Source organism: Thauera humireducens (assembly GCF_001051995.2).
Classification (GTDB): Bacteria; Pseudomonadota; Gammaproteobacteria; order Burkholderiales; family Rhodocyclaceae; genus Thauera; species Thauera humireducens.
In genome coordinates, this window is the sequence record NZ_CP014646.1 from 1294372 (window position 1) to 1745881 (window position 451510).

Genomic DNA, 451510 nt, shown 5'->3' on the forward strand with positions numbered 1-451510 from the left:
GGGCGCGGTGGCGCGGGCGGACTGGGCGATCTGCTCGGTTCGGTGCTCGGCGGCGGGCGGAGCGGCGGCGGCCTGGGAGGCGCGATGGGCGGAGGCCTGGGCGACCTGCTGGGCGGCGCGCTGGGTGGCGGTCGTGCATCCTCCGGTGGCGGCCTCGGCGATCTGCTCGGCGGCGTGCTGGGCGGCCAGCGCGGCGCATCGGCATCGCGCGGCACGGGCAGCAATGCCGGGATGGCACTGCTCGCAACCATTGCGATGGCCGCATTGAAGAACTGGACCGATTCGCAGCGCGCGCAGGCCGCCTTTGCCGCACCGGCCGACGACGCCACGCAACAGGCCTTCAAATCGATGACTGCGCCGGGCACCGAGGCGCTGATCCTGCGCGCGATGATCGCCGCCGCGAAGGCGGATGGCCAGGTCGGCGAGGACGAGATCGAACGCATCGTCGGCCGTCTCGCCGCCGACGGCCTCGATGCCGACGAAAAACGCTTCCTGACCGAGGAGTTCAGGCATCCGCTCGACATCGCAGGGCTCGTCGCCGACGTGCCGAACCCGGCCGTCGCCGCAGAACTCTACGCGGCCTCGCTGCTGGCGATCGACCTCGACACGCAGGCCGAACTGGACTACCTGCGCCAGCTCGCCGGCGCACTCGGGCTGGACGGCGAAACCGTCTCACGCCTGCACGAGATCACGGGCGCGGCCCGCCGCTGAGCCATTCCGTTGCCGCCGGCCGAACGGGCCGGCGCGCTCAGTCGCTTTCGAGACGGAAGCCGATCTTCAGCGTCACCTGGAAATGCGCGACCTGGCCGTCAACGACATGGCCACGCGTCTCGACGACCTCGAACCAGTCGATGTGGCGGATGGACTTCGCCGCGGTTTCGATGGCATTGCGGATCGCGGCGTCAGAACCCTCGCGGGACGAACCGACGACTTCGACGAGCTTGTAGACATGATCTGACATGCGAGTCTCCTCTGCGCCTGGATGATGGTCCGGCGCTCAGTTCATCGGGTCCGCCTCGTCCGTGGAACCGGACTGGCGCCCCTCGAAGCGGGCCACCGAAGCGCTGTAGGCACGGCTACCGAGCACGGCGATCGCGATCAGGATGCCGATGAAGACGATGAGCTTGAACGCCATGTGAATCGGCTCCGGCCGGTGGGCTTGCCTCCATCGACGCCACCTGACGTCGATGCCCCAAGTGTAGTCGGGAAAGGCAGCGGTGGCGCAAGCCACGTCGCCTTCAGGCTCCGTTCGATTCGAGCCACTGCGCGCGTTCGCGCCAGCGCTGTGCCTTGTCGGCCGCCAGGCCCTCGGCCGCAGCGATGCGCTTCAGTGCCACCGGGTCGGGCCGATGCGCAGTCACGGTGTCCCAGTACTCGGCGAGCGTCAGCCAGGGGTTGGGCCGCTCGACCAGTTCGATCCCGTCGCCGGCCGCGATCGTTCCGGTCTGCAGCACGCGGTAATACCAGCCTGTGATGCCCGCCGCCTCGACGAAGCGGGACGCATCGTCCACCTTCAGCCGACGGTCGATCTTCCAGCACGGCGAGCGCGGCTGGCTGACCTGCACGTGCACATCCCCGATGCGGAACACGTCACCGATGCAGACTTCATGCTCGGTCATGCCCCGGGTGCTGATGTTCTCGCCCAGAAAACCCGCCCCCACCATTGCCGCACACTCCGGCCACTGCTCACCGATCACGCGGTAATGCTCGACCGGATAGTGGTGCAGTGCCTTGTCCGGGCCGCCATGGTGGCGAAGATCGGCCTGCTCGTCTCCCTCCAGCCCGGTCGGCGTCACCCGAGTGCGCCCCTGCACCGGTGACTTGAAGATCGCGCTCGACTCGCCGTCGGGCAGCATCAGGCGCACCCGTCCGACGAAGACCTGATCCACCGTGCTCTGCATATTCACCCCCGTATCAGAAAAAAGGCCGCACCCTCGGGTACGGCCTTCGTCACAACGCTCAGCGCATGCTTACAGGCTTTCCATGCGCAGCTTGGTCACCTTGCCCTGCACCACCGGCAGCGCCTCGATCTTGGCGATCGCGGCATTGGCATTGCGCTCCACCGTCTGGTGAGTGAGCAGGATGATGTCGGTGTGTGTCTCGCCTTCGGGCGCTTCCTTCTGGATCAGCGCCTCGATGGAGATACCGCTGTCGGCCAGGATGCGGGTGATGTCGGCCAGCACGCCGGGCTTGTCCTCGACGTGCATGCGCAGGTAGTAGGACGTGATGACGTCCTCGATCGGCAGCACCGGCACGTCGCGCACCTGGTCGGGCTGGAACGCGAGGTGCGGCACGCGGTGTTCGGGGTCGGAGGTGTGCAGGCGGGTCACGTCGACCAGGTCGGCGATGACCGCCGACGCCGTCGGCTCGGCACCGGCGCCCTTGCCGTAGTACAGCGTGGCGCCGACGGCGTCGCCCTGCACCAGTACCGCGTTCATCGCGCCCTCGACGTTGGCGATCAGGCGCTTGGCCGGAATCAGCGTCGGATGCACCCGCAGTTCGACGCCCTGCTCGCGCCGGCGGGCGATGCCCAGCAGCTTGATGCGGTAGCCCAGCTGCTCCGCGTAGGCGATATCGACCGCGTCGAGCTTGCTGATGCCTTCGACATAGGCCTTGTCGAACTGCATCGGGATACCGAAAGCCATCGCGCTCATGATCGTCGCCTTGTGCGCGGCGTCCACACCCTCGATGTCGAAGGTCGGGTCCGCCTCGGCATAGCCCAGCGCCTGCGCTTCCTTCAACACCTCGGCAAAGGGCAGCCCCTTGTCGCGCATCTCGGAGAGGATGAAGTTGGTGGTGCCGTTGATGATGCCGGCCAGCCACTCGATGCGGTTGGCGGTCAGGCCTTCGCGCAGCGCCTTGATGATGGGGATGCCACCCGCGACCGCGGCTTCGAAGGCCACCATCACACCCTTCTTCTGTGCCGCGGCGAAGATCTCGTTGCCATGCACGGCCAGCAGCGCCTTGTTGGCGGTCACGACATGCTTGCCGTTCTCGATCGCCTTCAGCACCAGCTCCTTGGCCACGCCGTAGCCACCGATCAGCTCGACCACGATGTCGATCTCGGGATCGGCCACCACGGCGAAGGCGTCGTCGGTCAGCCTAGCGTCACCGCCGGTGACCTTGCGCGCAAGCTCAAGGTTCTTGTCGGCCACGGTGGTGATGCAGATCGGACGGCCGGCACGACGGGTGATTTCCTCGGCATTGCGCTTCAGAACGGTGAAGGTGCCGCCGCCGACGGTACCGATGCCCAGCAGGCCAACATTGATCGGTTTCATGCAGTGTGTTCCGTGGTGAGTGAGTGGTGACAGGTGTGTCGTGTCGGATGGTCGCAGTCGCCCGGCTCAGGTGCCGTGGCGCTTGCGGTAGTTCTCGAGGAAGCGCGCCACGCGGCCGATGGCGTCGCGCAGGTCGTCCTCGTGCGGCAGGAAGACGAGGCGGAAATGATCCGGCTGCGGCCAGTTGAAACCCGAGCCCTGCACCAGCAGCACGCGTTCTTCCTCGAGCAGTTCGGCGATGAAGGCCTGGTCGTCCTCGATCGGGTAGATCCTGGGATCCAGCTTCGGGAACATGTACAGCGTGGCCTGCGGCTTGACGCAGCTCACGCCCGGGATCTGGGTGATCAGCTCCCATGCCAGGTCGCGCTGGCGGCGCATGCGCCCGCCCTCGGCGACAAGATCGTCGATGCTCTGGTAGCCGCCGAGCGCGGTCTGGATCGCGTACTGGCCAGGCACGTTGGCGCACAGGCGCATCGAGGCCAGCATGTTCAGCCCCTCGATGTAGTCACCGGCGCGGCGCTTGTCGCCGCACACCACCATCCAGCCCGCGCGGTAGCCGCAGGAGCGGTAGTTCTTCGACAGGCCGTTGAAGATGATGGTCAGCACGTCCTCGGACAAGGCCGCCATCGAGGTGTGCTTGACGCCGTCGTACAGCACCTTGTCGTAGACCTCGTCGGCGTAGAGGATGAGGTCGTGCTCGCGTGCGAGCTCGACGATCTGCTTCAGCGTCTCGTCCGGGTACACCGCACCGGTCGGGTTGTTCGGGTTGATGATGACGATCGCCCGCGTGTTGGGCGTGATCCGGGCGCGCATGTCCTCGATGTCGGGCAGCCAGCCCTTGGCCTCGTCGCACAGGTAATGCACCGGCTTGCCGCCCGAGAGGCTCACCGCAGCAGTCCACAGCGGGTAGTCGGGCGCCGGCACCAGCACTTCGTCGCCGGCATCGAGCAACGCGTTCATCGCCATCACGATCAGCTCGGACACGCCATTGCCGATGTAGATGTCCTCGATGGTGACGCCCTTGATGCCCTTCTGCTGGGTGTAGTGCATCACTGCCTTGCGCGCCGAGAAGATGCCCTTGGAGTCCGAATAACCCGCCGCATTGGGCAGGTTGCGGATCATGTCCATCTGGATCTCTTCGGGCGAATCGAAGCCGAACGCGGCGAGGTTGCCGATGTTGAGCTTGATGATCTTGTGGCCTTCGTCCTCCATCTGCTTGGCGCGAACCAGCACCGGGCCGCGGATGTCGTAGCAGACCTCGGCGAGCTTGGCCGACTTGCGGATCGGACGCGCCGCCGCGGCTGCGCCCGCCTCGGCCTTGACGACCGGTTCCGGGTTTGCCGTTGCGAGTTCGAGTGTCTTCACCGCTTTCATAATGGCCTTTCCTGCAGGAGGGGAACGGAAGGCAAGGACTTACCCCTTGCCACAAAAGATTGTTATCTTAGCCCCGCTGCCGCACTGCGGCAATTTCAGCACGCAGCCGGCATCCGCTCCCCCGATTCCGGCTCTGCCACGGGGAACGACAACGCCCCGCGCCCGAGGCGCGGCGCTCGCCTCCCATCCATACAGCCCTGCTCCGACACGATGAAGCTCTATCAGGACAACAACGCGAATCTCAACGTCGTCACCGGCTACGGCGACGACCACGTGATGGTCAACAAGGTGCGCCACGACGGCAACCTGATCCTCACCGCCAGCCAGATCCGCACCGGCTGGGCGCCCGAGGCGCGCGGCGACCTCGCTGCCCTGCGCGCAGAGGATCTGGCCGCGGTCGCCGAACTGGACCCCGAGATCGTCATCATCGGCACCGGCCGGCGCCAGCGTTTCCCCGCGCCCGCGCTGCTGCGCCCGCTGATCGAGGCCCGCATCGGATTCGAGTTCATGGATCTGCCCGCGGCCTGCCGCACCTACAACATCCTCGTCGGCGAAGGTCGCTCGGTGGCCGTCGCCCTGTTGTTCGAAGCGGCTGCCTGAGGCGGAAGCCCCGCGGTTGCGCCCGCAATCGCCCGGCCCCGATGCAGCGCGATTGCGACGGGAACGTCGCTCCGCTACCCTGAACCCAGAACAAACGTGCGGCGCGCGGCCCCGCCGTGCGGCACGTCAGCCCACCGTGGCATCATCACCGGAGACCCCATGAGCCTCGCTCCCGACTTCAGCCTATCCGCCACTGGCGACCGCACCGTGACCCTGTCCGCCCTGCGCGGACGCAAGCTCGTGATCTATTTCTATCCGAAGGACAACACGCCCGGCTGCACCAACGAAACCAAGGACTTCGGCGCCCTGCACGGCGAGTTCGCGGCGGCCGGCTGCGAGGTCTTCGGGGTCAGCCGTGACAGCCTCAAGAGCCACGAGAACTTCAAGGCCAAGCTCGAACTGCCCTTCGACCTGATCTCGGACCCGGACGAAGTCGCCTGCGAGGCCTTCGGCGTCATGAAGCTCAAGAACATGTACGGCAAGCAGGTGCGCGGCATCGAGCGCAGCACCTTCGTCATCGACGCGAATGGCGAGATCGCCCGCGAGTGGCGCGGGGTGAAGGTACCCGGCCACGCCGCCGAGGTCCTCGCCGTCGTGAAGTCGCTCTGACCCGTTTCCCGCCCGCCCCGACAGTCCTTTCCGCCCACTGACCATGCCCGCGACCGCCAAGACCAAGACGAAGTCCGCCGCATCCACGTCCGCCACCGCGACCGGCCGTCGCAAGGCCGCGAAGAAGAACGCCTGCAAGCTCTTCGTGCTCGACACCAACGTGCTGATGCACGACCCGACCAGCCTCTTCCGCTTCGAGGAGCACGACCTGTTCGTGCCGATCATGACGCTGGAGGAACTGGACAACAACAAGAAGGGCACGACCGAGATTGCGCGCAACACGCGCCAGGCCAGTCGCCTGCTCGACGAGATCGTCAGCGGCTCGCTCGAAGGCATCGACGCGGGCATCGGGCTTGAGGAGCCATCGCGCGGCCTGGCAACCGGGCGGCTGTTCCTGCAGACCGAGGCGATCAACGTCACGCTGCCGGCTGCCTTGCCGACCGCGCGCGGCGACAACCAGATCCTGGCGGTCGTCATGCACCTGGCCGAGCGTCACCCCGACCGCGAAGTCATCCTGGTGTCCAAGGACATCAACATGCGCATCAAGGCCCGCGCCCTCGGGCTGGCCGCGCAGGACTACTTCAACGACAAGGTGCTCGAGGACAGCGACCTGCTGTACACCGGCACGCGCGAACTGCCGCCCGATTTCTGGGACACGCACGGCAAGGGCATGCAGTCGTGGAAGGAAGAAGGCCATACCTATTACCGCGTATCCGGGCCACTGGCGCCCGAGATGCTGGTCAACGAGTTCGTCTACGAAGGCAGCGGCGACAACCCGCTGCAGGCCTGGGTCAAGGAGCGGGACGGCCGCAACGTGCTGCTCGAGACCCTGGTCGACTACGGTCATCAGAAGAACAACGTGTGGGGCATCACTGCGCGCAACCGCGAACAGAACTTCGCGCTGAACCTGCTGATGAACCCGGAGATCGACTTCGTCACCCTGCTCGGCCAGGCCGGCACCGGCAAGACGCTGCTGACGCTGGCCGCCGGCCTCACCCAGGTGCTGGAGACGAAGCGCTACAGCGAGATCATCATGACGCGCGTCACCGTGCCGGTGGGCGAGGACATCGGTTTCCTGCCCGGCACCGAGGAAGAGAAGATGGCGCCGTGGATGGGCGCGCTCGAGGACAACCTCGACGTGCTCAACGGCACCGCGGGCGAAGGCGGCGACTGGGGCCGTGCCGCCACCCGCGACCTGATCCGCAGCCGCATCAAGATCAAGAGCCTGAACTTCATGCGCGGTCGCACCTTCCTGAACAAGTTCCTGATCATCGACGAGGCGCAGAACCTGACGCCCAAGCAGATGAAGACCCTGATCACCCGCGCCGGCCCCGGCACCAAGGTCATCTGCATGGGCAACATCGCGCAGATCGACACGCCTTACCTCACCGAGGGCTCGTCGGGCCTCACCTTCGTCGTCGACCGCTTCAAGGGCTGGGCTCACTCGGGCCACATCACGCTACAACGTGGCGAACGCTCGCGCCTGGCCGACTACGCCGCCGACATCCTCTGAACGGGCACGCATCGCCTCGAGGCCCGGCGCATTAGCCCGGCTTCGGGGCGGATAAACGCGCTACGGGGCGGCTCCCCTATAATCGGCGGATCCCATCGACGACTGCCCGTCATGACCGCCATCGCCGCCGACCTGCTGGTGGGTGCCAGTACGGACTTCCTGCGCAACTTCTCCCCATTCAACCGCATGGAGCCCGGGGCGCTCGCGTTCGTCGCCGAACGCGCCGTCCTTGCCTTCCATCCCCGCGGCAGCGACATCCTCACGACCGAGATGGGCGTGCCGCGCCACTTCTACATCGTGCAGCGCGGCAAGGTGCAGGCCCGCCAGACGGGGCCGACGGCCGTCACCGAATACGCCAGCTTGACCCTGGGGCCGGGCGAGTGTTTTCCGATCGGTGCCATCTCGGCGCAGCGCCCGTCGACCAACGCCTACGTGGCGGTCGAGGACAGCTTCTGCTTCCAGATCACCGACGAGGACTTCCTGCAGCTGATGCAGATGAGCCCGGTGTTCCACCTGTTCTGCACGCAGTACATCGCGAGCCTGCTCAACCAGTCGCGCCAGCAACTCCAGACCACCTTCTCGCAGCGGGCCGCCGAGCAGCAGACGATGACCACCCCGCTCGGCCAGCTCGTCAAGCGCGAACCGGTGTGCGTGGGCCCGTACACGCCAACGCGTGCGGCGCTGGAGCAGATGAATGCCCAGCACATCGGCTGCCTGGTCATCGTTGACGACGAGAATCACCCGGTTGGCGTGCTGACGCAGAGCGACCTGCTGCCACGCGTCATCCTTGCCGGCTTCGACCTCGAGCGCCCGATCGGCGAGCTGATGACCGCCAACCCGCACCAGCTGGCCGCCACCGCGTCCGCCTACGATGCCGCGCTGGAGATGGCGACGCATGGCGTGCGCCACCTGCTGGTGGTCGACGCCGAGGGGCGGATCAAGGGCGTCGTGTCCGAACGCGACCTCTTCTCGCTCCAGCGCATCAGCCTGCGGCAGATCCGCGCGGGCATCGAGAACGCGCCCGACGTCGGCGCACTCCAGCGGGCGAGCAAGGACATCCGCCAGCTCGCCCTCAACCTCATCGCGCAAGGCATCGGCGCGGAGCAGCTCACCCAGTTCATCTCGGCCCTCAACGACGCCCTCACCCGGCGCGTCATCCAGCTCGCCCTCGAGCGTCACGACCTCGTCGGGATCGACTTCGGCTGGATGGCCTTCGGCTCGGAGGGACGCCACGAGCAGACCCTGTCCACAGACCAGGACAACGGCATCATCTGGCGCTGTCCCGAGATTGAGGCGGTCGGTCCGATCCGGCAGCGCCTCATCGCGTTTGCCAGGGAAGTGAACACCGGCCTCGCCGAATGCGGCTTCCCGCTTTGCAAGGGCAACATCATGGCCAGCAACCCCGAGCTGTGCCTGACCCTGGACGAATGGAAGTCGCGCTTTGGCTCATGGATCCGCGAGCCGGTGCCCGAGGCGCTCCTCAACGCCTCGATCTTCTTCGATTTCCGCGTTCTGTATGGCAACGAACGCCTCGGCGACCAGCTGCGCACCTGGCTCAACAAGATCGTCAGGGGCAACTCCGCCTTCCTGCGCATGATGGCGGGCAATGCCCTGCAGGTGGCACCGCCCTTGGGGCGCCTGCGCGATTTCGTCGTCGAGGACGACGGCACGATCGACCTGAAGAAATCGGGCGCGCGGCTGTTCGTCGATGTCGCCCGCATCCTCGCGCTGCGCACGGGCGTCGACTCCAGCAGCACGGCGCAGCGACTGCGCCAGGCCAGCGTGAAGATGGGCGTGAGCGCCGACGAAGTCGCAGCGATCATCGACGGCTTCCACTTCGTGCAGCTGTTGCGCCTGCGTGCCCAGCATCTCGAGAGCGAAAACGACGGTCAGGCCGACAACCGCGTCGATCCGGATTCGCTCAACGAACTCGACCGCCGCATCCTGAAGGAGTCCTTCCGCCAGGCGCGCAAGCTCCAGTTGCGCCTCAAGCTGGACTACCAGCTATGAACAACTGGCTCTCCCGCCTCCTCGCATCGAGCACGGGCAGCGAGCCCCTTTCCGAACAGGCGCGGCAGACGCTCGCGCGATGGGCCGCCCTGCCCGAACCCGACCTCGCCCGCGCCCATTTTGAAACCCGCTACGTCGTCGTCAACACCGAATCCTCGGGGCTCGATCTCGACAAGGACCGTGTGCTCGCGGTCTCGGCAGTCGGTATCGATGGCGGCATCCTCGCACCGCAGGACAGCTACTACGCGGTACTCGGCGAGCACCCTGCGGAAGCACTGACCGGCCTGCTGCAAGCCGTCGGCAAGGCGCCGCTGATCGTCTTCAACAGCGCCTTCAACCGCACGATGCTCGAGCGCGCGCTGGAGGAGCACCTCGGCCTCGCCGCCGACTGGCTGTGGATCGACCTCTATTTCGCTCTGCCCGCCCTGTTCCCCGAACGCTTCGAACGTCCCACACGGCTCGCAGACTGCATGAGCAGTTTCGGCATCGAGACCTTCCAGCGCCATCACGCCCTGGGTGACGGCTGGGCGATTGCCCAGCTGTTTCTGGCGGTGCAAGCCCGCGCACTGGCGCAGTCCGCGCTCAGCCCACGCGGACTCGCCGATCTCGAACGCAGCTATCGCCAGTACCGGCGGAAGGTCTGAAACCGGATGCAGAAGCGCGTGATTCAGTTCTCGGGCAGGTGAACGAACCGTTTACAAGCCCCGCGAGCGTGCGTATATTCCGCGCAATGCAAATTTCCCGCCTCCTCCTCGCGCTGACGTTCGCCCTGTCCCTGGGGCAATCCGCCCACGCAGACGAGCCGGCCCAGGCGACATTTGCAGCGGCCGAGGCCTCCATGCTCTCCGAGTACGGTTCGGCAGCCGAGCAACTCGTCGATCAGGCACTGGAGTATCTGGGTGTGCGTTACCGCTTCGGCGGCACCTCGCCCGACACCGGACTGGATTGCAGCGGCCTAGTGCTGAATGTGTTCCGCAACGCCATCGGCCTCGATCTGCCTCGCACCGCCTCCGAGATGGCCAAGCTGGGGGACAAGATCGGTCGTCAGGAACTCAAGCCCGGCGACCTCGTGTTCTTCAACACCATGCGCCGCACCTTCTCGCATGTCGGCATCTACCTCGGCGACGGCAAGTTCGTTCACGCGCCTTCGCGTGGCGGCAAGGTCCGTATCGAGACGATCTCGGACGGTTACTGGTCGAAGCGCTTCAATGGCGCGCGCCGTCTGGTAGACGGGGCGACCGAAGCCTCACAGTCGCCGCTGACCGCGCTGCGCTGAATCGCCCGCAGCCTTCAGCTTTTCTCCTCAGCGCCGCTTCACCGCCCAGCGGGATCTCCGCGCCGTGCGCGCAGGCATCCCTGGCGTTACTTGCGGCACTTCGCCGCATCCGGGCAGCTCCTGCACTTGTCACCAATGCGCTGCCCCAAAGCCTTCTGCAGCGCACACGTCGAGCGCCGGCAACACACGAACATCACGCCTTCACGGTTTGCCGCTTCCCGAAAACGCTGCATGACGTTGTGGCCGAGGAAATCCGTGAACAGGATGACCATACCGATTCCCGCCGGTAGCGCGCTGCTGCGGCGCTGATGGCTGGTGTCGCGCCCACTTACATGGGCAGCGATGCGGATGCCGAAGTCGTCCAGGATGTCGGGAATGTTGCCCAGGCGGTCCGCGCCAACGAGAAGTGCATCCATGTTCGCTCCTTTTGTTGAGAATTATTCTCAATATTAATACATGGAATGCGAACAGTTTGCAACTGCAAACTCTTCTCGTTATTATTCTAACTCCCTGACACTCTCGAAGGCCGCTGCAACATCATGATGAAGAAAGCCGCTCTCGCCGCCCTGCTCTCCGCCCTCGGCGCCACCACTCTCTCGGTCCACGCCGCCGACACCGAACTGAATGTTTACTCCGCCCGCCATTACCAGACGGACGAAGCGCTGTACGGCAACTTCACCAAGCAGACCGGCATCAAGGTCAACCGGATCGAAGCCAAGGAAGACGAACTGCTCGAGCGCATCCGCAACGAGGGCGCGAACAGTCCGGCGGATCTTTTCGTTACGGTGGATGTGTCGCGTCTGGCCCATGCAGACGAGATGGGCATCTTCGCGCCGGTGAAGTCCGAGGTGCTGGAGCAGCGCATCCCCGACAACCTGCGCACCGAGCGCTGGTTCTCGTTCTCCAAGCGCGCCCGGATCATCGTCTACAACCCCGAACTGGTGCAGGGCGAACAGGTGCAGACCTACGAGCAACTGGCCGATCCGGCCCTGAAGGGCAAGGTGTGCACGCGTTCGGGCAGCCACCCCTACAACCTGTCGCTGGGCGCCGCGATGATCAAGCACAACGGCGCGGACAACACCGTCAAGTGGGCGAGCGGCCTCGTCGAAAACTTCGCGCGCGCACCCAAGGGTGGCGACACCGACCAGATCAAGGCCGTCGCCGCCGGCGAGTGCGGCGTGGCGATTGCCAACAGCTACTACCTCGCCCGCCTGATGAATTCGACCAGGGCCGAAGACCAGGCCGTCGTCGCCAAGATCAAGGCCGTGTGGCCCAACCAGCAGACCTGGGGCACGCACATCAACGTCTCGGGCGCAGGCATGCTGAAGCACGCGCCGAACAAGGGCGCAGCGGTCAAGTTCCTGGAATACCTGGCGTCGGACGAGGCGCAGGCCTATTTCGCGAATGGCAACAACGAGTGGCCGGTGGTCGCCTCGGTGAAGGTGGACAATCCCGCACTCGACAAGCTCGGCGAGTTCAAGGCCGATGCCATGCCGATCGGCGACATCGGCAAGACCGTCGGCCAGGCCCAGCGGATCTACGACCGCGCCGGCTACCGCTGATAATCAGTCGTGCGGGCGCGCAGCGCCCGGCATCAGGCGGGTTCCGTGCTTTCGAGCGCGGAACCCGCTTCTTCTTTGGGCGCCGACAACACGGTGCGGTTGCGTCCGCCGCCCTTGGCCTCATACAGCGCCTCATCCGCGCGGGAGAAGACCGCATCGAAGCCGGCATCCCCGGCCTCCAGCATCGCCACGCCGATGCTGACCGAGAAGGGCAGCGGCACGCCATCGACGATCGCCGGCGTACTCGCGATCAGTTCCCGCACGCGTTCCGCGGCACGCACGGCCCCCGCCGCATCGTCGATGCAGGGCAGCAGCACCGCGAACTCCTCCCCCCCCAGGCGGGCGAACACGTCCGCCTCGCGCAGATGGCGACTCACGATCCCCGCGAAGTGCCTCAGGACCTCGTCACCGGCGGCATGGCCGCGCGTGTCGTTGATGCGCTTGAAGTGGTCGAGATCGAGCAGCATCAGCCCCGCCTGCACGCCGTGGCGTCGTACCCGGCCCAGTTCGCCATTGACCACCTCGGTGAAGTGACGCCGGTTCCACAGGCCGGTGAGCGGATCGCTGGTGGCAAGGTGCAGCAGGCTCGCCTCCATGGACTTGCGCTCGGAGATGTCCTGATGCACGCCCACGGCGCGCAACGGCTTGCCGTCGTCATCACGCTCAAGCACGCGCCCTGCATCCATTACCCACACCCAGTGTCCACCGGCGTGTCGCAGGCGGTACTCGGCAGTGTAGGAGTCGGTCTCGCCGCGCAGGTGCGGCTCGAGTGCCCCCTGGATATCGCCCCAGTCGTCGGGATGAACCAGCGCTTCCCAGGTCGCGACGTCCGGCGGCAGATCCTCGACGCGCCGCCCGAGCATGCTCGCCCACAGCGGACTGAACAGCATCCGCCCTGACGGAATGTCCCAGTCCCAGACGCCGAGCGACGCGCCCTGCAGGGCCATCAGCAGCCGCTTCTCGCGCTCGGCGATCTGGTCGCGAATGCGTCGCCGCTCCGTAAAGTCGCGACTCACGTCGATCTCGCCGAGGAGATTGCCGTCGGAGCCACGGAACGGAATGCGAAGGGTGTCGAGCAGGCGCATCGTACCGTCCGCCCCCTCGACCCATTCCTCATGTCGCTCCAGCCGTGTCACGACCACGTCGGCCTGCGCATCGCTCGCAATCTGCATGCCGGCGCCGAACAGTTCGGCATCGGTCCGCCCCACCAGGCTTTGCTCGGACAGGTTGTAGCACGCGCTGAAAGCCCTGTTGCAGCCCAGATAAGCGCCGTTCACATCCTTAAAAGAGATCAGGTCGGGCACCGAATCGATCATCGTCCGCAGCAGCGCGCGCTCGCGCTCGAGGGCTGCATTGGGCTCCTGGACGCCCGCCGCGAACACCGCCTTGTAGAACATGATCGACGCCACGACCTTGTACGCATGACCCAGGAAGTTGTGGACGTCGTTCACCGACACATAGACCGTGAAGAACAAGCCCGTTAGTCCCAGTACCCAGGCGGCGGCGGCCAGCCACACCATCGCCGCCCGCCCCTGCCGGACTGCAGTCCGCAACAGAAGCACAGCGGCAAGCGCGTGCAGACCGGCGATGCCGTATTCCACGGCCACTTTGAAAGCGGTCACGCCCTCGCCCGGCACGAAGGTGCTCGGCAGCCGGTCAGCATGGAACAGTCCAATCCAGGCCACGCCTGCGCTGGTTGCCAGCGCAGCGACGACGGCGCCGACAGCCGTTACGGCACGCCACGGCCTGGGCGGCACGAAGACGAGCCCGAGCAGGCACAGCGCGGTCAACAGGCGGGCGGCGAGCCAGAAGTTGATCGCCTTCTCGGGACTGCTGGGCGTCACCAGCGACGGCATGCCCTCATACGACAGCAGGTGCAGCAGGTCGATCACCGCAACGGCAAGTGCAAACACCCCCAACCACAGGAATGCACCACCGGAGGCCGACCGCCTGAGGTTCCAGCCCAGCGCGAACACCATCGCCGACACGGCGATCGAGAAGAACTCCAGCGCGTTGTGCAGCGCAAGGTAATGCTCGGCCGAGGAAAACATTCTCCAGCCGGGCAGCAGAATGGCCACCACGCACAAGGCCGTCAGCAATGCGGCCCACCGCAGCGGCGTCGAGGCGAATGACTCGCGGATCGAGCGCGGCGCGGATTGGAAGGAGTGCGTTTGAGACGTCAAGGAGGCGATCCCGGGCAGTGGCGTGGTTGGACGTTCTTGAAAAACCCGAATCGCCGCAAGGATATGGCCTGTGCTCAGGATAATCCAGTGCCAACGGGCGCGGAATCGCGCCTCGCGAGAACCGTGTCACGCCCCCCGCGCCGCACGCGGGGATTGATGCAACTCAGTTGCTGCGTCTGCCGGATTTCAGGATCTGGCGCGAGATCAGGATCATCGGCAACAGGCCCACGGCAACGATCATCAGCGCGGCGGTCGACGCCTCGGTCAGGCGCTCGTCGGACGCCAGCGTATGCGCCTGCGTGGCCAGGGTGTCGAAGTTGAACGGCCGGATCACCAGCGTGGCCGGTAACTCCTTCATGACGTCGACAAACACCAGCAGCGCGGCCGACAGCAGGCTGCCCCGCAGGATCGGCACGTGCACGCTTCGCAGGGTCGCCCACTTGCCGAAGCCCAGACTGCGCGCCGCATCGTCCATGCTCGACGTGATCTTGCCAAGGCTGGCGTCCACCGCATGCAGCGCGACCGCGAGGAAGCGCGCCAGATACGCATACACCAGCGCAGCGATGCCGCCAGTGAGGACCAGCCCGGGATTGACGTCGAACAACGCCTGCCAGGTCTGCGCCAGCCAGGCATCGAGCCGGGTGACCGGGATCAGCACACCCACCGCGATCACCGAGCCCGGGACGGCATAGCCCAGCCCGACGACCCGGTTCAGTGCGCGCGGTACCGCGGAGCGCGCCAGGCGCGCCGCATAGGCCAGCACCAACGCCAGCGCCACGGCGAGCACCGCAGTCACTGCGGCGAGCACGAAACTGTTTCTCGCCAGTTGGAAGAAGCGAGGACCGAACTGCGCATCGCCCTCGGCAAATGCCATCTGCAGCAACAGCCCGGCCGGCAGCAGGAAGCCGAGCAGCAGCGGCATGAAGCACGCAAACGCGGCCAGCAGACCCATCATCGGCGACAGGCGCCTACGCGCCGGCGCCGCCTGCTGGCGCGAGGTGTTGTTGAAGCGCGCCCTTCCGCGCGTCGCATGCTCGAGACTGAGCACGATGACGACAAAGGCCAGCAGCGCCGCGGACAATTGTGCGGCCGCGATGCGGTCGCCAAGCGAGAACCACGCGCGATAGATGCCGGTAGTGAAGGTCTGCACGCCGAAGTAGGACACCGTGCCGAAATCGGCCAGTGTCTCCATCAGCGCCAGCGCGGTACCGCCCACCACCGCCGGACGCGCCAGGGGCAGCGATACGCGGAAGAAGCAGCGCCATGGGCCGAGCCCCAGCGAGCGCCCTGCCTCCAGCATGCCACCCGCGCGCTCGAGGAAGGCCGCGCGCACCAGCATGTAGGTGTAGGGATAGAGGACGAACATGAACATCGCCACCGCGCCGCCCACCGTGCGCACGTCAGGGAACCAGTAATCGCCCGCGCGCCAGCCGAAGAACTCGCGCAAGCCCGTCTGCACCGGGCCGACGAACTGCAGAAAATCGGTGTAGACGTAGGCCATCACATAGGCCGGCATGGCCATCGGCAGCACCAGCGCCCACTCGAAGAAACGTCGGCCGGGAAAATCCAGCATCGTCGTCAGCCACGCCGTGGTGATGCCGATCGACGCCACCCCCAGCCCGACGCCGATGCACAACACCACGGTATTGAAGACGAACTCGCCCAGCACCGTCTCGCTGAGGTGCGCCCAGGTCTCGCTGGTGCCGCCCGCGAAAACGTTCGAAAACACCGACAGCACCGGCGCGGCGATGAGGACTGCGATGAGGACTGCGATGACAGTCAGTGACGACCAGCGCAGGCCCGTTGCGGCCTGCCCTCCCTTGTGTTCCATTCGGATTCCGTGTCCTTCGGGCCGGGCTTCTGATGGTCCGGCCGCCTGTTGAGCCGGGAATTATAATTGATCGCATTTGGAACGCCGCGGTGCAATAATTCGCGCAGTCCCCGGACAAGCCCTCACGATGCCACATCTTCAACTCATCGACATCGATCTCGCCTTCGGCGCGCATCGGATCGTCCGCGCCCTCTCCTTCGGCCTCGAAAATGGCCGGATCGGTTGCCTGCTCGGCCCTTCGGGCTGCGGCAAGACCACCGTGCTGCGCTGTATCGCCGGCTTCGAGCGCATCGCGGCGGGCGAAATCCGGCTCGGTGGTCAGGTCGTCAGCGATGCAAGCACCCACCTTCCGCCCGAACGGCGCCGCATCGGCATGGTTTTCCAGGACTATGCGCTGTTCCCGCACCTGACCGTGGCCGACAACATCGCCTTCGGCCTGCGTGGCGAGAGTGCCGGCGTGCGCCAGGCACGCGTTGGCGAACTGCTGAGCCTCGTCGGCCTGTCCTCGCAGGGCAAGAAGTATCCGCACGAGATGTCCGGCGGGCAGCAGCAGCGCGTGGCGCTTGCGCGCGCGCTGGCGCCACGCCCGAGCCTGCTGCTGCTCGACGAGCCCTTCTCCAACCTCGATGTCGACCTGCGCGAACGCCTGTCTTACGAGGTGCGCGACATCATCAAGGCCACCGACACGACCGCCATCCTCGTGACCCACGACCAGCACGAAGCCTTCGCGGTCGCGGACGAGATCGGCATCATGCACGAGGGCCGCATCCAGCAATGGGACACGCCCTACAACCTGTATCACGAACCGACCAACCGCTTCGTCGCCGACTTCATCGGGCAGGGGGTGTTCATCGAAGGCCACATGCTGGACGAGCGCCGGGTGCAGATCGAGCTTGGCGTGCTCGACGGCGCCGGGCCCCTGTTCTGCGGTGAGGGCGGCAAGAGCTGCCGGCTCGACCGCGCGGTGGACGTGCTGCTGCGTCCCGACGACATCGTGCACGACGACCGCAGCCCGCTGAAGGCCGAGGTTTTGCACAAGGCCTTCCGCGGCGCCGACATCCTGTACACCCTGCGCCTGGCGAGCGGCGCGCGCGTGCTGTCACTGGTCCCGAGCCACCACAACCATGCGATCGGCGAACGCATCGGCATCCGGCTCGATGTCGACCACGTGATCACCTTCCAGGACGAGCCGGCTGCGGCCGCCTGATGCGCCCTTGATTCCGTGGCTTGAAGGAGGCGCCCCGGGTTTCCCTCCGGTCAGCGCCGCACTCGACGACCCGAACGGCCTGCTCGCGGCCGGCGGCGCCCTGAGCCCCGAATGGCTGCTCGAGGCCTACCGCCACGGCATCTTCCCGTGGTTCAACGCTGGCGAACCCATCCTGTGGTGGAGCCCGAACCCCCGCCTGGTCCTGATTCCCGACGCGATCCGCATCAGCCACTCGCTGCGCAAGACCTTGCGCCGCGGCCGCTTCGAGGTGCGTTTCGACACCGCCTTCGCCGAGGTCATCGAAGCCTGTGCAGCGCCCCGCGAGCCCGGACTGGGCACGTGGATCACCGCCGAGATGCGCCGCGCCTATTGCCGCATGCACGAACTGGGCGTCGCCCACAGTGTCGAAAGCTGGCGTGATGGGAAGCTGGTTGGCGGCCTGTACGGCATGGCGCTGGGTCGCGTTTTCTTCGGCGAGTCGATGTTCTCGCGCGAGTCCGACGCCTCCAAGGTTGCGCTGGCGCATCTCGCCCGTTTCCTCGGCGCCCGCGGCTATGTCATGATCGACTGCCAGATGACCACCGCACACCTTCAGTCGATGGGCGCGCGCGAAATGCCCCGCAGCGACTTCTGCGCGGCACTTGCGATCCACACGCCTGACGGCGGCTCGCCCGGAAAATGGCCGGCGGACGCCGCAAGGGACATCAACTGGTGCTGACAGGAAGCATGGTCGCAGGCAGGAGACAATGCAGAAGGACTACCCCTACGCCCTGATCCAGTTCTATGCGACTGCGCCCTACGCGTGCTCGTACCTCGCCGGACGCAGCGCGCGCTCGCAGGTCGCGACCCCGGGGCACCTCATCGATACCCAGGTCTACGGCGAACTGGTGCGTCGCGGTTTCCGCCGCAGCGGCGTATTCACCTACCGCCCTTATTGCGACACCTGCAACGCCTGCGTGCCCGTCCGCATCCCGGTGCAACAGTTCCACCCCGACCGCAGCCAGCGGCGCGCCTGGAAGCGACACGCAACGCTGCACACGGTTGAGCGCCCGCTGGCCTTCATCGAGGAGCACTACCGCCTGTACCAGCGCTACCAGGGTGCGCGCCATTCGGGCGGCGGCATGGATCTCGACAACCGCGAGCAATACACCCATTTCCTGCTGCAGAGCCATGTCGACACACGCCTGATCGAATTCCGCGACGAAAACGCGCTGCGCATGGTCAGCGTCATCGACCGGCTGGAAGACGGCCTGTCCAGCGTCTACACCTTCTACGACCCCGACCTGCCGGGCAGCGCCTTCGGCACCTACGGCATCCTGTGGCAGGTCGAGACCTGTCGCCGGCTCGGGCTGCCCTACGTGTATCTGGGCTACTGGATCGAAGAAAGTCCCAAGATGGCCTACAAGGCGCGCTTCCACCCGCTCGAGGCCCTGCAGGACGGACGCTGGCAACCGCTGCAGCACACCGCGCCCGGCATCGCCTGACGCGAGCCGAATCGCTACAATCGCGCGATGCTCTACGACATCGCCCGGCCCCTGCTGTTTTCGCTCGACGCGGAAACCGCCCACGAATTCGCCATCCACTCGCTGAAGATCGCCGGCCGCATGCTGCCCGCCGGCACGCCCGAGCCCGCCGAGCCGGTCGAGGTGATGGGACTGCGCTTCCCCAACCGCATCGGCCTGGCCGCCGGCCTCGACAAGAACGGCGAAGCCATCGACGGCCTCGCCCGCATGGGCTTCGGCTTCATCGAGATCGGCACCATCACGCCCCGCCCGCAGCCGGGCAACCCGCGCCCCCGCATGTTCCGCCTGCCCGAGGTGAGCGGCATCATCAACCGCATGGGCTTCAACAACCACGGCGTCGACGCGCTGGTTGCCAACGTCAAGGCTGCCCGGTTCAACGGTGTCCTCGGCATCAACATCGGCAAGAACTTCGACACGCCGATCGAGAAGGCTGCCGACGACTACCTCGCCTGCCTCGACAAGGTCTATGCGCTGGCGAGCTACGTGACGGTCAACATCTCCTCGCCCAACACCAAGAACCTGCGCCAGCTGCAGGGCGAATCCGAACTCGACGACCTGCTCGGCCGCCTCAAGGTCGCACAGACGCGCCTGGCCGACACCCACGGCCGCTACGTGCCGCTGACGCTGAAGATCGCGCCCGATCTCGACGAGGCGCAAGTCATCAACATCGCAGACGCACTGCGCCGCCACCGCATCGATGGCGTCATCGCCACCAACACCACGATCGCGCGCGACAAGGTACAAGGCATCCGCAACGGCGACCAGCAGGGCGGCCTGTCCGGCGCGCCGGTGTTCGAGGCCTCGACGGCCGTCGTCCGCCAGCTGAGCAAGGCGCTCGCCGGCGAGCTGCCGATCATCGCCGCCGGCGGCGTGCTCGACGGTCGCGGCGCCTGTGCCAAGCTCGACGCCGGTGCCGCGCTGGTCCAGGTGTACAGCGGGCTGATCTACCGCGGACCTTGCCTGGTGCGCGAATGCGTGCGCGCCACACGCAACTGGTCGCCGTCGGCCCATTGAGGAAAACACGGTGCGGCGGCGCCGCGCCGAATGGTTAGAATCCCCGAGTCCTTCCCCTTCACCTGTTCCCGGAGACCCAGCATGACGCAACGTCGCCAGTTCATCCTGTCCAGTGCAGCCCTCGCGGTCGCGGCCAGCCTGCCCCTGTCCGCCTTCGCCCAGGAACCGGCCAAGCTCGGTTTCGTCTATGTCAGCCCGATCGGCGACGCCGGCTGGACCTTCCAGCACGACGAAGGCCGCAAGGAGATGGAGAAGGCCCTCGGCAACAAGGTGCAGAGCCGCTACGTCGAGAGCGTGGCCGAAGGTGCCGACGCCGAGCGCGTGATCCGCGAGTTCGCCGCCAGCGGCAGCAAGATCGTCTTCGCCACCAGCTTCGGCTACATGAACTACGTCGAGCGCGTGGCCAAGCAGTTCCCCAACGTCACCTTCCTGCACGCCACCGGCTACAAGTCGGGCAAGAACTTCGCCAACTACAACGCGCGCTTCTACGAAGGCCGCTACATCAACGGTGTCATCGCGGGCAAGATGACCAAGTCGAACGTGCTGGGCTATGTCGGCGCCTTCCCGATCCCCGAGGTCCTGCAAGGCATCAACGCCTTCACGATGGGCGCGCGCAGCGTCAATCCCAACGTCGAGGTCCGCGTGATCTGGGCCAACAGCTGGTACGACCCGGGCAAGGAGCGCGAGGCGGCAATGACGCTGATCTCGCAGGGCGCGGACATGCTGACCCACCATACCGATTCCACCGCCACCGTTCAGGCCGCCGAGGAGAAAGGCGCTTACGCCTTCGCCTACCACTCCGACATGTCGAAGTACGGCCCCAAGGCCCAGCTCACGGGCACCACCCACCACTGGGGCGAGTTCTACACCAAGACCGTCAATGACGTGCTGGCCGGCACCTGGAAGCCCGAACGCGTGTGGGGCGGCTTCAAGGACGGCATGATCCGCCTCGCACCGCTCAATCCGGCCATTCCGGCCGACGTCCAGGCCATGGCCAAGGACCTGGAAGGACGCATGAAGGCCGGCAGTTTCCACCCCTTCACCGGTCCGGTGGTCGACCAGGCCGGCAAGGAGCGCCTCGCCAAGGGTGCAGTGATGGACGACGAATCGCTCGGCAAGATGGACTATTTCGTGCAGGGCGTGTCCTCCCGTCTGCCGACGGCAAAGTAATCCGCTCTTCCGAAAGCACGAAGCCCGCGCTCTGCAAGGAGCGTGGGCTTCGTGCTTTCGTCGATCTCATGTCCTGCACGCGTTCTCCCCCATCGCGACGATTGCCAGGTTCACCTCCGTGAGCGACTTCGCGAACTGGCCGACCGGCGCATGGCGTCAGTATTTGCCCTGCGACACCATCTCGAAGCAGGTGCTGATCTCCTTGAAATAACTCGGCAGCGTCAGGGCCGGGCATCGGCCTCGGCCTCGCCGTCGGCCGGCAAGCCATTGCGCAGACACGCCGCCAGGCCGGTCGCGATGCCGTCGGCCATCAGGCGGATGCGTGCTTCGTCACGCAGCAGCAGCTCTTCGTCGCGGTTCTTGATGATCCCGGCCTCGAACAGCACCGCCGGCATCCGCGCATGGCGCAGCACCGCAAGGCCATCGTAGTAGTGCACTGCATGTTGGGTATCGGCGTAGGCACGCCTGCGGCCATTCTTGTGCGTGGGAACGAAACCCATGCGCTGCAGGCGGGCACCGATGATGCGCGCGCACAGGATGCTGCGTGCGGTGTCGGGATTGTCGCGTGAGACGAAGAGGGAGTGGCCGGCGAAATCGTCGTTGTAGTTCAGCGCCTGCCCCTCCCACTCCCAGGGGCGCAGTTCGTGCTCGCTGACCGAGTCGTGATGCACGGAGATCAGGAAGTCGGTGCCTGACGCGGCCTGCGGACGTGCCTGCAGGCTGGCGATCAAGCCATCCTCGTTGATCAGCCGCACCGGAAAGCCGCGATCTTCCAGTGCCCGCGCCAGAGTCCGTGCCAGATCCAGGTTGAACGCAAACTCGCTGCGTCCGCGCGCACTCGTCGCCCCCGGCGCGGCCAGCGTGTGGCCGACGTCCACCGCAAGCGCCGCTGCACCGGGAGACGATGCGACACAAAGTCCCGCGGCCGCCGCCACGCCAAGCCGTCGTCGCACCTCCCGCCACCATTTCGTCATTGCCATCCGTCGTCTCCCCGGGCTCGCCTGCGCAGGGCTTTTGCCCCTGTAACCACGTGTCTGCGGCATCTCGCAGGCGCCCGATCAATCTTGATGCAAATCATGGAGGGGGCTGCCCCCCCTCCCTACCATGCGCTCACCACCGGCATTGCCGTGGGATGTTGGACCTCTCGGTAGTACCCCTGACCACTGACACCAATCCTGAAAACGAGACCAATGATGAGGAGTGCGCGATGAGCGGCATTTTCACCAAATCAATGGCGCGGAACATCTTCTACGGGGGAACGGTTTTCTTCTTCCTCCTGTTCCTTGCGCTGACCTTCGACACCGAACGCGAACTGCCATCGCGGGACAACTCGGCCAACATCACCCCCCAGGTCGCGGCCGGCAAGCACATCTGGGAGACCCGCAACTGTCTGGGCTGCCACACCCTGCTGGGTGAAGGCGCCTACTTCGCCCCGGAACTCGGCAACGTCTACACCCGCCGCGGACCGGAATTCATCAAGGCGTGGATGCAGAGCCAGCCTACCGGTGCGCCGGGCCGTCGCCAGATGCCCAATTTCCACCTGAACGACCAGGAACTCGACGATCTCGTCGCCTTCCTGAAGTACGTGTCCGAGATCAACACGGCCAACTGGCCGCCGAACATCGAAGGCTAATTGGGCAAACCCGGAGAACCGACAAGGGGATCATCCATGCAATACAAGTCACAAGCGGTCGCCATGCCCTACTTCATCGCGGCGATCGGTCTATTCGTAGGGCAAATCATCTTCGGCCTGATCATGGGCATGCAGTACGTGGTCGGCGATTTCCTCTTCCCGGAAATCCCGTTCAACGTCGCCCGCATGGTCCATACCAACCTGCTGATCGTGTGGCTGCTGTTCGGCTTCATGGGGGCGGCGTACTACATGGTGCCGGAAGAGGCGGAAACCGAACTCTACAGCCCGAAGCTGGCGCTGATCCTGTTCTGGGTCTTCCTCGTCGCGGGTGCCGCCACCATCCTCGGCTATCTGCTGGTGCCGTATGCCACGCTGGCCGAGATGACGGGCAACGACATCCTCGCCACCATGGGGCGTGAGTTCCTCGAACAGCCGCTGATCACCAAGATCGGCATCGTCGTGGTCGCACTCGCCTTCCTGTTCAACATCACCATGACGACCCTGAAGGGCCGCAAGACCGCCATCAGCATGGTCCTGCTGCTCGGCCTGTGGGGTCTGGCGATCTTCTTCCTGTTCTCCTTCTACAACCCGACCAACCTTGTCCGCGACAAGTTCTACTGGTGGTGGGTGGTTCACCTTTGGGTGGAAGGCGTGTGGGAACTGATCCTCGGCGCGCTGCTGGCCTTCGTGCTGATCAAGGTGACCGGTGTCGACCGCGAAGTCATCGAGAAGTGGCTGTACGTGATCATCACGCTGGCCCTGGTCACCGGCATCATCGGTACCGGCCACCACTACTACTGGATCGGCACGCCGGAATACTGGCAGTGGTGGGGTTCCATCTTCTCCGCGCTGGAGCCGCTGCCCTTCTTCGCCATGACCGTCTTCGCCTTCAACATGGTGAACCGCCGTCGTCGCGAGCATCCGAACAAGGCGGCCGTGCTGTGGGCGCTGGGTACCGGTGTGATGGCCTTCCTCGGCGCCGGCGTGTGGGGCTTCCTGCACACCCTGGCCCCGGTGAACTACTACACCCACGGTTCTCAGATCACCGCCGCCCACGGCCACATGGCCTTCTACGGCGCCTACGTGATGGTCGTGCTCACCATCATCAGCTACGCCATGCCGATCCTGCGTGGCCGCGCCGCCAACTCCAACAAGTCGCAAGTGCTGGAGATGTGGAGCTTCTGGCTGATGACCATCGCCATGGTCTTCATCACGCTGTTCCTCACCGCCGCCGGCATCCTGCAAGTCTGGCTGCAGCGCGTGTCCGACACCCCGATGTCCTTCATGATGGCCCAGGACCAGGTCTCCCTGTTCTACTGGATGCGTGAATGGGCGGGTGTGATGTTCTTCGTCGGCCTGCTGGTGTATGTGATCAGCTTCTTCGTCAAGGGTGAAACCCAGCCTTCCAAGGCATGACGACAACCGGTGTCTCTCCGCAGTAACTCCTGGGCGACCGGGGGAAGGGGTTGGGGCGGCTTAGGCCGCCCCTTTTTTCGTCCCCAGCGAGCGAGCCTTTTTGTGCCGCTCACGCTGGATCGCGGGAACGAGCCGTTAGAATCCGGTTTCCCTGCCCGCAACGCCCCGGAAACCCACGTGTCCCGCCCGAGCCAGCCCGCCCTGCCCCGCCCCCACCGCATTGCGATCAACGGCTACGGCCGTATCGGCCGCTGCTATCTGCGCGCCCTGCACGAAGCCGGACTCGCCGGGCAGTTCCAGGTCGTCGCCATCAATGAGCCGGCAGACCTCGCCAGCATCGCCTACCTGACCCGTTTCGACTCGACACACGGTCGCTTCCCCGGCGAGGTGACGACGGCCGACGGCAGGCTGGTCATCAACGGCCATTCGATCGAGGTGAGCCACGCCACGACGCCCGAGGCGGTCAACTGGTCGGCCCACGAGATCGACCTCGTCGTCGAATGCTCCGGCCAGTACAGCAGCCGCAGCGCGCTCGAGCGCTTTCTCGACGCCGGCTGCCCGCGCCTGCTGCTGTCGCACCCGGGGAACAGTGCCGAGGATGTCGACGCGACGATCGTGTACGGGATCAACGAGTCCGGTCTGGACGCCGGCGCCCGCCTCGTGTCGAATGCCTCCTGCACCACCAATGCCGTGATCCCGGTGCTCGCGCTGCTGCATCGCGAAATCGGCCTCGAGAACGCACTGCTCACCACGCTGCATTCGGTCATGAACGACCAGCCGCTGATCGACGGCTACCACCATGCCGACCTGCGCCGCACGCGTTCGGCCATGCAATCGATCATTCCGGTGTCGACGGGCCTCGCGCGCGGCGTCGAACGCCTGCTGCCGGAGCTCGCCGGCAGGGTGCAGGCCAAGGCCATCCGCGTGCCCACGCACAACGTCTCGGCCATCGACATGGTGCTGCAGCTGGCCGACGACGCCGATGCCCCGCGCATCAACGCGCTGCTGCGCGCCGCCAGCGAGGGCGCCTATCGCGGGCTCATCGCCTGGTCAGACGACCCGCATGCCTCCATCGACTTCAATCATGACCCGCACTCGGCCATCGTCGACGGCGGGCAAACGCGCATGATCGGGCCGCGGCTCGTCAATCTGATGGTCTGGTTCGACAACGAATGGGGCTTCGCCAACCGCATGACAGACGTTACGCGATACTGGCTCGGCGCCCTGCTGCCGGCCGACCGCCGCTGAGACGGCACCGGGCTTGCCCCGAAAGCCGGGGCGCTCAGCGCGCCAGAACCTGCACCCGGTTGCGTCCCGCATTCTTCGCGGCATACAGCGCCCTGTCTGCCGCATTGAGCAAGGTGCCGATGTCGTCGTCATCCGACACCATCGCGCTGACGCCAATTGACACGGTGAAGCGGACAGGACGCCCGCTCTCCTCGGGCACCGACGCATCGGCAGCCACAAGGCGCAGGCGCTCGGCCACTTCCGCCGCGGCTTCGAGATCGGTCTCGGGCAGCAGGATGGCAAACTCCTCGCCACCGAGCCGCCCGAACACGTCGGGCGTCCTCAAGGCAGCGTGGCACCCCTTGCAGAGTGCCCTGAGCACGGCATCGCCGACCCGATGGCCGTGTCGGTCATTGATGCGCTTGAACCGGTCGACGTCGAGCATCAGGATCGACAGATCGCTGTCATAGCGCTTGGCTCGCTCGATCTCGGCCGTTGCCAGCGCCATGAAATGCCGGCGGTTGAACACGCCGGTCAGGTAATCCGTCCGCGCCTGGTGCGCGATCTCTTCCTCCATCAGCTTGCGCTCGGTCACGTCGGCATGGGTGCCGCACATCCGGACCGGCCGGCCCGCCTCGTCGCGCTGCATGACGCTGGCCTGGTCCAGGATCCAGCGGTACGAGCCGTCCTTGTGCTGCATCCGGTACTCGAGCTTGTGGGTCGGCGCACGCCCCTCGAGCACCTCAATGATCGAGGCCCACGCACGCTCGCGGTCGTCCGGATGGACGAAGTCGGACCACTGCATCGTCGTATGTTCGATTTCCTCATACGTGTAGCCGAGCATCGTCGCCCAGCGCGCATTGCGCTTCACCTCGCCGCTACGGATGTTCCAGTCCCACAGGCCGAGATCCGCGCCCTCGAGGACAAGGCGCAACTGCTCGGCGCGCTCCTTGAGCACGGCCTCCGTGTGCTTGAGTTGCGACACATCGTGGAAACTGATGACGACTTTCTCGAGGGCGCCATCCGCATCGAAGACGGGGAAAGCGCTGACCATGGCCCACGTCACATCCTCATGCCCCGGCCGCACGACCCCCAGTACCTGTTCCGCCAGCGGAAGGCGGCTGGAAATCACACGATTGACGGGGTACTCGTCGGGTGTCAGCCAGCGGTCATCCTCCTGCTTCAAGGACCAGCCGGGCATCAGATCCTGCGCGCCGAGCATGTCGCCCTTCGAGACCCCCAGCAGTTCGCACGCACGCGCGTTCAGGAAGATCACGCTTGCATCGGGTGCGTGCACGACGATGCCCACGTGCAGCTTCTGCAACAGCTCGACATCCTGCACACCCTGCACCATCGCAACCTCCCTGCCGATGCGGGATTCTTGTCTTGTTGACGAAACGATAGCGCCGGCCCCAACCGACCGCAATACAGGCGCCAAGCCCGAATCCCCAATCCGAAGAAAATCGGCAGGCCAAGCATCGCGCGCCGCCTTGGTTAACCACGATCAATTTTATTTCCCGCGGCACTGCCTAGACTGCGGCGCATGAAACAGCATGCTCTCTCCGCACCGTCCGTCGCGGCTTCCGCGCAACCGCCTGTCACACCCCGGCTGGCCGGCGATCTTGCGATCTGGTTCTTCATCCTCGCCGAACTGCTCGCCTTCGGCGTGTTCTTCGCCGCCTACGCCTTCACCCGCGCCAACAACATCGAACTGTTCGACGCCGAACAGGCGGCGCTCAACCGCAACGCCGGCGCGCTCAACACCATCCTGCTGCTCACCGCCAGCTACTTCGTGGTCCGTGCCGTGCAGGCCGCCGAGCATCGCCTCTCTAAATCCTGCGCGCGCTGGCTGCTGGCCGCCATCGCCTGCGGCGCCGGCTTCCTGGTGGTCAAGATGTTCGAGTACGCGGCGGCCTTCGAGCACAACATCAGTCTCTCGAGCAGCCCCTTCCACATGTTCTACCTGTCGCTGACCTTCTTTCACTTCATGCACGTCATTCTGGGCATGGTGATCCTGATCGCGATGTGGAATGGCGCACGCACGGGCCGATATGGCCCCGGCGACATGAATGGCCTCGAGACCGGCGCCGCTTACTGGCACATGGTGGATCTGGTGTGGCTGGTCCTGTTCCCGCTGGTCTATGTCATCCACTGAGGGCACACGCATGCATTCCGGCTCCGACGTCCATGGCACCCCGCGCCGCACCACCGTGCTGTGGGCGACGCTCATCGTCGCCACGCTCCTTACCTGGGGCATGGGCGCACTGGGCGCCACCGGCAAGGGCGCGATCGCCATCCTGGCCCTGATCTCGTTCTGGAAAGGCGCCGTAATCATCCTCGACTTCATGGCGCTGCGCCACGCACCGCTGCTGTGGCGCGCGCTGACGCTGGGCTGGATGGTCCTCGTCTGGGCCGTCATCGCCATCGCATACATCAAGGGACTGCCGCAATGAAAATGGAAAACCTCGCGGGCGCAGCACGGCTCGACCTGCCCTACTACCAGGCCGCCGGCGACGAAGTCGCGGTGTTCGAGCATGCCTGGAAGAACCGCCTGCCGCTGCTGATCAAGGGCCCGACCGGCTGCGGCAAGACCCGCTTCGTCGCCCATATGGCAGCCCGCCTCGGACTGCCGCTCTATACCGTGGCCTGCCACGATGACCTCACCGCGGCCGACCTCGTCGGCCGCCACCTCATCGGCGACGGCAAGACCGTGTGGTGCGACGGCCCGCTGACCCGCGCGGTGCGAGAAGGCGGCATCTGCTACCTGGACGAAGTCGTGGAGGCCCGCAAGGACACCACGGTGGTGCTGCACCCGCTGGCCGACGACCGCCGCATCCTGCCGATCGACCGCACCGGTGAACTGCTCGAGGCGCCGCCCAGCTTCATGCTGGTCGTGTCCTACAACCCGGGCTACCAGAACCTGCTGAAGGGCATGAAGCCCTCCACCCGCCAGCGCTTCGTCAGCATCCGCTTCGACTTCCCGCGCGCCGAGCAGGAGGAAGCCATCCTGCTCGGCGAGACCGGCTGCGCGCCCGATCTCGCCCGCCGCCTGGTCACCATCGCCGGCGCGCTGCGTGCGCTGAAGGACCGCGATCTCGAGGAAGCCGCCAGCACCCGCCTGCTGATCTACGCCGCACTGCTGGTCAAGGACGGCATGGACCCGGTGGCCGCCTGCCGCGTCGGCATCATCGAGAGCCTGACCGACGACGCCGAGGTCGCCGAGGCGCTGATGGAAGTCGTCGCCGCCACCTTCGGCCGCTGACGCCGGCCGCCGACCCGAGCCGCCGAACGATGCCGATCGAACGCCCCGACCCCCTGCGCCCCGACCCCCTACGTCACGTGATGCCCGGCCCCCGGCTCGCGGTGGTGGCCGAAGCCCTGTTCCTCATCAACCTGATGCTGGCGCCGGGACTCGCCTTCCTGGTGCTGATGGTGCTGTGGGCAAAGCACCACAAGCACCCGGACCCGCTGGTGCGCAACCACCTGCGCCAGACCGGGTGGACCTGCATCTGGGGCGGCACCTTGCTGGTCAGCCTGAGCGTCGCCATCTTCGCCCTCGGCGGCTTCGACAACCCCTGGTCGTGGGTCATCGGCGTGCTGTACTTCACCCTCGTTCATGCCGGGCTGATCCTGCTCGGTGTGCTCGGTCTGTCGCGCGCGATCAACGGTCGCAGCTGGCGTTATCCAATCTTCGGGCCACGCGAGCATGACTGAGTTGAGTTCCCCGCGCAGCCCCGCTCGGCCGCAGCGCGTCATCCCCATCGCCGTCGCCGGCAGCGCCGCGCCGCGCAGTCGCCAGGGCAAGCGCCTCGCCTTCCAGGTGGGCTTCTTCGTCCTGTTCGTGCTCGCGCCGGTGTTCGACCTGTTCCGCTACGACCTCAACGCCGATCACGCCTGGCTGCTGGGCATGGAATGGCGGCTGGGGCTGGACGACTTCCTCGCCGGCAAGGCCACCGCGCTCGAAGCAGCCGGCAACATCATGCTGCGCCTGTTCGTGCCGCTGCTGGCCGGCGCCGGGCTGTTCATCTGGGCCGCATGGAAGTGGGGCCGGCTGTACTGCGGCTGGCTGTGCCCGCACTTCTCGGTGGTCGAGACCATCAACAAGCTGATGGCACGTGCGTCGGGCAAGCCCAGCGTGTGGGAGAAGTTCGCGCTGCCGCGCTGGAACACCGATGGCAGCCCGCGCCGCGTCGATGTGCGCTGGTGGGCCGTGGTCGTGCCCGCTGCCGTGGCCTTCGCCTTCCTCTGGGCCGTCGTGCTGCTCACCTACCTGCTGCCGCCGGCCGAGGTGTACGGCAACCTGTTCAGCGGCAACCTCACCCGCAACCAGTTCATCTTCATCACCGCCGCCACCGTGGTGCTGAGCCTCGAGTTCCTTTTCGCGCGCCACCTGTTCTGCCGCTTCGTGTGCGCCGTCGGCCTGTTCCAGAGCCTGGCGTGGATGAGCAACAAGGACGCGATGGTCGTCGGCTTCAAGCGCGACCGCGCCAGCGACTGTGCAAGCTGCCTGCCCGAACGCCAGTCCGCCTGCGACGCGGTGTGCCCGATGCGGCTCAAGCCGCGCAACATCAAGCGCCACATGTTCACCTGCACGCAATGCGCCCAGTGCGTCGATGCCTGCGGCGAGACCCAGTGCGACAACCCGGACGGCCCGCTGCTGGCCTGGGTGTCGGGCGAGGCCGCGCGGCAGAACGAAGCCGGCTTCCGTGCAATCCGGGAGCGTTGAAGCATGGAAGAAGTCGTCGGCAAGCTCTGGCACCGTTTCATCACCCGCGCAGCGGGCGGCCACTTTCCCGAGGCCGTGGTGAAGCTGAAGGAGATCGAACGCATGACGGGCGTGTTCTTTCGCGCCCTCGGTGGCGACCCGGGCCTGCGTGTCGCGGCCGCAACCGCCGATGTCCATGGCGCGCGCCGCAGCCTGCTGTCGCGCATCGCCGGCAGTGACGAGCGCATCGCCCGCGCACGCATGGACGCCAGCACGCTGCGCCTGCCGATGGAGCTGGACGCCCTGCCCGAGCGCAGTCTCAACCGCGACCTCTACCTGTGGCTGGCCGCCCTCGCCGCCGCGCAGGGCACGCCGATCGGACCCGAGGACGAGGCCGCGCTGGCCAACGCCCGGACGCGGCTCGCGCCCCTGCCCGAAGGCGCCAGTGCTGACCCGGCAACGCTGGAACTGCGCCTGAACCAGCTCGCCACGCTGCGCGCCCTGCTGCGCTGGCCCGGCCTGCAGGCGCGCTACGACCGCCTCGTTGCCGCCGTGCTGAGGCAACGTCCCGACCCCGCCCGCCTGCCACCCGAAGAGGCCGAACGCGAGCAACGGATCAGACAGGCCTTGCAGCAGCCCGGCAGCGTCGCTGCCCTGCCCGCCCTGCCGCCCAAGGGCATGCCGCACCAGCCGGTGCTGCTGTGGCTGGGCGACCTGGTCCCCGGCGCCACGGCCGAAACAAGAAACGGCCAGGGTGCCGAGGCCAGCGCCAACGCGCAGAGCAAGCGCGACGAACGCGAGACCGAGCGCCAGGCCCACCGCGTCGAGCGTGTCGAGCAGCCGCAGGAAAAGCACGGCCTGCTGATGATCTTCCGCGCCGAGAGTCTGCTGTCGGTGGCCGAGTTCCTGAAGGTCAAGCGCAGCAGCGACGACGACCCCGACGACAACGCCGCCGACGCCGCCGCCAACCTCGAGCAGCTCGCCCTGTCGCGCGACGAGGAGCGCGTCGCCTCCAAGGTTCGCTTCGACCTCGACCTGCCTTCGGCCGCAGAGGACGACGTCGTGCTCGGCGACGGCATCCCGCTGCCCGAATGGGATTACCGCAAGCACCTGCTGCGCGAGGACCACGTCCGCCTGCAGGAGCTTGCCGCCTCGCCACGCGACCCGCGTGCCGCCCCGGTGCCGCTGCCGCAGCACCTGCGCCGCACCGCGCGCCACCTGCACCGCCAGTTCGCCGCGCTGCAACCCGGCCGGCGCTGGCTCAAGGGCCAGGTCGACGGCAGCGAACTCGACGTCGATGCCGTGGTGCGCGCCGCCACCGACCGCGCCATCGGCCACCACCCGTCCGACCAGCTCTACCTGTCGCTGGAGAAGCGCGAGCGCGACCTCGCCTGCCTGGCGCTGGCCGACCTCTCCTTGTCCACCGATGCCTGGATCTCGTCCGAGGCGCGCGTCATCGACGTCATCCGCGACTCGCTGCTGCTGTTCGGCGAGGCCCTGTCCGCCACCGGCGACCGCTTCGCGCTGTGCGGCTTCTCCTCGGTCAAGCGCAGCAACGTGCGCTTCCATCGCCTGAAGGACTTCTCGCAGCGCTTCGACGACGCCGCGCGCGGGCGCATCATGGCGATCAAGCCCGGTTACTACACACGGCTCGGTGCTGCCATCCGCCACGCCACCAGCGTGCTCGAGAAGCAGACCGCCGCGCGCCGCATCCTGCTGATCCTGTCCGACGGCAAGCCCAACGACCTCGATCTCTACGACGGCCGCTACGGCATCGAGGACACCCGCGTCGCCGTCATCGAGGCGCGCGGTCGCGGGATCGTGCCCTTCTGCGTCACCATCGACCGCGAGGGCGCGAGCTACCTGCCCCACCTGTTCGGCCCCGGCGGCTACGCCGTGATCCGCGAGCCCGACGAGCTGCCCGCCCGCCTGCCGATGTTCTACGCCCAACTCACCCGCTGAAGCATGAGGCGCACTCCATGAACGATCACTGCGAGATCCCGTGCCAGGAGGCGCTGCGCGATGCACCAGCGCCCACCGAAACCCCTTCCCTGCCACCGGAGGTGGAGCGCCTGTGCCGCCTGCTGCGCCACGCGGCGATGTTCCAGGGCCTGGGCTGCGACGAGATCGCCCGCTTCGCCCGCGGCGTACGCGAGATCAAGGCCCCCAAGGGCGAGATCCTGTTCCATCGCGGCGACACCTGCACCGGCTTCCATCTGATCCTCTCCGGCCAGATCAAGCTCGCCTTCACGTCGGCCGAAGGCAACGAGAAGGTCGTCGACATCCTGCGCCCGGGCCAGAGCTTCGGCGAGGCCGTGATGTTCATGGACAAGCCCTACGTCGTGATGGCGCAGGCGCTCACCGACAGCACCCTGCTGCACATCGGCAAGCTGGTCTTCTTCGAGGAGATGAACGGCGACCCGCTGTTCTGCCGCAAGATCATCGCCGGCCTTGCACAGCGCCTGCACCGGCTGATGGGCGACGTCGAGAGCTATTCGCTGCGCTCCGGGCGTGAACGCATCATCGGCTACCTGCTGCGCGAGGAAGAGATGAGCGGCGAAGGCGTCGGCGCCGGCCGGGTCTCGATCCGCCTGCCCACCAGCAAGGGCACCATCGCCTCGCGGCTCAACCTGACGCAGGAGCACTTCTCGCGCATCCTGCACGAACTGACCGATTCGGGCCTGATCGAGGTCGAGGGGCGGACGATTCACATCCCGTGCATCGAGCGCCTGCGCGGCAGTCTCGAGTAGCGGCAGCGCCGGCCGCCCAGCGGCGGCAACGTCTCAGGACGACGACAGCAGGTTGTTGAGCGAATCGCTCAGGCGGTCGATGCGCTCGTTGCTTTCGCGCACGAGTTGCGTGATCTCGCTCGCCGAAACCGCCGACTGCTGCGCGAGCTTGCGGACCTCGTCGGCGACGACGGCGAAGCCGCGCCCGGCCTCGCCGGCACGCGCGGCCTCGATCGCCGCATTGAGCGCGAGCAGATTGGTCTTGTCGGTGATGTCGTTGATGCTGCCGATGATTTTCGCGATATGGCGGCTGGACTCCTGCACCAGGCGCATCTCACGATCGGTCACCTGCGCCGCTTCCAGCTTCGCCTGCTCGTCCACCCCGTAGCTGACGATGCGCTTGATTTTGCCGATCGAATCGGTGATGGGGCACAGGGCGCCGTCGAAGCGGACGGGCCGCTCGTCCTTGCCGCGGACATCGAACTCACCGGTGATCTGCTCGCCCTTCAGGAGCCGCGCGAATCGCTCCTCGCCCAGCACGTCGCGCAGGTTGCGCTTGCACGTCAGCAGTTCGGCAGCCGTCTGGAAGCCCAGGTGGCAGGCCATGTACTCGTTCGCCGACAGCATCTGGCCGCTGGTCTCCCACTCGGCCACGCCATTGCTGACACTGATCGCCGCAAAACGCTTTTCGGACTCGAGCGAGAGTTCCTTGGTGGCCGTGATGTTGGCCTGGATCGAGATGTACTGCTCCAGTACCCCATCCTCGTTCAGCACCGGGTTGATGGCGAGCGAGATCCAGTAGTGCTCGCCCGTTTTCCGGTAGTTGAGGATCTCGTCGTAGATCGGGCGGCGATGGTGCAAGGCGTCCCTGATCCGGTCGACGGTCTGGGGGTCGGTCGCCGGACCCTGCAGCAGCGGGCCGGGCTTTTTGCCCCGGACTTCGTCCAGGGTATAGCCGGTCAGCTTCTCGAAGCCGCGGTTCACGTACTGGATCAGACCGTCCTTGCCCGTGATCACGATGGAGTTGTCGGTCTCGTTCGCCACCAGCGACAGCAGCTTGAACTCCCTGTTGCGCAGGACCTGGGGCGTGATGTCGCTGGCGAACTTGACCACCCGGACGACCTCGCCCTCCGCATTCAGGATCGGGTTGTAGGTGGCATGGATCCAGACCGAGCGCCCGCCCTTGGCGACGCGCTCGAATTCCGCAGTCTGGAACTGGCCCGCACGCAGCTTCTGCCAGAACTCGGCGTACGCCCGCGATCCGCGCTCTTCCGGGCTGACGAAGATCTGGTGCTTCTGGCCCCGGATCTCCCCGATCGAGTAGCCCATCAGCGCGAGGAAATTGTCGTTCGCGTCGAGTATGGTCGAGTCGGGGCTGAACTCGATGACCGCCTGCGCGCGATTGATGGCTGCAAGCTGGGACTCGACGCGCGCCCGTGACAGGACCTGCGCAGTCACGTCCGTAGCGAACTTGATGACGCGAAGAACCTTGTTTCCGCGCACGATAGGGGTGTAGGTCGCCTGTATCCAGACCGCGGCGCCCGTCTTCGTGATGCGGCGAAACTCCCCCGTCTGCGGCCTCCCCGCGCGCAGCGCCTGCCAGAAGGCCTGATAATCGTTGCCCTTGGCGTCGCTCGGGTGCAGGAACATGCGATGCGAGCGGCCCCGGACTTCGTCCGGCGAATAGCCCAGGAGATCGAGGAACCTCTTGTTCGCACGGAGAATGGTGCCCTGCAGATCGAACTCGACGACGGCCTGGGTCTGCTCGATTGCGTCGATGACATCCAGCGCGCGCTTGCTGCGGAAGAGATTGAACATCTCGGTGTTCCTTGGGGGGGTGGTCAGCCGTACGGGACACTTGTAACGGCAGTACGGTTCCAAGCTTGAGGACCAAACGACAGCCAGCGAACCCGATGGAGAGCTGAACCGCTGACCCGCACAGACCTTGCATTCGACGCATCACTAGCGAAAAACTGCACAATCGTGCGCCGACAGGACGCGGCAGCCGACGCAGAAACGTGGAACACTAGCAACCGCTCACGCCTGAACACGCCATACCACTTTCCCGGAACCTGTATTGATGCCCAACGCGCAAGCCCTCTCCCCCTGCAGCCGCGACGCGCAGACGCCTGTCGGCGGCTGCAATCGTTGCCGCGGCCTCGCACCGCTCGACTTCGACTTCAGCATGGCCTTCCAGCCCATCGTCGATATCCGCAGCGACAAGGTCTGGGCGTGGGAAGCGCTGGTGCGTGGCCCGCAAGGCGAAGGCGCGGGCAGCATCCTGTCGCGCATCACCGAGGACAACCGCTACCAGTTCGATCAGCACTGCCGCATCCGCGCCATCGAACTGGCCCACGGGCTCGGCATTCCGGCACGACTGAGCATCAACTTCCTGCCCAACGCCGTCTATGAGCCACGCGCCTGCATCCGCGCGACCATCGAGGCCGCCAACCGCGTCGGCTTTCCGCTGGACCGGCTGCAGTTCGAGATCACCGAGGTCGAGGAAGTGCGCAGCGACGGCCATCTGCGCCGCATCGTCGAGGAATACCGCGCGATCGGCTTCGGCACCGCAATCGACGATTTCGGCGCGGGTTACGCCGGGCTGAACCTGCTGACGCACTTCCAGCCCGATGTGCTGAAGATCGACATGAACCTCGTGCGTAACATCGACCAGGATCGTACCCGCAGGCTGATCGTACGCAATCTGGTGCAACTGGCTGGCGAACTGCCCTGCACGCTGATCGCAGAGGGCATCGAGACGCTGGACGAGGCGCGCTGCCTGGCCGACCTGGGCATCACGCTGCACCAGGGCTACGCCTACGCGCGACCGGGCTTCGAGAGCCTGCCCCAGCCCGACACCGCGCTGCTGGAAAAGGTGAAGGCGGCCTGAGCGCCCGTCGCGCCCACCCGCCTTCGCACCCGCCCGCCTTCGCACCCGCCGGGCCGCCGAAGCGGCCCCATCGAATCCGTCCTCAGCCTTCCTTGCCGTCGACCCGCGCCCGCAGCAGGAAGGGCGTGTAGCGCCACAGGTAGAGCAGGAAGCCGAGCGACCACACGGTGGCGGCAGCGTGGATGCCGCCGACCGCCGCGGCCGGAATCGCCACCACCGTCAGCACCCGGATCAGCACCGCCAGTTGCACCAGCACGTAAGCCGCCGTCTCGATCGACCCGGCCACCAGCATCCGGCCGGTGTGGCCGAGCGCGGTGCGCGTGATCATGCCGATGATCAGCCCGCCGGTGGCGCCGATGGCCAGCGCGTGGATGCCCGCCGTGCGCGGCAGCACGCCGAGCTGGGCGAGGCCGATCAGTGCGAGGCCGATCGGAATCCAGATGTAGGACAGGTGCAGGATCCACAACAGCGACACGGAACGCGTCGCCCAGGGATTCCAGCCGCCCACCCGCACCGCCTGCAGCAGCGCGGCGATGATCGACACCGGCGCCGCCCAGGCGCCCGCGCCGGTTGCCCACAGCAGCAGCGCGACGCCGGTGGCGATGGCGGCGGCCCAGTCGACCCGCTTGTCGCGCCATTGCTTGATGCCGCGAATGCTGTTGGCGGTAAACATCGGGATGACGCGGCCACCGATGACGGTCTCCAGCACCACGATCAGGCCCAGCGCGAGATGCATCGCCATCAGCGGATCGGCGTCGATGACCTGCAGCACCGCGAGGTGGAACACCAGGTTCGCCAGCGCCAGCAGGCCGGGCAGCACGCCGACGAAGTAGTTGCGCTTGCTCTTGGCCTTGACCAGCACGCGCAGCAGCAGCACTGCCGCGACCGGCAGGAAGGCGATGTCGATCACCGCCACCCATGCGCCGCTACCGAAGGCCATCGCCAGCCGTCCGGCCAGCCATAGCCCGGCCAGCAGCGCCAGCGGCGCGCCCGAGGGCGTATCCAGCCCGGTCCAGTTGCGGCCGGCGGTGAACAGGAAGCCGATGATGACCGCGGCCGCGAAGCCGAAGATCATCTCGTGCGCGTGCCACCACATGCCGGGGATGGGCAGTTGCAGCCCGCCGGAGAAGGCGACCGCCCACACCGGGATGGCGATGACGGCGAGCGCCGCCGCCAGCAGGTAGAAGGGCCGGAAGGCCAGGGCCCACAGCGAGAAGGTATCGGGGGGGATGCGTTTGGTGGTCGGTTCTTCGAGGGGAATCAGTGCCATGTTGCGCGTTCTCTATTGGGGGTGTTGCGGGGACACTCCACCACGGGGTTCAGTGGCTGGTGCCTTCTTCGCGTGTGATCTTGTTCCACACGTTGTACTTGCCCACCGGCTTTCTCATCGGCAGGCGCTTGACCTCTTCCAGCGTCTGGGCGTCATAGACGATGACGGCGCCCTCATCCTCCCACAGGCTGGCCAGCGCGTAGCGGCCGTCGCGGGTGAATTCGACGTGGGCCAGCGTCTTGCCGGGCTCGCCTACGATCTCGCGCACCACCTCGAGCGTCTGCTTGTCGATGACCTGCAGGATGTGCTTGGCCTGCGGACTCATCATCGAATCGACGAAGGCGTAGCGGCTGTTGGCGTGGCTGCGCAGGAAGAAGCCGGGGCCGCGCGTCGGGATGCGCTTGATGACCTCCCAGGTCTTCATGTCGATGACCGTGACCTCGCCCGCCTTGAGGTTTGTGCTGGCCATCACGGTGCGCGGCTTGCCGCCGGCGTCTATCCACTCCCAGGTGATGCCCGACCCCAGATGCGGCATGCCGTCCAGCGGCAGGTTGGCGATCTTGCGCCGGATGTCGAGGTTCACCACCTGCCCCACGCCTTCGCGCGAGGCGCCCATCAGTTCGGCGTAGTCCTGGGTGAAGAAGAAGTCGTCGAGCACCTCGTCGAGGATCGTGCGGCGCGGGTTCAGGTAGCCGGGGATGAAGCTGCCCTCCTTCTGCGCATAATCGTGGATGAAGCCGGTGGGAATGTCCTCGACCGCCTTGGTGTAGCTGATCTCCCAAACCTCGGGCACATCCTTCAGCGCCGCAATGAAGGACTGGCGCGGCGTGGCGTCGTACACCGCCGACACGCGCGAGCTCTTCTTGCCGTCGCGGTCGGTCGCGGCGAGGGTCTTGACCAGGTTGAGGTCGCCGTCGAGCAGCACCAGGCTGTTGGGCAGGTAGTTGGCGACCGCGACATGCTTGCCATCGGGCGAAGCGGCGACGTTGCGGGTATTGATGCCCGCCCTCACCTCGGCCACCACCTTCAGGTTCCACAGGTCGAACTTGGTGATCCAGCCGTCGCGCGAGCCGAAGAACACATAGCGCCCATTGGCGGCGAACTTGGGCCCGCCGTGGAGCGCGAAACGCGACTGGAAGCGGTGGATGGGCTCGAGCTTGTCGCCGTCAAGCACACTGACGTGGTGGTCGCCGCCCTCGACGACGAGGAAGAGGTTCATCGGGTCGGCGTCGAATACCGGCGTGTCGGACAGTGTGGCCGGATCGACGTGCTGGATGCGCGAGGCGCGGATGTCGTCGTCGGTCCAGCGCGGCGGCGGCTCGACCGGGCTGTAGATCCAGTCGACCAGCGCGGCGATCTCGTCCTTGCCCAGTTGCGCGCCGAAGGCCGGCATCTGCGTGGCGGTGCGGCCTTCGGCCACCACTTTCAGCGCCTCGGGCTTGCGCAGGCGCGCGAGGTTGTCCGGCAGCAGCGCCGGACCCATGCCGCCGAGCCGGTCGGCCGCGTGGCAGCTGGCGCAGTGCTGGGCGTAGTTCGCGGCGACCTTCGCCACGCCGTCGTCCGCCGCTTGGGCGCGAGTGGCCGTCGCAGCGCCCGCCACGGCCAGGGCCAGGCCGGCGAACACGAAGGCATGGCGGATCATCTTCGCCGCCGCTTCCCCCTGGGACGAAAACGTCCCCTCGGGGCGCAGCGCAGCCGCAGCGCGGGGAGCACCGGTACCTTGTCTCATGCCGACACCTTGGCGATGCGCACCCAGGGGGTGGTGACGACGCGCTCGCCGCCTTCATAGTCGGCCGCGGTGACGCCGATCTCCTCGTCATCCAGATAGCATCCGGGGTCTTCCGCCCACGGATTGCCGGTAACCTGCGAGGCGCGTACGCGCGAACTGCCGTTGCAGATGTCCAGGTACTTGCACGCGCCGCAACGCCCTTCGAGCGTGCGCGGGTGCTGCTTGAGCCCGGCCAGCAGCGGGTTGTCGAGGTCGTTCCAGATGTCGCCGAAGGCACGCTTGCGCACGTCGCCCAGGGGTACGTGCCACCACATGGTGTCCGGGTGCACGATGCCCAGGTTGTCGATGTTGGCGACATTGACGCCGCTGGCGTTGCCGCCCCACTGGCGCAGCTTGGCCTCGATGTGCGCGGCACGCTCGGGGAAGCGGCGCTGCACCCACTGCAGCAGGAAGGGACCGTCGGCGTCGTTGTTGCCGGTGACGAAGTCCTTTTCGATGCCGCGCCGGTGCAGGTCGAGGCAGGTCTCGAACAGCAACTCCATGGCCTCGCGCGTGGTGCGGTGGCGCGCGTCGCCCGCGCGGTTCTTGTTGCCGCGCCCTGCATAGTTGAGGTGCGAGAAGTAGAACTTGTCGATGCCCTCGTCCTCCACCAGCTTCAGCAGCGCCGGCAGGTCGTGGGCATTGCCCTCGGTCATCGTGTAGCGCACGCCCACCTTGATGCCGCGCGCCAGGCACAGGCGGATGCCCTGCATCGAGGCATCGAAGGCGCCCTGCTTGCGGCGGAAGCGGTCATGCGTGGCGCCGATGCCGTCGAGGCTGACGCCGACGTAGTCGAAGCCGATCGCATCGATAGCATCGATGTTGGATTCGTCGATCAGCGTGCCGTTGGACGACAGCGCGACGTAGAAGCCCATCGCCTTGGCACGGCGGGCGATGTCGAAGAGGTCGGGCCGCAGCAGCGGCTCGCCGCCCGACAGGATCAGCACCGGAACCCGTGCCGCCTTCAGGTCGTCCATGACCTTGAACACCTCGTCGGTGTTCAGCTCGCCGGGGAAGTCCTTGTCGGCCGAGATTGAATAACAGTGCTCGCAGGTCAGGTTGCAACGCCGGATCAGGTTCCAGATGACGACGGGGCCCGGCGGGTTGCGGCGCGGGCCGGCAGGCGTGGGCTGGTCGAGTTCGCGGACGAAGTGGGCGATGCGGAACATGGGGGCTCTCCAGAGTGCAGCTCATTAGAGCCGAGCCGGAGGGCGGGAAAAATGACACGGGTCAAGGGACAGGGCGAAACGAACGGTATGGGGTTCCTGGCAACTCCTTGCGGCGCGGCTTCCTCGCGCCCTGGCGGACACCCGCATCCCGTGACCCGTGACCCGTATCACGGCGAACGGCGGGACTCCTGGTCTATGCTTCGCCCAACTTGCGCAACCTGCCTCACCGCACGCGGGACATGCTTGCCAGTCCATCTTTCAGGCCACATGATGGCGACATAGCGCCCCGTCACGCGGCGCCACATCGCGTTCCGTGGCCAGTGAATGCGTCGGAAGCGTGCATATGACACAACCGGATTATCGTTTTTTACATTTTTGTGCTTTTAAACGCTTTAATTCGGAGAGGTTGCCCTACCAATGCGAGCCAACGCCATGACGACTCCCAAATCTCACGACGACCGTTTCATCTCGATTCCGGAACTCTCCGACGAAACCTGGGAGTTGCTGATGGAAATCTGCGAGCTGACTCCGGGCCTCAGGGAGTCCGACATCGAGTCTTCGCCGGTGCGGCGTGCCGTCGAAGAACGTCCGAACGGCTACCTGCCGCACTGAGAGGGGCCTGCTCTCAATCGTTAGCGCAGCATCGTCTACCGGCCGCGGCGTGCGGCCGAGCGGGCCGAAGAGACAGGCCCGATCGATAGCCCAACCGCCGTCAACCGGCGATTCGAAGTCCCGTTTTCTTGAGAATGCCGGCGGAGAACAGAACGTCCCGCCCCTTGCAGGCTCCGCGAAACTCGCGTTCGAGCAGCAGCGCAATCTCCTCTACCCGCACCAGCGCAGCCTCCCTCGACGCTGCATGCACCATCGCGAACAGGTTGTACGGCCAGTCCGGCAAGTGTCGCGGCCGGCGGTAGCAGTGGGTGACGAAGTCCAGCGCCCCTACCCGTTCGCCGACAGCATCGATCATGGCGTCGTCGATGTTCCACACGCTCATGCCGTTGGCGGTGTACCCGATCGCGTAGTGGTTGGGCACGGCGCCGATTCGGCGGATGCGTCCGCTCTCCAGCATCTGCGCCAGCCGCTCACGCACCGCCTGCTCGCTGCAGCCCAACTGCTCGGCAACGGCGGCATACGGCCGGGGTACCAGCGGCAAGCCGTCCTGGGTGGCCAGCACGATGCGCCGGTCGAGTTCGTCGAGTCCGATGGGGTCCGGTGCAGGGCTTGTCATCATGCCTCCAGTTTCATCTCGACGAAGTACTCTCTTTCCTTGGGAAAGAGATGGACCGGCAGCCCGGTCGCCGCCTCGATGCGCCGTGACACCTCGGCGATGCCTTCCGGACGTTCGGTCGCAAGCACGAACCACATGTTGAGACCGTGTTCGCGGCGGTAGTTGTGCGCCACCTCGGGGAAGGCGTTCACCGCCTCCACCACCGCCCCCCACACGGCCTCGGGCACAGCCATGGCCGCAAGGCAGAAGGCGCCGCCCATGCGTTCGATCTGGAACATCGGGCCGAAGCGCGTCAGCACCCGGTCGCGCAGCATGGCCTGCACCCGCGCGATCACTTCGGCTTCGTCGAGGCCGACTGCAGCCGCGACATCGGCGAAAGGCGTTCCGGTCAGCGGGAAATCGCCCTGCAGCGCGTTGATCAGCTTGCGGTCGATCGCATCGGGCTCGCGCGTGGCGGCAACGCCGCGACGGCTGGCCGCGGGTGCCGCAACGCCCGGCATGGATGGCTCAGACATGGGCGCCCTCCTTTGCCGACAGATAGCGCGCGCCGGTCTGCTTGAAGCGCCGGCAGCTGAACAGCACGTCATGTGGCGCGGCGTCCAGCCCTAGACGGGCCGCGATCTCGCCGCGCGCCGCCAGGACGTCGTCGCGTGCGCTGCCGTGGATCATGCAGAACAGGTTGTAAGGCCAGTCGGGCAGCACCCGGCGCCGGCGGTAGCACAACGTCACCGCGGGCTCGCGCGCCAGCAGGCGGCCCAGTTCGCTGACCCGGTCATCCGGGATGTCCCACACGCACATCGCGTTGGCCTCCAGCCCCAGTTCGTGGTGGCGGACCACCACGCCGAGGCGCCGGATCAGCCCTTCGTCCTGCCAGCGCTGGAGCAGCTCGATCGCCATGGCCTCGGTCAGGCCCGCCTGCTCACCCAGCGCCGAATACGGACGCGGCACAAGCGGCAGGCCCGCCTGCAGCACGGTGATCAGATCGCGTTCGAGCACGGGCAGCGCACAGGCCGCGCCTTGCGCCGTGGCGGTGGGACGCGGCTCGACGCTGCGGTGGCAGGCTGCGCGCCGTCCGCCCTGATCCGTGCCGAGATCGAAGCCGAGATCGATGTGGAACTCCTCTTCGAGCGGCAGCACGATCACCGCGCAGCCGGTGTCGCGCTCGATGCCGGCGACGACGTCCTGCAGATGGCTTTCGGACGCCGCCGTCACCACGAACCACAGGTTGAAGCGGTGCTCGCGCTGGTAGTTGTGGTTGATCGCGGGTTCGCCGCTGACACGGGCTGCGATCTCCTCGAGCCGCTCCGGCGGCGCCGCCAGGGCGGCGAGCGCGCTCGCCCCCAGCCTGCGCGGGGCGAACACGGCACCGACCCGGCTCACCAGACCCTCGTCGATCAGGCGGCGGTAGGCCGTGATCACCTGCGCTTCGTCCAGCCCGACGGCCTCGCCGACGCGGGCGAATGGCTGCGGATCGAGCGGAAACCCGCGTTGCCATTCGTTGAGCAGGCGGAAATCGGTCGCATCGACCGCGCTCGGCAGCGTGACGGTGCGCGGCATCAGAACCCCGTGCGCGCGGCGCGCGTGGTGAAGAAGATGCCGCTCGGGCTGGCCGACTCGAAGCCGCCAACCTGCTGCTTGGTCGCGGTATCGTAGATGACGACCTTGTTGTCGTCTCGCGCCGACATCCAGACCTCGTATCCCTTGGACAGGAACTCCATGTGCAGGATGCCGCGGCCCGGCTGCAGCGTGTGCGTGACCTTGCCGCTGACCGTGTCGATGACCTGTACCCAGCCATTGTCCGGGAAGGCGAAGTTCACCCAGATCTCGCGTCCGTCGGGCCTCGCCATGGCGAACACCGGCTGGCTCCTGACCGGGATGCGACCCACCTCCTGCCAGGTGTCGGTATCGACGACCAGCACCTCGTGGCGCCCGATGGCGGGCAGGTAGGCACGGCCGCCAGCCACCGACCAGCCGCGCAGGTGCGGCATCTTGTACACCGGCAGCGGCTCCTGGCCCTTGCCGTAGCCCGACAGGATCTTGCGGCTGCCCTGCTCCGGGTTCCACAGGTCGAGCCGGGCCAGCCCATCCTCACCGAACAGGCCGGCGATGTAGTGGCGGCCATCGGGCGTCACCAGCGCGTCGTAGGGCTGGTTGCCGCCGGCGAAGCGCTGGGTCTGCGGGTTCGTCGGGTCGGAGAAGTCGGTGATCCAGATCTCACCCGCTTCGAACAGCGAATAGATGAAGCGCCTGCCCGACAGGTCGGCCAGGCCGACCACCTTAGAGCGGCGGCCATCCTCGGTGATCGCCGGCACCTCGGCGAGCAGTTCCAGCGTGTTGGCATCGAAGGCCTTCACGCCGCCCGGCGCGTAGTTCTGCGCGACGACGATGCGGCCGTCGTGCGAGATCGAGCCACCGATGGAATTACCCGCCTGCAGCACGCGGCCGACGATCTTCGCCTCAAGCAGGTCCACCTTCGTCAGCCCGCCGTCACGGCCGAACACGAAGGCGTAGCGCGCATCGCGCGAAAACACCACCGAGGCGTGCGACAGGTCGCCCAGACCGTCGACGGTGGCGAGCACCGACCTTCCGCTCGTCTCGATGACCTTTACGCGCCCATCGGCGCGCTCGATGACGACGCCGAGGTCACCCGTCCCGCGGACGTGCGCCACCGGGCCGAAACTGGAGCAGGCGGAGAGCAGCCATACGATGGCCGGCAGGATCACCGCCCAAAGGGCGGGCGGCGCCAGACGCACCTTGGTTTGCGAAGACATGGAAACTCCAGCTCGATGAGGAAAATCGGACGGCACAGGCTCGCAGCCCGGCGCGAATGATCAGCGTGAAGCCGGCAAGCCGGTGTCCGGCGGGAAGCCGCGCATCAACTGGTCCACGATCCACTCGGCTTCGGGCTCGCTGACGATGCCGCGGAAGGGGGGCATCGGCGTGCCGGGCCGGCCGCTCACGACGGTCGCGACGAGGCCCTCGAAAGGCTTGTCGACCAGGGCGTCGGGCGTGAGTGCGGGACCCAGACCGCCGGCCAGGGTCAGGCCGTGACAGGAACCGCAGTCCTGGCGGACGATATGGATCAGCTCACGGGCGCGCTGCGCTTCGGGTGCGACAGGCTTCGCCTCGGAGGCAGAAGCGAATGCGGCAACCAGCGCTGCGCCGAGAAAGACGGCGACGTGGGCTAGCAGGGGTGGGATCTTCATCGCACAATCCGTTGGCAGGTCAGTGCGTGACAGGATGGCAACAAGGGTCGGGCGATACCTTGACTCGCATCAACCCTGACGGGGCCGCGGTCTTGGTGCCCGCCCCGCCCCCGGTTCAGGGTTCCACGATGATGACGCCCCGCATCTCCGGGTGCGGACCGCAGCGATACTCGACACGGCCGGGCTGGTCGAACGTGCGTGACCAGCGCTCACCGGGAAAGAAGCGCTCGGACTCTTCACCTGTGGCATTGAAGAAGACCGAGTGACTGACGCGCTTCTCGCCATTGATCCAGGTCACGGTGTCGCCCGCCTTGATCGTCAGTTCGGCCGGCGTATAGGTGTATTGGACGATCTGGATCTCATGCTCGGCAGCCTGCACGCCGCCTGCGAACAGCGACGTGACGAACAGGCCGGCGCACAGGCCGCGTGTGATGCGCTTCGTGTTCATGATCCTCTCCCGTAGCCGCCTCCGGCTTCCGGTTCGCGCAAGCTGCGCCCGGCACGCCGACGCGGCGTGATTGCCGCACAAGGCATGACGGGAACCCGCGCCCCCGCGTGGGTCCCCGTCATCGGTCAGGTGCGCGACCGCAAGGCCGCGCAAGCACTTCAAGGTCCCTGCAACCTTACTGCTTCGCCGCCGTGATGTCGGCCTGGGCGTCGATGCCCAGCTTGTAGCCCAGCGAAACATGGTGGAATCGGCCCGCTGCGCTGTCGTCGTGGATGGCGAAGCCGAAGTTGTAGGTCTTGCCCGCTTCCAGCGCCACGTCACCCTGCCCGCCGGCCAGCTTGCGGGTGAACACCACCGTCCAGTTGTCGCCGTCCTGCTTGCCTTCGGCGCTGACCAGCGCGGTGCCGCCTTCCATCACGCGCGACTCGGCCACGTGGCCATCGAAGCCCTTCTTCTCGCCGCTGCGCCACTGATACAGGTCGTAGAACTTGCCTTCGGCCAGCGACGCGCCCTTGACGTACTTGGTCTTGGTGTCGGCTGCGCCCGGCATGGTGCGCGAATCCTGGTGGCAGGTCGCCCAGCAGCCGGCCTGGTCGGCGAGCTCGACCTTGCCGCCGGACTCGAGCATGAAGGCGATCTTGACCGGGTTCTTGTCGTCCATCTTGGCGGCGCCCGAGGCCGCGGGCTGCTTCCACGAGAAGCGCAGGTAGAGGTTGGCACCGTCGTGCGCAGCCTGCACCTTCACCGGAATGAAGGCCGCCTTGCCGGCGATCGGACTGGGTTCGATCTTCTGGCCGCTGGCCATCTTCTTGCCCATGTCCGCTGCCTCTTCGTGGTGGCAGTCGGCACAGGTCTCGCCCTTCTTCAGCGCGCGGGCGCCGCCGTGCTCGGTGCCCTTCTGGATCCACTCCAGCGGCGACACGCCCGGGTAGAACAAGGTGATGTCCTTGGCCGCAACCTTGCTCCAGTCGGCCGGCGCGGCCGCCAGGGCCGAACCGGCAGCGAAGGCGAGAACGGTACCGAGGGCACCTGCAATCATTGTTTTCTTCATGGTCGATTCCTCACTGTGGATGGGTCGAGCACGCGTCGCGCCACGGCGCGTCACATCTCGTCTTCCTCGGTCATGCCCTGGGGCTTGTGATGCGCGATGCCCTTGTGGCAGTCGATGCAGGTCATCTTGTCCTCGATGGCCATCTCGTGCTGCTTGCGTGCGCGCTGCTTCTGCATCTCGGGCTTCATGCTCTCGAAGCTGTGGCAGTTGCGGCATTCACGCGAATCGGCCGCCTTCATGCGCGCCCATTCGCTGCGTGCGAGCGTCAGGCGCTTGGCCTCGAACTTCTCCGGCGTATCGATGGAGCCGGTCAGCTTGCCCCACACCTCGCGCGAGGCCTGGACCTTGCGGATCATCTTGTGCGTCCAGTCCTTGGGCACGTGGCAGTCGGGACAGGTGGCGCGCACACCGGTGCGGTTGTTGTAGTGGATGGTTTCCTTGTACTCCTTGTAAACATTGACCTCCATCTCGTGGCACGAGATGCAGAACGTCTCGGTGTTGGTGGCCTCCAGCACGGTGTTGAAACCGCCCCAGAAAAGCACGCCAAGCAGGATGCCGACAGACAAAAGGCCACCCAGCGAATACTTCGTGGAAGGCCGGCGCAGGCGGGCCATGAGGCCGCCGGAATCTTGTTGTTTGGAGCTGTCTCGATCTGTCATGGGAGTCCCCTCGTGCCCCCGCGCCGAGGCGCGGGGGTCCGGGTCAATGATCGGCTAGGCGATCAATAGACGTCGTGCATCGTGTTGTAGACGTTGAACTTGCCGGTCGGGGTCACGATCGACGGATCGGTGATGACCTTCTTCAGCTTCAGCGTCTTGTCGTCGTAGATCACGATGGCCGACTGGTCCGTCTTGCCGCCCCACAGCGAGATCCACACTTCGTCGCCCGCCTCGTTGTACTCGGGCTGGACGGCACGACGGATCGCCTTGCTTTCCGGCAGACCGGAATCCTTGGCGACGTCGATGCGCACCGGCTCCTTCGACAGGTCGGCCTTGTCGAACACGAACACCGACTCGGCGATCTCACGCTCGGGGTTCATCGGCGCATCAGCCCAGAAGTTCTTGGACTTCGGATGCGTCTTGACGAACAGGTTGCCCGCGCCCGGCATCTTCAGTTCCTGGACGACCTTCCAGTTGTGCTCCTTGTACTTGGAGAACTTGGCGTCGTCGGACGGGGTGGAGATCAGGGACACGACGGCATCGCCGAGGTGGCCGGTCGACCACACGGGACCGAACTGCGGATGGACGAAGTTGGCGCCGCGACCCGGGTGCGGGATCTTGGCGGTGTCGACCAGGGCGGCCAGCTTGCCGGTCTTGGTATCGACTGCGGCAACCTTGTTCGACGCGTTGGCCGCGACCATGAAGTAGCGCCCCGAGGCATCCCAGCCGCCGTCATGCAGGAACTTGGCGGACTCGATGGTGGTGGTCTTCAGGTTCTTGATGTCGCTGTAGTCCACCAGCAGGATCATGCCGGTTTCCTTGACGTTGACCACCCACTCCGGCTTGGTCAGCGAGGCCACGATGGAGGCTACGCGCGGCTCCGGGTGATACTCGCCGTCGACGGTCTGGCCACGGGTCGAGACGACCTTGATCGGCTCAAGCGTCTCGCCGTCCATGATCGAGTACTGGGGCGGCCAGTAGGTGCCACCGATCAGGTACTTGTCTTCGAAGCCCTTGAACTTGGAGGTATCGACCGAACGGGCATCCGAACCCAGGCGCACGGTGGCGACGGTGGTCGGCTCCTCGTAGTACATGTCGATGATGGTGGTCAGGCCATCGCGACCGACGGTGTAGACGTAGCGACCCGAGGCCGACAGGCGCGAGATGTGCACCGCGTAGCCGGTGTCGAGGACCTTCCAGATCTTGTGGGTGTCGCCATCGACCAGGGCCAGCTTGCCCGCGTCGCGCAGCGTGATCGCGAACACGTTCTTCAGGTTGACCTTGTTCATCTGCTTGGTCGGACGCTGGTCGACCGGAACGAGCAGCTTCCAGCTGTCCTTCATGTCCTTGAGCGAGAACTCGGGCGGGATCGGCGGCTCATTCTGGATGTAGCGCGCCATCAGGTTGATCTCTTCCTTGGTCAGGATGTCGTCGTAGTTGACCATGCCGCCTTCGGTGCCGTAGGCGATGATCTTCTCGAGACGATCGGTACCCAGCTTGAGGGTGCCGCCTTCCATCTTGGTGCCGTCGGCCAGCGTCTTCTCCCAGTGCGGCTCGAGGTTCTTGCCGGTGGCGCCCTTGCGCAGCACGCCGTGGCAGCCGGCACAGCGTTCGAAGTAGATCTGTTTCGCCTTGGCCATCTCGTCGGGCGTCAACTGCGGCGCGGTCTGCGCCCAGGCACTGCCAAGCGCCATCGGCAGAATTGCCAGCGCCAGGGTTTTGCCGATCCAACTCTTGTTTTGCATTTCCCTCTCCTTAAGCATCACGGGACGTGGAACAACACAGCGGCGCCAGTATTCGTTTGCAAGGGGCTTGCAATCCTTGATTTGAGTTAATTTTCCCCACGGCTTGTGGGGATACAGTTCCGTCACCCGATCAGCACCCCCAAATTGCTGATTGAATAAGGAAAAGACGATATTCGGGAAGCCGGCGTACGCGGCCCATCCCGGATTCTCCTGGACATGCCGGAGCCGCCCATGTACGCAGCCACCCTCGATCAAACGGCCACCCTGAAATCCGTTGAGGCCGGCCCGGCCCGACAGGCCAGAGGCACGACGGTCTCTCAGCACAACAACAGCGTCAGCGCCCCCAAGGAACGAAGCGTCGTCGCGGACCGCCGGGCGGGCTGTGTGTTCCTGGTGGGCGCCGGCCCCGGCGATCCGGACCTGCTGACGCTGAAGGCCGCACGCTTGATCGCATCGGCAGAAGTGGTCGTCTACGACCATCTGGTCGGCAAGGCGGTGCTGGAACTGATTCCGGCCTCGGCCCGCCGCGTGTATGCGGGCAAGGAAGCCGGCAATCACGCCCTCCCCCAGCACGAGATCAACCAGCTGCTGGTCGATCTGGCGAGCGAAGGCCTGCGCGTGGTGCGCCTGAAGGGCGGCGATCCGTTCATCTTCGGCCGTGGCGGAGAGGAGATGCAGGCCTTGCAGGCCGCCGGCCTGCATTGCGAGGTGGTACCCGGCATCACCGCCGCAGCGGGCGCGGGCGCGACCACCGGCATCCCCCTCACCCATCGCGAGCACGCCCAGACCCTGGTTTTCGCCACCGGCCACCTCAAGGACGACACCGTCGACCTCGACTGGGATGCACTGGCGCGCCCGAACCAGACCGTCGTGATCTACATGGGGCTGGGCGCGCTCGACATCATCTGCCGCGAACTCGTCGCCCATGGCCTGCCCGCCGAAACGCCCGCCGCCGTCATTCACGGGGCCACGACACCCGAGCAGCGGGGCGTCTCCAGCCCCCTGGGCGAGCTACCGACGGCCGTGCGCGAGGCGGGCCTGCGCCCGCCCGCGCTGATCATGATCGGCGATGTCGTCAGCGTGGGTGACGCCACCGTGCAGGCGGCCTGTGCGCTGGCAGCGCACGGTGGCAACTAGCCGACGCGCGGCCGAAACCCCGAAAGCCCCCGGACAGTCGAGCCGCCCGCCACGCATCGCGATTCCAGCGCGGCGGGCGGCGCGAACACGCCATGACAAGGCTGATCCCGCGCAATAGCTGCACTCGTGCCATGGGTATAATTTGCCGTCCATACCCAACCTTCCGCGGATGCCGCCCATGGCCGAAGAGAACCAGTTTTTCCGTCCCGTACGCGATTTCTGCCAGCGCAGCGTCATGACCTGCAGGGCGGATGATCCGCTGGTGTCGGCCGTGGCCATCATGCGCGAGCGCAACATCTCGAGCATGGTCGTACTCGAGGACGGCAGGCCGCATGGCATCTTCACCGACCGCGACCTGCGCAACAAGGTCGTGGCCCCCGGGCGCTCGCCGGTCGAGCTGAAGGTCGGCGACGTCATGCATTCGCCCCTTGCCACCATCGGCGAGGACGATGTGCTGTACGAGGCGCTGTACCGCATGTCGCGCCTGAAGATCCACCGTCTGGTGGTGGTCGACGACGCGGGCGCGCTGTCCGGCATCATCACCGACACCGACATCCTGCGCCTGCAGGCGCACTCGCCGCACCAGCTCGTGCTCGACATCGAGAAGGCTGGCTCGATCGACGACCTGCGCACGCTGCACAGCCGCATCCAGGCGCTGGTGCTGCACCTGTCGGGCACCGGCATCCCGATCCGCGACATGGTCAAGCTCATCGCCAACCTCAACGACCAGGTGCTCATCCGCCTCATCGCGCTGCTGCGCGCCGACAAGTACGCCGACCTCACCGACGACTTCGCCTTCGTCGTCATGGGCAGCGAGGGCCGTGGGGAGCAGACCCTGTCCACCGACCAGGACAACGCGATCATCTACGCCGACACGCTGGGCGCGGACGAGATCGCCCGGCTCGAGGCGTTCTCGCACGAACTCATCGAGGCCCTGATCTCGATCGGCGTGCCGCCCTGCCCCGGCGGCATCATGGCGAAGAATCCGCCGTGGCGCCGCAGCCTGTCGGGCTGGAAGATGGAGCTCAACCGCTGGCTGTCGACGCCCACGCCCGACAACGTGATGACCGGCAGCATGTTCATGGACCTGCGCGCGCTGTATGGCCGCAGCGACCTCGTCCGGGCGCTCAAGGAGCACGCGTTCGCCACCCTGAGCGAGGACCAGGGCTTCCTGATGCGCATGGCGCAGAACATGACCAACTTCCTGCCCCCGCTGGGCTGGTTCGGCAAGGTCAAGCTGGAGAAGTCCGGCCCGCACCGGGGTCGGCTCGACATCAAGAAGGCGGGCATCTTCGCCATCACCGACGGCGTGAAGGCGCTGGCAATCGAGGCCCATGCACTGGACGGCACCACCCACGATCGCATCGAGGCGCTGACGGCAGCGGGCGTCATCAAGCCCGAGGATGCCAAGAACCTGCTCGCCAGCTTCGACTTCCTCGTCATGACCCGCCTGCGCGGCCATGTCGAGGCGCTACGCGCCGGCGAGACGCCGACCAACTACGTGTCGATAGACATGCTCAACGTGATGCAGCAGGGCGAATTGCGGCTGGCACTGGAGCAGGTCGCGAAGTTCCAGGGTTTCATCAAGCACCACTTCCGCCTGCACCTGCTGCGCAACTGACCCCGCCACTACGCCGCGGTCAGGCAGACGGTCCCTCGTCCTGCACCACAGTGCGCGCAATGCGCACCGCGGTGGGCCGGGGAACGATCGGCCGCCCCGCGGCCTCGACCGTGGCGCGGGTGAAGGCAGCGCCGAACAACAGGATCAGCGAGGAGTAATTCACCCACATCAGCAGCAGTACCAGCGAGCCCGCGGCGCCATAGGTGGAGGCGGTCGCCGTGGTCGACAGGTACAGCGCGATCAGCGCGCGCCCCAGCGCAAACAGCAGCGCGGTGACCAGCGCGCCGAGCCAGACGTCGCGCCAGCCCAGCACCACGTCGGGCAGCACGCGGAAGATGGTGGCGAACAGGAGCGTCACCACCACCAGCGACACCGCCCAGTCCATCCCCAGCAGCACGAAACCCGGCACCGGCAACCAGTCCTGGGCGAAGGTCACCAGCGCTCTCACCGCCACGCTCAGCATCAGCGACACCAGCAGCACGAAACCGATCGCGAGCACCACCGTCAGCGACAGCAGGCGAGTCTTGAGATAGAGCAGCACGCCGCTGCGGGTGGGACGCGGGGCCACGCTCCAGATGGCGTTCAGCGCCCCCTGCATCTGCGCGAACACCGTGGTCGCGCCGAACACCATGGCGCCGAAGCCGGCGATGGTGGGCAGCAGGCCACTGTGCTCGATGCGGCTGTTCTCAACCGCCGTCTGCACCGCCGCCGCGGCCCCCGCGCCGATGGCCGATTCGAGCTGCAGCGCGATCTCGCCCTGCGCCGCACGCTCGCCGAGCACCAGGCCGACCACGCTCACCGCCACGATCACCACCGGTGCCACCGAGAACACCGTGAAGAAGGCCAGCGCCGCGGCATGCACGAACACCTGCGCCTCCAGCCACACGCGCAGCGTCGTCCGCGCCACATTGATCCAGTACCGCATCCAGTCGCTCATGCATCCATTCCCGCAGATTGGAAGTCTGCCGTCATTAGGCCGGCGCAACCTCGGTCGCGCAAGCCTCGCACCATCGGTGCCCCGCGCGTCGCTTAGCAAATTCTTAGCATTCCCCGAGGCGCAAATTAGCAATCGGCAGCATCCGGATTCGCCACACTGGCATCGCTCGCCGGGACTGATCCCCGACGAAACGCAGCCAAGGAGCCGAATGCCATGAAGTCCCTCTTCCGTACCACGCTGTCCGCGATCACCGTCCTGCTCGGGGTCGGCAGCGCCCACGCCGACGACACCGCCATGATCGAACGGGGGCGTTACATCGCTCGCATCGCGGGCTGCAACGACTGTCACACCCCGGGCTACGCGATGAGCGGTGGCCAGGTGCCCGAGCAGGCCTGGCTCACCGGCGATGCCGTCGGCTGGCGCGGCCCCTGGGGCACGACCTACCCGACCAACCTGCGTCTGCGCATGGCGGCCATGAGCGAGCAGCAGTGGGTCGACGCCGCGCGCACGCAGACGGCGCGCCCACCGATGCCCTGGTTCGCATTGCGCGACATGGCGGAGGACGACCTGCGTGCGCTGTACCGCTTCGTGCGCGCGCTCGGCCCGGCCGGACAGCCGGCGCCGGCCTACCTGCCACCGGGCCAGGAGCCGGCCGGCGTCGCCATTCTCTTTCCGGCACCGCCGCCCGCCCGCTGAGCAGCGCCCCCGATGCGGTGCAGGCGGCGACAGGCAGTCTTTCGCCTTTTCGAAGGGCCGTGCGGATGGCTATAGTGGCAGCACCATGGCTCAACCGCCGCCCCTCCTCGGTGCCGAGCAGGCTGCCTTCATCTGCAGCGGCCTGTCGATCAGTGCTGCCGCCTGCCAGCCCGGCGCGCTGCCCAACCTCGCCCGCGCCACCGGCTGCCGGGTATCGGCGGACCGTCGCACGGTGACGCTGCTGCTTTCACGCCCCGCGTCCGCCGCGCTGCTGCAGGACGTCGCCGGCACGGGCCGTGTCGCCGCGGTGTTCAGCGAGCCCGAAAGCCATCGCACCCTGCAGCTGAAGGGCACGGACGCACGCGAGGTGGCCCTCGAGCCGGGCGACCCCGCGCGGGCGCAGCACCATGTCGATCGCTTCGTTGCCCGGCTCGAGCCACTGGGCTACCCGGTCGAGGTGGTGCGCACCCTGCTCGCCTGCGCACCCGAGGCACTCACCGCACTGGCGTTCACGCCCAGCAGCGGCAACTTCCAGACGCCCGGCCCGGAAGCCGGGACCGCCTTGCGAGGCGCGCGATGAAGATCGCCCTCGACGCAATCCGCAACTGCCTAGACGGCGCCATTCCCGGCCAGATCGCCACGGTCGCGGCCGACGGTACGCCCAACGTCGCCTACCTGTCGCAGGTGCAGTACGTGGATGCCCGACATGTCGCGCTGTCGTGGCAGTTCTTCAACAGCACTCGCCGCAACATCCTCGACATTCCGTTCGCGCGCGTGGCCGTCATCGACCCAGGGACCGCGGCGCAGTACCGGCTCTCGCTGCAGTATCTGCGGACCGAGTCCGAAGGACCGCTGTTCGAGACGATGAAGGCCAAGCTCGCCGGCATCGCTTCGCACACCGGCATGGCCGGCGTGTTCAAGCTGCTGGGCGCCGACATCTACCGCGTATTGCGCATCGAACGCGTGCCGGGCGCGACGCTGCCCGCCCCGCCCCCGCGCCGCAACCTCCTTGCCGCACTGCGCGCGAGCGCGGAACAACTGTGCCGCTGCACCGACCTCGAGGGCCTGCTCGGGCAGACGCTCGACTGCCTGGAGCAGCGCTTCGACATCCACCACGCGATGATCCTGATGCTGGACGCGGCGGTCGGCCGGCTCTACACCGTCGCCAGCCGCGGCTACGAGATCTCGGGCATCGGTTCGGAGATCGCGCTGGGCGACGGTGTGATCGGTGTCGCCGCGCGCGAGCGCACGCCGATCCGCATCGGCCACTTCGCGGCGGACTACAGCTACGGCCGCGCCATCCGCGACAGCCTCGCACGCGAAGGGCTGGTGTCGGCCGCGGGCGAGATCCCGCTGCCCGGCCTGCCGCGCTCGAGCAGCCAGCTCGCAGTGCCGATCCACGCCGGCCGGCTGCTGGTCGGCGTGCTCTACGTCGAGAGCCCGCTCGAGCAACGCTTCGGCTACGACGACGAGGACGCCCTGGTGGCGCTTGCCGGCGGTCTGGGCGGCGCGATCCAGCTGCTGCAGCAGCTTGCCGCGGACGACACCGGCCGGCCCGGCGCCCCGGAGCAGGCTTCGGGCGACGGCGCAGACACCGCGGGCCGGGCGCTGACGGTGCGCCACTATGCGGAGAACGACAGCATCTTCCTCGACGACGACTACCTCATCAAGGGCGTGGCCGGGGCGATCCTGTGGACCCTGCTGCACGACTACACGCAGCAGGGGCGGACCCACTTCACGAACCGCGAACTGCGTCTCGACCCGCGCATCCGCCTGCCGGACCTCAGCGACAACCTCGAGGCGCGACTGATCCTGCTGTCGCGTCGCCTGCAGGAAAAGAGCGCCCCGATCCGCATCGACAAGCCCGCCCGCGGCTGCCTTCGGCTCGGGGTCGATCGCCCCGTCGAGCTCGTCGACATCCTCGCCCCGCGCTGACCGGGGCCGATGCGCGATACGCGCGTGCGTCCCCGGCACTGCGGTAAACTCGCGCGCATCCATTCAATCCAACCGGAGCCCACGATGAGCCTGCTGGCACAACTGAAGAAAGATTCCCTGCTCGCACGCAAGGCGGCCGACAGCATTCGCGCCACGCTGCTGAGCACCCTGATCGCCGAAGCCGAGATGGTCGGCAAGAACGCCGGCAACCGCGAAAGCACTGATGACGAAGTGCAGCAGACCATCCGCAAGTTCCTGAAAAACAACCAGGAAGCGCTGAGCGTCATCAAGGACGCCGACCGCCGCGCGGCACTGGAGCAGGAGTCCGCGATCCTCACCGCCTACCTGCCGCCGATGGCGACCGAGGACGAGGTGAAGGCCTTCATCGCCGACACCGTCGCCGGCCTGGCCGAGCGCGGTCCCAAGCAGATGGGCGTGGTGATGGGCGCACTCAAGGCCAAGTACGGCAACGGCTTCGATGCCAAGCAGGCCAACGCCTGGGTCAAGGCCGCGCTGGGCTGAACCCCTTGCGGGCGGGCTCGTCGCCCGCCTCGCGGCGGAGCCCGCGTCGCGCCGGGCAGGCCGAGGATCAGGCGGGCGCTGCACCCAAGGCCGCGCGCCGCGCAAAGCTCGCCCGGACTTCAGTGCAGCGCAGCGTAGATCTGTTTTGCCGGCTCGCGCTCTGCCTTGTACGGCGCGGCGTATAGCCTGTTTCGGCTGCGGCCTGCTTGCTGGTGTAGCCGCCATGTAGCCGACAGAGAATCGACGCCCAGCCGATGTTCGCCACGCAGACACAACTGTGCCGCTGCTCTGCTACAGTTCGAGCATGAACTGGGTGCTTCGGCCAACCTTCGCCGTAATCATGCTCCTGCCCGCCACTGCCGACGCGGCCGGGTTCGCGCACTGCCTTCTCAGCCGTCTTCCTGGTGCGGACAACGACGCGATGGCGCGCGCAGCCCTTCACTTGTGCCTGCAATCGAATCCTGGCGGGTTTCTTTCAGTTGAGCAAGGCGCAGGGCGTGGCCTGTTCAGCTTCAAGTCGGGGGCAGAGTGCACGATCGAGAAGGCGAAGGGCACGAGAAGCAATCAAGCTGCGCATCTCATTGCATCGGCCTGCAGGAAGCTCTACGACGAGCCGGCGAGGTCTGAGGTCGAAGACTTCCTTGATGCAGCGGAGGCAAGGCGCAAGTAGCCTCGCCCCCGCCTACGATCACCCCACCTCTGCAAACCTCCCCGCCTCAAGGGCGTCGCGCCGGGTGCGCGGCAGATAGACGCCGTCGTCAGCCTCGCGGATGCGCCGTTGCCGGTTGCGCACGCTCTGCCACAACTGCGGCGGTGTGATCCGGCGGCCGGGATTGACCTTGTTGAACTCGGCTATCGCGCTGCGTGCCTCGTCCATGCCGCTTTGGTCCTGCTCCATCGCGGCGCGTGCGAACTGCGTCATCAAGTCCTGGCGTCGCTCGTTGAGTCGTCGATCCGCGCTCATCACCGCGCTGCGACCCTCGAAGGCAAGGCGGATCTCGGAAGGCGAGAAGCCTGACGCCTGCCCGAGCACGCCAGCCAAGCTCACCTCGTCCTTGATGACCACGCCAGTCCGGTCGACTTCGCCGTCGCTGTACTGGCGGTATGCCTTGATCGGGTTGCGCGCGAAGATCGGCAGCATGTCCTCCAGGCCGCGGGCGTAATCGCCGTCGGACATCTTTTGCGCGCCCTTGGCCGCATTCACACCCATGCCGATCACCGGACCAAGCATGGCCGTGGCGAAGGCTTCGGCCCAGCGCTGCCCCTCCAGGCTCTCATTCACGTCCGGCAGCAGCAGCTTGTCCAAACCCACACGCCCGGAGACGTCCCACGGCGTCAGGCGCGAGAAGCCGCGGGCGATCACCTCGGAGGCTTTCGGCCCGAAGGCGTCTGCCAGCATGTTGCGCAAGGCAACCTCGGCGTCCCACGGCTCATCGTCGCTGCCGCCCAACGCAGAGGCCAGCGCCAGAAGCGTGCCAACCATCGGCAGGCCCAGCACGCCGGCCGCGGCCGCGTGCATGGTCATCAGCGAGGCAAAGACCTTGCGCGCCTCGCGCCTGACCTCGGGCGACTCGCCATTGACCGACTGGTAGGCATTGCGCGCGATCGTGTAGATCATGTTCTGCGCGTACTGCTTGAACAGCAGAACAACCTTGGCGACGTTGCCCTGCATCACCCGCGGCCGGTTGCCGGCCGAGTAATCGAAGTGGCCGTCGTAGGTCGCCTTCACCGCTTGCGCGTAGGCCGTGTCGTGCTTCGATCCAGCATCGCGCGCAAGACGGTAGGCGGCCAGGAATGTGGCCTGCCGGTTGAAGCGCTCGGCGTGGTGGAACAGGAAGCTCGCAGCACGCATCACCGGCCGGATCTTCCACATCACCTTGGCGTCCTCGCCCTGGGCGATGCCGGCGAGGTCGTGAGCCATGGTGACGTCGATCACGCCGGTTCGCACCGCCTCATCGTAGGCGGCGATCTCATCCTCGTTCTTCAGGCGCGAACGAAGATCGTTCTTGCCCTCCATCGTTTCCTTCGAGGCCGTCATCAGGGCGGCGCCAGCCTTCCTGAATCCCCACTTGGCACCCAGAACCGGGTAGGCAACCAGCGGCGTCTGCGACAGGTTCACCATCGCGGCGGCCGGCGAAATGCCGAGGTAGTAGACAAAGCCGAAGCTGGTGAGCGCCGTCGAGAGCGGGTTGCTCTTCGGGTTCATCATCGCCTCGTGGCGCTTGTTCATCTCGTCAACGACGCGCTGCGCGGCCGGCTGGTCGAAGTCCTCAAGCGCGCTCATCTCGTCGACGTGCTTCTGCATCCGATCAAGCTCGGCCTGCATTTGGTCGCCGTACCGCAGCTTGGCAAGGTAGCGCGCGCCGTGGAAGGTGTTTTGCGCGAAGGCACGGCGGGCATCCTGGCTGAAGCCGGGCGTCCCCTTGCGGTGGATGCCGTGCTTCGCCCACGACAGATCGGGCAACGACGACAAGTAGAGCTGGCCCAGCGTGTCTTCCAGTTCGGCCATCACGCGAGGATCAAGCTGCTGCTCATCGAGCGCGTTGAACAGTTCGGACATGAAGCCGCGCCCGACCATGTCACGTCCCGCGATGAACTCCTTGCTCAGAATGACGCGCCCGACCTGATACCCGTCCTTCGCCGGGAACGCCTTGACCATCTCCTGACGCATGGCTTCCGCCTCGGCCATCGTCTCGGCGCGCGACACGCTCGCAACCTTGCCGGTGTCGTCCTTTGTCACCACGACGTACTGTCCGAAGCGGGCGAGCGGGAAGTACACGCCCTTGATCGACTTGAAGAAGTCGTCATCCATGCGCTTCAGGAGTTCCGCGCGCCGCTCTTCTCGGAGTTCGCTGCGCATGATCCGATCGGTGATGGCCTGCCGCACCTCCGCATGATGCTTGCGGTAGTGGTCGCGAGCCTCACGATAGACCTTCTGCGCCTCCGGCGAGAGTTGCGCAAATTGCGCCTTGAGCATGTGGCTCTTGGGCAGATCGTCGCCCGGCATGTGCTCGACCGTGTCGTCGGCGTCGATTTGCGCCAGGGTGGCGTCGTGCATCAGGTCGGCCAGCTTGCTCTCGTCGGGCAGCTTGCCCCAGCGGCGCGCGAGGTCGTCGGCAGCGGCGCCCACGTCGTTCTTGTCGGCCTCCATCTGCGCGGCGAGGCGGTCGTACTCGGCCAGCGGCAGCACGTCGCCATACACATCGACCAGTTGCCGGCGGCCCATGAACTGCAAACCCAGCTTCAGCCAGTCAGTCAGCTTGTGCTTGCCGGCCTTCTTCACGTCTTGGACCGTGATGGACTTCAGGCCATCGCCGATGTTCTTGGCAAGCGCCTGGGCGCCATCCATGCCTGAGCGGCTGAACTGCAATTCATCTGCGCCACGCTCGGCAGTCTGCACAATGCTTCCCCGCACCTGCTGCTGCGCCATCCTGATGTTGCGCTTGTGCCAAAACGCCGCACGACCAGCATTCGGAGCGTCGTCAGTCAGGATGCGCTCGGCCACGCGCAGCACCTCGGATAGCGCAGTGTCGTTGCGCGAACTCAGGCCCAGCAGGTTTCGCACTGCCTCAACGAAGTTCGACCACATCGAGCCAGAGCGATACGGAATCGTCTCCAGGTAGGCTTGCGCCTCGCTATTCGACAGCGCCCACGCCAGCACCTCATCGTCGCTACGGAAGGCGTTGTTTGCGCCGCCACGCATGTCCTGCTCAAACTCGGTGAGCGTTGCCTTGCCGGCGTCTGCTGCGTCGAAGCGCTTGCGAATGTGCTCTGCAATGGCATCAGTCACGGCCATCAGGTCGCGCGCATGCTTGCCGGCCAGAGAATTTGGATTCTGCGTGCCATAGAAAACCATGCCGGCCGTGGCGGCATGAACCAGCTCGTGCAGCAAAACCTCTTCTTCCACGCCGACCCTGCCGGTCATGTCCGCGCCGTTGAGCCACACAACGATGTCGCGGCCCTTCTCGTCGAACCCTGTTTCCGTGTAACCGCGCGAGTTCGCCATGCTGGCGGGGGCCATGTCGCCGCGGTGGACAATCTTCAGGTCGAGCGCAACGCCGGCTTTCTCAAGGCGCTGCAACTTCTCCAGCACCTTTTGCGAAACAACTGCCTTCGCGCCATCTTTCGATCGCGTCAAGAACTGCGCCGCCTCGATCAGCGTCTTGCCCTCGATGGCAGACTGCACACGCTGCGCTTCTTGTACAGGGGCGTCGCCGACTGAGCGGCTGAAGCTGTCGCCGGCCGATGCAGCCGTCGCCGATCCCGCCCGCACCTCGCCTGCCGCGGCCCGATCCAGCCCAGCCATCGCGTAGCCGACGAAGTCGTCGACGCTCATCGTCTTCGTGCCCAGCCCGTTGCGCAGCATCCAGGTACGGATCATGCCCACGAACGAGCGCAGGAAGTCACCGACGCGCTTCCCGAGCGTCTTGTCGGCCCACTGCACGAAGGCATTGTCGGCGAACTTGTAGCCCGCGCTCCGGCCTTCGATCACCGCCTGCTCGACGATGTAGGCGGATGCCTCAGACGCCTTGTTCGACTCGCCGGCCATTGCCATGCGACGCGCCACGCGATCGAGGAAGCCGCGCATCGCCGGGTCTTTCACCGACTCCCTGCCGCGCACCATTTCCATCGCGCGCTGGTCGATCTTCTGGCGCTGCTGGCCGTGCATCACCTCATGCAGCAGCACAGCGGTTGCGGTGACAGGATTCAGGTTCGGGCCGACAAGGAAGGTCAGGCCAGACTTTGGATCGTAGAAGCCGTTGACGACGCCAGCCGTCGAGAACTTGCGCATCGTCGCATCGAGGTTGCGGCCGGTCTTCTCGGCCACGATCCGACCCACTTCACGCATGTCCGCGGTGTTGATGACCACGGCGCCGCCACGCTTGCCGGCTCGGCCGCGCTCAAGCATCTTCTGCGTGACCTCGGACAGGCCACCGAACTGCAAGCGCATCGCGCGAACCAGCCCCTTCTCGGTGATGCCGGTCAGCAGTGCGTTGCGATCGCGCTGGAAGGTCGCCGAGAAGGCCACTTCAGGGTCAGCATCTCCCGGCTGCCTGTCCCCGCCATCAACGGCCGGGCGGTCGATCACCACCATGCGCGCATTGACGCCCGTCTGCACAGGAAGGGACGGGTCCATGAACGAGCCTTCGGGCAGCTTCTCGGACGTGCCGCCCACGGAATCGAGCCAGTCGCGGAAGTCCTGTGCGCGCTTGTCCTGACCGAAGAAGACCCCTTCGCCCATGATCGCCACGATCCGGCCGCCAGGGCGCAGAAGCGTGAATGCGTGCTGCACATGCTCGGCGTCGCGGCGGTCGCTGAAAGGCGGGTTCATGATGATGCGGTCGTAGCCGCTCCACGATCCGCGATGCGCCACCCCTACAACCTCGTCACGGTTGTACAGCCCAAGACGATTGCCCTGTTCATCCTCGAGTCGAACACGCTGACTGCCCATGCTCCCTAGGCCGCGCAGAATGCCTTGTTTGCCATCGGGCGCGCGGAAGATGTCGCCGTAGGTGAAGAACTTGCGCGGCTCCATGTTCATGAAGTCGCTCACCTCGGCGAGGTGGTAGCCCTTTTCCTCCAGTAGCTCGCGGCGCTCGGCGGAAATCTCCACCACGTCCGGTTCTGCGCCTGCCTCGCGGATGCGGTCGGCAATGTGCCCCATGCCGGCGCTCGGCTCGAGCACGGCCATGTCGGGCTTGATGTCCGCCGCCTCGACCATCTGGTCGGCGATCTCGGCCGGCGTCGGGAAAAAGTCCAGCCCGTCCGCGCGGCGCCCGACCATCGCGAGTTCCATCTCGCGGACCTTGTTGGCCACGGCGGTCTCTTGCAGCGCGATCACCTCGCGCAGCGCCGAACGGAACTCGCTGGGCGTCTCGATACCGATCCGCGACAACAGCTTGCGGCGGTCGTAGGCGTTCTGGAACTGCCACGGCACGGCAAGGCCGTTCGTCTTGTTGCCGCGGCGGCCGATGGCCTCGACAAGTTCCTTGCCGAACTCGCCCGACAGGGTGATGCGCTTGTCGCCATCGCCCGCCCACACCTTGCGGTTCATCGCCTCGGACGGGCTCAGGATGACGCGGTTCTGGCCGCGCTTGATCGGCAGCACGATGGCCTTGCCGACAAGTCCACTTTGGCGGATGGCGCGCTCGGCGCTCTCGCGGTTGGCGAACTCGGCCAGCGCGTCACCGCGCCCGAACTGCGACACCGCGCGGATGTTGTCCCGAGCGAACTCGAGATAGGCGTCGGTCACGTCATCGGCCACGCTCATCAGTTTCTGGCCGAGCTTCTTCGTGCCATCAATTTCAAGCATCTGGCGACCGAGCATCGCAAGGTCGGAGCGGAACGCGGTGTAGCTCGGGAAGTCAGCAAAGCCTGCTGTCTCGGCGGTCGCCGGCTCGCCCTTGCGCTTTTCCTGGTCGGCGTAGCTCGGGTATTTTGCGCGCAGCTCATTGCCCTTGGCGGTGCGCACGTAGCCCAGCAGCGCCTCAACCTGCGTGCGCGTGCGCACGGCATCGAGGAACTTCGCACGCCCCTCCTGGATCGCCTGCGCGATGTTGCGCATCGTCCGGGCCATTGCCTTCTGTGCCGCCGCCGCGTTGAGCGCAGCAGAGGCAAAGCGGGCGCGGCGCGCGGTGTTCGCCTTGCGGTAGCGGCTCTCTTCGGCGTTCGCATCCTGCTCCATGCGGTCAGCCATCTCGGCCAAGCGCTCGGCCGCGGTCTGGCTCCTGTCGTCAGCGAATGCGTCGCGGCGCTGCTCGACCTGATCCTTCGCTGCCGCAACGTCACCGCCTGCCAGCTTCAGGAATGCCTCTGCATCCTCGCGCATCCTGAACTGGAAGCCGGGCACGGCGCCATTGCCACGGAACCCGGAATACCGGCCGCCCAGCCGCTTTGCGCCGGCCAGCACGGTGTTGTAATCCTCCCTGCTCAGGCGTTCGGCCAGTTGTACGACGAAGAGGTCATGGCCGTCGCGCGTGTGCTTGGTGGCGATGACCTGCCCGCCCGTCGTCTGGCCGGCTGCGCGAACCTCATTTTGCGCAGCACGCTTGCGCGCCTCGCGGGCCTCGCGCGTACCTTCAGCCTCGAGTTCGTCGTAGCGGATGCGCTGCTCCGGGGTCAGCATCAGAAACGCCTCATGCCGCGTCTTGCCTTCCCGGATATGCGCGTTCATCAGGCTGCGGTAGTCGTTGAGCGTCTGCGGGTTCGCCATTGCCTCAGCGCGCGCCGTGCGGCGGACCTCAGCCTCTCGAATGGCCGCCTCACGGTCACGGACGTACTGCGCCAGCTTGTCGGCGTCGGTCGCCTCGACCATGCGGCGCACCGCTTTCTGGTAGCTATCGCGCGCAATGCCGTAGCTCACGGTCTCGCCAAGTGCGTACTCGCCGATCATCTGTCGATAGACGGCGTCGACCACGCCGTCCTTCTTCTCGTTGGCGTAGCGCATTTGCAGGTACGGCCCGCCATCGCGCAGCAGTTCGGCCTTGGTCTTTGCGCTCAGTTCGGCCTTGATGGCGGCCTCGTTAGAGACAACCTGCTCGAACGATGCCTTGAACGCCTCGGGGGTGGCCTTGCCGGTGCGTACGGACGCCATCAGCGCTTCATGCTGGGCGGCGTAGCCTGCGGGTGCCTCGGTGGCGGGCGCCTCGACCTTCTCCTTGACGATCTCGACCCGGCGAATCCTGCCGTCCTGCATCACCGTGCGATTGCCGCCGTTGAAGCTCTTGAAGTCGCGGCCGATGCGCTTCCACTCGTCCATCGTCATCTTGACGGGGCCGGCGTATTTCGCAGCATCGGCAGCGGCGTCGGCCTCGCGGCGCTCGCGGTCCGTCTGCTCTGCGGCAGCCATGCGGGCGCGGTCCTCGGCAACGCCGCGATCAAAGGTCGCCTGGCCGCGCTTCGCAAGGTCGTTCAGAGTGTCGTCGTAGTCCTCGAGTCCGTACCGCTTGGCGTGCTCGCGTGCCTCGCGGATCGGGTATCCGTCGCGCTGGAAGCCGGTGCCGTCGGCGATGCGCTTTTCCGCGTTGGCGATCATCTCTTCCAGTTCGCGGCGCGGCGCTGCGAACTCGTCGTACTCAGTCTTGTAGGCGTACCCGAACGGCAGCCATGCGCCGCCAACCTTGAACTCCTGGCGCGCATTGGAAATGCCGTCGATCTGACCCGTCTCCATCGGGTACTTGCCCGACACCTTGACGGTTTCGCCTCGCTTGAAGGTGAGCGTCTGGCGCTGATCCTCGTCGACGCGCTCGACGATGAATTGGTCGCGGTCAGAGGCGGGTTGCCCGGGCGCCTCGTCAGTTTCTTCTGCGACAGGACGACCCTCCTCTCCGCGCCACTTCGCCGGAAGTTCCGCAGCCGTGATACGCCCCACGCGAAGATCCGCAATCAGCCCTTCAAGGTTCGCGGCGTCCGTCGCGCGCTTGTTCCATGCTTCCGTGCCCGACTTGGTGCGCTCGTTCATGGAGCGCAGACGATCCACCTCGGCCTGCATCGGCGCAATCACCTCGCGGTCGATGCGATCCTCTTGCGCCTTCTTCTGCATCGCCTCGCGCTGATAGCGGTCGCGCACCAGATCATCGAGCTTGAAGAAGTGACGGGAGGCGTCACGCTTTTGAGCGTCCGTCAGGCCGTCGTACATCTCCAGCGACACGTCGGCGTCGCGCGGCGCATCCATCAGCGCAGCCCAGTAGGCGCCGCGCGCGGAAACCTCGGACTCGCCGCCGCCGGATGCTGCGGCGTACTTGGCCTTGCGCTCGTCGCCGTTGGCGTTCTCCAGATAGGCGTCGCGGTAGCGATTGCCGGCCCACTGCTGTTCAAGCCACTGATCGAAGGTCAGACGGTAGGCAGGTTGAGGTTCTTCCTCGGTCGGCGCGTCAGCGGGCTCGGCGGCCTTGGCCTGCGCGGTCGCCGCCTGCTCGATCTCTGCGATCAGTTCATTCATGCCGCGGATCTTCTGGATCGTCGGGTGCATGCCGCGCCAGTTGCCGGTGCTGGTCAGATACCAGCCGCCCATGTCCTGCTGGACCTGCCAGTCCTTGCCGTCCAGTGTCACCACGTCGCCCGCGTTGTACGGAGTAAAGGCGGAAACCTTGGTCGGGTCGCGGCGGGGGCCGGAGAGGGCGGGGGGCTCTGCGGGGGTGGTGTCGGCCTGTGCACCCGCGAGCACGCCATCAAGCGCATCAGACACTTCCTGCGCGTCTTCAGCCATGAGGGCGTTCACGCGCTCGTCGTGAGTCATCCTCGCGCCAGCAAGGCCGAGCGCATCAAATACCGCCTTCAGGTCTTGCCCGGATGCTTCTTCCAGTCGCTTGCGAAGGGGGCTTTCCTGCCCCGCCTGCTGTGCACGACTGGCGCGCACCAGCGCCTCGCTGATCTGCGTGCGCATCGCATCAAGATCGGCCGAGTCTTCGATGTTCGCATCCGCCCACGCCTCATCCGGCGCAATGCTGCGCAGTTGTGCGTTCATGGCCTTCAGCGAAGCAATGGTGCCCGCCCTGTTCGCAAGCTCAATTTGGCCGGCGCGAGAAGCCACGTCGGCGGGGCCGGCGTACCGCTTTGCCTCGGCCTGCTGCGCCGGCCCCGCGCCAGCCTCCGATGCGCGATACAGCGCAGTCCGTTCCAGCGGTATCGACTCGACCGAAACGAACTCTCCGCTTGGCGCCAGCATGTAGACCGTCGCCGTGCCTCCTTCTCCGAGCGCGCCGTCAGCGACTTCAACGGTCTGCCCGCCGCGAAGCCCCATGATGCGACCTGCGGTGAATTTGCTCGCAGCGGCCTCGACGAACCTTTCTTGCTTGCGCAGTTCCTGCCCTGTGAAATTGGCGAGGAACTGCTTGCGGTGATCGGCGTATGCACGTTGGGCGGCATAGTGCCGCTGAAGCTCCGGCTCCGCGTTGACCGCCAGAAGCTGATCCATGAACGCCTGCTGCTCGGCCTCAGTCGGCCGGCTCGCCTCGCGCTGCGCCGCCGCTTGTGCCGCCGCCTCTTCCTCGGCCTCACGCTCCGCGCGCCAGTCGTCGTAGCTCTTGCCGCCAGACTCCTTCTGAAAGCGCGTCAGCAGTGCGCCATCGCCCTTGTTGCGAAGCCGCGCGACCTCGATGGCGTTGCCGATCTCGGCGAGCACGTCATCAGTGCGGCCGGATTTCTTGGCGTCCGCGATGGCCTGCTCAAGATTCTGCCCGCCGGCCAGCCCTGTCCCGTAGCTCATCGGGCGATCAGGGTTCTTCGCAAAGCCCGGCGAGGACTTCACCTTGTCCTTGAACTCACCCAGCTTCTCGACGGTGTTGACCACCTTGAATTTTCCGTCGCCCGGAACATCGAAGGTTACGAAGCCGATTTGCTCGGCAAGCCTTGCCATGCGTTCGTCTTTTGCGTTGTCGAACGCATCGCTCGCCGCGTCGATCTTCTTGCTGCCCTTGCCGAACTTCTTTTCTGCGGCCTTGCGGTCAAAGTAGTTCTTGCGCTCGCGCTCCATCTGAGCCTGAAGTTCCGCATGCTCGGCAGGAACGTTCGCAATCGCGCGATCAATCTCGGCGATCAGCCATGCCTTTGCCTCAGCCGGATTGAAGTCGGTATTGCGCGCGGACTTCTGGATGGCCTCGGCGATGACGGGGGCCGTGACCGGCTCTGCGGTCTGGCCGGGGTCTTTGTGGGTTGCCTCCTGCTCTGCCGCCTTGCGCCGCTGGACTACGTACCCCTTGTCGCCTACGCCTGCGTCTTTCGCCGACACAATCTCGTGCGTCTCAGCCAGTCCACGCGCGCTGAGTTCGCGCGAGGCTGCGGCCTTGACGGCGAACGGCTTGCCATCCTTCGCGGTGATGACGTTGAACAGCGGATTGGCGGCGATCTCCTTCGCCCCTTGCTCGCGCTTCTCGCCGGCCTGGTCAAGGTTGTCGCGGTGAATCCTCGTTGCCTTGCGCTTGCCGTCCTTCGTGAAGGTTTGCAGCAGCTTGCGGTCGCCTTCAAGGTCGGCAGTGCGCACGGTGACGGTTTTGCCGTCGCGGCCCTTCAGGGTCGTGAACTCGGGCGCGGCCTGCGTGTCCGCCTGCGTCGCTTGCGGCTGCTGCGGCTGCGCGGCAGCGTCAGTGGCGGCCCGCCCAGTCGCCTGCTCGGTCGCCGACTGGCCTTCTGCGCGCCTGCGCTGGTACTCGGATTCAGCCTCCATTGACTCAGCAAAGCGGGCGCCAGCCTCTACGTCCGTCAGGATGCGAGCACTTTTAAATCGGTTGTCGCTGATCGCGGCCTCGATGGTGTCGTATTGCGTGTCGCCAAATACGCCACCTTTGTTGTAGCGCGTGACCTGGAACTTGCCTGGCTGTTGCGCAGACGGGGAGATCGTTGCGAAAGTGTCGCGCCCAGTGTCGAAAACAGGCATCTCGCCACGCTCGACTTTTGCGCTCACCTCGGCGCGGGTCATTTCGCCCAAGCGGTCAGAAAGCGCATATTCCTCGTCGCTGAAGAGTTCGACCTTTCTGTAGCGCTCGATCAGACTGTCGCGGCTCTCTTGCGCGCCTTCCTGCCCGCGCGCGCCCTGCGTCTGCGCGCTCGGCGAGTTCTTCACCGCCTCAAGCGCCTGGTCGATCGGCGCATCAAGCACGATGGCCTTTACCTGCTTGCCCTCTTCTGCGGCAGCCAAGGCTTGATGGTGTCCGTCGACGATGTGGCCGTCGCTGGAAACGATCACAGCCCTGTCGCCTGCGGCGGTCTTCGCGGCCTCGACCTTCTCCGGCGAGAACTCGGCCTGCGTCGGCTTGAGCGATGCCGCATCGACGCTTGTCGTTTCGTGCGAGATACCTTGGGCGTTCAGGTGCTTGACCAGTCCGCCATGCGACTTTGCCGGAACCTGCGGCATTTCTGCCCGCGGAATGCCAAGCGTTCCGGTTTCCGGCGCGAACTCTTTGACACTGGCGCTGGCCTTGCGCGCCTTCATCTTCTCGATCACCGACTTGCTGCCGGCCTCAATCTCGTTGTCCGCTGCTTTCCTGCGCTTGGCGCCCTCGCTTTCCAGCACGCGGATCGTTTCCGTCTGGAGCTTGTCCGGGTCGTATGTGCCACGCGGCTTCAGCCCTTCCGGCGTAACGTCGCCCCACTGGCCGTTGGCAAAGCCAATCGACTTGCCAGCCGACTCGATGTAGTAGCGGCCGTCAGGATACTGGCTGCCGAAATTCACATAGCCGTCGCTCGTGCCGATGGACGATGCTTGAACCTCCAGCGCCTCAAACTCGCCCTGTACGTTGGTGACGATGCGCTCGGACGGGAATGAAAGGCCACTCGGCATCGGCCTGCGGTCCTGCTCGAGCACGGGCGCACCTTGGGATGTGCTCGGCCGATTGCCTTGCTGCGCTCGGCCCTGGGTAGTATCGGCACGCTCGGCTTGTGCCTGGAGCGCTGCCGCGATTTCCTGCTGAGTGGCGCCGGCTGCCAGCGCTTTCTCGTAGTTCGCCAGCAGCGCCCGGCCGTCCTTGCTGGTGTTCGGGTCCCCCATGAACGTCACGCCACCGTTGGGCGCGACCGCAAGCTGGACGCCGCTGCTACCGTTCAGTCGGCTCTTGTCGACGGTGGCCTTGATCCACTTTGCCTTTTCGCCCTCCTGTCCGCGCGCTTCTTCTGCTTGCGTAGCCACTTGTTGAGCCTGGGGCACATTGACGACGGTCTCCTTGGGGGCTGGGGCGGCGGCTCGGTCGGCAACGGTGCCGGCCATGTCTGCTTCGAGCGCCTGACGGAACGACGTGGAGAGCTCGACGCCGAGCTCACCGGCCACGCCGAACAGATTAACCTTGGCGCCATCGGTCAGCAGGGCGATGTTGCGCTCCTTGCTGGCGGTCGGCTTGAGGCCCATGGTCGGCAGGAAGCGTGCGGCGATCTGATTAACTGCGCCAGCCTTCATGCCCTGTAGTCGCTTGGCAAGCATCTCGGCGGTTTGAGCCTTCACCGCATCCACTGTTTCGCGCGAGACGCCGGAGGAGGCTGGCTGCTGCTCGGCGGCCGGGTTGATCGTGGCGCCGGCCTGAACCGGCGCCTGCGCCTTCTCGCGCGGCTGCATGGCGGCTGCGGGTTGCGCGGGCGCCATGGGCGCCTGAGTCGGTGAAAAAGTGGCCTCGCTAGACTCAAGAAGCGCCCCTAGGTGTGCAGAAAGCTGCTGGCCCGGCGTTTCAAGGTTCGCCGCGCCAAAGTCTTGATCGAGAGAGTTGTCATCAAGGCCGTCAATTCGATCGCCAACTTTTGAGATGCCTGTTGCGCCACGCCCTTCAGGGAGCGGGCTACCTTGTTCATCAACTGCGATGAGGGTCTTTACCTGTGTGCCGTCCTTTCGCACTCGCTCAAAGACTCGATACGCCTGCCCAGTGCCTTTATCAACAATCTCGTCTCCGTCTTTCGACGCCTCAAACCACGAGCGAACCCTTGAACGCCATCCGTTCCTCTGCTTTGTTGCAACAGCGTTTTCTTCACGCCTTGAAGTCGCCTCATTTTTTTTTCGCGCAGCATCCTGAATGTCAGTCCACTCTTGAAATGCGACCTCATACGCTGCGGTTCCAGGCGTCAGTCCTTTTGGATCGAACTTTGGCGCACCTTGGCCTTCTCCTGCAGTATCACCCAAGGTATCCACCGCCGGTTGTGCGCCACGGCGCTCGATCTCGGCAAGCGCCGCCTCCTTCCATCCGGGACGGCCCTTCTCGGCCAGGTACTGCAACTGCTCAGGCGTGCGCGAGGCGAGCTCCTTGCGCGCCGCTTCTTGATCGAACGCCGGCGGGGTCAGCTCAAGCCCAGTATCGGCGGGCGATTCGTTCTTGACCGGCTCTTGATTGCCAGCCGGCTCGGCCTTCGCAAGCTCACCCTGAAGCCGATCTCGCTCTTCGGCGAGACGGCGATCCCATCCGCCATTGACGCGGGCCTGCTGCTCGATGAAGCCCAGGCGCTCGCGCATCTGCTCGGGCGTGTCGGTCGCCTGCTTCTGCTCCGGGACTCGTGCGCCAGCCTCAATGATCTCGCCCGTCTCGGGATCGACAGCCTGCGCTGCCTGCTGCATCGTCGCTGATGCGCCGGTATCGACCGCGAGTGCAGCGGCGGCCGACATCGGGCCGGCGGCAGGGTCAAGGCCCATCTGCTGCGACGGCAGCGGCTCGAGCGCACGCTCGTTGATGATCGGCGCGGGTGCAGGCGGGAATACGCCGGCACGGCCAAGCGCGGCTTCGTCGATGACCGGACGCTCGGCGGTCGGAGTGAAGCCTTGTGGCGGCGCCGCGGGCGGCTCGTTGCCGGCGGCCGGCGGCGGCAGCCCGCCATCCTGCGGCCCGGGGCGCGTCATGCCGCTGTAGAGCGACGCACCGCCACCCATTGCCATGCCGGCCAGCGGGCCCATCACGGCCGCATCTTCGACGCCTTCGCTCCACGGCTTGTCGAGCGCAAGGTTCTGGATGATCTGCTCGGAGATCGACTGCGGCAGTTCTTCGAGGAAGCCTTCGGAGATTGCGCCCTCGACCACTTGACGCGGAATGCTCTTGGCCGGCAGCTTGGCAATCTCGCCGGCAACAATCTGCGGCTTTGCGCCTTGGGCGATCATAGTGTCGACGTCGCCCAGGCCAAAGCGCTGCGCTACGCGCCCACCCAGGTAGCCGAACAGCGTACCGAGCGCGCCGGTAGCCACGGCGGCGCCGGCCTGCGTCGGCGCCAGAAGCCCGTCGTCGGTTTCCTGACGGATGGCCTCGGCCTGCGCGCCGGCCATCATCGTGCCTTCGCCGATCGCGCCGGCCGCAGCGGCGCCCACCTTTGGCGCCACGGCGCGCACCGCGCGTCCTGTAACGCCGCCGGCCAGCATCGGCGCTGCCGACTCGACAATGGTGTTCGCAATCAGGGACGGGTTCTGGATGGCGACTGCCGTCTTGTCCAGGATGCCGTCGACCTCCTGGAATTGGCGCTGCTGCTCCTTGTACTGGTCCGTGTTGAACTCGCCAAGGATCTCCTTGGCTTCCTTCGGCCGGAAGCCGAAAGAGCCGCCTTCGTTTTCCAGGAACTTCCCAACGCGGCCGCCGGCAGGAATGTCGGCAAGGCCGACAAGCGTCTCAGGAACGGCAATCGCAGACTTGACCGCAGACAGGCCCAGGTCGCGGGCGTGACCGAGAAAGCCTTTGTCCTGCGGCGGAGCCGTCTGCATCAGCGCGTCAACTTCGCTCGCCGGCTTAACCGATGTGCTGGCTGGCTTCTGGCCGCCGTTCTTGTTCGATTCGTAGCTGTCCAGAAACTTGTCGACTTCGCTCATGTGGCGCTATTCCTCACTGATACCCAAGGGCGCGGATCTGCGCGGCCCGCTGTTCGCGCGTAAGCGCGGTGTTCTGCATGATCTTCAGCACTGCTGGGTTCTCGTTGATCGGCGGAAGCGCCTGCGCGCCTTGCTGCTGATCAACGAACTGCCCGGTTTGGTTGTTGAACACTCGCGCAGGACGGGTAAAGGCCATGTTGGTGGTCGGGTCGATTTCCTGGCCGCCCGGCACGACCGTGTAGCGGTTCGGCGCGTCCTTCCCGTTCATAGCCCTGATCTGCTCGGCAACCGCGGCACGCTCTTCCGGCGTCTTCGCATTTTCGTATGCCGTGTACAGCTTCTCCACGCGCTCCAGGCTGCGGGCCTCGAAGCCGCGAACGTTCGCCTCGGTGTCAGCGCGCTGCTGGTCGATGCCGAGTCGGCTGCGTTCGATCGCCGTTCGATTGGCCTCGGCCTGCGCCGCAAGTCCGCGGCTTGCGGCGCCTTCGCGCTCGCGCATGGCAAGCTCGGCTGCCGCACGCTGGCTCGCCACGTCGGCATTGCGCATTGCTACCGTTGCATTCAAGCGCGTGCGTCCCATTCCCTTCATGGACTCTTGGAGCGCGGAATCGCTGAACCTGGCATTCGTCTCATCGACAGCAGAGTTGCCAATGACGCCACCGCGAGGCCCGCCGTCTGAGCCACCCTGCGCGTCGAGATAGCTTTGGCGGATGGCGTTGGCTGCGGCCATGCGCTCGTTGGCGGCGTTCAGGTCAAAGCCGCGCGTGTAGTTCTGCGGTAGCGCACCTTCGCCATTGCCGGAAAACTCCATCACGCCGTTTGCGCCGCGGCGCGCGCTGATGTTCGATCCACGAACCCGCTGCTCGGCGTTGTAGAAGCCAAGCGCCTGATCGTTCGCGCCACGCATCCCAGCGGGCGCCTCGCGTTGCCATGCTGAACGGTAGGCGTCTCCGGCATCGTTGCGCTGCTGCTCGGTCAGGGAGGACGGGTTGAAGCCTTGCGGAGCGGCGGCAGTCGACGTGCTCGCGGGATCGCCGGCTTGGCGTTGTTGCGTAGCGGGGGCGGAGGTTGCCGGTTGCGACTTGGGCTGCGCAGAGAATCCGGCTGCCGGCCGCGTGCCCTCGATCGGCGTCGCGTCGCCAGTAACCGCCGTCTTCAGCGCATTGGCTGCCGGGTCGATCAAAGTCTTCACGCCACGACCGATGTCGTCAGCTAGGCCGACAGCGGACACGGGCATATTGCGAACCGTGGCGCCAATCGCCGCCGGGATGCCGCCCTTCTGGTAGGACTCGGCGATGTTCTGGCTTGAGCCTCGGATCGCAGTGTCCGTACTCGGGAAGGCGGCGCGGAAGCCGCGAGCAATTTCGCTGTTTGCGCCCTCGTACATCCCTTGCCCACCCGATCGCTCCACGCGAGCCTGATTGCCAAGCGCAACGGCGCCCATCTGCGGGCTCGGCCCGGTGCGGCGGCGCCCATCCTCGACAAGCCCGCCATCAGCGAACCCGCGCGGCTCGTCCATCAGCGACCGGCGCCCCATCGCGCTCTGCTGGTCGATCTGCCCTTGAAGCTGTGCGCTCATCTCGGCATTGCGGGCGATGGTTTCCGAGCGGCCCTGACGCTGCATGCGAGCCTGACGGTCAAGCGTGTCTTCCTCGATCTGGCGCGACCGGGCAAAGCCTTGGTCGATCGCGGACTCGTTGCCGCCCATTGCTGTATCGTCATCCACAATGCCGCCATCAGCGAAGCCGGCGGCTGCGTCGATCTGGCGCTTACGGTTGCGGAGTGCGTCAGCCGCGGAGCCGATCGACGGCGCGGCCGGGCGCTGGACGGGCTGCTGCGGAGCGGTGGCGGCTGCCGGCTGCGGGCGAGGCGAAGATCCGCCTCCGGTGCCGTACTTGGCGGAGATGCGCGCGATCAGGTCGTCGGTGCTTTCCACTGCGCCGCCATCGGCAAAGAAAAGCTCGCCTTCCTGCGGCTTGAAGCCTCGGGCTGCGACCGGCGTATGGGTGGCACCCTTCATCTGGTCAAGCACCTTGGCGCCAACGGCATGCACCGCCTCTGGCGGCATCTCGTATTCGCCATTGCTCAGATTGACCGGGACGGGCTTTCCAAGCTGGCCCAGCGCCTTCTCGCCGATCTTCGCAGTAGAGTCCGCCGGCATGATGTAGCTGCCGCTCGGAACTTCGGTCTTGATGCTGTCGGACGTGCCGGTGCCTGGGCCTTTGATCTTCCCGCCCTTCGGTTTGTCCTTGGGCGCGGCGCCCGCCTTGAATCCATACATGGGTGGCCCCTAAAGAAAACGGCTCGAACCGGGCCGATACTCCGGTTCGAGCCGCTGGCAGGCCAGCCCTACAGGGGGCGTGCGCTACACGGCAGTCTTCGGCGTCACCTCGCCGGCCACGTCGCCGCCGTAGCTGTAGCTGACGCTGTTGCTCGCCGACCCGCTGATGCTGGCGCTGGCGTTGACCATGCCGTAGGCGCTGGAGGTGAGCTGCGCATAGACCTGCGCGCCGACCTTGGCCGCATCGAGACGCGCGTTGTTGGTCTGGAGCGCCACGTCGGCGTTGATCTTGGCCGTCTGAAGCATGAGCTGCTGGCTCGCCTCGTAGTCCTTGATCTGCGTCTCCCAGCGCATCGTGATCATCTTCGCTTCGGACTCGATCGCCGCAGCCTCGGCCTTGTAGCCGTCCAGCAGCGCGCCGCTCTGGATGCCCAGCGCCTTGATCCGCTCCCCTTCGGTCTGCACCTTGGCCTTGTAGCCGTCCCACTCCGCCGTCTTGGCCGACACCAGAGCGTTGTAGCGGGCGAGTTCGGCCTTCGCCTTCTCGGCCTGTGCGCCCACCTTGGCGCTGAAGGCATCGGCCTTGGTCTTGTACATGTCGACCAGCGTGCTTTGTGCCTGCACGCTCGCCTTGTACGCCTCGACCTTGGCCGTCTCGGCATTGACCTGCGCGACATAGGCGCGAACCTGCTCGCCGGCCGCGCTGATCTTGGTTTGCTCCAACTGCACCAGCGTCTGCGCCGCGCCGACCTGCGCGCGGTAGATCTCGACCTGGGACATGCCGGCGTCGATCTGGGCCTTGAACTGCTGCACCAGCGACTCGTTGATCTGCGCCTTGGTCTGCTCGCCTTGGAGTTGGGCCTTATAGACCTCGACCTTGGCAAGTTCGGCCTTGATGAGCGTGTCGTAGCTCTGTGCATAGGTCTGGTAGCCGACCAGCAGCGCCTTGAACTGCTCCACCGCAGCGTTGTGGCTCTGGATCGCGTTATCTGCGTAGGCACGGGCCGTCTCGAACGAGAGCTGCTCCAGCTTGAAAGCGTAGTCGATGAGCTGGCCTTCGAGCTGCATGCCAGCGGCGATTGTGTCCTTCAGGTTCGCCTGCTCCAGCTCGGCTTGCTTGATCGCTACGTCGCGGCTCAGTTCCGAGAGCTTGTCGTAGTAGTTCTGCTGGGCCTCGCGCAGTTGCGCGGCAATGACGCCGGACGGAAGCTGGAAGCCCAGCGCCTCAGAAGCTCGCTGAATCTCGGCCTCGTTCGCCAGCGCGATCTTCGTCTCACGGCTGCGCGCGCGGTCCCATATCGCTTGCTCGACAGCCTCGGGAATCCCAGTGCCACCGGACAGACGCGCTTCGAGCGTCGCCTTCAGCGCGTTCAACAAGGTCGACGCGTATTCCGACCCGCGGGCGTAACTGAACGGTGTCGGGCTCACCAGCGTGAGCGTCGGCATGTCCTCCAGTCGCGCGAGCCAGTCCTCATGCAGATCGACACCGGCAAAACTGACCGTCGACAGGCTCAAGTACGTTGGCTCGGCCGGCATCGTGACCACCGGGGCCGCCGGCACGGCGACATCCGCGGCAGACGGGACAGTCGGCACGGCGCCATAAGAGAGCGTCGGCGCAGTGGGTAGCGTCAGCGTCGGCGCCGTTTCGGTGAAGTCGTCGATCGTGATCCCCGGCATGTCGATCGACAGTTCGGTCGGCTGACCGCCAGGAACGGCGAAGCTGATCGTCGGCATCGACGGCGCGACCGGCATGGACGGCAGGCTCGGCGCCGCGATGCTGTTCCACGTCATCGAGATCGTGGGCGGGCTGTAGATGCTCGAGTTGAGCGCCGCAGTGAAGCTCGACATGTTCGACTGCGACAGTTCGGCGTACCGGTACGCGCGATCAAACGCCTCGGAAACTTCGGTGCTAGGACCGGACATGGTCATACCCTCCGCGTAGTGGACTGGGCGACTGCGACCTCAATCCGATCAAGTGTGAAAGCGTCGCCGGCCGGATTGCTGAAGCCGAACGTCAGGTAGTTCTCTCGGATGCCTTTTCCGGGCTGGGCGCGAGACTGGCCCGCTGCTCGCACCGGGAAGCCGTAGCGGTATTCCGCTTCGTCGCCCATTCGGTCGCGCGCCTTGACGATCAGCTCGCCCTCCCCCGCGCATTCGGGGATCGAAAAATAGACCATCTCGACACGCTTCTTCAGGCTGGAATCCCACAGCGTTTCGCCAGTCAGCACCTCAGAAACGATGGCGTCGCCATTATCCGTTTCGCCGCCGAGCGTGTACAGCCCTGCGGCGTTCCCGGCGTGTGTCTCGGTAATCGAGTCGAACGGAAAGTCGGCGTATTCGGTGACTGCGCCGGTCAGCGTGTTCATTACGATCGTGTTCATCAAAACACTCCGATTTTGAACAGCCACGGGTACGGCTGTTCGTTGATGTGCAGAATTTCATGCGCGTCTTGCTCGCCGACGCCGATGAGATGCGCGGCAGTCGCGTGCACTTCGCGCCGGGACACGTTGTGCTGCGAAAGGACGGCGCCGTAGTACGTCCGCACGCACCCTTCAGCCCCGCGATCTATGGTCAGGTCATCCATATCGCGCCACCACCTCTTCCGGCGTCAGTGTGAAAAAGCGGGTGATGGGGTCGCCGTAATCCCAAGGACTCGATGCTGTGACGGCCACACCGCCCCTACCGATTGTCACCAGGTTCGTGTTCAAGCTCGCCAGCGTCGTATCGTTGGCGGCAACAGAGTAGTTCCCGGCGGATAGCGTGCCCTCTTCTCTAGTCGTCTGAATGCGCGCTGGGTAAATGTCTTCGTACAAACAACATGCGTCGTATCGTGCATCGAAGTCCACAACCCAGCCGCTGGTGAATCCGCCAGTTCTCGGCTGCGCAAGTTCGGCGACATAGCTGGGCGTGCCGGGGTAGTACGTGTTGCTTGTGACGACGGTTGGGCCGGCCGCCTCATCTATGAACCCAATGGAGCACGGCTTTGGGATCGCAAAGCGAACATCTCCGGCGTCATTAACAACCTTTGCGTGGTGGAGGCTGCTGTCGGCCGGCCTAACCGCCAACACCCCCTCGTCATGCCCGAGGCTGTCGCTCTTGCGGAAGTCTGCAGCGATCAGGACGCTGGGGATTGGCGGCGTAATCTCACGCACCGCGACGGTCAGGTCGTCGACAGCGTCGCCTAAAACCTCTACTTCATACGCCGCGACTCTGGAAGTTATGCGCGGCTCGTATGTCACCTCATAGCAGATTGTTCGCGCCTTTCTCCCGTCCAGATTGAAGTACCAGCCGTGAAGGTTGACCCAAGTCTCTGCCGGTCTAAAGGAGCCGATCGTCGTCTTTGCGCCGGAGTCGAGCTCATAGACAAAGAAGTTGAACTGCCCGCCAGTGGACGTGAAAGTGGCCGAGCGCTGCGCCCCCACCAAGAGCTTCTTGCCCCCGACACGGGTAAAGGCGACACCATCGACATTCCCGCCGGAGATGGTCGCCAGAACGCCCCCGTTGTTGTAGATGTTCGCGCCGTTTCCTCTATTCAGAGATCGGCGCACGAACCCAGCGCTCTTCGTCGTGTCGATGAAGTTCTGGCCGAAAACGCCTGACGTCCCGAACTGGAACCAGCGGTCGAAGAAAAACTCGATGGTGCCGGACAACACGTAGAAATACGTGTAGTTGTAGGTCTTCGCCTCCCACGACAACACGTCCGTCTCAGGGTTTCTCCCCTGCCAGTCGACCGTGCCGTAGAGCAGATCGACGCCCTTCTCGACCCTGTAGCGCGAAGTCGGCTTTTTCTCTTTCCAGTGCGGGCGCAGGGCGACCGAGGGGTCTTCGCCGTAGAGCGTGCCGAGCGGGCGGTTCTCCGGTGTGAAGGGCTTGCCCCACCAGCGCGCCGGCCCTTCGTACTCCCATGTTCCGCCGTCACCAACCCCGCTGGTGGGGCGGCAGATGAACCCGCCGAGCAGCTTCTCGCCGTCGACGCCTTTCGTCCAGACCTCGACGACATCCCGCCCCATGAACGACGTGCAACGCACCCGAGAGCCGTCAGCCAGGGTTGCCCGACGAACTTGGTAGTCGCCGACAGCGACGAGGCAGGCGTCTGTGAAGCGCTTGTAGATGTGGAAGACCTCGCCTCGCTGTTGCCCAGTCAGGTCCGGGCCGTAAACAAGCAGCTCAGGCGGAGTGCGCCCGGTGAGCGGCTCGCCGTTGAACCCGATCCAGTGTTGGTTCCTGAGTGTCATGCCGGGATCGCCATATACTGCGGGATGCCTGCGCGCATACGGAAGCTCGCATGGACTTCCGTCACGGTGGTCTTGTAGCGCCCCTCGGTCATGCGGACCACGCCGCCACCGTTGAATCCCGCCACGATGCCGCCGTCAGCGATGCACAGCGCCGCAGCGCCCATACCTGCACCCTCACCCTGCTTGACCAGCTCTGCGCGAACGGAGACGCCCGAGCCGAGCACGACCGGACCATTCACGACGCGGCGATAGACGAGGTTGTCGAAGCGGTCGCCGGCCAGGAACGCCAGCTCGCGCTCGGTGCCGACGTAGATGCCGTCATCGACCGGGATCACAGCGGTGATCGGATCGACGAGCTGCTTGAAGTCGCGGCGCACGTCGAACAGCTCGGCGGTGTTAGGCGAGGATGCGTAGAGCACGTTGCCGTCGGCGACTAGCGCGCGGTTCCGCCACGTCGTCAGGCACCGCCCAGCGGGAGCCGGCTGCATGAACTCGGTGCGGCACGGCAACACCAGATCGTCGTTCTTGCCGGTGAAGCTGAAGAGCCCGTTCGTCGTGCTGCCGGCGTAGAACGCGCGCCCGCCGTCGTGCGAGGTCAGATAGACGTTGATCTTGTACCCAGCTTCGACCGGCAGGCCCGAGAGGAACACGCCGCCGTCTTCGACACGAACCGGGGCGCTGCTGTACGCCGGTCCACCTTCGAGCCCGTCCGCGAGCCGCACGTAGGTGATCTGCCACTGGTACTCGCCGGGGCACAAGTCCCCCGCGAGCTCGGTCAGCGCGCCAACGCTGGGCGGAATCGGAACCCCCCAGGTCGTCGCAGTCACGCCGTCCGTGAGGCCGCAGATCAGGTCGTTGCTCCACGCGACGCGTCCGTCAGGGAGTTGCGCGTACCAGACCCGGCTCGAGCCGAGGCCGGCGTACAGCACCACGCCCGCGTCGACGTTCTTCAGGTCGCCATCGCACGTCGCCAGCAGGAATCCGTCTGCTTGAAAGAGGTTCTTGTGGCACCCTTCTGCCGCGAGTGCGTAGCCTTCTCGGCGGCGCAGCTCGCCGGTCAGACCCGCGTCGACGTTCGTGGCGACGGTCAGCGCGTCGGGCGAAAGCCGCTCTTGCGGGAGCACGTTGTTGATCCCGGTGAAGCTCTTGAATGTCAGCATGAAGGCATCCTTGTGAGTTGTCCGCGCCCGACGCCGGTAGCCGGTGGAATGTGCGGCGCGCGGTGCCCCTGCGAAAACACGGCCAACCCGACCCCGGTCGTGGGCGCTACGCCGGGAATGTTGTGCACGTTGAACCGTGCAGATCCTGCCCCCACACGGCCCGTCATCACGACGGACGGCGCCACGAATGCCCACCCGAGCGTGAGATACGCAGTCCCGAAGCGCGTCGGTCGATGAACGCCTGGGGCCATGAAGTGAAGCCCTGCGCGCGGCACACCGACGCCGGTCGTCGGCTCAACGGCTGGCGCGGAGAACCTTGAGGCGAGCCGCGCCAGCCCGAGTCCGACCGAAGCGATCGAGCCCACGCCGACAGCGAAGTGTGTTGCACGAGCCGACGCAGTGCCAACGCCACCGGTCGGCGCAACGCCTTGTGCGACTCCGGCCAGTGGAAGGTCGGCCGTCGCGGCGCCGACGTCGCCAGACTTGAACCCCGGTGCGTAGGTAAAGAGGTTGCGCAACCCGAGCATAGTTCGGATCGAGTACGCAAGGCCGACACGGGCTTCGCACACTCCGGGCGCATCGCCGACGATCGGACGCGTGCGATCCCCGAGGCCGACCCCGCCGCTTCGGACGCCAAGCGCCCGGAAGTAGTAGCGCACCTCGCCCAGCCCGACCCCGCCCTCTGGCGCGACGCCGGGGGCCACCTCGATGGTTGCTCGTGTGCCGATACCAACGCCGCCTGTCGGGGCGACGCCAGGGGCATCACGGGGGATCGTTCCACCAGCGTCATACCACGTAGCTGAAGCCGCCGCCGCCGATGGGCGCGCGTACGCTGGTTCAGTGAACCAAGACGCCGACGCAGCCGAAGCGGATGGGCGGACGTAGCTCATGCTGGGATGACCCTCTGAATCAGGTCATTGCGCAGGGGTGACTCCGACGGGTACAGGTACGTGACCTGCACCTCCTGCTGGCTGGCAAACGGCCCAAGCGAGAAACTGCCGTCAGCGGCGGTCGTTGTCGCCCCAAGCAGCTCTCCGGTCCGCCGCAGGTACGCCCGAACGTCGGTCACGATCGGGTTGTTGTTCTGGTCAGTGACGGGGTCCGCCGCCGTGGTTCCGATGTACTTCTCAGACAGGCTGGCCGGGGCCTCGTCCATGATGTAGAGCGCGACGGTGACGGGTTGTACCCACGCGCGTGTCCACGACCCGACCTGATATTCGTTGAGATATCCGCCCTGATTGCACGCCCACAACTTCGTGCCGTCTGCGCTTGGCACGATGCTGTAGACGAGGCCGGTCCCGCCAGCGATCAGCAGCGTGCGCGTCAACCCGACGAGGTCGTAGGCGTAGATCGCCTGCGATCCAGAGGAGCCGACGTAGAACCTATTTCCGTCCGGGCTGTATGCACAGCACTGCGCTGCCGCCACTGGGCCGCCTCCAGGCGTCGAGGACACGGTGGTCCAATCCGCGATGTTGTACACCCACACGTAGGGCAGCGCAGCGGTGCCGGTGATCGCCACTTTCGTGCCGTCAGGATGCACGGCACATCCAGTCCCGTTGCCACCGAGCGACGGAGTGCCCGACATCTGCGTCCAGTCGCTCGTGTTGTACCCGTAGAACCCCGGCGAATTCTGGCAGGCGACGAAGAGCTTGCTCCCATCCGGCGTGAAGGCGATGGCGTTCACGGTCCCCGACGGATTCGCGCTGAGTCCGGTGATTTTCGTCCATCCAGTCGTCTCGTAGATCGTCAGGAACGGCGCCGTGTTGTGGCCGACTGCGAGATACGCGCCGTCAGGGCTGAACTTGCAGCAGACGCCGGTCCCCGCAGGGTTCCCGCCCGAGATCGTGATCGGGCTGAAGGAGGCTGCGTCGTAGACGACGAGGTACGGACTGCTCGAGCACACATAGGCGATCTTCGTCCCGTCTGGACTCACCGATACCCCGCGCCCGTTCGTTGGCACTGTCGCGGTGAACTTTGCGGAATCCAAGCACCGCGTCAGTCCGACATAGGCGGCCAGGGGCGGATTCGCGGCGCCCGTAACCGGGACAAAAAGCAGAGACACGATTGCGCCTCAGAACGCGAAGATCTTGAACGCGCCGTTGTCCCAGTTCACGGTCACGTCGGAGCCGTTCGTCGTGAAAGGAAAGCCAGATACGTCGCCGTTGAAGTGCAGCAGGATAGATGTCGCCGGATTCCCGGTGTCCACGTAGGTCACGACGCCCAGTGCGGTGTCGCCCGCTGCAACGGCGCTCCACGTCACGTCCGCAGCATCGAACGCGCCGCCTGCGACCGACTTCGAAGTCAGGGTGATGTCTTCATCCAGCACATGCGCTGCGATCGTGCTGTAGAACTCATCGGTCGTGGCGTTCGGTGTATAGGTGTTTGCCACAAGTGCAGTCTTGATCGTGTCGCCGACAAGATCGACCTGCTTGGTCATGATCTTCTCTTTCGCTTTGGTGTAGACGAATCGTGCCATGGTATTTCTCCGTTATTTCCGTGAGTTATTTGAAGTGTACACCTACTGCACTCTCGTGAATATGCGAGGCTCTTGGGTGCGGGCGAATGTGCTGTCTGACGACACGCGAACGAACGGCGCCTGCTCCCCCGTGCGCACGAACACTGAGCGCCGCAGCAGGTCCGAAACCTCTGCCGGGATGACGACCTCTGCCCTGCCGGGGAAGAAGCTCGTCGAGCACTCGAACAGCGCGCCGCTGGCGACCTCGTTGCGCACTGCTGAAGCAGCGCCTGTGATGAGTTCCGCGCTGACGCTTAACGTAGCTCCCGGCCCGGTCGATGCGCTGCCGCCGAACGCCTCGCCTGCGATGAAGGTCGCGGTGGTCTGAAGCGACGCGGCAGAGGCGTCGGCGCTGACGAACGCGCTGCCGGGGATAAGCTCGATGCTGGTTGAGGTCAGCGTTCCTGGAGCGACGGCAGCGAATCCGCCCGACGCAGTGCCAGCGATTAACTCGATGCTCGCAGAGACTGCGGCGCCAGCGACGGTGGCGTTTTGCACACCTGTCGCCGCGCCCGCGACAAAGCTCGTTGCTGTATCAACCACAACGCCCGCTGCCGTCGAGGCGGACGTGCCCTGTGCCGTTCCTGCGGTAAAGACCGTCTGCGTGGCGACGGAGGCGGCTGTGGCGACGCCTTGGCCCGAGGCCAGTCCAGTGACGATCGAGGCGGTGACTTCGAGCGTCGCGCCTGATGCGGTTGCGCTGATCTGACCCGTTGCTGCGCCCGCAACGAACGCTGCTGCTGTGTCGAGTGTCGCGCCGTTTGCCGTGCTGGCAGCTTCGCCGCTGGCTGTGCCCGGAGAGATGGATGCACTCGTGGCTACAGATGCGCTTGGCGCCGTTGCGTTGGCTTGACCCGTTGCAGAGCCTGCGACGAACGACGCGGTTGTTGCGAGAGTGACGGACGGGGATGTTGCGTTGATCTGGCCGGATGCGGAGCCGGGGGTGAAAGAGGCGCCCGTCTCAAAGGTGGCGGACGGGGCGACAACATCTTCGCCACCAACCGTGATCGTGACCGGCTGGGGCGTGCCGACTGCGACGCCGTCGAGGTAGAGCTGCGCCTCGAAAGTTGAGCCAGGGCCGTCGTAATCGAACGAAGTATCCTCGAAAACGAAGAGCGTCCCAGCGGTCGGCCAGGTCGTGACGAGCACGCGGACCTCTTTGCCGGCGTCCTCCGGCCCAAGCCACGTCGCAGCGATCCCGCCGCCATGCTCGACCGTGGACGGCACCGACTCTGCGAGCACGCCCAGTCCAGGGACACCGACAACGACGGCCCCGGAGATCAGCGAAGAGGAATCGACGCGGATGCTCATGATGCGGTTATTGGGCCGGTGATGCCGACGCTGCCGTCAGCGAGCTTGATCACGACGTGGTACTGCTGCCCGGTCGTGATCGCGGCGTCCGTGATCGCAGCAAGCAGGCCGCTCGCGCTGGTCGTGAGGCCAGATGTCTCGAACACGCCAGCCAGCGTTGCAGCTTCGAGAACGGCGACGCGGACGCCGCTGACGTTTGCCAGCAGCGTGCCGGTGTTGTTCTTCAGCGGCTCGGTGACGGTGATTGTGCTCGGCAGCGCAGCCGCAGCGACCGTGATCGAGAAAGCGTTGCTGTCCGCCGTCAGCGCCCCGGCGTCCGTCGCCCGGACTTGCAGCCCGGAGTACGTGCCCGCCGTGGTCGGCGTGCCGCTGATGACGCCAGCGCTCGATACCGTGACGCCCGCAGGCCACGAGCCTACAGCCGAGAATGTCAGCGCAGACTCGGCATCCGAGAAGCGAGATGACACATCCAGCGACGACAGCGCGACGCCTTCCGTGGCGCTGATTGCCGCGATACTCGGGCCGTCGAAGCTGGGCGGCAGGTTGCCCGGACCCTCGGCTTCTGTGGTGAAGTTCGACACCGCGCTCCACGAGCCCGACCCGGCTGCGTTGATCGCACGGACCTCAAGGCTGTAGGGCGTGCTAGCCGTGAGTCCCGAGATCGTCGCAGGTGATGCGCCGATGCTCGCAGCCGTGCCACCGTTGAGCCGGTACTCGAAGCCGGTCGCGTCACTACCGCTGTAGCTGTAGGGGACCGATGCGGATGTGGTGCTCGGCGTGATCGTGCCGATGGTGACGGTTCCGGTCGGCGCAGTGCCACCGGACGGCACTCTAGGCGCAGAGTCCGTGCCTGTGCCGACGCCGATAAATGCGATCCGGTTCTCGATATTGCCCGACTCATGCCTCCCGATACCAACTACACCGTCAGCCCAGTACGGAGCGCCTCCGCCCATCGTTGCACTAGTCGTTTCGACAGTCCATGTGCTCGGTTCCGCCTCGTCCGACCACCATGTTTTGTACTTGAGAACAACCGACGCACCGAGGTCTGTCCACTTAAGAAGATAAGAGCGTTTGCGGTTGGTCTGAAACGCATAAAATGTGCCCGATGCGCCGGTTGTTGACGGAGAGTCCGCGCGTCGAATAGTCGGCACGACATTGCTTGATCCCCCCGCCCCATCCGCGCAAAGATACCCCTGCGTGACGCCCGCGTTGGCATTACAAAGGAGCCTGACGATGCCAGTCCTCGCATCGATGGCAGTGTTCGCAGCGAGCCCGGCAATGGCCTCGATATACATCTCGCCGCTGCCCGTAACCGGCACTGCATTCCATCGCCACCAGGTATATCCGGTAAGATCCGCGCGATGAATTCGCAGCACGCGACCGCTTGCGCCCCGCGCGTCTTCCTCGACCTGGAACGTGTAGTCGGCTCGGCCAAGGAGGACCGAAAAGTCATGCCCCCCACTGTCGAGCTTGGTTGCCAGCGGATATTGAGTGAAGTCGTTGTAATACTGCGCCATTCTCAAATTCCTCTTGGATCAATCCAGCCCGGCGGGCGCCACAACCACACGTCGCCGTTTTCCGGGTGCTGCATGCCGACATAGCAATCCAAATCTGCCGCGTATTTCCACTTCCCCCAGACGCTGGCTCGCCATGCGTCTGGCGTGCCCGCGATTTCGTCCTTCGTCATCGGGCGAACGGTGGTCTCATCCGCAACGATCTCGATAGACCATCCCGCGGTCGGCGTTGGATTACCTGCTGGAGCGTCGACGCGGTACACACGACCGCCACCGAGCCACACGAACACGCTGCCGCGCTTGTCGTCGGAAGCGCATCCGGGGGCCACGCGCTTTGTCGTTTGATACTGTCGATCAGCGACGTACTGGGCATAGACCTCGGCATTGCTAAATGTCGGCTCTTTCCAATTGTTGGTTGGCGACGCCGTCTTCAGGTCCCAAAAGCGCTCAACAGTCCAGCCCGACACAAACATGATTTCCGCGTTGCGATCAAGCGCGCAGCCAAGGTCTTCGTACATACCAAGCGACCACATGCGGCCGATTGCCTCGACTGTGTGCGTCGTCACATCCAATGAGGGCATCGTGATCTTGCGTAGGGTCTTCGCAGACTCGGCCTGACCGACCTTGTAGATCACGTCGACTCCGCCTTCTACACGGACATCTGAGCCCCCCGAAATGCCGCCCGAAAAGTTCGTCGATACGCCGCGCTGCACGTAGTCGAGCACCTCCCACGGGCGCGCACCCGGCAGCGCCTTTGCACCTGCTCGCATCCAGTTAGAGCCAGTCGAGCCACCAACAAACCCTTTGCCGACGAGGTCAAGCTGACACAGGTATCCGGCGATAGCCTCGAACTGCCCAGCAGCTGCGTTCCACACACGAAAACCGCCGCCCCACTCCTGCGCTGCGCCGCCATGGGTATAGAAGCGATCAAGCACGGGCAGGTAGTTGTTGCCGCTGTATGTGTGGGACGACACAGGGCCGGCCATATGCCCATCCGGCGTGTTGTAGCTGCCCTGCGCATCAATCACAGTGCGCGCCGCGTAGTAGCCGACTCCCCACTGCCCTGTCTCGCCATCCCACACGTACAGGGCGTTATCGTCAGTGTTCGCGTGACCGCCGCCCCACAGGTAGATCCGGCTGCGCTTGCTGTCCCATGCCATGCTTGACCACGCATTGATGACATAAGACTCATAGCCAAAGCCGGGGCCGTAGTTCGGCGTTTGCAGGCGCGGCCAAATCGACTTGAACGTATTAGTGTTGGCCTTGACCCACTGCCCATCCGCAATCCCGGCCAGCAGATCGAGGAGTCGATTCGGGAACACCTCGCGCCCGCCGCCGACGCGCTGCACCGGCGACGTGTAAGTCAGCGGAACCGGGTTAGCCATGACGACTCCACAGCCGCTTAATGCGCCACAGCACCACGCCCGCAGCGAACACGACGGCAGCCAGCATCAGCCGGTTCGGCGTCCAAACGCGCGGCGCGGCGTGGTCCTGCGTGTCGGTCACGCCTTCATACCCGAAGACGACGCTAACCTTCCCTGCGGGCTCTTGCGGATGCCAGTTGATGATGTCGCCCGCCAGCATCGACGCCCACATCGCGTGCGGGTACGGCCGCCACCGGAGGGATGGCGTGCGCAGCGCGATATAGCCCGGATGGGCTACTGCGGCTTCGCAGGCAGCGTCGATGCAGTTCTGCATGGCTTACGGGTTGTTCTTGCGGTACGTCGAGGCGTTCAGCGTGAAGGTGCCGTTGGTGCTGGTCACGTCCGCGCCGAAGTCGTTGACCGCGATCAGCTCGTCGGCCGTAGCTGCGCCACCGCGCGACTTGTAATAGACGGCGTAGCGCGCGGTGATCGTGCTCGCGGCCCAAGCAGCGCCGCCCAGCGTGATCTCGACGCGATCGTTCGCCGTATCGACTGCGCCAACAGTGACCGTTGCAGCAGCGCCGCCCGCCGGGTAGCCCGTGCCAGTCGCTTCGTTGGTCACGTCCGAGCGCTTGGCCCACGTGTCCTTGTTCGGGCTTGCTGCGCTGGTGAGCAGCATCACCTTGAAGGTGTCGGTGTCGTAGTCGATGTTGCCGACAGCTTCATCGCGCAGTGCCGAGTTGAAAACGAACGATGTCATGTGATTACTCCGTAGTGGTGATTTCAGGCGTCACGGTCAGTTGGGATTCTGCGGAGCAGATCGGCTCGACACCGCCGCCCGTGCGCAGCAGCTCGATGTCAAAAACGTAGGTCTTCGCGGCGAGCACCAGCGACTGCTCGATCGTCGGCTCGAACCACACCGCGTTCGTGATGCCGTCCAGGCGCAGACCGTCGCCCTCGCTGAAACTCAGGATCGGCTCGCCGCCAACCTTCTCTTTCACGTCCATGCGGACGCCGTTGAACGGAGACAGGTTGAGCGGTTCGCGGTACGCGAGCTGCCCGCCAGATGCGTAGGCTTTGAACCCGGCCCCGTTGATCGCGTTGAACTCCACCGTGTCGGCGTCCACGACGACCACGGCGCGAAGGTCGGCGTCCTTGGGTGGGTTGTTCTGCGCAGCGAAGTCGCCAACGAGCGCGAGGTTCATCATCGCGGCACGCCAACCGTCAGGGATGCCGTGCTCGACTGCCGTCACGCGCAGCGGCGCGGACTGCTCGACGCCTGTGATCTGGGCGTACTTCCATGTAGAGGACTCGACGCGAATCGGGATGATGTTCGTCGCGCCGCGCCGGATTGTGAGGTTGAGCTTCTGGAGCGCCACGTCAAACCCCCGTCGCGGCGCGCAGGATCACGCGCGGCCACACGAACCACAGCGTGAATGCCATGTCCATGTTTGCCCGAATCGTCGTCTCGACCGCCTCGTTCCAGCGGCAGTAGTCGATCACTACCGGGCGAGAGTGCGCGGCTTTCCAGTCAGCGAGTTTCGTCACCGTGGTGTCTCCATGTGGCCCACCGGAAGTACGCACCATGTCGTGAGCCGATGCGGCAAGTTGTGCATAGACCTGCGCACCGACCGTCACCGGGTCGAGTCGGGAAGTATCAAAGGGGTGATTCATTTCTCGGCTCCCGGTGCGGCGTTTTCCAGCGACAGTTCTCGACCATCGGCTTGTTCTTGAGGCATCGGTGCGACCAGTCAGGAAAGAGGTACTGGCTCTGCCGCTCCGCACACTTACGGCAGCACATCGGAAGGTCGCTCGGGGTCATGCCCACCCTTCCTTGCGCTGCTTCATGCGCTGGTAGAGCGATACCCCGCCAGACCACAACACCGCCAGCAGCACGCCATACACGGGCTGGATGCCCAGCGCTGCGGCGACAAGCTGGCCGGTCTCGGTGGATTCGGTCAGTGTGCCAAGCACCGCTGCGGCGGTTGCAGCGACGCTGGCTTGTGCGATGGGGCTCGACTTCAGGCTCGACTCGGGCTCGATTGTCTGGGGCATCGGCATGTCGTCGTCCGACAGATACAGGGCGGCCTCTCTCGCGCGTCGCGCAGTCAGCCCGTCGACGACCTGAAGAACCCCGTTGATGCGCGCCTTGTTCCACAGTGCGAATGCACGAGCGGCAGACTGACGATCACCCTCGTTGTGCCGCTTCAGGACAGTCGAGCCCTTGAATCCGGCGAGCCCGATGTTGTAGGCCAGCGATACCATCGCCCCCAGCTCGGAGTCGTCCGCGTCGCGCTTGAGCGCCCGCTTCACGCCGTCTGCGAACTCGGTCAGGTCTTCGACGAACCAGGCGTCGGCCTGCTCTTGCGTACAGGTGTCGCCCATCTTGACGCCGCGCGTGTGGCCCCAGCCGATCGTCGGAACACCTGCGGGGCAGCGATATGCCTTGAGTTTGCACCCCTCGGAGCGGCCGATCTCCAGCACAGCCTCGTAGGCGATGGGCCAGTCGAGCTTCGGGTTCGGTTGTGTGGTCACGGCTTGGCTCCCTTCTCGGACATCAAGCGCATCAGCTCAGTGCGCAACAGGCGCAGCTCGTGCTTCACGTCGGAAGCAAGTTCCCGCACCTCGTCAGACGCCCGCTTGTTCTCTGTCGCCTGGACCTGCATCTTCTCTTCGAGAATCGCCACGCGCCGGTCCATGTTGTTCGCGTAGGCAAAGAGACTGCCGGCGATGACGACGGTGGTCAGCAGATGAGAGACGTTCAGGGTCTTGTCGAGGTGCCAGTGCCGGCGGTCTGTTTCTGAATGGGGGTTGGCGGGTTGCATGCCGGCTCGTGTCTGCTCAATATTTGCGTAGAGGATTGCGTTCCGAGCCGTTCTGCTCCAGCCCTACAGGGGGAGCCCTACAGCCAAGCGACGATCCGTTGCGCCTCGTCATGTCGCGTGCTCGCGCGAAGATCGGCGTCGGGCCTGGAGCCGAAAAAGCGCGAGAACTCCGCCTCGGCGATGCGCGACTTGTCGGGGTTGAAGGTTTCGGCGTCGGGGATCGAGTAGCCGACGTGCATCGCCCACTGAACGAGATGGACGTGGTGGAATGCCGGGATCTCGGGCTCGTCCTCGTCGCTCTCCATCGCTTTCGGCATCCGATAGCCCTCGAGTAGCAGCGTGCCGGCGATGCTTGGCGCCGGGGAAAGCTGGAGCACGTTGGCGTCCTGCACAAGATAAGCCGGCTCGCCTGCGGGCTCATCGCGCCACCGCGGAATGGTTGTGTCCATCCATTCGCGCGAGACAAGATGAAGTCGCGCCGTGCGATCGCCTTGTCGCCACGACTGGTGGCTGATCTCGAACAGGCTGTGCGGGATTGTGACTGTCGACTCGCCAGCACCAAGGCTGTGCTCGCAGAGGTTTCCGTCGGTCGCAGGCGTTGCGCGCAAAAGGCGAGCGCGAACGGCGCCCTCCTGCTGCGCCTCGTTGAGCCAGTCGTCAATATCCTCGTCCTGCCACATATACGGACGGGCCGTATCTTGGGCCAGCAGGCGGACGCGACGGCGCAAGGCTCCCCGATTCATGTCAGCGCGCTCCGAACTGCTCGATCAGGCTCACGACCTCGCCGCGCAGCTTCTCGACGCCGCGGCGTTTGTCCAGATTGACCTCGTACTTCATCGCGTAGGCTTCGAGCGCGTCCTTGTCCATCGTCTCGATGAGCATCAGCATGCCTTCGGTTTCGCGGTGCTCGTCCTGCTCACGCTGATTCTGTGCAGCGACAATGGCCTCCACGTCGCCCGGCTGATCTGCGGCTTCTGTTTCATCGCCGCGCTTGAACTCGGCAAAGCGCAGCAAGGTCTTGGCCTCACGCTCGGGCACGCGCTTCACGTCGCCCGGATTCCACTCTGTCCGCAATGCGGTGCGATCGCGGTAGAACTTCTGGCCTTCGTACTTCACAACGATCAGTTTCATGGTGTCCTCATGTGAAAAAGGCCGGCCAGGGCGAACCCGGCCGGCCCGTTTCGTGCCGCTTAGGCCACGCCTTCGTTGATGGCGAAGACGATGATCTCCACCTCGGACGCCTTGGCGTTGGCAGCGCCGCCGGTCGTCAGCGTCAGCCAGGCTTCTTTCGGCAGGACGACACTGGGATTGGCGGTGACGTTGCGCAGACGCGCGGCTGCCGACATGACGACGCCCGTACCGAACAGATCGTCGTCTTGCGGGACGGCGGTCACGTCGACGCCATCGGCGTAGGCGAAGCCCAGCTTGGCGGTCACGGATGCGCTCATCGCGGTCTTGATGACGATCTCGCTGTCGATCAGGCGAAAGCCTGCGGGCAGAACACCTACCTTTACGACATCGCCGGAGGCGACCGCAGAGGCCGAGTCGCCGCCGATCACTGCGCCGGTTGCGTTGGTGGTCAGCAGGAAGCGGAAGGCCGTGAGGTTCCCGTAGGGCGTGGAGCCGAGGCGGTTGCTCGGATCTTGCATGCCCAGCTTGGTGATGGTTGCCATGGTTCAAATCTCCTTGGTGGCGACCGCCCTCTCAGACGGCCGCCGATTACTCAGGGCTGGCGTTACTTGCGAGCGCCGATGATGGAAACGGCGGTGTCGATGGCGACGACGCCGTGGTCGGTGAAGTGCTTTTCGCCGTTGCCCTGATCGACCAGCCAGCGAACCTTGCTGATGCCCTGGATAGCGCCGATCAACAGCTCCATCTTGTCGTCGTGGTCAAACTCCTTCTCCTTCCAGAAGAAGGGCATGCCACCGTGGCCGGATGCGGCAAACGCCTGGGCGATGGCTTGGCCGCCCAGCAGGATCGCGCGATCGACCGCGTGAGTCGTTCCGAAGCTGGCATTGACCGTGGCGGTCGATTCCGTCTCGCTGGTAAAGCTGGCGCAGTAGTTCAGCGCGTCGCCTGCGTAGAAGCGGATCGGCTTGGGCATCTTCATCAGCAGGACGCCGTTCCACAGCCCGCACTCGCCCAAGAACAGCGGGTGTTGCTTCGCCTTCGCAGCGCGCGCCAGGGCGTTGGCCTGGAACTGGCGGAAGTTCGGGTCTTGCGCGAAGGCGTGGTACTGAGCCGGAGAAACCAGCAGCACACGCAGCGGCGAGTCCTCGGCAACGACGTCGCCGGGGATCTTCACGGCCGGCGGCGGCAGCGCGATCGATTCCATCACGGTGCGGATCGCATCGACCACATCCATGTTGAGCACGTCGGTCGTCGCCAGATCAACGACGCCACCCGTCTGCGAGAACTCGGCGATGCCGTTGGTGCCGTCAGCGATGAAGTGGCGATTCTTCGTCGGGGCGCGCACCGAATTGATTGCGATCTCGGCGAACTCGGGGTGCGATGCGACCGGCACCCGCCACTCGATGTTGTCGTGGAAGCCACGCGCACCAGCCATATGCAGCAGCAGCGACTGGTCCATGTAGCTGTCCATCAGCGACTGCGCAACCGGACGGCCCATGCGGCGGAAGTCCACCGGCGAGCGCAGGCTGGTCATGGTGTCGCCGAGATCCACCGGGAAGCGGGCCTGATTCACACGGACACGCGAAGTGTCGTAACTCAGGCCAGTGCCCTTACCCTCGGCTGTGCGGCTGCCCATGATCGGGTAGGCGCCGACAGGTTGCAGGAACTGGAACTCGACCTCGTCGCCCTTGCCGCGGGACAGATCGACGGTCTTGACGATCGGCAGGTCGGTAGAGGTCTGCTTGCGCACGACTTCGCCGGCTCGCGCCTCGCCTTTGGGCATGGGGCCGGACAGGCGACCCATGGTGGAGTTGCGTTGCATCGACTGGGCGAAGAGGCCCGCGGCGAGAACGCGCTGCTTATCCGCGGCGGTGGCCGGGACGTTGGTCTTGGTGGTCATGTTCAATGACTCCTATGCGTTCAAATGAGGTTGTCCAGCAGGTCGTCGATGCGGTCCGATGACATGGAGCCCATGCGTTCGAGCAAGGCGGCTGCATTTCCAGCTGCGGCGAGGGTCTGCTGCGTTTCGTCCATCGGCGCCGCTCCAGGCACATCGGACAGGGAGTTGGGCACGCGAAGGGCGGGCGCCTCCGGCGCGGTGCGTGCGGTACTGGGCTGCTGCGGCTTGGTTGCGCGGAATGCGTTGAAGACCTCGATCACGTCTTGCGCGGCGCCCTTGGTCAGCGCGTGCTCGACGCCGGCCTTGGCGAATGCAGGCAGGCCGTTACGCCATGCCGCGAACTCGGCCGACTCGACAAGCTCGTCAGCGTCCGGGTGGGCGCCGTAGATCGCGTCGTAGTGGGCGTCGGATGCCGTCTTGGCTTCCTTCGCCTTGATCGGGGCCAGCCTGTCATCGAGCGCGGCCATCAGCCGTGACTCAACTTGGGCCATGGCGCGGCGATTCAACTCGGCCACGCCTTTCGCAAGATCCTCTTCCGAGAAGTCGCCGAAGACAGAGATGTCGACGCCTTCGGCCATCGCCTGCGTAGCGGCAGCGAGGTTCGCATCTGCTGCGGTCTGCCCTTGACCGGCGGCTGCGCGGTCTTGTGCATCGGCCTGGGCGGCTGCGAGGTTTTGCTGCTGGCGGGCGGTCAGTTCCGCCACTTGCTGCTCAAGCTGTGCGACGCGGTCCAGCGCGGCCTTGCGACCTTCGCGGGCCTCGGCCAGCTTTTCGTAGGGGATGGTGTAGGCGCCGGACTTGCTCAGGATCGGTGCGCCCTCGACTTCCGTCTCGGTAGCGCCGGCCTGCGGCGGGTCTTGGCGTTCGGTAGAGGCGGCAGCGGGCGCGTCGTCGGTTTCGGTGACTTGCGGCTGCTCGGTGGGTGCGTCATCATCCTGAAGCGTCCCGTCCAGGGCGGCCTCGAGGAGTTCGGCGGCGGTCATGCTCATTTGCGCTTATCCAAGCTGCGGGCAACATTGCGCGGGCAGTTTGGTTGGGCGAATGCACAAGGCTCCAGCCCTACAGGGGGTAAGGATTGGGCGGATGCACTACTGGCGGGAAAGCGGCGGGAAATGCGGGCGCAAAAAAGCCCGCGCTCGGCGGGCTCGTAGGGGTGGCGCGGCTGCGCCTGTGCTTGGCGCCTCGGCTATGCCTGGCCGGCGAGGCGCTCTTTCAGCGCGTAGACCATCAGCGGCCATGCCTTGGTGATGGCATCCTTGCGGGCTTCATTGCGCCCCGTCTCTGCATCAAATCTCTCAGCGTCGGCACAGTACGATTCGCCGGGCACGGTGAAGCCGTTACGGAGCACGAGGACGCAGAATGTCAGAAGCTGCAGCGTGCCCCAATCCGGCGACTTGCCGATTTCGTGCACGCAGCCTTCTACCGCTTCAACGGCCTGCGATGCGGTGAAGTAGTGCTCCCCGACGATGTTCGCCTCGATGTCCGCGGGCGTCACGCGCGGCGCGGTCAACCCTTTGGCTTGAATTTCCTGCTCGATGGTGTGGTCGTTCATGCTTCAGCTCCTTCGGGGAGGTTGTCGGCCGTCTCCGGCGTCTCGATCCCTTGCATGGGCGAAGCGCCATCATCCGGCACCGGGGGGAACGTCGGGCTGGTATTCTGCCGCACCTCGGGCGCAGCCTGGGCCTGTTCTGCGACGGCGGGCGCGGTCGGCTGCGGGAAGTTGGGGTCGTCGCCCATCGGATTCGGGCGCTTGTAGCCTGCTCCCTGCATCACGACGTCGGCGATCGGAGCGATCTGCGGCATGTGTGCGACTTGCGCGCCGGCCTGCATCGCGCTGAATGCCGCCTGCACGCCGGTCTGCACCGCTTCGGCCATCAGCTTCTTGATCTTGGCCTCGCTCTCGGATTCCTTGATAGCGAGCTCGCGCTCCTTGAGCTCGAACATCAGTTCGCGCTTGATCTGCTCGCGCAACTGCTCGGGGTCCGCCTGCGCCGTCGCCTGTCGAATGGCCTGCACGATCTGATCCTTACGCGGCAGATCCATGAGGTCGATCATGAACGGCATCACGACCGTCTGAAGCTTTTGCGGCAGTGACTTCACCGACTCAGACAGTGCGGCCAGTTGCTGTGCGCGGAAGCTGCTGGAACTGGGCACATCCTCGAGGGCGACCATCAGGCGGGTGCGCTGCACGTCGTTGCTCAGGTACTGGATGCCGGTGTCGGGATCGATCTCGGGGTGATTCAGCACGACGGTCCGCGGCGGATTGAGCGTGTCGCCCTCGATCACGATGGTCTGCTCGGCCTTGCCCATGTCGGTGATGATGAGCGACATCAGCAATTCGCCCACCATGCGCCGCGCTTCCTTGAAGTTGTCCATCAGATCGGCGACGGCGACCTGGGACTGCTCAAGCTGCGTCTGCTCCTGAATACCCGATGCTGCGGTGCCCTTCTGGCCCTGGAAGGCTGCCGTGATCCCGCTGACGCGCTCCATTGCGCGGCGCGAGTCGTTCATCAGATCGAACTGCTGCGCATTCAGTTGGAAGTCGCGCTTGACCTCGAAACGCGCGCCGGGCCGGGCCATATGGTCCGCATCTAGGGTGATGTCGGCGTCGACGCGGGCAGCCATGCGCCGGAACACCTCATCCGTCATGGCGACCGCGCCCTTTGTGCGCTCGATGCGCGTCGCCGACATGCCCCAGCGCAGCTTGCTGATCGAGGCGTTGAGGTTGTCCTGCGGGAACAGCATGTCGCGCACGAGCCCGTAGGGAATCCCGGTCATGTCCTCGCGGTTCCCCCACACGGGCACGTAGGGGAAGTGCTGGTGCGGGTGCGGCGTCGGGCCGTCATGCAGGCAGTGCGGCCCCATGAAGTAGGCGCGGCGCATCTTCGGGATGATCTGGCGCTCCAGCACGCCACGCCCAGCATGCAGCATCGCATCGTGGGCCGGGTTGCTCGGGTCGTACTCGACAGCGCGGCCGGTGTGCGCTCGCAGGATTGTGACCTCGGCCCAGCGGCGATACCAGAGCTCGGTCAGGCAAACCTGCTGGTTCTCGTCGTTGTACCAGTTGTCTTCCTGCACGGTCCATGCGCGCTCTGCGTCGATGGCCTGGGCGAGCCCGGTTGACTGCCCGCCTTCGAGCATTTCGCCGGCCAGATCCGCAATCCACTTGTCCGCGGAGTGCATGATGATCGTGGCGTGCTCGGGGAACATGCGCGCAGCGCGCTGCCTATCCACCCAGCGACGGCGGAACAGCCAGCGGGCGTCTTCCAGATCCGGCTCGACGCTCTGCATGTCCCACCAGATTTCGTTCCGGTGGACTGCGCGGCACTTGTACGGGAACTGGAGCGCGTTCGAGGCGCGCGTGACCTCCACCCAGCCGATTCCGACGGTCGCGGCAGATCGGAAAGCATCGGACAGCGCGCGATCGGCGCGACTGTGCCGTTCGGCTTGGTTGAGCCGGTAGTTCAGCGCGTCGGCGACGTCCTGCCCTTGCGGGTCGCCGTCGGGCGTCACGCGCCAGTCCGTGCGCGTCTTGGCCTCGTAGCCGCACACCGCGCGAATGGCCGGGCCGATGATGTTCTCCTTGGCCGGCGGAATGCCGAGCATCTTCTGCCGCTGCAGCAGTTCGCTATCCAGCTGATTGCCGTCGGCGTAGTCTGCTTCCTTGTCCGCGTTCGCGCGCCAGGGTTGCTGGTTGATCGCCTCACGCACGAACTGGGCGAACTCGTCGACGGTGATCGGCGCGTCGGCCGGTTGCAGTTCCGTTTCGTCGGTGGTGTGGGTCTGTTCTGCGAGCATCGTTCGCTCCGGTGTGGGTCAGGTGCGCCAGTCGGGCGGCGGGGGTTCTTCGTAGTTCTGTTCCATCGAGGCCGGCATCACCGGAACGGCTTGGCCGATGTAGCGGAACATGTCGCTGCCGTGGCTGAACTCGTCGTGCAGCGGCCCCATGGGTTCGCCAGTCTGCGTGTGCAGCGCGCGGCGGTAGCGCTTCAGGCACTCCAGCAGCCGGCTGGTCTTGTCTTGGTCGAAATAGCACCGTGGGAACAGCATGCGGGCGACCTTGATGCCTTCCTCGACGCTTGTCTGTGCCAGAACGATCGGCTTACGCCCCATTTCTCGCAGAAGATCCTCGGTGCTCTTTCCCGTCTGGAAATTGCGCGTGCGGCCATCGTGCGGCAGATAGTCGTGACCCCAGCGATACGGGCGGCGCTCGATCTGCGCCACATACCAGTCGAGCGTGCGGTGCGAGTCCTCGATGTAGTCGATGATCCGGACGTCCATTGGCGAGCGCTGCACGAAGCCGATGGTCATGGCGTCGTTCCACCCCAAGTCCCACACGGTGTGCACCGGCAGCAGCGGGTCGTAGGGCACGCGCGCGACGCGGTTCTCGGCGTAGAGCGCTTGGATCTCGTGGCGATAGATCGCACCTTCGGCTACGGTGCGCGGTTTGCCTTCCCAGATGTGCTCGTAATCCTCCAGCAGCATCGAGCGCTTGGCCTTCAACCGCTCCTGGTTCAGCACTTCCGGGAACCACGGATTGTCGCGCCAGTTGATCTCGCAAACCCAGGTGTCGGGCGACGGCGTTGCGATGAATCGCTGGTACGTCTCGTCGGTGTCCATGTCCGGGTTGAGCGTCAGCCATATCTCCGATCCGTCCTTGCGGATGGTCGGGATGAGCACGTCCCATGACTTCTTGCTGACGCCGTGGGCCTCCTCGACCCACACAACGTCCACGCCCTCGAATGACTTGATCGAATCGACGGTGTGCGACTGCAGGCCGGAGAACAGGAACATCGAGCCGTTGGCGCCGCGGATCTCGGTATCGAGCACCTCGTAGAAGTCCTGAAGACCAAGGCGCACGATCGTGTCCTTCAGCAGGCGATGCACCGAGTCGCGCATCGACTTCTGAACCTCGCGCGCACACAGGATGCGAAGCGGCCTGTCTGCGGCAAGCACCAGCAGCGCGGCAGCGACAGCCCACGATTTCCCGCCACCACGGCCGCCGTGCATCACCTTGTAGCGGCGTGGCGTGAAAAGCCCTTCCAGCTTCTCGGTGATCTGCAGCTTTGCTATTGGCGGCTCGGCGAGCATCACGACTCGTCATCCTCGCTTCGAGCGGGCGGGCGCACGAACTCAACGGCAATGCGGGCCTTGATCGGCCCTCCTCCCTCGCCGACGTGCTCCTGCGTGACCTTGTCGCCAAAGCGGCGGGGCTTGAGTTTGCCCATAAGCCACTTCTTGTTGTCGGCCTCCAAGCGCACGATCGCTGCCGACGCCTTATCGACGGTCATCAGCGGCCTGCCGTCGACCACGATGGGCATCCCGGTATCTGGATCGAGGACAGGCACCCACGCCTTGTTGTGAAGTTCGGCCAGCTCTTCGGCCATGAACTCAGCCTGGGCCTCCTTCGCGCGCGCGTACTGGTCGCAGATCGGGTTGGCGCCGTTCTCGTCTTTCTCATTCAGCCAGCGTGCGACAGTTGCATAATCGGGAAGCGGGTGGCCTTGGTGCCCGGCGGCCAGAATGGTGGTGATGCTCTTCGAGCTTGATGCGATCGCATTGCACACCGCATCCATGACTTTCTCGCGGTTCCATTCCTTGCTGTTGATCTTGAACGGGTTGGCCGGTGCTTTTGCTGCAGCCTTGCGCGCAGCGGTGCCGGCGACTCGCTTCCTCGCGGCCGGCTTCTTCGGATCGGTGGACGTGGCGGTCTTACGAGTCATGCGCGGCATGCTCGCCAGCAGCCACGCGTCAATCCAGCCCTACAGGGGTTTAGGCCTTGTTCGATGCCAGCAGCGGCAGCGCCATCTGCTCTTCGGCATGCGCTGAGGTCAGCTCCTGCACGAGCCGCTCGAGCCTCCGCACCTTCGCGCTGAGCGTTGCTGCCATGAACTCCGCCTCGTGACCAATCTGAATGGCCGCGTACTGCTGCCCTGAGCCGGCCATGAGCTCACCGAGCACGCGAGATTCGCGCGGCGTCAGCTGCATCACTGTGTCCCCGATCTCGAGCACCGTCGTCCCGTCGGGCAGAAGCGTCCGGGTGATGAGCCTGGCCGGCTTGTGCTGCTCCATCGGAACGAAGACCCCGCGCTGCACCCGGCGAATCTTGCCGTTATCCAGCAGGTAACCAAGGCGGTCGTCGATCGTCGTCAGCTTCAGGCCGGTGAGTTCGGCCAGCGTCTCCCGGGTCACGATCTGCTCACGGGCGTGGATGTCCTGCACTGCCTCGAGCACGATCTCCGCTGTCGACTTCTTCGCGCAGCCCTGCTCCTTCACTCGAACACCTCCGCCGGCTGAACAATCACCTGCGCCATCGGACGCATGCCGTAACGCTTGCGAATCGCGACGTCGGTGATCTGCTTGTCGTCGCGCCACACGATGCCGTTGCACGCATCGGCGATCGCCTTGAGCACGTTGTCGCAGTCGGGCTTCGTGGTCGGGCGGATCTGCCCATCGAGCGCCTGGTTGCGCTTCTTCATCGACCAGGATGCCGGCGGCACCGTCACGAGGACCATACCGACGGCCACCGCGCCCTCCATTGGCGCACGTCCAGCCATGGCCTCTTGTGCCGCCATCGCCACCAGGTTCTCGTAGCGCGCAGTCTTCTCCGGCGTGTGCATCCGCACGCCGTCGCCCATCCTGAACGCTCTTGGGCGCCCCTTCCCTACCGGCTCACCCGGCACGACGAACTCGATCACCGCCAATCCCCCCTCTCCCCGCGATTGCCCTTTGCCCACTGTGCGTTCGCATCCGGAAGCAGTACCGAGTACCCGCTGCTTCGCTTCATCGCCTCGACTGCAGCCCGATTCCCCTGCGCCCGAAACCGCAGCAACTGGCGCACCAAACAGCGATGCTTGTGTTTCATGCCCCATGACTCACCTCGTTCGCGTTCAGGCAGCAATAGCGTCATAGCCTGCTGCAGCCCATGCACTGACCTGTTGCTCCGCGCTCATGCCGCGCTCCTGCCGTCGATCACGCGCAGCGGCTGCGAGGCCTCAATCGCAGCGGCCGACGCAGTCGCGAAGCCGATCAGCGGTCGTCTCGTTCCGCCCTGCATCACCGCTTCAGCCTTGGTCGCGTCGCCGATCAGTCGCGGCGGATCGGAACGCAGGCCGCGACGTACGTTTTCCGCCTCGGCGATACCAGTCAGGACCGGCGGATACTCGGGTCTCTCGTTGCGCATGGCGTAGCCGCGATAGCGGTTCTCGAACTCCTTGGCAACGAACGGCCACTCGTCCTCGCTCTTCGAGCTCAGACCAACCCATCCGCCCATGTCGTGGAGCACGCGGTGGATCAGGGCATCGTCGAACGCCACGCTGGCGTAGGGGCCGACGTGGCGCACGGCCTTGTCGATCTTTGCCCAGGCGCGCAGTGCGGAGTCCTGCGTTGTGCCGCCGAGCATGCGGCGCACGTCGGCAATCTTCGGCATGAACTGTCCGGTGTCGGGGTTCTGCACGTGGGCGTTCAGCGCGTGGCGCACGGCCGGCAGGTCAAGGTCTTTCAGCCCCTGCCAGTAGATCGCGATCACGCCCGGCGAGAGCGGCTTGCCGCAGTATTCGGCCACCGCCTGGAGCATGTCGGAGAACGCGTCGAATTCGTGTTGCTGCATGGGTTCAACCCTCGCCGAAGATCAGTCGCTTGGCCTCATCGGCCGCTTGTCGATTGCGGTCTGCCAACGTCGGGGATGCTCTCGGCAGCGGTCGCACCTTGGCCGCATCGCGGCGCCGGCCTTCAGCGGTGGCCAGCACCCAAGCCATGCCCTTGCCGGCCGCGTTCGGTTCGGCAGCAATGCCGCACAGCTCGTCGGCGGTGATGCCGGCTTGCAGCAGGGCGAGCAGTTTCGGGTGGCCTGGATTCACGCCCTGGATGCCCGATTCCCGCATCCGTCGGCAGATCGTGCCGGCCTCGGTGGGCTCGACTTCGGGGGAAGGCTCGGCAGAGGCGAGCGCGCCCGGATCCTCGTGCGTGCTACTGCGGTTCAGTGATTCGCTCGCTTTTGGTTCACCTGGTGTCTGGTGTCTGGTGCCTGGTGCTTGGTGAGCTTTCTGCTGGGTTTCGGAATCGGAACCCGACGAAAACCCATCGGGTTTCTGCTGGGTTTCCGAATCAGAACCGGTTGGGTTTTTGCGAGGACGCCCACCCTTCTTGCCGTTCTGCTGTGCCGTAACGATGCGCTGACGCGCTCGCTCGATTTCCTCGTCGGCACGCCCGTTGTGCCACACCCCATCGACCAGTTCGAAGAACTCCTCCAGCACGACATCAACGGCCTGGCGCTCCTCGTCTGAGCGAGCCCTAGCAAGGCGATAAGCCTGCGCCGCGGGGATGCCTGCCTCCGTGGAGTAATAGCGGTCGAGCAGGATGCGATACGCCCCGTGCTCAAGCATCGAGAGATGCCCCGTGTCCTTGGCGTAGTCGCCCAGGTGGTGCTCGTAGTAGTTCATCTGCCCACCCGCACATTCGCCAGCACCGCCTTCAACAGACCTGAGCGGCATGGAGTGAGACAATCATCCCCCCATGAGAAGAACGCGGTGAGGTATGCCAATGAACAAGTGCGACGACTGCTTGAAGCTACCCAAGGGGCGCCGCGCACCGCCACACCGAAGCCTCGCAAGCGTTGGCTATGCGGGCTCGTACGCCCCCGCCGGACAGCGGGCCGCGAACATTGAGAAGTACGTCTGTCGAGCGTGCGGGCAACGCTGGACGTTCGAGAACGACTCCAACGACGACTTCGTTGGATGGACAGAGCAGAACTGACCGTCACCTGAGGGGCACCGCAAGCCGCATCGTCCCCCACTTCGCGCGAGACGCTTACGACGTGGCGAATCATGCCGTCGCCCGCCACATGGCGCCTCATTCCCGCCCCCTACCCTTTTGTATTACCAAATCACGAAGCCGCGACGGCAGGATGTCGACATCGTCCTCATCCATGCAGTCGACCGTGATCAGGAACCGTGCGTACTCGCCCATCGTTGAGAAGCCCAATGCCCGCGCACGGCGCAGACCGAGCGTCTTGAGCTCTGCGGGCATTCGGAGCGAGAAACCATCGTCCATCGCGACGCCTGACGAGTCGGCCGCGCGGCGCGAGAACTGCGGATCGTCTCCGGCAGCGGCCTCGCCGGCCGGCTCTCGGGCGAACCAGGTGAAAGGATTGAGCAGAGACACTAGCGGTGCTCCAGGGGGTTTATGGGCGGCTTCCCCGATGCATATAGAATGGGAGTTCTCACGCAACCGTCATTCGCAAAGGGGAAGCCATGAACGAAATCGAAGCGATGAAGGCGAACGTCGACCTCATTCACGGCCGCCTGAACGCGGTGGAGGCAACGCTCCAAGCTCTTCTCCGTATGCACAGTCAGCCGAGAGAGGCGCTTGTTGCTGCCCTGACGGAGGCGTCACTCCGCGTCGAAATCGGCGCAGACACATGGCCCGTGTCAGATCGAACCATTGCCGCCACGAAAGATGCGCTGCGAGGTCTTCTGTCTGCGGCGCGGAACGACTCGTAGCAGTCACATACTGGCGGGTGCCGAGCTCCAACTGCTCGTACATCGCGGCGCCGATCACAGATCCGAGCCGGCCGGCGTCGATAGCGTCTTGCAGTCGCTGCTCCACTGCGGATCGGTCGCTCGACATCACGCCGCCCCCTGGCTGGGAATGACAACGGGGAGCAACCCACAATGGATACAATGAAGCTTCCACACACCATTGACTCCAAAGGGGTTGCTCATGAGCTTGATCAAGGACGCTTGGGACATCATCAAAGAGCGCAGCGAGTGGAAGGCCATGCAGGCTGCGGCACAGAAAGTCCCGGAATTGGAGGCGCGCATTGCGAAGCTGGAAGCGGCACTCGCAAACGGCGCGGCAGGCAACGTCTGCGACCACTGCGCATCGCCTCGGCTGACGCGCACTGGAAGCCGAAACAGCCGCAAGCTGCCAGGCGCCAAAGAAGCCATCTTCAAGTGCGACGACTGCGGAGACCTGAGCGCCTTCACGATTCCTGCTCCGAGGTAGCCCGCTTGTCTTCCCGGCCCTGCTCCCACTTGACAAAGGCGAGCACGGGCCTGGCAACAACGACCGCCATCAGCCAGCCCCAGGCGATTACTAGCTTTCGTGTCATGCGGCCTCCGGGCTCGATCTTGATGACGAACAGCGCACATGCTTTGCGTGGAGCGCGATCAGCGCCTGGCCGACCTCCCACTGAACAGTTGTCGTGCGGCCCCGCACAAGGTCAGACACAGCCGGCTGAGACAGACCAATGGCCTGCCCAATTTCGGTCTGCGTCATCCCCGCTTGGCACAGATCGAGGATTCGGGCTTTCGGGTCAAGGGTGATGGCTTTCGAAGTCATGATCGAAAGAGTATCGCCTATGCGATTTTTTTGCAATCGCCTATGCGGTTCTCGTTTAAATCACAATTGCGATATGGAAACCTTCGGTTATCGCGTCCGAGCGGCGCGCAAAACTCGCGGCATGACACAGACGCAGCTCGCTGCTGCCTCAGGGCTCTCTCAGACGACGATTTCTGACATCGAACGAGGCCGCAACGCCTCTTCGGCGGACATTGTTGCTCTTGCTCGCGCCCTTGACGTACGAGCGGAGTGGCTGGCAGACGGTCGCGGGCCTAGAAGCCTGTCGTCGTTTTCTGATGAAGCCAACGTCGCCCCTGCATATGCAATGAAGGGGCGCGTACCTCTGATCTCATCGGTACAGGCCGGCATGTGGACAGAGATCATCGACAACTTCCAACCGGGTGACGCTGAGGCATGGGTTGAATGCCATCGCGACCTGGGGCCGCACGGCTACGCGCTACGCGTCAAGGGTGAGTCGATGACGGCGCCGACCGGTGAGTACTCGTTCCCGCACGGGATGATCCTGTACGTCAATCCCAGCGCCGAGCCGTTGCCTGGCAAGTTCGTCGTCGTGCGGCGCAACGGGCACGAGGCAACCTTCAAGCGACTCACGCTTGTCGATGGCGAGATGTACCTCGAGGCGATCAACCCCGACTGGCCGAACCGCTACATCAAGCTCACCCCCGACGATCACATCTGTGGGGTCGTGGTCTATGCGGGCCTTGAGCTGCCGTAGTTTCATGTCCGCACAGATTACGATCGACCAGCTCATCTCATGGGTGCATCGCCTGACGCACTTTGCAGTCTGGGTTCCGCTGCCTCCTCAAGAGCATCAAGGCTAGACGCGTCGATCTGTAGCCGAACGAACGCCACTTATTGCCTATTGGTCCAACTATGGTTACCCCTGACATCCACCCTCCACCGAGCGACGACGATCTCGAGTCACACGACGGCCCGATGTTGCCCCAGGCGATCACCGCGGTCGGCTCGATGACCGTAATCCTTGCCAAGCTGCTTCTTCGTAAAGGGTTGATTGACGAGGATGAGCTGGTAAGCATGGTCGAGGCCACGCGCCTCAGTGCTCGCGAAGAGGGCAACTTCCCGATTGACCTTGTGCTGCACGCAACGATCATCTCCATTCTCAACAAGGGGGAGTCGTCATGAGCCGACCGCAGCCGATCGAGAACGTGATCGACTTCATGACCAAGATCGACAAGGGTCGGCCCCGCCGCTACGATGGGGGGAACGATGGAGATCCACCCGTGACTGACTATGTGACACATGCCGAATTCGCAGATGCTATGCACCGCATCGACGGACGCTTTGCGCAGGTCGATCAGCGGTTCGCACGCGTTGAGTCCCGGCTTGATCAGACCGCAACCAAGGAAGATGTGGCGTCAGTGAAGGCCGAAATCCATCGCGGCATCGTTGAGACGCAGCGCTGGATGATCGCCACTGTCGTGGGGCTGTTCATCGGCTTCGGCGGCTTGTTCATGGCCATGACGAATGCCCTTAAGCCTGCGGCGACCCAACCCGCAGCCGCGACTGCGCCTCCGGTTATCATCAACGTCCCGGCCCCCGTATTGGCGCCACCCTCCGCGCCAACACAGTAGCGCGCCCTCAGCCTTCTGATCCAGCCCGCCCCGACCGGGCTTTTTTACGCTCTCAGTCCGGCACGAGCCCGTAGCACCAACTCGAATGCCAGCGCTGCAACAAACGCCTCTTTGTTGCTCGATGTTCGATACGCCTGCATCAACAGCCCCATGACGCCGTCGGGGCCTTGGTCCAGAATGCGGTTGATCATTTCGGAATAGGATCCAATTTCCATGTCTTCTCTCCTGGGGCTGTGCCCTTACTGCATCAAGGATGTCGTGTTCCCGGTGGTGACAACCCGTTCCATCAAGGACTCGCCCAACGAATTCGATCTGTTCTGCGCCTGCCCAAGCTGCGAGCGGGCGTCCGTCGCGCACGTCGTCTTCGAAGACGCCAAGAAGCGCGGCTTCCAGCGCGACTGGCCCAAAGTCATTCGTCCCGAGCCGGGCATGAGCATCGAAATCACCCCCAAGCCGCCCATCGCGCGCGCGCCAGAGCACCTGCCCTCGCAGGTTGAAGCGCTGTTCATCCAGGGGGCAGACGCACTGATTCGCGACCACGACAACGGCGACGCCGCCGCAATGGTCTTTCGCAAGACACTCGAAGTTGCGCTCAAAACCCGCTGGCCGGACATGACCGGCACGCTCGCCCACCGCATCGACCTGCTTGCCGCCCGCCACGAAATCACCAAAAGCTTGGCCGAGTGGGCGCACGCCATCCGGTTCGACGATAATACCGCCGTGCATGACACTGACCCGGTAACGGTCGAATTCGCTCGCAACCTGCGCGACTTCACCGAACTTTTCCTGATGTACGTCTTCACGCTACCCGCCATGCTTGAGGAACGACGGCGCACGACATAGCGTCGCCGCGCCTCCTGATTCACAGCCCGCCCATCGCGGGCTTTTTTACGCCTATCGATCGAGGTGCGGGTGGATTATTTCATAAAAATATCGCCTATGCGATTGACTAATAGAATCGCCTATGCGATATTTTGCCCATCGTAGCACATCACAGCGCTGCGATGCCTTAACAACCAGACCAATACCACCGCCCGCACATGCTGCGAGAGTTGGCGGACATCGCGTGATCGAGACACGCGGCAATCCCGGCACCGCCAGGCCAAGACCTGCACGGACCGACTCGATAGGCGATCCCAGGCCGAAAAGCGGACCACGCGCAAGCGATCCGTGGGATAGGCAGCAGACCGACCGAACATCGACTGCACAGATGGGCTGGCTCCCAAAGCCGGCAACACTTGGCCGCTTCTCACGAGGCGGCACAAGAAAGAGGGCGCCCCGTGAAAAAAGCTGAACAGGGCACGCAAGCAGTACGAACGGGCGGACGTAGCGTGCCGCCGCTGTCAGGATCCCTCTTTCTTGTGGGTGAATGCGTGATTGAGTTTGGCTACACGTCGCTGAAGTGCCGCGGCGGAAGATATCCGTGTGGCGAGGCGCCCAGCCAAAGGGTCGGATCGGACCTCGCCAAACGCCGGTAAAACCGTACCGGCCCCCCACACGATCGCCCACAGGCCCGCAAGGGATGTGCTTTGGAGCGAACGCCGGTAAAGCGTAATCCGGCAAAATGCAGTACCAGCCCTCTCGGGGGCTTCCCTGGCTCGCTTCACCCCTTGTGGGCAGTCTGATCTACACCCGGCGCCCTCCTCCCGTCGGTTCAGCGAGGCGGGCCAGCAAAGCCCCTATCACCTCCCCTTTGGCCCGCCCTCGTGCGGGCCTTTTTTTTTCCGGAGTACGACATGTGCCTTCAGGAAGCCTACGAGCGGCGCGCGCTCGCCACTCACTACGCCGAACTGGACGACTCGATCGCCGAGGACGAGGCGATCGACGCCATCGCCGACCAGATCTGGGATCGCGAGGTCGGCACCCCGATCCGCGGCGCTGCGCTTGCCGAGGCGCTGACGGAGGTGCTTGCGACCTACGACCACGAAGACATGCAGCTGCTGATGTGCGCCGCCTTCGTCGGCGACGCGCACGTCGGAACGCTGCTAATGGACGAGGCACGCGGTTACCTCAATGCCAGGTGCCGCGAGAAGGCCCGCGAGCAGATCGAGCGCGACAAGCGCCTGGCTGAAGCTGAGGCCGTCGCCGATCGGATGGCTGCGTGATGAGCGCCGCGCTACTTGCAGTGATGTGGCTCGCCGCCGGGCTGCTGGTGGCGCGATGTGTAGGAATCAACCGTTCCCAGGAAGAGAACATGAACCCCAACAAGAAACCCGCCCCGCGTTGGCCAGCCTGGCTTGGAGTTGCCCTGATTTTCGCCGGATATGGCGCGCTTGAGGCGCACGACGCGCACACCGAGATGCTGATCGCCAAGGCCGATGCGGAAGCAGCGATCGCAGTTGCGCAGGTAGCCCGTCAGTACGGGATCGAGTGCGGAGAGCCGCACGCTGTCATCGCCGAGGCGCAACCATGAACGCCCCCGAGACGCTCCCGTCCCTCACCGTCCGCGCATCGTCCTGGGCAGGGCTCTTCGACTGCGCCTACCGGTGGGAGGGCATCCACCTCTTGAAGCTCCGAAACGTGGTCGGGCTTCGGGCAGCGCTTGGCACGGCCATCCATGCGGGTACCGCGGTGTTCGACCAGTCGCGCCTTGATGGGTCGGGGCTGACCGCTGATGACGCGGCCGGCGCCATGGTGGACACACTGCGCGACCCGGAGAACGAGTTCGACCCCGCTCGGGACGACATCACCATGTCCGAGGCCGAGCGCGTAGGCCTCGCTCTGGTCTCGAAGTACTGCACCGAGGTTTCGCCGAACTACGACTTCATCGCCGTCGAGATGGAGACCAAGCCGCTCGATATCGACTGCGGCAGCGGCGTGATCGTGCGCCTGACCGGGACCATGGACCGCGCCCGGATTCGGCGCCTTGGTGAGGGTGTCGGGATCGCTGACCTTAAGAGCGGATCCGCAGCTGTCCAGAAGGGCGCCGCGGTCACCAAGGGCCACGGTCCGCAGATCGGCACCTATGAACTCCTGTACGAGCACACGACGGGCCAACCCATCACCGACGACGCCGAGATCATCGGACTCAAGACCAAGGGCACGCCCGAGATCGCGACAGGAACGATCCGCAACGGCAAGCGCGTGATGGTCGGTACCGACGAACACCCGGGCCTCATCGAGTTCGCGGCCGAGATGTTCAAGACCGGCCGTTTCTACCCCAACGCCAAGTCGCTTCTGTGCTCGGACAAGTACTGCCCGCGCCATGCGACCTGCCCATTTCACGATTGACACACCAGGAGCCCACCACCATGGCAACCGCCAACCTCGCCGAACTGAAGCAAGGCCAGCAGCAACGCAATCTCGCGGAGATGAAGCCGAAAGACCAGATCGCCTACCTGCTCAAGAGCCGGCAAGCAGAGATCCAGAAGATGCTGCCCAAGCACCTGAACGCCGAGCGCCTGCTGAAGGTCGCGCAGATCGCCGCCACGACGACACCTGCCCTGGCGAAGTGTGACGTCCCGAGCCTCATCGGTGCGATCGGTCAGTGCGCGCAGATGGGCCTCGAGCCGAACACCGTGCTCGGTCACGCCTACCTGGTGCCGTTCAACACCAAGCGCAAGGACGCCAACGGGAATGAGCGTTGGGTGAATTCGGTGCAAGTCATCATTGGCTACAAGGGGCTGATCGACCTCGCCCGCCGCAGTGGTCAGATCGTTAGCATCGCCGCGCACGAGGTCTGCGTGGCCGACCACTTCGACATGGTCTACGGGCTGGACGAGAAGCTCGAGCACAAGCCCGCGCTCGGCGAGCGAGGCGACATCATCGGCTTCTACGCCGTGGCCAAGCTCAAGGACGGCGGCCATTGCTTCGAGTTCATGAGCCTGCACCAGGTGCGCGAAATCATGGCGGCCACCCAGAGCAAGGGCAAGTACGGCCCTTGGAAGGATCACTTCGTGGAGATGGGCCGCAAGACGGTGATCCGCCGGCTCGCGAAGTATCTGCCGCTCTCCATCGAGTTTCAGACCGCCGCCGCACTCGACGGCATGGCCGAGGCCGGTCGCGATCAGCAGCTCGACGCCTTCGACGGAGAGTTCTCGGTCGTCGCGGATGACGAGGCGCCGATCGGTAGTGACGGCTTCGATCCGCAGGACGACGAACTCCGCCAGGTCGAACAGAAACAGTCGAACACCATCCCGATGCAGGCACGCGTCCGAGCGGCAGAACACGTCGACGCCGAGACGGGCGAGATCCGCGAGTCAGCCGTCACTCAGCAACAGGACGACGGCGCCCCAGGCTTCGCCGACGCTCACGCTGCGGTGCGCGCTGGCGACTTCGACATCGCGCGCGACATTGCCCGCAAGCTGCCCGACGCCCAGCGCCAGCAGATCGAGACGGCGATCGCCAACCTGGAAGGCGGCCAGCAAGACGAATCGCCTGCACGTGGCCGCGGCCGCCAGCGCGGTCAGGGCGGGTTGGGCCTCGACTGACCGACCACAGGAGAACGACATGACCGCATCGCAGATCGTCGCTCGAGACGCCTACATCCGCACAACCCGCCACGATGGCAGATCGACCGTCACCCAGCATCGCGTTTGGGACGCCGAACGATTCTTGGCTGCACAGCAACGAGAAGCCATGGAGCGCGCCCGCAAGGACAACACGCCCCCGGACATCGTGATCTCGGCCACTGCGGAAGAGTACCGGCGCGCACGCAACTGATCACCGGGGCTGCGGAGGGCGAGCATTCGCGAAGACGCGTTCGCAGGAGCGCCCGGTCGCCGAGCGCAGCCCCACCCAACACAGCCCGCCTAGCGCGGGCTTTCTTCATGGAGCAAGCCATGCAAACCATCTACGAAGGCTCGCTTGACTCGGAGCTCTTTCGGCGAATCGCAAGCCAGACGGCAGACATCGACCTGAGCAAGCGAGACGCAGCGACGCGGGCGCGGCTCGATGAGATCGCGTCAGGCATGAAGACCGACCGCAAGGCCGTTCGCCGCATTGCGCGTATCGCAAAGCAGGTTCAGGCGTTCTCGCTGCGACTCGTCGGGAATGGGGCAGATGTTCCCGTTGCAACCGTCGTCACCGCCAAGGGATTCGAGAGCGCATGCAAGACGGCGCTGCGAACCTTCGGCGGGACATTCAAGAACCTCGAGCTCCCCGGTTATGCAATTCAAGAGCAGGGGGGGGGGGTAATCACATGCCTCTCGACAAGCTCATGAATAGGAACTGACCATGTACTTCAAGAACGCACAGATTTACCGCCTCTCGCCGGAGTGGCCGATCGCGCTCGAAGCCCTGCACGAGCAGCTTGCGAAGCGCGCCTTTACCCCCTGCGGCAGCCAGGACACGGAGCGCTGCGGCTGGATCGAGCCCTACGAGGGCGCCGGCCTTGTGCACGCCGTCGGCGACAACTGGATGGTGTGCATGCAGACCGAGACGAAGCTCCTGCCGGCCGCCGTCGTGCAGCAGGAGGCGGAGAGGCGGGCCGTGGAGATCGCCGAGCAGCAGGGCTACAAGCTCGGCCGCAAGCAGATGAAGGAGTTGCGCGAGCAGATCACGCAGGAACTGCTGCCGCGTGCCTTCACACGTTCCCGCAAGACCTTCGCATGGATCAACGTCGCCGCCGGCTGGCTGGTGATCGACGCTGCCAGCCAAAGCAAGGCCGAGGATGTGCTGGAGCAGCTGCGCCACACGCTCGACACCTTCCCGGTTTCGCTGCTGCGCACCGAGCGCTCGCCCATGTCGGCAATGGCCGGATGGCTGGCCGGTGAGGCGCCCGAGGGCTTCACGATCGACCAGGACTTCGCGCTGCAGTCGGTCAGCGAAGACAGGGCGCGCGCCACGTTCAAGGGCCACGACCCCGACGACGTGCACGTCACCGAGCACCTGGAGGCTGGGCGCCTGCCAATCAAGCTGGCGATGACCTACGACGACCGGATCAGCTTCACGCTGACTGAGTGTGGCGAGATCAAGCGCCTGGACTTCCTCGATGTGGTCCGCGATCAGGCCAGGGCCGACGATCACGACGACGCCATGGCGCTCTTCAGCGCTGAGTTTGCGCTGATGACGGGCGAGCTGCTGCGGTTGCTGGCGGCGATCGTGGAGGCGATGGGCGGCGAGATTGTACGAGATCCCGATCTTGTGGATCAGGCGAAGGAGAAAACATGAAAATCCATCACATTGCCGTCCAGAACTTTCTGGGCGCGCGAACCATAGACCTTCCCCTCACGCAGCCCGTGACGCTCTTGTCCGGGATGAACGGCACCGGCAAGTCGTCGCTGCGGGACGCGATCAGCTTTGCGCTCACCGCCGACCTGTGCCGCATCTCGAAGAAGGGCGAAGCCGCGGCGCTCATCAGCGAAGGGGCGACGAGCGCTCGGGTGTTCGTGCAGACCGACGAGCGCGACTTCGAAGTCACCATCTCCAAGGCCGGGAAGATCACCGACGGCGCCGCCGGCACCGAGCCGCACGCAGCCCTCCCCTTCGTCCTCGACCCGTCTCGGCTTGCACGTCTGACCGACACCGAGCGCCGCGGCTTCCTGTTCGGCCTGCTGGGCATCGAGACGAGCCACAAGGCCATCGGCGAGCGCCTGACGCGCAAAGGCCTGGACGAGCAGAAGATCGCCGCCGTGCTGCCGGTGCTGCGCGCTGGCTTCGCTGCAGGCGAGAAGCACGCCAAGGAACTGGCGTCTCAGGCCCGCGGCGCCTGGAAGGCCGTGACCGGCGAAGCCTACGGCGACAAGAAGGCCGAAGGCTGGCAGCCGGCCGCGGTTGATGTAGCCGGCGACCCGGCGAAGAAGGCCGAGCATGCCCGCGCCCAAGTTGGGGAGTGCGAGGTGCTGATCGCCAGCCTGCAGCAGCAGATCGGCGCAGCGCGGGCCGCCCGCCAAGCATTCGAGGCCGAGGCGATCCGCCGTGAACGGCTGCGCGATCAGGCCAAGATGGCCGATCGCATCCGCGACCGGCTCAAGACCGCCGAGGAGAACGTCGAAGCCTGCCGCGCGCAGCTCGCGGCGGCCGGCGGTGGCGAAGACCCGCGCGCACCCGGCTCGTACCTGCTGCGTGGGCTGGCGAGCGTAACCGCGGAGTTCGTGGCAGTTGCTGATGACGTTGACCCCGAACTCACCAACCGCGCAAACGCCCACCTCGCCGAGTACCGCAAGCTCCACGGTGACCCGAACACGGAGCCCGGCGACCCGGCCCGCGCCGACGAGATCCGCCGAGGCCTACAGACGGCCGAGTCCGGCGCCGCCAACGCCCGCCGAGACCTGGCCGCCGCAGAGGCTGCAGCCGCCGAACTCTCCGAGCTCGAGAAGACCCCGCTCGAAGCGCGGGCCAGCGTCGGCGACATCGAGGAGCAGCTGCGCGCACTCACCACCAAGCGCGACGAGTGGCGCGCAGATGAGCGCAAGTACCGTGAGGCAGCCGGAGACGCCGAGCGCCGCGCCCAGCAGATCGAAGACGCCGCCCGCCACCACGCCGACGTGCAGCAGTGGTTGGCCATCGCAGACGCCCTATCGCCCGACGGCATCCAGGCCGAGATGATCGCCGAAGCGCTGGACCCGCTGAACGCAACGCTGGCCGAACATGCAGCACTCGCGCAGTGGCAGCCACCGCGCATCGGTCCCGACATGCTCATCACGGTTGGGGGGCGGGCCTACAGCCTGTGCTCTGAAAGCGAGCGCTGGCGTGCCGATGCGCTGATCGCGCTCACGATTGCGCAGCTCTCAGGCCTGCGGTTCGTCGTGCTGGATCGGCTGGACGTGCTGGACGCCACCGGCCGCGAGGACGCGCTGTTCTGGCTCTCTGACCTGGCTGAAGCCGGACAGATCGGCACCGCCATCGTGCTGGCGACGCTCAAGAGCGCCCCGGCGGCCGCCGCACTGCCGGCGCATATCGCAAGTCACTGGATCGAGCGCGGCACCCTGATTGCCACCCACACCAACCAGCAAGCCCTGGAGGCAGCATGAAGCCCATCCTGTTCTACGATTCGGAGACGCAATCGCTTCCGTTGTGGAATCAACCCAGCGATCACCCCGACCAGCCCCACATCGTCCAACTCGCTGCCCTTCTGGTCGATCCCGGCACGCGCGAGACCATCGCCAGCATGGACGTGATCGTTCGCCCCGATGGCTGGACGATTCCCGCCGATGTCGCGGCGGTGCACGGCATCACGACCGAGCGCGCAATCACCGTCGGCGTGTCCGAGAGCATTGCGCTCGGGCTCTTCATGGACCTGTGGCACGCCGCCGATTTTCGTGTCGGGCACAACGAGAGCTTCGACGCCAGAATCATCCGCATCGCCCAACACCGCTTCGAATGTGGCGAACTCGACGTGTGGAAGGAAGGCCGCGCGGAGTGCACCGCCCGGTTGGCAACGCCCATCTGTGCCCTGCCTCCGACCGAGAAAATGAAGGCCGCCAAGCGCTTCCACCACAAGACGCCGAACCTGAGCGAGGCCTACCGTCACCTCACCGGCCGCGAGTTGGAGAACGCACACAGCGCAATGGCTGACGTGCTCGCCTGCAGGGACGTATATTTCAACATCATCGACATGAAGGAAGCAGCATGAAGGCCCCCAACTACACCGGCGAGGAAGTGCTCGCGATCCGCAAGAAGCTTCATATGAACCAGATGGAGTTCTGGGGGCCCCTCGGCATCACGCAGAGCGGCGGCAGCCGCTACGAGTCGGGGCGCAACATCCCGCGCCCTGTGCAGCGCCTACTGGCGATCGCCTATGGCACCGAGAAGCAGTCCGCCGCGGCTGTCGAAGCCCTGCGCAAACGCGACGCCTGATCAGCCCCCACCCTGCACCACCGAGCCCCGCCATCGAGCGGGGCTTTTCTTTGAGGAAACGAAGATGCAGACCTACATCGGGACCAAGATCATCCGCGCTCTGCCGATGACCAGGCAGGAATACAACGACTACCGCGGCTGGCAGCTACCGGCCGATGAGAACGGCGACGACGAGGGCTATCTGGTCGAGTACGTCGACGGAGGCAAGGCCAACGACCAGCGGCACGCCGGCTATATCAGTTGGAGTCCGAAAGATGTGTTCGAGCGCTCTTACCGGCCGATGCAAGGCCATGGCTTGCCGCCGCACCAGCAGCGCGTCGCTGAGGAGAAATACGAACTTAACGAGAAGCTCGGCAAGCTGCTGGCCTTCTTTCAAACCGAGATTTTTTCATCCCTGCCGGAAGCCGAGCGTTCGCGCCTGCGCAATCAAGCGCGCTTCATGGATGGGTATTCCGCCGTGCTGCAAGAGCGCATCGTGGCGTTCGGAGAACAGCAATGAACGACCAAGATCTCGAGCAGGCCATTCAATCCAAGGGCCTGACTGCGCCGCGCATCACCCTGGCGGACATCGACGCGCTGATGAGCCGCATCGTCTACACGTTCGACGTGCGCCCGAACGGCTCGACCACGACGCTGGCGCATGCCTTCCTTGACGGGAAGTTCTACCTCGCCACCGGTGTGTCGTCCTGCGTGTCTGTCGAGAACTTCGACGCCGAGCTGGGCAAGGACATGGCCATGGGCAGCGCGAAGGCCGCGGCGGAGGACAAGCTGTGGGAGCTGGAAGGCTACGCGCTGTGGAAGCGGATGGCGGAGCCGTCTATCCAGCTCACCCCTTTCGAGGTGCAGTCCGGCCTTGATCGCGTCCGTTTCGCCGAGGGGCTGATCCGTCAGCTACCCGCCGACCATGATGGGCGCAATACGTGGCTGCTGAACTACGGCCAGAAGTAAGAGAAACCACCAAGCCCGCCGAGTGCGGGCTTTTTCATGGACGAACGAAATGAACGCACGCGAACACCTCACCGTCGAGCAGGCGCTCGACGCCGCCCCTGGAATGCTCACTGCTGAAGAGATCGAGCAGGCAACCGGCCTCGATGAGAAGGCAGTGCGCGCCGAATTGAGGCGAATCGCAGGGCTCGGCAACCTAGAGCATGTACCGGGCCGCGGGCGTGGGATCAAGTCGCGCTATGGCCTGATCGCACGACTGGGAACTGGAGTACTTGGATCCGCGCCGTCGCAATCAGCGGAAATTCCCCTAGTTGAGCAGAATCATGGGGTTGCTGCGGATGAGCCCGGTGCTCTCGCTGTGATCGCCGACATCCGCGCTGCGGTCGGCGACAAGACCGGGAAGATCATGCTGGGCGAACTTGCCGCGCACATCGGCAAGATCTACGAACTCGGCGAAGCTCATCGAGAGGCTTGCATGAGCTGGGAGCGGGCAATGATGGCCGCCATCGGCGCCGACGGCATCGGCGACGTCGTCGAGGCGATCGGGCAGCTGGAAGCCAGCAATCGCATCCGCGGCGAGAACTGCGACACCCTCCGCCAGCAGATCCTCGAGCGCGACAGCGCCATGGAGATCATGGATGCGCAGATCACTGCTGCCAGCGAGACGCTTGCGCCGTGCGTGCTCGGTGACGTCGACACCTCTGACATGGGCCTGCAGGAGATCGCCGAAGCCGTTGCCGTTGCGATGGCCGATACAGCCGCAAAGCTCGGTCGAGCGATCAGTGATAACGAGGCACTGCGCACGCAGCTGTCCGAGGCCTACGCCGAGCGCGACGAAATCAGGCTGCGTAACGATAGCCCGCCGGCAGATCAACCAGTCGGCTACCTGGTGCGCGCCGCGAAGCGCAAGCCCCGCACGCTGCAGGCCGAAGACAAAGCCCGCGAAGCCGCGCTCGGAGCGATCCGTGCCGGCGCACCGCGCGCGGAGGTCTTCGCGCTTGTGCCGGTCGGGCAAGCGAAGCGTGGTGCGGAGTGGAAGGAGGCGTGATGCAGATCGGCACCCCACACCGCAGCGCCATCGAGACCCGCGGCCTGCGCCCAATTGGCGAGTTGGCTCGCAACCGCCCCCACGGCGACCGCCTGCGCTACATGGCTGGCTGCCGTTGCCCGGCCTGTCGCGGCGCCAACACCGCGTACGAGCGCATGCGGGCCCGGGCACGAAAGGCCGGCGAAGCCAACCCCATCGTGCCGGCCGATGCCGCCCGCGCTCACATCCAAGCGCTGGCCGCGGCGGGCGTGGGCCGCCGCACGCTCTCGATCGCCACCGACATCACCGAGGCCACGCTGTGGGCCATCAAGCGCGGCGAGCGCGCCAACCTGCGGCGGGCCACCGAGAAGAAGATCCTCGCCATGCGCGCCGATCTGCTGGCCGACGGCGCCTTGGTGGATGCCGCGCCCACCTGGGCGCTCATCGATGCGCTGCTCAAGGCAGGCTTCACGAAACTGGCGATCGCCCGCGGGCTGGGCCAGCAAGGGGGAGGCCTGCAATTGAGGCGCACGCGGGTCACCGTCCGCAACGCCGAAAAGGTGCGCCGCCTGCACGACAAGCTGATGGCCGACGCCGAACGCCTGGTCGACGCCACACCGTCCGCCGTCCTGCTGCAAGAACTGCTCGACGAGGGCTACCTTCCCCAGCGCCTGAAGCGCGAAATCGACGGACTGCCCGAATCTATGAGCTTGCCCAAGAAGATCAGCGCCGGCCTGGCCAACCAGATCGCCGAGGCGCATAGGAGGCTCACGCAATGAACGAGCACCCCGTTTCACTCTCACGCGCAGACCGCCGCAAGTTCGAGAAGGCAATGCGGCGAGCGCCGCGGGCTACCCGGCAGAAGCCCACGCGCGCAGATCTTCCGCTGCGCCTGATCCCATGGAACATCCACGGCGTATGGGCGCCGCTCGACGCCATCCTAGCCAGACTCGATAGAGACGGCACAGCAGAGTACTCCGGCAGCGAGCCCGTCCTCTACGACCCCGGCACGAACGACTGGCACAACAGCGCCCAGGCCGTCCGCGGCATTGCTGATTTCCATGAGGTCGCAGCGCTGCGCAAGGGATGGACCATCAACACCGAGCCGATCACCCGCTTTGCGCGGCTGCTGGAGTCGGACGACGAGATTGCTCAGCAAGACATCGACGATGTACGCGCATGCGCCGACGTGCTGCGCCGCCTTTCCGGCAGCCTGACGCTGCGCGAGGCCAAGGCATACCTGAACGAGACGTGCATCAGGATCGAGGTCGAGAAGGCTGGGATGACTGGAGAGAAATGATGATCGAACACGAAGACCAAACGCCTTGCGCGTCGCGCGTCGAGACCCTGATCAGCAAGGTAATGGCCGAGCACCCGAGCAAGACACAGGCCGCCCAGCACGACTACTTCGAAGCGGTGCACCAGCAGCTTGCGCCGCTTGCACGGGAGCTTGAGCTCGAGAACGAAGTCCTGCGCGCTGAACTTGTCGCAGCGAAAGCTGCTGGGGAGTACCACGCAAACCAAACCTGCGAGGTCACTAAAGCGTATCAGTCTGAACTCGATGCGCTGAAGGGGAAGGAGCCCCTGTTCTGGGTTCGCCTGTGCGGCGATGGCACATATGAAGGACCAATCCACAACGCGCACATCGAGCCTGTACGAAAGCGGTCAGGCGCATGGATTCCGCTGGTGATGATCGACAGTGTCATTCCGCCTGCGCCGGAAGGCGCCCTGCCAGATCGCGATCAAAGCAAGCCCGCCGAGCAGCATGGGCTGTTCCGCAAGTTCGTTGTCAGCCGTACCGATGGCAGCGATGCGCCGGGCGGGAAGCACCACGGATGCCGCTATTTCGTGCTCGACGTGGATCACGACCAGCACGCGAGCGCAGCGCTGTCCGCATACGCGACGGCCCGTGAAGCGACTCACCCAGCCCTGGCAAAAGACCTGCGGGAGAAGTGGGGCGCGCCCCTTCCCGTCGCACAGCCAACGCCGAGCGTGCCGGATGAAGCGCGTGAGTGGGTTATGGCCGCAATCGCTCAAGCCCTGGGTAACGCATACGACTGCACGCGGGTGTGGGAGGCGTGGAGCTACGGAACGATGGATGAAGACGACTTCTCTCTGATCGCTGAAGACAGTGATCGCCTCAGAGAGATCGCGGACGCCGCCATTATGGCCATGGGCGCCTCTGCGCCGAAGCCGGATGCCGCATAGCGCGAATCCGAGCAGTGGAGAAAGATCAATGAGTTGCGACTACTGCACTGATCCTGACGGCGTGCCGTGCTTCCCCGTCTATGGCGTTGGCCCCCACATCCACGAGGGCCGAGACGGCAACCCGCTACTGGGCCGGACGATCCCGCTGCCGCCCGACGAGTGGCCCGACAACTACCGCGAGAGCAAGGACGATCCGGGCCATGGCGTTTGGTGGTGCCCGCACTGCGGAGAGGGGAAGCCGGAGGAAAATCCATGAACAAGACAATCGGAACCTGCTCAATCTGCGGCGGGCGTGTGACCGTGCCGCATATCTGGGGTGGGGTTACGCCGCCGACTCCGACCTGCGAGTCGTGCGGCGCGAGGGCAGCATCGCATGGGCCTGTGATCCCGATGCAACGGCCCGCGAACACCGGGTCAGTGCGCGTGACGATCGCAGCATCCGCCAAGACAGAGACCAACCCATGACCGCATTCGGCCTCATCGTTGCCGCCCTGATCATTGGGCACGACATCAGAAAGGGGCTCGAGCGAGTTGCCGATGCAATCGTGAGCCACCGCACACGTAACAGGAAGCACCAACCGCCGGCATGACCGGCGGTTTTTATTTCAGGAGACCACAGTGACCATCGCCATTGAGCAACACGCCGCCATGCTTCAACCCGTCACCCTCAGCGCGCACACCGAAAACCGCCTTCTGTTCTGGTCTTCGCCTGAAGATGCGCTTTTCCCTGCCGATGTCGCCGCCCACGTGCTTGACGTCGATTACTCCACCCTCGCCCGCTGGCGCTGCACCGAACAAGGGCCGAAGTTCTGCAAGCGGGGCAACAAGATCTATTACCGCAAGCGGGACCTGGTGGACTGGATGCAGAGCAAGCCCCAGGCCGGGGCATCACCGCAATGACAAAAGCACATACAGCGTGGCACAGTACCCGCTTCGCAACCCCCGAAGGAAGAGCATCATGAAGCGCATCATCACCGGCCTAGCCCTGTCTATAGCCCTCGTCGGCCCGGCGGCTGCCGCTTGCGTCGGCTCTGGCAGTCTGCGCACATGCATGGACGACAGCGGCAACACCTACACCGTGCAGCGCCTGGGCAACACCACCTACGTCGACGGCAGCAACCCCAACGGCTCGCGCTGGAGCCAGGAAAGCACCACTATCGGCAACACCACCTTCCACAACGGCACCGCAGCCGATGGGGGCAGCTGGAACGGCACCACCACCCGCATCGGCAACACGGTGATCAACAGCGGCACCGACTCGGACGGCAACCCGTACTCGTCGTCGTGCTACGGGCGCTTCTGCGATTGAGGGGGAGGAGATGAGACGCCTGGTCCTTGTTGCCCTGGCTGGCGCGCTCGTTGCCGGCTGCGGGGCCTCACAGCGCGAGGCCGAGCAAGCGGCCGCAAATCGCGCCCAGCGCGCCGAGTTTTCGTAGCGCTCACCCCGTGCCCGTCGCCCCGGCGGGCGCGCATTCATCCTGCGGGCAGCACATCCCTATCAGCTTCGCCTCGAGCCGATCCACAATCGGCCGCAGGCGCTCGATGTCACTCTGCACGTAGCCCGCCGTCACGTCGCCGGCCGCACCGCTCTTGTGGTTGAGCAAGCGCTTGACCACGAACGACGACACCTCGAGCGAATCCAGCCAGGTCGCAAACGTGCGTCGCAGATCATGCGGCGTCCACGCCAGATCATGCTTGGCGACCAGAATCTCGCGGATGTCGTGCGCGGGCGACGTATGCCCGACCTCGCGCTTTGGCGCAGGAAACACCCACGGCGAGCCGATCTTCTTTGCTGCAGCCACTCTGCGCTCCAGCATCGCTCGCACCCATGGACCGACCGGAACCTCGAAGCTCTCCCGGTTCTTCGTGTCCTCCACCTCGAACGTGCCCCGGCGCAGATTCACCTTGGCGACCTCCAGTCGCGCTGCCTCATAGCTGCGCATGCCGGTGAAAAGCAAGAAGCGCCAGTAGTCGCGCACAACCTCCCACCGATCAGGCCATCGCTCGTCCGCGACGTCATCGACGAGCTTCCACCACAGCGGCAATGTCGCCGCATCAAGGTAGTTCTTCCTCCGCCGCTCGCGGTTCCATAGCCGGCGCTGCCGCAGCACCACGACAGGATTCAACACGATCAGCGGCACCCCGCCGGGCTTGATGTATTGCTCGTTGTTGAGCGCGTAGTTCATGACCGCAGAGAGCGTACGCATCACCCGGTTTGCAGTGGTGCCTGACGGCTTCGCGGTAAGGGCCTTGTGCCGTTCGATCACCATCGAGGCGTCAATGCTGTCGGCGGGCAATGCGTGCCAGTCGGCAAGATACCTCCACAGCTTTCTGTAGTCGTCGACCGTGCGCGGCTTGAGCGGCGGGTCTGTCCTGGTGCGCTCGGTCAGGTAGTCCTCAAACAGCATGTCGAGCGTCACGACCTCAGTCGGCGCGGATTCGCGCCGCTCGTCGTGCGGGTTCTTGCCGGCGGCCATGCCGGCCAGGAGCCGCATACCTTCCACGCGCGCGTCGGGCAGCGTCACCACGCCAACGCGGCCGACCGTGACGCGCACGGTCTTGCCGCCCATTTTGCGCTCGACGATGTAGCTCTTTGCCCCGTTGGCGGTGACGCGCAGCGCGAAGCCAGGCACCTCGGAGTCACGAACGAACAGCGCGCCAGATTCTGGCGGCTCGATGGCCTCGATCACGGCCTTGGTCAGCTTCAGCTTCATGTTGTGGCTACACAGGCTACACAAGTAGCCACGAATCCTACCCCATGTAGCCAATCGGTAGCCGCCGGAAATCGCTCCTCTGCTATCCGACTGCACTGAATGAAATTACAGCAAAGAGCAGCAACCCTTTCACGCAGCATGCTCGACACCAATTCCCATCAAAAGGAATCTGATGCAAATCTCAGTGCAGCGCAGCGTAGATCTGTTCGGCCAGCTTGCGGCTGACGCCGTCGACGCGGCACAGGTCCTCGACCGTGGCGTCGCGCACGCCATCCAGTCCGCCGAAGGCGGCGAGCAGACTCCGCCGGCGTGAGGGGCCGACGCCCGGGATGTCCTCCAGTTTCGAGCCCACCCGTACCTTGCCGCGCTTGACGCGGTGGCCGGTGATCGCAAAACGGTGGGCCTCGTCGCGGATCTCCACGATCAGGTGCAGCGCGGCCGATTCGCCGCCGAGCGCCAGCCCTTCGCGGCCGTCGGGGAAGATCAGCGTCTCCAGTCCTGCCTTGCGCCCCTCGCCTTTCGCCACGCCCACCATCGCCACCGACTCGAGGCCGACTTCGGCGAGGATCGCGCGTGCGGCGCTCACCTGCCCCTTGCCGCCGTCGATCAGGATCAGGTCCGGGCACACGCTTTCGCCCGCCGCTACCTTGCCGTAACGGCGTTCCAGCGCCTGGCGCATCGCCGCGAAGTCGTCACCCGGGGTGATGCCGCTGATGTTGTAACGGCGGTACTCGGCACGCTTCATCGCGCCCGCCTCGCACACCACGCAGGACGCCACCGTGGCCTCGCCCATGGTGTGGCTGATGTCGAAGCACTCGATGCGCTGCGGCGCCTCGTCCATGCCGAGCGCCTCGCGCAGGGCGTCGAGGCGCTGCTCGATGCGGCCGGTATCGCGTGCGCGGGCCTGGATGGCGAGGCGGGCGTTCTTCTCCGCCATCTCCATCCAGGCCTTCTCGGCGGCAAAGCGCGGCGATACCACGCCCGGCGGGCGATCGGTGATCTCGGCCAATGTCTCCTTGACCGCCTCCGGCGCCAGATTCACCAGGATGCGCGCAGGGATCGGGTGCTGGCTGTAGTGCTGCTCGACAAAGGCGAGCAGGCTGTCTGCCGCACCGGAAACCGCCGCGCCGCTGGGGAACTGGGGACGGTCGCCGAGGTGGCGGCCGCCGCGCACCATGGCGATGTTCACGCAGGTCATGCCGTCCTCCTCGATCGCGGCGAGCACATCGACGTCCTCGTCCTTGCGGCTGTCTACGAACTGCTTGTGCAGCACCGCCTGCAACACGCGCACCTGGTCGCGGCAGGCGGCGGCCTCCTCGAAGGCCAGGCGGTCGGCGGCGGCCTGCATGCGCGTGCTGAGATCATCGATGACTTCGTTGGCCTGGCCGTCGAGGAAGCGCGTGGCGAGCTTTACGTCGGCCGCGTAGCCCTGGGGTTCGATGAGGCCGACGCAGGGCGCGGTGCAGCGCTTGATCTGATGCAGCAGGCAGGGACGCGAGCGGTTGGCGAAGACGGTATTCTCGCAAGTGCGCAGCTGGAAGGTCTTCTGCAGCAGGTGAATGCTCTCGCGCACCGCCCAGGCGTTCGGGAAGGGGCCGAAGTAGCGCGCGCCCTTGGTGAAGGCGCCGCGGTGGTAGGCGAGACGCGGGTATTCGTCGGCGGAGAGTTCGATGTAGGGGTAGGTCTTGTCGTCGCGGAAGAGGATGTTGTAGCGCGGCGCCAGGCTCTTGATGAGGTTGTTCTCGAGGATCAGGGCCTCGGCCTCGGAGCGGGTGGCGGTGATGTCGACGCGCTGGACCTGCGCGACCATCATGGCGATGCGCGGGCTGGAGACGGTCTTCTGGAAGTAACTGGAGACGCGGCGTCTGAGGTTCTTGGCCTTGCCGACGTAGAGCACCTTGTCGTCGGCGCCGATCATGCGATAGACGCCGGGTTCCTCGGTGAGGGTGCGGAGGAAGGGCTTGGGGTCGAAGGCGCTAACAGGCGTCGGATCGGTCATGGGGGGCGTGTTGAACGGGGCTAGAAACCATCGGTGACCTGAAGCGGATGCGGCGTGCTCCTTCCATGGTCTGCGGAACTCGCTCGCGCTGCTCGCTCAGACAGTCCTCGCCCATTTCAGGAACACCCCGCATCCGCTCCAGCGCAGTCAATACGCGACGGCCGCTTGAGAGCGGCGCTGCGTTGCCCGGGGATTATCCGTCCTTGCGCAGGACTTCGGTACGTTGCTGGCCGATGGTGGCGGCGGTCATCGTTGGCGCGACGCTCGTGTCTCCGGGAATGGACGCGACGTGTTCGCGAGCCTGGGAGTAGGCCGCGTGCAACTCCAGGGCGAAGGGATCGGCGAGCCAGGCTGGCCGGGCCGTGCTCGGCACGATCGCCGCGAGGCGGGCGAGGTTGTCGGCATCGGGAACCGGGGCCCAGCGGTCGAGCAGTTCGGCGGCGAGATCCGGGCGGTTGCAGACGAGCAGCATGTCGCAGCCGGCCTCGTAGGCGGCCTTGGCACGGCCGACGATGTCGCCGGCAAGGCGCGCGCCTTCCATGTTGAGGTCGTCGCTGAAGATCACGCCCTTAAAGCCGAGGCGGCCACGGAGCACGTCCTTGAGCCAGAAGGGCGAGAAGCCCGCCGGCTGCGGTTGCGGGCTGGGATCGGCCTTGGGGTAGATGACGTGGGCCGGCATCACGCCGGCGAGCTGGCGACCGAGGCGGTGGCGGTAGGGGGCGACGTCCTCGGCCCAGATCGTGTCGAAGTCGCGTTCGTCGACCGGCACGTCGTGGTGCGAGTCGGCCTCGACGAAGCCGTGGCCGGGGAAGTGCTTGCCGATGCAGCCCATGCCGGCATCGGCCATCCCCGCACACAGCGCCTGGGCGAGCGCGGCAACGGCCTGCGGGTCGCGATGGAAGGCGCGGTTGCCGATGGCGCGGCTGCAGCCATAGTCGAGATCGAGCACCGGCGTGAAGCTGAGGTCGACGCCATGCGCCAGCAGTTCGGCGGCAAGCACGAAGCCGGTAGCGCGGGCGGCATCGAGCGCCGCGAGGTGGTCCTGCGCCCACAGCGCGCCGAGGCTGCGCATGGCGGGCAGGCGGGTGAAGCCGTCGGTGCGGAAGCGCTGTACCCTGCCCCCTTCATGATCGACCGCGATGATCAGCGCCGGGTCGCGCAGTGCGCGGATCTCGGCGGTGAGCGCGCGAAGCTGGTCGGAGCCGGTGTAGTTGCGCGCGAACAGGATCACGCCGCCGACCAGAGGATCGAGCAGGCGCTCGCGCTCCGCGTCGGTGAGCGCAGTGCCGGCGACGTCGATCATGACGGGGCCGCGCGGACGGTGGATCGCTTGGCTCATGGGGTCAGGTCCTTGGACTCAGACGCGCTCGATCAGCGCGAACGCCACGACGTTGTCTTCCTCGTCGCTGATGCTGAGGTGGGCGCGCAGCGCGTGAGCCTGCATGTGCGCGGCGAGGCGATCGTCGTAACGGTACTCGGGCTTGCCGAGCGCATCGTGGGCGACGGCAACGGCGTGCAGCGTGGCGGGCACGGCCACACCGGTGCCGAGCGCCTTGCCGAACGCCTCCTTGGCGGCGAAGCGCTTGGCGAGGAAGCGTGCCGGGTCGCGGTGCGCACGCCATGCCTCGACCTCTGAAGCGGCGAGGATGCGCAGGGCGAAGCGCTCGCCGAAGCGCGCGAGTGACTTTCGCACACGCTCGATGCGCACGATGTCGGTACCGATGCCATGGATCACGCGTGTGCCTTCGCGGGCCGGGTCAGGCGGTCTGCGCCGCTTCGCGCATCAGGCGCTTCATCTCGACCACCGCCTCGCGCAGGCCGACGAAGACCGAGCGGCTGACGATGGCGTGGCCGATGTGCAGCTCGCGGATGCCGTGCAGGCGCGCGATCGGCTGCACGTTGTAGTAGTTGAGCGCATGACCGGCGTTGAAGCGCATCCCCAGGCGGCGGACAGCCTCGCCCGCGCTGCGGATCTTGTCGATTTCGGCAAGCACAGCCGGCGCTTCGGCATCGCGGCCGGCGGCATGGAAGGCGTGGGCGTAGGGGCCGGTGTGGATCTCGCACACGCGCGCGCCGATACGGGCAGCGGCCTCGATCTGGTCGACCTCGGCGTCGATGAAGACACTCGTGACGATACCGGCGTCGGCCAGGCGGGCGATGACGTCCTTGAGGCGCGCCTCCTGCGACAGCACGTCCAGCCCACCTTCGGTCGTGATCTCGTGACGCCCCTCCGGCACCAGCATCGCCATCTGCGGCCGGGTGCGGCAGGCGATCGCGACCATCTCGTCAGTGGCCGCCATCTCGAGGTTGAGCTTGACCTGGGTGAGTTCGGCCAAACGACGCACGTCCTCGTCGTTGATGTGGCGGCGATCCTCGCGCAGATGGATGGTGATGCCGTCCGCCCCGCCAAGGTGGGCTTCCACCGCGGCCCACACCGGATCGGGTTCCCAGGTGCGGCGCGCCTGGCGCAGCGTGGCGACGTGGTCGATGTTGACGCCGAGTTCGATCATCAGAGTTCCTGCAATTCCTTCAGCACCCGGCGCGACTGCAGCGGCTGGCCGCCCAGGGTGTGGTTGATCAGCATGCGCAGCAGGTGCTTGGACTGGGCGAGCGTTTCTGCGCGGGAAAAATCGTCGGCCGCCATGTCGAGCAGGGTCTGCCCCGACAGCAGCGGCTGGTCACCGAGCGCAGCCGCATCGATGCCCTCCTCCTCGAGGGCCTCCAGCCGCACCGGACCGCGCTCGATTATATAAAGGTAGCGCCCCTCGGGCCGCACTGGCGCGCCGCTCTCGGCCTCTGCGGCGAGCCCGGCCTCATAGCCGAGATCCTGCAGCAGGGCGAGCTCGAAACGGCGCAGGATCGGGGATTCGGGCTCGCCCCGAGCGAGCGCGCGCACCGCCTCGGCATAGGCCGCGAACAGCCGCGGATGCGGGTCCTCGCGCGCAGTCAGGCGCACCAGCAGCTCGTTGAGGTAGTAGCCGCAAATGAGCGCGCGACCGGTGAGCAAGGGCTGGCCGCCCTGCCACTCGGCGCGCACCAGCGTCTTCACCTCGCCGCCGCCGGACCAGTCCATCAGCAGCGGCTGGAAGGCCATCAGCACGCCGCGCAACTGCGAATACGGCCGCCGCGCGCCCTTGGCGACGAGACCGACGCGCCCATGGTCACGCGAGAAGACCTCGACGATCAGGCTCGTCTCGCGCCACGGCAGGGCGTGCAGCATCCAGGCGGGCTGCTGCTCGACGCGCTGTTTCGGACCCGCCATGCGCTGTCCTGCGGCTTACTCGTAGCCGAGGCTCTTCAGCGCGCGCTCGTCGTCGGCCCAGCCGCTCTTGACCTTGACCCAGACCTCGAGGAACACCTTGCCGTCGAACAGCTTCTCGAGCTCGACGCGAGCCTCGCTGGAAATGCGCTTGAGCTTCTCGCCGCCCTTGCCGATGACGATGGACTTGTGGCCCGCCTTGTCCACGATGACCGCAGCATGAATGCGGCGCAGGTTACCTTCGACCTCGAACTTCTCGATCTCGACCGCAATGCCGTAGGGCAGCTCGTCGCCGAGCAGACGGAACAGCTTCTCGCGCAGGAACTCCGACGCCAGGAAGCGCTCGCTGCGGTCGGTGATCTCGTCCTCCTCGAACATCGGCTCGCCGAACGGCAGCAGCGGCGTGGCGGCCTTGATCAGTTCCTCGACGTTGCGCCCCTTCTCGGCCGACAAGGGCACGATCTCGGCAAAGTCGCGCACCTTGCGAACCTCGTCGATGAAGGGCAGCAGGCGGGCCTTGTCCTTCAACTGGTCCACCTTGTTGATCACCAGGACGAGCTTCGCCGCCTCGGGAATCACCGACAGCACCTTGCGATCGTCCTCGCCGAAGCGCCCGGCCTCGATCACGAAGAACACCAGGTCGACGTCAGCGAGCGCCTGCGACACGCTGCGGTTCATGGCGCGGTTGAGCGCATTGCGGTGCTTGGTCTGGAAGCCCGGCGTATCGACGAACACGAACTGCGCACCGGCCTCGGTCAGGATGCCGGTGACGCGGTGGCGCGTGGTCTGCGCCTTGCTGGAGACGATGCTGATCTTCTGTCCGATCAGGCGGTTGAGCAGGGTCGATTTGCCGACGTTGGGGCGGCCGACGATAGCGACGAAACCGGCGCGAAAACCGCCCTCTCCGCCATGGTCTGCTGCGTTCTGATCTGGATGCTGTTCGTTCATTTGTTCCTCAAGGCTGCCAGCGCAAGCTCGGCCGACTGCTGTTCCGCCACGCGGCGGCTGGGGCCCCGTCCAAGGGTGCGGACGCCGAATTTCGGCACTTCGCAGGCCACCTCGAACTCCTGCGCATGCGCCTCGCCGAGCGCCTGCACCATCGTATATGTCGGCAACGCCACCTTGCGCGCCTGAAGCCATTCCTGCAAGGCCGTCTTGGGGTCCTTGCTGGGCCGCTTGGGATCGACCTCGCCGACCGCCTGCGCGTAGAGGCGGTCGATGACGGCCTTCGCCGCGTCGAAACCCGCATCGAGGAAGACGGCGGCAAACACCGCTTCCATCGCATCGGCCAGGATGGACGGACGGCGTGCGCCCCCCGACTTCAGTTCGCCCTCGCCCAGCCGCAGCACATCGCCCAGCTCGAGATCGAGCGCGATGCGGTACAGCGCGTCCTGGCGGACCAGCGAGGCCCGCACGCGCGACAGCTCGCCCTCGCGCAGCTGGCCGAAGCGGCCGAAAAGGGCGATCGACATCACGCAGTTGAGAATGCTGTCGCCGAGAAACTCGAAGCGTTCGTTGTTCGGCTGCCCGAAACTGCGGTGGGTCAACGCCTCGTTGAGCAGGCCAGGATCACGAAACCGGTGCCCGAGCCTGTCCTGCAGGCGGTCAAGCGACATCGGCTCAACGCCCCTCGCTGGTGGCGTGGAAGTCGATCACCAGGCTCACGTTGGCGAACAGCGGGACACGACGCTCGTACTCGGCCTCGACCAGCGTGCGCCCATTGACCTTCTCGATGAACAGGTCCGCGCCCTGCACCGAACTCACGTTGTCGACCTCGGCGCGGCGGCTGAAGCTGCTGCGGATCTGGCTGACGGAAGCACCGTCGTCACCTTCCTGCGCCAGCGCACCGACGATGCGCTCCACCGCCATGTACTCGGTGACCGCCGGAACCGTGCGGAAACCCACCAATATCGCCATTGCCGCAACCGCGCCCACGATGAGCACGCTGATGAGGGTCAGGCCGCGTTGTTTCGTGTGGTTCTTCATTCAAGCCCCCGAACGTCAGTGAAAGCCGCCAATGCGCTTCATGTCGTTGAAATTGAACCAGATGAAGAAGGCCTTGCCGACGATGTTCTCTTCCGGCACGAACCCCCACACCCGGCTGTCGCTGCTGGCATCGCGATTGTCGCCCATGACGAAGTAATGCCCGTCGGGCACGGTACACGCAACGCCGGCGCTCGTGTAGGTGCAGTTCTCACGGAACGGGAAGTTCATCACCTGGGGCACGAAGGCCGGCGCGTCACGTTCGATCAGCACCGCGTGCTCAACCTCGCCGAGCTTCTCGGTGTACTGGGGCGAATAGTAGAGACGATCCGGGTGCAGGTAGCTGCCGGCCTCGGCAATGGCGACGGCCTCGCCGTTGATCGTGAGGCGCTTGTTGCGATACTCGACACGGTCGCCCGGCAGCCCCACCACACGCTTGATGTAGTCGAGCGACGGATCGGCCGGATAGCGGAACACCATCACGTCGCCGCGCTTGGGCAGGTTCACCTCGATGACCTTCTTGTTGATCACCGGCAGCCGGATGCCGTAGGTCCACTTGTTGACGAGAATGAAGTCGCCCACCAGCAGGGTCGGGATCATCGAGCCCGAAGGAATCTTGAACGGCTCGACCACGAACGAGCGCAGGCCGAACACGATCACGATGACCGGAAAGAAGCTCGCGCCGTATTCCACCCACCACGGCGCCGGCTCGTGCGAGGAACGTCGCTTGCGCGCATGGAAATGGTCGAAGCACCACAACACTCCGGTGGCAAGGAGCAACAGGAGAAGGATCAGGGCGAAGTTCATGCGCGTTCGGTCACTTGCTCTCGTCGGTACGCAGTACGGCGAGGAAAGCTTCCTGCGGAATCTCGACGTTGCCGACCTGCTTCATCCGCTTCTTGCCTTCCTTCTGCTTCTCGAGCAGTTTCTTCTTGCGCGAGATGTCGCCGCCATAGCACTTGGCAAGCACGTTCTTGCGCAGCGCCTTGATCGTTTCGCGCGCGATGATGTGGGAACCGATCGCGGCCTGTACGGCAACGTCGAACATCTGGCGCGGAATCAGCCCGCGCAGCTTGGCCGCCAGCTCGCGGCCGCGGTACTGCGCGCTGGCGCGGTGCACGATAACCGACAACGCATCAACCTTCTCGCCGCCCACCATCAGGTCGAGCTTGACCAGGTCGGCAGCACGGTACTCCTTGAACTCGTAGTCGAGCGAGGCGTAGCCACGCGAAACGGACTTCAGCTTGTCGAAGAAATCCATGACGACTTCGTTCATCGGCATGTCGTAGGTCAGCTGCACCTGACGGCCGTGATAGCGCATGTCGACCTGCACGCCGCGCTTCTGGTTACACAGCGTGATCACGGGGCCCACGTAGTCCTGCGGCAGGAAGATCGTGGCGGTGATGATCGGCTCGCGGATCTCCGCGTACTTGCCCACTTCGGGCAGCTTGGCCGGGTTCTCGACATGAATGATCTCGCCGCTGTTCAACACCACCTCGTAGACCACCGTCGGCGCAGTGGTGATGAGGTCCATGTCGAACTCGCGCTCCAGGCGCTCTTGCACGATGTCCATGTGCAACAGGCCGAGGAAGCCGCAGCGGAAGCCGAAACCCAACGCCTGCGAGACTTCGGGCTCGAACTGCAACGAGGCGTCGTTGAGGCGCAGCTTCTCGAGCGAATCGCGCAACTGGTCGTATTCGGACGACTCCACCGGATACAGGCCGGCGAAAACCTGCGGCTTGATCTCCTTGAAGCCCGGCAGCGGCTCCGCGGCCGGCTTGTTGGCCAGCGTCACCGTGTCACCGACCTTGGCCGCCTCGAGTTCCTTGATGCCGGCGATGATGAAGCCCACCTCACCGGCGCACAGCTGGTCGCGTCCAACCGAGCGCGGTGTGAACACGCCGACCTGATCGCAAGGGTACTGTGCCCCGGACGACATCAGCAGGATGCGGTCCTTGGGCTTGAGCACGCCATCGACCACGCGCACCAGCATGACCACCCCGACGTAGTTGTCGAACCACGAGTCGATGATCAGCGCCTTCAGCGGCCCGTCCGGATTGCCCTTCGGTGCCGGCATGCGGGCGACGATCGCCTCGAGCACGTCCTGCACGCCGAGCCCGGTCTTCGCCGAACACAGAACGGCCTCCGTCGCATCGACGCCGATGACATCCTCGATCTCGCTGCGGGCGTTGTCAGGGTCGGCCGCCGGCAGGTCGATCTTGTTGAGGACCGGCACCACCTCGACGTTCAGGTCGAGTGCGGTGTAGCAGTTCGCCACAGTCTGGGCTTCGACGCCCTGCGAGGCATCCACGACCAGCAGCGCACCTTCACAGGCTGCGAGCGAGCGGCTGACCTCATACGAGAAGTCGACGTGACCCGGGGTGTCGATGAGGTTCAGGTTATAGACTTGGCCGTCCTTCGCCTTGTAGCTCAGTGCCGCCGTCTGCGCCTTGATGGTGATGCCGCGCTCGCGCTCGATGTCCATCGAGTCGAGCACCTGCTCTTCCATCTCGCGCTCGGACAGACCGCCGCAGAAGTGAATCAGACGATCGGCCAGGGTCGATTTGCCGTGGTCGATGTGGGCGATGATCGAGAAATTTCGGATATGGTTCATGCGAAACGAAAAGGGTGCCTCGCAGCACCCGTTTCGGAATGAGTTCGGGAAAGTGCCTGAAAAAGGCTCGTCAGGCTCGCGATTCTAGCGGAAAACCGCTGCAATAAGCGCGCACTGCGGCCTCATCGAGGTGGTAGTGGCACAGCTCGCGCTCGCCGTGCAGCAGCACCGGCACCAGTTCGTCCCAACGCGCCTCGAGCTCCGGATGCCGATCAACGTCGATGACCTCGATCTTCCAGCCATACTCGGTGGCAATCGGCTCGAGCGCGGCGACCAGGTCATGGCAGAGGTGACACCACTCACGGCTCAGCACCGTAAACGTGCGCTCGGCCGCGACTGCGCTCACTTGCCCGCCCTCAGGCTGACGTAGGAGGTCGCCTCGCCGCGCCGCACCAGCAGCGTCACCTGTTGTCCGGCCTCAAGCCCACCGACGAAGCGGTCGAAGTCGGCCACCGAGTTCAGGCGCACCTGCCGTCCGCTGACCACGGCGGCCAGTACCACGTCGCCCTGGCGAACCTCCGCCCGCGCAGCCGCCCCTTGCGAGCGCTGCACAACCAAGCCTTCGGACAGCCCCTGATCGCGCCGCTGCGCCGCAGTCGGCGGCGCCAGCACCAGCCCGAGCCGGTTCGGCGCCACTGCCGAGCGCGAACCGTTGGCCGACACTGCAGGCTGCTTTGGATCCTGCCACTCGCCCACAGTGAGCTTCAGGTTCTGCAAGGTGCCCGCGCGATAGACATCGACCGGCACGCTCGTACCGGGCTGCACCGCCGCGACGATGCGCGGCAGGTCGTTAGACGCCCCGACCTCGCGGCCCGCGAAGCGGACGATCACGTCGCCCTGCTGGATACCCCCCTGCGCCGCCGGGCTGTCCGGCTCGACCGAACTGACCAGCGCACCCGACGCCCGCGGCAGACCGAAGCCGTCGGCCAGATCGCGGGTGACCTCCTGGATCGCCACGCCGATCCGGCCGCGCTGCACGCGGCCCTTTGTCCGCAACTGCCGCTGCACGTCCATCGCCACGTCGATCGGAATCGCGAACGACAGGCCCATGAAGCCCCCCGTCCGGCTGTAGATCTGCGAGTTGATGCCGACCACCTCACCCCTCAGGTTGAAGAGCGGCCCACCCGAGTTGCCAGGATTGATCGCCACGTCGGTCTGGATGAAAGGCACGAAGTTCTCGTCGGGCAACGAGCGCCCCTTCGCACTGACGATCCCCGCGGTGACCGACTGGTCGAACCCGAACGGCGACCCGATCGCGACCACCCATTCACCGACCTTCAAGCGCTCGGGGTCGCCCTGCGTCACACGCGGCAGCCCCGTCGCCTCGATCTTGATCAGCGCGACGTCACTGCGCACGTCTGCACCGATGACGCGCGCGCTGAACTCGCGCTTGTCGGCAAGGCGCACGAGAATCTCCTCGGCCTCCTCGACCACGTGCGCATTCGTCAGGATGTAACCATCGTCGCTGATGATGAAACCGGAGCCCAGCGACTGGTTGTCGGGATCCGAGCCGGGAAACTCCGGATGCTTCGGAATGAACTTGCGGAAGAAGTCGAACATCGGGTCCGACTCGTCCAGGTTCGGGAACGGCAACTGCGCCCGCTCGCTGCGCTCCTGCGTCGTACTGATGTTCACCACAGCGGCGCCCTGACGCTCCACCAGCGCGGTAAAGTCGGGCAGCGACGCGGCGATCGCAGCCGGCAGCCACAGCGCAAGTCCGACCACCATCCACAGCCGTCGAATGACGGAAAGACTCATCGCGATTCCTCGAACGAATGAAGGCATGCAGCCTCGGGAGCGAGCTTCATCTGGAGCTGGGTGCGCCAGCTGCGGCTGCGGAACAACAGGCGATTGAGGCCGTACGCGAACCCGAGCCCGAGCGCGCCACCGACTGCCGCCGCCGCATCGACCGGGCCTTCGCCCGATAACGCCACCCCGGCAGCCGCCCCAAGCAGGAGCAGCACGGCGCCCAGACCGTAACTCGCCATGGCCGCCTTGAGGGCTCCACCATCCGGGATGGCGATCAGCACCCGATCGCCCGGGGCCAGAACGAGCTCGCTCGGCAGCCAGAACTCCGCCGTGGGCAAGCCGAACGCCTGAGTGATCTGAACCGAGCGACAGCCACCCGGCTCATCGCACCGTCCGCAGCCTCCGCCGGCATTCGAGACCCGCAGGCGCACCCGCCCCGGCTCCACCTGCAACACCTGCGCCTGAGCCTGCATCACTGTCCGGCAGGCTGGATGGCGTCGCCGATGATCCTGACCGCGCGCTCGGGCACTTCGCCAAGCGCCGTGACCAGATGACCATTCACGGAACGTTTGTAGATATTGATTGCACCACTGGCCAGCGGCCCGAGCCCGACCTGCGCGCCATCGCCCATCGGCTCGATGAAGACCGACACCGAGGCAAGTCCGTCACTGAAGACCATATGAACCGCCTGCCCGCGCTCGGGTCCCAGCGGTCGGCGCATCACCGAGGTCAGCGCATATCCCGGAGGTGCCGCAGCCACCGTCCAGCCGCTCTCGGCCTTGGAAAGTTCACTGCCCCGGGCGTTCACGACACGCCAGCCATCGACGTCGTCAAAGCGCGGCTTCAGCAACTGGGCATCGATGTCGCCGCCGATGCGGACATCGCTGAAGGCGAACTGCTCGATGACCTGACCTGCTTCGTTGACCGTGCGCGCCTTCAACAGCAGCCCCGACTGCATCTCGGCCCACAAGGTATGACCGTAGCGCAGATCGTCGCGCGGCTCGAGGATGAGCGCCTGAGCCTCGAGCCCGGCGACCCGGCCAACCTCACCCTTGCGGATCCGGTAGCTCTCGGCCAGCCCCACGGGTGAAACCGGCAGACGCGCCGGGAAAGCCCTGCGACCGGCGGATTCGTCGATGATCACGGTACGCTGGTCGGGCAGGACACACCGGACCTCGTTGCCCGATCGAATGACCTCTCGCGGACTCCCGTCCAGCACTTCGAGCCGCTCGTGCTCACCGCTGGCGTCGACCCGATGCGCGATGCGGGAGGTTTCGACATGGCTGCCCGACTGGTACATGAACGTCCCAACGTAGTTGAGTCGTTGCCCGGCTGTCGCGATGCGCCCCATCCAGGCCAGGGGGTCCGCTGGCGTTTCCGCGAATGCGGGCCCCTGCAGCAAGAGCGCGCACACCCCCAGAACTGCGGCGAAACCCCTCATCGACCCGAGCCCTCGGGCTGCGCCGAAACGGTTCTGACGTACTGCACGGCGGCCGGCATCGGACCGCCGCTGACGCCTTGATGGGCGAAGACGTACTCGCGCATCGGATCGTCCGCCAGCCCCTGCACGCGCGACACCGTAACGGCGGACGAGCCACTGCTGGCAACAACCGGGGGCGCTGCGACCCGCTGCACCGCAATCGTCGCAGGCACGGGGTCTTCCTGCGAATAAAGCGTGGCAGCCACGAGCCCGACGGCCGCAACGCCCATCACCGAAGCTGCGATGGGCATCAGCTTGTGCCACAGGCCACTGCCCGAGGCACTGCCGGCGAACGCAGCCGGAGCCAGTACCGTCGGCTCGTCCTCCAGCCCTGCCATCACGCGATCGACAAAGCCGACCGAACCCGCTCGCTCGCCTCGGATGGCATCGCCAATCAGGCAGTACGCATCCCAGTCGCGGCGCAGCGTCTCATCCCGGCGCAAGCCTTCGAAAATCGGTCGCATTGCCTGTTCGTCGAGATCACCATCGATCAGGGCCGAGAGTTTGTCCTTCATGCCTACACCTACCAACGTTTGTCCGGCGCCGTATCCAGCAACGGCCGCAGGCGCTCTGCAATCGCTTCACGCGCGCGGAAGATCCGCGAGCGCACCGTACCGATCGGGCACTCCATGATGTTGGCGATCTCCTCGTAGCTGAGGCCCTCCAGCTCGCGCAGCATGATGGCAGTCCGCAGCTCCTCGGGTAGAGCTGCCATCGCATCGTCGACGGTTTCCCCGATCTGTCGCGTCATCATCAACCGCTCGGGCGTGTTGATGTCGCGCAGCTGGTCACCATCTTCGAAGGTTTCCGCTTCTTCCGAGTCGAAACTCGTTGAAGTCGGTGCCCTTCGTCCCTGGGATACGAGGTAGTTCTTGGCCGTGTTGATACCGATCCGGTACAACCACGTGTAGAACGCACTGTCCCCGCGGAACGAACCCAGCGCACGGTAAGCCTTAATGAAGGTTTCCTGCGCCACGTCTTCAACTTCGGCTGGATCGCGGATCAGTCTGGACAGCAGGCGATTGAGCTTGCGCTGGTACTTGGATACCAGCAAGCCGAAAGCCTGCTTGTCGCCGCGCTGCACGCGCTCGACGAGTTGCTGATCGATTTCACGATCGGTCATGGAGTGTTCGTACTTTCCGGAAATTCAAATGACAAAGCGTCCGGATTATATGCGAGCACCCCTGCACTAACCAAAAATAGAAGACACAGGCACAGACACGACCCTGTGCGATTAGTTCATACGCCAGCGAGGTCTTCCTCCCGGTCCGCGACAACCCTGCCTGCACAGGCCACAATCCCGTAAGCACGGGCGTGCGTGCTATATTTTTGCGTTTTTATCCTGAGCTAGGGCGACATCTTGCTGAAACAGTACGACGTACTCATTCTTGGCAGCGGCGCCGCGGGGCAATCGATGGCTCTCCGGCTCGCGGAATGCCTCAAGGTCGCTCTCGTCACCAAGCGCGAACTCTCCGACAGTGCCAGCAACTGGGCGCAGGGCGGCATCGCCGCGGTGCTCGACACCACCGACAGCATCGAAGCGCACATCCAGGACACCTTCACCGCCGGCGCCGGCCTGTGTGACCCGGTTGCGACGCGCTTCGTGGTCGAGAACGGCAAGCGCGCCATCGAATGGCTGATCGATCGCGGCGTGCCCTTCACGCGCGAGGCCGACTCCCAGCTGGGCTATCACCTCACCCGGGAGGGCGGGCACTCGCACCGCCGGATCATCCACGCTGCCGACGCAACCGGCGCCGCCGTGCAAACCACGCTTTCGGCCCAGGTACGCGCGCACCCGAACATCGACATCTACGAGCACCACATCGCCATCGACCTGGTCCTTGGCGACAAGGTCGGTCAGCCGGGTGCAGGCTGTCTTGGCGCCTACGTGCTCGACATCGAGGCCGACGAGGTCGTGACCTTCGCCGCGCGCAGCACCGTGCTCGCCACCGGCGGCACGGGCAAGGTCTACCTGTACACCACCAATCCGGACGTCGCCACCGGCGACGGCGTGGCGATGGCCTGGCGCGCGGGCTGCCGCGTCGCGAACATGGAGTTCATCCAGTTCCACCCGACCTGCCTGTACCACCCCCAGGCGAAGTCCTTCCTCATCTCGGAGGCCGTGCGCGGCGAAGGTGGGCTGCTGAAGCTGCCCGACGGCACCCGCTTCATGCCCGAGCACGACCCGCGCGAGGAACTCGCGCCGCGCGACATCGTCGCGCGCGCGATCGACTTCGAGATGAAGAAGCGCGGCATCGACTGCGTGTATCTCGACATCAGCCACAAGCCGGCGGATTGGCTACGCTCGCACTTCCCGAACATCCACGCACGCTGCCTGGAGCTGGGTATCGACATCACGAAAGAGCCGATCCCGGTCGTACCCGCCGCGCACTACTCCTGCGGCGGCATCGTCACCGACCTCTCGGCACGTACCGACGTACCCGGGCTGTACGCAGTCGGCGAATCCGCCTTCACTGGCCTGCACGGCGCCAACCGCCTCGCAAGCAATTCGCTGCTCGAATGCCTCGTCTTCGGCGAGGCAGCGGCGCAGGACATCCTGACCAAGCCGCGCCAGTCCTCTCCGGTACTGCCCGACTGGGACGAAAGCCGGGTGACCGACGCCGACGAGGAAGTCGTGATCTCGCACAACTGGGCCGAGTTGCGCCGCGCAATGTGGGACTACGTCGGCATCGTGCGCACGACAAAGCGCCTGAAACGCGCACAGCATCGCATCCGGATGCTGCAACGCGAGATCCACGAGTTCTATTCGAACTTCCGCGTCAGCAACGACCTGATCGAATTGCGTAACCTGGTGGTGACGGCAGACCTCATCGTCGGCTGCGCGCTCAAGCGCAAGGAAAGTCGCGGCCTGCATCATTCGCGCGATTTCCCCGACTTGCTCCCGCGCGCCCGCGAGACCATTCTGCGCCCGCCACGCAAGCGCGGACGTCGCTGACCCCTCACGCGTCGTCGACCGGGGCGGCCTTGTGGCGGAGCCAGATCCGCAAGAGCCGCCAGTGCGACGGCGCCACGTTGGCCCGCGAAAGCATCAAGCGCTCCCGTACACGGCCGCGACCCGGGCCGACTGCTCCGTTCGCGTCGGCCAACGGCAGCCACACCGCCCAGCCGAGATCGACGCCGCCTCCTGCAACCGCGTATGGAGCCGCATCGGTAGCATCCTTGCGGCTGACCAGGCCATTACCATGCAAGGTCAGCCGCATGCCGCCCTTGTCCCGCTCGGCCTTCAATGCACGCCCCAGCGACAACAGCAGCGCAGTCCATGCGGCGACCGCCAGCAGGCGCGAGGCCGAGAACCAGGCCCCGTCCTGCACCATCGACAAGGCTGGCACGTGAAAAAGCGCCAATCCCGCCCCGCAATGCAGAGCCAGGATTGACGCCATCACGCGCCTCGAAGGGCGCAGCGCGATCGTCAGCGGGAAGTGCATGGCAAACCCATGCCCCGCCCGCGATCAGACGCGACGGAAGACCAGCGTGCCGTTGGTGCCGCCAAAGCCGAAGTTGTTCTTCAGCGCCACGTCGATCTTCATCGGACGGGCCACGTTGGCGCAGTAGTCCAGGTCACACTCCGGATCCTGCTCGAAGATGTTGATCGTCGGCGGCGAGATCTGGTTATGGACCGCCAGCACCGTGAACACCGACTCCACGCCACCGGCACCGCCGAGCAGATGGCCGGTCATCGACTTGGTCGAATTGACGACCAGCTTCTTCGCCGCATCGACGCCGAAGGCGAGCTTGATGGCTTCGGTCTCGTTCTTGTCGCCCAGCGGCGTCGAGGTGCCGTGCGCGTTCAGGTAGTGGACCTGATCCGGGTTCACACCTGCATTCTTCATGGCATTGACCATGCTGCGGCGCGGCCCGTCGGTATCGGGCGCCGTCATGTGGTAGGCGTCGCCGCTCATGCCGAAACCGGCGAGCTCGGCGTAGATCTTCGCGCCACGGCGAACGGCGTGCTCATACTCCTCGATCACCATGACACCCGCGCCCTCGCCCAGCACGAAGCCGTCGCGGTCCTTGTCCCAAGGACGGCTCGCGGTAGCCGGATCGTCATTGCGGGTCGAAAGTGCCTTGGCGGACGCGAACCCGCCAATCGCCAGGTTCGTCACCGTGGACTCGGCGCCGCCGCACACCATCACGTCGGCGTCGCCGTACTCGATCATGCGCGCGCTCAAACCAATCGCGTGCAGACCGGTGGTACACGCGGTCACCACCGAGATGTTGGGCCCCTTCATGCCGAACATGATCGACAGGTTGCCGGAGATCATGTTGATGATGGTGCCCGGAATGAAAAAGGGCGAAATCTTGCGCGGACCGCCGCCGAGGAAGTCGTCGTGCGTATCCTCGATCATCGGCAGGCCGCCGATACCGGAACCGATGTTGACGCCGATGCGATCGGCGTTGGATTCATTGACCTCGATGCCGGAGTCGCGGATCGCCTGAATGCCCGCGGCCATGCCGTAGTGGATGAAGACATCCATGCGGCGCGCGTCCTTGGCGGACAGGTATTCGGTGACGTCGAAGTTCTTCACCTCGCCCGCGATACGGGCGGCGAAGGCACTTGCGTCGAATCGGGTGATCGGACCAATGCCGCTCTTGCCGGCAATCAGGTTTTCCCAAGCATCGGGAACAGTATTGCCGACCGGCGAAATAAGACCCAGACCGGTGACGACGACTCTACGACGCGACACGGGCAACTCCGTTGAAATCAATGAAGAAAATACGAGAAGTCCGGATACCGCTCACGCGGCATCCGGACCGCAGGAACTCAAGGAAGCGAATTACTTCTTGAGATGGGCGTTGACGTAGTCAATCGCCTGCTGGACGGTGGTGATCTTCTCGGCCTCTTCGTCCGGGATTTCGCACTCGAATTCTTCTTCGAGGGCCATGACCAGCTCCACGGTGTCCAGCGAATCCGCGCCAAGATCATCGACGAACGAAGACTCGATCTTGATCTCCGATTCGTTCACGCCAAGTTGCTCAGCGACGATCTTTTTGACGCGCTGTTCGATGTTCTCCATGAACTAACTCCTTCCCAGAGGGTAACGGGTGTATTGAAAAAGCCGGCGTATTCTACCAAAAGCCGGCTGAACCGCTATCCTGACCGTCGGTCAGGACATGTACATGCCGCCATTCACGTGCAGGGTGGTCCCCGTCACGTAGGCAGCGGCAGGCGACGCAAGGAACGCAACAGCGCCCGCAATCTCTTCCGGACGCCCGAGGCGTCCAAGTGCAATGTTGCCGAGCAGCGCGTCACGCGCCGTCTCGGGTAGCGCACGCGTCATGTCGGTGTCGATGAAACCGGGTGCCACGCAGTTGACCGTGATGTTGCGGCTGCCCAGTTCGCGCGCCAGCGCACGCGTCATGCCCGCCACGCCGGCCTTCGCTGCCGCATAGTTGGCCTGCCCCGGATTGCCGGCACTGGCCACCACCGAGGTGATGTTGATGATCCGCCCGGTGCGCGCCTTCATCATCCCGCGCATCACCAGCTTGCTCATGCGGAAAACGGCGCGCAGGTTGGCGTCGATCACCGCATCCCACTCCTCGTCCTTCATCCGCATCGCGAGGTTGTCGCGCGTGATCCCGGCATTATTGACCAGGATGCCGATTGCGCCGAAACGCTTCTCGATGTCGCCGACCAGGGCATCACAGGCTTCGGCGTCAGTCACGTTCAAGGCCATGCCCGCGCCCTTGCAGCCGGCTTCGAGCAGCGCCTTCTCGATATCGGCCGCGCCGGATTCCGAAGTGGCGGTACCGACGACCGTCGCGCCGAGACGGCCCAGTTCCAGCGCAACGGCCCGACCGATGCCGCGCGATGCGCCAGTGACCAGCGCGACCTGTCCTTCAAGCGAAAAACTCATTCCTTACCTCACCGCCGCAATCGACTGCTCGAGGCTCGCCGCATCGTGCGCCGAACCGCCTTCCACTTCCTTCGCAATACGCTTGGTCATGCCCGCCAGGACCTTGCCCGGCCCGCACTCGATCACGTGAGTCATGCCACGCGCTGCCATTGCCTGGACCAGCTCGATCCAGCGCACCGGCGAATAGGCCTGGCGTACCAGTGCATCGCGGATCTTTTCCGGATCATCATAGACAGCGACATCCACGTTGTTGATGACGTCGATCTCCGGCTTGACGATGGCAACGCCCGCCAGGCGCTCCGCCAAACGCTCTGCGGCCGGACGCATCAGCGCACAGTGGAAAGGCGCCGACACCGGCAGCAGAACAGCGCGCTTGGCGCCCTTGAGCTTGGCGATCTCGCCCGCACGCTCCACCGCGGCCTTGGCGCCCGCGATGACGATCTGCCCCGGTGCATTCAGGTTGGCGGCCTCGACCACCTCGCCTTGCGCAGCCTCTGCACAGGCCTCGCGTACCGCATCGGCCTCGAGCCCCATCACCGCAGCCATCGCACCCTCGCCAGCGGGCACGGCCTCCTGCATTGCCTGCGCGCGGAAGCGCACCAGCGGCACGGCGTCGCCGAACGCCATGGCGCCCGCGGCGACCAGCGCCGAATACTCACCAAGGCTGTGACCGGCCACCAGGGCCGGCTTGGGGCCGCCCGCCGCGAGCCAAGCGCGGTAGGCCGCAACCCCTGCGGTCAACATCAGTGGCTGCGTGTTGACGGTCAGCGCAAGGCGCTCGGCCGGACCATCGCACACCATGGCCCACAGATCCTCACCCAGCGCGTCGGACGCTTCGACGAAGGTTTCACGAATCACTGCAGATTCGCCATAGGCGGCCATCATGCCCACCGACTGCGAACCCTGCCCGGGAAAAACCAGCGCAAATGCCATGCCTGCTCTCCGGTGGTCAGAAATGAAATTGAAGATTCAGAAATCGATCAGGGCTGCGCCCCAGGTAAAGCCGCCGCCAACGCCCTCAATGACGACACGCTGTCCTGCGCGCAGCTGGCCGCTGCGCACGGCCTCGTCCAGCGCCAGCGGAATCGACGCAGCCGACGTGTTGCCATGGTGGTCGAGCGTGGTGATGACCTTGTCCATCGACAGGCCCAGCCGCTTGGCCGTGGCCTGGATGATGCGGATGTTGGCCTGGTGCGGGACGAGCCAGTCGACACTGTCGGCGGTCTCACCCGCCAGCTCCAGCACCTCGTGGGCGACGTCGCCGAGCACCTTGACAGCAAACTTGAACACCGCCTGGCCATCCATGCGCAGGAAGGGATCGCCGATGATCTGGCCGGAAGCCACGCCGCCGGGCACGCACAGGATCGGATGATGGCTGCCGTCCGCATGCAGCGCCGAGGCGCGGATGCCCGGCTGCTCGGACGCCTCCAGCACCACTGCGCCGGCACCGTCACCGAACAGCACGCAGGTCGCGCGGTCAGACCAGTCGAGGATGCGCGAGAACACCTCGGCGCCGATCACCAGGGCCCGCTTGTGGCTGCCCGAGCGGATGAACTTCTCGGCAACGGTCAGCGCATAGACGAAGCCGCTGCACACCGCCTGCACGTCGAAGGCCGCGCCACCATTGCGGATGCCGAGCTTGGCCTGCACCAGCGCCGCCGTGCTCGGGAAGATGTAATCGGGGGTCGAGGTCGCGACGATGATCAGGTCGATGTCCTCGGCCTCGCAGCCGGCCGCCTCGATCGCCCGCTCGGCCGCGATGCGCGCCAGATCGCTGGCCCCCACGTCGGCCGCAGCCAGATGGCGGCTGCGAATACCCGAACGGCTGACGATCCACTCGTCCGAGGTATCGATGCCGCGCGCGACGAGATCGTCGTTGCTCACCGGATTGCCGGGCAGATAGCTCCCGGTCCCCGCGATCCTTGCGTAGATCATGCTTTTACCTCGTTCATGTTCGCCATCCTTTCGGAAATGCGCTCGATGAGTCGATTGGAGGCCGCATCGGCCGCGCGCGACAGGGCGTTGCCGAAGGCAACCGCGTCGGCCGAACCGTGGCTCTTGAGCACCACGCCGCGCAGGCCAAGCAGCGGCGCACCGTTGTACAGGCGGTGATCGACGCGCTTCTTGAAGCGCTTGAGCACCGGCAAGGCCACGACCGCCATCAGCTTGGTCAGCAGTGACCGGCTGAACTCCTGCTTCAGGAAGGCGCCCAGCATCTGTGCCAGACCTTCGGAGGTCTTCAGCGCGACATTGCCGACGAAACCATCGCAGACCACCACGTCGACCGTGCCTTCGTAGATGTCGTCACCCTCGACGTTGCCGTAGAAGTTGAGACCACTGGCGCGCAACAGCTCGCCCGCCTCCTTGACGACGTCGTTGCCCTTGATGGCCTCTTCGCCAATGTTGAGCAGACCGACGCTGGGTCGCTCCTTGTGTTCGATGGCGGCGACCAGCGACGAGCCCATGACGCCGAACTGGAGCAGATGCTCGGCCGTGCAATCGACGTTGGCACCGAGATCGAGCACATAGGTATGCCCCTTCATCGAGGGCAGTACGGTCGCGATCGCCGGACGGTCGACACCCGGCAAGGTCTTGAGGACGAAACGCGAGATCGCCATCAGCGCGCCGGTGTTGCCGGCCGAGACGGCGGCACAGGCCTCGCCCGCCTTGACCAGATCCATTGCGACGCGCATCGAAGAGTCCTTCTTGTTGCGCATGGCGATGGCGGGTGGGTCGTCCATGGTGACGACTTCGGACGCCGGGTGAAGACGGATCCGTGTTCCGAATTCGGAAACAGCCGTGCCGAGATGGGGCTGGATCGCCTCTTCCCGACCGACGAGAATTACATTTGCATCAGGATGGCTGCGCAGGAAGGACAGCGCAGCAGGCACGGTCACGACCGGGCCGTGATCGCCACCCATGCAGTCGATCGCAATGGTGACACCCATCGGCATCTCGCGTGATTCAGACGGTGATTGAAAAAGGAACGCGGAAAAAAAGCGGCGCAGGCGCATTGCGCCATGCGCCGCCCTCGCGCTCGAGAGGCGGAATTACTCGCCCTTGGCCTTCATGACCTTCTTGCCACGGTACACGCCGCTCGGGCTGACGTGGTGACGCAGGTGGACTTCACCCGTGGTCGGCTCGATGGCCAGCGCCGGGGCGGTAAGGAAATCGTGGGCGCGGTGCATGCCACGCTTCGACGGGGACTTCTTGTTCTGTTGGACGGCCATGAAAATGCTCCTGATACAAATTAAATGCGCCTAGTCTGCGCGATGACTGCCTCGCAGCGACGCCAGCGCAGCGAAAGGCGATTCTTCATTCGCCCCATTACCACCCCGGGGCGCTTCACATTGTTCGTGTCGCGGCGCAATCGGCAACGCCAGGAGGATTTCGTCCTCGATCAGCGCGAGCAAATCGAGTTCTCCTTCGATCTCGATCGCGTCGACCTCGTCGTCCTCGAGTTCCTCGTCCGGAATCGGTTGCCCGACCCGCACCGGCTGCAACACGGTTTCCACCGCCAGCACCCAGTCGAGACCACCAAGACAGCGCTGGCAGCGAAGATTGAGCGTGCCGGCAAGACTGAGTTTCAGGCGGGGGTCTGACTGACCGGACACCACACCTTCGACTGTCGAGCCTTCCACCGACCAGCTGATCGCCCCCTCGCTACTGACTAGAGAATCCGTCAGGCGCGACAACTTCGCCACCGCCACCTCACCCTGCAAGGTTCGTGCGTCAGCGGCGAAACGGAACGGGTCGGCAATCTTACCGAACGATGCGCTTTGTTGCGACATAAGCCGTGCATGATATTATTTTTTCTGGCTTTGTGTCAAAGCCGTCATGCAGCGCGCCGCCTTACCCGGCTCCCGCACCTCCGTCGCACTCGCCACCCACCCGCCCGATGAAGCTCGTCCTCGCCTCCACTTCCGCCTACCGGCGGACGCTGCTCGAACGCCTGACCATTCCATTCGCCGTCGCTCGTCCGGACACCGACGAAACCCCACTCCCCGGCGAGACGCCCGCTGCCACTGCGGAACGGCTCGCAGCTGAGAAGGCGCGCGCGGTCGCCCGTGACTGGCCGGACGCACTGATCATCGGCAGCGATCAGGTCGCTCACATGGGCAATGAAGTCTTCGGCAAGCCTGGCACGGAAGCCCGTGCGGTCGAGCAATTGCAGCGCATGAGCGGCCAGACGGTGATCTTTCATACCGCCCTCGCCCTGCTCAACACCCGCAGCGGCCACATACAGGTCGAGGGCGTCCCAACCTCGGTGCGATTTCGTACGCTGGGCGACGACGAGATCCGGCGCTACGTCGCCAAGGAGCGCCCGCTCGACTGCGCCGGCAGCGCGAAGTCCGAAGGCCTCGGCATCGCCCTGCTCGACGCGCTGTCCGGCGACGATCCGACCGCACTGATCGGCCTGCCGCTGATCGCACTGTGCCGGATGCTGCGCGCCGAAGGCGTCGAACTGCCGTGAGCGCCCAGCCCCAACACCACCCCGCCGAGCGCGGCACACTTTTCCTGGTGCCTGTCGCCCTCGGTGACACCCCCTGGGACAGCTTCCTGCCCGCCCAGGCCCAGGCAATCACAGCCAGGCTCCACCACTTCGTCGTGGAGACGGCACGCGCGGCGCGCGCCCACCTGAAGCAGCTCGACTATCCGCACCCGCTGCGCGACACCGATATCCGCGAACTCCCGGGCGACCCTGCCAGCGCAAGAGACGCCGAGTTCGACGCCCTGCTCGCCCCCGCGCTCGAGGGCCACGACATCGGCCTGATGTCCGACGCCGGCTGTCCGGCCGTCGCCGACCCTGGCGCACGCCTCGTCGCCCGCGCCCACGCGCTCGGCATCCTCGTTGCGCCGCTAGTCGGCCCGTCGTCGATTCTGCTCGGCCTGATGGGCTCGGGGCTCAACGGCCAGAGCTTCGCTTTTCACGGCTACCTGCCGGTGAACGAAGCCGAACGCGACACCACGCTGCGCGCGCTCGAAGACGAGTCGCGCAAGCTAGGACGCACGCAGATCTTCATCGAGACGCCGTACCGCAACGAGCGGATGTTCGACGCCCTGCTGAAAACGCTGAAGCCGGAAACGCGCGTGTGCGTGGCCTGCGACCTCAGCACGGCCGGCGAACTGCTCCAGACCCGCAGCGTGCGCGACTGGAAGAAGACCGGACATCCCGCACTCGCAAAGCGCCCCAGCCTGTTCCTGCTGCTCGCCTGAAGGCCGACGCGCCGCTCAGGCGCGGCCGAGCAGCCAGCGCACCATGTCGCCAGGCGTCGGCACGCAGGCCAGCGGCGACTCCGCCTCGAGTGCGGCACGCGGATGCGCCCCGAAGCTGACCCCCAGCGCAGCGACACCCGCATTCTTCGCCATCTGCAGGTCGTGAGTCGTATCGCCCACCATCAGCGTGTGCTCGGGCATCACGCCAAGCTCGTCCATCAACTCGTCGAGCATCGCCGGATGCGGCTTGGAGAAGCACTCGTCGGCGCAGCGGGTGGCATGGAAATGCACGCCCAGCCCGGTGTTGCCCAGCACGCGGTCCAGCCCCGCCCGGCTCTTGCCGGTCGCCACGCCGAGCATCCTGCCGCGAGCGGCCAGTTCGGCGAGCAGCGCCTCGACACCGTCGAAAAGCGTGAGCTCGTGGTCGCGCGAAAGATAATGGTGGCGGTAGCGCTCGATCATGCGCGGATAGTCGGACTCGCGCAGCTCGGGGACGGCGTGACGCAGGGCATCGCCGAGGCCCAGTCCGATCACGTAGCGCGCACGCTCGTCCGACGGCTCGGGCAGACCGAGATCGCGGCACGAAGCCTGGATCGCATGCACGATGGCCGTGGCAGAATCCATCAGCGTGCCGTCCCAGTCGAACACGATCAGATCGAAACGCTCAGCCATGGCTCTTCTCCGGTGCGCCCAGCCGATCGACGAAGCCCTGCAGCTCCTCAGGCAGCGGCGCCTCGAAGGACAGGGCCTCGCCCGTCAGCGGGTGGGCGAACTTCAGCTTCGCCGCATGCAGGAACATGCGCTTCAGCCCCTCGCCTTCGAGCCGCTTGTTGAGCGCGAAGTCACCGTACTTGTCGTCACCGCACAGCGGGAAGCCCAGATGCGCCAGATGCACGCGGATCTGGTGAGTACGGCCGGTCTTGAGCTCGACCTCGAGCAGGCTGTAGTCGCGCCAACGCTGCACGAGACGGACGATGCTGTGCGCAGGCTTGCCCTCGTCGCTGACCCGCACGCGCCGCTCGCCGTCCCCGGTCAGGTACTTGTGCAGCGCCACCTTCACGTGCTGCAGCGGATTGTTCCAGCGCCCGGGCACCAGCGTCAGGTAACGCTTCTCGATGCGCCCCTCGCGCATCATGTCGTGCAGCGCGGTCAGCGCCGAGCGCTTCTTCGCCACGATCAGCAGGCCCGATGTCTCGCGGTCGAGGCGGTGCGCAAGCTCGAGCATGCGCACCTCCGGACGCTGCACGCGCAACTGCTCGATCACGCCATAGCTCACGCCGCTACCGCCATGCACCGCCTTGCCCGCCGGCTTGTCGATGACGATCAGCGCTTCGTCCTCGAACACCACGGGCAAGGGCTTGCCCGCGGGCGCGGGCGCGCTGCGGGTCGGCTCGGCAACGCGGATGGGCGGAATGCGCACCTCATCGCCTTCCGCCAGACGGTAGGTCTGCTGCACCCGCCCGCCATTCACGCGCACCTCGCCGCTGCGCAGGATGCGATAGATGTGGCTCTTGGGCACGCCCTTGGCGACGCGCAGCAGGTAATTGTCGATGCGCTGACCGGCCGAAGCCTCGTCGATACGCTCGTGTCTTACCGCAATGCTTTTGCCTTCGATAGTCGTCATGAAATATACTTTCGGGCGGTTGACCCGGTCGCTGCCAGCCAAGTGCATCACGTCGAGGTTTCGTGCGTCAAAACGCCGATACCGATCGACGACGGCAGACTGCTGGCGATGAGCCCTGAAGAGCGCTCCCGGCGTCACCGCTGCGTGCCATCCAAAGCCGAAAAAGGCGCCGATGGTAACGCAATCGCCAACTTCGATACACCCATCCAGCCTCAGGGTTGGATATTGACGCGTTACTCGCACTTGCAGGATCAAATGCTCCGGCCCGGCCGCCCTACCCGGCGCGCCGGCGGGAGCAAGAGAATATCGACCAGCCGACCCATCACAGCCCGACAAACCCACCGGATGACAGCAGAAGCCCTACCCAATCGCTCCTGAACCCGGAAAGCGCGATGGTGCGCGCCGTTCGTCCTGCCCGTGCTTTTGACGCGGGAGAACGATCCAAATGAAGCGCATGCTTTTCAATGCGACGCAGGCCGAAGAACTGCGCGTCGCGATCGTGGATGGTCAGAAACTGATCGACCTCGATATCGAATCGGCCGCAAAAGAAGAACGCAAGAGCAACATCTACAAGGCGGTCATCACCCGCATCGAGCCCAGCCTCGAAGCGGCTTTCGTCGACTATGGCGCCGAGCGCCATGGCTTCCTGCCCTTCAAGGAAATCTCCCGCTCCTACTTCCAGCCTGGCGTTGACGCCGGCAAGGCCTCCATCAAGGAAGCGCTGAGGGAAGGCCAGGAGCTGATCGTCCAGGTCGAGAAGGACGAACGCGGCAACAAGGGCGCGGCGCTCACCACCTACATCTCGCTGGCTGGCCGTTATCTGGTGCTGATGCCCAACAACCCGCGCGGCGGTGGCGTATCGCGCCGCGTCGAGGGCGACGAGCGCGCCGAACTGCGCGAGATCATGGACCAGCTCGACGTGCCGCAGGGCATGAGCCTGATCGCCCGCACCGCTGCCATCGGCCGCAGCGCCGAAGAGCTCGAGTGGGACCTCAACTACCTGATGCAGCTGTGGCGCGCCATCGAAGGCGCCGCGCAGGGCCAGAACGGCGCCTTCCTGATCTACCAGGAAGGCAGCCTGGTGATCCGCGCGATCCGCGACTACTTCCAGCCCGACATCGGCGAGATCCTCATCGACACCGATGACGTCTATGAGCAGGCACGCCAGTTCATGGCCCACGTCATGCCGGGCAACGTCAGCCGCGTGAAGCGCTACAGCGACGACGTGCCGCTGTTCTCGCGCTTCCAGATCGAGCACCAGATCGAATCGGCCTACTCGCGCCAGGTCGGACTGCCCTCAGGCGGCGCCGTGGTCATTGACCACACCGAAGCGCTGGTGTCGATCGACGTCAACTCGGGTCGCGCCACCAAGGGCTCGGACATCGAGGAAACCGCCTTCCGCACCAACTGCGAGGCCGCCGACGAGATCGCCCGCCAGCTGCGCCTGCGCGACCTGGGCGGCCTGATCGTCATCGACTTCATCGACATGGAGTCGCAGAAGAACCAGCGCGAGGTCGAGAACCGCCTGCGCGACGCGCTGCGCCACGACCGCGCCCGCGTGCAGACCGGCAAGATCAGCCGCTTCGGCCTGCTCGAGCTGTCGCGTCAGCGCCTGCGCCCGGCGCTGGCCGAAACCAGCTACATCACCTGCCCGCGCTGCAACGGCACCGGCCACATCCGCAGCACCGAATCTTCCGCGCTGCACATCGTGCGCATCCTCGAAGAGGAAGCGATGAAGGAGAACACCGGCGCGGTGCACCTGCAGGTGCCGGTCGACGTCGCCACCTTCCTGCTCAACGAGAAGCGCGTCGATATCGCCCGCATCGAGATGCGCCACAAGGTGCAACTCATCATCGTACCGAACCGTCATCTGGAAACGCCGGCGCACGAGATCATCCGCCTGCGCCACGACCAGCTGAACGCCGAGGACATCGCGCTGGCCAGCTACCAGATGGTGCAGAAGCCCGCCGAGGAGGAGGAGCGCCTGCCGTCCAAGGCCAACGAGCGCCCGGCCCGCCAGGAGGCCGCGGTGAAGGGCATCGCCCCCGCGCAGCCGGCTCCGGTCGCCGCACCTGCGCCCGTTGCCGCGGAAGCGCCTGTCGCACCGGTGCAGAAGGGCTTGCTCGCCCGCATCATGAGCTGGTTCACCGGCGGCAAGCCGCAGGCTGCCGAACCCGTCGCCGAGCCGGTGGTCGAAACCGCGCCGAAGCGTGACGGCCGCGGTCGCAACGAACGCAACGGCGAAGGCCGTCGCGGCAATGGCAACCGGGGCCGCCGCGGCGAACGCGATGGCGAGCCCCAGAGCGGACGCGGCCAGCGCGGCGAGCGCCAGGAGCGCACCGAAGGCAGCGAGAAGCCGCAACGTGCCGTCCAGACCGAGAAAGCCGAGAGGACCGAACGCGGCGAGCGTCCGGAACGGGGCGAGCGTCCGGAACGGGGCGAACGTCAGGAGCGCGGCGAAGGCCGTCGCGGTCGCGGTCAGCGCGGCCAGCGTGCCGAGGACGCGGAGCGCGCCGTCGAGGTCGCTGCAACGGAGAGCAACGAGGCCTTGCTGAAGGCCGCAGCGCCGGTTGTTGCAGCCGAGGTCGCGGTCAGCGCCGAAGCAGCTGTCGTCGAGCCGACCGCAGGCGAAGACGGCGCGCCCAGCGAGAAGCGCCGCCGCCGCGGCCGTGGTCGCGGTCGCCGCTCCGGCGAAGCCCAGGCCGCTGGCACCAGCGTCGCCACCGAAGAAGCGCTGGCGGGCGAAGCTGCGGAGCTGGCACCCGAGGCTGAAGCCACTGCCGCCGAAGCAGTCCCCGTTCAGATCGAGGCGACCCCGGTCGCGGCGGTCGAGCCCGTCGAGACGCCTGCGCCGACGACTGAGCAGGCACGCGTCGAAGAGCCCGCCGCCGAGCCCTTCCCGGCTGCCGCGGTCGAAGCCGCGCCGGTTGCCGTGACCGAGGAAGCCATCGTGGCCGCAACGGTCACTGCCGAGCCGGCCGAGGTCGAGCCAACCGCCACAGCCGAAGAAGCCGCTGCGCTGCCCCTGCCGGTTGCCGAAGCGGTGACCGTCGAGGTCGCTGCAGAGGAGTCGGTCGAGGCCGCGCCGGCACCGGTGAAGCTCGAGACCGAAGTCGCCGCGGAAACCGAGGTGCCTGCCGAAGTGACTTCTGTCGAGACCGAGCCGGCCATCACTGCGGAAGCGCCCACGCTGATCGAGCGTGCGGTTGCCGCGCAGGCGCCCGAAGAAGCCCCTGCGGCGGCAAGCGAGGCCGAAGCCAGGCTGGCGCCGAGCGCACCGATCGAACTGCCGACGACGCCGACCGAAAGCGGCCTGATCATGATCGAGACCGATCCGTCCAAGCGTGCCGCATTCGGCACCGGCGCACCGGAACAGACCGTGCGCCTGGGTCGCAAGCCGCGCCCGGCCCCGGTCATCGCCGAGGAACCGCTGCAGCAGGTCGAGACCAACAAGTAAGCGTCTCGCGCACTGCGCAAACAAGAAGGCCATCCGCAAGGATGGCCTTTTTCATGGTCGGCCCGCTGGCGGCATGACGCCAGGCAGCGACGGCTCAAGCACGCGCGGTCACGGTCTCCAGCAGCCCCTTCACGCCGTCCTCGCACATATCCAGCACCACATCGAAGCCCCGTGGCCCACCGTAGTAGGGATCGGGCACTTCGTCGTACTCGCTGTTGCGCGCGTACTCCATGAACAGCCCGAGTCGCGGACGATAGACCTCGGGACACAAGCGGCGCATCGTCTCCAGGTGCCCGCGATCCATCGCCAACAGCAGATCGAAGCGCTGGAAGTCGAAGGGGTCGAGCTTGCGCGCCCGCAAGGCCGACAGATCGTAGCCGCGCAATTGCGCCGCCTTGCGCGTGCGCGGATCAGGCGCCTCGCCCACGTGGTAACCCTGCGTGCCCGCCGAATCGACCTCGATCCGGCCCTCCAGCCCGCCCGTGCTGATGAAATGCCGCGCCACCGCCTCGGCCGTCGGCGAGCGGCAGATGTTGCCCGTGCATACGAACAGGATCTTCGTCATTTCTTCGTCTCCTCCTCAAACGCTGCCGTGCTGGTCTGCGCCAAATGCGCGCTGACGGAGCTTGAACAGCTCGTCGCGTGCCGCAGCGGCCTTCTCGAACTCCAGGTTGCGGGCGTGCTCCTGCATCTCCTTCTCCAGACGCTTGATTGCCCGCGCCAGTGCCTTCTCGTCCATCACCGCATAGTCGGCGTCCTTCTCGGCCACGCGGGCGGCATCGCGCTTGGCCCCATCCGAATCATAGACCCCGTCGATGATGTCCTTGATGCGCTTGGTCACCGACTTGGGCACGATGCCGTTGGCCTCGTTGAAGGCGATCTGCTTGTGCCGGCGACGTTCGGTCTCGCCGATGGCCGCCTTCATCGAGTCGGTGATACGGTCGGCGTAGAGGATCGCCGTGCCGTGCAGATGGCGCGCGGCGCGGCCGATGGTCTGGATCAGCGAGCGCTCGGAGCGCAGGAAGCCTTCCTTGTCCGCATCGAGGATCGTCACCAATGACACTTCGGGGATGTCCAGGCCCTCGCGCAGCAGGTTGATGCCCACCAGCACGTCGAACTCGCCCAGGCGCAGGTCGCGGATGATCTCGACCCGTTCCACCGTGTCGATGTCCGAGTGCAGGTAGCGCACGCGGATGCCGTTGTCGGCGAGGTAATCGGTCAGGTCCTCGGCCATGCGCTTGGTCAGCACGGTGACCAGCACGCGCTCGTTCACCTCGAGCCGCTTCTTGATCTCGGTGAGCAGGTCATCCACCTGCGTCATCGCCGGACGCACCTCCACCACCGGATCGATCAGGCCGGTGGGTCGCACCACCTGCTCCACCACCTGGCCCTGGTGCTCCTCCTCGTACTTCGCCGGCGTGGCGGAGACGAACACGGTCTGCGGCATCAGGCGCTCGAACTCGTCGAACTTCAGCGGGCGGTTGTCCAGCGCCGAGGGCAGGCGGAAACCGTAGCCGACCAGGTTCTCCTTGCGCGAACGGTCGCCCTTGTACATGCCGCCCACCTGACCAATGGCGACGTGAGACTCGTCGATGAACAGCAGCGCATCGGCCGGCAGATAGTCGATCAGGGTCGGCGGCGGCTCGCCCGGACCGCGACCCGACAGATGCCGCGAGTAGTTCTCGATACCCTTGCAGAAGCCCATCTCGTTGAGCATCTCGAGGTCGAAGCGGGTGCGCTGCTCGATGCGCTGGGCCTCCACCAGCTTGCCCTCGCGCTGGAACGTGGCGATGCGCTCCTTTAACTCCTCCTTGATCGCCTCGATCGCCTGCAGCACCGTCGCGCGCGGGGTGACGTAGTGGCTGGACGGATACACGGTGAAGCGCGCCAGTTTGTGCTTCAGATGTCCGGTGAGCGGGTCGAACAGCGTCAGATGCTCGATCTCGTCGTCGAACATCTCGATGCGCACCGCCAGCTCGGCGTTCTCCGCCGGGAACACGTCGATCACGTCGCCGCGCACGCGGAAGGTGCCGCGACGAAAGTCGATGTCGGCGCGGCTGTACTGCATCGCCACCAGACGCTGGATGAGGTCGCGGTGCGCCATGCGCTCGCCTTCGCGCAGGTGCAGGATCATCGCGTGGTAATCGACCGGGTCGCCGATGCCGTAGATGCACGACACCGTGGCCACGATCACCACGTCGCGCCGCTCCATCAGGCTCTTGGTGGCGGAGAGCCGCATCTGCTCGATGTGCTCGTTGATCGACGAGTCCTTCTCGATGAAAAGGTCGCGCGAGGGCACGTAGGCCTCGGGCTGATAGTAGTCGTAGTAGCTGACGAAGTACTCGACCGCGTTCTCGGGCAGGAACTCCTTGAACTCGGCGTACAACTGCGCCGCCAGCGTCTTGTTCGGCGCCAGCACCAGCGCCGGACGGCCCATGCGGGCGATGACGTTGGCCATGGTGTAGGTCTTGCCCGAGCCGGTCACGCCGAGCAGGGTCTGGTACATCAGGCCATCTTCCACGCCCTCGCACAGCAGGCGGATCGCCTCGGGCTGGTCGCCGGCAGGTGGAAACGGCTGGTGCAGGCGGAAGGGGCTTCCCTCGAAGGTGACCACCTTCCCGCCTTGCTGCGGTGCATCGTTTCCGGCGCTATTGCCTTGACTCGTCATGCTAAAATTCCGGCTTTATTCCGGTGCATCGCCATCGCGCGGCACCGGACGAAAACGTCGATTATTTCCCAAATCGCGCCGCAAGGCACGGCACATTGCCGATCATGCGGTGCGAGCCCATCGCTGCCCTACTGGAACGACTGGAGTCCTCATGTCCGCTTCGATCTTCGCCGCCGTCGAGATGGCGCCCCGTGACCCGATCCTTGGCCTGAACGAGGCCTTCGCCGCCGACACCCGTGCCGAGAAGGTCAACCTCGGCGTCGGCGTCTACTACGACGACAACGGCAAGATCCCGCTGCTGGCTGCCGTGCGCAGCGCCGAAAAGGCCCGCCTCGAAGCCATGCCGCCGCGCGGCTACCAGCCGATCGAAGGTCCCGCCGCCTACAACGGCGCGGTGCAGAACCTGCTGTTCGGCAAAGACTCGGCGCTGGCCACCAGCGGCCAGGTCGTCACCGTCGAAGCCCTGGGCGGCACCGGCGCGCTGAAGGTCGGCGCGGATTACCTCAAGCGCCTGCTGCCGAACGCCAGCGTCTACATCTCCGACCCGAGCTGGGAGAACCACCGCGCGCTGTTCGAATCCGCCGGCTTCCCGGTCCAGAACTATGCCTACTACGACGCTGCCACCCGTGGCGTGAACTTCGCCGGCATGAAGGCCAGCCTGGAAGCCGCGCCCGCCGGCTCCATCATCGTGCTGCACGCCTGCTGCCACAACCCGACCGGCGCCGACCTGTCGGACGCCCAGTGGGATGAAGTGGTCGCCGTGTGCCGCAGCCGCGGCCTGATTCCCTTCCTCGACATGGCCTATCAGGGCTTCGCCGACGGCATCGACGCCGACGCCGTCGCGGTTCGCGCCTTCTCAGCCAGCGGCCTGCAGTTCTTCGTCTCCAGCTCCTTCTCCAAGAGCTTCTCGCTCTACGGCGAACGCGTCGGCGCACTGTCCATCGTCACCGCCAGCAAGGAAGAAGCCGGCCGCGTGCTGTCGCAGGTCAAGCGCGTGATCCGCACCAACTACTCCAACCCGCCGATCCACGGTGGCGCCATCGTCGCCGCGGTGCTGAACTCGCCCGAACTGCGCCAGATGTGGGAAGACGAGCTGGCCGGCATGCGCGACCGCATCCGCGCCATGCGCACCAGCCTCGTCGAGCAGCTCAAGGCCGAAGGCGTGGCGCAGGACTTCTCCTTCGTCATCAAGCAGCGCGGCATGTTCTCCTACACCGGCCTCACCGTCGACCAGGTCGAGAAGCTGAAGAGCGACTTCGGCATCTACGCCGTGTCCACCGGCCGCATCTGCCTGGCCGCGCTGAACTCGAAGAACATCGGCTACGTCGCCAAGGCCATCGCCCAGGTCGTCAAGGGCTGACCTCGGTCTGATCCGGGCAGGGCGAGGACGCAAAAAAACCTCGCCCTGCCTTGACGGAAAGGCGCGCCCTGCCTACAATGCGCGCCTCTGTTCCCCGATAGCTCAGTCGGTAGAGCGCCGGACTGTTAATCCGTAGGTCCCTGGTTCGAGCCCAGGTCGGGGAGCCAAGTTTCAGAACTTGGTGTTTCCCACAGGAACAGCAAGTCGCAGCCCACGCTGCAAAAGGTAATTCCCCGATAGCTCAGTCGGTAGAGCGCCGGACTGTTAATCCGTAGGTCCCTGGTTCGAGCCCAGGTCGGGGAGCCAGCTTCAAACGAGAATGCCATCCTTCGGGATGGCATTTTTCGTTCACCGGGTATCAGAGCGGACATCTGCGCCGTTTCTTGCGCACTGCATCCCCATACCCTCCTGATGGTCGGCTGGCCGAACTGGGCCGTTCTGGTGGCGCCTGTGAGCTGTCAGGCGACACCGTAAATTGACCCCCTAGCGACACGAGGAACTGACCCCCTCGTTCGCAAGGAGGCCACTGTTGGAAACGAAGCACATCGAGGTGAATCCTGTACGCCGTCTGGTTTGCGGAGTGCGGGAGATGTTGGAGCCGGAGGCGGTCACGACGATCGTTCGGTTGGGGCAGTCGGGGTGGGGCGCGAAGCGGATTGCCAGGACGTTGGGCATCGCGCGCAACACGGTGCGGCGCTATCTGAACGCGGGCGGGCCGGTGCCCTACCGGCAGCCGCAGCGCGACAGCGTGCTGGGCGGTCATGAGGCGTGGCTGCGGGAGCGTTTCCTGCAGCACCGGGGCAACTGCGACGTGGTGCGTCAGCAGTTGAGCAAGGAGCTCGGGATCGACACGAGCCTGCGCACGGTCGAGCGCGCGTGCCGTGGGTTCCGCCAGGAGCTTGAAGCCAGTCGCCGTGCGACGATCCGCTTCGAGACTGCGCCGGGCGAGCAGATGCAGATCGACTTCGGCCAGACGCGGGTGCTGATCGGTGGCGAGCCGGTGCGGGTGTTCCTGTTCGTGGCGACGCTGGGCTATTCGCGCCGGGGGTTTTCGTGCGCGTTCCGGCACGAGCGCCAGAGCGCGTGGTTCGCCGGGATCGAGGCGGCCTTTGCGCATTTCGGCGGACGGTCGCAGACGCTGCTCATCGACAACGCCAAGGCGCTGGTCGACAAGCACGACACGCAGACGCGCCAGGTTCGGCTCAACAGCCGCTTCGAGGCGTTCTGCCGGCACTGGGACATCGTTGCCCGGGCGTGCGCGCCGTTTCGCGCCCGCACCAAGGGCAAGACCGAGAACGGCGTGGGCTACGTGAAGAAGAACGCCATCGCCGGTCACGCCTTCGATTCACCCCTCCTCACGAATTGCACCCATCCGAGGCACAGATCACTACCTGTCGGGATCTGGTCGGCTAACATTCAGCATCTCCAACGTCATATGACGTGTCATCCATGCCTTTGGCCACGGGTTTGGCGCGCACCGCAACGAATGATCCTGAAAGAGACGGACTCCAAGGCAGGCCAGCTTGCCGAGCTCGAAGCCTTGATGACTGCGCCGGGCGTACCCCCGGAGAAGAAGCTGCAGATCAAGCGGGAACTGAAAATCCTCCGAGCCGGAATCAAGGGTGAGCGCGAGTCTGCCTACGACATCGACTTCTACAGTGGCGCCAGCAAGAATCGGATCGTGATCCACGATCTTCGCCTCGAACTGAACGGGCGCGTGGCTCAGATCGACCATCTGGTGCTGAACCGACTGCTGGAAGTCTATGTGCTCGAAACGAAGCACTTCACCGAGGGCGTGTCGATCAACGACCAAGGCGAGTTCTCCATCTGGTTGGGTGGAAAACCCCGTGGCATTCCCTCCCCCCTCGAACAGAACCAACGGCACATCGCCGTGCTGTCTGAGGTGTTCAAGACGCTGAAGATGCCTACACGCCTCGGCATTCGGCTGCAGCCCTCATTCGAGTCCTTGGTGCTGGTGTCGAAGAACGCCCGGATCTCGCGCCCGGAGAAGTTCGACACAGGCCGTGTGCTGAAGTCGGACCAGTTCGAGCGCTGGATCGAGAAGAACATCGACTCGGGGTCACCACTGATGATGGCCAAGCTTGTCGGCGTCGAAACCTTGACCGAGATTGCGGAGCAACTCGTTGCTCTGCACCGTCCTCTGGTACCCAATTACAAGGCGAAGTTCAGCATCACTGAAGACATGCTCCATCCGACTGAGGTTGTCTCGGCCCCGGCAGTACCACGCACGGCCGTAGCGGAACCCGTCGAGGGACCGGCCAGCGTTACCGAGGATGCCACCGGGAAGCTCAAGACGTCGAAGCTCGCCCAGAAGATTGGGCTCAAGACAGCCGACCTCGTCGCGCGCTTAGTCACCCTCGGCCTACTGGAACTGCGTGAAGGCAAGCCATACATCACCCCGAAGGGCAAAGAAGCGGGCGGCGAGTTTCGGATGAGCAAGAAATTCGGGCCGTATTTCCTGTGGCCGGAAGCGCTGAAGGTGTGACTTCGCGGCTCCCATACCCCTCTGCCAGTCGGTTCGCGTCGCCGGCCCGCTCCGGTGGGCTCTCACGCCCGTCCGTCACGCCAACGAGCGCCTACCCTTGATATAGATATCGCTGGAAGCCGACAAACGTCCTGCGCACGGTATCCGGCGTTCCCAGATCGGCACACGCGTCAGCGATGGTGCATCCTCCACCGTCTCGTTGGCGTCCATCGTGACGCTTGTCTCCAGATCCCGCGGTAGAGCGCTTTAGAATCCCGGGATCGGATCGCGAGGCGCCCTCCTTCGCGCGGCACAAGAAAATCTCTCCCGCCACAATGCAACTGGATCGCCTCTTCCTGCTCGACAGCCAGGTCCTATACCTGTCCCAGGGCGAATATGAACTCCCGCTCGTGGCAGTGTCCTTGTTTGTCGCCGTCCTCGCGGGCGTCATGGCCATGCAGCTGGCAGGCGCGGCGCGGACGGACGCGCGCACGCACGGCAGGCAGATCGCCCTGCTCTCCGGCGCCTTCGTGCTCGGCTCGGGCGTCTGGTCGATGCACTTCATCGGCATGCTGGCGTTCAGCATCTGCAGCACGGCCCGCTACGATCCGGTCATCACCCTGTTGTCGATGCTTCCGAGCTTCGCCGCGTCCTGGATCGCGCTGCAACTTCTCGCACGGGACCGCATCACCCGCTGGCAGCTCATTGCGGGCGGGATTTCGGTCGGGGCCGGCATCGGCGTCATGCACTACAGCGGCATGGCCGCCATTCACAACTCGGTCGAGCTGCGCTTCGAACCCTCGATGTTCGCCGTCTCGATCCTGGTCGCGGTCGCGCTTTCCATCCTGGCCCTGTGGTTGCGCTTCGGTCTGACCACGCAACTGCGCCTCGGCGAAAGCCAGATCAACATCCTGAGCGGCTCCGTGCTCGGAATTGCAATCTCCGGCATGCACTACGTGGGCATGAACGCCGCGCGCTTCATCATGCCGACAGAGCCCGACCCGACCGCCGGCTCGAACGCATACCTCGCGCTGTCGATCGCAGGGATCACCGTCCTTGCCATCCTGGTCACCGGCGGCGTCAACATGCTGCTGCGCTACAGGGCCATGTACCGGCGCATGGTGCAAAACGAAGCGCGGGTGCGCACCATTGTCGATACCGCGGTGGACGGCATCATCACCATCGACAGCCGGGGGATCGTCCGTGCCTTCAACCGCGCTGCCGAAACCATCTTCGGCTGGACGGCAGACGAGGTCATCGGCCGCAACGTCAAGATGCTGATGCCCGAAGCGGATCGCAGCCAGCACGACACTTACCTGCACAACTACATGCAGGGGGGCGTCGCGAAGATCATCGGCAAGGGGCGCGAAGTCATTGGCGAACGCAAGGATGGCACGCGCTTCCCGCTGAGACTGGCGATCGGCAAGGCGGTCATCGGAAGCGAAACCCTGTTTGTCGGCTTCGTCACCGACATCAGCGATCGCCACCGGATGGAAGCGGCCCTGCGGCATAGCGAGCAGCAATACCGTTCGCTGATCGGTAACCTGCCGGGCGTTGCCTTCCGCTGCCGCGTGGACGCGGACTGGAGCATGCTGTTCATCAGCGAGGGCGTCGAAACCCTGACGGGCTGGCTCCCTGAAGATTTCACCGCTGGCAGGCAGCATCTTGCCGGGCTGATCCACCCGGACGACCGCACATGGATCACGGCAACGGTCCACGATGCGATAGGCGCCGAGCGTTCGTACATGATCGAGTACCGCATCATCGACCGCAGCGGCCGGGAACATTGGGTGTCCGAGAGTGCCTGCGCCGTCCGTGGAGCCGGCGGTCAGGTCGACTGGCTCGATGGCGTGATCATCGACATCACCGACAACAAGCGCCGCAGTGCCGAGTTCGAAGGCGTCGTCGACGCCATCAGCCGCTCGCTCGCCGTCATCGAACTCGATCTCGAGGGCAGGATCCTGCATGCCAATCCGAACTTCCTGGACCTGACGGGTTACCGGCTGGACGAGCTGGTCGGACAACAACACGCAATCCTGTGTGCCGCAGACGAACCGGAGTCCCCGGCCTACGAGCAGCTCTGGGAGGCACTGCGACAAGGGACCCATGCGTCGGGTGACTTCCACCGCATCGGCAAGGACGGTCGGCACCTCTGGATCCACGGCAGCTACAACCCGATCTTCGATCCGGATGGGCGCCCGTACAAGATCATCAAGCTGGCCAGCGACCTCTCCGAGCGCCACGCCATGGAACAGGAGCTGCGCGAGGCCAAGGCCAAGGCCGAGCAGGCGGCGGCCGCGAAGAGCACCTTCCTCGCCAACATGAGCCACGAGATCCGTACCCCGATGAACGCCATCATCGGCTTTACCGAGCTGCTCCTGGCCGACCCCGCAAGCGACGCCCAGCGGCGCCACCTCGACACCGTTCGCACCTCGGCCCGCTCCCTGCTGGCACTGCTGAACGACATCCTCGATACCGCCAAGTTCGAGCGTGGCGCCATCGAGCTCGAGATCACGGACTTTTCCCTGCGCGATCTGTGCATGCAGGTGCTCGCGTCGCTACGCATCAATGCGCAAGCCAAGGGCCTGATGCTGGGGCTGGACTATCCCGAGCGCGCGCCGGAGTTCTTCCGCGGCGACACGCTGCGCATCCGGCAGATCCTGACCAATCTGGTCGGCAACGCGATCAAGTTCACCGAAACCGGCCAGGTCGAAGTCAGTGTCAGGCTGGACCAGGACGTGGTCCATCTCACCGTCAGCGATACCGGCATCGGCATTGCCGCCGATCGCATCGACCGGATTTTCGATCCGTTCGCCCAGGCGGACGCATCCATGACCCGCCGCTTCGGCGGAACCGGCCTCGGCACCACGATCGCCCGCCAGCTCATCGAGCTGATGCACGGGCGCATCTGGGTGGAAAGCGAACTCGGCGTCGGCAGCCAGTTCCACGTCGAGCTGCCCTTGCCCATCGGCGACACCGTTGCGGTGGCCGAGGAACAGACCCCGATCGACCTGCCTCCGCTGAAGCTGCTGGTGGCCGACGACGTCCCGCAGAACCTGGAACTCATGCAACTCACGCTGAGCCGCCTCGGCCATGCCGTGAGCACCGTCAACAATGGGGAAGAGGCCGTTTCCGCGTTCGTCGGCGGACAGTTCGATCTCATCCTCATGGACGTGCAGATGCCCGTCCTCAACGGTCTCGATGCCAGTCGCCGGATCCGGCGCATCGAGCACGAGACCGGGCGCTCGCCAACCCCCATCGTCGCCCTGACCGCCAGCGTCCTCGAAGAGGACACGCGCGCGGCCCGCGCGTCCGGCATGGACGGTTTCGCGAGCAAGCCGGTCGAGTTGCACCTTCTGACCCGCGAAATCGCCCGCGTTCTTGGCCTGCCCGTCGGGCAGTCCGTCCCGACGCAGCCCGTCCTCGCGCTCAACGTCCGCGGCTCGGTCATCGACTGGGAGAAAGGGCGCCAGCTGTGGGGCAGCGAACAGCGTCACGCTGCGGCCATCCGCCAGTTCCTCGCCGACTTCGGCGACATCGTCCATCGCATGCGGGCGATGCTGGATAAACCCGACGAACTCGCCGCCCACGCCCACCGGGTCAAGGGGGCGGCAGCCAACCTGGCGCTGTCCCGCGTCGCCGGCATCAGCGATGCGATCGAGCGGACACAGTCGCCCCAGGACACGTCGGCGATACCGTCCATGCTCAATCGCCTCGCGGACGAGCTGATCAACGTCGGCGAAACGCTCGGCCACGTCGATGGCGCAAGGGAAATCGCGCCATCGCCCCCCTTTGCCGACGCCGACAGGCCAGCCACGCTCATCGCCTTGCAGAAGCTGGACGTGGCGCTCGCCCATGGCGAACTCGCCGAGGCATCATTGGCCGCGCTTGCAGAAACGCTCCCGGCTGCCGACCTCACCCCCTTGAACCGAGCCATCGACGCGTTCGATTTCGATGCAGCACGGCATGCCATCACAGCCCTGCAGATACGCTACACCACCGAAGGAAGTACCTGATGACGACGCTGGACGAACGACCCAAGATCCTTGTCGTCGACGACGAACCGACCAACCTGCAAGTCCTGCGACAGATCTTGCAGGGCGACTACCGCCTGCTGTTCGCCCGCGACGGGGAGAAGGCCCTGCAGCTCGCCGCCGACGAGCGCCCGCACCTGATCCTGCTCGACGTCATGATGCCCGGACTCAACGGCCTCGAAACCTGCCATCGGCTCAAGTCCGGTACGACGACGCGGGCCATTCCCGTGATCTTCGTGACCGCCCTCAGCGAGGCCAGCGACGAATCCGCCGGGTTCGATGCCGGCGCCGTCGATTACATCACCAAGCCGGTCAGCCCGGCTGTGGTCCGCGCCCGCGTCAGAACGCATCTGTCGCTGGTGCGGGTGGACGAACTGCAGCAGACCCGCCTGCAGATCATCCAGTGCCTGGGGCGCGCCGCCGAATATCGCGACAACGAAACCGGCCTGCATGTGGTTCGCATGAGCCACTACTCGCGCATCCTCGCGCTCGCTGCCGGTCTTGGCGAAGCGAGCGCAGAAGAGATCATGAATGCGGCCCCGATGCACGACATCGGCAAGATCGGAATTCCCGATGCCGTGCTTCTCAAGGCTGGGCCGCTGGACGAGACCGAGCGCAGCATCATGCAGGAGCATGTGCGCATGGGCGCCGAAATCCTCGGCGAACACGACTCACCCTTGTTGCGCATGGCTCGCAGCATCGCCCTCGCCCACCATGAGAAATACGATGGCAGCGGCTACCCGGCCGGGCTGGCCGGCGAGGCGATTCCCATCGAAGCCCGCATCGTGGCCATCGCCGATGTCTTCGATGCCCTGACGTCGGTACGCCCCTACAAGAAGGCCTGGACGGTGGACGACGCGATCGCCCTACTGCAGAAGGAGAAGGGCAGACACTTCGACCCGGTGCTGGTCGATCTCTTCATCGACCGGCTCGCCGCAATCCTGGAGATCAGGGAGCGCTACGCCGAGGAGGCCGTCGACGTGCAATTCCGCCCTGCACTGGCAGAATCCGGCACCTGCTGACCGAGGTGAACGCAGCGCCGGCCTCCCACCGGCGCCCGACACGATCATCCCTTCCCCGCCCAGACACACGCTGCAGACTCATGGACGCCATTCACGCCGTTCCGCCGCACGCCGGCACCACGCTGCGCAACGTCCGCCGCGATTTTCCCGAATGGCATCTCGGCCGACCCCACTACGTGCTGTGGGCGCTCGACGTGGATGTCGAGTCGGTTCGCGAGCGCGTCACCCAGGCGCAACACCATCTGTCGGGCCTGCTGCTCGACGATTATGTGCGCCAGCCCCACATCACGCTGAGCCTGTGCGGCTTCCCGAGCGCAGCTCCGCGCCACGACGACGACTTCGGCCTCGCACTGCTGCAGGGACAGATCGACGCGCTTCGCCGCCTCGCGCCCAAGCCCTTCTCGATCGGGATCGGCGCACTGGACGGCTTCACCTCGGCGCCCTACCTGACGGTGCATGACCCCGGCGCGCGCATCACCGCGCTACGCCACTGCCTGCAGCCCGGCACCCACCCGCTGTCGCGCGACGACTACACGCCACACGTCACGACAGGCCTGTATGGCGGTACCTGGCCGCTGGACGCAGTGCGTGCGCGGCTGGCCGATTTCCGCCCCGGCGCCCCGCTGCGCCTGCACATCGCCCGCCTCAGCCTGCTCGGCTACGCGGCCCCCGTAATCGGCGGGCGGCTGAGCCGCATCGCCGACTACGACTTCGCCACCCAGACACTGAACGGGCACGAGACAGGCATACTGCCCTTCCCATTGCCCTGATCCAGATCGTCCGATGAGTCTGCGCCTCGCCCTGCTGGTCCTCGTCCTCGTCGCCCTCGCACTGTCCGGCATCGCCCCGCACGACCGCAGCGTGTGGTGGGCCGAAGTCATGCCGGTGCTCATCGCCCTGCCCATCCTGGTCGCCACCGCACGCCGGTTTCCGCTCACACCGCTGACCTACGGCCTGATCGCCTTGTTCTCGCTGATCCTGATCATGGGCGGGGCCTACACCTATTCGCGAGTGCCGCTCGGCAACCTCGTGCAGGAGATGTTCGATCTCGCGCGCAACCCCTACGACCGCTTCGGCCACTTCTTCCAGGGTGTCACGCCGGCTATCCTCGGGCGCGAACTGCTGCTGCGCACCTCGCCACTCCGCCCCGGGAAATGGCTGTCCTTCCTCGTCGTCGCCAGCTGCCTCGGCATCAGCGCCACCTACGAGCTGGTGGAATGGGCCGCGGCGGTCTTCTGGGGTGGCGGTTCGGTGGAGTTCATCGGCATGCAGGGCGACCCCTGGGACGCCCAGGCCGACATGCTGATGGCGCTGCTCGGCGCGATGACGGCCCTGGCGCTGCTCGGGCGCTGGCAGGATGGCCAGCTTCGGCGTCTGAGTCTGAACCACCACAACCTCTCCAGCGAGCTATGATGCTGGCTTGAGAACGAAGCGCATCATGACGGCGGACACTGACCCCAATATCCTGATCTACCAAGCCGAAGACGGCACCGCAGTGACCGAGGTACGACTGTCAGGTGAAAGCGTCTGGCTGCGTCAGGAGCAGATGGCGAAGCTTTTCGGGCGAGAGCGCTCCGTCGTGAGCAAGCACCTGCGCAACGTCTTTGCCGAGGGTGAGCTACAGGAAGAAGGCAATGTGCAAAATTTGCACATTGCCGGGTCAGACAAGCCGGTGAAGTTCTACAACCTCGATGTAATCATCTCCGTTGGCTACCGGGTGAAATCCAGACAAGGCACTCGCTTCCGCCAATGGGCTACCCATACCCTGCGCGAGCACCTGACCCAGGGCTACACGCTCAACCGCCTGCGGTTCGAAGCAAACGCGCGCGAACTGGAGGCCGCCCTGCAGTTGGTGAAGAAGGCTGCGCAGAGCCCGGCACTGCTGGCCGATACCGGGCGCGGGTTGGTGGACATCGTTACCCGTTATGCACAAACCTTCCTCCTTCTGCAACGCTACGACGAAGGACTGCTGGCCGAACCGCGCGAGCAGCGCGGCGGTGTGCTGCCGACGCTCGACGAAGCACGCACCGCGCTCACAAGGCTCAAGGCCGAACTGATGGCTCGCGGAGAGGCCTCCGACCTCTTCGCGCTCGAGCGCGAGGAGGCGTTCGTCGCACTGCTCGGCAATCTGGACCAGACGGTGTTCGGCGAACCCGCCTACCCCAGCGTCGAAACCAAGGCAGCACACCTACTCTACTTCGTCATCAAGAACCACCCATTCTCCGATGGCAACAAACGCAGCGGCGCCTTCCTGTTCGTGGATTTTCTCAACCGCAATGGCCGCCTGCTGGATGCTGCCGGCCAGCCGGTAATCAACGACATCGGCCTCGCCGCGCTCGCCCTGTTAGTGGCCGAATCCGCACCCTCCAACAAGGACACCATGGTCCGCCTGATCATGAACATGCTCGCGCCTGATAGCTGACTCAGACCCCGTGCCGGCGGCGGTGCTGGCGCGAGCCGGCCGAGCCCTCGGCGTCGGAATGCGCGTGGCGCGCCGCCGTCATCTCGGCCAGCACGGTGGCGACCTTGTGGTTCAGCGTGCCCTTCGGGATCACGCCCTTCGAATCGGGCTCGCCCGCGGCCACGCCGGTCAGCACGCTCATCGCCTCATCGACCGTCTTCACCGCGTAGATGTGGAACCGGCCCTCGGCCGCCGCCTGCACCACGTCCTCGCGCAACATCAGGTGGCGCACGCTCGCGGCCGGGATGACGACGCCGTGGCCGCCATCCAGCCCGCGCGCCTTGCACAGGTCATAGAAGCCTTCGATCTTCTCGTTGACGCCACCGATCACCTGCACCTCGCCGAACTGGTTCACCGAGCCGGTGATGGCGAAGCGCTGCTGGATGGGAATCTGCGTCAGCGCCGACAGCAGCGCGCACAGCTCGGCCAGCGAAGCCGAGTCGCCCTCGACCGGCGCGTAGGACTGCTCGAACACCAGACTGGCCGACAGCGACATCGGCTGGTGGCGGGCATAGCGCGCAGCCAGGAAGGCCGACAGGATCAGCACGCCCTTGGAGTGGATGGCGCCGCCCAGCTCGGTTTCGCGCTCGATATCGACGACGTCGCCCTCGCCCATGCGCACCGTGGCGGTGATGCGCACCGGATGGCCGAAGCGCTCGCCGGCCAGTTCGACCACCACCAGGCCATTGATCTGCCCGGCGCGCTCGCCGTCGGTGGAGATCAGCGTGGTGCCGTCGAGGATGGACTCGCGCACCCGCGTCGGATAGCGGTTGCAGCGCCGCGCACGCGCGGCCAGCGCCGCCTCCACCTCGGTCCGGCCGGTGGCGGCCAGACCTTTCAGGCGGGCCTGGTGGTCGGCCTCGCGCATCAGGTCCGAAAGCGCCCGCGTGTTGAGCGACAGGCGACCGGCATCCTCGGCCAGGCGCGCGCCCTCCTCCACCAGCCGTGCCACCCCGCTGCGGTCGATCGGCAGCAGCTTCGCGCCACGGACCAGCAGCGCCATCAGGCGCGCGTATTCGCATTCGTTCTCGGGCGTGCGCGGCAGGTCGTCGTCGAAGTCGGCCGCCACCTTGAACAGGTCGGCGAACTCCGGGTCGTTGTCCATCAGCAGGTAGTAGATGTCGCGGTCGCCGATCAGCACCACCTTCAGCGCGCTCGGCACGGCCTCGGGCTCCAGCGTCAGCGCGCCGCTCCAGCCCTGGGCCTCGGCCGGCGGCTCGATGCGGATCTCGCCCGCGCGCAGGCAGCGCTTCAGCCCCTCCCAGGCGTAGGGCTGGGTCAGCAGGCGCTCGGCATCGACCACGAGGTAGCCGCCGTTGGCCCGGTGCAGCGCGCCGGCGCGGATCAGGTTGAAGTGGGTGACCTGGTTGCCCTGCTGCACCACGTGCTCGATGCGGCCGATCAGGTTGCCGTAACCGGGGTTGTTCTCGAACACCACCGGCGCTCCCTGCGAGGCCGAGTGATCCACCAGCAACTTCACCTGGTAGCGCTGGTAGCGGTTCGCCTCCTCGGGCTCGGCGATGTCCTCGTCTTCCTCCTCGAGGATCGTGCCCTTGATCGCGCTGTCGAGCACGTTCTTGTGCACGGCGTCGAGGAAGGCGAGCACCTCGGGCAGGTCGGCATGGGCCTCGCGCACCTCGCGCAGCAGGTGCGACACCGCGGGGCCGAGCACTTCGGTCTCTGCGCGTTCGATCGACTCGCGCACCGCCTTGCGCCAGCCGGGGAAATCGTTGAGCAGGTCCTCGAGCCTCTCGCTCCAGGCGGTGACGCGGGCTTCGATGGCGTTGCGCTCGTCCTCGGGCAGCGCATCGAACGCTTCGGGCGACATCACCTCGCCATCGCGCGTGGGCGCGAAGACGAAGCCTTCGGGTGTCTGCAGCAGCGAGATCGATTCGGCCGCGCAGCCCTCGCTCAGCTCCTTCAACGCGCCTTCCTCGCGCGCCTTGTGCGCCGTCTGCAGGGCCTCGACACGCTCGGTATGCGCATCACTGTCCAGGGCGGCGCCCAGCGCAGGCCCCAGTTCGCGGATGAAGGTCTGCATGTGGGCGCGCAGCGCGGCACCGCGGCCCGCCGGCAAAGTGAGCAGGCGCGGCTTGAGCGCCTCGTCGAAGTTGTGCAGGTAGCACAGGTCCGGCGGGACCGGCTCGCTCGCCGCGCGCTCGCGCAGCAGGCGGAAGGTGGTGGCATGCTTGCCGCTGCCCGGCTCGCCCAGCACGAACACGTGGTAGCCGCTGTGGCCCATGGCCAGCCCGAACTGGATGGCCTCGACGGCGCGGGCCTGGCCCAGGTCGCCGGCGTGGTCGGTCAGGGCGTCGGTCGTATCGAAAGTGAAACAGGCGGGGTCGCAGTAGGTGCGCAGTGCCGATGCCGGCAGGGCCTTGGGTTCGGCCATCGTCGTTGTTCTCCAGAAGCCGGATTCGATCAGGAGGCGAATGATACACCGCCGCTCCTGCGGCCCCGGGCACCTCGGCCCGCCGTCACAGTCGAAGATTGACCGGCATCATTGCACCGCGCCGCGCCGCTATCCATAATCCGAACACCCCAGCAGCCACAAGAACATGAAAGTCATCCCCATCCACGACGCCCCAGTCGCGATTCCGACCGACGCAAGGGCGAACGTGCCCGCAGCGGGCGAGGCCTTGTTCGACCGCCGAGGGCGCAGCGTGCGCGACCTACGCATCTCGGTCACCGACCGCTGCAACTTCCGCTGCATCTACTGCATGCCGCGCGAGGTGTTCGACGACAACTACGCCTTCCTGCCGCGACGCGAGTTGCTGAGCTTCGAGGAGATCCTGCGGGTGGCGAAGCTGTTCGTCGCCCGGGGCGTGAAGAAGATCCGCATCACCGGCGGCGAACCGCTGCTGCGCAAGAACGTGGAACGGCTGATCGAGATGCTGGCCCGGCTCGACGGCGTGGAGGTGACGTTGACCACCAACGGCGTGCTGCTGCCCAAGCTGGCGCGCTCGCTCAAGGACGCCGGCCTGCATCGCGTCACCGTCAGCCTGGATGCACTGGACGACGCCCTGTTCCGCCGCATGAACGACGCCGACTATCCGGTGGGGAAAGTGCTGGAAGGCATCGCCGCCGCGCAGGCCGTAGGCCTCGGGCCGATCAAGGTCAACATGGTGGTCAAGCGCGGCACCAACGACGGCGACATCGAGCCGATGGCCGCGCATTTCCGCCACAGTGGCCACATCCTGCGCTTCATCGAGTTCATGGACGTGGGCGCCTCGAACGGCTGGAAGATGGACGAGGTGCTGCCCTCGCAGGACGTCATCGCCCGTATCGATCGCCTGTATCCGCTGGAGCCGGTCGATCCGAACTACACCGGCGAGGTCGCCGAGCGCTGGTGCTACAAGGACGGCGCGGGCGAGATCGGTGTGATCTCCTCCGTCACGCAGGCCTTCTGTTCCACCTGTACCCGCATCCGCCTGTCGACCGAGGGCAAGCTCTACACCTGCCTGTTCGCGCAGACCGGCCACGACCTGCGCAGCCTGCTGCGCGCCGGGGCCGACGATACGGCGCTGGACGCGGCGATCGCCCATGTATGGCAGGGTCGCGAGGATCGCTACTCCGAGATCCGCACAGCCGAGACCGCCGCGCTGCGCAAGATCGAGATGTCCTACATCGGCGGCTGAGGCTGCGGCGCGGGCTCAGTCGCGCAGCGCCTCGATCTCGAAGTTGAGCTTCACCTCGTCGCCCACCATGCCACGGTCGACGCCGTAGTCCATGCCCCACTGGCTGCGCTTGATCGTCGTGCTGGCCGAGATGCCCAGCGTGTGCTTGCGATGGCCGAAGGGGTAGTCGCCCGCCTTGTTCAGGCGCACGTCCAGCGTCACCGGGTGCGTCTGCCCGAGCAGGGTCAGCCTGCCCGACAGCGTGCCGCTGCCGTCGGCGCCCGACTCGAAGCCCGTGGCCTCGAAAACGATCTCCGGATGCGCCTTCGCGTCGAGGAAGTCGCTGTCACGCACGTGCTTGTCGCGCGCACCATGGTTGGTGAATACGCTGTCGGCCTTCACCACCACGCGACCCGAACTCAGCGCGCGCGTCTGTTCGTCATAGACGAAGCTGCCGCTGCCTTTCAGGAACAGGCCGATGGTGTCGGCAAAGCCGAGATGGCGGACGCTGAAGGCGATCGAGAAATGATCGGGGTCGATCTGGTAGGTGCGCGGCTCGGCGCGCGCCGGACCGGCCATCGCCGCGGCAAGCAGAAGGCCGGCCAGCAGGCCGACCAGCGTCGCTCGGGCACCGTGGACTGGGCGTGAAGTCTTCATCGCGATTCCTCCTCCGAAAGATTCATCAAGACCGCAGCCGATGGCGATACAGCCAGCGCACATCGACCGCAAACGACCACCCCAGCAGCACCAGCGCAAGGCCCAGCAGGCCGCCGGCCAGAGCGGACCCGACCTGCGGCAGCAGGCACAGCAACAGGCTCGCGACCTGCCACACGCACACCGCCTTGCGCCGCCAGCGCTCCGGCAAGGGCGCCTCCAGCCAGGGCCAGGCCGCCATCGCGACGACGAAAACGTAGCGCATCGCCCCGATCGCCAGCACCCACGCACCCGCCTTGCCCAGCACCAGCAGCAGGCCGCACAGCACCAGGATCAGGAAGGCGTCCAGCTCCATGTCGAAGCGCGCCCCGAAGTCGCTGGCGCAGCGCCAGCGCCGCGCCGCCCAGCCATCCACGCCGTCCAGCGCCAGCGCCGCCAGCGCCAGTGCGGCCAACCATCCCGCGTGTCCGACCAGGGCCGGAAAGCCCGCAAGCGCCCCCGCCAGCACCGCCACCAAACTGCCGCGCAACAAGGTCACGTGGTTCGCCGGCCCCAATCCGCGGGTTGCATCCGGCCAGTAGCGCCAGACCAGCCCCGCCATTGCAGCATAGACGGCAAGCGCCAGTCCTGCGGCGGCCAGCGGCCACGCTAGCGCACCATGCAAGGCCGCAAGCACGAACACCAGCACGACGGCGCCGGCCGCGAGTTCCAGCCACGCGGGCGGCACGCCCACAGCGCGCGCCGCTGCGCCGGCATCAGGAGTCGGGCTATGCTTGTTCATGCGCGTTCAGACCTGCCGCCCGCCGCGGTGGTTCGCCGCGACCCGACATGTGCCGATCACACGACTGCCATCGAGATCGGCATGCCCGCATTTTCCCCTGCTGATCCGGACCGACTGCATGCGTTCCCACCCCTCCGCTGACCATCCGCTCGCATTCTGGACCTTGCCCCCAGGCGATGGCGAACTGCGCCCGGTGGCACTGCCGCCGCTTTCACCCGGCGCGGTGCGCGTGCGCAGCCTGTTCGGCGCGATCAGCCGCGGCACCGAGGGCCTGGTATACCGCGGCGAGGTGCCGCCGAGCGAACACCAGCGCATGCGCGCGCCCTTCCAGGAAGGCGAATTCAACGGTCCGCTGAAGTACGGCTACATCAACGTCGGCGTGGTCGAGGCCGGCTGCGGCGCCGAGGCCGAAGCGCTGGTCGGTCGCCGCGTGTTCTGCCTCCATCCGCACCAGCAGGCCTACGTCGTGCCCGCGAGCGCGGTGGTGGCGCTACCCGACGCCGTGCCGAGCGAACGCGCCGTGCTGGCAGCCAACCTGGAGACCGCGATCAACGCCGTGTGGGACGGCGCGCCCTCGGTCGGCGACCGCATCGCGGTGGTCGGCGCAGGCGTGGTCGGGGCACTCGTGGCCTGGCTGTGCGCGCGCATTCCCGGTACCGAGGTGCAGTTGATCGACGTCGATCCGGGGCGCGCCACACTGGCAATGGCCCTGGGCGCCCGTTTCGCGGCACCCGGCACGGCCGCGGGCGACTGCGACCTCGTCTTTCATGCCAGCGGCGCGCCGGCGGGCCTGTCGACCGCACTCGGCCTCGCCGGCCAGGAAGCCTGCGTGATCGAGATGAGCTGGTACGGCCAACGCGCCGTGCCGCTTGCGCTGGGCGAGGCTTTCCACGTCCGCCGCCTCAGCCTGCGCTCGAGCCAGGTCGGCCACCTGCCGCCGCAACGCCTGCCGCGCTGGGACTATCGCCGGCGCATGGAACTCGCGCTGGCGCTGCTCGTCGATAGCGTGCCGGACGTGCTGATCAGCGGCGAGAGCGACTTCGCCGACCTGCCCGCCACGATGCACCAGCTGGCGTATTCGCCCGCCGGCGCCCTGTGCCACCGCATCCGCTATCCGCAGCCCTGATCCCCTTCACTCTCACGAGACGCGCCCATGTATTCCCTGACCGTTCGCGACCACATCATGATTGCCCACAGCTTCCGCGGCGAGATCTTCGGCCTGGCGCAACGCGTGCACGGTGCCACCTACCTGATCGACGCCACCTTCCAGCGCACCGAACTGGACGCGGACGGGCTGGTGGTCGACATCGGCCTCGCGAACGACACGTTGCGCGCCGTGCTGGCCGAGTTCAACTTCCGCAATCTCGACGACGAGCCGGCCTTTGCCGGCAGAAACACCACCACCGAGTTCATGGCGCGCGTGGTCTTCGACCGGCTTGCGGCCGCGATCCGCGACGGCCGTCTGGGCGAAGGCGGCCGCGGCCTGGAACGGCTGAAGGTGACGCTGCACGAATCGCACATCGCCTGGGCGAGCTACGAAGGCGCGCTGTGAGGCTGCGCGATTGCAGGCATCGAAACGGTCGATGAGCGCAGAGCGAATGCAGCGGCTCACCTTCATCGTCGCCGGCGCCCCCGCGCAGCGCACCGGCGGCTACCTGTACGACGCGCACATCGTCGCGCAGTTGCGGCACGGTGGCTGGCAGGTCGAGGTGATCGGGCTCGCGGGCCGTTTCCCCGATGCGGACGAGGTCGCACGCGACGCCCTGCGCGCCACCCTGTCCTCGCTCGCGGACGACAGCCTCGTCGTCATCGACGGCCTGGCGCTCGGCGGCATGCCCGAGACGGTCGCCCCCCACGCGCAGCGGCTGCGCCTGATCGCGCTGGTGCATCACCCGCTGGCGGACGAATGCGGACTGGAGACGGACCGGGTCAAGCGCTTCGAACGCCAGGAAACCGCAGCCCTGCAATCCATGCGCGGGGTGATCACCACCAGCCGCTTCACCGCGCGACGGGTGGCCGGCATGGGCATCGACACGGCCCGCATTGCGGCCGTAGAACCGGGCGTCGCCCCGCAGCCGCTCGCCGCAGCCGATCACACCCCGCCACGCCTGCTGTGCGTCGCCACGCTGACCCCGCGCAAGGGGCACAACCTGCTGGTCGAGGCCCTGGCCTGCGTCGCGGATCTCGACTGGCAGTGCGATTTCGTCGGCAACGCGAGCCGTGACCCCGACCACGCAGATCGCGTCAGCGCACTCATCCGCACCCACGGCCTCGCCAACCGCATCCATGTGCACGGCGAATGTCCCGAAGCCGGGCTGCACGCCGCCTATGCAGCCGCGGACCTGTTCGTGCTGCCCTCGTACTACGAAGGCTACGGCATGGTGATCAGCGAGGCGCTCGCCGCCGGCTTGCCGGTGCTGACCACGACGGGCGGCGCGCTCGCCGAGACTCTCCCGCCCGGCACCGGCCTCGCCGTGCCGCCGGGTGACTCCGAAGCGCTGGCGCAGGCGCTGCGCCGGCTGCTGGCGAACCCCGCCGAACGCCTCGCGCTACGCGATGGCGCCCGCGCGGCGCGCGTGCGACTGGCGGACTGGACGCAGGCCGGCGCCACGTTCGCGACCGCGCTCGAGCGCCTGTCCGGCCTTCCGCCCGCTTGCCCCTCAAGCCTCCACCCCGACACCCTGTTCGATGCCGACTGGCTCGCGCTGCGCCGCGCGGCCGACCATGCGGCACGCGACCCGCGGCTGAATGCGCTCGCTGCCGACTGGCTTGCGCGGCGCGACCACCGTCCGCTGCGCATCCTCGATCTCGGCACCGGCAGCGGCTCGAACCCGCAGTATCTCGCCCCATGCCTGCCCGGCCCGCAGCGCTGGACCTTGCTCGACCATGACAGCACGCTGCTGGTGCGTGCGGTCGAGACCTGTCGCAGCCTGAACGACCGTGACGGCCACGCGCTGACCGTCGAACCGCTCGTCGCCGCCCTGCAGAATCTCGATGCCTCCCTGTTGGCCGGCTTCGACCTCGTCACCGCCTCGGCCCTGCTCGACCTGGTCGACGAGCGCTGGCTGCAGCGTCTGGCCGAAGCCTGCCGCGAAGCCGGCTGCGCATTGCTGATCGCGCTGAGCGTGGATGGGAACTGGCGGATCGAGGCGCTCGACAACACCGACAGCGCTCGTCAGGCCGACGCGACCGAGGACGCCTTCGTGCGCGCCGCCTTCAACGCCCACCAGCGTCGCGACAAGGGCGCGGGCCGGGCGCTCGGTCCCGATGCCGCCCCCCGTCTCGCGGCCTTGCTGCGCGCGCAGGGATTTTCGGTGCAACTGGCGCCCAGTCCGTGGCAGCTCGCCGCGGCCACCCCGGCGCAGGTCGCCCTCGCCCGCGCGCTGCTGGACGGCTGGCGCGAGGCCGCCACGGAGCAGCGCCCCGAGGCCCACGCGCGCATCGCCGACTGGCACCGGCACCGTCTGTCCGAACTGGCGCACGGCCGACTGCGAATCGAGGTCGGCCACCTCGACCTGCTGGCGCTGCCACCAAGCCGCGGGGCCGGATGATCGCCTTGCCGCGAACAACCGCCCGCGATCGCGATGCCAGCTAGCCGACGTATCGCCGCCCGCCTGCTGCCTGCACTGGGCAGCCTCGCGCTGCTGGCCGCCGTGTTCGCCTGGCTGGACGACGACGCCCTGGCTGCCACCCTCGTCGCACCCTCGCCCGGCTGGCTCGCGGCCGCATTGCTACTGGGCGTGCCGCAGATGGCCCTGTCCGCCTGGCGCTGGCAGCTTACCGCGCAGCGGCTCGATGCGCCGCTGCCCTTCGGCCGCGCCGTGGCCGAGTACTACCTCAGCAGCTTCCTCAACCAGGTCCTGCCCGGTGGCGTGCTCGGCGACGCCAGCCGCGCCTGGCGTCACGCGCGTACGCAGGCCGCCGACTCGCCCGGTCCGCGCGCGGCCTGGCTGGCGGTGGTGCTGGAGCGCGCTTCCGGCCAGTTCGCCCTGCTGCTGATCGCGCTCGCGACCCTGTTGGTCTCGCCCGTGATCGGACAGATCCTCGGCCGGACGTTCGCCGGCATCGGCCAGGGCGGTGACATGGTTCCGTTGCCGCTCCGTCTCGCATTGATCGGCGCTGCAGTCGTGCTGCTGCTGTTCGTGCTGCGTCGGAGCGGATTCCTGCGCCACCTCGCGAATGCCGGCCAGCGTGCGCTGCTCGCCCGCGACGCGCTGTGGCGGCAACTGCTCGCCTCGCTGGCGATCTCGGCGAGCTACATCGCGGTGTATTTCTGCTGCGCCCGCATGCTGGGCATCGACACCCCGGCCACGACCCTGCTGGCGCTGATTCCCTGGGTGCTGCTGGCGATGGCGCTGCCGCTGTCCTTGGCCGGCTGGGTGAGGGGAGACAAGAAAACCGAGGGGGCTGAGGCAAGATAAATGCGGGATGCGGCGGGACCGGAGGGGAGGAAACGGGACGCCGGCTTAAAACGTGTTGCGCGGGGCGCAAATTGGGAGACGGGGCCGGGCGGCCCCTTTTTTGCGTCAGAAGAGGCCGGTCTGGCGGGACTTGATGTCGGCGGCGCGGCAGCGGTCCACGATCTGGCGGACGCGCATTTCGGAGAGGTGGAAATCGCGCGCGAGCTGGCGGTAGTTGTCGCCGCGGAACTTGGCGTAGATCTCCCGATCGCGGCGCGACAGCACCCACGTCTGACCCTTCGGGATGTACTCGTAGGCGCCGCCGACCTCGGTGCGAACGGCTTCGGCGATGGCGAAGGCTGCCTCGGCGGCGGGCTGATGGTCGAGCTTGAGGTGCTCGGTCATCCAGGCATAGGCAGCGTTGGCAACGCTGGCGAGGATCTCGGGGTAGTCGTCGTCAAGCATCAGGGCCATGGTTGTGTCCTCACAGGCCGATGTGGGCAGACGCGGGTGTGCTGGTGAGCATCAGGCGGCTTGGGTGGATGCAGGCGCTGCGGCCGCGGGGTTGATGTCGAATACGCGTTGGCCGTGCCGCTCCTTGGCGGCGAGCCACTGCCAGACGTAGCTAAGGGCGTCGAAGCCGCGAGGGCTGAGCGTGGGCGCGACGACGCGGTGGATGTCGAGCATCACCAGGCCGCGCGGCAGGACGCCGGCGGCCACCAGGCGGCCGATGCGGGCGTCGATGGCGGCGGGCAGCTCGCGCGCGGCCCAGGCCTTGAGGCCCTCGATGGCGCGGTACTTGTCATTGAAGCGGGTGAAGTGGAGGTCGTCGACGCCGGTCATGCGCTTCACGTAGGCCGCGAGCGAGGCCTCGGTATTGCTCTGGGTGGCGCCGATCTCATGCAGCAGCAGCCAGACAGCGCGCAGCTTGCTGGACTCCGCATCGGTGGCGAGCGGGCGGCGCTCGGCGGGCTTGGCCGCGTTTGGTTTGCGCACCTTGAAACCGGCTTTCTTGAGGTGGTCGATGATGCGCTCAAGCTCGGGGATGGTGCAGTCGGCGGAGCTGGTCTTGCCGTCGGCGAGCTTGGCGACCAGGTCGCGGTAGGTGTCGTCGGCCATGTGGATGTCGCGGCGGGCGACGTGGATGAGCCCGATGAGACGGGCGCGGTTGGCGGCGCGGGCGGCTGCGGCTGCGGTGGCGGGCTTGGTGGTCATGGGCTTACTTCCAGCGGAGTTCGAGGGTGGCGCCAGCGTGGGCGATCGAGACGGGCATTGCTGCGGGCTCCGGGGCACTCTTCGTCGGGCGGCATGAGCCAGACGAGAAAGCAGTGAATCTCTGCGGCGATGGCTTGGGCTACGGCTGCGAGGGTGCGCATGGGTTGCTCCTGAGGGTGAGTCGCCTTGCCGGATGGCCCGCGGGAGGCAGGCCATCGAGCCTGGCGGCGCGGTCAGGCGTTGCAGGCGTCCTTGAGGGCCTTGGCGGCGGTGAAGTGCGGGGCGCGCTTGGCGGGGATCTGGATCTCGGCGCCGGTCTGGGGGTTGCGACCGGTGCGGGCGGCGCGCTGGGTGACGCTGATCTTGCCAATGCCGGGGATGGTGATTTCCTCACCGGTGTAGACGGCGGCGTGGGCGTGGTCGCCGAGCGCCTTGATGACTTCCTCGACGACGCGTTTCGTGAGGCCGGTGCTGCCGGAGATGTTCGCGATGAGTTCGGTCTGGGTCATGGTGTGCTCCTGGTGATGCGTCAGATGGTGGGTTGCCGGTTCCCGGCGCCCTTTCGGCTTTCGCCAAGGCGGGCCTTTGCTTTTTCCGTGCCGGCTGGTTCCGATTCTTCCCTCGGTTTCCTTGGGGCTTGCCGCTATCAGTTGAGGCGATCGGCCCAGACGAGCGGCTGCTGCCGTGCGTCGAGGCTGTGGAGGGTGACGTTGTGGTCGTCGACGACCTTGAAGCTGACGGTGCCGCCGGCGGCCTTGGCGATCTCGACGGCGCCAGCCTTGACGGATGGCAGCGAGGGAAGCGGGAAACTGCAGACATTGGTCCAGCTGCCGCGGCAGTTGGCCTTGAGGTGAAGCTGAGTGCTCATGCTTGGCTCCGGTGAAAGGCGAGCGCGGCCAGGCCGATGGCGACCAGGGCGAGCGCGCCGGGTTCGGGAACGGTGTTGATTGCCGCCCGGGAGGCGGCGTTGGGTTTCGGCTCGGCCCGCTGTGCCTCTGCGCAGTCCTTGCCTTGGCCGGTGCAAGGCGGGATTGCGACGGGCGCACCGAGGGGCTCGATCGGCGACGGGGTCGGATGCACCGTCGGCGTCGGGCTGCGGTAGGCGAGCTCCGGCGGCATGATTGCCGCCAGGTACATCGCCAGCGCTGCGCAGCTGCCGCTGCCGAGCAGCACGCCCAGGGCGAGCCACTTGATGCGCAGGCGGCGAAGCGTGCCGGGCGGGAGGTAGCGGAGCTTCATTGAGCGCGGCCCCTGCCGTCGAAGCAGATCACGCTGGCCACCGGATACCCGTCATGCAGCACGCCGTCGAGCAGGCGGCCGGCGAGCTTCTTTCCCACGCGTTCAACGGCGTTGTCGTAGTCGCCGCCCCAGTTGCAGCAAACGCCCTCGTAGGCAATCCCGTGCGCGGCATCTGGGGCCCACTCCCCCCACTGCTTGAACAGGAAAGGCACGCCGGCTGCGGCGCACTGGTCGCGCAGGCTGCGAGCCCACGCGGGGTGCATCGGCCGTGCCTTCGGTCCAGACTCGCCGCCGACGACGACCCAATCAAGCTGGCCCGGACCTCCGTGCAGCCCATGCTCTGCCAGATTTATCGAAGCCAGCAGCGGCTCGGCGCTGATCCATCGCACAGCGGCCGGCGTGTCGAGCAGAAGCGGGATGCGCTCGTCGGCCGCGGCCTGATCTTCGACGCTGACGCCGAGCCAGACATTCGGCAGGGCCTTGTCCATCGGGCCGGGATCGACGCCGAACAGGCGCTCGGCGGCCTGCCGAACACCAACCCACAAGCAGGTTCCGCTGTGGCTGAAAATCGGGTGCTCGCGCATACGATCCGGGCGCTTCGTCAGCACTTGGAAAACGTTCTGCTTCGCCAGCGCCATGACGGCGAACACCTCCTCGATGAACTCGTCCGATACGTCCGGATGGAACAGATCGGACATCGAGTTCACGAAGATTCGACGCGGCCGGCGCCAGCGCAGCGGCTGATCAAGCCGGTCGGCGTGAGTGCGAACGTCGGTGAATTCCCGCCCGGCATAGGCCGGCAGGTGCTGCAAGCGCACCCAGTCGCGCTCCGCGTAGCAGTGCTTGCAGCCTTGGCTGACCTTCGCGCACCCGGTAACAGGGTTCCAGGTTGCGTCGGTCCATTCGATTCCGGTGTTGTCGCCCATATCTAGGCCACCTCCTGGATCAGTTCGCGCTTGACCTCGTAGCCGAAGGCGTCTTCCTGCTTGAGGGTGGCGCCGACGGCGTGGAGGGTTTCGATCGGCAGGTTCTTCATCGCCTCCTTGTCGCACTCCTCCTTGATGCGGATGCAGCCGGTGAGGCCGAAGTCCTTTAGGGCCTGGAGGGTGTTGCCGAGGTTCTTGATGACGATGCGGGTCGAGAGGCGGAAACCGACGCTGCCGAAGGTGAGCTCCTTGGTCTTGGCCTTGATGAACTCGCCGCGGTTGGCTTCGGCGTACTGCTGCATGGCCAGCTCGAGGCCGGCCTTCTTGCTCTGCAGGGGTTCGGCCTCGGCCTTGGTGGCGGCCTTGATGGCGTCGATCTGTTCCTGCTGGGCGGTTTCGAGGATGGCCAGTTCGCGGTCGACTTCGGCGATGGCCTTGAGGCAGGCGTCGACGTCGGACCAGGATTCGAGGGTGGTGGCGGAAAGGCGTTTGCGGGCCATGGATCAGTGCTCCGTGCGGGGGGATTGGGTTTGCGTGCGCATCGCGTTGAGTGCTGCGATGCCGAGGTCGGTGATGCGGTAAGAGCCGATGCGGCCGGTGCCGACGGGCAGGCCTGCGCGGCCCGGGATCTCGTAGGACAGCCAGCCGCGCTGGCGCATGTCGTCGGCCAGGTGATAGACGGCGTTGCGGCTGATGTGCCGGTCGACGCCGTCGGCTTCTGCGGCCACGATGCCCTCGCGCAGCTGGCGCACCGTGAGGTAGGCGCGCGGCTCGAGCAGCTCGAGAATGCAGCGGCGGTGAAGGGCTGCGCGCTTGACCGCCGGGTTGTTGGCGGAGGTGTCGCGGCCGACGCGGACGCAGGACTCGATGAACTGCTCAGCCGCGGCGGCGGCGATGGCCTGAACCTGCTCAGCCATGCTGGGGATGGCAGCGGTGTTCATGCGCGCGGCTCCTGTGCAAGGGGCATGGCACCAGGCACGCCAAGCAGCCGTGCCAGGCGAGCGGTGTCCGCGCCAGTGAGCTGCACCAGGTCGTCGCCGTCGTAGATCGACAGGCGGCCGTCATCCCACAGGGAGAACTCAATGAAGCGCGATCCACGCTTCTGAGGCCCGACGAGTTTTCGGATGGCGCTTGCGTTGCTGCGGCACACGTCCCGGCGTACGTCGATACCCGGTTCGGGTGCGGCTTCCGCGACCGCTCCGGCGTCGGCATCGGCGCCGATCGCAGCCTCGTCGACGACGCGCGGGTCATAGACCACGTCGGCCCGCTGCCCTTCCTTCCGGCCGCGTGCAACGCTGTTCGTCTTGATGGTGTCGATGAGGTAGCTGGTAGCCGCTGTCGAGAGCCCAAGCGCGTTGGCGATGTCCTTCACGGTCATGCCCTCGCTCATTGGCTTGCCGCGCACCAGGTCGGCAATCTGCTGGCGGTTGAGGTCGGCTTCAATGCGGGTATGGCTTGCGGGCGTTGCCTTCATGGCGGGCTCCTTGGGATGGGTGATGCGGCGCAGGTCGGGGCGCGGGTCGCGCTCCGGGTCGGCCGCTTGCGGAAAACGGGGCGGCGTGGTGTGGCTGGGGTGGATGGAGAAATGGCCGCGGGCGTTGAGGTCCTTCCAGGTGTCGTTGCGCGGTGGCAGGCACGTCGGCCAGATCGCCAGCCACGGCTCCGGGTCCTGGCCGCGCTTGATGAGCGCGGTGTTGATGCGCGCGTCGCGCTTCATCTGCTCGAGTGCCTTCCAGAAGGCGGCCTCGTCGCCGCCGACTTGCGCAGCCAGGTCGGGCGCACGTGCGGGGCGCTTGCTGTCGTTGCTGGCGATGAGCGTGGCGATCTGCTGCATCAGGGCCGCGTCGGGCGGGGCGGCGTGGGCTTCGGCGGCTGCGATCATTGGCGCACCTCTTGCGGCACTGGCGCCGCCATGGCGTGGGCGGTGTAGATCGCTGCGACGGCATCCGGGTCGGGCTGCAGGCCGCAGGCGATGCGCACGGTTTCGACCTCGCGCAGCAGCTCGCCGTAGGTGTCGGCCCAGTGGTCGATCTCGGCGCGGGCGGCGTGCGTCGTGACCAGCACGCCCAGGCCGAAGGCGATAACAACCGGCAGCACCTTGGACTCGACGAACTCAGCATTGAGGAAGTGGGCGGGCGTTTTCATAGTCCGAGCGCCTCCCCGAGCTGCACGGTCAGCGCGAGCGCAGCGGCTTCAGAAAGACGCAGGTGGCCAATGCGGCGCGGTGTGCTGCACCCGCTCACCAGTTGAACCACCAGGCTGATGTCGCCATCGTCCATCTCGCCGGCCGTGATCGCCACGCGGGCGCCACGATCGACGAGGTTCAGCGCCATCTCGATTTCGTGTTGCGTGGCCATGTCACACCCCCTTGATGATGTCGGCGGTGACACGGGGAGCGCCATGCGCCGCCGCCTCGTTCATGGCCTTGGTGACCAGGGCGTGAAGATTCAGCGGGTAGGCGAGGCTCATGACCTCGTTGCCATTCTTGCCGCGCACAGGTCGGTTCAGCTTGCTGTGCATGCGAATGCCATCGATAGCGAGGGGGTCAAAAACCTGCGACAGATCAGCGCCGATCCGTCGAAACTTAAAGTTCAGGTATTCGGCTATCTGATTGTCCAGCGGAAGAAGTTTTACAACCTCGCACCGGCGGATGACTTCACGCGCTTCGAAGTAACGGCGCTCGTCGAGCTTTTCCTGCAGTTCTGGCTGTCCGATCAGGACAATCGAAATGAGCTTCTTATGACCGTCCTCAAGCTCCCAAATGGTCTTGAGTTGCTTCAGCGTCTTGATCTGCAGGTTGTGAGCCTCTTCGATTATGAGCATGTGCGTCTGGCCGAGCCTGGACGACAATAGGAGCGCTTCCTCGACTTGCCCATCCAGCTCCTCGACGTTCCTGCGAGGCTTTTCATGCGGGTTGACGGCTTTCAGAATCGAAATCGAAAGGTGTGTCGAAGTGATCAACTCCTTATTGCGCGTCTTAGGTTGGATGACGACCGTAGGGAGCCCTTCGCGGTCAATGCGGTCCAGGGTGTCTCGGCGCAACGTAGTCTTGCCGCTACCAGATTCACCGATGACGGCAATAAACCAACCAGGCGTCTTAGCCGCTTGGAACATCGCTTCGCGCACATACCTCTGATCCGCGGACATGAACAGATCGTCCGGTCCGTGCACGTCATTGATGAACGGGTCTCTGAATAGGCCAAAGTGGCGTAGCGTTTGCGGAGAAAGCATCTCGGGCTCGATCTCAAATGCGTTGTCGTTGGGCTTGCGGCTGCTGCGGTCTTCACCGATGCGGGTGTTCAGTGGCTTGGTGCTGTGGTGGCGGACGAGGTCCTCGTCCCAGATCTCGGCAATCTCCTCGGCGGACACCCCGCGCTCGGCGAGAAAGTCCTCGATCGCGGCCGTGATCTGGTCCCACGGCGTGTGGCTGGGGCGCCAGCCACGGTTGAGCAACAAGGTGAAGGCGCTGCGGCTCAGCGGCTGCCCGGCTCGGCTGCCCCCGGCTTGAATCAGCCGGGCGCTTACCTCGTCGTGGCGGATGCCGTGTCGCAACAGCGTTGCCTTCAGCCGGATCGGCGTCGGCGCGGGCTGGTCGGCGAGCGTGCTGCCCGTTCCCTTGCCCCTCTGTCTGGCTTCCATGGTTAAATCCTCAGTGCTGTTGATGCTGTTGCTGCATCGGGCTTTGCAGTTCGCGCTGCGCTGCCCACCTCTCGGCCTGGTGTGTTGGCGCACACCGGGCCGAATCCTTTTTCAGCCCACCGCCTGCAGGCGCGGGGCTTGGTTGGTGCCACGCAAGGTGGCGACAACGTTGTCGAGCTCGGCCTCGGGGACACCGTCCGGGTACTGGGCGACCAGCCAGGGGTGCAGATCTGGGCGCTCGATGCCGCGGCTTCGAAGCGCCTTGGCGGCTTCGAAGTGGGTCAGCGGCGGGGCTTCGAAAAGCGGCGCGGCCACGTTGATGTCGGTACCCCTGCGCGGCAGCGCGGCCGGGATCTCGATGTGCTCGAGGTGGCGGACCGCATCGACCATGCCACCCATCAGCGCAGCATTGCTGCGGCGCGCCTTGTCCATCTGGTCGGCAGTCATGCCCGGGAACAGCAGGCCGTCGAGCGCCTTGCCGGCGCGGTCGGCGTCGGAGTCGGGGCGGCGGGCGTAGGTCTCGCCGATGACCGGCGCCGACAGCGGGCGGCCGTATGCGTCGAGGTCCTGCGCCTCGGGCTCGAGGCGATACACGAGGTCCTCACCGTCAAAGCGCGGCACGCGCAGGCTGATGGCGCAGTCGCCGAAGAGCAGCGGCGAGATCTCGAGCGTGTCGCCTCCGCACACGCCGGCCAGCCCGGCCACGTTGTAGATGCGGCTGCCGCCGGCGCGCGGGTGGGCAAAGGTGATCGTGAGATCGCGCGCCACCTTGCGGGTAACGGTCTTGCCTTCCAGGAAGGCTTGGCACACCTCGAACGGGGGCAGGATGCGCAGCTCGTCCTGGCGGATCTTCATCCACAGGTCGTAGCGCGAAACCGGCTCCATGCCGTTGCGGCGCAGGCGGGTGTCCTGATGCGGGATGGCGTTGGCGTTGTAGGCCTCGGCCCAGGCAGACGCGGCGGCGTTCAGCTCTTCGACGTTATGCACCGGGTCGAAGCGCAGGCGGCTCTCGAACTGGGTTTCGACCAGGTTGTTGCCGCCTTCGACGCCGCCCTTGGCGCGGGCATTGCCAGGGGCGTGGGTGATGCTCTGCACCTCGAGCGCGCGCAGCACGTTCTGCACTGCGCTGGCCGTGTTGGCGCTACCCTTGTCCCACATCAACACCTTCGGCACGCCATGGAAGCGGCGGCCGGGCTGCTGGCCCCATGCGTGCATCAGGAACTTGAACAGGTTCAGCGGGCTCTCGCCGGCTGCGGTCACGTACCAGGGCAGAACCAGCCCGCTGGCGTGGTCGTACATCACATAGCGCCAGCACTTGAACTGCACCTTGGCCAGGCGGTCGAGCTTGTTCTTGTAGAACTCGTCGTCGCGGATGATCTTCTGCTCGCCGCGCATGTAGTACACCAGGCACAGCGACGGATCGACCTGGTGCACATGGTTGGGGTGGAGGCTGCGCAGCTGCACGGGCGCGTGGCTCTCGGCCTGCTGGCGGACGTTGAGGCGACGTGCCCGCGTGAGGCGATTGAGCTGGCGCGTCGAGACGACGATCTCCTGCCCGTTGTTGGCGGCGATGCTGGCGGCGACCGGGGTGAACATGGTCTGCTTGCCATTGGCGCGCACGCTGCCGCGCTGCATGGCCGCGACCATCGCGAGGGCGTCTTCACCCTGGCGGGTGCGGCCCTTGTCGGCGCGCGTCTTGCGGCCGCTAGTCCAGCCGGCCTGGCGCTCCAGCTCGGCGTAGAGCTTGCCGGTGCTCCAGCCGTAGAGGGCGCAGGCTTCGGCAAGTAGCGCGCCCTTGCCACCGTGTTGGGCGGCTTCGAGCCGGCGCGCAAGCTCGCACAGGTATTCGCGCGTTGCGTGGGTGGGTTTGGGCGCGGTGGCCATGATGATGTCCTCAGGCCTCTTCGACGACGGCTTCGGCGTCACCCTCGATCTGGGCGGCTTCGAACAGGTCGAGATTGCGGTTGTCGAGCTCTGCTGCCCAGCCAGCCAGCGTGGCCTCGTAGTGGTCGCGCAGCTCGGCAAACTGCTGGGTGAGGCGCTTCAGGCGGTCACCGAAGAGCACGGCGAACTGGCGCAGGATCAGGCGCTCTTGCTCAGCGTCGTCACCCCACTGGGTGTCCTCGTCGAGGATGGAGCCATGGAACAGGTTGATCTGCGCAACGCCTTGGTCGAGCTGGTCGAAGTGGGCGGCGATGGCGCCTTTGAACTTCCCGACCTTCTCATCCCAAGGCGATACACCGAGCTTGACCGTGGTGAGCTCGTCGATCTTGGCGTTCTTGTCCTGCAGCAGGCGCTGGGTGGCCTCGTCCTTCTGGCGCAGTTCGCGCAGTTTGGCGCGAAGCTCCTTGACGCTCATGGTGGCGACGTCGTCGAGCTTGAGTTCGCCGGTCTGGCCTTCGAGTGCGAGCTCGTCTATCTGTTCGTCATCAAGAACAAGCATCTCGAAGAGCTTGGTCTGAGAGCCGATCGCCGCCTCCAAATGTCTCGTCGACGAGACATTCGAGAACTTCGTAGCTGCCTGCATGAACTTCGCAGCAACCTTTCGATCGAGGCCGATCACGTCAAGGCGTGCAAGGAATTGTCCGTGCGGGCAGGCCTCTTTCAGGACAGACAGGCCGCGGCCAACCTCAAGGCAGGCCTCGACGCTGCGCCGCATGTTGGCGGCGATGTCGCGCTGGATCAGGTCGGGGTCGATCGCGTCGCCGGGCAACTGGTAGCCGACGCGCAGCGCCACTGCGCGGACGCGGGCGTTCTGCTGCTGGTCGGCGATGCTCAGGGTGGTGAGGGCTTGCGCGTCCTCGGCATAGGCCTCGGGGGCAATCTCAGGCGTCTCGTGGATGACGGGCGTGTGTGCGGTGCGGGCCATGGTTAAGATCCTTGATCAGGGAAGACGGGTGTAGCGGTTGGAGACTTCGTCGAGGCGGGCGCGGGCGCGGCTGAGGTCTTGCGAGAAGGCGAGCGCGATCTGCACGACCTTCGGGCCGAGGCGCCAGCGGCCGGTCTCTTCGATCTTCTCGACGAAGCCTTCCTGCTTGAGGTTGGCCAGCAGGCGGGTGATGTTGCTCGGCGAGGCCTCGACCGCCTTGGCCAACTCGCCGGGGGCAAGGCCATTCACGGTGTGGCCGGCGAGTACCACGATGGCGCGGCAGGCGCGACGCAGTTGGTCGCTGGTGCCGTATTTCTCGGGGCTCATTCGGGCAGCTCCTCGTCGGTGGCGCTCATTGCCGACTCCAGCAGGCCGTCGATCAGGTTCTGCAGCGTGGTGGCGTGCGCGATGGCGTCGAAGCTGTGGAAGGGGCTGTCAGCGTCGGCCTGCATGCGGGTGGCTACATCGGCCGCACTCTCGGCGTTGAGGGTGTAGGCGTGCAGGCGGCGGACGGCTTCCTTGGCCTGCTGGAAATCGGTGCTCATCAGTTCAGCTCCAGTTCGGGTTGATCGTTCTTGCGCACGTTCTCGCGGTGCCACGCGAGCACCTCGAGGCCGCCAGTAATCGCAGCGATGCAGCCGTCGCGGTCGAGCCGGCCAGCGTGGAAGTCGAGCAGCGCGCCCACTGCGGCGTTGAGCGTGGTCTGCAGTTGCTGCACGTCTGCCGCCTGGATGGCGTGGCCGGTGGGGATGTCGATGACCACCTTGTGCGCGGCAGCGGCGAGGTAGCGCACCACGTAGTCGCTGCGGGTGATGTGCTCCCAGGCAGCGAGCCGGTTGATGGGCATGGCGTCAGTTTCGAGCCACTTGTAGAGCGTGGCCGGGGTGGTGGCCATGAGCTCGGCAAGGCGTTCAACGTTGAGGCGGTAGCGCGCTAAGGCATGCGCCTTGTCGGCTTCGAAGGCCGCGCGCAGGCTGGTGGGCAGGGGTTTCGAATGGCTGCGGCTCATTGGCTATGACCTTGGTGATAGGCGGGTGAGTTGGTCGAAAAGAAAAAGCGTTTGGAATAGGCGAAAATGCGTTTTGCGGGGCTAAAATCGGGTCGTGCGTTGGGTGGTGGCTTGGTGACGCATGACGGCCTGCAGGGCCTGGGCCGGCGTCATGCGGTAGCGTTCGGCAAGCTGGTCGGTGGTGTGGTCGCCGGCGTCGAGCCAGACGAGGAGTTCGATCAGCGCCAGGGCGAACTCACGGGGGTCGGCGCCATGGTCGTGGAGCTGGCGGACGAGGCTGTCGGGAGTCATGGTGGCCAGCCTCAGGCGGCAATCTGCTCGTCAACCGGCAGGCCGAGCTTGAGGCGGATGTCGCGGCCGGTGCCGTAGTTGCCGCGGCGGATGCCGCGGATGACCTCGGAGACGTCGCGGTACTTGAAGCCGTTGGCTTCGGACCACGACTTGAGGGTGTGGCCCTGTTGGCGCAGGGCGTGCTTGATCTGGTTGGCGTTGGGGGTAGCCATTTGCGTGGTCCTCCGGCTGGTGAATGACTGTGTTTGCAACGTGTGGTGCGTTGTGTGATGTGAACTTTAGTCCATATTACATGGACAAGGCAACATATTTATGGACGTTTTTTCAGATTCGCTCGCACGACTCAAGCACCTCTTGCGCGTGAGCAAAGACGGCGAAGTCGCTGCGGCACTCGGTTTCTCGAAAACGGCTTTCTCTGAACGGAAGAAGCGGGGCTCCTTCCCGGTGGAAGAACTTCGCGCGCTCGCAAGAAGCCACCCTGAACTCGGTATTGACGTGGACTACGTGCTCACCGGGCAGCACGGTAGGGCTGACGCGCAGGCGGCGCCTGCCAATCACTGGATGCCTTTGGTGGACGTTGAACTGTTGGCAGAGGCCGTCGCGGCCGTGGAGAGGCTGCTGATGCACCGAAAGCGGGTGATCGCGCCGGAAAGAAAGGCTGAGCTCATTGCTCAGCTCTACCAGGCGCTAGCGTCAGGCGAAGACAGCGCGGCGGTTACGCAAGCGCTTTCCAAGGTCGGATAGGAGCCGGGATGAACAAGAAACCGGGTGGAAACGTTGTGCAGTTTCCAGTTCGAAGAAAAGAACCTTCAGTAACGGAAGCGCTGCAGCAGGCCGTAAGCGAAGTGCTTAAGGCCGCCGACGAGACCCCGCAGGAAGCCGCTCCCAAGCGGGAGCGCTCGAAACGGACTGTGAGACCGGCACCACAAATCGTTCAGCAAGGTGGTGATGGCAGCCTGCAAGTAGCCAACTCCACCATCCAGAACATTCACTTTGCCGTTCCGGAGCGTAAAGCCGTCCGCGTCGTGGTACAGCCCGGCCCGCAGCATATCGATGGCGCCCGGGCTGCCGAGGTCCGGGAGCTGGTTGGAAGGGTGGTGTCCGTAACGGGTGAGAAGCACTCCTTCGTCTGGGCGACCGTTAAACGGAAATATCGCTTCGTGCAGTACCAGTTGCTCACGCCCGACGTCTATATCGAAGTCTGCAAGTACCTAAGGAAATGGATTGCGAGCCGCTCGGCCAAGCCAACAGGTGATAACGAGGAACATCGCAAGCGGCTATTGAGGCGGATCTATGCCGAGGCTAGGAAGACACACGGCGTGATCGACAGAATTCGCGTTCGTGTCGCAGAGCGCTGGGATGTCCGCAGCTTGGCAGACCTCACCCCAGATCAACTGGTAGACGTCATCCGAGAGTTCGGTTTGTAAGGGGGCACCCATGAAGAAGACCTGTTTGAAGTGTGGCCACGCTAACGAGAACTCGACGGGAGAGCCTACGGAGGCGTGCCCGAGCTGCGGCGCAATCTACAGCCGCGTCGAGGCGGCATGGTCGGCAACGCCGCGGCCCACCACGGCCAGCAAGGTACGCACTTTCCCGCCAGAACGGGACGAGCTTGTGGAGGCTTTCGCCGAGCGCCTGCGCGGTGAGTCGCTCTATCCGGTGTTCCGGAGCCTCGTCGGTGTGATCTATGTGGTGTGGATGGTGTTCGCGGCGCTGGCAGTGCTCGGCGGTGGGGTGGCGTTCTGGAGGAGCACGGGGGCGGCGGCGTTTGGCGCCTTGTTCATGGGCATATTCCTCGGGGTGTTCTTCGCCGTGATTGCGAAGGTGACGCGCGAGGTGTCGCTGATGCTGGCGGATCTTTCAGACGCGGCGGTGCATATCGCGGCGAGGGTTCGGGCTTAGTTCTCGCGCCGCCAAAATGGGTGGCATACGTAAGCAGGTGGAGGCGGCTATGCCGAGATTGTGCCTTTTTCTCCTTGGGCTCTTGATTGGCTCTCCGGCGTTAGCGCAGATCTATAAATGCCAGGAAGGCGGGCGAACCGTCATCACCGACCAGCCCTGCGCGGGTGGATCGGAAATGAACGTAAAGCCAGCCGCAGGAAAGTTCGACCCGAAGGCACGCGAGGAGGTCTATCGTAGGATCGACCGCATGAGTGAAGAGGTTCAGGACGGCTATCGGGCTATCGCAGAACAGCAAGCACGCGAGGCGCCCCGCGCGGGTGGGTACGAAGAGCCGGACGAATGCGATCGCCTACGGGAAGATCATGCCGACGCAAAGCGCTGGGAGAAGGAGTTCGTCCATCCGGACAACATCGCACGCGAGAAGGCTCGAAAGGAGAAGGCTGCGTCTGATAGCTTCTTCAAGTGCGGCCCGGGCAAGCGTGTGTCCGTGTTCGACGAGTAAAACAGAGGGCGAGTTGTCATAATGTGTGGCCGCAGGCGCCCAACCTAAACCCCCAAACCCCTTTACTCGGCACCCCTCGCCCGCGCGCGTAGCCTGCGGGCATGAACTACGCCCGCCGAGTCGACACCCTGATCATCCACTGCGCGGCCACGCCCAACGGGCGCTGGACCAGCGTGCTGGACATCGACTACTGGCACAAGCAGGCCGGCTTCAAGCGTGCGCCCGCGACCGAGGACGCGCGCAAGTGGAACCCGGACTTGCGCCACGTCGGCTACCACTGGGTGATCTACACCAACGGCGGGCTGGCCACGGGCCGGCACGAATCCGAAGTGGGCGCCCACGCCCGCGGGCACAACGCCCGCAGCCTGTCGATCTGCCTGGTCGGAACGGACAAGTTCACTCCTCTTCAGTGGGACCAGCTGGCGCACCAGGTGCAGCACCTGTGCCGCCGCCACGGCATTGCGCTGCAGCACGCCACTGCCGCCAACGGCTGGCGTGGCGTCTGTGGCCACCGCGACACCGGCGCCAACAAGACCTGCCCCGGCTTTGACGTTGCCGCGTGGCTGGCCAACGGCATGCAGCCCCACTCCGACAGCATCCTGATCGAGCGGAGGCAGCGATGACGATCTGCGTGACCGTGACCCACCAAGAACACGACAGCACCGCCCGCCTGCGCGCGGACGTGTACCACGTCGATCTCTACGGCCAGGTGAGCGATCACCCGGTCCGCGTGCACGAACTGCCCCCCGGCGGCTCGGCCATCGTCCATCTGCACAAGAACAACGTGCTGGTGGTGCGCGAGCTGCCACAGGGCGACGACGTCGACGCCGCCGACCAGGACTGCGCGTGATGGACGCCACCCCCGACCACGACCCGGCCACCTGCAAGCACTGGTGGCACAGCCGCACGATCTGGATCAACGTGCTCGCCGCCGGCCTGCTGGCACTTGAGGCCACCACGGGCATGCTGCAGCCGCTGCTGCCGGTGAATCTCTACACGGCGATCGCCGTGGGGCTGCCGGTGATCAACGCCATGCTGCGCGTGCTGACCACCCAGGCGATCCGCACATGATCGCGCTGCGTGAGTGGGTGGGGCAGTTTGCCGGCGCCGGCAAGCTCATCGGCATCGCCCTGGTGCTTGGGCTGGCTGCCATGGCCGGCGGCTGGCTGACCGGGGTGCTGAAAGACCGCGAGATTGCCGAACTGAAACGGGAACACGCCGAGGCTGCGGCCAAGGCCGAGCGAGCGGCAAGCCAGCGCCTGGCAGAGGCCAAGGCCCGCGGCGATGCGCTGACCGTTGATCTGCACGTGGCCAACGCGGCCGCGCTGCGCCTGCAGGAGCAACTCCATGAAGAGATCGAACTGGCCACACAGGGCCGCGCTTGCCTTGATGCTGCCGCTTTGCGCGTGCTCGACCGTGCCCCCGGCATTGCCGCCCCTCGAGTGCCCGCGCCCGCCCGCGTCGCTCCTGCAAAGGATGCCCCAGACCCTGCCCGCGATACCGCGCAGCGGGCTGGGGATGAGCGCAGTGCTACCGACACCGACATTGGACGGTGGGTACTCGGCGCCGGGCGGCAGTACGACGAATGCGTCCGACGGCTCGACGCCCTGATCGACTGGCACACCCCCGACCCTGAACACCAAGACCGAGCGCCGGCATGGAATTGAAAGACCTACAGATGTGGCTGCAGATCACCAACACCCTGGTGATCTGGATTGCGGCGCTCTACACCTACTTCGCCAACCGCAACCGGGTGACCAACGAGCGCATCACCGGCCTGCAGGCGAGCCTGCAGACGCGGCTGGATGGCATGAGGACGGACATGGACCACCGACTGGACGGCCATGCCGACCGCCTGAGCCGCGTCGAGAAGGATCTGGAGCACGCGCCCAGCCACGAGGACCTCAAGCGCATCCATGCCCGCATGGACGAGGTAAGCGCGACGCTCTCCAGCCTGCAGGGCGAATTCAAGGGCGCCAACAACACGCTGCACCTGATCCACACCTACCTGATGACCGGAGGCAAGCAGTGAATTCCTTTTCTGAGCACGTGACGGCCGACCGCCGGCTGGTGGTGCTTCGGCTGCTCGAGCAGGCGCCGGACTACCGGGGCAACGCCTTTCTGTTGCAGCGTGCGCTGGATGGTTTCGGCCACGCCGTGGGCATGGATCGGCTTGGCACCGATCTGGCCTGGCTGGCCGAGCAGGATCTGGTGAAGGTCGAGCAGGTCGGCGGCGTCAGCATTGCTGCACTGACGCAGCGCGGGCTCGATGTTGCCAACGGCCGCGCCACGGTGCCGGGCGTGGCACGCCCCGCGCCGGGGATCTGACCATGGCCCGCAAGAGCAGCATCCAAAAACTGGACGTGCGCCTGCGCAATGCCGTTGACGAGCTGATCCGCGACGGCCGCTTCACCCTCGACGACATCCTGGCGCACCTGGCCACGATCAACGGCGGGCAAGCCCCGGTAAGCCGCAGCGCCCTGGGCCGCTACGCCCAGCGCGCCGAGGAGCAGATGCGCCGTTATCGCGAGGCGCAGGAGGTGGCCAAGGTCTGGGTGAGCAAGCTCGAGAGCGAGCCCGACGGCGACGTGGCACGGCTGCTGCCCGAGATGCTGCGCAGCGTCGCATTCCAGACCTTGGGCAGCATCGGCGACCGCGAGGACGGCGGCGATGCGCAGGAGGTTATGTTCCTGGCCAAGGCGATGAAGGACCTGGCCAGCACGGACAAGCTGACCACCGAGCGGATCCTGGTGATCCGCCAGGAGGTGGCGAAGAAGGCGGCGACCGAGGCGGTGAAGCAGGCCAAGGCCAGCGGGCTGAGTGATGAGGCCGCGGACCTGATCCGGCAGAAGATTCTGGGGGTGGTGTGATGCTCGAGCGCTCGCAGGTGGTGCGTGATGGCGAGTACATCATCGACGGCGAACGCTGGTGGGTGCATATCATCCACCGTCCTGGAAACGGCGAGAGCGTGAGCTTGTATGACTGCGACCTGGCGGAATGGGCCCGCCGAGTCTCGTGCTCTCCCCCGGTGTACAGCAAGACCAAGTACATGCAGATGCGCCGTTTCCAGAAGGCAGCTTCGCTGGTGAGCCATGACTGAGGCCGCCCCCGACCTCACCCCGCTGGCAAAGGCGCTCGAGCCGCGAGACGCGCGCACGCCCATGGCCTTCCTGGCCTACCAGCAGCGGTGGGCGAAGGACACCACTCCGGTGAAGTTCTGCGAGAAGTCGCGCCGCATCGGCTTGAGCTGGGGCGAGGCCGGGGATTCGGCGCTACTGGCCGCATCGGCCAGCGGGATGGACGTGTGGTACATCGGCTATACGAAGGACATGGCCGAGGAGTTCATCCGCGACTGCGGCGACTGGCTCAAGTTCTACGGCATGGCCGCGAGCGAGATCGAGGAAGGCGAGGAAGTCTTCATCGATGGCGACGAGAAGAAGAGCATCCTCACCTTCACGATCCGCTGCGCGTCGGGCCACCGCATCACCGCGCTGTCGAGCAGCCCGCGTAACCTGCGCGGCAAGCAGGGCCGGGTGATCATCGACGAGGCGGCGTTCCACTCGAGCTTGGGCGAGTTGCTCAAGGCGGCGATGGCGCTGCTGATCTGGGGCGGCCAGGTGCATGTGATCAGCACCCACGACGGTGACGCCAACCCCTTCAACGAGTGGATCAAGGACATCCGTGCGGGCAAGTACCCGTACAGCGTGCACACGATCACCTTCCAGGACGCGCTGGCCGATGGTCTGTACGAGCGCGTGTGCCTGCGCCGGGGGGTGACGCCCACCGAGGCGGACAAGCAGACCTGGGTGAAGGGCATCTATGCCCAGTACGGCGACAACGCCGCCGAGGAGCTGGACTGCATCCCCAAGAACGGCTCGGGCAGCTGGCTGACGCGCGCGCTGATCGAAGCACGGATGAACAAGGACCTGCCGGTGCTGCGCTGGGTGCCGCCGGCACCGGACTTCGTGCATTGGCCCGAACACCTGCGCACGGCCGAGATGCGCGAATGGCTCGACACCCACGTGCTGCCGCTGCTGCTCGAGCTCGATCCGGATGCGCCGAGCTTCATCGGCGAGGACTTCGGGCGCACGGGCGACTTGACGGTGATGGCGCCGTGCCAGCTGCTGGCCAACATGCGGCGGCGCTTCCCCTTCCTGCTCGAGCTGCGCAACTGCCCGTTCGACCAGCAGCGCGAGGCGTTCTTCTACATCTGCGACCGCCTGCCGTGCTTCCGGGCCGGCAAGCTCGATGCGCGCGGCAACGGCCAGTACCTGGGCGAAAAGGCCATGCAGAAGTACGGCGCCACCGTGATCGAACAGGTGATGCTGTCGCGCCCCTGGTACCGAGACAACACCGCGCCGCTGAAAGCGGCTTTCGAGGACGGCGGGATCGAGCTGCCGCTGGACCGCTACATCCTCGACGACCTGCGCCTGGTGGTGGTGGATAAGGGCATCCCGATCATCCCCGACGTGCGCACCGACGGCGCGGACGGCGGCAAGAGGCACGGCGACTCAGCGGTGGCGATCATGCTGGCCTACGCCGCCAGCCGCGCCGAGGCGCCACCAGCCGCCGGCGAGACGATCGAGGCCGAGGCCGACACCTACCGGGCGCAGCGGCCCAGGCTCGGTCTGTTCGGGCGGCGGGCGGCATGAAGGCCCGCGACCTCGAGGCTCGCCTGGCGTGGTCGCGCAAGCGCCTGCGGCAGCGCCAGCGCAAGCCTCTGGCGAGACATGCGGGAGAAACGATGAGCAAAACGGAAAAGCGGCCTCAGGCGCCCTGCGCGCCCCGTGGGGCGGCTGATGACCCGTCCGAGGGCGTGTAAGGGCGCCTGAGGGCGTGCAACACGCGTTATAACCAAGTTCGAGAGGCAAGGCTGATGGGCATTCTGGATTTTCTGTTTCGGCGCGGGGGTGAGGCGTCGGACGCGCGGATGGTGGAAGCCTCCGGCGCGACCGTCGACCCCGACGACGAAGAGGGCTGGCGCCGCCTGTCGGGCGACGCCAATCGCGACCTGTCGCCACTGTCGCAGGAGCGCATGCGCGAGACGGCGCTGTACCTGTGGGACGCCAACCTGCTGGCCAACCGCATCATCGAGCTGCCGCTGGCCTACATGCTGGCCGAGGGCGTGGAGCTGCGAGCCACAGAGCCCGAGATGCAGGAGACGATCAACCGCTTCTGGTCGGACCCGATCAACAGCATGGACGTGAAGCTGCCGAAGAAGGTGCGCGAACTGGCGATCTTCGGCGAGCAAGTGTGGCCCACCTTCGTCAATGAGATGAGCGGCCATGTGCGTCTGGGCTACCTGGACCCGGCGCTGATCGCGACCGTGGTGGTGGATCCGGACAACCCCGAGCAGCCGATCGGCATCGTGACCGTGAAGGACCGCAAGGGCCGCGCGCTGCGCTACCGGGTGATCGTCAATGGCCCGGAGACAGTCTTCACCCAGCGCACGCAAGCCATCCGCGAGACCTTTGCCGATGGCGAGGCGTTCTTCTTCACCGTGAATGACCTGAGCGTTTCGCGTCGCGGCCGTAGCGACCTGCGCGCGCCGGCGGACTGGGTAGATGGATACGACCAGTTCCTGTTCGGCGAGATCGAGCGCTACAACTTCCTGCGCGCCTTCGTGTGGGACGTGACCATCACGGGCGCGGACGACACGAAGATCAAGCAGAAGGCCCGCGAGATCAAGCCGCCCACCCCGGGTAGCGTGCGGGTGCATAACGACAGCGAGAAGTGGCAGGCCGTGAGCCCCGAGATCGGTGCATACGAATCGGCCGCGGCGGGGCGGCTCTTCCGCAACCACGTGCTGGGCGGCGCCACCATCCCCGAGCACTGGTTCGGTGGCGGCGGCGATGTGAATCGCGCCACCGGCGACAGCATGGGCGAGCCCACTTTCAAGGCCTTCTCGATGCGCCAGCGCTTCCTCAAGCACATGCTGGAGAGCGTCGGTCGCTATGTGATCCGGCAGAAGCTGATCGCCGAGACGGGCGAGCCCGACTGGTGGGACGAGCGCCTGGGGTGTGAGGCGGTGTTCCCGGAGATGACCGCGCGCGACACCACCAAGTACGCCGCCGCGCTGACGCAGGTGGTGACCGCGGTGAACTCGGCGATCGACGCCGGCCGCATGAGCGACGAGACCGGCGTGGCGCTGATCGCGGCCGTGGCCGGCCGGCTTGGGGTGGAGATCGACCCCGAGGCCGAGCTTACTGCAGCCCGCAAGGGCAAGCTGAAGCGACAGGAAGAAGACAGCTTCACGGGCCCGGGGGATCTGGTCGATGAAGAGGACGAGGCCGCCCAGGCTTCCGCGCTGGCGGCCGCGTCGCGCGAGGCCGGCCAATGAGCGCGCGCATCGTTCCGCAGGATGGCGATGAGCCGGTGCTGCCCGAGCTGCTGCCCTGCCCGTTCTGCGGCGGGCGGGCGGTGTTGAACAACGTCGGTTGGGTGATGGGCCGGCGCCGCGTGTATTGCGCCTGCGCCGAGTGTCGGGGCTGCGGGCAGGACATCCAGTACCGCCCCGGCCCGGACCATGGCCTGCGCGACGAGGCGCTGTATGCCGCTGCCTGCGCCTGGAACACGCGGGCAGCGCCCGCCAGCCGCATCGCCAGCGACCTCGAGGACGCCACGCGGCTATGACCCGCGCTATGACCCCCACCGAGGCCATCAATGCCGCCATGAAGGGCCGCACCCGGCTCATCAATGGCACGCTGGCCGAGCTGCGGGCGCTGCTGCAGCAGGCCGAGCGCGACATCGTGGCGCTGCTGGCGGCCCTGCCCACCGACTACCAGGCGTGGTATCTGCCCCAGCTGCAGGCCGAGATCCGCCGCGCGCTCGAGGGGATCGCCACCGACGCCGCGGCCGCGGTGGATGCCGGACAGGTCTCCGCCTGGCGCGAGGGCTCGCGGCTGGTGGATAACGTGCTGGCCGCGTCGGCCGTGTCGGTGGTGATCCCGCAGCTCGACCCGCGCCAGCTCTCTGCCATGCGCCAGTTCCTGACCGAGAAGATCCGGGACGTGACGCTCGAGGCGGCCAACCTCATCAACAGCGAGCTGGGGCTGGTGGTGATCGGCACGCAAACGCCGTTCGAGGCGGTCAAGGCGGTGAGCAAGATCCTGGGCGAGACGACGCTGCGCCGCGGCACCACCATCGTGAGCACCGAACTGAACCGGGCCTTCTCTGCCGCAAACCAGTTGCGCATGGAGCAAAGCGCGCAGTACGTTCCGGGCATGCAGAAGAAGTGGCTCAAGAGCGGCAAGCGCGAGCCGCGCCCCGAGCACGTCGCCATCCACGGCCAGGTGCAGCCGGTGGAGAAGCCCTTCGTGCTCGAGGGCGGCGCCGTTACCATGATGTACCCGGGCGACCCGCGCGCCCCCGCACGCCACACCATCAACTGCGGATGCGCCAGCGTGCCGGTGGTGCCCAAGGACAACCCCTACGGGCTCAAGCGCACCATCGTCGACGAGATCGCCGACAACGACGCCGCCGAGAACGCCCGGGCCCGCGCCGCATTGCGCAACGCCGCCCGAACCGGCTGAACCCCCCCAGAAAAAGCCCAAACGGCTTTACTTCAGACCCCCTCGCGCGAGGGGGCATGCTCGCTCCGTCATTTCCCCCCACGCACCCGACGGAGCGATCGCAATGGACAAACCCACCCCGCAGCACCCCATGGACCTGCCCGCCGAGCAGGCCGCCAAACTCGTCAAGCGCCTGGTGCCCGAGATCGGCAAGGACGGCAAGCCCACGGGCGAGACGGTGGAGAAAGAGGTCGGCGCCGACGAGGTGTTTGCCAACCGCGTGCGCGGCGACGAGATCACCGTCGTCACTACTGACGGCCAGAAGCTGGTCGGCAAGGCGCCCACCAAGAGCGCGAAGGCCTGACCATGAAGATCATCCCGGCCAACGGCATCGTGGGCGCGCGGCTGATCGAGGCCGCCGCCACCGAGGTGCGCGCGGTGCTCAACCTGGTGATGCGTGCGCTGGTCCAGGCCGGGCACGTCTCCGAGTACGCAAGCCCCGAGGCGGTCTATCCGGACCGCGTGGTCGTCTACAAGGACGGCCGCTACTACGCCTTCCCCTTCACCCTTTCCGAAGACAACGCGGTCACCGTGGGCGCGCCGCGTGAGGTGGTAATGCAGCACGTGGATGCCGCCTCGCGCATGACCGAGGCGCAGCAGGAGCAGGCCTTCATCGAAGCGGTGGGCGAGCCTGCCGGCGGCGTGTGGCTGATCCGCGTGATCCGCGCCGGCGAATCGGGCAACCGCAACTACTACCCCGACGCCGTGCTGCGTGACGCCGTGCGCCTGGTCGAAGGCGCGCGCGTTTTCGAGAAGAGCGACGCCGAGCACGTCGCGGCCGGCACCCAGGCTGTGGCACCGGGCAAGAGCTTTCGCAACCTCGTGGGCCAGCTGCGCAACGCCCGCTTCGTGGAAGGGGCCACGGCCGACACCGGCGAGATCCAGGCTGAACTGCACCTCATCCAGCCCGACGGCGACGTGGCCGTGCGCGTGCGCGAGGCCCACGCCCGCGGCATGGCCGGCCTGTTCGGTTTCTCGATCGACGCCGACGCCAAGGCCAAGGTCATCACCAAGGGCGGCCGCAAGCTGCGCGCCGCAACCCAAATCACAAAGGTCCATTCCGTGGATCTGATCGTGGAACCCGGTGCGGGCGGTGCCCTGCTGCGCATCGTCGAAGCCCAAGCAACCCCGTCCCAGGAGGATGAAGACATGGCACTGCGCCAACGCATGATCGAGGCCATCAAGGCCCACAACCCGCAGTTCGACGACGCCAACGCGACGGACGAACAGATCGAAGCCGCGTTCGTGGAAGCCAAGGGCGCCAAGCCCGCACCGGCCCCGGCTCCGGCACCCGCCGCCGACCCGGCGCTGATGGATCAGGTGCGCTTGGTCGAGGCCCGCATCACCGCGCGCGACCTGGTCGGCGCCGCCAAGCTGCCGCAGCCCGCCAAGGACAAGCTGCTGGCCCGCTTTACCGAGGCGCAAACGCCTTTCACCGCGGCCGATGTGAGCAAGGCGATCGACGACGAACGCGCCTACCTGGCGCGCTTCACCGAGAGCGGCAAGCCGGTGATCCACTTCGACGACATCGAGGTGGAAGACCGCAGCGTCAAGATCCACGGCATGCTCGACGACTTCTTCAACCGCAAGAACGGTGTGCATTCCTTCAAGGAGTGCTACGTCGAGATCACCGGCGACCGCCACGTTACCGGCGATCTGCAGCGTTGCGACATGGCCCGCCTGCGCGAATCGCTGGGCGAGCGCTTCGTCGAGGCGCTGTCTTCCTCGAGCTGGGCGAACGTGCTTGGCGACAGCATCACCCGCCGCATGTTGGCCGAGTACGCGCAGCTGACCGACCTGCAGGACTGGCGCAAGATCGCCGACGTGGTGCCGGTCAATGACTTCCGCACCCAGGAACGCAACCGCATCGGCGGCTACGGCAACCTGCCCGCGGTGAACCAGGCGGCCGCCTACAACGCGCTGACCAGCCCGAGCGACGAGAAGGCCACCTACGCGCTGACCAAGCGTGGCGGTACTGAATCGATCACCCTCGAGATGATCACCAACGACGATGTCGGCGCCATACGCCGCATCCCGGTCGAGTTGGCGCTCGCCGCAGCCAACACGCTGTACGAGTTCGTCTTCGACTTCATCCGCACCAACCCGACGATCTACGACACCGTGGCGCTCTTCCACGCCACCCACAACAACCTCGGCGCAGCCGCGCTGGATGCCACCAGCTTCGCCGCCGCCCGCCTGGCCATGCTCAAGCAGGCCCGCGCGGGCTCCAGCAAGCGTCTCAACCTGCGCCCGCGCACGCTGATGGTGCCGCCCGAGCTGCAGGAGGCAGCCTTCAACCTGTTCGTGCGCGGCCAGAACAACGACAAGACCTTCGTCCAGACGATCAACCCCGAGGTGATCGCCATCCCGTACTGGACCGACGCCAACGACTGGGCGGTGGCCACCGACCCGCGTCAGTGCCCGACGATCGAGATCGGCTTCCTGAATGGCCGCGAAGAGCCCGAGCTCTTCGTGCAGGACAGCCCCACCGTGGGCAGCCTGTTCAGCAATGACCAGGTCACCTACAAGATCCGCCACATCTACAGCGGCGCGGTGATGGACTTCCGCGGGCTGTACAAGGCGGTCGTTGCGTAAGGGACACCTCCCGCAGAGGGCAGCGATTGGGGGCGGCTGGCAGCCGCTGCCTCCGGGAGCCCCGCGACTGCCTCGGCTCGCCAACCTTTCGGGGGTGGATAACGGGCGACAGGTCTGGAAACCCCCACCTCTTTCGGAGAACCCCAGCAATGATGAAGCGAATCCTCTGCACCTTGGCCCTCGTGGCCTGCGCAGCCCTCTCCCTTCCGGCCTCTGCCGCCCTGCTTACCGACTACGGCGAGAACAAGCTGGTCGATGCCCTTTTTCGCGGCCAGGCGCTGGGCACCCCGGCCACCTGGTACGTGGGTGTCTCCACCGGCACCTGCAACGACGCCACGCCGGGCACCGAGCCCACCGGCGGTTACGCGCGACAGCCGGTATCGGCATCGCTCTCCGCGTGGGCGGGCACCCAGTCAGCCGGCAGCACCACGGCGAGCTCGGGCGCCGGCGCCACCACCAGCAACAACGCTGTCATCCAGTTCCCGGCATCGACCGCAGCGTGGGGCAATGTCCAGTCCGTGCAGCTCTGGGACGCCGTGACCGCAGGCAACCGATGGATCTGCGTGGACGTTGCCGCGCCGTTCAACGTCGATCGGGCGGGGGTGGAGCTTAAGTTCAACGCGGGGCAGTTGCAGTTCTACGTGGATAACTGAGGCATGGCTGCACCGGTGCCACTGACATACACGTCGCCGGTGCAGCGCGTCGGCGGCGGGCGCGAGGTATTCCCGAATCGACTCCTCGATCTGCTGGCCGGGATTGCGGATGGGCAGTGGGTCAAGGCCAACACTAATACGTTCAAGTCGATTTGGCCGCGCCTGCAAACGCCGAACTACGGCCCCGGCTTTGGCTATGAGTCTTATGTCATCAATGCGTGGTCAAGCATGGCATGGGACAGCAAGCGCAGCCGGATCTACCTGTGGGGCGGCGGTCACGCGAACACTGACGATAACGCCCTGTACGTGTGGGATGGCGAGACAGGGCAGTGGGGAGTCGGCTACTACGCGGCGCGCACTGTGATTGATGCGCAGGGCAGCTACAACACGCCGGATGGGCATATGGCCGGCCCTGTGTCGTCCCACACATACAGCGGCAACAACTACCTGCCCGTGCTTGATCGCTTCTATACCCATGGCGGCGCAGCGCAGGAGTGGGGCGGCGGTTTTCGTGTGTGGAACGCAGCTGCTGGGCAGTTCGAGGCTATCGCCGGATACCTGTGTCAGCTTGACCTCGTCGGCAAAGGGTTTGTTGGTGGCTCGACTGGCTCTAACTGGATGCGAGCAGGTGCAAAGGCGCTGCCGGGTGCGCGCCCGTGGGAGGTGCTCGACTACGTGCAGCGCGGCGTATCGACGAACTTTTCGGGCGGCATTTCGGGGGGCTCAGATGTCCGTGTAGAAGGCGGAGTCGACGTGATCTACAAGGTCGGTCAGGCCGAGTCTGCGAAGACCCTACGCAAGATCACGATGCCCTCATTGGATGTGACGACGCACACAGTCGAGGCAATCGGCCGCATGTGGTCGCTTGGTATGTACGAAGACCTTGGCTGCGCGCTTGATCGCAACGCGGAAATCATGTTTGTGTCGGGCTGGACTGTTGAGCGCTTTTGGGACCTGAAGACGGCGTCGCCAACCAACAATTGGAAAGAGCCGACATTTAGCAATGCCGAGGTCTATGCCCAGTACGTCGCTGATCGACAGTATCAAACGACAAAGCGCGTGGCCCCCGGATGCGCTTCCGACGACAAGCGCGGCAGCGTGTTCGTGTGGCTCGGTGGCGGTCGTGTGTACCGCGTCGACGCTCCAGCAGGTAATCCAACGCCGACCGCGGGATGGTCTATCGAGATCGTTGCGGATGAGACCACCGTTCGCCCGATGACGAAGGACGAAATCGCGGGCACGCCAGACGCATGGCGAGCCAGCGTCTGGGGGAAGTGGAAATACGCGGCAGATTTGGATTGCTATGTCGGCATGCAGCACCCGGAAAACGGCGACGTGTGGTTGTGGCGCCCGCCGGGCTGGATTGATCCAAGAGGAATTTGAGAATGGCGCAGTATTACAACGACTTCACTCAATATCCGCTGGCAACCAAGCTCGACAGTGGGGGGCATGACTTTTCGGTCCTCCTTGGCCGAGCCGACTACACGTTCCAGGTCGAGGAAGACGCGCGGGGCGCAAGCGGTCGCGTGCTGCGAATTCATCGCGCGGATCTTACCGGATATACCTGGTGGCGATGGAATGCAGTGCCGGTTACGGGCAGCGGCGAGATGTATATCGAGGCCATTGCCGGGCTCGCTGCGAACACTGCCATCGATGCGAGGACTGGCATCGTCAGGCTCCTTTGTAATGCCAACGCGGGCGTCACGCAGGGGTATCTTTGCGCGGATGGGGCGGGGGGATCAAGCAATGTCGTGCCGACTATTCGACGCGCGGACTCTCCGTCAACAACCGGCGCATCGGGCACATTTTATGCGTTTCAGACCAACCGCAAACGCTCTTATCTTCTTAAGTGGACAGACCTCGGTGCGTCGGTTGATCTCAAGTACAAAACATGGTGGTCGGACGAGGCGGAACCGAGCACATGGACTGTCGAAACGACTAGTGCAACGATGGGCGGAGGCGCTCCGTACTGGGCTGACGGTGTAGTTGGTATCGGGAGGCATGAGTCGGGCAATATCGAGAACCGGATCGCATTTATCGGCGTCGGCACAGGCACGGACTCTGCGCCTAGAGTGCCGTCCGGTGGCACTGCGCCGACCGGAACCGTCACCATCGGCACGATCACGCCGAGCACCACATCCGCATCGGTCCCCTACAGCTACAGCGGTAGTGACGCGACCGGCTTCGAGTACCGGCTCAACGGTGGCACGGCTGCGAGCATCGGCGCATCACCTGCGACGATCTCGGGACTCACGGCTAGCACGCCCTACAGCCTTGAGGTCCGTGCGATCAACGCAGCCGGGTCGGGCTCGTGGAGCGCGGTGTCGAACTTCACCACAGAAGCCGAGGGTCCGGGCAACCTGCCGCCCAGCTTCGACGGCCCGAGTATCGCGGCAATCAGCGCCACGGAAGGCGTCGCGCTGTCGTCGCTGGATGTGTCATCTCGCTTCTCGGATGCCGAGTCTGCGCTGACATTCTCGGCTGTAGGCTCGTGGCCTGCGGGCGTCACGGTATCGAGCGCTGGCGTCATCAGCGGCACGCCGACCACGGCGGGCACGTACTCCGGGCTGCAAGTCCGGGCGACGGACGCCGGGGCGCTGACGGCGGACAGCAACGCTTTCTCGATCACGGTCGCTGCGGCTGCGCTGCCGAGCACGATCACTGTCGGCTCTGCGCTGTACCCGATCAAGTACAGCTCGGAATCCGTGCTCAATGAGTCCGGGCTGCGGGCGACGGTGCTTGATGCAACCACGCTTGCAGAAGTTCTCAACACGTCGGGCGTGGTCTGTGCGAGCGGGGTGATCACGATCACCGACCCGGCGCTCGTGACGGGATCGGCCTACCACTTGGTCGTCAAGACCGCTGCGGGCTGGATCGGCATCTCTGACCCGGTGACTGCATCATGAGGATGCGCGTTACCGCATCGCAGATCCTTGCCGACTGCCCGATGGTGGTCGGCTTCGGCGGGTGGGGCGTGCTCGGGTCCGAATTGCCGCCGATGTCAGTCGGCGACCAGTGGATCGACCCTGTTGCGGACGCCAGCAGCGAGATATGGGTCCGCATTACGACTCCGCCGACCGTCGGCAATTTGCTGATGTTGCCGGATTCGTCGTTCGAGTATACGGGCCCGTCCACGACCTTCTCGGCACAGCTTGCCGTCAACGCCGCGGATGTCGGCACGCCCCAGCCGGTCACGATCACTGTCGGCGGCGAAGCTGCCGAACTCTCCGCCTCCGCCGGCCTCACCGCCGGCGGCTCCGCCACCATCGCCGCGTCCCTTGCGCTCTCCGCCGTCGGCCTCGTCGTATCTGGTGGCGATGCCCCGGTGCGCGCGGCGGTGCCGCTGTCGGCCATCGGCTACGCCCTCGCAGGCGGCAATGCCGTGCTCGATGGAGCGGCGGCAGGCGATCTGCAGGCGATCGGCGGTGCCCAGGCGGGCGGCAGTGCGGATCTGGTCGCCAACGTCACGATCTCGGCAGAGGGGCTGATGCAGGCGGCGGGCGCGGCAGGGCTGACGATTGCGGTGCTGCAGTCCGCGACCGGGGGCGCGCAGGCCGGAGGTGATGTGGTGTTGTCGCTCGAGGTGCAGCTGGCGGCCAGCGGCGGCATGCAGGCCGGTGGCGTGGGGGTGCTGGATGCGGGCGAGTCGGGGTCGATATCGGCGATCGGCGGCGCCCAGGCGGGTGGCAGCGCGGCGATCACGGCCACGGTGCCGCTGACGGCCGCGGGGATCCTGCAGGCGTTTGCGGCGGGCTACCTGGTGGCGCAGGTGGATCTGTCTGCGGTGGGTGGGGCGGCGCCGGGTGGCGCTGCGTATTTGTCGGATGCGGCCGCGCTGGTGCTGATCGAGTCGCGCCGCTGGGTGGTCGAGGCCGCGGGGCGGCGATGGGTGGTGACTGCATGATTACGAGACTTCCGGAGAAGCGCCCCGCCGAGGCGGTGACGATTACCTTCCGCTTTACCCGCGAGCTGCCGGCCGGTGTGAGCCTGCTGCCCACAGCCGACGTGGCTGTGGCCGTGCGCAAGGGCGAGGACGCTGCACCAGGCGCGATGCTGGCAGGCGCGCCGGCGGTGTCGGGGCCGGCTGTGTTGGCCCGCATCATGGGCGGCGTCGAGGGCACCGAGTACCTGCTGACCTGCACGGCTGACACCAGCGCGGGCGATCGCATCCAGCTCGAGGCGATCCTGCCCGTGGCGCTACCCCGCTGACCCCCGCAGAAAGCCCAAACCCCTTTACTTCGTAAGGCCCGCGCGCGCGCGACACCATTGCGGCATTCCTTTCCCCTGGTGCCGCGATGCCCGCCGTAAACCTCCCCGACCTGCGAGACCTGATCGACGACCTGGTGCGCGATGCCGTGCTCTGGGTGACGCCGACGCAGCGCGACCGCGCGATCGAGCTGGCCCTGGTGCGCTACAGCGCCGACCGCCCGCGCCAGGTGGTCGAGGATGTGACCACCGAGGACGGCGTGACCGTGCCCCTGCCCGAGGGGTGGGTGCAGGGCGAAAGCCTGTTGCAGACCGTCGAATGCCCGGTGGTGTCGCCCCCGGTGCCGCTCGAGGCGGATGCCTGGGCAGTGTGGCGCACCCCCACGGGCGAAGTCATCGGCCTGCTGCAGGCGGCCACGCCCGGCGCCACGGCGCGTCTGCACTACACCGCGCCACACGTCGTCGACGCCGCATCGAGCACCGTCCCCAAGGCCCACCGCGAAGCGGTTGCCTGTTACGCCGCCAGCCTGCTGGCCGAGCAGATCGCTACGGCGCACGCCAGCGCTCAAGACAGCACCATCGCCGCCGACCGCGTCGATCAGGCACATCCGGCCCGCGAGTGGTCTGCCCGCGCCAAGGCCTACCGCAATCGGTACTTCGCCACCTTGGGCATCGACATCAGCGCCCAGGGCGTTGAGCAGCCCCGCATCGACGCCGCCGGCGTGGTGGTGGATCTGAACCTGCCCACGAGCCACGGCCGTGGGCGGCTGTACCGGAGGCGGTGAGCCATGCTGCGCATCGAGCTCGACACCGACGCGCTGCGGACGTACGCCGACGCTTGGACGAAGGCGCCCAACATCGTCGAGGGCGAGCTGCGCCAGTTCATCGAGACGCTGGTGGCCCACCTGCAGGGCGAGGTGCAGGAACGCACCCCGACCACGTACGGCACGCTGCGCGCCAGCATCATCGGCGACGTGCAGGTGCTGCCGGGCATTGCCGTCCAGGGCCGCGTGGGTACGCCGCTGGCCTACGCCGTGGCGGTTGAGCTGGGCACCAAGCCGCACATGCCCCCCGTGGAGCCGCTGATCAACTGGGCCCGACAGAAGCTGGGCGTGAGTGGCAAGCAGGCTGAGTCGGCCGGCTGGGCGATCGCAAAGTCCATCGCCGCGCGCGGCACCAAGGGGCACTTCATGTTCACCGATACCTGGAACGCCAACCAGGCGCAGGTGGCGCGCGGCTTCGAGATTGCCGTGGGCCGCATCGTGCGCCGCCTTGCCGGAGACCCCGCATGAGCCAGACCACCGAGGCCGTTCGCGCGGCGATCGTCGCCACCCTGAAGGCCGTGCCCGGCATGGGGGTTGTGCATGACCGCGAGCGCTACGCCAGCCAGCAGACAGCCCTGCAAGCCCTGTATGTGGTGCAGACCGACGACGGCAAGCAGTTGCATGGCTGGTTTGTCCGCAGGCTGGGCTTCAGCGCCAAGCAGTGGGCGCCGCGCCAGCGCTTGGTGCGCACACGCTGGCAGCTGCGCGGCTTCATGGCCTTGAAGGACGAAACAGCAAGCGAGATCGCGTTCGACGCGGTGATCGACGGCGTGCGCCGCGCGATCGACGTGGATCCGACGCTGGGCGGCGCGGTGTTCGGCACTTCGTTGGATGACGAGATCGGGGCGCAGCTTGCGGCCAGCGGGCCGGTGATGTTTGCCGGCGTGTTGTGCCACGCCGCCGACATGACGCTGATCACCGAGACGCTTGAAAGCCCCGGCGACTGACACCGGGCGCAAGCCCATTCGTAGCAAACCCCGCGCCCGGTGGCGCATAGATGGAGAAATGAGATGAACGGCGAATCCCGCAAGTATTGGTCGCTGCAGGGCACGGTGGATCTGTTCGACCGCGTGAGTGGCATGCCGCAAAAGGGCATGTGGCTGGGCGACTGCTCGTCGATCGAGTTCAACGCCGAGCCGCAGAAGGAAGATTTCAAGGAAAGCTGGTCGGGCTCGCGCACCGTGGGCTTCACGATGTTCCAGGGCAACGAGGCCTCGCTGGCGATCACGCTGCACCAGATGACCAGCAAGACCATGGAGCTGATCTTCGGCGGCGACCTGGTCGCGCAGGACACCGATGCCATCGTCGATCTGCAGATCTCGGGCGCCACGCCCGAGGTGGGTGACGTGTGCCTGCTGCGCCACTACGACGTGACCGCGCTGACGATCGAGGACAGCACGCCCACGACGCCCAAGGAACTGACCCTGAACACCAACTACCGGGTCGATGCCAAGACCGGCCGTGTGGAGATTCTGGACCTGACCACGGGCGGCCCCTTCGTCGGCCCGCTGAAGGCCAGCTTCACGCCCGGTGCGGTGAGCTACGTGAAGATGCTGACCAACACCGAGCGCGAGAAGTGGGTGACGATCTCGGGCCGCAACACCGCCGTTACGGGCCAGCCGCGCATGGCCTTCGACTTCTACACGGCCAAGCTGCTGCCGAGCTCGTTCCAGTTCATCAACGAGTCGCGCGGCGAAGCGGTGCTCAACTGCACAATCGTCGGCGACCCGACCAAGACCGCTGACGGCGACCTGGGCATCTTCGGCCGCGCCGTGATGCTGGATTGAGGCGCCGAGCGATGAGCATGGCTTCCCGCAAGGTGGTGCGACTGGGCGACGACGACGCGGCGCGCGTTGTCGTCGTGCGCGAACTGACGCTGGGCGACTTCCGCGCCTGGCTGAAGCATGCGGCCGAGAACCCGATGACCGACGCCGTGACCGCGTTGCTGTTCGAGGACTTCGACCCGGCCGACCTGCGCTTCTTCACCGATCTGAGTGCCGACGACCTCGAGCAGATGACGCCCGCCGAAATGCGTGCGGTGTGGCGCGAGGTGCAGGAGGTGAATTCGGATTTTTTCGGGATGCTCGGTCGGGCAGCGGGCAGGGCTATCCGATCGAGCGACAGCGGGCAGAGCTCGAGCGCACAGGGGTAGCCCTGGCGCAACTGGGCCACGCCGGGGTGTGGGACTACCCGTGGAGCGTGGCAATGGCCGCGATCCGCGTGGCGGCAGGCAAGAAGTAAGGGCTAAGGGGCATGACAGACAAGCGCATCAATCTACGGGTCGACGCCACGGCCGGAGGGGCCGCGGCCGAGCTGGCGCGTGTCGAATCCTCGCTGAAGAAAACCGCATCGTCGGCGGATTCGGCCGGCAAGAGCCTCAAGACCGCGTTCGATGGTGCGGACAGCGGCGTCGTCGGCCTGAAGGCTGCGTTCGACAAGGCGGGCGCGGCACAGGAGGCGTTTCGCACGCTGGGCGTGAAAGCGGTGCGCGACATCGACGCCGAGGTGGCGAAGCTGCGCGCCGCGGTCACCTTGCTGCGCAACCAGCCCATGCTGCCGGCCGACGCGCAGCAGGTGACCGCCCAGTTTCAGAAGCGCCTCGCCGAACTGCGGCGCGAGGCGGGACAGCTGCCGCCGGAGTTGAATGCGAGCGCCAAGGCAGCGCGAAGCCTGGGCGAGGCCTCGGGCGAGGCGTCGGCGCGAATGGCCAGTGCGGCGCGCGCTGCGGCCGGCTGGGTGGCGGCGTTCGTTGGCCTCAATAGCCTGACCGACGCCGCCCGCAATGTGCTGCAAACGGGCTCGGCATTCGAGCAGCTCGAGCGCCGCCTTGTGAGCCTGCTCGGCAGCCAGCAGGCGGCGACCGAGGTTTTCGGGCAGATAAAGGAGCTTGCACGCACCACACCGTTCGAGGTGTCGGCGCTGACCGAGGCCTATGCCAAGCTGACCGCGTTCGGGCTGCGCCCGACCATGTCGCAGATGATGGCGCTGGCCGATACGGCTGCGACCCTGGGCGGCGGCACCGAGGCGCTGGCGGGTATCACGCTGGCGCTTGGGCAGGCCTGGACGAAGGGCAAGCTGCAGGGCGAGGAGCTGCTGCAGCTTGCCGAGCGCGGCGTGCCGGTGTGGGATCTGTTGGCCCAGGTGACCGGCCGCAACACCGCCGAGCTGCAGAAGATGGCCAGCGCGGGCGAGCTTGGCCGCGACGTGATCGTGAAGCTGATCGGCGCGCTGGGCAACGCCAATGCGGGCGCCAGCGCCGAGCTGATGCAGACCTATGCGGGCGCGGTGAGCAACGCCAAGGACGCCCTGGACGAGTTCTACACGCTGATCGCCGACGCCGGTGTGCTGGACTTCCTGACCGGGCGGATCCAGTCGCTGCTGGCTGAGTTCGAGCGGCTCAAGGAAACGGGCGAGCTGCAGGAGTGGGCCGCCGACATCTCGGACGCGATGATCAACGTGGCCACCGCGATCGAGGCCGCAATCGAGGCGATTGCCGCGCTGTCGGGCGCGGCCGAGACGCTGCTGAAGCTCGTCATCGCCCGCAAGGTGCTGAGCTACGGCGGGGCGCTTGCCGGGCTTGGGGCAGCGGGGGCGGCCGGCGCCGCAGGGGTGTCTGCTGCGGCCACGGCCACCGGTGTGCTGGCGACCAATGCGGGGCGGGCCATCCCCCTGCTGACCAAGCTGCGCAATGTGCTGGGCGTCGGCATCATCATCGGCGGCATCGAGTCCATCCAGGCCGCCGTCACGGCCTACCTGGACATGCGCAAGGCGCAGGCCGAAGCCGACCAGGCGATTGCGCGGGCCGAGGCATCGGCGCAGCGCCTGCGTGACAGCCAGTCGCCCGCGGCGGTGGCCGCCCGCGCCGAAGAGCAGGCGATGAATGAGCGCATCGCCGCGCTGTCGGCCCACAAGCAGCGGGTGGAGGCGATCAAGGCGGAAGAGCTGGCGAATCTGCGCCAGGTGCTGAACGCACAAGTGAAGGCCTACGACGACGCCACCAAGGGCATCGAGGCCGCGCTGCGCAAGCAGGAGGCGGCGCAGAACCGCACGAAGAACCTCGCGCAGTCGAACAAGGATTTCATCGCCGGGCTGGGACAGCGCCAGACGGGGCAGCAGGCCTCGTCGCTGGATGCCTCGGCGCAGATCACAAAGGCGCGCGGCACGCTGGGCCAAGGTGACCTTGAGGGCGCGATCCGCCAGGCCGAGCGCGCCAAGCAGATCGTGCAGCAGCTGGACGAGTCGGGGCAGGAGAGCACCCTGGTGCTGCAGTACCTGGCGAAGCAGATCGCTCAGATCCAGGACGAGGCCGCGCAGGGGCTTGAGGCCGAAGCCGCGGCCGGTGTGGAAAAGGAGCGCGCGCGCGCTGCCGAGATCCAGCAGCTGATCACCGATACGGTGGCCAAGGCTGAGTGGCTCAAGCAGCTCGAGGTCGATTTCGACAAGGCGGGCGCCGAGGCCAGTGCCGACCAGTTGCGCCAGGCGCTTGAGCAGAAGCTGGCCGCCAACCCGATCGTGATCCCCGCGGTGGTGGTGAGCAAGTCGAGCGTCGATGGCCGCGTCGATGACCTCCTCGGCGACCTCCCGCAGCGCGCATACGGGGGGCCGCTGCCCGGCACCGCGCACCACGACCGTAGCGACAACATGCTGTATTGGGGCACCCCGGGCGAGTGGGTCATCGACCGCCCGACCGTGCGCCGGTACGGCACGCGCTTCATGCGCGACCTGTTGGCTGGCCGCGTGCCGCGGTACGCGTATGGCGGCGAGATCGGTGGGGCGAGTGTGCTTGGCCGGGTGGCCGCGCCGTCGCTGCCGGTCGGTGCGGGGGGCGGCCAGTCCGGTGGGGCTGGTGATCCGCTGGTCCTGGACTTCGGTCGGCTCGGCAAATTCAACGCTACGGTCCCGCGTGACGTGCGGTCGGAGTTGATTCGCGTGTTCCGCATCGCCGCGATTGAAGTCGGAGGTCGTCGATGAGCCGCCGGCAGCCCGATCTGATGATCGACGGGCTGCGTCTTCCGCTTCACGCGGGGGCGCAGATCCAGCAGCAATACGAGGACTTCGGCGGCTTCTTTGTGCGTCGTCTGGGCGGCGGAGCCGCTGTGCATCAGGAGACCTGGCGCAAGACGCGCACCACGCTGAGTGCTGCAGGTTTGATCCCGCCAGGGCTTGATGGCCGCGATTGGTCTCAGCCCTTCGTGCTGGGATGCGTTGCCCCTCGGAGCAAGCAGGCCGCCTCCAACATATTTGCCCTGCCCGTGGCCCGTCGGGCCGATGCGGCTCCGTTCGGGTTTGCAGTGGATGCAACAGGTTTGCTCCGCCCGGTGCCGGTGGTCGTTGCTGGCGACACGGCAACCCTTGGCCTGCTGGCAGGGGCTGTGAGCTACCAGGTGCTGTGGTACCCGCTGCTTACCGTGCGGGCGCCTGCGGGCGTCCGGTCCTACTACGACGCCCAGGGCGCGGTCGCGTCGTGGGAACTCATCTGCGAGGAGGGTTAAATGCCTCAGCTCTATCGAGATCTCGTCGAGGTCTATACCACTGGCACCGGCACGGGGACGCTTGCCCTCGGCGGCACGGTACCGGGCCGGCAATCGCTCAATCTGGCAGGGTTTGCGAATTCTGATCTCATGCCCTACCGCATCGTCACCGAAGACGGTGCCAACTGGGAGATCGGCGTCGGCACGTTGAGCAAGCCGGCGACGACATGGAGTCTCGCGCGGACTCTTGTACTGTCATCGAGCAACCTCAATAACAAGGTCAATTTCCCTGCGGGCACGAAAAAGGTCGCCTGCGTGATTCCCGCTCAGTTGATGTGCGCGATCGGCGTGCCGACCGATGGTTTCGTGCAGCCGACGGTGGGTGGCACTGGCGTTGCAGCCGGGTCGGCTGCTTTCGCATCGTCGGGTGGCGCTGCGGTCGGCGTCGGCGCTAAGGCTGGCAGCGATAGTGTGGCAATCGGCAATGGGGCCCTTGCAAACACATCCAGCGAGTGGGCCGCTGTAGCGATCGGGCTGGGCGCACGAGCAAGCAGCCAGCGTGCGGTCGCAATCGGCGCTGACTCCATTTCAAGCGGGTGGCGTGCAGTTGCACTCCCCGAGGCGACGGCGTCTGGCTTCTACGCTGTCGCGTGCCAAGCGGCAAACGCGAGCGGCAGTTATGGCTTTGCGATGCCCGGTGCTTCTGCTGAAAAGTGCGCTGTCGTCGCAAAGGGCGGATCGAACTTCGCCTCCCTCGAGTGGTGCGGCCACGTCGTATCGCAGGGGGGCAACTACAACCTGCAGGACGTAGCCGGCAACCGCTTCCAGCTGCCCGGCACGAGCGGCACCGCGCTGATCGAGGCAATGGTGATCGGCCGCAATTCGACGACTGGCGCCTACGCGGCCCGCATCACGGGCGTCGTGCGCTACAGCAGCTCGGCGATTGCGCTGGTGGGCACGCCGACTGTAACTGTTATCCACGACACCACGGGCGGCGCTGCATCCGCGACGCTGGCTGTGGATAGCGGACTCACCGACCTTGTCGACGTCCGGGTCAATGCTGGCGCCCCAGCCGACTGGCACTGGACCGGCTCGCTGCGCGCGACCGTTGCACAGGCGCTGTAAGTGAGCATCGCGGCAGAGGCCATCGGCGCAGCAGCAATCGGCGGTGACTCGCCCGCCGCGCTGGTGCTCGAGTACGTCACCACGCCGTGGCCGATCACCATCGCAACGCCCTACGTCCGCACACTGTGGCCGGTGACTGTGCAGCCGGCACCCGAGCAGCGCGTCACCACGCCGTGGCCTGTAACGATTGCACCCCCTGGCGTGGTGGCCACCCCTTGGCCGGTGCGGGTGCTGCCTGCAAGTGTCGTCGGAGGGCTGGACGGCGCGGCGTCGTGGGCGGCGGCGCCCAACGGACTATGGACGGCCGTCGTCACGCTCGGCGGGGCGGACATTTCCGATCGCATTGACCACAGCGCCCCGGTGCGTGTTCGTAGATCGCGCAACGCCGCGGCCCTGGCCGAGTTCACCTTCTTGCCGGCGTCGAACCTTGCTCCCCAGTCGCTTATTGGCCGCGCGGTAACGATCGCCTTTGCGCAGCAGGGTGGTGGAAACGCGCAGCGTGTCTTCACCGGGGTGGTGCAGCTCACCGAGGTTGGGCTCGATATCGGGTCGATCGCGTGCCTATGCACGGATCGCGCCCAGGAGATCTGGGCCGCGATGAGTCGTGAAGCCATTGACGACGCTGTGGGCGGGCGGTGGCATGCGGCAGTGTCTGGAGAGCCTGACGACAACTTTCGCTATATGGAAGAGCGGCTGCAGTCGGTGGGGGCGTCTTGGGCGCTGGATGTCTGGCAGTCGCCGCGGATCATTCCGTGGCGCGCTGCGGCGCGATCGCTCACTGTCCGGACCGCGGACGTCGACGAGGGCTCTTTGGCGATCGAATTGCCGACGCGGGACAGCCTTCGCTCGCGGATCATTTGCCGCTTTCAGTATCGCTACACGCTGCTGCGTTACCGAGGAGCCATCGCGCAATTCAACCAGCCGCTGAGCTTCTTCGTGTCTTGGTACGACTTCACCACGGGGGAGCTGCTCAAGGACTCGGTTCAGTGGCTGACGTCGGCCATGGTGGAATCGGCGGCGTCTTCGCTCCCGGACTGGTTTGCCACAACGCCCTTGACGATCCTGCGCCCGACGCCCGGCAGCTACGAGCTGCGGCGTCCTTTCCTGGACCCTGTGCCGCCGTACGAGGGCAGCTTGGGTGGCACGGATTCGGTGACTTTTGTGCTCCCGCCAGACGTTGCGCCGAGCCTCGCAACCGGTTTTCGGCAAGAGTACGGCGCGCTCTGGCAGCAGTCCGTGACGCGCGACTACACGATCAATGTTGTCTGGCCAGAGATCGAGGCTCAGCTCGGCGGCCCGGTCTGGGATGAGATTGGCGCCACGCTTGAGGCTGAGTTCGATCAGCCCGATTGGGGGCGAGACGTATCTGTGGAACCTGCGATACCCGGCGCGGTAGGGCTTGGCGATGCCTCCCTTGCCTGGCAGCCGGAAGGAGCAGACGAAGCAGCCGCGGAAGTGATCATGCGCACGCTTCTGGATCGTGCTTGGGTCTCGCTATGGGCGGCGTCCAGGTCGGGGCGCGTCTCCTTCGCCTTGGCGTGCCGTCCGGACCTATGGCTGGACACCCGCATCACCGTTGAGCACGAGCGCATGCGCGCTCAGGGCGACGTCGAGCAGGTCGAGCATTTGCTCGACGTGGCTTCTGGCAACGCGACATCGGAGGTGCTGCTGGCGGTCGGGATGCCGGGTAATGCCGATGCGCCACACCCGGCATGGGTGCTCCCGCCCGCCCCTATCGATGAGTATTTTCCGCCCGTGTCCGCCTACAGCTGCACGATCGGAACCTACGTCGGCGGCGACCCCGAAAGCCCGCCATTCGACGATTCCGCCATGGTCGGCTTCGTGACCAATCGGGAGGGTGCGGCGGTCGAAGGCCGCGAGTACTACCCGCACAAGCTCACGATCCGCGCCCCAGACATGGCGGCTGAAGACCGCGATCCCCGCGAACTCGTCTCCGAGACCGAGATCGCCGTCGCCATCCCCACAGATTTGTTGGAGACCATCGTATGAGCGTTAGCTGGAATTTCTACAACGACCCGGCATTGACCAGCCTGCAGAGCGCCGGGGCGACTGTGACGGAGGATCTCGGCCCGACCGACCGCATCGTCTACTTTGGGTCGCCTATGCCGGGCAAGACGCTGCGCACGGCAATCGGCCCCGGCTCGAATCAGATAACCATCGCGCCGGCGGATGGTGGCCCAGGGAGCGGTGCTGATGTGTCGCAGGTCAAGCTGGCACTGACAGCTGGCGGACTCGATACCGCCGTCGGTGGGGCGGCAATCTCCGTCGGCACCGAGCTTTCCAGTGGTGCCGCTAATAAGATCACGGTTTTCGTGCGGACAGAACAGGGCTCTCAGCCCGTTGGCTTGGCCGACGACCTTTTTCTGACCACGAACGCTGTGGTTGAGTCATGACCTCCTCCGCGCAGTCCTCAGAGCTCCAGAAGGCCGTCGACGGGCTCATCAAGAAAGAAAAGGGCTGGAAAGAGTTTGTGCGCAAGCCGGTCGTCGGCGCCAAGCCGGGAGGCGTAGGTGTCGGCCGACCTTCATCTGCCCAGGCTGGTAGCGGGCTGGAAGAGTCGGACGCCACGCAGCGTGAGTACTTTGCTGCGCGCACCTGGCGCAGCGTCGATGGCGTCATCACTTTCGTGGAAGAGCCGATCAAGTCGATCGCACTCGTCGGTGGTGGCCGTTTCGTGTGGGACGAGCCGCCCGCGCCAGCCCCATGAATCGTTTCAGTCCCGTTCGTCTGCCGCTGTTGCGTCCGGTCAAGTTCGGCGACACGGCGCACGGCCTCTACAGCGCCGCCACGGGGCAGATCACTACCCCAACGCCTGACACGGTGCAGATCGCGTGCCCCGGTGTGCAGCCGTTCGGGACGGACTCCTTCGTGCTGCGTATCCCCGGTACGCCGACCGTGCCCGAGCGCACTCCGGACGAGATCGCCGCCGACGATGCCTCGGGGCGGACGTGGATCAACTACGGGATCATCAGCGGCTTTCGCCGGAGGCTGTACGGCGCCAACCTGAGCGATACGTCGCCGAGCCCCGCGCAAGGCTGGATCTATGTCGATGAGGACGGCGGTCGCTGGCTCGTGCGCGCCCGCTTTGCAGACCCGGGCCTGCTACGGCTCACGTTCAGGCGATTCGGGCATTTCGAGCACGGGCAGCCTATCGGCACAGTGGTGCAAACCGTGGATGTGCCGTGCAGCATCGGTGGCGACAACGCCTCTTTTCCGACGTATGCCTTCGCTGTCAATCCAAGCGGGCGGCCTGTTCGCGCCACGCTCGAGGCCATTTCGAGCACCGGGCGACGGGCGGTGGTGTTGGCGCACCGGTACGAGTACACGCGCACCTTCGCCTCGTCTGAGACTGCTGCGGTTTTCCTGGGCAGCGGGCGCCCGCTCACCGTGTCACATCCGTCAGCGCCCGGACTCAGCCCCGGCGGGTTCGAGATCCGCCTGGCGGGCGTTCCGCCGGCCTGTACGGTCACAGCGCACAGCCTGCTGCCGCAGAGGGCTGCGACAGCGATCGGCGTGCCGTTCACCGCTTGGCTAGGCACAGGCACGGCCGAAACGCTCGTCCCGTCGTCTGGCGTCACCAACCCCGGTGAAACACCAAGGGATGCGGCCATCCGGCTTTTCGGCGGTCCAGGCGTTTACGTAAGCGGCGTCACCCCGCAGCCCGGAACCGTCTCCGAACCGATTGCCCTCAAGCTACTCGCCGGGGCCTACTACGACGAAGCCGACGCGCTGCAGCTCGTGTCGCTCGATGTCGCGGGCACGCTGACGACAGTGTTCTCGCTCACTACGCCGACCCTGCGCGACAGTCCGGCGATTGCTGACGACATCGACACCAACTACTTGTACACGGCCACGATGTCTCGGACGATCGACGCTGTGATGCGCCTGAGTTGCGCGCCGACGATGTCGATTCCGTTCTCGGGGTCTTACGCAGAGACAGCTGTGCGCGCCCAGCTCGTTGCGGACAGCACGTATTCGCTCGATGTGTCTTACAACATCGCAGGCGTGTCAAACACGATCAGCCAGGCGGGGCCACTGGGTCCGCCGACGACGAACTATTACGTCGGCTGGATGCTCGGCTCGACCGAGGATGTGCAGTACTCGGTGCCGGAAGGTGCGCTGTACGGCACTCTGCCGCGCGAGAACCTGAGCCGCAGCATTGCTTTCATCGGTCAGTGGGGAGATGTCAATTACGAGCCGCTGCGCTTCGGCAGTCGCTGTTGGGGCGTGATGCTTCGCATCCCGTCGGCTTCGCCGCCGATTCGCCTCGTGGCACTTGCGTCTCCGGCTCAGTACAGATCGGTGCTCAAGACCGGCTCCGTCGCCTCAGACTTCGGATGGGCAGGGTCTGATCCGATCACTGGCGAGATCGTCGACGGCGACACCGCGCGCTGCTTCCTTTAGCTCTGCGCAATTCCGTTGCGGCGTGCACAAGCGGCATGGCGTGCGATTTTCGTGCTCAGAGTGCCGCAGTTTTCGCGGCGCGCTTCAGCTGGGGACTGCGCGAAGGCGCCGCCGCGCTGCTGTGGGCCGCCGCGGAACTCGACGTGGCGCAGGGCGTGGCAATCTCGATCAGTTACGGCCTCGTCGTGCTGCTGTCGACCTTGCCCGGCGCCTGGGTGCTGGCACGGCGCGCGCCCTAGCCCGGGCTGCGGCGCAGTTCCAGGTCGAAGATGGTGTCCTCGCCGCAGCGATAGCTGTGGCAGCGCGGGCGCAAGGCCTCTTCGAGCGTCGAAACCGGCGGCAGTTGCAGGCCCGGCCGACCGGAGCCGATCACCAACGGCGCCACCAGCAGGTGCAGGCGGTCAAGGCCGCCAGCATGCATGAAGGCCGACACCGTGCGCCCTCCGCCTTCGACCAGCACGCGGTGCAAGCCCTGCGCCTGCAGCCAGTTCAGTACCACCGTCGGCTCGAACCGTCCGTCCGCGGACACCGGCAGCACGACCCGCTGCACGCCGGCGGCAAGCTCGCCCCCCGCAGCACTGGAGACGACATGCACGGTGCGCGCCGCCCCGTCGTGCAGGAGCTGGCTGCGCTGGCGCACCCGGCCGCGCGGGTCCAGCACCACGCGCACCGGGTTGTGCCCCGCCACATGGCGCACCGTCAGCTGCGGATCGTCGTCGTTGACCGTATCCACGCCCACCACCACGGCATCCACCACCGCGCGCAACCGGTGCAGGTGTGTGCGGGCCTCCAATCCGTTGATATAGTGCGAGGCCCCGCTTTCGGTCGCGATGCGGCCATCCAGGCTTTGCCCAAGCTGGGCGATGGCGAGCGGCCCGGTGCGCGCCACGAGCGGCAGAAAAAGCGACAGCAGATCAACAGCTTCGGGCGCCATGGCGTGTCCGCAGCGCCAGTCACCGCCGACTCGGACCTCGAGCGAGTGATCGCCCTCACGGAACCTTGTGACGGGCTGTAAGGACCAAGCGTGCGCATGGGCTTGCAAAATGCAGCGCCAGCCCCAATCTGACCCAAGTTCTGTACCTGACATCCGACAACCTCGACTGATTCGGTTTGCGCCTGCCCACACCGCCCCGGCGGAACACACGCGCCAATAAGAACCCGAACACTCCCACGGAGAACACCCGATGCGCCAAGCCGAACGTGCCATTTTCGACCTGCGACGCGGCCTTCCCATCCTCGTGCGTGACAACGGCAGCACCACCCTCGTCCAGGCCGTCGAAGGCCTCGACGACAAGGCGCTGACCGAACTCCGGACCCTGAGCGGCTCCGCGCCCCGCCTGGTGCTCTCCAGCCACCGCATGGCCGCGCTCGGCATCGCCGATGCGTCCGCCCCCCTCGCGATCACACTGTCGCCCCTCCCAGACAGCCAGCAGCTGCGGGAGTTCGCCTGCATGCGCGGCGCGCACCTGCCGGCAAACGCCCGCCAGGCCGTTGCCGACAAGGCGAGCCAGGCGGCGATCCGCCTGCTGTCGCGCGCCCAGCTCGTTCCTGCCGCCATCGCCTGCGCGGTGGCGCCGGCACAGGCCGAACGCATCGCGGCGGAAGTGTCGCGCGGCAACCTGCTCGCGGTCGACGCCGACACCGCGCTCGAGCTGTGCGCCAGCGGCCCCGGCGCACTGACCCGCATCAGCGAGGCGCGCGTGCCGCTGGCCGAAGCCGAGAACAGCCGCTTCGTGCTGTTCCGCGAGGCCGACGGCATTCACGAGCACGTCGCCATCGTCATCGGCAATCCGGCCGAGTGGCCGCTGGACGTGCCGGTACGCCTGCATTCGTCCTGCCTCACCGGCGATCTCTTCGGCAGCCTGCGTTGCGACTGTGGCGAGCAGCTGCGCCGTGGCGTCGCGGCGATCAACGCCCAGGGCGGCGGCATCCTGCTCTACCTGTCGCAGGAAGGACGCGGCATCGGCCTGGCCAACAAGCTGCGCGCCTACGGGCTGCAGGATGAAGGGCTGGACACCATCGACGCCGACCAGACGATCGGTTTCTCGAAGGACGAGCGCGATTTCCGCGTCGCCCACGAGATGCTCGAGCAGCTGGGCGTGTCGCGCATCCTGCTGCTCACCAACAACCCGAGCAAGGTCGAGGCCCTGCAGCGTGCAGGCATCAACGTCACCGCACGCCAGGCCATCTACGGCGAAGTCACGCAGCAGAACCAGCGCTACCTCAAGACCAAGGCCAGCCGCCACGGCCACTGGCTGCACGAACTGCTCAACGAGCAGGGCGAGCCGTCCTCGCCCACACCCGAGAGCCTGCCGGCCCCCGAGGCCGCCGCGCGCGGCTGAGCTGCACGGCGACGATGGCGCGCGGCCGCAGCTCAGCCCGCGCCGTCGAGCGGCCCGTCGGCAAGACGGGCGAGATCGAACGCGTGCGCGTCCTCGATCAGCCGCGCGAGCTGCCCGGAATAGTGCTCGACGAGGCGCGCACCCAAGGCGGGCGTAGCCAGGCGCGCATCGCCCGTCGCGCCCCCCGCATTCAGGTCCTGCGCCATCCAGGCGAAACCGGCCTCGCCTTCGGGGCCCAGCAGCCGTCCTTCACGCGCCATCTCCCGCCCGAGCGAGTCGAAGTGCGCGATGCGGTCCATGCGCACCCTGGCCGGTGCCAGGTGCAGCATCATGGCCGTCTCGAGCGCGCCGCCATGCAAGCCATGCCGCAGCTCGTCAGCGGGCAGCACATCCGGCGGCGGCGCGAAGCGGAAGTAGTTGGCACGCACCACCAGCATCCGCAGCGCAGCCCGCAGCTTGAGCGCCGCCAGATCGACCAGCGCCTTGTTTCCGCCGTGGCTGTTGAACAGCACCAGACGGCGGAAACCCGCGGCCGCCACGCACTCGCCCAGTTCGACGATGACCGCCAGCGCCGTCTCCGGGCTCAGGCTCAGGGTGCCGGCAAACGCGCAGTGTTCCAGGCTCAGTCCCACCGCGAGCGGCGGCAGCACGCACACCGGCAGCCCTTCGCGCACGCGCGGCAAGGCGGCGTCGATGAGGCCGAGCGCGATGTCGAGGTCGGTCGACAGCGGCAGGTGCTCGCCATGCTGTTCGATCGCGGCCAGCGGCAGCAGCGCCACGCCATCGGCGGCAGCGAGTGCGGCGATCTCCCGTGGCGTTCGATCCTGCCACCACGGGATTGCTGGACTTCGCTCGGCTTGGTGGGACATGGGTCGCACTCCATCGTGCCTGGGGATGAGGCGCATGCTAGCCGGCCCGCCGCTTGCGAACCAGCCCCGGTCATCGGAGTCTCCAACTGCGTCATCCATGCCGGTCCCCGCGCGGGTGGTGTTTCGCCCATTCCGCCGACCGCCCGCAAGGGCGGAGGGACGCGATGAATACCCGTCGCGCCCTACGCCAGGCCCTTGTCGCGCTTGTCGTGCTGAACCTGCTGCTGAGCTTCGGCAACGCCTGGCCGACGCTGTGGCCACGCCCGGAAGCACGGCTGTCGATCGATCTGGCCGCAGTCGTGCTGGGCCTGTCGTTGCTGAGCCTGCACGGCCCCTTGCGTCGCGCGACCGTCGTCTGGACGTCGGCCGTGCTCGCCACCTGCGTCCTGCTGCACTACCTCAACGTCACCGTGCCCGCCGTGCTCGGGCGCCGGCTCGACCTTTACTGGGACGGGCAGCACGCCTGGGAAGTCCTCAAGATGGGGGCGGCCAGCCCGTCGGCGATGAAGTTCGTCGGCGTGGCCGTCATCGTCGCGCTCGCGATCGCGGCGCTGTACCGCCTGATCCGGCGCGGCGTCGCCACGCTCGCCGAAAGCCTGCAGTCCCCCCGTCTGCGTACCGGGCTGGTGGCGGCGTCGACCGCTGTGCTGGGCGCCGGCTTGCTGGCGCCGCAGGGCCTGCCCGCGCTGCAGCACGCCTTCGCCCCATCGGTCGGCACCCTCGTCGCCGAACAGGCGCGCCTGCTGCATCGCGCACACGACGCCAGCGACGACGAGCACCTGCTCGGCGCGAGCCCAGCCTTCGACGGCACGCTCGGTGCGCTCGCGGGGGCCGACGTGGTCATCGTGTTCGCCGAAGCCTACGGCACGGTCACGCTCGACAACCCCGATCTTTCCAGCGACCTGGCGGCCTCGCGCCAGCGGCTGGCGGACGCCATTGACGCCAGCGGGCGCCGCGTCCTCTCCGCCCGGCTGATTTCGCCGACCTTCGGCGGCGGCTCGTGGCTGGCGCACGCGGAACTGCTGTCCGGCCTCGACATGCGCGATCCCAACGACTACCGGCTGCTGCTGAAGACGCAGCGTCCCACGCTGGTCAGCCACTTCGCCGCGCACGGCTATCGCACCGTCGGCTGGATGCCGGGCATCCAGCGCCCCTGGCCGGAAGGTCGCTTCTACGGCTTCGACCGCATCGCCGACGCCGACGGCATCGGCTACCGCGGCCCGCTCTTCGGCTACTGGCGCATCCCCGACCAGGCTTCGATGGCGCAGCTGCAGGCGCAGGAACTCGGCCCGCAGCGTGACGACGCCCGTCGCCCGCGCCTGGTGGTCTTCCCCACCGTCAGCACGCACGCGCCCTTTCGCCCGCTGGCGCCCTACGTGACGGACTGGACCGCCGTGCTCGGTGCCGATGCCTACGACAGCCCCGACGCGGTCGCCGCACGCCAGGTTCCGGCGTCATGGGACGACCCGGTCCCCGCCTATCTCTCCGCAGTGCGCTACCAGTTCGAGTGGCTGGCGGGCTGGCTTTCCGCACACGCACCAGCCGACGCTGTGGTGATCGTGGTGGGCGACCATCAGCCCATGGGCACGGTGACCGGCCCCGACGCCGACTGGGACGTGCCGATGCACGTGATCACGGGCAACGCGGTGCTGCTCGACCGCCTCGCCGCCCTTGGTTTCCAGCCCGGACTCGAACCCGATCGTCCTGCGCTGGGACGGATGGCTTCGATCACCTCGCGGCTGGTCGAGATTTTCGCCGGCGAGTAAGGCTATCCAAGTTTCAAACGACGCCTTTCAGCCCGCGTCCGGCACGGGCTAGCGCCGCCTGCCGCTCGCGGCGAAGGCCTCGACCTTCTTGGTCGGCCCGGAGACGATCAGCAGGTCGCCCGGTCGCATGACGCTGCCCGGTTTGCCGTGCTGGAAATCCTCATGTGCGCGCTTGATGCCGACGACGGTGACACCGAACTTCTCGCGCACCGCGGACTGCGCCAGCGACAGGTCATGCGTGGCCGCAGGGGCGTGGATCTTGGCGATCGCGAAGCCGTCGTCGAACTCGATGTAGTCCATCATGCGGCCGCTGATCAGGTGGGCCACGCGCTCCCCCATGTCGGCTTCGGGATACACCACGTGGTGGGCACCGATGCGTTCGGCCAGCTTGCCGTGTTCGGGCGTCATCGCCTTCACCCAGATGTCCGGGATCTGCAGCTCGCTCAGCGCCATCACCGTCATCAGGCTGGCGGCGAGGTCACCGCCGATGCCGACGATCGCGTGCGCGAAGTCGGCCACGCCGAGCTGGCGCATGGTCATCGCATTGGTGGAGTCCGCTTGGACGGCATGCGTGAGCAGGTCGGCCCATTCGTGCACCGGCTCCTCATCGCGGTCGATCCCCATGACGTCGTGCCCGAGCTGCATCAGCGAATGCGCCACGGCGCCGCCAAAGCGACCGAGGCCGATGACGACGACGCTGTCGCCCTTCGCGAAGGAGAACTGTTCGGTGAATAGCCTAGCCAACAACGGGATGCTCCTCAGGGTAGCGATATGGCATGCGGTGCTCGCCCAGCGCCAGCGACGCCGCAAGCGTGATGGTGCCGACACGGCCAATGTACATCAGCAGCGCCAGCATCAACTGCGCGGACGCGGGCAGGTCGGCCGTGATGCCCGTGGACAGCCCCACCGTGCCGAAGGCGGAGATGACCTCGAAGATGACCTTGTCGGTTGCGATGTCGGTGGTGTGCAGGACGAACACGGTACCGAGCACGACGACCGCGCTGCCCAGCACGAGCACGGTGATCGCCTGGCGCTGGGACGATTGGCTGATGCGGCGGCCGAAGGCCTCGGTGTCCATGCGGCCGCGGATCTCGGCGATCACCAGCAGCATCAGGATCATCGCCGTGCCGACCTTGACCCCGCCTGCCGTGCCGGCGCTGCCGCCGCCGATGAACATCAGCAGGTAGTGCAGCCCGAGGCTCTCGTGCGTCAGCCCGCCGATGTCGATCGCATTGAAGCCGGCCGTGCGGGCCGACACCGAGGCGAACACCGCCGACAACACCTTGTCCGCGATCGACATCGGACCAAGGGTGCGCGGGTTTGCCCACTCGAAGACGAGCAGGATCAGCGCGCCGCCGACCAGCAAGACGGCCGAGCCGAGCAGCGTCAGCTTGGTATGTACCGACCAGTGATGCGGGTCTCCGAGCTTGTTGCGCAGGTCGTGCAGCACCGGCAGGCCGAGGCCACCGATCACGATCGCCAGCATGATCGGGCTGAGGATGAAGGCGTCCGAGGCATAGCGCACCAGGCCGTCGGCGTGGATCGAGAAGCCCGCGTTGTTGAACGCCGAGATGGCGTGGAACACCCCGCTCCAGACGGCATCGGGCCAGGGCAGCGCATAAGCGCTGCGCAAGCGGAAAATGAGCGCCAGGGCCACGAGCAATTCGACGACCAGCGTGACCACGAACACCAGCTTCGCAACGCTGGTGACGTCGCCGAGGCCCAGCGTGTGCGTCTCGGCTTGCATGGTGAGGCGCGTGCGCAGGCGCAGCGAGCGATTCACCATCAGCCCGAGCAGGGTGGCGGCCGTCATCATGCCGAATCCGCCGATCTGGAACAGCACGAGGATCACCCACTGGCCAAACGGCGACCAGTAGGTACCGGTATCGACCGTGACCAGGCCGGTCACGCACACCGCCGACACCGCGGTGAACAGTGCGACGATCCACGGCGCGCCCGTCGCCTGCGCATGCGCGACCGGCAGCATCAGCACCGCCGTCCCGATCAGGATCGCAATCAGGAAGGCCAGCGGGACAACACGGGCAGGATGCTGTACTTCCTGGGTTCTCACGGAGCGCTCGCGGCGATGAGGGTCAGGACAAGGCGCGTGTCATTCAACCCTTGACCGGCCTCACCCTGCTCGCCGCCAGTTTCGCCCGTTCGCGCGCCTCGGCAATGTCGGCACCGTTGGCCACCGCCACGCCCATGCGGCGCTTGACGAAGGATTCCGGCTTGCCGAACAGGCGCAGGTCGCTGCGCGGCACGGCCAGCGCCTCGGCCACGCCTTCGAAGGCGATGCCGGTCTCGTCCATGCCGCCGTAGATCACCGCCGACGCACCCGGCTCGCGCATGCTCGTGTCGACCGGCAGGCCGAGAATGGCGCGCGCGTGCAGCTCGAATTCGGAAAAGCGCTGCGAGCACAGCGTGACCAGACCGGTGTCGTGCGGACGCGGGCTGACCTCGGAGAACCACACCTGGTCGCCCTTGACGAACAGCTCCACGCCGAACAGCCCGCGCCCGCCGAGGTTGCCGGTGACCGCCGCGGCAATGCGGCGCGATTCGGCCAGCGCCACCGGGCTCATCGGCTGCGGCTGCCAGGATTCGACGTAATCACCGGCAACCTGCACATGACCGATCGGCTCGCAGAAATAGGTCTGCACCGCGCCGCTGGCATCGCACGCGCGCACGGTCAGCAGGGTGATCTCGTAGTCGAAATCGACGAAGCCCTCGACGATGATCCGGCTCTGCGCGACGCGCCCACCCTGCATCGCATGGTCCCAGGCCTTCTTCACGTCGTCCGGCCCGCGCAGCATCGACTGGCCCTTGCCCGACGAGGACATCACCGGCTTGACGATGCACGGGTAGCCAATGCCGCCGTCGATGGCGGCCTGCAGTTCTTCCAGCGAATCGGCGAAGCGATAGGGCGAGGTCGGCAGACCCAGCTCCTCGGCCGCCAGGCGGCGGATGCCCTCGCGGTTCATGGTCAGGCGGGTGGCGCGCGCGGTGGGGATAACCTCGGCCAGACCGGCCGCCTCGATCTCGCCCAGCATGTCGGTGGCGATGGCCTCGATTTCGGGCACGATCAGGTGCGGGCGCTCGGCCTCGACCAGCGCGCGCAGGGCGGCGCCGTCGGTCATCGGGATCACGTGCGCGCGGTGCGCCACCTGGTGGCCCGGCGCGTTGGCGTAGCGATCGACCGCGATCACCTCGACCCCCAGTCGCTGCAGCGCAATGACGACTTCCTTGCCGAGTTCGCCAGCGCCGAGCAGCATCACGCGCACAGCACTGGACGAAAGCGGGGTACCCAGCTTCATGGCATCACTCCTAAAGGTCGGAATCGCGACAGACCGCGGAGTGCGCATGGTAATACGGACTGCCCCGGCATGCAGGGGCAGTCCGTCGGCTTCCGCGACGCGACGCCCGCTTCGCGCCGCGCCCGCATCCACCTACTGCGAATACTTGTCCACGAGCGCCCGCGCCTCCTCGTAGAGCTTGCGTCCATCGACGCCCTTCTCCGAGGCCTCGCGGACCCATTCCGCGGTGACCGGTGCCGCCGCCGCCTCCCAGCGTGCCGACTCGGCCGGCGAAAGCTGGTAGATGGTGTTGCCCCGCGCCGCCGCCGCGTTGCGACCGACCGTATCGGCCCTGAGATGCTCCGCCGCCACCCAGGCCGACGTCTCGCGACCACTGTTGTCGTCGATGACCTTCTTCAGGTCCGCCGGCAGGCTGTCGTACTTCTTCTGGTTCATCACGTAGATCATGGTCGCCGTGGTCATGGCCCGACCGCCACCGGACTCGAGATGGAAACGTGTCAACTCGTGCGTCTTGGTGGCCGGCACCACTTCCCAGGCCACAAGACCGGCTTCGATGACGCCCTTGGAGAGCGCCTCGGTCATCTGCGGCACGGGCATGCCCACCGCCGTCGCGCCGAGTGCGGTCAGCATCTTGTTGCCCAGGCGCGACGGCGCCCGCACCTTCATGCCCTTGAAGTCCTCCAGCGTATCCACGCGGCGGTCGCGCAGGTTCAGCACGTTGGGTCCATTGGTCCAGGTCGCGATGGGCTTGACCCCCTCGAACTCCTTCGCGCCATGCGTCTCGACGAAATCCCACAGGGCACGCGCCGTCGCCTCGTGCGTGGTGCTGATGAAGGGCAGCTCGAACACTTCGGACAGCGGGAAGCGGCCCGGCGTGTAGCCCGGCAGCGTCCACACGATGTCAGCCACGCCATCGCGCACCTGATTGAGCAGTTGCGGCGGCGTGCCGCCCAGTTGCATCGCCGGGTAGATCTGGCACTTCATCCTGCCCTGCGACTGGGTTTCGATCCGGTCGCACCACGGCACGATGACCTGCGCGTGCATGGGCGTGACGGGCGGCAGGAAGTGGGCGACCTTGAGGACCACCTCCTGGGCCTGGGCCGACGAGGCCGCGGCCCCCAGCGACAACGCGGCGCACAGGCCCGCGGCAATCTTGCGCATCTTCATTCTTCGTCTCCTCTTCGCTTACTTCGATGCGCGTTTGGCATCGATGATCGTTGGGCGCCAGGCGCCATCCAGCTCCGGTCCGTCATCCGCGGATGCGGTCGCGGATCGTGATTTACTCCGGATCCCCGTGGGTCAGGAAGTCCCACATCCGTTCGAAGATTCGCCCGGACCGGGTGGCACGCCGGCGCGCCTCGTCCTCGTCGAGACGGATTGGCGCGACGCCGGCAGCCAGGCAGTCGAGCTCGATGCGTGCGGCGTCCTCGAGGTACCAGGTCAGCACCACGGCGTCCTCGACCGAGGGTGCGGCCACGACGACGCCATTGCCGCGCATCACGATTGCCGGCGCGTCTCCGAGCTGGCCGGCAATGCGCTGCGCCTCGCTGTCGTTGCGGATGAGCTGCGGATCGTTCCACAGCGGAATCGCGGGTGCGAAATACGCGCCCATGCCATGCGTCGGCATCGGCGTGCGGCCCATCACCGACAGGGACATCGCCTTCGGCGGCATGCTGCGCACGATCCCCCCGACGTCGCGCCGGCGTCGATAGATCTCGCGATGAATCCTGACTTCGCCGAGCACGTCCGGCGGCAGTTCGCCATGGATCGACACCAGCGTACCCGCCTCACCCGGCGCGATCGTGGCGAGCGGCTTGGGCGCACAGACGAGAAAATGATCGTCGTCGACGCGCAGGCTGCAGTGGCCGTAGGCATGCACGAGGCCGTGCTTGCCGAGGGCCCGAGCGGCACGCCGCAGCCTCCGCTCGCGGGCTTCGCGGAAATCGGGGCCGAGCGCGCCCCCGGTCGCGTCTGCCGACGCGTCCAATCTGTCCTTGATCATGACAATGTCCGGTGAGATGGCCGCGGGTGCGGACTTACTTCTGGAACTCGCGGATGTTCGGCTTCGAGCCCCACATGCAGAAGCCCGAAGGCTCGAGCGGGAACTGTCGCGGCCGATGCGCGGCCTCGTCGGTGATGCTCGAGACGCCGCAGGAGTATTCGAAGATCATGCCGTCCGGCCCTTCGAAATAGATGAAGCGCGCACCCGAGGTCGGATGCCGTCCGGGGCCGAACACCACCGGAACGCCCCGCTCCTGCAGGAAGTACCAGCTGCGCATGATGTCGTCGACGGATTCGACCTGATGGTTGATGTGCTGGATGCCGCTGCGGTCGGTCGGGAACAGCGCGATGCGATGGTGCACGTCGTCGATGCGCAGCAGCGGCGAAGGGCCGATCCAGTCGCTCACCCGTGCATTGCAGATCTCGGTCCAGAAGCGCTCGTCACGCGCAGGGTCGGTCGAGCACAGGCCGACATGGCTGAAGCCGGTGATGCCCGCATCCCGCGACGGAAAGTAGCGCCGGCCGCTCGCGTGCGGGCGCCAGACCAGCTCGATCGCATTGCCCGTCAGATCGCGGAAGCGGATGAAGCGCTTCACCCGGCGCAACTCGCATTCCTCGGCACTGCCTTCGTGCACCGCCATGCCTGCACGCTCCAGCTCGGCACCGGCGGCATCGAGCACGTCGCCGCGCGCGACTTCGAAAGCCAGCGTGTGGTCGCGCGGGTCGCCCTCGAAATAGACCAGGGTATGGTCCTTGCTGTCAGAGCGGAAGTACGCACACCCCTGCTCCCGCCGCACCAGTTCCAGCCCCACCACCTTGCACGCGAAATCGATGGCTGCCTCGATATCCCGCGTACCCAGGCGCACATAGCGCACATCCTGCAGATCGATCATGGTCTCCTCCTGGTCGGCTGCGTCTCATTGCGTACGCAGCCCGTTCTGTGGGAGGCAGTCTATCGCCGCATTGACCATGACCGGAAATGAATCTTCAGCCCTCCGCCATTACCTGGCGTTATGACCGGACAGCGACACCGCCTCAGCCCGGAATCGATACCCGGCCCTCGGAATCCCCCCGCAGGACCGCCACCAGGCCTTCCGCGGCGCGCGACAGGGGCACATCCCGCCGCTGGCAGATTCCGACCGGCCCGAAGGACAGCAGCGGCTCGACCGGCACGCGCGCCAGCATGCCCGCGCCGATGTCCGGCTCGACCACCTGGCGCGGGAACGCACAGATCCAGTCCGTCTCGAGCAGCATGCGCCGGTTCGCGATCACCGACACCGACTGGCAGGCGATGTGGGGCAGCGGCAGGCCCAGGTCGAGGAAGGCATTGTCGATCAGCTGGCGCAGCGTGGTGTCGGGCAGGGGCAGGATCCAGGGCCAGGCGCGCAAGCCCGCGAGTGAGACAGGCCCGCCCGCCAGCACGGGATGCCCCGGGCGCGTCACCAGGGCCACCTCCTCCTGGTGGAAGGCCTCGACTTCCATGCCCTCGCGGTAGCGGTAGGCCGGGAGGCGGCCACAGATGAAATCCAGCCCGCCCTGATGCAGAAGCGGGATCAGGTAGTCGTAGGTCCCTTCGATCAGCGTCACCCGCACCCCCGGGCGCTCATGCTGGAAACGGACCAGCGCCCTTGGCAGGATCGACGCCGCGCCCGCCACAAGCACCCCGACCGTCACCCGGCCGCTCAAGCCCTCGCGCGCCTCACGGACCTCGTCCTCGGCGCGATCGAGCTGGGCGAAGACCAGTTCGGCATGATCGGCGACGATCTGCCCGAAGTTCGTGCAGTGCGTGCCGCGGCTGGTACGGACGAAGAGCGGCACTTCGAGTTCGGACTCGAGCTCATGAATGATGCGCGTCACCGCGGGCTGGGTCAGGCCGAGGCTCTCCGCCGCGCGCGACACGCTGGCGCTTCTGGCCACGGCAAGTACCGTCCGCAGGTGCTGCATGCGGACACGACTCTTCCAGTTTCCCTTGTTCACGCTTTCCCTTCCCTTTGCCGGCAAAGACCACGAGCAAGGATCTTACCGATCACGGGGACGGACGGCTCGCGACAGGGAACAGGTTTCGCCCGATACGCCGGGTCGACGAAACCCGGACCAGGACTCGGACTAGGACTCGAATTCGGGCGCCGCCGGGCGCTCGTAGCGATACAGCAGGGTGTTGCAGCCCTCGCACGACACAACGCGGCGGGTGTCCTGCCCCGAACCCAGCCCCTCGTCCTTCAACGGCCCCTTGCCGCAGGCAAAGCAGGCCGGCTCGTCATGGCCGTGGGCCGCGAGGAAGTCCTCGCGCACCGGCAGGGCGCGCTTCTGCTTCTCGCGGCGCTGGTGCGCATACAGAAACAGCCACATGAAGAAGAACAGCCCGATCAGGAACAACACCGGCAGGAATCTGGACATGGGCGAGCGCCTCGGCAGGTCATCGGGAACAGCCCCAGTCTAGGTGGCTGCGCGCGGCCTGTACCTGTCCGGGGTCAAGTCCGCGGCAGCGGAACCGCGTCGGCGTCCGGTTCCAGCTCGTCGAAGCGCGCCGCCTCGATCTTGTGGAAATGCGCGCTGATCTTGCGGCTGGAGGTCTGCACCTCCTGCACGTCGCGGCTGGCCTGCTCGATATGGCGGGCGAGTGCCGCCATGCGTTCGTCGAAGCGCTGGAAGTCCTTCGCCAGCTTGCCGAGCGCGTCCTGGATGACGTGGACCTGCTTGCGCGTCTCGACGTCCTTCAGCACCGCGCGGGCCGTGTTGAGCACCGCCATCAGCGTGGTGGGCGACACGATCCACACCCGTTTCTGCTGCGCATAGGCGACGATTTCCGGGTGGTAGGCGTGGACCTCGGCGAATACGGCCTCGGCGGGGAGGAACATCACCGCGCCATCCGACGTGGTGCCGGGCAGGATGTACTTGCCGGCAATGGCGTCGACGTGACGCTTGACGTCGGCGCGGAAGGCCTGCTGCGCCGCACGGCGCTCCAGTTCGCCCGCTGCCGCATCGAACATGCGGTGGTAGTTCTCGAGCGGGAACTTGGCATCGACCGCGACCAGGCCGGTGGGCGCCGGCAAGGTCAGCAGGCAGTCGACGCGCATGCCATTGGGCAGCACGTGCTGGAAGGCGAAGGCATCGGGCGGCAGCATGTTCTGTACCAGCGCCTCGAGCTGCACCTCGCCGAAGGCGCCGCGCGCACGCTTGTCGCCGAGCAGTTCCTGCAGGCTGACGACGTTGGTGGTGAGACCGTCGATCTTCTTCTGCGCCTCGTCGATGGTCGCCAGCCGCGCCATCACGCTGGCGAAGGTCTCGTTGGTCTTGCGAAAGCCTTCGTCCAGGCGCTGGTTCACCTGCCCCGACAAGGTGTCGAGCCGGCCGTCGACGCTCTGCGTCAGCGCCTGCATGCCGCGCGACAGCTGCATCGAGGCGGCGGTGAGGCCGCGCTGCAGCAGGTCGCGGTCGGCGCGGGCGTGTTCGCCGATGCGGTCGGTCTGGCGCGCGAGGCCTTCGTGCAGGTCGCGCAGGATCTCGCGGTGCTGGGCGCCGAGCTGCTGCTCCATCTGGTCGGCCAGCGCATCGACGAGCTGGTCGCGCACCGCGCGCTCACGCGTGTAACTGCGCACCAGCAGCCACGCCAGCAGCACCAGCACGGCGGCGAGCAGGCCGGCCAGCAACAGTTCGGACGGGGTCATCGACAACATGCGGCGCCGTCAGGCCAGCGCGCGCAAGCTGGCCAGCGGCGGGCGCGACAGCAGCTTGCGCGTGCCCAGCCAGCCACCCGCCACCACGCCACCCGCACCAAGCAGCACCGCCACCACCACCGGCAACAGGGCCGGCACATAAGTCATCTTGAACACCTGCTCGGCCAGCACCCAGCCGATGGCGCTGGCGCCGATGCCGGCCAGCACACCGGCCACGCTGCCCAGCACCAGGAATTCGGCCAGCAGCGCCTGCCGCACCTGGCGGTTGCGCGCGCCCAGCGTGCGCAGCATGGCCAGTTCGTACTCGCGCTCGTCGTGCGTCGATTGCAGCGCCGCATACAGCACCACCAGGCCCGCCAGCACGGCAAAACCGAACACGAACTGAACGATGACGATGAGCTTGTCGGTCATGGCCTGCACCTGGGCGATCACCGCGGCGATGTCGATCACCGACAGGTTGGGGAAGGCGCCAACCAGCCTCGTGGTGAAATCGTGGTTGGAGGCCGGCAGGTGGAAGCTGGTGATGAGGCTGGCGGGGTAGGCCTCGAGCAGGCCTTCGGAAGCGATGAAGAAGAAGTTCACCCGCATCGAATCCCAGTCGAGCTTGCGCACGCTGGTGATCGGCGCATCGACGCGCTGGCCGGCGATCTCGAAGGCGACACGGTCGCCCACCTTGAGATTGAAGGTCTGCGCCAGCCCCTGCTCCACCGAGAACTGCGGCGTGCGTTCGGCGCCGTGCCAGCGCCCGGCGGAGACCGCGTTGCCACCCGGCAGCTCGGCGGCGTAGGACAGGTTGAACTCGCGCTCGGCCAGGCGGCGGGTGCGTTCCTCGTCGTAGCGGCTGGGGTCGATCGCATCGCCATTGATCGCCACCATGCGGCCGCGGATCATCGGCTGGATGTTGGGTCGCGACAGGCCTTCGGCAACGAACAGATCGGCGACGGCGGCACGCTGGTCGGGCTGGATGTTGATGACGAAGCGGTTGGGCGCGTCGGGCGGCGCCATCGCACGCCAGTTGTCGAGCAGGTCGGCGCGCACCAGCGTCAGCAACAGCAGGGCCGTCATGCCCAGGCCCAGCGCCGCGGCCTGGATGACGCTGCCGCCCATGCGCCGGCCAAGCGACGCCACGCCATAGCGCCAGCCGCCACCGCGCAGGCTGCCCTGCCCCTTCAGGCGCCCGGCCAGATGCAAGACCCACCACGCGGCAAGCGCGAACACCCCGAGCGCCACCGCGAAGCCGGCGGCGACCATCGCGCCGAGGCGCGCGTCCGCGGCAATCCAGAAGATCAGTCCCAGCAGCGCGGCCAGGCCCAGGGCCCACGCGGTGCCGGACAGCGGCTCGGCCAGCTCGAACTCGCGCCGCAGCACGCGCAAGGTGCTGACCTTGCCCAGGCGCAGCAGCTGCGGCAGCACGAAGCCCGCCAGCAGCGCCATGCCGACCACCACGCCATGCGCCAGCGGCAGCAGCGAGGGCGCGGGCAGTTCGGTGGCGAGGATCTCGCGCAGTCCGCCTGCCAGCCCCCATTGCACCGACCAGCCCAGCGCCGTACCGACCACCGCCGCCGTCAGGCCGAACAGCAGGAATTCGCCGACGACGATGCCCAGCACCTGCGACTGACGCGCACCAAGCACACGCATCACTGCGCAGCCGTCGAGGTGACGCGCCATGAAGCGCCGCGCCGAAAGCCCGACCGCCACCGCGGCGAGGATCACCGCCAGCAGCGCCGCCAGGCGCAGGAAGCGCTGCGCCTGGTCGAGCGCGGCGCGCACCTCGGGCCGGGCGTTCTCCACCGTCTCGACACGCTGACCGCGGCCCAGGTTGGCCCGCGCCCATTTCTCGTAGGCCTCGACGGTCTGTGCGTCGCCCGCCACGTGCAGGCGCCAGGTGGCACGGCTGCCCTCGGCGATGAGGCCGGTCGCGTCCAGGTCCTTGAGGTTGAAGATCGCGCGCGGCAGCAGGCTGAAGAAGTTGGCGCCGCGGTCGGACTCGAAGCTGACCATGGCGCCGACGCGGAACTCGGTCTCGCCCAGGCCGACCTTGTCGCCGACCTTGACGCCGAGTTCGGCGAACAGGCGCTCGTCCAGCCACAGTTCGCCGGGCGCCGGCGCGCGGCCAGCCACCTCATCCGGCTGGTTGGGACCGGGGGCGATGCGGATCGCGCCGCGCAGCGGATAGCCGTCCTCGACCACCTTGACGCCGGCCAGCACCGCAGCCTCGTCCGTGCTCGCCATGCTGGTGAACAGCACGGTCTCGGCGGTGCGCAGGCCGCGCTCGCCCGCCTCGTCGGCGAAGCCGGCGGGCCAGGGGCGGTCGGCGCGCAGCAACAGGTCGCCGCCGAGCAGCTGGTTGGCCTCGCGGTCCAGCGCGCGACCGACGCGGTCGGCCAGGAAGCCGACGCTGGTGAGGCTGGCCACCGCGATGACGATCGCCAGCCCGAGCAGGTGCAGTTCGCCCGCGCGCAAGTCGCGCAACATCATGCGGAAGGCGAGGCGCAGCGTTTTCATCATCCGTTCCGCTCAGCGCGCGGTCGACAGCAGCGTGCGCGCCAGCTCGCACCAGTAGGCGACGCCGGTGGGCAGGACTTCGTCGTTGAAGTCGTAGTTGGGGTTGTGCAGCATGCAGCCGCCCTCGCCCGGACCGTTGCCGACCCACACGTAGGCGCCCGGCTTCTCCTGCAGGAAATAGGCGAAATCCTCCGCGCCCATGCTCGGGCGACGGTCGGTGAAGACGCGATCGGGCCCGACCACGGCACGCGCGACCCGGGCGCACAACGCCGCCTCGTCGGCGGTGTTGATCGTCGGCGGGTAACCGCGGCGATATTCGAAGGCGACCTGCACGCCATGGCTCTGCGCGATACCTTCTGCGACCTGACGCAGGCCGTGCTCGAGCCGGTCGCGCACCTCCGCAGAGAAGGTGCGCACCGTGCCGCACAGCTCGGCGCGGTCGGGAATGACGTTGTAGGCCTCGCCGGCATGGAACTGCGTGATCGACACCACGCCGGCGTCGATCGGATCGAGGCTGCGGCTGACCAGGGTCTGTGCCGCCTGCACGAAGGCGGCGCCGGCGACCACCGGATCGACGCCGAGGTGCGGCATGGCGGCATGCGCGCCGACGCCGGTGAAGCGGATGTCGAAGCGGTCGGCACTGGCCATCACCGGACCGCTGTGGATGGCGAAGCTGCCGGCGTCCATGCCCGGCCAGTTGTGCATGCCGAACACCGCCTCCATCGGGAAGCGGTCGAACAGGCCGTCGGCGATCATCGCGGGGGCACCGCCCTCGCCTTCCTCGGCGGGCTGGAAGATCAGATACACGGTGCCGTCGAAATCCTTGCGCGCCGCCAGCGCCTCGGCCGCGCCCAGCAGCATCGTCGTGTGCCCGTCGTGGCCGCAGGCGTGCATGCAGCCCTGCACGGTGGATCGGTGCGCGAACGCGTTGCGCTCGGTGATCGGCAGCGCATCCATGTCGGCACGCAGGCCGATGGCACGCAGGCTGCGACCGCCGCGCACGGCGCCGACCACGCCGGTGCCGCCGATGCCGCGGTGCGTCTCGATGCCCAGCGCCTCGAGATGGCGCGCGACGAGCGCAGCCGTGCGGTGTTCCTCGAATGCGAGTTCGGGGTGGGCGTGGATGTCGCGACGGATGGCGGTGAGTTTGCCGTGCAAAGGACGGACGGATTCGATGACGCTCATGGCTGCACCGTACGTTGGGATTCGGTTGGGGGTGTCGAGTGTATTACAGGCCGCGAGCCCGGGGCCTGCCCGACGGCGATCGCGCACCCGTCGGGCCTGTGTGGATCTGAAGGAATGCGGCAGAGGAAGTTCCCGTCCCGACCGGGTTCGGAACCCGGCATCAGCGCACGGCCGGCAGTGCAATCTCGTCGCTGCGCCGGGCACCCGCGGCAAAGGCGCGGCAATCCTCGAGAAAGCGGCGGATGGCCGCGCTGTGGTACTTGCCGCGATGCCACACGAAGCTGAAATGGCGCTTCAGGTCCAGCTCGGGCGTCTCCAGCGGCACCAGGCTGCCGCGACGGAAGGCGTCGCGCAGCGACAGACGTGACAGGCAGCCCAGGCCCAGCCCGCTCTCCACCGCCCGCTTGACCGCCTCGGTATGTTCCAGCTCCAGCCGCGGCACCACGCCACCCGGCCAGTGCCGCAGGGCCTGATCGAAGGTCTCGCGCGTGCCGGAACCATGCTCGCGCAGGATCCACGGTTCGGCGGCGATTTCGGCAAAGGCGACGCTGCCACGCCCGGCCAGCCGGTGCTCCGGTGCACAGAAAACCACCAGCTCATCCTCCACCCAGGGTTGCGATTCGAGTTCGCCATCGACCACCTGCCCCTCCACCAGCCCGAGGTCGATCTCGTAGCGCGCCAGCATCGCCGCAATGGTTGCGGTGTTGCGCACCTCGAGCTTGACCCGGCTCTCCGGGTGACGCTGCAGGAAACCCGACACGATGAGCGGCAGCAGGTAGTTGCCGATCGTCAGCGTCGCCCCGACCCGCAGGCTGCCCAAGCCGCGTTCGCCGCGCAGCAAGGCGTCCATCTCCTCGGCACGGTCGAGCAGTTCCACGGCGTGCGGCAGCAGCAGCCGGCCCTGCTCGTTGAGGCGCAGGCGCTTGCCGTGGCGGTCGAACAACTGCTGGTCGAACTGGTTCTCGAGTTCGGCCAGCGCCGCGCTGGTGGCGGACTGCGACAGGCTCAGCGCCTCGGCCGCGCGTGACACGTTCTCGCTGCTGGCGATGGCGACGAAGGCCTGGATCTGGCGCAGGGTGAATCGCATATCTATTTTTCCGGTAACGGATATTCAAATTATCCACTTAACCGCTAACGCAGCGCACCTAGAATCTGCTCCATCGTCAATCCGCCTGCACAAGCACCGCCATGAGCAACCTGCTTACCGAACGCGTCCTCAGCGTCCATCACTGGAACGACTCGTTGTTCAGCTTCCGCACCACCCGCGACCCGGGCCTGCGTTTCGAGAACGGCCAGTTCGTGATGATCGGGCTCGACGTGGAAGGCAAGCCGCTGACGCGCGCCTACAGCATCGCCAGCCCCAACTACGAAGAACACCTGGAGTTCTTCAGCATCAAGGTGCCTGACGGCCCGCTGACCTCGCGCCTGCAGCACCTGCGCGAGGGCGACCCGATCGTCGTCAGCAAGAAGCCCACCGGCACACTCGTATTGCACGACCTGAACCCGGGCAAGCATCTCTACCTGCTCGCCACCGGCACCGGGCTCGCGCCCTTCCTGAGCGTGATCCAGGACCCGGAGACCTACGAGCGCTTCGAGAAGGTGGTGTTGGTGCATGGCGTGCGCTTCGTGTCGGAACTGGCCTATACGGACTTCATCACCCGCGTGCTGCCGCAGAACGAGTTCTTCGGCGAGCAGGTGCGCGACCAGCTCATCTACTACCCGACGGTGACGCGCGAGCCCTTCCGCAACACCGGCCGCATCACCCACGTCATCGAGTCCGGCACGCTGTTCGCCGATATCGGCCTGCCGGATCTGGACCCGGCGCAGGACCGGGTGATGATCTGCGGCAGCCAGGCGATGAATGCCGATTGCTGCGCCCTGCTCGACGCCCGCGGCTTCGCGATGTCACCGCGTATCGGCCAGCCCGGCGACTACGTGATCGAACGCGCCTTCGTCGAGAAGTAAGTTCGAGAAGTAATATCACGCGGCGAGCACCGCCGCCCGACCGCATCGGCGCGTCAAACTTTTTCCGCATGCGGGGCTCGAAGCGCTTCCGACCCCCTCCTCACTCAGGAGCCCCGCATGTCTTCTACCCTGTACGAAATCGAAGTCGATCGCCTCTCGGGCGCCACCACCACGCTCGGTGAGTACGCCGGCAAGGTATTGCTGATCGTCAACACCGCCAGCCAGTGCGGGCTGACCCCGCACTATGCCGGCCTCGAGACGCTCTACCAGACCTACAAGGACCGCGGCCTGGTCGTGCTCGGCTTCCCGTGCAATCAGTTCGGCGCGCAGGAGCCCGGCAGTGCCGAGGAAATCAACGCCTTCTGCACGAAGAACTACGGCGTGAGTTTTCCGATGTTCGCCAAGATCGACGTCAACGGCGACGGCGCCCATCCCCTGTACAAGTACTTGAAGCAGCACGCCAAGGGCATCCTCGGCACCGAAGCCATCAAGTGGAACTTCACCAAGTTCCTGGTGAGTCGCGACGGCCAGCAGATCGAACGCTACGCCCCGACCACCACGCCGGAGGAACTGGTGAAGGATATCGAGGGGATGCTGTAGACTCTCGCCCTTTCCGACTTAGCAGGACCTCTCCCCCATGGCACAATACGTCATGTCGATGCTCCGGGTGAGCAAGATCGTTCCGCCCAAGCGTCAGATCATCAAGGACATCTCCCTTTCCTTCTTTCCCGGCGCCAAGATCGGCCTGCTCGGCCTCAACGGCTCGGGCAAGTCCACCGTGCTGCGCATCATGGCCGGCGTGGACAAGGAGTACGACGGCGAGGTGCAGTGGCTTGCCGGCCAGCGCATCGGCTATCTGCCGCAGGAACCCGAGCTCGACCCCGCCAAGACGGTGAAGGAAGAGGTCGAATCCGCGCTCGGCGAGATCATGGAGGCGCGGCAGAAGCTCGAGGAGGTCTATGCCGCCTACGCCGAACCCGACGCGGACTTCGACAAGCTCGCCGAGGAACAGGCCAGGTACGAGAACATCCTGTCGACGGCCGGCAGCGACGTCGAGACCCAGATGGAGATCGCCGCCGACGCGCTGCGCCTGCCGCCCTGGGACGCCGTCATCGGCAATCTGTCGGGGGGCGAGAAGCGCCGCGTCGCGCTGTGCAAGCTGCTGCTGTCCAAGCCCGACATGCTGCTGCTCGACGAGCCCACCAACCACCTCGACGCCGAATCGGTCGACTGGCTGGAGCAGTTCCTGACCCGCTTCCCCGGCACCGTGGTGGCCGTCACCCACGACCGCTACTTCCTCGACAACGCCGCCGAGTGGATTCTCGAACTCGACCGCGGCCACGGCATCCCGTGGAAGGGCAACTACTCGTCCTGGCTCGAGCAGAAGGGCGAGCGCCTGGCGCAGGAAGCCAAGCAGGAGGCTGCGCACCAGAAGGCGATGAAGACCGAACTGGAATGGGCGCGCTCCAACCCCAAGGCGCGCCAGGCCAAGTCGAAGGCCCGCCTGGCCCGCTACGAGGAGATGGCGAGCGTCGAGTACCAGCGCCGCAACGAGACGCAGGAGATCTTCATTCCGCCTGGCGAGCGCCTCGGCGACAAGGTCATCGAGTTCCACAACGTCAGCAAGGCCTTCGGCGACAAGCTGCTGATGGACAACGTCAGCTTCAGCATCCCGCCGGGCGCCATCGTCGGCATCATCGGCCCCAACGGCGCCGGCAAGTCGACGCTGTTCAAGATGATCGAAGGCCGCGACGCCCCCGATTCGGGCACGGTCGAGATCGGCGCCACGGTCAAGATCGCCGCGGTCGACCAGACCCGCGAGGGCCTCGCCAACGACAAGACGGTGTTCGACGCCATTTCCGATGGCGCCGACGTGCTCACCGTGGGTCGCTTCGAAATGCCCAGCCGCGCCTATATCGGCCGCTTCAACTTCAAGGGCGGCGACCAGCAGAAGATCGTCGGCAACCTCTCCGGCGGCGAGCGCGGCCGACTGCACCTGGCCAAGACCCTCATCCAGGGCGGCAACGTGCTGCTGCTGGACGAACCGTCCAACGACCTCGACGTCGAGACCCTGCGCGCGCTCGAAGACGCCTTACTGGAGTTCGCCGGCTGCGCGCTGGTGATCTCGCACGACCGCTGGTTCCTCGACCGCATCTGCACGCACATCCTGGCGGCCGAAGGCGATTCGCAATGGACCTTCTTCGCCGGCAACTACCAGGAGTACGAAGAGGACAAGAGGAAGCGCCTGGGCGAGGAAGGCGCGAAGCCGAAGCGTATCCGCTACAAGCCGATCGCGCGCTGACCGGACATCGGACCAAAGCTCGAAAGCCCGCCGCGGTCTTCCGCCGCGGGCTTTTTTCGTGAACCCGCACGGTCACGGGGCGGGGCTGGCGAGCCTGCCACCCTCACCCTGCATCGCCCTCACCGCGCCGGCCTGCGTCCCGCGCGCGCGGCCTGGCCCTCGACGTTGTCATGGATCATTCCGCTATACTGCGATGCATATCCACCGGTCTTGCGGAATTGAAATGGACTTGGCCAACACTCGCCGGCGCACTACGGTGACGCGGCGCGGGCACCCACTCGCCATGCGCATGCTTGCAGCATGCCTGCCCATGGCCCTGTCGATGGTGCTTTGCACTGTCCCACGGACTGGCCAGGCCGAGCCGGGCCCTGTCCCTTCCGCCTACCCGCCATCCGTCAGCCTGCTCGGTTTCGGCACGCTCGGCTTTGCACGCTCCAACGACGACAATGCGGAGTTCGTGCGCGACCTCTCGCAAGCCTATGGGGTACGGACCAACTGGAGCCCCAAGATCGACTCGCTGCTTGGCCTTCAGGCCAACATGCGCCTGACGCCGCAGACGAACGCAGTGGTGCAGGCGCTGAGCCGCTATCGTTACGACGGCAGCTATGGCCCCGAGATCTCATGGGCCTTCCTGCGCCACGAGTTCTCGTCTCAATGGGCAGGCCGCCTTGGCCGGATGGGCACGGACTTCTACATGCATGCCGACTCCCGCCTCGTCGGCTATGCCAATCTCACCGTACGCCCGCCGCAGGACTTCTACGGCCAGCTCATCTTTTCCTACTTCGATGGCGTCGACGTGACCGGCACCTTCCCGCTCGGGAAAGGCCTGCTCGAGGCCAAGCTGTTTGCCGGTCAGGCAGCCGAGAAGACCTCGATGAAGGACTCGCTGACCTGGGACCTGCGCGGCTCGGACATTCGTGGCGGCTACCTCGACTACACGGTCGGCCCCTGGCAACTGCGGCTCGGCACGACGCAGGTCCGCTTCGAGCACGAGATCCCGATCGTCGAACTGGTGGGCGCCAATGCCTTCGCCATCGCGCCTGAACTGAAGGTCAAGGGACGCAAAACGCGCTATGACGCGATCGGCCTTGCCTACGAGGACGGCCCGCTGGAAATTCAGGCCATGGCGAACCGTGTCGTCCATGACAGCGAGTTCTATCGCGACACCCGCTCGGCCTACGTGATCGGCGCCTACCGGATCGGCTCGGTCACGCCCTACCTCGGCTATTCGCAGATCCGCTCTTCCGCGCCCGACATCCGGTCGTCCATCCCGCCCGGCGCCCGTCCGCTGATCGACCTCATCACCAGCAATTTCTACGCGCACCAGAACACTCTTGCGCTAGGCGTGCGCTGGGACGTCGCGCCGCAGATCGCGCTCAAGGGGCAGATTGACCGCATCGACGGCAAACCCGAATCGATCTTTCCCTACCGTGGCGAAACCCCCGACTGGGACGGCGACATGACCGTCTTGAGCGTCACCATGGATTTCGTGTTCTGATCGAACCAGATCGCAGCATCACCCAAGAAGGCCGAAGCCGAGAAAATGCGTCGATAGAAAAATTTTGCACGTCGCATTGTTGCAACGCAACAATCCCTGCATTATGATTCGAACTGTCTCCTCCACTTCCTCCTTTGGTGTGGATTTAGCCCGAGCGCCACAAGCGCTCGGGCTTTTCTTTTTTTTGCGCCCCCGGCCCGCCACCGTGACCGTCAGCCTTCCTCGAGCATGCGCTTCAGATAGTCGGGCACGCCCGCCAGCACCAGGGTATCGGTCGCTGGATCGTAATGCACGGCGCCCGAATGCAGGCTGCTGCGATCGAACTCCACCTTCCACTGCTCACCGCTGGCGCTGAAGCGGACCAGCGGCCTGATCGCGCGCCGGTTGGGCACGAACCCGCCGACCAGGCGGGCCTCGGGCGCATTGAGCGCCGACCCGAGCCTTGCCGGTTGCTCCGGATACACCTCCTGTGCCAGCTCCTCGAAGCTGACCGTCTCCCCGTTCTCGCCCAGTGAGTCCAGATAATCGTGGGCGCGCTCGAGCAGGCTGTCGCGCCGTGTCGGCTCGAGTTGCTGCTGCTCGGCGAAGTGGCTGAGCGTGGCCACCAGCTTCTTCGTCTCCTGCAAAGCGACGACCACATCGCTGCAGCCAAGAAAACGCTTGAATAAGGCCCCACCCTTGCCGCGTCCACGCAAGAATCCGATGTAACGCTCGTCCCCTCGTCGCCAGCCATCGAGATCGATTCGACCGGCCGCCTGCAGACCCGCAAAATCGACGTGCAGGCAGTCGCTCACATCGAGTCCGCCGCTCACCGCGACTCCGGCCTCCTCCGCGACCAGCGCGATCCACAGGCAGTCGGCACCGCCTTCGTCAATGCGCGCCACAATGACCAGGCCGCCCTGCTCCAATTCCTCCTCGTCCGCAAGCGCCTGCAGGTGCTGCGCAACCTGACCGGAGAAGGCCACGAAATCGGGCCCCTGCTCGCTTACCCACTCGCGCAGCCAGCGTGCGAGCGGGAAGACCTCCTCGTCCTCCTCGAAACGTCCGAAGCCCTTCGCAGAGCGCGACTCGTACTGCCCGCAGAGCCGCTCGACCAGACGCACCGCCACTGCATCCAGTGCGCAGGCCGCGGGTCGGCAGACCAGCGATGCGGGCCTGTCCGCCTCCTTGACGAGGCGATGGACGATCAGCTGGGTGACAGTGTGCTGCGAGACGGGCATCGAGGAACTCCGGGCGATTGAACGAGGGCGCGATTCTCGCACGGGCGCAGGCAGTGCGCGCAGTGCCGAACCTGCGCCGTTCATGCCCCTCGGCTTGCCGCATCAGGCCGATTCTGCTATTAAGTCGCCTCTATCCATTCACCAACCTACGGAAGTTGATTCATGGCTGACGATACCCTGCACAAGCAATTCCCGCCCTACGTTCCCGCCGCTGGCGAGGAATACATGAGCGAGAAGCAGATGGGCCACTTCCGCGAGATCCTCAGCACGCTCAAGAGCGAGCTGATGGATGACATCGAGCGTACCGTGCACACGATGCAGGACGAGGCCACGGTGTTTGCCGACCCGAACGACCGCGCCAGCCAGGAGTCGGACATCGCACTGGAACTGCGCAACCGCGATCGCGAACGCAAGCTGATCAAGAAGATCGACGAGGCGCTGGGTCGCATCGAGGCTGGCGAATATGGCTACTGCGACAGCTGTGGCGTGGAAATCGGCCTGAAGCGCCTGGAGGCCCGTCCGACGGCCACCATGTGCATCGACTGCAAGACGCTGGAAGAAATGCGGGAGCGCCAGGTCGCGAAGTAAGCGGACTGCGCAATCGACAAGGGGACGCTGCGGCGTCCTTTTTTTCGACCGCGCCCCAAGACCAGGCCCACCCGCCCACGGCTGCGAAAAAAATGGGACGCCGCAGCGTCCCATTTGTTCAGCGCGGGGTGCCCTTACTGCCCCCCCCTCACATCGCACTCAGCCGGCGTTCTCGCCCAGCAGCGCCTTCATGCTCAGGCGGATCTTGCCGCGCTCGTCGGTCTCGAGCACCTTGACGCGCACAGCCTGGCCTTCCTTGACGTAGTCGGCCACATTGTTGACGCGCTCGTTGGCGATCTGCGAGACGTGCAGCAGGCCATCGCGGCCCGGCATGATGTTGACGATCGCGCCGAAGTCCAGCAGGCGGATGACCGTGCCCTCGTAGATCTTGCCGACCTCGACCTCCGCGGTGATCGCCTCGATCTTGGCCTTCGCAGCCTGGGCACCTTCGGCGCTCACCGACGAGATGGTGATCGCGCCATCGTCCTCGATCTCGATCACGGTGCCGGTTTCTTCCTGCAGCGCACGGATCACCGCACCGCCCTTGCCGATCACGTCACGGATCTTCTCGGGGTTGATCTTCATGTTGATCATGCGCGGCGCATACTCGGACACTTCGCCACGCGACGAGGCCAGCGACTGCTTCATGATGCCGAGGATGTGCAGGCGGCCCGTCTTGGCCTGCTCCAGCGCAGCTTGCATGATGTCCTTGGTGATGCCCTGGATCTTGATGTCCATCTGCAGGCCGGTCACGCCGTTTTCGGTACCGGCGACCTTGAAGTCCATGTCGCCGAGGTGATCCTCATCGCCCAGGATGTCGGTCAGGACGGCGAAACGGTTGCCGTCCTTGATCAGGCCCATCGCGATGCCGGCGACGTGGTCCTTGAGCGGGACGCCCGCATCCATCATGGCCAGCGAGCCGCCGCAGACCGAAGCCATCGACGACGAACCGTTGGACTCGGTGATCTCGGACACCACGCGCACGGTGTAGGAGAAGTCCTCGGCCTTCGGCAGCACCGCGACCAGCGAGCGCTTGGCCAGGCGGCCGTGGCCCACTTCGCGGCGCTTGGTCACGCCGAAACGGCCGGTTTCGCCGGTGCAGAACGGCGGGAAGTTGTAGTGGAGCAGGAAGCGCTCCTTGTACTCGCCAGCGATGGCGTCGATGATCTGCTCGTCGCGACCGGTGCCCAGCGTGGCCACGACCAGCGCCTGGGTTTCACCGCGGGTGAACAGCGCCGAACCGTGGGTGCGCGGCAGCACGCCGGTGCGGATGGTGATCGGACGCACGGTGCGGGTGTCGCGACCGTCGATACGCGGCTCGCCATTCAGGATGCGGCTGCGGACGATGCCCGACTCGATGTTGAAGAAGATGTCCTTCACCTCGGTGGCCGACGGCGGGTTCTCCACGCCTTCGCTCAGCGTGGCCATCACGCGCTTGCGGATCTCGCCCAGACGGGTCGAACGCTCCTGCTTGCTGGTGATGCGGAAGGCCTCTTCCATCTCGGCCTTGGCCAGCTCGGTGACCTTGGCGATCAGCGCCTCGTTGGCTGCCGGTGCCTGCCAATCCCATTCGGGCTTGCCAGCGACTTCGACCAGCTCGTTGATGGCCTTGATCGCAGTCTGCATCTGCTCGTGACCGAACACGACGGCGCCCAGCATGACCTGCTCGGACAACTCCTGGGCTTCGGACTCGACCATCAGCACCGCTGCCTGGGTACCGGCGACGACCAGGTTCATCTGGCTCGTCTGCAGCTCGGTGGCCGTGGGGTTGAGGATGTACTGGCCGTCGGCATAACCGACGCGTGCCGCGCCGATCGGGCCGTCGAACGGGATGCCGGAGATGGCGAGCGCAGCCGAGGCACCGATCATCGCCGGGATGTCGGCATCGACCTCGGGGTTCAGCGACAGCACCGTCACGATCACCTGGACTTCATTCATGAAGCCTTCGGGGAACAGCGGGCGGATCGGACGATCGATCAGGCGCGAGGTGAGGATTTCCTTCTCGGACGGACGGCCTTCGCGCTTGAAGAAGCCGCCGGGAATGCGACCGGCCGCGTAGAACTTCTCGACGTAATCGACGGTGAGCGGGAAGAAGTCCTGCCCCGGACGCGCTTCCTTGGCGGCGACCACGGTGGCCAGCACCACGGTCTCGTCCATGTTCACGATGACGGCACCGCCGGCCTGGCGAGCAACCTCGCCGGTTTCGAGCGTGACGGTATGGGCGCCGTAGGCGAAAGTTTTCTTGATTGCGTTCAGCAAGGGAATTCCTTTAACAATGAGTGCAGCGAACCACAACTGCGCGCGGTGTTCGGGTCGAGCGACCCCTATCCGCTGGAAGACGAACCCGACGCAAGCACGGCCTCAGACGGCACAAAGCCGGCCGTGCCGCAGGGGCACGCACCGGCTTTGATGGCTTACTTCGCCCTGATCGGCGCTGTCGGGCTGGTCACGGACGCAATTACTTGCGCAGGCCCAGACGCTCGATCAGATTGCGATAGCTGTCGGCGTTGCGGCCCTTCAGGTAGTCCAGCAGCTTGCGGCGCTGGCTGACCATCTTCAGCAGACCGCGGCGGGAGTGGTGATCCTTGCCGTGGGCCTTGAAGTGAGGAGCGAGCCCGTTGATGCGGGCGGTCAGGAGCGCAACCTGGACTTCCGGCGAACCGGTGTCGCCCTGGGCGCGCTGGAAGTCGGAGACGATCTTCGACTTGGATGCGGTATCAAGAGCCATGTGTGTCTTTACTCGTGTTTTTCTGCCAATCAGAAGCGGCGGATTATACCCAAAGCCGCACCAAAAACTCAATCGCTATCATGCGGATGCGTCGAGCGCCCCGCCATCGGTGGCAATCAGCCGCCGTGCGGCCAGCTTGCCCCCGTCCTGCCACTGCCCGAGACCGAGGAAACCCTTCGGCCCGTAGACCCGCACCAAGCCTTCGGTGTCGGCCCGCCCCAGCGACAAAACTCTTCCCTGCAGCAGACCACGGGCCTGCTCCGCGTCGAGCCGCAACTCCGGGTACACCGCGACCAGCGCGTCGGCCGAAGCCAGCAAGCCGTCACGCTCCTCGGCCGCGCACGCTTCGAGCGCGTCCAGCGAAACGGCATTGGCCACGTCGAACGATCCGATCCGCGTGCGGCGCAACGCCGCAAGGTGCGCACCGCAACCCAGTGCCGTGCCGATGTCCATCGCCAGGCTGCGAATGTAGGTCCCCTTGCTGCACGCCACGCGGATCGTGAAGCTGTCGGACGCGAAGTCGAGCAGATCGAGTGCATGGATCGTGACCCGACGTGCCTCGCGCTCGACCTCGATGCCGGCACGGGCGTACTCATACAGCGCCTTGCCGTTGCGCTTGAGCGCCGAATACATCGGAGGCACCTGCTCGATCTCGCCACGGAAGCGCTCGAGCACCGCTTCCAGCTGCGGCCGCTCGACCGCCACCGGATGCCTGGCCAGCACCGCACCCTCCGCATCGCCGCTGTCGGTCTCGACACCCAGCTGCACGACGGCCTCGTAAGTCTTGTCGGCGTCGAGCAGCATCTGCGAAAACTTGGTGGCCTCGCCGAAGGTCAGCGGCAACAGGCCGCTCGCCATCGGATCGAGCGTGCCGGTGTGGCCTGCCTTCGCCGCGTTGAGCAGACGGCGCGCGGCCTGCAGCGCGCCGTTGGAGCTCACGCCCTGCGGCTTGTCGAGCAAGAGCACGCCATCGACGAGGCGACGGACGATCTTGCGTTGCGGCTGTTTCGGTCGGCGCGGGCGCGCCGCTGCTTCAGGACTTCGCGCTTCCGTCATCGCCGGCCGACGTGTGGTCGGTTTCGCCGTCTTCATCGTAGTGACGGGCCTCGTCCTCCCGCACCACATCATCGATCAGCCGGGACAGGCGCGAGCCCTCCTCGACCGAGCGATCGTAGTGGAAGTGCAGCTCGGGAATCGTATGGATCCGGATCCGGCGGCCCAGCTCGCGGCGCAGGAAGCCGCTCGCCCGACGCAGGCCCTGCAGGATCTCGGGCACGTCAGCCTCGCCCGTCATCGAGGTGAAGAACACCTTGGCGCGCGCGTAGTCGGGCGTGATCTCGACATCGGTGAGCGTGATGAAGCCGACTCGAGGGTCTTTCACCTCGAGCCTGATCAGTTCCGCCAGCTCGCGGCGGATCTGCTCCACCACGCGCTGGCTGCGGGAATACTCCTTGGGCATGGCTTACAGCGTCCTCGCCACTTCCTTGATCTCGAACACCTCGAGCTGGTCGCCTTCCTGGATGTCGTTGTAGTTCCTGAGCTGCAGACCGCACTCGTAGCCGAACTTGACTTCCTTGACGTCGTCCTTGAAGCGCTTGAGCGACTCGAGCTCGCCCGTCCACAGCACCGTGTGATTGCGCAGCAGACGGACGTGCGAACCGCGCTTGACCACGCCTTCCAGCACGTAGCAACCCGCGATCGAGCCCACCTTCGAGATCGTGAACACCTGGCGGATCTCGACCAGGCCGATGACCTCTTCGCGCTTCTCGGGCGCAAGCATGCCGGACAGCGCCGCCTTCACCTCATCCACTGCATCGTAGATGATGTTGTAGTAGCGAATATCGACGCCGAAGGTCTCCGCCAGCTTGCGTGCGCCAGCATCCGCACGGACGCTGAAGCCGAGGATGACGGCACCCGAAGCCTGCGCCAGGTTGACGTCCGACTCGGAGATCGCGCCGACCGCGGCATGGATGACATTGACGCGCACCTCGTCGGTCGAGAGCTTGACAAGCGACTGCACCAGCGCTTCCTGCGAACCCTGCACGTCGGCCTTGATGATGAGGGGCAGGCTCTTGACCTCGCCCTCGGACATCTGCTCCATGAGGGTCTCGAGCTTGGCGGCCTGCTGCTTGGCAAGCTTGACGTCGCGGAACTTGCCCTGACGGAACAGGGCAATTTCGCGCGCCTTCTTCTCGTCGGCGAGCGCAATCGCTTCGTCGCCTGCAGACGGCACGTCCGACAGGCCGAGAATCTCGACCGGAATGGACGGTCCTGCTTCATCGACCTGCTTGCCGTTCTCGTCCAGCATCGCACGGATGCGGCCGAAGGTTGCCCCGGCCAGCACCACGTCGCCCTTGCGCAGGGTGCCGGACTGCACCAGCAGCGAGGCCACCGGGCCGCGGCCCTTGTCGAGACGGGCTTCGATGATCAGGCCCTTGGCCGGCGCATCGACCGGCGCGGTCAGCTCGAGCACCTCGGCCTGCAGCAGGATGGCTTCGAGCAGTTCGTCGACGCCCGTACCCTTCTTCGCGGACACCGGCACGAACATGACGTCGCCACCGTACTCTTCCGGAATGACGCTCTCGGCGATCAGTTCCTGCTTGACGCGGTCGGGGTTGGCTTCCGGCTTGTCGATCTTGTTGATCGCCACCACCAGCGGCACGCCGGCCGCCTTGGCGTGGTGGATGGCCTCGCGCGTCTGCGGCATCACGCCGTCGTCCGCCGCCACCACCAGGATGACGATGTCGGTCGCCTTGGCACCACGCGCACGCATCGCCGTGAAAGCTTCGTGACCCGGGGTATCGAGGAAGGTCACCATGCCGCGCGACGTCTCGACGTGGTAGGCGCCGATGTGCTGCGTGATGCCGCCGAACTCGCCCGACGCAACCTTGGCACGACGGATGTAGTCGAGCAGCGAGGTCTTGCCGTGGTCGACGTGACCCATGACGGTAACGACCGGCGCACGCGGCAGGAGTTCGACGTCCTTGTGTTCGTCGTGCTCGTCCAGGAAGGCATCCGGATCGTCCAGCTTCGCCGCCATCGCGGTGTGCCCCATTTCCTCGACGATGATCATCGCCGTGTCCTGGTCCAGCACCTGGTTGATCGTGACCATCGAACCCATCTTCATCAGGGCCTTGATCACTTCGGTCGCCTTCACTGCCATCTTGTGGGCGAGATCGGCCACGGTGATGGTTTCCGGCACATGCACTTCGCGCACGATCGGCTCGCTCGGCGCCTGGAAGTTCGAACGGTCGTCCTGCTGGTGACGACCGTGGCGACCGCCCCCCTTGCCTGCACCGCGCCAGTTGCTGCCAGTGGTGGCACCGACCTCGCCGCGGGTCTTCAGACCGCCGCGGCGCTTGGCGCCGTCGGTCTCGCGTGCCGGCGCACCGGTGCCACGCTTGGCATCCTTGCTGCCGGCCTTGTCTTCGGCCTTTGCCGGACGGTGCAGCGTGCCGCTACCCGGCTTGGCTGCAGCGGGCTTGACGGCCTCTTCCTTCTTCTGCTGCTCGGCGCGCAGGCGGGACTCTTCCTCGACCTTGCGCGCTTCGGCCGCCGCACGGGCAGCCGCTTCGCGTTCCTGGCGGGCACGCAGGTCCGCCGCCTGGCGTTCCTTGAGCGCGCGCTGACGCTCTTCGTCGCGCTTGCGCGCGGCGATCTCTTCGTCGCCCAGGATCTCGCTGAGGGGCAGCGGCTTGGAACGCACCAGCGTGGTGGTGGTCTTCGGCTTCGCCTCTTGCTGCTGGGGCGCAGCGGCGGGCGCGGCGACCTCCGGCTCGGGCTGAACTTCGGCGACCGGCTCGGGCGCAGGCTCGGGCTCGACGACCACCGGAGCCGGCTCGGGCGCCGGCGTTTCAGCAACCGGCTCGGGAGCGACAGGCGCGACAGCCTCGACGGACGCGACGGGCTCGGGCGCGCCCACCGGCTCGACGACTTCCGCGACCGGCTCTTCCGCCAGCGCGGCGACTTCCGGGGCAGGCTGGTCAGCCACGAGTTCGTCGCGCTTGACGAACGTGCGCTTCTTGCGCACCTCGACCTGCACCGTGCGAGCACGTCCGGTCGAGTCCGTTGCGCGGATCTCGGTCGTCTGCTTGCGCGTCAGGGTGATCTTGCCCTTCGGCTCGGTGTCGCCGTGGGCTCGACGCAGGTACTCCAGCAGTCGGGCCTTGTCCTGTTCAGTCAGCAGGTCTGTCGGGCCGCTCTTTTCCACACCGGCACGCTTCAACTGCTCGAGCAGTACCGCGGCCGGCATCTTCAGTTCGCCGGCAAACTGGGTCACGCTCATATTTTCCATTACTGCCCTCCCATCATTCTTCGAACCAATGGGCGCGCGCAACGGAAATCAGCGCCTTGGCTCTTTCTTCGTCGATCCCGGCCATTTCGACCAGCTCGTCGACCCCAAGGTCGGCCAGGTCGTCGCGGGTACGGATACCCTGCTGGGCCAGTTTGGCGGCAAGCGACTTCTCCATGCCGTCGAGATTGAGCAGATCATCGGAGACATTCTCCAGCTGCTCTTCGGTCACGATCGCCTCGGTCAGCAGCACGTTCCGCGCACGATTACGCAGTTCGTTAACCGTGTCCTCGTCGAAGGCCTCGATTTCGAGCATCTCGGCCAGCGGAACATAGGCGATTTCTTCCAGGGAGGAGAAGCCCTCCTCGATCAGGATGTCGGCAATTTCCTCGTCGACATCCAGTTTTTCCATGAACAGCGCGCGCAGACCCTGCTGCTCCTGCGCGGTCTTCTCGGCCGACTCCTGCTCGCTCATCAGGTTGATGGTCCAGCCGGTCAGCTCGGACGCGAGCTTGACGTTCTGGCCGTTACGACCAATGGCGATGGCCAGGTTGTTTTCGTCGACCACGACGTCCATCGCGTGCGCTTCCTCGTCCACCACGATCGACACGACTTCTGCCGGCTGCAGGGCGGCGACGACGAACTGGGCCGGGTCAGCCGCCCACACGATGATGTCGATCTGCTCCCCGCCGATCTCGTTACGGACGGCGGTGACGCGCGAACCGCGCAAGCCAACGCAGGTGCCGATCGGATCGATGCGCGGGTCGTTGGACTTGACACCGATCTTGGCGCGCAGCCCCGGATCACGGGCGCAGGCCTTGATCTCGAGCAGACCGTCCTCGATCTCGGGGACTTCGAGCTCGAACAGCTTCATCAGGAACTCGGGCGCGGTGCGCGAGAGGATCAGCTGCGGGCCGCGGGCGCCGCGGTCGATGCGCAGCAGGAAGGCCTTGACGCGATCGCCGACGCGCAGGTTCTCGCGTGGGATCTGCTGATCGCGCGGCAGCACGGCTTCCATGCGGCCGACCTCGATGATCGCGTTGCCGCGCTCCATGCGCTTGATCGAACCCGAAACCAGGAATTCCTTGCGCTCGAGGAAGTCGTTGAGCACTTGCTCGCGCTCGGCATCGCGGATCTTCTGCAGAATGACCTGCTTGGCCGCCTGGGCGCCGATACGGCCGAAGTCGATCGGCTCGAGCTCTTCGGTGATGTACTCGCCGAGCTGGATGTCGGGATTGATGTCGCGCGCATCGATGATGCCCATCTCGGCTTCATCGTTGGTGACTTCTTCGTCGGGCATGACGATCCAGCGCCGACACGAAGTGTGGTCGCCCGTATCGCGATCGATGGACACGACCACGTCGGCGTCGTCATGGATGCGCTTCTTGGTCGCGGAGGCCAGCGCGGACTCGAGCGCGGCAAAAACGATGTCCTTGGCGACGTTCTTCTCACGCGCCAATGCATCAACAAGCAGCAGGATCTCGCGGCTCATTTCAGGAAAACCTCCACATCCACAGTCTCAGAATTTGGGTACAAGGCGTGCTTTCTCGATGTCTTCGAAGGGCAGCAACTGCTCACCCTTCTCGGTCGTGATCACCACGGCGCCATCGCGCACACCGCCGAGCACACCCGCAAAATTACGTTGATTATTGACCGGCAGCGACAGTCGGATCTGAACGTCTTCGCCAGCGTAGCGTTCGAAGTCGGCCAGCTTTTTCAACGGGCGATCCAGACCCGGCGAGGACACCTCGAGGCGGTCGTAGTCGACATTCTCGACCTCGAACACACGCTGCAACTGGTTGCTCACCGTTGCACAGTCGTCGACCGTGATCCCGCGCTCGATGTCGAGAAACACGCGCAGCAGACGCCCGCGCGGCGAGAACTCGATATCGACGAGTTCATAGCCGAGACCGGTCACCACCTGTTCGATCAGATTCTCGATTCCTGCTCGCATGCCTTTCTTCCACCACGCGCGAAATCGTCGCGCACAAATAAAAAATGGGCCTAACGCCCATCAAACAATTGTTCCTGCCGGGAACACGCCGCTGGTCACAACCGAATGACGGACGCGACCAAGGCACCTGCAAGGCGCCATCAGAACCAAGCCATCCATCAAAGCCGCGGAATTATAGCTGCAAAACGGACAGCCAGGCAAACTGCTGCAACGCAGCAGCTTGCCTGGCCCTTGACGCATGGAAGCGTCGCTGGCGAAGCTCAGCGCGGCGACGGCGTCGTGCGATGCATCTTCGGCGGGCGCTTGGCGCGCTTTTCATCCTGCCCCTGCCGCTGCGGCGCGGCGACCCCCGCCAGCTTGCAGGCATCGGCCTCGGGCATCTCCATCCACATGCCGCGCTTGAGACGCGCCGGCAGCTCCACGGCGCCGTAGCGCACCCGCATCAGGCGGCTCACCGTGAGACCGACGGCCTCGAACATGCGCCGCACCTCGCGGTTGCGCCCCTCGGAGATGGTCACGCGATACCAGTGGTTGGCGCCTTCACCCCCCTCGTCACGCAGGGTGTTGAACTTTGCCGGACCATCCTCGAGCTGAATGCCTTCGGTCAGGGATTTCGCCTGTTCTTCGGTCAACTCGCCCAGCAGGCGCACCGCGTATTCCCGCTCGAGCTCGTAACGGGGATGCATCAGCTTGTTCGCCAGATCGCCGTCGTTGGTAAACAGCAGCAGCCCGGACGTATTGAAGTCGAGACGACCGACCGCCAGCCAGCGCCCCTTGCGCAGCACCGGCAGACGCTCGAACACGGTCGGACGCCCCTCCGGATCGTCACGCGACACGATCTCGCCCTCGGGCTTGTGGTAGATCAGCACACGCGGCGAGCGCTGCGTGAAGCGCAGCGGAATCAGCTTGCCGTTGACCTTGACGCGGTCGCCCGGCCCGATCTTCTGGCCAAGCGTCGCCGGCAGGCCATTCACCGAGATGCGACCGGCAATCACCCACTCCTCGATCTCGCGTCGCGAGGCGACACCGGCCTGCGCCAGCACCTTCTGCAGGCGCTCGGGCTCGGTCAGCGTGGTCGGCGCATTGCGCCCACGCCCCTGGCCCTGGGGTCGCCCGCGTGACGCTCCTTCACCGCGCTCGGCCTGCCCGAGTGCGGAAACATGCGCATCTGCACGCCGCGCCGGATCGCCCGCCGGACGGCTTCCGCCGCGCCCGCCGCGCGAGGCACGAGGACCGCGCGGGTCGGCATTGAGATGCGCATTCGGATCCTGCGGCTGGGCATCGTCGTCCCGTGCGCCGCCGCGTTCACCGCGCGACGAACGCGCGGGACGATCGAGGATCTCGATCGCTTCAGACTTCTTCTGCGGGGGCCGGAACGGGCTGTTCGGTTTGCGAGGCATCGACAAGGTCCATGATTTTTTCGATCTCGGTCAGCGCAGGCAGCTCGGTGAGGCTGCGCAGACCCATGTCATCGAGAAAGCGCCGGGTGGTGGCGAAAAGCGCCGGACGACCCGGCGTGTCGCGGTGACCGACGATGTCGATCCAGCCGCGCGATTCAAGTGTTTTCAATATGTTGGGCGACACCGCCACGCCACGCACCTCTTCGATGTCGCCGCGCGTGACGGGTTGCCGATAGGCAATGATCGCCAGCGTTTCCATCACCGCCCGCGAATAGCGCGGCGGCTTCTCTTCCTTCAGCCGGTCCAGATAGATCTGGTACTCGGGGCGGGTCTGGAAGCGCCAGCCGGTCGCCAGCTGCACCAGCTCAACCCCCTTCCCCGCGGCAAACCACTCCGCGCGCAGCTCGTCCAGCAACTTGCGCACGAGGTCGGGCCCCGGATCCTCCTCGAACAAGCGGCGCAACTCCGACACCGGCAACGGCGCCGGCGCCGCCAGCAGCGCCGCCTCGATGACGCGCAGCCAAGCCTCAGGCGTCGTCGCGGGATGCATCGGCCAACTTGACGTAAATGGGCGAAAACGCCTCGTTCTGGCTCACTTCGACCAGCTTTTCCTTCACCAGCTCGAGGACCGCAAGGAAACTCACCACGAGCCCCGACGCCCCGAGCTTTACATCGAACAGGGTGTCGAACACGACGAAGGCCCCATCGCCCAGTTTGCGCAGAATTGCGCTCATGTGCTCGCGCACCGACAGTTGCTCCCGCCCGACACGATGATGCTGCGTGAGGCGCGCCTTCTTCATGATCCGCAGCCAGGCCAGCTGCAGGTCATGCAGACTGACTTCGGGCAGGCGCTCGACCACCTTCTCGGCAACGAACACCCCGACCCATTCGAAATCCCGCTCTGCCCGCGGCAACATGTCCAGTCGGGCCGCAGCGAGCTTCATGCGCTCGTATTCCATCAGGCGACGCACCAGTTCGGCCCGCGGATCCTCTTCTTCCGCGCTCGCGCGCGGCGGCCGCGGCAGCAGCATGCGCGACTTGATCTCGAGCAGCATCGCCGCCATCAGCAGGTACTCGGCCGCGAGTTCCAGGTTCGTCGCGCGCATTGCCTCGACGTATTCCAGATACTGCGCCGTCAGCGGCGCCATCGGTATGTCGAGCACGTCGAGGTTGGCCTTGCGGATCAGATACAGCAGCAAGTCCAGCGGCCCCTCGAAGGCCTCGAGAAACACCTGCAGCGCGTCGGGCGGAATATACAGGTCTTTCGGCAGTTCGAGCAGAGGCTCGCCGTAGATGCGCACGACCTGTTCGAGCACCTCGGGTGCATCGACAGGCGCCAGGTCCAGCGGCATGTTCATGAGCGCACGCGCGTCAGACCCCGATCACCACGCCGAGCAGGAACCGGAAACCGGCGATCAGCGGCCACAGGATCGTTCCGAGCACGCCCGTGAACAGCAGCACGAGCAGGATTGGAAAGCCGTACGGCTCGAGGCGCGCGAAACTCCACGCCAGGCGATGCGGCAGCAGGCTGACCGCGATGCGGCCCCCATCGAGCGGCGGGATCGGCAGCAGGTTGAGCACCATCAGCACCGCGTTGATCTGCATGCCGGCATCGGCCATCTTCATCATCGGCAGAGTATAGGCGCCCGGCTCACCCGAGACGGCGATCCGGAACAGGATCGCCCAGCCGATCGCCATGACCAGGTTGGTCGCCGGCCCCGCCGCCGCCACCCACAGCATGTCGGCCTTGGGATTGCGCAGACGACCGAAATTGACCGGCACCGGCTTCGCCCAGCCGAACAGGATTCCGCCCCCGCCGAACAGCGTGCTGAGCGCCAGAATGCCGGCTGGCACCAGCACGGTTCCGACCGGGTCGATGTGGCGCAGCGGATTGAGCGTGATCCGGCCTGCGAGGTCCGCTGTCGGGTCGCCGAAATGCCGGGCGACGTAGCCGTGCGCAGCCTCGTGCAGCGTGATGGCGAGCAACACCGGCAAGGCCCAGATCGCCAGCGTCGAGATCAATGAGTCCATGGGAGCATCAGCTGGAAACCGCGCATTCTAGCAGAGCGCCCCTCAGTCGACACTCAGTCGGCATTGAGGCCGAAGGGCTCGAGCGCGCCGCGCCCCGCCCGGACGAGCTGCGGCGAGCCGGACGTGAGATCGATGACGGTGGTCGCCTCCGGACCGCAGTAGCCGGCCTCGATCACGAGATCCACCTGCTTCTCCAGCCGCTCCCGGATCTCGTCGGGATCGGTCAGCGGCAGATCCTCACCCGGCAGCAGCAGCGTGGACGTGAGCAGCGGACCGTCGAGCTCGGCCAGCAGCGCCGAAATCACGGCATGCTCGGGAATGCGCAGGCCGATTGTCTTGCGTTTGGGATGGAGCACGCGCCGCGGCAACTCCTTCGTACCTTCGAGAATGAAGGTGTAAGGACCCGGCGTGGTCGCCTTCAGCAGCCGGTACTGGCTGTTGTCGACGCGCGCATAGGTCGCGATCTCGGACAGGTCACGACACATCAGCGTGAAGTGATGGCGGTCGTCGACGCCGCGGATCTTGCGGATCCGCTCGAGCTGGCTCGCGTCGCCAACGGCGCACACCAGGGCATAGGCGGAATCGGTCGGCAGCACCACCAGGCCGCCACCGCGGACGATTTCGGCCGCCTGACGGATCAGGCGCGGCTGCGGCTGCTCGGGATGAAGGGAAAAATACTGGGCCATGGTTCTTGTCTTTTTTTCTCAGATCAGGCGCGACCACACTGGCGTGAGGTCGGAGGGTAATAGATTGCAGCGACCGAGGTCGACCGGACTTTCCTTCTCGCCATGAAAGTCGGACGCGCGCGAAGCGAGCAGCCCGCGCTGGCGGGCCACGGTGGCGAAGCGGCGCATTTCGTCGTCGGAGTGCGCGCCAGACACCACTTCGATGGCCTCGCCACCGGCAGCGACGAAACGGTCGAGCAGCCGGGTCATGTCCGCCGCCGACAGGCGATAGCGCGCCGGATGCGCGACCACGGCGATGCCCCCGGCACCGACGATCCAGCCCACCGCGTCTTCCAGCGACGCCCACTCGTGCTCGACGAAGCCGGGTTTGCCACGCACCAGGTAATGGTCGAACACCGTCCTGACGTCGGGCATCACACCGCTCGCAACCAGGTGACGGGCGAAATGCGCGCGGCTGACCAGCGCCGGGTTGCGGGCGAAGCGATGCGCGCCTTCCAGCGCGCCGGCAATCCCTACCGCTGCCAGCGCCTCGCTCATGCGCCGCGCCCGCGCGTCGCGCCCCGCCCTCACCTGCCGCAGACCGGCGATGAGGTCCGGATTGCCGGGGTCGATGCCAAGGCCGACGATATGAATCGTCTCGCCAGCAAAGGACACCGAGACCTCCACGCCCGCCACGAAGCCAACGCCCGATTCGGCTGCGGCCGCAGCCGCCAGCGCCAGTCCGCCAAGCTCGTCATGGTCGGTCAATGCAAGCAGATCGACCCCATTCGCCTTGGCGCGGCGAACCACCTCGACCGGCTCCAGCCAGCCATCGGAAACGGTGGAATGGCAATGCAGGTCGGCATTCATCGCGTGCAGGGCGGCGAGGTCGCCGGACTTCGAAAGAAGGATCGTCATACGTGCTGGGACAGGAAGAAGGCCTCGATGATTCCGGCCACCGCCTCGGGCTGGTCATGGTGCAGGTTGTGGCCCGCCGCGGCGAGCGTGCGGACCTCGATCGAGCCAAAGCAGGCGAACGCCGCCGCATGGTCCGCGTCGCTGATGCCGAAGCGCTCACGCAGCCGGTCCCCTTCGGGCTCCACCGCCAGCACGGGTGCAGAAACCCGCCGCCAGCACGCCTCGGCCTCGGCGCGGCGATACAGGATCGGATTCACCCGGCGATGGGCAGGGTCGCCCGCAATGCGAAAGCCTTCCCCGTCGGCCTGCGCCAGCTCGCGTGCGAGCCAGCGCGCCCGCTCCGGCACAAGACGCGGATTGTCCTGCTGCAGGCGTGCGGCCAGCGCGTCGTGGTCGGGGTAGACACGCGGCCGCTGCGCCTCGGTCAATTCACGCAACCATTTCTGGTAGCGCCCTGGCGCCTCGACCGCGGGACGGTCGGGCAGACCGAAGGCGTCCAGCACGACGACGCCGGCGACCCTTGCGGGCCGGATCCCCGCGTACATCAGCGCGACATTGCCGCCCATGCTGTGCCCCACCAGACGCACCGGCGCCTCGTCTTCGCCTTCGACCACGCGCAGGATGGCATCGAGGTCGGCGAAATAGTCCGGGAACCAGTAGCTGTCGGCGCCGCACCAGGCACTCTTGCCGAAGCCGCGCCAATCGGGCGCGATCACGTGCCAGTCGTGTGCCAGCGCATCGACGATGAACTGGAACGACGCAGACGCATCCATCCAGCCGTGCAGCAGATAGAGTCGCGGTGCGCCCGCGGCACCCCATTCGCGAAGATGCAAGCGTAAGCCGCGGATATCGAGGAAGCGGGAGCGGGAATTCTTCATCGCTGAATCATAACAAAGCGTCGGCCGTCACCCGCCACCTCCGCCGCAGCCGGGCTGCAGCGGGATGGTCGAAGGACTATCATTGCCGGCGCCCCCGGTCCCGAATACACCCCGATGACCGCACCACTGACCGCCGAACTCCGCCGCTGCCCCACCTGCAACCGCTGGGGCGGCAAGCGCGCGCTCGAGGCGGACGGTCACACCGTAAGACTCGACCCTGACAACAGCCGCGGCACCTGCAACGAAGGCCCCTGGCACGGCTCGCTGCGCGGGCCGCGCAATGCGTGCGGCCAATGGCTGCGCTGGATCGCGATCGTCGCCGAGGTCTAGCGCCAACATCGGGCGCCGACGCCCTTACTCCTCGCCGTCGTCTCCGCTGCCCTGCTCGCTTCCGGCGGCCTCGGCGCGCGCGGCATCCGCCACCGCGATCATGCGCGCACGCGATTCCGGGGTTTCCAGGCTGATGCGCCCCAGCACGCCGTCGCGATAGTCCTGCAGCAGGATCAGCGCCGCCTTCTCCAGATCGAGCCCGCCGCCCTTGACCAGGCAGCCGCGACGGCGCCCCACCGCTTCGAGCAGCGCGGGGCCATCGAGTTGCACCGGGTCGACGCGATAGCGCGCCGCCAGCAGGGCCGGATAGCGCTCGAGCAGGATGCCGCCGAGGAAGGTCGCGACCTCCTCGTCGATCACCGCATTGCGGCCAATCGCATGGCTCGCCGCCAGCATGTAGCCGTCCGAGTCATAGTCGATCTTGGGCCACATCATGCCCGGCGTGTCGGTCAGCGTCATACCCGGCCCGAGATCGAGCGTCTGCTGGTGCTTGGTCACCGCCGGCTCGTCACCCACCTTCGCCACCTTGCGCTTCAGCAGGGCATTCATCAGCGTCGATTTGCCGACGTTGGGGATGCCCATGATCATCATCCGCAGCGGTTTGGTGCCGTCATCGCGATGCGGCGCGAGCTGACGACAGAGCGCCGGCACGCGCGCCGCATCGGACGGACTCTTCGCCGAGATCGCGACCGCCTTCACGCCGGGCTGCCGGTTATAGAAGTCCATCCAGGCCTGCGTCGCTGCCGGATCGGCGAGATCGGCCTTGTTCAGCAGCTTCAGGCAGGGACGGTTGCGGAAGCGCCGCAACTCGCCAATCATCGGATTGCTGCTCGCCTCGGGCAGGCGGGCGTCGGTCACCTCGATGACGACATCGATGGCCGCCATCGCATCGGCCGCCTTCTTGCGCGCCGAAGCCATGTGACCGGGAAACCACTGTATGGGCATGCTGGATTCACCAGTTTGGAACAGCGCGCATTATTCCACCCCGGCGGCAAATTGCGATGCAGAACTCCACGCCCGATCGGAATGGGTTCCCAGCCGAGATGGCCACGAAATGTTTTTTTGCGGTTTCCACGCGAAATAAATTCCCCACGCCCTGGAAACCGTGTATCGTGCGGCTCGCAGTCGATTCAAGCAGTGGTTGTTCTGGTGGTTACCCAGCGTGTTCTACAAGAGCGCGTGCCGGTCTGATTCCTCTGGATTACGTTTCTTGATCGTTCCTGCATTTTGGGGCGCAAGCCCAGTCATTTTTTATATGGAACGCAAATGAGCACTCAAACCGGTACCGTCAAGTGGTTCAACGACGCCAAGGGCTTCGGCTTCATCACCCCGGAAAACGGCGGCGACGACCTGTTCGCCCACTTCTCTGAAATCCAGAGCAAGGGCTTCAAGAGCCTGGCCGAAAACCAGCGCGTCGAATTCGAAGTCAAGACCGGCCCGAAGGGCCTGCAGGCGGCCAACATCCGCCCGCTGTAATCGATCCGACGTCCCAGACGTCCATCGATTCATCCGAAACGCGGCCTTGCGCCGCGTTTTTGCTTTTCCGGGGCGCCCTCGCCGGGCCCTTGCCGAACTGCCCCGCTGCGGCCACGAGCCGCTTTTTTCGTTTGCAGCGCCAGAATCGCCGATAATTGCGACTTCGCAGCGCTGCTGCACATCGCCGCCACCACGGCCCGACTGCCATGACCGACTCTGCCCGCACCGAACCCGCCAGCCCCGAGGCTGCCCTGCGCTTCGCCGACCTCGACCTGCCCACTCCCCTCCTGAATGCGCTGGCCGAAGTCGGCTACGAGACGCCGTCGCCCATCCAGGCCGCCTGCATTCCGCAATTGCTGGCGGGCCGCGACATCCTCGGCGAGGCCCAGACCGGCACCGGCAAGACGGCTGCGTTTGCGCTGCCCATGCTGGCGCGCCTAGACCTGTCCGACACGCGACCGCAGGTGCTGGTGCTCACCCCCACGCGCGAACTCGCCATCCAGGTGGCCGAGGCCTTCGCCAAGTACGCGCACCACTTGAAGAATTTCCACGTCCTCCCCATCTATGGTGGCCAGAGCATGGTGGTGCAGCTGCGCCAGCTGTCGCGTGGCGCCCAGGTCATCGTCGGCACCCCGGGCCGGGTCATGGACCACCTCGAACGCGAAAGCCTGAAGCTCGACGCACTCAAGGCCATCGTGCTCGACGAGGCCGACGAGATGCTGCGCATGGGCTTCATCGACGACGTCGAGTGGATTCTCGAGCACACCCCCGCCGAGCGCCAGACGGCGCTGTTCTCGGCCACGATGCCGAACGTGATCCGCGACGTTGCCCGCCGCCATCTGCGCGAACCGGAAGAGATCAAGATCCGCGCCGCCACCGCCACGGTGTCGAAGATCAGCCAGCGCTACTGGCTCGTCCGCGGTGTCGACAAGCTCGATGCGCTCACCCGCATCCTCGACGCCGAAGAGAGTTTCGATGCCGCCATCGTCTTCGTGCGCACCAAGATCGCCACCGACGAACTCGCCGACAAGCTCGCCGCCCGCGGCTACGCCGCCGCGGCCCTCAACGGCGACATGACCCAGGGCCTGCGCGAACGCGTGATCGAGCAGCTGAAGAACGGCGCGCTCGACATCGTCATCGCCACCGACGTTGCCGCGCGCGGCATCGACGTGCCGCGCGTGTCGCACGTCATCAACTACGACATCCCCTACGACACCGAAGCCTACGTGCACCGCATCGGCCGTACCGGCCGCGCCGGCCGTGAAGGCGTGGCGATCCTCTTCGTCGCACCGCGCGAGACGCGCATGCTGAAGATGATCGAGCGCGCCACCCGCCAGCCGATCACGCCGATCGCACTGCCGAGCAGCGAGGAAGTGACCAACCTGCGCGTGGCGCAGTTCAAGCGCCAGGTGGTCGACGCCATCGGCAGCGAGGATCTCGGCTTCTTCATGGGCGTCGTCAACGACCTGGTCGAGGAAAACGAACTCGACATCCACGAAGTCGCGGCTGCGCTGACCCTGATTGCCCAGCGCGAACGACCGCTGCAGATCGAGCAGTCCGGCCGCGGCTGGGACCTCGCCACCGCCGAGCCCGGCAGCGGCGGTCGCGCACCGCGCGAGGAGCACTTCACCACCGGCGCCCCGCGCGAGCGCACGCCGCGCCCCAACCGCGACGAGATCCTCGCGCGCCGCCGCTCGTTCGCCGACGGTGCCTTGGTGCGCTATCGCATCGAGGTCGGTCGCAACCAGGGTGCGAGCCCGAAGGAGATCGTCGGCGCCATCGCCAACGAAGGCGGAATCGAGGGCAAGTTCATCGGCCAGATTCATCTGTTCGACGACTTCTCGACGGTGGAGCTGCCGGCCAACCTGCCCGATGACCTGATGGGCATCCTGAAGCGCACGCGCGTACGCCAGATGGCGCTGAACATCCGCGCCCTGAGCGCGGCCGAGGCCGCTGCCACGCCCGAGCGCCGCCGGCCGCCACGTGACGAAGGCTTCGCGGGCGAACGGCGCGAAGGTGGCTGGCAGAAGCAGCCTGGCGGCGAGCGGGGTGACAAGTTCCCGCGCAGCGAAAAGCCCCGCGGGAACTGGGAGCGGGACGGCAAGCGCCCGGCCGGTGCACCGCGCAAGGACGACCACCCTGCGCCCCGGCGTGACGCACGGCCCGACTCGGGTGCGCACCACAAGTCGTTCTCGCGCCCGGCCAACGCGCCCTACTCCGCGGGCAAGCCGCGCAAGCGCCGCGAGGACTGAAGACATCGCGGCCGTCGCGCCAGTGTGACAACTCGGTCACGGCGGACCGGTGGCCGCGTATCGTATCCTTCGCTCCCTTTCTGACACGGACACGCGCAGTCGATGATGCATTCCCGGCGCACCTTGCTGCGCAAGCTCGTGGGGGGCCTCATGCTGGGAGGCATGGGCGGGCTGGGTGGCTGTACGCCAGCGCAACCGCTATCGGTCGCGAGCCACGTGTGGCCCGGCTACGAGTTCATGTTCGTCGCGCGTGACGAAGGCTGGCTCGACACCCGGCAGGTCCGGCTTGTCGAGACGGCATCGGCCACCGCATCGCTGGACGCCCTTGCCCGCCGCGACGTGGTTGCGGCCGCACTGACGCTGGACGAAGTCCTGCGCGCACGCGACCAGGGCCTGCCGCTGACCATCGTGCTGGTGTTCGACGTCTCGCTCGGTGCCGACGTCGTTGTCGCGCGGCCGTCGGTTACCGCGCTCAACGCCTTGCGCGGGGCCCGCATCGGTGTCGAGGAAACCGCCGTGGGTGGCGTGATGCTGGCGCTTCTGCTGCAGCACGCCGGACTCGAGACCAGTGAAGTGGTCCGCGTGCCCCTGCGTATCGACCAGCATGCGCAGGCCTGGCAGGATGGCCGCGTGGATGCGCTGATCACCTACGAACCGGTCGCGAGCACCCTCCTCGCCGGCGACGCCCACCGGCTGTTCGACAGCCGGCGCATCCCCGAGACCATCTTCGACGTTCTGGCTGTGCACCATGACTGGCTGGACGTTCACCGCAAGGCCCTGACCCACCTCATCGCCGTCCATTTTCGCGGACTTCATGCATTGCAACGCAACCCGGGCGACACGGCCTTCCGTCTCGCTCGCCGCCTCGGCCTGCCCGGGCAAGCGGTCATGCCCACCTTCCGTGGATTGTCGCTGCCAGGCATCGACGCCAACCGCGCCTATCTCGACCCCAGCGATTCGCGCCTGCGCGATGCAGCCCGCCGTGTCTCCGACCTGATGCTCCGATCTGGCCAACTGGGCCAGCCCGCGTCGCTGGACGGCCTCACGACGCCCCGCTTCCTGCCGGCCGGGGTGCGTCCATGATGCGGCGCGGGCTCCTCCTCCTGCTCGCTGCCATCACCTTCGCGCCGGGCGCCTGGGCTGGCGAGGTCCTGACCCTGGGCGTGCTCAGCTATCGTCCCAAGGCGATCATGCAGCGCACCTGGCAGCCGCTCGCGAACTACCTCACGCAGGCCGTGCCTGGCCACGAGGTTCGACTGCGCGTCCTGAACCCGGCCGAGATGGAAGGTGCGCTGCAACGCCACGAACTCGATTTCGTGTTCACGAACCCGGCGCACTACATCAGCCTGCGCTCCGGCAACCTGCTCTCCGGAGCGCTCGCCACCGTGGTCCGTGCCGAGAAGGGTCACATCGTGCCGGCCATCGGCGGTGTCATGATCGTACGCGACGACCGCGACGACATCACGACCCTGCGCGACCTCTACGGCAAGCGCGTGGCGACGCCGGCGCCCAGTTTTCTCGGTGGCTACGTCTCGCAGGCGTTCGAGATTTTCGATGCCGGTCTCGACCTCGACCGCATCCAGTTCGAGTCGAGCGCCCAGTTGCATGACCGAATCGTCGATGCCGTACTCAGGGGCGAGGCGGACGCCGGCTTCGTCCGCACCGGCGTGCTGGAGGATCTCGCACGCGAGGGGCGGACCGATATCTCGCAGCTGCGCATCCTGAACCGCCAGAATCTCCCGGGCTTTCCCTACGCGCTCTCCACCCGCCTGTATCCCGAATGGCCGCTGGTGGCGTTGCCACAGGTCAACAGCGAGACGGCGCGCGTGATCGCCGCCCGCCTGCTCAACCTCGAGGCGGACGACCCGGCCGCCATCTCCGCCGGCATTCACGGCTTCTCCATCCCCGCCGACTATGCCCCGGTCGAATCGGCGATGCGCAGCCTGCGCGCGCCTCCGTTCGACCAACTGCCCGAGTTCACCTGGCAGGACGTCTTCGACCGCTACCAGCCCGTCGTGATCTCGCTCCTCGGCGCCGGCTGCATCATCCTCGCGCTTGCCATCGGGCTCGCCCGACGCAACCGCCAACTGGACCGGTCCAACCGTCAGGCCCGGCATCTGGCGGTGGCGATGAAGCTCGAGCGCGAGCGACTGGACAACGTGATCGCCGCCACACAGGTCGGCACCTGGGAGTGGACGATCCCGACCGGCGAACTCCAGATCAATCGGCGCTGGGCCGAGATGCTGGGCTACACCCCCGAGGAGCTCGCCCCCGTCACCATCGAGACCTGGCACAGGCTCACCCACTCCGACGACCAGATCGCCATCAAGCGCAAGCTGCGGGCCCATTTCGCCGGCGAGGTGCCGGGTTTCCGCCACGACATCCGGATGCGGCACAAGGACGGACACTGGGTCTGGATCCACTCCTGCGGCAGCGTGATCACCAGCGCACGCGACGGCTCGCCGCAGCTGATGGCGGGCACGCATGAGGACATTACCGAGCGCAAGCAGTCGGAAGACGCGCTGCGCCTGTCTGCCAGCGTGTTCCAGAACAGCTACGAGGCCATCCTGATCACCGATGCGGACAACCGCATCGTGGACGTCAATCCATCATTCACCCGCATCACCGGCTACGCGCGCGAGGAGGTGCTGGGCCAGAACCCGTCCATCCTCAGCTCGGGCAAACAATCGCGCGACTTCTACACGCAGCTGTGGCGCAGCCTGCAGACCACCGACCATTGGCGTGGAGAGGTCTGGAACCGACGCAAGAATGGCGAGCTGTTCGCGGAATCGCTGTCCATCACCCGCGTGCTCGACGATAACGGCAGGCTCGTCCACCACGTGGCGGTCTTCTCGGACGTCAGCCGCCTGAAGGCGCATGCGGAGGAACTCGACCGCATCGCCCACTTCGATCCGCTGACCGGCGTGCCCAACCGCCGCCTGCTGGAGGACCGTCTGCGCCAGGCCATTGCTCACGCCGACCGCAGCCGCAGGCCGCTCGCCGTTTGCCTGCTCGACCTGGACGGCTTCAAGCCGATCAACGACCAGTATGGCCACGAGGCGGGCGACCAACTGCTCGTGGAGATCGTCGACCGCCTGCAGACGATGCTCCGCTCGGTGGATACCATTGCCCGCCTCGGTGGTGACGAGTTCGTGCTCCTGCTCGGAGACCTCGACAGCCACAGCGTCTTCGACCGCATCCTGGAAGCGGTCAGCGAACCCGTCCAGTTGCGCGACGACTGCGTTGCGGTGTCGGCCAGCATCGGGGTCGCGCTGTATCCGGACGACCAGGTCGATGCCGACACCCTGCTGCGTCATGCGGATCAGGCGATGTATCTCGCAAAGCAGCGCGGCCGCAACTGTGTGCAGGTCTTCGACTCCAGCGTCGAGGCCTCGCTGCGCCAGAAGCAGGAACTGCTGCGCCGGCTGGCGCAGGCCCTCGAGCAGGGCGAGTTCGTGCTCCACTTCCAGCCCAAGGTCGACATGCTCGAGCGCCGGCCGGTAGGCGCCGAGGCCCTGGTGCGCTGGAACCATCCCGAAGTCGGACTGCGCCCCCCCGCCGACTTCCTGCCTGCACTCGAAGGCAACGAACTCGAGATCACCCTGGGCGAATGGGTCATCCGCACGGCGCTCGAGCAGGTCGCCAACTGGCGCGCAGCGGGTCTCGACCTGCCGGTGGCCGTCAACATCAGTGCGCGCCATCTGCTCAAGGCGAACTTCGTCGCCGACCTGAAGGCGATGCTCGACGAACATCCGGACATCGCGCCCGACCGGCTCGAACTCGAGATCGTCGAGTCGACCGCGATCACCGACATGAATGCGGCGCTCGATGTGCTGACGGCCTGTCGTGCATTGGGCGTGCGGCTCGCCCTTGATGATTTCGGCACCGGCTACGCCTCGCTGGCCTACTTCCGCCGCCTGCCGGTCGACCTGCTGAAGATCGATCGCAGCTTCGTGCGCGACATGCTGTCCGACGCCGACGACCGCGCGATCGTGCTCAGCGTGGTCCATCTGGCCCAGGCGTTCGACCGCCAGGTGATTGCCGAGGGCGTCGAGACCATGGATCATGCCGAGGCCCTGATCGAGATCGGCTGCCGGCTCGGCCAGGGCTACGGCATCGCGCGGCCGATGCCCGCAGCGCACGTCCCCGGCTGGATCGTCTGGTACACCGCCGCAACCGGCGAGGCCGCTGCGGAGCACGGCTGACCCCCTGCCCACGCGCTTCCGAACGGAATGAAACTGCTCTCCTGGTCGCACCGCCTTGGCAATGGACATACCCTGCGCGGCCACCATTCGCCGCCATCGGGCCGACCGGTGATCCATTTCCTGCATGGCAACGGCTATTGCGGCCTCACGTATGCACCAATGCTCGAACGCCTGTCCGAACGCTTCGATCTCTTCCTGTCGGACGTGCCGGGCCATGGCGACAGCGATCACGGCGGACGCTTCCCGGGCTGGAACCATTGCGCCGAGTTCGCCCTCGAGGCCTGGCGGGCTCATCAGCCACGCTTCGGGAACGTGGACGTCCACGCGGTCGGCCACAGTTTCGGTTCGGTCCTCAGCACGCTGATGCTCGCGCGCTCGCCGGAAACTTTCAGGCGTGCCGTACTGCTCGACCCGGTGCTGTTTCCACCCGCCATGATCGGGCTGATGGCACTGTCGGACGTCGTGGGGCTTTACTCGCGCAATACGCTGGCACAGCGCGCGAGCAAGCGCCGGCACCACTGGAACAGCCGTGAGGAGGCGATGGACGGCCTGCGCAACCGCGGCATGTTCAAGGATTGGCGCGACGATGCGCTGCAGGCCTATGTGCAGCACGCGCTGCGCGACCATCCGGGCGGCGGCGTGGAGCTGAAATGCCGCCCGTCGCGTGAAGCGGAAATCTTCGGTTCGTATCCGCGCCGGCTATGGGCATCGCTGGCGCGCATCACCACGCCGACGCTCGTGCTACGTGGCGAGGACACCTACCCCTTCGCCGCACGCGCCGTGGAGCGCTGGACGCGCAGCAATCCCGTCGCGCGCCGCGCGGTGCTGCCGGGTGGGCACTGCTTCATGCAGGAAGATCCGGATCGCGCCGCAGCGGCCGTCGCCGATTTTCTGCAGGCCACCGCCTGAGCGGCGCGCCAGACGCTAGACGCGGTCGGCGCCCAACAGGGTGCGAGGCTCGATCTGCACCGTGTCACGGCCATTGGTCACCCAGACATGTCCGTCCTGGATGCTGAACTGCAGGCGCATCGTGCGTTCGGCCAGCTTCGCCAGTTCGCTGCTTGCCTCGCGCGAAACCTCGATCACACGGAGCGTCGCCTGGCGTGAAAGCTTGTCGCGCACGCCGGCCCACCACACCTCGAGCGCACGCCCGTAAGTCAGCACGACGACTTCGGTGGCCCGGCCACAGGCCTTGCGCACCCACTTTTCGTCGGGCTGGCCGACATCGATCCAGCGCTGGATGGCCCCGGTCAGATCCTTCTGCCAGAGGTCCGGCTCGTCGTCGACGCACAAGCCCTTGCCAAACGCCAGCGCGGGATCGGCAAACAGCGCGAAGCCCAGCAGGCGCACCATCATGCGCTCGTCGGTCTCGGACGGATGGCGCGCAAGCGTCAGGCTGTAGTCGGCATAGTGGCCGCGATCCATGTCCGCGATCTGGATGTCGGCCTTGAAGATCGTTGCCTTCAGCGCCATCAGTGCACCTGATCGGGCGGACGATTGGCCTGCTGCCAGGCGATCACGGCACGCGCCGCATGGGCCATCACCAGGTCGCGTTCCGCCTTCGGCAGCTCGCGCGACAGCGCCGCGAGCAATGCCTGCGTCGCTTCCTGCCCGATCCCTTCGGATGCAAGCCCGTCGGCCAGGCAGCGGATCTGGATGAACGCCAGCGCGTCGGCCACCAGGCGCCAGCCTGCAACCGGCATTTCGCGCAGCAGGCCGAGCAGACGGCTGCCGAGCTGGGTCGCGAGCCTCAGGGCCTCGCCGCGATCCTGCGTGGCGATCGACGAATGCCACAGCGCAAGATGGATGCCGCGCCGCAACTCGACCTTGAAGTCGATGGCGTTTTCCTCTGCACGACCGATGGCCTCGAACTGCTGCAGGAAGCGCGCCTCGTCCCCTTCATCGAGGCCGGTGCGCAGCGAGCCGATCAACTCGGTCAGCCCGGGAATCGCAACCAGCTCGAAGGCCTGGCTCCACGCCACGCCCCATTGATCCATGCCGGTGAGCAGCAGGGCAAGGCGCAGCGCCCGTGCCTCCTCGCCAGCCTCCGCCGCGGCCCAGTCGCTCAGCTCGCGGCGCAGTTGCTCCACCCCGCGCAGGCGGATCTCGTCGGTTTCGCCCACGCTGAGCCGAAACACGCGTGCGAACGCCTCCTGGGCCAGATGAGCAGCCTGGCGTTGCGCCTGCGCATCGACACAGGCGGCAAGAGGATCGGGGGCGAGGACGGAGTCTGGCGCAGTCATGGGTGCCGGCGTATCGGGAAAGGGGCGCACATTGTGCACAGCGCCAACCGGCTAGGCAATCGGACACCGGGCGGCCACAGCATTCAGGCGATGCTGCGCGCCCAAAGCGACGGCGAATCGGGCTCGGCACGATTCTCGCGACCATCGCGAAAATCCTGCAGCAGACGCCGCAGTGCACCGGCGTCCTCCTCCGTGAAGCCGCGCTTGAAGTCGGTCAGCAGCAGGCGCGAACGGGTCATCCAGTTGCCCGGCGCATCGTCGAGCGCGCACCACGCGGCATTGCGATGGTCGGCTTCGTGCTGGGCCAGCCACAACATCGCCTCACGTTCGCGCAGGCCGTGCAGTTCGGCGCCATGCTTGGGCAGCACGTGCGGCGTCGCGCCCACGATGCGGGGACGGATGTCCTCGGAGAAGCGGGCGACCAGCTTCTGCATCGAGAACAGCATGCGCCAGTCAGAGGCGATCACCACGCGTGCCTCTTCGAATTCGCGCACAACCGTCTCGATGAGCGGCAGGCAGCGAAAATCCTCGACCTCGCCCCAGGGATGGGTGACGCCGTCGAAGTCCATGAAGATGTATGCGTTGCGTGTCATGTTGCACTCTCAATGCCAAATAGGCGTGATGCAGCGGTTCGTTAATGCTGCATTGCAGAATATACTCCATTACAACTCATCGACGTCTGCCGCTTTCGTCACGGAACATGCGAAAGATTGTCATCGTCCGATGCTTTGATGACGGCTTGCGCAGCGCACAAAATTCCCTTTTATTGCGAGGACTATAAGCATGAATCCCATCGTCAACCTGCAGGGCAAGGTCGGTCTCATCACGGGCATCGCCAACGAGAAGTCCATTTCGACCGGTGTCGCCGAAGCCTGCGCACAAGCCGGCGCGAAGCTGGTCATCACCTACCAGAACGACAAGACCCGCGCCTTCATCGAGCCGATCATCCAGCGCCTGGGCGTGGAGGACGTGCTCCTGCTCGACGTCACCCAGCCTGAAACCATGGACGCGGTGTTCGCCGAGATCGAAGCGCGCCATGGCAAGCTCGACTTCGCGGTGCATAGCATGGCCTTCGCCAAGCGCGACGACCTGCACGGCCGCGTGGTGGACACGTCGGCCGACGGATTCGCGCTGGCGATGGACGTGTCGACTCATTCCTTCGTACGCCTGGCCAAGAAGGCCGAACCGCTGTTGGCAAAGGCTGGCGGTGGCGCGCTGGTGACGATGACCTACCTCGGCTCGGAGAAGGTCATCCCGAACTACGGCGTGATGGGCTTGTGCAAGGCCGCGCTCGAGGCCGCCACCCGCTACATGGCGGCCGAACTCGGTGCCAAGGGCATCCGCGTGAACGCCGTGTCGCCCGGCCCGCTGATGACGCGTGCCGCCTCCGGCATCGCCGGTTTCGACGGGCTGATGGCCGCTGCGGTCGAGCGCTCGCCGATGCATGCACTCGTCACGCCGGAAGACATCGGCGCGCTGACCGCCTTCCTGGTGTCGGACGCCGGCCGCCTGGTGACCGGCGGAGTCCATTTCGTCGACGCCGGCTATAACATCATGGCGTAAACATACGGAGCCGAGCCCATGATCGACCTCGCTGCAGCACGCGCCCGCATCGGCCGTGGTGGCATTCTGCTGCCGGACCCGGTTCCGGCACACCCGCTGCTCGACGGCAAGCCGGAAATCGGCCGCGGCGAGTATTCGATCGTGCTCGACAAGGGCGATGGCGAACGGGTCTACAAGATCGTCAGTTCGCCCGCCGACTACTTCCTCTATACCGCCGACGACCGCCCGTGCGGCGAGCACTTCCCGGTCATCTACGCCGACCACGGCATCATCGGCCGCGCCCATTCGGGCTATCCGCTGCATCTGATCGAGATGGAGAAGCTGTATCCGCTCGCACAGGACTCAGCCGCCGCCGACCTCGCACTGCGCCTGATCGACACCTATTGGTCGGCCTGCGAGCAATGGAGCCGCCTGGGCATGGACATGGGGCGCATCGCCCTGTATCACCTGACCGTCAATCCGCTGGCCATGACCGACAGCATGCAGCGGGCGCTCAAGGCCCTGTCGGACTTCGTCGAGGAGTACCACGTGCTGCCCGACATCCTGAACGCGAACAACCTGATGATGCGCAAGGACGGCACGCTGGTGTTCTCCGACCCCGTCTTCATCGCCTGACACCCCGGCCGTTTCGGACCACGGCCGCGCGATCCGCGTATCATTGCCTCCCCGTTTGCGCCGACGCGCGTGGAGCAACGCCATGTCCCGACACGACCACGACGAGCACGATCACCCCGCCCCGCCCCGCCCGCGCAGCGTCGGCATCGCCCGTACCGGCGACTTCGATGCGCCGGCGTTCGAGCGCGCCATCGGCGACCTGCTGCGTGCCTGTGGCATCGACGCCGCCACCTCGCACACCAGTCGCACCGCGCAACGGGTACGCGAGCTATGGCAGAAGCGCCTGCTCGGCGGTTACGACCTCGACCCTGCCGAGGTGCTGGGCGACGGCTTCGAGGACGAGCGCCGCGACATGGTCGTGGTCCGCGGCATCGCGGTACACGGCGTCTGCCCCCATCATCTGGTGCCCTTCCGTGGCGTGGCACACGTCGCCTACCTGCCGGGCGGACGCCTGCACGGTTTTGGCCGCATCGCACGCCTGGTCGATGCGATCGGCCACCGCTTCACCTATCAGGAATGGATGACGCGCGACATTGCCGACGCCTTGATGCAGCACGGCAAGGCCGCCGGCGCAGCCTGCGTGATCGAAGCCGAGCAGCTGTGCCTGCTGCTGGGCGAGGACAGGCGCGGCGACGAACGCGTGGTGACGCAGGCCTTCAGTGGCGAGTTCGAACGCTCGGCGCAGGCCCGCAACGAATTCCTGCGCGCAATCTCTGGCTGAGACCACAAGGACGGCCGCCCATGAGCTGCCCGGTGTTCAGAACAGGCTGACGACCTGCGCCCGGTGCTCGGTGAGATCCACAAGCACCACTTCGCGCCCTTCGATCACCACGGCGCCCCGGTAGCGGTCGTTACCGGTCAGCGAATACTCGAAGTCGAAACCTCGACGCAGCACCATGTGGCCGTGCTCGTCACGGGCCAGCGTGAGGCCGTGACCGACCACCGTTTCATCGAGAAACTGCAGCCCCTCCCGCAGACAGGCGCGTCGTGCGGCCTCCAAACCGGCCTCGCGCGCCTTCAGGCTGTCGAACCAGAACCAGACGATGCCACCGAGCATCAGGACCGTCAGCAGTTCGACGAAGCTCATGTCCGCAGGCCGCTCAGGGCAACATCATGCCGCGGATGGTGAAGAACAGAATCGCCGCCATCAGCGCCGACGCCGGCACCGTGATGACCCACGCAGCAGCGATCCGCATCAGCTGCGAGCGCTTCACCAGTTCGCGCCGATAGACCTTGCGCAACCCCTTGCGTTCGGTCTTGGAGAAGTGCGCGGGGTCCTCGGCCTTCTTGGAGCGCTCCTTCAGGTCCCGCAGCATCTCGCCCTTCTCTTCGATCGACGCCTTCTCGAAGCGGGCAATGAAGGCTTCGATCGCGGCGAGGTCGCCCTCGGGGTGATGCGCCTTGATCTCGGCCACCATGCGATCGTAGTTGCTCTTCAGGTATTCGCGCAGGAAGCCGACCCCGAACACGCCGCCCACGGCAATGTGCGTGGAGCTGACCGGAAGCCCCATCTGACTGGCCACGATCACGGTCAGCGTCGCCGCCATGGCGATGCAGTAGGCGCGCATCTGGTCGAGCTCGGTGATCTCCGACCCCACGGTGCGGATCACCTTGGGTCCGAACAGCGCCAGCCCGAGCGCGATACCGAGCGCGCCGACCATCATGACCCAGGTCGGAATCGGCGCCGACTTGTTCACGACGCCCGCGTTGGACACCACATCCACGATGGCGGCCAGCGGACCGACCGCGTTCGCCACGTCGTTCGAGCCATGCGCGAAGCTGAGCAGCGCTGCCGCGAAGATTAGCGGCACGGTGAACAGACGATTGACACTCTGCTTGGTGTTGGCAAGCAGAACGCCGCGCGCGCCAATAGCCCGCTTGGTGAGCAGGAACACCGGCACCGCGATGACGAGCCCATACGCCACGGCCTCACCGAAGCCGACCGTCCACACTCGGTTGAGTCCCTTCAAGATCAGATAGGTGCCGAACGTCCAGGCCATGAACGCCACCAGCAGCGGCACCATCTTGCGCGCAGCGGCGGCCATGTCCGCCTGGTAGGTGATGCTGCGCTTGACGAGGTAGAGGAAACCGGCCGCAAACAGACCGCCGAGCAACGGCGAAATGACCCAGCTTGCCACGATACCCGTCATGGTCTCCCAGTCCACGATGCTCGGCCCCGCTGCCGCCATGCCCGCGCCAAGCACGGCGCCGACGATCGAGTGCGTCGTCGACACCGGCGCCCCGACCGCCGTGGCAATGTTGAGCCACAGCGCCCCGGCGAGCAGCGCCGCCAGCATGATCCACACGAAGGTGTCGGAGTCGGTGATCAGGTCCGGGTTGATGATGCCGTTGCGGATGGTGCCCACGACCTCGCCGCCGGCGATCAACGCGCCCGCTGCCTCGAAGACCGCGGCGATGACCAGCGCTCCGGCAAGGCTGAGCGCCTTCGAGCCGACGGCCGGGCCGACGTTGTTGGCGACGTCGTTGGCACCGATGTTCATGGCCATGTAGCCGCCGACCATCGCCGCCATGACAAGGATCATTCCGCCTTCGCCGGTGCCGCGCATGGCGGCGTAGAACATGACGCCGACGATGAAGAGAAGGCCGATGCCGAGGCGGAGCATCTCGCCCCGCCCGCGATGTGTTGCGCGCTCGATTTCGCTGATGTGCTGCAGGTCCACTTCAAGTGTCCCGAAAGATACAAAGGCGCTATTGTTTCAGAAAATTGACGCGCCCCCAATCAGCTTGATGCGCCATCCGCCCCCTGCGTGCGTTGCGCCGCAGCATTGGTGCAACACCACCCTGCGGGCCTGACGGCCAGTCAGATCCGGTCGTACTTGTCCGATCGTCCGCGGGCGCGCTCGACCGGGTAGCGCTCGGCATTGAGCGCCAGCTTGCGTTGCGCCGCGGCAACAAGATCGACATCGAGCACATCGGCCAGTCGCACGAGATACATCAGCACGTCCGCCAGCTCCAGCGCGACGGCAGCTCGTGCTTCGGGCGTGAGTTCGGCGGACTGCTCGGCGGTCAGCCACTGGAAGTGCTCGATCACCTCGCCCGCCTCGCCCGACAGCGCCATGGCGAGGTTCTTGGGCGTATGGAACTGCGCCCACTCGCGCTCGGCGGCAAACGCCCGCAAGGCCTCGCGCAAGGCATCGAGCGAATCGGGCTGCGTTCGCGGCTTCATTCGATGTGATGCTCCAGGTCGAAGCCCGCCGCCTCGTCGACACCCAGCGTCTTCACCAGCCAGGGCATCATCGCCTCCAGCCGCTCGGGCAGCACCCAGGGCGGGTTGACGATGAACATGCCGCTGCCGAACATGCCGAAGCCGTCGCGCGGCGGCTGGCGGACCGCCAGGCGCACATCCAGCCAGCTGTCGGCACCGAGCTCGGCGAGACGGGCCGGCAGGGCGCGCGCCTCGGGGCGGGCCAGCAGCGGGTACCACACGGCATAGGTCCCGGTCGGGAAGCGGCGCAGCGCGTCCTTCAGGCAATCGAGCACGCGCCGGTAGTCCTCCTTGAGTTCGTAAGGCGGGTCGATCAGCACCACGGCACGGCGCGAAGGCGGTGGCAGCAGGCTCTTGAGCGCCGCGAAGCCGTCGGCCTTGCGACACTGCACTCGTTCGGTCTCGCTGGCGAAGGTGCGGTCGAGCGATTCGAAATCGGCCGGGTGCAGTTCGAACAGGCGCAGTCGATCCTGCGCGCGCGCGGCAGTCATCGCCAGCGCGGGCGACCCCGGATAGAACAGGAGCCGGCCATGCGGATTGAACTGCGCGACGGCAGCACGGTAGGCGGCGAGCGGCTCGGGCAGATCGTCGCGGCCCCACAGGCGGGCAATGCCATCGACGTACTCGGCGGTCTTGCCCGCCTGCTCGCTGTCCAGCGCATAACAGCCGCCACCCGCGTGCGTGTCGATGTAGTGCCAGGGCTTGTCCTTGCGGTTGAAATAGGACAGCAGTTCGAGCAGGACCGCGTGTTTCAGGACGTCGGCATGATTGCCGGCATGGAAGGCGTGACGATAGCTGAGCATGGGTTTTTCCGGTTGCGGCCCGAATGCTAGCACTGCACCCGGCCGTGCGCTAAATCCTGCGTCAGATCAGCCACATCGCCGCGCTTGCCGCGGTTTGCACCACGGTTCGCACTTGATATGATGCGCCCCCCGAAAGCCGGCTCACACCGGTATGCATAGACAGCGAGAACAAGCATGAGCATCTACGCCCTGGGCGACCGCACGCCGCGCTTCGGCGAAGGGTCCTGGGTCGCGCACAACGCGACGGTCATCGGCGCGGTCGACGCCGGCCGCGACGTCAGCATCTGGTACAACGTCGTGATCCGCGGCGACAACGACCCGATCACCATCGGCGAAGGCAGCAACATCCAGGACGGATCGGTGCTGCACAACGACAAGGGCGTACCGCTGACCATCGGCAAGCACGTCACCGTTGGCCACATGGCGATGCTGCACGGCTGCACCATTGGGGACGGCAGCCTCATCGGGATCAACGCGGTCATCCTCAACAAGGCGGTGATCGGCAAGAACTGCATCATCGGCGCCAACGCGCTGATCCCCGAAGGCAAGGTGATTCCCGATCGCTCGCTGGTCGTCGGCTCTCCCGGTCGCGTGATTCGCGAACTGTCCGATGCCGAGATCGAGCATCTGAAGTGGAACGCGAGCCACTACGTCGACAATGCCCGTCTCTACTCCACCGAGCTGCGCGCCGTCGACCCCACCACCGTGCTCGGCACGCCATCGGCCTGATCGGCGGTGCGCGCGCCCGCGCGCGTCAGCCACACGACGGCGCCGAGAATGATGGCGCCGCCGACGATCTGCAGTAGCGAAAAGGGCTCGCTCAGGAACAACGCCGCCAGGGCGATCGTGACGACGGGCTCGAGCGTGGACAGGGTCGCCGCGTCGGCCGCGCCCAGATTGCGAATGCCGATGAAGAAGCCAAGCATCGCCACGACGGTGCACACCACCGCGATCGCGACCACCGCCGTCCAGGCCGAAGCGCTCGCGGGAAAGGCTGGCTGCTGCCAGATCGCCAGCGCAGAGAACACGGCGGCCGCACCGATCATCACCACCGTCGCGGCCGCCAGCGGGTCCTCCTGCGTCAGCACACGACCGCCGACGAGGATGTACACCGAATAGATCAACGCAGCTGCCACACCCAGCATCACGCCCACCGCCTCACCCGCCAGGCCTCCACCGAGCGTCAGTGCCGTGCCGAAGAGGGCCGCCAGCACGGCCACGACCCGGCCGACACCCAAGTGTTGGCGCAGAAACAGCGCACCCAGCAGGGTGACCAGGAAGGGATAGAGATACAGCAGCAGCGCGACCAGCCCGGCCGACGCGTGATTGAGCGCCGAAAAGAAGCTCATCGACTGGCCGACATAGAGCACGCCGCCCATCCCGAGCAGCAGCAGGAGATTGCGCCCCCGCGGCCAGCGCCGGCGTATCGCAAGCATGAAGCAGGTCATCAGCGCCGCAGCGATCACGAACCGGAACAGCAGCACGGCAATCACCTCCGCACCGCCGGCGTACGCATAGCGGGCGAAGATCGCCATCGAACCAAAGGCGGCAGCGGAAAGGGCGACGCACGCGGCACCGAATAATCGAGGACTCATTGCACGGCCGGGGAAAGCTCGGCAGGATGCCCCGGACTCACGATGCGGTCAATCAGGTGCGCGGGGACAGGCGCCATGCCGCAATCCGCGCTTACAGCCCTCGCGCCCGGCAAGGCGCGAACTGAGGTATACCTCGCCCCAGACACATCGCTGCGCGGGCGTTTCCCGCCCTCGCCCTTTCAGGAGCCCTCCATGTCAATTTCATTCTGGCGTCGCACCGTCCTCGCCTCCGCCCTGACCGCTGCGGTCACCGTCGTCCCGGCCAAAGCCGCCCCGCCCGACGCTGCCCTGCCATCGGACCGCCCCACGATCGACCTGTCGACCGAAGCACACCTGCCCGCCCCCAACGACCTCGGGGTCGCCACCCTGTACGCCGAAAGCAGCGGCCGCGACGCCGCCGTGCTCGCGAACGACATCAACCAGCGCATCACCAAGGCGCTCGAACTCGCGCGCGGCTTCGCCAGCGTCAAGGCGCAATCCGGCGGCGTATCGACTTGGCCGGTCTATGGCAAGGACGGTCAGGGACGAATCGAATCATGGCGAATGCGATCGGAGATTCGCATCGAGAGCCGCGATCTGCCCGCACTGTCCGAGTTGATCGGCAAGTTGCAGGCGAACCTTGCGCTGTCGCACGTGGCGATGCAGCCCGCACCGGAAACCCGGCAGAAGGCGGAGGAAGAGGCGACCGTGATCGCGATCCGCAATTTCGAGCAGCGCGCCGGCCTGATCGCGGGAGCACTGGGCAAGCGCTACCGGATCGCGCACTTGTCCATCGGCGAGCAAGGCTACCAGCCGCCAATGCCGGTGCGGATGAAGGCCGCTTCAGCCATGATGGCCGAAGCCGCTGCACCGCTGGAAGGCGGCGAGAGCCAGATCGGCGTGAGCATCAGCGGACGTATCGAGCTCTTGGATTGAGGCTCGGGTGCAAGCCTGCCGGTGAAATCTTCGGCAGACCGGGGCGACTGGAGGGTGGACGCTCGCGCAAGGCTGAACTATCTTTGCGCGCATGAGTTACTTGCCACCCTCCTTCGACGTCCTGAACCCACATGCGCGGCCCGCGGTCCTTGCCGCGCTCGCTCTGTCGATTGCCGTGCTGGCCGGTTGCAGTTCCACCCCCGCGCCCATTGCACGCCCGGCTGCCGAGCCCCCGGTCACGCCGTCGCGTGACGGTACGACCTACTTCTCCCTCGAAGACGAGTCGCACGCACGTGAAATGGTGCTCTTCGCACTCGGCCTGCTCGACACCGGCTATCGCTTCGGCGGCCGCAACCCCGAGGCCGGCCTGGATTGCAGCGGCATGGTGGCGTGGATCGTGGAGAACATCAGCGGCAAGCGCCTGCCGCACAATGCCGCGCAGATAGCGGATCGCACGCGGCCGATAGAACTCAGCCAGTTGCAGCCCGGCGACCTGGTGTTCTTCAACACCATGAAGCGTCGGCATTCGCACATGGGCATCTACATCGGCGACGGCCGCTTCGTGCATGCGCCGTCGAGCCGGGGCAGCGTGCGCGTCGAACGACTGGATAGCCGTTATTTCGCACCGCGTATAGACGGTGCGCGCACCCTGGTCGCGTCGAGCTGAGCGGAGCGAGGCCCCTTTCTATCCCCCTCCCGGGCATGTTCGCCCCGGCTTATTCTTGCGGCACCTGCACGTAGATCTCGTCCGGCCGCGTCAGGCCGAGTTCGAAGCGCGCCCGCTCCTCGATCGCCTCGTTGCCCGACTTGAGGTCGCGCACTTCGGCCTCGAGGCCGGCATTGCGCTGCTCCAGCCGCAGGTTCTCTGCACGCTGTTCGTGCAGTTGTCGATCGACCTCCCACACGCGCAGCCAGCCGCCCTTCCCCAGCCAAAGCGGGTACTGCAGCAGCACGACGAGTGCGAGAAGGATCAGGATGGGCCAGCGCATGGTCGGGAAACGGTAGGCTCACGCACGACAAAGGCCGGCGGATTGCCCGCCGGCCTCGCACGTGCTTCAGCTCAGTTCAGAGACGCGTTCAACGCAGGTTGTAAAACGCGCGCTTGCCCGGGTAGACGGCGGTATCGCCCAGGTCTTCCTCGATGCGCAGCAGCTGGTTGTACTTCGAGATACGGTCCGAACGCGACAGCGAACCCGTCTTGATCTGCATCGCGCGCAGGCCGACGGCGATGTCGGCGATGGTCGAGTCGTCGGTCTCGCCCGAGCGGTGCGAGATCACCGCGGTGTAGCCTGCCAGCTTGGCCATCTCGACCGCGGCGAAGGTCTCGGTCAGCGTGCCGATCTGGTTGATCTTGATGAGGATCGAGTTGGCCACGCCCTGCTCGATGCCCTGTTCCAGAATCTTGGTGTTGGTGACGAAGAGATCGTCGCCCACCAGCTGAACCTTCTTGCCCAGACGCTCGGTCAGCAGTTTCCAGCCGGCCCAGTCGCCTTCGGCCATCGCGTCCTCGATCGAGACGATCGGGAATTTGTCGCACAGGGTCGCAAGATAGTCGGTGAAGCCCTCGGCCGTCAGCGACAGGCCCTCGCCCTTCAGCTCGTACTTGCCATCCTTGTAGAACTCGGAGGCGGCGCAGTCCAGCGCCAGCAGCACGTCCTGACCAGGCACGTAACCCGCGGCGATGATCGCTTCCTGGATCAGGTTGAGCGCTTCCTCCGTACCGGAGACGTTGGGCGCGAAGCCGCCTTCGTCACCGACGGTAGTCGGGTAGCCCTTGGCATCGACGATCTTCTTCAGGTGCTGGAAGATCTCGGCACCGCAGCGCAGGGCCTCGCGGAAGCTGGTCATCGAGACCGGCATGATCATGCATTCCTGGATGTCCAGGCTGTTGTTGGCGTGCTCGCCGCCATTGATGACGTTCATCATCGGCACCGGCATCACCATCGGGCTGGAGCCACCGAAGTAGCGGTACAGCGGCAGGCCGGCCTCTTCGGCAGCCGCCTTGGCCACGGCCATCGACACCGCCAGCATGGCGTTGGCGCCCAGGCGCGACTTGTTCTCGGTGCCGTCGAGCTCGATCAGGGTGCGATCGATGAAGGCCTGCTCCTCGGCGTCGAGACCGATGATCGCCTCGGCAATCTCGGTGTTCACGTTCTCGACCGCGCGCAGCACGCCCTTGCCCAGGAAGCGCGACTTGTCGCCATCACGCAGCTCGATCGCCTCGCGCGAACCGGTCGACGCGCCCGACGGCACGGCGGCACGGCCCATCACGCCGGATTCCAGCAGCACGTCGGCTTCGACGGTGGGGTTACCGCGGGAGTCGAGAATCTCGCGGGCGATCACATCAACGATTGCACTCATGTGTAGTCCTGTTGCTTAACGTAGGTTTGGAATCTCAGAGCGTGGTCTCGAGGAAACCCTGGCGCTTGACCAGCGCATCGATGTCCTTGAGGGTCGTCAGCAGCACCTTCATCTTCGGCAACGGCCAGGCGTTGGGGCCGTCGGAAAGCGCCTTGGCGGGGTCCGGATGAGTCTCCATGAAGAGACCCGCCACGCCCACGGCAACCGCTGCGCGCGCCAGCACCGGCACGAACTCGCGCTGACCGCCCGATGCCGTGCCCTGCCCGCCCGGCAGCTGCACCGAGTGCGTGGCATCGAACACCACAGGGCAGCCGGTGTCGCGCATGATCGCCAGCGAACGCATGTCGGAGACGAGGTTGTTGTAACCGAAGGACGCGCCGCGCTCGCACACCATGATGGTGTCGGCGCCGCCATTCGCCTCCCTGGCCTTGTCGGCGACGTTCTTCATGTCGCCCGGTGCGAGGAACTGGCCCTTCTTGATGTTCACCGGCTTGCCGCTGGCCGCCACCGCGTGGATGAAGTCGGTCTGGCGGCACAGGAAGGCCGGGGTCTGCAGCACGTCGACGACTGACGCCACGACCGGGATCTCCTCGATCGTGTGCACGTCGGTCAATACCGGCAGGCCGAGCTGCTTCTTGACCGCCTCGAGCATCCTGAGGCCGGCATCCATGCCGTGACCGCGGAAGCTCTTGCCCGAGCTGCGGTTGGCCTTGTCATAGGACGCCTTGAAGATATAGGGAATGCCCAGCTCGCCGCAGATCTCCTTCATCTGGCCGGCGATATCCAGGCACATCTGCTCGGATTCGGCCACGCAGGGGCCGGAGATCAGGAAGATCGGCTTGTCGAGACCGACTTCGAAACCGCAGAGGTTCATGCTTCGCTCCTTCAGGCTGTGGCCTGCTTGCGCGCGATCGCCGCCTTCACGTAGGCCGTGAACAACGGATGGCCCTTGCGCGGGTTGGAGGTGAACTCCGGGTGGAACTGGCAGCCGACGAACCAGGGATGGACGTCGGCGGGCAGCTCGACCATCTCGCACAGGTCGGTCACCGGCGCGCGGCCCGACACCACCAGCCCCTTGGCTTCGAGCTTGGCCAGCAGGGTGTTGTTGACCTCGTAGCGGTGACGGTGGCGTTCCATGATCTCGGCGGCGCCGTAGATGTCACGCGCCAGCGTGCCGTCCTTCAACTGGCAGAGCTGGCCGCCGAGGCGCATGGTGCCACCCAGGTCGGACTCTTCGGTGCGTTTCTCGATCTTGCCGCTGCGGTCCTTCCATTCGGTGATGAGGCCGATGACCGGGTACTTGGTGTCACGCTCGAACTCGGTCGAATGCGCACCTTCCATGCCGGCAACGTCGCGGGCGAACTCCACCACCGCGAGCTGCATGCCGAGGCAGATGCCCAGGTAAGGCACCTTGTTCTCGCGCGCATGGCGGATCGCCGCGATCTTGCCTTCGGTGCCGCGCTTGCCGAAGCCGCCGGGCACCAGGATGGCGTCCATGGACTGCAGCACGCCGCAACCGTCGCGCTCGATGTCCTCGGAGTCGATGTAGTGGATCTTGACCTTCGACTCGGTGTGCATGCCGGCGTGGTTGAGCGCCTCGATCAGCGACTTGTACGATTCGGTGAGATCGACGTACTTGCCGACGAAGCCGACATTGACCGTCTGCTTCGGATTCTCCAGCGCATGGATCAGCTTCTCCCACACCGACAGGTCTGCCGCGCGGGCGAGGATGTCGAGCTTGTGGCAGACGATCTGGTCCAGCATCTGGTCGTGCAGCATGCCCGGAATCTTGTAGATCGAGTCGGCATCGAGCACCTCGATGACCGCCTCCGGCATCACGTTGCAGAACAGCGCGATCTTGCGCCGCTCATCCACCGGAATCGAGCGGTCCGCGCGGCATAGCAGGATGTCGGGCTGGATGCCGATCTCGCGCAGCTCCTTGACCGAATGCTGGGTCGGCTTGGTCTTGAGCTCGCCGGCCGTCGGGATGTAGGGCAGCAAGGTGAGATGGATGAAGCAGGTGCCGTTGCGGCCTTCCTCGAAGCCCATCTGGCGGATGGCCTCCAGGAACGGCAGCGACTCGATGTCGCCCACCGTGCCGCCGACCTCGATGATCGCCACGTCGGCGCCCTCTGCGCCGCGCTTGACGTAGGCCTTGATCTCGTCGGTGATGTGCGGGATGACCTGCACGGTCTTCCCCAGGTACTCGCCGCGGCGCTCCTTCTTCAGCACCGACTCGTAGATCTGGCCGGTGGTGAAGTTGTTGCGCTTGCTCATCTTGGCGCTGGTGAAGCGCTCGTAATGGCCGAGATCGAGGTCGGTTTCCGCACCGTCTTCGGTCACGAAGACTTCGCCGTGCTGGAACGGGCTCATCGTGCCCGGATCGACGTTGATGTAGGGGTCGAGCTTGAGATGCGTGACCTTGATGCCACGGGACTCGAGGATGGCCCCCAGTGAGGCCGCGGCGATGCCTTTGCCCAGAGAGGACACGACACCACCGGTAACGAAGACGTATTTGGTCATGGGAACAGTGCTGCGGGAAAGCGCGATGATAACCGATCACCCCGAGCCAAGTCAGCAGCCCTTGGTCTTGCGCCCCACAAAGTGCCGACAGAGGGGCACTGCGAGGCCAGGCGCTGCCCCCTCCGCAGTGCTCCCCCTGGGCCTGTGTCGTCAGCGGATGAAGTCGCGATTGACCTCACGGAACAGCTCGGTGCCGCCGCGCTGCAACCACTCGAAGGCCACCATCTCGCGCGACACGATCTCGAGGCCGTGGCCGCGCATGCGCTCGAAGGCCAGGTCACGGTTGGCCGGATTGCGCGAGCCGGAAGCGTCCGCGACGACAAATACCTGCTTGCCCGCCCAGCGCAGATCGAGCGCCGTCTGCTGTACGCAGACATGCGCCTCGGTGCCGCACACGATGACCTGCGGACGACGCTCGACTTCGGTGCCCCGCAGGCAACCATCGGCCTGTGCCGAGAAGCACTGCTTGCCGACGTAGCGCGCGTCCGGCGTGACCGCACGCACCGACTCCAGCGTACCGCCGATCTTTTCGGGGAAATGCTCGGTCACGACGACCGGCACGCCGACGCGCGCCGCCACCTGCGCCAACCACACACAGTTGGCCGAAATCTTCTCGCTCTCATGAATGAAGGGCGCGAGCTTCGCCTGCACATCGACGATCAGCAGCACCGAGTTGTCCCGGTTCATCAGCATGGTCTTCCTCCTCAATCCGCCAGTTCAACGCGGTCGCGAAAATGCGCCAGCGCCCCAGGGTTGGCCAGCGCCTCCTGGTTCTTCACCGGGCGGCCATGCACCACGTTGCGCACCGCCAGTTCGACGATCTTGCCGCTCTTGGTGCGCGGAATGTCCGCCACCTGCAGCACCTTGGCCGGCACATGGCGCGGCGTGGTGTTGTCGCGGATGGTCTGCTTGATCCGCCTGACCAGGTCGTCGTCGAGTGCCAGCCCCTCGCGCAGCTTCACGAACAGCACCACGCGCACGTCGTTCGGGTTCTGCGGCGGCCAGTCCTGGCCGATCACCAGGCTCTCGACCACTTCATGCAGCTTCTCGACCTGGCGGTAGATCTCGGCCGTGCCGATGCGCACGCCGCCCGGGTTGAGCGTGGCGTCCGAACGGCCGTAGATGACCAGCCCGCCGTTCGCGGTGATCTCGCAGAAGTCGCCGTGGCACCACACGTTGGCAAAGCGCTCGAAGTAGGCGGCGTGATACTTGCTGCCATCGGCGTCGTTCCAGAAGCCGATCGGCATCACCGGGAAGGGCTTCGTGCACACCAGTTCGCCCTTCTCGCCGCGCACCGGGCGGCCGTCGTCGTCCCACACGTCCACCGCCATGCCCAGGCCGCGGCACTGGATCTCGCCGCGCCACACCGGCAGCACCGGGCTGCCAAGTACGAAGCAGGAGATGATGTCGGTGCCACCCGAGATGGACGACAACTGCAGGTCGGCCTTGATGTCGCGATAGACGTAGTCGAAGCCTTCGGGCACCAGCGGGCTGCCGGTGCTCATCATCGCGCGCACGGTCGTGAGCTTGTGCGTCTCGCGCGGCTTGAGGCCGAATTTGGCGCAGGCGTCGATGAACTTGGCCGAGGTGCCGAAGTGGGTCATGCCTTCGGCGTCGGCGTAGTCGAAGATGATGTGGTTGTCGCCCGCGAAGGGCGAGCCGTCGTACAGCAGCAGCGTGGCGCCGGCGGCCAGCCCCGACACCAGCCAGTTCCACATCATCCAGCCGCAGGTGGTGAAGTAATAGACGCGGTCGCCCGGCCTGACGTCGCCGTGGAGACGGTGCTCCTTCAGGTGCTGCAGCAGCGCACCGCCCGCGCAATGCACGATGCACTTGGGCACGCCGGTGGTACCCGAGGAGTACATGATGTAGAGCGGATGATCGAAGGGCAGCTGCGCGAACGCGATGTCGTCGATGTGGGCGAAGGGCTTGACGAAGTCCGCGTACAGGCGAGCATGCGGCACGTGCGACAGGTCGTGCGCCTGATGCACGTAGGGCACGACCACCACGCGCTTGACCGAGGGCAGCTGGCCGACGATCTCGCCGAGCTTGTCGAGCACGTCGATGGTCTTGCCACCGTAGTAGTAGCCATCGCAGGCCACCAGCACCTTGGGTTCGGTCTGGCCGAAGCGGTCGAGCACGCCCTGCACGCCGAAATCGGGCGAAGCCGAGGTGAAGATGGCGCCGAGGCTCGCCGCGGCCAGCATGGCAACGAGCGTCTCGGGCATGTTCGGCATGTAGGCGGCAACGCGGTCGCCCGCGACCACGCCCTGCTCCTTGAGCGCCGCGGCAAAGTGGGCGACGGCACGATAAAGCTCGCCGTGGCTCATGCGGTTCTTGACCCGGTCCTCGCCCCAGAACACCACCGCGTCGGACGCATCGCGCGAGCGCAGCAGGTTCTGCGCGAAGTTGAGCCGTGCATCCGGGAAACACTTTGCCCCCGGCATCCTGTCGCCATCGACCAGCACGCGTTCGCCGCGCGTACCGATGACGCCGTCGCGCATGCCGTCGCCCTCCCAGATGCTTACCCAGAATTGCTCGGGCTGCGCCACCGACCAGGCATACAGCGCGTCATAGTCGGGCAGTGCGACGCCCCAGCGTTTCTCGGCTGCCAGGCGGAAGGCGGTGACGTTGGCCGAGGCGATACGCTCGGCGGTAGGCGTCCACAGGGGCGCGTTATCAGCAAGATTCATGATGTCTCCTCACCATCAATCGAAGGTTCTATCTGTGCTGGCGGCGCTACGTTTTCTAGTTCTCGGCCGCCGTGACCGGTTCAGCCGGCCGCGTTGTCGAACAGACCGCGGATGGCGTCGGGCAACGGGGCCGACTTGCCGGTGCGGTTATCCATCCACACCGTCTTTGCCGCCCCTTCGGCGTAGAGCTTTTCATCGCCTTCGACGAACAGCTCGTACCAGGTCATCACGCTCGTGCGCCCGGGCTCGCCCGCGTACATCTTGATCAATACGGTCGCAGGATAATTCACCGGCGACAGGAAGGTGCAACTGGCGTTGATGATCACCGGCCCGGTCGGTTCTTCCGGACTGACGCGGAAGCCCATCTGCTCGATCCATTCGCAGCGGGCTTGCTCGAAGTAGCGGAAGTACACCGTGTTATTGACGTGTCCATACGCGTCCATGTCGCCCCAACGCACCGACATGCGCGTGGTGTAGATGAGTTTCGCCCCTTCCTTCATGCGACTGTCTCCTATTGTTTGTTTGGCGGGCTAATGTAACATACGCACCCGTATGTTGTGCACGGTCGGTGCCTGAGGCCCGCGACCGTTTAAACTCAGCCATTCTAAGGCTCTACGAAGAATCGCACCGTCGGGAACAGGAGAACAGGATGGAACGTGAATCGATGGAATTCGACGTGCTGATCGTCGGCGGCGGCCCTGCGGGGCTGTCGGCGGCGATCCGCTTGAAGCAGCTGGCCGCGGAGAAGGGCCAGGAGATCTCGGTGTGCCTGATCGAGAAGGCGGCCGAGATCGGTGCGCACATCCTGTCGGGCGCGGTGATGGACCCGCAGGCGCTCACCGAGCTGATCCCCGACTGGAAGGAACGGGGCGCCCCGCTCAAGACCGCGGTCACCGAGGACAAGGTGCTGTTCCTGACCGAGACCGGCGCGCGCCAGGCCCCGAACGGGCTGCTGCCCGACTGCCTGGTGAACCACGGCAACTACATCGTGCGCCTGGGCAACGTGGTGAAGTGGCTGGGCGAGCAGGCCGAGGCGCTGGGCGTGGAGGTCTATCCGGGCTTTGCCGGCGCCGAGATCCTGTTCGACGAGGCGGGCGCGGTGAAGGGCGTCGCCACCGGCGACATGGGCCTGAACCGTGACGGCACGCCGGGTCCGCACCACCAGCCGGGCATGGAGCTGCACGCCAAGTACACGCTGTTCGCCGAAGGCTGTCGCGGCCACCTGGGCAAGCAGCTCGAGGCCCGCTACACACTGCGCGAAGGTGCCGACCCGCAGACCTACGGCATCGGCATCAAGGAGCTGTGGGAAGTGAAGCCCGAACACCATCGCCCGGGCCTGGTGGTGCACACGGCGGGCTGGCCGATGGACACCGCCACCTACGGCGGCGGCTTCGTCTATCACCTCGAGGACAACCTGGTGGCGGTGGGCTACGTGGTCGGGCTCAACTACAGCAACCCGCATCTGTCGCCCTTCGAGGAGATGCAGCGCTACAAGACCCACCCCGAGATCCGCAAGTATCTCGACGGTGGCAAGCGCCTGGCCTATGGTGCGCGCGCGATCGCCGCGGGCGGCCTGCAGAGCCTGCCGCGGCTGATCTTCCCGGGCGGCGGCCTAATCGGCGACGACGCCGGTTTCCTCAACGCTGCGCGCATCAAGGGCAGCCACGCCGCGATCAAGTCGGGCATGCTCGCGGCCGAGGCCGCCTTCGAAGCGCTCGCGCAGCAGCGCCAGCGCGACGCGCTGACCGCTTACCCGGCGGCCTTCCGCGACTCCTGGCTGTACGCCGAGCTGCACAAGACGCGCAACTTCAAGCCCTACATGAAGAAGGGCCTGTACCTCGGCTCGCTGCTGTTTGGCATCGACCAGGTGCTGTTCAAGGGCAAGGTGCCCTGGACGCTGCGCAACACGGCCGACCACACCGCGCTCAAGCCCGCGGCCGAGTGCGCGAAGATCGACTACCCGAAGCCCGATGGCGTGCTGACCTTCGACCGGCTCTCGTCGGTGTTCCTGTCGAACACCAACCACGAGGAGGAGCAGCCCTGCCACCTGCAGTTGAAGGACGCGGGCACGCCGATCGCGATCAACCTCGCGCGCTACGACGCCCCCGAGCAGCGCTACTGCCCGGCCGGGGTGTACGAGATCGTGCACGAAGAGGCCGGCCCGCGCCTGCAGATCAACGCGCAGAACTGCGTGCACTGCAAGACCTGCGACATCAAGGACCCGACGCAGAACATCAACTGGGTCGTCCCGCAAGGTGGCGAAGGGCCGATCTACCAGGGCATGTAATCCCCCTCCGATTGTTCATCGGACTGAAAAGCCTCACGGAGCCGAATCGGTACCGTGGGGCTTTTTGCTGTACTGCAACAGCGCGCCAGTGAGGTAGCCACGCTGCTTGCTCAGCTCAATCGAGCGCGACTTGCGCCTTCAGCCAGAAAGTGCGGCCGGGTTCGTTGATGCGGTAAGTGGTCACGGCCCCGCCGGCGAAATCCCAACCGCCCTTGCCAAGGTGCTCGCTGTAGTTCCGATCAAAGACGTTGTCCACGCCGGCGGTCAGCAGCGTAACCTTGTTCGGGCGCCAGCCGGCATTGAGCGACAGGGTCGCAAAGCCGCCGGTTGGCCCGAGATCCTGACCGTTCGCAACGATGTTCCCGGAACCGACGTCATAGCGATTCTGGCGCGACACCATGCGCAGCATTGCGCCGTAAGAGAAGCGCCGGTCGTCGTACTCCAGCGCCAGCCTGGCCTCGAGCGGCGGTTGCTGCGCCAGCGCTTTGCTGTCCGTATCGTTGCTTCCACGTACCCAGGCCAGGGTGCCGACAGCCTTCCAGTTCGGAGCAAAGCGCCAGGTCACGTCGCCCTCGAGACCATAGACCGTTGCGTCGATATTGCGGACCTGGGCACTCGTCGAGGTCACCCAACGCAAGAGGATGTAATCATCCACCTTGCCGTAGAACCCCGACACCGAAGCAGACCAAGGTCCTGCACTCCAGTTGGCACCGACATCGAGCTGCGTGGTCTTCTCCGGCTGCAGTATGTCGAAACGCTCGCCGCCTGCCGGGGTGGCGCGCATGAACTCCCAGAAGTCGGGGAAGCGCTCGACATAGCCCACGCCGGCGTACCACGTGCCCGCGCCAGCACCGAAGTCGGCCTCGTATCGTCCGAACCCGCTCTGCAGCGTCTTGTCGACGCTCACCCCCCGCGTCAGGGAGGTCGGACGGTAGTCTCGTGCCTCGTGGTCATCCACGCGCAATCCACCGACGATGCGGCGGGCGTCGTCGATCGCATAGCTCGCCTCGCCGAAGACACCTTGGCGCTCGAAGCCGATGTCCTTCTGCCAGGGCTGGTTACGATAGTTCACACCATTCCGCGTACGGTGTTGGTCATCACGCACATCGGCGCCCAAGGTGACCAGCCATCGCTCACTCGGGGCAAGGGCAACCGCGGCGCGCGCGCCAGTCGTCTTCCGATCAGGGTTGTTGAGCATCCGCATGCCCCGGTTGGACCGCAGGCTGAAGTTGTCCATCACGTGATCGATGTAGCTGTAATAGGCATGTGCCTCGACCTTGCGGACAAGGGATGAGATGTTCCGCTTCTCGAAGCGCAGGCCCGCGTGCTCGCGCTCGAACCTCACGCCATCCATCGCGCGGTCGGCATATGCAGCCTCACCATCGCTGCGACCGAAATTGAGTTCCAGCAGCGTGTTGTCATCCGGCGTCCAGCCAAGCGCCCCCGTCGTGCTCCAGCGCGTATAGAACGAGTGCACCTCGTTCCCGTCGCCATCCTCGTAATTGTTGCTGTCGGAGCGGGTCGCGCCAATTCGTGCATAGAAGTCGGGATTGCCGGCCTTGGCATCGATTACCTGGTCGTTGCGTCCCCAACTACCGAGGGTGACGCTGCCGTTGGCACTCCAACCGCCGTCCGCCATTCGCTGCGAATCGCGTTCGAAGAGGACGACGCCTGCAGAGTTTCCAGCCCCGTAGAGCACGGTCTGCGGCCCCTTGAGGACCGTGACGGAATCGAAGGACTCCGGATACACATAGGCGGTGGGTGGGTCCATCCGCCCGCCGCAGCCGCCATGTATCTCCTGTCCATCCTGCAAGATTCCAAGGCGGGACCCGGCCATACCGCGGAAGACGGGGTCGCCATCGGCCCCGCCCTTACGGATCACTGAGAAACCCGGGATGCTCTTGAGCATGTCCGCCCCATCATGGGCGGGCAGTGGTTGCCGCGGCGCCTTTGGATCGGTCGTCACCGTCAATGGCGCCGAGGCGACGGGCGCAGTCACCACGACACTGTCGAGCCGCGTATCGACGTCTTGTGCCAGCGCGGGCAAGGCGAGCGAGATTGCCACGGCAAGCGGCAGTTGCTTGAAGCTGTGTTTCATGAATTGGATCTCTTCAGATGTCTGATTGCCTCATGGCTCGGCGGAATTCAGGCGCAGCCGAGCCCGCCGCGGCCCGATCCGGACCGCGGTCTATGGCGAATTCTTGAGGGAGGATGGTCGTGCCAGCGTCGGCTCAATCCAGCCGACCGGGAAGCACGACCGCCAGGCGGGCGGTTTAGTGCTTGCCGTGCTGCATCTGCATGCCACCCGCCGCGGCGTTCAGCGGACGCACCGGTGCCTTGAGCTCGATCGTCTCCCGAGCGCCATCGGCGGTCTCGACGACGATGGTCACGGGCACCTCATCGCCCTCCTTCACCTGCTGCTTGAGATCCAGCAGCATCACGTGATAGCCGCCGGGCTTGAGTTCGACGGTCTTGCCCGCCGGAAGATCGAGGCCGGGGATGGCGTTCATCTTCATGACGTTGCCGTCCATGACCATCTCGTGAACCTCGGCGACGCCAGCCACGGGCGAAGCGGCCGAAACGAGTCGCGCATCGCGGTCGGAGGTGAGCCTCATGAAAGCGCCGGTAGCCTTCTGCTGTGGAACGGTGGCACGCACCCATGCATCGGCCACGGTGACGTCGGCGAATGCCGGCAGGGAGCCCAGGGTAAAGGCGAGAGCAAGAACAAGCTTTTTCATAGTGGGAATCCTCGAACGATACTGATGAGAGTCGACATGCCATCTGGACAGACGGCGAAACGGCTTGAGCAGATTCGAATCCGTTCGGCACGGGGAAACACTCCGCGCCGGCGGATCGTTCAGAGGAGCGCGGGCGGTGCGCGCGGGCGGGACGGCGACCACGCAAAGAGCGTGCGCGGCGCGGAGAAGAACAGCGGCGGCAGTAGATCCGCCCCCGTTGCGACGGTCATCGAGGGCGTTGCCTCGAATCCGGGGAGGGCCACACTACCCGCATGGGTGAAGCAATACGGACAGGCCGAGAGAGACAGGTCGGACGGATCGCCATCGGCATTTCCGGCATCGGGCAGACCCGGTCCAGCGTACATGGCCGCCTCGGCGCCCGTCAGTACAATCTGATGAACGCCGCTTGCCGAACAGATGTCCAGCAGCAAGGCCTGCTCGCCCGAAGCCATCGCACGACTCACGCTCGGCGCCAGCGCACTGATCAGCATCGCGAAGATCGCGAGCCAGGCGTGAAGGCGTTTGCGGAAGCGGAACATGGGCAGCGTCGGCACAAGAAGAGGAATGATGCGCCGCGAATTTTACCCGAATGCTCCGCGCCTAACTTGATCCTCGTCAGGAGTGCGCCCCGGCACGGCAATCCTCCGCCATCCTTGCGGCTGTTCGAGCCAGGTCACGAAGGCCTCGACCGGCATGGCGCGGGCGAACAGATAGCCCTGCAGGTGATCACAGTCGAGTGCCGTCAGAATCGCTGCGGTGGGCTCGTCCTCGACGCCTTCGGCGGTGACCGAGATCCCCAGCCGGTGGGACAGTTCGATGATCGACGCGGCAATCTCCCTGTCCTTCTCCGAGCGTGCGATGTCCTGGATGAAACTCCGATCGATCTTGAGCTCCTGAACAGACAGTTGCTGGAGGCGGCTCATGCTCGAGAAACCGGTGCCGAAATCATCGATCGAGAGGCTGATCCCGAGTGTCCGCAGGCGATGCAAGACGTCCGTCACACCTTCGCCGTTGCGCTCCTCGATCATGCCCGTCTCGGTAATCTCCAGGCACAATTGTCGAGCGTCGATGCCCCAGGTCGCCAGCGCCTGACCGACCAGATCCGGTACCTCGGCATCATAGAGATCGGAGGCTGACAGATTGATCGACAAGGTGATCACGACACCCGCCTCGCGCAGCGAATGGAGCGTATGCGCTGCCCGCTGGAACAGCCAGCGATTGAAGAGGTGGCGCATGCCCATGCGATCAATCAGGCTAATGATCACTGGAGCCGGTACCCAATCATCCGGCAATCGTTGCCAGCGTAGCAGCCCCTCGGCTGCATCGCACTTGCCCGCCTGCGGGCGCACCTTCGGCTGCAGATGCAGTTCGAGCCTGTTGTCGCCGGCAAAGCACGCCCGCAGTTCGCGCTCCAGTTGCGCCAACCGGGGCGACACCTGCTCCATCCCCGGATCGTAGATCTGCCCGCCGAGATTTGCCTGCGCGGCCGCAAGTGCGGCGATACGGGCCGACTGAACCAGGTGCAGCGGGTTCTCGCCATGCTCGGGCGCCATCGACGCGCCGCAGGTAAGAGGCACTTCTACCTCGAGCCCTTCCAGCACCACCGGATGGGCGTTGAAGGCCTGGCCGATCTTCATCATCGCCAGGGTCAACACTGCCGCGCTCTGCAAACCGGGCAGCACGAGCAGCCACTCGCGCCGCTCGCCGCCAAACAGCATGTCCTGCTTGCGCAGCAGACGCCTTAGGCGTTCAGCGACTTCGGCCTCGAGTTTGTGGCCACGCTCCAGCGACAGGCGACAGAGCGCAACGTCGGGCAGCACCGTGACACAGAGCACGCCGACCCCGGTTCCGTTAGCGCGCGCTTCAGACAGCCGGTCCGAGATCTCGGTCAGGGCAGACAGCAGGCCACGCGGCGTTCCATGCACCATCGCGTTACCCCAGGTAGAAATCGTTCGGATCGATCCCGTAGGCATTGGGCGGCAAAGCCCGCTGGATGCGGTAGGTCTCCCCCGTCGGCGTCTGCGGCAACATCAATAGATCAAGGGTACGCGCGAAGCGCTCCACCGACTTGTCGGGCGCCAGCAGGACGAGAACGCGCGGCTGCAGGCGCCGCACCTGGTTCTGCTGAATCACCACGGCAATCTCGCCGGAGTTGAGCTCGACCAACGTCCCGATCGGATAAAGTCCGATGCACTGCAGGAACTGGTCGATCAGCGCATCGCGGAAGCGGGTGTTGCGCAGCCGATTCAACTCCTCCATCGCGCTCTGGCTCGACACCGCGGCGCAGTACACCCGGTCGCGCGTCATCGCGCAGTAGGTGTCGACGAGACCCGCCATTTCGGCGCCGAGCGAAATGCCCTTCCCCTTCAGACCTCGCGGATAACCCGTGCCATCGAAACGTTCGTGGTGGGCCGCGATGATGCTGAGCACCTCCGGATCGAAGCCTTCCCGCCTGTTCAACATGGCAAGGGTATGCGCGACGTGTTCCCGCACATGCTCGAACTCGCGCTCATCCAGCGGTCCGGCCTTGGCGAGGATCTCGTAGTCGATCTGCACCTTGCCGATATCCTGAAGCAGCCCCGCAAGGCCGAGCTTGCGCACCAGGTTCGCATCCATGCCGACGAAGCGGGCGAACACCATCAGATGGACGGAGGCATTCACCGCATGGTCGTAGGTGTACTGATCGGCGCGCTTGAGGCGCGTCAGCCACATCAGGGCGTCCGGGTTTCGCTCGACGCCTGCCGCCATCTCACCAACCAGGCCCTCCACGCGATCGACGTCGACCGATCCGCCGGCCTCGATCGCCCGCTGAGTCTCCCGGAGGGCACGATAGACGTCGTCGACGATCGGTGCCGAATAGCGCAGTTCGGAGTCGAGCGGGCTACGGCCATCGACCGGGCTCAGTCGCGGAACTGTCGGATGGCGCTGTGTGTGGATCCGGCCCTTGAAGCTGCGCGCGATTTTGAGGAATCGCTCAGCCTCGACGCGGCACTCCGGTTCGCTGGGATGGATGCGCGGACTGGCATCCACATCACGCGGTGAATCTCCGTCATCGACAACGGGCGCGCGATACTGCTCGCCGACCGAAAGGCTGCGGTCGATCATCACGTTCTGACACCACGCCTGCAGCGCGGCGAGCTGCGCCTCCTCCTCGATCAGGAAACCCTGAATCAGGAATGGCGTCCCCAGCCACGGACGATCAAGATCGGCGACGAACATGCCGATTTTCAGGTCGCGCGTCGGAATCGTGTTCAGCAAACCGGAACTCCGTCTGCGAACCTTTCAGGCCCGCCCAATCATTCAAACGATCGAGGTCAGAAACGGAATACCGCGCCGGTTCGCCCACTTCGGGCAAACCGGCGCTCGGAGACAGCCTTTAGTGTCGTCCGTAGTGCAAGCTCAACCCAACCACACGCGTGCGTTGCGGAACATCCGCAGCCACGGCGAGGCGTCCGGGCTTTCCTCGATCAACCATTGCGGCGCCCACGACATCTGCAGGGTACGGGCCGTGCGCTCGGGGTGCGGCATCATGATGGTGAAGCGCCCGTCAGCGGTCGTGAAGCCCGTCACACCGTCCTGCGAACCGTTCGGATTCAGGGGATAGCGTTCGGTGGGCATGCCATTGTGATCAATATAACGCAGCGCAAGCAATGCCGTCATCCTGTCCTGCTCGTTCGCGAACACCGCCCGCCCCTCGCCGTGGCTGACCACGATCGGCATGCGGCTGCCCGCCATCCCCTGCAGCAGGATCGATGGACTCTCCGTCACCTCAACCATCGCAAAGCGGGCCTCGAACTGCTCACTGCGGTTGCGATGGAAGGTCGGCCACGCTTCAGCGCCCGGGATGATCGGCGCCAGGTGGGCCATCATCTGGCAGCCGTTGCAGACGCCAAGCGCAAAGGTGTCACTGCGGCGGAAAAATGCCTCGAATTCGTCACGCAGGCGGCTGTTGAACAGGATGGACTTCGCCCAGCCCTGCCCTGCCCCCAGCACATCGCCGTACGAGAAACCACCACAAGCCGCCAGGCCATGGAAATCGGCGAGATCGACACGGCCGGCCTGCAGGTCGGACATGTGAACATCGACGGGCATGAAGCCCGCGCGCTCGAAAGCCGCTGCCATCTCGAACTGCGAGTTCACACCCTGCTCACGCAACACCACGACCTTGGGTCGTACGCCGGACGCGATGAAGGGGGCAGCGACATCTTCCTTGACGTCAAAGCTCAGGGACACCGAGCGGCCGGGGTCGGTCGCATCGGCAAGGCCGTCGAACTCCTGCTGCACCGACTCGGGGTCGTCGCGCAGCTTCGCAATGCGATAGCTGGTCTCCGACCATGCCTGCAGCAGCTCGACACGGCTCGCGCCGAACACGAGCTTCGCATTACGACGCAGGCGAATCTCGTCCTTGTCGTTCGGCTCGCCGATGAAGTGGTAGCTCAGCTGCGCGGAGCGCAGCAACTCGGTAACCCGCGCGCGATCGTCGCGGCGGATCTGGATGACCGCGCCCAGTTCCTCGGCGAACAAGCCGGCAAACAGGCGGTCGCCGAAACGGCCTTTCAGGGTATCGGGCTTCTTCTCGAGGCCGTCGACGTCGTTCATGTAGGGGTCGTAGCAGACCGTGTCGAGCACCAGCGACAGGCCGCACTTTGCCGCGAACGCCATTTCGCACACCGTGGCGAAGAGGCCGCCGTCCGAACGGTCGTGATAGGCCAGCAGCAAGCCGTCGCGGCGCAGGCGCTGGACCGAATCGAAGAAGGCCTTGAGCTGCGCCGGATCGACGTCTGGAGCATGCTCCCCAACCGAGTTGTAGGCCTGCGCAAACACCGAGCCACCGAGGCGGTTCTTGCCATTGCCGAGGTCGATCAGCAGCAGCTCGGTCTCGACCCCCTCGGGCAACTGGAGCTGCGGCGTCAGCGTACTGCGAATGTCCTGCACCGGGGCGAAAGCAGTGGCGATCAAGGACAGCGGGGCTACGACCTGCTTGTCCTCAGCATCGTCCTGCCACGCGGTGCGCATCGACAGCGAGTCCTTGCCGACCGGGATCGACAGACCTGCCGTCACGCAGAAATCGGAGACAGCCTTGACCGTGTCGTAGAGCTTCGCATCCTCGCCACGATGGCCAGCGGCAGCCATCCAGTTGGCTGACAGCTTCACGTCGCCAAGCTTCTCGATATCGGCTGCAGCGATGTTGGTGACCGCCTCGCCGATCGCCATGCGACCCGAAGCCGGTGCGTCGACGCAGGCCAGCGGCGTGCGCTCGCCCATGGCGAAGGCTTCGCCGCGGTAGCCCTGGAAGCTCATCGCAGTGACCGCGACGTCGGCCACCGGCACTTGCCAGGGACCAACGAACTGGTCACGCGCAGTCAGGCCGCCAACCGAGCGGTCACCAATGGTGATCAGGAAGCTCTTGCTCGCGACCGCCGGCATGCGCAGCACGCGCATGCCGGCCTCCTTCAGATCGAGGTCGGTCGTATCGAAGGGCGGCAGGTGCACCGCGCGACGCGAAACGTTGCGCGTCATCTTCGGCGGTTTGCCGAGCAGGACCTTCATGTCCATGTCCACCGGCTTGTTACCGAAGTGGCGGTCAGTCACGGTGAGGTGACCGTCATCCGTCGCAGTGCCGAGCACCGCAAAGGGGCAGCGCTCGCGCTCGCAGAAGGCCTGGAACATCGGCAGGCTCTCCGGCGCAATCGCGAGCACATAGCGCTCCTGCGACTCGTTCGACCAGATCTCGCGCGGGCTCATGCCCGGCTCTTCGATGTGAACCTCGCGCAGCTCGAAGTGCGCGCCCAGGCCGGCGTGGTCGGCCAGCTCCGGCATCGCGTTCGACAGGCCACCGGCGCCGACGTCGTGGATGGCGATGATCGGATTGTTGTCACCCTGCTGCCAGCAGGCGTCGATGACTTCCTGGCAGCGGCGCTGGATCTCGGGGTTGCCGCGCTGCACCGAGGCGAAGTCGAGGTCGGCGGTGTTCGTGCCGGTCGCCATCGACGAGGCCGCGCCGCCGCCGAGACCAATCAGCATGCCGGGGCCGCCGAGCTGGATCAGCAGCGTGCCCGGCGGAAAGGTCGGCTTCTCGGACTGTTGGGCTTGAATGCTGCCAAGGCCGCCGGCAATCATGATCGGCTTGTGGTAGCCACGCACTTCGCCCTGCACTTCCTGCTCGAAGGTGCGGAAGTAACCCGCCAGGTTCGGACGGCCGAACTCGTTGTTGAAGGCGGCCGCACCAATCGGCCCCTCGATCATGATGTCGAGTGCGGAAGCGATACGCTCCGGCTTGCCATAGGGCTTCTCCCAAGGCTGGCCGAAATCGGGGATGTTCAGGTTGGAAACCGTGAAACCGGCCAGTCCGGCCTTGGGCCGCGAACCGCGCCCGGTCGCCCCCTCGTCGCGGATCTCGCCGCCGGCACCCGTCGCGGCGCCGGGGAAAGGCGAGATCGCAGTCGGGTGGTTGTGGGTCTCGACCTTGGCGAGGATGTGGGTGTCCTCGTCGTGGTAGCGGAAGGCGCCGTCGGCATCAGGGTACAGGCGGGCGATGCGCGCGCCTTCGATGATCGAGGCGTTGTCCGAATACGCCACCACCGTGCCCTGCGGGTGCGCCTTGTGAGTGTCCTTGATCATGCCGAACAGGGACTTCTCCATCGGCCGGGCATCGATCACCCAGTCGGCGTTGAAGATCTTGTGCCGGCAATGCTCGGAGTTGGCCTGCGCGAACATCATCAGTTCGACGTCGGTCGGATTGCGTCCAATGCGGCTGAAGTTCTCGACCAGATAGTCGATCTCGTCCTCGGACAGAGCAAGACCGAGTTCGCCGTTGGCCTTCTCCAGCGCGACACGACCACCGGACAGGATGTCGACGGTCGTGAGCGGCTGCGGTTGGTAGTGGTGGAACAAGGCTTCGGCGGCGTCGATCGTGTCGAGCACCGACTCCGTCATGCGGTCGTGCAGCAATTGCAGCAGCGCGGCGTTGTCCTCCACCCCGCGTGCATCGATGGTGTAGGCGATGCCGCGCTCGATGCGCACGATCTTGTCGAACCCGCACTGGTGGGCAATGTCTGTCGCCTTGGACGACCAAGGCGAGATCGTGCCCAGTCGCGGCACCACAACCCTCAGGGTGCCGACAGGTGGCGTTGCCGTGACGGGCCGCGCATCGATCAGGTCGACCAGGCGCCCCTGCTCCTCAGCCGACAGCGGGGCCGAAACCTCGACAAAGTACCAGTGCTCGGCTGAAATTGCATTGAGCCTTGGCTGGACCTCGGCAACGGCACGCGAAAGACGTTCCAGACGTGAGGCGGACAGCGCGGCAGCACCGCGCAGCTTAAGGATCGAGGTCATGTTCTTCGGAGACTGGTTCTGAGGAAGAGCGGCAACTACTGCAGCCGACTGATGAACTGCGAATTATAACCCGAGCCGCTTCCCCACCCCGATCCTCATCGCTGGTTTGTAGGGAGCACATAGACTGTCCGGACTTGTAGCAGCGATGGAGCTGTTTGGCGTTCAGCCCGTTGGCCAGTGCCGCGCCGGCCACTGACACCCAGGCTCACGGCAGGCCGAGATCACCGACTGTTTGAAGGCTTCGCTGTGCGTGCGCCGCGTCTGGCGCGGGATGACGACATCCATCGTGTCTATATGGACGCCCCCCTTTTGACAAGGACGACACAACGTGTGCGGCGACAGATAGGCTGCAGTTCTATATCCGGCCTGTGACTGCAGGCGAAAGCCTGCTGGCCCTGATGGATTCCGCTGACCCACGCCTCATTCCACCACAGGACTCGAAGTCCGGGACACTGATTCAGGCTTGGCGGGTCACGGTCTGACCTGTTTGCCATCACACTGTTATCGACCTTGTGCAACCTTTACGATGACCACATCTCGGATGAAAGTGGTTGGGACACTCGTCAGTCGCCTAGGCTGGTTGGCTGACGGGGCATTTTTGGTATGTCCGCTCATGAGCGACGAGCGCCCTGTCACTGACCGCCACAATAGAGCCACCGATGATCGGCATATACTAACTTTTCAATAAGTAGAGTCATTCCAGGATATAGCGGCACTCTGGCTGCCTGAAAAATGACTTCACGAGTTCAGGGAGCTTCTGGATGCTGCGCAATGCACCGAGTGCGAGTCGCTTCATCTCCTCGGCACTCTCGACCAACTGGCGCGAAACCTTGCGCTTCACATGAGCCCAGACCGTTTCATCGGGGTTCAGATGCGGCGAGTACGGCGGCAGGTAGAAGAGTTTGAGCTTGCCGTCCAAGCCCTCGACGTAGCTCTTGACCATCTTTGCCTTGTGGATCGGATGACCATCGACGATCAGAAACACCGGCTTCTCGGCATTGACCATCAAGCGCTTGAGGAACTCGACGAACACCTTCGCGCCAACCGAGCCTTCATGCAACATGAATCGAAACTCGCCCTGCGTGCTAACCGCCGAGATCATGTTCAGCGAGAAGCGCCGGCCCGTCGCCTGCACCACCGGCGTCTGGCCCTGCGGCGCCCAGGTCGTGCCGGTGTGGTAATCCGAGCGGATACCCGACTCGTCGCCAAAGTAGATCGTTGCGCCGACCCGCTTGGCTTCGGCGCGGATCGTGGGGTAGGTCTCCGTCTCCCACGTGCGCACCAGCACCGGGTCTTGCTGCCACGCCTGGTAGAGCGGCTTCTGGGCGCTGAAGCCCAGGATCTTCATGAGACGGTGGACCGAGGAGACCGACAACTCCTTCTTGAACTGGCGCTTGATCAGGTGACGGATCAGCGACAGCGTCCACAAGCCGAACTCGAACTTGAACTGCTGCGGGTTATGGTCACGAACGGCATTGGCGATCCACGACAACTCCTCGGCGCTGAGTTTGCTGGGGCGCCCCGGAATCGGCTTGGCCAGCAATGCGTTCTGCCCGCCATTGGCAAAGTCGGCGAGCCACCGGAAAACGCTGCGCTCATTCACGCCATACGCCGCCGCGACGCTTTGCACTGTCTGCCCCTCACGCACTGCTTTGACAGCCTGCTGCCGCATCACCTGCAAGGTGTGATGATCGAGGGCACGGCCGTCGGAAGGTCGTTTGCATTTCATGGGGCATATTATCGCTCACATGACACTACTTACGGGAACGTTAGTAGAAGCCACTCGAACCGGGCTCTGACGGACGTCGTTGGGGGGTCAAGAATCGATGTTTTTCGGGGTGCTGGCAAGGGCGTTTTTCGCCCGATTCGGCCCCTGTCGCGGGGCGCGGTAAGAGGCCCCGTCGAGCGTGAGGCAATAGGCGTTGTGGCGCAGCCGGTCGACGGTGGCCGAGGCGAGCAGCCGGTTGCCGGGGAAGGCCTGATCCCACTCGGTGAAGTCGAGGTTGCTGGTGACGAGGGTGGCAGCGCGCTCGTAGCGCTCGGCGATGAGGTCGTGCAGATCCTCGTCGGCGGGCGCGCGAAGCGGCTTGAGGCCGAAGTCGTCGATGATGAGCACCGGCACGCGGGCCAGTTGCTGCAGCTTGCGCTCATAGGTGCCGACCGCACGCGCGGCGTTCAGGCTGGCGAGCAACTGCGCGCAAGAGGCGAAGATGACGTCGTGCCCCTGACGCACGGCGCAGTGCCCGAGCGCTTGCGCCAGATGGCTCTTGCCCGTGCCGCAGGGGCCGACGATCAGCACCGGGGCGCGCTCGTCGATGTAGCGCCCGGTCGCGAGGTCATGGACCAGGGCGCGGTTGGTCGAGGGCAGCCGGTCGAACTCGAAGCCTTCGAGGGTCTTGGTGGCGCGGAAGGCCGCACGGCGCAGCCGGGTGCCGAACTTTTTCTGCTCGCGCCGCGCGATCTCGTCCTGGATCAGCAGGGCGAGGAATTCCGTGTAGGCGAGCTTGGCATCGATGGCCTGGCGGTTGCGGGCGTCGAGCGAGTCGAGGATGCCGGAGAGGCGCAACTGCTTGAGCTGCGGCGCCAGTTCGGTGGCGGGGTTCATGGTGAGGCTCCTTGGGTGAAGTGGGCGCGCGCTGCGCCCGGGTCAGTGGAACGTGGGGCCGTCGTCTTCGAACAGCGACGCGGTGGCGCGCGCGAAGCGGGCACGGCCGGCGTAGGGCTCGGGGGTGATCGTGCTCACCGGGGCGAGGTCGTGACCGCCGGCGAGGATGGTCTTGACGGTGCGGTAGTGCGGGCTGTCGTGGGCGATGGCCCGCTCGCACGCCGCCTCGAGGCGCGCGGCGCCGTACTGGCCCTTGAGCGCGAGAACGCCCTGGGCAGCCCGCAGGCGCTCGCTGATGCGGTCTGAGAGCAGTTGCCCGATCAGCTGCGCGCAGGCGTCGCCGATCTCGCGGGCCTGCTGCAGACACCAGCTGCGGTCGTGCGCGAAGAAGCGCTGGGCGGCCGGTGGCAGATGATCGGAGACGGTGCGACGCTCGCCGGGACGCCGCGCGCGGGCATGCGTGGCGACGGGCTTGAAGTCGTGATAGACGGTGACCACGGCGTCGGTCGCCCGCAGCCACAACGCCTTGCCCACCAGCGCGAACGGCACCGAGTACAGCGCGCGCTCGAAGCTGACGTGGCAGTCGCGATGCACCGTCACCGCATGCCAGGTGCCCAGGTCCGGCGGCACTTCGGGCAGCGGTAGCAAGGTGCTGCGCTCGAGGGCGAAGGTGTCGAGCGGGCGCGCGCGGGTGGTGCCGTGGATGCGCAGCCCGGCCTCCTTCAGCACCCACTCGCGCGCCTGCGCGTTCAGATCGGCCAGATCACGGAAGCTGCGCGTGGGCAGGAAGTTGCCCTTCACGTATTTGACGCCGGCCTCGACGATGCCCTTCTTCTGCGGGTCGTGCGGCGGGCAGGCGTCGATCCGGAAGCCGTATCCCTCGGCGCACTCGGCGTAGGCACGCTGCACCTGCGGGTCGTGCATGCACGCGCGGGTGATCGCGCACTTGGCGTTATCGATGATGAGCCGCGCGGGCACGGCACCGAACCACTCGAAGGCGCGACGGTGGCAGCCCAGCCAGGTGCGCACGCTCTGGTCCCAGACGAACTCCACGTACTGGTGACGCGAGAAACACAGCGTCATCACGAACGCCCACGTGCGGCGGGTCTCGCCCGTCGCCGGATCGATCAGGTGGGGGCCGGCGCCGAAGTCCACCTGCGCGGCCTCGCCCGGTGCGAAGGTGAGGCGCACCGTCGTTTCGGGCAGCTGCTCGCGGCCGATCTGCGCGATCAGCCGGCGCACGCTCGAGTAGTGCCCGGTAAAACCGTGCTCGCGCTTGAGCGTGGTGTGGATCACCACGCCGGAGACGCCCTGTGCAAGCCACTGCTCGACCAGCGGCCGGTACGCGGCAATCGAGGACTGGGCCGTCACCGGCAACTTCGGCCGCCCGAGCGCGGCGGCGATCTCGGCGTCCTCGGGCAAAGGCCGCTCAGGATCGAGCCAACCCTGGGCGCGAGCCAGCTCGCGGAACCGGGCCGCCTTGCTGCGCCCCATCAGTTTCGAGCGCGCGATCTCGCGCTCGGAGTCGCCCTGGCGCATGCGCATCAGGGCCTGGCGGTACTCGTACATCTCGATGCTCCTGCGGGCCACCGCCTACCTCCTGCCAAACAAAAAGGCAGCAGGGTAGCGAGGGACCGTTCAAGGTCGAGACGTCCGTCAGAGTGGAAGTGGCTCCATTACGCCGATCCGGCGCTGGCTTGGGTACCTGCCGCTCGAACCGGCGGCCGCGCACCTGTTCTTCCAGCTCGTGTCGCGGCGCTACGAACGGGCCAGCATGCTGATCACCAGCAACCGGCCGGTCGGCGAGTGGGGACACGTGTTCGGCGACGCGGTCGCCGCCACCGCCATCCTCGATCGGCTGCTGCACCACAGCCAGGTCATCACGATCCGGGGTGACAGTTACCGGCTGCGCGACAAGCGCCGCAGCGGCCTTCTGCAGAAGGCCGCTGCCCCCACCCCGATCACGTCGGAGAGTTGATTAACCCAGGGGGTCAATTCCAGATGTCGTCAGGGGGTCAAATCTTCGTGTCGCTTGACAGCAGGTCAGGAGGCGTCCATTCCATTCCACCATCTAACTTGATGGACACGATCTTCAATGGGCTAAGCGGTTGGGGGGAAGGTGGTTTCGCTGGGCGCTTACAGCCTTGGCGTGCAGTTGCTGTTTGTTCGAATATATTTGTGTTGACGTAAAAACGCCCAGACATCGTTTTGATGCTGGGCGTTTTTTTTGGTTAGTCTGACGATGACCTACTTTCACGAGGGCAATCCTCACTATCATCGGCGCGTTTGTGTTTCACGGTCCTGTTCGGGATGGGAAGGTGTGGTACCACAAAGCTATGGTCGTCAGACTTTGACTTGTTACCTGGAGTTGATCCAGGCCAAAGCGGGAAGAAGTGTTGTGTGATTGGGTGTTTTTTGCCACCGGTGTTACGAGTTTGTCTTGAATAAGGTTATAGGATCAAGCCACACGGGCAATTAGTATCGGTTAGCTTAACGTGTTGCCACGCTTCCACACCCGACCTATCAACGTTGTGGTCTTCAACGACCCTTCAGGGGGCTCGAGGCCCCGGGGAAGTCTCATCTTGAGGCGAGTTTCCCGCTTAGATGCTTTCAGCGGTTATCTCTTCCGCACATAGCTACCCGGCGATGCGACTGGCGTCACAACCGGTACACCAGGGGTGCGTTCACTCCGGTCCTCTCGTACTAGGAGCAAGCCCTCTCAAACTTCCAGCGCCCACGGCAGATAGGGACCAAACTGTCTCACGACGTTTTAAACCCAGCTCACGTACCACTTTAAATGGCGAACAGCCATACCCTTGGGACCGGCTACAGCCCCAGGATGTGATGAGCCGACATCGAGGTGCCAAACTCCGCCGTCGATGTGAACTCTTGGGCGGAATCAGCCTGTTATCCCCAGAGTACCTTTTATCCGTTGAGCGATGGCCCTTCCATACAGAACCACCGGATCACTATGACCTGCTTTCGCACCTGCTCGACTTGTGGGTCTCGCAGTCAAGCCACCTTTTGCCATTGCACTATCAGTACGATGTCCGACCGTACCTAGGTGACCTTCGTACTCCTCCGTTACCTTTTGGGAGGAGACCGCCCCAGTCAAACTGCCCACCATGCACGGTCCCCGATCTGGATTCACAGACCTGGGTTAGAACCTCGACGACACCAGGGTGGTATTTCAAGGACGGCTCCACCAGAACTAGCGTCCTGGCTTCATAGCCTCCCACCTATCCTACACAAATCCCGTCAAAGTCCAATGCAAAGCTACAGTAAAGGTTCATGGGGTCTTTCCGTCTAGCCGCGGGGAGATTGCATCTTCACAAACATTTCAACTTCGCTGAGTCTCAGGAGGAGACAGTGTGGCCATCGTTACGCCATTCGTGCAGGTCGGAACTTACCCGACAAGGAATTTCGCTACCTTAGGACCGTTATAGTTACGGCCGCCGTTTACCGGGGCTTCGATCAAGAGCTTGCACCCCATCACTTAACCTTCCGGCACCGGGCAGGCGTCACACCCTATACGTCCACTTTCGTGTTTGCAGAGTGCTGTGTTTTTAATAAACAGTCGCAGCCACCGATTCTCTGCGGCCCCTTCGCCCTTCGGATGTACTCCTACAAGCTAATGGGGCATACCTTCTCCCGAAGTTACGGTATCAATTTGCCGAGTTCCTTCTCCTGAGTTCTCTCAAGCGCCTTGGTATTCTCTACCAGCCCACCTGTGTCGGTTTGCGGTACGGTCACTCTATGACTGAAGCTTAGAGGCTTTTCCTGGAAGCAGGGTATCACTCGCTTCGGACCCGAGGGTCCTCGTTATCATGCCTCAGCTTAGCCGCGCGGATTTGCCTACGCAGCACGCCTACACACTTGAACCACCTATTCCAACAGATGGCCGAGCTAACCTTCTCCGTCCCCCCATCGCATCATAGAGCGGTACAGGAATATTGACCTGTTTCCCATCGACTACGCATTTCTGCCTCGCCTTAGGGGCCGACTCACCCTGCGCCGATGAACGTTGCGCAGGAAACCTTGGGCTTACGGCGAGGGTGCTTTTCACACCCTTTATCGCTACTCATGTCAGCATTCGCACTTCCGATACCTCCAGCATCCCTTACGAGACACCTTCGCAGGCTTACGGAACGCTCCCCTACCACGTGTCAAAGACACATCCGCAGCTTCGGTTCATGGCTTGAGCCCCGTTACATCTTCCGCGCAGGACGACTCGACTAGTGAGCTATTACGCTTTCTTTAAAGGGTGGCTGCTTCTAAGCCAACCTCCTAGCTGTCTATGCCTTCCCACCTCGTTTGCCACTTAGCCATGCATTTGGGACCTTAGCTGGCGGTCTGGGTTGTTTCCCTCTTGACACCGGACGTTAGCACCCGATGTCTGTCTGCCGTATATCACTTTGCGGTATTCGGAGTTTGCTATCGCGGGGTAGATCGCAGTGACCCCCCCAACGATTACAGTGCTCTACCCCCGCAAGTGTCCGTACGACGCACTACCTAAATAGTTTTCGGGGAGAACCAGCTATTTCCGGATTTGTTTAGCCTTTCACCCCTATCCACAGCTCATCCCCTAACTTTTCAACGTTAGTGGGTTCGGACCTCCAGTACCTGTTACGGCACCTTCATCCTGGCCATGGATAGATCATCCGGTTTCGGGTCTACGCCCAGCAACTCTGACGCCCTTATCAGACTCGCTTTCGCTACGCCTCCCCTACTCGGTTAAGCTCGCTACTGAACGTAAGTCGCTGACCCATTATACAAAAGGTACGCAGTCACCCCTTTCGAGGCTCCCACTGTTTGTATGCATGCGGTTTCAGGATCTATTTCACTCCCCTCCCGGGGTTCTTTTCGCCTTTCCCTCACGGTACTGGTTCACTATCGGTCGATCACGAGTATTTAGCCTTGGAGGATGGTCCCCCCATCTTCAGACAGGATTTCTCGTGTCCCGCCCTACTTGTCGCACGCTCAGACCCGCCACCGGCTTTTCGCATACGGGACTATCACCCTGTATCGTCGGACTTTCCAGACCGTTTTGCTAAGCTGATGGTTTAGTCGTGCAGGCTGCTCCGCGTTCGCTCGCCACTACTTGCGGAATCTCGGTTGATTTCTGTTCCTGCGGCTACTTAGATGTTTCAGTTCGCCGCGTTCGCCTCCTCAGACCTATGTATTCAGTCTGGGATACCCCTTGCGGGGTGGGTTTCCCCATTCGGACATCGTGGGATCAAAGCTCTATTGCCAGCTCCCCCACGCTTTTCGCAGGCTTACACGTCCTTCATCGCCTGTGATCGCCAAGGCATCCACCACATGCACTTAGTCGCTTGATCCTATAACCTTAGCGCCTCTTGTCGAAGCACCGGTCATAAGACGAACTCGTTTGTGCGATCACACCACTGCTGACAACGGTGATGTGATCAATGCAATCACACAACTTGCAGTACGCACCGGCTCGGTACGTACTACACTTCTTCCACTTTGTTAAAGAGCGAACCTCAAACAACCGACAGTTTGCGCTGCCGATCGAGAAGTCAGAGATGATGACATCGCTATCGTCATGTCTGACTACTCGAATGCGTCTGCACGAGTCCTGGTGGAGCTGGTCGGGATCGAACCGACGACCTACGGCTTGCAAAGCCGCCGCTCTCCCAGCTGAGCTACAGCCCCGTCCTTCTCGAGCAACCCAAAAAAGCTTGGTGGGTCTGGTTGGATTCGAACCAACGACCCCCGCCTTATCAAGACGGTGCTCTAACCGACTGAGCTACAGACCCTCACGCCTTCGAGGCTCTTGGTCTGAACAACCGATAAGTTGTGGATACTTGGCCGTACGCGGCCTTTTCTCTTGAAAGGAGGTGATCCAGCCGCACCTTCCGATACGGCTACCTTGTTACGACTTCACCCCAGTCATGAATCTCACCGTGGTAAGCGCCCTCCCGAAGGTTAAGCTACCTACTTCTGGTGAAACCCACTCCCATGGTGTGACGGGCGGTGTGTACAAGACCCGGGAACGTATTCACCGCAGCATGCTGATCTGCGATTACTAGCGATTCCGACTTCACGTAGTCGAGTTGCAGACTACGATCCGGACTACGATCGGCTTTAAGGGATTGGCTCCACCTCGCGGTTTGGCAACCCTCTGTACCGACCATTGTATGACGTGTGAAGCCCTACCCATAAGGGCCATGAGGACTTGACGTCATCCCCACCTTCCTCCGGTTTGTCACCGGCAGTCTCACTAGAGTGCCCAACTGAATGGTGGCAACTAGTGACAAGGGTTGCGCTCGTTGCGGGACTTAACCCAACATCTCACGACACGAGCTGACGACAGCCATGCAGCACCTGTGTTCTGGCTCCCGAAGGCACCCTCGCCTCTCAGCAAGGTTCCAGACATGTCAAGGGTAGGTAAGGTTTTTCGCGTTGCATCGAATTAATCCACATCATCCACCGCTTGTGCGGGTCCCCGTCAATTCCTTTGAGTTTTAACCTTGCGGCCGTACTCCCCAGGCGGTCGACTTCACGCGTTAGCTGCGTCACTCAGTGCATTGCTGCTCCGAACGACTAGTCGACATCGTTTAGGGCGTGGACTACCAGGGTATCTAATCCTGTTTGCTCCCCACGCTTTCGTGCATGAGCGTCAGTACAGGCCCAGGGGGCTGCCTTCGCCATCGGTGTTCCTCCTGATATCTACGCATTTCACTGCTACACCAGGAATTCCACCCCCCTCTGCCGTACTCTAGCCTTGCAGTCACAAACGCAGTTCCCAGGTTAAGCCCGGGGATTTCACATCTGTCTTACAAAACCGCCTGCGCACGCTTTACGCCCAGTAATTCCGATTAACGCTCGCACCCTACGTATTACCGCGGCTGCTGGCACGTAGTTAGCCGGTGCTTCTTAGTCCGGTACCGTCATCCAGCGACTATGTTAGAGTCGCCGATTTCTTCCCGGCCGAAAGAGCTTTACAACCCGAAGGCCTTCTTCACTCACGCGGCATGGCTGGATCAGGGTTGCCCCCATTGTCCAAAATTCCCCACTGCTGCCTCCCGTAGGAGTCTGGGCCGTGTCTCAGTCCCAGTGTGGCGGATCATCCTCTCAGACCCGCTACAGATCGTCGCCTTGGTAGGCCTTTACCCTACCAACTAGCTAATCTGACATCGGCCGCTCCAATTGCGCGAGGTTCCGAAGAATCCCCCGCTTTCCCCCTCAGGGCGTATGCGGTATTAGCGCGACTTTCGCCGCGTTATCCCCCACAAATGGGCACGTTCCGATGCATTACTCACCCGTTCGCCACTCGCCACCAGGCCGAAGCCCGTGCTGCCGTTCGACTTGCATGTGTAAAGCATGCCGCCAGCGTTCAATCTGAGCCAGGATCAAACTCTTAAGTTCAATCCAGCAAAGTACTCAAAATACTGACTTAATCAGCATGAGCACCTAATCATTGCGAAACCAAGCAGCCTAAGCTGCCGACCACAACAACCAAGCACCCACACTTATCGGTTGTTCAATTTTTTAAAGAACCGCTGCCACCCGGCAGCGAAGAAGCGAGATTATGTTCAACTTCACACAACCTGTCAAGCATCCACCGAAACTTTTTTAACCGCGTCGCCCGAATCATCGAACAACCCAAAGCCCCGGCGAAGCTCCCGCCTCATCCTTCCAGCCCCGCCGCCGCTTCCGAAGAAACCGCGTCAGCGCTGAAAGAGGTGCGCATTATAGACACACAAACAGCACCGTCAACATCAATTCACAATAAAGAAATCCATGCGCGCATTTCGACGTGCGCAAGCATATGACGGCGCCTGCGATCTACGCTCGACGATGCGCTGACGAGCGGTCGAAAAACACTCCCGCAGCACCATTCAATATGTTAAGTTTCGCGCGTCACGCGGGAGAGAACTCCACTGGAGTCGCCGAAGGCGCAACCCCCGGAACCGCTCAGGCAAAAGGACCGCGTGCGAAGTACAAGTCTGGAGAGCGGCACGGACATCGCACAATGTCACGGGCCCACCGAAGGGGCACTCGCCCGGCGTCGTCTATATATATGGATGAAGACCGGAACGAAATCTCTCAGGTACAAGGGACAGATGGGGCGGGCCCGGCGCATAGCCGAGCCCGCCCCTTTTCGTTCACTAACGGAGCCCGCTCTCGATGAGTACATCTTCCAGACAAACCCCGCTTCACGCCGCCCACGTTGCGGCCGGCGCGCGCATGGTCGATTTCGCCGGCTGGGACATGCCGGTCAACTACGGCTCTCAGATTGAGGAGCACCACGCCGTGCGCCGCGATGCGGGCATGTTCGACGTGTCGCACATGCTTTCGCTGGATCTGGCTGGTCCCGACGCCACGATCTTCCTGCGCGGGCTGCTCGCGAATGACGTGATCAAGCTTACGGTGCCGGGCAAGGCGCTTTACTCCTGCATGCTCAACGAACACGGGGGCGTTATCGACGACCTGATCGTGTATCGCTTCGGACCCAGCGACTATCGTCTGGTCGTCAACGCGGGTACGGCAGACAAAGACGTCGCCTGGATGCGCGCACGGATTGCGGCGACTGGCGCAAACGTGACGCTCGCGGGACGCCGTGACCTCGCGATCATTGCGATTCAGGGACCGCGTGCGGTCGAACGCGCCACGGCAGCGATCCCCGAGTTGTCGAGTGCCAACGGCGTACCCGCCCCATTCAGCGCCGCGCGCGTTGGTGACCTGCTTGTGGCCCGGACCGGATACACCGGCGAGGACGGACTCGAGATCGCCGTGCCGGCGACGCGCGTCGAACAGATGTGGAACGAGCTCATCGCAGCGGGTGTAAAGCCCTGCGGACTTGGTGCACGCGATACGCTGCGCCTCGAGGCCGGCATGAACCTGTACGGACAGGACATGGATGACACCGTCTCGCCGCTCGATGCCGGGCTGGCATGGACCGTCGACTTCAAGGACGATAGCCGGGATTTCGTCGGACGCACCGCGCTGGAGGCGAATCCGGCGAGTCGCCGTCTGCTGGGTCTGATCCTCGAGGACAAGGGCGTCCTGCGCTCGCACATGAAGGTTTTCACCGCCGCAGGCGAAGGCGAGACCACAAGCGGCAGCTTCTCGCCGACGCTCGAGCAGTCCATCGCCTTCGCGCGCGTCCCGCTTGCCACCCAGCCGGGCGAAGCCGTAGAGGTCGAGATTCGCGGCAAGCGCCTGAAGGCACGCACGGTCAAGCTGCCTTTCGTGCGCAACGGCAAGCCGCTCATCTAGACCCAATCTCGCTGCTGACCGAATTGCAGAACACGAACCATCCCTCTTTCCATTGGAGAACACCATGAGCAACATTCCCGCCGATCTGAAGTACACCAAGTCACACGAGTGGATCCGCGTCGAGACAGACGGCAGCCTGACGATCGGCGTCACCGATCACGCCCAGGAAGCCCTCGGCGACGTGGTCTTCCTGGAACTGCCCGAGGCCGGTCGCACGTTCGCCGCGGGCGACGCCTGCGCGGTGATCGAGTCGGTCAAGGCTGCCTCCGATATCTACGCACCGGTCGCCGGCGAAATCATTGCCAACAACCAGGATGCCATCGACGCGCCCGAAAGCGTCAATACCGACGCCTATTCCACCTGGCTGTTCAAGATCAAGCCCGCGAATGCAGGCGATGTTTCGGCCCTGATGGATGCCACCGCTTACGCGGCCGAGATCGCCGAAGCCTGAGCGCCAAAGCACACGTATTCCGGAACGACCATGACCGCTTCCCTGCTATCTGCTCCGCTTTCCAGGCTGGAGCAGCGCGATGGCTTTGTCCATCGCCATCTCGGCCCGAACGCCAACCAGATCGCACACATGTGCGCGACACTTGGCGTGTCCGACGTCGATGCGCTGATCAAGCAGACAGTGCCTGCCGGCATTCGTCTCAACGCACCGCTGCCACTCGCCGACGCCTCGCCCGAACACGAAGCACTGGCGCGGCTGAAAGCCATCGCCGGTCGCAACGTCATCAAGAAGTCCATGATCGGCATGGGCTACTACGGCACGCACACCCCTGCGGTGATCCTGCGCAACGTCATGGAGAACCCGGGCTGGTACACCGCCTACACGCCTTACCAGGCGGAAATCGCCCAGGGTCGCCTCGAAGCCCTGCTCAACTACCAGCAGATGGTGATCGACCTCACCGGTCTCGAGCTCGCCAACGCGTCGCTGCTGGACGAAGCAACGGCAGCGGCCGAAGCGATGACGATGGCGCGGCGGGTGTCGAAGGCCAAGTCGAACGTCTTCTTCATCGATGAAGCCTGCTTCCCGCAGACGATCGACGTCGTTCGCACCCGCGCCCACTACTTCGGCTACGAGCTGGTGTTCGGCAAGGCGGACGAAGCTGCCGCACACGATGCTTTCGGCGCGCTGCTGCAATACCCGAACGGACGCGGCGAAGTGACCGACCTGAGCGCCACCATCGCCGCGCTCAAGGACAAAGGTGCGGTCGTGGCCGTCGCGTCCGACCTGATGGCACTGGTGCTGCTGAAGAGCCCCGGCGCCATGGGGGCGGACATTGCCCTCGGCTCGGCCCAGCGCTTCGGCGTACCGATGGGCTTCGGCGGTCCGCATGCGGCCTTCTTCGCCACGCGCGAAGCCTTCGTGCGCTCGATGCCCGGCCGCATCATCGGCGTATCCAAGGATGCCCGCGGCAAGACCGCGCTGCGCATGACCCTGCAGACGCGCGAGCAGCATATCCGTCGCGAGAAGGCGAACTCGAACATCTGCACCTCACAGGTGCTGCTGGCCAACATGGCCGGCTTCTACGCCGTCTATCACGGCCCCGAGGGGCTGCGGACGATCGCCGCGCGCATCCATCGCCTCGCGGCCCTCCTCGCGGCCGGGCTCACCGACGCCGGATTCCAGCCCAGCGCTTCCACCTTCTTCGACACGCTCGAAGTTGAAGTAGGCGCGCGCGCACCGGCCATCGTCGAAGCAGCCGAGGCCGCCGGCTTCAACCTGCGCAGCGTGTCCGGCACCCGCCTGGGCCTGTCGGTCGACGAGACCACGACGCGCGAGGACATCGCTGCCGTGCTGGGCTGCTTCGGTGTTGCCACCGACCTCGACGCGCTGGACGCCCGCGTCGCCGAAGCGGGGGGCGCCCTGCCTGCAGAATTGCTGCGCAGTGACCCCATCCTGTCGCACCCGGTGTTCAACGCGCACCACACCGAGCACGAGATGCTGCGCTACCTGAAGAAGCTGCAGAACCGCGACCTCGCGCTCGATCATTCGATGATCTCGCTCGGCTCGTGCACGATGAAGCTGAACGCGACCAGCGAGATGATCCCGATTACCTGGCCGGAGTTTGCCAACCTGCATCCCTTCGCACCGCGCGAGCAGGCGGCGGGCTACCTCGAGATGATCGAGGGCCTGGCAGATTACCTGCGTGCCGTCACCGGCTTCCCGGCAATCTGCATGCAGCCGAACTCCGGCGCCCAGGGCGAATACGCCGGCCTGGTGGCGATCGCCCGCTACCACGCCAGCCGTGGCGAGGCGCACCGTAATGTCTGCCTGATCCCGAAGTCGGCGCACGGCACCAACCCGGCGACCGCGCAGATGTGCGGCATGCAGGTGGTGGTGGTCGATTGCGACGACAACGGCAACGTCGATGTTGATGACCTGAAGGCCAAGGCCGCGAAGCACGCGGGCCAGCTCGCGGCGCTGATGATCACCTACCCGTCGACGCATGGCGTGTTCGAGGAATCGATCCGCGAGATCTGCGCGATCGTGCATCAGCACGGCGGCCAGGTGTACATGGACGGTGCCAACCTCAACGCCCAGGTCGGCCTGACCTCGCCGGCGACGATCGGCGCCGACGTGTCGCACATGAACCTGCACAAGACCTTCTGCATCCCGCACGGCGGCGGCGGCCCGGGCATGGGTCCGATCGGCCTGGCGGCGCACCTCGCGCCCTTCATGGCCGACCACGTCGTGCAGCCCACCGGCGGTGCCGACCGACCGAACCTCGGCCAGGGCGCCGTGTCGGCCGCGCCCTTCGGTTCGGCCAGCATCCTCCCGATCTCGTGGATGTACATCACGATGATGGGCGGCGAAGGGCTCAAGCAGGCGACCCAGGTGGCGATCCTCAACGCCAACTATCTCGCTACTCGCCTCAAGGACCACTACCCGGTGCTCTACACCGGCAGCCAGGGTCGTGTCGCGCACGAATGCATCCTCGACATCCGCCCGATCAAGGCGGCGACCGGCATCTCCGAGGTCGACATTGCCAAGCGCCTGATGGACTACGGGTTCCACGCACCGACGATGTCCTTCCCGGTGCCCGGCACGATCATGGTCGAACCGACCGAGTCGGAAGATCTTAGCGAGCTGGAACGCTTCGCCGCGGCGATGATCGCGATCCGCAACGAGATCCATCAGATCGAGTCCGGCACCTGGCCAGCCGAGGACAACCCGCTGAAGAACGCCCCGCACACGCAGGCCGACTTCATCGGCGAGTGGTCGCGCCCGTACTCGCGCGAGCAGGCGGTGTTCCCGCTGCCCTGGGTGGCGGAGAACAAGTTCTGGCCCAGCGTGAATCGTATCGACGACGTCTACGGTGATCGCAACCTGTTCTGCGCCTGCGTGCCGATGAGCGACTACGAAGCCTGAGTCCGGTAGAATCCCGGCGCTTCCCCAAAAGAAGCCACGCCCGAAACGGCGTGGCTTCTTTTTTGAATTTCGACAACCACTTGCCGCGCCTCCCGCCGTCGAGTGCCGCCCTTTCCGTTCCATAAAACAGCCCGCATGTCCAAGCCCAGCGCGAATAACAAGACACTCTGGTCGAGCCTGCTGCTCACCCACCTCGTTCTGCTTGCCGGCCTGCTGACCTGGGTCGTGTCGCAGACCCGGCCCGTCGAGATGCACGATCTGCACCTGGCCGATGGCGAGAAGCTGAAATGCGTCTCCTACGCGCCCTATCACCGCCCGGGCCAGACACCGTTCGACGAGAGCCTGCGCATTCCCCATGAGCAGATCGCCGCGGACCTCTCCGCATTGTCGAAGATCACCGACTGCGTCCGGCTTTACTCCGTGGATCAGGGTCTGGAACAAGTCCCTGCGGTTGCGCGGGAGGTCGGTATCAAGGTCCTGCTCGGCGCGTGGATCGGCCACGACCGGGAGAAGAATGCGCTGGAGTTGGACCGCGCCATCGCGCTCGCCAATGCCAACGCCGACGTCGTCAGCGCACTGATCGTCGGCAACGAGGTCCTGCTGCGTCGCGAGCGCACCGAAGACGAGATGCGCGCCCTGATCCGCAACACGAAATCGCGCGCCACGGTTCCGGTGACCTACGCCGACGTATGGGAATTCTGGACGCGGCACGACAGCCTCGCACAGGAGGTCGACTTCGTAACGGTACACATCCTGCCGTTCTGGGAGGACGAGCCGGTCGACATCGAGCACGCGCTCGAGCACGTCGCGGCCACTCGCACCCAGGTCGGTGAGCACTTCGCCGGCAAGCATGTCCTGATCGGCGAGACAGGCTGGCCGAGTCAGGGCCGACAGCGAGAGGAGTCACACCCCTCGCAGGTCAACCAGGCGCGCTACGTGCGGGAGTTCGTGCATCAGGCGCATCAGCGCGGTTGGGACTACAACCTGATCGAAGCCATCGACCAGCCCTGGAAGCGCAAGCTCGAAGGCACGGTGGGCGGCTTCTGGGGCATGCTGGATGCGCACACCCTCGCGCCCAAGTTCCCGCTTTCGGGGCCGGTGGCCGAGCGCGACTCGCTCACCGCCCCCCTGCTGGCAGCCGCCGCGGGGGCCCTCGCCGGCCTGCTACTGGCCCTGGGCAGCAAGGGCGGCGGCGCGCTGCGCACGAGCGCGCTGGTGGCTCTTGGCGCTACGACCGGACTCATTGCCCTGCTTCACGCCGAGCACGCACAGATCGCCTACCGCAACGCGCTCGAATGGACCCTGCTCAGCGCCGTTGCCGTACTTGCCGTGCTGCTGGCGATAACGCTCGCGCTCTGGCGCGGTACGCCGATCCCCTCGGCCGCGCACGCCTGGCACACGATCCGCGGCAGACAGGCCGGCTTCGGCACTGCCCATGTCCTCGGCCTGCTGCGCGGCGCGCTGCTGTTCGCCGCGGCTGTCGCCGCACTGCTGCTGTTCGTCGATTCGCGCTACCGCGACTTCCCGACCCTGCTCTACCTGGCGCCCGCAGCGCTGCTCGGGGTGGTCGGCTGGTTTCAGCCGCCCCACGCCCGGGCTGAACGCATCTTCGCCGTCGTCATCGCCCTTTCGGTTGTCGGACGCTGGCTACCCGAGCCGGCGAACCCCCAGGCCATCGGCTGGTTGCTGACCGGCCTGGCGCTCGCCCTGCCCGTCTTGCTGGTGCGGTCGCGCCAGCACGAGCAGTGACAGCAGGGCGCCTACTGCGGCCGGATCGTAACTGTAGAACACCAGCCCGGCCAGGCCGCTCAGCCATCCGGCCCATGCGAAGCGGCGACACCCGAGCGCAAAGGCCAGCGCCCCGCAGGCCAGGCTGAACCAGCCGATGCGCTGGTGCAGGAAGCTCTGCACCAGCGCCGTCTTGAATGTGCACAAAGCCCCTTGCGCCTCCACCAGGCTGCAGTCGCGCGGCAATACGCCGTTCTCCAGCAGACCATGGCGTACGCCCAGCGCGAAACCCAGCACCAGCAGCGCCCAGACGACGATTGCTGCGATACCGTGTTTGCCCAAACTATTTGGTCTCATTCCGCGTTTCCCTTGTAAATCAGCACTTCGGCCCGCGCTTCAAGCGATGTTGCAAATTGGCACTGAATGTGGCTCGTAAGCAGCTGAAATCGTGCATAAAATGCCATCGCTCGATACCGACGGCGAAAGGCGCGATTGTGTCACATGGATTTCACCCGCGGTATTTGCGCGCTGCAGTAGTCGGTTCTCGCCGATTGTTCCATGATTCAAATGGTGGAACTTCCATCCACCGAGTTCTTCCCTCTTGCTCCGCCCTTCAGGACCCGACATGAAACATGCCGCCTCGATCCTCTACCGTGTCGCGATTGCGCTCGCCATCGCTGCGGGGGTCGCGTTCTTCCAGTACTGGATCTGGCAGCAATTCAACCGCGGTGCCGAGCACATCGGCACCAACCAGAGCATCAAGGGCTTTGCCTACAACGGTTTCCAGCGTGATCAGAGTCCACTGAAGGGCACCTACCCCACCACTGAACAGATTGCCGCCGACCTCGATCTGCTTGGGCGCATGTCCGACGGACTGCGCACCTATGGCGTCACCGACCTGCCAACATTGCTCGACCTGGCCGGAGAGCGCGACATGGTCGTCACCGCCGGCGCGTGGCTGGATCCGGACCGGGAGAAGAACGAGCGTGAGATCACCGCGCTGATCGATGCCGCACGCAAGATGCGGCACGTCGAGCGCCTGATGGTGGGCAACGAGTCCATCCTGCGCGGCGACCTGAGCGCCAGCGACGTCATCGAGTATCTCGACCGCGTACGCAAGGCCGTGCGCAAGCCCGTCTCGACCGCCGAGCCGTGGCACGTCTGGCTGAAGTATCCCGAGCTCGCCAAGCACGTCGATTACATCACCGTTCACCTCCTGCCCTATCACGAGGGCGTGCCGGTCGAAGCCGCGGTGGAGTACGCCTTCCAGCGCTACGACGAGCTGGTGAGGACCTTCCCGCGCAAGAAGATCGTGGTGGGCGAAATCGGCTGGCCGAGCAAGGGCCCGACGTTGGGTGCCGCCGTGCCCTCGCTCGACAACGAGGCGCGCTTCATTCGCGATTTCCTCGCTCATCCGCGCACTGCGCGGATCGACTATTTCCTGATGGAAGCGATCGACCAGCCCTGGAAGGTGGATGTCGAGGGCTGGGCCGGTCCTTACTGGGGCATGTTCAACGCCGATCGCGAGCAGAAGTTCCCGCTGGAAGGCGTCATCGAGCGTGACCCGCACTGGGCCAAGAAGGCCGCCAACGCCGCCGCGCTCGCCTTCCTGCCGATGCTGCTGATCGCCTTCTTCCTGTCGGACTGGAACGTCTTCGGTCGCGTCTTCCTCGCCGGCCTGATCCAGGCCTGCGTCTCGACGCTGATCGTCGGCCTCAACGTGCCGGTCGAGTACTACCTCACCCAGCGCGACCTCATCGGCCTCGGCCTGCTGATCGGCGCCACCGTGCTCACCGCCGCGGTGCTGCTGTCGCACGGCTTCGAATTCGGCGAGATGCTGTTCAAGAAGAAGTGGCAGCGCCGCTTCATGCCGCTGCCGCCGCACGACCCGGACAAGCAGCCCTTCGTCTCGGTGCATCTGGCCTGCTACAACGAGCCGCCCGAGATGGTGATCGCGACCATCGACAGCCTGGCGAAGATGAACTACCAGAACTTCGAAGTGCTGGTGCTGGACAACAACACCCGCGACGAAGCGCTCTGGAAGCCGCTGGAGAAACGTTGCGCCGAACTCGGCCCGCGTTTCCGCTTCTTCCATCTCGCCAACTGGCCCGGTTTCAAGGCTGGCGCGCTGAACTACGGCCTCAAGGTCACTGATCCGCGCGCCGAAGTCGTCGGCGTGGTCGATGCCGACTACGTCGTCGATCCGGACTGGCTCGCGAGCCTGATCCCGCACTTCGACAAGCCGGACGTCGCCGTCGTGCAGGCACCGCAGGCGCACCGCGACTGGGAAGGCCAGCCCTTCAAGCGGATGTGCAACTGGGAGTTCGACGGGTTCTTCCGCATCGGCATGCACCACCGCAACGAGCGCAACGCGCTGATCCAGCACGGCACCATGACGCTGGTGCGCCGCATCGCACTGGAGGAAGTCGGTGGCTGGTCGGAATGGTGCATCTGCGAGGACACCGAGCTCGGCCTGCGACTGATCGAGAAGGGCTACGACACCCGCTACGTCGACCACATCCTGGGGCGCGGTCTCACGCCCTCGGGCTTCGCCGCGATCAAGAGCCAGCGCTTCCGCTGGGCCTTCGGCGCGATGCAGATCCTCAAGGCGCACCTGCCGCACATGATCGGCCGCAGCAACCTCAACCTCGCGCAGCGCTACCACTTCCTCACCGGCTGGTTCGCCTGGCTGGGCGACGCGCTGCAGCTGGTCTTCGCCTTCGGCAGCCTGCTGTGGACCTTGGGCATCCTGCTGTTCCCCAAGGCATTCGGCCTGCCGGTGGTCTCGCTTGCGCTACCGATCTTCGGATTCATGATCTTCAAGGCCGCGCTCGGCCCGATTCTGTACCGGCGCACCATGGACTGCCCGTGGAAGGACATCCTCGGCGCCTCGATCCTGTCGGTCGGCCTGGCACATGCCATCGCGCGCGGCGTGTTCGCCGGCCTGGTCAAGAAGAAGGGTGTGTTCGTCGTGACGCCCAAGGGCTGGCGTGGCGGCGGTGCGCTCGCCTTCTTCAACCCGATCCGCGAGGAGATCGGCATGTTGTTCGCCCTGCTGCTCGGCGCCGCCACGCTGGTCGCCCAACGCGGCGCCGCCAACCTCGAAACCCAGTTGTGGGTCGGCATCCTCTGCCTGCAGTGCATTCCCTACGTGGCCGCCATCCTGTGCCAGGTGGCCGCCTACATGCCCGAGCGACCGGTGCAGGGCGAACACGGCGGAGCGGTTCCCAGCAACGCTTGATCAGCCTGGCCCACGTCGCTGACCCACGTCGTCAATGCAGAAGGGGGCGGTCGCAAAACCACCCCCTTCTGCATCCACATCCATCGCCGCGAGCGAACTGGTGGTCAATGCAGCTTCAGTGCCAGCGCGGCGACCAGGATCAGCAGCGGATACAGCAGCACCGTAACCCAGACGCCACAGCGGATCATCTCGCGCTGCGGCACCATGCCGGTGCCGAACACAATCGCATTGGGGGGCGTCGCCACGGGCAGCATGAAGGCGCAGGACGTACCGACCGCCACGAGGACAGCAAGCGGCACACTGTCGATATGCGGTGCCATGCCGAGGAAGAGCGGAATGAGCAATGCGGCACTCGCGGTATTGCTGGTGAATTCCGTCAGCAGCAACGCGAAGAGCACCATCAAGGCCACGCAGGCCAGCACCGGCAAGGCGAGCAGCGGCTCGCCCAGTTGCGCCGCCAGCCAGGCCGCGGCCCCGCTTTCGGCCAGTACCTTGCTCAATGCCAGACCGCCGCCGAAAAGCAGCAGCACGCCCCACTCCGTACCGCGCTCGATGTCGGCCCAGCTCGCGAGCCCCAGACCGTGCAGGCACAGCAGGGCGAACACCGCGACGGCGGCGTCGTAGCCGCGCACGATCCCCAGCTTCGCGCCGAGCGGAGCACCGAAGACCCACAGCAGCACGACCAGCCCGAACAGCGCCATCATCCATTTCTGCCGCCGCGTCCACACGCGTGCGACCTCGGTCTGGGGTACGAAGAAGTCCAGTCGTGGCTTCAGGGCGCGGCGCAGCGCGATCTCCATCAGGGGCATCAGCAGCAGGACCAGCGGAACACCCCAAACCAGCCAACCGGCAAAGCTGATGCCGACATTGCTGGCCGCGATCGCATTGGGCGGGCTCCCGACAAGCGTGCCGATGCCGCCGATATTGGCGGAGAACGCTACGCCGAGCAGCACATAGATATGGGTCGCGCGGTCGCGCTCGGGTGACACCGCGGTGAGCAGGCCGAGCGCGAGCGGCAACATCATCGCCGCGGTTGCGGTGTTGCTGATCCACATCGACAGAAAGGCAGTCAGCCAGAAAAGCCAGCGCACGGCGCGACCGAAGTCGCTTCCGGCCCGGCTCAGGACCTCCGCTGCCATCCAGCGATCGAGCCCCTGGCGCTGCAAGCCCGCGGCCAGCGCAAAACCGCCAATGAAGAGGAAGATGACCGGGTCGGCGAACTGCAGCAGCGCCTCGTCGAAAGCCATCGCGCCGCTGAGCCCCGCCAGCAGGGGCACCAGCAACGCAGTCACACTCACGTGCAGCGCCTCGGAGACCCACAGCCAGGCAATCGTCGCCATCAGGGCAAGCCCCGCAGCCGTCCGCCCAAGCTCGTCACCCAGCATGAACTCGATGCCCAGAAACAGCAGGCCGGCGATCAGCAGGTTCACGCTACGACGCACGAGATGGCGCCTCATACTGTGCCGCAAGGCCGCCCGCCCCGTCTCCTGCTCGACGCAGGCTGAAACGGGCGGGGTCGAATCCCGGTGCCTCCATTGTCAGGCAACCCAGCGCGCCAGACGCCGCGGCACCATCACGAGTGGCAGCGGTCCATAATCGGGCAGCCCGTCGCGCGTCGCCTGCGCGACCTCGCCCTGGATCAAGGGCCGGATGTAGTCGCAAGCCGCCTGCGTGACGTGGAGCCCGTCGGCACGCACGAATGCGGGCGGCAGCCTGCGCTCGAGATTGGCGATGCGCCCCGTGTCTTCCTCGGCGACCTCCCAGCGATAGGGCGCATCGGCGAGACGCCGGATGGCCGGGAAGACGCCGCCATGTCCATCCAACGCGAGTTCCACCGCCGCCCGGCCGACAGCCACCGCCTGCGCGTGATCGACCGCAGACAGCCAGTGCCCTGCCGAACGCTGCAGGTAATCCGGGATTGCCCAGTGATGCTTGTAGCCCAGCCGCTCGTGGATCATGCGCGCGATCGCCGACCCCGCGCCGCCCAGTTGCACGTAGCCTCGCGGGTCGCGGGACTTCTCCATGATCAGGCTGCCATCCGGGCGACGGATGCCCTCGGCGACCGTGATCGCGCAATAGCCGAGACGCTCGGTGACGCGCCGGACCTCGGCAAGAAAGGCCTCCTCGTCGAAGGTCGCCTCGGGAACGAGCACGATGTGCGGCGCGGCATCGGGGTCGCCGTTCGCGGCCAGCGCCGTGGCAGCGGCCAGCCAGCCTGTGTTGCGCCCCATGACCTCCATCACGAACACACTGCCCCGGCTGCCGACCATCGACGCGATGTCCAGCCCGGCTTCGAGCATCGAGGTCGCCAGGTATTTCGCCGCCGAACCGAACCCCGGGCAGCAGTCGGTGCCGACGATGTCGTTATCCACGGTCTTCGGCACGCCGACGCATACCAGCGGATAGCCGCGCTCGCGAGCCGCATCGTGCAGGCGGGCGACCGCATCCATCGAGCCGTTGCCGCCGTTGTAGAGGAAGTAACCAATGTCGTGTGCCGCGAACACCTCGAACAGGCGGTCCGTGACCCGCTGGCCGTCCTCGCTCGGCAGATCGAAGCGACATGAGCCGAAAGCACCGCCGGGACGCAGCATCAGCCGGGCGAGTGCTTCCTCGTCGAAGGCCTCGGTGTCGTAGAGATCCTCGGCCAGCACGCCGAGGATGCCACGACGGGCAGCGAACACCTTGCCGACGCGCTCCGGGCGCGTGCGCGCGGCAGCAATGACCGCCGCCGCCGACGCGTTGATCACGGCGGTGACACCGCCGGAATGGGCATACAGGAGATTGGATTGCTTCATGGTTCACCCAGCTTGCCGGCAGAGTTTGACGGCACGCTTACACCGGTGCATGGCGCACCGCAGAGCAGAAAAACAAAACGGCCGGCACCCGATCACGGGTTCCGGCCGCGAAGACGGGCGGAGCCGAGCTTACTTCAGCGCTTCGAATGCGCGCGCCGTGATCTCTTCGACTGCGCCGAGACCAGCGATCTTGCGTACCTTGGGGGCGTTGGCATCGCCAGAGGCAGCCCACTTGCTGTAGTACTCGACCAGCGGCTTGGTCTGCGCGTGATAGACGTCGAGACGCTTCTTGACCGTCTCCTCCTTGTCGTCGTCGCGCTGCACCAGATCCTCACCGGTCACGTCGTCCTTGCCCTCGACCTTCGGCGGGTTGTACTTGACGTGGTAGGTACGACCCGAAGCCAGGTGGGCGCGGCGACCGCTCATGCGCTCGACGATCTCGGCGTCGGGCACGTCGATCTCGAGCACGAAGTCGATCGGCACGCCTGCGTCCTTCATCGCGTCGGCCTGCGGGATGGTGCGCGGGAAGCCGTCGAACATGTAGCCCGACTTGCAGTCATCCTGCTGCAGGCGATCCTTGACCAGGCCGATGATGATGTCGTCCGACACCAGACCGCCGGCGTCCATGACCTTCTTGGCCTCGATGCCCAGCGGCGTGCCGGCCTTGACCGCTGCGCGCAGCATGTCGCCCGTGGAAATCTGCGGAATGCCGAACTTCTCCTTGATGAAGTTGGCCTGCGTACCCTTGCCCGCGCCCGGCGGTCCCAACAGAATCAGTCGCATACACCCTCCCGATGAATGTCGGCCACGAAATATGGCCCATTGTTAATGCAGAATTTTCTGGAAATTAACCGACACGACGTGTGGGGTCAAACCCCCGCGACGCGATAGACCTCGCGGACACGCTCGAGGTCCTCCGGCGTATCTACGCCGGCCGCCGGCGCGGAAACAAGATCGAGGACCTGAATGCGATAGCCGTGCCACAGCGCACGCAATTGCTCGAGCGCCTCCCAGTGCTCGAGCGGCGAGGGATCCAGCTGCGCGTACCGCCGCAGGAAGGACACCCGATAGGCGTACAGACCGACATGGCGACGCATCGGCAAGCCCGGCGGGACCTCGTCGCGACGCCCTGCCCAGGCGTCCCGGGCCCAGGGAATCGGCGCACGGGAAAAGTACAGCGCGCGCCCCGCCGCATCGCACACAACCTTGACGACATTGGGGTTGAACGCATCTTCCGCGGACACCAGCGCATGGGCGGCCGTCGCAATCGCCGCCTGCGGATCCGCGGCGAGTGCCTCGGCTACCGCGGCCACCGCGGCCGGGTCGATCAGCGGCTCGTCACCCTGCACATTGACCACGATCTCGTCATCACCCCAGCCCCGCAGCACGGCGACTTCGGCCAGACGATCGGTCCCGCTCCGGTGGTCCGCGCGGGTCATCACGGCCTGCCCGCCCGCCGCGAGGACGGCGTCACGCACCTCCTCGTGGTCGGTGGCGACGCAGATCTCGGTCGCCCCGGCGCCGGCAACCCGCTCCAGCACGCGCACGATCATCGGTTTGCCGCAGATATCCGCCAGCGGCTTTGCCGGCAGCCGTGTCGAGGCGTAACGCGCCGGCACGACGATACGGAACGGGCTCGCCATCGCGCTCACTTGCGCAGCGCGTCCACTTCCTCGGCGCTCATCGTGCGCGCCTCCTCGTCGAGCATCACTGGAATGCCGTCCCGAATCGGGAAGGCCAGGCGGTCCGCCTTGCAGACGAGTTCCTGCTTGTCCTTCAGGTAGTCCAGCGGACCCTTGCACAGCGGGCAGACAAGGATTTCAAGCAGTCGTGCGTCCATTCTTCAGTTTCTCCAGGATGCGTTCGGCGGCACCCGAACCGATCTGCGCCTCAACCGGGAACTCCCAGGCGTCGCCAGGCGCGAAAGCCCGGCATTTTACCGCATCCTTCGACGTCATCAGGATCGGCACTGCGTCCCCAAAGGACAGATCCTCGGGAACGAACACATGATGGTCCGGGAAGGGATGACGGATCGGATGAATGCCGAAGGCTTCGAGCTGGTCGAAGAACCGCTCGGGACGTCCGATGCCCGCCACGGCGTGAACCGCGCGCCCGGCCATCGTCCCGATCGGCACGATGCGCGACGGATCATCGAGCGAGCGCAGCACGCCACCGCCCAGCGCCATCGGATAACACGGCACCTCGCCCAGCGCGGTCACCAACGCGGGCGACAACGCGCCGTGTGCGATCACAAGGTCAACCTCGCCGAGGCGACCGAGCGGCTCGCGCAACGGCCCGGCCGGCAGCAGCAGTCCATTGCCGAGCGTTGCCGGGTCAAGGACTGCAATCTCCATCGCCCGCCCGAGGCGGTAATGCTGCATGCCATCGTCGGACACGATCACGTCGCAACCCGGATGCAAGCCCAGCAACTCGCGCGCTGCCGCGGGCCGATCGCGCCCGACGACCAGCGGACAGGCGCACGACGACGCCAGCAGCACCGGTTCGTCGCCGTAGACGGCCGGATCGCCGTCGGCAGGCACCTGCGCCACGCCTGTCACCGTTCCACCGTGACCGCGACTGACGATCCCAGGCGAATACCCCGCGGCACGCAGACGTGCAACCAGCCATTGCACCACCGGCGTCTTGCCGCTACCGCCCACGGCAATGTTGCCGACAACGATCACCGGCACGGGCAGCCGCTCGACGCGCGTGCGCTGCCGGCGCCTACGTGCGAGCACTCCGAAAAGCAGGGAAAGCGGGTACAGCAGCCAGGCGATGGCGCCGCGCCGGCGCCAGAACGCAGGAGCCCGGGCCGGCATGTCAGCGAATCACTGCGCCGGCGCCTGGGTTGCAAACGTGACGTGACCAAAGCCGGCGCGCTGCGCGGCCTGCATCACGTCAATCACGTTCTGGTGCGCCGCCTTGGCATCGGCATTGATCACGACGACCGGTTCGCTGCCACCGCCCGGTGCAGCCTTGCCGAGCGCCGTGGCAAGCGACTCGATGCTGCGATCGGCCACCGGCTGGCGATTGATGGTCACCTCGCCCGCCGCCGTGACGGCCACGATGATCTCGTTGGGGACGGATTCCGCGCCGGCGGATTCTGCAGACGGCAGATTGATCTCCAGTCCCGAGGTCTTCGAAAAGGTCGTCGTCAGCATCAGGAAGATGATGATGACGAGCACGACGTCGATGAGCGGGATCAGGTTGATCTCGGGCTCGGCACCTCGGCTGCCGCGGCGGAAGTTCATGCTGGACGCCCTCAGTCGCGACGCTCGCCGTGCGCGACTTCGACAAGTTTGATCGCCTGCTGCTCCATGTCGATGACCAGGTCATCGATCAGGGCCCGGAAGTGGCGCCAGAAGATCATCGCCGGGATTGCAATGATGAGGCCGATGCCCGTCGTGTAGAGCGCAATCGAAATACCCTTCGCGAGCTGCGCCGGATTGGCGCCATTGACGCCCTGCGACGCAAAGATGTCGATCATGCCGATGATGGTGCCGAACAGCCCCAGCAATGGGCTGATCGCCGCGATCGTGCCAAGGGTGGTCATGAAGCGTTCGAGTTCGTGCGCAACCGCTCGGCCCGTTTCCTCGATCGCCTCCTTCATCATCTCCCGCGGGCTGCTGACGTTGCGCAGGCCCGCAGCCAGCACGCGCCCCAGCGGCGAATGCGCACCGACGCGCTCGACCATCGCCGTCGACACCCCGTGCTGACGGAGATCGTTCAGCACGTTGTCGAGCAGACCCGCCGGCGCCACGCGCGAACGACGCAACGTGACCGAGCGCTCGATGATCAGCGCCAGCGCCACGACCGAAGCCAGAATCAAAGGCCAGATTGGCCAGCCCACTGCCTGGATGATCGCGAACACGCTGTCAGGTCTCCGGTATGCAAAGGCGGAACTTTAACGCTGCCGTACCGGGCCGACAAGGGCGAGCGCCCCACCCCATGACAATGGGATACCCCAAACGGCATGAACAAGGATGTGCCGCGGCAGGGACAAGCAATCCACAGAAGCTGTGGATAACTTTGTGGGTTCTTTCTGGATGTTGCCCCGAAACCCAATGATGGCAAGCCTCCGGACACTCCGATGCAAAATTGTGCAACAAATTACATCTTTTAAAAACAAAGAGTTATAAATACACCCCTTGAAGATCAAGGACTTGCATCAACAGGCTTGACACGTGGGGGCGGCTGTGGATTCCGATACAATCCGCGCATGTTCGACGCAGCCATTTCCTCCGATAACACCCCCTCGCGGCCGCCCGCGGGCCCGATTTCGCAGATCCTGACCGTATCGGCGCTCAACAGGCTCGCCCGCGAAGCCCTCGAGGCTGCCCTGCCCCTCATGTGGATCGCAGGCGAGATCTCGAACCTGACCCGTGCGGCCTCTGGCCATCTCTACTTCACGCTCAAGGACGCCAACGCGCAGGTACGCTGCGCGATGTGGCGCAACCGCGCACAGTTGCTCGCCTTCCGGCCCGAGAATGGAATGCGTGTCGAAGTGCGTGCGCTGGCGACCCTGTACGAGGCGCGCGGCGACTACCAGCTCAATGTCGAGACCATCCGGCCGGCGGGCATCGGCGACCTCGCCGAAGCCTTTCGCAGGCTGAAGGACAAGCTGGCCGCAGAGGGTCTGTTCGACCCGGCGGGCCGCCTCCAGCTGCCGCGCTTCCCGCGCGGGATCGGCATCGTCACGTCGCCGGCGGCGGCGGCGCTGCGCGACGTACTGGTCACTTTGCAGCGACGCGCGCCCCACGTTCCGGTCGTGCTGTACCCCGCGCCGGTCCAGGGCGCGGACGCCGCGGGCCGGCTGCTCGATGCGCTGATGACGGCCGGACGTCGCGCCACCGGCGACGGCATCGACGTCCTTCTGCTGGTCCGCGGCGGTGGCAGCCTGGAAGACCTCTGGTCTTTCAACGACGAAGCTCTCGCACGCACGATCCACGCCTGTCCGCTGCCCGTGGTCAGCGGCGTGGGACACGAGACCGACTTCACCATCGCCGACTTCGTCGCCGACCTCCGCGCGCCGACGCCCACCGGCGCAGCCGAGCTCGCGACCGCCGGCTGGCATGCCGCCACTGGAGAAACCGCTGCGATCGCCGGGCGCTTGCAGCGCAGCATCGCACGTCGGCTGGAAGGCCTCGAGCAGCGGGTCGACCGCGCGTCGCTCCGGCTGGTGCATCCGCGCGAACGCCTGCGGCGCGCTGCGGACGAACTCGAGGTTCAAGGCAAGCGACTGCGGCGGGCGATGCATCACCAGATCGAACGTGCGCATTTCCGCCAGGCCGCGCTGGATCTCCGTCTGGCGCGCGCACGCCCCATGTTGTCCCCCAAGCTGGACCGATTGGCGGTGCTTGAGGGACGGCTCGAGCGCGCCGCGCATCAGCTGCTCGCAGCACGGCACAGCAGGCTCGAGGCGCTCGAATCGCACCTCCAGCATCTCAGCCCCGAATCGGTGCTGGCACGCGGCTATGCCATCGCCCGCGACGCGGATGGCAATGTGCTGCGTTCGACACGGCAGGTCACCAACGAAGACGTGGTCGACGTCCAGCTCGCCGACGGGACACTGCGAACCCGCGTGACGGGACTCGGTCTATGATGGATCGGTGAAACGAAGGGCACCTGGGCTTCCACGCCTTTCGCCACGCTCCGGGAGCGCCTAAGATGTTGGCCTCCAGGATTGTCACTGACACACAATCCTGACTAGAATAGTCGGGCTTTCCCCCAAGAATCCCGAGAACCTGCAAAAGGAGAGACACATGGAACACACCCTGCCCGCCCTGCCGTATGCCAAGGACGCCCTGGCTCCGCACATTTCGGCCGAAACGCTCGAGTTCCACTACGGCAAGCACCACCAGGCCTACGTGACCAACCTGAACAACCTGATCAAGGGCACCGAGTACGAGAACCTCGACCTCGAAGCCATCATCAAGAAGGCACCGGCCGGCGGCATCTACAACAACTCCGCCCAGGTCTGGAACCACACCTTCTTCTGGAACAGCATGAAGCCGAACGGCGGCGGCGAGCCGACCGGCGCGCTGGCTGACGCCATCAAGGCCAAGTGGGGTTCGTTCGAGGACTTCAAGAAGGCCTTCCAGACCTCGGCCGTGGGCAACTTCGGTTCGGGCTGGACCTGGCTGGTGAAGAAGGCCGACGGCTCGGTCGACATCGTCAACATGGGCGCCGCCGGCACCCCGCTGACCACTGGCGACACCGCACTGCTCTGTATCGACGTGTGGGAGCACGCCTACTACATCGACTACCGGAACCGTCGTCCGGACTTCGTCGCCACCTTCCTCGACAAGCTGGCCAACTGGGACTTCGCGGCGCAGAACTTCGCCTGATCCCTGCCGGCCCGGTCCGGCGGATTCGGGCCTTCGCAGCTGCGAAAGCGACCCCTTGTGGTCGCTTTCGCGTTTTTCGGCCTCGCGCCTTTCGACACGCCCGCTCCTGCCCGCCCCCATGCTCGACATCCTCTATCGCGACGAATGGCTGGTCGCCATCCACAAGCCCTCCGGCTTGCTGGTGCACCGCAGCCCGATCGCGGCCCGTGATGAACGCTTCGCGGTGCAACTGCTGCGGGACCAGATCGGACGCAGGGTCTTTCCCGCACACCGCCTGGATCGCGGCACCTCGGGCGTGCTGTTGTTCGCGCTAGACGCCGCGATGGCTGCCGCGCTGGGCGCACAGTTCGAGGCACGGACGGTCGCGAAGCGCTACGTCGCCGTCGTACGTGGCCATCCGCCCGAGGCGGGCGCCATCGACCATCCGCTCGTCCGCAAACTCGACGCGATCGAGCGCAGGCACGGCGTGGGCGCAGGCCGGCGGGACGCTCTGCCTGAAGACGAGGACGATGATTCCGCAGCAGACGGACAGAAGACCGAGGGCGCTGCCGCCGCCCTGCCCGCGCTGACGCATTTCCGGCGGCTGGCGACCGTCGAGTTGCCCCACGCCGTCGACCGTTACCCGACCAGCCGTTACGCCCTCGTCGAACTCACGCCGGAAACCGGCCGTCGTCATCAGTTGCGCCGCCACCTCAAGCACCTCTCGCACCCGATCATCGGCGATGCCACCTACGGCAAGGGTCGGCACAACCGGCTGTTCCAGACCCTGTTCGGCTGCCAGCGCCTGCTGCTCGCCTGCACCACGCTGACCGTCACACACCCGGCAACGGGGGCCCTCCTGAACATCACGGCTCCGCTGGCTGACGATTTCGGCGCCGTGCTCCGACAACTGGGCTGGGACGAGGCCGTGACGGGCTGATCTCGCGCCCAGTCCCCAGCGGCGGCGTTTTCAAGGCACAATCGACGCTCCACAGGCAGGCGGTACCAAGCAGGCACCGCGATGCCGTCCCCCCCGACCACCCAGGTACATCGATGAATCCGCTGCTCCAGGTACGCCAGCACGGCCAGCAGATCTGGCTCGACAACCTCTCCCGCACCTTGCTCAACGACGGTCACCTCGCACGCTTGATCGCAGAAGACGGCGTCGCCGGCGTGACCACGAACCCTGCGATCTTCCACAAGGCAATCGCCGGCGGGCGCTACTACGAAGACGATCTGGCCGCCCTCAAGCAGCAGCCCCTGAGCGCCGAGGCACGCTACGAGGCGCTCGTGATTCCGGATGTCCAGCGCGCCTGCGACCTGCTTGCGCCCCTGCATCGCGACAGTGGCGGCAATGCCGGATATGTCAGTCTCGAGGTCTCACCGGCGCTGGCGCACGACGCGGACGGCACGGTCGCGGCCGGCCTGCGGCTCAGGGCTGCGGTGAACCGGCCCAACCTGCTGATCAAGGTGCCCGCCACCCCGGCTGGCGTCGAGGCCATCGAACGCCTCATCGGCGAAGGCGTCAGCGTCAACGTGACCCTGATGTTCTCGCTCGCACACGTCGAGGCGGTGTCGAGCGCCTACCTGCGGGGCCTTTCGCGACTGTGCGCGGCTGGCGGCGATCCGTCGACGGTGATGTCCGTCGCGAGCCTCTTCCTGTCGCGTGTGGACAACTTGGTCGACAAGCAACTCGATGAACTGGGCGGTGACGCGCTCGCCCTGCGCGGCAAGAGCGCAGTGGCAACGGCCAAGCTCGCCTACCAGCGCTATCTGGCGCGCTTCCAAGGCGAGGAATTCAGCGCGCTGAACGCGAAAGGCGCTCGCCCCCAGTACATGTTGTGGGCCAGTACCGGCACCAAGAATCCCGCCTACAGCGACCTCCTGTACGTGGAGCCGCTGATTGGTGCGGAAACGGTCAACACGCTGCCCGACGCCACGCTCGACGCCCTGCGCGACCACGGCCGCGTCGACGCGACGCTGGACCGGGACGTGGATGCGGCCAAGGCGCAGTACGCCGCGCTCGAGCGCGTGGGTGTCGACCTCGACGCCGTGGGCGAACGCCTGCAGCGGGAAGGCCTGACACAGTTCGAACAGGCTTTCGCCGCGCTGCTGGAACTCACCGCCTGAGTCCGCACATCCTCTAATGAAGAAGGGCCGCGCTCGGGCGGCCCTTCTCTTTTCAGCGGAGCTTTCCGTTCAGGCCACGGTAAGCTTCGGCGCCTGACGCACCAGGGCGGAGCGGCCGACACCGCGCTGGTCGCCGGCTGCCGTCAGCAACTCCTTCATGTCCAGGATCAGGACGATCTGGCCGTTCGACAGCGTCGTCACGCCCGCGACGCCCTTCGGACGGAAGTCGTCGAGCGACTTGATCACCGCGTCCTCGCGGCCGGCAAAGCTGTCGATCGCGAGAATGAAGGACAGCTCGGCTGCCTGCATCAGCACCCCGTATTGAGGGACGCGCTCCTGGGGCCAGCCGATCAGCGACGCCAGCGGCAGGATCTGCAGCACTTCGCCGCGCACGACCATCGTCGCCTTCGCGCCCACGTCCTGGATGTTCGCCGGATCGATCGGCAGGATCTCCCGCACCATAGACAGCGGCACGGCGAAGGGCTGGTCGCCCAGCCGCACCAGCAGCACAGGAAGGATCGCCAGCGTCAGCGGCAGGTTGATGATGAAAGTCGTGCCCTTGCCCAGTTGCGAGCGGATCTCGATCGAGCCATTGAGCTTCTGGATGTTGGTGCGGACCACGTCCATGCCCACGCCACGGCCGGAGACGTCCGATACCTGTTCGACGGTGGAGAAGCCGGGCAGGAAGACCAGGTTGTAGCTCTGGCGCTCATCCATCGTGCTCGCTTCCTCATCCGTGATGAGGCCTTTCGCGAGCGCCTTGGCGCGCAGGCGCTCGGCATCCATGCCGCGCCCGTCGTCTGCGACCAGGATGACGATGTGGTCGCCTTCCTGGCGCGCCTCGAGGCGGACATTCGACTTCTCGGGCTTGCCCGCTGCGATACGACCGGCAGGCTCCTCGACGCCATGGTCAACCGCGTTCCGGATGAGGTGGATGATCGGATCAGCAAGGTCCTCGATCATCGTCTTGTCGATCTCGGTCTCCTCACCCGCCAGGACGAGTTCGACATCCTTGCCGAGGTTGCGTGCGAGGTCGCGGGCAATCCGCGGGTACTTCTGGAACAGGCGGCCAACTGGCTGCATGCGGGTCTTCATCACCGCGTTCTGCAGGTCGGACACCAGCAGGTCGAGCTGGCTCACCGCCAGATCGAGCGCATGCAGGGTCTCGGTGTCATTGCGGCCGCTGAGGATGTCGCTGCGCAGCGCATTCAGGCGGTTCTTCGTCAGGCCGATTTCACCCGACAGATTCAGGACCTGGTCGAGGCGCGCGGTGTCGACCCTGATCGAGTTGTCGCGCTGGCGCTCGGTGTCACGCCTGCCGCTCGGCCCAGTGGCGCCCGGCTTGTCGATCGCGCGCCGCCCGATCGCAGCCTTGATGATCGCCTCGGGCGACTCTACCGGCGCTTGCACGGCCGGCAAGGTCTGCGCAGGCGCCGCAACGGCAGCCTTGGGCTGCACCACCGTCTTGCCGGTCACGGCCGAATAGAGCACGTCCCAGTCGGGCTCGCCCGGCTTCGGGATCGCCATGGGCGCAACAGGCGCCGCCTGCGCCGCGCCAGACAGTCGAACCTGCTCGCCGGCCAGGGCTGCCTTGAGTGCCGCAATCAGCGCAGGGTCGGCCGCAGGCGGCTGGGTCCCGTGCTCGAGCTGGCCGAACATGTCGCGCACGGCCGAAGTCGCCGCCAGGATGACGTCCATCGTTTCCGGGGTCACCGACAGTTCGCTGTTGCGCAGTTTGTCGAACAGGTTCTCGGTCAGATGGCACACGTTGACCAATTCGGTCGCATTCAGGAAGCCTGCGCCGCCCTTGATCGTGTGAAAACCGCGGAAGATGTCGTTGAGCAGGCCGACGTCGTCTGGCGAACGTTCGAGATCGACCAGCTTGTTGTCTACCCCCGACAGAAGGTCCCCGGCCTCGATGAGGAAGTCCTGAAGCAGGTCCTCCATTCCGGCAAAATCACTCATGGCTGTTTGGCTCCAATCTCTCATCAGCGGGTGCCCCGGCCTCTGCTGCGGGCACCCGTCAAGGTCAGGTCTTCAGGTACGCGACGTCAGGGGTAGCGACGTCAGGGGTAACGACGTCAGCGTCACGACGCGGCTCAGAACCCGAGGCTCTCGAGCAGGTCGTCCACCTGGGCCTGCGTGGTCACGACGTCGGGTCGTTTGCCGTCGATGACCGGACCATTCATCAGGTTTATCTTGTGCTCGAACTTCAGATTCGGCGGAGCGGTTTCGAGCAGCACCTGCAACAGCTGGCTCTCCAGTGTCTGCGCGAGCTCGACCACACGCTTGATAACCTGCCCTGTCAGGTCCTGGAAATCCTGCGCCATCATGATTTCCATCAGCTGGGCGTTGGTCGCACGGCTATTCGCATCGACCGTGCCGAGGAAATCGCGGGTCTCGGCACTCAGCTGACGGAACTCGTCAGGCGACAGCTGTCCGGCGAAAAGCTGATCCCAACGTCCGCGCAGGGCACCGGCTCCGCTTTGCAGACCGTCCTGCAGCGGACGGGCGATGTCCGTCGCATTGAGCACCCGGCTCGCCGCCTGCTCGGTCATCTGCGCGATGTAGTCGAGTCGCTGACGGGCGTCGGGCATCGCGACGGCAAATTCCTGCAGCGCCTGGTTGAGTCCCAACTCACGCAGCGTGTCGTGCAATTGGCGTGTCATCTGGCCAAGGCGGTTGAACACGGCCTCGCCCTCCGCATCGGCGGCCGGCGGCTCAGAGGCTGCGGCGGGGGCGGCGCCCGCCTCCGCAGCCACTGCGTCGAACAGGGCCTGGAGCTCGTCGTTGTCCCCCGATCCGTCGGCAGAGGGGGCTACCACGGCAGGCGCAGGTTTCGGCGCGGGCGTCGATGCGCCCGCAGGCTCGGATGCAATGCTGTCAAACAGCGCCTGCAGGTCGTCCGAGTCGCCCGATTCGTCTAGTCTTGCCTTCTTGCTCATGTCAGGCTCCAGCTATGGACGCGCCGCCGTTCAGGCGGAGTGCCCCATCTTCTCGAAGATCTTCTGCATCTTCTCCGACAGTGTCGCGGCCGTGAAAGGCTTCACAATGTAGCCGCTCGCACCCGCCTGCGCCGCCGCGATGATGTTCTCCTTCTTTGCCTCGGCGGTGATCATGAGCACCGGCAGGTGCTTGAGATGGGGCGAACGACGGATCGTCTGCAGCAGGGTCAGACCGTCCATGTTGGGCATGTTCCAGTCGGTAACGACGAAGTCGAACTGCCCGCTGTTGAGCTTCTGCAGCGCGATCGCGCCATCCTCGGCCTCATCGACGTTCGTGAAACCCAGCTCCTTGAGCAGGTTGCGGACGATGCGCCGCATGGTCGAGAAATCATCGACGACGAGGAATTTCAGTTTGGGGTCGGACATTGTGTTCTCCAGATTCGGCAGCACTCGCCGCTCAGGCGGCCCGCTGCGCCCGTTCCAGCATCGGACGCAAGGTGTCGGCGAGTACATCGGCGTCGAATTTTGCCACGTAGGCATCCACACCCACACGCTTGCCCATCGCCCGGTTGGCCTCGGACGACAGCGAGGAATGCATCACGACCGGAATGTTCTCGAAACGGGGGTCGGCCTTGATGTTGCGCGTCAGGACATAGCCGTCCATCTCCGGCATCTCGGCATCGACCATGATGAGGTCGATCTCCTCGGTCAGGTCGCGCCCGACCAGATCGCAGTGGTCGGCGATGCTGATGAGCCGGGTCCAGGCTTCCATGCCATTCACCGCATGCTTGTGGCGCACGCCGAGCTTGTCGAGCACCTCGGTGATCTTGCGCCGGGCCACACCCGAGTCATCGACGAAGAAGACGTTGACTTCATGCCCGTTGTGGAGCGGCGCGATGTTGCCGACGACTGCATCGCCGAAGGTATTCGCCATGATCGTCTCCACGTCGAGGATGGAGACGAGGCGGCCGTCGGGCAGTTCGGTGATCGCGGTGATGTAGCTCTGCGTGCCGGCCGAAACGTTATCCGGCGTGCGCACCTTCTCCCAGTCGACCCGGATGATGCGGTCGACTTCCTGCACCAGGAAACCCAGTGTGCGCTTGCTGTACTCGGTCACCATCATCGAGCCGCCAAGCGCCATGCCCGGCTCGGACACCCCGAGAATGCTCGACAACGAGAGCACCGGGATCACGTTGCCACGCAGGGAAATCAAGCCTTCGACACCGCGCGGCATGTTGGGGGTGCGTGTGATGAAGGGGGTCGTGCAGACTTCGCGCACCTTGAACACGTTGATGCCGAAGTTTTCCGTCGTGCCGAGCGAGAACAGCAGGATCTCCATGCAGTTCGAGCCGGCCAGCGTCGTGCGGCTATCGACCGATTCAAGCAGGGCGTGGTCCTTATCAGCTTTCAACATGGTGTTCCTCACTTCGTATCGCCTTTGTGGCCGCGCTCGGCCAGCAGCCGGGCCAGGGTCTGGGCCAGGCGCTGCGGTTCGAACTTGGGCACGTACTCATCCACGCCGACCGACATCCCGAGCTGCTGGTTCGACATGCCCGACAGCGATGAATGCATCAGCACGGGAACGCCGGCAAAGCGGCGGTCCGACTTGATCTGCTTGGTCAGGATGTAGCCGTCCATCTCCGGCATCTCGACGTCGGTCAGCACCAGGCTGACGAGATCCGTGACCTTGCGTCCGGTGGCATCGGCAAGTGCCGCGACCTTCTTGAGCTCTTCCCACGCCTGGCGGCCGTTGACCGACCCGACGTAGCGCACCCCCAACGCGTCGAGCGTCTGGGAGATCTGGCGGCGGGCGACCGAGGAGTCGTCGGCGAAGAACACCACGTGCTCATTCGCATCGGGCAGGCGCTCGATATCCTTGAACATGAAGTCGTCGTCATAGTTGGTGGTCTCCGACAACACCTTCTCGACGTCGAGCATCATGACGAGCTTCTTGTCGGCAAGCTCGGTCACCGCAGTGACGAGGCCGCCGAGGTTGGCCGTGAGCATGTCGGGCGGCACGCGCATCTGCGACCAGTCCAGTCGCAGGATGGTGTCGACCGCCTCGACCAGGAAGCCCTGGGTGTGGCCGTTGTACTCGGTGACGATCATGATGTCGCGTGGCGTTTCGACGCCGATGCCGACGTAGCGCGCCAGATCGACCACCGGCACCAGCACCCCGCGCAGGCTGACCATGCCTTCGACCGAGGCCGGCATCTCGGGTGCGGCGGTGATCTTGGGCGTGCGCATCACCTCGCGCACCTTGAAGACGTTGATGCCGAACGTCTCGCGTCGTCCCGTGCGCGAATCCACGCCCAGCGTGAACAGCAGAATCTCGAGCTTGTTGGTGCCCGCAAGCCGGGTACGGGCATCGATATTCTTGAGCAGATCGGACATTTTTTCCCCCGCCTCCGGCGGTCAATGCGGGCCGCGAAAGCGACCTCGTGTTTCACACATAACGGCCCGTCCATGACGGACTTGAGCCGAAAATCAACGCACCTGCGCAGGACCGCCCACGGGCGTGACCCCCGCGTCACCGGCGCCTGTCCCGGATGGCAGCCCACCCTGGATGCGATCGCCGATCTCCGCGCCTTCATCGCCGCCGCGCACCTCGACGCCGGTCGTGCTCGAAGCGCCGCGCAAAGCCTCTTCCGTCGTCTTGTTGAGCACGATGATGCTGATGCGGCGATTGATCGGATCGAACGGGTCGTCCCGATTCAGCGGGATCGTGTCGGCGAGGCCGACCACGCGCACCATCTTCCCGGCCTCGAGTCCGCCGGCCACCAACTCCCGCCGCGATGCATTGGCGCGGTTCGATGACAGCTCCCAGTTCGAGAAGCCGCGCTCGCCGCCGGCGTACTGCGCGGAGTCGGTATGCCCGGAGAGACTGATCCGGTTGTCGACATCGTTCAGCGCCCGCGCAATCTCGCGTAGGAGTTCGCGCGTGTAGGGCCTCAGTTCGGCGCTCGACGAGGTGAACATCGGCCTGTTCTGCTCATCCACGAGCTGTATCCGCAGCCCCTCGGTCGTGATGTCCATCAGGATCTGGTTCTTGAACTGGCGCAAGGAGGCATTCGCCTCGATGATCGCCTCGAGCCGTCCCTTGAGGTCGATCAGCCGCGAGCGCTCCCGACGCTCGGCCAGTTGCTCGGCCGCGAGTTCGGCGTCGGTCTTGCGCTTGCCGCCCGCCGCGTCGAGGTTGATGGCACGGGAGCTTGCCACGTCGCCGCGCTTGACCTGCCCCACCGAGCGCGTCAGATCCTCACCCCCGCCCTGCAGGATGCTCGAGCTGTCACCCGTTCCCTCGCCCCCCTGCATCGCCACCTTGAGCGGGTTCTGGAAATAATCCGCGATCCCTTCGAGGTCACCCTGCGCCGTGGACCCCAGCAGCCACATTAGCAGGAAGAAGGCCATCATCGCCGTGACGAAGTCGGCATAGGCGATCTTCCACGCACCACCGTGCGCGCCACCACCGCCCTTCTTGATGCGTTTGACGACGATGGGCTGCTGGGTATCGTCGCTCATGGCGCCTCCAGCTCAAGCCGGTCGATCGACTGCGTGTGCATCCTCAACCCTTGCGGCTCTTGATCTCTTCCTCGAGCTCGACGAAGCCCGGGCGATCGTTTGCATACAGCACCTTGCGTCCGAACTCGATCGCGACCTGCGGCGCATAGCCGTTCATGCTCGCCAGCAGCACCACCTTCATGACCTGGTAGATCTTGCCGCTCTCTTCCACCTTCTGCTCGAGCTGGCTGGCGATCGGCGAGACGAAGCCGTACGACACCAGGATGCCGAGGAAGGTACCGACCAGTGCGCCACCGATCATCTTGCCGAGCACCGCCGGCGGCTGCCCGACCGAGCCCATGACGTTCACCACCCCCATCACCGCCACCACGATACCGAAAGCGGGCAGCGCGTCCGCGACCTTGGAAACGATGTGCGGCGCCTGGTGCGCCTCCTGATGGTGCGTCTCGATCTCCATGTCCATCAGGTTCTCGATCTCGAACGCATTCAGGTTCCCGCCGACCATCATGCGCAGATAGTCGGTCAGGAATTCGATCGCATGGTGGTCGGCGGCGACGTTGGGATACTTTGCGAATATGGGGCTTGATTCGGGATTCTCGATGTCGCCCTCGATCGACATCAGGCCCTCCTTGCGGACCTTCGCCAGAATTTCGTAGAGCAGGGCCAGCAGGTCAACATAGAGCGCCTTGTTGTAGGGCGAGCCCTTCAACACGGACGGAAGGGCAGCCATCGTTGCCTTGATCGCCTTCGGGCCATTGCCTGCCACGAAGCCGCCGATCATCAGGCCGACGATCGCGAGGTACTCCATCGGCACCCACAATGCGGCCAGGCTGCCGTGCACCGCATAGGTTCCCAGCGAGGCAGCAAGAATGATGACGTAGCCAATGATCAGAAACACCGGTCACTCCAGGTGGAATTTCGCTGCGGCAGAGCCTAGCCACAACCGTATCGACAGTCTCGTGATTTTTAACGTCTCTGTCCTGCAAAACTTGAGTCGGACGTGATCGACGATGCAGCGCCGCAAACAAAAGGGCCGCCCGACTGCTCGGGCGGCCCTGCCTTCGTGGAGTATCCGGTCGCGCCGGAAAGGCTCCGCCGTATCGATCAGGCTGTGGCTGCGGCCGGCTTGCGGCGTGTTGCGGGACGCGCCTGAGTGGTGCGGCGCGACTTACCGGCACGCGAGGGCATGTTGCACAGCCCGCACACGTAGTCCTGCACCGGATCATGCGCGTGTGCCACGTAGTGGCCGCCGCAGGCCTTGCACGGCGCCATTTGCAGCAGATCGGCGTCGAAGAAGCGCACCAGCGTCCAGGCACGGGTCAGACTCAGCACCGGCTCCATGACGTTGCATTCGATGTGGTCGAGGTACAGGTGGTAGGCCTTGATGATGGCGTCCAGCCCCGCAAGCCCAGCACGCTCGCAGTAGAAACGGTGCAGCGCCATGAACAGCGACGAGTGCACGTTCGGCTGCCAGGTCATGAACCAGTCGGTCGAGAACGGCAGCATGCCCTTTGGCGGCGAGACGCCACGGACTTCCTTGTAGATCTTCAGCAGTTTCTCGCGGCTGAGGCGGGTTTCAACCTCGAGCATCTGCATGCGCGCGCCCAGTTGAACCATCTCGACGGCACGGCGGATGTCCTCCGCCTCTTCGATCACGCTCTTGTTCTTCATGTCTTGCTCCTCAGGCCGCCCCGGTTGCCGCCTTGCCCGCCGCGAGGATCGCGGCATGCAGACCGGCGCTCGACGCATCGCGCCCCTCGCCAGCCATCAGGCGTGCGAGCTGGGCATCGTCGAAACGGAAACAGGGTACCAGCATCTGGCTGCTGGCCATTCTCACGAGTTTGGCCGCAGTCATCGATTCGATCACGTCAGCCAGTTCATCACCGATGCCGAGACGGAACATTGCCGTCGCCCGATCGCTACGCAACATCTGCTGCGCCAGCATCAGGTAGGCCAGATTCAGCTCACGTATCTCGGTCTGGAAGTCGGGTCGATCCATAGTTTTCCAATCCCTTTCAGGGATGAACGGACCCGAACTTAAAGTAAATCCTCAGTATCAGCAAGTTACAAAGTCACACACAGATGGATTCGACCCTGTCGAACCGTTGCCCAAGTGCAACAACGGGCGCCGAACTCAGGATGTGGCATGAACGACCTGGGCGCTCATCACGCAATTGCGGCCCCGCTCCTTGGCGAGGAAGGCACCGCGGTCAGCGAGCTTGATCAGGGCATCGGCGTTGGCCATCGACGGCTCGCGCATGGCAACGCCGACGCTGACCGTCAGCCTCACCCGCGGCCCACCGGTGTCGATCGGCATGTCGTGCGCGGCGCTGCGCAAACGTTCCGCGCAACCCAGCGCCGCGGACAGGTCGGTGTCCGGACAGATCACCAGGAACTCGTCGCCACCGGTGCGGCAGATGACGTCCTGCGCGCGCAAGGCGCCGCGCAGCGTCGCCGATATCTGGCGCAAGGCAATGTCGCCGACGTCGTGGCCATGCGCGTCGTTGATTTCCTTGAAGCCGTCGAGGTCGACCAGCATGACCGACAACGGACGGCTATGGCGCGCAGCGGCCGCCCACTCCATCTGGATGCGGTCGATCGCGAAGCGACGGTTCGGGATGCCGGTCAGCGCATCCGTCATCGCGGCTTCCTGCAGGCGCCGGTTCGAAATCGAAAGCTCCGCGGCGAAATGACGGAGTTCCTCGCGTTCGCGCTCCAGCTCGCGCTGCAGCGTCACGGTGCGGCGTCCGGCCCGCAGCCGGACCGCGAGCGCCGCCGGCCTGATCGGCCTGAGGATGAAATCGTCCGCCCCCGCCGCTGCAGCCTCCTCGAGGAGTCCGTCGTCGTCTGCATCGAGCAGTGCCAGGATGTGCAGTGTGCGCCCGAAACGCGTGGTGCGAAGCGCGCGCACGAGCGACGCACCGCAGTTCTCGCCCGACCAGTCGACCAGCAGCAGGCATGGCTGAACGTCGATGGCGCTCTCGATAGCCTGCGTGTAATCCGCCTGCTCATGCACGCTGAACCCCGACTCCTCGAGCAGCACCCGCATATGCGCGCGCTCGGAAGCATCACCCGCGACGATCAACACCGGCATGTCGCTGCCCGGCTGGGTCATGGTCGGATCCGCCGCGCTCGCCGCCGGCTCCGATTCCGTCTCGTCCGCTGCACACAGGTTGCCGAAAGCCGGGGCACGCGCCGTGCCGATCTGCAGCAGCTTGCCCCACTCGCTCCACTCCCGCGCGATGCGCTCGCACAGCGAGACGAAATCCCCGCGCGGTAGTCCCAGCCGCCCGGCAAGCTGCAGCATGGCCGGCATCAACCGCGCCTGCTCCGACTCGGGGGCGAGGCACAACTGGGCAATCGCCCGCGACAGCACCAGACACTGCACGAGCCCCGCCTCACGCGAGCCCTCGGCAAAATCCGCGAGCTCGGGACGCTCGAAGCACAGCACCGGATTGACCAGTTGCGTGGGCACACCCCAGTCGATCAGCATGGCTGCACCGAGCTCGCAGTGGGTCATCGCAAATGCCGTCTGCTCGAGATCGAGCTGGCGCAGCTGCGGCGATCGCGCCACTTCCTTCAGGAGACGCGAGAAGTCGGCCGGATAGAGGGTCGCGAGTGCGAGTTCGCCAACGCGCGCGAGCAGGCCCAGACTGAACGCTTCGTCGGCCGGAACGACACGCACCCGCTGGACGAGCGCCTGCATCGAAAGCGCCATCAACAGCGACGACGACCAGAAGCGCCCGTAATCGAAGCCCTCGCACGCCCCCTTGCGGTAGTTGGAGAGCAAGGAGAAACCCAGCGCCAGGGTCCTGACGGCCGGCAGCCCCAGCACCATCAAGGCTTCCTGGACCGAGACCACTGCACGCCGGTTCTCAGCCACAAGGCCGTTCGCGGCCTTTATGAGGCGCCCGACGAAGGCCGGGTCGCTCTTGATCACCCGTGCCAACTCCGCCATCGACACATCGGCAGACTGAGTCAGACGGATGATGGCAATTGCGACACCTCGCGGCGATGGCAGGTCACCCACAGCCTTGAGCTGCTCGAAACGCTTGATGTCGATCGGAGGGGGCATGGACGAACCGCGATGGCCTCTTGGGATGCCGCAATATTGCGACCGATCAGGACTCTAGCCGCTCCACGACCTGCTGTCAGCGGGGAGAGCCATAATTTCCGGGACTTTCCGCGAATCCCGTCACAGTCGGCACCCGCCCGCCGGCGGCAGGCGAAAAACACGTAGAATTCACGCCGCCCTCACTTTCGTGGCATTCCATGAATTTCTGCTCGAACTGCGGCGCTGCCGTCGAATTCCGCGTCCCGGCCGGGGACAGCCTGCCGCGCCACGTGTGCCCCCAGTGCGGCACGATCCACTACCAGAATCCGAAGCTGGTCGTGGGCGCGCTGGCCGAATGGGAAGACCGCATCCTGCTGTGCCGCCGTGCAATCGAGCCGCGCCTGGGCTTCTGGACGCTGCCTGCCGGTTTCATGGAGAACGAGGAAACCACGGCGCAGGCCGCCGCCCGGGAAACCGCCGAGGAGGCCTGCGCACGCATCGAGGTGGGCGAGCTGTACACCCTGATCGACGTGCCCTACATCAGCCAGGTCCACCTGATCTATCGTGCCCGCCTGCTCGACCTCGACTTTCGCCCCGGCGAGGAGTCGCTCGAGGTCGCGCTCTTCCGCGAGGACGAGATCCCGTGGGACGAGATCGCCTTCCGCAGCATCGCCCTGAGCCTGCGGCACTATTTTGACGATCGCCGCAGTGGCCGCTGGTCGTTCCACACCGCGAGCCTGCCACCTCCGCCGGGCTGGCCCATCCGCCCCACGGCATAAGCCTATAAGCGCATCAGGGTTGAGAAGCCCTTCTCCGCGGGCGATAATCCCCGGATTCTTCCCCGCCCGGCGGATCATGAGCAGCTACATCTTCGTCGTCATCAGCGCCGTCTTGGTGAACAACGTCGTCTTCGTGCGCATCCTGGGGCTATGCCCCTTCATGGGTGTGTCGAAGAAGCTCGAGACCGCCATCGGCATGGGTGCGGCGACCACCTTCGTGCTCACGCTCGGCTCCGGCTCGAGCTACCTGATCGACCACTACCTGCTGCAGCCCTTCGACCTGGGCTACCTGCGCACGCTGTCCTTCATCGTCGTCATCGCGGCGATCGTGCAACTCACCGAACTCGTCATCCAGAAGACCAGCCCGCTGCTGCACCAGGTGCTGGGCATCTACCTGCCGCTGATCACCACCAACTGCGCCGTGCTCGGCGTGCCGCTGCTCAACGTCGGCATGAAGCACAACCTGCTCGAGTCGCTGCTGTTCGGCTTCGGCTCCTCGGTCGGCTTCACGCTCGCGCTGGTGCTGTTCGCCGGCATCCGAGAGCGGCTCGAAGGCGCCGATGTGCCGGCACCTTTCAAGGGCACCGCCATCGCCATGATCACCGCCGGCCTGATGAGCCTGGCCTTCATGGGCTTCGCCGGCCTCGACCGCTTCCACTGAGATCCGCAGCCCGCGATCTCACCACGAACGAACAAGAATCCACGCAATGCTGACCGCCCTCCTCGTCATGACCGGCATCGCCCTCGTGCTCGGTGCGGCACTGGGCTACGCCGCCATCCGCTTCAAGGTGGAGGGCGACCCGCTGGTCGAGAAGATCGACGCCATCCTGCCGCAGACGCAATGCGGCCAGTGCGGCTATCCCGGCTGCAAGCCCTACGCCGAAGCCATCGCCAAGGGCGAAGCCGAGATCAACCAGTGTCCGCCGGGCGGCGAGGAAGGCATCCGCAAGCTCGCCGACCTGCTCGGGCGCGAGTTCAAGCCGCTGTCCGAAGAGCACGGCGTCGAGAAACCCAAGTCGGTCGCCGTCATCGACGAGCAGACCTGCATCGGCTGCACGCTGTGCATCCAGGCCTGCCCGGTCGACGCCATCGTCGGCGCTGCCAAGCAGATGCACACGGTGGTCGAGCCGCTGTGCACCGGCTGCGAGTTGTGCGTCGCACCCTGCCCGGTCGATTGCATCGCCATGGTGCCGGTCGCCGACACCGTGCAGACCTGGAAATGGAAGTACCCGGTGGTCGAAATCAGGAAAGCCGCATGATCACGCGCCTGTTCAAGTTCCACGGCGGCATCAAGCCCGACGCGCACAAGCACGAGTCGGCCGGCGCCCCCATCCAGCGCGCCCCGCTGCCCTCCCGTCTGATCGTGCCGCTGCGCCAGAGCACCCGCGCCACGGCGCGCTGCATCGTCGAAGTCGGCCAGAAAGTATTGAAAGGGCAGCGCATCGGCGAGCCCGAAGGCTTCCTCGGCACCGCGGTGCATGCCCCGACCTCGGGCACGGTCGTCGATTTCGGCCGGTACACGATGGCGCATGCGTCCGGGCTGGAGACGCGCTGCGTCGTCATCCAGCCTGATGGCGAGGACCGCTGGATCGAGCACGCGCCCTTCGACGCCGAGGCCGCGGGCCGCGACGCCACGCTCGCATGGCTGCGCGACTGCGGTCTTGTCGGCCTGGGTGGCGCCACCTTCCCCAGCCACGTCAAGCTCGGCAAGGGCAGCGGGGTCGACACCCTGATCCTGAACGGCGCCGAATGCGAGCCCTGGATCACCTGCGACGACCGCCTGATGCGCGAGCGCGCCGACGGCATCCTGGCCGGCGCCCGCATCCTGTACCGCCTCATCGGCGCGCGCGAACTGGTCATCGGCATCGAGGACAACAAGCCCGAGGCCATCGAGGCGATGCGCGCCGCGGCCCAGCGCGTTGGCGACGCGGTGCGCATCCAGTCAGTGCCCGCGCTCTATCCTGCCGGCGGCGAGAAGCAGCTCATCCGCGTGCTCACCGGCATCGAGATCCCCTACGGCAAGCTTGGCGCCGACTACGGCGTGCAGTGCTTCAACGTCGGCACCGCACATGCGGTCTATCGCGCCATCGCGCACGGTGAACCGCTGGTCAGCCGCATCGTCACGCTCACCGGCAACGTCGCCCGGCCCGGCAACTGGGAAGTACTGATCGGCACCCCGATCGACGAACTGCTGCCGCTGGCCGAACCCCGGCCCGACACCAATCGCTACCTGATGGGCGGGCCGATGATGGGCTTCGCCCTGCCGCGGCTCGACGTGCCGGTGGTCAAGGGCAGCAACTGCATCATCTCCGCCTCGCCGACGCTGCTGCCCCCGCCGCCGCCCGAGCAGCCCTGCATCCGCTGTACCGAGTGCGCCAAGGCCTGTCCGGCCGAGTTGCAGCCCTTCGAGCTGTACTGGTTCAGCCGTGCCAAGAACTTCGGCAAGGCGCAGGAATACCATCTGTTCGACTGCATCGAATGCGGCTGCTGCGCCTACGTGTGCCCCTCGCACATCCCGCTGGTGGACTACTACCGTTTCGCCAAGAGCGAGATCTGGGCGCGCGAGCGCGACAAGGCGGCTGCCGACCAGGCACGCGAGCGCTTCGAGTTCCGCAACTACCGCCAGGAGCGGGAGAAGGAAGAGAAGGCCGCCAAGCTCGCAGCCAAGGCCGCCGAAACGCGCGCGAAGCTGAGCAGCGAAGGCAGTGAGGCGTCGTCCGCCGCAGCCGCCGCGGCGCCAGCGGAAGACCCGAAAAAGGCCCTGATCGCGGCTGCGCTGGCGCGTGCGCAAGCGCAGAAGGCGGCGACCGAACCGCGCAACACCGACAATCTGAGCGCCGAGACCCAGGCCGAGATTGCCGAGATCGAGGCACGGCGCAAGGCACAGGGCGGCGAGACCCCGCCACCGGCCGACCCCGCCGTCAAGGCGGGCACGCCCACGGAAACCGAAGGTTCACCCCGTCCCTGACCCCATGATCCACTCTCCCTACATCCGCAAACCAGCCAGCGTCCAGCGCGTGATGGGCATGGTCCTGCTGGCGCTTGTGCCCGGCATCGTCGCCTACGCCTCCAAGGTGGGCGCAGGCATTCTCGTCAATCTCGCCATCGCCACCTTCACCGCGATCGCGGCCGAGGCGCTGATCCTCAGCCTGCGCAAGCGCCCGGTCGGCGTCGCCGTCACCGACCTGTCGGCCGTCGTCACCGCCTGGCTCGTGGCGCTGTGCTTCCCGCCCATCGTGCCGTGGTGGCTGACGATGATCGCCGTGCTGATCGCCATCGTCGTCGCCAAGCACCTGTTCGGCGGTCTCGGGCAGAACCCCTTCAACCCGGCGATGGTCGCCTACTGCTCGATGATCGTCGCCTACCCCGCGCTGATGTCGCAGTGGCCACCGGCCGGCGGACTCAGCTTCGAGACCCAGCTCGGACTGATCCTGGGCGGCGCGCGCGACATCGACGGCATGACCGGCGCCACCGCACTCGATGCCCTGCGCACCGGGCTGCGCAGCGCCACCGCCAGCGTCGATGCGGTCATGGAGGGCTCGGCCTTCGGCTTCCTCGGCGGACGCGGCTGGGAATGGATCTCGCTCGGCTATGTTGCCGGCGGCGCCCTGCTGCTGATCACGCGCACGATCACCTGGCACATGCCCGCGGCCTTCATCGGCACCCTGGCCCTCGTTTCCGGCGTCTTCTGGCTGTTCGATCCCGTCCGCTTCGCCTCGCCGCTGTTCCACCTCGCCAGCGGTGGCGCCATGCTCGCAGCCTTCTTCATCGTCACCGACCCGGTGTCGGGCGCCACCACGCCGCGCGGCAAGCTGATCTTCGCAGGCGGCATCGCGCTCATCGCCTGGCTGATCCGGGCCTTCGGCGCCTACCCCGAAGGCATCGCCTTCGGCGTGCTGCTGATGAACATCTGCGTGCCGCTGATCGACATGAAGACGCAGCCGCGCGTGTTCGGCCACCGTGGCCAGGGGGATTCGCGATGAGCGCACGCTACAGCGCCACGCGCACCTCGCTGCGCACGGCCCTGATCATGCTGGTGTTCACCGTGGTGTTCACCGCCCTGATGGCCTCCACCTACACCTACACCCGGCCGGCCATCGAGGCCTCGGCGCAGGACGCGCAGATGCGCCTGATCGACGAAGTGCTGCCGCCGGGCAGCTACGACAACGCCCTGCTCGAGGACGTCGTACGCACCGGCCCCACACCGGCGATCGGCCTCGACGACGGTGGTCGCATCTGGCGCGCACGCAAGGCGGGCGAACCGGTCGCCCTGATCGTCGAAACCGCCGCCACCGACGGCTACGCCGGACGCATCGCGATGGTGGTGGCGATCAACACCAACGGCCTGCTGTCGGGCGTGCGTGTCACGGCACACAAGGAAACCCCGGGACTCGGCGACTACATCGACCCGAAGAAGGACCGGCGCAAGGACATGCCCTGGATCGGCCAGTTCGCCGTTGCCACCTGGAAGGACGTGAACACCGCCGGATGGACGGTACGCAAGGACGGCGGCACCTTCGGCTACCGCACCGGCGCCACCATCAGCGCACGCGCCGTGGTCCAGGCCGTCGGCCGCGCCACGGCGTGGGCGGTCGAACGCCAGGACGCCCTGTTCTCCGCCCCCGCTGGCAGCACGTTCGGAGCGCAACCATGACCCCCCAGCAGTTCCGCGACATTTCCTACAATGGCCTGTGGAAGCAGAACACCGGCCTCGCCCAACTGCTCGGCCTGTGCCCCATCCTCGCGATCAGCACCAGCATGGTCAATGCCGTCAGCCTAGGCCTGGCGACCATCCTCGTGATGGCGATGTCCAACCTGGCGGTGTCGGCGCTGCGCAACTTCATCCCGTACGAGATCCGCATCCCGGTGTTCGTCCTGATCATCGCCGCGCTGGTCACGGTGGTCGACCTCGCCCTCAACGCCTTCCTGCACGACCTCTATCTGGTGCTCGGGATCTTCATTCCGCTGATCGTCACCAACTGCATCGTGCTGGCCCGCGTCGAGGCCTACGCGGCCAAGAACGACCCGCTCACCTCGACCGTCGACGGCATCATGATGGGCCTCGGCCTCGTGTGGGTGCTGGCGTTGCTGGGCGGCATCCGTGAGCTGCTTGGCGCCGGCACGCTGTTCTCCGGCATCGAGATGATCATCCCCGGCCTGTCGGCGTGGAACGTCTTCGGCGACGACTACCCCGGCTTCCTGATCGCCATCCTGCCGCCGGGCGCCTTCTTCGCGCTCGGCTGCCTGATCGCTGCATTCAATGCCATCAACGCGAACCTGGCGGCCCGTGCGCGTCGGCGACCGCCCCCCTCCGCGCAGGCTGCGGAGTCGCCGACCGCCGAGCCCGCAGCCACGAGCTGAGCCAATGGCATCGATGAAGCGCGAGGCGATCCGCGAGTTCTTCCGCCGCCTGCACGACGCCAATCCAAACCCGCAGACCGAGCTCGAATACGCCTCGCCCTATCAGCTGCTGGTGGCGGTCGTGCTGTCGGCGCAGGCTACCGACCGCAGCGTCAACATCGCCACGCGCAAGCTGTTTGCCGATGCCCCGACACCGGAGGCCATGGTAACGCTCGGCGAGGAAGGCATCGCCGAGCACATCAAGACCATCGGCCTGTTCCGCAACAAGGCCAGGAACACCCTGGCGCTGTCGCGCCTGCTGCTCGAACGCCATGGCGGCGAGGTCCCGGCCGAGCGCGAGGCGCTCGAGGCTCTGCCCGGCGTCGGCCGCAAGACGGCCAACGTGGTGCTCAATACCGTGTTCCGCCAGCCGGTGATGGCGGTCGACACCCATATCTTCCGCCTGTCGAACCGCACCGGCCTTGCCCCCGGCAAGGACGTGGTGGAAGTCGAGAAGGCGCTGATGCGCCGCGTACCCAAGGACTACCTGCTCGACGCCCACCACTGGCTGATCCTGCACGGACGCTACGTGTGCACCGCGCGCAGCCCGAAGTGCAGCCAGTGCAGCGTGCGCGACCTGTGCCTGTTCCGCGACAAGACCGACTGACCCCATCGCCCTCCGTCCCGGAGAGCCCCACCCTGGAGCCGACATGTTCAACCCCAGCCGCGACCAGGTCCGCAGCTTCTTCATCGAGACCTGGCGCAAGCATCGTGCGCGCGAAGTGCTGACGCCGATGGAGACGATCGCCGCCGACATCATCGGCCTGCACCCCGAATACCATGCCATCGTCGAGGACCCGGACGCGATCGACCGCGACTTCACGCCCGAGGACGGCGCCATCAACCCCTTCCTGCACCTGTCGCTGCACCTTGCGATCGAGGAGCAGCTGTCGATCAACCAGCCGCCGGGCATCCGCGCCGCCTTCGACGCCGCCTGCGAACGTCGCGGCGATCGCCACGCGGCCCTGCACGATGCGCTGGAATGCCTGGGCGAAACGCTGTTCAATGCTCAACGTAGCGGCGCCCAGCCCGACGGCCTGGCCTATGTCAGCTGCCTGAAGAAGAAGGCCGGTATCGGCTGACAGCCGTGTGGCGGCGTTCAGCTTCGGTTCAGGCAGCGTTGGCGATACTGCACGCGTCCCCAACGGACCCACGACAGTCAAGGAGCCCAGCATGAACATCCGCCCCGCCCTCACCGCCACCATCGCCGGTTTTGCCTTCGCCGTACTGGCCGCCACCACGCTGCAACCCGCCGTCGCCCACGCCTCGGACGACCGGGCCCGCACAAGCGAAGTCCGCCAGTTGCGCGAAAGCGGCAAGATCCTGCCGATGGAGGACATCCTCACCCGCAGCCGTGCCGCACAGCCCGGCCAGGTCGTCGAAGTCGAACTCGACCGCGAGGACGGTCGCTACGTCTACGAGGTCAAGATCATCGACGACACCGACAAGGTGCACAAGCTCGAGATCGACGCCGCCAGCGGCGAAGTCCTGAACCGCAAGGCGAAGTGAGCCATGCGCCTGCTGGTCGTCGAGGATGACTGCCAACTGAGCGAACGCCTGCGTGCGCGACTCGAGCAGGAGGGCTACGCCGTTGATGTTGCCACCGATGGCATCGACGGCGCCCATCTCGGCGCCAGCGAACCCTACGACGCTGCAGTGCTGGACCTCGGCCTGCCGGGCAAGCCGGGCCTGGAAGTGTTGAAGGACTGGCGCCTCGCCGGCAGCCGCCTGCCAGTCCTGATCCTGACCGCGCGCGACGGCTGGGCCGAGCGCGTCGAGGGACTGCAGGCCGGTGCCGACGACTACCTCGGCAAGCCTTTCCACGTCGAGGAGTTGCTCGCGCGGCTGCAGGCCCTGCTGCGCCGCACCGCAGCCACGCCGGCCGTGGAACTGCGCGCCGGCCCGTGGCGGCTGGACGAGGCGCGCCAGTGCCTGATCGGCGCTGACGCCCGCGAGCAGACACTCACCGCCACCGAGTTCCGGCTACTGCGCTACCTGATGCGCCACCCGGGCGAAGTACTGTCGAAGACGCAGCTCTACGAACACATCTACGACTACGGCGCCGAGCACGACAGCAACGTCATCGAGGTCTATGTGCGCCGCCTGCGCAGCCTCATCGGCGCCACGCATATCGAGACCCGGCGCGGCCAGGGCTATCTTTTCCATCCATGAACTGCCCGGCTGAAACAGCATGATGTCCCTGCGCAACCACCTGTCGTTCGCCATGGCGGCGGTACTGGTCGCCGCCGGCCTGCTGCTGGCGCTCGCCCTGCAGGATTTCCCGCGCCGCCTCGTCGAAGACTACGTCGTGTCGCGCCTGCAGCACGACGCCGATTTGCTCTACGTGCGGGTGCTGGATGCCAGCGACCCGGAAACCGCCGCCCAGGGCGCCGCCGGCACGGTCTACCAGCTGCCGCTGTCCGGCCACTACTTCCTGATCCGCATCGGCGAGGGCCCCTGGCTGCGCTCGCGCTCGCTGTGGGACGAGGACCTCGCCGTTCCGCTGCCGGACGCGCGCGGCGAGGCCGTTTTCCGCCTCGACGGCCCGGCGGAACAGACGCTGCTCGGCTACGCGAAGCGCTTCCCCTCGCCCGCGGGCGGCATCCTCGTCGTCGTTACCGAAGACGTCGCCCGCCTCGATGCGGCCATCGCCAGCTTCGGCCAACGCATGCTCGTTGGCCTGGTCCTCGCGCTGCTCCTGCTGCTGGTGCTGCAACGGCGCCTGCTGCTGCGCGGACTGGCACCGCTGCAGGACGCCGTTGCCGCATGCCGCCGCATCGAGCGTGGCGAGCCCGCCGCGCTCGACAGCACCGCGCCGCGCGAAGTGCAGCCCATGCTCGATGCGGTCGATCGCCTCGCCCGCCATCACGCGCAACGCCTCGGCCGCATCCGGCACGCGGTGGGCAACCTGTCGCATGCGCTCAAGACCCCGCTCGCCGTGCTGCAGCATCGCGCCGACGAACTCGCTCATCAGGGGCACGACGACCAGGCCCGCGCCATCCAGGCCCAGGTCGACGCCATGCGCAACACCGTAGAGCGCGAACTGCGTCGCGCCCGCCTCGCCGGCGGCGGCCCGACCAGCGCGGGCTTCGACGCGCGCAACCAGCTGGAAGCCCTGGGCGAGGCCCTGCGCCGGTTGCATGCCGGCCGCGCGCTCGACATCGTCCTCGAGGTTCCCGACCGGCACTACCCGCTCGATCGCGAGGACATGCTGGAACTGTTCGGCAACCTGCTCGACAACGCCTGCAAGTGGGCACGCTCGCGCGTCGTACTGCGAGTCGCCAGCGCGGTCGAGGCCCCGGACGCGCTCGCCTGCACCATCGAGGACGATGGCCCCGGCGTGCCGCCGGACATGATCGGGCGCCTCGGCACGGCCGGTCTGCGCAGCGACGAACAGCGCCCGGGCCACGGCATCGGCCTCGTCATCGTCGGCGACATCGTCACGCAGTACGGCGGCAGCATCGACTACGCGCCCTCACCCACGCTGGGCGGCCTGCGCGTGTCCCTCCGCCTGCCGCTCTAAGCGCCCACCCGCTTCGCTCAGCCGCTACAATCGATCGTCCCTGCAGGCTCGCGCCTGCCCCGGACCCGCAAGGCGGCGTGATCCCGCGCCCCGCGGCCAACAAATCTGGAGGTGACCATGCCCGGACTGCTGCCCGACGTCGATCCCGATGGCCTGCTCGAATACTCGGTGGTCTTCACCGACCGCTCGCTCAACCACATGTCCAAGGCCTTCCAGGGCGTGATGCGCGACATCTCCGCCACGCTGAAGAAGGTCTACAACGCGAGCTCCGTCGCCGTGGTCCCGGGCGGCGGCACCTTCGGCATGGAAGCCGTCGCGCGCCAGTTCGCCACCGGTCGGAAGGCACTCGTCATCCGCAACGGCTGGTTCAGCTACCGCTGGACGCAGATCTTCGACATGGGCGGCATCCCGTCCGAATCCGTCGTGCTCAAGGCGCGCCCGGTCGCACCCGGCCCGCAGGCTGCCTTCGCACCGGCGCCGATCGACGAGGTCGTGGCCGCGATCCGCCAGCACCGCCCCGACGTGGTATTCGCCCCGCACGTCGAGACGTCCGCCGGGATGATCCTGCCCGACGACTACCTGCGCGCGGTCGGCGACGCGGTCCATGAAGTCGGCGGCCTGTTCGTGCTCGACTGCATTGCCTCCGGTGCCATCTGGGTCGACATGCAGGCCTGCGGCGTCGATATCCTCATCAGCGCACCGCAGAAGGGCTGGACGAGCTGGCCGTGCGCGGCGATGGTGATGATGAGCGCCGCGGCGCGCGAGCGCATCGACGCCACCACCAGCACCAGCTTCGCCGCCGATCTGAAGAAGTGGCTGCAGATCATGGAGGCCTACGAGGCTGGCGGCCACGCCTACCACGCCACCCTGCCCACCGACGCACTGGTGCGCCTGCGCGACGTGATGAAGGAGACCGAGTCCTACGGCTTCGACAAGGTCAAGACCGAGCAGCAGGAGCTCGGCCACCGTGTGCGGGCACTGCTCGAGTCGCGCGGCATCCGCAGCGTCGCCGCCGAAGGTTTCAAGGCACCGGGCGTGGTCGTCAGCTACACCGAGGACGACGGCGTCAAGAGCGGCGCCCGATTCGCTGCGGCTGGCCTGCAGACCGCCGCCGGCGTGCCGCTGCAGTGCGACGAGCCCGCCGACTTCAAGACCTTCCGCATCGGCCTCTTCGGACTCGACAAGCTGCACGCGATCGAGCGCACCGTGGCGAACCTGGCGCGCGCACTCGACACGCTCGGCTGAGCCCGGCAGGCCGACCAGGACGGCTGCACGCCGGATGCGACGCCCCCGTCGCGTTCAGCGTGCATTCAGCTAGCCCCACGCATGATGGCGTCACGGTCGAAGCAAGACCGCAGACCCATCAAGGAGAAGCCATCATGCGTGCCACCACCCTCATCGCCACCCTCGCCCTGACGGGCGGCCTCCTCGGCGCCGGCGCCGTCTTCATGCCGGCCATGGCCCAGACCGCGGGCACAAGCGCAGCGACCCAGGCCAGCTGGCTGACGATGCAACAGGTTCAGACCAAGCTCGAAGCCGCCGGCTACCGCGATTTCGAGAAGATCGAGCGCGACAGCGACAAGTACGAGGTCAAGGCCACCGACCCGCAGGGCAAGCGCGTCGAACTCGACATCGACCCGATGACGGGCGACGTCCTCAAGACGGAAGTCAAGCGCAGCAAGTAAGGCCCTGACGCAGGGGGTGCAGGCAATGCCCGCGCCCCCTTTTCACTTCGCACCCGGGAGCCTCACCATGATCTCCGTTCTGTCCGGCTTCATTGCCATCCTCGCCCTCGCCTGGGGGCTCAATGCGGCTGCCCTCGATGGCGGCCAGACTTCCCTGCCCTGGCTGATCCGCGAACAGGGCCTGTACCTGAGCGGCCTGCTCTCCATCGGCCTGATGTCGCTGGCGATGGTGCTGGCCACGCGCCCCGTGATCCTCGAGCGGCCGCTCGGCGGCATGGACCGCATCTTCCGCCTGCACAAGTGGGCGGGCATCCTCGCCGCGGTGTTCGCCGCGCTGCACTGGCTGATCGAGATGTCGGACGACCTCATCAAGGCCCTGTACGGCCGCAGCGGGCGCCCGGCGGAAATGGCGTTCGGCGGCCTGCTCGAGACCTTGCGCGACGCCGGCGAGGAACTGGGCGAGTTCGCAATCTATCTCGTGCTCGGCATGATCGTGCTGAGCCTGTGGAAGCGCTTCCCGTACAAGTTCTGGCGCCATCTGCACCGCGCCATGCCGGCGCTCTACCTGCTGCTCGCCTTCCATGCCGCAGTGCTCGCCCCGCTCGACTACTGGTCGCAGCCGGTCGGCATGTTGCTGGCGCTCCTGCTCGCTTCGGGCACGGTCGCCGCGGTCATCGCGCTCAGCGGGCGCATCGGCCGCGGCCGTCGCGTGCAGGGCGAGGTCACGGCCGTGTCCTCGCCGGCCCCGGATGTGACCGAAGTGGTCTGCCGCCTCGGCGGCGAATGGCGCGGTCACCGTGCCGGCCAGTTCGCCTTCGTCGCCTTCACCGGGCTCGACCGCTTCGAGGGCGCCCATCCCTTCACCATCGCCAGCGCCGATCATGGCGACCGCACGCTGACCTTCCAGATCAAGGCCCTGGGGGACCACACCCGCCAGCTCGCAGGCCGGGTCGCCGTCGGCCAGCCGGTCACGGTGGAAGGCCCCTACGGCCGCTTCGTGCTCGAGCGCCGCGACCGCAAGGCCCGTCAGGTCTGGGTCGCGGGGGGCATCGGCGTGACGCCCTTCCTCGCCTGGCTGGACGAACTGCGTACGCGCCGCGACACCGCCGTGCCGGTGGAACTGCACTACAGCACGCGTGCCGCGACGCAGGACCCCTTCGTCGCCCGCCTCCAGACCCTGTGCGCCGACCTGCCGGACGTAACGCTGCATGTCCATGACAGCAGCGCAGGAACCGGTCTCAAGCCCGAGGCGTTCGCCACGGCGCAGGCGGACGGGACGCGCACCGAAGTGTGGTTCTGCGGCCCATCGGGCCTGGGCGACCAACTGAAGGCGGCACTGGCCCGCCTGTGGAACCGCCGCGTGCGATTCCACCGCGAAGCCTTCGAAATGCGCTGAAGCCGTTGCAGCAAGGACAAGGCCGCCCGCGTCATTGGCGCGGGCGGCCTTGCTTCATGGTCTTCAGCCGCTCATACGATCACTCAGCGACCGCCTCCCCCCGGACCCATGCCGCCCCGCTGTCCCATGCCACCACCGGGGGCCATTCCGCCTCCAAGTCCCATGCCGCCGCGCATCGGAGGCTCTTCCGGCAAGGTCACGCCACGCTCGCGGGCGCGCTCCACCATCAGCTTGTGATGCTCGCTGCGGACCTGCTCACGCTCTTCCAGGGTCCTGGCCGAGCGCATCCTGATGCGATGCTCGGCACGCTCCTCGGGCGTCATGATCTGCGAGCCGTAGATCGGCGCGTCGTCGGGAACCGGCGGCAAGTCGCCCTGCTGGGCAAACGCCGTGCCTGCGAGCAGCAGTGCAGCGGCAACGCTCGTCAGATAACGGTGATTCATGATCCTGTCCTCCATGATTGGTTACACATCGGAAACACGCCCAGACCGCCTCGGCAGGCCGTACGGAACCCTTTGCTCGATTCCAATCTAGGTCACGCCACCGCGCACATCTGTATCCACGTGTAGCGCACGCCGCGCGGGCCGTCACGACACGGCCTGCCTGCGCAGCTCCCACTGCCTGACCAGCGCGAACAGCACCGGAATCACCGCCAGCGTGAGCACGGTGGAAGACACCATCCCACCCACCATCGGCGCCGCGATGCGGCTCATGACCTCGCTGCCGGTGCCCGTGCCCCACATCACCGGCAACAGGCCGAGGATGACCGTGATCACCGTCATCATCTTCGGCCGCACGCGGCCGGCCGCGCCCTCCATCACCGCGGCATAGAGGTCGGCCGCCGAGGGGATGCGGCCCTGCGCTGCGCGTTCCCCACGCACGCGTGCCCAGGCCTGATCGAGGTAGATCAGCATGATCACGCCGGTCTCCGCCGCGACGCCGGCGAGCGCGATGAAGCCCACCGCCACCGCAACGCTCATCTGGTAGTCCAGCCACCACATGAGCCACACGCCGCCGATCAGCGCGAAGGGCACCGACAGCATCACGATCAGCGTCTCGGCCAGACGGCGGAAGTTCAGGTACAGCAGCACGAAGATCAGCGCCAGCGTCAGCGGACCGACGACCGCCAGCTTCGACTTGGCCCGCTCCATGTTCTCGAACTGTCCGCTCCAGGTGGCGTAGTAGCCGGGCGGGAAGCTGACCTGCGCGGCCACCGCCTGCTGCGCGCGGGTGACGAAGGCGCCGAGATCGGCCTCGCGCGTGTCGACGTAGACGTAGGCGGCCAGCATCGCATTCTCGGTGCGCACCGCCGGTGCGCCGCGCACGATGCGCACGTCGGCGAGCTGGCCGAGCGGCACCGGGCCGGTTGCGGTCGGCACGAGCACGCTGGCGGCAACGCGCGTCGGGTCGTCGCGCAGCGCGCGCGGGTAGCGCACGCTGACGTTGTAGCGCTCCAGCCCCTCGACAGTCGTCGTCACACGCTCGCCACCGAGTGCCGTCGCCAGCGTTTCCTGCACGCGGTCGATGGTCAGGCCGTAGCGCGCCAGCTGGTCACGACGCGGCTCGATGTCGATGTAATAGCCGCCCGCGACGCGCTCGGCGTAGGCGCTACTGGTGCCGGGCACGGCGCGCACCGCGGCCTCGACCGCCTTCGCCACCTGCTCGAGCGTTTCGAGGTCCTTGCCGAACACCTTCACCCCCACCGGTGTGCGGATGCCGGTCGACAGCATGTCGATGCGGGCCTTGATCGGCATGGTCCAGGAGTTGGCCAGGCCGGGGAACTTGAGCGCCGCGTCCATCTCGGCGATCAGCGCATCCACCGTCATGCCCGGCCGCCACTGCTGCTGCGGCTTGAGGTTGATGACGGTCTCGAACATCTCCAGCGGCGCGGGGTCGGTTGCGGTATTTGCGCGGCCGGCCTTGCCGTACACCGACTCGACCTCGGGGAAGGTCTTGATGATGCGGTTCGTGGTGGCGAGCAGACGCCCGGCCTCGGTCACCGACATGCCCGGCAGCGCGGCCGGCATGTAGAAGATCGCTCCCTCGTTGAGGGTGGGCATGAACTCGCTGCCGAGCTGGCGCGCCGGGATCAACGTCACCGCCATCGCCAGCAGTGCGAGCGCGAGCGTCGTCAGCTTGAAGCGCATCACCAGCGCGATCAGCGGGCGGTACATCGCCACCAGCACGCGGTTGATGGGGTTGCGATGCTCGGCCACGATCCGTCCGCGCACGAAGAACAACATCAGCACGGGCACCAGCGTCACCGACAGGAAGGCCGCGCCGGCCATGGCGAAGGTCTTGGTCCAGGCCAGGGGCGAGAACAGCCGGCCCTCCTGCCCTTCGAGTGTGAACACCGGCAGGAAGGAGACGGTGATGATCAGCAACGAGAAGAACAGCGCCGGCCCCACCTCGCGGCAGGCGCCGATCAACACCGCCGCGCGCTTGGCTGCGGTCGCGCCCTCGTGCAGGGTCTCCAGGCGCTTGTGCGCGTTCTCGATCATGACGATGGAGGCGTCCACCATCGCGCCGATGGCGATCGCGATGCCGCCCAGGCTCATGATGTTCGAGCCGATGCCCAGCGCCTGCATGCCGATGAAGGCCACGAGGATGCCGAGCGGCAGCGTCACGATGGCGACCAGTGCGCTACGCACGTGCAGAAGAAAGACCACGCACACCGCGGCGACGATCAGGCTTTCTTCCAGCAGCGTCCATTTGAGGTTGTCGATGGCGCGCTCGATCAGCGTCGAGCGGTCGTACACCGGCACGATTTCGGCACCTTCCGGCAGGCCCGGTGCCACCTCGGCGAGCTTGGCCTTGACCGCGGCGATCACGTCGAGCGCGTTCTGGCCGAAGCGCGCCATGACGATGCCGGAAGCGACCTCGCCCTCGCCGTTCAGCTCGGCCAGGCCGCGCCGCTCGGCCGGCACCCATTCGACTCGGCCGACATCGGCGATGCGCACTGGCGTACCGCCGTCCATCTGCAGCACGATGCCGGCGATGTCGTCCGCGTCGCGCAGATAGCCGCGGCCGCGGACCATGTACTCCTTCTCGGCCAGCTCGATGACGCGTCCACCCACATCGCGGTTCGACTCGCGGATGGCGCGCGTCACGTCGTCGAGTGTGATGCCGTAGCCGGCAAGCCGGTAGGGATCGACCGTAACCTGGTATTCGCGCACGAAGCCGCCGACGCTGGCGACCTCGGACACGCCCTCGGCCTGCGTCAGCTGGTAGCGCAGATACCAGTCCTGCAGGCTGCGCGTGTCGGCCAGGGACATGTCGCGGCCGGTGACGGCGTACTGGTACACCCAGCCGACGCCTGTGGCATCCGGCCCGATCTGCGGCGCCACGCCCTGCGGCAGGCGCGCCGCCGCGGTGCTCAGGTACTCCAGCACGCGCGAGCGCGCCCAGTAGATGTCGGTGCCGTCCTCGAAGATCACATACACGTAGGACGCACCGAACATCGAGAAGCCGCGTACCACCTTCGCCCGCGGCACGGCCAGCATCGACGTGGTGAGCGGATAGGTGACCTGGTCCTCGACCACCTGCGGTGCCTGGCCGGGGTAGTCTGTGTAGACGATGACCTGCACGTCCGACAGGTCGGGCAGCGCATCGAGCGGCGTATGACGGATCGCGTACAGGCCGGCGCCGATCAGGAACAGCGTCGCCAGCAGTACCAGGAAGACGTTGCGTGCCGACCAGTCGATCAGGCGGCCGAGGGCGCCCCCCTCGCCGGCCTCCGCCGCCTGCGAGCGCGCCGCGTCGGCTCGTTCCGGATGGCCGGCCTCGCGCACCGCCTCAGTCATGACGATGCTCCGCCGCCGGGGTCGCGGCGTCGCCAGGGCCTTCGATGCGGGTCACGACGTAGTCACCGGGTCCGCGCTCCTCGAAGCGGAAGCGGATCGGCGCCCCCGGCGCGAGACCGCGCACCAGTTCCGGCGACGCCAGGCCGAAGTCCATCGTCATCTCCGGCCATTTCAGCGCCGGGATCTCGCCGTGGGTCAGGGTCACGCTACCCAGTTCGGCATCGAAGGCCTCGAAGCGGCCTTCGGCCTCATGGACCGGCGGCGGCGCAGCGGCCTCGTTCATGTTCGACAGCGCCGCCCGCAACTGGCTTTCTGAGTCGATCAGGAAGTTGGCGGACACCACCACGCGCTCGCCGGCCTGCACCCCCTCGCGCACCTCGACGAAGTCCCCGCCGCGTGCGCCGAGCCGCACCGGACGCGGCTGGAAGCGCCCCTCGTCCAGCGCCATCAGCACCACCTGGCGCTCGCCGTCATCGATGACGGCCGAGGCCGGCACGACCAGCGTCGGTGCCACGCCGCCGGTCTCCAGTTCCACCCGGGCGAACATCCCGGGGCGCAGCACGCCGTCGGGGTTGTCGAGTTCGAGCCGCAGCGGCGTGCTGCGCGTGGAGGTGTTGAGCGTCGGGTAGAGGTAATCGACCCGCGCCTCGAAGGCCCTGCCGGGGAAGGCGTCCAGCGTCACCTGTGCATGCTGGCCGGGCCGGATCTGCGAAAGATCGCGCTCATAGACGTCGGCGACGACCCACACCCGCGACAGGTCGGCGATGCGGAACAAGGCCTCTCCCGCGGCGAAGCGCGCGCCCTCGATCGCGGCCTTGTCGAGCACGATGCCGGCAACCGGCGCATGCAGGGTCTGGCGCGGTCCGGCCTGGCCCCCCACCTGGAGGTTGCGCAGGCGCGCGCGCGTCGCCTCGGCCAGGCGCGCGGCGGCCTCGCCCGCCACCGGGTCGGCGCTGCTGTCGCGCTGCAGGCGCTCGGCGATGCGCAGCTCCTCGCCGGCCGACTGCAGCTCGGGGCTGTAGGTGCTGAACAACGGCTGGCCCTTGCGCACGACATCGCCCACGGCACGCACGTGAAGGCGTTCGATCCAGCCGTCGAAGCGCGGCGCCACCACCGCCTGCGCGCGCTCGTCGATCTCCACGCGGCCGCTGGCTCGGATCGGCACTGCCAGCGTGCGCGACTCGACCACCGCGGTCCGAACCCCCAGCGTCTGCACGCGCGCCGGGCTGACACGGACCACGCCGGCGTCGTCGGGCTGTTCGTCGGCATAGACCGGGATGTAGTCCATGCCCATCGAATCCTTCTTGGGGACGGGCGACGTATCGGGCAAGCCCATCGGGTTGCGGTAATAGAGGATCGTGCGTTCGCCCGTTGCGGATGCCGCCGCCCCCTGATCCACCGCGCCGGCCGGGGTCCCAGCCGCTGCGCCGCTGCGGGCGTCGGCCGGCACGCCGAGGCCGGTGCCGGCCCAGTATCCCCCGCCCGCCGCCAGCGCGGCGACCACCACCAGCGCACCCATGCGCGTTCCCTTGTTCACTTCGTTTCCCCAGACAGTTTCTCGATCTCGCTGAGTGCAAGACGGGTTTCGATCTCGGTCTGCAGCAGCCGCTCGCGCACAGCGATGAGCTGGCGTTCGGCCTCGAGCACGCTATCGAAGTCCGCCTGCCCGCCGACCAGTGCCGCACGCGCGGCGTCACGCGTGGCGAGTACCTGCGGCAGCAGGCTGTCGCGCAGCAGACGCAGGCCATCCCGACCGCCGCCATAGCGTGCCCAGGCCGCGCCGAGTTCGCCGACCGCAGCATCCGCGCTCGCCTCGCGACGCGCCTCGGCCGCCGTCAGCATCAGCTCCGCCTCGCGTTCGCGCGCCCGGCGGCTACCCTGCTGCAGCGGGATCATCACTTCGAACATCAGGTCCCAGGACGGGCGCCCTTCGTCCGGCCGGTTGTAGGTCAGCCCGACGCTGAAGTCCGGCGCGCGTTCGCGGTAGGTGCGCGCCCGCTCGGCGCGGGCGACATCGACGCCCTGGGCCGCACTCAGCACCTCGGGACTGCGCGCGCGGGCGCGCTCGAACAGCGCGCCCGCATCGAGCGCATCCGGCAGCGGCGCAGGGTCGGCCGGGGGCAACAGTGGCGCATCGGGTGCGCGGGCAAGCAGGCCATTCAGCATCGCCACCACGCCGCGGCGCGCCTGCTCACGCGTCAGCAGCACCAGTCGCTGTTCGCTGATTTCGCGCTGCGCGCGCAGCACGGCCTGCTGCGGCAGCAGGCCAAGGCGATAACGTGCCAGCGCCAGCGTCTCGAGCTCCTGCAGCAGAGCCAGCGCATCGCGAGCCAGGGCCAGCTCGCGATCGGCGGCGTAGTAGCGCAGCCAGGCGGCCTCGATCGCCGCCGCCCGCTCGGCCCAGCCGGCATCGCGCATCGCCGCCGCACGGCGGGCCTGCGCCTCGGCCGCCTCCGCCGCCAGCTCACGCTTGCCCCAGCCGGGCAAGGGCTGCACCACACGATAGCGCGTCTCGCCGACCTGCCCCGGCAACACGGAGGCCGAACGGCCGTTCATGGTGTTGGTGAAATCCATCAGCTCCAGCTCGAAACGCGGATCGGGCAGCGCGCCGGCCGGCTCGACGCGCTCACGCGCTGCCTCAGCCTCGGCGCGATCAGCGGCATACGCCGGGCTGTGCGCCCGGGCATGCTCGATCAGGGCGCGCACATCGGCGCCGAGCGCAGTGCCTTCCGTAGCGCCCGAGTCAGCCCCGAAAGCCGTGACGGGCGCAGCAAGAGCACAGGAGAGCAGGCCGGCAAGCGCACGCATTCGAATGCTGAATGGAGGGGGCTTCATCGGCGGCATGGACAGCGATGGGCGTCTGGGGAAGGCATGCACAGCTCGAAAACGTCGGCTGCCATGCAGCGGGACCAGGTCAAGGCAGGCGCTCCAGCTCGACCACGGTGAAGGTGCTGCCGACCTTGTCGGCGATGAAGCGGATGCTGTCGCCGGCCTTGACCTGCTCGAGCATGGCAGCGTCGGCAACGACGAAGGCCATCGTCATCGGCGGCATGTCCAGGCGCGGCAGGGGCCCGTGGGCGATCGTGATCTTGCCGGCCGTCCTGTCCACCTTGCGTACCGTGCCTTCGGAATGGTCGCTGGCCGCGGGCGCCGCAGCCCGAGTCGCACCATGGCTGCTGTGGCGATCGTGGCCCGACTGCGCCAGCGCACCGGCCGGCACCGCCAGGATCAGCGTTGCCGCCAGCAGCGGGAGGTGAAGTGCCTTGTTCATGTCGGATCTCTCGCATTGCGTTGGGGTGACGACATGCTGCCCCGCCCTCCCCGTCCACACCCTGACGCCCGGATTACATCTCTGTAATGTGGCGTCCGCCGGCGCGCCGAGAGGGCACAATGGGCTCGCATCTGGCAAGACCTTTTCCAAACCCGCAGCGACATGAAGATCCTGATCGTCGAAGACGAACCCAAGACCGGCGACTACCTGCGCCAGGGCCTGGCCGAGGCCGGCTTCGTCGTCGACCTCGCCCGCGACGGACTGGACGGCCTGCATCTGGCGTTGAACGGCGACTATGCGCTGGTGGTGCTGGACGTGATGCTGCCGGGGCTGGATGGCTGGGGCGTGCTGCAGACGCTGCGTCGCGGCGGGCGCGAGATGCCGGTGCTGTTCCTCACCGCACGCGACCAGGTCGAGGACCGGGTGCGCGGCCTGGATCTCGGCGCCGACGACTACCTCGTCAAGCCCTTCGCCTTCTCCGAACTGCTGGCACGCGTGCGCACGCTGCTGCGCCGGGGCCGCAGCAAGGAACCGGATGTGCTGCGCGCCGCCGACCTCGAGCTCGACCTGCTACGCCGGCGCGTGCTGCGCGGTGGCCAGCGCATCGACCTGACCGCCAAGGAGTTCGCCCTGCTGGAACTGCTGCTGCGGCGCCAGGGCGAGGTGCTGCCGCGCTCACTGATCGCCTCCCAGGTTTGGGACATGAACTTCGACAGCGACACCAACGTGATCGAAGTCGCCGTGCGCCGGCTGCGCGCCAAGGTCGACGACGCCTTCGAGCCCAAGCTGATCCGCACGGTACGCGGCATGGGCTACGTGCTCGAAGTGCCGGAATGCTGAAGATGCCGCCGCGCCTGTCGCTCACCGCCCGCCTTGCGCTGCTGTTCGCTCTGCTCACCGCAAGCCTGCTGATCGTCGTCGGCGTCGTGCTGGGCCGCGCGGTCGAGGCACACTTCGATGAACTCGACACGCACGAGCTGGCCGGCAAGCTGACGCTGGTCGGCAACCTCGTGCGCGAAGCCGGTTCGGATGCCGGCCAGCACCTCGATGCGGCCTTCGCCGGTCAGGATACGGTTGGCCTGCTGCTGCGCGCGGCCGACGGGACGGTGCTGCACGCGATCCAGCCCGGCGCGTTCACGCCTGCCCATCTCGCGGGTGCGGCGCTGACGCAGGGCGGCGAAGGCTGGCACTCGGGACCACGCCAGTTCATCGGTCGCGAGCTTGCAATGGAAACGGGCGGCGACACCGGCGATGCACTGCGCGTGGCCGTGGCGCTGGACATCTCCCACCATGCGCACTTCCTCGACGAGGTACGACGCGGGCTGTGGCTGGGCATCTCCGCGGCCGCGCTGGTCGCCGCCCTGCTCGGCTGGTTCGCCGCGCACCGCGGGCTCGCTCCGCTGCGGCGGGTGACGGCGACCGCGCGCGGCCTGTCGGCCGAACGCCTGTCCCAGCGCCTGGACGAGACCGGCGCCCCGGCCGAAGTCCGCGACCTGGTCGACGCCTTCAACGGCATGCTCGAACGGCTGGAATACTCCTTCACCCGCCTGTCGGACTTTTCTGCCGACATCGCACACGAACTGCGCACACCCGTCTCCAACCTCATGACGCAGACCGAGGTCGCCTTGTCGCGCGCACGCACCAACGAGGAATACCGCGAGGTGCTCGCCTCCAACCTCGAGGAGTTCGAGCGCATCGCGCGCATGGTCGGCGACATGCTGTTCCTTGCCCAGGCCGAGAACGGCCGCCTGCCGCGCCCGGTCGAGACCGTCGCGCTCGACGATGACGTCCGTGCGCTGATCGAGTTCTACGAGGCACTGGCGGAGGAACGCCAGGTGCGCATGACGATCGAAGGCCGTGCCTGCGTGACCGGCGACAGGCTGATGCTGCGGCGCGCGGTGTCGAACCTGCTGTCCAACGCGCTGCGCCATACGGCGACGGGTGGCACGATCGACATCCTGATCGAGGATGGCATTCGTGGCGGGAACGATGCCGTCACCCTGTCGGTCTGCAATACCGGCGACACCATTCCGCCGGACCAGTTGCCACGCATCTTCGATCGCTTCCATCGCGCCGGAACGAACCGCGCGCGTCACGGTGAAGGCGCGGGCCTCGGGCTGGCGATCACACGCTCGATCGTGCTCGCGCATGGCGGCGACATCGTTGCCACCTCGGCTGACGGCCTGACGCGGTTCACCATCACGCTGCCGCGCGCCACGGATGTGCGCCCCCCATTTTCCGAAACGACAGGAGTCTCCCCATGAAACCCCGCCGCCCTTCCCTTCGCACCCTGCTGGCCGCCACGGCGATCGGCCTCGCCACCCTCGGCCACGCGACGGCCGCCGATGACGAGGTGACGATGTTCAAGGACCCCAACTGCGGCTGCTGCGGCAAGTGGGCCGAGCACATGCGCGCCAACGGCTTCAAGGTCAAGGAAGTCGCCACCAGCGAGATGGGTGCGATCAAGCGCACGGCCGGCGTCCCGCAGCCGCTGGGTTCCTGCCATACGGCCAAGGTCGGCGGGTACGTGGTCGAAGGCCACGTGCCAGCGGCCGACGTCAAGCGCATGCTGGCCGACAAGCCGGCCATCACCGGCATCTCCGCCCCCGGCATGCCGATGGGTTCGCCCGGCATGGAAGGCCCTTACCCGGCCGACCGCTACGACGTCGTGAGCTTCGACGCCCAGGGCAAGACCGCGGTGTTCGCCAGCCACTGAGCAGGCCGAGGTGCCGCCGCGCTCAGTCGCCGACCTTGAGTGTCCACAGGTGCGCGGCGACCAGCGCGCGCCACGGCGAGAACGGCGCCAGCCAGCGCTCGGCCTCGCGCTCGCCGATTCGGTCGGACGATCCGATCAGGTGCTGCAGGCCGCGGCGCACTGCGGCGTCGCCATGCAGCGAACCGTCCAGCCAGCCGAAACCGCGCAGCAAGGCGTAGTTGACCGTCCACGGCCCGATGCCGCGGATGGCGAGCAGGCGGGCACGGATCTCATCGACCGGCAGCGCCGAACTTGCATCCCCCTGCAGGCCTCGCCCCATCCAGTCGTCCAGCGGCAGTTCGCCCTCGACCTCCGCGCGGGCCAGCGTGAGCAAGGCCTCGGCCTTGGTCTGCGAGCAGCCGGCCACGCGCAGGGCGCCGGCATCGAGCTGCAACAGGCTGGACGCGTCCGGGTAGCACATCAGACCGCTGGAGTGCTGCCGGCCCACGGCCAGGATGAGCTTGCGCCGCAGCGCGACCGCCGCGCCGAGGCTGACCTGCTGGCCGACAATCGCCCAGCTCAGCGCCTCGAAGGGAGTGGCCGCCTGCGGCACGCGCAGGCCGGCATTGCGTGCGAGCAGCGGCCCGAGCTGCGGATGCCCGGCATGGGCGCGCTCGAAGGCCTCGACCGGTTGATCGAGGCCCAGCATGTGGCGCACGAGTCCGGCAAGCGCGTCCTGTGCATCGGCATCGCCGGCGTTCGCCCCGTCCACGCCGTCGATGACGCAGCGGGCACGCAGTTCAGCGCGGTTGACGCGAATCTCCAGACAGGCGGGCCGCCCCTTCCACACCAGCCCTTTGTCCAGCCCGGTCCCGACATCCGATTCGAACGTGCGTTCTGCAAGCTGCTGCGGGTCGCGGCGATGGAACGCGAGCACGTCCGCCATGCGAAAGCCCTCGGGCAAGGGCAGGCGACAGTGCAGCGCGTGCGCTGTCATGGCCGGGCAGCGCGCTCGGCCAGCCGGCGTTCGCGCGCGACGAAGCCGACCTTGATCTCGCGGGCGCGCAGCTGCCCGCAGCCGGCATCGACGTCCTGTCCGGCCGAGCGCCGCAGCTTGGTCAGCACGCCGCGCTGATGCAGCCAGCGCGCGATGTCGGCGGCCTTTTCCCAGCTCGGGCGGCGGAAGTCGAGCCCCTCGACGGTGTTGAACGGGATCATGTTCATCACCGCGTACTTGCCGGCGAGCAGGCGGACGATGCCTTCGAGTTCCTCGGCGCTGTCATTGACGCCGTCGAGCAGCGTCCATTGGTACTGGATGGGGTAGCCGGTGGCCCGTGCGTAGGCCTCGCCCAACTCGACCAGCGCCTCCGGGTCGATGCGTGGCGCGCGCGGCAACAGTTGCGCACGCAGCCCGGCGCGCGTGGTGTGCAGCGACAGCGCCAGTGCGGGCTTCACGCGCATCTGCGGCAGGCGTTCGAACACGCGCTCGTCACCCACGGTGGAAAACACCAGATTCTTGTGCGGAATGGCACCGTCGGTGCCGAGCGTCTCGATCGCCTCGACGACGTTGTCGAGGTTGTGCGCCGGCTCGCCCATGCCCATGAACACCACCTTGTGCACCCGGCGCAGGCTGCGCGCCAGCGCCACCTGGGCGACGATCTCGGCACTGCCGACCTGGCGCAGCAGGCCGTCCTTGCCGGTCATGCAGAAGACGCAGCCCACCGCACAGCCGACCTGGGTGGACACGCACAGACCGTCGCGCGGCAGCAGCACGCTTTCCACCGTCTGGCCGTCGGCCAGCTCGACGAGCAGGCGGGACGAGCCGTCCTCGCCCGGATGCTGCGAACGCAGGCGGGCGAGTCCGTCGAGCTCGGCGGTGAGCGCAGGCAGGGCCTGGCGCAGTGCCAGCGGCAGGAAATGTTCCTGCGGACGCGGGCCACCGTCGAGCGGCAGGCGTTGCAGCCAGGCCCGCATCAGGCGGTCCTCGTGACAGGGTTTGGCGCCCAGTTCCCGCAGGCGGGCGCGAAGGGTTTCGATGCGCATGGGGCCGGCATCCTAGCACCCGCGGGCGAGCGCGTCAGTGGTCTCCCGCACGGGGCGGATGCTGGGGGGAACGCAAGCCTGCGGCCCTCACCCTCAACGCTTCACATACAGCCCCTTCTGCGCGCCGTACCAGGCCGCGAGGTCGGCCATGTCCTGCTTCGACAGGGCCTCGACTTGCGCCGCCATGATCGGGTTCCTGCGCTTGCCGGCCTTGTAGTCGAGCAAGGCCTGCAGCAGGTAGTCGGTGTGCTGGCCGCCGATACGCGGGAAAGCCGGGGTGGGACTGTTGCCGTCCGCACCATGACAGGCTGCGCACACTTCCGACTTCTCCTTGCCCCGCATCGGGTCGCCCGCTGCATGCGCGGACACGAGGGCCGCGGACATCACCACGACACCCAGGCCCCGCAGCAGGCCCGGGAACGCACTCCGTCGATCGAATCGCATGGCTCGACTCCTCAGCGCGCGACGCTGTAATAGGCGGCCAGATCGGCCATGTCCTGGTCGGACAGTCCCCCGGCAACGCCCTGCATGGTCGGATGACTGCGTTCGCCGGCCTTGTAGGCCTGCAGCGCAGCGACGATGTATTCCGGATGCTGGCCGCCCAGCTTGGGCACCGAATAGACCTGTGGAAAGGTGGTGCGATAACCCTCGATGCCATGACAGCCGACGCACATCGAGATCTTGCCCTTCGCCGCCTCGGCATCGCCCTCGACCGCCAGCGCAGGCCAGGCCGAAGCCGCAAGCGCCAGACCGCAAACCAGATATCGTCCCTGCATGGTGAATCCTCCGTTGGGGGGATGCTGCACAAGCCGTTGTCGATAAGATCTGTCCCAGGCCGGGCAATCGCTATTCATCATGCCTAACCTGGCGCGGCTGTTTCGCCGGTTTTCCGTAACGCTAACGGTATAATCATTTGTAAATAAATCAGAGGATTCCCGAATGTCCACCCTTCGCTTCGAAGGCACTGCCGATTACGTCGCCACCCCCGACCTGATGCTTGCCGTCAATGCGGCGATCCGTCTGCAGCGTCCGCTGTTGATCAAGGGCGAACCGGGCACGGGCAAAACGATGCTGGCCGAGGAGGTCGCGGCCGCACTGGGGCTGCCGCTGCTGCAGTGGCACATCAAGTCGACGACCAAGGCGCAGCAGGGGCTGTACGAGTACGACGCCGTCTCCCGCCTGCGCGACTCGCAACTTGGCGACGACCGCGTCAAGGACATCGGCAACTACATCGTCAAGGGCGTGCTGTGGCAGGCCTTCGAGGCCGAACGCCCGACCGTGGTGCTGATCGACGAGATCGACAAGGCCGACATCGAGTTTCCCAACGATCTGCTGCGCGAACTCGACCGCATGGAGTTCCATGTGTACGAGACGCGCGAGACCGTCCGGGCACGGCACCGGCCGATCGTGTTCATCACCTCGAACAACGAGAAGGAACTGCCCGACGCCTTCCTGCGCCGCTGCTTCTTCCACTACATCCGCTTCCCCGACCGCGACACGATGCAGCGCATCGTCGACGTGCACTTCCCGGGCATCCGCAAGCAACTGCTGACCGAGGCGCTCGAGGTCTTCTTCGGCCTGCGCGAGGTGCCGGGACTGAAGAAGAAGCCCTCCACCTCCGAGCTGATCGACTGGCTGAAGCTGCTGGTCGCCGAGGACATCCCGCCCGAAGCGCTGCGCAGCCAGGACGGCAAGGTGGTCGTTCCGCCGCTGCATGGTGCGCTGCTGAAGAATGAACAGGACATGCACCTGTTCGAGCGCCTCGTGTTCATGTCGCGTCACAACCGCTGAGCTGCTGCATGCGCATGTTCAAGGGCATTCTCGACTGGCTGTTCGGACGTTCCCGCAACGCAGCGCAGCGGCCGGCGCCGACGGCGGAGCCGGCGGATTTCGAGCGGCTCAACCGCAATGCGCCGCTGCGCGACGCGACGCTGCGCGAGGACGTGCCGTCGGGCGTCGGCACCTTCCTGTGCCGTGAAGCCGTGCTCGGCCGTGACCAGCGCATCGCCGGCTACCAGTTCATGCTGCAGGAGAGCACCCGCAACCGCATCCAGCTCAGCAGCCGGCGCATCCACCACCTCTACGCCGAAGTGCTGGTACGCAGCCTGGTCGGCGCGAATATTGCCCAACTGCTGGGGCACCGGCGCGCCTTCCTCGAGGTGCCCGACTCCTTCCTCGGACACCCCTGTCTCGACGAACTGCCCGCGGCCCAGGTGGTCCTGATCGCCGCCCCTCACCATGAACAGGGCTGTGTACCGCCCGAGACACTGCGCCCGGTCGTGGAGGCGCTCAAGCGTCGTGGCTTCGGCTTCGCCCTGCCCGACCCGCTGGTCATCCGCGAATATGGCCCGCTACTGCCACTGGCCGACATGATCGTCGTGCGCGCGCCGGCCCTCGATGCGCGGCACGGTCTGCAACTCACCGGCCTCCTCAGCGAGGGCGCCCCGAACGCACGCCTGCTCGTCCGCGATCTCCCCTCGCTCGAGGATTTCCGCTTCGCCTTCAAGATGGGTGCCGCGCTGTTCCAGGGCCCCTTCATCACCAGCCGCGAGGACTGGAGCGAACACGAACTCGGCCCCGATGCCCTGCGCATCGCCACCCTGATCGGGCGCCTGCGCCAGAACGCCGAGACCCGCGAGCTGGCGGCGCTGCTCAAGGAAGACGGCGCGCTGTCGCTGCGCCTGCTGCGCTACGTCAACTCCGCCGCCAACGCGCTGCCGACGCCCGTCTCGTCCATCGAGCACGCGCTGGCCATGATCGGTCACGAGCGCCTGCACCGCTGGCTCGTGCTGCTCGCCTGCAGCACCGACGGCCGCAATGCGCGCGCCGCCTCGGCGCTGGAAACCGCGCTCATCCGCGCCCGCCTGATGGAGCTGCTCGGTCACGATTGCCCGCAACTGAAGGCCGACGCCCTGTTCCTCGTCGGCCTGCTCTCGCTCGCCGACGTGATCATGCAGGTGCCGCTGGACAAGGTGCTCGCCCCGCTCGCGCTCGACCCCGACATCGAGGCTGCATTGCGGCACGGCGCGGGGCCGCTGTTCCCGCTGCTCGAACTCGCGATCGCCTGCGAAAACGGTGACACCGACCCCGCGCGCCTGCACGACCTCGCCGAGGCCCGCGGCATCTCCGCGCAGCAGGCCTCGGACTGCCACCTCAAGGCCATGCTGTGGGCCATCGAGCTCAACATCTGAGCCCGGCCCGGGAGCCTCGACGATGCTGATCGACTTCTTCCTGCACCTCAAGGCACGCAAGCTGCCGGTGTCCACGCGCGAGTTCCTGACCCTGCTCGAGGCGCTGCAGGCGCACGTTTGCGGCCCGTCCATCGACGATTTCTACGTGCTGGCGCGCGCCTGCCTGGTCAAGGACGAATCGCTCTACGACCGCTTCGACCAGGCCTTCGGCGAGTATTTCAAGGGCGTGACCGAGATCCCGGGCCTCGAAGCCGAGCTGCCGGAGGAATGGCTGCGGGCGATGGCGAGGAAGCACCTGACGCCCGAGGAACGCGCGAAGCTGGAGAAGCTCGGCTGGAAAAAGCTGATGGACGAGTTCCGCAAGCGCCTGGCGGAACAGAAGGGGCGCCACCAGGGGGGCAACAAGTGGATCGGCACCGGCGGCAGTTCGCCCTTCGGCAACAACGGCACCCACCCGGAAGGCATCCGCATCGGGGGTGAATCGGCCGGCAACCGCACGGCGGTCAAGGTGTGGGACAAGCGCGAGTTCCGCAACCTCGACGACTCGGTCGAGCTGGGCACGCGCAACATCAAGGTCGCGCTGCGCCGGTTGCGCCGCTTCGCGCGCCAGGGGGCGGCCGAGGAACTCGACCTGGACGGCACCATCGCCGCCACCGCGCGCAACGCCGGCTGGCTCGACCTGATGATGCGCCCCGAGCGCCACAACGCGGTGAAGGTACTGCTGTTCCTCGACGTCGGCGGCTCGATGGACGACCACATCAAGGTGTGCGAGGAACTGTTCTCCGCCTGCCGGCTGGAGTTCAAGCACCTCGAGTACTTCTACTTCCACAACTGCGTCTACGAAGGCGTGTGGCGCGACAACCAGCGGCGCCATGCCGAACGCACGCCGGTGTTCGACGTCATCCACAAGTACGGTCCGGACTACAAGCTGATCTTCGTCGGCGACGCGACCATGAGCCCCTACGAGATCCTGCACCCGCATGGTTCGGTCGAGCACATGAACGCCGAGGCCGGTGCCACCTGGCTGCGCCGCCTGCTCGACGCCTACCCGGCCGCTGCCTGGCTCAACCCCGAGCCCGAACGCCTGTGGGACTACCGCAAGTCGATCGAACTGATCCGCCAGATCATGGCCGACCGGATGTACCCGATGACGCTCGACGGCCTCACGCGGGCGATGCAGGGCCTGTCGAAGAAGCACTGAGGGCAGCGCGCGCCGCAGCGCCCCGGGTCAGGCATCAGCGGCGCAGGCTGAGCGCCCAGGTCGCCAGGCTGAACAGCATTCCACCGGCCACCGTCAGCGCCAGGGGTGTCGGGCTGGCCTGCACGCCATGGCCGACGATCATGCCGGCGCCGGCGCCGAGCCCCATCTGCACGAAACCCATCAGCGAAGCCGCCGCGCCAGCCATCTTCGGGTAGCCCGCCAGCCCCAGGGCCGCCGCATTGGGCATCACCAGGCCGATGGCCATCGTCACGCCCCACATCGGACCCATGATGGCGGCCGGATGATGCACGCCCGCAAGCGCCAGCACGGCCATCAGCAGCCCGCAGGCCGCACCGAGGAAGACGCCGCTGCGGATCATTTCTTCGGCCCCCAGTCGCCGTGACAGCCGCGCGGACAGCACCGAGCCGACCATGAAGCCGGTGACGTTGGCGCCGAACGCAAGGCCCATCTGCTGCGGCGACATGCCATACAGCTCGATGTAGACGAAGGGCGAGCCCGAGATGAAGGCGAACAGCGCGGCAAAGGCGCCGCAGCCGGTCAGTAGTGCGCCGCGATACACGCGGTCGGCCAGCAGCACGCCGTAGTTCGCCACCATGCGCGACGGGCGCATCGCGTGCGGGTCGGGGTGGCGGTTGGTTTCCTTCAGCACCGTCTCCACCATCACGGCCAGCACCAGGCCGTAGCCGGTCAAGGTGAAGAAGGTCGAGCGCCAGCCGAAGGATGCGCTCAGCCAGCCACCGAGGACGGGCGCCGCGAGCGGTGCCAGTGCGGTCGCCGTCGCTACGTGCGACAGCACGCGTGCCGCCGCGTGCGGACCATACACGTCGCGCACCACCGCCCGCCCCAGCACCGGTCCCACGCAGGCGCCGAAGGCCTGCACCAGCCGCGCTGCCACCAGGGTCTCGATCGTCGGCGCCAGCGCACAGGCGGCCGACGACAGCACGAACACCACCATGCCCCACAGCATCACCGGCCGCCGCCCGAAACGGTCGGAGAGTGGACCGATCAGCAGCTGTCCGAAGCCGAAGCCGAGCAGGTAGACCGACAGTGTGAGCTGCGCCCCGGCCGTGTCGGTGCCGAGGGCACGCCCGATGGCCGGCAGCGCCGGCAGGTAGAAATCGGTCGACAGCGGACCAAGGGATGTGAGCGCGACAATGAGGACGGCGAGCAAGACGCTGTGTTGTACGGGCATGAAGATCGATTCAGAAGGTGAGCGCGAACCACTCGGTGAGGCTGCGTGTTTCCCCGCTCGCCGAAAGCGCCCGATCGATGACGTCCTGGTTGCCCCACACGACGTCGTCCAGCTCCCCCTGCGCCACGCGCGCCTCGATGTCACTGCAATAGAGCCCCAGCTCGCGCTGCACGTAGAAGCCGTAGGTGCGGCAAGCCACGGGTCGGTACGCGTAGACGGGACAGGCACCGCTCTCGCGGTCGAGCATCGGGCACACGATCGGCGCGCTCGCGCCATGGCCCAGCAGCCCAACCGCGTCCCGGATGGCCTGCAGGCGCTGCGGGGGGAGCGTCCGCAGGCCCTCCAGCAACAAACCCCATTCCGCCGCCGTCAGGCGCGGGACATCCGCCAGCCGACGGCAGCAGGTGTCACAGCCCTTGCTGCAGGGCCAGTCTGGGCGTGTGTGCCGTATCGCGCCGACGCGGGCGTCGACATCGGCGTGGAGACGGAACAGCGGGGATCGTTCGGGCATGGCACTGATGAGGGAGGAATGACCGGGCATCGGACCAGGTGGGTCCGGGCGCGCATTGTAGCGCGCCAGGCCGGCAGGCTTTTCGTCCATGCATGTGCGGCATTGCACAAACGTCACGACCTTACTCAAGTAGAATGCTGGGTCCCGCCGAAACGCCCGGATTGAGCCGCTTCTACGCCGCCCACTGCCGCGGCACCGTCCCCGAAAAGACCAGACCCGAATGCGCCCGATCCTGCGCCTGATGATCGTTTTGCTGCTCGCCGCCGTGCTCTCGCCCGCCGGGGCGATGTCGGTGACCTTCATCAACCCGGGGAAGTCGAGCGAGATGTTCTGGCACACCTCGGCACGTGCCGCCGAAGAAGCCGCCCGCGCGCTTGGCGTCGACCTCGAGCTCATCTACCTCGAGCGCCAGCATCTCGCCGCGCTCGAGGTGGTGCGCGGACTTGCCGCGCGCCCGGCCGAGCGGCGTCCGGACTACGTCATGCTGGTCAACGAAGGGGGCGTGGCGCCCGAAGCGCTGCGCATCCTCGACGAGGCCGGTCTCAGGACCCTGCTCGTCTATAGCGGCATACAGGGTGCCCAGGAACGCGCGCTGGTGGGCACCCCGCGCGATACGTACCGCCACTGGCTCGGTTCGATCGAGCCGCGTGCCGAGGAGGCCGGCTACCTCACCGCGAAGGCCCTCATCGACAAGGGCCGTGAAGCGCGTGCCTTCGGCCCCGACGGCAAGCTGCACCTGCTGGCGATCGCGGCCGACCGCGCCACGCCAACCTCGATCCGGCGCAGCGAAGGCATGCGCAAGGCGGTCGAGGAAGCCGGCGACGCGGTGCTGGACCAGGAGGTGTTCGGCGCCTTCAGCCGCGAGAAGGCCACCGAGCAGAGCGCCTGGCTGTTCCAGCGCTTTCCCCACGCGCGACTCGTGTGGGCGGCAAACGACCAGATGGCCTTCGGTGCCATGGCATCGTGGGAAGCGCGTGGCGGGCAGCCCGGTCACGACGCCTGGTTCAGCGGCATCAACACCTCGGGCGAGGCCATGAAGGCGCTGCGCTCGGGTCGCCTGACGGCGCTGTCCGGCGGGCACTTCATCGTCGGCGCCTGGGCCGTGGTGATGTTGTACGACTACCATCACGGTGTCGACTTCGCCGACAGCGAGGGCCTCGAACTGAGCGCATCGGTGTTTCCGCTCTTCAGCGTACGCGATGCCGGCACCTTCGAGCGGCGCTACGGTAAGGGCCACTTCGACGCCATCGATTTTCGCCGCTTCAGCAAGGTCCACAACCCGGCAATCACGCGCTACGACTTCGGCTTCCGCCAGTTGCTGAAGGGACGCGGCACGCCATGAGCGACGCCCCGACCCATTCGATCGCCGCCCGACTGGCAAGGCGCATCCTCCTCTACGCCAGCGCCTGCGCACTGCTCATCGGCGGCGTGCAGACGCTGCACCTGTCGCAGGAAGTGAGGCAGCGCTTCTCGCAGTCGATCGAGGCAGCGGGCCTGACCCACGTGCCCCTGCTGTCGGTCGCCGTGTGGGACATCGAGCCCGATACCATCCGGCGCCAGTTGCACCAGCTCGCCAGCCAGCACGCGATCGGCCACGTCCGCCTGGTGACCGACGTCGGACGCGTCTTCGAGGCGGGCGACCCGGATGCACGCGACTTCACCGAAGCGCGGCGCTTCGACGTGCCCAATCCGACCCTGCAGGGCGAACCCATCGGCACGCTCGAGATCGTCGCCGACACCCGCGCGTTCTACCGCGAACTGGCGACCACCATCGGCGTCGGCCTGCTCGGCTACGCCGTGCTGACGCTGCTGATGTGCGGCCTGGTCCTGGTCGCCTTGCGGCGCGAGCTGGGTCCGCTGCGCCACATCGCCGAGTTCGTCAAGACGCTGTCGCCCGAACGGCTGACCACGCCGCTGACGGTCGACCGCGGCCCGCGGCATCAGCGCGACGAGATCGACCTCGTCGTCGAGGGCTTCGAGATCCTGCAGCGCGGCATCGACAGCCACATCCGCAACCTCGACCATCAGGTGGCAGCCCGCACGCACGACCTCGAAGCCGCACTGGCCTCGATCCGCACGCTGTCGACCACCGACACGCTGACGGGCTGCTTCAACCGCCGCCTGTTCGACGAACGCATCGCCGACGAAGTCGAGCGCGCCGACCGCTACGGGCGCCCCCTGTCCATCGTGTTCGCCGATGCGGACCACTTCAAGCGCATCAACGACACCTGGGGCCACAACGCCGGCGACGAGGTGCTGCGCGCGTTCAGCGCGAGCCTGAAGGCCCAGGTCCGCGACCACATCGACTGGGTCGTACGCTACGGCGGCGAGGAGTTCGTGATCGTGCTGCCCGAGACCACGCTCGACCGCGCCCGCGCGCTGGCCGAGCGCATCCGCGTGGTGGTGGAATCCGAGCCGCTCACGATCGACGACAGGCCGATCCGCCTCACGGCGAGCTTCGGCGTGGCGCAATACGCGCCGGGCGAGGCGCTGGCCGACTGGATCGACCGCGCCGACAAATGGCTCTACCTCGCCAAGGAACAGGGGCGCAACCGCGTCTGCGGCTGAGGCCCGGGACACCGCTCACCCCCGCCCCGTCCATACGGCAGGCGAAAAAAACGCCGGCGCAGCGGCCGGCGTTTTCGTTCGAAGCCCGAGCTCGATCAGGCGCCGACCTTGGCCTTGAAGACCTGGCGATAGCGGTGCAGCAGCGGCTCAGTGTAGCCGCTGGGCTGGGCGCAGCCTTCGAAGATCAGCGCACGGGCAGCCTGGAAGGCGACCGAGTCGTCGAAGTTCGGCGCCATCGGACGGTAGGCGGCGTCACCTGCGTTCTGGCCATCCACCACCGCGGCCATGCGGCGCAGCGTGGCATCGACCTGCTCGGCGGAAACGACGCCGTGGCGCAGCCAGTTGGCGATGTGCTGGCTGGAGATGCGCAGCGTGGCACGGTCTTCCATCAGGCCGACGTTGTTGATGTCAGGCACCTTCGAGCAGCCCACACCCTGCTCCACCCAGCGCACCACGTAGCCGAGGATGCCCTGGCAGTTGTTGTCCAGCTCCTGCTGGCGTGCCTCGGCGCTCCAGTCAGCCTGGGCAGCGACCGGCACGGTCAGCAGGCCGGTGAGCAGCGTATCGCGCTCGGCGGCCAGGTCGACCTTCTCCATCTCCTGCTGGATCGCGGCCACGTTGACCTGGTGGTAGTGCAGTGCGTGCAGCGTGGCGCCGGTCGGCGACGGCACCCAGGCGGTGTTGGCGCCAGACTTCGGGTGAGCGATCTTCTGCTCGAGCATGGCGGCCATCAGGTCGGGCATGGCCCACATGCCCTTGCCGATCTGGGCCTTGCCGCGCAGGCCGGCGGTAAGGCCGACCAGCACGTTGTTGCGCTCGTAGGCCTGGATCCAGGCGCTGGACTTCATGTCACCCTTGCGGATCATCGGGCCCGCTTCCATGGCGGTGTGCATCTCGTCGCCGGTGCGGTCGAGGAAGCCGGTGTTGATGAAGGCGACGCGGCTCCTGGCGGCGGCGATGCAGGCCATCAGGTTGATCGAGGTGCGGCGCTCCTCGTCCATGATGCCCATCTTCATCGTGTTGCGCGGCAGGCCGAGCAGGTCTTCGACGCGAGCGAACAGTTCGTCGGCGAAGGCGACTTCGGCCGGGCCGTGCATCTTCGGCTTGACGATGTACATGCTGCCGGTGCGCGAGTTGCCCTTGCGCTGGAGATCGTGCATCGAGATCAGCGTGGTGACGACGCCGTCGAGGATGCCCTCGGGGATCTCCTTGCCTTCGCCGTCGAGGATGGCCGGATTGGTCATCAGGTGGCCGACGTTGCGGATGAAGAGCAGCGAGCGGCCATGCAGGCGCAGCGTGCCGCCGGCCACCGCGGTGTATTCGCGATCCGGGTTCAGGCGGCGGGTGATGGTCTTGCCGTTCTTTTCCAGGTCTTCGGTCAGCGTGCCCTGCATCAGGCCCAGCCAGTTGCGATAGACGTCGACCTTGTCGTCGGCATCGACCGCGGCGATGGAGTCCTCGCAGTCCATGATGGTGGACACGGCGGCTTCCATGACCAGATCGTTGATGCCGGCGGCGTCGGTCTTGCCGATGGCGCCGTTGCGGTCGATCTGGACATCGATGTGCAGGCCGTTGTTCTTCAGCAGCAGCGAACTCGGCGCGGCGGCATCGCCCTGGTAGCCGACGAACTTCTCGGGCTGCTGCAGGCCGACGGTGGAACCGTTCTTGAGCGTGACGGCAAGCTTGCCATCGACCACGGCATAGGCGGTCGAGTCGGCATGCGAGGCGCCGGCCAGCGGCGCGGCCTGGTCGAGCACGTTGCGCGCGAAGGCGATGACCTTGGCGCCGCGCACCGGGTTGTAGCCCTTGGTGATCTCGGCCCCGTCGGTGTGCGGGATGGCGTCGGTGCCGTACAGCGCGTCGTACAGCGAACCCCAGCGGGCGTTGGCCGCGTTGAGCGCGTAGCGGGCGTTCATCACCGGCACCACCAGCTGCGGGCCGGCCTGAGCGGCCAGTTCGCTATCGACGTTGGCGGTATCGACCTTGACGCCGGCCGGCTGCGGCAGCAGGTAACCGATCGACTCCAGGAAGGCGCGGTAGGCGGCCATGTCGGCAATCGGGCCCGGGTTGGCGCGGTGCCAGGTGTCGAGCTCGGTCTGCAGGCGGTCGCGTTCGGCCAGCAGGGCGCGGTTCTTCGGAGCGAGATCATGTACCAGCGCATCGAAGCCTTTCCAGAAGGCGGCGACATCTACGCCGGTGCCCGGCAGGGCCTCTTCTTCGATGAAACGCTTCAGGTTCGCAGCCACCTGCAGGCGATGGCAGTTCACTCTCTCGGTCATGTTACGCACTCTCTGGAATCATTCATGGGAAACCAAACGCTGGCAACATTGTTGCAGCGCAGGCGAACGCGAGGATGCGACCGATTTGTGCTTGGGTCAAGGGTGGACGGCAAAAGTCCTCTATAAGACACACGGGATATCAACACGGGTGTCATCCAAGACGACGCGGCCTCATCGACAGGCGTGGCGCGCCCGTCCCGCGGCCGCATCAGCCCGGCACCGTAGCCGCCGGCGACACCCGCAACGCGCAATACTTGAACTCGGGAATCTTCCCGAAGGGGTCGAGCGCCGGCTGGGTCAGCAGGTTGGCCGCCGCCTCGTGGTAGCAGAACGCCATGAAGACCGAGCCTTGACGCACCCCCTCGTCCGCCCTCGCCTCCAGCTCCAGCTGCCCGCGCCGCGTCTGCAGGCGAACGCGCCCGCCGGAAGACACGCCGATCGAGGCCAGGTCGTCCGGATGCATGCCGCACCACGGCACCGGGTCGAGCGCGTCGAGCACGTCGGCGCGCCGGGTCATGCTGCCGGTGTGCCAGTGTTCCAGCACGCGGCCGGTGATGAGCACCATCGGGTAGTCGTCGTCGGGTAGTTCGGCCGCCGGCAAGGGCGACACCGGCACGAAGCGTCCGCGCCCGCTGGCAGTCGGGAAGGTCTGCTGGAACAGCACGGGTTGGGAGGGTTCCGCCGCCGAGAACTTGGGCGCCACCACCGCGCCCTCCCGTTCCAGCATGTCCCAGCTCAGGCCGGCATAGCTCGGCATCGCCTGCGCCAGCTCGGCGAAGACCTCGTGCGGGCCGGCGTAATGCCAGTCGAGACCCAGGCGCCGCGCCATTTCCTGGATGATCCACCAGTCCTGGCGTGCGTCACCGGGCAGCGGCAGCACCGGCTGCGCGAGCTGAACGAGACGGTCGGTGTTGGTGAAGCTGCCGGTCTTCTCGTAGAGGCTGGATGCCGGCAGTACGACGTCGGCCAGCATCGCGGTCTCGGTCAGGAAGATGTCCTGCACCACGAGGTGCTCCAGCTTCGCCAGCCCTGCCCGCGCGTGGTCGAGATCGGGGTCGGACATCGCCGGGTTCTCGCCCTCGATGTACATGGCGCGGATGCGGCCCTCGCAGGCAGCGTCCATGATCTCGACCACGGTCAGGCCCGGGGTGTCCGACAGCGGAGCCTGCCACAGCGCCTCGAAGCGCGCCCGCACCCCCGGCTCGGACACGCGCTGGTAGTCAGGCAGCATCATCGGGATCAGGCCGGCGTCCGACGCGCCCTGGACGTTGTTCTGCCCGCGCAGCGGATGCAGGCCGGTGCCGGGTCGGCCGATCTGGCCGGTCATCAGCGCCAGCGCGATCAGGCAGCGCGAGTTGTCGGTACCGTGGGTGTGCTGCGACACGCCCATGCCCCAGAAGATGATGCTGTTGGGACCACGGGCGTAGGCGCGCGCGACCTCGCGCACGGTGGCGGCGGGGATGCCGGTGACGGCCTCCATGCGCTCGGGCGTGTACTTCAGCGCGGCGTCGCGGAAAGCCTCGAAGCCCTCGGTACGGGCGGCGATGAAGTCCGGGTCGGTCAGGCCCTCCTCGATGATCGTGCACGCCATCGACAGCAGCAGCGCGACGTCGGCATCCGGGTGGAACTGCAGGAAGCGCCAGGCATGGCGGGCGAGCGGCGTCTCGCGCGGGTCCATCATCACCAGCTTCACGCCGCGCTCGGCGGCGTTCTTCATGAAGCTCGCCGCAACCGGGTGATTCGCTGCCGGGTTGGCGCCGATGACGATGGCAAGGTCGGCGAACTCGACGTCGCGCACCGGGTTGGACACCGCGCCCGAACCGATGCCTTCGAGCAGCGCCGCCACCGACGACGCATGGCACAGCCGCGTGCAGTGATCGACGTTGTGCGTGCCGAAACCGGTGCGCACCAGCTTCTGGAACAGGTAGGCCTCCTCGTTGCTGCCCTTGGCCGACCCGAAGCCGGCCAGCGCGTGCGGCCCGTGCGCGTCCTTGATGCGACGCAGGCCGGCGGCGGCGAAGTCGAGCGCCTCCTCCCAGCTCGCCTCGCGGAAGGCGGCCAGCGGATCGGCCGGGTCGAGATTGACGCCCTTCGGGATGCCGGGCTTGCGGATCAGCGGCACGGTCAGGCGCTGGCGGTTGCGGCTGTAGGTGAAGCCGTAGCGGCCCTTCACGCACAGGCGGCCGGCGTTGGCCGGACCGTCGCGGCCCTCGGCGAAGACGATCTTCTGCGCCGCGCCCTCACCCGCTACGTGGTAGCTCACCTGGCAGCCGACGCCGCAATAGGGGCACAGCGAATCGACGCGCCTGGTCGGCACCCAGTTGCGGGCCGCCGGGGTTTCCCGCGGCTCGGCCAGCGCCGTCGTCGTTGTCGTTGTCGTTGTCGCCGTCGTCGCAGTCACGGCCGGCGCCAGCGCGCCCGTCGGGCAGGCCTGCACACATTCGCCACACCCGACACAGCTCGACACGCCCATCGCTGTATCAAAATCGAACACTATCTTCGACTCGGCGCCACGGTGCGCGTAACCGATGACGTCATTGACCTGGATCTCGCGGCAGGCCCGCAGGCAGCGGTTGCACTGGATGCAGGCGGACAGATCGACTGCGATGCCCGGATGGCTGACATCCGGCGCAGGCTGCTCACGCGCCTCGAAGCGGCTTCCGCTGACGCCGAGCGCGCGGCACCATCGGGCGAGTTCGGAATCCGGTTTCTCGGCTGCGGCCGGCACATCGGCGCGCAGCAACTCCAGCACCATGCGTTGCGAGGCCAGGGCGCGCGCACTGGCCGACTGCACCTTCATGCCCGCCTTCGGCGCGCGGCAGCAGGACGGCGCCAGCACGCGCTCGCCGTCGATCTCGACCACACAGGCGCGGCAGTTGCCGTCGGCGCGCAAGCCGTCCGTGTAGCACAGATGCGGGATCTCGACGCCCGCGCGGCGCGCGGCGAGCAGGATGGACTCGCCCGGCGCAGCCTCGACCGGGCGGCCATCGAGTTCGAAGCGGATGGAGTCGGCCGCCAACGGGGCGGCGCTGTCCTGGGTCGCGATGCTCATTGCGCACCCTCCTTCTCGGTCGTGACCGGCGCACCCACCTCGTGCGGGAAGAAGCGCAGCACCGATCGCATCGGATTCGGCGCGGCCTGCCCCAGGCCGCAGATCGAGGCGTCCATCATCGCCTGCCCCAGTTCCCCGAGCAGACCGGCATCCCACTCCGGCGCCGCCATCAGGCGCGCGGCCTTGTCGGTGCCGACACGGCACGGCGTGCACTGGCCGCAGGATTCATGGGCGAAGAAGTGCATCGCGTTCTCGGCCAGCAGACGCGCCTTGTCGTGCTGGGAGAACACGACGATGGCGGCCGAGCCGATGAAACAGCCGTAGGGCGCCAGGGTGTCGAAATCGAGCGGCACGTCGGCCAGGCTGGCCGGCAGGATGCCGCCCGACGCGCCGCCGGGAAAGTAGCCATACAGATCGTGCCCCGGCAGCATGCCGCCGCAATGCTCGTCGATGAGCTGGCGCAGCGTGATGCCGGCATCGGTAACCACCACGCCCGGCAAGGCCACCCGGCCGCTGACCGAGAAACTGCGCAGCCCCTTGCGCCCGTTGCGGCCACGGCCATCGAGCCAGTCCTTGCCCTGCTGGCTGTACTCGACGATGCCGCGCACCCACCATAGCGTCTCGGGGTTATGCACCAGCGTCGGGCGGCCGAGCACGCCGACCTCCGCCACATAGGGCGGACGCAGCCGCGGCATGCCGCGCTTGCCTTCGATGGATTCGATCATCCCCGACTCCTCGCCGCACACGTAGGCGCCCGCGCCGCGGCGCACCTCGATCGGCGGCAGATCGGGCCAGGCGGCGCGCACCTTGTCGAGTTCGGTATTCAGCATGTGACGCAGAGCCGGATATTCGTCACGGATGTAGATCCAGATCGCCGCGACGCCGACGACACGGGCGGCGATCAGCATGCCCTCGATGAAACGGTGCGGGTCGCTGCCCAGGTAATGGCGGTCCTTGAAGGTGCCCGGTTCGCCCTCGTCGATGTTCACCGCCATGTTGCGCGGTGCCGGCTGAGCCATCACCGAGCGCCACTTCCGCGCCGACGGAAAGCCCGCGCCGCCCAGGCCACGCAGGCCTGCAGCCTCCAGCGCGGTGATGATCGACTCGCCGCTGCATGCACCCTCGCACACTGTCTCGAACAGGCGGTAACCGCCGGCCGCACGGTAGGCGTCGAAATCGACGATCTCCGGCAGCGGCTCGGTGCGCTCACCGGACGCGACCACCGCGGCCACGGTGTCCGCATCCGCCTTCACCACCGGATTCTGGCCGACCACGGCCACGGGCGCGCAATCGCAGCGACCGACACAGGGCACCCGCTGCACGCGCACCCCGGCGCCGAACCGGCCCTCCAGCGCCTGCGCAAGCGCCGCGCCGCCGTGCATCGCACAGGTCAGCGAATCGCACACCCGCACCGTCAGCGGCGGCGGTGGCGTCTGGCCCTCACCGACGACATCGAAGTGGTGATAGAAGGTCGCGACCTCGAACACCTCGGCGCGCGCCAGCTTCATCGCTTCGGCCAGCGCGGCGAGATGGTCGGCGAACAGCGCGCCGTGCGCGTCCTGCAGGCGATGCAGGTATTCGATCAGGCGGTCGCGGCGCGGAGTCTCGCCGCCGATCGCGGCGCGGGCCGCGGCAAGCGCGGCGTCGGGCAGGGGCGGACGCGTCGGTCCGCGCGCGCCTTTCTGGGGGGGCATGGCTGAAGTCTCCTCAGTGCGGTTCTCACAAGGCCAAGCAGTTTTGGTGCCAGACGAACACGAAAACGCACCGCGACACTCCCCAGGGGATGCGCCACGCTGCGCCCACTCCGGCTCAGGTTCCGCACTACGGCACGCTGTGGTAAGCGCGCTCCAGCCGCCACGCCACGATGCCCAGCACCACGCCGGCCACGGCCGCCCCCACGGGGAGCGCCACGGCCCCTTCCCAACTGCCGCGGGTGGCCACCAGCGCCGCCAGCAACGGGGGGCCGAGCAGCTGGCCCAGATTCGAGATCTGCATATTCAAGCCCTGGAAAGTGCCGATCTGGCGCGAGGTACGGGCGATGACGGTCGAGGCCGACAGGATCGACGACGGGATCAGGCCGCCGATGAAGGACACGCCCAGGCAGGCGAGGTAGCGCAGGCCATCGGACAGCGTCGGCGAGAAGGCGGCATACATGCACACGCCGCTCAACCCGCTGCCCAGCACCAGCAGTCTGCCGCGCGCCACATTGCGCCGCAGCAGTGCCCCACCGATGACGTTGCCCGGCACATTCACCAGCACCATCACGCAGGACAGCAGTGCGACCCAGCCGATCTCCAGCCCACGCTGGTCGCGCAGGAAGGTGGGCAGCCACACGATCAGGGTAAAGTGCTGCACCGACCAGGTGGCGAACAGCAGGCCAAGGACCCACGCCAGCGGCTGGCGCATCACCTCGCGGGCGACGGCCAGCGCACCGTCGTCTGCGGCAGGCGCCTCGGCGAAATGGTAGTGCCGACGCTGCCACCACACCGACGCCCCGCCTGCCGCAAGCAGCGCGATCGCGAACCACCAGATCGCCTGCCAGCCACCGACGCCCTGCAGCATGGGGGCCGCGATCATCACCAGACCGATGCCCGCCGGCATGTAGGCCGCCCATACCCCCAGCACGAAGCGCCGGTCCGCCGGCCGGCTGGCCGCCGACAGCAGGATCGGCGCCGACACCGCGACCGCGATATAGGCGGCGCCCTCGACCACGCGCGCCGCGAGCAACAGCGGAAAGCTCGTTGCCAGCACGCTGCCCACACCGCCTGCGATGCCGAAGCCGATGCCCGCAAGGCACAGCCGCAAGCCGCCGATCCGATCAGCCGAGAGACCGAACACCACCGCCACCGAAACCGCCAGCACATTGATCGCCGACGACAGCCAGCCCGCCTCGACCAGGCTCAGACCGAAGGCATCGCGCAGCGCCGTGATCATGATCGACACCTTGCCCACGTTGGCTGCAATCGCCACGCCGCACAGCAGCGCGGCGGATACCGCCAGCCAGTGCGTGACGGACACGCTCCGCGTCGATTCACTCATCCGCCTCTCCCCGGTTTCCTCCGTCATCCGCGGCCGGCATCAGTTCCTCGTCGCCGCTCCGCTCGCCGTGCAGTTCCCGGATCACGCTCCGCAGCCAGCGATTGCCGGGCTCGTGGTGGAAACGCCCGTGCCAGTGCTGCTTGACCGCGTACTGGGGCAAGGCGAACGGCACCGGATAGCAGCGGACCCTGCCGCGCTCCGCCAGCATCTCGCCGAACCGGCTGGGCACGATGACCAGCAGGTCGGTCTGCTCGATGACGAAGGACACGCCGATGAAGTTGGGGATGCGCAGCGCCACCTTGCGCATGATCTTCTGCCGCAGGACCTCGCGGTCGATGTACAGATGCCCCGTGCCGGACGTCGTCACCACCGCGTGATCCTCGGCCTCGAACTGCGCAAGGCTGAGGCCGTCGCGGAGTCGCGGATGCTCGGCGCTTGCCAGGCAGACATAGTGCTGACGGAACAGCGACTGCTGGTAGAAACCCGCATCGAGTTGCGGCATGAACCCCAGCGCCAGGTCGACATCGCCGGCCTCGAGCATCTGCGCCGTGTCGGCCGTCAGGTTGAAGACCTCGATACGCACGCCGGGCGCCAGGCTGCGCACGTGCGCCCACAGACGCGGCAGCAGCACGAACTGCGAGATGTCGGTCATCGCGATGCGAAAGCTGCGCTGCGCCGTCGCCGGGTCGAACACGCTGCGATGGCCGAGCGCGACGTTGAGCGCATCGATCGCCTTGCGGATCGGCTGCACCAGTTCTTCCCCCAGCGGCGTCGGCTCCATGCTGCCGGCAATGCGCACGAACAGCGGATCACCGAAATGCTGACGCAGCTTGCCGAGGGCGATGCTGACCTGCGGCTGCCCCAGCCCGAGCTGGTCGGCTGCGCGGCTGACGCTGCGTGTCTTGTAGATCTCGTCGAAGACCTGCAGCAGGCGGATGTCGAGGGAGCAAGGGTTCATACGGGGCTGAAATTTATTCGATTATCGAATCGGAGCTATTCGATTCATTGCATGGATTGAATTCTGTCCGATCGATAAAGTCGCAGCCACCTAAATTTGCTTGATGAAAGCAATAAACACACTGATCCATCGGAGAGACCACACCATGCAGTTCTATCTGAACGGTTACAAGCCCGGCGACCCCACCCTGCAGGATGCCGCCCTGCCCGAGACCGCCGACGTCGTCATCATCGGCAGCGGTCCCGCCGGCGCGCTGCTGGCGGCCCAGCTGTCGTCCTTCCCCAAGATCCGCACCCGTCTCGTCGAACGCCGCAACGGTCCGCTCGAGCTGGGTCAGGCGGATGGCGTGGCCTGCCGCACGGTCGAGACCTTCCAGGCCTTCGGCCTGGCCGAGGAGCTGGTGCGCGAAGGCTACTGGGTGAACGAAACCGTGTTCTGGCGCCCGTCGCCGGACGATCGCAACAAGATCGCCCGTACCGGCCGCGTGCAGGACGTCGAGGATGGCTTGTCGGAGTTCCCGCATCTCATCGTCAACCAGGCCCGCCTGCAGCAGATGCTGCTCGACTACATGCGCAAGTCGCCGTCGCGCCTGGAATGCGACTATGGCCTGGAGTTCGACGCGCTGAAGGTCGATGCCGAAGGCGAGTATCCGGTGGAGGTCAGGCTGCGCGACGTCAACACGGGCATCATGAAGACGATCCGCGCGAAGTACGTGGTCGGCTGCGACGGTGCCCGCAGCAAGGTGCGCGAATCGATCGGCGCGAAGCTGCACGGCGATTTCGCCAACCACGCGTGGGGCGTGGTCGACATGCTGGCCGTCACCGACTTCCCCGACATCCGCCTGAAGTCGGCCATCCAGTCCGCCGACGAAGGCAACATCCTGCTGATTCCGCGTGAAGGCGGCTACATGGTGCGGCTGTACGTCGACCTCGGCGAAGTCGATCCGAACAATCGCGACGCCATCCGCGACATCACGCAGGAACAGGTCATCGCCACCGCCCAGCGCGTGCTGCATCCCTACACGCTCGACGTGCGCCACGTGGTGTGGTTCTCGGTGTACCAGGTCGGCCAGCGCGTCACCGACCGTTTCGACGACGTCCTGCCCGAGCACGCCGGCTCGCGCCTGCCCCGCGTGTTCATCGCCGGCGACGCCTGCCACACCCACAGCGCCAAGGCCGGCCAGGGCATGAACGTGTCGATGCAGGACACCTTCAACCTGGGCTGGAAGCTGATCTCGGTGCTGGAGGGGCGCGCCAGGCCCGAACTGCTGCGCACCTACTCGACCGAGCGCCACGCGATCGCCCAGGGCCTCATCGACTTCGATCGCGAATGGTCGAAGATCATGGCCTCGCCGCCGAGGGACCCCGCGCACCCCGAACGCGGCGGCGTCGACCCCGCCGAGCTGCAGGCCTACTTCGTCAAGTCGGGCCGCTTCACTGCCGGCATGGCCACCCACTATCCGCCTGCCACGGTGCTGACCGCACCCGACACGCACCAGGCGCTGGCCACGGGTTTCACCATCGGCACGCGCTTTCACTCGGCACCGGTCGTGCGCCTGGCCGACGCCAAGCCGATGCAGCTGGGTCACGTCGCCCGCGCCGATGCCGCCTGGCGCATCTACGCCTTCGCCGATGCCAGCGGCACCCGGCTGCGCGGCCTGATGGACTTCCTTGCCGACTCGTCCGACTCGCCGGTGCGCCGTTTCACCCCGGCCGGCGCCGACCCCGACAGCGTCATCGATGTGCGCGCGGTGTTCCAGCAATACCACCGCGAGCTCAAGGTGGACGAGCTGCCGACGATGCTGCTGCCGCCCAAGGGCCGCTTCGGGCTGCTCGACTACGAGAAAGCCTTCGCGCCCGACCTCAAGAGCGGCCAGGACATCTTCGAGCTGCGCGGCATCGACCGTGCGCAAGGTGCGATCGTCGTGGTTCGCCCCGATCAATACGTCGCCAACGTGCTGCCGCTGGACGCACACGACGCGCTGACGGCATTCTTCGCGGCTTTCCTGATCGATCGTCACTGAGCGAGGTATTGATGAGCGGCATCCGCTACCTGTGGTCCCCGGCACCCACCCCTTCGCTTCCGGTTCGAGGCTGCGATGCCCGCTTTCCCGTCCGGCGCATCTTCTGCGTCGGACGCAACTACCACGCCCACGCCATCGAGATGGGCAACCCGATCGACAAGGCGACGATGCGCCCCTTCTACTTCATGAAGGACGCGGGCAGCCTGGTCGAGTCGGGCGCCACCGTGCCCTATCCGCCCGGCACGCAGGACTACCAGTACGAGATGGAGCTGGTCGTCGCCATCGGCGCCGCAGGCTTCCGCGTCGCCGAAGCGGAAGCAGACAGGCTGATCCATGGCTATGCCGCCGGCCTCGACATGACCCGCCGCGACCTGCAGAAGGCCGGCCGTGACCAGGGCCGTCCCTGGGACCTGGGCAAGAACTTCGAGCAGGGCGCGATCTGCGGCGAAATCGTGCCCGCTGCCGGACTCGGCGTGCCCGACCGGGGCGCCATCGCACTGCAGGTCAATGGCCAGACGCGGCAATCGGCCGATCTGTCGCTGTTGATCTGGAACCTGCGCGAGCTGATCGCCGACCTGTCGCAGTTCTACCACCTCCAGGCCGGCGACCTGATCTACACCGGCACGCCGGAAGGCGTCGGCGCGGTCAAGCCGGGCGACCGCCTGCAGGGCCACATCGAAGGCGTGGGCGATATCACGCTGCAGATCGGCGAGCCGGAATAACCAGCCCTAGCCGCTGCGCCGCGAATGTACGAACACACAACACAGCGGGCCTGAAACCCGCCCCCGACAGAGGAGACACTTCCATGCAATTTCGTACCACCGTGCTCTGCACCTTCGCCGCCCTGGCACTGCCGCTCCAGGCCCACGCCCAGGCCGAGCCGATCGTGATCAAGGTCGCGCATCTGCTGCCGGCGATGGCGCCGATCCACACCAAGGTCATCGCGCCCTGGTGCGACAAGCTGGCGGCGGAGTCGCAGGGCAGGCTCAAGTGCCAGATCTATCCGGCCATGCAGCTTGGCGGCACGCCGCCACAGCTGCTCAGCCAGGTGCGCGACGGCGTGGCCGACATCGTCTATACCCTGCCGGGCTACACCCCCGGCCGTTTCCCGACCTCCGAGGTGTTCGAACTGCCCTTCGTCACGACGAACCACGAGGCATCCGCGCGCGCGATGTGGGACTTCGTGCAGTCCCACTCGGCCAAGGAATTCGCCGGCCTCAAGCCGCTGGCCGTGTGGGTGAACGGTCCCAACGTGCTCCACACCCGCGACCGTCAGGTCAACACGCTCGACGACCTGAAGGGCCTGAAGGTGCGCGCGCCCTCGCGGCTGGGCAACAAGCTGCTGGCCGCGCTGGGCGCGACGCCGGTCGGCATGCCGGTACCGCAGATGGCGGAAAGCCTGTCCAAGGGTGTCATCGACGGCACGCTGGTGCCGTGGGAAGTGGTGCCGGCCACCAAGACGCACGAACTCACGCAGTTCCACGGCGAGCCCGGTGGCGCACGCACCCTGACCACCGCGACGATGATCTACGTCATGAACCAAAAGAAGTACGACAGCCTGCCGCCCGATCTGCAGAAGGTCATCGACGACAACAGCGGCCGCGAGTTCTCGGCGTGGGTCGCCGTCCAGCACGCCGAGGCCGACACCGTCGGCCGCAAGCTGGCAACCGACGCCAGGAACACCGTCTACACGATCCCCGCAGACGAGATGGCGCGTTGGCAGACCGCTGCCCGGCCCGTGACCGACGAGTGGATCAAGGAAACGAGTGCCAAGGGCGCCGACGGCCAGAAGCTGTACGAGGATGCCGTCGCCCTGGTCGACAAGTACTCGCGATAACGCCTTCGCCCGAGCGGCCCTCAGTGCCGCTCGGAGTCCGTCTGTTGCTGCACCGGATCGCCGAGGAAGGACTCCGGCACCGGCAGCGGCGTGCTCGGCACCAGCATGTCGCCGGGGCATAGCTGCTCGGTGAAGCCGTCGAGCGAACCCATGGACCGGCAGTCGCGTCGCGCCACCGGCTCGCTGGTCATGTAGGCAATCACCAGTTGCGTCAGCGCCACCAGCGCGTCGCGGTGAGTGCGTTCCTGCGCATGCGAGGCGTCGGCGCCGAAGCCGATCAGCGCCGTGCGGATGTCGTTACCGGCCTCGACCGCGGCGGCGGAATCCGAACGGTAGTAGCGGAAGATGTCGCGCCGATGGGCGATGCCCTGCTCCTTTGCGAGCGCGATGAGCTTGTGCGTGAGGTGGTAGTCGAAGGGGCCCGACATGTCCTGCATGCAGATGGTGGCCGCGTGCTCGGAGGTGTTCTGCCCGGGCGCGGCGATGGAAATGTCCAGGCTCACCATCTCCGCGATGTCGCCGTGGAGCGCCGCCGAGGCGCCGGAGCCGATCTCCTCGGTAATCGTCAGCAGTGGATGCACGTCCACCGGCAGCGCGAAGCCGCGGTCGCGGATCGCCTTGCACGCGGTCAGCAGCGCGGCCACCGCCGCCTTATCGTCGAGGTAGCGCGAGTTGATGTAACCGTCGGGCTGGATCTCGGGCTGGGGGTCGAAGGCGATCCAGTCGCCGACATTGAGCCCGGCGGCCTCGAGCGCGGCACGATCCTCGGCCGGCAGGTCGACCCGCACCTCGACGTGTTCCCAGCCCACCGGCTGGGTGTCGATCTCGCCGCCGAAGGCATGGCCCGAGGTCTTCAGCGGCAGGCAGGTGCCGCGCACCTGGCCGCTGTCGGTGAAGATCGTCAGGCGCGAGCCTTCGGCGAAGCGTGCCGACCAGTGGCCGATCGGCACGATCTCCAGCCGGCCGTTGGCCTTGAGCGATTTCACCATCGCCCCCAGGGTGTCGAGGTGGGCGACCACGGCGCGCGCGGGCTGCGATTCGCGCCCCTTCAGCGTGGCGCGGATGGCGCCGCGGCGGGTGATCTCGTAGGGGATGCCGAGCGCGGCGAAGCGACCGGCGGTGTAGCGCACCACGGCATCGGTCAACCCCACCGGACTGGGGATGGCGAGCAACTGCAGCAGGGTTTCCTCGAGGTAGGCGTAGTCGATCTCCAGCGCGTGGGGATGGCGCGGTTCGTTCATGCGTGCTCCTTCCGTCAGGTACCGCGTCGGGCCCTCGCACTTCGGCGAGGGTCACCGCGCCCGTCGCCCGGCTCAGGCGACGGCGCGCGTGCGCGGGAACAGCAGATCGACGAAACGCTCCGCCGTCGGCTGCGGTTCATGGTTGGCGAGGCCCGGACGCTCGTTGGCCTCGATGATCACGTAGTCGGGCCCATCGACCGCCGTCACCAGGAAATCCAGCCCCGTCACAGGGATGTCGAGCGCGCGGGCGGCCTGCTCCGCCGCCTCGCGCAGGGCCGGATGCAGTTCGGCGGTGACGTCGTGGATGGTGCCGCCGGTATGCAGGTTGGCGGTGTTGCGCACCTGCAGGCGCGTATCGGCCAGCAGCACCGTATCGAGCGACGCGCCCTGCGCGGCGATGCAGCGCTCGGTTTCGGCGTCGAGCGGGATGCGCGACTCGCCGTCGGTCGCGGCCGCCCGGCGCCGGCTCTGCTTGTCGATCAGCGCGCGCACGCTGCTGTGGCCATCGCCGACAACGACCGGAGGCCGGCGCACCGCGGCGGCGACCACGCGGAAGTCGATGACGACGATGCGCAGGTCATGCCCGGCGCAGAACTGCTCGACGACCACCCGGTCGCAGAACTGGCGAGCGCGCGCGATCGCCGCGCGGACCTCATCCGCGCTGCGCAGATTCACGCTGATGCCCTTGCCCTGCTCGCCCTCGACCGGCTTCACGACCACGGCGCCGCTCGATGCGAGCAAGGCCAGCCACCCGCCCTCGTCGGCCGCGTCGGCCTGCTGCGGCACCGCCAGTCCCGCTGCGGCAAGCAGCTTCAGCGTCACCCGCTTGTCCTGGCAGCGGCTCATGGCCACCGCCGACGTCAGCTCCGACAGCGACTCGCGGCAGACGATACTGCGCCCACCGAGCGTGAGGCGGAAGTAGCCGTTCTCCGCATCGACGACTTCGGCGTGAACACCGCGGCGCACCGCCTCGTCGACGATCAGCCGCGCATAGGGGTTGAGTCCCTCCAGCGCCGCGTGGCCGCCGGTGAACAGGGGCTCGTTGATCGCATTGCAGCGCTTCACCGCGAAGGCCGGGATGCGCTGGAAGCCGAGCTTCTCGTACAGCGCGATGGCCTGCTCGTTGTCGTGCATCACCGACACATCCATCCAGGCACGGCCGCGCGCCTGATAGTGCTCGGCCAGATAGCGCACCAGCGCCTCGCCGATGCCCGGATGCGTAGCCTGCGGCGCCACGGCCAGGGCCCACAGGCTGGCGCCGTTATGGACATCGGCGAACTCCTCGACGTGATCCAGCCCCATCGCCACGCCGATCACCTCGCCGCTGTCGCGATCCTCCGCCAGCGCGTAGGTAATGCCACGGCTGGCACGCTCGCGCCATACGCGCAGCGGGTCGACCGGCACCATGCGCCGTGCCCGGTAGAGCGCGTTGATCGCGGCGACGTCGGCGCGCGTGCGCAGCCGGCGCAGCGTGAAGCCGCGCCGGGCAGCGCGCCGGGTGCGGTAGGACGCAAACTGCAGGCGGAAGGCATCGGACGGGTCGAGGAAGAGTTGCTGCGGCGCGCTGGCGACGACCACCTGCGGTTTCTCGACGTAGAAGGCGATGTCGCGCTGGCCGGGCCGCTCCTGCAGCAGGGCCGTCGCCAACAAAGCCGGGTCGCGCCAGGTCTGCGCCGGCAGCAGGCGCCCCCAACCGCACTCGATGATCACGTCCGAGGGCATGGTCTCGCGTTCGGGCGGATTCGTGTGCAGGCTGAGGGCGGACTGCCCCGCGCGCAGGGCGCGCGCAATCTCTTTGCGGATCATCGTGCGTCCTCAGCCGACATGGGTCTGCAGCCACCACTCGAGCAGGCCGAGCTGCCAGAGCTTGGAACCGCGCAACGGCGTGATGTGCTTGCCGGGCTCGGCCAGCAGCATGTCGACGTAGTCCTGGCGGAACAGGCCGCGCTCGCGCGCCGAACGGCTGGAAAGGGCATCGCGCACGCGTTCGAGCACCGGCCCCTGCAGGTACTTGAGCGCGGGCACCGGGAAGTAGCCCTTGGGCCGGTCGATCACCGCGCCCGGAATCAGCTTGCGCGCAGCCTCCTTGAGCACGCCCTTGCCGCCGTGCGCCAGCTTGTGCCGCGCGGGAATGCGCGCCGCCAGCTCGACCAGTTCGTGGTCGAGGAAAGGCACGCGCGCCTCGAGCCCGAAGGCCATGGTCATGTTGTCCACACGCTTGACCGGATCGTCGACCAGCATCACGGTCGTATCCAGTCGCAGCGCCTTCTCCACCGGGTCGTCGGCACCCGGCGCGTTGAAGCTGGCCGCCACATAGGCCGCGCTGGCATCCACGCCCAGCCACGGCGGCGCGACGACGCGCGCGTACTCCCCGAAATCGCGGTCGCGGAAGGCCGCGAGGTAGTCCGCCACCGGATCGGCGCTGCCGGCGAGCTTCGGATACCAGTGATAGCCGCCGAAGACCTCGTCCGCCCCCTGCCCGCTCTGCACCACCTTGCTGTGGCGCGAAACCGCTTCGGACAGCAGGTAGAAGCCGATGCAGTCGTGGCTGACCATCGGCTCGCTCATCGCTTCGACCGCCTCCGGCAGGCGCCTGAGCAGTTCGGATTCAGGCACGAAGATGCGCTCGTGGACGGTGCCGAACTCGCGCGCGACGATGTCGGCGTACTCGAACTCGTTGCCCTTCTCGCCGCCCACATCCTCGAAGCCGACGTTGTAGGTGCGCAGGTCGCGAACCCCGGCTTCGGCCATCAAGCCGACGATCAGGCTCGAATCCACCCCGCCCGACAACAGCGCGCCAACCGGCACGTCCGCCACCAGCCGTCGCCGCACCGCGCCGCGCAGGCCGTCGAGCAGAATTTCAGTCCATTCCTCGAAGCTGCGCGTCTCGTCGGCAGCATCGCGTTCATAGCGCAACGACCAGAAGCGGCGCTCGCTGCGGCGGCCATCGGGTTCGATGCGCATCAGCGTCCCCGGCGGCAGCTTGCGCACGCCGGCCAGCAGCGTGTGCGGCGCCGGAACGACGGCATGGAAGGACAGGTAGTGGTTGAGCGCGGCCGGGTCGATCGAGGTGTCGACGCCTCCAGCTGCGAGCAGCGCGGGCAGTGCGGACGCGAAGCGCAGGCCACCCTCGATCTCGGCGTAGTACAAGGGCTTGATGCCGAGCCGGTCGCGCCCGAGCAGGACGCGACCGCTGTCACGCTCCCAGATCGCGAACGCGAACATGCCGTTGAGCCGCTGCACGAAGTCCTCGCCCCACGCGTGGTAGGCCTTGAGCAGCACCTCGGTGTCGCCGTGCGAGTAGAAGCGGTAACCCTTGGCTTCGAGTTCGCGGCGCAGTTCGGGGTGGTTGTAGATCGCGCCATTGAAGACGATGCCGATCCCCTGTTCGGGATCCACCATCGGCTGCTGGGCCGATTCGGACAAGTCCATGATCTTGAGACGGCGGTGGCCCCAGGCCTGGGCCCCCTGTGCGAACACACCACCACTATCCGGCCCGCGCCGCCGCTGCTGCGCGTTCATCCGCGAAAGCGCTGCCAGGTCGGGGGAACGCCCATCGAACCGAACTTCACCTGAGATGCCGCACATTGAACTTCCTTGGCCGTGTCTGAGGCCAACATTCTAACAAATTTGTTTTGTCCAAACATTTAAAGCCGATAGCATCCCCTTCCAGATCGGCCAAGCGTCATGCTGCGTGTCGCAGCACTTCCGACCGGCACCTCTTCGGCGCAAAGGGGTGCGGTCAGTTGAAGGCCGGCCGGCAGGCCGGCGCAGCAATCACATGCCCAGCGACTTCAGCAACTCGTCCTGCTCGCTGTCGGCAACGACCGCCGGCCTCACCTCGCCGTCGGTGTAACGGTTCTGCGCCAGCAGCTCGTCCGGGTCCGGCACCTCGTTGGCGTCGAAATCGTTGAGCTTGATGAACTCGGCGCGATCCACTGCCAGCTCGAGGTAGAAGATGTTGTTCTGCCCGGTGTAAAAGGTCACGCGCCGGGCTTCGGGATTGTCGAGGTTGGTGTCCACGCTGAGGATGACCTGCTTGTTGAGCACAAGCATCTTCGGCTGGTTCTGCGTGATGTGCGTCTGCAGTTCGCGCCCGACCTTGCCGGTGAAGTCGCCGACGATCTGGTTCATCAGTTCGCCCATCACGTTGCTGACTTCGTCGCTGGTGTAGGACGAGGCGAGGTCGCTCTTCGACATGCCCATGTTGAGCAGGTATTTCTCGTACAGCTCCATGGCGGCCTGGGCCGAGAAGTTGATCACCACCAGCCCGGAGAACCCGCCATCGAAGAGCACGAAGCAGCCGATGTCCGGCTTGAGGCAGGTCTTGGTGATCCGCTGCACCATGCCCGAGTAGCGGATTCCGCTGTGGGTGGCGAGCGTCAGCACCTTTGAAACGGAATCACAGAGGCTGCGCAGCAGGTCTTCGGTGCCGAACACCACATTGTTGTCTTGCGTGCTCATTCGAGTCATTCATCCGGGTTGGAAAGGTCGTTCGCCATCTATAGCACAGCGCCCACCAACGCGGCAGCCGTTCTTCAGGCCGCGGTCCGCCGCAACAGCAGCAGGCGCACATCGACCGTCAGCGACAGCTCGGTCAGCGCCGCCGCGCGTGCGCGCCCTTCCGCCGTTGCGCGAAACAGGTGCGGCGTCATCAGCAGCAGGTCGGCGATTGGCTCAGAGCCCGCCAGATCGACCGTGAAGCGCAAGGTCTCGGTTCCCGCCACCGTGAAGCCGGCTGGCGCCTCCGGTTCGGAGCGACGCTCCGGCTTCAGGCTGGGATAGATGACTTCGCGCAACTCGCGCAGGTGGTCGGCGCCGGCATCGACCTGCAGCAGTTCGCCGCCCGGCTTGAGCACGCGCGCGAACTCGCCATACACCGGGAACCCGAACATGCAGATCACGCGATCGAGCGTCTGCGCCAGCACCGGCAGGTTGGCATTGCTGCCCACGACCCAGATGGCGTCGCGTTGCTGCCTGGCGGCGGCCTGCACCGCCCACTTGGAGATGTCGAGGCCCAGCAGGGCGAGCTGCCGACCGTGCGCGGCATCCGCGAGCCGGCGCAGGTAATAACCCTCGCCACAGCCGGCATCGAGGCACGCCGCGCGTTCCGGCAGGCCGTCGAGCACCATCCGCGCCACGGTCGAAGCGATCGGCTGGTAGTGGCCGGCATTGAGGAAACGCCTGCGGGCAGCGACCATCTCCTTGCTGTCGCCCGGATTGAGCGAGCGCTTGTTCTGCACGGGCAACAGGTTGATGTAGCCCTCCCGCGCCGAGTCGAAACTGTGGCCGGACGGGCAGCGCCACACGGCGCCGTCCTGCCGCAGCGGCGCGCCGTCGAGCGGGCAGGCAAGGTGGAGGAAAGGAAGACGCATGAAGCAGCAGTCGCGGTGGGTGTCACGGGCCGCCATTGTGCCTCGTGGCACCGCTCAGGTGAGCCGCAGGGCGCGCAGCAGGCCTTCTTCGGTGATGGGCTTGATCAGGATCTCATCGAATCCCGTCTCATGCATCTCGTCGAGCATCTCGGGAACGGCATGCGCCGTGTAGGCGACGATACGCGGGCAGTCCGGCCCCTCGCTCGCCCGTAACCGACGACAGACATCCAGCCCCGACACGCCGGGCATGCAGATATCCAACAGCACGGCGTCGAAGCGCTCGTGCGCGATCGCCTCGAGCGCCTGAAGGCCGTCGCCGCACTCCACGACCTCATGACCCCGCCGCCCCAGCCAGATCGCCGGCAAGGTTCGGTTGATCGGGTGGTCATCGACGATGAGGATCCTCATGCGCCCTCCTTCGGCGCCAGGGGCAGGACGAGGCTGAACGTGCTGCCCTGCCCCGGCGCGGAATGCAGCGTGATCTGCCCGCCCATCAGCTCGGCCAGTTCCCGGCACAGGGCGAGCCCGAGCCCTGCGCCTGCCTGCGAGCGCGTGAGGAACGCGTCAGCCTGACGGAAGCGCTCGAAGATCAGCGCCTGGTCGCGCGGGTCGATGCCACAGCCACTGTCCGCGACCTCGAAGATACAGTCGCAATCGTCCAGATAGGCCCGAACACGAACGAAACCCGTGTCGGTGAATTTGAGTGCGTTATGCACCAGATTGTTCAGAATCTGTGCAACGCGAATGCGGTCGCAGACGATGCTCAGCTGCGCGTCCTGCGGCCCGCTGCCCGAGAGGGCCAGCCCCTTTTGCGTCGCGATCGGCTGGTAGGTGGCGCAGACTTCCGCCACCAGCGCGGCAACGCGAACCGGCTCGGGCTTGAGCTTCATCTCGCCCGCCTCGACGCGCGCCATGTCGAGGATGGAATTCACCAGTCCGAGCAGGTGCTGGCTGCTGTCGAAGATCACGCCCGCGTACTCGCGGTGGGCCTCATCGTCAGCCGTCTCGCGCAGCAGGTCGGCGTAGCCGATGATGCCATTGAGCGGCGTACGCAACTCGTGCGACACCGACGCGAGGAACTCGGACTTGAGGCGGTTGGCAGACTCTGCCCGCGCCTGGCTTTCCCGCAAGCTGAGGGAAATCATGCGCTGGCGGTACAACAGCCAGGCCGACAGGCCGGCAAAGGCGACGATGATCAGGGTCATCGCGCTCGCGAAACGGAAGTAGCCCGCCTTGCGCGCCTCGAAATCCGTCATCGCGCCTTCACGATCGACGCCGACCAGCACCCCCAACTGCAGGCCGGGCAGACGCCGGTAGCTATGGCTCCGCTCGACGCCGTCGATCATGCTTTTCTCGACGAAATGGCCGGTCGGCTCGTTCTGGATCAGACTCATCAGCGTGGAGCGCGAAATGTCCTGCCCGACCTCGGTCATCTCGCCCGAGCGCCGTGCGCGAACGATGCCATCCAGGCCGAACAGCGTGACCACGCCGCGCGTGCCGACATCGACATCGCTGTAGAAGCTCGTGAAATAGAACGGATCGACCGAGATCACAGCGACTCCGCCGAAGCTGCCATCGACCTGGTTGATCCGGCGCGAGACCTGCAGCGACCACTTGCCCGTCGCACGCCCCAGCACCGGCTTGCTGACGAAGTAGGCCTTGGTGTCGACCTCGACATGGACGCGGAAATGTTCCCGGTCCGACAGGTCCATGCGGCTGAAGCCGGGAATGTTCGACAGGTGGTAGATGCCCTGCGCGTTGATCACCCCAACCTGGTTGAACAGGCTGCTGATGATCATGCCGCCGCCTACCGCCTCGGCGATGTCGAGCCGGTCGCCGATCTTCTCGTACTGGTACTTCACGAACAGCAGCGCCTGATCGACGCTGCCGAGGGTGCGGATGGTGTGTTCCTCGAAGGCCCGCGCGAGATTCATGGTGTCGCGGCGGATCGTTTCCGCGACATGGGCTTCTTCGACCTTTACCTTGTAGAGCACCGCCGCCCACAGCGAAACGAGCAGCACGAAGCCAAGGCAGAGGATGACGACGAACGCGAGCTTGCCATCGGCCAGCCACCCGAGCGGCCCCGCCGTGGGATCGGCAAGCCTCGATTCGGCGCTTGCGGCGGTGCGTTTCCGCTGCTCTGAAGACATTTTCGGGCAGGTAGACATCTGATGAGGCGCCTTCCAGCCGTCGCGGCCATCATCGCCCAAAGGTCCGGATCGGCGCGGGTCGCCGACCCCGGCATGGCGAGCAAGTTGAATTCTATGCTCGCGACGCTATCACGAAAACATCGCCCCAAACAATGCTTTCTAATTTAATCAATCATAAAAGGCATATTTGATTCAATCTTCAAAGGAGCGCCATACCATCACTGACCGGACGGCGCCGGCCTCGCTGCTGCTTCACGTGCAGACGCCCGGCTCACCCATCCCTTCACCGGTCGCCGCATCCCCGGCAGCGTCGATGCAATGCACCGCGTTCGCCCGAGCCAGCCCTGATCCGCGCCTCACGCACCCCCTGGCGCGGCCTCGGGCACGTCCCCGTACAGGGTTGCCTCGATCACCTTCACGATCCGGTCCGCCAAGGCGTTTGCATCGACGGCTGGATTGGTGATGCTGCGCATCAGCACGCCGCCGTACATCGCCGAGATGAGCTCGACCATCTCATCGATTGCACCCGGATGGTCATCGTACCCGGCGCGCCTGCGGATATCCCTGATGGCGCTGGCCAACTCCAGCCGGCCGATCGAGTCCGCCTTCCTGACGATCTCGGCAACACGGGGATTGCGCCCCGCCTCCGCAACGATCTCCACCTTCAAGGCCGCCGCATCGCCGTCGAGCTGCCTGGCCACCGCCCCGGCGATGTGTGCCCGCAGGGCCGGACGACTGCTCGCGGCCGAACGAAAGACCTCCGTCAACGCGAGCCGGTGCTCGAGATCCTGGTCGACGATCTCGCTGATGATCGCCTCCTTGTTCTCGAAGTAATGGTAGATATGGCCCGCGCTCATGCCCGCCGCCTTGCTGATCTGCGAAACGCTGGCGCCGTGAAAGCCCCTCTCACGGAAACACCGGGCTGCGGCCGACAGGATCTGGTGGCGGCGCACATCGGCCCGTGCGCCTTCCGGTTTCTGCTCCCTCAAACAGGTCTCCCGTCTGGCCATGGTCCCGACCGACCCGGGCTACACATCCCGGGCGTGCCGCGGATCTCGCGCGCTCGCCCGGCAGGCTGCGCGGCAGCCTGCACTGTCCGGGTCGAAACGGCCATCCGCTCAGGCTTCCAGCGCCTTGACGTGGGTGATGACCTCGCCGATGGCCTGCTGCGCACTGCCGTAGAGCATGCGGCAGTTGTCCTTGTAGAACAGCGCATTCTCGATGCCCGAGTAGCCTGCGCCCTTGCCGCGCTTGACGACGATCACGTTCTGCGCCATGTCCACGTTCAGGATCGGCATGCCGTAGATCGGGCTGGTCTTGTCGGTGCGTGCCACCGGATTGACCACGTCGTTCGCCCCGATCACCAGCGCCACGTCCGCCTGCGGGAAGTCGGCGTTGATCTCCTCCAGATCGAAGATCTTGTCGTAGGGCACCCCGGCCTCGGCCAGCAGCACGTTCATGTGGCCCGGCATGCGCCCGGCCACCGGGTGGATCGCGAAGACGACCTCCACGCCGCCCTCTTCGAGCAGCTGCGCCATCTCCCACACCTTGTGCTGCGCTCCGGCCACCGCCATGCCGTAGCCCGGCACGATGATGACCTTGCTCGCGTAGCGCATCACCGAGGCGGCGTCGAGCGCCGAGAACTCCTTCATCGTGCCTTCGATCGCCTCGCCTTCGCCGCCCGCGGCCGCGCCGCTCAGCGGCGTGAAGATCACGTTGGAGATCGGCCGGTTCATCGCCTTGGCCATCAGCTGCGTGAGCAGCGTGCCCGAGGCACCCACCACGATGCCCGCCACGATCAGCGCCGGGTTGCCCAGCACGTAGCCCTCGAAGCCCACCGCCAGTCCGGTGAAGGCGTTCAGCAGCGAGATCACCACCGGCATGTCGGCCCCGCCGATCGGGCTGGTCAGCACCACCCCCAGCGCCAGCGCCAGCACGAAGAACAGCACGATGAGCACCGACGCGGGCGCATCCGACACGATGATCGCCAGGCCCAGCAGCGCGGTGACCGCGGCGAGCGCGACGTTCACCAGGTTCTGCTGCGGCAGCCGGAAGGCGTTCTTCATGATGCCCTGCAGCTTGGCGTAGGCGATGCACGAGCCGGAGAAGGCCACCGAGCCGATCAGCGCACCGAGCACCGCCAGCGTGGCCACCACCGGGCCATGCACCTCGCCGCGGGCGAACTCGAGCGCGGCGATCGCCGCCGCCGCCCCGCCGCCCATGCCGTTGTAGATGGCGACCATCTGCGGCATGTCGGTCATCTTCACCGTCTTGCCGCTCCACCACGCCACCGCCCCGCCCGACACGATGGCCAGCACCATCAGCCCGACGTTGTTCAGCTCGGGCGTGAAGAAGGTCACCACCGTCGCCGCGACCATCGCGTAGCCCGCCCACACGATGCCCTTTCTCGCCGTGACCGGCGAGCTCATCGCCTTCAGCCCCAGGATGAACACCACCGCGACCGCAAAGTAGGACGCCTGAATGAATCCGTTGACCATTTATGCGCCCCCTTCCTTCTTGTTGCCACCCTTGAACATCGCCAGCATGCGCTCGGTGACGACGTAGCCGCCCGCGGCGTTGGCCGCACCGAGGAACACCGCGACGAAACCGATGAGAAGCTGCACCGGATCGTCCGGGTCGGCGTGGCCGAGCACCACCATCGCCCCCACCAGCACCACGCCGTGCACGAAGTTCGAGCCCGACATCAGCGGCGTGTGCAGGATCACCGGCACGCGCGAGATCACTTCGTATCCCGTGAACGCGGCCAGCATGAAGATATACAGCGCTGCAATTCCTTCCATGATCGTTCTCCCTTACAGCCCCAGGACCTGCTTGACGCCGGCGTGGCGCACCTCGCCCGCGTGCGTGAGGCAGGCGCCGGCCATCACCTCGTCGTCCCAGTCGAGCGCGAGCGCGCCGTCCTGGATGAAGGGCGAGATGAAGTTGAACAGGTTCTTGGCGTACATCTCGGACGCATGCACCGGCATGCGGCTGGGGATGTTGACCGGCCCGATCACGAGCACGTCGTGGATCCAGACCTTCTCGCCCGCCACCGTGCCTTCGACGTTGCCGCCGGTCTCGGCCGCCATGTCGACGACGACCGCGCCCGGCTTCATCTTTGCCACCATCTCGGCGGTGATGATGCGCGGCGCGGGCTTGCCCGGAATCGCCGCGGTGGTGATGAGCGCATCGCACTGCGCGACGGCCTTGGCCAGGCGCTCGGCCTGCCTGGCCTTCTCTTCCTCGGTGAGCTCGCGCGCGTAGCCGCCCGTGCCCGCCGCCGACACGCCGGTGTCGACGAACTTGGCGCCCAGCGACTCGACCTGCTCGCGCGTCTCGGGCCGCACGTCGTAGGCCTCGACCATGGCGCCGATGCGCCGCGCGGTGGCGATGGTCTGCAACCCCGCCACGCCACAGCCGATCACCAGCACCTTGGCCGGGCGGATCGTGCCGGCGGCGTAGGTGAGCATCGGGAAGAACTTCGGACTATGGTCGGCGGCGATCAGCGCGCACTCGTAGCCCGCCACGGCGCCCTGCGAGGACAGCGCATCCATGCTCTGCGCGCGCGAGATGCGCGGCAGGAGTTCGAGCGCGAACGCGGTGATCTGGCCTTCGGCCAGCTGGCGCGCGCGCGCGGCGCTCGCCCACGGCTGCAGCATGCCCAGCAGCACGCTGCCCGGCTTCAGCTGCGCAATCACGTCCTCGGTCGGCGGTTGCACGCAGAACACCACGTCCGACTGCGCGCACACCTCGGCCGCGCTCGCGGCAAACGTCACGTCCGCAAACACCGCGTCCGGAAAGTGCGCCGGCACTCCCGCGCCCTGTTGCAACACCACCCGGGCCCCCAGGCCCAGATACTTCTTCACGACATCCGGTACGACCGACAGCCGTCGTTCGCCGGGCGCTGTCTCGCTGATGACACCAAGGGTCAGGGGCATGGCATTGAGCACTCTGATAGGTAAGTTTGCGGAAGAGAAAGGAGGGGTGTCACGTCGAGGGGCGGAGGAGAGGGAAGAGAACCCCTGAGCGTTGTATCGACACCCCTCCGTAAAGGGGTTGGCATGGGGGGCAAGGACTACATGCCCTGGTAGATCGGCCCTTCGCCCCCCTGCGGGACGACCCAGTTGATGTTCTGCGTCGGGTCCTTGATGTCGCAGGTCTTGCAGTGCACGCAGTTCTGCGCGTTGATCTGCAGGCGCGGGCCGGCCTCTTCGTGCACGATCTCGTACACCCCGGCCGGGCAGTAGCGTTGCTCGGGCGCGTCGTAGCGCGCGAGGTTGATCGCGATCGGCGTGCCCGCGTCCTTCAACTGCAGGTGGCAGGGCTGCTCCTCCTCGTGGTTGGTGTTCGACAGGAACACCGACGAGAGCCGGTCGAAGGTCAGCACGCCATCGGGCTTCGGGTAGTCGATCTTCGCGCACTCGGCCGCGGGCTTGAGCGCGGTGTGGTCGGCCGTGTTGCGCAGCGTCCAGGGCACCTTGCCCTTGAACAGCACCTGGTCGATGCCGAACAGCAGCGAGCCGAGGTACAGGCCCTTCTTCATGTAGGGCTTGAAGTTGCGCGTCTTGTGCAGCTCGGCGTACAGCCAGGAGTCGCGGAAGGCCGCCGGGTAGGCGGTCAGTGCGTCGCGCTGGCGCTGCTGCGCGAGCGCTTCGAACGCGGCCTCGGCCGCGAGCATGCCCGACTTGATCGCGGCGTGGCTGCCCTTGATGCGCGCGGCGTTGAGGAAACCGGCGTCGTCGCCGATCAGGCCGCCGCCCGGGAAGATCAGCCGCGGCAGGCTCTGCAGGCCGCCCGCGGCGATCGCGCGCGCGCCATAGGCCAGGCGCTTGCCGCCGTCGAGATACTTGCGGATCTCGGGGTGGGTCTTGTAGCGCTGCATCTCCTCGAAGGGCGACAGATGCGGGTTGCTGTAGTTGAGCCCGACCACGTAGCCCACCGCCACCAGGTTGTCCTCGAGGTGATAGACGAAGCCGCCGCCGTAGGTGGCGTTGTCCATCGGCCAGCCGGCCGTGTGCACCACCAGGCCCGGGCGATGGTGCTCGGGCTTCACTTCCCACAGCTCCTTGATGCCGATGCCGTAGGTCTGCGGGTCGGCACCTTCGCGCAGTGTGTAGCGGGCCTCGAGCTGCTTGCCCAGGTGGCCGCGACAGCCTTCGGCGAACAGCGTGTACTTGGCGTGCAGCTCCATGCCCGGCTGGTGGTGCGGACCCGGCGTGCCGTCACGGTTCAGCCCCATGTCGCCGGTGGCGACGCCCTTCACCGCGCCCGCCTCGTCGAACAGGATCTCGGCCCCGGCAAAGCCCGGATACACCTCCACGCCCAGCGCCTCGGCCTGCTCGCCCAGCCACTTCACCACGTTGCCCAGGCGCACGATGTAGTTGCCGTGGTTCACCAGGCAGTCCGGCAGCAGCCCGTTGGGGGCCTGGCGCGCGCCGGTCTCGGTCAGGAACAGCACCTTGTCCTCGGTGACCGCGGTCTTGAGCGGGGCGCCCCGTTCCTTCCAGTCGGGGATCAGCTCGGTGAGCGCCTGCGGGTCCATCACCGCGCCCGACAGGATGTGCGCGCCGATCTCGGCCGCCTTCTCGATCAGGCACACCGAGATCTCCTGACCCTTCTCGGCGGCCAGCTGCTTCAAGCGGATCGCCGCCGACAGCCCCGCAGGGCCGCCGCCGACGATCAGCACGTCGAATTCCATCGATTCACGTTCGATGCTCATGAAAACCAGACTCCGTATGGAAAACCGCCGCTCAGGCGCTCGCCTTCGCTGGCTCGCGCCAGTCCGGCACGATGCCCTGCTCCAGCGCGAACGGCTGGGCCTGGATGGTGCGCCCCTGGAAAGCCGGCGCCGCGTCTGCCGTGGCAAGCCAGCACAGGACGGCCGCCGGCACCTCGGGCGGCGCAACGCCCTTGCGCATCGCCAGAACCCCCTTGTCGCCAATGGTGGCGTGCAGTGCCTCGGTCGTGACCACGCCGGGATTGATCGTGTAGGCACGGATGCCCTGGTCGCCGAACTCGGCCCGCAACACCCCGGAGAGCCGCGATACGGCGGCCTTGCCGGCCCCGTAGGCGTAGCCCCATCCGCCCTTGCCGGCGGCAACCGGAGGATCGCTCTCGCCCGCGCCCGAGGTCACGTTGATCACCGTCGCCCCGCCCTGCTCCAGCATCGCGGGCAGCAAGCACTGCGTCAGGACCACCGGCGCGACGACATAGCCCTGGAAGACCCGTTGCAGGGTGTCGAGTCCAAGAGACATGAAGGGGAGATTGAGATCGCTGCCCTGATAGATCGCGTTATTGACCAGCACATCGACGCGGCCGAAGTGCGCCAGCACGGCAGCGGCCGCCGCGCGCACCGATGACTCGTCGAGCAGGTCCATGCGCACCGCGAACACCTCGCGCCCAAGCGCACGCACCGCGGCCGCCGTCTCCTCGAGACTGCCCGCAAGCGGCCGCCCGTCGGGGTGCGTGAGGGCGTGCGCATGGGTTTCACCCGCCTCCAGCGTCCGTGCGCTGATCGCCACATCGAAGCCTGCACGTGCAAACGCGAGCGCCGTTTCACGCCCGATACCCCGGCTCGCGCCGGTGATGAATGCCACCTTGTTCATTCCAACTCTCCAGCAAGAAGCGCGACTGCCAGTCTAGCGACAGCCCCCCGCCGCTTCATCGTCGGTTCGGACCATGAAAAACCGGCCACGAGGGCCGGTTCCACTGTGACTGGCGCCGACCGGCAGATCTCAGAATCGATCGCTGCGACTCATGCCGTCCATGCCACCGTCCACGAAGACCACCGTGCCATGCACGAAACTGGCCTGCTCCGATTGCAGGAAGGACACGACGTTGGCGATCTCGTCCGGAGCGCTGTTGCGTCCGATCGGTGCGACGAAGTTGCGAATCGCCTCGCCGTAGCGGGGATCGGCCCGCGAAGCATCGAGCAGGGGCGTCTCGACTGCACCCGGCGCGACCACATTGATGCGTATCCCTCTGGCGCCGAGCGGAACGGCCTTTCGGCGCGCGAATACCGTCACTGCGTACTTGGAGCCGGCATACGCGGCCTGCGGCATCGCCATCGCGTCGGCCTGCGCCAGGGCGCCGGCCTCGTCACCGGCGAGCATTGCGGACACCATCGGCAACTTGTCCATGCCGGGATGCACGGAGGCGACCGAGCCGATCAGAACGACCGCCGGCTTGCTGCCGCGCGCCAGCGCATCTTCGAGCCCTTCGACCAGCTCCGTCATGCCGAAGTAATTGACGCCGACAATCACGCTGCTCGATGGCGCAGTCGGCCCGAGTCCCGCACAACACACCAGCCCGTCGAGTACGCCGTCGCATGCGGCCAGCGCCGCCTCGACCGCAGCCTTGCGACCGGCAGCCGTAGACAGGTCCGCCACGATGTCGGCATTCTGGCGGTCGATGCCGATGACACGATGCCCTGCTTTCGCGAGCTGCTTGCAGACGGCTGCGCCAATACCGGACGCGGAGCCTGTGACGACGGTGACGGTCATGAACAACTCCTTGGATGCCCGAGGGGCCAATTGATCGTTCGCCAGTATCGCCAGCCCATCCTTCGACTCGCATCGTCCGGGCGGACTAAACGCCCGGCTGGGCATTCGGCCTAGAATCCTGCATTGCCACGCCCATTGGAGCGCTCGCCATGCCCTCGTTGAAGACCCTCGTCCTCGCCATGCTACTTGGCGGAGCAGTACTGACCAGTTCCAGCCAGGCCGCGGACACCACAGCGCCCGCAGGTGCCATCGCCACCAGGGCCAGCGCGGACGCCGCGCGGACACAGGCCCTGCTGGACCGCGCGGAAAGCTTCCTGCGCGAGAAGGGCGACCAGGCGATGGCCGGTTTCAGCCGGGCGGGTGAATTCGTCGATGGCGAACTCTACGTCTACGTGATCGATGTCGATGGCAACTTCCTCGCCAGCGGTGGAAGCTCGACGACCCTGATCGGACGGAATGTGACCGACCTGACCGACTCGCAAGGCCGTCACTTCATCCGCGAGATCCTGAACGGCGCAAAGGCGCAGCCTGCAGGACGCGTCGAGTACCGCTGGAACAACCCGATCCGCGGTCGCAACGAGCCGAAGATCGCGACCTATCGCCGGGTCGGAGACAGGATTCTCGTCGTCGGCTACTACGCCCCCTATGCGAGCTTCGAACTTGCGAAGTCCCTCGTGTGGCGCGCCGTGCATGAGCTGAATGTGAGTGGCGAGACGGCGATCAGCCGATTCAACAACCTGAACGGCGGCTTCATTCAGGACGATCTGTACGTGTTCGTGATCGGCCTCGACGACGGCATCGTGCGAGCGCATGGGGGCCAGCCGCGCCAGGTCGGGCGCAAGGCCGCAGACCTCACCGACGCGAATGGCAAGCACTTCCTGCTGGAAATGATCGAAGTGGCGAAGCAGCGTGGCGAGGGCGAGGTCAGCTACACCTTCCGCAACCCGCTGACGCTCAAGAACGAGAACAAGCGGAGCTACATCGTCCGCGTGGGGAACTACCTCGTCGGCGCAGGCGCCTACGTCGGCCCCGCTCAGTAAGCGCCATGCCCCGCGGCGCATCGCGCTGCGGGGCGCAAGACCTCAGTTGTTCCGGCTCAAGGCGGCCACGCTGTTCAGCATGATCCGAACCAGTTCGGTCTGACGCCGGACGCCGGTCTTCGAGAAGATGGAGCGCAGATGCGCGCGCGCCGTGTTGCGCCGGATGTTGAGCGCCTCTGCCGCCTCTTCCAGGGACAGGCCGTTGGCCAGCTCCATCGCCAATGCGGTTTCGGCCGGCGTCAGATTGAACAGCTGTTTCGCCGCAGCGGTGCTGGCGAGGGACTTGCCGGCCGCATCGCGGATATACACCACGGCCGCCGGCTGTCCCTTACCTTCGGCCCACTCCTGCGAGGGAACCGGCTCCACGACGACACCAAGGCTGACCAGGCCGGACGGTCTCGACACGGACATTGCCGAGGCGACCGCAAGCGGGTCACCGGAATGCCGTGCGAAAGCACCGCGGATCAACTGCTGCAGTTCGCGATTGTCGCTCGGGTAGGACGCCTCGAGCCTTCCCCCGACCAGCTTCAACCCATCGTTGGCGGACAGGATCTCCCGCGCGATGAGGTTCTGCTCGAGCACCTTGCCGCTGTCGTCGAGCACGATGGTGCCGACGGACAAGCGGCCGATCGCCTGTGAATAAAGGGTGCCCAGGGACTCGCTGCGGTCGAGCAGATTGTGGATATGCAGCGCCCGGCGCAGATGCGGCAGCAAGGCCTCGCAGCGCGCACGGTCCAATGCGCTGAACTTCGGCGCCGTTTCCGCACGGGTGATGCGGAAGCGCAACTTGCCCGAGTCCGGCGTGGCGATGTCCGCACCCATCACGTGAAACACATCGACCGGTGCACACCAGTGCAGGTAATAGGGCATGCGTCGCCATTCCGCCTCCGTCATCAGGTCCTCGACGGTAAAGACCTTGTCCACCGACTGATTGACGAAGGGCGTCATCGAATGGCCGTAGGGCAGGTAGGTGACCTTGTCGCCCCCTTCCACGCCCACGGCAATCATCATGCCCAGGTTGCTTTCATCGGGACTGCGGAGGATCAGGGTGACGTAGTTGGCCTGGAACAGGACACGAAACATCTCGAGCGCCTCGGCCCAACGCCGACTGTCGAGGGAGGCGTCGTAAAGCGCCGATACGATGCGGTCGTATTGATCGAGTTCCAGTTCAATCTTGTTCAATGCCTTTCCCCCTCAATTCGATTCCGGCGGACCAGGCGGCCCGTCTCCTCAAGTCCCCGAAAGACTCCCCGTCAGTTCCGGCACGGCTTCAAACAAATCGGCGACCAGGCCGTAGTCGGCCACCTGGAAGATGGGCGCGTCAGGGTCTTTGTTGATGGCCACGATCACCTTGGAGTCCTTCATCCCGGCAAGGTGCTGGATGGCGCCCGAGATGCCGACCGCCACATACAGGCCGGGGGCAACGATCTTGCCCGTCTGGCCCACCTGGTAGTCGTTGGGCACGAACCCGGCATCGACCGCGGCACGCGAGGCGCCCAGCGCTGCACCCAGGGTGTCGGCAAGCGGCTCTAGCAGGCGCTGGTAGTTCTCACCGCTACCTATGCCGCGACCTCCGGATACGACGATGGCCGCTGCGCCGAGTTCCGGTCGTTCCGACTTGCTCAGCTCGCGGCCGAGCACGCGCGACAGCGCCAGGTCGGGACCTGCCGCCAGCGACTCCACCGCCGCCCCACCGCCCGCAGCAGCGGCATCGAAGGCCGTCGTACGCACCGTCAGCACGTCCACCGCCTGGTCCGACTCGACCGCCACCATGACGTTGCCTGCATAGATCGGGCGCTCGTAACGTCCCGGTGCCGTGATTGCGACGACATCCGACACCGCGGCCACGTCCAGCAGGGCCGCCACGCGGGGTGCCAGATTCTTCCCGAAACTGGTCGCCCCGACAAGCACGGCACGATAGCCGCCCTCACCCGCCACCCGCTGCACCAGCACCGCCAGATTCTCCGCCAGCGGCTCCGCATAATGACCCGCGTCGACCTTCAGCACGCGCGCCACGCCGGCAATCCCCTGCGCCTGCGCCACAGCCGCATCGCATGCCGACCCGGCGACCAGTACGTCGATCTCGCCGCCAAACCGCGTCGCGGCCGTCACGGCATTCAGGCTCGCCGTCGCCAGGCGACCGTTATCGTGTTCTGCAATGACCAGTGTCTTCATCGTCCGCCTCAGATCACCTTCGCTTCGTTGCGAAGCTTGTTCACCAGCTCGGCCACGTCGGCCACCTTGATGCCGCCCTTGCGCGCCGCCGGTTCGGCATGGCGCACGTTGCGCAGGCGCGGCGCGATGTCGGCGCCCAGTTCGGCAACCTGCACCACGTCCAGCGGCTTCTTCTTCGCCTTCATGATGTTGGGCAGGGTCGCATAGCGCGGTTCGTTCAGCCGCAGGTCGGCGGTGACCACCGCCGGCAGCTTCAGCTCGACCGTCTCCAGGCCACCGTCGATCTCGCGCGTCACCGCAAGCACACCGTCGCCCACCACCACCTTCGATGCGAAGGTCGCCTGCGGCCAACCCATCAGCGCGGCCAGCATCTGGCCGGTCTGGTTGGCGTCGTCGTCGATCGCCTGCTTGCCGCAGATCACCATCTGCGGCTGCTCCCGCTCGGCCACCGCCTTCAGCAGCTTGGCCACGGCCAGCGGCTGCAGTTCGGCATCGGTCTCGACCAGGATGGCGCGATCCGCACCCATCGCCAGCGCACTGCGCAGGGTCTCCTGGCAGGCGCTCGTGCCGCAGCTCACCGCGACCACCTCGGTGGCCACGCCGGCCTCCTTCAGGCGCACCGCTTCCTCGACGGCAATCTCGTCGAAGGGGTTGATCGACATCTTCACGCCAGCCAGTTCGACCCCGCTCTGGTCCGACTTGACCCGCACCTTCACGTTGTAATCGACGACCCGCTTCACCGGGACAAGAATCTTCAAGGTGTTCTCCTTGGGAATTTTCGGAATCTGGATGCTGGCTCAGGCCGTGAGCGGCTCGCGGCGCAGCATCACGACATTTGCATCGAAGCTGATCACCCGCTCGTCGCGCTGGTTGAGCAGCTCGAAGCGTGAAACCAGCACGCCGCGCTCGGGCCGGCTGCCAGGACTTCGCTCGACATGGGTGACGCGGGCGCGCAGCTCGTCGCCCGCCACACCCGGCCGGTGAAAACGCAGATTGTCCCAGCCGCGGCCGGCGATCGAGGCCGTCTCATCGGTCGAGATGGTGTGGCTGAGGCGAATCGTCACCGACAGCAGGTGCACGCCGGCCGCGAACAGCTGGCCGATCGGCGATTTCGCCGCCGCGGCTTCGTCCACGTGCGGCGGGAACGGGTCCCACTCGGTCGCGAAGCCCTTGATGTTCTCGACGGTGAGCAGATAGCGCTCGGATGATTCGCGCGGCTCGTCGAGGACCACGTCTTCCCAGTAGATCATGCGCTCACTCCCTCTGCGGCCGGGTAATCGGTGTAGCCCGCGGCGCCCGGCGTGTACAAGGTCTTGCGATCGAAGCGGGCGAGCGGCAAGCCGTCCCGCAAACGGCGCACCAGATCGGGGTTGCCGATGAAGTCGCGGGCGAAGGACACCGCGGCGCACTGGCCCATCGCGATCGCTGCATCCGCCGAGATCCCGTCGAAGCTGTCGTTCAGGATCAGCTCCCCGCCGAAGCCGTCGCGGGCAAGCGCGAACGCATCGACCTCCGGCGCTTCGGCACGCATCACGTGCGCATAGGCCAGCCCCAGGCCGCTCACCTGCCGCAGCAGCTCGGCATGAGTGGCGACCGTGTCCTCGTCCTGGATGTCGTTGTAACTGTTGCCGACGCGGAAACGCAGGCCCACGCGCCCGGCGCCGATCGCTGCGGCCATCGCCTGCAGGCACTCGACCGCAAAGCGCACGCGATTGGCGACACTGCCGCCGTACCCGTCGGTGCGCTGGTTCGTGCCCGAACACATGAACTGCATCGGCAGGTAGCCACTGGTGCAGTGCAGCTCGACACCATCGAAGCCGGCTTCGCGCGCATTGATCGCCGCCTGTGCGTGCTCGGCCACCACGGCCCGCACCTCGTCGGTGGTGAGCGCGCGCGGCGTGTCGTAGGGTTGCATGCCGGCGCTGTCGGTGAAGACCTCGCCCGCAGCGCGGATCGCCGACGGCGCAACGGTGTCGACGCCTTCGCCCTTGATGTGATGACTGCCGATTCGGCCGGCGTGCATGATCTGCAGCACGATGCTTCCGCCGCGTGCATGCACCGCATCGGTCACCTTGCGCCAGCCGGCGATCTGCGCCGCGGTGGCGATACCCGGCTGCCGGCAGTAGGCCTGGCCGGCCGCGCTCGGCCACGTGCCTTCGGCAACGATCAGGCCAGCTTCCGCGCGCTGCGCGTAGTGCTCGACCATCAACGCACCCGGTACGCCCTGCGCATCCGCACGGTTGCGTGTCATCGGCGCCATCACGATGCGGTTGGCGAGGCTGAATTCGCCCAGCTGCACGGGGCTGAAAAGATGGGGAAGCGCTGCCATGACGGTACTCACAGGGCCGTGACCAGCACCGACGACCGACCGCCATCGACCGGCAGGCTGGCGCCGGTGATGTAGGACGCCTCGTCGCTGGCGAGGAACAGGATCGCGTTGGCGAGTTCCTCCGGCTGGCCCACCCGGCCCATCGGAATCAGCTTTTCGGTGTTCCGGCGCGAGGCCTCGTCGGCCAGCATGCCGGCGGTCGCCGGGGTTTCCACCACCGCCGGGATCACCACATTGACGCGGATGCCATGCGGCGCCCCTTCGGCCGCGGCCGCGCGCGAAAAGTTGTCGATGGCCGCCTTGGCCGCCGAGTAACCGGACATCCACGGCGTGCCGAGCTGACCGCAGATCGAGGACACGTTGACGATCGCGCCGCCCTTGCCCTTCATCAGCCGCATCGCGGTGCGCGTACCCCAGAAGGTGCCATCCACCGAAGTGGCGAAGTTGGCACGCCAGTCGGCGGTGCTCATCTCCTCGATGCTGCCCCAGGTGTAGGCCATGGCGTTGTTCACCAGCACGTCCAGCCGCCCATGACGCTGCGCCGCGGCCTCGAGCGCCGCGGTGAAGCCCGCCTCGTCGCTGACGTCCGCCACCACCGCCTCGGCCTTGCCGCCGGCCGCGACGATGCCCGCGACGACCTCGTCCAGCGGTTCGCGCCGCCGGCCGCACACCACCACGGTCGCGCCTTCCTGCGCCAGCCGCTGCGCGGTCGCCGCGCCAATCCCGCTGCCGCCACCCGTCACGAACGCCACCTTGCCTTGCATACGACCTGCCATGTCCTGTCTCCTTACGGCCGCTGCCACCCAACGCGCAGCGTGTTGTTTCGATCAGCCTGCCGGCAGTCCGGCCACAATCGACCGAACCCCTGCCTGCAGGCACTTGGGATGTGGGTAGAGGGTAGAAAAACGGGCCTGCTGCGCCATCGTCCGATGGGACTAGCGACAATGGACGAGCATCGGCCGGGACCCCGCCCTTTGCGACGGACACCGGCACACGACGAATGGCGGGCAAGAAAGCCCGCCGTCCGTCGTGTGCGATTGAAGCCGCCGGAGCCTCGAACTCAGCCGGGGAAGCGCACCTTGACGCGCCCGGTGGTGGGCAGCGCCTGGCAGCTCAGCGTCCAGCGCTTGGCCAGGTCCTTGGCATCGAGCACCTCGTTGTGGCGCAGGTGCACCTCGCCCTCGACCACCTGGCACATGCAGGATGCGCACATGCCGGCCTGGCAGGAATGGGGCGCGTTGATGCCGGCCTTGAGCGCGGCGTCAAGCAAGGTTTCGGTGCCGGCGACCTGCAAGGTGTACACCTCGCCATCGAGTTCGATCTCCACCTCGGCGCGCTCGACCGTCGTCTCAGGCGCGGGTGCGGCGGCGTTGATGGCGGCGACGTCTTCCTCGTCCGGCAGCGACACGAAGCGTTCGACATGCACGCGCTCGGCTGCCATGCCGGCCTTGTCCAGCGCCGAAACCATCGCATCCATGAACAGGCCCGGGCCGCAGATGAAGGCTTCCGCCGCCTTCCACGGCCGAGCCAGCTCGGCGAGCTGCGCCACCGACGGCACACCCTGCACCGAATCGAGCCAGTGAATGACTTGAAGACGGGCCGGATGCGCCGCCGCGAGCGCATTCAGCTCGTCGCGGAAGATCACCGAACGCTCGTCACGGTTCGCATACAGCAGGCAGATGCGGCCCTGCCCGTGCGCGAGCGCCGAGCGCAGGATGGAAAACACCGGCGTGATGCCGCTGCCGCCGGCGCACAAGAGGAAGTCACCCTGCAACGAGGCCGGCGTAAACACACCCGCCGGCGCCATCACCTCGAGCACCTCGCCCAGTCGGACCTGGTCGCACACCCAGTTCGAGCCGCGCCCGCCCTGCACGCGCTTGACCGTCACGCGCAAGGTCTCGTCCAGCGTCGGCGCGCTCGACATCGAGTAACAGCGCGGCAGATGCCGACCCAGCACAGGCAGGCGCAGGGTCAGGAACTGGCCGGGCCGGTACCTGAAGGTCTCGGCCAGCTCGGGCGGCACCTCGAACACGACCGACTTCGCGTCGTGCGTTTCCTCAGTCACCGCCCTCACCTTGAGGGCGTGATAGCGCTGGGCGGTCATCGTGCGTCGTACTCCCTGCCGATCGTGCGATCAGATGTAAGGATCGGCGTTGGGCATGCCGAGCATGACCGCACCATGCGCACGCGCATAGGTGTCGGTGTTGTTGGCAATGTGGCCGCGCGCCTGATGAATGTCGCGGAACACACGCTCGATCGGATTGCTCTTGTAGGTGCCGGACGCCGCGCAGGCACGCATCAGCTCGCTCGCCGCGGTTGCGCACTGCTTGGGCACCTGCGAAGCCTGGGCGCGCTGCATCAGGCGCTCCTCCACCGGCATGCGCTCGCCGGTCCGTGCGCACTCGACGATGCGGGCGTAGTTGCGGAACAGCACCAGCTTGAGCTGGTCGGTCGTCATCATCGCCTCGGAAACCGCCTGCTGCGCATTCACGTCCTCGGCCGTCTTCGCGCCGTGCTTGCCGACGTGCGCCGCGGCACGTTCGCGGAAGTGGGCGATGGCACCATCGAGCGCACCGATGCAGGCCGACGACACCGCACGCTGGAACACCTGGGTGAAGGGAATCTTGTAGACCCAGCCCGGATTGGTCTGGCGGCCGGGACAACCGGCATCGCTGTGGTCGTTGGTGCGGTGCGTGCGATGCTCGGGCACGAAGCAGCCGTCGACTACGATGTCGTGGCTACCGGTGGCGCGCAGGCCGAGCACGTCCCAGTTCTTCTCGACGCGGAAGTCCGACTTCGGCAGCAGGAAGGTGGCGTGCTCGAGCGCACCGGAACCGTCCTTCTTCGGCAGCAGGCCGCCAAGGAAGATCCACTCGCAGTGCTCGACGCCGCTCGAGAAGCCCCAGCGCCCGGAGAAGCGGTAGCCGCCCTCGACAGCCTCGGCCTTGCCGGTGGGCATGTAGGTCGAGGCGATCAGCACCCCCGTATCCTTCGCCCACACGTCCTGCTGCGCCTGCTCGGGGAACAGCGGCAGCTGCCAGTTATGCACCCCGATCACGCCGTAGATCCAGGCCGTCGACATGCAGCCTTCGGCCAGCGCCATCTGCACACGGTAGAACACGCGCGGGTCCAGCTCATAGCCACCGAAGCGCTTGGGCTGAAGCACGCGGAACAGCCCCGCCTCCTTCATCTCCTGCACGGTCTCGACCGGCACCATCCCCGCCGCCTCGGCTTCGCGAGCACGCTCGGCCAGCCGCGGAGCCATCGCCTTGGCCCGCGCCACCAGCTCGACCGCCTCCGGCGTCATGTAATCTTCGGCCAGAATGCCGAGAACCTGATCCTTGTCCATCGCGCCCATCTCCATGTCCTCCATGATCGCCAACCAAGGCGTTTTTCGGGTGATACCCCTACTGCGATGGACGAAATGTTCCACACCGCCCCACCGGCCATCATCGTCTGAACGGACTAACGTAAATGGCTGACCGATAAAGACTCTTTCCCTTCGAATACAGGCGTGTGCCGGGAATCGGGGCGGCGCGGCCCCGGCCTGCTCCGCATTGCCGGAACGGGCCGGACCGTAACCCTTTTGGACGATGCCCGCGGACGCCATGCGCCAATAATGATCGCACCCTGCCGCCCACCCTGGCGGACGGCATCCGGAATAACAAAGGAGACGCCCCATGCTCGCCCCCGTAGGCATGGCCATGGCATTGATTGTCACAGCGGCCAGCATCTATTCGTTTTCACCCAGGCAAGTGCCGCCGCTGCAGGAGACGCGCATTCCCGTTGATCGAATGCAGCTCACCACCATCGAGCGCAGCAAGGCCGGCATCGTCATGGCCGGTGAACTCGGCGCGATCCTGGTGTCGTCCGACGAAGGCCAGCACTGGCAGAAGGCCACCATCTCCCAGGACCGCCAGGCGCTGATCACCCGCATCATCTTTGCCGATGCCACCCGCGGCCTGGCGCTCGGCCACGAGGGCTGGATCCTGCGCACCGAGGACGGCGGGCTCACCTGGCAGGAGGCGCATTTCGACACCGACAATGGCGAGCCCATGATGTCCGCCCGCCAGCTGCCCTCCGGCGACTGGCTCGCGGTGGGCGCCTTCGGGCGCGTGCTGCGCTCGACCGACGACGGCCGGACCTGGCAGGCCGACAGCCTGCCCGAGCTCACCGACTGGCACCTGAACGACATTGCGTCGTCCGCCGATGGCCAGCAATGGATGATCGTCGGCGAAGCCGGCACCGCGCTGTCCTCCTCCGACGGCGGCCAGAACTGGCAGCTCATCGAGCCGTTCTACAACGGCTCGCTCTACGGTGCCGCCCACCTCGGCGGCAAGCGTTGGGTGACCTACGGCATGCGCGGCAACGTCTTCTTCAGTGCCGACGGGGGTGCATCCTGGCAACAGGCCCAGGTTCCCGCACCGATCTCCATCTACGGCCATGCCGTGCTGCCGGACGGCGAACTGTTGCTCGTCGGCCAGGGCGGCATCGTGCTGTCGAGCAAGGATGGCGGAACGAAACTGGACATCGTGCGCCGCGAGGGCCGTGCCAGCCTCACCGACGTCGTCGTCGCCACCGATGGCCGCTGGCTGCTGTCCAGCGACGGCGGCCTGCAGGTCCGCCCCCCCGCTTCCGCCACCCCGACCCCGAACGACGGAGCTGCCTGATGAACGCCGCCCACACCATCACCCGGACGGACGCCCTCGTCGCCGTCATGGCCCGCATGCTGATCAAGTGGCGCAAGCCGCTTGGCCTGTTCTTCCTCCTGCTCACGCTCGGCCTGGGCTATTCCGCGCTGAACACCCGCCTCGACCCCGGCTTCAACAAGCTGATCCCGCTCAAGCACGAGTACATGGCGGCGTTCCTCGAGCATTCCGGCACGTTCTCGGGCGCCAACCGCATCCTCGTCAGCGTCGAATGGAAGGGCGAAGGCGACATCTATAACGCCGAGTTCCTGCCCGTGCTGCGCAAGGTGAACGACGAGGTCTTCTTCACGCCCGGCGTCAATCGCGCCAGCGTGCGCTCGATCTTCACCCCCAACGTGCGCTACATCGAGGTGACCGAGGAAGGCTTCAACGGCGACGTCGTGATTCCCGCCCGCTTCGAGACCACCAAGGAGGGCCTCAACCAGGTCCGCGAGAACGTCGGGAAGTCGGGCGTGGTCGGCCGCCTGGTGGCGAATGACCTGAAGTCCGCACTGGTCCAGGCCGACCTGCTCGAAGTCAGCCCCGAGACCGGCGAGAAGCTGGATTACGCCGAAGTCGCGAGCCGGCTCGAAGCCATCCGCGCCGAGTTCGCCAAGGACAACATCGACATCCAGATCGTCGGCTTCGCCAAGGTGATGGGCGACGTCATGGAAGGCCTGTTCACCGTGGTGATGTTCTTCGTCGTCGCCTTCGTCATCACCTCGCTGCTGCTGTGGCTGTACTCGCGCTCGCTGAAGCTCACCGTGCTGGCCATCGCCGTGGCCCTGCTGCCGGTGATCTGGCTGCTGGGCATCCTGCCGCTGATCGGCTACGGCATCGACCCGATGTCCGTCCTGGTGCCCTTCCTGATTTTCTCGATCGGCGTGTCGCATGCGGTGCAGATGACCAACGCCTGGAAGCAGGACGTGCTCTCCGGCGAGACCGCGATGGAGGCCGCGGAAGGCGCGTTCCGCAAGCTCGCCATCCCGGGCATCATGGCGCTGCTCGCCAACGCGCTGGGCTTCCTGGTCATCATGGTGATCGACATCCCGATCGTGCACGAACTGGGCCTCACCGCCTGCCTGGGCGTCGCGCTGATGATCATGACCAACAAGATGTTCATGCCCATCATCCTCTCGCACCTGCACCTCGAGCGCATGGCGCTGGATCAGCCGGTGGAGAACAAGAGCAAGCACCCGACCTGGTGGAAGGTATCGGCCCTGTCCGAGCCCCGCCCGGCGCTCGTCACCTTCGCCGTGATGCTCGTCCTGCTGGCCGCCGCCACCTACTACTCGCGCCAGCTCCAGACCGGCGACATCGGCAGCGGCGTCCCCGAACTGCGCGCCGACTCGCGTTACAACAAGGACAACGACCGGATCATCAGTAACTACTCCATCGGCATGGACGTGCTGTCGGTGTATGTCGAGACCCGCAACCTGGACGAGGCCTGCCTGAACTGGGAGGTGATGAATGCGGTGGAGCGCTTCGACTTCCGCATGCGCGGCGTCGATGGCGTGCAGTCGGTCAGCTCGGTCGCGGGCATGGCCAAGCTGTACGCCGCCGGCAACAACGAGGCCAATCCGCGCTGGGCGGCCCTGCAGCGCAGCGAAGCTGCCCTGCGCACCGGCGGCCGTGCCGCCAACCCGGAGAACGGCCTCAACTCGCACGGCTGCAAGACGATCCACATCGCCATCTACCTGACCGACCACCAGGGCCCGACGCTCAAGCACGTGGTAGATGAAGTGCAGAAGTTCATCGCCGAGGACAAGACCGCCAACGCCACCTTCCGCCTGGCGGGCGGCAACGCGGGCGTCGCCATCGCCACCAACGAGGCGGTCGAGAAGGCCGAGGTGCAGATGCTGGCCTCGATCTTCGCGTCGATCTCGCTGCTGTGCTGGCTCACCTTCCGCTCCTGGCGTGCGGTGATCTGCGTGATCGTGCCGCTGATGCTGGTGACGATCATGTGCAACGCACTGATGGCACTGCTCGGCATCGGCCTCAAGGTGGCGACGCTGCCGGTCATCGCGCTGGGCGTGGGCGTGGGTGTCGACTACGGCATCTACATCTACGAGCGCATGCAGCACGAGATGGCCGAGCACGGCTACGGCCTGCGCGAAGCCTTCTACGAGGCGATGCGCCAGCGCGGCACCGCAGCGGTGTTCACCGCGGTGACGATGTCCATCGGCGTCGGCACCTGGGCGTTCTCGGCGCTGAAGTTCCAGGCCGACATGGGTATCCTGCTCGCCTTCATGTTCCTGGTGAACGTGCTCGGCGCCATCTTCCTGCTGCCGGCGCTGGCGTGCTGGCTGGGCGTCGGACGGGAAAAGCCGGCTGACGCGCAGAAGCGCGCGGCGCAGGGCGGGAGTGCCCCGCACACGGGCATGATGCGCAACGCCAAACCCGCGGCGGCCGTTCAGCCCCAGCGTTCCTGAGCCTGTCCCCGCACGCAGGAAAGGGCGCCGACGATGCCGTCGGCGCCCTTTTCATGTCCACCTCTGCCCGGCTTACCTGTTCTGCCTGAAGCTGCGCGGCGAACAGTCAAAACTGCGTCTGAAGGCGCGGGAGAAGCTCGTCGGCTCCTTGAACCCGACGCGCTCCGCAATCACTTCCACGGGCAGATCCGTCTTCTCGAGATAGCTGCAGGCGAGCCCCAGGCGCACCTCATTCACCAGCGCCTGATACGTGAGCCCCCGCTGTTGCAGTTTGCGCCGCAAGGTCCTCGGACTGATCGCCAGGCTGTTCGCACATTCCTCCAGGCCAAGACCTGTCACCACTGCGCCCACGATCTGGGTGCGGACCCTGGCGACCAGACCATCCTGGATGCTGTCGGCCTCGCCTGCCCGCCGCTTGCAATGCTCGAGGTGAACACGCGCGGCGCTGGCATTGGCCATGGGGAGGCGCGTATGCAGGAACGCAGCGTCAAAACGCACCTGAGTGTGTGGCGCATTGAAGCGGACCGGGCAGGAGAAATACTTCGCGTAGGCCTCCTGGTACGCCGGTAGCGGATAGGCGCAGCGGATCTCTCGAAGCGGAAGCGCCCTGCCCGTCACCCAGCGGGTGCTCGCGACGATACTCCCCAACATCTCTTCGACGGCAAAGATCGTCATCTCGCCCAAGCCGGGCCGAATCTCGATGTCCATGACCGCCTCACCGCCTTCCTGGCGCATGGACAGCTGGACGAAGCGCCCGCTGAAGCGACCGAGCATTCCCTGGTATTCACAGCCAACCCGGATTGCCTCGCCGTAGGTCTCGCAGCACATGATGGCGAACCCGTAGCTCTGCAAGGTGGAGATATGGCGATTGAAGCCCATCGCCAATCCGAGGCCGGGGTCGCCGCTGAGCTGCATGGCATTGCGAATGAGCAGCAGATGCTGCGCCTCGGTCATTTCGCCGGCGAGATCGGCCGGATCACTGTCCTCGAGACCCGTGCCGAGCAGAAGTCGCTGCCTGCCGACCCCGTAGGACTTCATGAACTCGCAGATCCATGCCAGATAACTCATCGATATCATGACCGCCTCCCGTGCGAACAGGCCTAATACCCGGCGCTGCGATTCACGAGGCCCTCCAGGGGCATGCCCTGCCGATAGGCCCTGACGTTCCTGAGGAAGACCCCCAGCATCCGGCTCACGATGCCGACCGAGCTCCATGAAATGTGCGGACTCAGGCGCACGCGCGGATGCCCGTACAGCCAGTGGCCAGCGGGCAATGGCTCGGGCTCGACCACATCGAGCGATGCGGCGGCAACGTGCCCGCTGTCGAGGAGTGGCCGCAGCGCCGCCTGGTCAAGGAGGGCCGCTCTCGCCACGTTGACCAGATGAACGCCAGGCTTGGTCTGAAGCAGCTGAGCCTTGCCGATCAGGCCCCTGCTCTCCGCCGTGGCAGGCAGCGCAAGCACGAGATGATCGACCTGTGGAAGGAGATGTTCGAGGCTTTCGATGAACTCCACCCCATCCAGCGGGCTTTCGCGATGCTGGCGCACCTTGGCGAGGACGCGCATGTCGAACGCCAGCGCACGACGTGCAATAGCCTGTCCGATGGCGCCAAACCCGAGCAGCCCCAGCGTCTTGCCCTCGAGACCGCCCAGGTTCGCCACATACCAGCTCTGCGGCGGCTCAGCGATCCAGCTGTCGGGCAGCTTCTTTTCAAAGCACAGGATCATCGCCATCACCCATTCGGCAATGGGTGAGGCCGTCGCCCCACGCGAACAGGTGACGCGCTGATCACCCACGAGCTCGAGCGGAAAATCATCGACGCCCGTACCCAGGATGTGGATCCACTTGAGGCGGGGACATGCCGAGAGCAGCCCGGACAAATTCGAGGCGCCTGCGGCCGGGGTGAGCAGAACCTCGACCTCCTGCAAGGCTGCAGGCGGTGCGCTGGAATGAACGATATCCAGCTCCGGAGCATTCTCCTGCAGCAACTGGACGATACCCGGTGCATCGAAATTCAACGCTAGTCGCATGATCATGAACTCTTGAGTGGCCGCGGTGGGCACGGGAACGAGGATCATGTGGCGAGTCCCGTCCGGGCAACAGGACACAGCGGGCCAATACCTGTCCATAACGGCCATGCAGCGACTGCATCACCATCGCCCACGTTACTGCGCAGTCGTACCGGCCGCCCCCCGCTCGACAGGTCTGGTGCCATTCGCAGCCTGGCGAAAGTATAGCCACGTCACTCCATCATGGCCGCTTCGGACAGTTTCTCGTCCGCTTTGGCCAAACCCGTCAGACACGGCCTCCTTAACATTGAACGCGGCTGCAAAGCCCAACAAGGAGAGTCCGCATGCTGAAAACCGATGGCATCAACCGCCAGTTATTCGAGAAATTCGCAGTCAACCCGGGCGAGCGCCCACTGCTTCCTCCCTTGAGCCCGAAGGCACAGGTTACGCTGATGTGTCGCATGCTCAGTCGCGAGGGCTGGAACGAACACATCGCCGGACACATCACGGTGCGTCAGCCCGACGGCTCCGTGCTCACGAATCCCTGGGAGCTCGCCTGGGACGAGCTGCGCGCCAGCGACATCGTGACGATCGACGAAGACGGCAAGGTGCTCGACAGCCAGTGGAACATCACGCCGGCCATCGGCCTGCACCTGCAGCTCCACAAGTTGCGCCCCGAGATCAACGTGGTCATCCACAACCATGCGCACTGGAGCGGCATATGGGCGAACCTGCAGCAGGTCCCCCCGGTGCATGACCAGGCTGGCGCCTACTGCGGCGTGGATCTGCCGCTGTACAACGAATACGAGGGCACGTTCGAGAAGAACGACCTGAGCCGGTCGGCCGCCGTGGCACTGGGCAATGCGAAATGGGCGCTGCTCGCAAACCACGGCGCATTGGTCGTGGGCAAGGATCTGAGGCAGGCGCATCTCAGGGTCATCACGCTCGAGTGGCGCTGCAAGCGCGCCTATGAGGTCAAGCTGGCCGGCGGTGCGCCCGCCCTGCCTGACGAGGTTGTCGAACGGCTGAGCATCACCGATGCAAACGGTTTCCCGTTCTGTTGGGAAGCCATGGCCCGCCGCGAGCTGCGCGACGACCCGTCCATCCTGGAATGACAGCCCACGAACCCCGCACAGGTGACACCATGGCACTGACTACGAGACCCCTCGCGAACGTTGGCGTCGAAGTTTCCGGCTTCGACATCAATGAGCCTTTCAGCCCCGAACTCCAGGAAGAACTCAAGTCCCTGTGGTACGAACACGGCATCCTGCTGTTTCGTGACCAGGACATCACGCCCGACAGCCAGATCCGGTTCAGCCGCATCTTTGGCACGCTGGCCCTGCATCCGCTCAAGGCGACGCGTTCGGAAAAGCACCCCGAGCTGTTCGAGCTCATCAACAACAGCGACAAGGACAAGTACGTCACCGCGAGCTACAAGGGAGAGACGATCGTCGGCCGTCTCGACTGGCATATCGATCTGCATTACACCGGCTGTCCGAATCACGGAGCCGTGCTGACGGCCGTCGAGGTTGCCAAGGAAGACGGCCTGACGGGATTCGGCGACCTGGCCAAAGCCTACGATGCGCTGGACGAGGACACGAAGGCCCTGCTTGCCAAGCTCGAGGTTGCCTACAGCTTCAGCATGCAGCGCCGTCACATGCGCTTCGTGGACCTCGAGGGCTACGAGCCGGGCCCGTTCAGCCCACGGAAACCTTCGGACATGAAGTTCCCCGACTTCCCGGACGCGGTGTACCCCGCGGTGCTCACCCATCCAGTCAGTGGCCGCAAGGTCCTGAACATCGTCGAGCAATTCCTGGATCGCGTCATCACGCCGCAACGCTTCGGCATCTCCAATGACGAAGCAATCGAACTGCTGGAACGGCTGGTGGCCCACACCAAGAAACCGGAGTTCCTCTACTACCACCAGTGGCGTCAGGGAGACATGGTGCTCTGGGACAACTGGCGGGCGATGCACTGTGCGACGGGTACCAAGCCCGGCGTGCGCCGCGTCATCAACCGCACCACCATTGAGGGGAAGTACCAGTTGGGACGCGCACTCACCGGAGCGTGAACAGGCGCCAGCGCGCGGGACGCCATCCGGCACGGGCGCTGGAGCATCAGGGGCTGGCGGCAGGCCCGCCGTCCTGCCCCGCACCCTCCTCAGGCCTGGTATCGGTCATCGCGCGCGAGATGCGCACCAGCATCGGCACCAGCGAAGGCGACCCGAGCAGTTCGGGGCGCTCCTCGACCAGGGTTGCAAGCAGCATGCGCATGCCGCGCACCAGCATGAACGCCGCCAGCTCGCCGTCCGGCTCGCCAACCTCCCCGGCATGCATCCGCAGCAGGTGCTCCATGTTCGTCACGAGCTGCTCCGAGCTGACCTCGCCGCGCCCGAGCCCCTGGGCACGGCCGAACTGCATCTGGCGGGCGTAACGCCGGTAAAAGTCCTTGCCCAGCCCGAGCAGGCGCATCTCGGTGCGCACGGTGCGCTGGAACAGGCCCTGCAGCAGCTCGTCGAGGGACTGGCGATTGAGGCGGAACAGCTCCGGCGAAGCCTCGATCGACTCTTCGTCCATGATCCGCTTGCTGATCTGCATCAGGATCGCCTCCTTGTCGGGGAAGTACTGATACACCGCCCCCACCGACACCCCCGCCCGCGCCGCAACCTTGCGCGTCGTCACCGCATCGACGCCCTGCGACTTCAGGATCTCGCTCGCCGCATCGATGATTGCCTCGAGGGTGAAACTCGCGCGCGCCTGCACTGGCACATGCCTGAGCGCGGGGCCCCGCTGGCCCTTCTTTTGTTCGGTTTTTTGCATCGCATCAATCCACTTTTTAAACAATCACTTGTGATCAAATCGAATGCACCGTTCGAGTTCGTGCTCGGATTTTAAGGCAGGACCGGCCCTTGCCATAGGATTGCATCGACAACTCGTTCGCACGTCGCCCATGCCTGTCGCCCGCCTCGGACGGATCTGGCAGCGCATCGGGGTACGGCGCGAGTCCCCGACACCTGAACCGAAACAAAAGGGATAGTCATGACCGACGTCTTCATCTACGACCACGTGCGCACCCCGCGCGGCAAGGGCAAGGCCGATGGCGCGCTCGCCGAAATCACCCCGGTCCAGCTCGCCGCACAGGTGCTGCAGGCCGTGCGCGACCGCAACCAGCTCGACAGCCGGCTGATCGAGGACGTGCTCCTCGGCTGCGTGGTGCCGGTCGGCGAACAGGGCGGAAACATCGCCCGCGTCGCCGCGCTGGTGGCCGGATTCGACCACGGCGTGCCCGGCATGCAGCTCAACCGCTACTGCGGCTCGGGCCTGGAAGCGGTGAACTTCGCCGCCGCCAAGGTGGGCTCGGGCCAGGTCGACATGGCGATCGGCGGCGGCGTGGAGAGCATGTCGCGCGTGCCGATGGGCAGCGACGGCGGCGCCATGGCGCTCGACCCGCAGGTCGCGTTCAAGATGGTCTTCACCATGCAGGGCGTAAGCGCCGACCTGCTCGCCACCCTGCATGGCTTCACCCGCGAACAGTGCGACGCCTATGCGGTGGAGAGCCAGCGCCGTGCCGCCCAGGCCTGGGCCAATGGCTGGTTCGACCGCTCGGTGGTGGCGGTCAAGGACGTGCTCGGCCTGCCGGTGCTGGCGAAGGACGAGGCGATCCGCCCCGAGACCACGCTGGAATCGCTCGCCGCGCTCAAACCCTCCTTCCTCGAGATGGGCACCCAGTACGGCTTCGACGGCGTCGCGCTGCTCAAGTACCCGCAGCTCGAAGCCATCGCCCACATGCACCACGCCGGCAACAGCTCGGGCATCGTCGATGGCGCCGCCGCCGTGCTGGTGGGCAATGCCGAAGCGGGCGCCCGCGCCGGCCTCAAGCCGCGTGCGCGCATCCGCTCGGTCGCCACCGTCGGCTCCGAGCCCACGCTGATGCTCGATGCCCCGAGCTACGCCGCGCAGAAGGCACTGAACAAGGCCGGCATGACCGCCTCCGACATCGGCCTGTGGGAGCTGAACGAGGCCTTCTCCTCGGTCGTGCTGTGCCTGATGGAGCGCCTCAAGGTCCCCCACGACCGCATCAACGTCAATGGCGGCGCCATCGCCATGGGCCACCCGCTGGGCGCCACCGGCGCCATGATCCTCGGCACCCTGCTCGACGAGATGGAGCGCCGCCAGGTCGGCACCGGCCTGGTCACGCTGTGCGAGGCCGCCGGCATGGGCACCGCCACCATCATCGAGCTCGTCTGAGCGCCACCGGACCACATCAAGGAATCGACCGACATGACTGAAGTCATCCACATCACGGTGGACGCCGACGGCATCGCCACCCTGCTCTTCGATCGCACCGACAGCGCGATGAACACCATGGACATGAAGTTCATGGCCGAGATCGAGGCCGCGATCGAGCGCCTCGCCACCGACGACGCCATCAAGGGCGCCATCTTCACCTCGGGCAAGGCGGTGTTCGCCGCCGGTGCCGACCTCAAGGAGATGGAAGCCAGCCTGGACCGGGCCGACGATGTGCCCCTCGCCCGGCGCCTCGAGATGAACGCCTCGCTGTCGAAGCTGCTGCGCCGCATGGAGACCTGCGGCAAGCCGGTTGCCTGCGCGATCAACGGCACCGCACTGGGCGGCGGCACCGAGATCGCGCTCGCCTGCCATTACCGCGTGGTGTCGGACGCCCGGGGCATCCAGCTCGGCCTGCCGGAAGTGCAGGTTGGCCTGCTGCCCGGCGGCGGCGGTACCCAGCGCGTGCCGCGCCTCATCGGCATCCAGGCGGCGATGCCGGTGGTGATGGAAGGCCAGGCGCTGTCGGCCGAGAAGGCGCTGAAGATGGGCCTGATTCACAAGATCGTCCCTGCCGCCGAACTGCTCGCCGAGGCGAAGCGCTGGCTCGTCGAGCAAGGCGACCCGGTACAGCCCTGGGACAAGAAGGGCTACAAGATGCCCGGCGGGGCCGGCCCCTCCTCGCCGGCCGTGGCGCAGATGCTGGTGGTCAGCAACGCCATGCTGCAGGCCAAGACCTTCCACAACCTGCCCGCCCCCAAGGCCATCCTGTCCTGCCTGTACGAAGGCCCCCAGCTGCCGATGGACAAGGCGCTGGCGGTCGAGGCCAAGTACTTCACCCTGCTCCAGCTCGACCCCGTATCGCGCAACATGATCCGCACCTTGTTCATCAACAAGGGCAAGGCGGACAAGCTGATGCACCGCCCCGAGGGCGTGCCGAAGACGACCTTCCGCAAGATCGGCGTGGTCGGTGCCGGCCTGATGGGCGCGGGCATCGCCTACCACTGCGCCAAGCTCGGCATCGAGACGGTGCTCATCGACCGCGACCAGGCCGCCGCCGACAAGGGCAAGGCCTATTCCGTCAAGCGCCTGGAAAAGGACATCGCCAAGGGCCGCATGACGCAGGACAAGGCCGATGCCATCCTCGCCCGCATCCACCCCACCACCGAGTACGCCGGCCTGGCCGACGTCGAGCTGGTGGTGGAGGCGGTTTTCGAGGACCGCGGCATCAAGGCCGAGATCACACGCAAGCTCGACGCGGTGCTGCCGGCGCATGCAGTGATCGCCTCCAACACCTCGGCGCTGCCGATCAGCGAGCTCGCCGAAGCCGGTGCCCACCCCGAGAACTTCATCGGCATGCACTTCTTCTCGCCGGTCGAGCGCATGCCGCTGGTCGAGATCATCCGCGGCCGCAAGACCTCGCCCGAGACGCTGGCGCGCGCGCTCGACCTGGTGCAGGCGATGAAGAAGACGCCGATCGTGGTCAACGATGGTCCGGGCTTCTTCACCAGCCGCTTCATCGGCGCCTACATCAACGAGAGCCTGGCCATGGTCACCGAAGGCGTGAATCCGGCGCTGATCGAGAACGCTGCGAAGATGGCCGGCATCCCGGTCGGGCCGCTCACCGTCTCCGACGAGATCGGCCTCGACACCGCCTACCACGCCAGCCAGCAGCGCAAGAAGGACGAGGGCGAGGCCTTCAAGCCGACACCTACCTTCAAGCTGGTGGAAAAGCTCGTCGGCGAACTCGGCCGCCACGGCCGCAAGAACGGCAAGGGTTTCTTCGAGTACGCCGCGGACGGCAGCAAGAAGCTGTGGTCCGGCCTCGCCGAACTGTTCCCGCCGCTCGCCGAGCAGCCCAGCGTCGAGGAGGTGAAGGCGCGCATGCTCTACGCCCAGCTCGTCGATGCCGCCAAGGCGATGGCCGAGGGCGTGGTGATCGACCCCGCCGACGGCGACGTGGGCTCCATCCTCGGCGTCGGCTTCCCGGCCTACCTCGGCGGCCCGTTCTCGATGATGGACACGATCGGGCTCGACAAGGTGGTGGCCGAGTGCGACCGCCTGGCCGCGCGCTACGGCGAGCAGTACGCCGCACCGCAGCTGCTGCGCGACATGGCGGCCCGCGGGCAGCGCTTCTACGGCACGAACCGGGTCACCCCGCCGGCCGCCGTGCGCTGACCGCCCCCCCCACGAAACCCGCATCCGCCGCCGCCTCTCCAGGGAGCCGGCGGCGGCTTGCCAAGGAGTAAAGCGTGAACTTCGATTTTTCCGACGATCAGCGCCTGCTGCAGGACGCAGTGCGCACCATGCTTGCCGACACCAGCACCTCGCAGGCGGTGCGCGAGGTTCTCGAGGGTCGGGCGAGCCATTCCGAAGCCGTCTGGCGCAACCTGATCGAGATGGGTGCGGCCGCCGCCGCCATCCCGGAACAGTACGGCGGTGCCGGACTGGGCTACCTGGAACTGTGCCTGGTTGCCGAAGAAGCTGGCCGCCACCTCGTCGCGGTCCCCCTCTCGTCCAGCTTCTACCTGGCGGCCGAGGCCATCCTGCGCGCCGGCAGCGAGGCGCAGAAGCAGCACTGGCTGCCGAAGATCGCCGGTGGCGAGCTGGTCGCAACCGCCGCGCTGGGCAGCCGCGAGCGCTATCGCGCCCCTGCTCCGCTCGCCTTCGAGGGCGCGACCCTCACCGGCACCAGCCCGGCGCTGGTCGACGGCGGCATCGCCGGGCTGGCGGTGCTGCGGGTGGCCGACGAGCTGGTGCTGGTCGACCTCGCCGGCGCCGGCGTGAGCCGCACGCCCGTGCCCACGCTCGACCCCACCCGCCCGCTCACCGCGCTCCACTTCGATCACACGCCTGCCGAGCGCCTGCCGGCCGCCGAGGCTGCCACCGTGGCTGCCCGCGTGCTCGACGGCGCCGCCGTGCTGCTCGCCTTCGAGCAGGTGGGCGGTGCCGCCCGCATCCTGGAGGCGACGCGCGACTACTCGCTCGAACGCAAGGCCTTCGGCCGCCAGATCGGCAGCTTCCAGGCCCTCAAGCACAAGATGGCCGAGATCTACACCGCGATCGAGCTGGCCCGGGTGCACGCCTACTACGGCGCCTGGGCGCTGTCCTCCGATGCGCCCGAACTGCCCAAGGCCGCCGCCGCCGCGCGCGTGTCCGCCACCCGCGCCTACGTGGTCGCCGCCGAGGAAGGCATCGAGCTGCACGGCGGCATCGGCTTCACCTGGGAGATGGACTGCCACCTCCACTACCGCCGCGCCCGCCATCTCGGGCAGCTCATCGGCAGCGAACACGCCTGGCGCGCACGCCTGGCGGACGAACTCATCAAGGAGGCCGCGTAAGCGGAACACGCCCACATGGACTTCAGAGACACCCCCGAAGAAGCCGCCTTCCGCGCCGAAGTACGCGCCTGGCTGGAAGCCAACGGCCAGAAACGCAGCCGCCCCGACGAGGTCTTCGGTGAAGGCCTGGACGAGGCCGCGCGGCTCGCCGCCGCCAAGGCCTGGCAAGCCAAGAAGGCCGCAGCCGGCTATGCCGCGATCACCTGGCCGAAGGCGGCTGGCGGTCGTGGCGGCACCGCGATGCAACAGGTGATCTACCAGCAGGAAGAAGCCGCCTTCGTCGTGCCGGGCATGATCTTCGAGATCAGCATCGGCATGGGCCTGCCCACGGTGATGACCTGGGCAGCGCCCGAGCTCAAGGCGCGCTTCCTGCGCCCCGGCCTGGCCGGCGAGGAGATCTGGTGCCAGCTCTTTTCGGAGCCGGGCGCCGGGTCGGACACCGGCGGCGTGCGCACGCGCGCGGTGCGCGAGGGCGACGAGTGGGTCGTCAATGGCCAGAAGGTGTGGACCTCGGGCGCGCACTTCTGCGACTACGGCATCCTGCTCACCCGTACCGACTGGGACAAGCCCAAGCAGGAAGGCCTGACGATGTTCATCGTCGACATGAAGGCCCCCGGCGTCGAGGTCCGCCCCATCCACCAGATGTCGGGCGACTCGGAGTTCAACGAGGTCTTCTTCACCGACGTGCGCATCCCCGACGCCTACCGCCTCGGCCCCGAGTGCGGCGGCTGGAAGGTGATGCTCAGCACGCTGATGCAGGAGCGCCTGTCGGTGGGCGGCAACCTGCCCACCGACCTGCACGCGCACCTCATTGCGCTGGCACGGAAGTGTGCGTGGGACGCGCGCCCGGCAATCGAGGACGATCGCGTCCGTGCCCGCATTGCCGACGCCTATCTGCAGCAGAAGGGGGTCGAGCTCGTCATCGCCCGCGGCCTGACCGCGATCTCCAAAGGCAAGGCGCCCGGCCCCGAGATGTCGATCACCAAGCTGGTGGCCGCCAAGGCGATGCAGGACATCGCGGCCTTCGCCCTCGAACTGGCCGGCCCCGAAGGTCTCATCGGCTATGAGGCGCTGGGCGGAGACTGGCGCTACATGCAGCGGCTGTGGCTGGGCGCGCCCGGCGCACGGATCGCCGGCGGCACCGACGAGATCCTGAAGAACGTGATCGCCGAACGCGTGCTCGGCCTGCCCGGCGAGATCCGCACCGACCGCAAGGTCCCGTTCCGCGAACTGGAACACGGCTGAAGCGCCACGAGGAGGAGACAGGACAATGGCAAGCAAACCCCTGAGCGGCGTGAAAGTGCTCGACTTCACCCAGCTCCTGCCCGGGCCGATGTGCACCCTGCACCTGGCCGACATGGGCGCCGACGTGATCAAGATCGAACCCCCAGGCGGCGAGGCCGGGCGCGGCCCGGCACGCACACCGATCTCGCACTTCTTCCTGGCGGTGAACCGCAACAAGCGCTCGCTGGCGATCAACCTGCGCGCGAACGGTGCGCGCGAGCTCATCCTTGCGCTGGCGAAGGACGCCGACATCGTGGTCGAGGGTTTCCGTCCCGGCGTGATGAGCCGGCTCGGCATCGGTTTTGACGACCTCAAGGCGATCAACCCGAAGCTGGTGTATTGCGCGATCAGCGGCTACGGCCAGGACGGCCCGCTTGCTGAACTCGGCGGCCACGACATCAACTACCAGAGCTACGCCGGCATCCTCGAACAGAGCGCGGCGCCGGGTGGCAAGCCGCATCCGGGCAACTTCCCGATCGCCGATCTGGCCGGCGGCGCGCTATCGGCGGCAATGGCGATCCTGGCCGCGCTGTTCGATGCGCAACGCAGCGGCCAGGGGCGCTTCATCGACGTGTCGATGACCGACTGCGCCATGGCGCTCAACGTCCAGCCGCTCGCCAGCCTGCACAGCTGGAAGCAGCCGGTGCCGGCCGGCCACGACACCTTGTCGGGCGGACTGCCCTGCTACGGCACCTACGAGACCGCGGATGGCCGCCATCTGGCGGTCGGAGCGCTGGAGCCCAAGTTCTGGCAGGCCTTCTGCACGGCCGCCGGTTGCCCCGAGCTGAGCAAGAGCGGCTGGGCGGCAGGCAAGGCCGGCGCCGCGGTCAAGGCCCAGGTCGCGGAGATCATCAAGGCACGCAGCCTGGCGGAATGGACCGCGGCGCTGGCTGGCGTGGATGCCTGCGTGAGCCCGGTACTGCGCATCGACGAGGTGCTTGCCCACCCGCTGACCCGCGCGCGCGGCATGACGGTGGACACCCCGCTCCCCGATGGCGGCAGTGCGCCCTACTTCGCCTTCCCGGTGAAGATGAGCGACTACGCTTTCAGCCTCGACCGGCCGGCACCCGCGGCCGGCGAACACAACGAGGCGGTGCTGCGCGAGCTCGGCCACGGCGATGAGGCCATCGCTGCGCTCAAGACCGCCGGTGCGATCTGAACATGCCGCAGCCGTCCCGGGCGCACCGCCGCCGACCGGGACGAACACACGACAACCACACGACGGAGACATCATGAACCCACGCACCTTCAGCCTCGCAGACCTGTTCGCGATCACCGCCGAGACCGTTCCCGAGCGCGACGCGCTGGTCATCGGCAACACCCGCCGCACCTACCGCCAGATGGCCGAGCGCATCGACCACCTCGCCGCCTGGCTGCACGCCCAGGGCATCGGCCAGGGCGACGTCGTCGGCCTGCAGATGTACAACTCGCCGGAATACCTCGAGGCCTTCCTCGCCGCCTGCCGCGTGCGCGCCGTGCCGGCCAACATCAACTACCGCTACGTCGCCGACGAGCTGCGCTACATCTACGACAACACCGGCCTCAAGGCCCTGTTCTACAGCGCCGAGCTCGAGCCGGCGGTGGCGGAGGTGCTCGACGCGGCCCCGGGGCTGAAGGTGAAGGTCCGCACCGGCGCCGGCACCCCCGCACTCGCTGGCGCCACGGCCTTCGAAAACGCCCTGCTCGACGACACCCGCGCCCTGCAGGACATCCGCTGCAGCGACGACGACCTCTCGCTGCTCTACACCGGCGGCACCACGGGCAAGCCAAAGGGCGTGATGTGGCCGCACAAGGATCTCTTCTTCGGCTGCCTGGGCGGCGGTGGCTTCTACGCACCGGCCGACGGCCCGGTCAAGGCCCCCGCGGAACTCGCCGATCGCATCCGCAAGGGTCACCCGATGCGCTTCATGCCGGTGGCACCGCTGATGCACGGCGCCGCCCACTGGGCGACCATGGTGTCGCTGTTCGCCGGCCACACCGTGGTGCTCAACGACCAGCACCACTTCGACGCCGAGCACGTGCTCGACATCGCCGCGACCGAGAAGCTCAACGGCATCACGCTCGTCGGCGACGCGATGGCGCTCCCCATCCTCGATGCGCTCAAGGCCCACCCGGGACGCTGGGACCTCTCCGCGCTGTTCCTGTTCGGCAACGGCGGCGCGGTGATGTCGGCCCACATCAAGGAGGCCCTCAAGCCCTTCCTGCCCCCCAACGTGTACTTCAGCGACGGCATCGGCTCGTCAGAAGGCGGGCAGCTCGGCATGGGCGCCAAGCCGGTCGAAGGCGGCATGATCAAGATCGCTGCCCGGCCCGACCTCAAGGTGGTGGTCGACAGCCAGCGCATCGCCGCACCGGGCGAATCCGGCATCCTCGCCCGCAGCGGCTACCTGCCGCTCGGCTACTACCGCGACCCGGTGAAGACCGCCGAGACCTTCGTGACCATCGACGGCACGCGCTATGCAATCACCGGCGATGCCGCCAAGCTCGCCGACGACGGCTCGATCGTGATCTTCGGGCGCGGCAACAACTGCATCAACACCGGGGGCGAGAAGGTCTTCCCGGAAGAGGTGGAGGAAGTCCTGCGCATGAGCCCCCAGATCCTCGACGCCGTGGTCGTCGGCCTGCCCGACCCGCGCTGGGGGCAGAAGGTGACGGCGGTGTTGTCGGTACGCCCCGGAATGTCGCTCGACGTCGATGCCCTGAAGGCGCTGTGCCACGCGCACCTGGCGGGCTACAAGGTCCCGAAGGAGGTCGTGACCGTCGCCGAGGTGTTCCGCTCGGCTGCGGGCAAGGCGAACTACGTCTGGGCCAAGGAGGTGGCCCAGCGCGCCCTGGACAGCACAGCCACCGCCTGACGCCGCGCTCCCCGGCGGGCACCGCATCCGCCTGCCGGGCGTCCTTACTGTAAACGGGACTTTCCTGCGCGTTCCATTGCGCCGCGACTCAACACGAGGTCTCGAACGCTGAAATGAGCAAGCGCGCAGGGTGGGCGGCCTCAAGGTGCAAGACCGTGTCGTCCTGCGCCTCCAGCCACAAGGACTCGAGCCGATCGAGCGCCACGACGCCAGTGCTGCTTGCGATCCGTAGCGGCCCGCCTTCGACCAGCATCAAGACTTCGGTATGCGCGCTACGCGTCAGCGCCGCCTTGCCCGCTAGTTGCACGACCCGACAGCTGTGCCGGCAGCGCCCGATGCGGCTCATGATTCCGACATCGAGCGCTCGGCCGTCCGGGTGAGCGAACACGTTTGCCGTGCCGCAGAAATCCAGGGGCGGGTGCTGACGGTCGAGCCAGGTCGTCACGCCATCGATCTCGAGCCGGACCGGGTTGCCTTCGAGCAACAACAGGCTGCGGCTGACACCGGGATAGATCGAGAACGGTCCGGGACCCTGGAGTTCGGCCAGGCTGACGCGCCAGGCGAAATCATCCATTCCGGCGCCCTCCGGCCACACCGCAACTTCATGCGTGACGCCACCACCGTTCTTCCACGGACGAGCGCGGTAATCGCGCCGGGAAAGATGTTTCATGATTCGTTTCTTCTCGGGGTGGGGCCGCGCACTTGTGCGGCGTCCCCCACCCCCGCTTCACCCTCAGCCCAGGTAGTTGATGATCCACGTGTGGAATGGAATCGCCACGATGTCGATGAGCACCGCTCCGCACAGCGGAATGATCATGAACGCCTTGTACGAGACCACGCCATATCGATCGCAGATGGCGCCCATGTTCGCCACTGCGTTCGGGGTGGCGCCGAGGCCGTGACCGAGCAGGCCGGCACACATCACCGCCGCATCGTAATCGCGGCCGAGCACGCGGAAAGCCACGAACACGGTCAGTAGCAGCAGCGCCAGCACCTGCAGCGCGAGAACGCCGATGAGCGGCAGCGCGAGGTCGTAGAGTTCCCAGACCTTCAGGCTCATCATCGCCATCGTCAGGAAGATCCCGAGCGAGATGTCGGAGATCGTGTCGATCGCAGCCCGGTTGAGCCGGATGGTGCGCGTGTAGTCGTTGATGTTGCGGAAGATGATCGCCGCGAACATCGCCCCGACGTAGGCAGGCAGCACGAAACCGCTCGACTTCTCGAAGGCGGATGACAGCCACATTCCGAGCACCATCAACACCAGCACCAGGCCCATCGTCACGATGAGCGAATGGCTGTGCAGCTTGACGTCGGCTTCGTGATCGTGCGCCGAAGGCAAACGCGTATCGAGCTTGTTGGCCACGATGTCGAGCTTGTGACGTGCGATCAGCCAGTTCGCGACCGGGCCTCCCAGCACGCCCCCGGCGATCAGGCCAAAGGTCGCCGAAGCCAGCGCCACCGAGGTCGCTCCGGTCACGCCGAGCGACTCCGCGACGGGACCGAAGGCCGCAGCAGCACCGTGGCCGCCCTCCAGCGAGACACCGCCGGCCATGACGCCCAGAATCGGGTGCAGGCCGAAGGCCGCGGCGGCGGCGGCGCCGAAGCTGTTCTGGAAAAGCGCCAGGAACCAGCACAGCACCAGATAGATCAGCAGCGCGGCGCCGCCGGTTCGCAGCAATGCCAGGCTGCCGCCGATGCCCACCGTGGTGAAGAAGGCGATCATGAAGGGGCCCTGCAGCGTGGTGTCGAAACGCAGCGTCGCAAGCCCGGCTTCACGCAGGATCAACACGATGAGCGACATCGCGAAACCACCGATCACCGGTGCAGGAATGCAGTAGGTCTCGAAGAACCTCACGCGGTGCTTGATCTGGTGGCCTGCGAGCAGCAGCACCACCGCCAGGGCGGTCGTGCTGATCAGGTCGAGCTTCAATTCGTACATGTGGTCTTTCTCCTGTTGCCCTGAATCCGGGTCATGCGATCGGCCGGATCAAGCGGTGTACCAGGCGCGCTGCAGCACACGCGGTGTGGTTGTCCTGATCGAACCGGGGGTTGTATTCGGCGATGTCGGCAAGCACCAGCTTGCCGCTCCGCCGGGCGTGGTCGATCAGTGTCTCGAGCATGGAAAGCTCCACGCCGCGTGCAGCCGGCGCGCTGACACCCGGCGCCTGTGCGGCCGGCAGTACATCGAGGTCGATGGTCAGGTAGAGCTGGTCGATGCCATTCAGGAATGCGTCGAGCCAGCTCAACGCCTCCGCGAGGCGCCAGGGCACGAGCACGTCGTCCTCGAGGAAGTCGACCCCGAGATGCTTCGCACGCGCGTACAGCGCTGCCGTGTTCGACGTTTGCGCCACCCCCATGCAGGCGTAGCGGAAGGGCCAGCCGCGCGCCTGGCATAGCGTGGCGGCCTGCGCAAATGGCGTACCCGAGGTGGCCTGATCCGATGCCCGGAGATCGAAATGGGCGTCGAAGTTGAGAATCCCCAGGACCGGTACCGCGTCTGCCTTGCATGTTGCCGACACCTGATTCGCCAGACCGAGGAAGCTGCCGTACGCGACCTCGTGACCGCCGCCGAGCACGACCGGCAGTTGCCCGTCGGCGAGCAGCGCGCTCACCGCTTCGCCGAGTCGCCGCTGCGCGCCTTCCAGATCGCCATCACTGCACGTGATGTCGCCGGCCTCGTAGAGGGGGCGATCGAGGTGCCAGGGCAGATTGGCAAGGGCGCGTCGCAATGCGGACGGCGCTTCGGCCGCACCGATCCGGCCCTGATTCCGGCGCACCCCCTCGTCACAGGAAAAGCCGAGCAAGGCGACACCGCGCGCTGCACCGGGCAACCACGGTGCAATCATCTGGTGCCAGCGTCGGGCAAGCGCGCCCTCGGCATCGCTGCGACCGGTCCAGATGTTCGGGTCGACGGCATTTGAATGGATAGACATCAGGGTCCTCTCAGCAGGATAGGGCGCGAGCGGGCATCGGTGCTCGCGCAGTCGGAACAGGCAGGGGGAGCGGCTGCGGTTCAGCTCGCCGCGTCATCTGCCAGGTGAAGGCTGATGCGGCGCGCCGTCTCGATCGTCATCGCAAGGATCTCGTCACGCCGGGCACGACCGCGTGCCGATGGCGCCATCACCGTAACGACGCCATGGAGATGGCTCGGGCGGCCAAACAGCGGCGCGCTGACGCCCCAGACGCCTGCATCGATCTCGCCATCGCTCTCGGCATAGCCTGCGGTGCGAATTGCGCTCAGCTCCGCTTCGAGCCTGTTGCGCTCGGCCGATGTGGCGAGGTTCCGCTCCAGCGCATCCTGGCGTTGCGATGCGGGCATGAACGCCAGCAACGCCTTGGCGGAGGCGCCACGAACCAGCGGCTGGCCCTTGCCCGGCGCAAACGCACAGCGCAAGGCCTGCTGGCTCTCGATCAGGTCGATGCAGATCGCCTGGAAATGCGTCGCCACCATGAGCGCCACCGTTTCCCTGCTTTGCTTGGCGAGCCGCATCAGAAGGGGGCGCGCGAGCGTCGAGAGGCCGGCGTCGTTCTGATAGCGCAAGGCGAGCTGCAGGCTCAGCGGTCCTGCACTGTGGCGCCCGTCGCCTCCGGCTTCGCCGATCAGTCCCCAGCGCTGCAGGCTGACCAGATGGCGGTATACGCTGGACAACGGAATCGCCAGAGCCTGGCTGATTTCGCGCGCGTTCAGCGGGGTCTCCGACGTCGCGATCTGTTGCAGGATCTGCAGCGTGCGATCGATTCCGGACAGGCTGGTCTCTGCCATCGTTAGCTCACAGTGAGAATGTTATGAAAACGATATCAGCAGAATAAAGACTGTACGGCTTCCTATTCTCACTAGATGGGAACCAGAAAAATTTTTGATACTCAGGCATCCAGCTCAGGAAGCGGACGTCTTCGGCAATCCGCCATGGCGTTCGGCCTGAGGTCCCCACGGACCGTTTTTGCGCACGGAACGCGATGCGGCTGTCGGATCGGTCCTCCGGGCCGCGTCAACGAAAATGCCCGCCGGGCATGACGCACCGGCGGGCATTGAGGACGACTGCTGCTGATCAGAAGGTGTACTTCACCACCATCGAAAGCTGATCGCGGTCGGTCAGCTGACGGTTCTCGACCGGATCGAGGCTGGCATCGCCGAAGTAGCCCAGGTAGGTCAGGCCGATCTGCAGGTTGCGGCGATAGGTCATCGTCGCTCCGATGCTCAGGCGGTGATCGCCCTCACCCATGCCCAGGTTGCCCTGCAGCGTGCGGCCCTTGAGCTGACGCGAGTAGCTGATCGGCACACCCAGTTCCCAGTTCTCGATGATGCCCGGATAGGTCAGGCTGAGCGTCGAGGCGAAGGCGAGGCCGTAGCTGCCGAAGTTCAGCGAGTCCGACTCGAGCGTTGGCACTGGCACAACACCGAATCCCGGGGCGAAGGTACTGGAGCGATCTCCAGTCGCGCCAGGAATACGGCGTGCGTCCGGGTTACGGACGTCGGTGTAGGCGATCTCCGCGAGGAAGTTTGCCTGCGGCGCCAGGAAGGTACGACCGAGGTTGATGAAGGTATTGATGTTCGTCTGGAGCACATCGGCGGTGGTCGCGGTCGGGATCACGCTCCCACCCATACGGGTGTTAACCAGCGCGGGCGCATCCTTCCGATACGAGATTTCACCACCAAGGGTCGCAATGCCGAAGCTGGTGCTGAACGTCGCGCCCAGCATCTTGATGTCTTCGAAATAGCGATGATTGAAGCCGAAGCCATCGCCATCCGAAAGCACGTAGTCGACATCCACCATCGGTGCGCGGTCGTGATAATTCAGATAGATCAGACCGACCTCGGTTTCATCGGTAACGCGATACTTGGCACCGACCCCCCACTGGCCAATCTTGCCGGGCTTCTCGTCATCACCCCGCGGAACACCACACGTCGGTCCCGCGGTCAGACACACCGCCCCGGGGCCGACCACGTCCGACGTGCTCATGAACGAGCCCGGCGCATTCACCAACGTCTTGTGCCAGCCATACTGCGCATGCGCCATCAGCGACAGCCTTTCATTGACCTCGTACAGGGCCGAAATCTGGTCCTCGGGCAGCAACTGATCCTTCACCTCGGTACCCGGGATGCCAGCCTTGGTGCCGTCCGCAGGCCCCTGAGCAGCCGAGATACCGGGGATGAACAGGGTCTCGCCCCACGACACCACATGCTTGCCCAGACGAACCGTCGCGCGACCTTCCTCGCCCACATTGAACGAGGTGTAGCCATAGACGTCGAGGAGACGGCTGTAGCCGCCGTGATAGCGCTTCGCATCGCTGGTGAAGCGATTCGCCGCCCCCCCGATCTTGTTCGGGAAGGACGTGCCGTCGTTGTCGTTCGAGCCGTGATAGACGTCATCGTAGAAGGTACTGGCAGACAGGATGAAGCCCGAGTTCCCCTTCTTGAGATGCGTGTCGAGCAGCAGGCTGACGCGGTTCGACGTCAGGGAACCCTTGTCGAAGTTGTTGTTGCCGTCATTGCCGCCAGCGTTGTTTGCCAGAAGTCGATCCTGATCCTCGAGACGCGTCGACAACGTGTAGGTCGTGGTCAGCCGCGATTCGAGCACCGCCCCGTTCTCGAACTCGATCGGTTCGAAGGCCATCACCGGTGCGACCATTCCCATACCGATCACCGCGAGCGCGACCGGCTTCATCTTCTTGTGCAGTTTCATGCTGCATGCTCCCTATGGTTCGCTTGATTCGCTCACTGGCCCATCGCACGCAGCGCGGCGGGGGTGTACATGTCGGGGGTCAGGTCGCCGGCATTGAGTACCCATGCCTTGTCGCGCTCCTGGACCAGGTTGAAGCCAACGTAAGCGCCCGAGTTCAGGTCGTGATAGAAGGCGGTGCCGGCCTGCCATGCGTTCAGATCGAAAGCGTAATAGTGGTTGATGAAGGCGTGCTGCCACAGCTCGCCGCGGGTGTCGTAGTAGTCACCCACCGATGCTTGCCAGTTGTCCTCGTCAATGAACATCACGCGCTTACCGAAGGCGTGGCGATAGCCTTCCTTGAGCTTGCCCTCGAGCACCCACACCCGGCGAAGTTCATAGCGCATGAACTTGGGGTTGGCGTGGCCCTTGGTCAGCAGGTCAGCGTACTTCACGTCCTTCGAGTGCAGTCGGTACGCGTTGGCCGGGATGTACATCTCCTTCTTGCCGTGCAGCGTCCACTCGTAGCGGCTGGGGTCGCCGTTCATCAGGCGGTCCTGGTCGATGGTCATCTTGCCGCCGGTACCACCCATCGGGGAGTCGAAGCCGTAGGTCGGCAGTTGGCGCACGCGACGGGTGCCCGGGTCGTACTGCCACGCCAGACGCTTGGCCTTGGCGAAGTTCACCGGTTCCTGCGACGCGGTGTAGCTGCCGCGGTCGCGCTCAGGGAGCAAGGTGCCGGAAATCGAGTAGGCCATCAGACCTTCCATCGGCTTGCCAAGCTCAGTGGGCTGGGTAACAACGTTGAGGTTCTTGTTGACCTGGCGGCCCCAAGTGATGTTGCCGTCCGACCCCACGTCGGCGATGTCGCGCACGATATGCTCGGTGAAGGCACGGTAGGGGAAGTTCATGTTGGCCAGGACTTCCATCGGCGCCTTCGGGATCGGGAAGCCAACCGGCCCCTTGTAGCCCGTGTAGCCGAGGCCGCCATCGATCAACTCCGCCTCGAGCGCATTCTTCTTCGCCAGCTCGCAGATCACGTCCGGGTAGCGGAAATCACGACGACTCTGGTACACCGGCATGCGGAAGGACTCGGGGAAGCGCTTGAACAGGGCCTTCTGGCCGTCGCTCAGCTTGTCCGCGTACTTGTCCATGTTCGCAGCAGTAATCTCGAACAACGGCTTGTCTTCCGGATAGACATCGACCGGATGCTGGCCGGAGTGGAGCGTGTACTCGACGTGCGGCGGCTTGCCCAGCCATTTCCCGGAGAAGGCCGGGATGCTGCCGTCCGCGTTCGGGCCGGCCTCGGCGCCAACGCAGGTAAGTTCCTTGCCAAGCTTTGCGGCTTCGGCTTCAGTCACCTTGGCCATTGCACTACCGGCTGCCATCGACAATGCAATCGTGGTCATGACCGGCACCCAAACACGGGTTTTCATCATTTAAGTCTCCTTCCTGGTGGGCGTTTTGTGTGTCCCGATTGATCCAGCGAACCGGATGCAGCGCGTCCATCTCTCCCTACCGCGGCCTCTGCACCCGTTTGCATTGTTCTGTTTTCGGATCACCTGTCACATCGTCCGATGGGACTAAGTCGACGTATCCGGCTGAACTGTCTCAAGCCTGCGAGGCTGCGATGAAAGCGCTGCGCAACTGGGACTTGAGCAGCTTGCCCGCCGGATTGCGCGGCAAGGCATCGGCCCGCACCTGCACGATGGCCGGAACCTTGTAGGCCGCCAGATGTGCACCGACGTGCGCACGCAAGGCCTCGGCATCCAGCCCGCTCCCCTCGCGCACCGACACCACGGCAGCCACTGCTTCGCCCATCTCTTCGTCGGGCACCGCGAACACTGCGGCCTCGAGCACGTCCGGCTGTTGCAGCAGGCACGATTCGACCTCGGCCGCGGCGATCTTCTCGCCGCAGCGATTGATGACGTCCTTGATGCGGTCGACGACGAACAGGAAACCCTCCTCGTCCAGATAGCCGACGTCGCCGGTACGGAACCAGCCATCCTGCATCGCTGCAGCGGTGGCGTCCGGGTTGCGCCAGTAGCCCTGCATCACGGTAACGCCACGCAGCCAGATCTCCCCCGACTGGCAAGGCGCCAGCGGCTGGCCATCGATGTCCGCAATGCGGACCTCGACGATCGGCGAGGTCATGCCCGAGCTGCGCGGCTTGTAGGCGAACAGCGCCCCGGAGGCAGCGGCACCCACGCCATTTGTTTCGGTCAGGCCGAAGCCGATGCCCGACAGCGAGTTCGGCCGGCGCTGCATCACCTCGTCGATGAGCCGCTGCGGCAAGCCCGCACCGCCAAACCCCAGACCTGCGAGCGTGCCGGTCTGCGCCGGGTCGTCAAACCCCGGTTGTGCCAGCAGCTGCATGACCATCGACGGCGCACCATTGAACTGGGTGATCCGCTCCTCACGGATCACATCCATCGCTTGCGCCGGGTCCCAGCGCGTCACGAACACCAGTTGCCGTCCATTGCGCAGCGAGCTCAGCAACTGCGCGTGCAGGCCGCTGACGTGGAACAGCGGCACGGCCGTCAGGGTGGTCGGCGGCAAGCCCTTCGCCATCAGCGCCGCGACCGCCTCGGGCGAGGTCATGCCCGACAGCGCGCCGATGAAATCGATGTTGAACAGGGCCTGACACACCGCACGCTGCGAGGACAGCACCCCCTTCGCACGACTGGTGGCGCCCGAGGTGAACAGGATCAGCGCCGGATCATCGGGCCCGAGCGCGGGCGCCTGCGCGGGTTCTGCCCCCTGACTGGCCAGCGCGCGATAATCGGCGACGCCGGCCGGCAACGCGCCCTCACCCACGCAGAGGATGCGGCAACCCGCAACCCGGGTATCTGCATCGATGCGCGCCAGTCGCTCGGCGTCGCAGGCAAAGACCTGTGGCTCGACGTCCTCGAGTGCCGCGTGCAGTTCCTCGCCCAGGCCGAAGCTGTTCAGCGGCGCCGGCACCGCACCGATCAACGCTGCCGCGGCAAACACCACCGCCCACTCCGGCCGGTTGCGCATCGCGATGGCGACACGCTCGCCCGGCTTCAGTCCCCATGCGCGCAGCTGTGCGGCAATGGCATCGACCTCGGCGAAGAAACGGTCATAGGTCCAGGTCTCGCCCTGGTAACGGATGAAGGGCTTGGCGCCATGCGCCCTCGCACTCGAAATCAAGGCAGGCAGCGTCGGAAAGGCATTGCGATAGACACGCAAGCTGCGGCCATCGACCTCGGCCTCCTCCGTCTCGAAAGGCGCACCGGGCGCCGTCAGTTGGGCACGAACCTTGTGGGCGAGTTCGGAAAGCGGGGACATCGATTACTCCTGAAGATCAGTTTGCAAGGCTGAAACGGTAAAGCCCGTCATCGTCCAGCACACGGCGAAGCTCGCCCGCATAGCGCAGGAAGGACAGGTGGGCGATGGTTTCGCCGAGCGCCATCATGTCTTCGACGGCGCTGAGCACGCGCGGGAATAGTTTGGACTTGGTCTCGAATGCCGTGACGCTGCCGGCTTCGCGCAGATGGGCGCGCACGATCTCGAACTGCTGGGCGTGATGGGCGTGCAGTTCCGCAACCCGCGGCAGCAGGCCACGGAACACCCGCTCGTGCGAGGGCAGCACCAGAGTGTCGGGTGCGAGCGTGGCGAGGCGGTCGAGCGAATCGAGCCAGAGCTTGAGCGGATTCGCCTCGGGCTCGATGTCGGAGACCAGCACGTTCGAGGTGATGCGCGGCAGCAACTGGTCGCCGGCGATCAGCAGGCGGTCGGAATCGCAATACAGGCAGGCATGCTCGGGCGAGTGACCTTCGCCGATCACCACCCGCCAGTCACGACCGCCGATCGTCAGCACCTGAGCTTCGCGCAGCCGGTTGAACGCCCGCGGCTGAGGCGGCATGAAGGGATCGCGGCGCAGTTTGGCGAACATCTCCTCGACCCGCTCGCGCGGCATGCCGGCACGCAGGTAGAACTTGAGCAGGGAATCCGGCAAGGGCTCGGGGGGTGGCCCTGCGAGCGTACGCATGGTGAAGTACTCGCCATGCGTCATGTACAGCGGCGCCTCGAAACGCTCGGTCAGCCACGCCGACAAGCCCGCATGATCGTAGTGGAAATGCGTGCAGATCACGCCCTTGAGCGGCAGGCCCTCGAAATGCCGCTCGACGATCGATTCCCACAGCGTGCGAGAGGCCGGCAGGTTGAGCCCGGTATCGACGATGAACCAGCCGTCGCCGTCGCGCAGCAGATAGACGTTGATGTGATCGAGCTGCATCGGCATCGGCATGCGCGCCCAGAAAATGCCCTGTGCCAGCTCGACCAGTTCGCCGTCGGGCCGCGGCGGCGCGAACGGAAACGCGATACGTTCCTTGCCGCTGGCGGCCGCTTCTGCAGGGGATTGCACGATATCGACCATGGTGTCTCCGTCATTGTCATTGTTGTCCTAGCCTCACATTAGGCGGGGGCGCTGGACATCGACACGTCCAAAAGGACGATATCCGCCGCCCTGCCCCACCCGCTCCCCGAGCATCCGGGCTCCATCGTCCAAACAGAGGATGTGCAGCCCCTGGAGCCTCGACAGAATCGTCAATGCTAGGTACTTCGGGCCTACGGTTGGCGCAGGCCCGGCGGAATGCAGACTGGATCACAACGAAGAGGAGGCCCGCATGGCCACAACGAAAGACTATCGCCTTGGTGAATACACCTTCCCGCGCGGCTGGTTCATGATTGCCGAGGCGTCCGAACTCGACACCCACAAGCCGCTCGCGGTGCGCTTCTTCGGCCAGGACTTCGCGCTCTACCGCGGTCGCGAGAGCGGCAAGGTCGTGCTGCTCGACGCCTACTGTCCGCACATGAAGACGCACCTCGCCGCACCCAACAAGACCTCGTACGTCGTGCTCGACGGCGGCGGCACCAACATCGAAGGCGACGGCATCCGCTGCCCGTATCACGGCTGGCGCTTTGGCGCGGACGGCAAGTGCGACCACATCCCTTATCACGAGGGCCAGATCCCCGCCGCGGCCAAGGTCAAGTCCTGGCCGGTGGTCGAAAGCCTGGGGGCGATCTGGGTGTGGCACGACCCCGAAGGCGGCGAACCGGAATGGGATCACCCCAGCCTCAAGGAGTGGAACGACCCGGCCTGGGTGCACTGGAAATTCGACCACCTGGGCATCCTCAACCAGCACCCGCAGGAAGTCATCGACAACATCTGCGACTACGGTCACCTGAGCCCGATTCACGGCTCGACCGTGCTCAAGTACGAAAACGAATTCAAGGGCCACAACGCCATCCAGCGCCAGTGCGGGCCGCACCGCACGCTGGTCGGTGAGGACGGTGTCAGCCCCGTGCTGCACACCATCACCATCTACCACGGCCCGGGCGTGCTGATCTCTCACCTCACCGGCCTGTACGACGCGGTGATGATGATCTGCAACACCCCGGTCGATGACGGTTCAATCAAGGTCTGGCACGCGCTGCTGGTCAAGTCGCCGAGCGGCAGCAAGGTCGCGACCCATACGGACATGGTGGCCGCGCGCCATTATCAGGAGATGGCGCTCACCGCCTTCGCGCAGGACTTCGAAGTGTGGTCGCACAAGGCGGCCTGCCTGAACGGCCTCTTCATTCCCAGCGACGGCCCGTTCATGAAGGCGCGCATCTGGTACAAGCAGTTCTACAACCCGCGCGCGAAGAAGAACGAATACCTCGAGCAGTGCGAGGGCTACTACGTGCCCAAGGGCATCGCGCCCTACACCGAAACGCCCGTGGAGGCCTGATCCGCCGCACGCACCACAAGGACGGCCTGTCATTCCGACAGGCCGTTTTTCCATCTTTCGCACACAGGGAATCTCCACATGGTCATTGCAAGTGTCGCGCCCTGGGTCGGGCTGATCGGCCTCATCGGTCTCGCCGGCCTCGCCGGCATCCGTCGCCCGGTCCTTCCCACGCGCGCCGGGGCGGCCATCCGCATGCTCGGCCTGCTCGGCCTGGCGGGACTGGCCGGTTTCTGGATCGACGGCGCCGGCGCCATGGGCGCCTTCGGCGCGCTCGGCCTCTGGAACCACCAGTCTCCCGCACTCGCGTTCTGGGGTCGCATGGGCTGGACCGGGCTGGCCGGGCTGCCCTTCGCACTTGTCACGCTCGTCTGAAACGACGCGGCCCCGTCTGGACGGGGCCGCGATGCGTCACACCTTCAGCGTCTTCGACAGGCGCCCATAGAGCTTCTTCGAATACGGCGGCAACAAGCCGAGGGCCTTGCGCGGATCCCACCAGCCGCTGCGGTACACCGTGCGCGGATGACAGAATTCGTTGAATCCCTCTCGCCCGTGATACACCCCCATGCCCGAGGCGCCCACGCCGCCGAAGGGCGCGTCGTGCGCGGCGACCTGCAGCATCACGTCATTGATCGCTACGCCACCGGACAGGGTGTGCGCCAGCACCCGACGTTCCTCTGCACGGTCAGCACCGAAGTAGTAAAGCGCGAGCGGACGCGGCCCGGCGTTGATGCGATCGATGACCGCAGCGATGTCCGCGTAGCGCTCGACCTGCAGCACCGGGCCGAAGATCTCCTCCTGCGCAATCCGCGCGCCGGCTGGGGGATCGACCACCAGGTGCAGCGGCAGCTTGCGCCCGCTGCCGGCCAGGCCCCCGCCGCAGTCGACGATCCGCCCGCCTGCCGAGCGGACCTCGTCCAGGTAGCCGCGGATGCGGGCAAAGTGGCGCGCGTCGATCACCGAGGTCAGCGCGGCATCGCCGGCGACCGGGGGGAACAGGCGTCGATGAACCGCCTCGCACGCCGCAATGAAGGGCTCGACGAGCTCGTCCGCGACATGCACCGTGTCCGGGCTGACGCAGACCTGGCCGCTATTCATCACCTTCGCGCTCAAGATGCGCTCCGCGGCGAGGCGCACATCCGCGCTCCGGCCGACCACCACCGGCGACTTGCCGCCCAGTTCCAGCGTGACGGGCACCAGGTTCTCGGCCGCGGCCCGCATCACCCGGATACCGGTCGTCGTGCTGCCGGTAAACACCAGGTGATCGAAGGGCAAGGCACTGAATGCCCCCGCCACCGCCGCATCGCCGGTGAACACGGCGACCTCGTCCGCCGCGAACAGGTCCTGGACCGCCGCCTGCAACAGGGCCGAGGTGCGTGGCACGAACTCCGACGGTTTCAGCATCGCGCGGTTGCCGGCAGCGAGCGCAAAGGCCAGCGGCGCCAGGGTGGTGAACAACGGCACGTTCCACGGCCCCAGGATGCCCACCACCCCCTTGGGCATGCGCTGCACCTCGACCCGGGCCCCGAACAGGTTGAAAGGGACGACGCCGTCGCGCCGGTCGGGCTTCATCCAGCGTCGGATCCGCCCGCGTGCGTACTTGACCGTGTTGAAGGTCGCCATCACGTCGCTCATCAGCGAGGTCTCGCGCGGCCGCCCGCCAAAATCCGCGTCGAGCGCAGCGCAGAAATCGTCCGCCCGTTCGCGCAGCAGAACCATCAGCCGCGTGAGGCGATCGGTGCGCAGGGCCGCATCCGGCAGGCCGTCACGCGTCTGAGCGGCCTTCATCGCCTCGAGGCAGGCGCACAGCGCCGCCTCGTCGGGCGTCTGCAGGCGCGCCACTTCGTCACCGTTCATCTTCATCTCGCTCCTCAATCCCAAGCTGGCGTTCGACATCAGCGCCGCGCAGCACGCGCGAACTCGGCCGCACGCTCGCCGATCACGATCGACGTGGCGTTGGTGTTGCCCGAGATCAGCCGCGGCATCACCGAGGCATCGGCCACGCGCAGGCCTGTCACGCCGCGGACCGCCAGCGTGGTATCGACGACCGCGGCGGCGTCGCTGCCCATGCGACAGGTGCCCACCGGATGATGTCCGGTGCTACCTGCACGGCGGGCATAGTCCAGCAACTGCTCGCGCGTGGTCGCGGCCGCACCGGGATACACCTCGCCCGCGGTGATCGCCGCGAGCGCAGGGGCGGCGGCGATGCGCCGCGCCCACGCCATGCCGGCCAGCGTGACCTCGACGTCATGCTCGGTGCTCAGGTAGTTCATGCGCAGGCGCGGCCTCGCGGCAGGATCGGCCGAGGCGAGGCTGACAACGCCACGCGAAGTCGGCCGGCAGACGTTGGGCGCCAGCGTGTAGCCGGGAAAGCCGTGCAGCTTCTTGTGCTCGCCGTCGAGATCGCCCGAGAGCGGCAGCAGGTGGAACTGAAGGTCCGGGCGCAGGAGATCCGCGCGGCTGCGCAGGAAGATGCCGACCTCGGCCGCCGGCATGGTCATCGCGCCGCGCTTGCGCATGAGATAGTTCATCACTTCGAGCAGCACGCGCGCCCCGCCCAGGCGGGGGTTCATCGACGGCTGGCCGTCGCGCAGCCGCCACATCAGCGGCACCACCAGATGATCCTGCAGGTCTGCGCCCACCGCGGGCGCATCAACGCGCACCGGAATGCCGTGGCGCGCGAGCTCCGCGCCCGGGCCGATCCCCGACAGCATCAGGATCTGCGGCGAGCCGATGGCGCCGGCGCACAGGATCACCTCGGCGCGCGCCGCAGCCAGCTTCTCCTGCCCGCCGAGCTGGTAGCGCACCCCGGTCGCGCGCCCGCCCTCGATCACCACGCCGGCGACCAACGCCCCCGTGTGCACCGCGAGGTTCTTGCGCTTGCGCGCGGGATGCAGGTAGCCACGTGCCGCCGAGCAGCGGCGCGCGTGGGCGATCGTCGCCTGGTACGGCCCGACGCCTTCCTGGCGCGCACCGTTGAAATCGCGGGTGCGGGGAACGCCCGCCTGCTCGGCCGCGCGGATCATGACCTCGGCGAGCGGCGTCGGGTCGACCAGGTCGGACACCGCAATCGGGCCGTCCTTACCGTGGTGCTCGTCGGCGATGCCCAGGTTGCGCTCCATGCGGCGGAAGTACGGCGCGAGGTCGGCCCAGCCCCAGCCGGGCGCCCCGGCCATGACCCAGTCGTCGTAGTCCTCGTGCTGGCCGCGGATGTAGATGAGGCCGTTGATCGCCGAGCTGCCACCCAGCACCTTGCCGCGCGGCAAGGGCACGCTGCGGCCGCCGAGACCGGGCTCCGCCTCGGTCTCGAAGGCCCAGTTGAAGGGGCTGGCCGGATCCTGCGTCTTGCCCCAGCCGGCCGGCATGTCGATCAGCAGCTTGTCATCGCGCCCGCCGGCCTCGAGCAGCAGCACGCGGCAGCCGGGGTCCTCGGAGAGGCGCGCAGCCACCGCGCAGCCGGCGCTACCCGCCCCCACCACGATGTAGTCGAAGCTGTCCATCTCAATCCTCCCGGATCAGCGTGCAGGCGGCCACGTCGCGCCCGACGCGGGCGTCATTGACCGGCGCGGCCGGGTCGGGGCGACCGAAGGACACCCCGAACAGGAGCTGGGCGCCGGGCGCGATGTCGAACTCGGCGCGCACCCGCTCGGGGTGGAAGCTGAGCGCGGTCTGCGGGCAGCTCGCATGGCCCATGCTGGTCAGCGCCAGCATGAAGGTCTGCGCACACATGCCCAGGTCGGCGGCCTCGCGGACGCCGAAGCCCGGGGGCAGGAAGAAGAAGGCGACGTGCGGCGCGCCGAAGAAGGCGTAGTTGCGCATGAACTGCGCCTGCCGACCGGCCTTGTCCTCGCGCCCGATGCCGGCCGCTCCGTAGAGGGCCTCGGCGGCGGCGACCTGGCGCTCGCGGTAGATGCCGGCATAGCGGCCGTCGTAGGGCAGGTCCGGCGCCATGTGGCCGCGCATCATGTCGGCCGAGATGGCGGCCGCCAGCCGGTCGCGGGTGGCGCCGGACGCCACGACGATTGTCCACGGCTGCGTGTTGCAGTTCGACGGCGCCCGGCAGGCGAGCGCGAGGGCGCGCTCGATGTCGGCGCGCGGCAGCGGCTCGGCGAGAAAGGCACGGGTCGACGCGCGACGCGCGACGATGTCGGCGAAGGCCGCCGCGAGATCGATATCAGTCTGTTGCATGGAAAGGTTCATCCGGGTTGATGCAGAGGGATCGGCCTGATGCGCCGCCGCAGGGGGGCGTGCTGGGGGTCCGACGCGTCAGCGCCCTTCCCACACCGGTGCGCGCTTCTGGTTGAAGGCCATGATGCCCTCGACCACGTCGCGGCTGCCCCGCATCGCCTCGATGGCCGGATAGCCGCCCGCATCCTGGCGGCGGATCGCCTCGTCGAGCGACAGCGCCAGACCGTCGCGCACCGCGGCCTTGGTCGCGCGCAGCGCCAGCGGCGCGTTGGCGCACAGCAGCGCGCACCAGTGCGCGATGGCGAAATCCATCGCGCCGTCGTCCACCACCTCGTTCACCAGCCCCCACTCCGCCGCCTGCTCGGCATCGATGCTGCGCGCCGTCAGCAGCAGCTCCATCGCCCGCTTCATGCCGATCTGGCGCGGCAGGCGGTGCATGCCGCCGGCGTAGGCGACAGCGCCGATGCGCGGCTCTGGCAGCGCAAAGCTCGAGCTGCGGGTGGCGAGCACCAGGTCGCAGGCCATCGCCACCTCGAAGCCACCGCCCATGGCGATGCCCTCGACCGCCGCGATGACCGGCTTGTCGAGGTCGAAGCGGCTGGTGAGGCCGCCATAGCCGGTGGCGGGAATCGTGTAGGGGGCGCCGCCTTCGAGCGCGGTGCGCATGGCACGGATGTCGCCACCGGCCGAGAAGGCCCGGCCGCCCGCGCCACGCACGACGGCGATCCAGAGTTCGTCATCGGCCGCGAAGGCATCGAAGGCCTCGGACATCAGCGCCTGAGTTTCCGGGTCGAGCGCGTTCATCGCCTCGGGCCGGTTGATGGTGACGGTCAGCACATGGCCGTCGATTCGGGTCAGAACCTTGCTCATCGTTATTCAATCCTCTTCACATCAGATCGGGCTGAACGTCTCACGCAGCGACGTCGAGCAGCCCCTTGAACCCGCTCGGCGCATGCGCGCCGACGATCATCTGCTCCACGACACCCTGTCCGCGACAGGGCGCCTGGCCGGGTCGGCGCAGTTCAGCACTGCACAGTGCGTGCAGATGCACCTGGGCGAAATCGTTGGGGTCGAGCACTCGGGTATCCAGGTTCTGGAACGCGGTCTCAAAGACGCCGTGATACATGCCGTGCCCCCACACAGGGTGGTTGTAGCCCTCGCCCTGTTTGTAGACGACCTCGCCGCAGTTCAGCTCGACCACGATTTCTTCACCCGCGGGCAGAGTCGCGCTGATACGCAGCCCGGCAAGCTGGCGCGTACCCGGCCGGTACGCGGCCTGATGCCTGACCGACTCCAGCTTCTGCGGCGCGCCACCGTCGAGCGGCACCAGCACCGCCGCGCGGTTCCAGCCCTGCCCCTGGGCATCGTCGTTGGTGTGGAAGAAGAGCATGCAGTCGTCGAAATGCAACGGCGCCCACAGCCAGTACCACTGCGGCTCGCCTGCCGGGGCATGGGGGCGCGTGTCGCGCGGCCCCAGCGGGCGCACGCCCCAGGAGCGGTCACGCGCGCCGCGCCAGCCATGCACCGCAAGACGCTCGTCGCCGAGTGCGATCTCGCCCTGCCAGGTGCCGCCCTGGGTCATGCGCGTCAGGTCCAGCACCGTGAGCGACCCCGCGCGATGGGTGAAGCGCGGCTCCTCGACCGGCGCGGCGCGCCCGGTGAATTCGAGCACGGCCTTGACGTTGTGGGCTGCATCGTCCACCGCCACGCGCAGGCGCTTGAGCGGCTCGAGCACCTCGACTGCAATCGGCCCCACCCGGGTATCCATGCGCTCGTAATCGAGATGGCGGGATGCAAAGACGCTGTGCTGAACGCCGTCGCGCTGGACCATGAAGGCCGCGTCGATGATGTTCAGGTGGGGATAGACACCGAGCGCCGCACCGAAGAACACCTCGCTCGCGGCGTCATAGCCCTGGAAGTAGTAGCGGTCGTAGAAGTTGCGGTCGCTGCCGGCGAAGGCCACCGGCTCGGGCAACTGATGGACCGGGTAATCGTCGGCGGCAGTCAGCATGCTTCGCCTCCTTGCACAAACGGCAGCCCCTGCTCCGCAGCGAGAATGCGCAGGATGCTGCTGCCACCGTTGTTCAGGTCCATTCGCTGCTCGCGCGCAACGAAGCCGCGGTCCATGAACAGGCAGCCGATGCGCGCCATGATGAGGGCGAACTTGAAGGCGCAGAACAATTCGTAGTAGGCAAGGTTGTCCGCCTTCAGGCCGCTGTGGCGTTCCCAGTGGGCGATGGTCTCGTCGCGCGAAGGCAAGCCCTCGAGTCGCGGGTAGCCGTAGCCGTCGCACAGCGAGCGATCGAGCATGATCCACCAGGCGAGGTCGTCCACCGGGTTGCCCAGGTGCGCCGACTCCCAGTCGAGGACACCGGTGCAACGATCGTCCTCCTCGTCGAACAGGCAGTTGCCGAGCTTGGCATCACCCCAGCACGGCCCTACCTGCTCACCCTGTGGCCGGTTCGCCTCGAGCCACGCGAGCGCGGCACGCAGCAGCGGGTACGGCTCGGCGAGCGACTCGGCCCAGGCGAGGAAGTCGCGCAGGCTGCGCAGCTGGCGATCGAGCGGCGATTCGCCCGGCGTGGGGGTATCGAGGAAATCGAGACCGAGCGCTGCCCCGTCGAGCCGATTGACGCGCGCCATCATCTCGACGCCGTTCAACCACACCGCGCGACGCCGTTCGATAGGCAGCGCATGCAGCCAGCCGTCGAGGTGGTAGGGCGGGTTCTCGGTCGGGGCGCGGCCGGGCATGCGCTCCATCAGATAGAAGGGCCGCCCAAGCGGGCTGGCTTCGTCCGAGAGCACACCCGCCTCGCCGAGCAGACGGGGCACCGGTACGTCGGTGCCGGACAGCTGGTTCATGCAGCGGTACTGGATCGAGAGGTCGTAGCGCGGGAACAGCGCGGTATCTGCCGGCTGCAGGCGCAACACCAGCGGAATGCGCTCGCGTGTGCCGCCTTCCTCCCAGAGCAGGTCGAGCAGCCAGGTTTCGTTCGAAAAACCCTGGATCGGCGGGCGGACATCCACCAACTCGATGTCTTGCTTCTGCGGCCAGCGTGCGCTCAGCCAGGCGCCCAGCGCCGCGACGATCGCGGCGGACTCTCGGTTCATGCGGAGGTCTCCTCTTTTCTGTCTTCTGTCCCTGCGCAGGCCGTCGGTCGGTCACGCAGAGTGGAAACCAGTATAGGGAGCACCAAAGACGGCCGCGATTCGCATTGGCGAACGCCAGAGACTGCCTACAGACCCTTGTTTTTAATAGAAAAAAAGAATAACCACCGGAACCAGAGGGTAGCCCTTTCGCGTTTCACCCGCTTCGGGCGCTCAAGCGCGGGGCGGAAGGTGCTGATCGAGGACGCCCAGCGCCATCGCCAACAGGCAATCGGTGAAGACCGGCGACTCGACGCGCCCCGGGTCGTCCTCGAGGGTGACGCGAATCATAGAGCGCAGCCCCATGCACAACATGTAGGCACTCATGTCGCGTCGCGCCGGCGTCATCTCCGGCACATAGAGCGCGACGAAAGGCCCCCAGGCCTGATCGATGTAATCGCGCGAACTCTCATAAGGCCCGAGGCGCATGCCCACCTGCAGATCAGGGTGATAGCGCAGGTGGAAATCGCGGTGCAGGCGATACAGGCGCAGTTCGACCCGCACCATGTTCTCGAGGATCTCGCGCAGCGCACCGGCCAGAGGCATGCCGGTCACCCGTTCGCGCAGTGCCGGAACGTGGACCGACACCTCCTCGTCGAGGATGTGGTTGAAGACCACGCTCACCACTGCTTCCTTGTTGGGGAAATACTGGTAGATCGAACCCACGGCCACGCCTGATACCTCGGACAGGCGGTTGACCGTCAAGGCTTCCACGCCTTCGCGCTCGAGAATGTGAATGCAGGCCTCCACCAGCGCGGTCACCAGCGAGCGCGAGCGCGACTGCGTCGGCAATTTGCGGGGCGCGGGCAGGCGGCCCGAAGCGAAAACATCGTTGGGAAAGGGCTTCTTGCTGCTCATGAGAATGCGAGGTGAACCCGTCGTCGGCACGCGTTCACATAATTTTCCTATTTCGTTCAGCGACTTGCATGCCGTCTCAGCTGCCCGGCAATGCGAATTCCAGACGCGCCGGGACGCTTCCTATACTTTCCGCCACACGTTCGATGCACGAACGGTTCAACTCTAACAAAGGTGGAGGCACAACATGGAAGCACTCGGAACGCCCACCCTCGCGATGCCCCTCGCGGGCCGGCGCGCCCTCATCACCGGCGGCTCGCGCGGTATCGGGCTGGCCATTGCCGAGCGCTTCATCGAGGCGGGCGCCGAAGTGGTCATCGTGTCGCGCAAGCAGGATCAGCTCGATGCCGTCGCCGCCCAGTTGCGCACGCGAGGCGGCAAGGCGCATGCGATCGCCGCCCATGTCGGCAAGCTCGACGAGATCCGCGCCCTGGTCGCCCGCCTGGACACCGAAGGCCTGGCCATCGACGTGCTGGTCAACAACGCCGGGATCAGCCCGCCCCACGTCGAATCCATGGTCGACACCACCGAGGCGCTGTGGGACAAGGTGATGGACGTCAATCTGAAGGGCCCATTCTTCCTCACTGCCGAGATCGGCCGCCGCATGGCCGCGCGCGGCGGCGGCAGCGTGGTCAACATCAGCACGACCTCGGCGCTGATGGCCCAGCCCGAGATCGCCGCCTACTGCATCTCGAAGGCCGCGCTCAACGCCATGACCCGCTGCTTCGCCCGCGAACTCGGGCCCCAGGGCGTGCGGGTGAACGCGATCTCCTGCGGGGTGATCAAGACGGCGATGGGCGACCACACGCTGAACGATCCGCAGCGCTATGCCGACATGATGAAGATCAACCCGCTCAAACGCGTCGGCTACCCGGAGGAAGTCGCGGCCACCGCGCTCTACCTGGCGAGCGATGCATCGAGCTACAGCACGGGCATCATCCTGCAGGTCGACGGCGGCGTTCTGGCCTGAGGCTGGCGCGATGAACACCATTGCCGAGTTCGTGCGCGCACGCGCCAACGACGACAACATCGGACTGCTGTACGGCGACGAGCGCTGGTCGTATCGCGAGTTCGTCGCCCTGTGCGCCCAGCGCGCGGCCTGGCTGCTCAGCAATCGGCGCGAAGGCCCCTTCCACGTCGGCATCCTGCTCGACAACGTGCCCGAGTTCCCGTTCTGGATCGGCGCCTGCGCACTCGCCGGCGCGACCATGGTCGGGATCAATGCGACCCGCCGCGGCGCAGACCTCGCGCGCGACATCAACCATACCGACTGCCAGCTGCTCATCACGCAGGACGCCTGGCTGCCCGCGCTCGCCGGCCTGGCGCTGGACTGCGGCATCGAGCGCATCCTCAACGTCGACAGCACGGCCGGTCGTGCCGCCCTCGCCGCCCATACGGGCGCGGCGCTGCCCACGGTGCAGGTCCGCCCCGAAGACATCTTCATGCTGATCTTCACCTCCGGCTCGAGTGGCGCGCCGAAGGCCTGCATCTGCTCGCACGACCGCATCGCGACGCTGACGCGAACCGTCGCGCAGCACTGCGGGCACGGGCCGGACACGGTCAGCTACGTGACCATGCCCTGGTTCCACGCCGCCGCGATCAACACCGGCTGGCTGCCCGCACTCAGCGCCGGCTCGGCGACCGTGATCCGCAAGTTCTCGGTGTCGGCCTTCCTGCCCGACGTACGCCGCTACGGGGTGACCCACTTCAACTATGTGGGCAAGCCGCTCGCCTACCTGCTCACCGCGCCCGAGAGGCCCGACGACGCCAACAACCCGCTGCGGGTCGTGCTCGGCAACGAAGGGGCGATCGACGACGTCGAACGCTTCGCACGGCGCTTCGGCTGCACCGTGATCGATGGCTATGGCTCGACCGAAGGCGGGATCTCGATCTCGCGCCGCCCCGGGATGCCGCGCGGCTGCCTGGGCCTGCCCAACCAGGACGGCGTCGCGGTCTTCGACCCGGCCACCGGCGCCGAATGCCCACGCGCGCGCTTCGGCCCCGAGGGTCAGCTGCTCAACCCCAACGAGGCCATCGGCGAACTCGTCAACACCCGTGGCGCAGCAGGCTTCGAGGGCTACTGGAACAACCCGGACGCCAGCCACAAGCGGGTGCGCAACGGCATCTTCTGGAGCGGTGACCTCGCCTACCGTGACGAGCAGGGCTACTTCTGGTTCGCCGGGCGCGACGACGACTGGTTGCGCGTGGACGGCGAGAACATCGCCTCGGCACAGATCGAGGAAGTCCTCATCCGCCACCCCGACGTGGTGCTTGCAGGCATCTATGCGGTGCCGGATCCCGCCGTCGGCGACCGCGTGATGGCCGCAATCGAGCTGCGCGAAGAGGCTGTTTTCGACCCCGCCGCATTCGAGGACTTCCTCGCCCGACAGCCCGACTTCGGGACCAAGTGGATGCCGAGCTTCATCCGCGTCTCGCCGAGCATGCCGATGACCGCCACCTCCAAGGTCCTGCGCCGGCAGCTGCGTATGGAGCGCTGGCACACGGCAGACCCGGTGTGGTGGAAGCCCGCGCACGACCAGGCCTACCGCCCGCTCGACGCCGAAGCCATCGCCGCCTACGAGGCCGGCTTCACGCCCGGCGCATTGCAGCGACTGTGAACACTCAACCGGCGGCGGCGCAACGGCGGCCGGCCGCCAACACGGGAGACACCCCATGAACGGAGGCAGCATCGGGCCGCTACTGGCGGCCGACGAGGGCTTCACGCATCAGATCGTCGACACCTTCGCCAGCGTCGCCCACACCGACCCCGCCTGGACAGAGAAGGTGTGCGGCATGGCGGCTGCACGCGACGGCTCGCTGCAGGTGGGCTTCGGCTTCGGCAAGTATGTGAACCGCAACGTGGTCGATGCTTACGGCGGCGTCTCGCGCGGGGTCGCGCAGTGGGCGGTGCAGGCCAGCCGCGAACTGTCCCACGCGCCCGACAGCATCGGCGTCGGCCCGCTGCACTATGAGGTCATCGAGCCGCTCAGGCGCATCCGCGTGCGGCTGGACGCGACCGACGTGCAGCCGATCGCCTTCGACCTCGAGCTCGAAGGCATCGTGCCCTGCTTCGTCGAGGCGCGCGAGGACCGTCGTGGCCTCACCGGCTACCGCCGTACCGCGGACCAGATCCGCTACCACCAGACCGGCCACGCCCGCGGCTGGGTCGAGCTCGAGGGCCGGCGCACCGAAGTGACGCCCGACACCTGGATCATGACCCGCGACCACTCCTGGGGCATCCGCCCGGCGGTCGGCCAGCCACTCACCGACCTCGCGCCCGAGCCGGTGGATTCCGCGCACATACGCGTGCTCGCGATCTGGAACCCGCTCTATTTCCAGGCAGCCGACGGCAGCACCTACGCCTATCACCAGTACTACCTGCACTACGCGGCGCCCGGCTTCGAACAGAAGCAGGTGCAGGGCCACTTCGAATACGCCGACGGGCGCCGGGTGCCGGTCGCGGCGATCGAGCCCGCGCTGCGGTTCGACCCGCGCAACCGCCGTCTGCTCGGAGGCGTCTTTCATCTGCGCATGGCCGACGGCAGCACGCGCGAACTGCGCGCCCGCCCGCTGGGCGATACCGGCTTCCACCTTGGCGGCGGCGGCTACCACCGGCTCGACGGCAAGAACCATGGGAGCTACCGCGGTCCGCTGCACGTCGAGGGCGAGCACTTCGCCGACTGTTCGCAGCCCGAAGCGGTCGCCATCCTCAACCAGTTCCGCGACTGCATGATCGAGGTCGTCGACAGCGGCACGGGCGCCACCGGCTGGGGCAACTGCCAGACCTACGTGTCCGGCGCCTGGCCCGAGCTTGGCCTGCCCGCATGAGCACGCCCGCCGAAAGCGCTGCCCCGCGCTGCAACCTGCCGCCCCTGCCGCCGGGGCGGCACTACCGTTACCACGTGATGGTCAAGCCGGCCGGCGCGCTGTGCAACCTCGACTGTCCGTACTGTTTCTACCTGCACAAGACCGACCTGCTGCAGCACGGCCGCAACGCGCGCATGGACGAGGGGCTGCTGGAAACCCACATCCGCCAGTACATCGAGGCCCAGACCGGCGACGAGGTGGTGTTCTCCTGGCAGGGCGGCGAGCCCACGGTGATGGGGCTGGACTTCTTCCGCCGCGTGGTCGAACTGCAGGCACGCCATCGCAAGCCCGGCCAGCGCATCGAGAACGACCTGCAGACCAACGGCCTGCTGCTCGACGACGAATGGGTCACCTTCCTGAAGGCGCACGGCTTCGTCGTCGGCCTCAGCGTGGACGGCACCCGCGAGCTGCACGACCGCTACCGCCCGACCAAGGGCGGCGAGCCGACCTACGACCGCGTCATCGCCGCGGCCAACCGGCTGGCGGCGGCCGAGGTGCCCTTCTCCCTGCTGTGCGTGGTCAATCGCGACGTGGCACGGGCACCGCTCGAGGTCTATCGCAACCTGCGCGCGATCCCGGGCAGCTTCCGCATCCAGTTCACGCCCTGCGTCGAGACGCGCGACTTCAAGCTGCGCGCCCCCGGCCTCGCCAGGCCGGCCGACATGCCGCTGCTCGGCACCCCGCGCACGCGGCCCGATCACCCGCTGTCCATCGTCACCGAGTGGTCGGTCGATGCCCGCGACTATGGCGACTTCCTGTGTGCGGTGTGGGCGGAATGGCTGGCGCAGGACTTCGGCCGCCTGCACATCAACGTGTTCGAGACCGCCGTGGCGCAGTCGCTCGGCCTGCCCGCGCAGATGTGCACCAGCGCGCCGGTGTGCGGCAAGGCCATGGCGCTGGAGCACGACGGCGAGCTCTATGCCTGCGACCACTTCGTCTATCCGGAATACCGTCTCGGCAACATCCGCGAGGCCCACCAGGGCGACCTCGCCTTCGCCGACAAGCAGGTCCGGTTCGGCGTCGCCAAGCACGACAGCCTGCCCGGCCACTGCCGGCGCTGCCCGCACCTGCAGCTGTGCTGGGGCGAATGCCCGAAGAACCGGCTGCTGCGTGCGCCCGACGGCGAGACCGGCCTCAACTACCTGTGCGAAGGCCTCGCCCACTTCTATGAACAGGTCCGCAGGGACATGCCCGCCATCCGGCGACGCCTCGGCCGGTAAGCCCCCACGACCCCAACCCGAGAGAGGAGACCTCATGAAATATCCCCAACGTCGCTGGCAACACCTGGCCCTCGCCGCCGCCATCGCCGGCTTCGGCAGCGCGCAGGCGCAGGCACAATCGCAAGCGCCCAAGCGGCCGAACATCCTCGTGATCATGGGCGACGACATCGGCTACTCGAACGTCGGCCTCTACAGCCACGGGATGATGGTGCCCACCCCCAACATCGACCGCATCGGACGCGAAGGCATCCTGTTCACCGATCATTACGCCCACCCGAGTTCGACCGCCGGGCGCGCGGCCTTCATCACCGGCCAACTGCCGATCCGCACCGGCCTGACCACGGTCGGCATGCCCGGCTCGCCGGTCGGGCTCGACGCGCGCGATCCGACGCTGGCCGAACTGCTCAAGGAGCTGGGCTATCGCACCGGGCAGTTCGGCAAGAACCACCTCGGCGACCGCAACGAGCACCTGCCCACGGTGCACGGATTCGACGAGTTCTACGGCAACCTTTACCACCTCAATGCCGAGGAAGAGCCGGAACTGCGCATGTGGCGCAAGGACCCCGGCTTCAACGCCCGCTACCGGCCGCGCGGCGTGATCGACAGCGTGGCGACCAAGGAGGACGACGCGACCGTCGACCCTCGTTTCGGCAAGGTCGGCAAGCAGAAGGTCCGCGACACCGGCCCGCTCACCACCGAGCGCATGGAAACCGTGGACGAAGAGTTCCTGGAGCGCACCAAGCGCTTCATCACCCAATCCACGCAGGCGGGCGAGCCCTTCTTCGCCTGGCTGAACACCACCCGGATGCACATCTACACGCACCTGAAGCCCGAGTCGCGTCACCTCGCCAGCGACCTCTCCAGCGAGTTCGACATCTACGGCAGCGGGCTCATCGAGCATGACGGCCACGTCGGCCAGCTGCTCGACCTGCTCGACAAGCTGAAGATCGCCGACAACACGATCGTGGTCTACACCACCGACAACGGCGCGATGGTCGCCTGGTGGCCCGACGCCGGCGCAACGCCTTTCCGCGGCGAGAAGGCCACCACCTGGGAAGGCGGCGTACGCGTGCCGATGCTGGTGCGCTGGCCGGCGAAGATCCCTGCCGGCAAGGTCTCGAACGGCATCCAGACCCATGAGGACATGTTCACCACGCTGGCCCGCGCCGCCGGCCACGACAAGGTCGCGGCCAAGCTCAAGGAGCGTGACGGCGTCTGCATCGACGGTGTCGACAATCTGGCGCACTGGACGGGCAATGCCCCCTCGGCGCGCAACGTGGTCCACTACTACGACGAGAGCAAGTACACGGCGATCCGCATCGGCGCGTGGAAGAGCCACTACCAGACGCGCGAGGGCTTCTTCGACAGCCACAAGCCGAGCTCGCTGGTGTTCAACCTGCGCATGGACCCGTACGAGCGACATGGCGGACAGAAGAGCAACGATCTCGCCATGAAGATGGGCATCGGTTTCGGCGGCCAGGTCGCGGACGCCGTCGGCGCCCACATGGCCAGTTTCCAGGCCTGTCCGCCGCGGCAGAAGGGAGGCTCCCTGCGGATGGGAGGCCAATGAGCGAGACCGCGCACGCTGCCTTCGCACGCCTGCGCGGGCAGCTCGACCAGGCGATCGTCGGTCAGCCGGCGCTGATCGACGCGCTGCTGATCGCCCTGCTCGCCGACGGTCACCTGTTGCTCGAGGGCTTGCCCGGGCTGGCCAAGACGCGCGCGATCAAGGCGCTCGGGCAGGCTCTCAGCCTACGCCTGTCGCGCATCCAGTTCACCCCCGACCTGCTGCCATCGGACCTCATCGGTGCCGAGGTCTATCACCAGACCGAGCCGGGCCAGGGGCGCTTCGTCTTCGAGGCGGGCCCGGTGTTCGCCCCGCTGGTGCTGGCCGATGAGATCAATCGTGCGCCGGCGAAGGTGCAGTCCGCGCTGCTGGAGGCGATGGAGGAACGTCAGGTGACCGTCGCCGGGAAGACCCATCCCCTGCCCTGGCCCTTCCTCGTGATGGCGACGCAGAATCCGATCGAGCACGAGGGCACCTATCCCCTGCCCGAGGCGCAGACGGACCGCTTCCTGATGAAGACCCGGGTCGGCTATCCGGATTTCGATGCCGAACGCGACATCCTGCACCTGGTACGCGAGGAAGAAGGCCGGCGGCTCGCCGTGGCGCAGAGCCACCCCGACACGGCTTCCGGCGGCCTCGCTGAACCGCCCGCTGAACCCATCACAGCCTTCCTTCGCGAGCCCGACGCCGCGCGGACGCAGCCCGAACACACGCCCGTGGCGTGGCTGGCCGACGCCCGGCGGGCGGTCCATGCCGTACATGTGTCGACCGCCATCGACACCTATCTGGTCGATCTGATCCAGGCCACGCGTACGCCCGAGCGCCTCAGCCCGGAGGTGGCGCGCTGGATCGAGGCAGGCGCCAGTCCGCGCGGCACGATCGCGCTCGACCGCTGCGCACGCGCTCATGCCTGGCTGCGCGGGCGCGACTTCGTCGGCCCCGACGACGTGCTCGCGGTGCTCCACCCCTGCCTCCGGCACCGGCTGGTACTCAGCCACGAAGCCCTGGCCGCGGGGGTGGAGGCCGACGCGATCATCGATCGCATTGCAGCGCTGGTTGCCGCGCCATGACGCCGCTCCAGCGCCTGCTGCCCGGCGGCCGGTGGCCATGGTCGCGCCGCACCACCGCGTCCGCCGCGCGCGCGGCGCCGACGCCCGGCGCAGTGCCGACGCCCGGCGTCTACCTCGGGCTGGGCGATCTGCTGGCGCTGGAACATCCCGTCCGCCGGCTGCGCTGGCCCGCGCGCGGCGCGCCGGTCCACAGCCAGCTGGCCGGCCGCCATCGCGCCCGCGTGCGCGGCCGCGGCCTGGACTTCATCGAGCTGCGCCAGTACCTGCCGGGCGACGACACCCGCAGCATCGACTGGCGAGCAAGCGTCCGCACCGGCAAGACCCAGCTCAGGGTGTATGGCGAGGAGCGGGAACACCCCACCTGGCTGGTGGTGGACCAGCGCATCTCGATGTTCTTCGCCCGGCGCGGCGCGCTGCGCTCGGTGGTGGCGGGCGAAGCCGCAGCCGTCTGGGGCTGGCGTGCGCTCGCTTCGGGTGACCGCGTCGGCGGGCTCGTGTTCGGCGACGACGGCATCGACGCCATCACGCCGGGTCGCGGTCGGCGTTCGCTGCTGCGCCTGCTCGACCGCCTGGTTGCCCGCAATCACCGGCTGCGCGCCGACACCGCCTGTCCGGCTCGCCCTGCGCAGTTCGATGCCGCCCTGACGCAACTGCTCGCCCGGGCGCCGCGCGATGCCGTCATCGTCGTGCTGTCCGACTTCGATGGCATGGGCGCGCACAGCCGCGAGCAGCTCATCGCACTCGCCCGTCACAACGACCTGGTTCTGCTGCCGATCCGCGACGATCCCGGCACCACGCGCCCGGCCCGCCTGGTCGTCACCGACGGCAGCCTCCAGCTTCCGATCGATCACACCGACGAGCTCGTGCGCAGCCGCCTGGCCGAGATCGCGCATGCGCGCATGGAAGGCCTGCTCGCGCTGCGCAGGGAGATCGGCTGCGTCGTCTTCCCGCTCAGCACCAGCGAACCGGCGCTGCTGCAGCTGGCACGCGGCATGGCCAGCCCGGCCCCACGTGCGCCGCGTCCGCGTGGCGGCTGAACGATCGATGCAGACCCTCGACGCGCCGCGCCTGCTGCCCCACGAGGCGGCGGACATGCCGCCCACGATCAACGCCCAGGCGGTGCTCGACCAGCTTCACCCGCTGCAGGTCCCGCCCGCTCCGGCCTGGTCGCCCCAGGCGCCGGGCTGGATGGTGCTTGCCGCCGTCGCGCTGACGGCATTGGCCGTGCTTGCATGGCGAACCTTCCGGCGCTGGCGGGCCGGCCGGCACCGACGCGCGGCCCTTGCGGAGCTTCAGCGTCTGCGCGCATCCATGCGGGACCCCGCCCTTCGGCTCGCGGCAGCCCGGGCGATCCCTGCGCTGGTGCGCCGGCTGGCCCTCGCCCATGCGCCGCGCGCCGAGGTCGCCGCCCTGCACGGCGCGGACTGGCATGCCTGGCTGGACCGCAGCCTGGGCGACCCCGCCCAGCCGTTCTCGAGTGGCGTGGGCTGGGGCCAGGGACTGGGCGATTGGGCCTATCGCCCCGCCGAAACCCTGCCCTGGGAACGGCTCGAGCCGAGCCTGGACCTGGTGGAGCGCTGGATCCGCACGCATCGCGTCGAGCACGACGCAGGCGGCCCGGGGAGGCGCAGATGAGCGCGTGGCCGGGGGCGCACTGGCTGGCCAACGTCGACTGGGCACATCCCTGGGCGGCCCTGCTGTGGCCGCTCGCCCTGTTGTGGGTCGCCCTCCCACCGCACCGCGAGCGGCGTACCGCGCTGCGCGTGCCCTTCTTCGCGCTCGCGGTCGCCGGCAGCGGGGAGCGCCCGCGTGCCGGCGCCATCGTCCGCGCGCACGGCGCATGGGGCTGGCTGATGCTCGGCCTGGCGTGGAGCGCCGGCGTGCTCGCGGTGATGCAGCCCCATTGGCTGGAGCCGCCGGTCCCGCGCGTGCAGTCCGCACGCGACTGGCTGCTGGCCATCGACCTGTCGCCTTCCATGCAGGCCACCGATTTCAAGGATGCCGATGGCCGTCCGGTGGACCGCCTGAGCGTCGTGCGCGGCGTGCTCGACGAGTTTCTCGCGCGGCGGGCGCACGACCGTATCGGCCTGCTGGTCTTCGCCGAGCAGGCCCATGTGCAGGCGCCCTTCACCCGCGACCACGGGGCGGTGAGCGCGCTGCTGGCCGAAGCGCAGATCGGCATGGCCGGCTCACGCACGATGATCGGCGACGCGATTGGCATGGCCATCAAGGTCTTCGAGCAGTCGGCGGCGCCGCAGCGCACCCTGGTGCTGCTGACCGACGGGGTCGACACCGGCAGCCGCATCCCGCCGGCCAAGGCGGCAGAGATCGCCGCCCGGCGCGGCGTACGCATCCACA

At 66.3% G+C, this 451510-nt stretch carries 425 protein-coding genes, 4 tRNA genes, 3 rRNA genes, 2 pseudogenes and 1 riboswitch (2 of these 435 running past the window's edge); of the genes and pseudogenes, 190 read left to right on the forward strand and 244 right to left on the reverse strand.

Translation table 11 applies throughout. The features are described 5' to 3' along the window. Positions 1–711 carry the 3' portion of a tellurite resistance TerB family protein gene (locus AC731_RS06125; protein ID WP_048704084.1) on the forward strand. 135 nt of this gene lie to the left of the window's left edge, so the window shows 711 of its 846 coding nt (coding positions 136–846); its start codon lies off the left edge, out of view; it ends in the stop codon at positions 709–711. A 37-nt stretch (positions 712–748) separates the two neighbouring features. On the opposite strand, the gene AC731_RS06130 is transcribed toward AC731_RS06125, so the two are convergent. The 5 genes from AC731_RS06130 to AC731_RS06145 all read right to left on the reverse strand — a co-directional run bounded on the left by AC731_RS06130 (position 749) and on the right by AC731_RS06145 (position 4652). Continuing rightward, positions 749–961, reverse strand: a complete 213-nt coding sequence (locus AC731_RS06130) for a dodecin (protein ID WP_004255787.1) — start codon at positions 959–961, stop codon at positions 749–751. 36 nt (positions 962–997) lie between these two features. Next, positions 998–1135, reverse strand: coding sequence for a hypothetical protein (locus AC731_RS20035; RefSeq protein ID WP_169800056.1), 138 nt, complete (start codon positions 1133–1135; stop codon positions 998–1000). A 103-nt stretch (positions 1136–1238) separates the two neighbouring features. Then, the gene (locus tag AC731_RS06135) at positions 1239–1901 is read right to left on the reverse strand and encodes an MOSC domain-containing protein (RefSeq protein WP_048704086.1); all 663 of its coding nucleotides are present in this window, start codon (positions 1899–1901) and stop codon (positions 1239–1241) included. A gap of 69 nt (positions 1902–1970) precedes the next feature. Further along, a complete protein-coding gene (locus AC731_RS06140) occupies positions 1971–3278 on the reverse strand; it encodes a homoserine dehydrogenase (protein ID WP_004255791.1) in 1308 nt (435 codons plus the stop codon). Between the two features lie 66 nt (positions 3279–3344). Then, positions 3345–4652, reverse strand: coding sequence for a pyridoxal phosphate-dependent aminotransferase (locus AC731_RS06145; protein ID WP_048704089.1), 1308 nt, complete (start codon positions 4650–4652; stop codon positions 3345–3347). Positions 4653–4862: 210 nt separating this feature from the next. Between AC731_RS06145 and AC731_RS06150 the strand changes: the two genes are divergently transcribed. The 6 genes from AC731_RS06150 (at position 4863) to AC731_RS06175 (ending at position 10660) form a co-directional block, all read left to right on the forward strand. Further along, on the forward strand, positions 4863–5252 hold the full coding sequence (locus AC731_RS06150) for an Mth938-like domain-containing protein (RefSeq protein ID WP_048704092.1): 390 nt from the start codon (positions 4863–4865) through the stop codon (positions 5250–5252). A gap of 159 nt (positions 5253–5411) precedes the next feature. Further along, positions 5412–5861 carry a peroxiredoxin gene (locus AC731_RS06155; RefSeq protein WP_048704094.1) on the forward strand — a complete coding sequence of 150 codons (450 nt, stop codon included), beginning with the start codon at positions 5412–5414 and terminating at the stop codon, positions 5859–5861. A 43-nt stretch (positions 5862–5904) separates the two neighbouring features. Next, complete coding sequence (locus tag AC731_RS06160) at positions 5905–7374, forward strand: PhoH family protein (protein WP_048704096.1); 1470 nt, start codon at positions 5905–5907, stop codon at positions 7372–7374. A 111-nt stretch (positions 7375–7485) separates the two neighbouring features. Next, the gene (locus AC731_RS06165; protein ID WP_048704099.1) at positions 7486–9384 is read left to right on the forward strand and encodes a DUF294 nucleotidyltransferase-like domain-containing protein; all 1899 of its coding nucleotides are present in this window, start codon (positions 7486–7488) and stop codon (positions 9382–9384) included. Continuing rightward, positions 9381–10028, forward strand: coding sequence for a 3'-5' exonuclease (locus AC731_RS06170; RefSeq protein WP_048704102.1), 648 nt, complete (start codon positions 9381–9383; stop codon positions 10026–10028). The genes AC731_RS06165 and AC731_RS06170 overlap by 4 nt, the downstream gene beginning before the upstream one ends. A gap of 86 nt (positions 10029–10114) precedes the next feature. Further along, positions 10115–10660: a C40 family peptidase gene (locus tag AC731_RS06175; protein ID WP_004255809.1), complete on the forward strand. Its 546-nt coding sequence runs from the start codon at positions 10115–10117 to the stop codon at positions 10658–10660. Between the two features lie 86 nt (positions 10661–10746). On the opposite strand, the gene AC731_RS06180 is transcribed toward AC731_RS06175, so the two are convergent. Then, positions 10747–11076 (reverse strand): DUF2325 domain-containing protein, encoded by a 330-nt coding sequence (locus AC731_RS06180; RefSeq protein ID WP_048704105.1) that lies wholly within the window; start codon positions 11074–11076, stop codon positions 10747–10749. A 126-nt stretch (positions 11077–11202) separates the two neighbouring features. Here AC731_RS06180 and AC731_RS06185 point away from each other — a divergent pair, with 126 nt between their 5' ends. Beyond that, positions 11203–12222, forward strand: a complete 1020-nt coding sequence (locus AC731_RS06185) for a Fe(3+) ABC transporter substrate-binding protein (protein ID WP_004255813.1) — start codon at positions 11203–11205, stop codon at positions 12220–12222. 32 nt (positions 12223–12254) lie between these two features. Here the strand turns inward: AC731_RS06185 and AC731_RS06190 are convergent, their stop codons facing one another. Continuing rightward, the gene (locus AC731_RS06190; RefSeq protein WP_048704107.1) at positions 12255–14405 is read right to left on the reverse strand and encodes a sensor domain-containing diguanylate cyclase; all 2151 of its coding nucleotides are present in this window, start codon (positions 14403–14405) and stop codon (positions 12255–12257) included. Between the two features lie 163 nt (positions 14406–14568). Then, positions 14569–16236, reverse strand: coding sequence for an ABC transporter permease (locus AC731_RS06195; protein WP_048704109.1), 1668 nt, complete (start codon positions 16234–16236; stop codon positions 14569–14571). A 127-nt stretch (positions 16237–16363) separates the two neighbouring features. Between AC731_RS06195 and AC731_RS06200 the strand changes: the two genes are divergently transcribed. The 5 genes from AC731_RS06200 (at position 16364) to AC731_RS06220 (ending at position 21150) form a co-directional block, all read left to right on the forward strand. Beyond that, on the forward strand, positions 16364–17443 hold the full coding sequence (locus AC731_RS06200) for an ABC transporter ATP-binding protein (RefSeq protein ID WP_048704112.1): 1080 nt from the start codon (positions 16364–16366) through the stop codon (positions 17441–17443). Positions 17444–17450: 7 nt separating this feature from the next. Further along, the gene (aat, locus tag AC731_RS06205) at positions 17451–18161 is read left to right on the forward strand and encodes a leucyl/phenylalanyl-tRNA--protein transferase (protein WP_048704115.1); all 711 of its coding nucleotides are present in this window, start codon (positions 17451–17453) and stop codon (positions 18159–18161) included. A 28-nt stretch (positions 18162–18189) separates the two neighbouring features. Then, entirely contained in the window at positions 18190–18927 is a 738-nt protein-coding gene (locus AC731_RS06210) for an arginyltransferase (RefSeq protein WP_048704118.1), read from the forward strand. Between the two features lie 27 nt (positions 18928–18954). Continuing rightward, on the forward strand, positions 18955–19980 hold the full coding sequence (locus AC731_RS06215) for a quinone-dependent dihydroorotate dehydrogenase (RefSeq protein ID WP_004255824.1): 1026 nt from the start codon (positions 18955–18957) through the stop codon (positions 19978–19980). 81 nt (positions 19981–20061) lie between these two features. Next, positions 20062–21150, forward strand: a complete 1089-nt coding sequence (locus AC731_RS06220; protein ID WP_004255826.1) for a BMP family ABC transporter substrate-binding protein — start codon at positions 20062–20064, stop codon at positions 21148–21150. 221 nt (positions 21151–21371) lie between these two features. On the opposite strand, the gene AC731_RS06225 is transcribed toward AC731_RS06220, so the two are convergent. After that, positions 21372–22130: an N-acetylmuramoyl-L-alanine amidase family protein gene (locus AC731_RS06225; protein WP_237266612.1), complete on the reverse strand. Its 759-nt coding sequence runs from the start codon at positions 22128–22130 to the stop codon at positions 21372–21374. Positions 22131–22357: 227 nt separating this feature from the next. On the opposite strand from AC731_RS06225, the gene AC731_RS06230 reads away from it, so the two are divergent. The 3 genes from AC731_RS06230 (at position 22358) to AC731_RS06240 (ending at position 25447) form a co-directional block, all read left to right on the forward strand. Then, positions 22358–22783 (forward strand): c-type cytochrome, encoded by a 426-nt coding sequence (locus AC731_RS06230; RefSeq protein ID WP_004255831.1) that lies wholly within the window; start codon positions 22358–22360, stop codon positions 22781–22783. A gap of 36 nt (positions 22784–22819) precedes the next feature. Further along, entirely contained in the window at positions 22820–24199 is a 1380-nt protein-coding gene (locus tag AC731_RS06235; protein WP_004255833.1) for a cbb3-type cytochrome c oxidase subunit I, read from the forward strand. Between the two features lie 177 nt (positions 24200–24376). Beyond that, positions 24377–25447, forward strand: a complete 1071-nt coding sequence (locus AC731_RS06240; protein WP_048704123.1) for a type I glyceraldehyde-3-phosphate dehydrogenase — start codon at positions 24377–24379, stop codon at positions 25445–25447. A gap of 34 nt (positions 25448–25481) precedes the next feature. On the opposite strand, the gene AC731_RS06245 is transcribed toward AC731_RS06240, so the two are convergent. Next, positions 25482–26780 (reverse strand): sensor domain-containing diguanylate cyclase, encoded by a 1299-nt coding sequence (locus AC731_RS06245; protein WP_048704125.1) that lies wholly within the window; start codon positions 26778–26780, stop codon positions 25482–25484. 189 nt (positions 26781–26969) lie between these two features. On the opposite strand from AC731_RS06245, the gene AC731_RS06250 reads away from it, so the two are divergent. From AC731_RS06250 to AC731_RS06280, 7 genes are read left to right on the forward strand one after another with little or no spacing between them, the layout of a single operon-like run. After that, positions 26970–27581, forward strand: a complete 612-nt coding sequence (locus tag AC731_RS06250; protein WP_048704128.1) for a cytochrome c oxidase subunit 3 family protein — start codon at positions 26970–26972, stop codon at positions 27579–27581. Between the two features lie 10 nt (positions 27582–27591). Continuing rightward, on the forward strand, positions 27592–27879 hold the full coding sequence (locus AC731_RS06255) for a cytochrome C oxidase subunit IV family protein (protein WP_004255843.1): 288 nt from the start codon (positions 27592–27594) through the stop codon (positions 27877–27879). Further along, positions 27876–28688, forward strand: coding sequence for a CbbQ/NirQ/NorQ/GpvN family protein (locus AC731_RS06260; protein WP_004255845.1), 813 nt, complete (start codon positions 27876–27878; stop codon positions 28686–28688). The genes AC731_RS06255 and AC731_RS06260 overlap by 4 nt, the downstream gene beginning before the upstream one ends. A gap of 29 nt (positions 28689–28717) precedes the next feature. Continuing rightward, positions 28718–29140, forward strand: coding sequence for a magnetosome magnetite crystal formation protein family (locus AC731_RS06265; protein WP_048704130.1), 423 nt, complete (start codon positions 28718–28720; stop codon positions 29138–29140). Then, positions 29133–30152 carry a 4Fe-4S binding protein gene (locus tag AC731_RS06270; RefSeq protein ID WP_205626641.1) on the forward strand — a complete coding sequence of 340 codons (1020 nt, stop codon included), beginning with the start codon at positions 29133–29135 and terminating at the stop codon, positions 30150–30152. Before AC731_RS06265 ends, AC731_RS06270 begins: the two co-directional genes overlap by 8 nt. A 3-nt stretch (positions 30153–30155) precedes the next feature. After that, positions 30156–32093: a nitric oxide reductase activation protein NorD gene (locus AC731_RS06275; protein WP_048704135.1), complete on the forward strand. Its 1938-nt coding sequence runs from the start codon at positions 30156–30158 to the stop codon at positions 32091–32093. 17 nt (positions 32094–32110) lie between these two features. Beyond that, complete coding sequence (locus tag AC731_RS06280; RefSeq protein WP_048704137.1) at positions 32111–32881, forward strand: Crp/Fnr family transcriptional regulator; 771 nt, start codon at positions 32111–32113, stop codon at positions 32879–32881. Between the two features lie 33 nt (positions 32882–32914). On the opposite strand, the gene AC731_RS20360 is transcribed toward AC731_RS06280, so the two are convergent. Next, positions 32915–34678 carry a methyl-accepting chemotaxis protein gene (locus AC731_RS20360; protein WP_048704139.1) on the reverse strand — a complete coding sequence of 588 codons (1764 nt, stop codon included), beginning with the start codon at positions 34676–34678 and terminating at the stop codon, positions 32915–32917. A 262-nt stretch (positions 34679–34940) separates the two neighbouring features. Between AC731_RS20360 and AC731_RS06290 the strand changes: the two genes are divergently transcribed. Continuing rightward, the gene (locus tag AC731_RS06290; protein ID WP_004255860.1) at positions 34941–35750 is read left to right on the forward strand and encodes an EAL domain-containing protein; all 810 of its coding nucleotides are present in this window, start codon (positions 34941–34943) and stop codon (positions 35748–35750) included. 82 nt (positions 35751–35832) lie between these two features. Here AC731_RS06290 and AC731_RS06295 read toward each other — a convergent pair whose 3' ends face one another. The 3 genes from AC731_RS06295 to nirJ form a co-directional block, all read right to left on the reverse strand. Beyond that, a complete protein-coding gene (locus tag AC731_RS06295; RefSeq protein ID WP_048704141.1) occupies positions 35833–37020 on the reverse strand; it encodes an NnrS family protein in 1188 nt (395 codons plus the stop codon). Between the two features lie 49 nt (positions 37021–37069). Beyond that, on the reverse strand, positions 37070–38662 hold the full coding sequence (locus tag AC731_RS06300) for a nitrite reductase (RefSeq protein ID WP_082794263.1): 1593 nt from the start codon (positions 38660–38662) through the stop codon (positions 37070–37072). Between the two features lie 83 nt (positions 38663–38745). Next, on the reverse strand, positions 38746–39957 hold the full coding sequence (gene nirJ / locus AC731_RS06305) for a heme d1 biosynthesis radical SAM protein NirJ (RefSeq protein WP_048704144.1): 1212 nt from the start codon (positions 39955–39957) through the stop codon (positions 38746–38748). Positions 39958–40389: 432 nt separating this feature from the next. On the opposite strand from nirJ, the gene AC731_RS06310 reads away from it, so the two are divergent. Further along, on the forward strand, positions 40390–40569 hold the full coding sequence (locus AC731_RS06310) for a hypothetical protein (protein ID WP_156480659.1): 180 nt from the start codon (positions 40390–40392) through the stop codon (positions 40567–40569). A gap of 100 nt (positions 40570–40669) precedes the next feature. On the opposite strand, the gene ahbB (AC731_RS06315) is transcribed toward AC731_RS06310, so the two are convergent. From ahbB (AC731_RS06315) to AC731_RS06355, 9 genes are all read right to left on the reverse strand, one after another. Continuing rightward, positions 40670–41188: a siroheme decarboxylase subunit beta gene (ahbB, locus tag AC731_RS06315; protein WP_048704150.1), complete on the reverse strand. Its 519-nt coding sequence runs from the start codon at positions 41186–41188 to the stop codon at positions 40670–40672. Beyond that, positions 41185–41700 (reverse strand): Lrp/AsnC family transcriptional regulator, encoded by a 516-nt coding sequence (locus tag AC731_RS06320; protein WP_038011133.1) that lies wholly within the window; start codon positions 41698–41700, stop codon positions 41185–41187. Before AC731_RS06320 ends, ahbB (AC731_RS06315) begins: the two co-directional genes overlap by 4 nt. Continuing rightward, positions 41693–42742 (reverse strand): siroheme decarboxylase subunit beta, encoded by a 1050-nt coding sequence (gene ahbB / locus AC731_RS06325; protein WP_048704152.1) that lies wholly within the window; start codon positions 42740–42742, stop codon positions 41693–41695. Before ahbB (AC731_RS06325) ends, AC731_RS06320 begins: the two co-directional genes overlap by 8 nt. After that, positions 42742–43956, reverse strand: a complete 1215-nt coding sequence (locus tag AC731_RS06330) for a cytochrome D1 domain-containing protein (protein WP_048704155.1) — start codon at positions 43954–43956, stop codon at positions 42742–42744. The genes ahbB (AC731_RS06325) and AC731_RS06330 overlap by 1 nt, the downstream gene beginning before the upstream one ends. A gap of 60 nt (positions 43957–44016) precedes the next feature. Beyond that, positions 44017–44391, reverse strand: coding sequence for a c-type cytochrome (locus AC731_RS06335; RefSeq protein ID WP_004255880.1), 375 nt, complete (start codon positions 44389–44391; stop codon positions 44017–44019). Positions 44392–44506: 115 nt separating this feature from the next. Beyond that, a complete protein-coding gene (locus AC731_RS06340) occupies positions 44507–44839 on the reverse strand; it encodes a cupredoxin domain-containing protein (RefSeq protein WP_004255882.1) in 333 nt (110 codons plus the stop codon). A 175-nt stretch (positions 44840–45014) separates the two neighbouring features. After that, on the reverse strand, positions 45015–45890 hold the full coding sequence (locus tag AC731_RS06345; RefSeq protein WP_048704158.1) for an ethylbenzene dehydrogenase-related protein: 876 nt from the start codon (positions 45888–45890) through the stop codon (positions 45015–45017). Positions 45891–45940: 50 nt separating this feature from the next. Then, positions 45941–46504: a NapC/NirT family cytochrome c gene (locus tag AC731_RS06350; RefSeq protein ID WP_004255888.1), complete on the reverse strand. Its 564-nt coding sequence runs from the start codon at positions 46502–46504 to the stop codon at positions 45941–45943. Between the two features lie 107 nt (positions 46505–46611). After that, positions 46612–48294, reverse strand: a complete 1683-nt coding sequence (locus AC731_RS06355) for a nitrite reductase (protein ID WP_004255893.1) — start codon at positions 48292–48294, stop codon at positions 46612–46614. Between the two features lie 231 nt (positions 48295–48525). Here AC731_RS06355 and cobA point away from each other — a divergent pair, with 231 nt between their 5' ends. After that, on the forward strand, positions 48526–49431 hold the full coding sequence (gene cobA / locus AC731_RS06360; protein ID WP_205626642.1) for a uroporphyrinogen-III C-methyltransferase: 906 nt from the start codon (positions 48526–48528) through the stop codon (positions 49429–49431). Positions 49432–49609: 178 nt separating this feature from the next. Further along, the gene (locus tag AC731_RS06365; RefSeq protein WP_048704161.1) at positions 49610–51052 is read left to right on the forward strand and encodes a putative nucleotidyltransferase substrate binding domain-containing protein; all 1443 of its coding nucleotides are present in this window, start codon (positions 49610–49612) and stop codon (positions 51050–51052) included. A gap of 19 nt (positions 51053–51071) precedes the next feature. On the opposite strand, the gene AC731_RS06370 is transcribed toward AC731_RS06365, so the two are convergent. Further along, positions 51072–51989 carry a YihY/virulence factor BrkB family protein gene (locus AC731_RS06370; RefSeq protein ID WP_048704164.1) on the reverse strand — a complete coding sequence of 306 codons (918 nt, stop codon included), beginning with the start codon at positions 51987–51989 and terminating at the stop codon, positions 51072–51074. A 213-nt stretch (positions 51990–52202) separates the two neighbouring features. Between AC731_RS06370 and AC731_RS06375 the strand changes: the two genes are divergently transcribed. The 5 genes from AC731_RS06375 (at position 52203) to AC731_RS06395 (ending at position 55812) form a co-directional block, all read left to right on the forward strand. After that, a complete protein-coding gene (locus AC731_RS06375; protein WP_004255905.1) occupies positions 52203–52685 on the forward strand; it encodes a hypothetical protein in 483 nt (160 codons plus the stop codon). Between the two features lie 85 nt (positions 52686–52770). Next, positions 52771–53265, forward strand: coding sequence for a hypothetical protein (locus AC731_RS06380; protein WP_048704167.1), 495 nt, complete (start codon positions 52771–52773; stop codon positions 53263–53265). Continuing rightward, a complete protein-coding gene (locus tag AC731_RS06385; protein WP_048704170.1) occupies positions 53262–54620 on the forward strand; it encodes a GAF domain-containing protein in 1359 nt (452 codons plus the stop codon). Before AC731_RS06380 ends, AC731_RS06385 begins: the two co-directional genes overlap by 4 nt. Positions 54621–54704: 84 nt before the next feature. Next, positions 54705–55142 carry a GatB/YqeY domain-containing protein gene (locus AC731_RS06390; protein ID WP_004255914.1) on the forward strand — a complete coding sequence of 146 codons (438 nt, stop codon included), beginning with the start codon at positions 54705–54707 and terminating at the stop codon, positions 55140–55142. Between the two features lie 304 nt (positions 55143–55446). After that, complete coding sequence (locus AC731_RS06395; protein WP_237266613.1) at positions 55447–55812, forward strand: hypothetical protein; 366 nt, start codon at positions 55447–55449, stop codon at positions 55810–55812. An 18-nt stretch (positions 55813–55830) separates the two neighbouring features. On the opposite strand, the gene AC731_RS06400 is transcribed toward AC731_RS06395, so the two are convergent. The 32 genes from AC731_RS06400 to AC731_RS06555 form a co-directional block, all read right to left on the reverse strand. Then, complete coding sequence (locus AC731_RS06400) at positions 55831–70398, reverse strand: PLxRFG domain-containing protein (protein ID WP_062450063.1); 14568 nt, start codon at positions 70396–70398, stop codon at positions 55831–55833. A gap of 13 nt (positions 70399–70411) precedes the next feature. Further along, positions 70412–72679, reverse strand: a complete 2268-nt coding sequence (locus AC731_RS20125; RefSeq protein WP_048704181.1) for a hypothetical protein — start codon at positions 72677–72679, stop codon at positions 70412–70414. 84 nt (positions 72680–72763) lie between these two features. Further along, entirely contained in the window at positions 72764–74602 is a 1839-nt protein-coding gene (locus AC731_RS06410; protein WP_082794264.1) for a hypothetical protein, read from the reverse strand. 2 nt (positions 74603–74604) lie between these two features. Then, positions 74605–75060, reverse strand: coding sequence for a hypothetical protein (locus AC731_RS06415; protein ID WP_048704186.1), 456 nt, complete (start codon positions 75058–75060; stop codon positions 74605–74607). Next, positions 75060–75263, reverse strand: coding sequence for a hypothetical protein (locus AC731_RS06420; protein ID WP_048704188.1), 204 nt, complete (start codon positions 75261–75263; stop codon positions 75060–75062). The genes AC731_RS06415 and AC731_RS06420 overlap by 1 nt, the downstream gene beginning before the upstream one ends. Further along, positions 75256–76914: a hypothetical protein gene (locus AC731_RS06425; protein WP_048704189.1), complete on the reverse strand. Its 1659-nt coding sequence runs from the start codon at positions 76912–76914 to the stop codon at positions 75256–75258. The genes AC731_RS06420 and AC731_RS06425 overlap by 8 nt, the downstream gene beginning before the upstream one ends. Further along, positions 76911–78074, reverse strand: coding sequence for a hypothetical protein (locus tag AC731_RS06430; RefSeq protein ID WP_048704192.1), 1164 nt, complete (start codon positions 78072–78074; stop codon positions 76911–76913). The genes AC731_RS06425 and AC731_RS06430 overlap by 4 nt, the downstream gene beginning before the upstream one ends. Before the next feature lie 886 nt (positions 78075–78960). After that, a complete protein-coding gene (locus AC731_RS06440; protein ID WP_048704196.1) occupies positions 78961–80136 on the reverse strand; it encodes a WD40 repeat domain-containing protein in 1176 nt (391 codons plus the stop codon). A gap of 9 nt (positions 80137–80145) precedes the next feature. After that, complete coding sequence (locus tag AC731_RS06445) at positions 80146–80550, reverse strand: hypothetical protein (RefSeq protein WP_048704198.1); 405 nt, start codon at positions 80548–80550, stop codon at positions 80146–80148. Between the two features lie 42 nt (positions 80551–80592). Then, on the reverse strand, positions 80593–81900 hold the full coding sequence (locus AC731_RS06450; protein ID WP_048704200.1) for a serine-rich family protein: 1308 nt from the start codon (positions 81898–81900) through the stop codon (positions 80593–80595). Beyond that, entirely contained in the window at positions 81897–83417 is a 1521-nt protein-coding gene (locus tag AC731_RS06455; protein ID WP_062450065.1) for a fibronectin type III domain-containing protein, read from the reverse strand. The genes AC731_RS06450 and AC731_RS06455 overlap by 4 nt, the downstream gene beginning before the upstream one ends. A gap of 2 nt (positions 83418–83419) precedes the next feature. Further along, the gene (locus AC731_RS06460; RefSeq protein ID WP_048704205.1) at positions 83420–84799 is read right to left on the reverse strand and encodes a hypothetical protein; all 1380 of its coding nucleotides are present in this window, start codon (positions 84797–84799) and stop codon (positions 83420–83422) included. Further along, a complete protein-coding gene (locus tag AC731_RS06465) occupies positions 84792–85112 on the reverse strand; it encodes a hypothetical protein (protein WP_048704207.1) in 321 nt (106 codons plus the stop codon). Before AC731_RS06465 ends, AC731_RS06460 begins: the two co-directional genes overlap by 8 nt. A 3-nt stretch (positions 85113–85115) precedes the next feature. Beyond that, positions 85116–85538 (reverse strand): hypothetical protein, encoded by a 423-nt coding sequence (locus tag AC731_RS06470; protein WP_048704209.1) that lies wholly within the window; start codon positions 85536–85538, stop codon positions 85116–85118. Between the two features lie 4 nt (positions 85539–85542). Then, positions 85543–86157 (reverse strand): hypothetical protein, encoded by a 615-nt coding sequence (locus AC731_RS06475; RefSeq protein ID WP_048704211.1) that lies wholly within the window; start codon positions 86155–86157, stop codon positions 85543–85545. Position 86158: 1 nt separating this feature from the next. Further along, positions 86159–86452 carry a hypothetical protein gene (locus AC731_RS19825; RefSeq protein ID WP_156480660.1) on the reverse strand — a complete coding sequence of 98 codons (294 nt, stop codon included), beginning with the start codon at positions 86450–86452 and terminating at the stop codon, positions 86159–86161. Positions 86453–86596: 144 nt separating this feature from the next. Then, the gene (locus AC731_RS19490) at positions 86597–87313 is read right to left on the reverse strand and encodes a lysozyme (protein WP_205626643.1); all 717 of its coding nucleotides are present in this window, start codon (positions 87311–87313) and stop codon (positions 86597–86599) included. Beyond that, positions 87310–87603 carry a hypothetical protein gene (locus AC731_RS06485; RefSeq protein WP_048704214.1) on the reverse strand — a complete coding sequence of 98 codons (294 nt, stop codon included), beginning with the start codon at positions 87601–87603 and terminating at the stop codon, positions 87310–87312. Before AC731_RS06485 ends, AC731_RS19490 begins: the two co-directional genes overlap by 4 nt. Before the next feature lie 77 nt (positions 87604–87680). After that, a complete protein-coding gene (locus AC731_RS06490) occupies positions 87681–88346 on the reverse strand; it encodes a phage adaptor protein (RefSeq protein ID WP_048704216.1) in 666 nt (221 codons plus the stop codon). Position 88347: 1 nt separating this feature from the next. Continuing rightward, positions 88348–88734 carry a hypothetical protein gene (locus tag AC731_RS06495; RefSeq protein WP_048704218.1) on the reverse strand — a complete coding sequence of 129 codons (387 nt, stop codon included), beginning with the start codon at positions 88732–88734 and terminating at the stop codon, positions 88348–88350. A 59-nt stretch (positions 88735–88793) separates the two neighbouring features. Next, positions 88794–89276: a hypothetical protein gene (locus tag AC731_RS06500; RefSeq protein ID WP_048704220.1), complete on the reverse strand. Its 483-nt coding sequence runs from the start codon at positions 89274–89276 to the stop codon at positions 88794–88796. A 62-nt stretch (positions 89277–89338) separates the two neighbouring features. Continuing rightward, positions 89339–90634: a phage capsid family protein gene (locus AC731_RS06505; RefSeq protein WP_048704223.1), complete on the reverse strand. Its 1296-nt coding sequence runs from the start codon at positions 90632–90634 to the stop codon at positions 89339–89341. Between the two features lie 20 nt (positions 90635–90654). After that, entirely contained in the window at positions 90655–91623 is a 969-nt protein-coding gene (locus AC731_RS06510) for a hypothetical protein (RefSeq protein ID WP_048704225.1), read from the reverse strand. A 197-nt stretch (positions 91624–91820) separates the two neighbouring features. Next, the gene (locus AC731_RS06515; RefSeq protein ID WP_048704228.1) at positions 91821–92186 is read right to left on the reverse strand and encodes a Gp49 family protein; all 366 of its coding nucleotides are present in this window, start codon (positions 92184–92186) and stop codon (positions 91821–91823) included. Continuing rightward, positions 92183–94432: a portal protein gene (locus tag AC731_RS06520; protein WP_062450067.1), complete on the reverse strand. Its 2250-nt coding sequence runs from the start codon at positions 94430–94432 to the stop codon at positions 92183–92185. The genes AC731_RS06515 and AC731_RS06520 overlap by 4 nt, the downstream gene beginning before the upstream one ends. 18 nt (positions 94433–94450) lie before the next feature. Next, on the reverse strand, positions 94451–95725 hold the full coding sequence (locus AC731_RS06525; protein ID WP_048704803.1) for a PBSX family phage terminase large subunit: 1275 nt from the start codon (positions 95723–95725) through the stop codon (positions 94451–94453). Then, positions 95725–96357: a terminase small subunit-like protein gene (locus tag AC731_RS06530; protein WP_156480648.1), complete on the reverse strand. Its 633-nt coding sequence runs from the start codon at positions 96355–96357 to the stop codon at positions 95725–95727. The genes AC731_RS06525 and AC731_RS06530 overlap by 1 nt, the downstream gene beginning before the upstream one ends. A 49-nt stretch (positions 96358–96406) precedes the next feature. After that, positions 96407–96910: a hypothetical protein gene (locus AC731_RS06535; protein ID WP_048704808.1), complete on the reverse strand. Its 504-nt coding sequence runs from the start codon at positions 96908–96910 to the stop codon at positions 96407–96409. After that, complete coding sequence (locus AC731_RS06540) at positions 96907–97332, reverse strand: RusA family crossover junction endodeoxyribonuclease (protein WP_048704818.1); 426 nt, start codon at positions 97330–97332, stop codon at positions 96907–96909. Before AC731_RS06540 ends, AC731_RS06535 begins: the two co-directional genes overlap by 4 nt. A gap of 251 nt (positions 97333–97583) precedes the next feature. Beyond that, positions 97584–98243 carry a DUF6475 domain-containing protein gene (locus AC731_RS06545; protein ID WP_048704811.1) on the reverse strand — a complete coding sequence of 220 codons (660 nt, stop codon included), beginning with the start codon at positions 98241–98243 and terminating at the stop codon, positions 97584–97586. Between the two features lie 4 nt (positions 98244–98247). After that, entirely contained in the window at positions 98248–99075 is an 828-nt protein-coding gene (locus AC731_RS19495; protein ID WP_082794257.1) for a YdaU family protein, read from the reverse strand. Between the two features lie 409 nt (positions 99076–99484). Then, the gene (locus AC731_RS06555) at positions 99485–99796 is read right to left on the reverse strand and encodes a hypothetical protein (protein WP_048704814.1); all 312 of its coding nucleotides are present in this window, start codon (positions 99794–99796) and stop codon (positions 99485–99487) included. A gap of 89 nt (positions 99797–99885) precedes the next feature. Between AC731_RS06555 and AC731_RS06560 the strand changes: the two genes are divergently transcribed. After that, the gene (locus AC731_RS06560) at positions 99886–100134 is read left to right on the forward strand and encodes a hypothetical protein (RefSeq protein ID WP_048704816.1); all 249 of its coding nucleotides are present in this window, start codon (positions 99886–99888) and stop codon (positions 100132–100134) included. Positions 100135–100354: 220 nt separating this feature from the next. Further along, positions 100355–100639, forward strand: coding sequence for a hypothetical protein (locus tag AC731_RS06565; RefSeq protein WP_048703119.1), 285 nt, complete (start codon positions 100355–100357; stop codon positions 100637–100639). A gap of 102 nt (positions 100640–100741) precedes the next feature. On the opposite strand, the gene AC731_RS20400 is transcribed toward AC731_RS06565, so the two are convergent. Continuing rightward, positions 100742–100975: a helix-turn-helix domain-containing protein gene (locus AC731_RS20400; RefSeq protein WP_062450069.1), complete on the reverse strand. Its 234-nt coding sequence runs from the start codon at positions 100973–100975 to the stop codon at positions 100742–100744. Between AC731_RS20400 and AC731_RS19500 the strand changes: the two genes are divergently transcribed. The 3 genes from AC731_RS19500 to AC731_RS06585 all read left to right on the forward strand — a co-directional run bounded on the left by AC731_RS19500 (position 100959) and on the right by AC731_RS06585 (position 102588). Next, positions 100959–101711: a LexA family protein gene (locus AC731_RS19500; RefSeq protein WP_237266614.1), complete on the forward strand. Its 753-nt coding sequence runs from the start codon at positions 100959–100961 to the stop codon at positions 101709–101711. The two genes, AC731_RS20400 and AC731_RS19500, sit on opposite strands and share 17 nt — an antisense overlap. 158 nt (positions 101712–101869) lie before the next feature. Further along, positions 101870–102139 carry a hypothetical protein gene (locus AC731_RS06580; protein ID WP_048703114.1) on the forward strand — a complete coding sequence of 90 codons (270 nt, stop codon included), beginning with the start codon at positions 101870–101872 and terminating at the stop codon, positions 102137–102139. Then, positions 102136–102588 (forward strand): hypothetical protein, encoded by a 453-nt coding sequence (locus AC731_RS06585; protein WP_048703111.1) that lies wholly within the window; start codon positions 102136–102138, stop codon positions 102586–102588. Before AC731_RS06580 ends, AC731_RS06585 begins: the two co-directional genes overlap by 4 nt. Positions 102589–102632: 44 nt before the next feature. On the opposite strand, the gene AC731_RS19835 is transcribed toward AC731_RS06585, so the two are convergent. Next, complete coding sequence (locus tag AC731_RS19835; RefSeq protein ID WP_156480661.1) at positions 102633–102803, reverse strand: hypothetical protein; 171 nt, start codon at positions 102801–102803, stop codon at positions 102633–102635. Here AC731_RS19835 and AC731_RS06590 point away from each other — a divergent pair. The 20 genes from AC731_RS06590 to AC731_RS06685 all read left to right on the forward strand — a co-directional run bounded on the left by AC731_RS06590 (position 102802) and on the right by AC731_RS06685 (position 116816). Beyond that, positions 102802–103431 carry a DUF4145 domain-containing protein gene (locus AC731_RS06590; RefSeq protein WP_048703106.1) on the forward strand — a complete coding sequence of 210 codons (630 nt, stop codon included), beginning with the start codon at positions 102802–102804 and terminating at the stop codon, positions 103429–103431. The two genes, AC731_RS19835 and AC731_RS06590, sit on opposite strands and share 2 nt — an antisense overlap. Before the next feature lie 893 nt (positions 103432–104324). Then, positions 104325–104693, forward strand: a complete 369-nt coding sequence (locus AC731_RS06595; protein ID WP_048703103.1) for a hypothetical protein — start codon at positions 104325–104327, stop codon at positions 104691–104693. Beyond that, a complete protein-coding gene (locus AC731_RS06600) occupies positions 104693–105001 on the forward strand; it encodes a hypothetical protein (RefSeq protein ID WP_048703099.1) in 309 nt (102 codons plus the stop codon). The genes AC731_RS06595 and AC731_RS06600 overlap by 1 nt, the downstream gene beginning before the upstream one ends. Next, positions 104998–105819: a RecB family exonuclease gene (locus tag AC731_RS06605; RefSeq protein WP_048703096.1), complete on the forward strand. Its 822-nt coding sequence runs from the start codon at positions 104998–105000 to the stop codon at positions 105817–105819. Before AC731_RS06600 ends, AC731_RS06605 begins: the two co-directional genes overlap by 4 nt. Positions 105820–105839: 20 nt before the next feature. After that, positions 105840–107018 carry a recombinase RecT gene (locus AC731_RS06610; RefSeq protein WP_169800058.1) on the forward strand — a complete coding sequence of 393 codons (1179 nt, stop codon included), beginning with the start codon at positions 105840–105842 and terminating at the stop codon, positions 107016–107018. A 19-nt stretch (positions 107019–107037) separates the two neighbouring features. Then, positions 107038–107250 (forward strand): hypothetical protein, encoded by a 213-nt coding sequence (locus AC731_RS06615; protein WP_048703093.1) that lies wholly within the window; start codon positions 107038–107040, stop codon positions 107248–107250. Between the two features lie 119 nt (positions 107251–107369). After that, positions 107370–107750 (forward strand): hypothetical protein, encoded by a 381-nt coding sequence (locus AC731_RS06620; RefSeq protein WP_048703089.1) that lies wholly within the window; start codon positions 107370–107372, stop codon positions 107748–107750. A gap of 13 nt (positions 107751–107763) precedes the next feature. Then, the gene (locus AC731_RS06625) at positions 107764–108699 is read left to right on the forward strand and encodes a recombination-associated protein RdgC (RefSeq protein ID WP_048703086.1); all 936 of its coding nucleotides are present in this window, start codon (positions 107764–107766) and stop codon (positions 108697–108699) included. Continuing rightward, on the forward strand, positions 108696–110501 hold the full coding sequence (locus AC731_RS06630; protein WP_062450072.1) for an AAA family ATPase: 1806 nt from the start codon (positions 108696–108698) through the stop codon (positions 110499–110501). Before AC731_RS06625 ends, AC731_RS06630 begins: the two co-directional genes overlap by 4 nt. Then, complete coding sequence (locus AC731_RS06635) at positions 110498–111103, forward strand: 3'-5' exonuclease (protein ID WP_048703084.1); 606 nt, start codon at positions 110498–110500, stop codon at positions 111101–111103. The genes AC731_RS06630 and AC731_RS06635 overlap by 4 nt, the downstream gene beginning before the upstream one ends. Further along, positions 111100–111327, forward strand: coding sequence for a helix-turn-helix domain-containing protein (locus AC731_RS06640; RefSeq protein ID WP_048703083.1), 228 nt, complete (start codon positions 111100–111102; stop codon positions 111325–111327). Before AC731_RS06635 ends, AC731_RS06640 begins: the two co-directional genes overlap by 4 nt. A 64-nt stretch (positions 111328–111391) precedes the next feature. Beyond that, entirely contained in the window at positions 111392–111826 is a 435-nt protein-coding gene (locus AC731_RS19505; RefSeq protein WP_053085797.1) for a crAss001_48 related protein, read from the forward strand. Then, the gene (locus AC731_RS06650) at positions 111823–112275 is read left to right on the forward strand and encodes a Gp49 family protein (protein WP_156480662.1); all 453 of its coding nucleotides are present in this window, start codon (positions 111823–111825) and stop codon (positions 112273–112275) included. Before AC731_RS19505 ends, AC731_RS06650 begins: the two co-directional genes overlap by 4 nt. A 49-nt stretch (positions 112276–112324) precedes the next feature. Beyond that, positions 112325–113320, forward strand: a complete 996-nt coding sequence (locus AC731_RS06655) for a hypothetical protein (RefSeq protein ID WP_156480663.1) — start codon at positions 112325–112327, stop codon at positions 113318–113320. Then, positions 113320–114078, forward strand: coding sequence for a hypothetical protein (locus tag AC731_RS06660; RefSeq protein WP_048703077.1), 759 nt, complete (start codon positions 113320–113322; stop codon positions 114076–114078). Before AC731_RS06655 ends, AC731_RS06660 begins: the two co-directional genes overlap by 1 nt. After that, a complete protein-coding gene (locus tag AC731_RS06665; protein WP_048703074.1) occupies positions 114075–114599 on the forward strand; it encodes a hypothetical protein in 525 nt (174 codons plus the stop codon). The genes AC731_RS06660 and AC731_RS06665 overlap by 4 nt, the downstream gene beginning before the upstream one ends. After that, positions 114596–115507, forward strand: a complete 912-nt coding sequence (locus AC731_RS06670) for a hypothetical protein (protein ID WP_156480664.1) — start codon at positions 114596–114598, stop codon at positions 115505–115507. The genes AC731_RS06665 and AC731_RS06670 overlap by 4 nt, the downstream gene beginning before the upstream one ends. A gap of 200 nt (positions 115508–115707) precedes the next feature. Continuing rightward, the gene (locus AC731_RS20040) at positions 115708–116097 is read left to right on the forward strand and encodes a hypothetical protein (protein WP_048703069.1); all 390 of its coding nucleotides are present in this window, start codon (positions 115708–115710) and stop codon (positions 116095–116097) included. Positions 116098–116125: 28 nt separating this feature from the next. After that, positions 116126–116407: a helix-turn-helix domain-containing protein gene (locus AC731_RS06680; protein WP_048703066.1), complete on the forward strand. Its 282-nt coding sequence runs from the start codon at positions 116126–116128 to the stop codon at positions 116405–116407. A gap of 58 nt (positions 116408–116465) precedes the next feature. Continuing rightward, on the forward strand, positions 116466–116816 hold the full coding sequence (locus AC731_RS06685; protein ID WP_048703064.1) for a hypothetical protein: 351 nt from the start codon (positions 116466–116468) through the stop codon (positions 116814–116816). Positions 116817–116946: 130 nt separating this feature from the next. Here AC731_RS06685 and AC731_RS06690 read toward each other — a convergent pair whose 3' ends face one another. The 17 genes from AC731_RS06690 to rpoE all read right to left on the reverse strand — a co-directional run bounded on the left by AC731_RS06690 (position 116947) and on the right by rpoE (position 132428). Further along, positions 116947–118221 carry an integrase family protein gene (locus AC731_RS06690; RefSeq protein WP_048703061.1) on the reverse strand — a complete coding sequence of 425 codons (1275 nt, stop codon included), beginning with the start codon at positions 118219–118221 and terminating at the stop codon, positions 116947–116949. Positions 118222–118402: 181 nt separating this feature from the next. Then, on the reverse strand, positions 118403–120220 hold the full coding sequence (gene uvrC / locus AC731_RS06695) for an excinuclease ABC subunit UvrC (protein WP_048703059.1): 1818 nt from the start codon (positions 120218–120220) through the stop codon (positions 118403–118405). 193 nt (positions 120221–120413) lie between these two features. Then, positions 120414–121559, reverse strand: a complete 1146-nt coding sequence (gene nagZ, locus AC731_RS06700) for a beta-N-acetylhexosaminidase (protein WP_048703056.1) — start codon at positions 121557–121559, stop codon at positions 120414–120416. 18 nt (positions 121560–121577) lie between these two features. After that, complete coding sequence (acpS, locus tag AC731_RS06705; RefSeq protein ID WP_004255920.1) at positions 121578–121955, reverse strand: holo-ACP synthase; 378 nt, start codon at positions 121953–121955, stop codon at positions 121578–121580. A gap of 22 nt (positions 121956–121977) precedes the next feature. Then, positions 121978–122730, reverse strand: coding sequence for a pyridoxine 5'-phosphate synthase (locus AC731_RS06710; RefSeq protein ID WP_048703053.1), 753 nt, complete (start codon positions 122728–122730; stop codon positions 121978–121980). After that, on the reverse strand, positions 122730–123482 hold the full coding sequence (gene recO / locus AC731_RS06715; RefSeq protein WP_048703051.1) for a DNA repair protein RecO: 753 nt from the start codon (positions 123480–123482) through the stop codon (positions 122730–122732). The genes AC731_RS06710 and recO overlap by 1 nt, the downstream gene beginning before the upstream one ends. A gap of 15 nt (positions 123483–123497) precedes the next feature. Then, positions 123498–124427 (reverse strand): GTPase Era, encoded by a 930-nt coding sequence (era, locus tag AC731_RS06720; protein WP_048703049.1) that lies wholly within the window; start codon positions 124425–124427, stop codon positions 123498–123500. Next, entirely contained in the window at positions 124424–125095 is a 672-nt protein-coding gene (gene rnc, locus AC731_RS06725) for a ribonuclease III (protein ID WP_048703046.1), read from the reverse strand. The genes era and rnc overlap by 4 nt, the downstream gene beginning before the upstream one ends. Before the next feature lie 4 nt (positions 125096–125099). Beyond that, positions 125100–125465 (reverse strand): DUF4845 domain-containing protein, encoded by a 366-nt coding sequence (locus AC731_RS06730; protein WP_004255929.1) that lies wholly within the window; start codon positions 125463–125465, stop codon positions 125100–125102. 15 nt (positions 125466–125480) lie between these two features. Then, a complete protein-coding gene (gene lepB / locus AC731_RS06735) occupies positions 125481–126269 on the reverse strand; it encodes a signal peptidase I (protein ID WP_004255932.1) in 789 nt (262 codons plus the stop codon). Positions 126270–126279: 10 nt separating this feature from the next. Beyond that, on the reverse strand, positions 126280–128076 hold the full coding sequence (lepA, locus tag AC731_RS06740; RefSeq protein ID WP_004255934.1) for a translation elongation factor 4: 1797 nt from the start codon (positions 128074–128076) through the stop codon (positions 126280–126282). 70 nt (positions 128077–128146) lie between these two features. Continuing rightward, the gene (locus AC731_RS06745) at positions 128147–128422 is read right to left on the reverse strand and encodes a glutaredoxin family protein (RefSeq protein WP_048703045.1); all 276 of its coding nucleotides are present in this window, start codon (positions 128420–128422) and stop codon (positions 128147–128149) included. After that, on the reverse strand, positions 128419–129834 hold the full coding sequence (locus AC731_RS06750; RefSeq protein WP_048703043.1) for a Do family serine endopeptidase: 1416 nt from the start codon (positions 129832–129834) through the stop codon (positions 128419–128421). The genes AC731_RS06745 and AC731_RS06750 overlap by 4 nt, the downstream gene beginning before the upstream one ends. Continuing rightward, positions 129831–130298: a SoxR reducing system RseC family protein gene (locus tag AC731_RS06755; RefSeq protein ID WP_048703041.1), complete on the reverse strand. Its 468-nt coding sequence runs from the start codon at positions 130296–130298 to the stop codon at positions 129831–129833. Before AC731_RS06755 ends, AC731_RS06750 begins: the two co-directional genes overlap by 4 nt. Further along, on the reverse strand, positions 130298–131266 hold the full coding sequence (locus AC731_RS06760) for a MucB/RseB C-terminal domain-containing protein (RefSeq protein WP_038011139.1): 969 nt from the start codon (positions 131264–131266) through the stop codon (positions 130298–130300). The genes AC731_RS06755 and AC731_RS06760 overlap by 1 nt, the downstream gene beginning before the upstream one ends. After that, complete coding sequence (locus AC731_RS06765; RefSeq protein ID WP_004255945.1) at positions 131263–131820, reverse strand: sigma-E factor negative regulatory protein; 558 nt, start codon at positions 131818–131820, stop codon at positions 131263–131265. The genes AC731_RS06760 and AC731_RS06765 overlap by 4 nt, the downstream gene beginning before the upstream one ends. A gap of 8 nt (positions 131821–131828) precedes the next feature. Then, complete coding sequence (rpoE, locus tag AC731_RS06770) at positions 131829–132428, reverse strand: RNA polymerase sigma factor RpoE (protein ID WP_004255947.1); 600 nt, start codon at positions 132426–132428, stop codon at positions 131829–131831. A 237-nt stretch (positions 132429–132665) separates the two neighbouring features. On the opposite strand from rpoE, the gene nadB reads away from it, so the two are divergent. Beyond that, positions 132666–134261 carry an L-aspartate oxidase gene (gene nadB, locus AC731_RS06775; RefSeq protein ID WP_048703032.1) on the forward strand — a complete coding sequence of 532 codons (1596 nt, stop codon included), beginning with the start codon at positions 132666–132668 and terminating at the stop codon, positions 134259–134261. 4 nt (positions 134262–134265) lie between these two features. Here the strand turns inward: nadB and AC731_RS06780 are convergent, their stop codons facing one another. The 9 genes from AC731_RS06780 to AC731_RS19510 form a co-directional block, all read right to left on the reverse strand. Next, positions 134266–134751 (reverse strand): protein YgfX, encoded by a 486-nt coding sequence (locus AC731_RS06780; RefSeq protein WP_156480665.1) that lies wholly within the window; start codon positions 134749–134751, stop codon positions 134266–134268. Between the two features lie 24 nt (positions 134752–134775). Continuing rightward, a complete protein-coding gene (gene fabF, locus AC731_RS06785) occupies positions 134776–136011 on the reverse strand; it encodes a beta-ketoacyl-ACP synthase II (protein ID WP_048703027.1) in 1236 nt (411 codons plus the stop codon). 90 nt (positions 136012–136101) lie between these two features. Then, positions 136102–136341, reverse strand: a complete 240-nt coding sequence (acpP, locus tag AC731_RS06790) for an acyl carrier protein (protein ID WP_004255952.1) — start codon at positions 136339–136341, stop codon at positions 136102–136104. Positions 136342–136431: 90 nt separating this feature from the next. Next, positions 136432–137181, reverse strand: coding sequence for a 3-oxoacyl-ACP reductase FabG (gene fabG / locus AC731_RS06795; protein WP_048703024.1), 750 nt, complete (start codon positions 137179–137181; stop codon positions 136432–136434). Positions 137182–137184: 3 nt separating this feature from the next. Beyond that, positions 137185–138114, reverse strand: coding sequence for an ACP S-malonyltransferase (gene fabD, locus AC731_RS06800; RefSeq protein ID WP_048703023.1), 930 nt, complete (start codon positions 138112–138114; stop codon positions 137185–137187). Positions 138115–138150: 36 nt separating this feature from the next. Further along, on the reverse strand, positions 138151–139116 hold the full coding sequence (locus tag AC731_RS06805) for a beta-ketoacyl-ACP synthase III (RefSeq protein WP_048703021.1): 966 nt from the start codon (positions 139114–139116) through the stop codon (positions 138151–138153). After that, a complete protein-coding gene (gene plsX / locus AC731_RS06810; protein WP_048703158.1) occupies positions 139113–140129 on the reverse strand; it encodes a phosphate acyltransferase PlsX in 1017 nt (338 codons plus the stop codon). The genes AC731_RS06805 and plsX overlap by 4 nt, the downstream gene beginning before the upstream one ends. Positions 140130–140231: 102 nt before the next feature. Further along, entirely contained in the window at positions 140232–140411 is a 180-nt protein-coding gene (rpmF, locus tag AC731_RS06815; protein ID WP_004255959.1) for a 50S ribosomal protein L32, read from the reverse strand. A gap of 30 nt (positions 140412–140441) precedes the next feature. Then, positions 140442–140972: a YceD family protein gene (locus AC731_RS19510; RefSeq protein WP_082794266.1), complete on the reverse strand. Its 531-nt coding sequence runs from the start codon at positions 140970–140972 to the stop codon at positions 140442–140444. A gap of 107 nt (positions 140973–141079) precedes the next feature. On the opposite strand from AC731_RS19510, the gene AC731_RS06825 reads away from it, so the two are divergent. Both AC731_RS06825 and AC731_RS06830 read left to right on the forward strand, forming a co-directional pair. Beyond that, positions 141080–141655, forward strand: a complete 576-nt coding sequence (locus AC731_RS06825; RefSeq protein ID WP_048703015.1) for a Maf family protein — start codon at positions 141080–141082, stop codon at positions 141653–141655. After that, the gene (locus AC731_RS06830) at positions 141652–142398 is read left to right on the forward strand and encodes an SAM-dependent methyltransferase (protein ID WP_048703012.1); all 747 of its coding nucleotides are present in this window, start codon (positions 141652–141654) and stop codon (positions 142396–142398) included. The genes AC731_RS06825 and AC731_RS06830 overlap by 4 nt, the downstream gene beginning before the upstream one ends. A gap of 15 nt (positions 142399–142413) precedes the next feature. Here AC731_RS06830 and AC731_RS06835 read toward each other — a convergent pair whose 3' ends face one another. Beyond that, positions 142414–143070 (reverse strand): HAD-IA family hydrolase, encoded by a 657-nt coding sequence (locus AC731_RS06835; RefSeq protein WP_048703009.1) that lies wholly within the window; start codon positions 143068–143070, stop codon positions 142414–142416. After that, positions 143063–144022: an RluA family pseudouridine synthase gene (locus AC731_RS06840; RefSeq protein WP_038011188.1), complete on the reverse strand. Its 960-nt coding sequence runs from the start codon at positions 144020–144022 to the stop codon at positions 143063–143065. Before AC731_RS06840 ends, AC731_RS06835 begins: the two co-directional genes overlap by 8 nt. 445 nt (positions 144023–144467) lie before the next feature. Here AC731_RS06840 and AC731_RS06845 point away from each other — a divergent pair, with 445 nt between their 5' ends. Then, a complete protein-coding gene (locus AC731_RS06845; protein WP_048703007.1) occupies positions 144468–147479 on the forward strand; it encodes an Rne/Rng family ribonuclease in 3012 nt (1003 codons plus the stop codon). A 94-nt stretch (positions 147480–147573) separates the two neighbouring features. On the opposite strand, the gene AC731_RS06850 is transcribed toward AC731_RS06845, so the two are convergent. Together AC731_RS06850 and uvrB are read right to left on the reverse strand one after the other, a co-directional pair. Next, positions 147574–148044: a low molecular weight protein-tyrosine-phosphatase gene (locus AC731_RS06850; RefSeq protein WP_048703005.1), complete on the reverse strand. Its 471-nt coding sequence runs from the start codon at positions 148042–148044 to the stop codon at positions 147574–147576. A gap of 15 nt (positions 148045–148059) precedes the next feature. Continuing rightward, a complete protein-coding gene (uvrB, locus tag AC731_RS06855; RefSeq protein ID WP_048703002.1) occupies positions 148060–150147 on the reverse strand; it encodes an excinuclease ABC subunit UvrB in 2088 nt (695 codons plus the stop codon). A 151-nt stretch (positions 150148–150298) separates the two neighbouring features. Between uvrB and AC731_RS06860 the strand changes: the two genes are divergently transcribed. The 9 genes from AC731_RS06860 to rhuM all read left to right on the forward strand — a co-directional run bounded on the left by AC731_RS06860 (position 150299) and on the right by rhuM (position 161470). Continuing rightward, positions 150299–151507: an amino acid aminotransferase gene (locus tag AC731_RS06860; protein ID WP_048703000.1), complete on the forward strand. Its 1209-nt coding sequence runs from the start codon at positions 150299–150301 to the stop codon at positions 151505–151507. 91 nt (positions 151508–151598) lie between these two features. Next, positions 151599–151674 (forward strand) — tRNA-Asn (locus AC731_RS06865). A 63-nt stretch (positions 151675–151737) separates the two neighbouring features. Continuing rightward, positions 151738–151813, forward strand: a tRNA-Asn gene (locus AC731_RS06870). Between the two features lie 223 nt (positions 151814–152036). Then, positions 152037–154013: an IS21 family transposase gene (istA, locus tag AC731_RS20225; RefSeq protein ID WP_237266615.1), complete on the forward strand. Its 1977-nt coding sequence runs from the start codon at positions 152037–152039 to the stop codon at positions 154011–154013. Positions 154014–154327: 314 nt separating this feature from the next. Beyond that, on the forward strand, positions 154328–158008 hold the full coding sequence (locus AC731_RS06880; protein WP_048702997.1) for a PAS domain S-box protein: 3681 nt from the start codon (positions 154328–154330) through the stop codon (positions 158006–158008). After that, positions 158008–159048, forward strand: a complete 1041-nt coding sequence (locus AC731_RS06885; RefSeq protein ID WP_048702995.1) for a response regulator — start codon at positions 158008–158010, stop codon at positions 159046–159048. The genes AC731_RS06880 and AC731_RS06885 overlap by 1 nt, the downstream gene beginning before the upstream one ends. An 80-nt stretch (positions 159049–159128) precedes the next feature. Further along, positions 159129–159818, forward strand: coding sequence for a 2'-5' RNA ligase family protein (locus AC731_RS06890; protein WP_082794267.1), 690 nt, complete (start codon positions 159129–159131; stop codon positions 159816–159818). Between the two features lie 13 nt (positions 159819–159831). After that, a complete protein-coding gene (locus AC731_RS06895) occupies positions 159832–160461 on the forward strand; it encodes a DUF2238 domain-containing protein (protein WP_048702992.1) in 630 nt (209 codons plus the stop codon). A 25-nt stretch (positions 160462–160486) separates the two neighbouring features. Next, positions 160487–161470 carry a virulence protein RhuM/Fic/DOC family protein gene (gene rhuM, locus AC731_RS06900; RefSeq protein ID WP_004255988.1) on the forward strand — a complete coding sequence of 328 codons (984 nt, stop codon included), beginning with the start codon at positions 160487–160489 and terminating at the stop codon, positions 161468–161470. A gap of 1 nt (position 161471) precedes the next feature. On the opposite strand, the gene AC731_RS06905 is transcribed toward rhuM, so the two are convergent. Then, positions 161472–163901 (reverse strand): Lon protease family protein, encoded by a 2430-nt coding sequence (locus AC731_RS06905; RefSeq protein ID WP_048702988.1) that lies wholly within the window; start codon positions 163899–163901, stop codon positions 161472–161474. 166 nt (positions 163902–164067) lie between these two features. Here AC731_RS06905 and moaA point away from each other — a divergent pair, with 166 nt between their 5' ends. Next, positions 164068–165147 (forward strand): GTP 3',8-cyclase MoaA, encoded by a 1080-nt coding sequence (gene moaA, locus AC731_RS06910; protein ID WP_048702986.1) that lies wholly within the window; start codon positions 164068–164070, stop codon positions 165145–165147. A gap of 15 nt (positions 165148–165162) precedes the next feature. Here the strand turns inward: moaA and AC731_RS06915 are convergent, their stop codons facing one another. Next, positions 165163–165783: a YceI family protein gene (locus AC731_RS06915; RefSeq protein WP_048702985.1), complete on the reverse strand. Its 621-nt coding sequence runs from the start codon at positions 165781–165783 to the stop codon at positions 165163–165165. A gap of 25 nt (positions 165784–165808) precedes the next feature. Beyond that, positions 165809–166561 (reverse strand): CDP-alcohol phosphatidyltransferase family protein, encoded by a 753-nt coding sequence (locus AC731_RS06920; RefSeq protein ID WP_048702983.1) that lies wholly within the window; start codon positions 166559–166561, stop codon positions 165809–165811. 118 nt (positions 166562–166679) lie between these two features. On the opposite strand from AC731_RS06920, the gene AC731_RS06925 reads away from it, so the two are divergent. The 4 genes from AC731_RS06925 to AC731_RS06940 are packed head-to-tail and all read left to right on the forward strand — an operon-like array spanning position 166680 to position 170982. Continuing rightward, complete coding sequence (locus AC731_RS06925; RefSeq protein WP_048702982.1) at positions 166680–167687, forward strand: zinc-dependent alcohol dehydrogenase; 1008 nt, start codon at positions 166680–166682, stop codon at positions 167685–167687. 27 nt (positions 167688–167714) lie between these two features. Beyond that, positions 167715–168113, forward strand: a complete 399-nt coding sequence (locus tag AC731_RS06930) for a 6-pyruvoyl trahydropterin synthase family protein (RefSeq protein ID WP_048702978.1) — start codon at positions 167715–167717, stop codon at positions 168111–168113. Positions 168114–168144: 31 nt separating this feature from the next. Next, a complete protein-coding gene (locus AC731_RS20230) occupies positions 168145–170112 on the forward strand; it encodes a glycosyltransferase (RefSeq protein WP_082794268.1) in 1968 nt (655 codons plus the stop codon). A 33-nt stretch (positions 170113–170145) separates the two neighbouring features. Then, positions 170146–170982, forward strand: coding sequence for a lysylphosphatidylglycerol synthase transmembrane domain-containing protein (locus tag AC731_RS06940; protein ID WP_048703149.1), 837 nt, complete (start codon positions 170146–170148; stop codon positions 170980–170982). A 105-nt stretch (positions 170983–171087) separates the two neighbouring features. Here the strand turns inward: AC731_RS06940 and AC731_RS06945 are convergent, their stop codons facing one another. The 19 genes from AC731_RS06945 to AC731_RS07035 form a co-directional block, all read right to left on the reverse strand. Continuing rightward, positions 171088–171435: a Mor transcription activator family protein gene (locus tag AC731_RS06945; RefSeq protein ID WP_048702974.1), complete on the reverse strand. Its 348-nt coding sequence runs from the start codon at positions 171433–171435 to the stop codon at positions 171088–171090. Between the two features lie 51 nt (positions 171436–171486). After that, the gene (locus tag AC731_RS06950; protein ID WP_048702972.1) at positions 171487–172176 is read right to left on the reverse strand and encodes a gp16 family protein; all 690 of its coding nucleotides are present in this window, start codon (positions 172174–172176) and stop codon (positions 171487–171489) included. Positions 172177–172409: 233 nt separating this feature from the next. Next, complete coding sequence (locus AC731_RS06955) at positions 172410–172685, reverse strand: HU family DNA-binding protein (RefSeq protein ID WP_048702968.1); 276 nt, start codon at positions 172683–172685, stop codon at positions 172410–172412. A 137-nt stretch (positions 172686–172822) separates the two neighbouring features. Next, entirely contained in the window at positions 172823–173044 is a 222-nt protein-coding gene (locus tag AC731_RS06960; protein ID WP_048702966.1) for a hypothetical protein, read from the reverse strand. Then, the gene (locus AC731_RS06965) at positions 173041–173415 is read right to left on the reverse strand and encodes a PEP-CTERM sorting domain-containing protein (protein WP_048702965.1); all 375 of its coding nucleotides are present in this window, start codon (positions 173413–173415) and stop codon (positions 173041–173043) included. Before AC731_RS06965 ends, AC731_RS06960 begins: the two co-directional genes overlap by 4 nt. Then, on the reverse strand, positions 173412–174341 hold the full coding sequence (locus AC731_RS06970) for a DUF5131 family protein (protein ID WP_048702963.1): 930 nt from the start codon (positions 174339–174341) through the stop codon (positions 173412–173414). The genes AC731_RS06965 and AC731_RS06970 overlap by 4 nt, the downstream gene beginning before the upstream one ends. A gap of 2 nt (positions 174342–174343) precedes the next feature. Continuing rightward, on the reverse strand, positions 174344–174841 hold the full coding sequence (locus AC731_RS06975) for a host-nuclease inhibitor Gam family protein (protein WP_048702961.1): 498 nt from the start codon (positions 174839–174841) through the stop codon (positions 174344–174346). Between the two features lie 3 nt (positions 174842–174844). After that, a complete protein-coding gene (locus AC731_RS06980) occupies positions 174845–175282 on the reverse strand; it encodes a hypothetical protein (protein WP_048702959.1) in 438 nt (145 codons plus the stop codon). Next, positions 175279–176223, reverse strand: a complete 945-nt coding sequence (locus AC731_RS06985; protein WP_048702956.1) for a hypothetical protein — start codon at positions 176221–176223, stop codon at positions 175279–175281. Before AC731_RS06985 ends, AC731_RS06980 begins: the two co-directional genes overlap by 4 nt. Then, positions 176220–176486, reverse strand: coding sequence for a hypothetical protein (locus AC731_RS06990; protein WP_048702953.1), 267 nt, complete (start codon positions 176484–176486; stop codon positions 176220–176222). The genes AC731_RS06985 and AC731_RS06990 overlap by 4 nt, the downstream gene beginning before the upstream one ends. Then, positions 176483–176698, reverse strand: a complete 216-nt coding sequence (locus tag AC731_RS06995) for a hypothetical protein (RefSeq protein ID WP_048702949.1) — start codon at positions 176696–176698, stop codon at positions 176483–176485. The genes AC731_RS06990 and AC731_RS06995 overlap by 4 nt, the downstream gene beginning before the upstream one ends. 1 nt (position 176699) lies before the next feature. Next, on the reverse strand, positions 176700–177980 hold the full coding sequence (locus AC731_RS07000; protein WP_048702947.1) for an ExeA family protein: 1281 nt from the start codon (positions 177978–177980) through the stop codon (positions 176700–176702). A gap of 111 nt (positions 177981–178091) precedes the next feature. Continuing rightward, complete coding sequence (locus AC731_RS07005; protein WP_048702943.1) at positions 178092–179864, reverse strand: DDE-type integrase/transposase/recombinase; 1773 nt, start codon at positions 179862–179864, stop codon at positions 178092–178094. Positions 179865–179874: 10 nt separating this feature from the next. Then, the gene (locus AC731_RS20140) at positions 179875–180849 is read right to left on the reverse strand and encodes a hypothetical protein (protein ID WP_053085796.1); all 975 of its coding nucleotides are present in this window, start codon (positions 180847–180849) and stop codon (positions 179875–179877) included. Positions 180850–180864: 15 nt separating this feature from the next. Continuing rightward, entirely contained in the window at positions 180865–181176 is a 312-nt protein-coding gene (locus AC731_RS07015; RefSeq protein ID WP_048702942.1) for a helix-turn-helix domain-containing protein, read from the reverse strand. Then, positions 181173–181394 (reverse strand): hypothetical protein, encoded by a 222-nt coding sequence (locus AC731_RS07020; protein ID WP_048702940.1) that lies wholly within the window; start codon positions 181392–181394, stop codon positions 181173–181175. Before AC731_RS07020 ends, AC731_RS07015 begins: the two co-directional genes overlap by 4 nt. Beyond that, entirely contained in the window at positions 181394–181858 is a 465-nt protein-coding gene (locus AC731_RS07025) for a hypothetical protein (RefSeq protein ID WP_048702938.1), read from the reverse strand. Before AC731_RS07025 ends, AC731_RS07020 begins: the two co-directional genes overlap by 1 nt. Positions 181859–181939: 81 nt before the next feature. Next, positions 181940–182149: a hypothetical protein gene (locus AC731_RS07030; protein WP_048702935.1), complete on the reverse strand. Its 210-nt coding sequence runs from the start codon at positions 182147–182149 to the stop codon at positions 181940–181942. A gap of 11 nt (positions 182150–182160) precedes the next feature. Next, a complete protein-coding gene (locus AC731_RS07035) occupies positions 182161–182361 on the reverse strand; it encodes a helix-turn-helix domain-containing protein (protein ID WP_048702926.1) in 201 nt (66 codons plus the stop codon). Between the two features lie 100 nt (positions 182362–182461). Here AC731_RS07035 and AC731_RS07040 point away from each other — a divergent pair, with 100 nt between their 5' ends. The 37 genes and pseudogenes from AC731_RS07040 (at position 182462) to AC731_RS07215 (ending at position 211662) form a co-directional block, all read left to right on the forward strand. Beyond that, on the forward strand, positions 182462–182893 hold the full coding sequence (locus tag AC731_RS07040) for a helix-turn-helix domain-containing protein (RefSeq protein ID WP_053085795.1): 432 nt from the start codon (positions 182462–182464) through the stop codon (positions 182891–182893). 8 nt (positions 182894–182901) lie between these two features. Next, positions 182902–183576 (forward strand): hypothetical protein, encoded by a 675-nt coding sequence (locus AC731_RS07045; protein WP_156480667.1) that lies wholly within the window; start codon positions 182902–182904, stop codon positions 183574–183576. A 10-nt stretch (positions 183577–183586) separates the two neighbouring features. Further along, complete coding sequence (locus AC731_RS07050) at positions 183587–184051, forward strand: hypothetical protein (protein WP_048702918.1); 465 nt, start codon at positions 183587–183589, stop codon at positions 184049–184051. 49 nt (positions 184052–184100) lie between these two features. Further along, positions 184101–184181 (forward strand): annotated as a pseudogene (locus tag AC731_RS20405) (hypothetical protein); the annotation flags it as partial. 45 nt (positions 184182–184226) lie between these two features. After that, the gene (locus AC731_RS07055) at positions 184227–184553 is read left to right on the forward strand and encodes a hypothetical protein (RefSeq protein ID WP_237266616.1); all 327 of its coding nucleotides are present in this window, start codon (positions 184227–184229) and stop codon (positions 184551–184553) included. 101 nt (positions 184554–184654) lie between these two features. Beyond that, positions 184655–185176, forward strand: coding sequence for an N-acetylmuramoyl-L-alanine amidase (locus tag AC731_RS07060; protein ID WP_048702913.1), 522 nt, complete (start codon positions 184655–184657; stop codon positions 185174–185176). After that, positions 185173–185403 (forward strand): hypothetical protein, encoded by a 231-nt coding sequence (locus tag AC731_RS07065; protein ID WP_048702910.1) that lies wholly within the window; start codon positions 185173–185175, stop codon positions 185401–185403. Before AC731_RS07060 ends, AC731_RS07065 begins: the two co-directional genes overlap by 4 nt. Continuing rightward, complete coding sequence (locus AC731_RS07070; protein ID WP_048702908.1) at positions 185403–185624, forward strand: hypothetical protein; 222 nt, start codon at positions 185403–185405, stop codon at positions 185622–185624. Before AC731_RS07065 ends, AC731_RS07070 begins: the two co-directional genes overlap by 1 nt. Next, entirely contained in the window at positions 185621–186220 is a 600-nt protein-coding gene (locus tag AC731_RS07075; RefSeq protein WP_048702906.1) for a hypothetical protein, read from the forward strand. The genes AC731_RS07070 and AC731_RS07075 overlap by 4 nt, the downstream gene beginning before the upstream one ends. Beyond that, complete coding sequence (locus AC731_RS07080; protein WP_156480668.1) at positions 186211–186585, forward strand: hypothetical protein; 375 nt, start codon at positions 186211–186213, stop codon at positions 186583–186585. The genes AC731_RS07075 and AC731_RS07080 overlap by 10 nt, the downstream gene beginning before the upstream one ends. After that, positions 186582–186881, forward strand: a complete 300-nt coding sequence (locus tag AC731_RS07085; RefSeq protein WP_048702900.1) for a VpaChn25_0724 family phage protein — start codon at positions 186582–186584, stop codon at positions 186879–186881. Before AC731_RS07080 ends, AC731_RS07085 begins: the two co-directional genes overlap by 4 nt. 2 nt (positions 186882–186883) lie before the next feature. After that, the gene (locus tag AC731_RS07090) at positions 186884–187423 is read left to right on the forward strand and encodes a DUF3486 family protein (protein WP_048702897.1); all 540 of its coding nucleotides are present in this window, start codon (positions 186884–186886) and stop codon (positions 187421–187423) included. Beyond that, positions 187423–187653: a hypothetical protein gene (locus tag AC731_RS07095; protein WP_048702895.1), complete on the forward strand. Its 231-nt coding sequence runs from the start codon at positions 187423–187425 to the stop codon at positions 187651–187653. The genes AC731_RS07090 and AC731_RS07095 overlap by 1 nt, the downstream gene beginning before the upstream one ends. Continuing rightward, positions 187646–189205 carry a hypothetical protein gene (locus AC731_RS07100; RefSeq protein WP_053085794.1) on the forward strand — a complete coding sequence of 520 codons (1560 nt, stop codon included), beginning with the start codon at positions 187646–187648 and terminating at the stop codon, positions 189203–189205. Before AC731_RS07095 ends, AC731_RS07100 begins: the two co-directional genes overlap by 8 nt. A 278-nt stretch (positions 189206–189483) precedes the next feature. Beyond that, positions 189484–190893 (forward strand): hypothetical protein, encoded by a 1410-nt coding sequence (locus tag AC731_RS07105; protein WP_156480669.1) that lies wholly within the window; start codon positions 189484–189486, stop codon positions 190891–190893. Next, positions 190890–191186, forward strand: coding sequence for a Lar family restriction alleviation protein (locus AC731_RS07110; RefSeq protein ID WP_048702891.1), 297 nt, complete (start codon positions 190890–190892; stop codon positions 191184–191186). The genes AC731_RS07105 and AC731_RS07110 overlap by 4 nt, the downstream gene beginning before the upstream one ends. Before the next feature lie 8 nt (positions 191187–191194). After that, positions 191195–192085, forward strand: coding sequence for a phage minor head protein (locus AC731_RS07115; RefSeq protein ID WP_048702888.1), 891 nt, complete (start codon positions 191195–191197; stop codon positions 192083–192085). A 103-nt stretch (positions 192086–192188) separates the two neighbouring features. Then, entirely contained in the window at positions 192189–192428 is a 240-nt protein-coding gene (locus AC731_RS07120) for a hypothetical protein (RefSeq protein ID WP_048702885.1), read from the forward strand. Between the two features lie 2 nt (positions 192429–192430). Then, a complete protein-coding gene (locus AC731_RS07125) occupies positions 192431–194719 on the forward strand; it encodes a phage major capsid protein (protein WP_048702882.1) in 2289 nt (762 codons plus the stop codon). 149 nt (positions 194720–194868) lie between these two features. Next, entirely contained in the window at positions 194869–195372 is a 504-nt protein-coding gene (locus tag AC731_RS07130; RefSeq protein ID WP_048702880.1) for a phage tail fiber protein, read from the forward strand. A 3-nt stretch (positions 195373–195375) separates the two neighbouring features. Beyond that, positions 195376–196755: a hypothetical protein gene (locus tag AC731_RS07135; protein ID WP_048702877.1), complete on the forward strand. Its 1380-nt coding sequence runs from the start codon at positions 195376–195378 to the stop codon at positions 196753–196755. A gap of 2 nt (positions 196756–196757) precedes the next feature. Next, a complete protein-coding gene (locus AC731_RS07140) occupies positions 196758–198278 on the forward strand; it encodes a fibronectin type III domain-containing protein (RefSeq protein ID WP_048702874.1) in 1521 nt (506 codons plus the stop codon). Then, complete coding sequence (locus tag AC731_RS07145) at positions 198275–199276, forward strand: hypothetical protein (protein ID WP_156480670.1); 1002 nt, start codon at positions 198275–198277, stop codon at positions 199274–199276. Before AC731_RS07140 ends, AC731_RS07145 begins: the two co-directional genes overlap by 4 nt. Beyond that, positions 199273–199581 carry a phage fiber-tail adaptor protein gene (locus tag AC731_RS07150; protein ID WP_048702865.1) on the forward strand — a complete coding sequence of 103 codons (309 nt, stop codon included), beginning with the start codon at positions 199273–199275 and terminating at the stop codon, positions 199579–199581. Before AC731_RS07145 ends, AC731_RS07150 begins: the two co-directional genes overlap by 4 nt. Before the next feature lie 86 nt (positions 199582–199667). Next, positions 199668–200363 carry a hypothetical protein gene (locus AC731_RS07155; RefSeq protein WP_048702861.1) on the forward strand — a complete coding sequence of 232 codons (696 nt, stop codon included), beginning with the start codon at positions 199668–199670 and terminating at the stop codon, positions 200361–200363. Between the two features lie 3 nt (positions 200364–200366). Then, the gene (locus tag AC731_RS07160; protein WP_048702858.1) at positions 200367–200870 is read left to right on the forward strand and encodes an HK97 gp10 family phage protein; all 504 of its coding nucleotides are present in this window, start codon (positions 200367–200369) and stop codon (positions 200868–200870) included. After that, positions 200867–201349, forward strand: coding sequence for a helix-turn-helix domain-containing protein (locus AC731_RS07165; protein WP_048702855.1), 483 nt, complete (start codon positions 200867–200869; stop codon positions 201347–201349). The genes AC731_RS07160 and AC731_RS07165 overlap by 4 nt, the downstream gene beginning before the upstream one ends. Before the next feature lie 63 nt (positions 201350–201412). After that, positions 201413–202189, forward strand: a complete 777-nt coding sequence (locus AC731_RS07170; RefSeq protein WP_048702852.1) for a phage tail tube protein — start codon at positions 201413–201415, stop codon at positions 202187–202189. Between the two features lie 11 nt (positions 202190–202200). Beyond that, positions 202201–202554, forward strand: a complete 354-nt coding sequence (locus AC731_RS07175; RefSeq protein ID WP_048702849.1) for a hypothetical protein — start codon at positions 202201–202203, stop codon at positions 202552–202554. Positions 202555–202655: 101 nt separating this feature from the next. Beyond that, the gene (locus tag AC731_RS07180; protein WP_048702846.1) at positions 202656–205373 is read left to right on the forward strand and encodes a tape measure protein; all 2718 of its coding nucleotides are present in this window, start codon (positions 202656–202658) and stop codon (positions 205371–205373) included. Further along, a complete protein-coding gene (locus AC731_RS07185) occupies positions 205370–205894 on the forward strand; it encodes a hypothetical protein (protein ID WP_048702843.1) in 525 nt (174 codons plus the stop codon). The genes AC731_RS07180 and AC731_RS07185 overlap by 4 nt, the downstream gene beginning before the upstream one ends. Then, positions 205895–206998 carry a hypothetical protein gene (locus AC731_RS07190; RefSeq protein WP_048702839.1) on the forward strand — a complete coding sequence of 368 codons (1104 nt, stop codon included), beginning with the start codon at positions 205895–205897 and terminating at the stop codon, positions 206996–206998. After that, on the forward strand, positions 206999–209008 hold the full coding sequence (locus tag AC731_RS07195; protein ID WP_048702835.1) for a hypothetical protein: 2010 nt from the start codon (positions 206999–207001) through the stop codon (positions 209006–209008). Beyond that, a complete protein-coding gene (locus tag AC731_RS07200; RefSeq protein ID WP_048702831.1) occupies positions 209005–209412 on the forward strand; it encodes a hypothetical protein in 408 nt (135 codons plus the stop codon). The genes AC731_RS07195 and AC731_RS07200 overlap by 4 nt, the downstream gene beginning before the upstream one ends. Then, positions 209409–209726 carry a hypothetical protein gene (locus AC731_RS07205; RefSeq protein ID WP_048702828.1) on the forward strand — a complete coding sequence of 106 codons (318 nt, stop codon included), beginning with the start codon at positions 209409–209411 and terminating at the stop codon, positions 209724–209726. Before AC731_RS07200 ends, AC731_RS07205 begins: the two co-directional genes overlap by 4 nt. Next, positions 209723–211423 (forward strand): hypothetical protein, encoded by a 1701-nt coding sequence (locus AC731_RS07210; RefSeq protein ID WP_048702825.1) that lies wholly within the window; start codon positions 209723–209725, stop codon positions 211421–211423. Before AC731_RS07205 ends, AC731_RS07210 begins: the two co-directional genes overlap by 4 nt. A gap of 35 nt (positions 211424–211458) precedes the next feature. Continuing rightward, the gene (locus tag AC731_RS07215) at positions 211459–211662 is read left to right on the forward strand and encodes a hypothetical protein (RefSeq protein ID WP_048702821.1); all 204 of its coding nucleotides are present in this window, start codon (positions 211459–211461) and stop codon (positions 211660–211662) included. Here the strand turns inward: AC731_RS07215 and AC731_RS07220 are convergent. Next, positions 211659–212357, reverse strand: a complete 699-nt coding sequence (locus AC731_RS07220; protein ID WP_048702808.1) for a RibD family protein — start codon at positions 212355–212357, stop codon at positions 211659–211661. The two genes, AC731_RS07215 and AC731_RS07220, sit on opposite strands and share 4 nt — an antisense overlap. Positions 212358–212607: 250 nt before the next feature. Between AC731_RS07220 and AC731_RS07225 the strand changes: the two genes are divergently transcribed. After that, the gene (locus AC731_RS07225) at positions 212608–213765 is read left to right on the forward strand and encodes a GTP cyclohydrolase II (RefSeq protein ID WP_048702804.1); all 1158 of its coding nucleotides are present in this window, start codon (positions 212608–212610) and stop codon (positions 213763–213765) included. Between the two features lie 32 nt (positions 213766–213797). Here AC731_RS07225 and AC731_RS07230 read toward each other — a convergent pair whose 3' ends face one another. Continuing rightward, the gene (locus tag AC731_RS07230) at positions 213798–214634 is read right to left on the reverse strand and encodes a creatininase family protein (RefSeq protein WP_048702801.1); all 837 of its coding nucleotides are present in this window, start codon (positions 214632–214634) and stop codon (positions 213798–213800) included. A 164-nt stretch (positions 214635–214798) separates the two neighbouring features. Between AC731_RS07230 and AC731_RS07235 the strand changes: the two genes are divergently transcribed. After that, positions 214799–216400, forward strand: coding sequence for an alkaline phosphatase family protein (locus tag AC731_RS07235; protein WP_048702797.1), 1602 nt, complete (start codon positions 214799–214801; stop codon positions 216398–216400). 48 nt (positions 216401–216448) lie between these two features. Here AC731_RS07235 and AC731_RS07240 read toward each other — a convergent pair whose 3' ends face one another. From AC731_RS07240 to AC731_RS07295, 12 genes are all read right to left on the reverse strand, one after another. After that, the gene (locus tag AC731_RS07240; RefSeq protein WP_048702795.1) at positions 216449–217144 is read right to left on the reverse strand and encodes a potassium channel family protein; all 696 of its coding nucleotides are present in this window, start codon (positions 217142–217144) and stop codon (positions 216449–216451) included. After that, positions 217137–218471, reverse strand: coding sequence for a TrkH family potassium uptake protein (locus AC731_RS07245; RefSeq protein WP_048702792.1), 1335 nt, complete (start codon positions 218469–218471; stop codon positions 217137–217139). Before AC731_RS07245 ends, AC731_RS07240 begins: the two co-directional genes overlap by 8 nt. Before the next feature lie 43 nt (positions 218472–218514). Then, positions 218515–219714: a formate-dependent phosphoribosylglycinamide formyltransferase gene (purT, locus tag AC731_RS07250; protein ID WP_048702788.1), complete on the reverse strand. Its 1200-nt coding sequence runs from the start codon at positions 219712–219714 to the stop codon at positions 218515–218517. A gap of 132 nt (positions 219715–219846) precedes the next feature. After that, positions 219847–220881 (reverse strand): TRAP transporter substrate-binding protein, encoded by a 1035-nt coding sequence (locus tag AC731_RS07255; protein ID WP_048702785.1) that lies wholly within the window; start codon positions 220879–220881, stop codon positions 219847–219849. Positions 220882–220993: 112 nt separating this feature from the next. Continuing rightward, entirely contained in the window at positions 220994–221716 is a 723-nt protein-coding gene (locus tag AC731_RS07260; RefSeq protein WP_082794270.1) for a class II aldolase/adducin family protein, read from the reverse strand. Between the two features lie 34 nt (positions 221717–221750). Then, a complete protein-coding gene (locus AC731_RS07265) occupies positions 221751–222608 on the reverse strand; it encodes a VOC family protein (RefSeq protein ID WP_004260542.1) in 858 nt (285 codons plus the stop codon). Between the two features lie 142 nt (positions 222609–222750). After that, positions 222751–223692: a LysR substrate-binding domain-containing protein gene (locus tag AC731_RS07270; protein ID WP_237266617.1), complete on the reverse strand. Its 942-nt coding sequence runs from the start codon at positions 223690–223692 to the stop codon at positions 222751–222753. A 129-nt stretch (positions 223693–223821) separates the two neighbouring features. Further along, positions 223822–224112, reverse strand: a complete 291-nt coding sequence (locus tag AC731_RS07275; protein WP_048702776.1) for a hypothetical protein — start codon at positions 224110–224112, stop codon at positions 223822–223824. Between the two features lie 74 nt (positions 224113–224186). Continuing rightward, positions 224187–225392, reverse strand: coding sequence for a DNA recombination protein RmuC (locus tag AC731_RS07280; protein ID WP_048702774.1), 1206 nt, complete (start codon positions 225390–225392; stop codon positions 224187–224189). A 9-nt stretch (positions 225393–225401) separates the two neighbouring features. Beyond that, entirely contained in the window at positions 225402–227900 is a 2499-nt protein-coding gene (locus tag AC731_RS07285) for an ABC transporter permease (protein ID WP_048702772.1), read from the reverse strand. A gap of 9 nt (positions 227901–227909) precedes the next feature. After that, positions 227910–229082, reverse strand: coding sequence for a M20 aminoacylase family protein (locus AC731_RS07290; RefSeq protein ID WP_048702770.1), 1173 nt, complete (start codon positions 229080–229082; stop codon positions 227910–227912). A gap of 160 nt (positions 229083–229242) precedes the next feature. Continuing rightward, complete coding sequence (locus tag AC731_RS07295) at positions 229243–230169, reverse strand: LysR family transcriptional regulator (RefSeq protein ID WP_048702767.1); 927 nt, start codon at positions 230167–230169, stop codon at positions 229243–229245. Positions 230170–230270: 101 nt separating this feature from the next. Here AC731_RS07295 and AC731_RS07300 point away from each other — a divergent pair, with 101 nt between their 5' ends. The 4 genes from AC731_RS07300 to AC731_RS07315 all read left to right on the forward strand — a co-directional run bounded on the left by AC731_RS07300 (position 230271) and on the right by AC731_RS07315 (position 234847). Continuing rightward, complete coding sequence (locus tag AC731_RS07300) at positions 230271–231047, forward strand: ferredoxin--NADP reductase (RefSeq protein WP_048702765.1); 777 nt, start codon at positions 230271–230273, stop codon at positions 231045–231047. 117 nt (positions 231048–231164) lie between these two features. Further along, entirely contained in the window at positions 231165–231647 is a 483-nt protein-coding gene (locus tag AC731_RS07305) for a glutathione peroxidase (RefSeq protein WP_048702762.1), read from the forward strand. Positions 231648–231684: 37 nt separating this feature from the next. Beyond that, positions 231685–233349, forward strand: coding sequence for an energy-dependent translational throttle protein EttA (gene ettA, locus AC731_RS07310; RefSeq protein WP_048702758.1), 1665 nt, complete (start codon positions 231685–231687; stop codon positions 233347–233349). Between the two features lie 310 nt (positions 233350–233659). Beyond that, complete coding sequence (locus AC731_RS07315) at positions 233660–234847, forward strand: porin family protein (RefSeq protein WP_156480671.1); 1188 nt, start codon at positions 233660–233662, stop codon at positions 234845–234847. Between the two features lie 212 nt (positions 234848–235059). Here AC731_RS07315 and AC731_RS07320 read toward each other — a convergent pair whose 3' ends face one another. Then, complete coding sequence (locus AC731_RS07320; RefSeq protein ID WP_048702753.1) at positions 235060–236067, reverse strand: nucleoid-associated protein; 1008 nt, start codon at positions 236065–236067, stop codon at positions 235060–235062. Between the two features lie 162 nt (positions 236068–236229). Between AC731_RS07320 and dksA the strand changes: the two genes are divergently transcribed. Then, entirely contained in the window at positions 236230–236655 is a 426-nt protein-coding gene (gene dksA, locus AC731_RS07325) for an RNA polymerase-binding protein DksA (RefSeq protein ID WP_004260592.1), read from the forward strand. Positions 236656–236814: 159 nt separating this feature from the next. Here dksA and pnp read toward each other — a convergent pair whose 3' ends face one another. The 14 genes from pnp to AC731_RS07395 all read right to left on the reverse strand — a co-directional run bounded on the left by pnp (position 236815) and on the right by AC731_RS07395 (position 251520). Then, on the reverse strand, positions 236815–238914 hold the full coding sequence (pnp, locus tag AC731_RS07330; RefSeq protein WP_048702751.1) for a polyribonucleotide nucleotidyltransferase: 2100 nt from the start codon (positions 238912–238914) through the stop codon (positions 236815–236817). Positions 238915–239113: 199 nt separating this feature from the next. Continuing rightward, positions 239114–239383, reverse strand: coding sequence for a 30S ribosomal protein S15 (gene rpsO, locus AC731_RS07335; protein WP_004260598.1), 270 nt, complete (start codon positions 239381–239383; stop codon positions 239114–239116). 78 nt (positions 239384–239461) lie between these two features. Further along, positions 239462–240439 (reverse strand): tRNA pseudouridine(55) synthase TruB, encoded by a 978-nt coding sequence (truB, locus tag AC731_RS07340; protein ID WP_048702748.1) that lies wholly within the window; start codon positions 240437–240439, stop codon positions 239462–239464. Next, positions 240417–240842 (reverse strand): 30S ribosome-binding factor RbfA, encoded by a 426-nt coding sequence (gene rbfA, locus AC731_RS07345; protein ID WP_048702746.1) that lies wholly within the window; start codon positions 240840–240842, stop codon positions 240417–240419. The genes truB and rbfA overlap by 23 nt, the downstream gene beginning before the upstream one ends. 3 nt (positions 240843–240845) lie before the next feature. Further along, positions 240846–243677, reverse strand: coding sequence for a translation initiation factor IF-2 (infB, locus tag AC731_RS07350; RefSeq protein WP_048702743.1), 2832 nt, complete (start codon positions 243675–243677; stop codon positions 240846–240848). Between the two features lie 13 nt (positions 243678–243690). Beyond that, positions 243691–245166, reverse strand: a complete 1476-nt coding sequence (gene nusA, locus AC731_RS07355) for a transcription termination factor NusA (RefSeq protein WP_048702741.1) — start codon at positions 245164–245166, stop codon at positions 243691–243693. Between the two features lie 27 nt (positions 245167–245193). Next, positions 245194–245628, reverse strand: coding sequence for a ribosome maturation factor RimP (gene rimP / locus AC731_RS07360; protein WP_004260612.1), 435 nt, complete (start codon positions 245626–245628; stop codon positions 245194–245196). A 260-nt stretch (positions 245629–245888) separates the two neighbouring features. Next, positions 245889–247028, reverse strand: coding sequence for a 23S rRNA pseudouridine(2605) synthase RluB (rluB, locus tag AC731_RS07365; RefSeq protein WP_048702739.1), 1140 nt, complete (start codon positions 247026–247028; stop codon positions 245889–245891). Continuing rightward, the gene (gene scpB, locus AC731_RS07370; RefSeq protein WP_048702737.1) at positions 246979–247578 is read right to left on the reverse strand and encodes an SMC-Scp complex subunit ScpB; all 600 of its coding nucleotides are present in this window, start codon (positions 247576–247578) and stop codon (positions 246979–246981) included. Before scpB ends, rluB begins: the two co-directional genes overlap by 50 nt. Then, positions 247556–248386: a segregation and condensation protein A gene (locus tag AC731_RS07375; protein ID WP_004260621.1), complete on the reverse strand. Its 831-nt coding sequence runs from the start codon at positions 248384–248386 to the stop codon at positions 247556–247558. The genes scpB and AC731_RS07375 overlap by 23 nt, the downstream gene beginning before the upstream one ends. 13 nt (positions 248387–248399) lie before the next feature. After that, on the reverse strand, positions 248400–249059 hold the full coding sequence (locus AC731_RS07380) for a site-2 protease family protein (RefSeq protein WP_048702735.1): 660 nt from the start codon (positions 249057–249059) through the stop codon (positions 248400–248402). A 53-nt stretch (positions 249060–249112) separates the two neighbouring features. Further along, positions 249113–249745 (reverse strand): L-threonylcarbamoyladenylate synthase, encoded by a 633-nt coding sequence (locus AC731_RS07385; RefSeq protein WP_004260625.1) that lies wholly within the window; start codon positions 249743–249745, stop codon positions 249113–249115. Between the two features lie 18 nt (positions 249746–249763). After that, positions 249764–250642, reverse strand: a complete 879-nt coding sequence (locus AC731_RS07390) for a 3',5'-nucleoside bisphosphate phosphatase (protein ID WP_156480672.1) — start codon at positions 250640–250642, stop codon at positions 249764–249766. After that, positions 250639–251520 (reverse strand): alpha/beta fold hydrolase, encoded by an 882-nt coding sequence (locus tag AC731_RS07395; RefSeq protein ID WP_048702731.1) that lies wholly within the window; start codon positions 251518–251520, stop codon positions 250639–250641. The genes AC731_RS07390 and AC731_RS07395 overlap by 4 nt, the downstream gene beginning before the upstream one ends. A 114-nt stretch (positions 251521–251634) precedes the next feature. On the opposite strand from AC731_RS07395, the gene AC731_RS07400 reads away from it, so the two are divergent. Beyond that, positions 251635–251850: a hypothetical protein gene (locus AC731_RS07400; RefSeq protein ID WP_004260630.1), complete on the forward strand. Its 216-nt coding sequence runs from the start codon at positions 251635–251637 to the stop codon at positions 251848–251850. A gap of 24 nt (positions 251851–251874) precedes the next feature. Here AC731_RS07400 and ylqF read toward each other — a convergent pair whose 3' ends face one another. Further along, positions 251875–252795 (reverse strand): ribosome biogenesis GTPase YlqF, encoded by a 921-nt coding sequence (ylqF, locus tag AC731_RS07405; RefSeq protein WP_048702729.1) that lies wholly within the window; start codon positions 252793–252795, stop codon positions 251875–251877. Between the two features lie 321 nt (positions 252796–253116). Here ylqF and cspE point away from each other — a divergent pair, with 321 nt between their 5' ends. From cspE to AC731_RS07430, 5 genes are all read left to right on the forward strand, one after another. Further along, positions 253117–253326 carry a transcription antiterminator/RNA stability regulator CspE gene (gene cspE, locus AC731_RS07410; protein ID WP_004260632.1) on the forward strand — a complete coding sequence of 70 codons (210 nt, stop codon included), beginning with the start codon at positions 253117–253119 and terminating at the stop codon, positions 253324–253326. Between the two features lie 206 nt (positions 253327–253532). After that, complete coding sequence (locus tag AC731_RS07415; RefSeq protein WP_048702726.1) at positions 253533–255578, forward strand: DEAD/DEAH box helicase; 2046 nt, start codon at positions 253533–253535, stop codon at positions 255576–255578. A gap of 102 nt (positions 255579–255680) precedes the next feature. Further along, the gene (locus AC731_RS07420; protein ID WP_053085793.1) at positions 255681–256661 is read left to right on the forward strand and encodes an ABC transporter substrate-binding protein; all 981 of its coding nucleotides are present in this window, start codon (positions 255681–255683) and stop codon (positions 256659–256661) included. Beyond that, a complete protein-coding gene (locus AC731_RS07425; protein WP_048702724.1) occupies positions 256658–259783 on the forward strand; it encodes an EAL domain-containing protein in 3126 nt (1041 codons plus the stop codon). Before AC731_RS07420 ends, AC731_RS07425 begins: the two co-directional genes overlap by 4 nt. 27 nt (positions 259784–259810) lie before the next feature. Then, positions 259811–260692 carry an alpha/beta fold hydrolase gene (locus AC731_RS07430; protein ID WP_048702722.1) on the forward strand — a complete coding sequence of 294 codons (882 nt, stop codon included), beginning with the start codon at positions 259811–259813 and terminating at the stop codon, positions 260690–260692. 15 nt (positions 260693–260707) lie between these two features. Here AC731_RS07430 and AC731_RS07435 read toward each other — a convergent pair whose 3' ends face one another. The 3 genes from AC731_RS07435 to AC731_RS07445 all read right to left on the reverse strand — a co-directional run bounded on the left by AC731_RS07435 (position 260708) and on the right by AC731_RS07445 (position 262619). After that, positions 260708–261256: a YaeQ family protein gene (locus tag AC731_RS07435; protein ID WP_004260641.1), complete on the reverse strand. Its 549-nt coding sequence runs from the start codon at positions 261254–261256 to the stop codon at positions 260708–260710. After that, positions 261256–262026 (reverse strand): hypothetical protein, encoded by a 771-nt coding sequence (locus tag AC731_RS07440; RefSeq protein ID WP_048702720.1) that lies wholly within the window; start codon positions 262024–262026, stop codon positions 261256–261258. Before AC731_RS07440 ends, AC731_RS07435 begins: the two co-directional genes overlap by 1 nt. Before the next feature lie 83 nt (positions 262027–262109). Further along, positions 262110–262619, reverse strand: coding sequence for an HAD domain-containing protein (locus AC731_RS07445; protein ID WP_004260647.1), 510 nt, complete (start codon positions 262617–262619; stop codon positions 262110–262112). Between the two features lie 190 nt (positions 262620–262809). Between AC731_RS07445 and fabI the strand changes: the two genes are divergently transcribed. The 3 genes from fabI to folE all read left to right on the forward strand — a co-directional run bounded on the left by fabI (position 262810) and on the right by folE (position 264925). Next, positions 262810–263589 carry an enoyl-ACP reductase FabI gene (gene fabI / locus AC731_RS07450; RefSeq protein ID WP_048702716.1) on the forward strand — a complete coding sequence of 260 codons (780 nt, stop codon included), beginning with the start codon at positions 262810–262812 and terminating at the stop codon, positions 263587–263589. Positions 263590–263607: 18 nt separating this feature from the next. Continuing rightward, positions 263608–264204 carry a hypothetical protein gene (locus AC731_RS07455; protein WP_048702714.1) on the forward strand — a complete coding sequence of 199 codons (597 nt, stop codon included), beginning with the start codon at positions 263608–263610 and terminating at the stop codon, positions 264202–264204. 82 nt (positions 264205–264286) lie between these two features. After that, on the forward strand, positions 264287–264925 hold the full coding sequence (folE, locus tag AC731_RS07460) for a GTP cyclohydrolase I FolE (protein WP_048702710.1): 639 nt from the start codon (positions 264287–264289) through the stop codon (positions 264923–264925). Between the two features lie 36 nt (positions 264926–264961). Here folE and AC731_RS07465 read toward each other — a convergent pair whose 3' ends face one another. The 4 genes from AC731_RS07465 to AC731_RS07480 all read right to left on the reverse strand — a co-directional run bounded on the left by AC731_RS07465 (position 264962) and on the right by AC731_RS07480 (position 268233). Next, positions 264962–265291, reverse strand: coding sequence for a DUF3301 domain-containing protein (locus AC731_RS07465; RefSeq protein WP_048702708.1), 330 nt, complete (start codon positions 265289–265291; stop codon positions 264962–264964). A gap of 13 nt (positions 265292–265304) precedes the next feature. Then, complete coding sequence (locus AC731_RS07470; RefSeq protein ID WP_048702706.1) at positions 265305–266885, reverse strand: inorganic phosphate transporter; 1581 nt, start codon at positions 266883–266885, stop codon at positions 265305–265307. A 140-nt stretch (positions 266886–267025) separates the two neighbouring features. Continuing rightward, positions 267026–267391 (reverse strand): nucleotide pyrophosphohydrolase, encoded by a 366-nt coding sequence (locus AC731_RS07475; protein ID WP_004260661.1) that lies wholly within the window; start codon positions 267389–267391, stop codon positions 267026–267028. Continuing rightward, a complete protein-coding gene (locus tag AC731_RS07480) occupies positions 267388–268233 on the reverse strand; it encodes a 23S rRNA (adenine(2030)-N(6))-methyltransferase RlmJ (RefSeq protein ID WP_048702704.1) in 846 nt (281 codons plus the stop codon). The genes AC731_RS07475 and AC731_RS07480 overlap by 4 nt, the downstream gene beginning before the upstream one ends. 174 nt (positions 268234–268407) lie before the next feature. Here AC731_RS07480 and AC731_RS07485 point away from each other — a divergent pair, with 174 nt between their 5' ends. Next, positions 268408–268962, forward strand: a complete 555-nt coding sequence (locus tag AC731_RS07485) for a gamma carbonic anhydrase family protein (protein ID WP_004260666.1) — start codon at positions 268408–268410, stop codon at positions 268960–268962. On the opposite strand, the gene AC731_RS07490 is transcribed toward AC731_RS07485, so the two are convergent. Beyond that, positions 268902–269828, reverse strand: coding sequence for a DMT family transporter (locus AC731_RS07490; protein WP_048702703.1), 927 nt, complete (start codon positions 269826–269828; stop codon positions 268902–268904). The two genes, AC731_RS07485 and AC731_RS07490, sit on opposite strands and share 61 nt — an antisense overlap. A 75-nt stretch (positions 269829–269903) precedes the next feature. Here AC731_RS07490 and AC731_RS07495 point away from each other — a divergent pair, with 75 nt between their 5' ends. Both AC731_RS07495 and AC731_RS07500 read left to right on the forward strand, forming a co-directional pair. Beyond that, positions 269904–270743: an SIMPL domain-containing protein gene (locus AC731_RS07495; protein WP_237266618.1), complete on the forward strand. Its 840-nt coding sequence runs from the start codon at positions 269904–269906 to the stop codon at positions 270741–270743. A 91-nt stretch (positions 270744–270834) separates the two neighbouring features. Beyond that, positions 270835–271410 carry a C40 family peptidase gene (locus AC731_RS07500; protein WP_048702699.1) on the forward strand — a complete coding sequence of 192 codons (576 nt, stop codon included), beginning with the start codon at positions 270835–270837 and terminating at the stop codon, positions 271408–271410. A gap of 49 nt (positions 271411–271459) precedes the next feature. Here AC731_RS07500 and ftsB read toward each other — a convergent pair whose 3' ends face one another. The 7 genes from ftsB to AC731_RS07535 all read right to left on the reverse strand — a co-directional run bounded on the left by ftsB (position 271460) and on the right by AC731_RS07535 (position 278820). After that, the gene (gene ftsB, locus AC731_RS07505) at positions 271460–271732 is read right to left on the reverse strand and encodes a cell division protein FtsB (RefSeq protein WP_004260677.1); all 273 of its coding nucleotides are present in this window, start codon (positions 271730–271732) and stop codon (positions 271460–271462) included. Between the two features lie 88 nt (positions 271733–271820). Further along, positions 271821–273104, reverse strand: a complete 1284-nt coding sequence (gene eno, locus AC731_RS07510; RefSeq protein WP_004260680.1) for a phosphopyruvate hydratase — start codon at positions 273102–273104, stop codon at positions 271821–271823. Positions 273105–273138: 34 nt separating this feature from the next. Continuing rightward, positions 273139–273978, reverse strand: coding sequence for a 3-deoxy-8-phosphooctulonate synthase (gene kdsA / locus AC731_RS07515; RefSeq protein ID WP_048702696.1), 840 nt, complete (start codon positions 273976–273978; stop codon positions 273139–273141). A gap of 11 nt (positions 273979–273989) precedes the next feature. After that, positions 273990–275627 (reverse strand): CTP synthase, encoded by a 1638-nt coding sequence (locus tag AC731_RS07520; protein WP_004260686.1) that lies wholly within the window; start codon positions 275625–275627, stop codon positions 273990–273992. Between the two features lie 150 nt (positions 275628–275777). After that, positions 275778–276320, reverse strand: a complete 543-nt coding sequence (locus tag AC731_RS07525) for a hydrolase (RefSeq protein ID WP_048702692.1) — start codon at positions 276318–276320, stop codon at positions 275778–275780. A gap of 11 nt (positions 276321–276331) precedes the next feature. Further along, the gene (locus AC731_RS07530) at positions 276332–278320 is read right to left on the reverse strand and encodes an acetoacetate--CoA ligase (RefSeq protein ID WP_048702689.1); all 1989 of its coding nucleotides are present in this window, start codon (positions 278318–278320) and stop codon (positions 276332–276334) included. An 80-nt stretch (positions 278321–278400) separates the two neighbouring features. Then, on the reverse strand, positions 278401–278820 hold the full coding sequence (locus AC731_RS07535; protein ID WP_004260695.1) for an acyl-CoA thioesterase: 420 nt from the start codon (positions 278818–278820) through the stop codon (positions 278401–278403). Positions 278821–278969: 149 nt separating this feature from the next. On the opposite strand from AC731_RS07535, the gene AC731_RS07540 reads away from it, so the two are divergent. Next, positions 278970–280607, forward strand: coding sequence for an electron transfer flavoprotein-ubiquinone oxidoreductase (locus AC731_RS07540; RefSeq protein WP_048703126.1), 1638 nt, complete (start codon positions 278970–278972; stop codon positions 280605–280607). 115 nt (positions 280608–280722) lie between these two features. Here the strand turns inward: AC731_RS07540 and AC731_RS07545 are convergent, their stop codons facing one another. The 9 genes from AC731_RS07545 to istA (AC731_RS07585) all read right to left on the reverse strand — a co-directional run bounded on the left by AC731_RS07545 (position 280723) and on the right by istA (AC731_RS07585) (position 294854). Then, the gene (locus AC731_RS07545) at positions 280723–282705 is read right to left on the reverse strand and encodes a TonB-dependent copper receptor (RefSeq protein WP_048702686.1); all 1983 of its coding nucleotides are present in this window, start codon (positions 282703–282705) and stop codon (positions 280723–280725) included. A 175-nt stretch (positions 282706–282880) separates the two neighbouring features. Next, positions 282881–283345 carry a copper chaperone PCu(A)C gene (locus AC731_RS07550; RefSeq protein WP_048702684.1) on the reverse strand — a complete coding sequence of 155 codons (465 nt, stop codon included), beginning with the start codon at positions 283343–283345 and terminating at the stop codon, positions 282881–282883. A 119-nt stretch (positions 283346–283464) separates the two neighbouring features. Beyond that, a complete protein-coding gene (locus AC731_RS07555; RefSeq protein ID WP_048702683.1) occupies positions 283465–283884 on the reverse strand; it encodes a DUF2946 domain-containing protein in 420 nt (139 codons plus the stop codon). A 42-nt stretch (positions 283885–283926) separates the two neighbouring features. Further along, positions 283927–285273, reverse strand: a complete 1347-nt coding sequence (locus AC731_RS07560; protein ID WP_048702682.1) for a GGDEF domain-containing phosphodiesterase — start codon at positions 285271–285273, stop codon at positions 283927–283929. Between the two features lie 4 nt (positions 285274–285277). Continuing rightward, a complete protein-coding gene (locus tag AC731_RS07565) occupies positions 285278–286603 on the reverse strand; it encodes an HD-GYP domain-containing protein (protein ID WP_082794271.1) in 1326 nt (441 codons plus the stop codon). A gap of 141 nt (positions 286604–286744) precedes the next feature. Continuing rightward, positions 286745–290680, reverse strand: a complete 3936-nt coding sequence (gene purL / locus AC731_RS07570) for a phosphoribosylformylglycinamidine synthase (RefSeq protein ID WP_048702681.1) — start codon at positions 290678–290680, stop codon at positions 286745–286747. A 694-nt stretch (positions 290681–291374) separates the two neighbouring features. Beyond that, positions 291375–292409, reverse strand: a complete 1035-nt coding sequence (locus AC731_RS07575; protein WP_048705947.1) for an IS630 family transposase — start codon at positions 292407–292409, stop codon at positions 291375–291377. An 87-nt stretch (positions 292410–292496) separates the two neighbouring features. Beyond that, complete coding sequence (istB, locus tag AC731_RS07580) at positions 292497–293285, reverse strand: IS21-like element helper ATPase IstB (protein WP_004257767.1); 789 nt, start codon at positions 293283–293285, stop codon at positions 292497–292499. 42 nt (positions 293286–293327) lie between these two features. Next, entirely contained in the window at positions 293328–294854 is a 1527-nt protein-coding gene (istA, locus tag AC731_RS07585; protein WP_004257771.1) for an IS21 family transposase, read from the reverse strand. Between the two features lie 127 nt (positions 294855–294981). On the opposite strand from istA (AC731_RS07585), the pseudogene AC731_RS07590 reads away from it, so the two are divergent. After that, positions 294982–295263: pseudogene (locus AC731_RS07590) on the forward strand (ATP-binding protein); the annotation flags it as partial. Positions 295264–295519: 256 nt separating this feature from the next. Here AC731_RS07590 and rrf read toward each other — a convergent pair. The 5 genes from rrf to AC731_RS07615 all read right to left on the reverse strand — a co-directional run bounded on the left by rrf (position 295520) and on the right by AC731_RS07615 (position 300677). Continuing rightward, positions 295520–295633: ribosomal RNA gene (gene rrf / locus AC731_RS07595) — 5S ribosomal RNA — on the reverse strand. A 106-nt stretch (positions 295634–295739) separates the two neighbouring features. Beyond that, positions 295740–298624 (reverse strand): 23S ribosomal RNA (locus AC731_RS07600). A 261-nt stretch (positions 298625–298885) separates the two neighbouring features. Further along, positions 298886–298961, reverse strand: a tRNA-Ala gene (locus AC731_RS07605). Positions 298962–298988: 27 nt separating this feature from the next. Continuing rightward, positions 298989–299065 (reverse strand) — tRNA-Ile (locus AC731_RS07610). Positions 299066–299139: 74 nt separating this feature from the next. After that, a 16S ribosomal RNA gene (locus tag AC731_RS07615) occupies positions 299140–300677 on the reverse strand. The 16S, 23S and 5S rRNA genes sit together here with 2 tRNA genes alongside, the layout of an rRNA operon. 490 nt (positions 300678–301167) lie before the next feature. After that, positions 301168–301252, forward strand: a riboswitch (glycine riboswitch). A gap of 187 nt (positions 301253–301439) precedes the next feature. Here AC731_RS07615 and gcvT point away from each other — a divergent pair. From gcvT to AC731_RS07635, 4 genes are all read left to right on the forward strand, one after another. Beyond that, the gene (gene gcvT / locus AC731_RS07620) at positions 301440–302531 is read left to right on the forward strand and encodes a glycine cleavage system aminomethyltransferase GcvT (RefSeq protein ID WP_048704864.1); all 1092 of its coding nucleotides are present in this window, start codon (positions 301440–301442) and stop codon (positions 302529–302531) included. Positions 302532–302595: 64 nt separating this feature from the next. Then, entirely contained in the window at positions 302596–302982 is a 387-nt protein-coding gene (gcvH, locus tag AC731_RS07625; protein WP_048704867.1) for a glycine cleavage system protein GcvH, read from the forward strand. A gap of 30 nt (positions 302983–303012) precedes the next feature. Further along, a complete protein-coding gene (gcvP, locus tag AC731_RS07630) occupies positions 303013–305907 on the forward strand; it encodes an aminomethyl-transferring glycine dehydrogenase (RefSeq protein WP_048704869.1) in 2895 nt (964 codons plus the stop codon). A 135-nt stretch (positions 305908–306042) separates the two neighbouring features. Then, positions 306043–307656 carry a glycoside hydrolase family 17 protein gene (locus AC731_RS07635; RefSeq protein ID WP_048704870.1) on the forward strand — a complete coding sequence of 538 codons (1614 nt, stop codon included), beginning with the start codon at positions 306043–306045 and terminating at the stop codon, positions 307654–307656. Here the strand turns inward: AC731_RS07635 and AC731_RS19525 are convergent. Continuing rightward, positions 307555–307992: a hypothetical protein gene (locus tag AC731_RS19525; RefSeq protein WP_237266619.1), complete on the reverse strand. Its 438-nt coding sequence runs from the start codon at positions 307990–307992 to the stop codon at positions 307555–307557. The genes AC731_RS07635 and AC731_RS19525 overlap by 102 nt on opposite strands. Before the next feature lie 268 nt (positions 307993–308260). Between AC731_RS19525 and AC731_RS07640 the strand changes: the two genes are divergently transcribed. After that, positions 308261–310876, forward strand: coding sequence for a glycosyltransferase (locus tag AC731_RS07640; RefSeq protein WP_048704871.1), 2616 nt, complete (start codon positions 308261–308263; stop codon positions 310874–310876). Positions 310877–310980: 104 nt separating this feature from the next. Here the strand turns inward: AC731_RS07640 and AC731_RS07645 are convergent, their stop codons facing one another. The 8 genes from AC731_RS07645 to AC731_RS07680 form a co-directional block, all read right to left on the reverse strand. Then, positions 310981–312318 (reverse strand): SLC13 family permease, encoded by a 1338-nt coding sequence (locus AC731_RS07645; RefSeq protein ID WP_048709865.1) that lies wholly within the window; start codon positions 312316–312318, stop codon positions 310981–310983. Between the two features lie 96 nt (positions 312319–312414). Next, the gene (locus tag AC731_RS07650) at positions 312415–313671 is read right to left on the reverse strand and encodes a 6-phosphofructokinase (RefSeq protein WP_048704872.1); all 1257 of its coding nucleotides are present in this window, start codon (positions 313669–313671) and stop codon (positions 312415–312417) included. A gap of 129 nt (positions 313672–313800) precedes the next feature. Next, on the reverse strand, positions 313801–314454 hold the full coding sequence (gene adk / locus AC731_RS07655) for an adenylate kinase (protein WP_004262275.1): 654 nt from the start codon (positions 314452–314454) through the stop codon (positions 313801–313803). Positions 314455–314540: 86 nt separating this feature from the next. Then, positions 314541–315314, reverse strand: coding sequence for a 3-deoxy-manno-octulosonate cytidylyltransferase (gene kdsB / locus AC731_RS07660; protein ID WP_048704876.1), 774 nt, complete (start codon positions 315312–315314; stop codon positions 314541–314543). Between the two features lie 5 nt (positions 315315–315319). After that, complete coding sequence (locus AC731_RS07665) at positions 315320–315511, reverse strand: Trm112 family protein (RefSeq protein ID WP_004262265.1); 192 nt, start codon at positions 315509–315511, stop codon at positions 315320–315322. Then, a complete protein-coding gene (gene lpxK / locus AC731_RS07670) occupies positions 315492–316490 on the reverse strand; it encodes a tetraacyldisaccharide 4'-kinase (protein WP_048704879.1) in 999 nt (332 codons plus the stop codon). Before lpxK ends, AC731_RS07665 begins: the two co-directional genes overlap by 20 nt. 9 nt (positions 316491–316499) lie before the next feature. After that, positions 316500–316922, reverse strand: a complete 423-nt coding sequence (locus AC731_RS07675; RefSeq protein WP_004262259.1) for an ExbD/TolR family protein — start codon at positions 316920–316922, stop codon at positions 316500–316502. A gap of 11 nt (positions 316923–316933) precedes the next feature. Beyond that, entirely contained in the window at positions 316934–317542 is a 609-nt protein-coding gene (locus tag AC731_RS07680; protein ID WP_004262257.1) for a MotA/TolQ/ExbB proton channel family protein, read from the reverse strand. A gap of 348 nt (positions 317543–317890) precedes the next feature. Here AC731_RS07680 and xseA point away from each other — a divergent pair, with 348 nt between their 5' ends. From xseA to tal, 4 genes are all read left to right on the forward strand, one after another. Beyond that, positions 317891–319273, forward strand: coding sequence for an exodeoxyribonuclease VII large subunit (gene xseA / locus AC731_RS07685; RefSeq protein ID WP_237266620.1), 1383 nt, complete (start codon positions 317891–317893; stop codon positions 319271–319273). 160 nt (positions 319274–319433) lie between these two features. Beyond that, entirely contained in the window at positions 319434–320018 is a 585-nt protein-coding gene (locus tag AC731_RS07690; RefSeq protein WP_004262252.1) for a superoxide dismutase, read from the forward strand. A gap of 118 nt (positions 320019–320136) precedes the next feature. Then, positions 320137–320937 (forward strand): pseudouridine synthase, encoded by an 801-nt coding sequence (locus tag AC731_RS07695; RefSeq protein WP_048704882.1) that lies wholly within the window; start codon positions 320137–320139, stop codon positions 320935–320937. A gap of 113 nt (positions 320938–321050) precedes the next feature. Continuing rightward, positions 321051–322127: a transaldolase gene (gene tal, locus AC731_RS07700; RefSeq protein WP_048704884.1), complete on the forward strand. Its 1077-nt coding sequence runs from the start codon at positions 321051–321053 to the stop codon at positions 322125–322127. Between the two features lie 69 nt (positions 322128–322196). Here tal and AC731_RS07705 read toward each other — a convergent pair whose 3' ends face one another. The 10 genes from AC731_RS07705 to AC731_RS07750 form a co-directional block, all read right to left on the reverse strand. Next, the gene (locus AC731_RS07705; protein WP_205626646.1) at positions 322197–324092 is read right to left on the reverse strand and encodes a chemotaxis protein CheA; all 1896 of its coding nucleotides are present in this window, start codon (positions 324090–324092) and stop codon (positions 322197–322199) included. Between the two features lie 134 nt (positions 324093–324226). Beyond that, positions 324227–325072 carry a protein phosphatase CheZ gene (gene cheZ / locus AC731_RS07710; RefSeq protein ID WP_004262240.1) on the reverse strand — a complete coding sequence of 282 codons (846 nt, stop codon included), beginning with the start codon at positions 325070–325072 and terminating at the stop codon, positions 324227–324229. A gap of 30 nt (positions 325073–325102) precedes the next feature. Next, entirely contained in the window at positions 325103–325498 is a 396-nt protein-coding gene (gene cheY, locus AC731_RS07715) for a chemotaxis response regulator CheY (RefSeq protein WP_004262228.1), read from the reverse strand. Between the two features lie 31 nt (positions 325499–325529). Then, on the reverse strand, positions 325530–326486 hold the full coding sequence (locus AC731_RS07720) for a chemotaxis protein (RefSeq protein WP_004262225.1): 957 nt from the start codon (positions 326484–326486) through the stop codon (positions 325530–325532). Between the two features lie 8 nt (positions 326487–326494). After that, positions 326495–327466, reverse strand: a complete 972-nt coding sequence (locus AC731_RS07725; protein WP_004262221.1) for a chemotaxis protein — start codon at positions 327464–327466, stop codon at positions 326495–326497. Between the two features lie 93 nt (positions 327467–327559). Continuing rightward, positions 327560–328594: a flagellar motor protein MotB gene (gene motB, locus AC731_RS07730; RefSeq protein WP_004262220.1), complete on the reverse strand. Its 1035-nt coding sequence runs from the start codon at positions 328592–328594 to the stop codon at positions 327560–327562. A 43-nt stretch (positions 328595–328637) separates the two neighbouring features. Further along, complete coding sequence (gene motA / locus AC731_RS07735; protein WP_004262219.1) at positions 328638–329492, reverse strand: flagellar motor stator protein MotA; 855 nt, start codon at positions 329490–329492, stop codon at positions 328638–328640. Positions 329493–329698: 206 nt separating this feature from the next. Next, entirely contained in the window at positions 329699–330265 is a 567-nt protein-coding gene (gene flhC / locus AC731_RS07740; protein WP_004262217.1) for a flagellar transcriptional regulator FlhC, read from the reverse strand. A 10-nt stretch (positions 330266–330275) separates the two neighbouring features. Then, positions 330276–330593, reverse strand: a complete 318-nt coding sequence (gene flhD, locus AC731_RS07745) for a flagellar transcriptional regulator FlhD (protein WP_048704893.1) — start codon at positions 330591–330593, stop codon at positions 330276–330278. 135 nt (positions 330594–330728) lie between these two features. Further along, positions 330729–332669, reverse strand: a complete 1941-nt coding sequence (locus AC731_RS07750; protein WP_048704895.1) for a diguanylate cyclase — start codon at positions 332667–332669, stop codon at positions 330729–330731. 197 nt (positions 332670–332866) lie between these two features. On the opposite strand from AC731_RS07750, the gene AC731_RS07755 reads away from it, so the two are divergent. From AC731_RS07755 to AC731_RS07825, 15 genes are all read left to right on the forward strand, one after another. Then, positions 332867–333427: an NUDIX hydrolase gene (locus AC731_RS07755; RefSeq protein ID WP_082794272.1), complete on the forward strand. Its 561-nt coding sequence runs from the start codon at positions 332867–332869 to the stop codon at positions 333425–333427. Positions 333428–333503: 76 nt separating this feature from the next. After that, positions 333504–334088, forward strand: a complete 585-nt coding sequence (gene rsxA / locus AC731_RS07760; protein WP_004262203.1) for an electron transport complex subunit RsxA — start codon at positions 333504–333506, stop codon at positions 334086–334088. Positions 334089–334134: 46 nt separating this feature from the next. Further along, positions 334135–334686, forward strand: coding sequence for an electron transport complex subunit RsxB (gene rsxB, locus AC731_RS07765; RefSeq protein ID WP_004262200.1), 552 nt, complete (start codon positions 334135–334137; stop codon positions 334684–334686). After that, positions 334683–336395: an electron transport complex subunit RsxC gene (gene rsxC, locus AC731_RS07770; RefSeq protein ID WP_048704898.1), complete on the forward strand. Its 1713-nt coding sequence runs from the start codon at positions 334683–334685 to the stop codon at positions 336393–336395. Before rsxB ends, rsxC begins: the two co-directional genes overlap by 4 nt. Positions 336396–336399: 4 nt before the next feature. Further along, complete coding sequence (locus AC731_RS07775; protein WP_048704899.1) at positions 336400–337410, forward strand: RnfABCDGE type electron transport complex subunit D; 1011 nt, start codon at positions 336400–336402, stop codon at positions 337408–337410. Beyond that, complete coding sequence (locus AC731_RS07780) at positions 337407–338081, forward strand: RnfABCDGE type electron transport complex subunit G (RefSeq protein WP_048704902.1); 675 nt, start codon at positions 337407–337409, stop codon at positions 338079–338081. Before AC731_RS07775 ends, AC731_RS07780 begins: the two co-directional genes overlap by 4 nt. Beyond that, positions 338078–338788, forward strand: a complete 711-nt coding sequence (locus AC731_RS07785; RefSeq protein WP_048704904.1) for an electron transport complex subunit E — start codon at positions 338078–338080, stop codon at positions 338786–338788. The genes AC731_RS07780 and AC731_RS07785 overlap by 4 nt, the downstream gene beginning before the upstream one ends. Positions 338789–338801: 13 nt before the next feature. Then, positions 338802–339434, forward strand: coding sequence for an endonuclease III (gene nth, locus AC731_RS07790; protein ID WP_048709873.1), 633 nt, complete (start codon positions 338802–338804; stop codon positions 339432–339434). A gap of 43 nt (positions 339435–339477) precedes the next feature. Continuing rightward, entirely contained in the window at positions 339478–339909 is a 432-nt protein-coding gene (locus AC731_RS07795; protein WP_048704906.1) for a DUF1841 family protein, read from the forward strand. Between the two features lie 91 nt (positions 339910–340000). Then, the gene (locus AC731_RS07800) at positions 340001–340336 is read left to right on the forward strand and encodes a PepSY domain-containing protein (RefSeq protein ID WP_048704908.1); all 336 of its coding nucleotides are present in this window, start codon (positions 340001–340003) and stop codon (positions 340334–340336) included. Between the two features lie 3 nt (positions 340337–340339). Continuing rightward, complete coding sequence (locus AC731_RS07805; RefSeq protein ID WP_048704910.1) at positions 340340–340999, forward strand: response regulator transcription factor; 660 nt, start codon at positions 340340–340342, stop codon at positions 340997–340999. Between the two features lie 19 nt (positions 341000–341018). Next, the gene (locus tag AC731_RS07810; protein WP_048704913.1) at positions 341019–342350 is read left to right on the forward strand and encodes a sensor histidine kinase; all 1332 of its coding nucleotides are present in this window, start codon (positions 341019–341021) and stop codon (positions 342348–342350) included. A gap of 117 nt (positions 342351–342467) precedes the next feature. Beyond that, positions 342468–343595: an aminotransferase class V-fold PLP-dependent enzyme gene (locus tag AC731_RS07815; RefSeq protein ID WP_048704915.1), complete on the forward strand. Its 1128-nt coding sequence runs from the start codon at positions 342468–342470 to the stop codon at positions 343593–343595. A gap of 134 nt (positions 343596–343729) precedes the next feature. Further along, entirely contained in the window at positions 343730–344035 is a 306-nt protein-coding gene (locus AC731_RS07820) for a PepSY domain-containing protein (RefSeq protein WP_048704917.1), read from the forward strand. 67 nt (positions 344036–344102) lie between these two features. Further along, entirely contained in the window at positions 344103–345431 is a 1329-nt protein-coding gene (locus AC731_RS07825) for a ferredoxin reductase family protein (protein ID WP_048704920.1), read from the forward strand. An 83-nt stretch (positions 345432–345514) separates the two neighbouring features. On the opposite strand, the gene AC731_RS07830 is transcribed toward AC731_RS07825, so the two are convergent. The 5 genes from AC731_RS07830 to AC731_RS07850 all read right to left on the reverse strand — a co-directional run bounded on the left by AC731_RS07830 (position 345515) and on the right by AC731_RS07850 (position 352505). Beyond that, positions 345515–345874, reverse strand: a complete 360-nt coding sequence (locus tag AC731_RS07830) for a hypothetical protein (protein ID WP_004262168.1) — start codon at positions 345872–345874, stop codon at positions 345515–345517. Positions 345875–346018: 144 nt separating this feature from the next. After that, positions 346019–349234 (reverse strand): efflux RND transporter permease subunit, encoded by a 3216-nt coding sequence (locus AC731_RS07835; protein WP_048704922.1) that lies wholly within the window; start codon positions 349232–349234, stop codon positions 346019–346021. Further along, complete coding sequence (locus AC731_RS07840) at positions 349227–350753, reverse strand: efflux RND transporter periplasmic adaptor subunit (RefSeq protein WP_048709875.1); 1527 nt, start codon at positions 350751–350753, stop codon at positions 349227–349229. Before AC731_RS07840 ends, AC731_RS07835 begins: the two co-directional genes overlap by 8 nt. A gap of 14 nt (positions 350754–350767) precedes the next feature. Next, entirely contained in the window at positions 350768–352069 is a 1302-nt protein-coding gene (locus tag AC731_RS07845) for a TolC family protein (protein WP_237266621.1), read from the reverse strand. 79 nt (positions 352070–352148) lie between these two features. Then, positions 352149–352505, reverse strand: a complete 357-nt coding sequence (locus tag AC731_RS07850; protein ID WP_048704925.1) for a copper-binding protein — start codon at positions 352503–352505, stop codon at positions 352149–352151. A gap of 162 nt (positions 352506–352667) precedes the next feature. Between AC731_RS07850 and AC731_RS07855 the strand changes: the two genes are divergently transcribed. Genes AC731_RS07855 through AC731_RS07865 form a run of 3 tightly spaced genes read left to right on the forward strand, consistent with a single transcriptional unit; the run spans position 352668 to position 355221 of the window. Further along, positions 352668–353345, forward strand: a complete 678-nt coding sequence (locus tag AC731_RS07855) for a heavy metal response regulator transcription factor (protein ID WP_004262155.1) — start codon at positions 352668–352670, stop codon at positions 353343–353345. Continuing rightward, on the forward strand, positions 353339–354769 hold the full coding sequence (locus AC731_RS07860) for a heavy metal sensor histidine kinase (protein WP_004262152.1): 1431 nt from the start codon (positions 353339–353341) through the stop codon (positions 354767–354769). The genes AC731_RS07855 and AC731_RS07860 overlap by 7 nt, the downstream gene beginning before the upstream one ends. Beyond that, positions 354766–355221 carry a DUF411 domain-containing protein gene (locus tag AC731_RS07865; protein WP_004262149.1) on the forward strand — a complete coding sequence of 152 codons (456 nt, stop codon included), beginning with the start codon at positions 354766–354768 and terminating at the stop codon, positions 355219–355221. The genes AC731_RS07860 and AC731_RS07865 overlap by 4 nt, the downstream gene beginning before the upstream one ends. A gap of 22 nt (positions 355222–355243) precedes the next feature. On the opposite strand, the gene AC731_RS07870 is transcribed toward AC731_RS07865, so the two are convergent. The 4 genes from AC731_RS07870 to AC731_RS07885 form a co-directional block, all read right to left on the reverse strand. After that, entirely contained in the window at positions 355244–356197 is a 954-nt protein-coding gene (locus AC731_RS07870; protein WP_004262146.1) for a DNA-3-methyladenine glycosylase family protein, read from the reverse strand. After that, the gene (locus tag AC731_RS07875) at positions 356194–357243 is read right to left on the reverse strand and encodes an RNA methyltransferase (protein ID WP_004262143.1); all 1050 of its coding nucleotides are present in this window, start codon (positions 357241–357243) and stop codon (positions 356194–356196) included. The genes AC731_RS07870 and AC731_RS07875 overlap by 4 nt, the downstream gene beginning before the upstream one ends. A gap of 93 nt (positions 357244–357336) precedes the next feature. Beyond that, on the reverse strand, positions 357337–357687 hold the full coding sequence (locus tag AC731_RS07880) for a c-type cytochrome (RefSeq protein ID WP_004262141.1): 351 nt from the start codon (positions 357685–357687) through the stop codon (positions 357337–357339). Between the two features lie 11 nt (positions 357688–357698). Beyond that, positions 357699–358019, reverse strand: coding sequence for a c-type cytochrome (locus AC731_RS07885; protein WP_004262139.1), 321 nt, complete (start codon positions 358017–358019; stop codon positions 357699–357701). A 163-nt stretch (positions 358020–358182) separates the two neighbouring features. On the opposite strand from AC731_RS07885, the gene AC731_RS07890 reads away from it, so the two are divergent. Genes AC731_RS07890 through AC731_RS07900 form a run of 3 tightly spaced genes read left to right on the forward strand, consistent with a single transcriptional unit; the run spans position 358183 to position 361635 of the window. Beyond that, the gene (locus AC731_RS07890; protein ID WP_048704930.1) at positions 358183–359034 is read left to right on the forward strand and encodes an AAA family ATPase; all 852 of its coding nucleotides are present in this window, start codon (positions 358183–358185) and stop codon (positions 359032–359034) included. Positions 359035–359042: 8 nt separating this feature from the next. Further along, entirely contained in the window at positions 359043–360434 is a 1392-nt protein-coding gene (locus AC731_RS07895) for an EAL and HDOD domain-containing protein (RefSeq protein WP_237266622.1), read from the forward strand. 22 nt (positions 360435–360456) lie between these two features. Further along, positions 360457–361635 (forward strand): vWA domain-containing protein, encoded by a 1179-nt coding sequence (locus AC731_RS07900; RefSeq protein ID WP_048704932.1) that lies wholly within the window; start codon positions 360457–360459, stop codon positions 361633–361635. 34 nt (positions 361636–361669) lie between these two features. Here AC731_RS07900 and AC731_RS07905 read toward each other — a convergent pair whose 3' ends face one another. Together AC731_RS07905 and AC731_RS07910 are read right to left on the reverse strand one after the other, a co-directional pair. After that, a complete protein-coding gene (locus tag AC731_RS07905) occupies positions 361670–362848 on the reverse strand; it encodes a multidrug effflux MFS transporter (RefSeq protein WP_048704934.1) in 1179 nt (392 codons plus the stop codon). A gap of 10 nt (positions 362849–362858) precedes the next feature. Next, positions 362859–363449, reverse strand: a complete 591-nt coding sequence (locus AC731_RS07910; protein ID WP_082794273.1) for a YkgJ family cysteine cluster protein — start codon at positions 363447–363449, stop codon at positions 362859–362861. Positions 363450–363579: 130 nt separating this feature from the next. On the opposite strand from AC731_RS07910, the gene AC731_RS07915 reads away from it, so the two are divergent. Together AC731_RS07915 and AC731_RS07920 are read left to right on the forward strand one after the other, a co-directional pair. Further along, a complete protein-coding gene (locus AC731_RS07915) occupies positions 363580–364701 on the forward strand; it encodes an ABC transporter substrate-binding protein (RefSeq protein WP_082794274.1) in 1122 nt (373 codons plus the stop codon). After that, positions 364698–365927 carry a sensor domain-containing diguanylate cyclase gene (locus AC731_RS07920; protein WP_048704935.1) on the forward strand — a complete coding sequence of 410 codons (1230 nt, stop codon included), beginning with the start codon at positions 364698–364700 and terminating at the stop codon, positions 365925–365927. The genes AC731_RS07915 and AC731_RS07920 overlap by 4 nt, the downstream gene beginning before the upstream one ends. A 95-nt stretch (positions 365928–366022) precedes the next feature. On the opposite strand, the gene AC731_RS07925 is transcribed toward AC731_RS07920, so the two are convergent. From AC731_RS07925 to AC731_RS07945, 5 genes are all read right to left on the reverse strand, one after another. Continuing rightward, positions 366023–368206: a malate synthase G gene (locus tag AC731_RS07925; protein WP_048704937.1), complete on the reverse strand. Its 2184-nt coding sequence runs from the start codon at positions 368204–368206 to the stop codon at positions 366023–366025. Between the two features lie 208 nt (positions 368207–368414). Next, on the reverse strand, positions 368415–371258 hold the full coding sequence (fdhF, locus tag AC731_RS07930) for a formate dehydrogenase subunit alpha (RefSeq protein WP_048704939.1): 2844 nt from the start codon (positions 371256–371258) through the stop codon (positions 368415–368417). Then, positions 371255–372952, reverse strand: a complete 1698-nt coding sequence (locus AC731_RS07935; protein WP_048704941.1) for an NAD(P)H-dependent oxidoreductase subunit E — start codon at positions 372950–372952, stop codon at positions 371255–371257. The genes fdhF and AC731_RS07935 overlap by 4 nt, the downstream gene beginning before the upstream one ends. Before the next feature lie 127 nt (positions 372953–373079). Then, positions 373080–374297 (reverse strand): MFS transporter, encoded by a 1218-nt coding sequence (locus AC731_RS07940; RefSeq protein WP_048704942.1) that lies wholly within the window; start codon positions 374295–374297, stop codon positions 373080–373082. Further along, positions 374290–375255, reverse strand: a complete 966-nt coding sequence (locus AC731_RS07945; protein WP_048704944.1) for a LysR family transcriptional regulator — start codon at positions 375253–375255, stop codon at positions 374290–374292. Before AC731_RS07945 ends, AC731_RS07940 begins: the two co-directional genes overlap by 8 nt. A gap of 145 nt (positions 375256–375400) precedes the next feature. Here AC731_RS07945 and AC731_RS07950 point away from each other — a divergent pair, with 145 nt between their 5' ends. The 3 genes from AC731_RS07950 (at position 375401) to AC731_RS07960 (ending at position 379115) form a co-directional block, all read left to right on the forward strand. Continuing rightward, on the forward strand, positions 375401–377278 hold the full coding sequence (locus AC731_RS07950) for an FAD-binding monooxygenase (RefSeq protein ID WP_048704946.1): 1878 nt from the start codon (positions 375401–375403) through the stop codon (positions 377276–377278). An 11-nt stretch (positions 377279–377289) separates the two neighbouring features. Then, positions 377290–378000, forward strand: coding sequence for a fumarylacetoacetate hydrolase family protein (locus tag AC731_RS07955; protein WP_048704948.1), 711 nt, complete (start codon positions 377290–377292; stop codon positions 377998–378000). An 83-nt stretch (positions 378001–378083) separates the two neighbouring features. Beyond that, the gene (locus AC731_RS07960) at positions 378084–379115 is read left to right on the forward strand and encodes a TRAP transporter substrate-binding protein (protein ID WP_004260767.1); all 1032 of its coding nucleotides are present in this window, start codon (positions 378084–378086) and stop codon (positions 379113–379115) included. Positions 379116–379135: 20 nt separating this feature from the next. Here AC731_RS07960 and AC731_RS07965 read toward each other — a convergent pair whose 3' ends face one another. The 14 genes from AC731_RS07965 to AC731_RS08030 form a co-directional block, all read right to left on the reverse strand. Next, the gene (locus tag AC731_RS07965) at positions 379136–380356 is read right to left on the reverse strand and encodes an osmoprotectant NAGGN system M42 family peptidase (RefSeq protein WP_048704950.1); all 1221 of its coding nucleotides are present in this window, start codon (positions 380354–380356) and stop codon (positions 379136–379138) included. Between the two features lie 72 nt (positions 380357–380428). Continuing rightward, positions 380429–382162: an N-acetylglutaminylglutamine synthetase gene (gene ngg, locus AC731_RS07970; protein WP_048704952.1), complete on the reverse strand. Its 1734-nt coding sequence runs from the start codon at positions 382160–382162 to the stop codon at positions 380429–380431. Positions 382163–382171: 9 nt separating this feature from the next. Next, positions 382172–383944 (reverse strand): N-acetylglutaminylglutamine amidotransferase, encoded by a 1773-nt coding sequence (locus AC731_RS07975; RefSeq protein WP_048704954.1) that lies wholly within the window; start codon positions 383942–383944, stop codon positions 382172–382174. A gap of 189 nt (positions 383945–384133) precedes the next feature. Beyond that, positions 384134–384820 (reverse strand): DUF3334 family protein, encoded by a 687-nt coding sequence (locus AC731_RS07980; RefSeq protein ID WP_004260753.1) that lies wholly within the window; start codon positions 384818–384820, stop codon positions 384134–384136. 74 nt (positions 384821–384894) lie between these two features. Beyond that, positions 384895–385767 (reverse strand): putative RNA methyltransferase, encoded by an 873-nt coding sequence (locus AC731_RS07985; RefSeq protein WP_082794275.1) that lies wholly within the window; start codon positions 385765–385767, stop codon positions 384895–384897. 18 nt (positions 385768–385785) lie between these two features. Further along, positions 385786–386139 (reverse strand): response regulator, encoded by a 354-nt coding sequence (locus AC731_RS07990; RefSeq protein ID WP_048704956.1) that lies wholly within the window; start codon positions 386137–386139, stop codon positions 385786–385788. Beyond that, entirely contained in the window at positions 386136–387881 is a 1746-nt protein-coding gene (locus AC731_RS07995) for a cache domain-containing sensor histidine kinase (protein WP_048704959.1), read from the reverse strand. Before AC731_RS07995 ends, AC731_RS07990 begins: the two co-directional genes overlap by 4 nt. 356 nt (positions 387882–388237) lie before the next feature. Continuing rightward, the gene (locus AC731_RS08000) at positions 388238–388891 is read right to left on the reverse strand and encodes a TetR/AcrR family transcriptional regulator (RefSeq protein WP_048704961.1); all 654 of its coding nucleotides are present in this window, start codon (positions 388889–388891) and stop codon (positions 388238–388240) included. A 108-nt stretch (positions 388892–388999) separates the two neighbouring features. After that, positions 389000–390379 carry an NAD(P)(+) transhydrogenase (Re/Si-specific) subunit beta gene (locus AC731_RS08005; protein WP_062450080.1) on the reverse strand — a complete coding sequence of 460 codons (1380 nt, stop codon included), beginning with the start codon at positions 390377–390379 and terminating at the stop codon, positions 389000–389002. Next, complete coding sequence (locus AC731_RS08010; protein WP_004259024.1) at positions 390380–390682, reverse strand: NAD(P) transhydrogenase subunit alpha part 2; 303 nt, start codon at positions 390680–390682, stop codon at positions 390380–390382. A gap of 12 nt (positions 390683–390694) precedes the next feature. Further along, positions 390695–391819 (reverse strand): NAD(P) transhydrogenase subunit alpha, encoded by a 1125-nt coding sequence (locus AC731_RS08015; RefSeq protein ID WP_048704966.1) that lies wholly within the window; start codon positions 391817–391819, stop codon positions 390695–390697. Positions 391820–391956: 137 nt separating this feature from the next. Continuing rightward, positions 391957–393594: an electron transfer flavoprotein-ubiquinone oxidoreductase gene (locus AC731_RS08020; RefSeq protein ID WP_004260698.1), complete on the reverse strand. Its 1638-nt coding sequence runs from the start codon at positions 393592–393594 to the stop codon at positions 391957–391959. Between the two features lie 37 nt (positions 393595–393631). After that, positions 393632–394486, reverse strand: a complete 855-nt coding sequence (locus AC731_RS08025) for an SDR family NAD(P)-dependent oxidoreductase (protein ID WP_048704968.1) — start codon at positions 394484–394486, stop codon at positions 393632–393634. Positions 394487–394615: 129 nt separating this feature from the next. Beyond that, on the reverse strand, positions 394616–395383 hold the full coding sequence (locus AC731_RS08030) for an SDR family oxidoreductase (RefSeq protein ID WP_048704971.1): 768 nt from the start codon (positions 395381–395383) through the stop codon (positions 394616–394618). A 149-nt stretch (positions 395384–395532) separates the two neighbouring features. On the opposite strand from AC731_RS08030, the gene AC731_RS08035 reads away from it, so the two are divergent. After that, a complete protein-coding gene (locus AC731_RS08035; RefSeq protein ID WP_048704974.1) occupies positions 395533–396423 on the forward strand; it encodes a cache domain-containing protein in 891 nt (296 codons plus the stop codon). Between the two features lie 42 nt (positions 396424–396465). Here AC731_RS08035 and AC731_RS08040 read toward each other — a convergent pair whose 3' ends face one another. The 8 genes from AC731_RS08040 to AC731_RS08075 form a co-directional block, all read right to left on the reverse strand. Next, on the reverse strand, positions 396466–397605 hold the full coding sequence (locus AC731_RS08040) for a helix-turn-helix transcriptional regulator (RefSeq protein WP_048704976.1): 1140 nt from the start codon (positions 397603–397605) through the stop codon (positions 396466–396468). A gap of 48 nt (positions 397606–397653) precedes the next feature. Further along, the gene (locus AC731_RS08045; RefSeq protein ID WP_004257046.1) at positions 397654–398598 is read right to left on the reverse strand and encodes an electron transfer flavoprotein subunit alpha/FixB family protein; all 945 of its coding nucleotides are present in this window, start codon (positions 398596–398598) and stop codon (positions 397654–397656) included. A gap of 8 nt (positions 398599–398606) precedes the next feature. Beyond that, a complete protein-coding gene (locus tag AC731_RS08050; RefSeq protein WP_048704981.1) occupies positions 398607–399356 on the reverse strand; it encodes an electron transfer flavoprotein subunit beta/FixA family protein in 750 nt (249 codons plus the stop codon). Between the two features lie 39 nt (positions 399357–399395). After that, positions 399396–399848, reverse strand: coding sequence for a MaoC/PaaZ C-terminal domain-containing protein (locus AC731_RS08055; protein WP_048704983.1), 453 nt, complete (start codon positions 399846–399848; stop codon positions 399396–399398). Continuing rightward, positions 399845–400927, reverse strand: a complete 1083-nt coding sequence (locus AC731_RS08060; protein ID WP_048704985.1) for an alkene reductase — start codon at positions 400925–400927, stop codon at positions 399845–399847. The genes AC731_RS08055 and AC731_RS08060 overlap by 4 nt, the downstream gene beginning before the upstream one ends. 8 nt (positions 400928–400935) lie before the next feature. After that, entirely contained in the window at positions 400936–401703 is a 768-nt protein-coding gene (locus AC731_RS08065; protein WP_048704987.1) for an SDR family NAD(P)-dependent oxidoreductase, read from the reverse strand. Positions 401704–401987: 284 nt separating this feature from the next. Continuing rightward, positions 401988–403031, reverse strand: coding sequence for a ferredoxin--NADP reductase (locus AC731_RS08070; protein ID WP_048704990.1), 1044 nt, complete (start codon positions 403029–403031; stop codon positions 401988–401990). Positions 403032–403061: 30 nt separating this feature from the next. Beyond that, positions 403062–404300 carry an acyl-CoA dehydrogenase family protein gene (locus tag AC731_RS08075; RefSeq protein ID WP_237266623.1) on the reverse strand — a complete coding sequence of 413 codons (1239 nt, stop codon included), beginning with the start codon at positions 404298–404300 and terminating at the stop codon, positions 403062–403064. A gap of 307 nt (positions 404301–404607) precedes the next feature. Here AC731_RS08075 and AC731_RS08080 point away from each other — a divergent pair, with 307 nt between their 5' ends. Both AC731_RS08080 and AC731_RS08085 read left to right on the forward strand, forming a co-directional pair. After that, entirely contained in the window at positions 404608–405597 is a 990-nt protein-coding gene (locus tag AC731_RS08080; RefSeq protein ID WP_048704993.1) for a WD40/YVTN/BNR-like repeat-containing protein, read from the forward strand. Then, positions 405597–408047 (forward strand): efflux RND transporter permease subunit, encoded by a 2451-nt coding sequence (locus tag AC731_RS08085; protein WP_048704995.1) that lies wholly within the window; start codon positions 405597–405599, stop codon positions 408045–408047. Before AC731_RS08080 ends, AC731_RS08085 begins: the two co-directional genes overlap by 1 nt. A 72-nt stretch (positions 408048–408119) precedes the next feature. On the opposite strand, the gene AC731_RS08090 is transcribed toward AC731_RS08085, so the two are convergent. Then, positions 408120–409115, reverse strand: coding sequence for an AraC family transcriptional regulator (locus AC731_RS08090; RefSeq protein ID WP_169800060.1), 996 nt, complete (start codon positions 409113–409115; stop codon positions 408120–408122). Positions 409116–409147: 32 nt separating this feature from the next. Further along, entirely contained in the window at positions 409148–410125 is a 978-nt protein-coding gene (locus AC731_RS08095) for an NAD(P)-dependent oxidoreductase (protein ID WP_048705000.1), read from the reverse strand. A 275-nt stretch (positions 410126–410400) separates the two neighbouring features. Between AC731_RS08095 and AC731_RS08100 the strand changes: the two genes are divergently transcribed. Then, on the forward strand, positions 410401–411171 hold the full coding sequence (locus tag AC731_RS08100; protein ID WP_048705002.1) for a class II aldolase/adducin family protein: 771 nt from the start codon (positions 410401–410403) through the stop codon (positions 411169–411171). A gap of 29 nt (positions 411172–411200) precedes the next feature. Further along, entirely contained in the window at positions 411201–412127 is a 927-nt protein-coding gene (locus tag AC731_RS08105; RefSeq protein ID WP_048705004.1) for a TauD/TfdA dioxygenase family protein, read from the forward strand. Between the two features lie 46 nt (positions 412128–412173). On the opposite strand, the gene AC731_RS08110 is transcribed toward AC731_RS08105, so the two are convergent. Continuing rightward, positions 412174–412875, reverse strand: coding sequence for a TetR/AcrR family transcriptional regulator (locus AC731_RS08110; RefSeq protein ID WP_048705007.1), 702 nt, complete (start codon positions 412873–412875; stop codon positions 412174–412176). Between the two features lie 219 nt (positions 412876–413094). Here AC731_RS08110 and AC731_RS08115 point away from each other — a divergent pair, with 219 nt between their 5' ends. From AC731_RS08115 to AC731_RS08140, 6 genes are all read left to right on the forward strand, one after another. Beyond that, complete coding sequence (locus tag AC731_RS08115; protein WP_048705009.1) at positions 413095–414303, forward strand: acetyl-CoA C-acetyltransferase; 1209 nt, start codon at positions 413095–413097, stop codon at positions 414301–414303. Positions 414304–414336: 33 nt separating this feature from the next. Then, positions 414337–416520, forward strand: coding sequence for a 3-hydroxyacyl-CoA dehydrogenase NAD-binding domain-containing protein (locus AC731_RS08120; protein WP_048705011.1), 2184 nt, complete (start codon positions 414337–414339; stop codon positions 416518–416520). Between the two features lie 74 nt (positions 416521–416594). Next, positions 416595–417683: an acyl-CoA dehydrogenase family protein gene (locus tag AC731_RS08125; RefSeq protein ID WP_048705013.1), complete on the forward strand. Its 1089-nt coding sequence runs from the start codon at positions 416595–416597 to the stop codon at positions 417681–417683. A gap of 15 nt (positions 417684–417698) precedes the next feature. Then, a complete protein-coding gene (locus tag AC731_RS08130) occupies positions 417699–418928 on the forward strand; it encodes an acyl-CoA dehydrogenase family protein (RefSeq protein ID WP_048705015.1) in 1230 nt (409 codons plus the stop codon). A 25-nt stretch (positions 418929–418953) separates the two neighbouring features. Continuing rightward, positions 418954–420126 (forward strand): CaiB/BaiF CoA transferase family protein, encoded by a 1173-nt coding sequence (locus AC731_RS08135; RefSeq protein WP_048705017.1) that lies wholly within the window; start codon positions 418954–418956, stop codon positions 420124–420126. 73 nt (positions 420127–420199) lie between these two features. Next, positions 420200–421822 (forward strand): AMP-binding protein, encoded by a 1623-nt coding sequence (locus tag AC731_RS08140; RefSeq protein WP_048705019.1) that lies wholly within the window; start codon positions 420200–420202, stop codon positions 421820–421822. Positions 421823–421910: 88 nt separating this feature from the next. On the opposite strand, the gene AC731_RS08145 is transcribed toward AC731_RS08140, so the two are convergent. From AC731_RS08145 to AC731_RS08180, 8 genes are all read right to left on the reverse strand, one after another. Next, positions 421911–422492, reverse strand: coding sequence for a HutD/Ves family protein (locus AC731_RS08145; RefSeq protein WP_082794277.1), 582 nt, complete (start codon positions 422490–422492; stop codon positions 421911–421913). 63 nt (positions 422493–422555) lie between these two features. Further along, entirely contained in the window at positions 422556–423761 is a 1206-nt protein-coding gene (gene gltS / locus AC731_RS08150) for a sodium/glutamate symporter (protein WP_048705024.1), read from the reverse strand. Positions 423762–423792: 31 nt separating this feature from the next. Next, positions 423793–424755: a formimidoylglutamase gene (gene hutG, locus AC731_RS08155; RefSeq protein ID WP_048705026.1), complete on the reverse strand. Its 963-nt coding sequence runs from the start codon at positions 424753–424755 to the stop codon at positions 423793–423795. A gap of 80 nt (positions 424756–424835) precedes the next feature. Continuing rightward, a complete protein-coding gene (locus AC731_RS08160) occupies positions 424836–425585 on the reverse strand; it encodes an IclR family transcriptional regulator (RefSeq protein ID WP_048705028.1) in 750 nt (249 codons plus the stop codon). A gap of 286 nt (positions 425586–425871) precedes the next feature. Next, on the reverse strand, positions 425872–427506 hold the full coding sequence (locus tag AC731_RS08165; RefSeq protein WP_048705030.1) for a DUF1302 domain-containing protein: 1635 nt from the start codon (positions 427504–427506) through the stop codon (positions 425872–425874). A gap of 32 nt (positions 427507–427538) precedes the next feature. After that, a complete protein-coding gene (locus tag AC731_RS08170) occupies positions 427539–428921 on the reverse strand; it encodes a DUF1329 domain-containing protein (protein ID WP_048705032.1) in 1383 nt (460 codons plus the stop codon). 172 nt (positions 428922–429093) lie between these two features. Next, complete coding sequence (locus AC731_RS08175) at positions 429094–430794, reverse strand: class I adenylate-forming enzyme family protein (RefSeq protein ID WP_048705034.1); 1701 nt, start codon at positions 430792–430794, stop codon at positions 429094–429096. 16 nt (positions 430795–430810) lie between these two features. Continuing rightward, positions 430811–431884 carry an MBL fold metallo-hydrolase gene (locus AC731_RS08180; protein ID WP_048705039.1) on the reverse strand — a complete coding sequence of 358 codons (1074 nt, stop codon included), beginning with the start codon at positions 431882–431884 and terminating at the stop codon, positions 430811–430813. A 250-nt stretch (positions 431885–432134) separates the two neighbouring features. Between AC731_RS08180 and AC731_RS08185 the strand changes: the two genes are divergently transcribed. Both AC731_RS08185 and AC731_RS08190 read left to right on the forward strand, forming a co-directional pair. After that, the gene (locus tag AC731_RS08185; RefSeq protein WP_048705041.1) at positions 432135–433241 is read left to right on the forward strand and encodes a Rieske 2Fe-2S domain-containing protein; all 1107 of its coding nucleotides are present in this window, start codon (positions 432135–432137) and stop codon (positions 433239–433241) included. Positions 433242–433319: 78 nt separating this feature from the next. Next, the gene (locus tag AC731_RS08190) at positions 433320–433613 is read left to right on the forward strand and encodes a hypothetical protein (protein WP_048705043.1); all 294 of its coding nucleotides are present in this window, start codon (positions 433320–433322) and stop codon (positions 433611–433613) included. Between the two features lie 36 nt (positions 433614–433649). Here AC731_RS08190 and AC731_RS08195 read toward each other — a convergent pair whose 3' ends face one another. The 7 genes from AC731_RS08195 to AC731_RS08225 form a co-directional block, all read right to left on the reverse strand. Continuing rightward, positions 433650–435095 carry an aldehyde dehydrogenase family protein gene (locus tag AC731_RS08195; RefSeq protein ID WP_237266624.1) on the reverse strand — a complete coding sequence of 482 codons (1446 nt, stop codon included), beginning with the start codon at positions 435093–435095 and terminating at the stop codon, positions 433650–433652. 38 nt (positions 435096–435133) lie between these two features. Beyond that, positions 435134–436738: a GMC family oxidoreductase gene (locus tag AC731_RS08200; protein WP_048705046.1), complete on the reverse strand. Its 1605-nt coding sequence runs from the start codon at positions 436736–436738 to the stop codon at positions 435134–435136. Between the two features lies 1 nt (position 436739). After that, complete coding sequence (locus AC731_RS08205; protein ID WP_048705048.1) at positions 436740–437426, reverse strand: nitroreductase; 687 nt, start codon at positions 437424–437426, stop codon at positions 436740–436742. 78 nt (positions 437427–437504) lie between these two features. Further along, positions 437505–438296, reverse strand: coding sequence for an enoyl-CoA hydratase-related protein (locus AC731_RS08210; RefSeq protein WP_048705050.1), 792 nt, complete (start codon positions 438294–438296; stop codon positions 437505–437507). A gap of 40 nt (positions 438297–438336) precedes the next feature. Further along, on the reverse strand, positions 438337–439437 hold the full coding sequence (locus AC731_RS08215) for an Rv3169 family protein (protein WP_048705053.1): 1101 nt from the start codon (positions 439435–439437) through the stop codon (positions 438337–438339). Continuing rightward, the gene (locus AC731_RS08220) at positions 439431–440537 is read right to left on the reverse strand and encodes a phosphotransferase family protein (protein WP_048705055.1); all 1107 of its coding nucleotides are present in this window, start codon (positions 440535–440537) and stop codon (positions 439431–439433) included. The genes AC731_RS08215 and AC731_RS08220 overlap by 7 nt, the downstream gene beginning before the upstream one ends. 210 nt (positions 440538–440747) lie before the next feature. Beyond that, entirely contained in the window at positions 440748–441431 is a 684-nt protein-coding gene (locus AC731_RS08225) for a TetR/AcrR family transcriptional regulator (protein WP_048705057.1), read from the reverse strand. A 184-nt stretch (positions 441432–441615) separates the two neighbouring features. Here AC731_RS08225 and AC731_RS08230 point away from each other — a divergent pair, with 184 nt between their 5' ends. The 9 genes in view from AC731_RS08230 to AC731_RS08270 are tightly spaced (at most 55 nt apart) and all read left to right on the forward strand, a layout consistent with a single transcriptional unit that may run on beyond the window. After that, the gene (locus tag AC731_RS08230; RefSeq protein WP_048705058.1) at positions 441616–442398 is read left to right on the forward strand and encodes an SDR family NAD(P)-dependent oxidoreductase; all 783 of its coding nucleotides are present in this window, start codon (positions 441616–441618) and stop codon (positions 442396–442398) included. Positions 442399–442408: 10 nt separating this feature from the next. Next, positions 442409–444046, forward strand: a complete 1638-nt coding sequence (locus AC731_RS08235) for a long-chain-fatty-acid--CoA ligase (protein WP_048705061.1) — start codon at positions 442409–442411, stop codon at positions 444044–444046. A 55-nt stretch (positions 444047–444101) separates the two neighbouring features. Then, the gene (locus AC731_RS08240) at positions 444102–445256 is read left to right on the forward strand and encodes an Rv3169 family protein (protein WP_048705063.1); all 1155 of its coding nucleotides are present in this window, start codon (positions 444102–444104) and stop codon (positions 445254–445256) included. Continuing rightward, positions 445253–446515 carry an anaerobic sulfatase maturase gene (locus tag AC731_RS08245; protein ID WP_048705066.1) on the forward strand — a complete coding sequence of 421 codons (1263 nt, stop codon included), beginning with the start codon at positions 445253–445255 and terminating at the stop codon, positions 446513–446515. Before AC731_RS08240 ends, AC731_RS08245 begins: the two co-directional genes overlap by 4 nt. A 34-nt stretch (positions 446516–446549) precedes the next feature. Continuing rightward, a complete protein-coding gene (locus tag AC731_RS08250; RefSeq protein WP_048705068.1) occupies positions 446550–448085 on the forward strand; it encodes an arylsulfatase in 1536 nt (511 codons plus the stop codon). Further along, positions 448082–449152 (forward strand): AAA family ATPase, encoded by a 1071-nt coding sequence (locus AC731_RS08255; protein ID WP_048705069.1) that lies wholly within the window; start codon positions 448082–448084, stop codon positions 449150–449152. Before AC731_RS08250 ends, AC731_RS08255 begins: the two co-directional genes overlap by 4 nt. Next, complete coding sequence (locus AC731_RS08260; protein ID WP_048705070.1) at positions 449149–450189, forward strand: DUF58 domain-containing protein; 1041 nt, start codon at positions 449149–449151, stop codon at positions 450187–450189. The genes AC731_RS08255 and AC731_RS08260 overlap by 4 nt, the downstream gene beginning before the upstream one ends. A 7-nt stretch (positions 450190–450196) precedes the next feature. Continuing rightward, entirely contained in the window at positions 450197–450787 is a 591-nt protein-coding gene (locus AC731_RS20055; RefSeq protein WP_062450084.1) for a DUF4381 domain-containing protein, read from the forward strand. Continuing rightward, a protein-coding gene (locus AC731_RS08270; RefSeq protein ID WP_048705071.1) for a VWA domain-containing protein crosses the window boundary here: on the forward strand, positions 450784–451510 show its 5' portion. Its footprint extends 317 nt past the window's final position; the window shows 727 of its 1044 coding nt (coding positions 1–727); the start codon lies at positions 450784–450786; its stop codon lies off the right edge, out of view. Before AC731_RS20055 ends, AC731_RS08270 begins: the two co-directional genes overlap by 4 nt.

What these genes read in the sequence shown, in the direction of transcription:
- AC731_RS07665 (WP_004262265.1), bottom strand. Translation starts at nt 315,511, where the DNA reads ATGGACGCACGACTGCTTGAAATCCTTGTCTGCCCGCTGTGCAAGGGT.
- AC731_RS07230 (WP_048702801.1), bottom strand. Translation starts at nt 214,634, where the DNA reads ATGTCCCACCAAGCCGAGCGAAGTCCAGCAATCCCGTGGTGGCAGGAT.
- AC731_RS07805 (WP_048704910.1), top strand. Translation starts at nt 340,340, where the DNA reads ATGCGCCTGCTGGTCGTCGAGGATGACTGCCAACTGAGCGAACGCCTG.
- AC731_RS08200 (WP_048705046.1), bottom strand. Translation starts at nt 436,738, where the DNA reads ATGGACAGCTTCGACTACATCGTGGTGGGGGCGGGTAGCGCCGGCTGC.
- AC731_RS07315 (WP_156480671.1), top strand. Translation starts at nt 233,660, where the DNA reads ATGGCCCTGTCGATGGTGCTTTGCACTGTCCCACGGACTGGCCAGGCC.
- AC731_RS06765 (WP_004255945.1), bottom strand. Translation starts at nt 131,820, where the DNA reads ATGAAGGACAAACTCTCGGCCCTGATCGATGGTGATCTCGACGAACAG.
- AC731_RS07935 (WP_048704941.1), bottom strand. Translation starts at nt 372,952, where the DNA reads ATGCCCCCCCAGAAAGGCGCGCGCGGACCGACGCGTCCGCCCCTGCCC.
- AC731_RS06250 (WP_048704128.1), top strand. Translation starts at nt 26,970, where the DNA reads ATGAAACAGCATGCTCTCTCCGCACCGTCCGTCGCGGCTTCCGCGCAA.
- AC731_RS06265 (WP_048704130.1), top strand. Translation starts at nt 28,718, where the DNA reads ATGCCGATCGAACGCCCCGACCCCCTGCGCCCCGACCCCCTACGTCAC.
- AC731_RS06670 (WP_156480664.1), top strand. Translation starts at nt 114,596, where the DNA reads ATGATGATCGAACACGAAGACCAAACGCCTTGCGCGTCGCGCGTCGAG.
- AC731_RS08145 (WP_082794277.1), bottom strand. Translation starts at nt 422,492, where the DNA reads ATGAAACATCTTTCCCGGCGCGATTACCGCGCTCGTCCGTGGAAGAAC.
- AC731_RS07555 (WP_048702683.1), bottom strand. Translation starts at nt 283,884, where the DNA reads ATGTTCCGCTTCCGCAAACGCCTTCACGCCTGGCTCGCGATCTTCGCG.
- AC731_RS07775 (WP_048704899.1), top strand. Translation starts at nt 336,400, where the DNA reads ATGATCCACTCTCCCTACATCCGCAAACCAGCCAGCGTCCAGCGCGTG.
- AC731_RS06420 (WP_048704188.1), bottom strand. Translation starts at nt 75,263, where the DNA reads ATGGATGACCTGACCATAGATCGCGGGGCTGAAGGGTGCGTGCGGACG.
- AC731_RS08115 (WP_048705009.1), top strand. Translation starts at nt 413,095, where the DNA reads ATGACCGACGTCTTCATCTACGACCACGTGCGCACCCCGCGCGGCAAG.
- AC731_RS06495 (WP_048704218.1), bottom strand. Translation starts at nt 88,734, where the DNA reads ATGAAACTGATCGTTGTGAAGTACGAAGGCCAGAAGTTCTACCGCGAT.
- AC731_RS07055 (WP_237266616.1), top strand. Translation starts at nt 184,227, where the DNA reads ATGAACGTAAAGCCAGCCGCAGGAAAGTTCGACCCGAAGGCACGCGAG.
- nagZ (WP_048703056.1), bottom strand. Translation starts at nt 121,559, where the DNA reads ATGAGCCAAGCGATCCACCGTCCGCGCGGCCCCGTCATGATCGACGTC.
- AC731_RS07155 (WP_048702861.1), top strand. Translation starts at nt 199,668, where the DNA reads ATGCCCGCCGTAAACCTCCCCGACCTGCGAGACCTGATCGACGACCTG.
- AC731_RS07300 (WP_048702765.1), top strand. Translation starts at nt 230,271, where the DNA reads ATGAGCAACCTGCTTACCGAACGCGTCCTCAGCGTCCATCACTGGAAC.
- AC731_RS07830 (WP_004262168.1), bottom strand. Translation starts at nt 345,874, where the DNA reads ATGAATCACCGTTATCTGACGAGCGTTGCCGCTGCACTGCTGCTCGCA.
- AC731_RS06260 (WP_004255845.1), top strand. Translation starts at nt 27,876, where the DNA reads ATGAAAATGGAAAACCTCGCGGGCGCAGCACGGCTCGACCTGCCCTAC.
- AC731_RS06345 (WP_048704158.1), bottom strand. Translation starts at nt 45,890, where the DNA reads ATGAAGAAAACAATGATTGCAGGTGCCCTCGGTACCGTTCTCGCCTTC.
- rbfA (WP_048702746.1), bottom strand. Translation starts at nt 240,842, where the DNA reads ATGCCCAAGGAGTATTCCCGCAGCCAGCGCGTGGTGGAGCAGATCCGC.
- AC731_RS07120 (WP_048702885.1), top strand. Translation starts at nt 192,189, where the DNA reads ATGGACAAACCCACCCCGCAGCACCCCATGGACCTGCCCGCCGAGCAG.
- AC731_RS06135 (WP_048704086.1), bottom strand. Translation starts at nt 1,901, where the DNA reads ATGCAGAGCACGGTGGATCAGGTCTTCGTCGGACGGGTGCGCCTGATG.
- AC731_RS07180 (WP_048702846.1), top strand. Translation starts at nt 202,656, where the DNA reads ATGACAGACAAGCGCATCAATCTACGGGTCGACGCCACGGCCGGAGGG.
- AC731_RS07690 (WP_004262252.1), top strand. Translation starts at nt 319,434, where the DNA reads ATGGAACACACCCTGCCCGCCCTGCCGTATGCCAAGGACGCCCTGGCT.
- AC731_RS07475 (WP_004260661.1), bottom strand. Translation starts at nt 267,391, where the DNA reads ATGAAGCCGCGAACGCAGCCCGATTCGCTCGATGCCTTGCGCGAGGCC.
- AC731_RS08185 (WP_048705041.1), top strand. Translation starts at nt 432,135, where the DNA reads ATGGCCACAACGAAAGACTATCGCCTTGGTGAATACACCTTCCCGCGC.
- AC731_RS07095 (WP_048702895.1), top strand. Translation starts at nt 187,423, where the DNA reads ATGCTCGAGCGCTCGCAGGTGGTGCGTGATGGCGAGTACATCATCGAC.
- AC731_RS07785 (WP_048704904.1), top strand. Translation starts at nt 338,078, where the DNA reads ATGACCCCCCAGCAGTTCCGCGACATTTCCTACAATGGCCTGTGGAAG.
- AC731_RS07455 (WP_048702714.1), top strand. Translation starts at nt 263,608, where the DNA reads ATGATCGACCTCGCTGCAGCACGCGCCCGCATCGGCCGTGGTGGCATT.
- istB (WP_004257767.1), bottom strand. Translation starts at nt 293,285, where the DNA reads ATGAACCCCGCCACCGAACTGGCGCCGCAGCTCAAGCAGTTGCGCCTC.
- xseA (WP_237266620.1), top strand. Translation starts at nt 317,891, where the DNA reads ATGTTCGACGCAGCCATTTCCTCCGATAACACCCCCTCGCGGCCGCCC.
- AC731_RS08045 (WP_004257046.1), bottom strand. Translation starts at nt 398,598, where the DNA reads ATGAAGACACTGGTCATTGCAGAACACGATAACGGTCGCCTGGCGACG.
- motB (WP_004262220.1), bottom strand. Translation starts at nt 328,594, where the DNA reads ATGAGCGACGATACCCAGCAGCCCATCGTCGTCAAACGCATCAAGAAG.
- AC731_RS06530 (WP_156480648.1), bottom strand. Translation starts at nt 96,357, where the DNA reads ATGACTCGTAAGACCGCCACGTCCACCGATCCGAAGAAGCCGGCCGCG.
- AC731_RS06685 (WP_048703064.1), top strand. Translation starts at nt 116,466, where the DNA reads ATGAAGCGCATCATCACCGGCCTAGCCCTGTCTATAGCCCTCGTCGGC.
- AC731_RS07210 (WP_048702825.1), top strand. Translation starts at nt 209,723, where the DNA reads ATGAATCGTTTCAGTCCCGTTCGTCTGCCGCTGTTGCGTCCGGTCAAG.
- AC731_RS06840 (WP_038011188.1), bottom strand. Translation starts at nt 144,022, where the DNA reads ATGACGACTATCGAAGGCAAAAGCATTGCGGTAAGACACGAGCGTATC.
- AC731_RS20040 (WP_048703069.1), top strand. Translation starts at nt 115,708, where the DNA reads ATGGCGTTTGGTGGTGCCCGCACTGCGGAGAGGGGAAGCCGGAGGAAA.
- AC731_RS08220 (WP_048705055.1), bottom strand. Translation starts at nt 440,537, where the DNA reads ATGAACCGAGAGTCCGCCGCGATCGTCGCGGCGCTGGGCGCCTGGCTG.
- AC731_RS06845 (WP_048703007.1), top strand. Translation starts at nt 144,468, where the DNA reads ATGAAGCGCATGCTTTTCAATGCGACGCAGGCCGAAGAACTGCGCGTC.
- AC731_RS07390 (WP_156480672.1), bottom strand. Translation starts at nt 250,642, where the DNA reads ATGACGATCCTTCTTTCGAAGTCCGGCGACCTCGCCGCCCTGCACGCG.
- AC731_RS07840 (WP_048709875.1), bottom strand. Translation starts at nt 350,753, where the DNA reads ATGGGTGCGCTGGTGGTGGTCGCCGCGCTGGCGGCGGGCGGGGGATAC.
- AC731_RS06330 (WP_048704155.1), bottom strand. Translation starts at nt 43,956, where the DNA reads ATGTCTTCGCAAACCAAGGTGCGTCTGGCGCCGCCCGCCCTTTGGGCG.
- AC731_RS07200 (WP_048702831.1), top strand. Translation starts at nt 209,005, where the DNA reads ATGAGCGTTAGCTGGAATTTCTACAACGACCCGGCATTGACCAGCCTG.
- AC731_RS07070 (WP_048702908.1), top strand. Translation starts at nt 185,403, where the DNA reads ATGGACGCCACCCCCGACCACGACCCGGCCACCTGCAAGCACTGGTGG.
- AC731_RS06180 (WP_048704105.1), bottom strand. Translation starts at nt 11,076, where the DNA reads ATGGATGCACTTCTCGTTGGCGCGGACCGCCTGGGCAACATTCCCGAC.
- AC731_RS07955 (WP_048704948.1), top strand. Translation starts at nt 377,290, where the DNA reads ATGAGCGGCATCCGCTACCTGTGGTCCCCGGCACCCACCCCTTCGCTT.
- AC731_RS08140 (WP_048705019.1), top strand. Translation starts at nt 420,200, where the DNA reads ATGAACCCACGCACCTTCAGCCTCGCAGACCTGTTCGCGATCACCGCC.
- rsxC (WP_048704898.1), top strand. Translation starts at nt 334,683, where the DNA reads ATGATCACGCGCCTGTTCAAGTTCCACGGCGGCATCAAGCCCGACGCG.
- AC731_RS19495 (WP_082794257.1), bottom strand. Translation starts at nt 99,075, where the DNA reads ATGAACTACTACGAGCACCACCTGGGCGACTACGCCAAGGACACGGGG.
- AC731_RS06650 (WP_156480662.1), top strand. Translation starts at nt 111,823, where the DNA reads ATGAACGACCAAGATCTCGAGCAGGCCATTCAATCCAAGGGCCTGACT.
- uvrB (WP_048703002.1), bottom strand. Translation starts at nt 150,147, where the DNA reads ATGACGAGTCAAGGCAATAGCGCCGGAAACGATGCACCGCAGCAAGGC.
- gcvT (WP_048704864.1), top strand. Translation starts at nt 301,440, where the DNA reads ATGAGTACATCTTCCAGACAAACCCCGCTTCACGCCGCCCACGTTGCG.
- AC731_RS06580 (WP_048703114.1), top strand. Translation starts at nt 101,870, where the DNA reads ATGGTTACCCCTGACATCCACCCTCCACCGAGCGACGACGATCTCGAG.
- AC731_RS07380 (WP_048702735.1), bottom strand. Translation starts at nt 249,059, where the DNA reads ATGGACTCATTGATCTCGACGCTGGCGATCTGGGCCTTGCCGGTGTTG.
- AC731_RS06595 (WP_048703103.1), top strand. Translation starts at nt 104,325, where the DNA reads ATGTGCCTTCAGGAAGCCTACGAGCGGCGCGCGCTCGCCACTCACTAC.
- AC731_RS06300 (WP_082794263.1), bottom strand. Translation starts at nt 38,662, where the DNA reads ATGATCCGCCATGCCTTCGTGTTCGCCGGCCTGGCCCTGGCCGTGGCG.
- AC731_RS07850 (WP_048704925.1), bottom strand. Translation starts at nt 352,505, where the DNA reads ATGAACAAGGCACTTCACCTCCCGCTGCTGGCGGCAACGCTGATCCTG.
- AC731_RS06505 (WP_048704223.1), bottom strand. Translation starts at nt 90,634, where the DNA reads ATGACCACCAAGACCAACGTCCCGGCCACCGCCGCGGATAAGCAGCGC.
- AC731_RS06155 (WP_048704094.1), top strand. Translation starts at nt 5,412, where the DNA reads ATGAGCCTCGCTCCCGACTTCAGCCTATCCGCCACTGGCGACCGCACC.
- AC731_RS07465 (WP_048702708.1), bottom strand. Translation starts at nt 265,291, where the DNA reads ATGAGCTTCGTCGAACTGCTGACGGTCCTGATGCTCGGTGGCATCGTC.
- AC731_RS20140 (WP_053085796.1), bottom strand. Translation starts at nt 180,849, where the DNA reads ATGGCCCGCACCGCACACACGCCCGTCATCCACGAGACGCCTGAGATT.
- AC731_RS06490 (WP_048704216.1), bottom strand. Translation starts at nt 88,346, where the DNA reads ATGAATCGGGGAGCCTTGCGCCGTCGCGTCCGCCTGCTGGCCCAAGAT.
- AC731_RS07835 (WP_048704922.1), bottom strand. Translation starts at nt 349,234, where the DNA reads ATGACTGAGGCGGTGCGCGAGGCCGGCCATCCGGAACGAGCCGACGCG.
- AC731_RS06395 (WP_237266613.1), top strand. Translation starts at nt 55,447, where the DNA reads ATGAACTGGGTGCTTCGGCCAACCTTCGCCGTAATCATGCTCCTGCCC.
- AC731_RS07150 (WP_048702865.1), top strand. Translation starts at nt 199,273, where the DNA reads ATGATTACGAGACTTCCGGAGAAGCGCCCCGCCGAGGCGGTGACGATT.
- AC731_RS06590 (WP_048703106.1), top strand. Translation starts at nt 102,802, where the DNA reads ATGTCTTCTCTCCTGGGGCTGTGCCCTTACTGCATCAAGGATGTCGTG.
- AC731_RS06965 (WP_048702965.1), bottom strand. Translation starts at nt 173,415, where the DNA reads ATGAAGCTCCGCTACCTCCCGCCCGGCACGCTTCGCCGCCTGCGCATC.
- AC731_RS08105 (WP_048705004.1), top strand. Translation starts at nt 411,201, where the DNA reads ATGGCACTGACTACGAGACCCCTCGCGAACGTTGGCGTCGAAGTTTCC.
- AC731_RS07105 (WP_156480669.1), top strand. Translation starts at nt 189,484, where the DNA reads ATGGTGGAAGCCTCCGGCGCGACCGTCGACCCCGACGACGAAGAGGGC.
- AC731_RS07925 (WP_048704937.1), bottom strand. Translation starts at nt 368,206, where the DNA reads ATGACCGAGAGAGTGAACTGCCATCGCCTGCAGGTGGCTGCGAACCTG.
- AC731_RS07965 (WP_048704950.1), bottom strand. Translation starts at nt 380,356, where the DNA reads ATGAACGAACCGCGCCATCCCCACGCGCTGGAGATCGACTACGCCTAC.
- AC731_RS07540 (WP_048703126.1), top strand. Translation starts at nt 278,970, where the DNA reads ATGGAACGTGAATCGATGGAATTCGACGTGCTGATCGTCGGCGGCGGC.
- AC731_RS07960 (WP_004260767.1), top strand. Translation starts at nt 378,084, where the DNA reads ATGCAATTTCGTACCACCGTGCTCTGCACCTTCGCCGCCCTGGCACTG.
- AC731_RS07435 (WP_004260641.1), bottom strand. Translation starts at nt 261,256, where the DNA reads ATGGCGCTGAAGGCAACGATCTTCAAGGCCGACATCCAGATCGCGGAC.
- lpxK (WP_048704879.1), bottom strand. Translation starts at nt 316,490, where the DNA reads ATGCCGGCCCGGGCTCCTGCGTTCTGGCGCCGGCGCGGCGCCATCGCC.
- AC731_RS08170 (WP_048705032.1), bottom strand. Translation starts at nt 428,921, where the DNA reads ATGATGAAAACCCGTGTTTGGGTGCCGGTCATGACCACGATTGCATTG.
- AC731_RS06755 (WP_048703041.1), bottom strand. Translation starts at nt 130,298, where the DNA reads ATGCAGGCTCAGGCGCAGGTGTTGCAGGTGGAGCCGGGGCGGGTGCGC.
- plsX (WP_048703158.1), bottom strand. Translation starts at nt 140,129, where the DNA reads ATGGGTGTCACCATTGCGATCGACTGCATGGGTGGCGATCACGGCCCG.
- AC731_RS07985 (WP_082794275.1), bottom strand. Translation starts at nt 385,767, where the DNA reads ATGGCGGCCCGTGACACCCACCGCGACTGCTGCTTCATGCGTCTTCCT.
- cspE (WP_004260632.1), top strand. Translation starts at nt 253,117, where the DNA reads ATGAGCACTCAAACCGGTACCGTCAAGTGGTTCAACGACGCCAAGGGC.
- AC731_RS06990 (WP_048702953.1), bottom strand. Translation starts at nt 176,486, where the DNA reads ATGAAAACGCCCGCCCACTTCCTCAATGCTGAGTTCGTCGAGTCCAAG.
- AC731_RS07060 (WP_048702913.1), top strand. Translation starts at nt 184,655, where the DNA reads ATGAACTACGCCCGCCGAGTCGACACCCTGATCATCCACTGCGCGGCC.
- hutG (WP_048705026.1), bottom strand. Translation starts at nt 424,755, where the DNA reads ATGTCTATCCATTCAAATGCCGTCGACCCGAACATCTGGACCGGTCGC.
- AC731_RS07160 (WP_048702858.1), top strand. Translation starts at nt 200,367, where the DNA reads ATGCTGCGCATCGAGCTCGACACCGACGCGCTGCGGACGTACGCCGAC.
- AC731_RS06525 (WP_048704803.1), bottom strand. Translation starts at nt 95,725, where the DNA reads ATGCTCGCCGAGCCGCCAATAGCAAAGCTGCAGATCACCGAGAAGCTG.
- cheZ (WP_004262240.1), bottom strand. Translation starts at nt 325,072, where the DNA reads ATGAGCAAGAAGGCAAGACTAGACGAATCGGGCGACTCGGACGACCTG.
- AC731_RS08180 (WP_048705039.1), bottom strand. Translation starts at nt 431,884, where the DNA reads ATGGTCGATATCGTGCAATCCCCTGCAGAAGCGGCCGCCAGCGGCAAG.
- AC731_RS06955 (WP_048702968.1), bottom strand. Translation starts at nt 172,685, where the DNA reads ATGACCCAGACCGAACTCATCGCGAACATCTCCGGCAGCACCGGCCTC.
- AC731_RS06660 (WP_048703077.1), top strand. Translation starts at nt 113,320, where the DNA reads ATGCAGATCGGCACCCCACACCGCAGCGCCATCGAGACCCGCGGCCTG.
- AC731_RS06585 (WP_048703111.1), top strand. Translation starts at nt 102,136, where the DNA reads ATGAGCCGACCGCAGCCGATCGAGAACGTGATCGACTTCATGACCAAG.
- AC731_RS07130 (WP_048702880.1), top strand. Translation starts at nt 194,869, where the DNA reads ATGATGAAGCGAATCCTCTGCACCTTGGCCCTCGTGGCCTGCGCAGCC.
- AC731_RS06140 (WP_004255791.1), bottom strand. Translation starts at nt 3,278, where the DNA reads ATGAAACCGATCAATGTTGGCCTGCTGGGCATCGGTACCGTCGGCGGC.
- AC731_RS20230 (WP_082794268.1), top strand. Translation starts at nt 168,145, where the DNA reads ATGAGCGCAGAGCGAATGCAGCGGCTCACCTTCATCGTCGCCGGCGCC.
- rpmF (WP_004255959.1), bottom strand. Translation starts at nt 140,411, where the DNA reads ATGGCCGTCCAACAGAACAAGAAGTCCCCGTCGAAGCGTGGCATGCAC.
- ahbB (WP_048704150.1), bottom strand. Translation starts at nt 41,188, where the DNA reads ATGATGACAAGCCCTGCACCGGACCCCATCGGACTCGACGAACTCGAC.
- AC731_RS06485 (WP_048704214.1), bottom strand. Translation starts at nt 87,603, where the DNA reads ATGCAACCCGCCAACCCCCATTCAGAAACAGACCGCCGGCACTGGCAC.
- AC731_RS07530 (WP_048702689.1), bottom strand. Translation starts at nt 278,320, where the DNA reads ATGAATCTTGCTGATAACGCGCCCCTGTGGACGCCTACCGCCGAGCGT.
- AC731_RS06390 (WP_004255914.1), top strand. Translation starts at nt 54,705, where the DNA reads ATGAGCCTGCTGGCACAACTGAAGAAAGATTCCCTGCTCGCACGCAAG.
- AC731_RS07880 (WP_004262141.1), bottom strand. Translation starts at nt 357,687, where the DNA reads ATGCGATTCGATCGACGGAGTGCGTTCCCGGGCCTGCTGCGGGGCCTG.
- AC731_RS06835 (WP_048703009.1), bottom strand. Translation starts at nt 143,070, where the DNA reads ATGGCTGAGCGTTTCGATCTGATCGTGTTCGACTGGGACGGCACGCTG.
- AC731_RS08210 (WP_048705050.1), bottom strand. Translation starts at nt 438,296, where the DNA reads ATGAGCAAGGTTCTGACCCGAATCGACGGCCATGTGCTGACCGTCACC.
- AC731_RS06995 (WP_048702949.1), bottom strand. Translation starts at nt 176,698, where the DNA reads ATGGCCACGCAACACGAAATCGAGATGGCGCTGAACCTCGTCGATCGT.
- AC731_RS06905 (WP_048702988.1), bottom strand. Translation starts at nt 163,901, where the DNA reads ATGGCCGAACCCAAGGCCCTGCCGGCATCGGCACTGCGCACCTACTGC.
- AC731_RS19825 (WP_156480660.1), bottom strand. Translation starts at nt 86,452, where the DNA reads ATGAATCACCCCTTTGATACTTCCCGACTCGACCCGGTGACGGTCGGT.
- AC731_RS07865 (WP_004262149.1), top strand. Translation starts at nt 354,766, where the DNA reads ATGAAACCCCGCCGCCCTTCCCTTCGCACCCTGCTGGCCGCCACGGCG.
- AC731_RS06175 (WP_004255809.1), top strand. Translation starts at nt 10,115, where the DNA reads ATGCAAATTTCCCGCCTCCTCCTCGCGCTGACGTTCGCCCTGTCCCTG.
- ahbB (WP_048704152.1), bottom strand. Translation starts at nt 42,742, where the DNA reads ATGCCGCGCACCGTCACGCTGCCGAGCGCGGTCGATGCGACCGATTTC.
- AC731_RS06465 (WP_048704207.1), bottom strand. Translation starts at nt 85,112, where the DNA reads ATGCAGAACTGCATCGACGCTGCCTGCGAAGCCGCAGTAGCCCATCCG.
- AC731_RS07005 (WP_048702943.1), bottom strand. Translation starts at nt 179,864, where the DNA reads ATGGCCACCGCGCCCAAACCCACCCACGCAACGCGCGAATACCTGTGC.
- AC731_RS06150 (WP_048704092.1), top strand. Translation starts at nt 4,863, where the DNA reads ATGAAGCTCTATCAGGACAACAACGCGAATCTCAACGTCGTCACCGGC.
- AC731_RS07945 (WP_048704944.1), bottom strand. Translation starts at nt 375,255, where the DNA reads ATGAACCCTTGCTCCCTCGACATCCGCCTGCTGCAGGTCTTCGACGAG.
- AC731_RS06500 (WP_048704220.1), bottom strand. Translation starts at nt 89,276, where the DNA reads ATGGCAACCATCACCAAGCTGGGCATGCAAGATCCGAGCAACCGCCTC.
- ngg (WP_048704952.1), bottom strand. Translation starts at nt 382,162, where the DNA reads ATGATCCGCAAAGAGATTGCGCGCGCCCTGCGCGCGGGGCAGTCCGCC.
- AC731_RS06460 (WP_048704205.1), bottom strand. Translation starts at nt 84,799, where the DNA reads ATGGCTAACCCGGTTCCGCTGACTTACACGTCGCCGGTGCAGCGCGTC.
- AC731_RS08060 (WP_048704985.1), bottom strand. Translation starts at nt 400,927, where the DNA reads ATGGCAGCGCTTCCCCATCTTTTCAGCCCCGTGCAGCTGGGCGAATTC.
- AC731_RS07220 (WP_048702808.1), bottom strand. Translation starts at nt 212,357, where the DNA reads ATGGCGCCCGAAGCTGTTGATCTGCTGTCGCTTTTTCTGCCGCTCGTG.
- AC731_RS06780 (WP_156480665.1), bottom strand. Translation starts at nt 134,751, where the DNA reads ATGCACTTCCCGCTGACGATCGCGCTGCGCCCTTCGAGGCGCGTGATG.
- gltS (WP_048705024.1), bottom strand. Translation starts at nt 423,761, where the DNA reads ATGTACGAATTGAAGCTCGACCTGATCAGCACGACCGCCCTGGCGGTG.
- era (WP_048703049.1), bottom strand. Translation starts at nt 124,427, where the DNA reads ATGAACGAACAGCATCCAGATCAGAACGCAGCAGACCATGGCGGAGAG.
- AC731_RS06635 (WP_048703084.1), top strand. Translation starts at nt 110,498, where the DNA reads ATGAAGCCCATCCTGTTCTACGATTCGGAGACGCAATCGCTTCCGTTG.
- AC731_RS07385 (WP_004260625.1), bottom strand. Translation starts at nt 249,745, where the DNA reads ATGGCCCAGTATTTTTCCCTTCATCCCGAGCAGCCGCAGCCGCGCCTG.
- AC731_RS19525 (WP_237266619.1), bottom strand. Translation starts at nt 307,992, where the DNA reads ATGAGACCAAATAGTTTGGGCAAACACGGTATCGCAGCAATCGTCGTC.
- AC731_RS08090 (WP_169800060.1), bottom strand. Translation starts at nt 409,115, where the DNA reads ATGAGTTATCTGGCATGGATCTGCGAGTTCATGAAGTCCTACGGGGTC.
- AC731_RS07280 (WP_048702774.1), bottom strand. Translation starts at nt 225,392, where the DNA reads ATGTTGTCGATGACCCCGTCCGAACTGTTGCTGGCCGGCCTGCTCGCC.
- AC731_RS06165 (WP_048704099.1), top strand. Translation starts at nt 7,486, where the DNA reads ATGACCGCCATCGCCGCCGACCTGCTGGTGGGTGCCAGTACGGACTTC.
- AC731_RS08235 (WP_048705061.1), top strand. Translation starts at nt 442,409, where the DNA reads ATGAACACCATTGCCGAGTTCGTGCGCGCACGCGCCAACGACGACAAC.
- AC731_RS19510 (WP_082794266.1), bottom strand. Translation starts at nt 140,972, where the DNA reads ATGTCGCAACAAAGCGCATCGTTCGGTAAGATTGCCGACCCGTTCCGT.
- AC731_RS07295 (WP_048702767.1), bottom strand. Translation starts at nt 230,169, where the DNA reads ATGCGATTCACCCTGCGCCAGATCCAGGCCTTCGTCGCCATCGCCAGC.
- AC731_RS07755 (WP_082794272.1), top strand. Translation starts at nt 332,867, where the DNA reads ATGAATTTCTGCTCGAACTGCGGCGCTGCCGTCGAATTCCGCGTCCCG.
- AC731_RS07075 (WP_048702906.1), top strand. Translation starts at nt 185,621, where the DNA reads ATGATCGCGCTGCGTGAGTGGGTGGGGCAGTTTGCCGGCGCCGGCAAG.
- AC731_RS08075 (WP_237266623.1), bottom strand. Translation starts at nt 404,300, where the DNA reads ATGGAGGACATGGAGATGGGCGCGATGGACAAGGATCAGGTTCTCGGC.
- AC731_RS06970 (WP_048702963.1), bottom strand. Translation starts at nt 174,341, where the DNA reads ATGGGCGACAACACCGGAATCGAATGGACCGACGCAACCTGGAACCCT.
- AC731_RS07860 (WP_004262152.1), top strand. Translation starts at nt 353,339, where the DNA reads ATGCTGAAGATGCCGCCGCGCCTGTCGCTCACCGCCCGCCTTGCGCTG.
- moaA (WP_048702986.1), top strand. Translation starts at nt 164,068, where the DNA reads ATGAAAGTCATCCCCATCCACGACGCCCCAGTCGCGATTCCGACCGAC.
- cheY (WP_004262228.1), bottom strand. Translation starts at nt 325,498, where the DNA reads ATGTCCGACCCCAAACTGAAATTCCTCGTCGTCGATGATTTCTCGACC.
- rpsO (WP_004260598.1), bottom strand. Translation starts at nt 239,383, where the DNA reads ATGGCTCTTGATACCGCATCCAAGTCGAAGATCGTCTCCGACTTCCAG.
- nth (WP_048709873.1), top strand. Translation starts at nt 338,802, where the DNA reads ATGAAGCGCGAGGCGATCCGCGAGTTCTTCCGCCGCCTGCACGACGCC.
- AC731_RS07980 (WP_004260753.1), bottom strand. Translation starts at nt 384,820, where the DNA reads ATGAGCACGCAAGACAACAATGTGGTGTTCGGCACCGAAGACCTGCTG.
- AC731_RS06515 (WP_048704228.1), bottom strand. Translation starts at nt 92,186, where the DNA reads ATGAACGACCACACCATCGAGCAGGAAATTCAAGCCAAAGGGTTGACC.
- ftsB (WP_004260677.1), bottom strand. Translation starts at nt 271,732, where the DNA reads ATGCGCTGGCCCATCCTGATCCTTCTCGCACTCGTCGTGCTGCTGCAG.
- AC731_RS07895 (WP_237266622.1), top strand. Translation starts at nt 359,043, where the DNA reads ATGCGCATGTTCAAGGGCATTCTCGACTGGCTGTTCGGACGTTCCCGC.
- AC731_RS06415 (WP_048704186.1), bottom strand. Translation starts at nt 75,060, where the DNA reads ATGAACACGATCGTAATGAACACGCTGACCGGCGCAGTCACCGAATAC.
- AC731_RS20035 (WP_169800056.1), bottom strand. Translation starts at nt 1,135, where the DNA reads ATGGCGTTCAAGCTCATCGTCTTCATCGGCATCCTGATCGCGATCGCC.
- AC731_RS07940 (WP_048704942.1), bottom strand. Translation starts at nt 374,297, where the DNA reads ATGAGTGAATCGACGCGGAGCGTGTCCGTCACGCACTGGCTGGCGGTA.
- AC731_RS06985 (WP_048702956.1), bottom strand. Translation starts at nt 176,223, where the DNA reads ATGATCGCAGCCGCCGAAGCCCACGCCGCCCCGCCCGACGCGGCCCTG.
- AC731_RS07525 (WP_048702692.1), bottom strand. Translation starts at nt 276,320, where the DNA reads ATGCTGATGAACCGGGACAACTCGGTGCTGCTGATCGTCGATGTGCAG.
- AC731_RS06610 (WP_169800058.1), top strand. Translation starts at nt 105,840, where the DNA reads ATGGCAACCGCCAACCTCGCCGAACTGAAGCAAGGCCAGCAGCAACGC.
- AC731_RS06690 (WP_048703061.1), bottom strand. Translation starts at nt 118,221, where the DNA reads ATGAAGCTGAAGCTGACCAAGGCCGTGATCGAGGCCATCGAGCCGCCA.
- AC731_RS07520 (WP_004260686.1), bottom strand. Translation starts at nt 275,627, where the DNA reads ATGACCAAATACGTCTTCGTTACCGGTGGTGTCGTGTCCTCTCTGGGC.
- AC731_RS06620 (WP_048703089.1), top strand. Translation starts at nt 107,370, where the DNA reads ATGCAAACCATCTACGAAGGCTCGCTTGACTCGGAGCTCTTTCGGCGA.
- AC731_RS06455 (WP_062450065.1), bottom strand. Translation starts at nt 83,417, where the DNA reads ATGGCGCAGTATTACAACGACTTCACTCAATATCCGCTGGCAACCAAG.
- AC731_RS06290 (WP_004255860.1), top strand. Translation starts at nt 34,941, where the DNA reads ATGCCCAACGCGCAAGCCCTCTCCCCCTGCAGCCGCGACGCGCAGACG.
- AC731_RS06370 (WP_048704164.1), bottom strand. Translation starts at nt 51,989, where the DNA reads ATGAGCGACTGGATGCGGTACTGGATCAATGTGGCGCGGACGACGCTG.
- AC731_RS07545 (WP_048702686.1), bottom strand. Translation starts at nt 282,705, where the DNA reads ATGAAACACAGCTTCAAGCAACTGCCGCTTGCCGTGGCAATCTCGCTC.
- AC731_RS08225 (WP_048705057.1), bottom strand. Translation starts at nt 441,431, where the DNA reads ATGAGCAGCAAGAAGCCCTTTCCCAACGATGTTTTCGCTTCGGGCCGC.
- ettA (WP_048702758.1), top strand. Translation starts at nt 231,685, where the DNA reads ATGGCACAATACGTCATGTCGATGCTCCGGGTGAGCAAGATCGTTCCG.
- rnc (WP_048703046.1), bottom strand. Translation starts at nt 125,095, where the DNA reads ATGTCGCTTGACCGCCTGCAGGACAGGCTCGGGCACCGGTTTCGTGAT.
- AC731_RS06510 (WP_048704225.1), bottom strand. Translation starts at nt 91,623, where the DNA reads ATGAGCATGACCGCCGCCGAACTCCTCGAGGCCGCCCTGGACGGGACG.
- AC731_RS07090 (WP_048702897.1), top strand. Translation starts at nt 186,884, where the DNA reads ATGGCCCGCAAGAGCAGCATCCAAAAACTGGACGTGCGCCTGCGCAAT.
- AC731_RS07320 (WP_048702753.1), bottom strand. Translation starts at nt 236,067, where the DNA reads ATGCCCGTCTCGCAGCACACTGTCACCCAGCTGATCGTCCATCGCCTC.
- AC731_RS08035 (WP_048704974.1), top strand. Translation starts at nt 395,533, where the DNA reads ATGCCCTCGTTGAAGACCCTCGTCCTCGCCATGCTACTTGGCGGAGCA.
- kdsA (WP_048702696.1), bottom strand. Translation starts at nt 273,978, where the DNA reads ATGAACCTCTGCGGTTTCGAAGTCGGTCTCGACAAGCCGATCTTCCTG.
- AC731_RS08245 (WP_048705066.1), top strand. Translation starts at nt 445,253, where the DNA reads ATGAGCACGCCCGCCGAAAGCGCTGCCCCGCGCTGCAACCTGCCGCCC.
- AC731_RS07705 (WP_205626646.1), bottom strand. Translation starts at nt 324,092, where the DNA reads ATGAGTGATTTTGCCGGAATGGAGGACCTGCTTCAGGACTTCCTCATC.
- acpP (WP_004255952.1), bottom strand. Translation starts at nt 136,341, where the DNA reads ATGGAGAACATCGAACAGCGCGTCAAAAAGATCGTCGCTGAGCAACTT.
- AC731_RS07845 (WP_237266621.1), bottom strand. Translation starts at nt 352,069, where the DNA reads ATGAAGCCCCCTCCATTCAGCATTCGAATGCGTGCGCTTGCCGGCCTG.
- AC731_RS07430 (WP_048702722.1), top strand. Translation starts at nt 259,811, where the DNA reads ATGAAACTGCTCTCCTGGTCGCACCGCCTTGGCAATGGACATACCCTG.
- AC731_RS08055 (WP_048704983.1), bottom strand. Translation starts at nt 399,848, where the DNA reads ATGATCTACTGGGAAGACGTGGTCCTCGACGAGCCGCGCGAATCATCC.
- AC731_RS20360 (WP_048704139.1), bottom strand. Translation starts at nt 34,678, where the DNA reads ATGTTCAATCTCTTCCGCAGCAAGCGCGCGCTGGATGTCATCGACGCA.
- AC731_RS07825 (WP_048704920.1), top strand. Translation starts at nt 344,103, where the DNA reads ATGATCTCCGTTCTGTCCGGCTTCATTGCCATCCTCGCCCTCGCCTGG.
- AC731_RS06375 (WP_004255905.1), top strand. Translation starts at nt 52,203, where the DNA reads ATGAAGTCCCTCTTCCGTACCACGCTGTCCGCGATCACCGTCCTGCTC.
- AC731_RS06885 (WP_048702995.1), top strand. Translation starts at nt 158,008, where the DNA reads ATGACGACGCTGGACGAACGACCCAAGATCCTTGTCGTCGACGACGAA.
- AC731_RS07140 (WP_048702874.1), top strand. Translation starts at nt 196,758, where the DNA reads ATGGCGCAGTATTACAACGACTTCACTCAATATCCGCTGGCAACCAAG.
- AC731_RS06230 (WP_004255831.1), top strand. Translation starts at nt 22,358, where the DNA reads ATGAGCGGCATTTTCACCAAATCAATGGCGCGGAACATCTTCTACGGG.
- AC731_RS06640 (WP_048703083.1), top strand. Translation starts at nt 111,100, where the DNA reads ATGAAGGCCCCCAACTACACCGGCGAGGAAGTGCTCGCGATCCGCAAG.
- AC731_RS06215 (WP_004255824.1), top strand. Translation starts at nt 18,955, where the DNA reads ATGCTCTACGACATCGCCCGGCCCCTGCTGTTTTCGCTCGACGCGGAA.
- AC731_RS19500 (WP_237266614.1), top strand. Translation starts at nt 100,959, where the DNA reads ATGGCTTTCGAAGTCATGATCGAAAGAGTATCGCCTATGCGATTTTTT.
- AC731_RS06615 (WP_048703093.1), top strand. Translation starts at nt 107,038, where the DNA reads ATGACCGCATCGCAGATCGTCGCTCGAGACGCCTACATCCGCACAACC.
- fdhF (WP_048704939.1), bottom strand. Translation starts at nt 371,258, where the DNA reads ATGAGCATCGCGACCCAGGACAGCGCCGCCCCGTTGGCGGCCGACTCC.
- AC731_RS06750 (WP_048703043.1), bottom strand. Translation starts at nt 129,834, where the DNA reads ATGAGTCTTTCCGTCATTCGACGGCTGTGGATGGTGGTCGGACTTGCG.
- AC731_RS07185 (WP_048702843.1), top strand. Translation starts at nt 205,370, where the DNA reads ATGAGCCGCCGGCAGCCCGATCTGATGATCGACGGGCTGCGTCTTCCG.
- AC731_RS07015 (WP_048702942.1), bottom strand. Translation starts at nt 181,176, where the DNA reads ATGAGCCCCGAGAAATACGGCACCAGCGACCAACTGCGTCGCGCCTGC.
- AC731_RS07855 (WP_004262155.1), top strand. Translation starts at nt 352,668, where the DNA reads ATGAAGATCCTGATCGTCGAAGACGAACCCAAGACCGGCGACTACCTG.
- AC731_RS06655 (WP_156480663.1), top strand. Translation starts at nt 112,325, where the DNA reads ATGAACGCACGCGAACACCTCACCGTCGAGCAGGCGCTCGACGCCGCC.
- AC731_RS07635 (WP_048704870.1), top strand. Translation starts at nt 306,043, where the DNA reads ATGTCCAAGCCCAGCGCGAATAACAAGACACTCTGGTCGAGCCTGCTG.
- AC731_RS08010 (WP_004259024.1), bottom strand. Translation starts at nt 390,682, where the DNA reads ATGGAAGGAATTGCAGCGCTGTATATCTTCATGCTGGCCGCGTTCACG.
- AC731_RS06425 (WP_048704189.1), bottom strand. Translation starts at nt 76,914, where the DNA reads ATGACACTCAGGAACCAACACTGGATCGGGTTCAACGGCGAGCCGCTC.
- AC731_RS06760 (WP_038011139.1), bottom strand. Translation starts at nt 131,266, where the DNA reads ATGAGGGGTTTCGCCGCAGTTCTGGGGGTGTGCGCGCTCTTGCTGCAG.
- nirJ (WP_048704144.1), bottom strand. Translation starts at nt 39,957, where the DNA reads ATGTTCCGCATCGCCCACTTCGTCCGCGAACTCGACCAGCCCACGCCT.
- AC731_RS06185 (WP_004255813.1), top strand. Translation starts at nt 11,203, where the DNA reads ATGAAGAAAGCCGCTCTCGCCGCCCTGCTCTCCGCCCTCGGCGCCACC.
- adk (WP_004262275.1), bottom strand. Translation starts at nt 314,454, where the DNA reads ATGCGACTGATTCTGTTGGGACCGCCGGGCGCGGGCAAGGGTACGCAG.
- folE (WP_048702710.1), top strand. Translation starts at nt 264,287, where the DNA reads ATGTCCCGACACGACCACGACGAGCACGATCACCCCGCCCCGCCCCGC.
- fabD (WP_048703023.1), bottom strand. Translation starts at nt 138,114, where the DNA reads ATGGCATTTGCGCTGGTTTTTCCCGGGCAGGGTTCGCAGTCGGTGGGC.
- nusA (WP_048702741.1), bottom strand. Translation starts at nt 245,166, where the DNA reads ATGAGCCGCGAGATCCTGCTGCTTGTTGATGCATTGGCGCGTGAGAAG.
- AC731_RS07045 (WP_156480667.1), top strand. Translation starts at nt 182,902, where the DNA reads ATGAACAAGAAACCGGGTGGAAACGTTGTGCAGTTTCCAGTTCGAAGA.
- AC731_RS07890 (WP_048704930.1), top strand. Translation starts at nt 358,183, where the DNA reads ATGTCCACCCTTCGCTTCGAAGGCACTGCCGATTACGTCGCCACCCCC.
- AC731_RS07950 (WP_048704946.1), top strand. Translation starts at nt 375,401, where the DNA reads ATGCAGTTCTATCTGAACGGTTACAAGCCCGGCGACCCCACCCTGCAG.
- AC731_RS08000 (WP_048704961.1), bottom strand. Translation starts at nt 388,891, where the DNA reads ATGGCCAGACGGGAGACCTGTTTGAGGGAGCAGAAACCGGAAGGCGCA.
- AC731_RS08015 (WP_048704966.1), bottom strand. Translation starts at nt 391,819, where the DNA reads ATGCCCCTGACCCTTGGTGTCATCAGCGAGACAGCGCCCGGCGAACGA.
- AC731_RS07915 (WP_082794274.1), top strand. Translation starts at nt 363,580, where the DNA reads ATGCGCCCGATCCTGCGCCTGATGATCGTTTTGCTGCTCGCCGCCGTG.
- rpoE (WP_004255947.1), bottom strand. Translation starts at nt 132,428, where the DNA reads ATGACCGATCGTGAAATCGATCAGCAACTCGTCGAGCGCGTGCAGCGC.
- AC731_RS06665 (WP_048703074.1), top strand. Translation starts at nt 114,075, where the DNA reads ATGAACGAGCACCCCGTTTCACTCTCACGCGCAGACCGCCGCAAGTTC.
- AC731_RS08160 (WP_048705028.1), bottom strand. Translation starts at nt 425,585, where the DNA reads ATGGCAGAGACCAGCCTGTCCGGAATCGATCGCACGCTGCAGATCCTG.
- AC731_RS06245 (WP_048704125.1), bottom strand. Translation starts at nt 26,780, where the DNA reads ATGGTGCAGGGTGTGCAGGATGTCGAGCTGTTGCAGAAGCTGCACGTG.
- AC731_RS06310 (WP_156480659.1), top strand. Translation starts at nt 40,390, where the DNA reads ATGACGACTCCCAAATCTCACGACGACCGTTTCATCTCGATTCCGGAA.
- gcvP (WP_048704869.1), top strand. Translation starts at nt 303,013, where the DNA reads ATGACCGCTTCCCTGCTATCTGCTCCGCTTTCCAGGCTGGAGCAGCGC.
- AC731_RS07030 (WP_048702935.1), bottom strand. Translation starts at nt 182,149, where the DNA reads ATGACTCCCGACAGCCTCGTCCGCCAGCTCCACGACCATGGCGCCGAC.
- AC731_RS06605 (WP_048703096.1), top strand. Translation starts at nt 104,998, where the DNA reads ATGAACGCCCCCGAGACGCTCCCGTCCCTCACCGTCCGCGCATCGTCC.
- AC731_RS06805 (WP_048703021.1), bottom strand. Translation starts at nt 139,116, where the DNA reads ATGATCTACGCAAGGATCGCGGGGACCGGGAGCTATCTGCCCGGCAAT.
- AC731_RS07480 (WP_048702704.1), bottom strand. Translation starts at nt 268,233, where the DNA reads ATGCTCAGCTATCGTCACGCCTTCCATGCCGGCAATCATGCCGACGTC.
- AC731_RS08130 (WP_048705015.1), top strand. Translation starts at nt 417,699, where the DNA reads ATGGACTTCAGAGACACCCCCGAAGAAGCCGCCTTCCGCGCCGAAGTA.
- AC731_RS07990 (WP_048704956.1), bottom strand. Translation starts at nt 386,139, where the DNA reads ATGAGGATCCTCATCGTCGATGACCACCCGATCAACCGAACCTTGCCG.
- AC731_RS07040 (WP_053085795.1), top strand. Translation starts at nt 182,462, where the DNA reads ATGGACGTTTTTTCAGATTCGCTCGCACGACTCAAGCACCTCTTGCGC.
- AC731_RS06880 (WP_048702997.1), top strand. Translation starts at nt 154,328, where the DNA reads ATGCAACTGGATCGCCTCTTCCTGCTCGACAGCCAGGTCCTATACCTG.
- AC731_RS06710 (WP_048703053.1), bottom strand. Translation starts at nt 122,730, where the DNA reads ATGATCGAACTCGGCGTCAACATCGACCACGTCGCCACGCTGCGCCAG.
- AC731_RS06235 (WP_004255833.1), top strand. Translation starts at nt 22,820, where the DNA reads ATGCAATACAAGTCACAAGCGGTCGCCATGCCCTACTTCATCGCGGCG.
- AC731_RS07215 (WP_048702821.1), top strand. Translation starts at nt 211,459, where the DNA reads ATGGCGTGCGATTTTCGTGCTCAGAGTGCCGCAGTTTTCGCGGCGCGC.
- AC731_RS07425 (WP_048702724.1), top strand. Translation starts at nt 256,658, where the DNA reads ATGATGCGGCGCGGGCTCCTCCTCCTGCTCGCTGCCATCACCTTCGCG.
- AC731_RS07995 (WP_048704959.1), bottom strand. Translation starts at nt 387,881, where the DNA reads ATGTCTTCAGAGCAGCGGAAACGCACCGCCGCAAGCGCCGAATCGAGG.
- AC731_RS06930 (WP_048702978.1), top strand. Translation starts at nt 167,715, where the DNA reads ATGTATTCCCTGACCGTTCGCGACCACATCATGATTGCCCACAGCTTC.
- AC731_RS07440 (WP_048702720.1), bottom strand. Translation starts at nt 262,026, where the DNA reads ATGACTGCGCCAGACTCCGTCCTCGCCCCCGATCCTCTTGCCGCCTGT.
- AC731_RS07905 (WP_048704934.1), bottom strand. Translation starts at nt 362,848, where the DNA reads ATGCCCGTACAACACAGCGTCTTGCTCGCCGTCCTCATTGTCGCGCTC.
- AC731_RS06380 (WP_048704167.1), top strand. Translation starts at nt 52,771, where the DNA reads ATGGCTCAACCGCCGCCCCTCCTCGGTGCCGAGCAGGCTGCCTTCATC.
- AC731_RS08030 (WP_048704971.1), bottom strand. Translation starts at nt 395,383, where the DNA reads ATGACCGTCACCGTCGTCACAGGCTCCGCGTCCGGTATTGGCGCAGCC.
- AC731_RS06320 (WP_038011133.1), bottom strand. Translation starts at nt 41,700, where the DNA reads ATGTCTGAGCCATCCATGCCGGGCGTTGCGGCACCCGCGGCCAGCCGT.
- AC731_RS06365 (WP_048704161.1), top strand. Translation starts at nt 49,610, where the DNA reads ATGGCCGAAGAGAACCAGTTTTTCCGTCCCGTACGCGATTTCTGCCAG.
- AC731_RS06200 (WP_048704112.1), top strand. Translation starts at nt 16,364, where the DNA reads ATGCCACATCTTCAACTCATCGACATCGATCTCGCCTTCGGCGCGCAT.
- AC731_RS08070 (WP_048704990.1), bottom strand. Translation starts at nt 403,031, where the DNA reads ATGACCGCCCAGCGCTATCACGCCCTCAAGGTGAGGGCGGTGACTGAG.
- AC731_RS07000 (WP_048702947.1), bottom strand. Translation starts at nt 177,980, where the DNA reads ATGGAAGCCAGACAGAGGGGCAAGGGAACGGGCAGCACGCTCGCCGAC.
- AC731_RS06400 (WP_062450063.1), bottom strand. Translation starts at nt 70,398, where the DNA reads ATGAGCGAAGTCGACAAGTTTCTGGACAGCTACGAATCGAACAAGAAC.
- AC731_RS08255 (WP_048705069.1), top strand. Translation starts at nt 448,082, where the DNA reads ATGAGCGAGACCGCGCACGCTGCCTTCGCACGCCTGCGCGGGCAGCTC.
- AC731_RS07175 (WP_048702849.1), top strand. Translation starts at nt 202,201, where the DNA reads ATGAGCATGGCTTCCCGCAAGGTGGTGCGACTGGGCGACGACGACGCG.
- gcvH (WP_048704867.1), top strand. Translation starts at nt 302,596, where the DNA reads ATGAGCAACATTCCCGCCGATCTGAAGTACACCAAGTCACACGAGTGG.
- AC731_RS07170 (WP_048702852.1), top strand. Translation starts at nt 201,413, where the DNA reads ATGAACGGCGAATCCCGCAAGTATTGGTCGCTGCAGGGCACGGTGGAT.
- AC731_RS06130 (WP_004255787.1), bottom strand. Translation starts at nt 961, where the DNA reads ATGTCAGATCATGTCTACAAGCTCGTCGAAGTCGTCGGTTCGTCCCGC.
- ylqF (WP_048702729.1), bottom strand. Translation starts at nt 252,795, where the DNA reads ATGCCCATACAGTGGTTTCCCGGTCACATGGCTTCGGCGCGCAAGAAG.
- AC731_RS07080 (WP_156480668.1), top strand. Translation starts at nt 186,211, where the DNA reads ATGGAATTGAAAGACCTACAGATGTGGCTGCAGATCACCAACACCCTG.
- AC731_RS06255 (WP_004255843.1), top strand. Translation starts at nt 27,592, where the DNA reads ATGCATTCCGGCTCCGACGTCCATGGCACCCCGCGCCGCACCACCGTG.
- AC731_RS06860 (WP_048703000.1), top strand. Translation starts at nt 150,299, where the DNA reads ATGTCCGCTTCGATCTTCGCCGCCGTCGAGATGGCGCCCCGTGACCCG.
- AC731_RS07885 (WP_004262139.1), bottom strand. Translation starts at nt 358,019, where the DNA reads ATGCAGGGACGATATCTGGTTTGCGGTCTGGCGCTTGCGGCTTCGGCC.
- flhC (WP_004262217.1), bottom strand. Translation starts at nt 330,265, where the DNA reads ATGAAGAACAAGAGCGTGATCGAAGAGGCGGAGGACATCCGCCGTGCC.
- AC731_RS07235 (WP_048702797.1), top strand. Translation starts at nt 214,799, where the DNA reads ATGAATACCCGTCGCGCCCTACGCCAGGCCCTTGTCGCGCTTGTCGTG.
- AC731_RS06445 (WP_048704198.1), bottom strand. Translation starts at nt 80,550, where the DNA reads ATGGCACGATTCGTCTACACCAAAGCGAAAGAGAAGATCATGACCAAG.
- AC731_RS07285 (WP_048702772.1), bottom strand. Translation starts at nt 227,900, where the DNA reads ATGATGAAAACGCTGCGCCTCGCCTTCCGCATGATGTTGCGCGACTTG.
- AC731_RS07290 (WP_048702770.1), bottom strand. Translation starts at nt 229,082, where the DNA reads ATGAGCGTCATCGAATCCGTCCGTCCTTTGCACGGCAAACTCACCGCC.
- AC731_RS07800 (WP_048704908.1), top strand. Translation starts at nt 340,001, where the DNA reads ATGAACATCCGCCCCGCCCTCACCGCCACCATCGCCGGTTTTGCCTTC.
- rluB (WP_048702739.1), bottom strand. Translation starts at nt 247,028, where the DNA reads ATGCCTCGCAAACCGAACAGCCCGTTCCGGCCCCCGCAGAAGAAGTCT.
- AC731_RS07820 (WP_048704917.1), top strand. Translation starts at nt 343,730, where the DNA reads ATGCGTGCCACCACCCTCATCGCCACCCTCGCCCTGACGGGCGGCCTC.
- AC731_RS08250 (WP_048705068.1), top strand. Translation starts at nt 446,550, where the DNA reads ATGAAATATCCCCAACGTCGCTGGCAACACCTGGCCCTCGCCGCCGCC.
- AC731_RS06625 (WP_048703086.1), top strand. Translation starts at nt 107,764, where the DNA reads ATGTACTTCAAGAACGCACAGATTTACCGCCTCTCGCCGGAGTGGCCG.
- AC731_RS07810 (WP_048704913.1), top strand. Translation starts at nt 341,019, where the DNA reads ATGATGTCCCTGCGCAACCACCTGTCGTTCGCCATGGCGGCGGTACTG.
- AC731_RS08080 (WP_048704993.1), top strand. Translation starts at nt 404,608, where the DNA reads ATGCTCGCCCCCGTAGGCATGGCCATGGCATTGATTGTCACAGCGGCC.
- AC731_RS06940 (WP_048703149.1), top strand. Translation starts at nt 170,146, where the DNA reads ATGCCAGCTAGCCGACGTATCGCCGCCCGCCTGCTGCCTGCACTGGGC.
- fabI (WP_048702716.1), top strand. Translation starts at nt 262,810, where the DNA reads ATGAATCCCATCGTCAACCTGCAGGGCAAGGTCGGTCTCATCACGGGC.
- AC731_RS06600 (WP_048703099.1), top strand. Translation starts at nt 104,693, where the DNA reads ATGAGCGCCGCGCTACTTGCAGTGATGTGGCTCGCCGCCGGGCTGCTG.
- AC731_RS06980 (WP_048702959.1), bottom strand. Translation starts at nt 175,282, where the DNA reads ATGAACACCGCTGCCATCCCCAGCATGGCTGAGCAGGTTCAGGCCATC.
- AC731_RS19505 (WP_053085797.1), top strand. Translation starts at nt 111,392, where the DNA reads ATGCAGACCTACATCGGGACCAAGATCATCCGCGCTCTGCCGATGACC.
- AC731_RS06950 (WP_048702972.1), bottom strand. Translation starts at nt 172,176, where the DNA reads ATGACCACCAAGCCCGCCACCGCAGCCGCAGCCGCCCGCGCCGCCAAC.
- AC731_RS07795 (WP_048704906.1), top strand. Translation starts at nt 339,478, where the DNA reads ATGTTCAACCCCAGCCGCGACCAGGTCCGCAGCTTCTTCATCGAGACC.
- AC731_RS20400 (WP_062450069.1), bottom strand. Translation starts at nt 100,975, where the DNA reads ATGACTTCGAAAGCCATCACCCTTGACCCGAAAGCCCGAATCCTCGAT.
- AC731_RS06960 (WP_048702966.1), bottom strand. Translation starts at nt 173,044, where the DNA reads ATGAGCACTCAGCTTCACCTCAAGGCCAACTGCCGCGGCAGCTGGACC.
- AC731_RS07725 (WP_004262221.1), bottom strand. Translation starts at nt 327,466, where the DNA reads ATGTCCGATCTGCTCAAGAATATCGATGCCCGTACCCGGCTTGCGGGC.
- AC731_RS06630 (WP_062450072.1), top strand. Translation starts at nt 108,696, where the DNA reads ATGAAAATCCATCACATTGCCGTCCAGAACTTTCTGGGCGCGCGAACC.
- fabG (WP_048703024.1), bottom strand. Translation starts at nt 137,181, where the DNA reads ATGAGTTTTTCGCTTGAAGGACAGGTCGCGCTGGTCACTGGCGCATCG.
- AC731_RS08205 (WP_048705048.1), bottom strand. Translation starts at nt 437,426, where the DNA reads ATGCAACAGACTGATATCGATCTCGCGGCGGCCTTCGCCGACATCGTC.
- AC731_RS08100 (WP_048705002.1), top strand. Translation starts at nt 410,401, where the DNA reads ATGCTGAAAACCGATGGCATCAACCGCCAGTTATTCGAGAAATTCGCA.
- truB (WP_048702748.1), bottom strand. Translation starts at nt 240,439, where the DNA reads ATGACGGAAGCGCGAAGTCCTGAAGCAGCGGCGCGCCCGCGCCGACCG.
- AC731_RS08025 (WP_048704968.1), bottom strand. Translation starts at nt 394,486, where the DNA reads ATGAACAAGGTGGCATTCATCACCGGCGCGAGCCGGGGTATCGGGCGT.
- purL (WP_048702681.1), bottom strand. Translation starts at nt 290,680, where the DNA reads ATGACCTCGATCCTTAAGCTGCGCGGTGCTGCCGCGCTGTCCGCCTCA.
- AC731_RS06450 (WP_048704200.1), bottom strand. Translation starts at nt 81,900, where the DNA reads ATGAGCATCCGCGTCGATTCCTCTTCGCTGATCTCCGGGGCCGTCGTT.
- AC731_RS06270 (WP_205626641.1), top strand. Translation starts at nt 29,133, where the DNA reads ATGACTGAGTTGAGTTCCCCGCGCAGCCCCGCTCGGCCGCAGCGCGTC.
- AC731_RS06340 (WP_004255882.1), bottom strand. Translation starts at nt 44,839, where the DNA reads ATGAACACGAAGCGCATCACACGCGGCCTGTGCGCCGGCCTGTTCGTC.
- rimP (WP_004260612.1), bottom strand. Translation starts at nt 245,628, where the DNA reads ATGCGAGCAGGAATCGAGAATCTGATCGAACAGGTGGTGACCGGTCTC.
- AC731_RS07035 (WP_048702926.1), bottom strand. Translation starts at nt 182,361, where the DNA reads ATGGCTACCCCCAACGCCAACCAGATCAAGCACGCCCTGCGCCAACAG.
- AC731_RS07275 (WP_048702776.1), bottom strand. Translation starts at nt 224,112, where the DNA reads ATGTCCAGATTCCTGCCGGTGTTGTTCCTGATCGGGCTGTTCTTCTTC.
- purT (WP_048702788.1), bottom strand. Translation starts at nt 219,714, where the DNA reads ATGAAGCTGGGTACCCCGCTTTCGTCCAGTGCTGTGCGCGTGATGCTG.
- AC731_RS07695 (WP_048704882.1), top strand. Translation starts at nt 320,137, where the DNA reads ATGCTCGACATCCTCTATCGCGACGAATGGCTGGTCGCCATCCACAAG.
- AC731_RS06850 (WP_048703005.1), bottom strand. Translation starts at nt 148,044, where the DNA reads ATGACGAAGATCCTGTTCGTATGCACGGGCAACATCTGCCGCTCGCCG.
- AC731_RS08135 (WP_048705017.1), top strand. Translation starts at nt 418,954, where the DNA reads ATGGCAAGCAAACCCCTGAGCGGCGTGAAAGTGCTCGACTTCACCCAG.
- AC731_RS06945 (WP_048702974.1), bottom strand. Translation starts at nt 171,435, where the DNA reads ATGGCCCTGATGCTTGACGACGACTACCCCGAGATCCTCGCCAGCGTT.
- AC731_RS07065 (WP_048702910.1), top strand. Translation starts at nt 185,173, where the DNA reads ATGACGATCTGCGTGACCGTGACCCACCAAGAACACGACAGCACCGCC.
- AC731_RS08095 (WP_048705000.1), bottom strand. Translation starts at nt 410,125, where the DNA reads ATGATCCTCGTTCCCGTGCCCACCGCGGCCACTCAAGAGTTCATGATC.
- AC731_RS08230 (WP_048705058.1), top strand. Translation starts at nt 441,616, where the DNA reads ATGGAAGCACTCGGAACGCCCACCCTCGCGATGCCCCTCGCGGGCCGG.
- AC731_RS06355 (WP_004255893.1), bottom strand. Translation starts at nt 48,294, where the DNA reads ATGCAAAACAAGAGTTGGATCGGCAAAACCCTGGCGCTGGCAATTCTG.
- AC731_RS08005 (WP_062450080.1), bottom strand. Translation starts at nt 390,379, where the DNA reads ATGGTCAACGGATTCATTCAGGCGTCCTACTTTGCGGTCGCGGTGGTG.
- infB (WP_048702743.1), bottom strand. Translation starts at nt 243,677, where the DNA reads ATGGAAAATATGAGCGTGACCCAGTTTGCCGGCGAACTGAAGATGCCG.
- AC731_RS06160 (WP_048704096.1), top strand. Translation starts at nt 5,905, where the DNA reads ATGCCCGCGACCGCCAAGACCAAGACGAAGTCCGCCGCATCCACGTCC.
- AC731_RS07900 (WP_048704932.1), top strand. Translation starts at nt 360,457, where the DNA reads ATGCTGATCGACTTCTTCCTGCACCTCAAGGCACGCAAGCTGCCGGTG.
- AC731_RS07875 (WP_004262143.1), bottom strand. Translation starts at nt 357,243, where the DNA reads ATGCGCATCGAAACCCTTCGCGCCCGCCTGCGGGAACTGGGCGCCAAA.
- AC731_RS07025 (WP_048702938.1), bottom strand. Translation starts at nt 181,858, where the DNA reads ATGAGCCGCAGCCATTCGAAACCCCTGCCCACCAGCCTGCGCGCGGCC.
- AC731_RS08165 (WP_048705030.1), bottom strand. Translation starts at nt 427,506, where the DNA reads ATGAAACTGCACAAGAAGATGAAGCCGGTCGCGCTCGCGGTGATCGGT.
- AC731_RS08065 (WP_048704987.1), bottom strand. Translation starts at nt 401,703, where the DNA reads ATGGCAGGTCGTATGCAAGGCAAGGTGGCGTTCGTGACGGGTGGCGGC.
- AC731_RS07415 (WP_048702726.1), top strand. Translation starts at nt 253,533, where the DNA reads ATGACCGACTCTGCCCGCACCGAACCCGCCAGCCCCGAGGCTGCCCTG.
- rsxB (WP_004262200.1), top strand. Translation starts at nt 334,135, where the DNA reads ATGCTGACCGCCCTCCTCGTCATGACCGGCATCGCCCTCGTGCTCGGT.
- AC731_RS06920 (WP_048702983.1), bottom strand. Translation starts at nt 166,561, where the DNA reads ATGAACAAGCATAGCCCGACTCCTGATGCCGGCGCAGCGGCGCGCGCT.
- tal (WP_048704884.1), top strand. Translation starts at nt 321,051, where the DNA reads ATGAATCCGCTGCTCCAGGTACGCCAGCACGGCCAGCAGATCTGGCTC.
- AC731_RS08240 (WP_048705063.1), top strand. Translation starts at nt 444,102, where the DNA reads ATGAACGGAGGCAGCATCGGGCCGCTACTGGCGGCCGACGAGGGCTTC.
- AC731_RS07420 (WP_053085793.1), top strand. Translation starts at nt 255,681, where the DNA reads ATGATGCATTCCCGGCGCACCTTGCTGCGCAAGCTCGTGGGGGGCCTC.
- cobA (WP_205626642.1), top strand. Translation starts at nt 48,526, where the DNA reads ATGTACGCAGCCACCCTCGATCAAACGGCCACCCTGAAATCCGTTGAG.
- AC731_RS07500 (WP_048702699.1), top strand. Translation starts at nt 270,835, where the DNA reads ATGAGTTACTTGCCACCCTCCTTCGACGTCCTGAACCCACATGCGCGG.
- AC731_RS06565 (WP_048703119.1), top strand. Translation starts at nt 100,355, where the DNA reads ATGAGCTTGATCAAGGACGCTTGGGACATCATCAAAGAGCGCAGCGAG.
- kdsB (WP_048704876.1), bottom strand. Translation starts at nt 315,314, where the DNA reads ATGGCGAGCCCGTTCCGTATCGTCGTGCCGGCGCGTTACGCCTCGACA.
- AC731_RS07445 (WP_004260647.1), bottom strand. Translation starts at nt 262,619, where the DNA reads ATGACACGCAACGCATACATCTTCATGGACTTCGACGGCGTCACCCAT.
- AC731_RS06975 (WP_048702961.1), bottom strand. Translation starts at nt 174,841, where the DNA reads ATGGCCCGCAAACGCCTTTCCGCCACCACCCTCGAATCCTGGTCCGAC.
- lepB (WP_004255932.1), bottom strand. Translation starts at nt 126,269, where the DNA reads ATGAACTTCGCCCTGATCCTTCTCCTGTTGCTCCTTGCCACCGGAGTG.
- AC731_RS06915 (WP_048702985.1), bottom strand. Translation starts at nt 165,783, where the DNA reads ATGAAGACTTCACGCCCAGTCCACGGTGCCCGAGCGACGCTGGTCGGC.
- AC731_RS07575 (WP_048705947.1), bottom strand. Translation starts at nt 292,409, where the DNA reads ATGAAATGCAAACGACCTTCCGACGGCCGTGCCCTCGATCATCACACC.
- AC731_RS07115 (WP_048702888.1), top strand. Translation starts at nt 191,195, where the DNA reads ATGACCCCCACCGAGGCCATCAATGCCGCCATGAAGGGCCGCACCCGG.
- AC731_RS07255 (WP_048702785.1), bottom strand. Translation starts at nt 220,881, where the DNA reads ATGAAGATGCGCAAGATTGCCGCGGGCCTGTGCGCCGCGTTGTCGCTG.
- AC731_RS08175 (WP_048705034.1), bottom strand. Translation starts at nt 430,794, where the DNA reads ATGTCCCCGCTTTCCGAACTCGCCCACAAGGTTCGTGCCCAACTGACG.
- AC731_RS07400 (WP_004260630.1), top strand. Translation starts at nt 251,635, where the DNA reads ATGACCGCACCACTGACCGCCGAACTCCGCCGCTGCCCCACCTGCAAC.
- AC731_RS20125 (WP_048704181.1), bottom strand. Translation starts at nt 72,679, where the DNA reads ATGTATGGATTCAAGGCGGGCGCCGCGCCCAAGGACAAACCGAAGGGC.
- AC731_RS07780 (WP_048704902.1), top strand. Translation starts at nt 337,407, where the DNA reads ATGAGCGCACGCTACAGCGCCACGCGCACCTCGCTGCGCACGGCCCTG.
- AC731_RS07145 (WP_156480670.1), top strand. Translation starts at nt 198,275, where the DNA reads ATGAGGATGCGCGTTACCGCATCGCAGATCCTTGCCGACTGCCCGATG.
- uvrC (WP_048703059.1), bottom strand. Translation starts at nt 120,220, where the DNA reads ATGACCGATCCGACGCCTGTTAGCGCCTTCGACCCCAAGCCCTTCCTC.
- AC731_RS06385 (WP_048704170.1), top strand. Translation starts at nt 53,262, where the DNA reads ATGAAGATCGCCCTCGACGCAATCCGCAACTGCCTAGACGGCGCCATT.
- AC731_RS07395 (WP_048702731.1), bottom strand. Translation starts at nt 251,520, where the DNA reads ATGAAGAATTCCCGCTCCCGCTTCCTCGATATCCGCGGCTTACGCTTG.
- AC731_RS06170 (WP_048704102.1), top strand. Translation starts at nt 9,381, where the DNA reads ATGAACAACTGGCTCTCCCGCCTCCTCGCATCGAGCACGGGCAGCGAG.
- AC731_RS06350 (WP_004255888.1), bottom strand. Translation starts at nt 46,504, where the DNA reads ATGGCCCGCCTGCGCCGGCCTTCCACGAAGTATTCGCTGGGTGGCCTT.
- AC731_RS07205 (WP_048702828.1), top strand. Translation starts at nt 209,409, where the DNA reads ATGACCTCCTCCGCGCAGTCCTCAGAGCTCCAGAAGGCCGTCGACGGG.
- AC731_RS08260 (WP_048705070.1), top strand. Translation starts at nt 449,149, where the DNA reads ATGACGCCGCTCCAGCGCCTGCTGCCCGGCGGCCGGTGGCCATGGTCG.
- AC731_RS07640 (WP_048704871.1), top strand. Translation starts at nt 308,261, where the DNA reads ATGAAACATGCCGCCTCGATCCTCTACCGTGTCGCGATTGCGCTCGCC.
- AC731_RS06280 (WP_048704137.1), top strand. Translation starts at nt 32,111, where the DNA reads ATGAACGATCACTGCGAGATCCCGTGCCAGGAGGCGCTGCGCGATGCA.
- AC731_RS08110 (WP_048705007.1), bottom strand. Translation starts at nt 412,875, where the DNA reads ATGCAAAAAACCGAACAAAAGAAGGGCCAGCGGGGCCCCGCGCTCAGG.
- AC731_RS08215 (WP_048705053.1), bottom strand. Translation starts at nt 439,437, where the DNA reads ATGCTGACTGCCGCCGACGATTACCCGGTCCATCAGTTGCCCGAGCCG.
- AC731_RS07490 (WP_048702703.1), bottom strand. Translation starts at nt 269,828, where the DNA reads ATGAGTCCTCGATTATTCGGTGCCGCGTGCGTCGCCCTTTCCGCTGCC.
- AC731_RS07720 (WP_004262225.1), bottom strand. Translation starts at nt 326,486, where the DNA reads ATGTTGAAAGCTGATAAGGACCACGCCCTGCTTGAATCGGTCGATAGC.
- scpB (WP_048702737.1), bottom strand. Translation starts at nt 247,578, where the DNA reads ATGCATCCCGCGACGACGCCTGAGGCTTGGCTGCGCGTCATCGAGGCG.
- AC731_RS07495 (WP_237266618.1), top strand. Translation starts at nt 269,904, where the DNA reads ATGCCGCAATCCGCGCTTACAGCCCTCGCGCCCGGCAAGGCGCGAACT.
- AC731_RS06145 (WP_048704089.1), bottom strand. Translation starts at nt 4,652, where the DNA reads ATGAAAGCGGTGAAGACACTCGAACTCGCAACGGCAAACCCGGAACCG.
- AC731_RS06825 (WP_048703015.1), top strand. Translation starts at nt 141,080, where the DNA reads ATGAAGCTCGTCCTCGCCTCCACTTCCGCCTACCGGCGGACGCTGCTC.
- AC731_RS07110 (WP_048702891.1), top strand. Translation starts at nt 190,890, where the DNA reads ATGAGCGCGCGCATCGTTCCGCAGGATGGCGATGAGCCGGTGCTGCCC.
- AC731_RS06430 (WP_048704192.1), bottom strand. Translation starts at nt 78,074, where the DNA reads ATGCTGACATTCAAGAGCTTCACCGGGATCAACAACGTGCTCCCGCAA.
- AC731_RS07750 (WP_048704895.1), bottom strand. Translation starts at nt 332,669, where the DNA reads ATGCCCCCTCCGATCGACATCAAGCGTTTCGAGCAGCTCAAGGCTGTG.
- rhuM (WP_004255988.1), top strand. Translation starts at nt 160,487, where the DNA reads ATGACGGCGGACACTGACCCCAATATCCTGATCTACCAAGCCGAAGAC.
- AC731_RS19835 (WP_156480661.1), bottom strand. Translation starts at nt 102,803, where the DNA reads ATGGAAATTGGATCCTATTCCGAAATGATCAACCGCATTCTGGACCAA.
- AC731_RS06895 (WP_048702992.1), top strand. Translation starts at nt 159,832, where the DNA reads ATGAGTCTGCGCCTCGCCCTGCTGGTCCTCGTCCTCGTCGCCCTCGCA.
- dksA (WP_004260592.1), top strand. Translation starts at nt 236,230, where the DNA reads ATGGCTGACGATACCCTGCACAAGCAATTCCCGCCCTACGTTCCCGCC.
- AC731_RS06295 (WP_048704141.1), bottom strand. Translation starts at nt 37,020, where the DNA reads ATGGCACTGATTCCCCTCGAAGAACCGACCACCAAACGCATCCCCCCC.
- AC731_RS07815 (WP_048704915.1), top strand. Translation starts at nt 342,468, where the DNA reads ATGCCCGGACTGCTGCCCGACGTCGATCCCGATGGCCTGCTCGAATAC.
- AC731_RS06195 (WP_048704109.1), bottom strand. Translation starts at nt 16,236, where the DNA reads ATGGAACACAAGGGAGGGCAGGCCGCAACGGGCCTGCGCTGGTCGTCA.
- AC731_RS07265 (WP_004260542.1), bottom strand. Translation starts at nt 222,608, where the DNA reads ATGATCGATCTGCAGGATGTGCGCTATGTGCGCCTGGGTACGCGGGAT.
- AC731_RS07260 (WP_082794270.1), bottom strand. Translation starts at nt 221,716, where the DNA reads ATGATCAAGGACAGATTGGACGCGTCGGCAGACGCGACCGGGGGCGCG.
- AC731_RS06275 (WP_048704135.1), top strand. Translation starts at nt 30,156, where the DNA reads ATGGAAGAAGTCGTCGGCAAGCTCTGGCACCGTTTCATCACCCGCGCA.
- recO (WP_048703051.1), bottom strand. Translation starts at nt 123,482, where the DNA reads ATGGCGGGTCCGAAACAGCGCGTCGAGCAGCAGCCCGCCTGGATGCTG.
- AC731_RS06925 (WP_048702982.1), top strand. Translation starts at nt 166,680, where the DNA reads ATGCGTTCCCACCCCTCCGCTGACCATCCGCTCGCATTCTGGACCTTG.
- AC731_RS20055 (WP_062450084.1), top strand. Translation starts at nt 450,197, where the DNA reads ATGCAGACCCTCGACGCGCCGCGCCTGCTGCCCCACGAGGCGGCGGAC.
- AC731_RS07535 (WP_004260695.1), bottom strand. Translation starts at nt 278,820, where the DNA reads ATGAAGGAAGGGGCGAAACTCATCTACACCACGCGCATGTCGGTGCGT.
- AC731_RS06220 (WP_004255826.1), top strand. Translation starts at nt 20,062, where the DNA reads ATGACGCAACGTCGCCAGTTCATCCTGTCCAGTGCAGCCCTCGCGGTC.
- AC731_RS06225 (WP_237266612.1), bottom strand. Translation starts at nt 22,130, where the DNA reads ATGGCAATGACGAAATGGTGGCGGGAGGTGCGACGACGGCTTGGCGTG.
- AC731_RS07165 (WP_048702855.1), top strand. Translation starts at nt 200,867, where the DNA reads ATGAGCCAGACCACCGAGGCCGTTCGCGCGGCGATCGTCGCCACCCTG.
- AC731_RS07305 (WP_048702762.1), top strand. Translation starts at nt 231,165, where the DNA reads ATGTCTTCTACCCTGTACGAAATCGAAGTCGATCGCCTCTCGGGCGCC.
- AC731_RS06335 (WP_004255880.1), bottom strand. Translation starts at nt 44,391, where the DNA reads ATGAAGATCCCACCCCTGCTAGCCCACGTCGCCGTCTTTCTCGGCGCA.
- AC731_RS07190 (WP_048702839.1), top strand. Translation starts at nt 205,895, where the DNA reads ATGCCTCAGCTCTATCGAGATCTCGTCGAGGTCTATACCACTGGCACC.
- AC731_RS07485 (WP_004260666.1), top strand. Translation starts at nt 268,408, where the DNA reads ATGAGCATCTACGCCCTGGGCGACCGCACGCCGCGCTTCGGCGAAGGG.
- AC731_RS07650 (WP_048704872.1), bottom strand. Translation starts at nt 313,671, where the DNA reads ATGAAGCAATCCAATCTCCTGTATGCCCATTCCGGCGGTGTCACCGCC.
- AC731_RS06730 (WP_004255929.1), bottom strand. Translation starts at nt 125,465, where the DNA reads ATGAAGAACCACACGAAACAACGCGGCCTGACCCTCATCAGCGTGCTC.
- AC731_RS08120 (WP_048705011.1), top strand. Translation starts at nt 414,337, where the DNA reads ATGACTGAAGTCATCCACATCACGGTGGACGCCGACGGCATCGCCACC.
- AC731_RS07050 (WP_048702918.1), top strand. Translation starts at nt 183,587, where the DNA reads ATGAAGAAGACCTGTTTGAAGTGTGGCCACGCTAACGAGAACTCGACG.
- AC731_RS07225 (WP_048702804.1), top strand. Translation starts at nt 212,608, where the DNA reads ATGCGCCAAGCCGAACGTGCCATTTTCGACCTGCGACGCGGCCTTCCC.
- AC731_RS06545 (WP_048704811.1), bottom strand. Translation starts at nt 98,243, where the DNA reads ATGCAGCAACACGAATTCGACGCGTTCTCCGACATGCTCCAGGCGGTG.
- AC731_RS07870 (WP_004262146.1), bottom strand. Translation starts at nt 356,197, where the DNA reads ATGACAGCGCACGCGCTGCACTGTCGCCTGCCCTTGCCCGAGGGCTTT.
- AC731_RS06890 (WP_082794267.1), top strand. Translation starts at nt 159,129, where the DNA reads ATGGACGCCATTCACGCCGTTCCGCCGCACGCCGGCACCACGCTGCGC.
- eno (WP_004260680.1), bottom strand. Translation starts at nt 273,104, where the DNA reads ATGAGTGCAATCGTTGATGTGATCGCCCGCGAGATTCTCGACTCCCGC.
- AC731_RS07135 (WP_048702877.1), top strand. Translation starts at nt 195,376, where the DNA reads ATGGCTGCACCGGTGCCACTGACATACACGTCGCCGGTGCAGCGCGTC.
- AC731_RS06410 (WP_082794264.1), bottom strand. Translation starts at nt 74,602, where the DNA reads ATGTCCGGTCCTAGCACCGAAGTTTCCGAGGCGTTTGATCGCGCGTAC.
- AC731_RS07125 (WP_048702882.1), top strand. Translation starts at nt 192,431, where the DNA reads ATGAAGATCATCCCGGCCAACGGCATCGTGGGCGCGCGGCTGATCGAG.
- flhD (WP_048704893.1), bottom strand. Translation starts at nt 330,593, where the DNA reads ATGGATCGACCCGACTTCCAGACCGAGATACGTGAGCTGAATCTGGCC.
- AC731_RS06560 (WP_048704816.1), top strand. Translation starts at nt 99,886, where the DNA reads ATGAACGAAATCGAAGCGATGAAGGCGAACGTCGACCTCATTCACGGC.
- AC731_RS07975 (WP_048704954.1), bottom strand. Translation starts at nt 383,944, where the DNA reads ATGTGCGGCATCTCAGGTGAAGTTCGGTTCGATGGGCGTTCCCCCGAC.
- AC731_RS08195 (WP_237266624.1), bottom strand. Translation starts at nt 435,095, where the DNA reads ATGAACGGTGACGAAGTGGCGCGCCTGCAGACGCCCGACGAGGCGGCG.
- AC731_RS07020 (WP_048702940.1), bottom strand. Translation starts at nt 181,394, where the DNA reads ATGAGCACCGATTTCCAGCAGGCCAAGGAAGCCGTCCGCCGCCTGCAC.
- AC731_RS07920 (WP_048704935.1), top strand. Translation starts at nt 364,698, where the DNA reads ATGAGCGACGCCCCGACCCATTCGATCGCCGCCCGACTGGCAAGGCGC.
- AC731_RS08085 (WP_048704995.1), top strand. Translation starts at nt 405,597, where the DNA reads ATGAACGCCGCCCACACCATCACCCGGACGGACGCCCTCGTCGCCGTC.
- AC731_RS06470 (WP_048704209.1), bottom strand. Translation starts at nt 85,538, where the DNA reads ATGACATCGTTCGTTTTCAACTCGGCACTGCGCGATGAAGCTGTCGGC.
- AC731_RS07675 (WP_004262259.1), bottom strand. Translation starts at nt 316,922, where the DNA reads ATGAACTTCCGCCGCGGCAGCCGAGGTGCCGAGCCCGAGATCAACCTG.
- AC731_RS07910 (WP_082794273.1), bottom strand. Translation starts at nt 363,449, where the DNA reads ATGGACGAAAAGCCTGCCGGCCTGGCGCGCTACAATGCGCGCCCGGAC.
- AC731_RS07375 (WP_004260621.1), bottom strand. Translation starts at nt 248,386, where the DNA reads ATGAACATGCCGCTGGACCTGGCGCCTGTCGATGCACCCGAGGTGCTC.
- istA (WP_004257771.1), bottom strand. Translation starts at nt 294,854, where the DNA reads ATGTACGAGTACCGCCAGGCCCTGATGCGCATGCGCCAGGGCGACTCC.
- rsxA (WP_004262203.1), top strand. Translation starts at nt 333,504, where the DNA reads ATGAGCAGCTACATCTTCGTCGTCATCAGCGCCGTCTTGGTGAACAAC.
- lepA (WP_004255934.1), bottom strand. Translation starts at nt 128,076, where the DNA reads ATGAACCATATCCGAAATTTCTCGATCATCGCCCACATCGACCACGGC.
- AC731_RS07100 (WP_053085794.1), top strand. Translation starts at nt 187,646, where the DNA reads ATGACTGAGGCCGCCCCCGACCTCACCCCGCTGGCAAAGGCGCTCGAG.
- AC731_RS07560 (WP_048702682.1), bottom strand. Translation starts at nt 285,273, where the DNA reads ATGGTGCATGGAACGCCGCGTGGCCTGCTGTCTGCCCTGACCGAGATC.
- AC731_RS06210 (WP_048704118.1), top strand. Translation starts at nt 18,190, where the DNA reads ATGCAGAAGGACTACCCCTACGCCCTGATCCAGTTCTATGCGACTGCG.
- AC731_RS08190 (WP_048705043.1), top strand. Translation starts at nt 433,320, where the DNA reads ATGGTCATTGCAAGTGTCGCGCCCTGGGTCGGGCTGATCGGCCTCATC.
- AC731_RS07550 (WP_048702684.1), bottom strand. Translation starts at nt 283,345, where the DNA reads ATGAAAAAGCTTGTTCTTGCTCTCGCCTTTACCCTGGGCTCCCTGCCG.
- AC731_RS06520 (WP_062450067.1), bottom strand. Translation starts at nt 94,432, where the DNA reads ATGCTCGCAGAACAGACCCACACCACCGACGAAACGGAACTGCAACCG.